Genomic DNA, 461373 nt, shown 5'->3' on the forward strand with positions numbered 1-461373 from the left:
TTTATGAAATGTATTTTACAGATGAGAATTTGATATTGGGTGTAGACGAAGATCCTGAAGATGAAGATTAAAAAGAGTAACTTCTGACATGGAAGTTGCTTTTTCATTTTGTTTTTAGAAACTTTGATAAAGAAAGTATGTCTCAAATAAATTCTCAACGAAAATGATTGTTTGCTGATACTCTATAATCATAATACTAGTTGGATTTCAAAAGAATATGGAGATATGTTAAAGAAGGTTGGGATTTTTACAAAATGACTGAGCCTTATGCGTCTTTTGGTTAATTTAACAGCTGAAGATCCCTTTCAGTAAATACAACGTATAATTGTATTAAATTTGAAAATAAGTGAAAAGATACTTATGTAATCCAAAAAATAATTAATTTTTAAAGCCTTTAGAAATTGAGAGCTTTTTTAAATTAGGTAAGGAGACTATAATTTAGATGAGTTCGGATAAATTTAAAAGTATAAATACTATAGAATATACAGAATTAAAGAATGATCTGAGGACTGGTGACCTTTTATTATGTTCGGGTGAATATTTGGTAAGTAAGTTAATTAAACAAGTTTCCAATTCACTCTTTAGTCATGTTGGTATTATGGTGAAGTGGAAAGGGCTATTATTAATAATTGAAAGTGTTGAGGACGATGGTGTTAGAATAGTTCCTTTAGAACATTATTTGACTAACTATGAGAATACAAATAAAAGTTATGATGGGAAGTTATATATTGCACGGCACAAACAGTTAAATGAAGATGGTGGTGAAAAACAAAATACCATTATCGTTAAAGGTTTATCTTTATTAAACAAGAATTATGATAAATCTGAAATAGCACAGATAGTTGCTCGAATAGGATTGGGAGTAGGTAAACATAGAGATAATGAGGAGTTTATCTGCTCTGAATTTGTAGATGTATGTTTTAAAGAGGCAGATATTTGTTTTACCTCAGATACAAAAGGTTTTATCTTTCCTGAACACATTGCTGCTGATGAAAATGTTATTCCTATCGCTCGAATAGGTTAATATTTAATTCATAACAAACAGGCCTTCGACATGCGAAAGGCTTGTTTGTTTATGCAATTACCTGTTGATTTTTTTGTGATGGGCATTAAAACAACATTTTGTGAATTCCACTTTTAGAGTAGCCCTTCTAAAAGAACTCAGAATCCGTTCAGTTGCTTGTCACTTCTAATCAGCTTTTCTAAAGTCACTCATTCAATGTATTTGCGGGATACCGAAAATTTCTATTAAGGACAGTTTGTCTTTACATATGTTGTAAATCTAGTGTTAAAATATTATAAGGGATTTGCTTAGAAGGGGGTAAAGGGATGACAGAATTAATTGCCTCTCAGGAGGTAGGAAACATGTTAAACACCTGGAATCTTGCCATACAAAAAGGGGATTTGTCGGCAGCTATTGAAATGCAAGATGACATAGACAAGGCAATCGAGCAAATGGAAGAAAATCAAGATATTCTTTTGTATTATCAACTTTTAAGCTTTAGACTTAAGCTGAAACTTCAGAATATTAGCAAAAACCTAGATAAACCATTCTTCGAGAGGAATGCACCAGACGAAAAAGAAGAGAAGACAAACAAACTCATGTCCTATTACTTCTATTTCTATAATGGGATCTATCATGACTACTTACAAGATTATGATAAGGCGCTAAGTTATTTCAGAATAGCTGAAAAGAAGTTGGCCTATGTTGATGATGAAATAGAAAAAGCAGAATTTCATTATAAATTAGCTGTTCTATTTTATGATTTGAAAATGACTTTCTTATCTAAATATCATGCTCAAATTGCTTGTGACACATTTAATGCACATGAATCATATATCAAAAGACAAATTAACTGTAGAATGCTGCATGCGCTGAACTTAATCGATCAATTTGAATATGAGAAAGCAAGTGAACTTTTTAACGAAGCAGAGAACATGATCCGAAGTATCAATGACAATCATTTAATTATTCATCTCTATTACAGCATGGGTTTTTTGGAAAGCAAAAGAGAGAATGCTGAGAAAGCATCTGCATTTTTTAGACGCACACTGAGTTATGAAGAAATTGAGCAACAAATGTTATTAAAAATGAGATGTTTATATGAACTAGCCAGAATAGAAGTATCAAATCAAAGCAATGAAGTGATTGAGTGGGTTGATCTAGGCATTTCTTTGTCGGAACAAGTGAACCATCACATTTTTCAAATTAAATTTAAATTGTTAAAAGAACTATTATATGAAACAAATGACACTCAACAAGCCAATATCAGTAATTTGTGTGCAGAGCTTGAAGAAAGAAGAGTTTGGGTTGATTTAGAGGAAATCTTGGTTGATGTGGCGAAATATTTAGAGGAAAAAGGTTTGCTGCAACAATCATTGAATTACTATAAAAGAGCCTTACATGCAAGTCAATTTGTAGGAAAAGGAGTGAATTAAATGAAAAAGTCTTTTTTTATTCCATTATCAATAGCTGTGGTAGCATTAGGTACACTTTTCTTTACAAATGGTTTCATTCAACCTCAACATGATGATGTCCAAACCATCGCATCAAGAGGGAGCTCTGGAGGATAATTGGTTAAAAAACGATAAAGTGGATTAAAGTGTCAGACTCCTTATGGTATTCTAGTAAAAGAATATTCCATAAAAGGAGTCTTTTTTATATGAAAATATTAGATGCTCCATCTTTACTTTCAGCTGTCGAACAAAGGTCAAAAGTCTATCAAGAGCTTCGAGACGAAATGCAGCATGTGAAAAAAGCATTAAAAAGTGTGTCGGGATTAGGTGATGAATTTACTGGAAAAGGTGCAGACAATATCAAAGCCTTTTATGAGGATCTTGCGCTTTACACAGACACTTATCTTGATTTTATTGATATGCAAAAAGCGTTTTTAGATGGGATAAAAGGAAAGCTTGATGATGAATCGTTAGGCGGAAGTACATTTATTGATGAGCATTTTTTAGACGCTCAACTGAAACAAGGGATTCAGAATAATAAAGATATGGTCAAGGAACAAAAAGAAGCCCTATCCACTATTTTTGATGACATCAGTGATCTCATAGAACTGAATGTATTTTCAAGTAAAGAGGTCAATGAACATTTAGACGATGCGAACAAAAAAAGAAAAGATGCAATTGAGGCTGTACATAAAATAGATAATGAGCTAAAAACAGAATACGCAAAATCAGAAGCGATCGAAAAACACCTCGCAACTTTTTATGCAAAAATGATGGCTGCTACAGGAAAAGGAAAAAATGCGCAGCCCATGTATTACGATGCAAAAGCGTTTCATGAAACAGATGTGTACAAGAATCACGATAAAATCGATGCACAGGTGAAAGCATATTTAAAGGTGAAAAAAGAAGAAAAAGAGAAACGAAGAATCAAAGAATTGAAAGAAAAGCTCAACGATCCTTCGTGTATATCGGAAGAAAAATACTTTGAGATTGTAGACGAAATTGGATATGAAAATCTTTCTTACGATCAAAAAATGTATTACAGCCAGCTTCTCCAGATCAAAGCGCAGGAAGAAGCATCAGAGGGGTTCGTTGATGTTGTAAAAGGTGCAGCAGTTGGTCTATATGATGTGGCCAAAGATACAGTAGTTGGCATCTATGATCTTGTGACAGACCCTGGAGGTGCCGTTGAATCGGTCGTAACGGCAGTTTCACATCCAATTGAAACATCGAAAGCGATTGGAAAGTCAATTTCAGACTCATTCCAAAAAGAAGTCATCGATGGTGATGCATATTCTCGATCACACTGGTTCGCCTATGCAACTGGTTCTCTAGCAGAAATCGTCTTTGGTTCTAAAGGGGCAGGTGCCATTACAAAAACGGGGACAACAGCAGCAAAAACGACGGTGAAGAAAGGCCTTGAGCAAGGTGCAAAATCATTAGACAGAGTCTCTATTCCGAATCTATTGCCATACTCACCAAAGTTTCAAATGGCTGGCGGCCCGAAGCTGCCGTATAACGTGTTTGACGGAGAAAATCTCAAAAATAAACTCCTCTCTATGGCAAAACGCCTAGATAACAATTCAGGATACGGTATCACTAAGACAGGCAGACGATTACCAGCACCAAAATCACCACCGACTGTTGTTAGCTACGGAGATCACTATGTGAGGTGGAAACGTAAAAAAGTATTAAAACCAAATGTTGTTTATTCAACAAAGCAAGGCTACACCTACACAACCGATCACTACGGAAGAATTGTCAAAGTCGAAGCAAGTGATTTAAAATACGGAGAGGTTAAAAGAAACCAATATGCCCAATCCAATTCAGGAAAGCCGGATCGATTACTGGATGATGATGGAGGTCACTTGATTGCAACTATTTTTAAAGGTTCAGGGGATATTGATAACCTACTTCCGATGAATTCACAAATTAATCGTAGTGGTGGGAAATGGTATGAGATGGAGCAGAAGTGGAAAAAAGCATTAACGGCTGACCCTCCAAAGCATGTAGAGGTTAAAATTGAACCTGTCTATATGAATGATTCATTAAGACCTGCAGAGTTTCTTGTAGAATATAAAATCGGAGACCAAAAGAGATTTAGAACTATTAAAAATAAGCCAGGAGGTTGAAGTATGGAAAAAATAGAAGAAAACTATAAAGAAATAGCGGAAATAATAAATGAAATGATTCCTGTAGAATGGGATAAAGTTTGGATGTATGCAGAAATCGTGGATGATTCGTCAGAAGTGAATTTTTATTTCTGCAACCCAGGCAATGAAGAATTAATATATGGTCATAATATTCCTGAAAAGTATAGTGTTAGCAATTCTATTTATAAAGAGTTATTATTAAAACTTCTCCATTCTTTTGAAGACTTAAAAAAGGAATATGTAAAAAATGGATTTGGAGATTGGTCGACAGCAATTTTAAAAATGGAGCAACCAGGGAAATTCTCGATTGAGTATGGGTACGAAGATATTTATTCATTAGGCATTGATGGTGATCAAAGAATTGCAGTTTGGGAATATGAAACGTTCGGATTTCTCCCTGAAGATGAAGAAGATAAAGAAGCCGTATTAAATTATTTAAAAAATAAAGAAGATAACTAACGCACAATACCCTCCAATTTAAGGAGGGTATTTCTCATATATGTTTCATAAAACCTCATTTCCATTATCTAAACCGATAAACCGTCACTTCACAATCACCCAGCACTTCTTCAATCATCTCTTCCACAATCGTCCAATCGCCGCCTGCTAATCCGCAGCCGATCCCGTATGGAATGGCGATGGACGTTGGGTTTTTCTCTTCAGGTGATTGTGTCACTGTATCCTTTAGGTGTTGAAAGCAGTTGCGTAAGGCATCGTAGTCTGTTTGCTGTCTTGTTCTTCCGTATCCAGCTTGGGCAAATAAGTTGGCCATTGTTTTTCCATCTTTTGTTGTAATGAGTTGAATGGAGCTTAACAAGTCATCTCCATGTTCTGTACATAACTGTTTATAATCTTTGAACACATTCGGATATTTGCTTTTGATCTGTTTTGCTAATCCAGCTCCCATGACTCCTTTACAGTTCACCTGGTGACAAATGATGTCTTCGCTTGCCTCTAATATATTGCCGTCTACCGTTTTGATCATATGCAGTAACCCCTTTTTGATAAAATGCAAACTTATGTTCTATTATAACAGTTTTGTTCCTGTGATTTAATAGCTTTTGATGAGTTTTTAGTTAGTACATGAGTTCAGGTGACAGCAAAGTGACAAACATGTCATATGATTCCATGGTTTGTTCGTTCGATCGATGGAGGCAGACATCTCATTTCAATTATCCTTATCGTAAATCAAGTAAAGGGATGAAATGAGATGCGGGGACTTAATGAAGATTTATTTAGGTGGGTGAATGAACTCAGTATCGATCATGGTTACTTGAATCCAATATTTATTGGACTAGCTGAATATACAGTGCTGCTGACAGCGCTCGTGTGTCTGTTCGTATGGTTTCAAAATCGCAGCAGGTACAATAGGGCGATGGTCGTTTCTGCCGGACTGACCTTCGTACTCGCCGAGTTACTTGGGAAAATCGCTGGGGTGTTTTATTTTAATCAGCAGCCCTTTGCAGAAATGAGCCGCGTCAATCTTTTGATTCAAAAGGAAGTGAATAACTCGTTTCCGAGTGATCATACCATCTTTATTTTTTCGATTTGCGTGATCTTTTGGCTGTTTCACAAACGCCATATGTATTGGCTGATCATTGCGTGTGCTGTTGGTTTTTCAAGGATTTGGGTAGGTGTTCATTATCCATTTGATGTCTTAGCAGGAGCTGCTATAGCGTGTTTAACAGCCGTCGCCGTTGTATATTTGCCGATATGCCAAAAGAGCGTTGATGCCCTCTTGTCATGTTATGAATGGGTTGAACAAAAATTGGTAGGGAAGAGAACAAAATAATATTGTTGCAGCAAAATACCCCGATCTGTAAAGCTGAGATCGGGGTACTGTTTATTTTCGCCAAAACGTTGAACAATCCGCTTTGTCTTCGATATTAAATGCGATGATTTTTTTTAGGAGAGGATAATCAACTGGCAAGCTTTCTTTCATGCGAAACAGATTTTTCCCATGATCGTACCCAGCTTGTACAATGTCAGCTGAAAATTGATCAATTCCTTTTGCTTCTGGTGCGACAGAAATGTGATGTTTTGCCACGCTAAACCCAATAATAAATGTGCCGTGATCTGTGAACATGGGCTGATTCCAAGCAATTCTTGGCTCTAATTGAGGGAATGTGTCTTCTACCCATTGTAAGATGGCTTGAGTGCGCTGCTTCAGCTCAGGGTTACCGATTTTACTGATATATTCTTCAAACACATGCATAATATTTTAACCTCCCAATCCATCTACCTCATAAGCCTCAGACGGGATTCGAACCCGCACTCCTTTCGTAAGCATAGGCTAGGGGCAACACGCTTCCCTACGGAATTTCACCGACAGGAATTTCACCTGTCTCAGCTCATGTGCTTTTCGGTGCTTCTGAAACCCTTGCCTTGCGACCCGCCAGCTACAATTTGTTTTACGGCGCTCTTCCCTTCTAGAGCTACTGAGGCGTGTAAGTGATTGATCATATTATATAAAGAAACTGGATAAATGAAAAGCTGCTATGAACCATCATAAGATTAGAAAGCCTCGACATTGGGCTTTTTTCATTTCATCTCAAGATGTTTATTTTAAAAAAAGGCGGAATTTTTTCGCAAATATCATTGACTAGGAGAAAGAAACGTACTTTCAATGGAAACGGTTATTGAAGATTCAAGTGATTCATATTAAAATGATGTCAAATGGACTAATTAGCAATTGCTAATAGAAGTTCCATATTTAGTGAAATCATGTGTTGCAGCTGAAGGTGATTGGGGGTGTAGAATGAGCAAAGTTCCTGTTGCGGAATTGGCATCACTATTAAATGACTGGAACATGGAAATCAAAAAAGATCATGCAGATGAGGCAGAACGGTTATTTGCCAAAGCGAAAAAAGCGGTAGAGGAAATTGACGATGCGGATATCCTCATATACTATTCTCTTCTTGAGAAGAGGCATCACATTCTTATGTACAATTTAAGAGGTCAAAAAGGCAATGTTTCAACGAAAAGCATAGAGGGTCATTATGGAAAAAAAGAAGATGACCTGTCTAATCGTCTTGCCTATTATTTTGATTTTTATGAGGGTGTGTATGAGCAGCATCAAGGTAATTATGAGGTTGCATTGCAAATGTATCAAAGTGCTGAAAAGCTCTTAGATAAAATTCCAAGTGAGATAGAACGTGCTGATTTCGATTTTAAAGTGGCATGGCTTTATTACCGGCTCAGTCATATCATGCTCTCATTAAGCTATATCCGCAGAGCGCTGCACGTCTATAAGCGGCACAAGCAGTATGAAAGAAGAACGGCCCTTTCATACTCTCTTATAGCAGCGAATCTAACGGAGATCGGCCGGTATGAAGAGGCGCTTGAGAATTATCGTCTGGCGGAAGAAGTTTTGACAAATGAGCAGGATGATTTTATGCTGGCTCAGCTTCATCACAATGTGGCCATTTTATATTCATTTTGGAATAAACCGAAGGAATCGATACGTCATCTTGAAAAAGCACTGTCCCATCAAGAGTATTATGATTCAGATTTCTTTTTCCATTCTACGTATCTGATCAGCCGGGAACTCTGTGTGATTGGTGAAAAGCAGCGTGCAAGCCAATATATAGAGGCTGCATATGCCAGAATAAAAGATGCTTCTCATGAAGTGTTTCAGCTAAAAATAGGCATCGTACATGATCTTTACTTAACGCATGCGCCACAAAGATTTCAGCAAATTGATGAGAAATTAAGAAAGTTAGAAGAGAAGAATGAATATCATGAAGTAAAAGAGCTATCACAATTTGCAGCAAAATATTGTGAAAAGCAATCACTTTATGAGCAGTCTGTTTTTTACTTGAACAAAAGTTTAGAAGCGGATTTACATATGAAAAGAATGGGGTTGATTTAAGATGAAAACAGGATTAAAAGTATTATTCGTTGTCGGTTTAGCGGTCGCTGCGACTGTTCTATCGCAAAACGTTGCGGGTTCATTCGAAGTTGCAGAAAAAATCATTGGTGGTTAATACCATTTATCTCTCGCCCTTGTTGATGATCGTCAGCAAGGGTTTTTTGTGTTTTAATAGGCTCTTCTTATTAAACGCTGCAAGAACGTTTAATAAGAAGAATTCGCAACAAAGGGGGTGTGCAAATTTATTACCTGCTCCATTATTCTAAATAAACATAGGGCAGAGCAACAAGTTAAAAAGGTCACTTTTCTTTGCTTAATTTAATTTTTTGCAGGACTTTTCATTCAAATTTTATTAAATTGGTCTAATGTACATAGAAGGAAAGAAAAAGCAGGAGCACCGCCCATTCGTCATGCATATGATGAGATAAGGTCTGATTCGAAGGCAGGTGATTGTATGTATCCGCGGGTTTATGGTGGTTTTCATGGAGGCGGTTTTAGCGGAGGCGGGGCACATATTGGGCCTGTTGGTTCCCATATCGGCTTTGGCGGGTCTTATTTGAGCCCTGGTGTGTTCTCTGGCTTGGGCGGTTTTCCTGGTTACGGGGGATTCGGGACATTTTCTGGATATCCATATGGTTCAACGTTCATCATGGGACGCCCTCCTGGTTTTTATGTCAGGAGTTATTAGTGTAAGATCACAATAATTGAAATAGCCATCTAAAGAGAGGCTATTTCAATTGGTGAAAGTGCTTCAATCCAGCAGTGATCACAATGATGCCTAGAATGATGATCGGCAGCCATATGATGATAAACGGATCGTAACGATCTGTGTATGCAGCAATAGCTGCACCTAGGCAGTAGAAGACAATAGAGCCTATTCGCATCAAGCTTACAAGCTGGATAGGGGCCTTTCTTTTTTCCCGGTATGATATGCGCTGGGCTGCATCTTCAAATAGGTTAGCAAGTGTACTTGTGAGAACGGTTGTGGAAATGCCAGCAACATTCAATTTACGTGCGGCCGCCGTTTGCATGCCCATAGCCATACTTAAAAGAATGATCAGCATAAAGTAAGCACCTTGTGTATAAGGGAAAATGGTCATGAGAGCAAATAGAAGCAAAATCATCAATTCGATGATAAAAATGCGGGTTACGGCTTTTGGCCAAAACGTTTTCTCGTGATTTCCGCCTATCACCACTGCAAGTAAAACCCCTAAAACGAATCCACTTAGAGCAATGATGGAATGAAGGGCTGTTAGCTGCAAGGAGCTTCCTGCTGCAATGCCAAGCAGCACAATATTACCTGTCATATTGGCTGTAAACACATGCCCTAGGCTTAAATAGCCAATCACATCCACAATTCCTGCGGAAAGACATAAGAAAATCAAAGCTGTATTTCGAAATGAATGTGCGGTCAAAATAGTCATCCCTTTCTTCCTCTCTAATGAATAAGTGTAACGCGTCATGACCGCAAATGTCCATCTGATGAGATGGTCACATGTGTGCAAGCTGATGTAAAACTTGTCTAAAAGCATCATCATTCACAAGGTGCCTCATGCGGCGGAACGGATCGCCCTTTTCCTTTAAACGCTCTATAACAGCCGGCATCGTAAAAAGAGAAGGATGAAGCTCATCATGATAGAGTTCGTCCCATTCAAGCGGTGTCGCAACAAGCCCAAGCTCATTTCCTCTTGGAGAATATGGAGCGATGATTGTTTTCCCAGCATCGTGCTGAATGTAATCTAAATACAAGCGTTTGCCGCGTTTTTTCTTAAGGCGTTCCAGAGTAAAAAGATCCGGTGCTTGCTCACATAAAAATTGGCATATGAACGCGGTGAATTGTCTTGTTTCTTCGTATGTGAAGGCGTTTTTCTTTAAAGGAATATAGACTTGAAGCCCTTTACCTCCGCTTGTTTTAATAAAGGCTGTGAGAAAAAGCCCGTCTAAAAGCGCTTTGATTCGTTTAGCCGCTTCTATGGCTAGATGAAACTCATTTACAGATGGCGGGTCTAGATCAAAGACAATTTCTGTCGGCCGATCCGTATCTCTTGTCTCAAAAGGGATATGAAATTCCATCGCCAGCTGGTTGCCAAGCCAAAGAAGCGTACGAGGATCATTACAGATCGTATAAGAAATATCATCAACTTCATCTGTTAAAACAAAATCCGGCGCATAATCAGGTGTCGACTTTTGATAAAAGAATTCGTCTCCAGTGCCATGCGGATACCGAATTAAAGTAAGACGCCTTTCACGTAAAAAGGGCAAAAGGTAGGGAGCCGCTTGTCTTAAATAAAGTAAGTAATCTGCCTTGTTTAGTTGAAGAGCCGGGACAATCGGTTTTTCAGGGTGAGTGACTTCTATAGCAGCAGGGAGTGGATACAGCTGTTTGAGCATTTGCTGAAATGTACATGCTGCTGGATCCGCATCCAGTAAAAAGGAAGTAAAACGCGGCTCTCTTAACGCCGATCCATCAAAGGATATACAAGCAATGCTGGCAACGATAGAAGGAGGGATTTCGTATAAAGATCCTCCTGTTAACTGGCCTTTTGTCTGAAATAGTGTACGCAGCGTTTGTTCTTCTTCTTTAGAAAAACCATGCTTGAATTGGACAACCTCGATGAGTGTCGAATCTTGATAAATGGATCCTTGGAAATAGCCATTTTCTTTGTCAAAACGGGTGACAATGACAGAGACATACCGCCAGTTTTTCATTTTTAGCCATTCTTTTGAACGAGTATTGTCATGCCATTTACTCGTCTTTTTTTTCGCTACTAGTCCTTCTGCTAAATACGTCGTCATCACGTTTTTCATGTAATCAGAGTCTGGGTCTGTATGAATGACCTGCAAAAGGGAAGGGTGCTCTAGCTGAACTGATGAGGGGAGCTTAGCTTCTTGGAATAATTGCTGCAGCTGATTTTTTCTTTCCATCAACGGTGAATCAACGAGAGGTTTCCCTTTGCAGCTTAATAGATCGAATGCAATGAAATGACATGGAAATCGTTCAGCCTGTCTTTGGATGGCTTCTTTGTTTTTCAGCCTGCCTCTTTGCTGAACCTTCGCAAACTCACTTTGCTGTTCACTTAGTAAAAAGACCAATTCTCCGTCAAGTGTCAGCGGTAAAAAAGGAGCAAATTGGTCTCTTAATTGTTCGCATTGATCCATTACTTCAGGAAATTGCTTATTTAGCCGTTTTCCGGTCCTGCTTTCTAAACGAATCTCGTCTTCTTCCCATACAAGAATAGCCCGAAAGCCATCATATTTTAATTCATATACCCAGTCTGCACCGGCAGGTATATCATGTGCAGGTGTTAATCGCATAGGTTTCATTGTGCATGTCACTTCCTTATATCATGTGTTCTTATAGTGGGATGAAATTTTCAATCACATACATAAGTCTGATGAAAACATTACATAGTAAGGAGAAAAGAACGGAGGAAGCGCGATGCATACAGTATGGAAAGGCGGCATTAGTTTCGGATTGGTCAATATACCAGTCAAGCTGTTTACCGCTACAGAGAACAAAGACATTAAATTAAGACAGCTGCATAAAGAGTGTCACACGCCCATTAACTACAAGAAAGTATGTGCCAATTGCGGTGAAGAAGTAGCGCCGGAACAAATCGTCAAGGCGTATGAATATGCGAAAAATAAATTTATTGAATTGGACGATGAAGAGCTGGAAAAACTGCGAAAAGAAAATGAAGAAAAAGCCGTTGAAATCATTGATTTTGTAAAAATTGAAGAGATTGATCCAATCTATTATGAAAGAAGTTATTTCTTATCACCGGATACCGGCGGAGCAAAGGCTTATTCATTATTAAGAAAAGCTCTAGAGGAATCGGGGAAAATTGGTGTCGCAAAGATTATGATCCGTTCAAAGGAACAATTAGCAATCGTTAGGTGCTATGAACATATTTTGCTGATGGAAACCATTCATTTCCCTGACGAAATTAGACAAGTATCAGATGTACCGAATATCCCCCAAGAGGAGAACATTGTAAAGAAAGAGTTAGATACAGCGCTCCTTTTAATCGAGCAGCTGACCACGACATTCGATCCAGCGGCATATCAAGATGAATACAGAGAACAGCTGATGAATTTAATTGGCGATAAAATATCTGGAGAACATACCGTTCAGCCAGAAACGACAGGCAAAAAAGATCCTGCAGCCAATGTGACTGATTTGATGGCCGCACTACAGGCCTCGATTGACCGATCAAAACCAGCCAAAGCGAAAAAAGCAGCACCTAAGAAAAGAAAAACACCAGCGAAAAAAGAAAAAAATGCATAAAAATGACCGCTGACAAGCGGTCTTAAATTGTTAACAAAAGACTAAAATGATCTTTATTTTAGCCTTTTGTTTTCCTTCAGCGTGATAGAAAACCTTTGCAGCCCTAGGAAGGACGAGTACCGGAGCGGAGCGAATTTAACCTTCGTGAGCACCGGCACGCAGGACTGACACCGAATGCGAGGGTTTGTCTACACGCTAAGACCGCTGACAAGCGGTCTTATTGCGGCTTTAACACGTCCTGAATCGTCCCGTCTTTTCGGTGAATGACAACGGAAGTTCCTTTATTAGCTGAAATCTCCTTTGCCCGGTCAACTGCTTCTTGTTTTGTTTCTTTGACCTCACTTGCTCGTTTCGCTTTCTCTGTTTGAATCGCCCAGCCTTCCTCGTGTTTCACTACATGCTGCGCATGATCCATGAGCTCTGGTCTTGCGGAGCTGCTGCTCTCTGAAGGTTTGACAGAACCATGAGATGAAAAATTCTCTACCTCTTTCTCCGCTGCGTTCTTTTTCCACTCTTTCGCTTGACTGATTGCAATTGGAATGGCTCTATTTTCCTCATAGCCTTCCTGAATCATTTTATTGGCAATCTCAAGCGCTTTTTTTCGAATGACGTTGTCTAATGATTTAAATGAAGCTGGATAATCGTTCATCGTCCAAGGCATATGGACCGCTCCTTTCTTTTATTTGAACACCTTCCCCCATTTGCAATGGGTCAAACATACAATGTCTCTCAAACTAATGTTAGGGATAAAATACATCGTTTTGCTGAGGCAGAATATCATTCATTCACGCAGAATAGAAGATAGAAAAGGAGTGATTTTGATGATGATGAAAGGTTTGTATGAAGCACATTTACCTGTGAGTGACTTGAAGACATCGATTGCGTTTTATGAAAAATTGGAATTGACACTTGCTCATGAGAATGAAAGAGTTGCTTTTTTATGGATTGAGAAAGGAAAGAGCTGGCTTGGACTGTGGAAAGTAGATATAAATGCCTATCCATACCATCCTTCGACTCGTCACGTTGCCTTTCAAATTAAAACGTCTAGTATCGAACAGATTAAGACTTGGCTGATTGAAAGAGGCATCAGCATTCACCCAATGTTTGGTTTTTCAGAAGAAAAGCAGCCTTTAGTTCTCGATAATCCGCCGCAATTTCATGCAGCGATCTATTTTCTTGACCCAGATGAGAATCTGCTTGAATGCATTGCCCCGCTTGAACTTGATACAGCAGAAAACTACGATATCATGGCATATGAGGACTGGGATCGAAAGAAAAATCCGTTTATTGATTGACAAAATCACTCATTGTAACTATATTGATTACAACGGTGGTGAAAGATTGTGAAACAAATTAGCAGCAGGTATCCGATTGCTGTTCATATTGTGTCATTTATTGCAGGTGTTCCAAAAGAGTGTACTAGTGATTTTATTGCAGAGAGCGTGAATTCAAATCCAGCCATTGTTCGAAAAATGATGGCAATGCTCAAACGGGCGGGTCTCATTGAAATTCGCCGCGGAGTTGGCGGTGCTTATTTAAAAAGACCGGCTGAGGACATCACGCTGTTAGATGTGTACCGCGCTGTGGATGTAAGCGAAGATGAAGAATTATTTAACTTTCATCAGCCCGTCATCGCATGCCCGATTGGTCAAGCGATGGACACGAGACTTCGGCATGAACTAAAAGAAGCACAAGCTGCACTTGAGAATCACCTAAAGCAAGTGACAATTCAGCAATTATTGACAGAGGCGGAATAAAAAAGCTCATACATTGGAGCTTTTTTTACACCTTGGTTGTAACCATTTTGATTATAACGTATGCACATCACCGTTAAACGAAAAATGAGGAGGTCAAACAAATGAAATTATTAGTAACAGGTGCAACAGGACAACTTGGATCGCTCGTCGTCAAGCATTTGCTCACAAAAGTACCGGCTGAACAAATTGCAGTCAGTGTTCGAAATCCGCAAAAAGCAGCACATTTGAAGGATGCTGGGGTGGATGTACGCCGTGGAGATTTTACTCAGCCAGATACCCTGACATCAGCATTTAAGGGCATTGATCGTCTGTTGATCATTTCAACAGCGGATGGTGACCGCGTCGAGCAGCATAAAGCAGCAATTGAAGCGGCGAAAGCAGCAAATGTGAGGTTTATTGCTTATACAAGTGTTGTCAATGCAAGAGAGAGTCAGCTTGTCCTTGCAAATGACCATGCCAAAACAGAAGAAGCCATTTTGGCCTCTGGCATTCCTCATGTATTTTTAAGAAACAACTGGTATGTTGAAAACGAAAAGGATACGATTCTGGCGTCAGTCAGCGGCGCACCATTTTTAAGCCCTATTGGCGAAGGAAAGGTTGGCTGGGCAACAAGAAATGACTACGCAGAAGCGGCAGCAAATGCGTTAACACTTGCCGTACATGATCAGGAGATATATGAACTGTCAGGACCTCTTCGGACGCATAGTGAACTTGCACAAATTGTTAGTAAGGTGAGTGGAAAAGAAATCAAAGTAGAAAAAATAGATGTAGACACCTTTGGAGACTTTTTAGCTTCAAATGGTGTACCAAAAGAAGCAGTGCCATTTGTCAAAGCCATTCAAAGCGGCATACGCGATGGTGCTTTAGCTGTCGAAAGTCAAGATTTCGAAACATTACTAGGCCGGCCGTTAACACCTATTGAAGAGAGAATTCGTGAATTGATTTTAGAATAAACAACAAAAACGCCCTTAAAAGGGCGTTTTCTCATGTGGATTATGCTTCAAGCATCATTAAGTTCCTCTCCAGCTGTAGCCCAGTCAATATAACGTTTTTTATATAAACAGATCAACTCAATGGTTAATCACCCTCTTATTTTTCCTACTCTTACATCATCCTTATACCTGTAGAAGTTAACTATCTTTTAACCAACAAAAAATAGTAACAAAGTAACTTTTTTTCATATGATAATGTTGAACTCTAATTTTATTTATTGTAATATTAGATAATAATAGGAGGAGGTGGTAATTGTGGGTAAAATTGATAGTAAACATTCTAAAATCCTAGCCGCTTTTGGGATGGTCTTTTTATCTATTTTAGTGATGTTTGGAACTATTGGGTCACCAGTGAAGTATAATCAAAACGAATTTAGTAATTCTAATATTCAGACTTTAGAAAAATCATCATTAGAAGTGAACCTTGCCAAAATCATTAATAAATATAGTAAAAAGACTACTTGGAACCAGGCTCAAAAAAAGGCATCCAAAATTGTCAACATGGTGATGACGGGGTCTGACGTTGCTTCGGCAATATCTATAGTGTTAGGTGCCTTTTCATTTGGAACCGTAACGGCTATTGCTTGGGCAGCAAGGATGTCATTAAAGTGGTATATCAAACGAAAAGGTAAAAAAGCAGCTGTTACTTGGTAAGTAATGAAGAGTAGTTATGATCCTCATAACTACTTCTTCTTTACTAATTACGTATAAGGGGAGCCGTGTGGTGAAAGAAATTGTAGAGGGCGTTAAATCATTCGTATCTGTATTATTTGAACCAGTATCTTTATTTAATAAATTAATTGAAAAACCTAAGAATTTTTATCCGTTCATTTTAATTATGCTAATAGGAATATTTTTAGTACTATCCACCTCACAATTTTTAATACAGGAAATTTCTCACCTGTTTGAATTAGAAGACAAGTTGTCTAATTCAGCTATCATTATTGGTATTTTCACTTTTATTATAAGTGGAGGATTACTTATAGAGTGGTTGATTCAAGCAATTGTCATCTATTTTATGGTATCACTGTTTTCTACTGAAACCCGGGAATTCAGAGCGGTATCCAGTATTATCGGTTATAGTTGGGTTCCAATAGCCATTAAGGTGTTTTCTTTCTCGTTATTAGTGATGTTTTCTGGAGAATTGTACGAGATTAAAGGATTTTCTGGTATATTAAAAGATACCGATAATTCTCTTTTAAGCAGCTTTTTAAAAAATATAGATTTTTTTGTCATTTGGCAGTACATAATCATGTATTTAGGTGTGAAAATTTTGTTAAGGGATTCTAGTAAGTGGATGTCCATAATGATTATCGCTTTCACCTTCTTACTAAACACAATTTTAAAAATAATTCCAGAGATTTTCACTTCATTTATGTAATTGTTTTAACCCTATAATCAGTTAGTAGGATGTGATGAAATGTTACGAAAAGCCTCACTTTCTTATTTTATTGCAAGCATTATTACAATAATAGTCATTTTGATTGAAGTTGGTATCCGTTCAGCAGTTGTTTCTCCATTTGTTCTACTTGATTCGAACAAAGATAACAATCCAAAAGTATTAATCTCCCATTCCCTTTATCAAGGTGATTTTTTATTAACCTATCAAGAAGGTCACTCCAAAGATCGATCAGAAGCAGCCTTTCAATTGGGGGGAAAGCAAATACATTTCACAGAGATTCCATCTAGGGATGGAATTAGCACAATTGAAACTGACAAATTAATGAAAGATAAGGCAACAGTTTTTCTAAGAAGAGGTTTTGTACCTATTCATGATGATAAAATCAAGATGGAACAGGTATCGCAAAATCCTTTTTTCTCTAAATACAATCTAACGAATTTAACAGAAACTACTAAGGTCAAAACAGGTTTTAAGCATAATACCACATATATTATATTAATTACCTTAATGGGAATTCTTTTTCCAGCTATGTTATTTTTATTTTTTAATCTTCATGAATCTATGAAAAACCTATTCACATTATTTATTCCCTTTGTTTTAGCCATCTTTCTTCCCTTGGGATTAAATTATTATTTCTTAATGGGGTATGTGCTATCAATAACAGGCTCTTATGTATTAAGCATTATTCTCTCTATACTTGTACCTAGTTTCCTGTCAATTTTATTGACAGCTTATTCATTTGAGTATACTACAAAAGATACGCCTGAAGATTTAGAAGAAAATGAAGGCGCGTCAGGAAATTCGTTCTTAATGAATGTTAGGGAGCAAGTTGTTTTGTTTGGTGCTGCCACCTTATCTTTGTTATATTTCGGATCATATTTATTACTTCCTTTGTCGTTTCAAGCGAAGATCATGGATAACCTTTTTCTATTTTGTGGCTGGTACTTCGCCCTAATCATATTATTTATTTTTGGTTACTCAATCATTCAAAAAATAATAAACAAATATGAACTTTTAAATACGGAAGCATTCATGAATATTCGCAAGGATATTGAGAATAAGACAAAACAAAAGGTAAATATTTGGGTGAAAAAAGACTCTCAACAGGATGTGAATGCTTGGATATATTCTTTTAAACTTCCATTTAAAAGAAGAGTCGATGTGTATGTGACAGAAGGGTTGTTAGATAAGTTTGATAAAGATGAAATTCGTGCTATCTTATACCATGAAATGGGGCATGCGAAGTTAAAACATGCGCACTATACCATGTTTCTAACTTTGATCGTAACATTATTTATGGGCATCAGTATGTATTATGCCAGACAGGTTATGCTTGCTAACGGATGGTGGCAATATGTTCTTATTTTCCCAGTAGGAGTAATTCTCATGATCTTCATAACGGAATGGTTGCCAAAGAAAATCAGCCGGTTATTTGAGATTCAGGCTGATAACTTTGCTGTTTCCCATCTTGAGAATAAAACACTGTATCTCAATACTTTGATTAAATTAAGCAGTCTTATTGAAGAAGAAGATGGAGATTATGGAAGAAAGTCTGAATGGCGTGAAAGTCACCCCTCTTTTGAAAAACGAATTGAGAACATAAAGAAAACCAATTGAGTCAACAAGGTGATTATATGAAGGCTAAACTGAACCATTTCAAATATAATTGGCTAAAACTATTTATAAAGAGAAATTTCCGGGTGTTGAAGTTGGCTTTATTAGTTGTTTTTATTAGCTTTTTCGGTACTATATTATTCTTATCGATTAACAATGATATGAGCGTGACTACCATTCCTCTTAGTTATTTGGAGGAAGGGGTTAGTGATAGTGAGAATGATGGGTTTGCTGTTTGTTTCTCAATTTTTTCGCATAATTTCATTATCTTGCTGCCAGCGTTAATTGGAGTTTTTTCACTCGGTTTTTTATCAATAATATATGTTTCCTTACAAGGATATTTACTTGGAGTATCCATCTATAGCATCTCTCAAACAATGTCAATTTCAACTGTAATTACATTCACGATATTTCATGGGATTTTTGAGATGATTGCTATAGCTCTAGTCACTGCATTTGCTATAAAACCTGGTGAAATAACGATTGAATCCATTCGTGGAAACCGGAAATTTATACAGAAGCAGGACTTAATAGATATGGTTATCCTACTTACTATGTATATTATTTTTTTATTCACAGCGTCATTGATTGAAGGATTAATACTCCTAAATATATGAAGTTAGTTTTAAATATCATTTTGATGTTTAGAGGTAGATGGATATGAGAGAAATTTATTTGATTAACAAATATAAATTTAGAAGTATCTTAAACAGATTTTTGTATACCCATAAAAATGGTGGAATGCATAGTGTTTATCTCCCATTTCTTGTAGGAAGTATCATCATCACTGTTACATTGACTATTATTAATTTTTTTACTTCTTATACAGTTGAATTTATGATTGAGAATTTAGAACCATTAACTAGAAAAGAGCAAAGTGAATGGACCTATAGACTATTTTTATTAATAATATTAATCATTCTGACTAGCAATGTTTATTCTAATGTGTACCGTATGCTAGAACTTAAAGACTTTAAGTTACTATCTTCTATTGTTCCATCTGTTAATAAAATAATACTCAGTAAGTTAATTGGGCGTGAATTATTTAAAAGTTTACTACTATTCGTAATATTCGTGCTCTTTTTCATTCATATAGCCGCAAAGCTGAACTTTAGTTTAGCAACTGGGATGTTTTTATTTCTTTTTATAACTCCTATAATATTAATTGTAGCGACGTTAAAAATCTATATAGTGATGAAAATAATTTCGGCTAAAGTAAGTAAAAGAATTGGATTGAATTATAGCCTGTTTCTTTTATTCACAAAAATAATAATAACTATACTCTTTTTTTCTATTCTTTTTCCTTTTATTGAATATATACCTAGTAGCTTGGTAAGGGAAAATTACTTATTAATTTACAACCATTATATTATCCAGTCTTTACTAGTGTTCTTTAACCCATTTCATTTTATAAGTGATAAATGGACAATTCTCTCTATCTCTGTTTTTATTGGGATTTGTATTTGTTGGTTAATGGGTAAATCTTTAAAACATTTAGAAGTCTATGCATATATTGTTTCTTTTCAGCGGAATAATTCCAATGTCACTGGAACAGAGATAAGAAACAGTTTATTTAATTTGTATTTGTCCAGATTGTCTATGGTTCTAAAACACCTTAAATTTATTCCATTTTTAACAAGGAAAATTGTTGAAAAAGATTATAAACATTTTCAAAGAATCCAGATGTATAGATTTAATCAAACATTTTTATTAATTATCTTTCAATACATATTGATATTTATACCTTATTATTTTTTATCCTCCAAAAATATTTCTTTTATAGAGGGAAATCATTTTTCGGTTTTTTCTATTCTCCATCTTTCAGGAGCTGTTATGATAATCCATAGACTTTTTAATCGCTTTTCGCCTGATTTTGAAGGAAAAAGTTTTGTTTATCTTTTACTTACTCCTGTAAGAGTTGAAGAAATATGCTTAGCCAAGGTGCTTAGTTTGTTAGGAGTTGCACTGCCTTTTTCAATTGGTGTTAGTTTAGCAACCTGTTTAGTATTTGACGTCAATTTCTTATTGATTCTTCTTTTAAATGTATTAACGATGGTTGTTACAATACTAATTGCTTTAGTCTCCAGTATTACCTTCCCGAATTATGAAAGAGAAACCTATCTGGATTTGCCTAGCACAAGGTCCAGTATCATGAGTAAATTTTTGTCGAGTTTATTTATTATGATTGGAAGTTTAATCATCATAATCTCCAAAAATTCTTTGTTAACCGTAATATTATTTTCGTCAATGGCATTTATGATTAGTTCAATCCTATTCCATTTATGCTGCAAAAAATTAACAAATTCTGAATTTAAAAACTTCGCATCTTTAAGTGAATTTAGTGAGTAAGGATGATTATATGTTAAATGTGGTGAATATTTCCAAGTCATATGGCAGTATACCTGCGATAAAAAAAATAAGTTTCCACATACATTCTGGTGAAATTTTAGGCTTATTGGGTTCAAACGGTGCTGGTAAAACGACAACTTTATCTATATTATCGGGATTAATGAAACCTGACAGCGGATTTGTAAGTTTATATGAGGTGGAGGATCCCAATGAATATAAGTCACAGATTGGCTGTGTATTCGATGATTTAAGTCCCTATGATTATTTAACAGGTAGAGAATACGTAACCTTCATGGGTGAATTAAGAGGAGTTCCCTCCAATCAAATTGATCTTTTTATATCCGATCTGTCCCAACTACTCTTTCTCGAAAAAAAAATTGATGTCTTAATTAAAACCTATTCAAAAGGTATGCGTCAAAAAATTATATTAATGGGTGCCTTAGTTCATAATCCGGTTCTCTTGATTATGGATGAACCATTTACAGGATTAGACCCAGAAAGCATAAAGGCGATTAAAGATTATTTAAAAGCCTTTACTCATAAAGGAAACTCCATCATCTTCAGTACTCATATACTTGAAGTAGCAGAAAAATTATGTGACAGACTAGTAATAATTGAAAAAGGAAATTGTATTGCCACTGGTAGCTTGGAGGAAATAAGATTGCAAGACAGTCAAATGAATGGAAATACTCATAGTTTAGAAGAAGTTTTTCATATGTTGACACATTCTTATAGTAATTTTAAAGAGTGATTGGTTTGAGAAAACACAGAATAACATTGATTACAACACTAGTAAGCACATTAAGTTCTATAGATACATTCTTCGTCAAATATATTAGGAACCGCCTTTCAGCCAGTTCTCCAATGTATCCGGTGCGCAGCCTGCATCAATGTCTGCCCCGTTTATCGGCATGTTGGTGGACATTCGTACGGTTCAATTTATCCAGGACCAATCGGAGCTGTTCTTTCGCCTCTTCTTGGCGGCTATGATGACTATCAAGAACTCCCCTTTGCATCAAGTTTGTGCGCAGCCTGCACGGATGCTTGTCCAGTGAAGATTCCACTTCATGAGTTATTGATTAAAAATAAGCAGGTGATCGTTGAAAAAGAGGGGAGAGCGCCTAAAGCTGAAATGATGGCGATGAAAATGTTTGGCATGGGTGCATCGACTCCTGGGGTGTATCAATTTGGAACAAAAGCAGCCCCTGTGCTGATGAATCGGATGGCTTCAAACGGACAAATTTCAAGAGGAATAGGCCCTTTAAAGAATTGGACAGATATTCGTGATCTGCCAGCTCCAAATAAAGAAAGATTCAGGGATTGGTTTAAAAAGAGACAAAAGGAGGAGCAGTGATGAAGGGGACCATTTCTCACCGAGAGTCGTTTTTATCTCATATCCAGCATCAATTAGGTAAAAACTCTTGCCCATCTGCATCTATTCAACGGCCTGCATGGAAGCATCAAGTCCAGTGGGAAACAAACGGAAGTTTGTCTAAAGATGAATTAGTCGAGCAATTGAAAAAGCAATGTCAGCAAATTCATACAAGAGTAGTCGAAACAACACCGGAGAAAGCGCCCTCGGTATTACGATTGTTGATGACAGAATATGGTGAGGGTGCTGTGATGACATCGCGTGATCATCGCTTTGAACAATATGGTTTCCGCTCTATGTTTGACCGTTTGCAACAAGAAGGGATTTCCATCGCCTGCTGGAATACAGATGTATCAAGAGAAGAAAACATAAGGCAGGCAGAACAAGCGAAATATGCAGTTGTGTTCAGTGATTATACCCTTGCAGAATCAGGTACAGTTGTCCTTTCATCCCACCAAGGTCAAGGGAGAGCGCTGCATTTTTTGCCGATGATGTATATCGTGTGTATAGAGAAAAGCTCGATTGTTCCGCGAATGATTCAGGCTGTTTCGGATCTTAATCGCTCAGTAGAAGAGGGGAGCAGGCGAAAGGTGCCATCCATTTTATATCAGGTCCAAGTAATTCTGCCGATATTGAAATGAATTTAGTGGTAGGGGTTCATGGTTCAGTTCAGGCCGTTTATCTGTTAATAGATGATGAATGAAGGCTTTCGTAATGAAAGCTTTTTTCATCCAATAAGCTCACGCCAGTTTTAAAAAATCATCTTGCCACTAGGTGAAAGGACATAGTAAGATGACGACATACAAGATGAACTGCTCATCTACCATCTACTGCTGATGTAAAGGAAGCTGCTAATGGAAATGAAGACAACTGCTCAAACGAAATCAATTGCACTGCCGCTTGTGATTTCAATTATTGCTATTTCGTTTTCTGCAATCATTGTGAAATGGTCAAATGCACCTGCTGCTATTTTAAGTATGTATCGAATGATTTTTGCGGCGGCTCTCATGCTGCCGTTTATCTTGCCAAGAAAAAAAGAATTTCTCTCGATAAAGCGCAGAGACTGGTTTTTCTTATGTACCTCAGGCTTCTTTTTAGGACTCCATTTTGTGTTGTGGTTTGGCTCACTGAAGCTGACGACAGTGGCAAGCTCTACCATTATTATCGCCCTTCAGCCGATGGTGTCCTTATTAGGCGGATTCCTCATTTTCCGTGAACGAACAACAATGTCTGCAATATTAACGATGTGTGGGGCGATTGTTGGTGCCCTCATGATAGGCTGGGGAGATATTGGTCATAGCAAGGAAGCCATCTTAGGAGATCTTTTATCCTTTTTGAGTGTGATCGCTGTTGTTTGTTATTTGTTAATAGGCCAACAGGCTGTAAGAAAAATATCTCATTGGATTTATAGTTTTTGTGTATTTGGCTTTGCCGGTCTTTTTTTAATTTTATTCAACCTGCTTCAGCAAACTCCTTTTATAGGCTATCCGGTTAAAGAGTGGGGAATTTTTTTATTGCTCGCCATTATTCCCACGATGTCTCATGTCATTAATAATTGGCTATTAACCTATGTTAATGCGACTACCATTTCAATGAGTATTCTAGGTGAACCTGTTGGGGCAACGATCCTTGCTGTATGGCTGCTTGGAGAGAAAGTCACGCTGCTTCAAATGCTTGGCGGTCTGCTTGTTCTTTTAGGCGTCTTTTTCTTTTTGATGCAGCAGCGTCAAGGTATCGTGATGAAAACAAAAAAATCCGGTTAACTTCCGGATTTTTTACTCTTTTAAATCGTTTTTTTCAATTACTTTGTTTAATCTTGCCTCGATTTTTTTCAATTCCATTCGTTTTCTTCTGATCATGCGAAACGCGATGACAATGATTGTCACAATAAAGGCAATGAATAGAAGAGAGAACACTTGAAATAGAAGATCTCCCATGTTGAATGCCACATTCTCTCCATTAGACATACGTAAAACCTCCTTTTCTACCTATATATTACCATAATCAATAAAAGATTGAGATTTATCCATAATTTATCTATAATAGGTAAAATATCACTCATTAAAGGAGAACCAATATGAGAACTTTAGTCCTTTTACGAGGTCTCCCAGGCGTAGGTAAATCAACATGGATCAAAGAACAAGGCTTAGAGCCTTACACTTTATCAGCGGATCAAATCCGGCTGTTAACTCAGCCGCCGCAGCTATCAGTCAATGGGAAACTAGACATTTCAAGCAAGCATGACCACAAAGTTTGGTCTTTATTATTCGATCTACTCACAGCCCGTATGGAGCGCGGAGACTTTACTGTGATTGATGCGACACATATTTCAAGTAAATCGATTTCTCAATACAAGTCTTTAGCGACATCTTATCGTTACAGGGTGTATGTCGTCGATTTCACGCAGGTACCCCTTGAAACAGCTCTTTTGCAAAATCGCTCACGTGAATCTCACAAAGTGGTGCGGGAATCTGTTTTGTATCAAATGAACGAGCGGTTAAAAACAGAAAAGGTCCCGTCATGGGTGACTGTTTTGCAGCCGGAGGAATATCCGCAAGTGATGACTTATCAGCCTCGATCCTTTGATCAATATGAGGCCATTCATGTTTTCGGAGATATTCACGGTTGTTACACCGCACTTACCACCTATTTGCAAGGAGACATCAAAGAAAACGAACTTTATATCTTTGCAGGTGACTTGCTTGATAGAGGAATAGAAAACAAAGAAGTATTAGAATGGATGCTCGCCCATAGAGAATGCCGGAATGTCATCGTCATTGAAGGCAATCATGATCAGCATTTATACCGGTTTGCACATGGTGAAAAAGTCAGAAGCAATATGTTTAATCGTCATACTGTGCCTGAAATCGAAGCAGCAAACTTTGATTTGAAGGAAGTACGAAAGTTTGTCAGAACCTTTCATCAGCTTACTTATTTTACGTACCATGATCAGACATTTCTTGTTACACATGGCGGGCTTGCTCATTTGCCAGAAGAACTTCTTCATGTCTCAACACAGCAGCTCATTCACGGCGTAGGAGAATATTCAGATGATATTGATCACTTATTTGTTCAAAATACGGCTGGGCTGGATATCATCCAAATTCACGGGCATCGCAATTTATACAGACTGCCTATTCACGCAGCGGAAAGGTCTTATAACCTAGAAGGTCAGGTTGAATTTGGGGGGCAGCTGCGGGTGTTGAAAATCACAGCTGACGGGATTGAGACTCATGAAATTGACAATCCAGTCTACAGAGCGTCTGAGAAAAAACAATCGGCTGCTGTTCAGCCAGATATTTCACTGGATGATTTTTTAGCTCATTTAGATCAGCATGAATACGTACAGGAATTAAAACTTCCGCACCATATTTCATCTTTTAATTTTACGAAAAAGGCTTTTAGTGAACGGCAGTGGGATGATGTGAATGTGAAAGCAAGAGGTTTGTTTGTCAATATGGTTTCTAAGCAGATTGTGTCTAGAAGCTACAATAAATTTTTTAACATTGATGAGCGTCCGGAGACAAGAATGCAGCATTTAGTGAACCATCTGCAATTCCCTGTCACCGTATATGATAAAGCAAATGGATACTTAGGAACTGTTGGGTATAATGAAATGGAAGATGAATTGGTGTTTACATCCAAATCGTATACATCACATGTGAAACAAAATCAGCATGCTTCATGGGTCGAAGAGCTATTTGACAAGACCTTCAGTGACGTGCAGGCTGATTACATTAAATCATATGTCCGTGACCACCATGTATCTCTTGTGTTTGAAGTCATTTTGCCAAAAAAAGATCCGCATATTATCACATATGAACAAGATCAACTCATTTTACTTGATATTGTGAAGCGGCAGTTAAGCTATGAAAAAGCACCATTCGCTGAAGTGAAAAGATTAAGTGAACAGCTTGGAATATCCTGCAAGCAGGAAGTGGCTGTTTTCCATGATTGGACGTCTTTTTATAAATGGTATCAGGCGGTCTCTCATGATAATACAATTAAAGAAGAGGGGTATGTCATTGAGGATGATCAAGGCTTTATGACCAAACTCAAGCTCCCTTATTATCAATTCTGGAAGCAGATGCGCGGGATGAAGCAGCGCGTTGCAGAGAAGCGTACCTCGCAAAAATATATGCAGGCTTTGCAGACAGCGGAGCAAGCAAGATTTTATACATGGCTTCTTGAGCAAGAAGCAGATCATGTGAGGAATAGTTCAATTATTGAACTGCGATCACAATTTGAACAAAGCGGTACTGCCCAATTGAATAATGATGAAATAAATGCATAGTCTAACAAAGAGTCTTTTCTTAGGAAAAGGCTTTTTTTGATGCAATTGAAAGGTGGACACTTGCATGCCTGACCATATTGAAGTCATTATTCGGACGATGTTTGCTTTTGCGATTTTATTTGGAGGAGCACGTCTTTTAGGGAAACAAACCATTGCGCAAATGAATATTTTTGATTTTATAGCAGCCATCAGCTTAGGTTCAATTGCAGCGAACCTGGCGTTTAATACAACGCTCCCGCTTCAGCACACAACGATTTCCTTTGTGTCACTTGTCATGATTATTTATGTGATTTCCCTGCTTGCATTAAGAAGCCGGAAGATGAGAGGGTTGATGGCGGGTAAACCAACACTTGTCATACAAAATGGAAAAATTCTTGAAGGAAATATGAAAGGGATGAGATATACCCTTGATTATTTAAATCAGCAGCTGAGAGAAAAAGACATCTTTGATATTAGCGAAGGTGAATTTGCAATGATTGAAACAGATGGGCATATGTCAGTGAAAAAATACCCTTCGTTTGAAAAAGTCACGCGGAAGGACCTTCATTTATTCATGGAGGCAGAGCGTTACATGCCGATTGAAGTCATCATGGACGGGAAACTCATCCAAAAAAACATACAAGAAAATCAATTAACAGAGCAATGGATAGAAGAAGAGCTTAAAAAAAGGCAGCTGTCCTTAAAGGATATTGTTTATGCTGTCCGTTCAAGTAATGGAAGCTTATATATTGATACATATGACGACCATATTCATTCCCCAATCGATCAGGAATGAATGTGTAGTGCTGATGACACCTGCATGACACACATTTGACAATCTTTATATGTCCTTTGGATGTCATGTGACTAGGTATCATTTCTCAATTATTATTATTTTCAGAAAATGTAGTGACGGAGTAAAATAAGTATGTTTAAGTATAAATAGATGAAATTAAAATATTAATATAATATGCCACAAGCGGAATGAACGTTCATTCCTATATTTTAAAAGGAGGGGATGAAATGCCAGCAGTGACTGATAAACAAGAACAGATCATGAAGGCTTCGCTGGAACTATTTATTGAACGAGGCTTTGATGGCACCACAATGCCGATGATTTCAAAAAGAGCAAACGTCGGAGCGGGCACCATTTACCGTTATTTTGACAGCAAGGAGGCACTCGTCAATATTTTGTACCAGCGCAGCCTCTCAGCATTTATCGAAAAAATGAACACAAACAATCCAGATCCAAAGTTAAGTATCCGGGCGTACTTTAAGCATGTATTTTATTGCTTGGTTTTGTTTACAAAGGAGAATCCAAGCGGGCTGTATTTCTTAGAGATTGATAAACGGTCCCATTACTTAGACGAGACGAGCAAAGAGAAAATGCAGCATTTGTTACATGAGCTATTCCTTATCTTTGAAGAAGGGAAAAAGGATGGGATTCACCCAAACCTCTCAGGCAGAACCATTTTATCCATTGTATTTGGTGCTTTTGTGCAGCTGCATAAACAAATTCTTGCAGAAGAAATAGAGCCAACGATTGAATTTTTAGAGGATATTGAGCAATGTTTATGGCGTGCCATCAGCGTTGCATCTTAAAGAAATAAAGGGAGTGGGCATATGAAGCAAACATCAATCATTCCAAAACCAAAAACATACGGACCTTTTAAAAATATTCCCCATATAAAAAAAGGAGAGCTTTCTCAAACCTTTTGGCGGCTGGCAGATGAATTAGGACCGATCTTTCAGTTTGAATTTTCAAATGCAACAAGTATTTTTGTTTCCAGCCATGAACTTGTCAAAGAAGTATGTGACGAGAGCCGTTTTGATAAATATATTGGTACTAGTCTGAGTAAAGTTAGAGCATTTTCAGGAGATGGACTATTTACAAGCTGGACAGAAGAACCGAACTGGAGAAAGGCTCATCAAATTTTGATGCCTGCATTCAGCCAGCAGGCCATGAAGGGCTATCATGAAATGATGCTCGATATTGCCACACAGCTTGTGCAAAAATGGCAAAGAACAGGCCGTGATGAAGAAATTGAAGTAGCTGAGGATATGACAAAGCTGACTTTAGATACAATAGGCCTTTGCGGTTTTGATTTTCGCTTTAACAGCTTTTATAAAGAAAATCAGCATCCGTTCATCGACAGCATGCTGAAAGGTTTAAATGAAGCAATGGAGCAGTCGAGCCGATTGCCAATTGCAGATAAACTGATGATCAAAAGAAGAAAAGAATTTGACCAGCATGTCGATTTTATGAAGAAATTAGTAGATGACATTATTCAGGAACGAAGAAAACAAGATAAAACGGGCGATGATTTACTGTCTCTTATGCTGCATGCAGAGGACCCTGAAACAGGTGAACGTTTATCCGATGAAAATATCCGTTATCAAATCATCACCTTCTTAATTGCAGGGCACGAAACAACAAGCGGACTGCTATCATTTGCGATTTATTTCTTACTAAAGAATCCAGAGAAATTAAAGAAAGCCGTCCAGGAAGCAGATGAGGTGCTGCAGGGCGGGCTTCCGGCATTTAAACAGGTGCAAAAGCTAAGCTACACTCGTATGGTGTTAAATGAAGCTCTCCGCCTCTGGCCAACAGCGCCTACGTTCTCTCTTTATGCGAAAGAGGACACAGTAATCGGGGGGAAATATCCGATTCAAAAGAATCAAAGTGTCTCTGTTCTTCTCCCTAAATTACACCGTGATCCAGCGGTATGGCGCGAGGATGCTGAAGAATTTAAACCAGAGCGGTTTACGCATCCTGAGAAAATCCCGCAGCATGCCTACAAACCTTTTGGGAATGGACAGCGAGCATGTATCGGTATGCAGTTCGCCCTGCATGAAGCTACGATGGTTCTCGCGATGGTCCTGCACAATTTAGAGTTAATTGATCACACATCTTATGAGCTTGATTTAAAAGAATCTCTCACAATTAAACCTAACGATTTTAAAATCAAAGTGCGGCCAAGGAAGCAGCAATTCTTTATGGCACCACCGAAGGAAGAACCGAAGAAAAGCACTAAATCTAGTGAATCAAAAGTGGCGAGTCATGGTACACCACTGTTAGTTTTATATGGCTCAAACCTTGGCACAGCAAAGCAAATAGCGAACGAATTGGCTGAAGACGGGAAAGCAAAAGGGTTTGATGTGACCACTGCGCCGCTTGATGACTTTACACGCCAATTGCCAGATACAGGTGCTGTCCTCATCGTGACCGCTTCATACAACGGACATCCACCTGACAATGCGAAGCAATTCGTGGATTGGCTGGCGCAGGATGAGGAGCAGGATTTATCAAACGTGATATTTGCGGTCTTTGGATGCGGAGATCGAAATTGGGCGAGTACGTACCAGCGGATCCCCCGTCTGATTGATGAAGCTCTAGAAAGAAAAGGAGCCAAACGTGTAGCTGATTTAGGAGAAGGTGATGCAGGCGGTGATATGGATGAGGATAAAGAAATCTTCCAGAAAACAGTCTTCGAACAGCTTGCAAAAGAATTTAAGCTCACCTTCCAAGAAAAGGGGAAGGAAAAACCAAACCTATCAGTTTCTTATACGAATGAGCTAGTGGAACGTCCTGTAGCTAAAATATATGATGCCTTTTCAGCTGTTGTATTGAAAAATGAAGAATTACAATCAGAAACAAGCACGCGGCAGACAAGACATATTGAACTGAAATTGCCTGCTGACAAAGCATACAAAGAAGGGGATCATATCGGGATTGTGCCGAAAAATAGTGATGCACTCGTTCAACGTGTGACCCGCCGCTTTAAACTAGATCCAGAGCAGCGCATTAAGCTTTCATCTGATAAAGAGGCAAGTCATTTACCATTAGATCAGCCGATTCCAATCAAAGAATTACTCGCCTCGCATGTTGAGCTTCAAGAGCCTGCGACACGTACACAGCTAAGAGAGCTTGCAGCACATACGGTATGTCCGCCTCACCGCGTGGAACTTGAACAAATGGCTGGTGAAGCATATCAAGAAGCCATCTTAAAGAAACGAGTAACCATGCTGGATTTATTAGATCAATATGAAGCGTGTGAGCTGCCGTTTGTGCACTTTTTGGCGCTTTTACCAGGTTTGAAGCCGCGTTATTATTCGATTTCTAGTTCGCCAAAGGTAGATGAAGAAAAAGTCAGTATCACAGTGGCGGTTGTCAAAGGTAAAGCATGGAGCGGCAGCGGAGAATATGCCGGAGTCGCATCAACCTATTTATGTGGTCTGAAAGAAGGGGAAGAAGTAGCCTGCTTCCTGCATGAAGCGCAAGACGGATTCCAGCTGCCCCCTTCCTCAGACATACCGATGATTATGATTGGACCAGGTACAGGAATCGCTCCATTTAGAGGATTTGTTCAGGCAAGAGAAGTGTGGCAGAAGGAAGGGAAGCAGCTAGGCGAAGCCCACCTATATTTTGGCTGCCGTCACCCTCAGGAAGATGATCTGTATTTTGATGAAATGCAGCTTGCAGCGCAAAACGGAGTTGTCCATATCCATCGCGCTTATTCTCGTTACGATGAGCAAAAAGTATATGTTCAGCATTTGTTGAAAGAAGACGGCGGCATGCTGATCGAATTGCTTGACCAAGGTGCTTACCTGTACGTGTGCGGAGACGGAAAAGTCATGGCTCCAGATGTAGAGGCTACACTGATCGATCTCTATCAAAACGAGAAACAATGCTCGAAGGAAACAGCTGAAAATTGGCTGAAAGCCCTCGCAAATGACAATAGATATGTAAAAGATGTGTGGAGCTGACAAAGAGGAAAGACCGCCTATTAGGCGGTTTTTTCTGTTCTCATAGAAAGAGATCGATAGAATGAAGGTTGGGAAGATACAAAACACCTAATTTGGAAATGAAATATTTTGTAAAAAATAAGAATATTCTCTCATTTACTCCAATATGAAACAATCGTATGATTTTTGATATAGGACATAAAGGAGGAATATAATGAAAAAGGTGAAAATGTTACTCCCTTCTCTTCTCGTTTTTGGTGCTTTAAGTGTGCCTAGTTTTGCCCATGCCGCATCGGATTCAGTACTAACGTCTGATTATGACATGGTGACTTCTGATGGTAAAGTGATTTCTTCAAGTGATTTCCACAATGATACGAAAGCCCCCTCATCCTTTGACAAAGTGGATGATCTTTCTTCTACTGTTGGCGAAAAAGTAAAACCACTATCAAAATATTTAAAAGATTTTCAAACGAAAGTCGTCATTGGAGACGATGGTAGAACCAAAGTAGCAAATACAAGAGTGGCACCATACAATTCGATTGCTTATATTACATTTGGCGGCTCAAGCTGTACGGGAACACTCATTGCTCCTAACAAAATTTTGACAAACGGACACTGCGTGTACAATACAGCATCGAGAAGCTATAGTGAAAAAGGAACTGTATATCCTGGTATGAATGATAGTACTGCGGTGAACGGTTCAGCAAAAATGACTGAGTTCTATGTGCCAAGCGGATATATTAATACTGGTGCAAGCCAATATGACTTTGCCGTGATCAAAACCGATACGAACATTGGCAATACGGTCGGCTACCGATCCATCCGCCAGGTGACAAACTTGACTGGGACAACCATTAAAATCTCAGGATATCCTGGTGATAAAATGAGATCGACTGGCAAGGTGTCACAGTGGGAGATGTCGGGTCCTGTGACGAGAGAAGATACGAATCTAGCGTACTATACGATTGATACATTCAGCGGAAATTCAGGTTCTGCCATGCTGGATCAGAACCAGCAAATCGTTGGAGTTCATAACGCTGGGTATTCAAACGGAACGATAAATGGCGGGCCGAAAGCGACAGCTGCCTTTGTTGAGTTTATAAACTATGCGAAAGCGCAATAAAAATAGAGCTTGTTTCCTTCATAGGGGACAAGCTTTTTTGTATGAATCGATTTGATAGGATTCATATTTCTAATCTGAGAGATTTGAGATTGAGAGCCTCCTCATTTTTTTCTCATGTCATCTGCACACCACTCATACATTAAAATGACACATTTCCTTTAAGTCAAGATGATGCTTATGATGGATGAGGAGGTCACGCGCTTTTGAAGATGAAAAGAGGCTGGATCGCTGCTGTCGCCTTATGTTTTGTGATATGGATGGGCACGTTGTTAGGTGGATTTGGAGAGAAGCAGGCAGCAAAAGGGGCTGATCGATATGATCATGTCGTTCAATTTCCAAAGGAAAGGTACCCTGAAACAGGCAGTCATATTCAAGAAGCCATTCGAAAAGGGCATTCAGATGTGTGTACCATTGACCGAAATGGAGCAGATGCCCGCAGGCAAGAATCATTAAAAGGAATTCCGACAAAACCTGGCTTTGACCGGGATGAATGGCCAATGGCGGTTTGTCTTGAGGGAGGAAAAGGAGCAAGCGTACAATATGTCAGTCCATCTGATAATAGGGGAGCAGGCTCATGGGTCGGGCACCAAATCAGCGGGTTTCCTGATGGGAAAAGAATATTATTCATTGTGAAATAAATCGGAAAGAGTCTCCCTAGAGTGGGGGCTCTTTTGTTTATCATCAGAGCCTATTCGAGCTAGCAGGGACAAAAGATTCAGTGGTACAATCAATCTATAAGGTACAAAGACTGACAAGAAGAAAATGTGAAGGGACATTTGCTTATGGATAAGAACCGTGCATTATACGATTTTTTTATGCAGCATGCAGAGAAGCTGACTGAAACATGGTATGAATCAATTGAGGACGATGATCCAGAATCCATATATCGTTCAACAGATTCCAGCATCATAGCAGAGCTAAAACGGCAGAATCAAGATTATTACCAGCATTTTATACGAGCTATTATTGAAGATAAGACGTATTTACATACTGAATTTAAAAAATGGTCTGAGGATTTAGCCAGTGACCCAAAGCATTTAAATACACCATTAGATTATGTCGTGAGAGAATACATGTCCAATCAAAGAGTGGTTCTGCATTACTTAAAAGAATTTATCAAACAGCGTCAAGATGACATTGATATTGACCGCATCTTTTATTGGTATGATTTAATTTCCGAAGCGTTTAATATTTCAATCCATGTGTTTATCCAGCAATATGTGAAAAATACAACCGAAAAACTCATGGCTCAAAGAGATATGATTTACGAATTGAGCTCACCGGTGATTGTCTTAAAAAGCCAGATTGCGTTATTGCCTTTAGTAGGTGACATTGACACAGCGAGAGCAAAGATTATTTTAGAAAATACGCTAAATCAGTGCTCGCAAAAAGGTGTTCAGCATTTATGTATTGATCTATCGGGTGTGGTCATTATTGATACAATGGTGGCTCATCAAATCTTTGATCTTGTCACGTCACTTCGGTTAATTGGAGTAGAGACGACCATTTCAGGGATTAGACCAGAAATTGCCCAAACAGCAGTGCAGCTCGGGCTTCCTTTTAATGAATTTCGCACGGCATCATCACTTGCTCACGCGCTGGACCGTATGACTGAATTTTCTTCAATATAAAAACCAGGCCGATGAATGGCCTGGTTTTTTATTTAGATGACAGCGTCAATTTGTGTGACTTTCCAATTTTTTTGTACTTTTTCGTACGTAACAGTTCGTTTTACTTTGCGTCCATCAAGTGTTGGGACAGTAAATTCATATGTGCGGACCGTTTGTTTTTTAGAAACAAGTTTAGGTGTGGCTTTTTCCCAATTGAGCATGTTGTCTCCATCACCGACTGGAACAGCCATTTTGCCTTTATGAACAATGAACTGATAATCTTTTAAACCATGTTTGATGGCATCTTGAGTGAAAACTTGAGATAGGTAGCTGTTTAATTTTTTCTTTGTATCAAATGTTTTAGAAAGATAGTTGTACGTCATATCTTTATAGGTAAATGATTTTAATTTGACATTAGAATGGTCTTTAATTTTGTAGCCTGACATTGCACTCCAAAAATGTTCTCTTGCATCAAGGGCAATATGTAACGCTTCTTTATTAGTCAAAGCGGCTGATTTCTTGGAAGCGGCCAATGTTGTTGTTTGTAATGAGATCATAAGCATAATAGCAGTTAATAAAACAAATAATTTTTTCAAGGCGATTGCCTCCTTTTCTCAATGAAAACTTCTTATGTTACAAATGTTACAATAATTACAGCAATATTACAAGTATTAAATCTAAATGTTTTTTTATTTCTTTTGTTTCTAATTATATAACGTTTGAGGGAGACAAAAAGTTTTCATTTTTTTATTTTTCTTCTTAATCATTATTTAACCGTTCTAAAGAAGAACGAAACGTCTTTTGGAAAAATTTCTATTTAGACGTTTAACACTCTTTTTTATTTAAGACATATACTATCGTGATGAATGTCTAAAGAAAGTGGTGTTTAATATGTATCATCCGTATGAAGGTGTGTATAATGGGTACTCATATGATAGGCAGATGCAAGGATTTCCATCTGTTGGTATTCCTCAAGGTGGAGGGGTTCCTGGGTTTCCGATCGGAGGAGGAGGTACTTGGCCAGGGCAAGGTTCAGGCGGACACTCAGCACCGCCGGCACCGCCGCAGCATATCATTTCCCAGTATCAGCAAGCACTCTCTCAGCCACAAAGTATGCAGTCGCTTATATCGGGGCAAGGTGTTGGCGGAGGCCATCAAACTGTACAATTTGCAGCGGGATGTAATAGAAGATGGACGATTGTGCTTTTGAGAAACGGTCAAGTATTTTTAATGTTCGTTCTTTCCTCACAGCCTTTTGGCCGAACAACTGGCTTTATATGGCCGAACTTTACATTTGGTTCCTTCCCAAGCTCAAGTATTCTTGCATATTCTTGTGCATAAGAAAAAGCCGGTTTTCATCAGCAGCTGATGAAAACCGGCTTTTTTTAATGAATATTTCGAAATACGCCAATCACTTTACCTAGTATACTCACATTCTGTAAAATAATCGGTTCCATTGATGGATTCTCTGGCTGTAATCTAAAGTGTGTATTTTCTTTATAGAAACGTTTCACTGTCGCTTCATCTTCCTCTGTCATGGCGACCACAATATCTCCATTGTTAGCGGTGCTTTGCTGACGCACAATGACATAGTCCTTGTCCAAAATACCTGCATCAATCATACTTTCTCCCATAATTTCAAGCATAAACACTTGTTCGTCTGGTGCTGCAAAAGTCTCTGGAAGAGGGAAGTATTCTTCTACATTCTCAACAGCTGTGATAGGAAGGCCGGCGGTTACTTTTCCGATGACTGGAACGTTCATTACAGCACTCTTTGGAATATTCATTTCCTCTTCATCTAGTACTTCGATCGCTCTAGGTTTTGTCGGGTCTCTTCTTATTAAGCCCTTTGTTTCTAGTCTAGCTAAATGTCCATGGACCGTTGAACTGGATGCTAGACCGACAGCTTCTCCAATTTCACGGACGGATGGGGGATAACCCTTGCTTTTTACTTCATCTTTGATGAATTTCAGGATATCGAGTTGTCTTTTTGATAGCTTCGTCATCTTTTGCACCTCAAAACGTCAATTTTAAAGAAATTATAGCATGTTTTTCCTAACAGTACAAACATAGGTTCGAAAAAACGTTTGACAGAAACGTTTGTTCGTATTTATAATGAGAGACAGAAAGAACGAACACACATTCTATTAGGAGAGATGACATTATGAGGTTAAAAGAATCTATTATTTTTATTGGGGTATTCTCATTCATCGTTGGCATATTTCTCTCACTTATTGCAGTCACAAGCCATAATGATTCAAATCAATATGTTAAAATAGAGGTTCAATCAGGAGATACTCTGTGGGGGTTAGCTGATCAAGTAAATGACAGCAAATCAATCGACAAAAATGCATTTATTGACTGGGTAACAGAACACAATGATCTTGCTTCAACAGAAATCCAGCCTGGAGACATTCTTGTCATACCCGTGAAAAAAGAGCATCCAGTCGTATATCAACTTGCAACAGTACAGTAGAAAGGTCGATTGAAGACATGAACGCAATCATTTATGCGAGAGTAAGCACTGTGAAAGAAGAGCAGGAAACCTCGCTGAAAAGACAAGAAGAAGAACTGCTGGCTTTAGCTGCCATGCACAAGATGAATGTGGTCAAAGTCATCAAAGAAAAAGCAAGTGGATATGAGCTAGATCGTGATGGCGTGTTTGAAATGCTTGCTGCACTGAAGGAAGAGTCGATCGATGCCGTTCTTATCCAAGATGAAACACGTCTTGGAAGAGGACAAGCAAAAATTGCGCTTCTTCATTGTCTATTTAAAGAGAAGGTAAAGGTATACAGCGTGTTTCATAGAGGAGAGCTTGAGCTTTCAGAAGCAGATGAAATGGTCATCGAGATTGTAGGAGTCGTCGAAGAGTACCAACGGAAAATTCATAACCTGAAAATCAAGCGGGGGATGAAAAGGGCTGTTGAGCGCGGATATCAGCCCGAACTAAATTTAAGGCAGCAGGACCATGCACCTGGCCGTGAGCGTATTGAAGTGCCAATTTCAGAAATTGTTCGATTAAGAAAAAATAACATGACGTTCGCCGAAATTGCCGCAACTCTTCAGGCATTAGGTTTTGACATTTCAAAAGCAACAGTGCATAGAAGGTATCAAGAATATGAAAAAGGCCTTACCACCTAAAGCGTGATTTGTTGTCAAAATGATTGATATTTAGTAGTATGTAGAGAAAATGCTTTAAAGGAGTTTGTCATGATTTCTAAAGAACAGCTTGCAAGAATAAATGAGCTTTCAAAAAAGTCGAAAGAAACCGGTTTATCAGACGCTGAAAAAACAGAACAAAAGCAGTTGAGAGAAGAGTATTTGAAAGCTTTTCGTTCTTCTATGAAAAATACACTTAAAACTGTCAAAATCTTGGACCCTGAAGGAAACGATGTTACACCAGAAAAATTAAAAAGAGAAAAAGATCAGAACCTTCATTAAGGTTGTGATTTCTTGAATTTTGAAAAGATGGGAAGAACATTCTCGTCTTTTTTCATATTTGCATAACTTTTTAGGTGATCGATAAACTAAATGTGACAAAATCCTTCTTTTTCAGCGTGAAATAGTTGTGAAAAAAGGACAGTAGATTTATGATAATGGTGTACACAAGATACGGAAGGGGATTTATATGGAAACGATTGAATTGAAATCTATTGCAACAATACGTACTCTCTCCATAGACGCAATTGAAAAAGCGAATTCCGGTCACCCAGGAATGCCGATGGGTGCTGCACCAATGGCGTACGCTTTATGGACGAATCACTTAAACGTAAGTCCGCAAAATCCAAATTGGTTTAACAGAGACCGCTTTGTTTTATCTGCAGGCCATGGTTCTATGCTTCTATACAGCATGCTTCATTTAAGCGGATACAATCTGAGCATTGACGATTTAAAACAATTCCGCCAGTGGGGAAGTAAAACACCTGGACATCCTGAATTTGGACACACAGAAGGCGTAGACGCGACAACAGGTCCTCTAGGCCAGGGAATTGCTATGGCAGTAGGAATGGCACTTGCAGAAAGACATCTTGCGGAAACGTATAACAAAGACAACTTTCATGTTGTAGACCACTATACATACAGCATTTGCGGAGATGGAGACTTAATGGAGGGAATTTCCTCTGAAGCAGCTTCACTTGCTGGTCATTTAGGCTTAGGCCGTTTAATCGTTCTTTACGATTCAAATGATATTTCTTTAGATGGCGACTTAGATCGTTCATTCTCTGAAAATGTGAAGAATCGTTTTGAAGCGATGAACTGGGAAGTTCTTTACGTGAAAGACGGCAACAACATCGAAGAAGTAACAGCTGCTATTGAAAAGGCGAAGCAAAGCACAGACAGACCTACATTAATCGAAGTGAAAACAACGATCGGTTTCGGATCGCCAAACCGTGCGGGAACGTCTGGTGTGCATGGTGCACCGCTTGGCAGCGAGGAAGCAAAGCTGACGAAGGAAGCTTACTCTTGGACGTTTGAAGAAGATTTCCATGTACCTTCTGAAGTGTACGATCATTTCAAAGAAGCTGTCAAAGACGCTGGACAGAAAAAAGAAGCAGCGTGGAATGAACTGTTTGCGCAATACGAAAAAGAATATCCAGAGCTGGCAGCACAGCTGAAGCTTGCGATTGAAGGAAAGCTTCCTGAAAATTGGGATCAAGAGATTCCTGTTTATGAAGCAGGTTCAAGCCTTGCCTCCCGCGCATCTTCTGGCGAAGTGTTAAATGGCATTGCAAAGCAAGTACCTTTCTTTATTGGCGGGTCTGCTGACCTTGCTGGATCAAATAAAACAACGATTAAAAACACGGATGATTTCGGTAAAAATAATTATGCAGGCAAAAACATTTGGTTCGGTGTCAGAGAGTTTGCAATGGGTGCAGCGCTCAATGGTATGGCACTTCACGGCGGTCTTCGTGTATTCGGCGGAACGTTCTTTGTTTTCTCAGATTACTTAAGACCAGCAATTCGTCTTGCTGCCTTAATGGGACTTCCAGTCACTTACGTCTTTACTCATGATAGTATCGCTGTTGGTGAAGATGGTCCGACGCATGAACCGGTTGAACAACTTGCTTCACTGCGTGCGATGCCTAACCTTTCCGTTATCCGCCCAGCAGATGGAAATGAAACAGCTGCAGCGTGGAAACTAGCTGTATCTTCAACGGATAAACCGACAGCACTAGTTCTTACTCGTCAAAACCTTCCAACGATTGACCAGGCTCCAGAGAAGGCATATGAGGGAGTAGAAAAAGGTGGATACGTTGTGGTTGAAGCAGCTGATGCACAGCCAGAAGCACTTCTACTCGCTTCAGGATCTGAGGTTGGTTTAGCCATTGAAGCACAAAAGGCACTTGAAAAAGAAGGTATCCGCGCGTCTGTTGTCAGCCTTCCTGCATGGGATCGCTTCGATCAGCAGTCAGACGAATACAAAGAATCCGTTCTTCCTAAAGCAGTACGTGCACGTATTGCGATTGAAATGGGTGCTTCACTTGGCTGGGAGCGTTACACTGGTCTTGATGGTGACGTGATTGCAATTGATAAATTTGGTGCTTCTGCACCAGGAGAAACCATTATCGAGAAATACGGCTTTACTGTCAGCAATGTAGTCAGCCGTGTGAAAGCGAAGCTGAATAAATAAACGAACTCCAAGCATCATGCTTTTTTGCTATCTGTTTGCAGAGCATTTTCATCCGCTCTGCAAACTTTTTTCTTTTTTCTTGTTTTTTTGACAAAACTAGTTTCTTCTTGCTTCATATATAGACAATTCTTTCTTTCACATTTTTGTATAATACAAGCAATAAACGAGATTGACGAAATGTGAAAGGAAGGGATAGACATGGAACGTCATTATTATATTTATTGGATTGAGGATGAATTTGCGCATCACTATTTTGGCAGAGAATCGATTTTGTTTCATTTGTTTGAGTCGTTACATTGGACGAACCGCACTGACGATGAGCTTGTAATGCTTGTGAAGCAAGTGGATTATGTGACGAAACGAATCCCTGCTTTTCATATGCACCAGCGTCTAATGAATAACTTAACGAACATTCACTATACACAAATAGGCTCGATTTACAGCGCCTCCTTACCAGATGGAAAAGGAACTGCAGCATTTATTATAAAAGACCGGTATATCCAAATGTCTGCCACTGGAAGTTATGAGGCAGAAGCGGTGTTTTTTGAAGTGCTGAGAAAAATCAGCCCTTGTTTTCTTGCGATGGACTTTAGTTCAAAGAAACACGGATGGCTCAATCCAGTAAAAGTGAGGAATTTTGTTTAAAAAAATAAAATTGAACGTGAAATGTTGTATAATAGCCTTTTGTTTAGTACACTTTATACGAGACAACATGAAGGAGGAAGAATTATGGATTTATGGGTTGTCATCCTTGTAGGCGTTGTTGCACTGCTTGCAGGAGTTGCACTCGGATTCTTTATTGCTCGTAAGTATATGATGAGCTATTTGAAAAAGAATCCACCGATTAATGAACAAATGCTTCGAATGATGATGATGCAAATGGGCATGAAACCGTCCCAGAAGAAAATCAATCAAATGATGAAAGCCATGAACAACCAAGCGAAATAATACGTACGATATTATGATCATAGATGGAACATGGTTATAAAGGATGGACAAGCGTTGTCCTTTCTTTATTCAATTTACCTTCATCAGACGCTTAAAACCACTTTACTTGCATGAATGAAGCAGGGAAGGTGGTTTTTATTATGGCGTCAAGCAGCATGTGAAAAAACAAAAAACCCCTATGTCAGAGGTTTTTGTTTCGTTTATGGTCACCATATCAACTGTTCTAAATAATTGTGCGGCATGATTGATATCATGAAGTATGATTAGTTGGCTGAGTTTGAGTGTAAGTGTCGTTGATATTGTAAGAGGAGATGATCTAGCTGCTGGCTATGTTCGATGGTCACTGTTGATGTCATCCCATTATGCAAGACAACTTTCATCAGCTCTTCTCTTTTTTCTTCGATTTGAGTTAATAATGATGTTTTTACCAAAGTCATGTTCCTTTCATGCAAATCTTGATAAAAAGAATCGATTCTATTATATCCATTTTAAGGTTTATTTTCAAATTTAAAGGATTCATTATCTTGATGTCAAATTAAATTATATAAGGTTTTAAGAAAATAGACCATCTTTATTGAAGTGATGTAAAAAAAATGAAATGATTTTGTCATCTCTTATTGTATATTGTAAGAAGGGGGGTGTTCTTTTGACAGATTTGAATTACTTTTTAGCATTTGGAGCAGGATTTCTTTCTTTTATTTCACCGTGCTGTCTGCCGCTTTATCCAGCGTTTTTATCGTATATTACGGGCGTTAGTATAAATGAAGTGAAATCGGAGAAGGTGATGCTGAGAAGAAGAAGTCTGCTTCATACTTTATTCTTTTTAGTTGGGTTCTCTATTATATTTATTGCGATTGGCTTTGGGACATCGTTTGTCGGGAAGTTTTTTAATGATTATCATCAAGCGATTCGTCAAATTGGAGCCATCCTCATTATTTTCTTTGGTTTTATGACGCTTGGTGTATTCAAGCCCTCTTTTCTCATGGGCGAAAAGAGAATCCAGTTCAAAAATCGTCCTGCTGGTTTTTTTGGATCTATTCTCATCGGAATGGGCTTTGCCGCTGGATGGACACCTTGTACAGGACCTATTTTATCTGCTGTCATCACACTGGCGAGTAACAATCCTGAGTCGGCGGTTATGTATATGATTGCCTATGTATTCGGATTTGCCGTCCCGTTTTTTATTCTCTCCTTTTTCATTACGAAAATGGCGTGGATCAGAAAACGTCAGCAGCTCATCATGCGAATTGGCGGAATCATTATGATTGTGGTAGGGATTTTGCTGTTCTTTGATCTTCTGACATGGATTATCATCATGTTCTCATCATTGTTTGGCGGCTTTACAGGCTTTTGAAATCGTTTTCTACAGTCGCGGCGAATGGTTTTTTTTCGTCAATTGGAGTATATTATACATAGGCTGACCTTAAAGAATAAAGGAATGATTTGATATGATGATCTTGATCTCTTCTATAATTGCGGTATGTATGGCGGTGGCCGTCATGTTTATTCGCATTAAATCATCTGCAAAACCTGCAACTGCGAAAAAAATTATTTTACCTCCTATTTTCATGAGCACTGGTGCACTGATGTTTTTTGTTCCGATGTTTCGGGTAACTGGAGCTGAATTTCTAGAAGCGATCACAGTGGGGATGTTTTTTTCCATATTTTTAATCAAAACATCGAAGTTTGAAATTAGAGGTAATGACATCTACTTAAAACGGTCGAAAGCTTTTGTGTTCATTCTCATTGGACTTCTTGTCCTTCGTATTGGGATGAAGACCATCTTGAGTTCTTCTATTGATTATGGTTCATTAAGCGGGATGTTTTGGATTCTTGCCTTTGGCATGATCGTGCCTTGGCGGGTTGCCATGTATTTATCGTTTAGAAAGCTGTCTAAACAATTAGATCCGCAGCAGATTCAAATGAATTAAACCTCCTTTTTAAAAAGGAGGTTACATATTATTGACAAAGGGCTAAAATGATCTTTTATTTTAGCCCTTTGTCTTCTATTCAGCGTGATAGAAAACCTTTGCAGTCTCGAAAGGACAACTACCTTTGCGGAGCGAATTTGACATTCGTGAGCATCGGCGCGCAGAACTGACCGAATGCGAGGGTTTGTCTACATGCTGAAACCTCCTTTAAAAAGGAGGTTATTTTAATAACGATTCATATGGCGAGTGATCAATGTTTTTTTCTTGAAGGCGCTTCAGTAAAAACTTATGATCCCGCTTTGGTGTAGCCATAATGTAGCCGCGAATGATTAAGTCTAAATTAATGCTAGCAGCCTGTTCTTTTAATGCCAGCTCACCAATTTTACCCGCAATTTTCTCTTTGGCAACATCTCTAAACAGCTCTGGAACAGGTAATACGAGTTCATTTAACAGCTGTTTGTCCTCATCCCGCCATAGGTGAAGGCTCTTTTGAATATATTCATCCTGCCAATCAAGCTCTGATTTCCCATCTTCCTTTGGCAATCGTTTTAAAAATTTGCGAAACATAAAAAAGCCACCGATTGCGAGTAATCCGATCATCACTGTACCCCAAAATAAAATGAACCACAAAAACCAGCCGCTTAACATGTTCTCACTCCTTATACCCCTTATCTCTCTATTTTATATTACATGAAGAGAGGATAGAAGAAAATAACAAAAATGTATGTCTATGATCTCTATAAACGGCTTTTTTCATTGATAGCCGCCCATTTACTAGAATGACCCAAACCAATTAATAGAAAAAGAATACATTATCATATAGCGACTCTACTATTTGGCCATGGTGGTTCGCAAAAGGTATTGACTTGAAACGAACGGGAAGAGAGCCCACCTATATAAAGGTGGGCTCTTAATGTTTGAAGTGCGAGATTTGAAAGGAAAATGCACCGTTTGGATGGTCGGAACATTTTTTAATTTTTATCGATATGATTCGGTTTTCATAATCTGTTTCAATGTCTTTGTCGTTTAAATAAAAAGGGAGCATCACGCTTTTTTCAATTGGCTGTTCGCCTTCACCATTTGGATGTTGTACTGTGTAAGTTAACGTCAGCTCATGTCCAGCGAAGGTCAGCTTTACATCAGTGATCAATAAGGTGGAGACATCAATTTCGATAATATAATCACGGCTTGTTTCATAAAGATCAATTGGGAGGTGTTCATCATACCAGGCAAATGGATCATCCATTAAAACATTGAGCCAATCATCTATTTCAATAAAATCAGAGGAATTCGATTGCTTTTCATTCTCCATAAACACTCCTCCATCACATCTCATAATAAATCATATGATGAAAATGGAAATGTGTGAAAGACCTAAAACATCCCGTGTGGTCACGGGATGAGAGGGGGATAATTACATATCATGATGAGAATTGTGCTTTTGTCTTGTATGGTTGCGGTTTTTCACTTTTTTACTGCCTGATAACGGCTCAGGCTGACCGCCTTGATGCTCCTTAGGAGAGTTTTGACGGATGTCTTTCCCTGTGTTTTTATTCGTCATGAGGTTTGGCTCCTTCTTATTGATTCTTTTTACGTTTTTTATTGTTTTGCCTTTGTTCTTCTGTTAAAACGAGCTGATCATCTTCCGTATAGCCTGCGCCATTACCCTGGCTTTTGGCTGCGTTCATGCCATTAATGACATGATTAGCTTTGCGTTTTGTCATGTTCTATCACCTCATTTGTAGTATGAGCCCACCCCGCTTCGTTTATGAAGAGTAATCATTTCCTAATGATAAGTTAAACTTATTGAATTTAATAAAAGCATTGTTATTTACTTATGTATGAATTTGTTTTAAGATGAAATTGTGAGAAAATTGTGGTGAAATACGACGATTTTTCTGAGAATTGAAATTGATCTTGATCATCAAAAGGGGGATTTTGGACATGTCGAAACAGCAGCAAGTCGCTAAACAAGACGCTTTTCAATCTAGAAAAACGTTTTCGACAAATGGGAAAACGTATCACTATTATTCGTTAGAAGCACTAGAGAAACAAGGAATCGGAAATGTTTCTAAGCTGCCTTATTCCATTAAGGTACTTTTAGAATCAGTGCTTCGCCAAGTAGACGGTAGAGTGATCAAGAAGGAACACGTTGAAAACTTGGCAAAATGGGGAACTGCCGAGGTAAAAGAAATTGATGTTCCGTTTAAACCTTCTCGTGTTATTTTACAAGACTTCACGGGTGTACCAGCAGTCGTTGACCTTGCTTCTTTAAGAAAAGCAATGGCAGATGTAGGCGGGGACCCGGATAAAATCAACCCTGAAATTCCAGTTGACCTTGTAATTGACCACTCAGTACAAGTTGATAAAGCTGGAACTGAAGATGCATTAAACATTAACATGGATTTAGAATTCGAACGTAACGCAGAGCGTTATAACTTCCTTAGCTGGGCAAAGAAAGCGTTTAATAACTATCAAGCTGTCCCGCCTGCAACAGGAATTGTTCACCAAGTGAACTTAGAGTATCTTGCAAGTGTTGTTCATGCGATTGAAGAAGATGGCGAGATCATCACTTACCCAGATACATTAGTTGGAACTGACTCTCATACAACGATGATTAACGGTATCGGTGTACTTGGATGGGGCGTTGGCGGTATCGAAGCGGAAGCTGGTATGCTTGGTCAGCCTTCATACTTCCCAGTACCGGAAGTGATTGGTGCTAAATTAGTTGGAGAGCTTCCAAACGGAACAACTGCAACTGACCTAGCATTAAAAGTCACACAAGTCCTTCGTGAAAAAGGCGTAGTGAACAAGTTCGTTGAGTTCTTCGGGCCTGGTGTTGCACAATTGCCGTTAGCAGATCGTGCAACAATTGCGAACATGGCGCCAGAATACGGTGCTACTTGCGGATTCTTCCCAGTAGATGAAGAAGCGCTTGCTTACCTTCGCCTTACTGGACGTGATGAAGAGCAAATTAATATCGTTGAGGAATATTCTCGTGCAAATGGCTTATTCTATACGCCAGATGCAGAAGAACCAATTTTTACTGATGTTGTGGAAATTGATCTTTCTAAAATTGAGTCAAACTTATCTGGTCCTAAACGTCCACAAGATTTGATTCCACTTTCTCAAATGAAAGAGACGTTCCATAAACACATCGAAAGCCCAGCTGGTAACCAAGGGTTTGGCTTAGATAAATCAGAGCTCGATAAACAAATCGAATTTGATCTCGCAAACGGTGAAAAAGCTGTGATGAAGACAGGGGCGATTGCGATTGCAGCGATTACGAGCTGTACGAATACATCGAACCCATACGTGTTAATCGGAGCAGGTCTTGTTGCGAAGAAAGCAAGTGAGCTCGGTATGAAAGTGCCAAACTACGTGAAAACGTCACTAGCGCCGGGTTCTAAAGTTGTAACAGGGTACCTTGTGAATTCGGGACTTCTTCCATATTTAAAAGACCTCGGATTTAACATTGTTGGATATGGGTGTACAACATGTATCGGAAACTCCGGACCGCTTGAGAAAGAAATTGAAGATGCAGTCTCTGAAAATGATCTGCTGATCACTTCTGTTTTATCAGGTAACCGTAACTTTGAAGGTCGTATTCATCCGCTTGTGAAAGGGAACTACCTTGCATCTCCACCATTAGTAGTGGCTTATGCACTTGCTGGTACGGTGAATATTGATTTAACAAAAGATCCTATTGGTGTCGATAAAAATGGCGAGAACGTTTATTTCAATGACATTTGGCCATCAATGGATGAAATCAACAGCGTCGTTAAAAGCACTGTCACACCTGAGCTATTCCGTTCAGAGTATGAAACTGTTTTTGACAACAACGAACGCTGGAATGAAATTAAAACGACGGATGATGCATTGTATAAATGGGATGAAAATTCCACATACATTGATAACCCGCCATTCTTTGAAAACCTATCAGTTGAACCTGGCAAAGTTGAACCGCTTAAAGGCTTACGCGTAGTTGCGAAGTTCGGTGACTCTGTCACAACTGACCATATTTCTCCTGCTGGAGCGATTGGTAAGGACACACCGGCGGGCAAATACTTGCAAGAAAGAGGCGTATCGCCTAGAGACTTTAACTCATATGGATCTCGCCGCGGTAACCACCATGTCATGATGAGAGGTACTTTTGCAAACATCCGTATTAAAAACCAAATTGCACCAGGAACAGAAGGCGGTTATACAACTTACTGGCCAACTGGTGAAGTGACATCGATTTATGATGCATGCATGCGTTATAAAGAGGATGGAACAGGTCTTGCGATCTTAGCAGGTAAAGACTACGGAATGGGTTCTTCACGTGACTGGGCTGCTAAAGGAACAAACCTTCTTGGAATTAAATTTGTTCTAGCTGAAAGCTTTGAGCGTATCCACAGAAGTAACCTAGTCTTCATGGGCGTACTTCCTTTGCAGTTTAAAGATGGAGAAAGTGCAGAAACTCATGGTCTAACAGGAACAGAAACATTTGAAGTTCATGTTGACGAAACAGTTCGTCCACGTGATCTCGTCACTGTGAAAGCAATTGACACAGATGGAAACGAGAAAACGTTTGAAGTGGTGGTTCGCTTTGACAGTGAAGTCGAAATTGACTACTATCGTCATGGCGGTATCCTTCAAATGGTACTTCGCGAAAAATTGGCAAGCAACTAATACAGCAAAGAAGAGAAGGCGATCCAACAGCTTTCTCTTCTTTTTTAAAATAGTGGAGGATCAATCATGTGGAAAAAAGGAATGGCAAGCGCTGTTTTACTTGTGTTGATTGGTTTACTTGCGTGGAATTTATTTGGGCCAAAAGAGCCCGCAATCGGTCTTGAAAAAGGCGATCAAGCCCCTGATTTTGAACTGAAAACCCTTGACGGCAAAACCGCCTCGTTATCTGATTACCGAGGGAAAAAGGTGCTCGTCAATTTCTGGGCGACATGGTGTAAGCCGTGCAGGACGGAAATGCCGGATTTAGACGCGATTAGGAGCGAAAATGACCAAGTTGAAGTACTAGCAGTGAATTTAACGACCACTGAAAAGAGTGTGGAACATGTGGCAGCATTCACAAAAGAATTAAAGGTGAGCTTTCCTGTTTTATTGGACCAAAAAGGCATTCAAGCAAGATATCAGGTGCTTTCATACCCAACGACATACATATTAGATGAAAAAGGACGCATCATGTCTGTGAAGCATCAAATGCTGACAAAAAAAGAAATTGAAAAAGAGCTGGATCTATAATGATTCAGCTCTTTTGCTTATTTTCTAAATGTTTTGGCGAAAATGTAATCATATATATATGGAGGTGAGTGGAATGAGAAGAAGAAAACGACGCACATTTGAAGAGCTTGTGCTTGAAAATAAAAAAGAATTATTAAGCAATGAGGAATTTTTAAACCAGCTTGAAGAAAAGTTGGAAGAGCGATTTAGACAGAAATAAGTTATGAATTATCCGTTTTCGTTCATCCTAAAGAAGAGGGAGGGATGAATAATGGGTAGAGAGCATGATAAACAAGCGCAGTTTACACCAGACCATTTAGGGACAAAACCTGTAGCATACAAACGGAATAAAGGTAAAAAGATGCATAATAAATCAAATGAACAGCCTGATGTGATACAAACGAAGGGCGAATAAGGAGGGAATCATGATGAATGACAAGTCCTATCAATCCAATCCAGATGATCGTTCTGATAATGTTGAAAAGCTGCAAGATATGATCGAGAACACACTTGACAATATCGATGAATCTGAAGCAGCAATGTCCGTTTCGACAGAGACAGAAAAGCAAATGATCAAACAAAAAAACGAAAACCGCAAAATGAGTATTGACGCGATGCGTTCTGAGATCAAGGACGAAGAAGCGGCAAGAAAGAATGGCTATACCGAATAAACCAGGGATTCCTGGTTTATTTTATTGCCTCTTTTTAGAAGAACCATTTGGAATGTGGTAAAATGGCAGAGACAGACCTTAGGTTTTGATAGGAGAGCGATGAAAACGTGTATGTATCCAAAAAAGAAATAGAAGTCCGTTATGCAGAAACCGATCAAATGGGCATCGTGTATCATGCCAATTATTTAATTTGGATGGAAGTCGGCAGAACAGCATTGATTAAAGAATTAGGGTTTTCCTATGCGCAGCTAGAAGCAGACGGTGCTCTTGCACCTGTGATAGACTTGCAGGTTCAATATAAAAAACCATTGCTGTATGGTGAAACAGCAACCGTTCATACATGGATTGAAGAATATAATGGTGTCAAAACGGTGTATGGTTATGAAATTCAAAAACCTGATGGACAAACAGCGATTACAGGGACAACCTCACATATATGTGTGGATAAAGACACCTTTAGACCTATTCAATTTAGAAAAGCCTTTCCTGCCTGGCATAAAGTATATGAACAGTCGAAGAAGCAGGTTTAATTTATGGCTTTTGGTATTAAACGAAGCGATTTAAACGCTTGGAAAACAGCTGTCCAGCAAGGAAAAATTGCTTTTTTAACACACTACTGGCTCGATGACCGTTTTCCAAATGCCAATACTGTCACAAAAGCAGCCTGTCAGGATATGAAGCGGTTAGTTGAGTGGGGAGAAAGACATGGACTAAAAAAAGAATGGATTCATGACCGCGAAGGGTTTCCTCATTTTGACTTGATCGGTGAGCCGCAAAAAAGAATTCTGCAAAAGGAACGATCTTTAGGGAACATTCAGGAGTTTGGGCTGTATATTGAAGTGTAAAACAAAAAAGATACCCGAGGGATGAGGTATCTTTTTTGTTTATTCATAATGAAATTCTGGTTCTTTCACGGACTCGTTATAATCAATATGCAGATCATGGTTGTCAAAGTACCAAATATCACTTTCCTCAATAAAGAAAGTAATACCTTCTATTTCAGCGGTTGCGCCGGCATTTTGAGGTTCATCTTTTGCGACGCCGAGAGAAAAGCCTTTTTGTACATTACTGCACCCGCCATATCTCACAAAAAAGCGAACTTGATCACCTTTTTCTAAATCTAATTCATTCTTGTACCAATTGAGTGCATCTTCTTTTATCGTTAATTTCAATGTGATCGCCCCTTTTTGAAGTCATGCTGTTTTTAAAATACAGGATGCAAAAACAGCTTTTCTTTACTTTTACCACATATTTAAATGGATGAAACGGCTAGAGCCATTTGATTTTCGGTTCAGTTTTGTTGAGAATTCGTTTGAGGTTGGCGATGTGTCTGTAGATCACAAAGCCAGCAAGAACGGCAACAACAATGATTAAGAATAGGTCTTTGGTGAATATGCTGTAAATGAATGTATAGATCCCGGTCAGCATAGATGATAGTGAAACATATTTACTAATGTATAAAAATAAGAAAAAAGCAGCGATCATCGTGATAAATAGGAATGGGGCATAAAATAGCAGAACACCGCCTGATGTAGCGACTGCCTTTCCCCCTTTAAATTTTGCAAAGACAGGAAAGCTGTGACCGATAACAGCAGCAACTCCTGCTAATAAGGGATGGATGTCCAGCTGCATGAAAAACGGTAAAGCTGAAGCAAGCGTCCCTTTTAGGATATCAGCAGTAATCACAATAGACCCTGCTTTTACGCCAAGTGTACGAAATGCATTCGTCGCACCTAGGTTTCCGCTGCCATGTTCACGGATATCGATACCCTTTGCAGCTTTCCCGACAATGAGACCGGATGGAATACTGCCGAGAAGATAAGCCAAAATAAACATCAAAGCAATTAACATCTGCATAACTCCTTTATATTCTCCCTCTTGTCTTACATTTTAACATGATCTTGTGAAAAACATGGGGAACTTTTTTTGAAAAAATCGAAAGCAGATGGATTCGGCTTTGTTTTTAAGCAGAAATTCGCTAAAATGGAGGAAAAGGAGTGTCTTGATGAACAATCCTACGAAAGAAGAAATCGGCCGTATATTAAAAAGCAGTAAACGAATTGCTGTGGTTGGATTATCAGATCAGCCGCACCGGACGTCTTATATGGTGTCTAAGGCGATGCAGGATGCCGGGTATGAGATGATCCCAGTGAATCCAACGATCGATGAAGCACTCGGTGTGAAAGCAGTCGCTTCTTTAAAAGATATAAAAGAGCCTGTTGATATCGTCAATGTCTTTAGACGTTCAGAGTTTTTACCAGAGGTGGCAGAAGAGTTTCTCGAAATAGCCGCACCTGTTTTTTGGGCGCAGCAAGGCATATATCACGAAGAAGCGAAAAGGCTGATTGAGGAAAATGGCAAGGTCGCCATTATGGATTTATGTATCAAGGTGGCTCATGCGATGACAAAAACTCATTAAATCGTCAAAAATCCTTGGTTTTCAAGGATTTTTGCTTTTTTGTTGCAGAAATATATTTGCGATTCTGAAAGAAAGCGATAAAATAAGGCGACAGGGACATATCGGCGGCCTTGCATATCGAGAAAAAGAGCGATAAGATAAATATAGAACGTTTGTTCTGTTTTGCTAAAACCATCATATGATTGCATTTGGCTTATGAAACAGTCTTGTTTATAATGGACTTCTAGTTCTGATTGCAGAATGTAGAATGATTCTCATAGCTGTGCAAAAGAGCATGTATTGGTGAATGACACATGCATGATGATGATGCAGCTTATTAAAGTGGACAGTAATGAGCAGCATGATCATCATTAAAATCTAGAGAGATCATTTGATGATTAGCCGGTTATGTTTGTTAGTGAAAGGGGATTAAGCATTTGGTTAAAAAGCAGCAAGTAGATTATAACGATGATTCTATTCAGGTGCTAGAGGGGCTTGAAGCGGTCCGTAAACGTCCAGGGATGTATATTGGATCTACGGATTCGCGCGGTCTTCATCACCTTGTCTATGAGATTGTAGACAACTCTGTCGATGAAGTGCTCGCTGGCCATGGAGATCATATCATTGTCAAAATACATAAAGATAACAGCATTTCCGTCCAAGATAAAGGGCGTGGAATGCCTACTGGTATGCATAAGCTTGGAAAACCGACACCCGAGATCATTTTAACGGTCCTGCACGCAGGCGGAAAATTTGGTCAAGGCGGATATAAAACAAGTGGTGGACTTCACGGAGTTGGGGCATCTGTTGTGAACGCGCTGTCAGAATGGCTCACTGTCACAATTGAACGTGACGGATTTATTTATCATCAGCGCTTTGAAAACGGCGGTAAACCTGTCACATCACTCGAAAAAATCGGAAAATCGAAAAAAACGGGGACACTGATTCATTTTAAGCCTGACCCTACCATGTTCAGTGTGACGACCTATAATTTCGATACATTATCAGAGCGTTTAAGAGAATCTGCCTTTTTATTAAAAGGGTTAAAAATAGAGCTGATCGATGAACGGCATGATGTACAAGAAACGTTTTATTATGAGACAGGCATTGAAGCCTTTGTTGCTTATTTAAATGAAGAAAAAGATGTTCTGAGTGAAGTCGTCTCATTTGAAGGAGAGCATCAGTCCATTGAAGTAGATTTTGCTTTTCAATTTAATGATGGCTATTCGGAAAATATCCTTTCCTTCGTTAATAACGTCAGAACAAAAGATGGCGGAACACATGAGTCTGGTGCCAAAACGGCCATGACGAGAGCCTTTAACGAATATGCTCGCAAAGTCGCTCTTTTAAAAGAAAAAGACAAAAATTTAGAAGGCACTGATATTCGCGAAGGACTGTCTGCTATTATTTCTGTCAGAATTCCTGAAGAACTGCTTCAATTTGAAGGGCAGACAAAAGGAAAGCTTGGGACAAGTGAGGCACGTTCAGCTGTTGATGCTGTCATTTCTGAAAAACTTGCGTATTTCCTTGAAGAAAACCGGGAAACAGCCACTCTTCTTGTGAAAAAAGCAATTAAAGCGCAGCAGGCTAGAGAGGCTGCTAGAAAAGCCCGTGAAGAAGCAAGGAGTGGCAAGAAACGGAAAAAGTCTGAAGCCACGCTGAGCGGAAAATTAACACCTGCCCAATCTAGAAACCCAGCAAGAAACGAACTATACCTAGTAGAGGGTGACTCAGCGGGCGGGTCAGCAAAACAGGGGCGCGACCGTAAATTCCAGGCAGTGCTGCCGCTGCGCGGAAAGGTCATCAATACAGAAAAAGCAAAGCTTGCTGATATTTTCAAAAACGAAGAAATCAACACCATTATTCATGCAATTGGTGGAGGCGTCGGTGTTGATTTTAATGTAGAAGATATCAATTATGACAAAATCGTGATTATGACAGATGCGGATACGGATGGAGCGCATATTCAAGTGCTTCTCTTAACATTCTTCTACCGCTATATGAAGCCGCTGATTGAGCATGGCAAAGTGTTTATTGCACTCCCGCCTTTATATAAAGTCAGCAAAGGCTCAGGGAAAAAAGAAATCATTGAGTACGCATGGTCTGATGAAGAAATGGATGACGTATTGAAGAAAGTTGGAAAAGGGTACACGATTCAGCGCTACAAAGGGTTAGGTGAAATGAATGCCGACCAGCTATGGGAAACGACAATGAATCCAGAATCGAGAACACTTGTCAGGGTCAAAATTGATGATGCTGCACGTGTGGAACGCCGCGTCACAACTCTAATGGGTGACAAAGTAGAACCACGCCGTAAATGGATTGAAAAGAATGTCGCCTTTGGACTTGATGAGGAAAGCAACATTCTTGAAAATGAAAACTTGTCGCTAGCTGAGGAGGTTTAAACATGGCACAACAAGAACGATTTCATGATTTACCATTAGAAGAAGTAATCGGCGACCGCTTTGGCCGCTATAGTAAATATATTATCCAAGACCGTGCGCTTCCAGATGCACGTGATGGACTAAAACCTGTACAACGAAGAATTTTATATGCGATGTATGCAGAAGGAAATACGCAGGATAAAAACTTCCGTAAAGCCGCTAAAACAGTCGGTAACGTGATTGGTAACTATCACCCGCACGGAGACTCATCTGTTTATGAAGCGATGGTAAGAATGAGTCAGGAGTGGAAAGTACGAAATGTACTGATTGAGATGCATGGGAATAACGGGAGTATCGATGGTGATCCGCCTGCTGCCATGCGTTATACGGAAGCAAGGCTGTCTGCTATTGCTTCAGAGCTTTTAAAGGACTTAGACAAGGAAACGGTCGAATTTGTCGCAAACTTTGATGATACAAGCAAAGAGCCCGTTGTATTACCAGCAATGTTCCCAAACCTTCTTGTGAACGGATCAACAGGGATTTCAGCCGGGTATGCCACAGATATCCCGCCGCATCACTTGGGAGAAGTCATTGATGGCGTTATTAAACGAATCGAACAGCCGCATTGTACGGTTGAGGATTTAATGACGGTCATCAAAGGGCCAGATTTCCCAACAGGCGGTATCATTCAAGGTGTAGACGGTATTAAGAAGGCGTATGAAACAGGAAAAGGAAAGATTATGATTCGAGGCAAAGCGGAGATTGAAACCATCCGCGGCGGACGCCAGCAAATCGTGATCACAGAAATTCCTTACGAAGTGAATAAAGCCAATCTTGTCAAAAAGATGGACGAGTTCCGAATTGAAAGAAAAGTAGAAGGCATTTCAGAGGTCCGAGATGAGACAGACCGTACTGGGCTTCGAATCGTAGTAGAGCTGAAAAAAGAAGCAGATGCAAATGGTGTGCTGAATTTCTTATATAAAAACTCAGATCTGCAAATCCCATATAACTTTAATATGGTAGCGATACATAATCGAAGACCGACCTTAATGACGCTCACCACTGTACTAGATGCATATATTGCCCATCAAAAAGAAGTGGTGACGAATCGCTCAGCGTACGAGCTTCGAAAAGCGAAGGAACGCCACCATATTGTCGACGGCTTAATTAAGGCACTTTCCATCTTAGATGAAGTCATTGCCACCATCCGCTCCTCTAATGATAAGCGTGATGCAAAGAACAACTTGATGGCGAAATATGACTTTACAGAAGCACAATCAGAAGCGATTGTTTCACTCCAGTTATATCGTTTAACGAATACAGATATTACGCAATTAAGAGACGAAGCAAGAGAGCTTGATGTGCGCATAGCAGAGCTTGAAGACATTTTAGGTAACGAGAAAAAGCTGCTGAAGGTCATTACAAACAGCCTGAAAAAGCTCAAAAAGACATATGCTGATGAGAGAAGATCCGTTATTGAGGAAAAAATCGAAGAAATTAAGATTAACCTTGAAGTGATGATCGCATCAGAGGATGTATACGTCACAGTCACGAAGGATGGTTACATCAAACGGACAAGCCAGCGCTCCTATGCTGCTTCTAACGGTAAGGACTTTGGCATGAAGGATACTGACCGTTTGATTCATCAGTTTGAAATGAATACAACGGATGTTCTTCTGCTGTTTACGAATAAAGGAAGCTACATTTATTGTCCTGTTCACCAGCTGCCAGATATACGCTGGAAAGACATGGGGCAGCATATTACGAATATCATTTCGATTGATCGCGAGGAATCAATCCAAAAAGCCATTCCAATAAAAGAATTTGATGAAACATCATATCTTTTATTCTTTACGAAAGGCGGAATGGTGAAGAAAACAGAGCTTCTTCAATATAAAGCGCAGCGTTATTCGAAACCGCTTGTTGCCTTGAACCTAAAAGGTGACGATGAACTCGTCGATGTTCATGTCACAACAGGACAGCAGGAATTGTTTATTGCAACGAAAAATGGTTACGGTTTGTGGTTTGATGAAGAAGAAGTAAGTGTTGTTGGACCGAGAGCGGCCGGTGTCAAAGGAATCAACTTGAAGGAAGGGGACGAGGTAGTCTCTGGCCAGATTATTGATCCAAAAAACGATGTCCTTGTGCTCACGACACAAAGAGGGGCTGTAAAGCGAATGAACCTCTCTGAATTTGATAAAACATCAAGAGCGAAACGCGGAGTTCTTATGCTGAGAGAATTAAAGAAAAACCCGCACCGTATTGTGGCTGTGATCGCTGCAGCGCTGCACGATACACTTGAGATAGATACAGAAAAGGGTACAACGATTCCACTTGATATTTCTACTTTAAGAGCAAATGACCGCTATAGCAATGGATCATTTATTATAGATGAGGAAGAGCAGGGAGAAGTGACTCATGTCCTTCTGACACCTGAACCTGCACCAGATGACAATAAATAAGCAAACGAAAACCCCCTGCGACTGGCAGGGGGTTTCTTTTATATACGGGTCATTTAGCTCTCGTGGTTGCCAAACATGCTTGTAATGGCGTGCACTACTTCAATTCCTTGGTAGACGAAAAGAGAAAGTGAAGTGACAGAGAAAAGACCTAGAATGAAAATTCTTAAGAAAAATAACATCGTGTAAAACCTCCCAATTTTTGTTTTGATTTAGATGGTTGGGTTAAACACGAGCTTGTCGGAAATAAGAAGATTGATAGAACACTGCAAGTAAATGCTTCTTTTTCCGGTCAAATCGATCAGTATGAGTGATGCGTGCAAATCCAGCTGTCATACTGCCAATAATCAGCAGTGCTGTAAATGCGGCAAATACTGCGTTCACATGTTTTTGTTTCTTTTCATCGCCCATTGTCTGGACGATTTTCATTTCATGTGATTCTTGATCGGCAACCACCTTAGCATGATGGTATACCTGAACGGAATGAGGCATTGAGAACAAATGAAAACTTGCAAGTGCTATGCATAAAACACCTAATTTTAATAGCATATTTTTTTTCATTTTTCTCACCCCTTCCTGGTTATTTTCATGATCTTACCACGTTTTCAGTTATTTGAAAAGTCTTATTTTTTTACTTTCCCTCATTAAAAAAGCGATAAACATCACGACATCTATAGGACTGTTTCACTTCATGAAAGGTTTCAATTTTATTTTTTAAATTTAAAAAAAGTGCCATGATCAAGGATCAGACACTTTTAGTCGCTTGTAATGAATGTGGTTTTGCTACAGCTTTAGTAAAGATTCCTGCAATACATATGGCAATTAGAACAAAGATAAAGGCATGAAGCAGTCCAACCTGATTGGCAAGCAGCCCTAAAATAGGAGGACCGGAAAGGGAGGCTGTGTAACCAGATAAGGTCACAATACTAACGCGTTTGACAGCGTACCGGCTATCATCGCCTGCTGCAGAAATAGTTAGCGGAAAGCCTAAAGATGCGCCAAGTCCCCATAAAAAGATTGATATCATACATACAACAAGTGAAATCTTCAAAATGACTAAGAATAGGCCGGCAGCTGCTGATAAAATCGCAACTCTTAGCAATAATACTCTGCCAAAGCGATCGATCAAACGTCCGCTGATCAGTCTGCCGCTAATCATGCCGCACAAAAACAAAGCATAGATGACCGTACTCATGGAATGTGAAACTTGGTAGCCATCCACCATTGCAAGTGGAATCCAATCATTGGCGGAGCCTTCGACAAACGCAAGACATAAGGCGATCATCGCAAGAGATATCGTTCGTTTGTTCAGCCATGCCGTTTGAGTAGGCTCAACTGTATCGGACTGTTTCTCATGCTGATCCTTTCCTGTCCCGTGCGGAATAAACCGTGTACAAATCAATATGCTGAGGAAAAGCAGAAGGGCAATAGCGAGAAGGTGTATCAATACAGAAACCCCTAAATGGATAAAAAGAATACCAGCACCTGCTCCAATTAAAGTCCCAATGCTAAAGGAAGCATGCAATATAGGCAGAATGGTTTTCTTGATGCTGTACTCAATCTCTGTTCCTTCTAAGTTCATCGCTACATTGCACATGCCAGAGCCTGCGCCAAAAAGAAAAAGACCAGAAGTGACGACAAAGATAGAAGAGAGTGTTGAACCAATGGCAAGAGTAGTAAATCCAAGGAACATCAAAAAAGCACTGATCACAATCGCCACTCGGCCGCCTTTTTTGCGGATGAATACATTTGAAAGAACAAGCCCAACAATTGAACCAACGGATAAACCGAGTAAAATAAGTCCCATTGTTCCTGTGTTTGCTTGTAATAAATCTCTCACTTCCGGTGTCCGTGAAAACCATGTAGAAATGGAGATCCCAGACATCGTAAAGATCACAATAATTGCTTTATACCACTTTAATTCCATCTAATCCCTCACAATTAAAGATATATATGTTATTGAACAAATCTACTCGATTATAAATGAGACTTGCTGATTCGTAAATAACTTGCTGGAGGAACAAGGTCAATTCTAGTCAAAAGAAATCATTCCTTTCCAATTCTTATGATGAGAAGGTAAAATAAACATAAACGGGGCGGTAGGATGTAATCATATCACATCAATTTAAATAGAAGGGAGGAGGAGATCAACATGAAAAGTGAAAAGGAAAAAATGATCCAAGGAGAACATTATGTATCTAGTGACCAAACACTGATCGCAGATCGTGAAAGAGCGAGACAATTGACATACGCATATCAGCAAACCAATCAGCAAGAAAAAAGAACATCCATTTTAAAGGAATTATTAGGCGCTTGCGGAAATGATGTCGTTTTTGAAGGAAGACTGCAGTGCGATTACGGATACAATATTGAGATTGGTGAGCATTTTTTTGCAAATTTTGATGCAGTGTTATTAGACGTTTGCAAAATTACCATTGGACATCACTGTTTATTAGGTCCGAATGTACATATTTATACGGCTGGACACCCGCTTGACCCGATAGAACGTGCAAAAGGCATTGAATTCGGCAAACCAGTCACCATTGGAAACCATGTATGGATTGGCGGCGGTGCTATTATTAATCCAGGTGTCACAATTGGCGACAATGCTGTCATTGCATCTGGTGCCGTTGTGACAAAAAATGTTCCAGCAAATGTGGTGGTTGGCGGAAATCCTGCGAAAATCATTAAATATCTTGATGAATCAAAATCTGGCGAATAACGTTGGATTTTGATTTTTCCTATTTTGTCTCAATAAGATAAGTATACTTAATTTTGAGACAAGAGAAATTCAATGTTTGTTTAACTTCCTAGAATATATATTATGTAAACTAAGAAATGAGAATACATATTTGAGTGTCGATATTTAATTTCACAACCTCTACCACCTTCTCAATAAATTAGATCAGTCGTAAAGGTTGTGCCTTTCCTTATTGGCTGCTACAGTAAATTAAATACGTTGGGATATTTCGTTTAAAAATACTTTCCTCTTTTCATCTGTTGTTAAGTTAACTCTCGAAAAATGAATCCATTTGGTGTCTTCGTTTTTAATTCCCAAGTCAGCAAGAGTTCTGTTAATAAAAACGCTTTGAATCGCATTCCCACCTTCAGATTCTATATAATCCTTATCTGTTGTAGATGTTGAGATCACGGTTGTTTTTTTAATATTTGTCAATAAACCTTTTAAAGCCCCAGTGTTTTTATCTTCCAAGAATGCGAAACCTCTTAACATGACTTTATCAATAAATCCTTTTAAAATTGCAGGTAAATCCCACCACCAGACAGGAAATATAAATATTAATTCAGTTGACTGACTTAATTTCTTTTGATAATCCTTAACTAATTGATCAGGCGTTTCTCCTTTATGAAAATACTTCAATTCCTCAGCTGAAAAAACGGGATTAAACCCATCTTTATATAAATCGATCACTTGAAATGGTTCTCTCTTTGTTTCTAGATTTTCTGTAATGGAAGTCAAAATGGCATGATTATAGCTTCCATCCCAAGGATGTGCATAGACAATTGTTTTCATGATTCATTCACCCTTTTTTGTTATTTTCATCATATTTTGATGTACATTCATTTTATTGTATGCTATAACGTACTACAAGTACGGTAATTAAAGTGCGATACTAACCTAAAGGAGAGTGTAAAATGACCAAAGAATCCTTTACAGCTCATGTTGATCTAAAAGAAACTGGATTTGGGTACACTTTATCATTAATTGGTGGGAAATATAAGATGACGGTACTGTATGCTTTATATGCAAACAATGCGCCTATTCGCTATAATCAGTTGAAACGAATGCTTGGGGCAATCTCTTTTAAAACATTAACCAATACACTAAAAGAGCTTGAAGCAGATCAGTTAATTAATCGTAAAGAATATCCTCAAGTGCCTCCAAAAGTAGAATATAGTTTATCGGAAAAGGGATTATCATTGATCCCTGTATTAGATGCGATTTGCTATTGGGGAGAAGAACAAATGAAAAAATAGTTAGACGTTGAGTGAAATTGTACTTTTAGGCAAAAGGGATTGTACATTCAGTCAAGAAAAAGAGCATCTCTCTTGAGATACTCTTAGAACATTGATAAATCTCATGGAATATTAAGTTGTCTTTCTCTTATTTTTTGTTTGAGTTATGCTGCAAATAAACAACATGAGTTTGTAAAAATTCTTCTAAACCATGTTTACCATCTGCTCCGCCAATTCCAGATTTCTTACGACCTGCGTGGAATCCCTGAATGGCTTCAAAGTTTTCACGGTTAATGTACGTTTCTCCAAATAGTAACTCATTTGCAGCACGCATCGCTGTATCTAAATTCTGTGTAAAGATAGATGATGTTAATCCATATTGGCAATCATTCGCAAGCTCAATTGCTTCATCTAAATCTTTAAACGTCATAATTGGGAGAACCGGTCCAAATACTTCTTCCTGTACAATTTCTGAATCTTGTTTTACATTCACGAGGACCGTTGGTTCATAGTAATATCCAGGTGTCACATCTGCACGTTTTCCACCAGTTAACACTTGGGCCCCTTCTTCAATAGCTCGGTTTACCATCGCTTCAATTGATTCTATTGCTTGCTTATTTGTAAGTGGTCCCATATCTAAACCTTCATCTTCGAGAGGATTGCCATATTTCACATTTTTCATTGATGTGACAATTTTTTTGATAAATGGATCGGCGATACTTTCATGAACATACACGCGTTCAGCACAGTTACATACTTGTCCCGTATTAATGATACGTGAGTCGACAATTGCTTTCACGGCTAAATCTATGTCTGCATCTTCTGCTACAATAGCTGGTGCTTTACCGCCAAGCTCTAGACTGACTTTTGTTACATTTTGAGCTGCAGCTTTCATGACACTTACACCTGCATCCACGCTCCCTGTTAAACTGACTAAACCAATCTTTTCATTTGAAGCAAGTTCGTCTCCCACTGTACCCCCGCGCCCTGTTACAAGATTGAATACCCCTTTTGGAATACCCACTTTATCTACTAATTTTGCAAATTCTATTGCATTATTTGGCGTATCACTACTAGGTTTAATGACAATGGTATTCCCTGTTACCAATGCAGGCGCAGCCTTTCTCGCTACAAGGAAGAATGGGAAATTCCATGGTAAAAAGCCAGCGACAACCCCGATTGGCTCTTTAAAGATCATTATATTTTCATTTGGTCTGTCACTTTGAAGAATTTCCCCTTCGTACGTCCTTGCTGAACCTGCCATATAATCAATGTAGTCAGCAGTAAAATCAACTTCTGTAGTAGAGAGAGCAAGTACTTTTCCTTGTTCTTCTGAGATGACGCGTGCAAGAAAATCTCTATTTTTTCGAATTTCTTCAGCTAAACGTGTTAAATACTTTGCACGCTCAGCAGCCGGTTTCTTTTTCCATTCTTTTTGTGCAGCTTCTGCACACTCAATCGCTTCTTGAACCTCTTCTTTAGAACAACTTGGCACTTCTGAAATCACTTTTTCAGTTGCCGGATTTAACACCTGTATCACTTCGCCCGAGCTAGCATTTACAAATTCTCCATTAATGTACATTTGAAATTGTTTAACATTGGTTTGTGAGTTCATTACTGAAACCTCCTAATATTGGATTGTAGGAAAGACTATTTTTATAGATTTAAAACTCCTTGTCTTGGCACAACACCAAATGCATCTGCCAAGTCTTGAAGCTGTTGATCTGTAATGGTTTGTTTCACGCTTCCTTGTGCACATACAACTGTGTATACTTCCGCAGCTTTTTCAGCTGTTTCAATTAACCCAAATGTCTCATCCATTGTAGTTCCAGCACCAAAAATTCCGTGGTGTGGCCAAATAACTGAACGAACATCTTTCATTTTTGCAGCTGTAGCTTCTCCAATTGAATCAGTTCCTGGAACCATCCATGGAATAATACCAATTCCTTCTGGGAATACAACAATGCATTCGGTACACATCTGCCATAAAGTTTTTGTAAATGCTACTTCATCCAAGCTGTGTGTGAATGTCATACCTATAAGGTTTGTTGCATGACAGTGCATGATCACACGATGGTTTGGATCTGCTTTTAATCTTTCAATATGGCTCATTAAATGTGATGGAAGCTCACTTGTTGGAACGCCTCCCTCTTCTAACCCCCATAAAATATCAAGCGATTTGCCATCTTCAGTTATACGAATAATACCAAGGTTAGCGGCTGGATCATCTATTACATTTTTAAAATATTTCCCCGAACCCGTCACAATAAAATATTTCCCTGCTAACTCAGTGCCATCAAAAATCATCGGCACCGTTCGTTTTACATCATGAACGTCAAGGTACTCTGCTACTTCGTCCTCTTTTAATAAATAACTAATATTCCCGCCATTTCGTTCATCCCAACCTAAGCGATATAGGTTTGCTGTCGTTTTGGTCATTTCTTGAAGGAAAGGTGCTTTTAGTATATTTTTCTTTGTCAAAAGGTCTTTCATCTCCATCTTCTCCCTTGTTTTCATTGATATATATCTTTCTAAATAAAAATTATTCTTTTGATAAACTCATGCAAAAGCGTTTACATCCTCATATTACTTTGAGAAACACATTAAGTCAACACAAACAAACATTTTATCTTTGTTTATGTTTGTTTTGATTGTGATATAAGTGGTTATTTTATGATTGATACAATGCTATTTCATTCGCGTTAAATACTAAACCTTGCTGCTGTTTAAGATCATTTTTTTGAAGTTATAAGTATGTTATGATGAAAACAAACAAAAATAAAAACAAAACAACAACCTTATAGGCAATTTTATGCTGTTTTTCTTTTATTCATTAAAAGCGAAAGGAAGTTACACATGTTATTAGCTGAAAGACATCAAAAAATAGTAGATTTAGTTAATTTACGATCCAGCATTCGTGTTTCAGAATTAAGCGAAATTTTTTCTGTGACAGATGAAACGATTCGCCGTGATCTTGAAAAATTAGAGAAAGAAAATAAGTTGCGGCGAAGCCACGGCGGAGCAGTTAGTATTGAGGAAAAAGAATCAGAAGTTGATTTTTCAGAGCGAGAAATTACGAATGTATTAGAAAAGAAAGTGATTGCACGTGAAGCTGTGAAGCAAGTTGAAGAAGGCGACCGTATTATCCTTGACGCAAGTACCACTGCATGGTACATGTCAAAAATCCTTCCGAATATTCCTTTGACTGTTATCACCAACTCCATTAAGGTGGCCATAGAATTAAGTAAGAAAGAAAAAATTCAGGTGATCTCAACAGGAGGTCTCCTCCTTCCTAAATCGTTATCCTACGTAGGACCTCTAGCAGAGCGCTCACTGGAAAATTATCATGTGAATAAAGTGTTCTTATCTTGTAAGGGTATCGACTTAAATAGCGGTTTAAGTGATTCAAATGAGTGGCAGGCTCTCTTAAAAAGAAAAATGATTGAACGGTCACATGAAACCATTTTAATGGTCGACTCTAGTAAGTTTGGATACCGTGAATTTTCTCATATCTCTTCATTAAGTGATATTAGCCGCATTATTGTTGACGATAAACTAAGCAATGATGCACATGCCATTTTACGTGATAAAAATATTAATGTTACTTCTGTAGCCTTGATGAGTGAATCTGCTTCATAGTCAATCCAAATAGAAGATTAAGGTCTCTCCTTTTCTGTGTATATACGTGTTCAAGACAAACCTATCTAGGTTTGTCTTTTTCTATATCCACAATTTTACCTTGCCTTATTTATGATGAACCCCTCTCGTAATCAACATTAACAAAAACCAATAATAAAAAAATGTTGTTTTATTTTTGTTTTTATAATAATATGACCATATAAACAAAGAAAAATAAAGATTTTGCAGAAATCAGGGGAAAAAATCAATTTATTGTGAAGATTAAATTGCTTTTTGCAAACGCTTTCTTTATTTTTTTCATTTATTCTACAGTACAAGGAGCGAGAGAGATGATAAGAAAAGCCAGTATTATGTTTGTACACAAGGATCAATTTGATGAATACAAACGTCGACATGATGAAATATGGCCGGAAATGGTTGAGGCATTAAAACAGCATGGTGCTCATAACTATTCTATTTTCTTAGAAAAAGAAAGTGGTCAATTGTTTGCTTATTTGGAAATCGAAAATGAAGATAGATGGAACCAGATGGCTAAAAGTGATATTTGTAAAAAATGGTGGGATTACATGGCGCCTATCATGGAGACAAATTCAGATAACAGTCCACGCTCTGTAGATTTAAATGAATTGTTTTACTTAGCATAATTTTTTAGGAAAACAAAGACAGCGAAAATACAGGCATTCAAACGGATGTATCATCGTTTGAAGGTACTTGAGAGGAGATTTAAATATGGCTGGTAATGCAAAAGGCGGATTAAAGTCTACTATTACTGTAGCAATGTCAAATTATTTGGAGGCAGCATCCATCGTAGCTGCTGCTGGCGGCCTGACACTCTGGATGGAATATTTAAACTTAAATGATTTTAAACTGGGATTATTAGGAGCGCTGAGTGCTAATGGATTTGCTTCAGCTGCAGGAGCCCTCATAGGAGGCGTTCTGGTTGATAAATATGGCCGAAAGTTAATTTATAAATACGATTTATTGGTCTATATGTTTGGTGTCTTATTAACGATGTTGTCTTTTAACTTCCCCATGTTGTTAGCTGGATACATTATTACTGGAGTAGCCGTAGGAGCTGCCATTCCAGCTGCTTGGACGTATATAGCAGAAGAAGCGCCTGAAAATGAACGTGCATCTCGTGTAGGATGGGGACAGTTAGCGTGGTCGGTTGGTCCAGCTATTTCGTTACTCCTCTCTGTCGCCTTGGCCCCATTAGGTCTTTTAGGAAGCCGAATTATTTTTGGTCAATTATTTGTAATCGCTTTAATTACTTGGATTATGCAACAACAAATTAGTGAATCAAAAATATGGGAAGAAGAAAAACAAAAAGAAGTGAATCAAAAAGCAAATGGTGAAAAATTAAAAAGTCCAGTCAAAGAATTATTCACAATCAAAGCAAACCGTCATGCCATTATTTTATTACTAGGGATCTATTGCTTCTGGAACTTAGTAGCTGGTGTAATGGGATACTTCATGCCGTATATTTATCAGACCGTTGGAGGGCTTTCATCATCACAAGCAAATTTATTACAAGCGTTTTTATGGATTTTGACCGTTTTAGGAACGTACTTTGTCTTTATTAAACTAGGTGATAAAGTGAACAGACGTGTATTGTATGGCATAGGAGCGGCAATGGGGATTGCTGCTTGGGCTACTCTTACGTACGGCGGAATGGGCATGACTGAACTGCTTATATTTGTAATATTATGGGGAACTGCAGCTGGTTTTGGTGCTCAAGCTTTTTATGGTCTTTGGTCAAGTGAGTTATTTCATACAAAATACCGTGCAAAGGCACAAGGATTCCTTTTTTGTACAGCGCGTGTAGCCGTTGGCCTTATATCACTTGTGATTCCAACGATGATTTCTACATTAGGATTTAAAATATCAGGTTCTATTATGATTGGGTTTCTTGTAATTGCTGCAATTATTGGATTAGTCATGGCGCCAGAAACAAGAGGAAAATCATTAAAAGAAATTGAAAAGGAACGATACAGCGCTTAAAAAAATAGCCAAGCTTTCTTTGAGAAGCTTGGCTATTTTTCTGCCTCCCCCCTGCTCTCCTTACTACAATAAAAAATAGAGATTCCAAATGGAAGCTCTATTTTTTATATCAACCAACCTTACACAATAAAATAAAAAGCTTTTAAAGGTCCATGCACACCCACGACCAAATTCATTTCGATATCTGCAGAATTACTTGGTCCCGAAATAAAGTGAATACAAGAAGCAACAGCCTCTCCCTTTTCCACACGTTGGTTTAGGTCAGAAACAGCCTGTGTAATACGTGCCACAATCGTTTCACGCGGGATAATCGTGACATAGACAGTCGGCAAAAAGTGAAGTGCCCGCCCTTGTCCCTCATGAGTTTTTACAACAATTGTTCCTGACTCAGCAAGTGCATAGTCACTGAATGTAATACCAAAATTGGCTTTTTCGGCGAGGGAATGATTCGCTTCACGTCCTTTTTTTGAATCCCATACATGTACCTCTATATTTTCTTCCGGCCATTCTTTTTCAAGTAAATCTGTTAAGCCATATTCTTTGAAACGTGAATCTTGGGCTGTCATTACAGGGCCCCCGCCATGTTCAGCAACAATTTTCTTTAAAGCTTCAGCTAAGTGATCTTTTGTTGTTTCAAAAACAGTAGTATGAATTTTGCTGCAGTGCTCTGTGAACGTAGCGATTAACTCCTTTTCTGTATAACCTTTCATTACATCCCAATTTACGTTATTCTTCCACTCTGGACGTACAACACCACTTATTCGTCTTTCCCGTCCCAGCTGTTTAGCCACATGATTTAAAAAAACTTCCTGATTTTGAGCTGTTCCTCTCATTACTTTTCACCACCTTTTTTATGATTGTCAAACCAGTCTCGAAAACGTTCTTTACTTGGAGCTGGGAATTCTCGAATTTCAGTCCAATTTTTTAATGGGCCAATTCCTTTGGAGACTCGATTTCCTGATACAATGGGCTTCATAGCTGTAGGTGCCATTTTTGTACCTAGTTTGTATAGAGCAGCAGATGATGCTCCCATTCCAAACATTTTCATCGCAAGTTTCTCACCGAGTGGAGCACGTCCTTCTTTTTCAACAATTACTTGACGATGTTTTAAAAGTAGTTCGTGTAGCGGAATTTTAACTGGACAAGCATCAGTACATGCTGCACAAAGAGTTGATGCATATGGCAGTTCTTTATAATCGTCATATCCACCTAATAGTGGACTTAATACTGCACCAATTGGCCCCGGATAGATAGAGCCATAAGAATGTCCTCCGACATGACGATATACTGGACATACATTAATACATGCCGCACAACGGATGCATTGTAATACTTGTTGGAACTCAGACCCTAAGATTTCAGAACGGCCGTTATCAACGACAACAAGGTGAAATTCTTCTGGACCATCTGCCTCTTCTTCATATTTAGGCCCTACTGTTGTAATGTAACTTGTTAGCTTTTGCCCTACTGCACTTCTGCAAAGCAATCCAACGAGTACATCCAGCTCCTCCATTGTTGGTACAAGACGTTCCATTCCCATTACAGCGATTTGCGTTTTTGGAATAGCAGTTACAAGGTCTGCATTTCCTTCATTGGTTACTAAACAAATTGATCCTGTATTTGCAACGGCAAAGTTGCAACCGGTGACACCGATTTCTGCTTCAAGAAATTTTTCGCGCAGGATTTTACGAACAAATTTTGTCATCTCGTAAGGATCTTCCGACTTTCCATAACCTAGTTTTTCTTGAAATACATCACGAATTTGTTCTTTTTTCATATGAAGAGCCGGCGCTACGATGTGGGAAGGTGGTTCATGATCATCAACTTGCAAAATGTATTCGCCAAGGTCACTTTCTACTACTTCACAACCTATGTCTTCTAAAGTTTTATTCATTTCGATTTCTTCGGTTACCATTGATTTAGATTTCACGACTTTCTTGGCTTGTTTTTTTTCTGCAACTTCCTTCATGTATTGAGCGGCGTCTTCTTTTGTTTTCGCAAAAAAGACATGTCCCCCGCGTTTTGTAACATTTTCACTTAATTGCATTAAGTAATAATCTAAATTCTCCAGCGTGTGTTGACGGATTTGCTCCCCTAAATCACGCCATTCTTCCCAGTTCCCAAGCTCTTCACTAGCTGCCAAACGACGTGTATACAGGCGTTCTTGAGCTGTAGACACAGCTTCACGCATCGTAGAATCTTGGATTCCTTTATCAATACGTTCATTAAATTTTTTATCACTAATTTTCATGCTCATGTCGTGTTCCCCCCCTTGAATTAACGGCTATTTAATACCTCTGCAATATGCAGTACCCGCGCTGATTTTCCTAAACGTTCTATTCGTCCTCCAATATTCATTAAACATCCACAATCTGCACTAATTAAATAGTCCGCACCTGTCTGTTCAACACTTTCTACCTTTTCGTCTACCATTTGTTCAGATATTGGCATCATTTTCACAGAAAAAGTTCCACCAAATCCACAGCAATTTTGGGCGTTGGGAAGGGGCTCAACCTCTAATTCTTTTACATTAGAAAGCAGCGTAAAAGGTGCTTCCTTCACACCTAGCAAACGTGTCATATGACAAGATGTATGATAGGTCGCTTTCCCTTTTAAACGTGCCCCTACATCTGTAACCTTTAACACCTCTACGATAAATTGAGTTAGTTCATACGTTTTCTCAGCAAGACGCCTTGCTCGCTCCTCCCATTGAACATCTCCTTTGAATATATGTGGATATTCGTGGAACATCGCTGCACAAGAACCAGAGGGAGTTACTATATACTCTGCATCTTCAAAGGTTTGGATCATATTTTTCGCTGCTTGCTTGGCTTCGGCAACATAGCCACTATTATAGGCGGGCTGGCCACAACATACTTGTGATGTAGGAAAGGATACTTCACAACCAAGGTGTTCAAGTATCTCAACTGTTGCCTTACCGACATTCGGCTGGAAAGTATCAATTAAACATGTAATAAATAAGCTCACTTTCAATTTTAAAACCTCCTCTTAACGAATATTTAGATTTACCTGGTCGGCTGATGACTGAAAAGTAAAAGCAGGCCCCTTCTCTCATAAGTATTTTATTGTGTATTCTCCATGTGAGATGAATATGATTCCCTTCAATTAGCACGCGTAGAGTGGAAAAAACATTGAGTTGTAACCTATTCATCTAAAAAGGAATCCTTGTAATATAAACAGGGGAATTGATCTATTAGACCCTTCCCCTGACTGTATCTCTTTGTAAATTTACTAGTTAGCCTTTCATGATTTTTTAGGCTAAAACAGGGTTTCTTTTTGTTAATACATCTTGCTCATATTGTTTCACTTCTTCTAGCCATGTTTCTTTAAAAGGCACGCTCATTTTTTCACAATAGTAATCCCAGATTGCACCGAAAGGATATGTTTTGAATTCCTCTATTAATGCTAATCTTTCTGTAAAGTTTCCATCTTCCTGTAACTTTTTTAAATGTTCATTTGGTACTAACATTGCATATAGTAACGATTTAATCATGTTTCTTGTTCCAATTGTCCATGCTGCAACACGGTTAATACTTGCATCAAAGAAATCAAGGCCAATCATCACTTTATCCAATGCTTGATTTCGAACAATTTCGAGACCAATTTCACGTAACTCATCATCCAGCGTCACAACATGATCACTGTCCCAGCGAACAGGACGAGAAACATGAAGGGCAAGCTTGTCACTGTAAAGCAGCATAGATGAAATTTTGTTTGATACCATTTCAGTCGGATGGAAATGTCCTGTATCTAATAAACATAGTTTATTATTCTTTAATGCGTATCCAAGATAAAATTCATGCGATCCAACCACATAAGATTCAGAACCAATACCGAATAACTTACTTTCAATGGCATCAAGATTATAGTTTTCATTGATCTCTTCTTCAAAAATCTTATCTAACGAATCTTTTAACCGTTGACGAGGCGTTAGTCGATCACTTGGAATATCTTTATAACCATCTGGAATCCAAATATTTGTTAAGGATGCTGTTCCTAATTCTTTACCAAAATACTCACCAATTTTGCGGCTGGCGATACAATGATTGATCCAAAAATTTCTGATATGTTCATCAGGATGAGACAACGTTAGCCCATCTGCTGCTTTTTCATGTGAGAATAATGTTGGATTGAAATCTAAGCCTACACCTTGATCTTTAGCCCATTTCACCCAGTTTTCAAAGTGTCTTGGCTCTAATTGATCCCTTTCAACGACTTCTCCATTTGTTTCCGCATAAATGGCATGTAAGTTCACACGATGTTTTCCAGGAATTAAAGACAACGCTTTCTCTAAATCTGCTCTTAGTTGTTGAGGTGTGGTTGCTTTACCAGGATAATTTCCCGTTACATCAATTCCACCTGACAATTCTCCTTTATTTACTTCAAATCCAGCAATGTCATCTCCCTGCCAGCAATGAATGGAAATCGGTACATTTTTTAATTGTTCCAATACTTCATCAACATTGATTCCCCATTTTTCATATTCTTTTTTCGCAATCTCATAATTTTCTCTTATTGTCATGTGATATTCTTCCTTTCTTTTTTACGGTGCCGTTACTGTTAAAGGTGTGTATTTTTTAACCTTAAAAGAGTTCTTAATGATTGTTCTTGCTTCTTTTATATCTTCAATTTCGCCAACTGCCATTAACTGCGTTACAATATTTCCAATGGCGGTTGCTTCAACTGGACCAGCGTATACTTCTTTTTTTGTTGCGTCAGCAATTAGTTGATTTAACATTTCATTTTGGCAACCCCCTCCGATCACATTAATTTGATTGAATGTTCTTTCAAAAATTTCTTCAATTTGATTAATGGCTTGCTGGTAGCTGCATACTAAACTGTCAAACACACATTTTGCTACTTCTCCAGGTCTAGATGGAATTGGCTGGTTTGTTTCTTGACAATAACTTTGAATCTCTTGAATCATATTTTCTGGCTTTAAAAACCGTGGATCATCTACATTAACGATGGATTTAAATGTTTGAGCCTGATTAGCTAAGACGACCAACTCTGCAAAAGAAAATTGATTTTTATAATTTCTTTTCACTTCTTGTATCATCCAAAGCCCCATAATATTCTTTAAAAATCTATAGCGATAATCAATGCCGCCCTCATTGGTGAAATTGTAATCTAAAGCTTTTGTAATACATATTGGAAAATGATTTTCTACACCAACTAAAGACCACGTTCCTGAACTAATATAGATTGTTTCTTCCTGCTCAGGAACCGAAATGACAGCTGAACCAGTATCGTGAGTGGCTGGGAGAATAACCTTCATATTAAAGCCGAATTCCTCTATTAAATCTTCAGTCAATGTACCCAACACTGTTTTGGGGGGATGAATATCTTGGAACATTTCTTTGTTCATGCCTAGTTGATCTAATATTTCATGATCCCATTTCTTTGTGAAAGCATTAACCAGCTGAGTTGAAGTGGCATTTGTGTATTCGTTTGCCTTTTTTCCTGTTAATAAATAATGAAAATAGTCAGGAACCATTAGAAAAGATTTTGCATTTTCTAAAATCTCCGGATGATTTTGTTTGATTGAATAAAGTTGATAAATCGTATTAAATTTTTGAAATTGAATTCCTGTCTCTAGATACAGACGTTCCTTCATGAATGTTTTAAAAACCTCATCCATCATCCCGTCTGTTCTCGAATCGCGATAGGCAACAAAATCTGTTAAAGGTTTGTTCCATTCATCTAGTAAAACAAAGTCTACAGCCCATGTATCAACACCGATACTTTCTGGAGATAATCCCATTTCACTACATTGATGAATTCCCTTTTTTATTTCTTCAAATAATCGATCAAGCTCCCAGCAAAACTGGCCATTTTTTTGGACCATTTTATTCTCGAAACGGTGGATTTCTTTTAGATTTAAACGTTCATCTTCAAGATGACCCGCTATTAATCTTCCACTAGAAGCACCAATATCAACTGCTAAACAACATTTCTTCATTTTAATCACCCTTTGCATGAAAGCGTTTGCTTATGTCTTTATATTAAGCCAGCTAAAAGGAGAAAATAATGTCTAAAATGATTTATTTATTGTCCTTATTTGCAATTGTTTAAAATAAAAAAGAACATTTAGCAGCATCTTATTTTTTTGCTAAGTGTTCTCTGAATTGCTTTGGTGTCTGATGATATTTGTTTTTAAAAATCCGATAGAAATAACTTACATTATCATATCCAACTTGATCTATAACAGAGGCAATTGGCATATCTGTACTTTCCAGTAACTCTTTCGCTTTATTTAAACGTTTTTCTTGAAGTAATTCTTTAAATGTAAAGCTGGTAGCTTTTTTAATCTCTTTACTTAAAGCATAAGCGGGCTGGCTTAATTTTGTGGCTAATTCATTCAGTGATGCACGCTGGAAATGTTCATCAATATACTTTAATGATTCAACAATTAAATAATGTTGTACAGGATTGTCTTCTGTATGTTCGGCCTTATCAGCGTGTTTAATTAACTCCACCATTAAAAGACCCATATACAATTTAATGGTGGATTCAGACATAAAAGCAGGAGACATAATTTCAATCATAATTTTTTTTATTAATTCTTGAATGCTTTCTACTTCTGAAACTTTAAAGTAAAGGAATTGTCCATTTTGAGTACTGTTATATAAACTGTTAATTAAGAAATTACTAATTCTATTTTCAGTCGTTAAAAACGAAAAGATAAAATCAAAAAAATGAGGTAAAATGATAAAATTAATAATAATGTCTTCTTCTGCACAAGCTTGAGTTTCATGCTCAATATGCTGGTTTAAAAATAACAGCTCCCCTTGTTGCAAATTTATTCTTTGATTCCCTACTTTTTGGTTATACTCTCCATTGTAAACATAATTAATCTCAATGTAGTCGTGTTTATGTTTAGGAAAATCCACAAAGCGTGTATGTTTTCGAACCGTAATCATACTCTCTTGATTGAGAAATTTTTGACTTTCTATAATAAAATTAGACTGATTGGTATAAATGTCTTTATTTATCTCTCTTCTGTTTTGTAGAATCAGTTCCTCTTCATCTGTTATCTTTAATAATTGATTCAGAAGATCATGTTGCATAGGTTTCTCCTTTGTTTATAATCTTACTTTATTGTTTATTAGACTTCTTCAACCAAAGCCCACATACCTTCTTTCTTTTATAGAGTCTAACTCCATGCTTTTAAAAAAAAGACTATCTAAAGTAGTCTCTTTATTATTTCCCAAGCTCATAGGTTTGTACAAAAGTGCTTTCTGCAAGAATGGCTTTCACTCCTGTTTGTTCAATTATCTAAAAATGAATAATTCCTAATTCTATTGATGTTTTAATGGCTTCAGCTCTTGATGTCACATTTAGTTTTTGATAAATGTTTGTTAAATGTGCTTTTACAGTTCTCTCGGAAATTCCCATATCAAATGCAATTTCCTTACTCCGAAACCCTCTAGCTACTGCTTGCAAAACGAGCATTTCTTTTTCGGTAAGCAAGTGGTTGTCTGTTTTCCATTTTTCTTGAGGTTCTTTGTGTACGGTTGATTCAAATACCTTTGAGGCCACATTTGATTGAAGTAAAATGTCTCCTCTGATGGCCGCTTCAATTGTATTAAATAAGTTTTCTCTGCTGGCATCCTTTAAGAGGTAGCCTTTTGCACCAAGCTGTAACCCTTGGATCATTAATTTTTCTTCATTATAAGTAGTCAAAATGAGTACGGGAACTTTTATTTGAAGAGTCTGCATTTCTCTAAGCATATCAAGCCCGCTCATCATTGGCATGTTGAGGTCAAGTAATACAAGGTCTGGGGATTTTTCTTTTATGACATCTATCCCCTTTCCTCCATCTTCTGCTTCTCCAACAACTTCAAATCTTTCGTCTGTTTCAAGAATTAATTTTAATCCTTCTCTCACAACATAATGATCATCAACAATCACAATTCGATAAGACACTGTATTTACTCCTTTTTCAAAGGTATGTTCACTATTACTTGTGTACCTTCATTTTTTTTACTTTTCAAATGGATCTCTCCACCAAGCAGCCGAACACGTTCTGACATACCAATGATGCCGTAATGTCCAAAAGTGGATTCTCGTTTTTTCTCATCAAATCCCACTCCATTGTCTGCTATTTTCAAATGGATGTGATCACCTTGTTGTACCATCACTAACTCGACATGGCTTGCTTTGGCATGTTTTGAAACATTCGTTAAGCATTCTTTTATCATGTAAACAGTATGTTCAATAAAAAAAGGTGACATATTCTGAGGTACAGATATCTTTGTACGAATTGGGATATTCGTTGCTGTCGTAAATCGATTTACTTCATTTTTCACTGTTTCAGTTAAATCGTATTGATCATGACGATCCTTCCGAAGATCATCAATCACCATTCGTGCCTCACCTAATGTTTTTCGCGCTTGGCTCATTGAGCCCTTGATAATGCTTTGAGCACGCTCGGTATTTTGATTCTCTAAATGTGCTTGAACAGCTTCCAATTGCATAATAATGCCTGCAAGCCCTTGTGCAAGGGTATCATGTAAATCTCTCGCCATTCTTTGACGTTCATTAGCAAGGGTTAACTCCTCCACCTGCTGATGTGCGAGTTCGAGTTCCTTTAGAAACGTTTGAGTTCGAATTCTAGCCTTTACTTGTCTAAAAAATAAGATAGAGTATGCAACGACCACAATAAGGATAAGAAATAAAATCGGAATGTAGACAGTCAGATCATCTGTATCATTAACCAAAATAAGAGCTAGAAAAAAAAGCACATAAAAACAAAGTCCTGTCAAAATAATCTTTAATGTATGATAGTATACACCGATGCTTTGAGCAATTAATAACGGTAAAAGACCAATTAAAATAACAGGAGAGGCAGCTTGCATAGCTAAAACACAAAGTAGAATAACGATTCCTTGTATGAAGAAATAAATCCAAGGCTTCTTCTTGAACCAATAAAATGACCACCAGTGCAAAATGAGATGGATCGCGATAAGGCCAGAAAAAAACAAACTTGAAAGCGATAAAGATGCTGTTAAAAACTGAAAAATCATCGCTGCAACATACACAAGAACGCCCCATAATAACGTGGGAATTCGGGAATAGATCATTTCATTAAATGGGTCTATCCGTTTCTTAAGCATAAACTCTCACCTTCCAAACCCCATCATAACACGAAAAATACCGCCCGCCTTTTAAAGAGGCAATGGCGGTATTAGGATTTTAACATTTTAAAAAGAAAACATTATATAATCTTCTTTTCTTTTTGGGCAATTGACTCTCCTTCAATATCAATAACCGGAAGCAATCGTGCCAGCCATTTTGGTAAGTACCAATTTGCCCGCCCTAATAGCATCATACAAGCAGGGATAAAGGTCATTCTAATGACAAATGCATCGAATAAAACCCCAAATGCCAATGTTAATCCCATTGTTTTAATAATCAAGTCTTGAGCAAAAATAAAGCTTGCGAAAACGAAAATCATAATTAAGCCTGCTGCAGTTACAACCCTGCCACTATGCTGTAATCCAGAAATAACAGATTTCTTTGCATCCTGAGATAGAAGAAATTCTTCCCTCATTCTACTAACTAAAAATACTTCATAATCCATTGCAAGACCAAATAATATTCCTGTCACTAGTACAGGCATAAAGTTTAACAACGGTCCTGCTGCAGGTATTCCAAACAATGGGGCAAGGTGTCCATCCTGTAAAACAAAGACAGCAAAACCTAATGTAGCAGTTAATGTCATTAAAAACCCTAGTACAGCCTTTAATGGAACAAGGAATGATCTAAATACAAGAATCATTAACACAAAAGCAAATCCAATAATGACTCCTGCAAATTTTGGCAATGCTTCACTGAGTCTATCTGAAATATCTATATTCACGGCAGTAGAACCAGTCACAAGAAACTTTGTGTCAGTCACACTCGATTCATTTCGAATGTCTTTCACTAATTGCTTCGTTTCTTTATCCTCCGGACCACTTCTAGGTAAGATTGTTAACATTGCGTACTCACCCGATGGATCAGGGATCGCCGGCGTGATTTGTTTGATACCATCCATTTTTTCTAACAATTTTGATGATTCCTCGATGGACTTGGACTTCATCGTTTTATCTGCTTGAGAGGCATCTATGATGATGGCAAGTGGTCCATTAAACCCCTTGCCAAATCCTTCTGCTAAAAGATCGTACCCTTTACGTTCAGTTGTTTCTTTGCCTTTCATACCGTTATCCGGAAGACCAAGCTCCATATGAAGTGCTGGCCAGCTTACCAATCCTGTCAATAAAATGACACCTATCATTATTTTACCCGGATGCTTTTGAATAAATCTTGCCCAGCCCATTGTTTTTTTCTCTTTTTTTGGCTGTAATTTAGAAAATAACTTATTTTGCCTGGAAGGACTCACCTTATCTCCAAGAAGCCCTAGTATAGCTGGAACAATCGTGAGAGAAACAAGCATAACAGATAGTACCATAAAGGCTCCCACAAGACCCATGATACCTAGAAACGGTATGTCAACTAATACAAGTCCACATAATGCAACAATAACAGTGACGCCCGCAAATAATACAGCACTTCCTGCGGTACCCACAGCTCTAGCAGCAGCCTCATTTAAATTGTAGCCCTCTGCTAACAGCTGTCGATATCTTGAAATGATAAACAGTGCATAATCAATTCCTACTGCAAGACCAATCATCACCGCTAATGTGAGACTAAATGCAGACATTTCAACAAAGTTTGAGGTGATTAAAATGACCATCACACCTATTACTAACCCAATCACAGCCGTCAATATTGGTAATCCTGCGACCAAAAGTGAAGCAAATGTAAAGGCTAAAATCAAGAAGGCGAAGATAATCCCTATGATTTCAGAAATCCCACCTACTTCAATTTCAGAGAATGTCACGGAGCCGCTTAATTCCGTTTGGATGCCCGCATCTTTTGAAATCTTTATGCTATTTAATACTTTCTCTTTTGAGGATTCCTTTACCTTATCCGCTTTCATTCGATACGTAATATCCGCATATCCTATTTTCTTATTTTTACTTATCGTAAAGGTCTGATATAAATCGGTCACCTGCTTAACTGCTTTATCCTTTTTAATTTCTTTTATCGTTTCATTAATTTTATGTTTCACTTTCTTTGCTTCTAAAGTTTTATCTTTAGGTGCTTTAAATATTAGACGAATCGTTCCCCCATCATCACCTGCTGGGAACTTCTTTTCCAAGAGATCCATCGCTTTTTCAGATTTTGTTCCTGGAATCGACATATCTCCATTAAATGAAACGCCTGTCCCTATTGTTGCTCCAACTACAGCTACTAAGATAAGTAACCAACCGATTAACATTCGTTTAGGCTTAGTAAAAGCAAAGTTTCCTAAGTTATATAAAAATTTAGCCATTCACTTACTCCTTTTTCATCGAATTCATGATATTCACCTCTTTATTCTACGTAATGAAATAGTTGATTGAAATTGTACTTTTGGGCAAAAGGGATTGTACATTTAGGCATGAAAAAGAGCATCTCTTTTGAGATACCCTTCTATTTATAGAGAGCGTTCATATTATCTATATCATCATCTGGCCAATTCCGGATCAGTTGTATTAGTCATATCTGGTTATTTTGATTTAATTCCTGCACCGCAAAGAGGTATGACGATGGTTTCTTTTGCTTCCTTTTTATATTTCATGTAGCCAGCAAAATTGACTGCAGATGTCACTTCCACATAAAATCCTTTCTCACTTAGTTTAGAGCGAGCATTCAATATCTCATCCTCTTCAATATCTATAAATGTACCATTGGTATCTTGTACAGCTTCTAGAATTTGTTTGGAGCGCGCCGGGGCAGCAATGGCTATCCCTTCTGCCAAAGTTCCTGTATTCGTAACAGGCGATGCTGAATCTTTCGCATTTTGATAAGCTTTCACGAGAGGAGCACAGTTTTTCGCTTGGATGGCAATGATTTTCGGTATTTTATGAATTAAACCATTTTCAAATAACTCTTTAAAACCGTAATACGCACCTAGGAGGAGAGTACCATTTCCAACCGGAATGATTAAAGCATCAGGTGCTCCGTTTACTTGTTCATATATTTCATAGGCGTATGTTTTTGTTCCTTCAAAAAAATAAGGATTATACACATGGCTTGCATAAAAAACGTTTTCGGCGTCTACTGCTTTTTGCGCCGCGGCTGCAATATCCTCTCGTGTACCGTGAATTTCTTTAACCGTTGCTCCATGGGCTTTTATTTGAGCGATCTTTTTAGGTGAAGTTTCATCGCTTAGATAGATGTCACATGCAATCTCGCAACGAGCTGCATAAGCGGCAATCGCCGTTCCTGCATTCCCGCTGCTATCCGCAATGACTTTTGATACCCCTAATTCCTTTGCCTTTGTCATTAAAACAGCAGCTCCTCGATCTTTAAAGGATAGTGTAGGCATCATATAATCAACTTTTACATAAGTGTTTGGCTCATGAGGATCTAAAACGATTAACGGAGTTTGACCTTCACCCATTGTCACAGATTCCCAAGTCTTTGACCCTTTTGAAAATGGCATGGTTTCAACATAACGCCATAATGAGTTTGGGTAGTGATTCCAAGCCGCAATATCTATTTGAGGGGTATCTTTCACCAGGTTTAATACGCCGTTACAATCACATTTCCATAAAGTTGGTGTCATCTCATACTTTTTACCGCAATGGTTACAAATCAATTGATTCATCAATCATCAGCCCCTTCAGATAATTTTTTATATAAAATATACTTTTTTATATATCGTGGGCAAAAAAATATTCTAAATATAAGAAATAGCATCAATTTCAATTTTGAAACCAAAATGTAATTCATTCGTTGGTACAACAGTACGTGCTGGTTGATGTTCACCGAAAAATTCAGTGTAAACCGCATCTACTTTGTCCCATAGTTCAATATCAGAAATGTATAAAGTCATACGCAAAATCTTTTCTTTTTTACTTCCGGCTGCTTCTACAATCATCTCCACATTCTTAAGTGCTTGTAATGTCTCTTCTTCAATGGGGCCGAATTCTTTTTCTCTCGTTTCGGGATTGATGGCAAATTGTCCTGAAACATAGACCGTGTTTTGATGAATGGTTGCAAATGCATAGTGTCCGTTGGATTTTAGATTTCCTACCTCAAGGATGCTTTTCATTTCGTTTCCCCTTCATTCGATTTATGTTTGATTTCATCCAAATAGCTATAGACGGTGACTTTAGAAATACCTAACATAGATGCGACTTTCTCAACTGAACCTTTCATTAAAAAGATTCCCTTTTCATCCATGAACCTTATTAATTCAATTTTTTCATGACGTTTCATAACTGGGTGGACACTGTTTTGAATGATCTGTTGAATCAATTGATCTACGATTCCTTCCACATTTTCAAGATCATCATTTGATGTTGTTTCATTCTCTTGAACTTCAACTTTTGTAGAAAGAAAAGTATCCATAAATTGCTGCATTTGATTCAATGCTTCAACATCAAAATTGATACAGAATGCCCCGATCACCTTTTTCTTCGAATCACGAATTAATGAAGTCGAAGAACGAATGGTACGGTTGTCTTCTGTTTTAAATGTATACCCAGCAAGATAATCTTCTTTAAAATCTTCTGATTGTAAAACAGTCTTTACCAAATGATCAAATGATTGACCGATTTTTCTTCCCGTCACATGATGATTGACTGTAAACATGACAGATGTTTGTGGGTTCGTTAAATCATGAATAACGACTTCACAATTTGGTCCAAACATTTTTGCCGTAGATTTTGCTAAAGGAATATAGCTCTCTAATAAATTCTTTATATTTTCCATGCCTAAGCACCTCATTTGTTTATTCCACTAGATTATATAATTTTTTATATACAAAAACAATATATAGATTTTTTTATATATGTTGAAAAAGTTAAGAAAATATAAAAAAAGCAGCCATTGACTGCTTTTTGCTTGTGCTCCTTTCTAATTGATTTCTTGCTGGATTCCATACAAAATGACTTCAATTCCCCACCTGAACCGTTCCATTGATACGGTATCACCTGCAAACATTTCTTCTTTTAGGCTATGGATGAAAGGAAACCGCGTTTTGTCTGCATCATGAAATGTTTTTTTTGTATCTGAAATCTGCGAAGAGCCGTGTTTCTTCCAAGAGACCTTTTCGTATGCTACGGAAGATACGTATAACAGTAACAAGTCTACTCCCCATGCAGCGGATGTAGATTTGATTCCGCCTTTATGCAGTGCAGCGAGAAGATGTTCGGTCAACTGTAAAAAGTTCGTTCCTTGCGGGATGGTGGAAAGAGAAATTTCAGCAAGACCAGGCTTTTCGTATAGCAGCAGGAAATAAGTATGCAATATGTCAGATAACTGTTCTTTCCATGTGCCATTCACTGAATCTGGATAAACCATTTGGCCGAGACCATAATCTAATACGTAAGCACTGAGTTCTTGAAAATTGTTCACGTAAACATACAAGGATGCAGGTCCCGTATCGAGTGCTTTAGCCACTTTACGCATACTCATGCCCTCTAACCCTTGCTCCTTTAGAAGCTCATAGGCGGTTTTCACAATGAGTTCACGGCTTAAGGGCTCTTTTGCCGGCCGAGACCGACGACTGATAATACGACGATTTGAATTGTTCATAATCTCTTTATAACATGTCAAAGTCAAATAGTAAATTGAGCATCAATCAACGTTTTCTTGAAAAGAATTCATCATTTCAGCAAGCTTGACTGCAGCATCTTTTGAAAAACACAGTTTTAAACTTTTTTCTGATTCATGAGCTTTCTCCGATGAATATTCGTACATCATATCTTCGTATTCTTCAATAGCCTGTTCAATATGATGAGGATTTCGGACAATCGCAAGTGCAAGCTCCATTGCATCAAACATCGCCATGTTTACACCCTCCCCTGCAAATGGTGACATGACATGAGCGGCATCACCGATAAGAGTTACTCCTTTATGGCGGTTCCATTTAAAACCGACAGGAAGCGTATAAATCCGTCTTGGAATGATGGCATCTTCTGCATAACGAATATAATTTTTCAGCTGATCGTCCCAATCACTAAATAACTGTAATAATTGTTCTTTTGCTTCTTTCGCTTGATGGAACGGAATACCACAAGTCTCAATCCAGTTACGTTCTGCCATAAGGCTTGCATACACTTTGATTCGTCCATCCCCGTTTAACTGACCAATCAGTCCTTTGTGGTCTGCTAAAGCAAACATCTTCCCGCGTTTATTAAATGCAGCTAAATCAGGGTGGTTCACCTCTACGTTGAGGATATTCAATTCCAGCATCGTGAGTCCGGCGTATTCAATATCAATATCTGTTAACAGAGGACGCACACGAGAAAAAGCACCATCTGCCCCAATTAAAAGATCAACTGTCTCAACAACTCCGTTTTCAAAATGAAGCTCCGTCATGCCGTTTTCTAATGAAACGCAATTTTCTAGTTTATATCCATATTTGATGTTTTCAACATTCATTTGATCTAACAGCAGTTCACACAAAACACCACGATCAATTTCTGGGCGGGTGCCTTTTTGATCTGATTCCGTTTCTTCATCTAAATAAATTCTTCCTGATTTATCAAGTAAGCGGAAATCTTCTCCTTCATAGCGGGCGTTCCTTTGAAATTCCTCATAAACCCCTGCTTCTTTTAAAGCTTTTTGACCTGTTTCTTCATGAATATCCAGTGAGCCCCCTCTTTCAAGACTCTTGTCATGCATCTCTCGTTCATAGATGGTTGTTTGTATACCGTAATTTTGCAGTATTAAGGCGAGTGTTAGCCCCCCAGGCCCTCCTCCAATAATAGCGATCTGCTTTTGTTTCTTAGATAATGCCGTCATCTTATGCATCTCCTCTTCTTTATGGAAATCGTTTAAAGCCACATCACATTTATATTATAACGAACACCGTTCGTAAAGAACAGTGTTCGTTTAAAAAATTTATTTCACAATTGTGTGTTTTACAATCGCCCGCCACCATATGATACACTCCAACTAGGAATGTGAAAGGATGTCGAATCATCACAATGATTCTTGAATCAGTCGTTTCCATTGTTCTAATTCTGAGTGTAAGAGGTGTTCCTATGAATAAATTATTGGCAATGTTGATATTAGGATTGAGTTTTAGTGGTGCGGCTCTCATTCTTTCTGTCCCTTTGTTATTCAAGTCCAAACCAGAACAATTTGAGCTAGTGTTTGCTGCTGGATCAGCGGGCGCTTTCGCAGTATTCGCTGTCTCATGCCTAGTTCTTCGAAAACAATTCAATCGCAAAAAAACCTAAACACAATCCGCCATTAGAACAATGGAGATTTGTTTAGGTTTTGTGACTTACCTTGATATGAACTTAAAGAATGTGGTACAAGCTGACCCCGATACTGAGAGCGAATAACACAAGTGCAGGGAGTGCTTTTTTAAAGGGATCTTTGGCTAATACGATCAGAGTAAAGGCAGCTGCAAGCATCGTGCCTCCTAACAGTAAGCCTGATAATATTGCTATTGTTGGCATCCATATGCCGATCAGCATTCCAGCAGCGCCTATGAGCTCAAAGGCTCCGGTTAAAACATTAAAAAAAGCAGGTAAACCAAATCGTTTGAACTCTTCTGACATTTTCCCTGATATAATTTTCGATCCTGTTACAAAAAAGAAAGCGGCCAATATCATTTGCAGAATAAGTATGAAAATCGTGATCACATCTTTCTAAGTTATTTGACTGAAACACTCAGTCCAAATGGACAAATTTTCAGCTGGTGAAAATTATATGTCATAGCATATATCAGATATAAATCGTTTGTTACAGATTAGACATTTCAAGATTCATAGTGTGAATGAAATAATTTGTTCAAAAGTAATTTTAATTGTTGAATCTCTTCATCGCTTAATTGCTTTGTTACCGTTTGATGTGCATCCATGACAACAGGAAGAATGGCCTTTTTGACCTCGTCCCCTTTTTCTGTTAAAAGCAGGTGATGTGAGCGCCGGTCTTGTTCATTATAGATTTTTTTGACAAGCCCTTTTCGTTCCATTGACTGGATCATTCTGACGACAGTCGTTTGATTTTTATCAATTCCTTCTGCCAATTCTTTTTGAGTAGTCCCCTTTTCACTGCTCAGAATACTGATAATACTCCATTGTTCAGGAGTGACCCCGTAAGGCTTTAACCTGTTCGTAAAATAATTTGTCATTTTGAGATCGGTACGATGAACGAGATAGCCTATTAAATCTTGTAACTCCATGTAAAACACCCTCTATGAAATTTATATGCTATAGCATTTATATTAGTGAAGCCTTTAAAAATTGTCAAATCAACTATCTGCTTGTTTAAAATCAATCCCTGACAAAATATATGGAACTGCTGATTTGATAAACTTCTCTGATGATATGTGCGAACTATTTTTTCTCCACTCAACAGAAGCTCCGTGAATTCCCCAGCTTAAAAAAACAGCTGTGACCTTCAGAATTTGCTTTTCGACATTTGTATATTGATTGATTAACAATTGATAAAAAATAATTTCAAGCTGTTCCCTCACAATAGGAGCAAGTTCAGTTTCATATTCTACTTGGCAGCGGTTATGCAGAGATTGTTGAAAATTCGTTAATGCTTTAAAAATATTGATGATCGTATCTTCATCTAGTTTACGATGATTGAAATGAATACTTTCTAAATTAATCGATAATACTTCTGACAGCGTCTTATCCAGCAAATCATATTTATCCTCAAAATGATAATAAAACGTCGCTCGGTTGATCATAGCTTCTACCGTGACATCTTTGATCGTAATATCCTTAAATTCCTTTTTCGATGAAAGTTTAATAAAAGACTCCATGATTAACTTACGCGTTCTTAAAACCCGAGGGTCTGTCTTTGGCTGCGTCATCTTATCCCTCCTCCTTTTTCAACACATCTATCAATCTGTTGGATAAACAACAAATTGAAGAAATTATTGGTGTTGGTCTCACTCATTGTGTCTTAAGATCTAATTGTAATGCAAATGATTGATTCAAACAAATATAGGGAATAGCGTTTCCTGCAAAATTTGAGGAGGTAAATGAAATTGAAAAACAATGAGATGTTTTGTGATATAGAAACAGGTGTATGTGGTGTAGGTGAAGAAGAGGATATCCAGGTGATTGATTTTCAACAATCTAAAAAATCTATTACGCTCTATTATGTAACAGACCCAATTTGTTCGCATTGCTGGGCAATTGAACCTGTCCTGCGTCGATTTAAAGAGCAATTTGGACATTATTTTCATTTCCAGACTGTGTTGGGTGGACTGTTAGAGAAATGGCATGGTGGTCCAATTGATCCTGCAAATGGAATTTATAAGCCTGCTGATGTTGCTGGTCACTGGAGAGAGGTTGGAGAATATTCTCGCATGCCAATTGATGGTTCCTTAATGATTGACAATCCTGTTCAATCCTCCTACCCGCCCTCTCGCGTGTTCAAAGTGATTCAAAAACATCATGATGATGCACTAGCCTATACTTTTTTACGCCGTGCAAGAGAAGCGCTATTTGCCTTCAATCAAAATATATCGGATATCACGGTGTTAATTGATATCGTCAACGACCTTGGACTTAACGGAGATGTGATTGTCCATGAAGCGGGGCTGCCTAGCGGCCAGGAATTATTAGATCAAGATTTTACTCTTGTTCGAGACCTTGGTGCTAGAGGTTTCCCAACGATTATCTTCGTCAACGAAGAAGATAAAGGAGTCAAAATCACGGGTGGCCGCTCATTTGAAGTCTATGTTGAAGGATTAAAGCAAGCTTTAAACACTGAAGAACTTGAACCGAAAAAGCGCCCAGCTGTTTCTATCCTGCTCGAAAAAGAAAAACTTCTATTTTCTAAAGAAATTGAAGTAATGTACGATGTTGACCAATCAGATGTACGGTCTTTTATGAAGAAAGAACTTCCGCAGCAGCAGTATCAAATGAAAGAAGTGCTGGGAGAACTGTATTTTACAACTTCGACATAAGGAGAATGACGATGGCACATTTATTACAGATGGATTTTAAGATGAAGGGCCCTTTCGGTGATGAAATGGCAAAAGAGTTTTCTGATTTAGCGAAAAGTATAAATGAGGAAGACGGATTCATATGGAAAATATGGACGGAGAATCCCGAGAAGAATGAGGCTGGCGGAATCTACTTATTCGAAACAAAAGAAGCAGCTGAAAACTATCTTGAGATGCATTCTAAAAGAATCACTAGCTTTGGAATAACAGACATCAACGCTAAAATCTTTAACATAAATGCTCCTCTTACTCATATCACAAAAGGTCCATTAAAAACTCTTCAAGGTTGATACACGAAAAAAGAGCGGCTGATGGCTGCTCTTTTTTTCGTGTGATTTCATCGATTTATCCACTTTACATTTTCTTTTTTCTCTTCATTGACAACGAGCTGGAAGACATCAGGTCTTGAATAATGTCCTACGACATCGAAGTCAAATTGACTAGAAGAAATATCACGCAAATCAAGATCTGCCAGCAGTATCTCTTCCTGACCATAGACAGGTTCTTTTATATATTCGCCTAAAGGACCGACGATTGCACTCCCCCCTCGGCACATCTCATCAGGAGAAGATGCTAATTCATCATAGCAGGCTAAATCTTTAGGATACATCTCTTTATTCACATATTGATTACAAGATAGAACGAAGCACCGGCCTTCTGCGGCAATATGGCGAATCGTTGATTGCCATAGCTCCCTGGAATCTGCCGTAGGGGCTATATAGATTTGGACGCCTTTTGCATACATCGCTGCTCTAGCTAATGGCATATAGTTTTCCCAGCAAATTAAAGCGCCTATTTTACCATACGGTGTATCGAAAACCGGCAGTGTGCTGCCATCCCCTTCTCCCCATATGAGTCGTTCAGAACCAGTCGGCTTTAGTTTACGGTGCTTTCCAAGTAAGGTTCCATCTGGTCCGAAAAACAATACGGAACAATATAAAGTCCCGCGGCTTGATTCATCATCTCTTTCAATGACACCAATGACGAGATAGACACCAGCCTTACTTGCTGCTTCTCCCAATCTGTCTGTCGTTTGACTAGGAACTGGAACTGAATTTTCTAAGTAACGAAGCCAGTCCTTTCTTCCTTCTGGAGAACGGCTTCCTACAGTGGCGCCAAATGCTAGTCCTCTTGGATAAGCAGGTATAAAAGCTTCAGGAAATACAACAATATTGGCTCCTTTTTCTCCAGCCTCAAGTGTTAACGATATGGCTTTTTCAGTACATGCTTCTCTATCCATAATGACAGAAGCAGCTTGCACAACAGCAACTCTACATGTTGACATCTTACCCCCTCCTTATTCTCAGTGTAAAAATAAACGTTTATCATGTACAATATATCATCATCATAATGAGTATGCCTTATTGGAATAATGGGAGGATAAAATGAACATACGGGACTTTGAAATTTTTAAAACAATTGCGGATTGTGGAAGTTTTTCAAGAGCAAGTGAAAAGCTTTTTATCGCCCAGCCTTCCCTCTCTAAAACCATTCAAAAATTAGAGAAAAAACTGGGAGTCATCCTTTTTGATCGATCAAATCGAATTTTTAGGTTAACGGATGAAGGAGAGCTTGTATATGAAAAAGCGATTGCGGTGCTGCAGCAAATGAATGAGCTGCAAATGGAGCTGGGTGATACCGACACGCATATTCGCGGCCATTTAAAGATCGGTCTGCCACAAATAATTGGAACCTTTTTCTTTTCCAAAGTGGCAAAGGCTTTTACTAAAAAGCATCCAGATGTGACGCTCGAAATAATTGAAGAGGGCGGCTTACATGTAGAAAAACTCGTTGAGAAAGGCGAAGTAGATGCGGCCTTTGTTGTCATACCTGCGCAAAGTCATGAATTAGAAGAACAACTCATATTTGAAGCGCCATTTGTAGCTTGTGTACCAAAAAATCACGCTTTAAAAGATGAACAACAGCTCTCACTCGAACAGCTTAAAGAGGATAACTGGATATTGTTTGATTCTTCATTTGCGTTGAGTCAAGTGATTTTAGAAAGCTGCCGTAAGGAACATTTTGTTCCCAACATCGCTTACAGCACAACACAATGGGATTTGCTTTTGACATTAGTTCGTGATGAACTTGGAGTGGCGATCCTTCCAAGTCCTTTAACGGATATGTACAGAGAGGACATTTGTGTAAAACCAATTAGCAGTCAATATATTCCTTGGAAAATTGGCATTGTTGTGAAGAAAGATCGATATAAAACACGTGCTTTGAAGGCTTTTTTAAAAATCGTTGCGGATATCTATTCTGGGGAACAGAAATAGAAACAAATAAAAAATCATCCTTCTTAGTTTCTCCATGATAGCACCGTTCAGCCATGCAATAGACATAAGACCATCAGGTCATCACTTTCTACTCGTTTTCTTAATCAAGTCCACGCCATCGTATGACAGACTTTCCACATGTACAGGCTTTTGCAGAATGTAATGATCAAAAAATGAATGTGAAATACACATTTTGATATAAGCGCTTTTCAAAACGATGACCGCTCTCTTTATGTTTCTAGCTTTATGATATAATAACTTGTCAGTGCCAACCGCTTAGTGAAACCGAAATGAACTTGCTGGAAGGTATTCATCATTGGAAAAGATTCTGAAGAAATGATAGGTGATCACAATGAGAAGGCTTGAGTCTGGAATGTAGTAGACAACGAAATATTTTCTGATATTGTCAGGTATGAACATGAAACGATAAGCGGAACGACGATCAACAACTCGAATGTTCATTCACCTATATTTTGGAGCTGTTACCTGCGTCATCTTGTATTTAATACGTGTGATCTGACGAATGCGAGATTCTTTGCAGATAGTACGATTGATCATTGTACGTTTATTCGTTCCGATTTGCGTTCTGTTGGAATTGCTAGAGACGAGGCTGTTTTTACGAATTGCGAATTTTCCTCCTGTGATATGAGAGGAATGACATTGGAAAATGCTGCGTTTATCAACTGTACATTTTATCAATGCAGGTTTAATGATCGCGTTTTACAAGCAGCGAATATCGTAAATTGTACCTTTACCGGTAAGCTGGTGGATATAACGTTTGAGGGAAATGGTAAACAAAAGCTGATTGCCAATTTTGAAAACTGCATTCTTGACGGTGTTCGCTTTACAGGCTGTGACCTGTCGCAATGTATTCCGCCAGCTTCCAAAAACCATCTATATGTTGAAAAGGTCTCCGCGCGTGTCAAACAGGCATTGCTGAAGATAAATCATGACCCTCATCTTTTTGAAGAGGATCGCAAAGTACTGGTACGCAGCCTGCGCAAGCTTGAGCATATGGAACAATATATTTTTAATACGGCGCATATGGAGAACATACATGGGGCTGATTTTGTGGAGCGATTTTTCAGTTATCTGGAATGTAACAAAGAGAACGCTTGATGCGTCCCTCTTCCTGCTAAGTCTAGGTCGTACATCAACTTCTAGTATATTTGAGTGGAATCAGTTCCCCGATTTTCACTTTGACTAGTTCGCCATCTATTTCTATGATGACAAAACATTCTGGTCCGAAATCTGAAATGAGCTCTCTGCAGATGCCGCAAGGGCTTACGACCCTCAATCTTCTATCCTCTTCATCTGAATATGGATGTCGAACGGCAACAATTGTATCAAAATCTTTATATCCATTCGATAAAGCACTGCCAATTGCAATGGCTTCTGCACAAACCGTTACCCGTCCGATATACGCTTCTATATGGACAGCCGAGATCATTTCTCCTGTTTTCATGCGGATAGCGGCTCCTACATGGTGTTTATCCTCTTCATAAAGGCTCGTAATCTTCTTTTTTGCTTCGTCTATTAACTCTACATCTTTTGGAGTAAGATCAAATGTGTGCATTGTGTTCCCTTCGCCCTTCTATGCTTGTTTTGAATATACTGATCTATTATACCAAACTTTAGAAAATGGGCGGTTCCGCAAGATGAAGAATGGATACAAAAAGCTGATTTTTGTGACCATCAGCTTTTTCGTTATGCTCTTTTATAGCGGGCATACATATAATGAATGATTTTTGTGATGACAGAGGTACACATGCATAAAAAGGTCATGACCACGACCCAATACATATTTGACATGTCAAACCCAGTATAGGCAAATATGAAAATAGTGGAGACTGCAAATGTGATAATAAGAACGATGTAAACTCGTTTAAAGATGCAGTAGCCAACAATCCCCCATATCAAAGATAACAAAGGCAATGTAAATAAGATCAGCGCCATGGGATGAAGAAAGAAAACACTCATCATGTCACTCTCCTTTATGAACCGATGAAGAACCGAATATGTATCATATTAATAGGAAATCCGCACGTTGTAAACAAAAATTGGAATTTAAGGAATGTTTAATCTGAGGCGGATTGACATTCTAAATGTATGTCATGTTGAATGGAAAAAGACTGCTTTCAGTAAGCAGCCCATTTCGCTAAGCTTTCAAATATTCAAGCCGGAGCATTTTGATATGTGAAAAGAGAATCTAACTATTTATCACCTGAATGATTTTTTCCTGAGCGTCTTGTGCCTCAGGGATTGGCATGACGACAAATACATGCAGCATTTCTGGATAAACAAAGGTTTTCATGTCAATTCCTTGTTCTGCTAGCTTTTCATCAAGTTTTAGTGCATCTGGATATAAAATATCATGTGTTCCAATAAAATGAGTGATCTTCGCAAGACCGTTAAAGTCACCGTGAATCGGACTGATTAATGGGTCAGTTACCTTTTTATCTGCTGCCCACATTTTTGTAATGACATCTATTCCTTCTGGCGCTAGAATGGGATCTTTATCGGCATATTCAAATATAAGAGGATTGCTTAAACTCATATCAACACATGCAGATAATAAAATGATATCCTTCGGCTGCGGCAGACCTTCCATCTTTAAGAGGTGCGCAAGGCCAAGAGAGATATTTCCGCCCGCTGAATCACCCATGATCGTTAATTGATCGGTACTCTCAACCGTTTTTAGTATTTCTTTATATAGATTTAGAATTTTTGGATAGGTATCTTGGTAGCTGTAATGAGGTAATTTAGGGTAAATAGGAGCGATGACTTTGGCGTTAAGGGACCTAGCCATTTTATCCATGTACCACCAATGGAAATCGAGAGGCTGGTTTACCCAGGCACCACCATGTATATATAAAATCACCTTTTGTTTTTGCGACATTTGGTCATTCAATGTGAAAACCTGCATTCCTTCGAAAGTCTGCTCCTTTATCTCACTCTTTAATTTCACATCGTCTCCGATTGCATAAGGCTTTATATTTTCTATTTGAGACAGAAGATTTTTGGTTTTTTCGACACTAGCAAAACTCTCTTTATTACTTTGGGACGTGAATAATGTTTCAAATTGAATACTTTCTTCAGAACGTTCTCCATTAAAAATGTCGATACTCATTTTGTTTTCTCTCCTTTAAGTAGATATGTTTATTCGTCATCCTCATTCATCACACGAAATGATTTGAGATACACTTGTACTTCTTTCTCAGGAGTCTTTAATAAGTTAGATAAAAGGTCTTGTATGAGACGGAGACTGTTAATTTTCTTTTCAATTTCTTCATGTTTTTGATGTACAATTCTTTTTAAAGTATCAAGTTCTATGTCTTGACTCAGCATTTCCAATATTTCTTTTATTTCCTTTAGTGAATAACCCAATGATTTGGCATCTTTGATCAATTGAATTTTCACAATATAATCTTCTGTGTATCGTCTATAACCGTTCGAACGGCGTCTCGGGACAGGTAAAATGTTGTGTTCTTCATAGTAACGAATTGCGGCAGGGCTTATTCCTGTTTGTTTGGCAAGTTCTCCTCTAGTCATCAACTCCGTCGTTACTCCTTTTTCGTGATTTTGTCTTTCTATATTTACATTATAAAGGTTGAAGTATACTTCAAGGTCAAGATACGTTTTCTTAAAAAACAAAACACCATCGCATGCAGCCGGTTAAGGCGCCCTGAGATGGTGTTTTACATCATTCAATTTGCTTTTATAGGTCTTCTCCATTTGATGCGATTACATTTTTGTACCAGAAGAATGAGTCTTTGCGGTAACGATTCAGTGTACCATTTCCTAGGTCGTCTTGATCCACATAGATCAAACCATAGCGTTTCGTCATTTGAGATGTTCCGCAGCTGATTAAGTCAATGCAGCCCCAAGGTGTGTACCCCATTAAGTCAACACCTTCTTTTACGGCTTCTTTCATCTGTTCAATATGTTTTTTCAAATAATCAATTCGATAATCATCGTGTATTTTTCCGTCTTGTGTCAATGTATCCCTTGCACCAAGTCCATTTTCACAAACAAATAAAGGCTTTTGGTATCTGTCATACAGTTTAATTAATGAAATGCGCAGACCCATTGGATCGATCGGCCAATCCCATTGTGATAATTCCAAGTGTTCATTTTTAATCGGACTGTCAAACGTACCCGCTAGCTCAGCTGCATCTTCACGTGCTTCTGCTACATGGGACATATAGTAGCTGATCGCAACAAAATCAACAGTGCCTTCTTTTAAAATTTGTTCATCCTGCTCTTTAATATCCAGCTTGATTTGATTATCAGCAAAGTATTTCACCATGTATGTTGGATATTCGCCTCTAGCTTGAACATCAGGATAGAACATATTCAATTGATTCGATTTGACTGCCTGCAGCTGATCCTCTGGTTTTGTTGTTTTTGCATAGGCTTCAATCTGGTTAATCATACAGCCAATTTGGACATCTGGAATGATTTCCTTCGCAGCCTTCACTGTTAAGGCACTTGCCACAAATTGATGATGAGATGCTTGGTAAGCAGCTTGTAATTTATGGTCTACTAGATCCTCTAAAATTCCAGCACCTGTATAAAGGCTATTGAGGTTCATATTCATTTCATTAAACGTAATCCAATATTTCACTTTGTTTTTATATCTTTCTAAAATCGCACGTGCGTATTTTTCGAACAATGGGACAAGCTCTCTACTCATCCATCCATTATATTTTTCTGTTAAAGTAATCGGCATTTCATAATGAGACATCGTTACTAGCGGTTCAATTCCATATTTCGCACATTCATCAAATACTTTATCGTAAAAAGCCAATCCTTCTTCATTCGGCTTGTCCTCTAAGCCTGTTGGAAAGATTCTTGCCCATGAGATAGACAAACGAAATACTTTAAATCCCATTTCTGCAAATAGTGCAATATCTTCTTCATAACGATGATAAAAATCAATTCCGCGTCTTTTTGGGAAATCAAATGCATCAGGATTTTCCTTGTACTTGTTTAGTTCAGCTGAACTCACATCGAATGTAAAGTTGTTCACTTTTCCTTGTGCGTAAGGATCTTTATATGCAGCGAAGTCTGAAGTTGACAGCCCTTTGCCGCCTTCTAAATATGCACCCTCTATTTGATTGGCAGCGGTTGCGCCACCCCATAGAAAATTATCTGAAAATCCTTTTTTTAATTCTTTCATTTCAATCATCCCTTCTATTTTGATTAATGAATGAGCATTAAGAGTTTATTTTCTCCTGCGTTGACATAAGAGTCACCTGTATAGATAACATCCAGGTACTTCGAGGAATTAGTGACGATGATAGGTGTCACGACATCTAATCCTTTTGATTGAATTCCTTCTATATCAAATGATAATAAATGATCCCCGATGTTGATTTCATCTCCTTCTTCCACCAATACCTCAAAGAATTGACCATTTAGGCTGACGGTATCAATCCCTACATGTATTAATAATTCAACCCCATCATCTGAAACCAAACCTATTGCATGTTTAGTAGGTGTAACGGTCACAACTTTTCCGGCAAACGGCGCTTGTACCACCCCCTTATCAGGTATAATCGCTACTCCCTTGCCCATCATTTCGCTTGAAAAGACGGCATCATTTACGTCAGATAAAGGAACGACTTTACCAGTTATAGGTGCTTGTATTTCATAAGGATTTACTTGTCTGGCAGCTTGTTGATTGACTGCATTTTCTGGATATTTAGATGGCTTTCCCTGTTTTTCCGGCTGCCCTTCATCCTTTGTGGCAGGTTCATTGAAGCCAAGAAACATAGTGGCAAGCAGTGAGACCAAAAAGCTCAGCACTATTCCAATTAAAGCCAGCTGGAAATTATTTGTGCCTTTCATAATATAGGTTGGCAGAGATGTAACACCTGGAATTGAAAATGCTGTCGTTTTGACTGAGAATAAACCATAAAAACATCCGCCAACTGCGCCGCCTATTAATGAAGCATAGAAAGGCTTTTTCAATCTCAGTGTTACGCCATAAATGGCTGGTTCTGTAATTCCAAAGAAACTCGGAAGCAATGTTGATAACGCCAAAGACCTTGTTTCTACTCGTTTTGTGCGAATGATGACCCCTAAAACGGCACCTGCTTGTGCCATATTGGCAATAAAGTTCATCGGAAGCAGCATGATATCGTAGCCAACTTTTTCAAAGCTGGCAAACGTGCTTGGGAAGAATGCGTAATGCATCCCAGTTAGCACAATTAAAGGCATGAGGCCTCCCATTAATAAACCTGCAATCGGCCCAGCAAAATGGAATAAAGAAGTGAAAAAGATATCTAAATACTGACCGAAAACGTTTCCAATAGGCGCTATGAAAGCTAGTGTAAGAGGCGCCGTGATCATTAAGCTCAGTACCGGTGTAAACACGATGCTTAAGGATTTTGGAATCACTTTCGTTATCCACTTATCAATAAAGCTAAGGAGCAGCACTCCTAAAATAATCGGTAAGACAGAAGAAGTATAATTATTTAATGGGATACTCAATCCTAAAAAACTAAGTGGATCTGCCCCTTTTGCTGCACCTTCCACCATCGTTGGGTACAATAAAATCCCAGCGAGTGCCATCGCAAGAGATTCTCGTGTTTTAAATTTCTTCGCTGCAGAATACGCAATGAGGAAAGGTAAAAAGTAAAAGACAGCATTTGAAAAGATTTGAAGTACAGCATAGGTAGAGCTTTTTTCCGTCATCCAGCCTAAACTAACGAACAAAGCCATGATCCCTTTTATCAATCCACTACCCACAATCGCCGGCAAAATCGGTGTGAAAATCCCGCTAATGACATCGAATACGACTTCGATTGGATTCATTTTTGACGTATTTTTAGCAGGAGTAGAATCATTGCTGCTCTCTCCAATCAGATGGTCGATTTCCTCATAGACTTCTGCAACCTTTGCTCCAATAATGACTTGGAATTGTCCGCTTTGGAATTGCGCTCCCAGCACACCGTCTACTGTTTTCAGTTCATCTACTTTCACCTGTTTTTCATCGTTGATATTAAATCTCAGCCTCGTAATACAATTCCAGCTTTGAGATATATTACCGGTTCCACCGATTAATTTAATAATTTCTTGCGCCAATTCTTTGTTTCCCATGTCTTCACCCCTTCATTTTCACAAAAAAAACCTAAACAAAATCCACCATTAGAAAGACTTCTAAATGGAGATTTGTTTAGGTTAATGCTTTTTCATAACACGCCTAAAAGAAATCATTTATTTTGTTGATGTTTCTTTGTAATTCTTTCAATATGAATGACTAGAAAAACAAGTTCGTCTTCCGTGACATTCCAATTGAATTCCCGCTTTAACATTTCTTTAATAATTAAACCGCATGCATAGCTCTTCATATACCGATCCTGAATTAATTCTTTTAATGAATCATCCATTTGCTGCGGCGGTTGATTTGTTTCTTGTCTGACAATAAAATATCTCAAATGAGTGATAAACCTCGAATAATCTATTGATGATTTATCTAACACCATCTCGAAAATGTTTTGAATAATCTTAACGATTTCCTTCGTGAGATGGGTCATTTTGATCGTATCTCCCATAGACTGACCATCTATTTGAGCGTTTACAAAATGAAGGGCAATGAGTGAAGCCTCTGTATCATGAAAAGTAATCCCCATCATTTTTTGAATAATTTTAAGTGCTTTTTTCCCAATTTGATATTCTTGAAAATATAGATGTGGAATTTCCCATACAATTGGGTTTTCATATTCCATTTTTTCTTGATGCCTTTGAATAGAAAAGGTAAGATGATCAGATAGCGAAAACAGCATGCTGGAACCTAATTTTTTATTCAACATCTCTTCGCCCATATGAATGATTTTTTCAGTTAATAAAAGGATATCAGTTGGGATAGCGGCAAGTTGAGATTCTAATGGAGACGTCTGATCAGAATAAAATGTCTTACTGACAGCGCTCTCATCAAGTGTATCACCCTTTTTCTTCTTAAAGCCTATTCCTGTACCAAAAACAACTACTTCATTTTGAGTGTCTGTTAGAGCTAATACGATATTATTGTTTAAAACTTTAACGACGGTGAACATGTTCATCCCACCTTACCTAAAACTGCTAAAAAAGCATAAAAAAACACCAAAATCTCAGCAAACAACGTACAAATGTACAACATGTTTACCTGACTTGGTGGTGCCTGATGATATCAGTAACACTCCTGCATCGGTTACGACTTTATTGTAAACACAGGATAAACCAAAGTCAACTATTTTTTTCGGTAAAATAGATTTAAATACCTATATTATAGTATGTCGTTTATAAATTATTTTAAAAGGTAAACATTTTTAAGGTTGCTGTAAGGTTCAGATTAATACGGATTAAGGTTGAGGTAGTACAATGTGTTTGTAGTGAATAAATCATAGAGGTGAAACGTTTTGAGAGAAAATAAAGTCTTGTCATCATTATGTTACTTCAGTATCTTTTTCGCACCATTTTTGTTCCCAATTATCGTCTATTTCTTAGGTCAGGACGAAGTGAAATATCATGCGAAAAAATCATTATGGACGCATGTCATACCTTATTTGATTTTTGGTATTGGCATCCTTGGTTCAGGTTTACTTGGTAAAAAAGATATCAGCCATGCGGGGCCTTTCTTAATTGCGACATATGCAGTGACATTCCTTGTTGCCATCTACTTCTTCATTTGGAACATTGTGAAAGGCATCAAAGTATTTTCAGAATAAATAATTAGGTGAAAAAACGGTTCTGTTGTTGATCAGAACCGTTTTTTTGTCTATTTTTATGCTGGTAGTTGGATGTCAATTGTTGTTCCTTTTCCTACACTGCTGCGGATCGTGATATCCCCGCCGTGCTTGACGATAATATCCTTTGCAATGGCCATCCCAAGACCAGAGCCTGCATGCGAAACTCCTGTATTCGTCCCTCTGTAATAGCGGTCAAACACTTTTTCCAGCTCTGCCTCTTCTATTCCTCTGCCGTTGTCTTGAATCGTAATATGGGTTCTTTCTTTTTGTTCAAGCTGTACAATAATCGTCACATCAGGATCATTGTGAACGAGGGCATTTAAAATCAGATTGGTGACCGCTCTTCGTATGAGGATTTTATCAATATTCAGCATGAGCTTGTCTTCATTCGTTTGAAGCTCAATCGTCTGATCGGCATATCTTGAATCGTTTAAAATATCAATTAACGTTTCCCGCAGCAGTGACACGATGTTGACCAGCTCTTTATTGAGCATGACGCCGTTATTTTTCAGCCTTGTCGTTAAATTTAGATCCTCCATGACATCTTTGATATACAATGATTTATTCTCAATGATGCCCGCGTAATGTCTGATGTCTTGCTTTGAAAGAGGATACTTTGGGTCTTTCATGATTTCTGCATAGCCTTGAATAGAAGCGAGCGGCGTTTTAATATCATGAGAAATATGGCTGATCCATTCTTCACGCATTTGCTCTAGTTTGTCTTTTTCTTTTTTGCTTGAAGCGAGCTGCTCTGATAAGTGATTGACATTATAGAAGACATCTTTATAAATTCCTTTAGCAGGCAGATTTGTCGTGTAATCTCCGTTTGCCAGCCGCTGGATGTTATGAATGGCACGGCCGAGCGGTTTTGTGAGCTGCCGGCTGAATAAGTAACCAATGAGTAACGCTATAATGGCATCAATTGATAATAAAATCATCGTCCCGATATTGAATCTTGTTACTAAATCCTTCGTGTCAAACGAGAATAGGTATTTTCCAATGGAAGGGTCTTTAAATCCGATAAAGTAACTGTATTCTTTGCCCTTTACTTTTTTTCCGCCAGCATAAATAGTCGATAATAATTGCTTATCTTTATATTTATGTAAGTTCACGATGTCTATCGGTGTATATTTATTCTTTAATCCTTTAGGTGCCTGCGCATGATACACGTCCTGTCCATTTTCGTCTAAAATTTGAATCCATGCATTCTGTTGTTTTAAGGCTTTCTGCCCTTCTTTGTTTACGGTTATCCCTTGACCAGAAAAAGAGATGTATTGTTCAAATGATCTTGTAAAGGTTTCAGGCGTATTTTCCTCGTTATGCTGGCTGTTTGCCTGAAGTACGAGCCAAATCATAAATACGAATAAGTTGATAAAGACCGTGATTATGGTCACGATAATGACAGAGACCATATATCTGCCTGTTAATCGCCATTTCATCCTTACGCATCCTTTACAACAAATTTATAGCCAAGCCCTTTGACTGTGACGAGAAACTCTGGTGTTGACGGGGAATTTTCTATTTTTTCCCGAAGTCTTCGGATATGAACCATCACTGTATTGTCAGAACCGAAGAAGTCTTCCCCCCAAACAGTTTGATAAAGTGTTTCTTTACTGATGATGCGGTTCGGATGCTGCAAGAAGTAAGTCATCAGCAGAAGCTCTTTCGGCGTGAGCTCAATGACCGCGCCGTTTTTCGTCAGTTCTGCTTGCTGCTCGTTTAATTCAAACGGCCCTTTTTTGATCACGGGATCGGCTTGAGATGACTGCAAGTATGAGAGCCGTCTCAGCTGCGCTTTCACCCGGTAGGCGACTTCCTTTGGGCTGAACGGTTTTGTAATGTAGTCATCCCCGCCGATAGCAAGTCCTACAATTTTGTCTGATTCCTCTCCCTTTGCTGATAAAAAGATAATCGGAACATGGGAGGTCTCTCTGATTTGTCTGCAAATATCATAGCCTTCACCGTCTGGCAGCATAATATCAAGTATGACAAGATCGGGCTGTTCTTGATGAAATTTCGTGAGCCCATCACGGGCAGTTGAAGCTGTTATAACGCGATCAATGCCTTCTCTTGTTAATACTGTGTTGATTAATTCCAAAATTTCTTTTTCGTCATCGATCATTAATACTTTGCTTTGATGCTTTGGCATACATTGATCACTCTCCTGAAGTCATTGCCATTATTATACCCAATGTAAGAACATAGTGAAAAAATCAACTTCCTATTTGCATAAAAAAAGCCAATTTTCTTTTGAAATAAGAAAATTGGCTTTTGGTGATTCAATTGATTTTTTAGCGTTTGACTACAAATGTTGTCACACTTTGAGCCGGGAGATGAGCCCAAAATTGATTACCTGATATATTTAAGTCTGTACCCGGCTGAAGGTTGCTGTTGCTGCTCGTAATCCATCTTGATGCTTGTGAAGCAGTTCCATTTTGCATCACAAAGTGCTGATTGACTCCTGTATTGTTTTTGTTAATCGCGACAATGACGACCTGATTGTTTCCTTTGTAGGCAGATACGAAAACATTTGGTTCAGGACTTTTCGTTGCATCAATTCTGACGTATCCTGGGCGTACAAATTTGGAGAAATGCGCCATGTTGTAACCGCGTTTACTGATCAGGCCATCTTCCTTCATAGGGCCGTAGGATCTGCGGATGTACCACCAAACATATGCCTGAAAGTCCCCTTCTACCATCGAATGGTGAATATGCTCTGAAACCCCTAATGCCTCAGGCCAGCGGTCCGCTGAATTGTTATCGCTGTTCGGGTAGTAGACCTCTGTCATCCAAAGCTCCTTCCCCCCTCCTTTTTGTTTGAACAGAGGATACGGAAGCTGGCTGATTTGGGTTCCGTACAAATGGGCTCCGAGAATGTCCATATTTCCTAGCGCCTGCGGATCATTTAAGATAGGATCTGATATATTTTTAAGGTATTGAAAGGATTCTGGTGCAATCACGCGGGCATTAATGGAGCCGGCATTTTCTCTCATGAAACGCAGGATTTCCTGAGGAGTCCACCAAGTCCATTCATGTGCATAATCGGGCTCGTTTTGTACTGATATCGCATAGAGATTGACGCCATTATTTTTCATATACGTCACAAAATCGTTCAGATGCTGAGCATATGCAGCGTATTGATTGTATCTCAGACGCTTTGCAGTTGTACCATTACGGTTGAAAGTCTCGACCATATGGCTTGGAGGATTCCAAGGTGAAGCGATCACTAAAGCTCCATGCTCTATTGCTCTTTTGGCTGTGGCGACCTCTCTGTGCCAATTATTTCTGTTCTCATCTACAAAAATTCTTAGAATGGAAAACCCTAATTGATTCTGCCCATTGCCAAAGGCGGTTTCCCTTTGAGGTGCGGTCAAATCACCAATCCAAGCCGGGTGGTTCATTCCGCCAAAGCCACGAATCACTTGTCTTTCTGCATTGATATTAATATTGGCATCTGCTGCTGAAACTTCAGTGACGCCAGGTCCGATGAACATGACAGACAGCATGGTGAAGCAGATCAATAAAGTACAGATTGGTTTTTTGATCATTGACATCAAATTTTTCCACTCTCCTATCATTTTGTCATCCTTTGTTATTGAGTAAACCGCCAGGAATCAAACTGAAATAGGTTTGAACCTGTTCCAGTAAAGACAAAAAATACGTTGTGCACGCCAGCTGCTCCGTTTACTGTCGTTTCTACTTCTCGCCAATTGTTTGTTCCGCCTGTGGAAGGGACATTTAGTGTCCCGACGAGTCTGCCGTCAGGGTTTCCGAGGCGTACTTCTATTTTTCCGCCTGCATTTGATGCTACATTCGCTTTAAATGTTCTTGCGCCGTTTGATCCGAAATCGACGTTACTGGCAGCAACCCAATCTCCGTTTTGAATGTTTGTGACATGCTGGTTATTGACCGGTCCGCCTGGAGCTGAAGAGGCCTCTGTCAAAATGCGTCCATTCCATGCGAATGTTTCAGCTTCTACCCGCTGATAAGGATTCAGATTGGAAAGCTGTTTGACCCCTTCAAAATTGGCTGCAACCTCTCGAAGGGAGCCGTCAGCATTATGCACAAGCTTATTTATATGTGGAGATCTGTAGCCTTTTCCTGCCCCGTATAAGGCAGAGCTGACCGTTTGGGTATGATACACGACATACCACTCGTTTTTAAAATTGAACACAGCATGATGGTTGTTACCGCCTCCACCGAAAAATGCACCCGGATTTTTCAGGAAGTGCCCTCTATACGTAAAGGGACCCATCGGATTTGAGCTCGTCATATAACCGATCTCACCAGGTGGTTTATCTGCTGGGTGGGAGCCGCCAAAGTTGATGCAATAGGAATAGTAATAGGTTCCGTTATACTTATGCATCCCTGAGTCTTCAAACATAAAAGGAGCATCAATGGTCGAGGCGCTGCCCACAACACTTGTCATATCAGGCCCTAGTTTTAAGACTCTTGCTGTTTTAGGATTGGCCCATTGTCCCTGCGTTGGATTAGAACCGCCTGGTACGCCTCCACCGGCATATAAATACCCAGTGCCGTCATCATCTACAAAAACGGCTGGATCAAACAGCCATACAACCCCAGACATTCCTGGTGTATTTGGTGTGACGAGCGCTTTTCCGATAGGATCTGTCCATGGGCCGATTGGGGAGTCTGCTGTCAGAACACCAATTCCTCCGCCGCTGTTCGCGAAATAAAGGAAAAATTTATCTTTCCCATTGATTTTTTTCACCGCTGCTGATGGAGCCCAGGAAGCACCTGCCCATTTAGCGATCCCTTTGCCGCCATTTGCTCCATTTGCACCGGCTACTGGAATCGCGCCATGATCTGTCCAGTTCACCATATCTGCTGAAGAGATGACGAAGACCCTATTCAAATTGGCAAAAGAATTATCCTTAATCGTTCCGTTGCTGTGATATTCATAGTCATCACTCGACATATAAATGTACACTCTTCCGTTATAGGTGAGCGCAAACGGATCAGCGCCCAAGTGGTGGTCTATGAGCGGGTTTGCATTTCCTACACGTTTTGCAATTGTTGTGCTTGCCGCACTCGCATCATATACCGGTAAAAAGCTCAGTACCAAAGCAAAAATCAATAAACCAACGCCGCACTTCATCCTCGTCCTCATCGTTTCATTTCCTCCTGTTTTCATCTTCCTAATATTGGGGTTTAGGCCCAATTTCAAAATATGTTGATAGATACTGATGAAGAATGAATAGAAAGAATGATTTCTAGGGCAAATCCTTGCTGGAATCACGATGAAAACCCTTACTTTTTGACTAGAAGACAACAAAAAATGCAGTCTCCCATGATGGAGCTGCATTTTTTCTTTTTTGTAATGAAAAAGAGACTGCTTTCAGCAGCCTCTTCTTTTGAATTGATTATACTTTTTCAGGGACAAATGATTGATGATAAAAGGCTGGACGTTCTTGGAGATGGATTGGTGTTGTCTCACCAGTTGCCTTTGCTTTAAGACAAGCATCTGCTGTTACGGCAGCTACATATCCATCCCAAGCAGTAGGTCCATTTACTTCTCCTTTTAAGGAGGAATTGATCCAATCCTGCAATTCTTCGTCATAGGCTGCCTTAAATCGATGCTGCCAGTCTGTTAAGATATTTGTAGATCGTGTTGCCTGACTATGCAAAACGACACTGGCAGGATCAGGAAGACTTGCAATCCCTTTTTCACCGACAATTTGACACTGAATGTCATAGCCGTACTGACAATGAACGAATATTTCGCCATTGATGATGGTCCCTTGTTGCGTCTTCATGATCACTATTAAAGGATCTTGTAAGTGCTCAGCAGCTTGCTGCGTTTTTTTAGGTGCAATGACTTGTACGGATACGTATTCATCATTTAGTAACCAGCGGTGGACATCGATTTCATGAATGAATGTATCGACAATTGACATATCTCCTGTATATGTGTCAGGGACGGTTTGGTTTCTATGTGCAGCATGAATTATTAATGGTTCACCTACTTGTCCTTCATCCAGTACTTGTTTTAAAGCGCGATATCCCGAATCGTACCGGCGCATATATCCAACCTGTACGAGTAATTTCCCTTTCTTCATTTCAGCCTCGACTATACGAATGCAGCCTTCTGCTGTGGTTGCAAGTGGTTTTTCACAAAAAACAGGTTTATTAGCTTCAATAGCAGCTAACACATATTCTTCATGTGTCGGCCCCCATGATGTGACGATAACGGCATCTACCTCATCTGATTGAATGAGTTGATGGCCATCCTCATAAATACGTGCATCAAGGCTGAATGCATCTACGATGGCTTTTGCCTGCTGTCTGTTCACATCAGTAACAGCCACCACTCTTCCTTTAGACAGCGTATTTGTAATTCGTTTCATATGATCTTGACCAATGGCACCTATACCAATAACACCAATCTTTAATTCCATCTAGTGACCTCCTGTTTTTGTGCTTTTCGCACAGCTGTTTTGAAGTTGATAGGAGTATGTTGTATTACATATAACGAGCGGTGACCATTTTCTTTCTAGTATAAAATTCAACACCGTCCGTGCCATTTGCGTGCAGGTCGCCATAGAATGAATCTTTCCAACCTGAGAATGGGAAAAATGCCATTGGTGCTGGAACGCCGACATTAATACCTAACATGCCTGCATCAATATTCTCGCGGAATTCCCTCACACTTGATGCACTATCAGTGTAAAGGCAGGCACCATTTGCAAATTTAGACTCATTGGCCATTTCAATAGCATCAGCAAGCGATGAAACGCGAACAATGGATAAAACGGGAGCGAAAATTTCGTCCTGCCAAATTTTCATTTCTTTTGTTACATGATCAAAAATAGTCGGTCCGATAAAGTATCCTTCTCCCTCTGTTTCACGATCTTTGCGGCCATCACGAATGAGACTCGCTCCTTCTTCAATACCTGATTGAATATATTGAAGCGTTCGTTCTTTGTGACTTTCCCGAATGACTGGGCCGAGGAAAACATCTTCATTCATGCCATTTCCAATGACCATTTGATTGGATTCAGCGATTAATTTTTGAATGAGCTCGTCAGCGATATCTTTTTCTACTGTGACAACAGCTGCAGCCATACATCTTTCTCCAGCAGAGCCAAAGGCAGCACCAACAATTTGTTTGACGGCTGCCTCTATATCTGCGTCTTTTAGGACAATGGAGTGATTTTTAGCCCCTGCAAGTGCTTGGACACGTTTGCCATGCTCTGTTCCTTTTTTATAGACATATTCTGCGACTGGCTGAGAGCCGACAAATGAAATAGCTTTGACGTTTTGATGTTCAAGCAGGCCGTTAACGACATCGTGAGCCCCATTGACTATGTTAAGAACACCTTTTGGAAGACCCGCTTCTTCAAACAGCTCTGCTAACCGTGCCGCAAGAACAGGCGTACGTTCTGAAGGTTTTAAGACAAACGTATTTCCGCAGGCAATGGCAAGCGGGAACATCCAGCAAGGAACCATCATTGGAAAGTTAAATGGCGTAATGCCGCCAATGACGCCAATAGGATAGCGGTACATGCCTGATTCAAGTCCAGTCGCAATGTCTGGCAGCTGTTTTCCCATCATTAAAGTTGGGGCACCGGCTGCGAATTCGACGCATTCAATGCCTCGCTGTACTTCTCCGCGTGCTTCAGTTAAGCTTTTTCCATTTTCGAGCGTAACTAGTTCGGCTAATTCTTCCCATTTTTCGACTAATAATTGCTGATATTTAAAGAGAATACGTGCACGTCTTGGTACAGGGGTTTTAGACCAGCTGGAAAACGCTTCTTTTGCTGCTTGAACTGCTCGTTCTACATCTCCTTTTGTTGATAGGGGAACTTCTGCAATGATTTTCCCTGTTGCTGGATTATAAACGGGTTCAGTTTGACTTGTTTCAGCATTTACCCATTCTCCTCCAATATAATTTTTTAATGTTTTGACAGTTGTTTTAGCCATGGTATTCTCTCCTCTACGTTTAAATTGGTTGTGTTTGTTCAACTTTTGTTTCGTTCATAAAGTCTTTGATTTCTTTAACTGTGGGCATGGCATCTGATGAACTATGCTTAGAAATTACGATGGAGGCAGAAGCGCTTCCAAAACGCATAGCTTCTTCAATGGACATGTTGTTCATCAGCCCGTAAATAAAGGCTGAAGCATATGAATCACCCGCTCCGAATGTTTTGAGGACCTTTGTTTTAAAGATGCCGCCTCGATATGACTGTCCATCCTGCGTATAAGCGATGGAACCATCACCCCCATGTTTAATAACAACGATTTTGGCATGGTGTGAAAACCATTTTTTGGCGGTTGATTCATCATTTGACGGTCCATCTGCTATGAGTTTTTCCATCATATCAAACTCTTCTCTTGTGCCGATGATCACGTCTGATTTTTCAGCAGCTAAATTGTAATAAATCGCTGTTTCTTGCTCGGTTTGCCAAGTGTATGGACGATAATCCAGGTCAAAGAAGACAGTTACGTGATGCTTACGTGCATAATCAAGTGCCACAAATACTGCTTCTCTTGATGGACTTTTTGCTAGCGCAGTGCCTGAGATGAGTAAGGCTTTCGCCTTTTTGATATATTGTTCAGATACTTCTTGGACATCGATTTTTAAATCTGCTACATTGTCTCGGTACATTAAAATACTGCATTCTTCGGGACTCTTAATCTCAGTAAAAGCAAGACCCGTGACAGCACCAGATTGATCTATGACAATGCCGTCTGTATTGATGTTGTTCTTTTCCAAGTAGCTTGTTGCAAAACGTCCCATCTGATCGTTAGCGACTTTTCCAATGAATCCAGATTTCATACCGAGCCTTGCTAAACCAATGGCAATGTTGGCTGGAGACCCCCCGACGTATTTTGTGAAAGTCATCGTCTCTTCCATCGGCCGATTCAGTTCGTTCGCATTTAAATCAATACATAATCTTCCCATTGCAATAACATCAAGCTGCCGATCTTGTTTAAATGATAAGTCTAGCATCAGCGCCCCTCCCTTTTCATACTCAATTTGTTTTTCATCACCCATTCATGTTCAGCATTGTTATGAAACTTCCAAGTTCTCACTGGACCTCCCATGACATTCAAATAATAGATTTCATAGCCTGGTGGTGCTGACACAGGGTGATATCCTTTTGGTACAAGAACGGCGGAACTATCTCTTACAGCCATTGTCTCATCTAGTGAAAGATCATCTGTATATACTCTTTGTAAAACAAAACCTTGTTCTGGGTTTACTTTGTGATAATACGTTTCTTCTAAATAAGATTCGTGCGGTAAATTATCTTGATCATGTTTATGCGGCGGATAGCTCGACCAGTTTCCTTCCGGTGTAAATACTTCCACAACAAGCAGGTGGTCAGCTGGTTCATGTTCGGGTAAAATGTTGTGAACCTGTCTTGCAATATTACCTGCGCCTCTATGTTCAACCTCTACTCGTTCAGGAAGAATCAGACGAGCTGGATATGTGCCTTTTCCAGGTGCACTACAAACGGCAATCTCAATATCTGTTATGGCTTCAATTTCGTAATGATCATCGTTTGGTATATAAATGGAGAAAGGAGGTGTTTTCTCAAAAACATTCATTCGTTCGCCAATTTCTTTCCATGTCTCTTCTTTCGTTTGGAGATGAAGTTTACCTGAGAGAATGACAATGCACACCTCATTTTCATCTGTTTTTTTATGAAGGTTTTCACCTTTTGCCAATGTGTATACCTCAAAGCCAATATAGGTCCAACCTGCTGATTGAGGTGTGATGCTCAGCACCTTTCCCTCTTTGTCTCTTTTTTGTTTCGGTACAATTAAATCAGCCATTATGCACACACCTTTCATAAGCTTTTCTTAATATTGTCTTGCTTGTTTTAATTTTTGCTGTTTTTCTTCATATTCTTTTTGGATCTGTTCTTTATCAGAGATTTCTGAGATACCTACGTTCCACCATGAGTCACCGTAACCTGCTGTCATAGTTTTTGGAAGTACCTTCACATCAATCAGGGTACTGACCGTCTGCTTTTTAGCATCTTCAACCGCAGATTTCAATTCTTCGAGTGTATGAACTTCATATGTTTTTGCTCCATAACCTTTTGCTGATTGTGCAAAATTGATTTTCATAATCTCTCCATCAAGCTGTCCTGTTTTCTTGTTTCTTTTTCGAAATTCAGTCGCAAAACTGTCCATTCCATGGCCCATTTGCAAATTATTAATACAGCCAAAACCGGAGTTGTCAAAAAGAATGATATTAATCTTATAGCCCTCTTGAATGCTTGTGACAAGTTCACTATGCAGCATTAAATAACTGCCATCACCTGTTAAGGCATACACTTCTTTGGTTGGTTCAGCCATTTTCACTCCAAGTGCAGAAGCAATTTCGTAGCCCATACAAGAGTATCCATATTCAAGGTGATATGTGTTTCGCTCTTTGGTCACCCACATTCTCTGTAAATCTCCTGGGAGACTGCCTGCAGCACATGTAATAATGGCGTCAGATGGAATCCATTCGTTTAAACAGCCAAGTACAGTCGTTTGAGGTAGCGTTGTATGAAGTTTTTCCTTATATTCATCTAATTCATGATCAAAGTGGCTTTTGATTTCAGGTGTAAAGCCTGTTTCAGTGTACTGAATATGATGAAGCCGATGTAATTCTTGTGCCCAGCGCTGCTTTGCTTCTTTGATTTCATTTTGATAACCTGTTTGATAGTTTGCCAGTTCATCCTTTAATGCAAGGAGTGCCATCTTCGCATCAGAAATGACTGTTGTTGCATCTAATTTAGATGCATGATAATCGGATAGATTGATCGCTAAAACATCACTGTCTGCGTATAGCCGTTTAGATGATGTTGTAAAGTCTGTAAATCTAGTGCCGACGCCAATAATAAGGTCAGCCTTCTGAGCGAGTTCATTGGCAGCACTATTGCCAGTGACACCAAGTCCGCCTACATTTAATGGGTGGCTGCTTTCAACACAGCTTTTACCAGCTTGTGTTTCACTAAAGGGTATATGAAAAGTTTCAGCAAATTGGACAAACTCGTCAGCCGCCTCTGAGTAACGCACCCCTCCGCCTAAAATCAAGAAAGGCTTCTTTTTCTTACGAATGAGTGCCGCTGCTTCTTGAATACTTCTTTTTGAAGGTTCATATCTGTCTAAAAAATGCGTCCGCTCTTGAAAAAAAGACAGCGGGTAATCCCATGCTTCTCCTTGAACATCTTGAGGAAGCGAAATTGTGACCGCACCAGTATCTGCTTGATTTGTTAAAACACGCATGGCGTTAATCAGTGCGGACATGAGCTGTTCTGGTCTTGAAACCCGGTCCCAGTATTTACTCACAGCCCGAAAGGCATCATTCGTCGATAAACTCAAGTCATATGTTTGTTCAATCTGCTGAAGTGCTGGATCTGGCTGTCGTGTGGCAAAGACATCACTTGGGAAAAGCAAAAGTGGAATTTGATTCGCTGTTGCCGTTGCAGCAGCTGTGATCATATTGGCAGAGCCAGGCCCAACGGATGAGGTGCAGGCCATTACTTGTTTACGTTGCTTTTGTTTTGCGAAAGCCGTTGCAGCATGTGCCATCCCTTGTTCATTTCTTCCTTGATATACCTCGAGCCTTCCAGGGTTTTCTTGAAGGGCTTGACCGAGCCCCAACACATTTCCGTGACCGAAAATAGTAAAGATTCCTTTGATAAAAGGCTTTTTTTCACCGTCATATTCAACGTACTGGGCATTTAAAAATTTGACCAATGCTTGACTCACCGTTAACCTGATTGTGTCCATTTTTCCCCCTGCCTTATCTGAAAATATTTTTGACATGTTCCTTCATGTTAAAGTTTGCTGACTTTCATCTTGTGAAGGAGCAACGATCCATTTGATTTGATTCTTTTTGAAAAAGGTTGTATAGGAGGTATCCAGAGAATCGTCAGTGATTAAGTAGTCGATTTCATCCAGCTGGCAATATGTCAACATCGCATATTTATTGAATTTTGTATGATCTACTAATAGAATCACTTCTCTACCTTTTTTGACGACCATTTCCTTCATGCTTGTTTCTACTGGCGATGAATTTGTTACTCCATTTGAAATAGAGACCCCTGTTGAGGCCATAAACACTTTATCGAAGTTGTATTGAAGTACATCATTTGTATTAGTAATGCTGGAAAATGATTTCGTTTTCCGCTCTAATTGGCCGCCAGTTGAAATGACTTGAAGCTGAGTGTAAGGCAATGCTTGTACAATAAAGTCTAAGTTGTTCGTGACAACCGTTAATTCCTTTTCTTTTATAAAATGAATCATTTCTAATGTTGTGGTACCAGAGTCAATAAAAATGACATCGCCATCATCTACTAATCGTGCCGCATCTTTTGCAATCCATCTTTTTTGAAGTTGGTTTCGTGTTTGTCTGTCATGAAATGATTCAAGCCTTGCATGATTGGCTGCTACTCCCCCATAAACCTTTTGGATATGTCCTTCTTCAACGAGCTTTTGAACGTCTCGCCTAATCGTATTTTTTGACACCCCAAAGGTTGTGACAAGATCATCTAACGAGACAGACTGATGTTGGATCACATATTTTTTTATTTGCTGGATTCTTTTCGTTTTTATCATGCTTCATCTTCCTTTTCGTCTTATCTATGGAAGTGTCTGCTAGATGTGCTCAAACACGCTGACTTGATCCAAATTGTTGGATTTTCATCTTGACAACTTGTTTAATGGCTTCTGTACCAGGTGTTAAAATTGTTTGTGGATCATTGGTTGCTTTGTTTTTAGTTAGTTGAGCTCGGACAGCTTGATTCCAAGCTTCCAAGCATTCAGTGTTGACATTGATTTTTGCATGACCAAGTGAGATAGCCCTTTGAATCTGATCAACAGGAATGCCTGAACCGCCGTGTAAGACAAGCGGAACGTCTGTGAGTTCAGCTATTTGCTTCATCTCATCAAATCCTAGCCTCGGTTCTCCTTGATAAGGGCCATGCACTGAACCGAGTGCTGCGGCCAAGGCATCAATTCCTGTTTCTCTAACAAGGCGCACACATTCGTATGGATCAGCATAGATGATATTTCCTATCAAACCATCTTCCATTCCTCCAACAGAGCCAACTTCAGCTTCGACAGATACACCTCTTTTAGAGGCATAATGAACAACTTCTTTTGTCATGGCAATATTTTGTGAGAGAGGATAGGAAGAGCCGTCTATCATGACTGAGCTAAATCCTGCATCAATGGCAGCTTTGCACCGAGAGACAGTCATGCCATGATCTAAATGTAAAGAAACTGGGACACTGATCTCCAAATCTCTCATTAACCCTTCAACCATGCCTACAATCGTGTGAAAGCCGCCCAAATAATCAATGAGCCGGTCAGATGCTGCTAAAATGATAGGAGATCGCTCCTCTTTTGCCGCAAGTAAGATGGCTTTCACCCATTGCAAACCATTGATATTCATTTGTCCTACTGCATATTGTTTTTGTTTTGCTTCATGCAGTATGCTTTTCATTGAAATGAGCTTTGAATCTATTACGGTCATCTATTGAACACTCCTTACTGTTGAAACTCTATTTTCACAAATTGGTTCGACACCATCTTTGTTTTCATCCCTTTTATTTAAGACAGTGTTTGATGATCTGTTGTGATGTCAATTGATGTTTGATCGTGCTTACGGAAATTCATTTCTAGTTCTTCAAGTGTCATCCCTTTTGTTTCCGGCAAGCACTTCACCACAAACAAAATAGACAGGACTCCGAAAGCGACAAAAACGAAGAAAGTCATCGAGAGGCCGATCTGAGCAAGTAATATTGGGAACGTCAAACCAATTAAAAAGTTCACCATCCATAGACAAAATACACTTACCCCCATACCAAGCCCCCGCAGCCGAAGAGGAAAAATTTCTGACAGCATGAGCCAGGTGACAGGAGAGATGGCGCCTTGCTGGAATGCAAGGAATGTAATCGTCAAAAATAAAATCAAATATGGAAGAAAGGCTGTTCCTGCAAAAAGATTAGAGCAAATGCCGATAGACAGTAATGTGAAGGTTGTTCCAATCAAGCCTGAAATTAACATAGGGCGACGTCCTATTTTGCCAAGCAGCCAAATGCCAACAAATGTAGCAAGGACAGAGATAACACCATTCCCAATATTCCCAATTAGAGCTGCCTTCGTTTCGAAACCTGCATCTTTTAAAATTTCTGTTCCGTAATACATGATGGAATTAACTCCTGTGAACTGCTGTACAACCGCAATTCCTATGCCGATAAACACAAGCCGCCTAATCCAAGGCGTGGATAAATCTTTTAAAGTCGCTTTATCTAAATTCACTTCTTCCCTGTAAGCGTTCTCTATTTCGAGCAACTCCGTTTTCGCCGCTCCTTTTGAGCGAATGCGGTGAAGTACTTGAAGTGCTTCTTTGTTTTTCCCCTTTGTTACAAGCCATCTTGGGCTCTCTGGCACTTTTAGCATACCGAAGAATAAAATAATGGCTGGAATCGCCGCAATTGGTAGCATGATGCGCCATACATACGGGTTCTCTCCAAATAAATTTCCAATCAATGCATTACAGGTAAAAGCAAGTAATTGACCGGATACGATCATCAGTTCATTTTGTGTGACGATTCTTCCGCGATTTTCTGCTGGAGAGATTTCAGCTAAAAAGGCTGGAACTATGACTGAAGCTCCTCCAACTGCAAGCCCTAAAAAGAATCGGAATAAGACCATTACTTCAGCGTTTGGTGATACAGTACATCCTAATGTAGAAAAAAAGAATAGAGCGGCTAAGTAAAAAATAGTTTTACGGCGTCCGAACCTGTCTGATAAACGTCCGCATATGACTGCACCTAATGCTGCACCTAATAATAATGCACTTGTTACAATCCCTTGCATCACTGCTGTTAAATTTAACTGATTCGGTAAAGACATGTAAGGTAATGCACCATTTAATACACCAGTGTCATAACCAAAAAGAAGTCCTCCAAAGGTCGAAATTAGGATAATAGATCTTAAATTGGTTTGTTGACTTTTGTTCATGGTCTTTTCTCCTGTTCTCTTTAAGAATGAATAGCCAAGTTTTCATCAATATACTGACGAGCCTTTAATGCATATTCTAAAGGATGGGCAATCGCAGGATTCTGTTCAGCTTCTATGACGATCCACCCTTTATAGCCATGACTGATTAACAAACGGTATACTTCATTAAAATCGATACAGCCATCCCCAGGTACTGTAAACAATCCATTTAAGAAAGATTCAGAAAAAGACAATTCTTTTTGACGACAGCTTTCCATCACTTCTTTTCTCACATCTTTAAAATGCACGTGCTGGATACGGTCGATATGCAGCTTGAGCAAGGATAAATAATCGCCATCTGATACGTAAATATGTCCAGTATCATATAGAAGGTGAACATACCGAGGGTCTGTTCCAGCTAAAAGACGTGTGACATCTGATAAGGTTTGTACCCCTGTTCCGAGATGATGATGATAGACTAGTTTGAGATGGTAACTGTTTGCTATTTGACCTAATTCATTGAGACCTTCTAAAAGCAGTGCCCATTCCTCACCTGTGAAAGATGGCTGATGCTGATAGATGTTGATGTTTTCTTTTTGAATGGAATACGTTTGCTCTGAGACAACAGCTACACTAGCATGAATGTCTTGCAAGTACTGACAATGCTTTTTGAATGCTTGTATTGAAGCCGCTAAACCATCTCGTATCATATAACTGCTAAACCATTTTCCAGCTATTTTTAAATTGCGAAGTTTTAGTTCTTTATTCAAGACAGCTGGTTCTGGAAAGAAACCACCTGCTTCAGTTCCTTCAAAGCCAGCGACACAAATATCACTTAATAAATGAGATAGTGTGTTTTCGGCGCCAAGTGCTGGGATGTCATCGTTCCTCCATCCAATAGGCGCGATGCCCCATAAAATTTCTTCTTTAGACACGTTGTTTGTCACCATCCTTTTATTCATCATCTTTATTCCCATCAAACTTTATCACAACTTAACCAATATGGTGATGATTAATTGGGTAACTTATGGTTAAGTTTGAGGTAATCATAATATTAAAAGCGCTTTCAGTCAATTATTTTTCTGAATTTTTTCTATTTATTTGTGATTTTTTGTATAAAAAAACCTGATGGCATTTGCACATCAGGTCTTGTTTCTAATTCATTTATTATAGATTTGACTTAATTTTAATGATAGATTCACCGTAATGCTTCATGGATTCTTTTAGTTCTTCAATAAACTTTTTCACATATGTTTTCATAATGAATGACTCCTTCGTTTTTCGGATTCTTTCATTATGAAGACAGTGTGTTTTATTTGCAAAACAGATGAAAGCGTCAACAAACTTTCAATTCATCCATTTGGCTCTTTTTCCTGTGATTTTCACCGACTACTATTTTTTTAAAAAAGATTGATTAGCATGATTAATTTGATGACGGTGATGAAGCGCTATACTGTGTAGCCCCTTTGTAGGCTGGCAGTCTATCCCCATGCGCTTCAATAAGGTCGTCGCAAAGATTCACGATGTCATCAATTGATAATTCAGCGCTTGTGTGTGGATCCAGTAGAGCTGCTTGATAAATGTGTTCTTTTTTACCGCTGATCGCTGCTTCAATCGTCATCAGCTGTGAGCTGATATTCGTTCGGTTGAGTCCTGCCAATTGTTCAGGTATTTCTCCGACATAGCATGGCATGATGCCGCTTCGATCTGCCACACACGGTACTTCTACACAAGCTTTTTCAGGCAGGTTGTCAATGAGCCCGCCAGTGTTCAGAACATTTCCACCAAATTTAAAGGGAACGTTCGTTTCGATCGCTTCAATGATCCGGGAACCATATTCTTTTGAGCGGGTATGTGTGATCTGTGTGTTTCCCACAAGGTCATGCTTCATTGTATTCCAATTGTTGATTTGTTCCTCGCAGCGTCGCGGATATTCATCGAGCGGAATGTTAAACTGACCGATTAGTTCAGGGTACCGTGATTTGATGAAATATGGATGGTATTCGGCATTGTGCTCTGAGGATTCTGTGACATAGTAGCCGAATTTATCCATCAGTTCAAAACGAACCATATCATGATGCCGCGATTGCTGCTTTTCTTTTGCTCGTCTTTTGATTTCTGGATACAAGTCTTTTCCGTCCCGTTTTACTTCTAATAACCATGCCATATGGTTAATGCCGGCGATTTTTTCTTCAATGCCTTCATGTTCCATTTCAAGAGATTCAAATAGGTCCTTTGTACACACCTGCACACTATGACAGAGACCAACCGTTTGAATCTGTGTATAGCGAAGCATCGCACCTGTCAGTGTGGCCATTGGATTCGTGTAATTTAACAATAAAGCATTTGGACAAACCTCTTCCATATCCTTTGCAAAGTCTAGCATGACAGGAATCGTCCGAAGGGAGCGAAAGATGCCGCCGATCCCTACCGTATCCGCAATCGTTTGTCTTAATCCGTATTTTTTAGGTATTTCAAAATCAATGACAGTACTTGGTCGATAGCCTCCAACTTGGATGGCATTGATGACATATTTTGCATCCTTTAAGGCTTCTTTGCGGTTGTGATAGGACTGGATGGTCACGTTTGCACCGTAATTTGCTTTTAAATGCGACAGCATTGTTTCTGATTCTTTCAGCCGGTTGTGGTCGATATCATATAATGCGAATTCAAACCCTGCAAGGGCGGGAGCAAACAGACAATCTCCTAATATATTTTTAGCAAACACGGTACTCCCTGCACCGATAAATGTAATTTTAGACATAGACGACTCTCCTTTTTACATCCATATAGGGCTAGCCTTTGACAGAGCCTTGTGAAAGCCCTGCGATAAAATATTTTTGCAAAAGTAAAAACATCGTGACCATTGGCAGCATCGCAATGAGTGCAGCTGCCCCAACGAGCTGAAGCTGATGCTGATTTTGACCAAAAAAATGGGATAAGGCGACTGTGAGTGTATGCATCTCTTTATCTTGCAAAAAGAAGATAGCAAATTGATAGTCGTTCCAAATATACACGCAGGCAATGATTAATACAGAAGCGGTAATGGGCTTCAGAAGCGGAAAAACGACTGTGAAAAAAACTCTGAGTGTCCCTGCTCCATCAATACGGGCAGCTTCTTCAAGCTCCTTTGGAATTGTCGACCGGATAAAGCCTGCGTATAAGAAAATTGTCAGCGGCAAAAAAGCAGCCACATTATTTAAAATAGCAATTTGATAGGTATTCATCATCCCGATTTGAACGACCATTTTATAGAGCGGGACAAGGGCTGTAAGCGGTGGAATGACCATAATGGCAATAAATAAAACATAGACTGCTTTATTCAGCTTTGTGTTCCTTCTTGCAAGCGGATAGGCTGCAAGAGATCCAAAGATAATGAGCAATACAGCGGAACTGAACGTAATGATCACTGTATTCAAAAAGGACTGGCCAAGCTGAGCCTCTGTCCATGCTGTGCGGAAGTTTTCAAGATGCAGTGCTTTCGGAAACAGCCATTTTGAACTGAAATCTCCTATCCCCTTTAATGATGTTGTCACCAAAATATAAAATGGAATGAGGTGCAGCAATGTGATCAATAGTGCGAGGACGGAGTACCATCTTTTCTTGCGTTTATAGGCGTTATCCATCACACCTCGGTCTCCTTTCGTTTGAAATAAATCAGCGCTGCGACACTAATGACAAGGATGATGACCGCCATGAACACCCCTTGCGTCGCTGCATAGCCTGCATCCTGACGTTTGAAATACAGATCATACATAAAGGTCGACATGGATTGCGAGGAATCTCCAGGTCCGCCGCCCGTGAGTGCCACAATGACATCAAAGAGCTTGAGCCCGCCAATGACATTCAGCACAACATTAATGGTGATCGACGGCATAAGCAGTGGCAATGTAATCCGCCTGAATTGCTGGAGGCTCGATGCGCCGTCTAATTGCGCCGCTTCATAATAATCCTTAGGAATACTTTGAAGTCCTGCTAGATAAATGATCATTGCAATCCCCACAAATTGATATGTGTTGACAAGCACAATGATCCATGTGTTTAATTCCGCATTGCCGAGCGCATTTATGTGATCGAATCCAAAAAGCGTCACCACATCATTTAAGGCACCGCCTTGGTAAGCAAACACAAAATACCAAATATAGCCCATCGCAATCGGGCTGATCATGACAGGTAAATAGATGACCGTTCTTGTGATGGCTTTCATCTTTAAGCTTTGATTTAATAAAAGAGCATATCCAAGTCCGATGATATTTTGCAAGATGGTGCTCCCAATTCCATAGAGAAGCGTGTTTTTGACAACAAGCCATGTCGCTTGATCCTGAAGCAGTCTTTGATATTGCTCAAGACCAATCCATTGATAAGTTTGTGAGAAACCGTTCCAATTCGTAAAAGAAAGCTGAATGCCGTTCAAAAAAGGATAAATGATAAAGGTACTGACGACGAGAACAGCTGGCATGTACATCCACCAAAGTGAGGAATTCTGTTGTTTTTGCATCTTTTCTTTTGGTAAAGAGGTGAATGCGGCTGGCTGCTTTGCTTTTGTGATGTCATTCATTGGCTTCACTCCTGTTTTCAGCATCCATCAGCTATTGTTTTTTCAAACGCTTATATTCCTCTTCCATTTTCTTTGATAACTGTTCTGGTGTGATCGAGCCTGCTAATAATTCTTGACCGGTTGTTGCCATGACCGCCCACATTCCGCTTGGTAAGTATTTTCGATCGAAATACGGTTCAATCTTTACCTGTTCGTATTGATCGTAAAATGTAGAGTAATAGTTTTTCGCTTTCACTTGTTTTAGAGCTGTTTCAGAGGATGTGCCCTCTGCGATTTTTTTTGCGTTTTCAGGTTTTGCTAAAAAATCGATGAATTGTTTTGCTTCTTTTAGATGCTTAGAGCCTTTCCAAGCAGCAACAGTAAAACGTTCTCCGCCAATCCAGCTTTGTTCATCTGCTTTATGAATGGCTGGAACAGGCATCGTGCCTACTTTGATCGATGAATTCAGCTCTGTTGCTTCAGGTCCTAAGGATCCTCCGACAAAGGTGAAAGCGATTTTGTTTTGCGCCATGAGTTCAGGCGCTTGAGATAGTTTCGCTGTCAGGACATCCTTGTTTAAAAGGTCTTGATCCTTCAGATCTTTCATGAATTGTGCAAGCGGGGTATAGAGAGACCAATCAAATGATCCGTTTTCAAGTTCCTTTCCGTATTGATGCTTTTGATCGGTGATTAATAAAGGCGTCGCCAGCTCATCAAAGACTTGGGCAATATTTGAGTTATCTCCTCCTGGTATCCAGAGCGGCACAACATCTCCTTTACTCTTTTCTTTCACTGTCAGCAAAGCAGATTTTAATTCATCAAGTGTTCTAGGCACTTCTATGCCATATTCCTTTAATAGATTGGCATTAAAGCTAAGCCCGTCTTTTGCTTGATTCAGCGGATAAGCGTACACTTTCCCATCTTGGTCTTTTAAAATCTGGTCGAGTGAAGGATCAAGCTGTTTGACCCAATCCATCTCTTTTAAATCAGCCACATACTCGCTATAGCGCAGTTTGGCCCAGCCATGTGTATCAAACAGGTCTGGCATATCGTTTGCTCCCATTTTGACGCGGATCATATCTTCATAGCTGTTGCCTGGGAAATTAGCATCGATTCGAATCTGCTCATGCTCCTTCTCAAACTCGCGAATGACTTCTTCAAACGCTTTTCTTTCCCCGCTGTTGCTCATTGTTGAAAATAGCGTCAAGGTGACCTTTCCATTTGCTTCAGATGAGCTGTTATTACCGCAAGCAGACAAAATCATGGTCAAGAACATGGCAGCAGTCAGCAGCATGATTTTTTTATTCATGGTTTCCTCCTTTTAATCACTGAAAATTCAGACGATAATTGGTAGAATTCATGCAGTTGCGGAAACAAAGGAAGTCCATTATACTGGAATTCTATTCTTTTCTAAGAGATAAGAGAGCATACCGGCAGGCTGCATTGTTCTTAGCATGATCTGGCCATCATGCTAAGCAGCTTGCTTTCTGCTTTTTTGTCTCTTTTTTGTTTGCTGAAATCTATGGTTCACCCCCTTTCATGGATGAGACATGTACTGCCTCGCTCGATGAGTGTTGTTGGCACGACGACTTTTAGAGGAAGTTTTCTTCCGTTTATTCTCTCAAGCAAAAGTTTCAGACCGACTTCCCCCATTTCTTCTGTATATACTTTGACGGTCGTAAGCGGCGGACTTGAAAATGACGCGGCTTCAATGTCATTAAACCCAACAATGGATACATCTGAAGGTACGTGTAGACCGGCTTCATGCAGAGCGCGCATTGCGCCGATTGCCATAGAGTCACTTCCAATGAAAAAGGCTTGCGGCAGTTTTCCCTTTTTGATCGCTTGCTGCATAAGCGTATAACCTTCTTGCATGGAGTATTCACCAATGTGGATGTCTTCCATATGAAGAGCGCCCGCCTCCTGCATTCTTTTCATAAACGTCGTTTGTCTTTCGTCCTCAATCACAGCATTACCTTCAAAATAATGCTCCCGCTCTTTCCCGCCAATATAGCCTAGATGTGTATAGCCGAGAGATTGCAGATGACGAATGGCGCGATCTGCCGCTCTGACAAAATCCACATGTACACAATCATACAAATCTTCATCCGCATAATGATTGATAAAAACAATGTGTTCCATTCGATTTGTCATTTTTTCAACCGTATCCGGGCTGATTCGTCCAATGACGATCAAGCCGTCAATATCTTTTAGCATCGCCCCTTTATCCATGCTTCTTAGGCGAAAGGTATGGAGAGTGGACAAGCCTTGTTTGGCATATTCTTTTTCAATTCCTTTTCGAATCGATGAAAAAAAGGGATCATTTAATTCTTCGTCAATGGATTGAGCGACAACGACACCGATGACTGGGGATTCAGATGGGCTTTTTTCTTCTGCTTGATCTGCTTTTCTTGCTCTCACTGGGGTATAGTTTAACTTCTTAGCAATGTCGAGGATGTTTTGTCTCGTTGCGTGTGAAACGGCAAGCGTTTGATCGCCATTTAACACACGGGATACAGTGGAAACGGACACTTTTGCATCATGAGCAATATCTTTGAGTGTGGTCATAGGCAAACTCCTCATCGTTATTTGACTAAATATTTACTAAAGATATTTGAAGGATAACACATAAATAAAGCGCTTTCAATTATGAATTTTTGATTTTTATTTTGTTTTTGGGTAAGTTTTGGTGAATAAATTGTGTTTTAGTAAAATTTGCGTCAAAAAGAGGATGGTTTTCATCCTCTCTTTTACTAACGTGATTCGATTGAGGCTGTTTCTTTTGCAAATATTTGCTTCATTCTTTCCCAAGCAGTGTCGAGTTCTTTATGAAGTCCAAATAAACCTGAGGTGCCGATGATGTAAATTTCATTTCCAGCCTCAGCAAGCAGCCGGAACGTGCTCTCATTACAAGAGCCGTCTACTTCAATTGAAAACGAGTATCCTCCGTGTTTTTTGATATCTCTCACCTGTTTAATTTTTTGAAGCATTTCTTTAATAAAAGGCTGCCCGGCAAAGCCTGGATCGATTGTCATGATCGTCACTCTGTCTATTAAATGAATAAAGGAATCTAATGCTGCAACTGGTGTGGCGGGATTTAGAACAAAGCCAACATCACATTTTCTTTGGTGAATATGCCGGATGATTCGAAAGGCATCTTTTTGCACGACTTCTGGGTGTAAACAAATCATCGTTGCGCCTGCATCAATACATGCATCGATTAAAAATTCCTGCGGATGTTCGGCCATTAGATGAACATCAATCGGTAAATTTGTCAGTTTCCGAAGCTGTTCAATGAAAAAGGGTGATAACGTCATATTCTTCACATAATGCCCATCCATCACGTCGACATGGTACCGGTCTGCTCTCGTGTTGAGAAGATGAATTTGTTCACGGAAGTGCGTTAGATCCATGCACATCAATGAAGGTGAAAAAACGGCTGTCATTCTCAGGCGCCTCCTTTTTACAGCTGAAATAAAAACTTGATCAATCCAATCAAGATTCCGATGATACCAAAGTCTGTATCTCCAAACGTTGTCCCTTCAAAGCCAAGGGCTCCTAACACAGGTAATAAACAGGCAGGTAAAAAGGAAAGAAGCAATCCATTTACAAAGGCCCCAGCGACAGCACCTCTTACCCCTCCTGTTGCATTGCCATACACGCCTGCTGTAGCACCGCAAAAAAAGTGCGGGACAAGTCCAGGGACAATGACAGTTAAACCAAACAAAGGTAAAAGAAAAATGGATACGATGCCTCCTGCAAAGCTGCATAAAAAACCGATAATGACCGCATTTGGCGCAAATGGAAAAACGGTTGGCGCATCAAGTGCCGGCTTTGCCCCCTTCACGAATCGATCGGCAATCCCTTTAAACGCAGGCACGATCTCGCCAATGGCCATCCGTACCCCTGCTAAAATAATGTACACACCAGCAGCAAACGTAATCGCTTGAATGAGAATGAAGACAGCGAAGTTCGTGCCACCGCTAATTTGTTCTATATAAGGAATTCCTGCAAACGGTGCAATGGCAAAGAACAGTAAAGCCATCGTAATCGAAATGGCAACAGATGTATCTCTTAGAAAACCGAGTGATTTAGGCACTTGAATGGTTTCCGTTGATTTTTCTGGAGATCCAACCCATTTGCCGATCATTCCCGCAGTAAAATAACCGAAAGTACTGAAGTGTCCGAGCGCGAGATCATTGCTTCCGGTGACTTTCCTCGTAAACGGCTGAAGGATTGCGGGTGCAATGACCATAGCTGCACCTAATATCATTGAGCCAGTGGAGATGAGCAGCCACCCGTGCATGCCGGCTGTCGAGAGAACGACGGCGAGCATCGCCGCCATATACAACGTGTGGTGACCAGTCAAAAAGACATATTTAAAGGGTGTAAATCTTGCAAGTAACAAATTGACCAGCATACCAAAAATCATGATAAGTGCTGTCTGTGTACCGAATTCCTTTTGAGCAATGGCGGCCATAGCATCTGTATTTGGGACAACCCCTTGAATGTGAAAGGCTGCTTCAAACATCTTTCGAAAAACCCCAAGTGAATCAGAGACGACTGTAGCGCCCGCCCCTAATATTAAGAAACCCATGGTTGTTTTCAAGGTGCCTGACACAGTGTCTGCAGCTGATTTTTTCTGCAAAAGTAAACCGGCTAGTGCAAACAAACCGATGAGAATGGCAGGTGTGCCCAATATATCGTTCATGATCAGTTCTATCATGATGTGAATCCCCCTTTTTCATGACTTAAATGTGTTGACGAAGGACGTCTTTAATGGCTTCCTGGTCTAACAAATTGTTTAAGCCAGCCACATTTCTTGTGCCGTCATTCAGCTGGTCAATAATATCAGCTGCTCCGATATAAAGGTCGGCTGGTTCATTTTTACTTGTACTGAGATCGGTATGATCCACTTCAGCTTTAAGACCTAATTCTTCTAAAGCTTTTTTGACATTCATTTCTACAATAAAGCTGCTTCCTAACCCGTTTCCACATACAACAAGAATTTTTTTCATTTTCTTACTCCCCCTTTATACTTGTGAAAATTGATCAATTAGTTTTTGAACCGATGCTAAATCTTCTGCTTCAATCAATTGTTTCGTGCGTTTCTCTTCACTTAACAGCATGGTCAGCTGTTTGAGTGCTTTCAAGTGGCTCATGCTGTCAATGGCAGCTAACACAATGACAAGCCGCACCTGCTTTTTTCCATCCTTTGAAAACGAAATGGGCTGTTTGAAGGACATGAGCGTCATGCTCAATTTGTTCACGCCATCCTCGGGCCTTGCATGTGGGATGGCCACTTGTGGTGCAATGACAATATAAGGACCATTTTGATGAACAGACTGTATCATGGCTTCTACATAACATGGTTTAATAGCATTTTGATCAAGTAAAGGCTGCGCCGCTTTTGTAATCGCCTCTTGCCATGTGTCTGCTGTTTGGTGGAGCTTGATGGTTTGTTCTGTTAATAAATCATTTAACACTGGGTTCCACCCTTTCTGATAGGATACATATGTGGGATGTAGCAGCTCCCGAATGTCATGAAGCAGTGCTTGTTTATTTTGTACGATGGTATGCTGCTGAATGATGTTGAATAAAGCGTTTACATGCTTCTCGTCAATCTTCGTTTCTGAGCCTTTTCCGTATTGAAGTAATGTTTTTTTCTCATAGGCAGTTAAAATAGGATGAACGAGATGAACTGGTTTTCCTTTAAACGAAATAGGTGTTGTGGACACAACGAAATTTGCATCAACTGCTGCTAATTCTTCATATGCACGCTTTGATAACAGTCCGCGTACTTCAATGTAGCCGATTAATTCGAGAAGCTGAGTTTTCAGCATGTTACTTGTGCCGATTCCTTCTCCGCAGACAATGTATACAGAACGCCTGGCAATGGATGAAATTCCTTCTCTTCTCATCCAGCTGCCAAAATGCATGGCGAGATATGCAATTTCATGGTCACTCAACTTTGAACAGGCCGCCTTTTCTAAATGACATGCAACTTTCTGAGTGATTTCAAACACTTCTGGCTGTGCTTTTTTTATAGAATCCGTCAGTTCGTTGATCATACTAATGTGATAGATGAGCCTGTAATAGGCTGGAATTAAATGCATTGTTAAGTTTTGCTCCAATGCTTTTGGTTCTTGAAAGGAAATACAAGCATATCGCTGAAAGTCAAATATCATTTGTCTGGCGATGGTGCGAATGAGATGTTCTTCTGGTTTTTTAATTGATGGAAGTTTTTGTTTTTTTGCACTGAGCCATAAGGTGCTAAGAAAATAGATCTCATCATCATGAACAATGAGACTGGCCTCTTTTTGAATCTGTGCCATGAAACGAATAGCCGCCAAGCATTCCTCTGTTTCCTGCAATGTTCGCTTTTCTTCGTTTGAAATGTGTACAGCATGCCCCAGCTTCATCCGCTTAAAGTAAAAAAAGAGATCCAAAGAGAGCTGATCCAGCATCTCATCTGCAAATTCAAGCTTAAGTTCTTGTTCTGACTGCTGGAGGAGATGGTGTACCCGTTTGGATGAAATAGGTCCCTTTAACCAAAACGACGGAAACGTTTTTTCGTTTTTTATCATGGTGCGAATGAAATGTATATAAGGTTTGAGTGCCAATCGAATGGCCCTTTCGTCTCCTGAAATGACATAGCCGCTTGCTGCCTGATAGCGGAGTGTGATCTCCTGCTTTGAGAGCGCTTCTTTTAGCTGTTTCATATCCTCGAGTAATGTATTTCGGCTCACCTTTGTCATCTTCATAAAATCATCTATTCTTAGGCAATGCTCGCTGCATGCAATGGTTAAAAGCAAGATAGCCCTTCGTTCCTTTACACATGGTTCATAATCGTGACCAACAAGAATGGTATCAGCTTTTTGAATAATGATTTCTTTTTCATGAGGATTTAAATAATAGCCACGTTGGCCTTTTCGCTGCACACCACTAAGCTGATGAGTTTCAAGCCAGCTGTTCATTCGCTTGATTTCAGCGTAAACGGTTCGAGTCGAAACGTTCATTCGATTCTGCAAATCTTCTATTGATAGATAAGATGTCGTATGAAGCAGCATAGATAGTAACGTCGTGCCCCTTTTGGTTAAGTACAGTTGGAATTCCTCCTTTCTTTCCCTTTGCTTATAAGTCTAATCAACTCACATGCATCAAAGAAGTCCAAATGTCTTCAGCACGTGCTGTGCAGCGATTGTGTGCTCTTTTCATAAAAAAAACACACCATTTGAGTGTGCTTTGAGGCTTGTATACTATTTGAGAACCAATAAACGCAAAAAACCTAGAATGGTATAGAGCCAGTCAAGGTTTTTTCATTTCTTATCATCTTTTATTTTTCTTATATGTGACGCTCAAAATTATTTTTTGTTTAAACTAAATCCGAAATCCAAATCGTTTTCAAATGAAATACAAATACACCAATCACCTTCTAAGGATATAAAGTAGTGGTGCTGTGGGATATCTAAAAAATAGACTAGTAACTCTTTTAAATGTTTTAATTCAAACTGGTACCCAAACTCTATAAGGTTATCCCCTATGTAAATTACTTGTAAGTTATTTGCTAAATATTTTTCTTTTAATTCAGTTATAAATAGAAGAGCATCAGGAAGTAACGATTCATTATTTGAGCTCTTACTATAATGTTTATTGGTTTATAACCAATCTATTTTTGAACCAGCAAAATCAAATTTTTGTTCTATTAAGTCTAAATAAATTTTTGGATTTGTATGTACTTTGACATATTTAAGAAGGTCTTTTAATTCCAAATCCTTTATTAGATCTTCATCATAAGAATTCAATAAAATTACCCCTTTTGTGTTTTTTAATGTCTTTATTGTCAAGATCTATAGGAATCGCTGTTTTGTCATTTTGTTGCAATCATTTCAGTGTACAATGCCATTGAAGCTTGCTGATCCGTCTCTGACAAAGCATATTTATCTTTCTTCAACAGCTGAGATCTAAAGAAGATGGAAATAAGATTGGTGGTTCATTGAGATTTTGTTCGAAAACTTGGAGCAAGAATTTTTTGATACGACTCACCTTCATGTATCTAGTATGAGGTCTAACCAGCATTGATTATGGACAATATAGGAGTAGTCTCTCTTGTAAACTTTCCAAGATTTCTACAGGCATTTCCCTGACCTTGATATCATCGCCTAGGAAAAGTAGCCAATTTGTTATTTCTTCTGAATGATTAACATCGATAAAAGTCTTTAAAATGGCTGTAGTTTGGTAAGGATTCGTATAAGAAATTGACATTTTGAAAGGATGGTATTTTTTGAACTGTGCAATTGCCTTTGGACCAAGTTCAAGGTCAAGGTTGATTACTTCCTCCTGCTTACTTAGTTTTTCTAAAATCTTTTTCCTGCTTAATCTATTTTTTGTAGAGCAAGGTTCAACATCTGTGAGGTTGTCGACAGGCAAAATCCGTTTCTTCTCTTCCTTTAAATCAAAGCCTTCAATCAGCCAAAGGCTTTTTTCACGATAAAGGTTCAAGAGGTAAATAGGATAGGACTTCATCACTTTCTCCTCTCTCATGGTAATCAGTAAATATCGATCCAAAATAAGCAGTTGGATTAATTTTTCTAACATGGGATGAGGGAGATCTGTCAAATCAAGCAGATCAGGATTATTCGGATTAGTCCCTTCAAATAGCAAGAGGCGATTTAACAGAACAAGGTCATCTTGCTGGGTTTCTGAGATGAGTCCTAGTAATTTTTCAGCTAAAGACTGGCGACTCTTTAAATAAGGGAGTTGTTGGTTTCTTGTGGCCATAAAGGCAATAAAAAGAGCTTTAATTTCATTATCGGTAAAACGAACAGTTGGCAGGACGGAATTGTTCATCACAAAATATCCCCCGTCCCTTCCGACTTCAGCGACAAGCGGCATCCCCATAGCTTCAATTTCTCTGATGTCTCTAATTGCTGTCGAACGAGAGATATGAAATTCTCTCATGATTTCAGAAATTGTAAAGTTGGCGCGGTTGTTAATATACCGCATGATGGTATTAATCCGTTCAACTTTTTTCATCTGATCCCCCTAAATAGTATCATTTTTTGACATGATTTAAGCCTATTATATATTTATCAAGTGAAAAGAAAAAACATTTGATCAATTTTTCAAAAGGAAGTGTTGAATATGGCAGATTATATATTAGAACAAAAAGACAGCTTTCACGTGTTAGGTATTGGAACTGAACTTAAGAGTCATTACACAGACTATGCGGGCATCACGAAGGAAAAAGCAGACTTTTGGCAAGCAGTCACAAAAGAAGGAAAGCTTGACACCTTAAAAGCCATTGCCTCAAATGACTATATTTTTATCGTAAACGAAGCGGTAAATAACAAGCTGATGCATTATGTCGGGGTCATGACAGAGGAATCGTTACCAGAAGCGGACAGAGTGATTCAATTTCCTAAAGGGGAATATCTAATCGTGAAAGGGGAAGCTAAAACCGCTGATGAATTGCATCAAACGCTTACTGGTATTGCATTTGGTCAAGTCTTGCCTGAAGCGAAGAATTTCGCTTATGTTGGTGGACCAAATGCAGTGGTAGAGATGGGGCAGCGAAACGACTTATTACTTGGTGAGATGTGGATTCCTGTTGTACGAAAATAAGAAGGATATGGAGGGATAGAAATGGCCTATATCGTTGATTTTAAAAATGTGTCTACGATTGGTTTAGAGTCTTCACCTGTAGCAGAAGCACTTGCTGGCTTACGAGCTAATGAGGCTCGTTACTTTATGAACAAATATAAGCATGAATTTACAGTATTGCCTGCTAGCGAAAGTCAGGATACCCTTGATTATGTGAACCGAGTGTTAAAAGAAGAACGTGAACTAGAGTTTGCAGCCAAACCTTTAGAAACGGCAAGTTTTCAAGTAGAAAATATCAAATGGACCTACGTCTTTTATGAGGATGGTCTTGCAATTAACGTCCTGTATACATTGGATGACCCGAAAAAACGTGCTGTTGGTTTTAAGCTTTCTGAAGGTATGGAAGTACCAAAGGAATTAGAAGGGAAATTTAAATTTGCTAGGCAGAAGTCTAAACTTGCTGGAACGATTCGTGGGTCATTTTTTAAAATTAAAGGGGAATATTGAACTCGAATTTGTGAATCTGATGAAACAAATAAATTAAAATTATTTCCCCCTTCTAAACAGAGCAGCATTCTCTATGCATTATTAGAGGATGTTTTTCTGTTTATTGTACCCACTTCCTTGATGGTACTATCATCATGGTCTTGATTCTCAAACTAGTCATTTTCTTATTAACTCATTCAAATATCAGGGTAGTTTAATATTAATTAAAGTAAAAAACCTTGAAAGGCATTTAGCCAATCAAGGTATGCGTTTTATTTTTAATCAACTAGTAACTCCAAGTAATATTTATCATTTTCTTCTATTTTTCTTAAAAATTCTTCAAGAGAAGTCGCAATTTGAATATCATAATAGTAAACCGGACTGCTATTCTTTTCATTCAATTCAATTGACATTAAAGCTGATTCACTACCTTCAAAAAATATTAGTTTGTTATTTTCAAATTCATCATAGATTTCTATATCAGGATAAAACTCAAAATCATTAACTCTTAATCGAAAATCTCTGACGGAATAAGGATCCATAATACGATTGTTATTAAACTCTGAACCTTTAATAAACCCGTAGCCAACCTCCATATAAAAATTAACTAACTCTTTAGGAAATTTTAAATCAAGTTCCTTCTCAACCTCTTTTATTTCATTTTCGGTTACTGGATAAAAACTATTTTCTTGATTTGCCTTCAAAGATTCGTATCCCATTATTTTTTACCTCCTTTAAATAGTTCGTTTGCTGGTGAACCTTTCCCATGAATACCAGCTTGATGCTCATTTGGGAATTTTGCAGGATGCATATTCCACCATTCATGCTCTCCTCCAAATGTATTCTCAATTATGTGATGAGCATCATACTTATCTCCTTTTTTCCTAATTATTTTACCTGTTTTTTCTGAAATAACATTTTCATTATACTCAGGCCACTTTTGCCCAGTATTTTCTTCCCACTTTTTGATTACTGTATTTTTTACTTTATCAAATTCTGCTCTATGCTTAGCTGTTTCTATTGGTGTCATTTTTTTATATTCTTTATTTCTTAAGGCTTCCTTCAACTTCTCTGTTTGTTTTTTAGGTAACTCTCTACCTGTTCGTCCTTCTATATCTCTAATATATTTTTTTATTGTATCAGAATCTATCTTATTACCCTTAATCCCCATTTTACCATGAAACCCTTTAGCCCCAAACGGCAAAAGCATCCCCAGAGCCGCATTCATACTCGCTTCCTGCTGTTCTTTCGAAATTTTATTTCCAAACATATCTCGGCCTGTGATCGCTTCGCTGAAGCCGTTGGTGGCGGTGAGGCCATATAAACCTTTTTGAGATGTTTTCAGGGCGTCAAAGGATTTTTGTGATGTCTTGTAGATATCGACTGCCCTGACTGCGGCTGATGTGGCTTGGGTCGTTTTATAGACAGCTTTTCCGCCTTTGAAAATGCGGCCTGCCCAGCCGACGATTGGGATGTAGCCTGCGGCTGCCATGCCGCCTGCCGCGACTCGCTGTCCTGCGGTGAGTTCCTCTCCTGTGATTGGATCAACGCCCGTTGCGGCACGTTTTGCATCGTTCACGCCGGTCAGTTCATTCACGATGTTTCCACCATAATCGAGGGCTTTTTCATACCAAGGGCGGTTGGCGAGCGCTTCTTGTTTCTTTGCGATTTCGCGGGCTTCTTCTTGTTCTTTTTTGATTTTCAGATATTCAGAAGTTTGCTTCTCAATATCGCTTTTTGCCTTGTAGATTTCGCTATTTTGATAGGCTTTCTTGTCAAAATTCATAGGCGAAATCGCTTTTCCGTCATTTGTCGCATTCATCATTTCAGCGTACAATGCCATTGTAGCTTGCTGCTCCGTCTCTGACAAAGCATATTCATCTTTTAAATTTTGATCAAGCTCTCTTAGTTCTTTGACCGTCTTTTTTCGTTCATCTTCCGCATCTTCTATTTTTTCATCAAAGGTTTGGCTATCAAATACCTCTAGGGAAATGAGGTCATCAATGTCTTGAAAAATCGTTTTGAGTGCCTTTTTTTGATCCTTTACAATGCTTTTGGCATTCATGATACCCATATGTACTGCGTTGTCTAAAAAGTGTTCTTCTATAAAGGTATCGCCGCCAAAGCTCGTATCATCCAGTGTTCCAGAAACACCTTCATGAAAGGCTTTTTGCTTATCAATGAAGCTGATAAACATGTCTACATTTCCAGCGAGCTCTTTATAAAAGCTTTTAATGTTATCGGCACCTTTCCCAGTGAAGTCGTCACCGAGGTTGGCCACACCTTGTAATGCCTTTTTTAAATCTACCATTTGTTCGCGGAGTTCCTGGTAGTGTTTTGCCCTTGTGTCCATGGCACTTGTTAGTGCTTTTGCATCAAGTATCTTGCCCAGAAGAAGTCACTCCTTCCTATTCATTGACAAGGTCAATTTTACCAATACAAAGTTTGTCATTAAATAGGAATTAAGACACAAAAACAATACTTATTATGTAAATGAACAATGTTTCAATAGAATACTTTAGCTCCACTTTTGTCAGTAATAATTATGATGCGATATTTAGAACAATCTTTTAAATAGAACATTTTTTTGAGCTACTCCATTATAAAAAAGTGTTATAGAGCACTTCCATGGTAAGGAAGATGTCACTAGTCGAGGCAATCCCTACATGAATTAGGAATGCACTTAAAAAAGCACACCCGCATCAGTGTACTTTTTACAATTTAGACTTCAGCAATTGCAGCTCTTGCTCCATAATATCTGCTGCTTCAGTTATAAATTGAATAATTAAATCTAATTCTTCTGGTTTGTATTCATTTGTGAGTTCCTTCGTTGATGTTGATAAGGATCGAAAGAGTTCTTTTACCTGTGATTTCCCCGCTGTTAGAGGAACAATGATGACTCTTCGTTTGTCTTTTGGGTCCTTTTCTCTTTTGGCGTAGCCCGCTTTTTCAAGCCGGTCAATAAGAGCTGTGACCGCACCTGAGCTAAGACCTGTTTTTTCACTTAATTCTCCTGCTGTGAGAGGACCGAGTTCGTTTAATAAATCGGCGGATTTGAGATCTGTTGGAAAAAGGCCGAGCGATTGAGCGGCCGCTTGGTGGAACAAAACGGTTCGTGTGGCGAGGCGCCTCATTGTATGTATGATCTGGGCTGCTCTGTCTTCAGCCTCGTTCTTTATTGACAACTTGTTCTCCTCCCTTTAAAATCAATTTATCTTGATCATCAAGATAAATGTTCTCTTACTTTATGGTTAAGTTGATCATAGCAAAAATAATGAGAGAACGTAAGCAGGAGGTAAATGAAATGAATCATGTGGATAAAGGCAAGGCATCCACTCGCTTTGTTGTCATCGGTTTGCTGTTAGGGATTTTTATGGCAGCGATGGACAATACCATTGTTGCAACAGCAATGGGAAGCATCGTAGCAGATTTAGGCAGTTTTGATAAATTTGCTTGGGTGACGGCTTCTTATATGGTGGCAGTGATGGCGGGAATGCCTATTTACGGAAAGCTTTCTGATATGTATGGTCGAAAGCGTTTTTTTCTGTTTGGACTTATTTTCTTTTTAATTGGATCAGCGCTGTGCGGTATAGCACAAACGATGGATCAGCTCATTATTTACCGAGCCATTCAAGGGCTTGGGGGCGGTGCACTTCTTCCGATCGCATTTACGATTATCTTCGACATCTTCCCGCCTGAAAAGCGCGGGAAAATGTCTGGTATGTTTGGAGCAGTCTTTGGTTTATCAAGTGTACTCGGACCGCTTTTAGGTGCTATTATTACGGATTCGATCGGCTGGCATTGGGTTTTCTATATTAATGTGCCAATTGGTATTGTCAGTGTCTTCTTGATCGCCAGATACTATCAGGAATCGCTTGAACATCGTAAGCAGAAAATCGACTGGTCAGGTGCTATTACACTTGTCGTTGCGGTTGTCAGCTTAATGTTCGCGCTTGAGCTTGGCGGTAAATCTTATGCTTGGGATTCGGTGCAAATCCTCACACTTTTTGCTGTGTTTCTTGTGTTCGGTACGATCTTCTTTATTGTTGAGCGTAAGGCTGAGGAGCCGATTATCTCATTTTGGATGTTTAAAAATCGATTATTTGCAACATCTCAAATTTTGGCGTTTTTATATGGCGGGACATTTATTATTCTTGCTGTCTTTATTCCTATTTTCGTGCAGGCTGTGTACGGTGAATCTGCGACAAGTGCAGGGTTCATTTTAACACCGATGATGATTGGATCAGTCATTGGCAGTATGATTGGCGGAACGATGCAGACGAAAGTGCCTTTCAGACGTCTTATGACTATTTCTGTCATTTCATTTTTCGCTGGGATGCTGCTGCTTGCCAATATGTCACCAGATACAGCAAGACTGTGGCTCACACTCTTTATGATGATATCAGGCTTTGGCGTCGGGTTCAGCTTCTCCCTTCTGCCGTCAGCTTCAATGAATGATCTTGAGCCGCGTTACCGAGGCAGTGCAAACTCGACCAATTCATTTATGAGATCACTTGGAATGACGCTCGGTGTAACAATTTTCGGAACGATTCAAACCAATGTGCTGACAAATCGTTTAGCTGATGCCTTTAGCGGAATGAAAGGAGCCCCTTCTCAAATAAGCGATCCACAGGCTATTTTCCAAGAAGGTGCCCGCTCACAAATTCCGACTGATATTTTAAATAAAGTCATCGATGCGATGTCACAAAGTATTACGTACGTATTTTTGCTTGCATTATTCCCGATTGCACTTGCGGCGATTACGGTCGTATTTATGGGAAATGCACGGGTACGCACATCTAATGAAATGAAGGAAAACGAATAATGTGAAAAAGCAGAGCGATAGCGGCTCTGCTTTTTTTCTTATTGATATAACGGATGGGCTTTGCCCTCACTGCCAACGATTCGTATTTTCGATTGGACCATGTCTTTTGCTGCTTGTTTTGCTTTTTGTAAATACATACGCGGATCTAAGCTTTCAGGTTCGTTTGAGAAATGATCACGTATCGCTTCGGAATATGCATTTTTCAGTTCAGTTGAGACATTCACCTTTGCCATACCAAGTGCAACGCATCGCTTGACGTCCTCATCTGGTACAGCGGAACCACCGTGCAGGACAAGTGGTACATCGACCAGCGCTGCAATTTGTTCAATGCGGTCAAAGTCAATATCCGGCACCCCTTTATAAATGCCATGGGCAGTACCAATCGCAGGCGCTAAAGTAGGCACCCCAGTTTCTTCTACAAATTGGCGGCATTCTGATGGAACGGCTTTTTCAGCATCCTTTTCATCGACGACGATATCATCTTCTACACCGCCTACCTTGCCTAGCTCTGCTTCGACATTTACACCGACTTTTAAGGCAAGATCCACGACTTCTTTTGTGCGGCGTACATTTTCTTCATATGAGTGCATAGATGCATCGATCATAACGGATGTATATCCAGCCCTGATACAGGTGAGAATCACATCAAAGTCTGTGCAGTGATCCAGGTGAAGACCGATTGGGATTTGATATTGATCAGCCGCCGCCTTCACTGTATCTGCAATTGCTTTTGCTCCAAGAGATTGAACCGTTCCAACCGTTGTTTGCAAAATCACAGGTGACTTTAATTCTGCAGCAGTTTCGAGCACCCAATAGATACTGTCAAAGGAGTGTACATTGAATGCCACAATTCCGTATTTTTCTTTTTTCGCAGCCTCAAGCATTGGTGTTGTTGAAAGTAAAGGCATGATCAAACATCCTCTCTAGTTAAAATATCCGTTTCTAATACAGCAAGCATGTCTTCATTTGTTCTTGTTTCCAGCAGTTTTTGACGTTTCGTTTCATCCATTAAGCCTCGTGAAAGGGCTGAAAGAGCTTTTAAATGAGTCGTCCCTGTTTCACTTTTAGGGATCAGTAAGGATAAGAAGAAAAAGCAAGGCTTCCCATCAAAAGCGTCCCATTCAATACCTGTTTCCGTGCGGACGATTACAAGTGCTGGTTTCGTGATGGCTTCTGTTTGAGTATGCGGAATGGCAAATCCATCTTGAAATCCGGTTGTACTCAGTGCTTCCCTTTCCGCTAACCCTTTTTTGACATCCTCTGGTGAAGTGCAAATACCTGCTTTGTAGGCAATGTCAGCAATGGCTGCGAACACGCCAGCCTGTGAAGAAGCTGTTTCGTGAAGATTCATATAGATATGTTCCATCATTTCTCCTCCTCCGTTTTAAACTGCGGGGTTGTCTATTTTTTTACGGTAAAGTCCGTAGAGAATCGCACCTACGAGTGAGCCGATTAGTATGGAAAGCACCCATTGGAATGCACCTGTGACGACCGGAAGAACAAGGAATCCACCATGCGGAGCTGGAACCTGTACGCCAAACAAATATGTCAATATAGCAGAGATGGCAGAGCCAAACATGATAATTGGCAGGACAACGACCGGGTTTTTGGCCGCAAATGGGATGGCTCCTTCTGTAATATGTGTCGCTCCTAGAATATAGTTGATTGCCCCTGCATTTCGTTCTTGTGGCGTGAAATGTTTTCGGAAAATCGTTGTGGCAATCGCAATGATAAGCGGCGGTGTGATACATGCTGCTGACACACCTGCCATGAAGTAAAGGTTACCTTCTGCAAGTAAAGCCGTTCCTGTGACATAGGCTGCTTTGTTAAAAGGTCCTCCCATATCAAATCCACACATCGCTCCAACAATTAAACCTAAAAGCAGTGGATTCGTGGATTGTACAGATGAGAGAAAATCCATTAGGGAATTATTTAGCCCTGTGATTGGGACTAACAACGGGGTCATGACAGCCCCAATTAAGAAAATACCGATGACAGGATAGATGAAGATTGATTTTAATCCATCAAGTGATGCTGGTAATTTTTGAAGCAAGAATTGAAGCAGTAAAATGATATATCCTGCTGCAAAACCTGCGATAATACCGCCTAAGAATCCAGCACCTCCATCATTTGCAAGGAGACCCCCTATAAATCCGACGACCATCCCCGGGCGTCTAGCGATCGAATCAGCGATAAATGCTGCTAAAATTGGTACCATTAAGCTGAAGCCAAGTCCGCCAATGCTTTTCAAATAGGCAGCAAATGGATGATACGTTTCGTGCTTAGGATCAGCAGAGTAGATACCAAATAAGAAAGAAAGGGCAATTAAGACACCGCCTCCAACAACAAATGGGAGCATGTGTGATACACCGTTCATTAAGTGCTTATAGATCGTGTGTATCCATTTATTTGCCGACTTTTGTTGAGCTGATGTAGGAGCAGATGTTTTTTCTGTTCCAGAAGCTCTTCCTTTCACTTGATGAACGGGGGCATCTCCATTGATAATGCCTTGGATCAGTTCATTTGGCGTGCGGATACCCTTCGCTACAGGCACTTCAATCAGTGGTTTGCCGTGAAAACGATCTGTATGCACATCTTTATCGGCTGCCACGATGACCCCATCTGCTTCCATAATGTCTTGATCAGTTAAAGCGTTTTCAATTCCTACTTGACCATGCGTTTCGACTTTAATGTCGACCCCTAGCTGCTCAGCAGCGATTTTTAAAGCTTCAGCTGCCATAAATGTGTGTGCAATACCTGTTGGACAGCCGGTTGCAGCGACAATTTTTTTACGGCTCATGTGTAATTCCCCCTTATATCTTCTGAATGTGTACTTGCTCAATCAATGAATCAATATCATGTAAATCACTTAAGCCTTTTGAAAACGCAGTGGATGCTCCCGTTGCAATGCCGTAGCGTAAGCATTCTTCAGGCGAATGTCCTTCAAGATGTTTACTAAGAAAAGCTGCGAGCATTGCATCTCCAGAACAAGCTGTGTTTACGACAGTGCCTGTTGGTGCGTTTCCTTTAAACACTGCGTCCTTCGTAATGAATAAAGCCCCTTCTCCCCCGCGGGAAATAAGCACTTGCTCTGCACCCATCTCAATGAGTTTCTCTCCTGATTGAATGAGTTCTTTTTCTGACAAAGGATGTGTTTTACCGAAAAAAGCAGCAATTTCTTCTTCATTCGGTTTTAGTAAATACGGCTTGTATTGAAGCGTCTCAAGAACTGCTGCTGAGCTTGTGTCTAAAATGAACTTGACCTTCTGTTGATGACAAATAGCTGCTACTTCTGAAAAAATGCTGGCAGGAACGCCTTTTGGCAGACTGCCTGACATGATGAGGATGCCTCCCTGCGGGATAGCCGCAATTTTCTCACGAAAGGCGTGAAGCGCTTTTTCTTCAATCGCTGGGCCTTGATTCACGAGCTTGTATTCTTCTGTCGTATTAATAAAAACATTAATGCGTGTGATGCCTTCAACCGAGATAAAATCGGTTTGAATGGAGAGATCCTTTAAAGATTGTTCAATATAAGAGCCTGAAAACCCAGCAATAAATCCTAGTGCAGTGCTGGTGAAGCCATATTTCTTTAGCATAATTGACACGTTCACGCCTTTTCCATTCGGCTGATAATCTTCATCTTCTGTGCGATTGACTGCATTTGCCCGCATTTCTTTTAATGCAATATATAGGTCAATAGCAGGATTTAAGGTGCAGGTATAAATCAATTGGTTTCACCTTCTTTCTTTTCTCTAAAGAAAGTATCTCATACGATTCAGTGAAAATGTTTTCAGAATGTGTAAAGGTTTTCATGAGAAAAAGCCTTCCAGATCAAAGTCTCGAAGGCTTTCTTATTGGTTATTTCATTCGGATCACATAGGCGTCAAGTAAAATGCGGGCAATGACATGAAGAGACAGGCGGGATCTGACTTCATAATCTGGGAAGAAAGATTGTTCCCCTTTATATCCGACTAGTGTCATATCTGATATTTTGCTTAATGTAGAATCTATTCTTGTCGTCACCGTAATGGTTGTGACTTGCTTCATACTGAGGTTTTGACACGCTTCAACAAGCTCAGCTGTTTCGCCATTTAATGAAACAAAGATGGCAAGCTCACTTTTTTCAATGTCTCGCGATTTCAGCCGAATGATATTTGGATCGTCGTGTACTTCACATGTTTTCCCGATGAGCTGTAATTTGATGGTCATCTCTTTGGCAATCATCTCTGAGAAGCCTCTGCCGAAAATATAAATTTTGTCTGCATTATGTATTTTTTGAACGGCATCTTCAATTTGTCCAATACTTTGCAGCTGTATCGTTTTTAAAACCTCTTCTTCATTTTTCCGAATTGCTAGTTTGATGTCTTCATCAATATTTTTGAGCTGGTCGCTTGCATCTGTCATTTTCTTTTCTTGTTTCAATCGATATTTAAAGGATGTATAGCCGTTATAGCCAATTTTTTTCATCAGTCTGACAATCGTGGCCGTTGATACATTGGCTCTTTCGCTTAAAGTGACAATGGATAAGGTGGAGATATCCTCTAAATGCTGGTGAATATAATTGAGTAAATATCGTTCTGTTTCACTTAACGTTTGATATACATCACTTGGGATGTTAAATAATGATTCATTCAAATCGATTCCCCCTTATTCATTTCATACTATAATTAAATGCCCAATAAAAACAAGATGATTCTTTTGTCATGTATTTAGATGAAAGGCGAAAATGAGTGAAATTTTATTTTTGACATAAACTAAAGAAAAGTTGTGTCTATGTGAAAGGAGCTGATCTGTATGCTTCATCTTTTGTTTTATCTGATCCTTCTCTATGTCGTTTATGTCTTTTTGACCGCATTTGTTTTGTTTTATTTACCGATCCAAAAAACATGCAAAGAACATTGTATCTATAAAGCTTCTTCGATCTCAGGAGACGATCAGGGCACAAATCAAGTGATGCTTCTTGACGATGGATTTGTGTCCGGTCAGGCCAGAATCCAAATGATTCGTGAGGCAAAGAGGATGATCCGCCTTAGTTATTATTCCATCCAAAAGGGGAAAACAGCCGAATGGGTACTAGGTGCTTTAATTGAAGCTGCTGATCGAGGGGTGAAAGTTCAGCTGCTTTTAGACGGCATCTGCCACAGTTTGCGTGGACCGCTAAAAGATTTACGATATGCCGTGGCAAATCACCCGAACATGGCCATTCGTTTTTATGAGCCTTTTCGGTTATTTAAGCCATGGACGTGGCATAACCGCCTTCATGATAAGCTGCTGCTGGCAGATGGCCGAGTGGCTGTGATGGGCGGAAGAAATATCGGTGATAAATACTTTGCAGATCAGCCCCCGAAAGATTTTGCATTTGACCGCGATGTGCTGCTTTATAACGACAAAAAAGGAAAAGTATTAGATGAAATGGAGCAATACTTCGTTTATTTATGGAATCATGACTTTACGAAAAGAACAAAAGCAGTGTTCTCTAAACAAAAAGCAAAGAAAGGCTTAAAACTAAGAAAGAAACTGCTTAGATCCTATCAGGAGGCAGTGCATGCGAAAGAACCTTTTGTGATGTCGTCCTTTAATTGGGCAGCAGATGGCACCTCAGTAAAGCAGATTGCATTTTTTACAAATCCTGTGGAGCGCTTCAATAAGCGTCCTCTTGTGCTCAAAAAACTAAACGATCTAGCTCACCGGGCAAAGCGTTCTGTGCTCATACAGACGCCTTATGTCATCCCGACACGACCCATGAAAGACGGCCTCACTCCCTTAGCCAGCGGGATTCAAACGACAGTTGTCACGAATTCTCTCACAGCGACGCCAAATCCGTTAGCTTTTGCAGGTTACTTAAGCACGAAAAAGGAACTGATGAAAACAGGCGTTCATTTGTACGAATATGAAGGTCCGTATTCCATTCATGCGAAATCAATGGTCATTGATGATTATTTAAGTATTATTGGCACATATAATTTAGATGCGAGGTCTAGTTTTTTAAATACAGAGTCAATTTTGGTCATTGATAGTGCCCCTTTTGCGCTATCACTTACTCAGGCAATAGAACGTAAAATTGCCTATAGTATACTTGTCGCGAAGGACAAAGCAGCCTATAAAGCGGAGTCCTATGGGCAGAAAAAAAAGCCTTTGATGAAAAGGCTCCTTTTAAATGGTTTATCCGCGATAACTGTTCTATGGCGGCGGTTAATCTAAAGGGCGGCTACTCTTGTGGCAGCCCTTTTTCTTCTGATTGATCCTCTTCTGCTGACTCCAATTTGGTCAATTTAAACACCAGAATCCCCGCAACAATCACAATGACACCTAATAGTTTTGCGGGAGAAAATTCTACTTTCTCTAACCCAAGCCAGCCGAGCGAATCGAACAAAAGCGCGGAGCCGAGCTGTGAAATCAGGACAATCGAGATTCCATAAGTCGGACCGAGACGTTTGATGCTTTGAACGAGGCAGATGACCACCCCTACTCCAATGGCTCCGCTAATCCAGTACCACGCTTCCATATGTCTTAATTGAAACATGCCGGTTCCTTCTAGCAAAAGACCCATCAAAAGTGAAGCAATAAAGCCCATACCTAGAACGAGAGTGGTCGTTGACCAAGAGCCTGTCTGCTCATTGACCTTACTGTTAAAAATGGTTTGTAAGCTGACGAGTGCGCCAGCCGTGATGGCTAATCCTATTCCTATGATCATGTCTGAATCCCTTCATTTCTTCTATTCATAAATGTTTCGCTCCGCTATTTCTAAGAGTCCTTCCCGGTCAAGAATCGTAATCTTCCCTCTTCGCCTCTCTATCAGCCCTTTTTCACAAAATTGCTGAATCACCCGGTTAATATGACGGTAGCTTGTACCAATTAAGCTCGCCGCATCAGTAAGACGCAGTGCGCTCGCGCTGTTATCCCCTGTTAACACAGACAATAAGTAGCTTGCGAGTCTGACCTCTACAGGGTATAAAAGGTGGAAGCTCAAATCGTTTGATTTCGTATAAAATTTGTTTGTGATGCCCTTTAGTAAAAAGGTTAACACGCGGGAGTCATCCTTCGCATGGCGCATGAGCGCTTGATGAGAAATCCTTAGCATATGTACTTCTGTGACAGCCTCCACTGTATTGACCATATCAGTCTGCTGAACGTATTCAATATCTCCAATCGCTTCAAGAGGATGTTTAAAACAAAGAATGAAGGTCTTTCCTTCTTTTGTGGTGGTGAAAATCTTTAATTTTCCTTTTACTAACAAGTACAAGTGCTCCCTCTGATCTCCCTTTGAACAAATCAGCTCACCTTGCTTATAGCGCCATAAGCTGACGTGTGATATGAGTTTCTGATGAAAGACGTTTTCTAATTCATGTGCCTTGAGATAAGAGGAAAATAGAGATTCATCATGAAGCTCCTCCATCTGACGCCCTCCTTTATAGCTTTAAAATGATTACGCCTGCGATCATCAATAGAATTCCTGCATAATGCTGCCATTTCATTTTCTTCTTCTGTACACCAAACCATCCTTTTGCATCGATTGCAAAGGTGAAAGCAAGAGCTGAGCAATGAGTAAAGCAGCGATGGTCAGTGTGACACCGATCATTTGAATCGCAGTCACTTCATTGAAAATAATAATGGCTGCAAATGCACCGCCTACTAAATAAAGCGGCTGCACCTTTCGATATTCTCGAAAGTGTCCGTCACGTACGATCAGTAAAATGATCAGTGCGATCATAAAGCCGGTCAGCTGCGTGATGGTTGCCGCCTGCCATGTGCCGATATCCTGGCTGATTCTTGCGTTTGCGACGCCTTGCAGTGTAATACAAGCGCCTCCTAATAAAGCGAAAATAACACCTTTCATTCGTTCAAATGCTCCTTCTTTTTCAGTCTAGTTCCATTAAAAGATAGATGCCCTCATGTTGAAAAGGACATATGTCCCACTTTGCGTATTATATCAGAAACTTTTTCTTTTACAGTTGCATCGTTTTAGATTTTTCACAGTGGGTACAGTTTTATATCACCTGAAAACAGAATATTGAATGGAATCACATATAAAAAGGAGACATGTCAGAATGAGAAATCAAGAGAAACATTTTATTAACGGAGAATGGATCGCATCAACAGGAAACGAAACGACGGAAGTCATCAATCCTGCTACAGAGGAAGTCATTGGCACCATTAGTTTAGGAACAAAAGAAGATTTAGATAAGGCAGTCAAAGCTGCTCGTGACGCCTTTCCTTCTTTCTCAAAAACATCTCGAAATGAACGCGTAAAGATGCTGGAAAACATTGTGCGCGGCTACGAAAAGCGTAAGGATGAACTAATTGAAGTCATGACACAAGAGCTCGGTGCACCGCTGAAAGTATCGGAAGAGGTTCATTACAAAATGGGACATGAACATTTTTCTAAAGCAGCGGAAGCACTTAAATCGTATACATTTACTGAGGACCGCGGCGGACATACCATTATAAAAGAAGCAATTGGTGTCAGCGGATTGATTACACCTTGGAATTTCCCAACAAATCAAACATCACTTAAAATCGCGGGTGCCATTGCAGCAGGCTCACCAGTTGTCTTAAAGCCTGCGGAAATTACACCTTTTGCCGCAATGATTCTTGCAGACATCATTGATGAAGCTGGCGTACCGAAAGGCGTCTTCAACCTAGTTAACGGAACTGGTGATGTCATTGGTGACGGCATTAGCTCACACCCTGATATTGACTTTGTTTCATTTACAGGATCAGGCGCTGTCGGCTCTAAAATAATGGAAAATGCTGCAGACAATATTAAGAAAGTGGCTCTTGAGCTCGGCGGGAAATCCCCTCTTATCGTCTTAGATGATGCAGATGTGGATGAGGCAGCCGAAACAGCCGTTCATCATATTGCGATGAATACAGGTCAAGTGTGTTCCGCAGCTACACGTGTGCTGATTCCTGAATCAATGAAAGACGCATTTGAAAAAGCGCTGCTGAATGCTCTGCCGAAGTTTACAGTTGGTGATCCTCGAGAAGATCACGCCACTGGTCCGCTTGTCTCCAAAAAGCAATGGGATACCGTGCAGTCTTATATTGAAAAAGGAATTGAAGAAGGTGCTCACCTGCTTGCTGGGGGAACTGGTAATCCGGACGGACTAGGCAAAGGATATTTCGCCAAGCATACTATTTTCACAAATGTGAAAAATGATATGACCATTGCGCAAGAGGAAATATTCGGACCCGTCATGAGTGTGATCACATATCAAGACTTGGATCATGCCCTTGAGATTGCCAATGATACAGTGTACGGTCTTGCTGGCTATGTGGTTGGAAAAGATGAAAAAACATTAAAATATGTAGCTGAACATATTCGTGCCGGTCAAATTACCATTAACAACGCCGAAACAGATTACTTTGCCCCATTTGGCGGCTTTAAGCAATCTGGTATCGGAAGAGAATGGGGAGACTTCGGTATCGAGGAATATTTAGAAGTGAAAGCTGTGATGGGACTTCCAACAGCATAATTTGAAAAAGGAGAAAAACTCTAAGGTTTTTCTCCTTTTTTCATGATAGAAAGAATCTGCCCCCTGCTCCCCTACTTATCCATGATGATTTTATATTTTTCGACCTTTGCTTTAGGAGGAAACGATTCTTGTAACTCATCAAACCAAACCTCAATCGTTTGACCCTGTGACAGCTCTTTAGAGTCTACTTTTGTTAAATCCATAACGATGAGATCATTTTTATACTTTTCAATAAGAAGATGAGTTTTCAATGAATCATCGCTTTTTAATGGCGTTTTATTGTTTATAAGAAGTAAATTCGTCTCCCCTTTTCTTAGCAGGATGCCTTTTTTTGAAAAAGATGCTGTTGTTTTATTCTGATTGTATGAATCTTTTATATTGTCCTTTGGAGAATTGCACGCTACTAATAAAATGAGAAAAATCAAGGCGACAAGCCGAAAACATTTTATATTTTTAAACTTTATCTGCATCAACTTTCATACACCCCTTTTCAATCCCTTACGATCGTCTCTTCATTCAAAACGGCCCATTTTTCTAAAGGTGCTTTATACAGTTAAGCGATTCACCTTCAAGTTCTGTCACCTTGCAAAGGTATTAGAAATCTTAATCATGACAATCAATATTATATATTTTACTTAATGGCAAACTTTCGGTAAAGTTCAAATTGAACCTATATATATAATTCCTATCGAATTAATCTATGTTTATATTCCTTGTGAGGTGGATATCGTTGCAACTTCATGTATTGAACAGTCCGTTTAGTCAGGAGCAGGCAGAACTGCTTAATCAGCTGCTTCCGACTTTAACAGATCAGCAAAAAATTTGGCTTACCGGTTATTTATCAGCACAGGCAGCTTTAGCCGGATCAGAAAATACTGCCCTAGCCCCTTCTCCTTCTGCCGCAGCACCAGCGCAGCCTGTCAGCAAAGATGTGACCGTCCTTTATGGCTCACAAACAGGCAATTCTGAAGGGTTAGCAAAAAAGACAGCTCAGCATCTTGAAGAGAAAGGTTTTCAAGTGACGCTCTCTTCTATGTCAGATTTTAAACCAAATAGTCTGAAAAAAATAAACAATTTACTGATTATCGTCAGCACACATGGCGAGGGAGATCCGCCTGATAATGCCCTTTCTTTCCATGAATATGTTCACGGCAGACGTGCACCAAAGCTCGATCATTTAAGCTTTTCTGTCCTATCACTTGGTGACAGCTCTTACGAATTCTTCTGTCAAACAGGTAAAGAATTTGATGAGCGCTTAAAAGAGCTTGGCGGAACGCGTCTTTTCGATCGAGTGGACTGTGATCTTGATTATGATGAGCCGTTTTCTGAATGGCTTCAAGGGGTGGCATCATCACTTAGCGAAGGCGGAGCTGCAGCAGCCCCGCAGGAATCAGCGGGAGCAAACACTCAAACAGCTGCATCTGAATACTCAAGAACAAATCCCTTTTATGCTGAAGTGCTTGAAAATATCAATCTAAATGGCCGCGGTTCTAACAAAGAAACCCGTCATTTGGAGCTTTCTCTTGAAGGATCAGGACTTGTTTATGAGCCGGGTGACAGCCTTGGTATTTATCCAACAAATGATCCTGCGCTTGTTGATGAACTGATCACAACATGTGGATGGAATGCAGAGGAAGCCGTAATCGTTCATAAAAACGGCGACACGCTTCCTTTAAAAGAAGCACTTACCTCTCATTTTGAGATTACCGTATTGACAAAACCTCTTCTTCAAAAGATGGCGTCCTTTACAAAAAGCGAAGCCTTGCAGGCCCTTTTAGAAGAAGGAAACGAAGAAAAGTTAAAAGCATATATAGCAGGAAGAGATTTAGTAGATGCTGCTCGTGATTTCGGTCCTTTTGAAGGAACAGCGGCAGACTTCACTGCCATTTTAAGAAAAATTCCGGCTCGCCTTTATTCCATTGCAAGCAGCCTGAAAGCAAATGAAGAGGAAGTTCATTTGACGATCGGTGCTGTGAGATATGATGCTCACGGAAGAGAACGTCAAGGTGTCTGCTCAATCTTATGTGCGGAGCGCTTAGAGCCAGGTGATAAGCTGCCTGTTTATATCCAGCACAATCAAAACTTTAAGCTTCCTGAAAACCCTGAAGCACCGATCATTATGGTAGGACCAGGCACAGGCATTGCCCCTTTCCGTTCCTTTATGCAGGAGCGCGAGGAAGTCGGTGCAGACGGAAAGTCATGGTTGTTCTTCGGTGATCAGCACTTTGTGACGGATTTCTTATATCAAACCGAATGGCAAAAGTGGTTAAAAGATGGTGTGTTAACGAAAATGGATGTGGCTTTTTCAAGAGATTCAGAGGAAAAAGTATATGTCCAGCACCAAATGAAGAAACAAAGTAAAGAATTATTCGAATGGCTGGAGCAAGGTGCCTATGTATATGTCTGCGGAGATGAAAAACATATGGCGCATGATGTTCATAATACCCTTCTATCAATCATCCAAGAAGAAGGTGCGATGAGCAAAGAGAAAGCAGAAAGCTATCTAGCCAACTTGCAGCAGCAAAAACGCTATCAGCGTGACGTATATTGATTGAATGCTTGAAAGAAAGGAGCTTTTACTTACATGGTGAAGACAGCATTAACAGCGCCGGATGGACCTCCGAGTGACGTAGAGGAAATCAAAGAAAAAAGTGATTATTTACGGGGTACTTTAAAAGAAGTGATGCTTGATCCGATTTCAGCGGGTATTCCTGATGATGATAACCGTCTGATGAAGCATCACGGCAGTTATTTACAGGATGATCGTGACCTGAGAAATGAACGGCAAAAACAAAAGCTTGAGCCTGCCTATCAATTTATGCTGCGCGTCCGCCTGCCTGGCGGAATCGCTACATCCAAACAGTGGCTTGTGATGGATGAGCTTGCTCATAAATATGGAAACGGTACGTTAAAGCTGACAACTCGTGAAACCTTTCAGCTTCACGGTATTTTAAAATGGAACATGAAAAAGACCATTCAAGACATTCATTCCACTATGCTTGATACGATCGCTGCTTGCGGCGATGTGAACCGTAATGTCATGTGTACATCAAACCCCTATCAATCAGAAGTGCACCATGATGTATACGAGCTCGCCAAAAAATTAAGTGATGACCTGCTTCCGCAAACAAGAGCGTACCATGAAATTTGGCTTGATGAGGAAAAGGTAGCAGCAACGCCTGATACAGAGGTTGAGCCGATGTATGGTCCACTTTATTTGCCAAGAAAATTCAAGATTGGTGTGGCGGTCCCTCCTGCTAACGATATTGATGTATTTTCGCAGGATTTAGGCTTCATTGCGATTATTGAAAATGATCAATTAGTCGGTTTTAATGTCGCGATTGGCGGTGGAATGGGTATGACTCATGGTGATACAGCGACCTATCCTCAGCTTGCAAAAGTAATTGGCTTTTGTACACCGGAACAAGTTGTAGAGATTGCCAAACAAGTGATCACCATCCAGCGGGACTACGGAAACCGTTCGGTGAGAAAAAATGCCCGCTTTAAATATACAGTGGACCGTCTCGGTCTTGAGAATGTAAAAGAAGAGCTTGAGCGCCGCCTTGGTTTTTCCCTATTAGACGCAAGAGATTATCACTTCGATCATAACGGTGACCGCTATGGCTGGGTAAAAGGCATTAATGGCAGATGGCATTATACGATGTTTGTAGAAGGCGGACGTATCACGGATTACGATGATTATCCGCTGATGACAGGCATTCGTGAAATCGCAAAGATTCATACAGGTGACTTCCGCTTAACAGCGAATCAAAATTTGATCATTGGAAACGTCACATCTCATAAAAAGAAACAAATCGAGCAGCTCATTCAGGAGTTTGGTTTGTCAGATGGACAACAGCACTCTGCACTGCGCCGCAGTTCAATGGCCTGTGTTGCTCTTCCGACATGCGGCTTAGCGATGGCAGAGGCAGAACGCTACCTCCCGCGCTTAATTGACAAAATTGAAGAGATTGTCGAAGAAAATGGCTTAAGTGATAAAGAAATCACGATTCGTATGACTGGATGTCCAAATGGATGCGCCCGTCATGCGCTTGGTGAAATTGGCTTTATCGGGAAATCACCTGGCAAATACAACATGTATCTTGGCGCTGCGTTTGATGGCAGTAGATTAAGTAAACTGTACCGAGAAAATGTAGGAGAAGAAGACATTTTAAACGAGCTTGGCACTCTACTCCCCCGCTATGCAAAAGAACGCGAGGAACATGAACATTTCGGTGATTTTGTGATTCGGGCAGGTATTGTAAAAGAAACAACAGATGGCACGAATTTTCATGTACAATAAAAAAGACAGGACGCTCTCCTGTCTTTTTTTTATGGACTTTGTTTTCTTTTCAAGTATTCGCAAATGCTGTTATACACATCAGGATTATCTAGAGAAGAAAGATCTGGTGAAGGCTGCTGTTCATAAGCTCCTTTTAATAAACGCCGGACGATTTTTCCGTTTCTTGTTTTCGGTAAAGCTGAAATAAGATGAATTTCCTTTGGTGTGAGCGCTTTTCCCGCATATGAACCTACATGTATTTTGAGCTCTTGAATGAGTGCTGCTTCTTCAAAAGTCTGTGAACTGGCCACAATGAAACAAACTAGTGCTTCTCCCTTCACCTCATCCTTTACTCCAATCACAGCAGCCTCATGTACGGCTGGATGCCCGACAAGAATGGATTCAATTTCAGCTGGACCAATGCGTTTACCTGCTGTATTAATGACATCATCCGATCTGCCCGTGATATGGAATGCGCCATCCTCTGATTGCATCACCCAATCACCGTGCGTCCACACCCCATCAAATCGTTTAAAATAGGTGTCTTCATATCGCTTCGGATCTTTCCAAAACCCACATGTCATGCCGACCCACGGCTTTTTCACAACAAGCTCCCCTACCTCATTCAGAACGCTCTCTCCTGCCTCATTATACACATCTGCCGCCATTCCTAAGATGGCCGCATTAAAAAGGATCGGTTTGATTGGACGAAGCAGCGTACTTCCTACAATACCGCCAGAAACCTCTGTTCCCCCTGAGTAATTTAAGATTGGAATGTGCTTTTGACCAATGGTGTCAAAAAGCCATTGCCATGGTGCTTCATTCCACGGTTCACCTGTAGATATGATGGCTTTCACATGCGGCAGCTCAATGTCTGAAAGGTTTTGCTGCATCGCAGAACGAACAAAAGTAGGTGAAAGTCCAAAATGGGTGACTTTTTGGTCGTGGATGAATGACCAAAGGTGGTGTTCATCTGGATAATCGGGGGCGCCGTCATATAAAACAATTGCAGCTCCATTGATCAAGCCGCCAAAGACGAGAAAGGGCCCCATCATCCATCCCATGTCTGTGAGCCAAAACAAACGATCTCCTTTTGCAACGTCCATACAAAGACCGGCATCAAAAGCCGCTTTTACAGGAAAGCCTGCGTGTGTATGAACAGCCCCTTTTGGTGTACCGGTTGTTCCAGACGTGTATAAGATCATAAGTGGATCTTCATTTGAAAGATAAGTTGTTTTACTCAGTGGTTCCTCTTTTAACAAATCGTTTAGCTGAATATCCTCTTTATATCCAGTAGAAGAGGAAGCATGTACAATGACTGTTTGGACAGTCTTGGTTTTGTCGATCGCTTCTGCCGCACATTTACGCATGTTGATCGTCTTTCCCCGGCGCGTCACGCTTGAGCCTGTGACGACAATGGTTGCACCTGATGCACGAATACGTACGGCAAGAGGCTCGCTTCCATAGCCAGAAAAAACCGGGCTAAAGATGACACCAATCTTTGCAAAGGCAAGCATGACAGCAGCCGTTTCCGGAAGCATCGGCATATAAATGACCGCTACATCCCCTTTTTGTATTCCCTTCTTCAAAAAACCAGCAGCGAGACGATTGACCTTTTCTTGAAGTTCGAGGAACGTCCATCTTCTCTCTTCTCCCGCTTCATTTCTCCACATCACAGCTGGTTGATGCTGAGTTTCTTCATTCTCTGCCCATTTGTCAACAGCCGTTTCGACCACGTTGAGCCGGCCGCCTTTATACCAATTGGGCCACATGAATGAATCTTGGCCTAATGCGGCTTCATAGGGCTCCTTCCACACGATGCCGACCGCCTTTTCGGCTTCTCTCCAAAACCAATCGGTCCGCTCGATACTAGCTTGATAGAACGCATCATAAGTAGAAAAACCAAGTGAATGCATCCATTTGTAAAGGCGTGTTTGTTTCATCATCTGTTCTTCGGGTATCCACGCTGGTTTTAGGTTCATCATGAGGCCGCCCCCTTTAGACCGGATAAACCGGGTGTTTTCGTCTTGTAAATGTCATCTCTTTAGAGGTATAGGCTTGTAATCTATGACAAAGCTCATCTCGCAAATGGTCAAATGGGATGACACCATCGACAATCATTTCAGAGGCAAGCTCATATATATTCATATCTTCCTGGTATTCCTTGCGTTTCTCTTGAATAAATGCTGCTCTTTCCTCAGCAGGCAGTTCGGCAATTTTATTCGCATAGACAGCATTTACAGCGGCTTCTGGCCCCATGACAGCAATTTGTGCTGATGGAAGTGCGAGGCAGCAATCCGGTTCAAAGGCTGGTCCTGCCATTGCATATAAACCTGCACCATATGCTTTACGAACAATGACGGATATTTTCGGAACGGTTGCCTCTGACATGGCGGAGATCATTTTCGCCCCATGCCTAATAATACCTGCTTGTTCCACTTTTGTTCCGATCATAAACCCCGGTATATCCGCAAGAAAAAGGAGCGGAATATGAAAGGCGTCACATAGCTGAATAAACTTGGCGGCTTTGTCGGCCGAGTCATGGAATAATACGCCGCCTTTTACCCTAGGCTGGTTGGCAATAAGACCAACAGGCTGACCATTCATACGGCCAAATCCTGTGATCAGCTCTGCGGCAAATAGCTTTTTGATTTCAAAAAATGATCCTTCATCAATGAGTAAATCAATGAGCTGATACATATCAAAAGGGGTATTCTGCCCTTTAGGAATGAGGTCTTGGATGGTGATCTCTGATGGTTTAGGTGCGATTGCGGCTGCCCGTTTTGGTTTTTCTGTATAGTTGGCAGGCATGTAAGTTAAATAAGTGCGGGCGATTTGAATGGCTTCTTCCTCTGTTTTTGCTAAAATATCGCCGCATCCAGAAATGCTGCAATGCATTTTTGCTCCGCCCATTTCTTCAAGGGATACTTTCTCTCCAATCACCATTTCGGCCATTCGCGGTGAGCCTAAGTACATTGAGGCATTCCCTTCGACCATGACGACGATGTCACAAAAAGCAGGAATGTAAGCACCTCCGGCTGCCGAAGGACCAAATAGTAAACAAATTTGCGGAATACGTCCAGACAGCTTCACCTGGTTATAAAAAATGCGGCCTGCACCCCTTCTGCCTGGAAACATGGCGATTTGATCGGTGATTCTAGCACCCGCAGAGTCAACTAAATACAGCATTGGGCAGTTGAGCTTTTCGGCTGTTTCCTGGATTCTAATGATTTTTTCTACCGTTTTGACGCCCCATGATCCTGCTTTGACGGTAGAATCATTTGCCATGACGCAAACAGTCTGCCCATTCATCCGTCCTGTCCCTGTGACAACACCATCTGCTGGTAAATGTTCATTTTGACACTCGGCAAACATGGCATCCTCAATGAAAGAATCCTCATCTAATAACAACTGGAGGCGGTCACGGACAAACAATTTTCCTTTTTCTTTGTTTTTTTGATGGTATCGGTCGGCCCCGCCTTTCAGAATCTGCTGTTTTTTTAGTTCATATTCTTCGATCATACCCATTCCCCTTTCTTGCTACCTGCCTCTGTATTGAGGCGTTCGTTTTTCTTGGAAGGCTTGAAGACCTTCCGTTCGATCTTCTGTCTCAATGAGCCGTAGATAGGCTTCGTATTCCTTTGTCAAACCTGTATGCAAATCGTGATCAAGGCTTGATTGAATCGCTTGTTTCGCTTCTTTTAAGGCAAGCGGGCCATTTTTGATGATTTGTTTTGCAAGAGAGATGGCATCGTTCATGAGGGAATCTGCTACAGAGATATGCTCAATCAGCCCAATTTGAATGGCTTCTTCTGCTTGTAATGATGCGCCTGTGAAAATAAGTTCTTTTGCTTTACCGAGTCCAATGAGGCGCGGAAGGCGCTGCGTCCCTCCGGCTCCTGGTATGATAGCTAGTCCTGTTTCTGGCAGGCCGAGTCTTGCTCCGGCTCGTGAAATGCGGAGATCACAAGCGAGCGCGAGCTCAAGTCCTCCGCCCAGTGCGTGTCCATTTATCACTGCAATGACAGGTACAGGAATAGATTCAATCTCGATAAAAGTTTGCTGAATCGAAAGAACAGCGCCTTTTGCTTCTGCTTCTGTCATCAATCGTCTTTCTTTTAAATCTGCTCCAGCACAAAAGACTTTTGAACCGGCTCCTGTAATGAGAAGACAGCGAATGCTTTCATCATGTTTGATTTCTTGAATGATTTGATTGATCTCCTCCAGCATTGGAGCAGATAGGGAATTCGCTTGTTCTGGCCTGTTTAAGGTCATGATGCCGATCTGTTCATCTTGTATCGAAAAATGGATCAATGATGTCATGTTATTCATCCTTTATGAAGTAGTCTGAGAGTGAAAAGCACGTAAACAGTGACTAGGCAGGGTTCGATCTACTTTTGCTTCAATCCATTCTGCCGCTTTAATTAATGCAGGAAGGTGAATATTTGTCTCAATTCCTAGTTTTTGAAGCATATGCACCACATCTTCTGTCGCCACATTTCCGCTGGAACCAGGTGCATAGGGACATCCGCCAAGCCCGCCGCTGGAGGAGTCAAATATGGTGATCCCAGCTTTTAATGCCGTATAAATATTCGCAAGAGCCATCCCCTTCGTATCATGAAAATGAAGAGCGATTTTATCAGCAGGAAAACGTTCGAGTAAAATGTCTAAGCGCCTTTCTACTTGAAGCGGATGGGCTTCACCGATGGTGTCACCGAGAGATATTTCATCAATGCCATAAGAAAGCAAAATATCCGTTAGCCGGAGGACTTGATCCATTGGCACTTGTTTTTCATATGGGCAGCCAAACACGGTGGAAATATACGCGCGTGTGTTTTTTCCTGCTGCTTTTAAATCAGCTGTCATTTGTTTGATAACAGGAAGTGTTTCGTGGATGGATTGATTCATATTTTTCTTGTTATGTGTTTCACTCGAAGAGATGAACATAGCGCCTGTGTCAAGATTGGCTTCAAAAAAATGAGCTAAGCCTTTTTCATTGGGAATGAGTGCTGCATAGGTGATGCCGTCTTTTTTGTTAAAGGATTGGGTGAGTTCTTTGGCATCTTTTAAGGCTGGAACCCATTTAGGATGAACAAATGATGTGACTTCAATATAAGGGAGCTGGGCTGCTGCGAGCAGATCAATCCACGTTCGCTTCTCGCCTGTGTCAAGCCAGACTGATTCATTTTGCAGTCCGTCCCGCGGGCCGACCTCCCTGATAAGCACACTCTTTGGTAATGCCATCTGGCTCCCTCCTATTCTGATAGTTCTAAAAGAACCTCTCCTTCATCGACAAACTCTCCCTCTGCCTTATACACTTTACTGATGATCCCGCCCTCTTCAGCAACGATCGGAATCTCCATTTTCATTGATTCTAAGATGGCAACCTCCTGTCCTTTTTGCACTTCATCGCCTTGTTTCACAAGAAGCTTCCACAAGTTTCCGGCCATTTGAATTGTGACAGTTTTCATGAACGGTTTTCCTCCCTTTTTTTCATGAGAAAATCGGTGGTGATGCTGCCTTGTAAGAAAGCAGAAGATCCGGCCATTTCCCTTAAAAGCGGTAAGTTGGTTTTGATCCCTTCTATTTCATATGCTTGTAATGCCCCTTTTAATCGTTCTATTGCAAGTTTTCGTGTATCACCGTAAACGATCATTTTCGCAATCATTGGATCGTAAAAAGGGGTAATGCTGCTTCCATTTGTCACGCTTGACTCATGACGGATATACGGAGCTTCAGGTGTGGAAAGCCGAGTGATCGTTCCTGGTGATGGATAAAAGGTGACGGGATCTTCCGCATAAATTCTAACCTCGATGGCATGGCCGATTTGATGAATATCCTCCTGATTAAAGGAAAGCGGCTCACATGCAGCGATTTTCAGCTGCTCCTCGACAAGGTCAATGCCTGTAATTTCTTCTGTGACAGGGTGCTCTACTTGTAATCTTGTGTTCATTTCTAGGAAATAAAATTGTTGATGCTGATCGACTAAACATTCAATCGTTCCTGCATTTTCATACCCAATCGCTTTGGCTGCTTTGACGGCCATCTCCCCCATCTGATGTCTCACCGATTCATCGAGACAGACGGCTGGTGCTTCTTCAATGATTTTTTGATGTCTTCGCTGGAGTGAACAGTCGCGCTCAAATAAGTGAACCCCATGGCCGAAGGAATCAAAAAGGACCTGAATTTCAATGTGCCGAGCGTTTTCAATGACCTTTTCCATATACAGCGTCCCATCGTTGAAAAAGCTTTGTGCTCTTTTTTGATTCCCTTCAAAAGCCCTGTACAGCTCCTCGTCATTTTGCACGAGCTGCATGCCAATTCCACCGCCCCCGCTTGATGCCTTGAGCATAATCGGATAACCGAGTGACTGCGCTTGACTGACCCCTTCTTCTGCATCATGCAGCGGAGCTGAAACGCCTGGTACAATGGGGATACCTGCTTGAGCCATCGTTTTTCTTGCTTCAATTTTATTCCCCATTCGCTGAATGACTTGTGCGGATGGGCCAATAAAGGCGATTCCTTCGCTGCGGCAGCGTTCTGCAAAGGCTGCATTTTCTGATAAGAGGCCATATCCTGGGTGGATGGCATCTGTATTTGTCTGTTTGGCTACACGAATGATGGCTTCCATGTTTAAATAGCTTTCAGATACTTTCGCGCCTCCAATCAGATAGGCGCTGTCTGCTTCTTGCACATGAAGTGCATGCTGATCTGCTTCTGAATAAACGGCGACGGTGTGGATTCCGAGCCTTTTACACGTTCGAATAATTCGCCTAGCAATTTCGCCTCGATTTGCAATCAGTACTTGTTGAAACATCACTGCCTTCACTCCTTTATTAGATCAAGCGCCTGCTTTTTCAGACGAAATTTTTGAATCTTCCCTGATGCGGTCATTGGATACTCGTCAGTGATGAAAAAATATTTAGGAATTTTGTAGCGAGCCATTTGCGACTGACAATAGCTGGTGAGTGTCTCAATTGTCACCGTCCTACCTTGTTTAAGCCGAATGAATGCGGCGGCTTCTTCTCCATACGTCTCGTCAGGTATACCAACGACCTGTGCATCAAGAATATCCGGATGAGTATAAAGAACATCCTCAATCTCTTTTGGATAAACATTCTCCCCGCCTCTAATGATCATATCTTTCAGCCGTCCTGTGATTTTCACATAGCCGTCCTCATCCATCTCTGCTAAATCACCCGTATGAAGCCAGCCGTCCTGATCAATCACTTCATTTGTGGCTTCTTCATTTTTATAGTAGCCTTTCATCACATGATAGCCTCTTGTACACAGCTCTCCTTGTTCTCCTCTTGGTACTTCCTCCGGCGTGCCTGGAACGGTGATTTTCACTTCAATGTGAGGAAGCGCCCGGCCGACCGTTTGAACCCGCCTTTCAAATGAATCATCCGTTCTTGTTTGGGTAATGACAGGAGAGCTTTCGGTCTGGCCGTAAGCAATCGTGAGCTCCTTCAGTCCCATTTGTTCAATGACGGCTTTCATCACATGGGATGGGCAAAGAGATCCTGCCATAATGCCCGTTCGTAATGTGGACAGATCGTATTGGTGAAAATTCGGATGGTCGAGCTCTGCAATGAACATTGTCGGGACGCCGTGAAGGACGGTGCACTTCTCTTTTTCTACGGTTTGAAGAACTCGCTCTGGGTGGAAGGATTCAATTGGAATGATCGTTCCTCCTTTTGTGAGACATGCAAGCACGCCAAGGACGGATCCAAAGCAATGAAAGAAAGGAACAGGGATACACATTCGGTCCTTTTGGGTGAGCTTCATACAATCTGCGATTTGGCTGGCATTGCAGACAATGTTTGTATGGCTGAGCATGACTCCTTTTGGATAGCCGGTTGTGCCTGAGGTATATTGCATATTAATGACGTCATCCGGTGCAAGCTCATCCATTCGTTTCTCCCACTCATGATCCTCTGTTCTTTTGGCAGCTGCTTGAATACTGTTCCAGCTGCGCATGGCCTTTGGCGTGTGCTCACCTATATAGACGACACTTTTTAAATAAGGAAAAGATGAGGATGTGATCTCTCCTTGATGAGCGTTTTGAAGCTCCGGTATGAGTTCTTCAAGCATTTTGACATAGGATGTCTCTTTAAACCCGTCTACGATAAACAGCATGCTACTATCAGAGTGCTTGAGTAAATAAGCGAGTTCTTGTGATTGAAAGTTTGTATTCACGGTGACAAGAACGGCTCCAATCGACGCGCAGGCGAATTGCAGCATGAGCCATTCGGGTACATTGGGCGCCATGATGGCGATATGATCCCCTTTTTGAACCCCTAATGCCATAAGACCTTTCCCGGTTTCCTTGACTTCTCGATAAAACGCTTCATATGAATATCGTAAAGAACGTTCTGGATACACAATGGCTTCATGTCCTGGATGCTGCTCCCTTTTCTCTTTTAATAACGAGCCGATTGTCTGTGGATGAATCGACATCATGGCTTTCCTCCTCCATTGATGGTAAGCGTTTTCATTATCGGATTACGCTAACAGTTGTCTTGCGATGACTAGACGCTGAATTTCAGAGGTCCCTTCTCCAATTTCCATTAGCTTGGCATCTCTCACAAGCCGTTCTACACCACATTCTTTCATGTAGCCTGTTCCCCCGTGAATTTGAACAGCATCAAGACTTGCTTTTGTCGCCATTTCAGAAGCGAAGAGTTTGGCATAGGCAGCTTCTTTTGTAAACGGCTTGCCGTGATCTTTCAGCCAAGCGGCTTTCCACACCATTTGTCTGGCAAGCTCTATTTGCATCGCCATATCTGCCAGCTTAAACTGAATCGCTTGGAAGGAAGAAAGGGTCTGCCCAAATTGCTTTCTTTCTTTTGCATGCGAGAGCGAAGCATCTAGTGCAGCTTGTGCGATGCCAACTGATAACGCAGCAATTGAAATGCGCCCCCCGTCTAATGTATATAAAAATTGCTTAAAGCCTTTCGCTGGGTCTCCTAAAATATTCTGGGCTGGTACACGTACACCGTCTAAAATGATTTCTGCTGTATCTGAACCGCGCACACCCATTTTGTCATATGGATTTGTAATGGTCAGCCCTTTTTGCCCTTTCTCCACAATGAAGGCGGAGATGATCGGGCGGCCGTTTTCATCTTGATCCGAGACAGCAGTGACGATAATGGTTCTGGCAAAATTGGCGTTTGTGATCCAGCACTTTTCCCCGCTAATGATATACTCTTGTCCGTCTTTGACTGCTTTTGTCTTCGTCCCTTTTGCATCTGACCCTGCATTTGGTTCTGTTAATCCGAAGGAACCAAGTGCTGTTCCAGAAGCCAGCGGGACAAGGTGGTCCATCTTTTGTTCCTCTGTACCGAAGTAATAAAGCGGGCTTGCGCCTAAGGAGACGGCTGCGGCATAGCTAAGACCTGTACTGGCACACTGTTTTCCGATTTCTTCTACAGCGAGTGCATATGATATCGTATCTCCTCCTGAGCCGCCGTATTTCTCTGGAAAGGGGATGCCCATAAAGCCGAGCTCCCCCATTTTTTGAAACGTATTGGCTGGGAATACGGCCTGTTTATCAATGGTTTGAGCGAGTGGTGCAATTTCTGCTTTGGCGAAATCTTTGACCATCTGGCGGATCATTTGTTGTTCTTTCGTTAATTCAAAATCCATCTTGCTTCCCCCTTTAGCTCTTTTCTATCATATTTATTAATCAAGCAGCTGCTTCATGCCAAGCTTGATTGAATTCAGAAAATTAAAACAAGAATAATAGAAAAAAAGCATGAACGAAGAAAATCTCACTCATGCTTTTTCTGTTATTTCACTATTTTTGTAGAAGGCTTGCTTTCGTGATGAAGACGATTAAGAGCCGTAATCTTGTAAGTATCCATTTTCTTTTGATTGACTGGGAGGTCTTTAATCGTTGTTATGGCACCTTTTTCTTTTCTAACCGTTTGCAGCAATTCATATGTTCCTTTATTTGTTAATCGATAGACCGCATAATAGGATACGGTAGAATGCGGATCATTTTTGATTTGTAAAGCCGCACCATCCGATGTCTTTTTCACAGATTGAATGATTGGTTTTTTAGGTGCTTTCTGATGAAGCCAAGGCATTTCTGGAATGAGAGCTGGTTTGCTGTATGACTCTTCTATCAATCGATCCTTTACATTCAAAGGGTTGCGATTGAGATCCTTCAGGCTGAAATGCATGCTTCCCTGCACAAGCTGTGACTGCCTGTTCAGCTCAATCTGCCTAAAATATTCTTCCGGGTCAGACCAAGCAGGGTCACTGTTTTGATTAATTTTATATGCCGCCTGCCCAATGTACAGGTGAACCGGCTCCCCTTTTACCTCATTTGACCACCATTTCGTCAGCACATCATAAGCGGCAGCTTGAAAGCCGATGCTCCAGTAAATTTGCGGAGTAACATAATCAATATCGTGCTGCTGAATCCACTCTCTTGTATCAGCATACAAATCATCGTAGTTGGTCATTCCTGCAGTGGTGTTTGAACCAGTCGGGTCATCTTTTATGTTGCGCCATACCCCGAATGGACTAATACCAAATTTCACATACGGTTTTTCTTTCTTAATGGTGTCATTGATTTGCTTCACCAGCTGATTCACATTATCTCTTCGCCAATCTTCTATATGAGTAAATGCTTTTTTTCCATATGTTTCATACGTTACTTGATCTGGAAATGGTACACCGGCTATTTTATATGGATAAAAATAATCATCCATATGCACTGCATCAATATCGTAGTTTTTCACAACTTCTTCTATACCGCCGATAATGAAGTCCTGAGTTTCAGGAATACCAGGATTGTAATAAAGCTGATTACCATACGCAATCGTCCAATCAGGATGTTGTCTTGCAGGGTGATCGGCTGACAAACGGCTGAGATCAGTATGATTCATTGTGATTCGGTAAGGGTTAAACCAAGCGTGAAATTCAAGGCCGCGTTTATGAGCTTCTTCGATCATAAACTCAAGCGGATCGTACCCCGGATCTTTCCCTTGTGTTCCAGTCAAATATTCTGACCACGGCCCGTATGCTGAAGGATAAAAGGCATCTGCTGTTGGTTTAATTTGCATAATGACGGCATTCATATTCATCGCTTTGATTTCGTCTAACAAACGAATAAACTCTTGCTTCTGCTCTGCTACGGGCAGCCCCTTCTTTGAGGGCCAATCTAAGTTATAAACAGATGCAATCCATACCGCGCGCATCTCTCTTGTGCTCTCAAGCTTCCCTTTTGGCACTGCACGAGCTGCTAGACTGCTAGAAGGAATCAATAAAAATACAAACATCAACATCAGTGTTAAAACTGTCATACTGATCTTTTTCAGCATGTTTTGCATCACCTCATCTTAAGTTTATTCCGCTTTTTGTGATGGAATGCCAGCAGATGGTGTAAGCAGAATGTTTTTCATTTCATTGAGCTGAGCTTCAGGGACTTTGCAGGCTTCAATTAAATACCGCTCTGCACTCCCGTATGTCTCCAGCATTTCGTGCAGCACATCTTCAAGATAATCTTGCTGCACACCGACAAGCGGCTGAATTTGTTCTTTTGACACCCGGTATAAACTCATCAATCGGACAAATCGTTCCTGCCTTCTGACGAGCATTTGCACGCCTTCATTGGAACGCATGTATTCACTTAAAACGACAGCCTGCGGTACACCTGCCACCAACTGAATCAGGGCAGATAAAAAACCTGTTCGGTCCTTGCCACTCGTGCAGTGAAGCATCAGCGGGTAATGGCTTTGATCTGAAAGCAGTGTGAACAGCTGCCGAATCTCTTCTTTACGCTCTGTCAGCATGCTTTGATATAACTCTTTCATGATCGGTGTAAATGAGAGAGACTTCCCTTCTGTTACCAGCATACGAAACATGGTCCATTTACTTGGCATCTTACTGTCAGGCTGCATCGGAATATGCACGATTTTGTCGTGTTCCTTGATCTTTGGCGGATGTGATTTACGTTCTGAGGCTGTACGGAGGTCACAAACGGTTTGAATTCCGAGTGCTGAGAATATCTCGATGTCTTGTTTCGACAAACGGGATAAGTCTGCGGATCGATAAATCATTCCCTGTTTGATCACCATCCCATCTGTTGTTTGAAGTCCCCCTACTTCTCTAAAATTCGCAAGCTTTGAAAATGGGTTGTTTGATTGATTCATAGAAGTGAAAGTCCTTTCTGGTTTCGTTCTTTTTTCTATCATACGCTTTTATATCAAAGGAGAAAAGAGAATCAATTGACCTAATCCATGTAAGAGAATTTATTGGTATAATGGAAAAAGGACATTCGGATTGATTGGAGATATGAAGTATGATAAAAACAAAACGGATTCAGCAAATCAAAGAGTATGTGTTTGACCGTGAATCTGCCTCACTTGATGAGCTTGTGGCGTATTTTGGTGTCTCAAAAAACACGATACGCCGAGATGTACAGGCATTGGTCGAGTCCGGCGTACTCAAAAAAGTGTATGGCGGAGTGGCTGTGAACCACTCAACGTTAGTGGTGTATCAGGAGCGAAAGATCCGTCAGCTCAGTAAAAAGCAATTGATCGGTCAGACGGCTGCCACTTTTGTGGAAAACGGGGATATGATTTTTATTGATTCTGGTACCACAACGCTTGAGATGCTCCCCTATTTGACGGAGAAACAGGTGACCATTGTGACCAATAATGTGGATTTCATTACACAGGCGATGCCTTATGAAAATCTTACCATCTTTTCCACTGGCGGGATGCTTGAAAGAAAAACGAATTCTTTCGTTGGTTATCAAAGTGTTGAGCGCTTAAAAGCTTACAATGTCAATAAAGCCTTTATCGCATCAACTGGTTTATCCATTGATCACGGCGTCACGAATTCGTCTCCGCTTGAAACCGATATTAAAAAGACGCTTGTTCAAAAAAGTGCCAAAACCTTTTTATTAGTGGATGATAGCAAATTCGATCATTACGCCTTGACCACGTTTTGTGATTTGCACGAGATTAATATCGTCGTGACCAACCAGGAGCCAAATGAAGATTATCTTCAATATGGAAAAGAGCATGATGTACGGTTTGTCACACCTTCATCAAATGAATAGATGGACAAAAAAACGGCTCAGGAATTTGAGCCGTTTTTTGATTCATTGATTTCAAGCTGTATGATCATACGGAATAAAAATCGATACACGGCCGAGATGACGTCAATGAAAGCCGTATCTTCGTGGATATCCTCAAGCTCAAGAAGCTGCAAATTCACATCAAATAAGCCATCTTGTCCATTAAATTGAAGCTGAGCACCATTTAATGGCGATAGTATGTCCTTTAGAATATTCGTGTCTTTTTTAGGACGTTTTAAACCGAATAGGACGGTATACGTTTGAAACACTTCATCCCATTCAATGGCCAAGCCATCCACTTTCACGACATCAAACCACTTTGATTCGATATAAATGAATTCTTTTTGATGTTTTTTCACATATGTAAGCGGTGTGTTTAGAAATGAGGCGTTTTCTGTTTGAATCATGTTCTCTGATTCCTTGTCTACACGCTCTATATATACATCGCCAAAACGAGCTTCTTCTTTTATTCTCGCCCCTTCTAATGTCCAATTACGGCGCGCCGCTTCATCATATTCAAAGTCGGTCAGCGCCTGTCCTTCTTTCAGTAAGTCTTGTAAGCGATTTTGCAGTGACATGGCTATGTCTCCTTTCTTCTCCTGCATGTGTGTTTATTATTTTAGCATAACTCATGAAAAGAAAGATATGTCCCTGCATATGATGGTATGATAGTGTCAAAAAAAACATCTCGGAGGGGTACGTTTTGCTCACAATGACACTGGCAGAAAAAATCGTAGATGAGGTTAAAAAGGTGCTGACTGAGGAAATCATCATCGCACAAACAAACGGCACCATCATTGCAGCAACAGATCCAGCGCGCGTTGGACAATTTCATGAAGGAGCGTATCTGACATCTGTTGAAGGACAGAAACGAATTCTCACAAAGGATGACCAGCAGCACATGAAAGGCGTCAAAGCTGGCATCAATCTGCCTATTTATTTTAAGCAAGAGGTCATCGGGGTCATTGGAATGACAGGAGATCCTGTACATGTGTCTCCTTTTGGCGAAATATTAAGAAAAATGACCGAGCTGCTTATTCATGAACATGAATTTTTTCAAGAAACTGAAACGGATGAACGTCAGCTCGAAGCGTTTGTATTCGACTGGCTTCATCTGCCAGAGACAGCGATTGATCTCACTCAAAAAGCGTCGCGGCTTCAGCTTGATATCAACAAGGAGCGCGCAGTTGTTCTGATCGATTGTCAGGATGAATCGTTTATGAAGCAGAATCAATATAAAGAATTGAAGGAAACGCTGTATCTCAACAGCCAGGAGATCATCGTCCGCTGGGGGCATGGCCGCTTTTTACTCATGCTGCAAACAACAGCAGATGATCGTAAAGCCCTGCAGCAGCGCCTGTTTCACATCCATGCCTCCCTTACGGCGCGGAGCTCGCCCGGGGTTTTGATTGGAGCAGGAAAACCAGCAGCTGCTCATTTGATGAAGCAATCGTTTCAACAAGCCTTTCGAGCATTAAAATTGGCACATGCTGATACGCCGATTGTATTTGATGAAGATTTAACGCTCGAACTTTTTATGGAGGAAGTAAGTCAGGAAACAAAAGAAGTGTTTCTTGATCGAACGATCGCCCCTCTTCTCCCCTATCCTGAATTAGTGAAAACATTGCGGGTACTCATGACATCAGATTGTTCATTGAAATATACCGCAGAAGCGATGCATGTCCATATCAATACACTGCATTACAGGCTAAAACGAATCCAAGATTTAACGACACTTGATCCAAAGCGCATGCAAGATGCCATGCTCTTTTATTTAGCCTTCATGCTATTAGATGATGATCCAAAAAAACGAAGCAAACAGCCCGATATTTTGTAGAATCGTCCATAGGCATGAGGCGATTCTTTTTTTATACTGAAAGAAACGATACGTCTCATCAATAGGAGTTGAATGCGTATGTTACACTCTGAATTTTTAAATCAATTAAAAAAGATTGTTGGCGCGTCTTACATGCAGGACAGTAAAGCCGATCGGCTTGCCTATTCTTATGATGCAACACCAAATTTTCAGCATATGCCAGATGTCATCGTAAGCCCGCATACGGCTGAGGAAATCCAGCAAATTGTCCGGCTCTGCGCTTCATATAACATACCAATCGTGCCAAGAGGATCAGGAACGAACCTTTGTGCAGGCACATGTCCCACTCAAGGCGGACTTGTGCTGCTGTTTACAAGAATGAACCAATTAATAGAAATAGATGAAGAAAACCTGACAGCAACGGTGCAGCCTGGATTGATCACACAGGAACTTATTCGCCAAGTAGAGGCGAAAGGCCTCTTCTATCCACCTGATCCAAGCTCTATGAAAATCTCTACATTAGGCGGAAATATTAATGAAAATTCAGGTGGTCTCCGGGGGTTAAAGTATGGAGTGACGAGAGATTATGTCCTTGGACTTGAAGTCGTTCTGCCAAACGGTGACATCATCAAAACAGGCGGCAAGCTTGCAAAGGACGTGGCCGGGTATGATATGACCCGTTTGTTCGTAGGTTCAGAAGGAACGCTCGGGATTGTCACTGAAGCCACGCTGAAGCTTTTGCCGCTTCCAGAAACAAAACAAACGATGCTTTGCTTATATGAAAGTTTAGAGGAAGCCGCCGCTTCAGTGTCGGCGATTATTGCAGAGCGTATCATCCCCGCCACATTAGAATTTATGGATCAGCCGACGCTGGAAGTCGTTGAAGACTTTGCAAAAATCGGTTTGCCGACTGACGTTCAAGCGGTGCTGTTAATCGAACAAGACGGCCATCCTGAAGCGGTTGCCCGTGATATGCAGCGCATCGCAAAAGTGTGTCAGCAGCATGGTGCAAAAGATGTGAATATCGCACATTCTGAAGAAGAGGCAAATGCACTTTTAACAGCGAGACGATCCGCTTTATCTGCCCTCGCCCGCTTAAGCCCGACGACCATTTTAGAAGATGCCACAGTTCCCCGGTCTGAAATTGCCAGCATGGTGCGGGCGATCGAAGACATTGCGAAGCAGTACAAAGTGAAAATCTGTACATTTGGTCATGCAGGTGATGGCAATTTGCATCCTACTTGTGCAGCAGATGCAAGAAATGAAGAAGAAATGAAACGGGTGGAAGAAGCCTTTCAGGCCATTTTTGAAAAAGCAGTCTCACTTGGCGGCACCATTACGGGTGAACATGGCGTGGGTCTTATGAAATCCCCTTACTTAGAACTAAAGGTTAAAAAAGAAGGCATTGCGGCAATGAAAGCGATCAAACAAGCGCTTGACCCGGAAAATATCATGAACCCTGATAAAGTGTTTGGAAAAGCCGCAAGAAAGCGGGTGGTGGTCTCATGAGTTCTAAACAAACAGAGATTCAGCAAGCATTTCAGCAGCAAATGGACGAAAAAGAGCTGCTCAATTGCATGCGCTGCGGATTCTGCCTTCCTTCCTGCCCGACTTATATTGAATCTGGTCAACAAGAAACACACTCTCCCCGCGGCCGAATTGCTTTAATGAAGGCGGTGAGAGACGGCGTCATTGAGCCAGATGAAGATGTGGAGCATTCACTGAATCTTTGTCTTGGCTGCCGTGCATGTGAACCGGTCTGCCCTTCCGGAGTTAAATATGGACGGTTACTTGAAGATGCAAGAGACATCATTCAGCAGCACAAAAAACAATCCATTCCTGTCAAACTTGTAAGACGGGTAGTGTTTAAAGGTCTCTTTCCTTCACAAAGCCGAATGCGGAAAGCAGCAGGACTTCTTCGTTTTTATCAAACATCTGGTCTGCAAACGGCTGCCCGCAAAACTGGCATGCTGAAGGTGCTTCCACCGCATTTACGTCTGATGGAACAGGCGCTTCCAAAGGTGCCGCGTCAACGAAAAAGCCGTTTGACGGAATACAAAGCCGCCGGCCCAGCGAGAAAACGGGTCGCCTTTTTTACTGGCTGTTTAATGGACACCGTTTTTTCCAGCACAAACGAAGCGACCATCCAGCTTTTGCAGCTGGCAGGCTGTGACGTCATCGTCCCTCCTATTCAGACGTGCTGCGGAGCGCTCCATGGCCATAGCGGTGAAAAAGAACAAGCGAAACAGTTAGCAAAGCGGAATATTGAAGCGTTTGAAGGGATAGATGCGGATGCCATAGTCATGAATGCGGGCGGTTGTGGCGCTTTTTTAAGTGATTACGATCATTTGCTTTGCGATGATCCGGATTTTGAAAAGCGAAGTGAAGCCTTCTCAAAGAAAATCACGGATATATCAGACATTTTAGTGGAGCTGGAATTTCACCGCCGCATGCCGCTTGCTTTGCCAGAGCAGGTCATCACCTATCAGGATTCTTGTCATTTGCGGAACGGAATGGGTGTACAGCATGCACCAAGGGTGCTGATGAAGGCCATTCAAGGTGTATCATTTAAAGAAATGAAGGATTCGGGCCGGTGCTGCGGCTCAGCTGGCATTTACAACATCTTGCAGCCAAAGATGTCGATGCAAATTTTAGATCATAAAATGACAGAAGCCACTCAAACAAAGGCCGCTGCCATCGTTACGTCTAATCCAGGCTGTCAGCTGCAAATGGCAGCAGGCATCAAACGCTCAGGACACTCACCGAGCATGCGTGCCGTCCATCTAGCTGATTTATTATTAGAAGCCGTTCTATATGAAAAAAAAGCGTCCAGCCCATCAAGCTGAACGCTTTTTTCATGCATATCTTTAGACAATCGGTTAGATAATAGAGGCAAATCGCCGAAGGAGCTGGTCCAAATGCTGAAGAAAAACAAACAACAAAAGGACCCGAATTCAGTATTTGAAGCATTGTCACGTTCTGCTGATTTTACAAATGAGCTGTCTCGAAATGGAGATTTTCTGTATAGGATTTCCTTTTTTCGTTCATTGATTAATGGACATCTTCTACATGAACAAATTCTCCCCTCCCTCAAACAACTGCACCTGTCACCCACTCTTGAAGAGCTGAAAGAACGAATTCCCATTGAGCAGGCTGTCATCACGAGCGATCTTCAAAAAGTGCAAGAAGCCCTTCACCGGGGCAGCATTGCGATTAGACTTGAGACAGACTGGGGTAAAACGCTTCTCTTTTCGATTGAAGAAAAGAAAGGCAGACAAATAGGTCCGCCTGAAATTGAATTTGGGATTATCAGTGCACAGGAAGCATTTGTGGAGGTTTTAGATACCAATTTAAATTTGGTCAGACGGCGGCTGCCGACGCCTAACCTGAAAGTTGAGGAAAAGACGGTTGGTACGCTCTCTCAAACAAAAGTTGCCGTGTTATATATTGAAGAAATCGCCAACCCGGAAAACATCGAAACGGTTCTTCAACGAATTGAGGACGTTGATTATGATCAGATTTTAGATGCGAATTACCTCGCTCAAATGCTTTATGATGTATCCAATACGATCTTTCCGTTGTTTTTGAATACAGAAAGACCCGACCGCGTGTCTTCAGGCTTATCAGAAGGGAAAATTGCCATATTAGTTGATGGTTCGCCTCATGTCTTGCTTGCCCCAACTATTTTACTTGAGTATTTTTCCACGATGGAAGACTACAATATGTCATGGATTGCGGCTTCTTGCTTTAGGCTGTTACGCATATTTGCTGTGATATTTTCCATTTTTGCGACACCTTTATATGTCGCCGTTTTAACCTTTCATTATGAACTGATCCCAAAGGATTTATTAGAAACCATTGTCTCCTCGCGCTATCTTGTGCCATTTCCTCCGATCATTGAGGCACTATTTTTAGAGATTTCGATTGAATTACTAAGAGAAGCAGGTTCAAGGCTCCCAGCTAAAGTCGGTCAGACGCTCGGGATTGTTGGAGGGATTGTCATTGGACAGGCTGCTGTAGCAGCAGGCTTAACGAGCAATATTTTACTCATTATTGTTGCCCTATCTGCTCTCGCCTCATTTGTCACGCCTATATACAAAATGGGCAGTACCATTCGGCTGCTGAGATTTCCTTTTTTAGTTGCAGCACAGGTTTGGGGCGCATTAGGTATTGCTGTGATGGGATCTTTTCTGCTCACCCATTTAATGAAATTAACTTCAATTGGCCGGCCGTATTTAGAGCCTATTTTTCCAATGCGCCTTGCTGATTTAAAGGGCAGTTTGATTCGTCCTCAGCTCCGTTTTTTGAACAAAAGGCCGGAAAATTTACGTCCGCAAAATGAAACCATCCATCGCTCTAAGCCGAAGCAAGGCCGCAAGGGGAAAAATGATTTTTATGAATAAGGAAGTGAAGGCATGAGCTCTTCTTCTGTCAAAGAGAAATTTCAAGTATCCCCTTATTTTGTGTTTTTTCTCATCAATGCCAATCAAGTCGGTGTCAGCATTTTAAACTTTCAAACAAACCTTGTTCGTTCTATCAATAATGATGGATGGATCGCTATTTTGATTTCTGGCATGAGCGTCAATGTGATGATCTTTCTCATGTACTTGATGTTTAAAAAGGCCCCTTCGGATGAATTTGGTGAAATCACGCAATATGTATTTGGCAAATGGATTGGGCAATTATTCAACATTCTTTATATCTTATATTTTGCTTCTTTGTCGCTGACCGTTCTTATCCATTACATGGATGTGATCCATGTATGGCTGTTTAAAGAAATTCCTGGTCTTTTGTTTGCGTCTGTACTGCTGCTGCTTGTGTATTACATACATACTGGCGGCTTTAGAACCATTGCTGGATGGGCATTTTTTAGTGTTGTACTGACGTATTGGATGACGTTTATCTGTTTTTATGCCATGAAATATAGTCACCTTCGTTTCATGTTCCCAATGTTTGATCATACATTTTCGCAAATCTTGTGGGAGTCAAAGATGCATCCTTATCCATGTTTGGTTTTGGCACGCTGCTTGTCTATTATCCCTTTATTAAACAAGCTCAGACATCTCAAAAATTTGCTCACATGGGGGTATTATTTACGACATGCTTAAACTTGCTCACTTTTCTCGTCTCTATAGCGTATTACTCAAGTGCTCAGCTCAAATTAACAAAATGGCCGACGCTAACGTTAACGAGCATTGTGAAGCTTCCGTTTATCCAGCGCTTTGAATTTATTGAAGTGTCTCTTTGGCTGCTTCTGATCATTCCTAATATCACGATTCCATTATGGGCAGCGAGCCGAATGGCAAAAAAAATGCTTCATACGAGCCAGCGCGTCACGTTCATCGGGCTCAGCATCCTCATTCTGATCATGTTTTCGTTTTTTGCCAGTGCAACTTCTTTTGAAACCTTTAATCAATGGGTGGAATTTAGCGGATTCATTCTGATCTATGGATTGATTATCTGTATGGTCATTGGACTGATGCTGAAAAAAAGGAGGAGGAAAAAACGAGCATGAAACGTTATATACTTACGGGCCTCATGTTGTGTAGTCTTTTGTTAACCAGCTGTGCAGAGCCCCGCCTTTTAGATGAATTAAATATCTCTCAGGCGGCAGGATTTGATTTATTGGAAGATGGAGAAATGAAGGGCTTCTTTGTCTTCCCTGTCTTTAAAAGTCAAGAGCAAGGAAGTTATCAAATATTAAGCGCAAAGTCAAACACCATTAGTAATATTCAATTTCTCGTGTCAGAAGAATCACCTTTTCCAGTAGTCATGGGCCAGGTGCTCGTTATTTTAGTCAGTGAAAAGTTAGCAAAAGAAGTCGGCATGATCGATTTAATGAATTATATTTATCGTGATCCTATCATTGGTTCACGCCAAGTGTTTGCGATTGTAGGCGGAGAAGTTGAAGAGTTATTATACACAAAAATGAATCAAACGAACTTAAATATAGGTGTATATCTCTCTGACATGTTGGCCCAAAATATGCGAAATGGCAATGAACCTGTCACCAATCAGCATATTTTTATGAATCAGATGCTGGCAAAAGGGGTCGATGCATACCTCCCTTACATTAAGAAAAAAGGCAATGGCATTAAGATCACAGGAGTCGCTCTGTTTGATCATGAAAAAATGATCGGTCATATCCCCGGAAAAGACACGTTCACATTTAAAGCGATGATTGAAAATCATAAAAATGGCATCTACGAATTTCAATTGGCTGATCATGCAAAGACCCATGTCGTCATTGAAAATATCAAATCCCATGTGTCTTACCGAATCAAACCAACGGAAAACCTAACAAAGAAGCCTCAGATCATGATTGATATCAAACTGAAAGGTGAATTAAAAGAATTCATGAAGTCCAAAAAAATTGATAAACCATCTATATTGGACCATGTTGAAAAAGAAGTAGAAAAACGTGTCGCTCAGCAAGGACAAGACCTTGTTCAATCCTTTAAAAAGCAAAACATAGATCCTCTTGGGTTGGGCCTGAGGTATAGATCAAAAGACAAAGCAGTAACACCAGAAAAGTGGAGAAGCATTTATCCTGATGCAGATGTACAAGTTAAATGCCACATGAAGATTGTTCAAACCGGAGTCAGCCAATAAAAAGGCTTATTCAAATATGTCTTGCTTGTTCTCCAAGATGTTGGACACTTTCATTTTCATTCGTGGAACCGGATCTTTTTGATGAACATCATGTAAAATCTTTTCTACTTCATTTTTATCAGTTCTAAGAATTTTAGGTAGAAATTTTTCCACAAGAGGCGGTCCATTCCCTTTTGCACAGTTAGCCATTGTATCTAGTGCAATGAAGCTGAAAGGTCTTCCTTTGTTTAGCCAAGATTTCATTCTCTCCCAGGTTGGGCAGCTGACGGCTGCCAGCCTTCCCCACTGATCGTGAAAATGGGTGCAATTTGACTCCATCCAATCCAATATTTTGTGAGAACGGAAACGGTGCAGGCAAATAAAAGCCTCTAACGGCAATTCTTTTTCACTGATCGATTTCATTTTTTTCAATATATGGTGTAATCCCTCATCTTCTGGCAAACAGCTGGCTGCTGCCCATGAAAGCGGATAAAGTAATTCTTCGTCCGCCTGATCCAAAAGTTCCCTTACCCATTCAGCGGCAAATGTATCTAGAACATCAGCCGTGATTTCTAACATTCGTGATTTCACAGCGGCATGCTTCGTTTCATAAAACCTACTTTGAACAGAATCCAAGATTTTTTGCTGGTCGTGCTGCTTTAGCGCATCGATGACATCATCCTCAAGAAACCATCTAGTGATTGAAAAGGCTAATAAAGACACCAAATCATGCCTAACGGCTTGTAATGTTGGTGCTTTTTCACTTTTGATGATGACAACATCTTCCTCTAATTGGAAAGCCTGTCCGTCCTCTCCATAAAAATCATCGCGGGAGTAAAAATTGTTTAGGAGAATGGAGAACAGCTAGGTTATACCATTCAATAGGACGTAATGAATAGGTGAGTAGTCTTTCGTGGCATTGATGGCATAATTGGAAAGGCTGTTTCGGTTCATCAGACGCTTCTACAACGTTCATTTCGTTTTTTTGACAGGCTTCACATAAAGTAGTTGTCCCCATTGTTTTCACTTCCTTTTACTGCTAATGCATTTTTTCTGCTTCTTTCATTCGAGAAAGCATAAAGGAAATAGAGATTTCACTCTAAACCCGCGGCTATTCATCCGTGTTGAATCAATTGAAAAGATATCCTAATCTTCATCCTTTACATCGGGGTCTTCCGGAATCGGTTCATTTAAGATCTCTTGGACGAGCTCTTTATATTGTTCGAGCTGCTTTAAATGCGTTTGAAACTGCCCTTGATAAATGAGATAAGATTCCCCGTCAAATACGTAACGGATCTTTTTTTGCTGGATTAATTTTTCAATATACGATTCTGATACTTCCAAGTATTCAGCTGTTTCTGCGATTGTTAAATACATGTTTGTGCACCACCCGTTCGTTTCATCTTACAAATTATATCACGAGCTGGTGAAAAAACGGATATCGCTTGTTCATGTTTTTTTCATCTTTTCTTCACTGATTCGTCAACTCGCTTTTGTATAGTATTCATACACCCACTCAAACTCTAGGAGGTGATGATTCTTCACATGACAAAGAGTAATATTCGGACCTATGCCGCATTTTTCATTGTAGGTGCAAGCAATACAATGATTGACTTTCTGTTCTTCTTTTTTTTAACCGCCTTCTTTGTTCCCCCTTTTCTTGCCCAGTGCCTGTCCTATACTGCAGGGATGCTGAACAGTTATGTTTGGAATCGAAAATGGACGTTCCAAGTAAAAAAGAAAGCTGACAGGTGGGAATGGATCAAGTGGGCCACAGTCAACGGAGCAGCGTGTCTTCTCACCTATGTTGTCTTATATGTCATGCAGCTAGCAGGTTTCTCATTAATTATTAGTAAAGCGATTGGCACCCTTCTTGGCATGAAGATCACTTTTACTGGAAGCCGCCTATGGGTTTTTCCTTCAGAAAATAAACCATCAGAAATGGAGCGATGATTCAATGAACATCAAAAAAGCCGTCATACCAGCAGCCGGATTAGGCACACGTTTTTTACCCGCAACGAAAGCACAGCCAAAGGAAATGCTGCCTATTATCGACAAACCCGCCATTCAATACATAGTTGAGGAGGCTGTTCAATCAGGAATTGAAGATATACTGATTATCACAGGAAGAAACAAAAAATCGATTGAAGATCACTTTGACCGTTCGATTGAGCTAGAACAGAATTTGCTTGAAAAAGGGAAAGAAGAACAGCTGGCTGAAATCAAACATATTGCGGATATGGCCAATATTCATTATATTCGTCAAAAGGAGCCCTTAGGTCTTGGACATGCGGTATTATGTGCACGTCATTTTACTGGTAACGATCCTTTTGCGGTCCTTTTAGGTGATGATGTCATGGTGTCAGAAAGACCAGCACTCTCTCAGCTCATGGAAGTCTTTGAAGACAAACAAAGAGAGGTCATTGGCGTCCAGCAAGTGGATCGTCTAGATGTCAGCAAGTATGGTATGATAAAACCAGCTAGAATAGACGGTCAAGTGTTTGAAGTCACAGACTTAGTGGAAAAGCCAGCTATTCATGAAGCTCCTTCCGATTTAGCCGTCATGGGCAGGTACCTGTTAACACCATCGATTTTTCCTATTTTACAAGGAATCGAGAGAGGTACCGGGAACGAAATCCAGCTGACAGATGCGCTGAAAATCATTGCACATGAATCACCCATTTATGCAACACAATTAGAGGGAATGAGATTTGATGTTGGTGATAAGCTCGGCTCATTTAAGGCAGCGGCAGAACTTGGATTAATGCGTCATGATATGCGGCCAGCCATGCTAGCATATATGCAAAGCATACTCATGAGAGAAGAAAAACAAGCATAGGCTCTTATAAGGATGCTTGAAGAAAATCGTATTTAAAGGCAGAGTGAAATGAATGGGAACCTTTTTTAATGAAATTTTGACCTGGCTGACAAGCCTAGGTTATGTAGGTGTAGCACTAGGGCTGATGATTGAAATCATTCCTAGTGAAATTGTACTTGCCTATGGCGGATATATGGTGTCAACAGGCACAATTGGTTTTGTTGGAGCTGTGATTGCCGGCGTCATTGGAGGTACACTCGCCCAGTGTTTTATATACTGGATCGGTCTGTACGGCGGAAGACCTTTTTTAACAAAGTATGGAAAGTATTTATTCATCCATGAACATCATATCGCGACTGCAGAGCGCTGGTTTGACCGGTATGGAACCGGTGTAGTGTTTACCGCGCGCTTTATCCCTGTTGTCCGTCATGCCATCTCGATTCCAGCGGGTATTGCCAAGATGCCTTTTTTGAAATTCGTTTTCTTGACAGGATTAGCTGCCATCCCTTGGTCTATCTTATTTATCTATCTTGGCATGCAGCTTGGGACAAAATGGGATCATATTCAAAGTGTTGCTCATGCTTATACAACCCCTATTATGATCATTGCCATCATCCTGATTGTTCTCTACTTTGTACTCAAAAAAATTCGGACGAATCGAAAACGGACAATCTAACAAAAAAGCCTTTCACTGATCTGGTGAAAGGCTTTTTTTTTATATGTGTGCTGATTGTTTTTTCATATATTGGGATAATTCTATAATCATTGCTCCCATTCTCTCAAGTGACGGGGCAAGAATTCGGTCTATTCCTTCTTCTTTTAAAGCTTCAGCCGTGACTTTCCCGACAGCTACTGCCAGTACGTCCTGCTCGAATAATGCTTGCAATTCTTCTTTTCTGCCCCATTCTGCGGCTAGTTTGAAAAAGGCGTGGACCTGGACAGCGGTTGTAAAACAGACGGCATGAACTTGTCCATCTTTCATTTCTTGCAGCAGCGTTTCAGCTGCCTCTGGTTCAGGAGGTGTGTGCTGATATGGTAAAAGCGGCAAAACATCTGCCCCCTTGTCATGTAAAAACTGAATGAGAGCTGGTGCATTTTCACCATGAAGCTGCACCATCACGCGTTTGCCTTGAAACTCCTTGTCTTCAAGCTTTGAAATCAAGTCACGAACCGTTCCGTCTTCATCAGAGACCTCTGGCTGAATTCCGCGTTTTTTCAGCGCAGCAAAGGTTTTGTACCCTCTTGAAGCAATATGTGCGTTTGATAGAATGTTCATAAATTCTTTACCAAGCTGCAGCTCTTCTGCACTCTCAATCAATGTATCTGTACCAATGCCTGTTGTCAAGATCACCCAGTCGGCCCCTTTTTTCACAAAGGTCTCAATGCCTGGCTTTAAATCCTCTTTGGCTAAAAATACGGTTCCTTGAAGAGAGCGAATAACGGCTTGTCCTCCTTGTTTTTCGACAAGTCTACGCATTTCTTCTGTTTTTCTTGTTCCACAAATGGCAATCGTTTTTCCAGATAAGCCTTTATTCATGTTATCCCTCTTTTTCTATCACATTTGATATGTATTAAATATAGATTTATTTGGAAGACGATGCAAGTGTCTACTAAAAAAGAGCTTGACGTTTCTATCGAATTCGAGTATCTTTTGTAAGTGCAAATTGTAGGAGGTCATTATGGAAAAACAGAATGTTCAAGCAATTCGATTATCAATTGCAGACCCAACACCACTTGGTTTGTTTGGTTTAGCAATGGTGACGCTCGTTGCGTCCTCACAAAAACTAGGAATCACAGATGGCACTTCCCTTATTTTACCTTGGGCTATCTTCCTTGGAGGAATCGCGCAGCTGATCGCGTCCATACAAGATTCAAAGCATCATAATATTTTTGGAGCCACTGCTTTTGGCGCATTCGGTCTTTTCTGGATGGGCGTTGGAACAACTTGGCTCATTCAAGCCGGCGTCTTTGGGAAAACGCTTGCGGGAGCAGCAGATCCAAAGCAGCTAGGCTTTGCGTTTATTGGTTATTTGATTTTCAGCTTGTTTATGACGATTGGTGCAATGGAAACACATAAAGTGTTATTTTTGATTTTCGTCTTTATTGATTTCTTATTCATTGGTCTTTCCCTTAGCACTTTTGGTGTGATGTACGATGTGACTCATACCATGGCTGGTATTGCAGAATTGATCATTTCCCTGCTTTCATTTTATGGTTCTGCAGCTGTTGTTCTTAATACACATTTTGGCCGTATTGTTCTGCCAATCGGACAACCATTTCGCATTTTTACAAAAGCTTAAATAAAAAAAGAACTGCTCTGTGCAGTTCTTTTTTTATGTTTATTTTTCTTGTGCCTCTTGAAAAATCTCTCCGATGATTTCATACGAGCGCATTCTTTCTTGATGGTCAAACATATCCGAATTAATCATCACTTCATCTGCTTGAGTAGCTTCTATAAAGGCTTCTAATTCTGTTTTCACCTTTTCTTTATCCCCAATGATAGTCGAGCTTAATTGTTCATCCACCATTGCCTTTTCATATGGACTCCAAAGACCGTCCATGCTGTCGACAGGCGCCTTCAGTTTTCCTGGTGTGTTGCGAATGAGACTTAAAAACCGCTGATAATGAGAGGTTGCCAAATATTCAGCCCGTTCTGTTTGATCTGCAGCAAAAACCGTCACACCGACCATGGCATAAGGCTCTTTTAATACATCAGAAGCTCTAAATGACTGTCTGTACAACTCTAACGCGGGAATTGTATTTTTAGGTGAGAAATGTGCTGCAAAGGCAAATGGCAAGCCAAGTTCTCCTGCAAGTCTAGCGCTAAAACCGCTTGAACCAAGGAGCCAAATTGGAATGTCCAGGCCTTCTCCTGGAACAGCTCTTACATGTTTTTTAACCTGACCGGTCGGCTTGAAATATTGACGAAGTTCTTCTAGCTGCTCAGGGAAATCTTCTCCGTTTTGAAGATTACGTCTAAGCGCTCTTGCTGTTAACTGATCTGTCCCTGGTGCTCTGCCAAGACCTAAATCAATTCTCCCCGGATACAATGTCTCAAGTGTGCCAAATTGTTCGGCAATGACAAGTGAAGAGTGGTTTGGCAGCATAATCCCGCCAGATCCTACTCGAATTTTTTCGGTTCCTCCCGCAATATATCCAATTAAAACTGACGTTGCAGAGCTCGCTACCCCTTCCATGTTATGGTGTTCTGCCAGCCAGTATCTATGATAGCCCCACTTCTCCGCCTTTTTTGCTAAATCCATACTACGATCAAAAGATTCTTTAATGGTACCTCCTTCTGTCACTGAGGATAAATTTAAAACGGAATAGGCTTTGCCTTGTAAAACTGATTGACTCATAAATGATGTCCCCATTTCTGTCAAAAATCATACTATTTTATACTTTCAACACCATAACACAAATCCATGAAAGATTTAAATCATTTGATTCGATGATTTTCGAAATGATGATTTTCTAGGTTTTACTTCCAATTTGAAAATTTGCACATAGAATGAAATATCAATTCTAGGAGATGGGCAATTTGTACAATCAATTCAAACACAAATGTCCCTTTTGCGGTAAATACCATGAACAGCCTCATTACAAAAGATCACGTCATGACCGTCCTCGAAAAAAAGACTGTCCATTCATTAAACAAGAATATCCAAAACAAAATATATCTCAAGGGAATCAACCTTGCCAGATTGCAAAAGGAATAAAACAACCAAAACCAAATCAAAGAGCTGGACCAAGAGGCCCAGCAGGTCCCCCTGGACCAACCGGACCTACTGGACCTGCTGGCGGCTTAACCGGCGCTCTTCCTTTTGATCCCTCACAATCACAAGATTACGATGCAGGGCAAGTGGTCACGTTTAATGGCAGTACTTACATTGCCAATGTTGACGCTCCATCAGAAATACCTGGACTCTCCCCCGACTATACCCTTTTGGCTGCTTCTGGAGAAACTGGGCCTACGGGGCCTACTGGGATCGGATTAAGTGGTGTTGAAGCCTATGATCCTGTTATGGCACCAACATACTCAGTAGGGCAAGTGGTCACTTATGGTGGTGGTACGTATATTGTGGATTCTGCACCACCTTCAGGTACACCAGATACGTCGTCAGATTACACACTTTTAGCAGCACCAGGTGAAACTGGGCCTACTGGTACCACAGGTAACACTGGATCAACCGGACCTATGGGGGCAACCGGCATCACTGGAGATACTGGACCTACCGGTGCCACTGGTATCACCGGTTCAACTGGACCTACCGGTGTCACGGGTATTACTGGACCAACAGGTCCTACTGGTGCCACGGGTATTACCGGTGCTACTGGACCTACGGGGGCAACCGGCATCACTGGAGATACTGGACCTACCGGTGTCACTGGTATTACTGGACCAACAGGTCCTACTGGTGTGACGGGTATTACCGGAGCTACTGGTCCTACGGGCGCTACAGGTATCACTGGTTCAACCGGACCTACGGGGGCAACGGGTATTACTGGGGCTACTGGTTCTACTGGCGCTACAGGTATCACTGGGGCTACTGGTTCTACTGGCGCAACGGGTATTACTGGAGCTACCGGTCCTACCGGGGCAACGGGTATCACCGGTTCAACTGGACCTACGGGGGCAACGGGTATTACTGGTGCTACTGGTTCTACTGGCGCTACAGGTATCACTGGAGATACCGGTCCTACTGGTGTCACGGGTATTACTGGAGCTACTGGAACTACTGGCGCAACGGGTATCACTGGGGCTACTGGAACTACTGGCGCAACGGGTATCACTGGAGCTACCGGTCCTACTGGTGTCACGGGTATTACCGGTGCTACTGGAACTACTGGCGCAACGGGTATCACTGGAGCTACCGGTCCTACTGGTGTCACGGGTATTACCGGAGCTACCGGTCCTACTGGTGTCACGGGTATTACTGGAGCTACAGGTATCACTGGAGATACTGGTCCTACCGGGACTACAGGTGTTACGGGACCAACAGGTCCTACTGGTGTCACGGGTATTACTGGAGCTACTGGTTCTACCGGCGCCACTGGTATTACTGGACCAACAGGTCCTACTGGTGTGACGGGTATTACCGGAGCTACTGGTCCTACCGGGGCAACGGGTATCACCGGAGCTACCGGTCCTACGGGCGCTACAGGTATCACTGGAGCTACCGGTCCTACGGGCGCTACAGGTGTCACTGGAGATACTGGTCCTACTGGCGCAACGGGCATCACTGGAGCTACTGGAACTACTGGCGCAACGGGTATCACTGGTGCTACTGGACCTACTGGCGCAACGGGCATCACTGGAGCTACTGGAACTACTGGCGCAACGGGCATCACTGGAGCTACTGGCTCTACCGGCGCAACGGGTATTACCGGAGCTACCGGACCTACTGGTGTCACGGGTATTACTGGAGCTACTGGACCTACTGGCGCCACGGGTATTACCGGAGCTACTGGCTCTACCGGCGCAACGGGTATTACCGGAGCTACCGGAGCTACTGGCGCTACAGGTGTCACTGGAGCTACCGGTCCTACTGGTGTGACGGGTATTACCGGAGCTACTGGCTCTACCGGCGCAACGGGCATCACTGGAGCTACTGGCTCTACCGGCGCAACGGGTATTACCGGAGCTACCGGACCTACTGGTGTCACGGGTATTACTGGAGATACTGGTTCTACTGGCGCAACGGGTATCACTGGGGCTACTGGAACTACTGGCGCAACGGGTATCACTGGAGATACCGGTCCTACTGGTGTGACGGGTATTACCGGAGCTACTGGAACTACTGGCGCAACGGGTATCACTGGAGATACCGGTCCTACTGGTGTGACGGGTATTACCGGAGCTACTGGCTCTACCGGCGCCACGGGTATTACCGGAGCTACTGGTCCTACTGGCGCTACAGGTATTACTGGAGCTACTGGACCTACGGGTGCAACGGGTATTACTGGAGCTACTGGTTCTACTGGTGCGACGGGTATCACTGGAGATACTGGTCCTACCGGGACTACAGGTGTCACGGGTATCACTGGAGATACTGGACCTACTGGACCTACTGGCGCCACGGGTATTACCGGAGCTACCGGACCTACTGGCGCTACAGGTGTCACTGGAGCTACCGGTCCTACTGGCGCAACGGGCATCACTGGAGCTACCGGTCCTACTGGCGCTACAGGTGTCACTGGAGCTACCGGTCCTACTGGCGCAACGGGCATCACTGGAGCTACTGGACCTACTGGCGCCACGGGTATCACTGGAGCTACCGGACCTACCGGGGCAACGGGTATCACCGGTTCAACTGGAACTACCGGGGCAACGGGTATCACCGGTTCAACTGGAACTACGGGGGCAACAGGTATTACTGGAGCTACTGGCTCTACCGGCGCCACGGGTATTACCGGAGCTACTGGCTCTACCGGCGCCACGGGTATTACCGGAGCTACTGGCTCTACCGGCGCCACGGGTATTACCGGAGCTACCGGTCCTACTGGCGCAACGGGCATCACTGGAGCTACTGGTCCTACCGGGACTACAGGTGTTACGGGACCAACAGGTCCTACTGGTGTCACGGGTATTACTGGTGCTACTGGTTCTACCGGCGCCACGGGTATTACTGGACCAACAGGTCCTACTGGCGCAACGGGCATCACTGGAGCTACTGGACCTACTGGCGCAACGGGTATCACTGGAGCTACCGGACCTACCGGGGCAACGGGTATCACCGGTTCAACTGGAACTACGGGGGCAACAGGTATTACTGGACCAACAGGTCCTACCGGTGCCACTGGTATCACCGGTTCAACTGGAACTACGGGGGCAACGGGTATTACTGGACCAACAGGTCCTACTGGTGTGACGGGTATTACCGGAGCTACTGGCTCTACCGGCGCCACGGGTATTACCGGAGCTACTGGTCCTACTGGCGCTACAGGTATTACTGGAGCTACTGGACCTACAGGTGCAACGGGTATTACTGGAGCTACTGGTTCTACTGGTGCGACGGGTATCACTGGAGATACTGGTCCTACCGGGACTACAGGTGTCACGGGTATTACTGGAGCTACTGGACCTACTGGACCTACTGGCGCCACGGGTATTACCGGAGCTACTGGCTCTACCGGCGCCACGGGTATTACCGGAGCTACCGGACCTACTGGCGCTACAGGTGTCACTGGAGCTACCGGTCCTACTGGCGCTACAGGTGTCACTGGAGCTACCGGTCCTACTGGCGCAACGGGCATCACTGGAGCTACCGGTCCTACTGGCGCTACAGGTGTCACTGGAGCTACCGGTCCTACTGGCGCAACGGGCATCACTGGAGCTACTGGACCTACTGGCGCCACGGGTATCACTGGAGCTACCGGACCTACCGGGGCAACGGGTATCACCGGTTCAACTGGAACTACGGGGGCAACAGGTATTACTGGACCAACAGGTCCTACCGGTGCCACTGGTATCACCGGTTCAACTGGAACTACGGGGGCAACGGGTATTACTGGACCAACAGGTCCTACTGGTGTGACGGGTATTACCGGAGCTACTGGCTCTACCGGCGCCACGGGTATTACCGGAGCTACTGGACCTACTGGCGCAACGGGTATTACTGGAGCTACAGGTATCACTGGAGCTACAGGTCCTACCGGGGCAACGGGTATCACTGGAGCTACCGGTCCTACTGGCGTGACAGGTGTCACTGGTGTCACTGGGGCTACTGGAACAGGTGGTTTTACAGATACAGCACTTTATGCTGCTAATAGTTCTGGCCCTACCATCGTTACTATAGCAGGAGGAACGAATATTCCTTTGCCAAACTTTCAAAACATTACTGGTTTTACAGCAAACGGCACAAGTACTGTTTTTACCGTTCTGCAAACTGGTAAATATTATATTACGTATCAAATCAACACCACTACAGCTCTTTTGATTAATACACGTTTGCTTTTAAATGGAACAACTACTATTTCAGGTTCTGTTCAATCACCTGTTATCTCAACTTCATTAATCAACAACACTGTTATTGTTAATTTAACAGCTGGTAATACCATCTCACTGCAGTTTTTTGGGGCGGTTGTCACAGCTATTTTAGTTGGCGGAGGTGGTGCTGCTGGAGCAGCCTTGACCATCATACGGCTAAGTTAAACGAAAAAAGAAAGGCTTTTTCAGCCTTTCTTTTTTATGTCTTCTATGACATTTATACACTGTTCAATATCATGAGATTGCAAAAGATGAAAAATAGATTGGATGATGGAAAACTCTAAATTCCACCATTCTAATAACTGCAGTTTTTCGATTATTTCGGTTGAAAATCGATATTTCATGAGCCGCTGGGGATTCCCTGCGGCAATTGCATATGGCGGCACATCTTTTGTGATCACACTATTTGCGCCGATCACGGCCCCGTTTCCTATACTTACTCCTGACATAATCGTCGCACCATATCCAATCCATACGTCATGTCCAATATGAACATCTCCCTTCGATTTGGGATGTCCTTTAATATGGGCAGCTTCTTTAAAAATTTGATTAAACGGATACGTTGTGACCCAATCAGTACGGTGTTCCCCGCCTAGAAAAATTTTCACTTCGTTTGCGATAGAACAAAACTTCCCAATATGTAATGTCGTTCCTTCCCCCCACGTCAGCACTTGGAAATCTGGTCCGGCATAAGAAAAGTCACCGATATTGTGCGAGCTCAGTTCATTTCTTTGATTCAAAAACATAGAAGATCCGGCCTCCTTAAAAGTGAGAGATCTTCTATGTATATGCTGCTTTACGCCTTTACATTATGATTGAACAAGCGAGACAATTTGTTTTTTCTTCCATACGAGCTGATAGTAGCTGTATTGGAGGAGTAAGTTCACAAAGAAAGCAGCTGGGTAGCCAATCCATATTCCTTTAATGCCAAGAGATGTATAGTGTGATAGCACATAAGCGACTGGTACTTCTACAAGCCAAATGGAACAAATACTAAAGATCGTCGGCCAAAGAACCGTCCCGCTTGCTCTCATTGTGGCTGCAACAATTTGGGCCGTTCCAAAAATGAGATAGCTCCATAGTGTAATGACGACCAAACTATAGGCAATGTCTATCGTCTTAGGATCTGTTAAAAAGATAGATAAAATCTGCGGTGCAAAAATATAAACAAAAATAATGATACATCCGCCTATGGCAAAGTTAAGACCTAACCCAATTTTAATGACATCTTTCAGTCGATTCATATTTCCTGCGCCAATGAATTGTGCTGCAAAGATCGAGACCGCAATGCCAAGGCTCACTGCCGGCATCTGCACATAACTCACGACTTGATTGACAACACCATAGGCAGCTGTCGCCTGTGATCCATAATCGTTGACAAAAGAAATAACGGCAATTTCTGATAAAGAAATGAGGATCATATTAATGCTTGATGGGATACTGAGCTTTAATAACGTTTTTAATAGATCCCCTTTCATCAATAAATGCTTTCTCACCGATGCATCAATGCGAAGCGGGTGCTTTGTCTTATATAAGTAGATGTGTAGAATGATAAATGTCACAATTGTTGAAATCACAGAAGCATACGCAGCGCCGTATAAGCCGAACGCCGGCAGTCCCAGCCATCCAAATAATAAAATGGGCAGCATCAAAATATTCGTCGCCGTACTAATCATTAAGAAATAAAATGGCGTTTTCGAATCCCCGGTCCCTCGCAAGAAGGTCGTATAAACAAAATAAAGAAATAAGATCGGCATTGAGATGAATAGAATTCTAGCATAGCCCGCACTTTCCTCCACGATATTAGCGGGTGTTCCCATGAGGTTTAAGATGTCTGTTGCGAAAAAACCTCCAATGATCGCTAATGATACGCCGATCAAAAAAGTGAATGAAAGTGTTGTGCCAATAATTTCTTTTAATTTCTGTTCATTTTTTGCCCCATACGCTTGTCCAATAAGGATCGAGCTTCCCGATCCAATTCCAATGGAAAAAGAAACGAGTAAAAAGAAAAGCGGAAAGAATGCAGAAATGGCAGCTACTGCATCCTCTCCAATCCATCTTCCGACAAGAACAATAGACACTAATTGTCCGATCGATTGCAAAATATTGCTTAGCAAAAGCGGGATGAGAAAAATGGACATGGTTTTTACTAAAGATTGATTGTTATCTAACGTCATGATGGTTCTCCTTCTCTCTCTAAATCTAAAGATTTTCAGCTAATATGCTGACAATACGGTCTTCTATCTCTTTCCCTTTTTCGTCATCAACAAGGTGATTTAACAAGATGGAAAAAGCAAGCGTTTTTCCGCCCTGCGTGTCAATATATCCAGATAGTGTGCTGACCGTTGTTAACGACCCTGTTTTTGCACGTACTTTTTCTAGTGTAGTTGGTGCCTTCAATCTGTTCCTTAACGTTCCCCCCACCATTCGTTCACTTGCCCCTGCTAAAGGGAGCGCATGTTCATAGGTTTTAAACCATTGTTCCTTTTGAATGTTTGTCAAAAATAAAGTGAACTGGTTAGCAGAGACAAGGTTAATAGGTGATATCCCTGATCCGTCACGCAGCACTGCAAGCGAAGGATCAACGCCAAACGCAGGAAGCCGTTCATTCATGACCTCCAGACCAGCTTCAAAGCTCCCTTTGTTCTTCACTTTTTTCCCTAGTTCCTTTAGCAAAATTTCTGCATGGGTATTGTTGCTTAATTTCATCATAGGAACAAGCAGCTCTGATAATGGCATCGATGTATGGGAAGCAATTTTTTTGGCTTTTTTAGGAACTTGTTTTGATTTCAGCGGTCCCTTTACTTGAATCCCTTCTGCCTTTAACGCTCGTTTCATTAAGTCTAAAGCATAAGCGGACGGATCCCATAGAGCTACCCATTGTTTAGATGAGCTCGCTTTAACCGGAATAGTCCCAGTCAACGTAATTTTGTTGGTTCCGTGAGAGCGCTTAAAAGAGATTTTCTTTTTTCCGCCTTCTGGAACTGTTTTCACTTGATTGATGACTTGAGCGACATCCGTCTTTGGGATCATATCATATGCGGCTTTCTGTCCTGCTTTTTTTCCTGGTTTTACTTCGAGAATCACGGTCCCTGCATCATAATCTTGATTCGGTGAAGCCGTGAGAGCAGAAATTTGTGCCCCGTAATATTGATCCTCATCACTCCAAGGCAGGTCAATGGAGTATCTCGTGTCATCAAACCAAGTGTCATCTGCCGCAAGCTGCCCGCGAATGGTATGTATTCCGGCCTTTTTGACTTGTTTGGCAAGTGCTGCAAAATCCTCCTCTAATAAAGTCGGATCGCCGGTGCCACGAAGATAAAGGCTGCCATGTAGCGTTTTCTTATGAATGGAACCATCCATCCAGATGTCTGTAGGGAATGTGTGTGTTTCTCCAAGTATATCAAGTGCGATGGCTGATGTGAGCAGTTTCATATTAGAAGCAGGAGTAAGACGAATATCGGCTTGATGTTCATAAAGAAGAGAGGTGTCAGAAGTATCGCGGACGCTGATGCCAGAGATCGCGCCCTCTAAATCAGGTGCTGTTCGTATGAATTCGTCTAAAGCGGTCATCCAAGTCAGTGAATCGTCACGAGCTGTGAGCTGATCATCTTTCGCTGAAAAAGGAAGAAATAAAATCGACAGGATACATAGTTGTAAAAACATGCACTGTGAAAAACGCTTCACGCAATCCCTCCTTTATTGTTGCAGCCAATTTTAGAAGAATATGTTCATTATACACAAAAGAACGTTTGTTCTCAAAGGTTTTTTAAACAGAAAAGTCAGCTTTCTTTGACGAAAACTGACAAGCCCTTTACCTCTTTTCTGGATTCCAGCCATCGGCTCCGCCAAGAACAGCCTGAACCGTCATTTGACTTGCTTCATTTTGGGTTAAAATGGTTGACCATTTTACGCGGTTTGCTGGACTGCTTCCTGCTCCTGTCGATCCAAATTCTTTGTACCTGGCCGTTCTTTCGTTGTCACGATTATCCCAGTTATGCCATCCCTCTGCTTTCACATGATCATCCATTTTTGTATGGAGGAATGTTACAGCCGAATGAGGTCTCCACGGACGTCCTAAATAAACCGATTGCGCAGCTGCCGTCCCCTTTTTCAACGTAGAGTCCATGAATACATAGCCGTACCTTTGCGCTTCTGTTGTGGATGCTGCAGTAATATACCCATTTCCAAGACTTTTTATTTCAGCTCTTTTAAACACAGCTGTGGCTGATCCAAAAATAAAATCGACCGTGCCTTCAATATAACAGTTTTCATAATATTGCCGCCCTGTGCCTGTTGCATAAAGTGTATCTTGATAGCCTAACACACGTATTTGTTTGAACACAGCCCGGTCACCAGACACATACAGTGCAACTGCCTGACCCGCATGTCTGCCAGCTGTATTTTGAAAGGTGATATTTTCTGCATAAAAATCGTTTGCACGAATCATTGTGCTTGAGCTGTTTGTTGTACTCCCAGTGCTTGCATTTGTATCATCATACGTAAGAATCGTCTTGTGCTGGTTTTCGCCAATAAAGGATACGTGTGGTTTATTTTGCGGAAGCAATATTTTTTCTTTATATACGCCATTTTTAATATAGATCGTTGCCGGTTGTTGATTGTTTGCTGGAATCGCATCAATGGCAGACTGAACGGAGCGGTATGTCCCGCTTCCCTTTTGATCAACGACAAGGACGCGGTTATGCCCGGCTTCTGCTGCTTGAAGTGAAGCTGGGTCAAAAAGAAAGAAAGACAAGACCATGACCATCCATATGTTTCTAAATTTCATCACATATCTCCCCCTCATTTTGTGAACGTTTTCATCAAACATTCTTTTTGATCCTATTCCGTACACGCACAAAAAAACACCCACGTTTTTATGTTGTGGATGTTTTTTTAGACTTTTCATATTGCATCGCATAAATCCCTTCATTTTCAATCCATTCACAAAATAGAACGTCTCGATAAGAGGAAATATGCTGCTTTTTTAATTGCTCATTCAGCCAGGATTCATCAAAGCCGGCTTCTTGAAGATCTTTTTTTAAAATTTCGCCGTCAATAATAAACGTTCTAGGCAATTTCACTTCTTTTCCCTTCACGTTCACATCTTCGGCTGTGGCTGGGGCGTATTTCATTTTCGGAAGAACGCTGACAGAGCCGTCCGTTTCCAAAATAGCATATTCAATTTCATTCAGGGCAAAATGGCCTTTTGCGCGAACTAGTGTCTGCAGCTGATTGATATCAAGCATATTTTTCTTCAACCGGTTGTAGTGAATCTTCCCCTTATCAATCACAAGAGTAGGTCTTCCTTCTAAAAAAGCGCGAATGGATTTAAAGCGCTGTGAAAGCCATTCAACTGTATAAATGAGAACGCCCCATACTGCAACAGCAAATAAAATGTGCTGAATCCTGACTTCCGGATCAAAAATAGCGTTTCCGACCATTTCGCCTAAAATTAGTGCAGAAATGAAATCAAACGGTGTGATTTGTGCAAATTGTGTTTTCCCTAATAATTTTGTAATAAAAAATAAAGCGAAAAATCCGATTAAGAGTTCAATCAAAATATTAACGAACGGCACAAAAATTCCTTCCTTTCTTGCTGCATTTATATACAGCATATACATGAAAGGAAGGATCTAAACCATTTATGAAGGCAATAAAATAAAGACATCGTCCCCTTCAACGAATGTTTCATATGTTTTAACGCATCCGTGATCTGGTGCTTGTACGTTTCCTGATGAAAGATCAATTTTCCAATCATGCATTGGACAGAAAACGTGATTGCCGCTGACCATGCCTTCAGCCAGAACGCCGCCTTTATGTGGACAGCGATTTTCAATGGCTTTGAACTGCTTATTAGAAGTTTGAAAAACAGCTAATTCAAGTGTACCGACTTCAACTGTTTTCCCTAGCTGGAGCGGAAAATCTGATAGGGTGCCAATGTGAACTTTAACAACTGAAACTGTCATATGATCTCATCCCTTCAATTGATTTATACGGAAGCCGTCGCTTTTTGAAATAATTGTCTCGTGTCTTTTTGGCTCTCGCGAAGCTCCTGCCAAGGCTCTTCATATGTTGAAAGCGCAATGTCCATTCTTTCAATTAAGGCTGCTCGTTTTTCATCATTCAGGAGTACTGATTGAATATGATCTAACCCAAGTCGCTCAACCCAAGCAGAGGTTCTTTCTAAATAATTTGCCGTTTCTCTGTAATATTGAAGGTATGCTGCGGCCATTTGCTCTACTTCTTCTGCTGTACTGACCTTCATTAATAAATCTCCAGCCCGCAGGTGTGTGCCGCCATTTCCGCCGGCGTACAATTCAAACCCTCCATCTATCCCCACGATACCGAGGTCTTTAATTCCGGACTCTGCACAGTTTCTCGGACAAGCAGAGACGGCCATTTTTACTTTATGCGGTGTCGCAAGACCTTCAAATTTCTTTTCAAGTGCAATTCCAAGAGCCATGGAGTCCTGCGTGCCGAACCTGCAAAATTGTTCTCCAACACATGTTTTAACTGTTCTTAAAGATTTCCCATATGCATAACCCGATGGCATATCTAGATCCGCCCACACTTTTGGTAAATCTTCTTTTTTGACACCTAGAAGATCGATACGCTGACCGCCAGTCATTTTCACAAGCGGTATTTCATATTTGTCGACGACATCGGCAATTTTCCTCAAGTCATTTGCATTGGTGACGCCGCCGTACATTCGCGGAACAACTGAATAGGTACCATCGTTTTGAATATTGGCATGCATGCGTTCATTTACAAAGCGTGAGCTCTTTTCATCTTTGTATTCAAGTGGATAAAGCATGCCTAAATAATAATTCAGTGCAGGTCGGCATTTTGAACAGCCTTCTTCTGTATTCCAGTCAAGTACATTCATCACTTCTTTGACATGCTGCAAGCCTTTTTCTTTGATTTCATGAATGACTTCATCTCGTGAAAGAGTGGTGCAGGCGCAGATGGTTTCTTTTTGGGCTGTCCTGCTTGCATCCTCACCTAGCGTATGCCAAAGAATCTCTTCGACAACAGGCTGACAGCCTCCGCAAGATCGTGAGGCACTTGTACATTGCTTGACTTCCTGAAACGTTGTTAAGCCTTCTTTCTGAATGGCTTCTACAATTTGCCCTTTTGACACGCCATTACAGCCGCAAACGATATGGTCGTTTGCCATGCTGTCAATCGTGCTTTCTTGCGCCGGATCATTGGAGGTTAAGACAGATACCTTCTCCATATCCGACATATCTATTCCTTCTTTAATGTACGAGAATAAACGAGGTCCGTCGCTTGTTTCTCCAAACATGACGGCGCCTACTAATCGGTTTTGCTGGAAGACGAGTTTTTGATAGATGCCTTTTTGTTCGTCAAAAATTTTAATCGCCTTTTTCTCATCGTTTTCAATAAAATCACCAGCTGAAAACACATCAACTCCTGATACTTTCAGCTGTGTTGACAGAACAGAGCCTTCATATGGAGCAGGGTTCAAGCCGCATACATGCTTGGCAAGTACAGCCGCTTGATCGTATAAAGGAGCAACTAATCCGTACGTTTGTCCCCTGTGTTCCACACATTCTCCGACGGCATAAATGCCCGGGACACTCGTTTCCATAAAATCATTGACGATAATCCCACGGTTCACTTCAAGCCCGCTTTTTTCTGCAAGCATTTTACTCGGTTTAATTCCCGCAGCCATGACGACTAGGTCTGTCTCAAGTGTAGTGCCGTCTGAAAATGATAATCCTTCTACTCTTGTATCTCCTAAAATCTCATTTGTCTGTTTTCCAAGCAGGAATTTCATCCCCTGTTCTTCTAATGCTTTTTGAAGAAGCTGTCCTGCAATAGGGTCTAGCTGGCGTTCCATTAAATGAGAGCCGAGGTGAATGACATTCACTTCCATGCCTAAGTTTAATAGACCGCGTGCTGCTTCAAGCCCAAGGAGTCCGCCTCCGATGACTGCTGCTTTTTTGTACATAGTAGAGGCATTGACCATTTCCTCAGTGTCTTGCAATGTACGAAAAGCCGTTACGCCTTTTTTATCATTCCCTGGAATTGGCAGGATAAATGGAAGTGACCCTGTTGCTAAAATCAATCGGTCATAATATACGGTCCGTCCTTGATCACTGGTGACTGTTTGGTTCTCTGTATCGATCTTCACAATGGTCTCGTTTGTAAACAGCTGAATATCATGCTTTTGGTACCAGTTCCAATCGTTTAACGTAATATCTTCGACTTTCGTATCCCCTTGAAGCACTTTCGATAAAAGAATTCGGTTATAGTTAGGATGCGGTTCAGTCCCAAATACCGTCATGTCGAAGCGTTCGCCGTCTGTTTTTAAAATGTTTTCAAGGCTTCGAATGCCGGCCATACCGTTCCCCACTAATACGAGTTTTTCTTTCATGAAAAAACACCCCTCATGTGATCATTTTTTAGAAAGTACCATAATTTAAACATAGATGGAAAATACATGTTAAAATTTCTCACATAGTTTTTCATTCACGTAGGCTGACAGCTGTACAGGACAATATTTAAAGCCTGGCATTTTACTGTGCGGATCTAGTTGATCATCAATTAATTGATTAATTGATTGATGTTTGCTCCAGTGAAATGGAACAAATACGGTATCTTTTCGAATGGTGTCTGATATGCGGCATCTGATGATGACACTTCCTCTTTTTGACTTGATGGTCACGAGCTCCCCGTGCTGAAGTCCATACGTTTTCGCTGTATCAGGATGAAGCTCTGCATATGCTTCAAACTGTCTGGCAACAAGAGAGGTGCTCCTTCTTGTTTGAACGCCTGTTTGGTAATGAGCCATCACCCTGCCGGTCGTTAAATAAAGAGGGTATTCTTGACTGACGGGTTCCTTTGCAGCCTTTTTTCCGTGTGTGACGACGGCAAACTTCGCTAAACTGTCAGAATGTGAGAATGCATGTTCAAATAATCTTTCAGTTCCCGAATCTTCTAAATGAGTACAAGGCCACCTTATGCCTTGTTCCTTCCTCAGCCTTTCATAGGTTATGCCTGAATAATCAGCCTTTGCATCTTTCGTTACGGCTCTCAATTCCTCAAAGATCTCTTCTGCGGATGAAAAGGAAAAATGGCTGCCTTTGCCTAATACAGCTGCTATTTCACAAATGATTTGCCAATCGTGCTTTCTTTGGTGTTTAAGTGGATATGTTGCTTCTCTAAGCGTAACGCGCCCCTCTACGTTTGTCACGGTACCTTCATCCTCTAAATATGACGAAGCAGGTAAAATTACATCTGCCAGCGCAGCTGTCTCAGACATAAATAAATCAACGGCAACAAAAAAGGACAAGTTCTTGATGGCTTGCTGAATCAAGTGCGCGTTTGGCCCTGATTGGACAGGATTTGAGCACATTAAAAAGAGCGCTTTGATTTCACCTGCCTGCATTTTTTCAAACATTTCAAAAGCAGACACGCCCTTTCCTGGAAGTTCTTTTTCATCAATGTTCCATCGTTCAGCCATTTCTTTTCTGTGAGCAGGGTTTGAGATATCTCGATATCCTGGAAGCTGATCTGCTTTTTGCCCATGCTCTCTTGCTCCCTGGCCATTTCCCTGGCCGGTTATTGCCCCGTAGCCGCATCCAAAGCGGCCGATCTTCCCAGTAACAAGCAGAATATTCAGGAAATTACGCACAGAGGCTGTACCGTCTATTTGCTGCTCAATGCCTCTTGCTGTAAAAATCATGCCTGTTTTTTCTTGCGCGAATTTCCTTGCTATTTTCTGCATCACATCAATCGTCACGCCAGTTTGCTCAGCAATGTCTGGCAGGGAGATGCGTGAGATGTGCTCCTTTAGTTTTTGGAAACCTGATGTTCGTTGATGAATAAATGATTCATCGATTAAATGCTCATGCAGCATGATGTGCAATATGCCGTTTGCCAGTGCGGCATCAGACCCTGGTTTTAGGCTGACATGTAAATCGGCTAATTGGGCTGTCGGAGTTTTGCGCGGATCAATGACGATGAGAAATGCGCCATTGTTTTTTGCCTCTTCAATGTAGGGCAGGAAGGTTGGCTGACATTCCGCTATATTCGTTCCAACCAATATCAACACCCGTGCATGCTTGATGTCGCTTAAAGGAAAGGTCAGACCACGGTCAAGTCCGAATGTTTGATTTGCGGCAGTTGCTGCCGAAGACATACATAGTCTGCCGTTATAATCGATGTATTTCGTTTTCAGCGCCACTCTTGCAAATTTCCCGAGTAAGTACGCTTCCTCATTTGTAATTGATGCGCTTCCGTACACACTGATCACATCATGGCCATGCGACAGCTGAAGGGATTCTATGTTTGTTTTGATTTCTTCGAGAGCCTCCTGCCATGTCGCTTTTACAAATTGTCCGTTTCTTTTGATCAGCGGGTGATTCAGGCGATCTTTATGAAGCGCGTGCTGGTGGGCATGCTGTCCTTTCATACAAATTCTTCCGTGCGTAGTTGGATTGTGTACACCAATCGTTTGGTAACGTGTTCGCCCTTCCACATGCTGCTCGATTAATTGCATTTTGCACTGCATACTGCAAAAAGGACATTGGGCTGGGAACACTCGCTTTTGTTCTTCCTGCTTTGATTTTTGCTGGGCATATTGTAAAAAAGATTGACTCATACCTTCACATCCTTATGTCTTACATTTCCTTGTCTGCTCTGGTCAAATTGCGCACAGAGCTCTTCTCTTATTTCCTCATCAAGTAACTTTTCTCGAATAGAAATGTTTCCTTGCCGTGACAGCCAATCGCCAATAGATTCTTGAAAGTAAGCATTTTTTCTATACTCTTCAAGCAGCGCTTTTAAAAAAGGAATAAGCTCACTTGAATGAGCCAAGGTGTAAAAAAGCTGGCCTCCTATATAAATGTTCCATTCACCCAGCTGCTTTTTCAGACAGATGTCATCAATTGGAGCAAGTTTACACGTGCAAGAAGCACCGGTGATATGAATGGAGGTGACAGCTGGTAAAAGTGTATCTTCCACTTGTCTTTCCAGCTCCATCACAAGTGACGTGACAGCTGGATCGTCACAGTCGCATGAAAGGATATGAGATAGTCTTCTTTTCTCATTAGGCATAATTGGCCAATGATTTTTGACGATTTGTGCCGCCTGTTTTGACACACCGATGAGCCGTATTCGTTTATGCTTTGTCAGCTCTGCCTGCTCAATCAGCCTGTTCTCTAACAAAGACGTAATGATTTTCAAAAAATCCAGATCAAGCCGGCCTCCATATAATTGAGGAATCAACACGTCTTCCTGTTCAGCAGCGCCGATGTTTTCCACCGATCCTTGGAATTGCTCGAGATAGTATTGAATGGACGGCCGGCAGATGCCGCAGCCGTGATTCGTTTTCCATTGAAAATGTCTTTTTATTTCTTCAGCATTCACCGGCCGCTGCTTTTTAATAAACGAAAAAATGGTCTGCTCCTCTACTTCTGTACATGGACAAAAAAAGACCTGCGATTCCGTTTGTTCATGTGATGGTAACTGGCAGCAAGCACGGACGAGCTCTTGACAGCCGCCGCACCCTGTTGCTGCCCCTGTCTTTTTTTTCACCTCTTCTAAGTTTTTGAGCTGGTGAACCGAAATGCTTTTTAAAATCGTCCCTTTTGTAACGGTTTGACATTGGCAGACGAGGTCTTCCATTTTTAATGAATCTAGTGGGGATGATGGCTTTTCATGAAGGGCTTTCATGACCACACTTTTATCACGTCCCACTTTTACATCTTGCAAAAGCTGATCGGCATTCCCCAGCTCTCCGACGAATAAAATACCTGCCAGCGCCTGACGTTCAAAGACAAATTTTTTATACACCTCTTGCTCTTCATCTAAATAAGTCACAGCTGACATAAACGGAGAATGATGTTCAATACATCCAGCAGAATAAATCGGCAAATCAGGTACTTTTAATTTTGTTGAGTAAATGGGCTTTGGTGTATGTGTGATTTTTTCTCCTAAAAGATGCTTAGCGAGCACGCTTGCTTGTTCATAAATGGGCTGAACAAGGCCATGCACCATCCCTTGGTGCTCTGCACATTCTCCAATCGCATAAATATGCGGGATATTTGTCTCCATCACGTCATTGACAACAATGGCTTTTCTCGTGTGTATGCCATGATTCTCTGCAAGCTGTATATTCGGACGGATACCTGTTGTAAAAACAACAAGATCAGCATCCACGATGTCGCCATTTTTCAATAAAACGCCTTCTACCCTCTCACCGCCTAAGCACGCAATGGTATGGGCATTTGTTTTCACCTGAATGCCTTTTCGTATGAATTTTCGCTGTAATAATCCGGCTGCTGTTTCATCTAATTGGCGCTGCATCAGCCGCTCCGTATGATGAATAATGGTGGTTTCAAGCCCCGCCATCTGCAGACCAGCTGCTACCTCCACACCAAGCACGCCGCCTCCGATCACTGCTGCTTGTTGATAATGCACCGCATCCGCACAAATGGCCTCATAATCATCAATTGTCCGAAAAGCGTATATCCCTTTTTTGGACACACCCTGAATAGGAAGAAAATTCGGCGATGAACCCGTTGCAATGACGAGCTTGTCATAGGGAATTGCCCGGCGCGCATCTGTCATGACACACTTTCGATTTGTATCGATATGTACAACTGATTCTCCTTTGTACAATGTGATGTCATGCGCGGTGTACCATTCTTTTTCCTTTAGTTGAATTTCAGCTAATGATTCGCTTTTTTGTAAAATCGACGAAAGTTTTATTCGATTGTAGGCAGAGTGCTTCTCTTTTCCAATGACTGTTATGGCATAATGTTCTGGCTGCTTTTGAATGATCTCTTCGATACATTTCATACTCGCCATGCCGTTTCCGATAAACACAAGTTTGCGTTTTGCCATCTGAAATCAACCTTTCTAAGCCTCTTGCTCGAGCACATTGTATGGATTGATTATGGCATACACTTGTAAAAAAGTGTTTATTCATGTCAATTTTTCTCACATAATACTTTCATTACATAAGTGAACTCGCTATCTTTAAGTCAGAAAATTCAAAATAGAGGAGGCGTTTTATGAAACTCTCAGAATTAAAATCAAGTGGTCATCCTAAGACATTGTTTGGTTCATTTTTATATTTTGATGTGAGCTTTATGATTTGGGTTTTGTTAGGGGCGCTGGGTGCTTTTATTGCACAAGATTTTGCTTTATCAACCGTAGAGAAAGGCATGATTGTGGCCATTCCAATTCTATCTGGTTCTTTTTTTCGGATTGTGCTTGGTTTATCGACCGATCGAATAGGACCTAAAAAGACCGCAGTGATAGGAATGCTTTTAACGACCATTCCGCTTATTTGGGGGTTTATCGCTGGTACAACCCTTTCAGAACTTGTACTGATTGGGATTTTGCTTGGAGTAGCAGGAGCAAGTTTTGCTGTTGCTTTGCCAATGGCAAGCCGCTGGTATCCTCCTCACTTACAAGGAGTAGCCATGGGGATTGCAGGCGCCGGGAATAGTGGAACACTAATCTCCACCTTATTTGGTCCAAGGCTTGCGGAGATTTACGGGTGGCATGCCGTAATGGGGTTCGCTCTGCTTCCGTTAAGTCTTGTCTTTTTGTTTTTTATTTTCACTGCTAAAGATGCACCAAATCAGCCTGCTCCTCAGCCGATTCGGTCGTACTTTTCAGTATTTCAAGTGAAATCGACTTGGTTTTTCTGTTTGCTTTATGCGATCACATTCGGAGGGTTTGTCGGGCTTTCCAGTTTCCTCAGTATTTTCTTTGTGGATCAATATGGGGTTTCGAAGATTCATGCTGGTGATTTTGTGACCCTTTGTGTGGCGGCAGGCAGCTTCTTTCGGCCTGTGGGCGGTCTCATTGCCGATAAAATAGGCGGAATGAAAGTACTGCTTGGATTATTCGGAATCATCGGCATCTGCTTAGGAGGCGTGAGCAGTCTTCCAGCTTTACCTGTGGTCATTGCGCTTTTATTTGTGGGGATGATGTGCCTTGGGATGGGGAATGGCGCTGTTTTTCAGCTGGTGCCTCAAGTATTTCATAAAGAAATTGGGATTGTGACCGGAATTGTTGGGGCTGCTGGAGGCATTGGCGGATTCTTTTTACCTAATATTCTTGGCAGTTTAAAAGAATTGACTGGCTCATATACGTTTGGCTTTTTGACCATTTCCCTTTTTGTTCTGATTGTCTTCCTCTGTTTAGTCGTAGCGCAGCTTAAACGTAAAAAAGTGTTGATCAACCATTCCATTTCTGAATCATAAAAAGCCATGACCACACGTTGGTCATGGCTTTTCTTTATATTGTAACACCCTTTGTTTGACCTATTTTGGCAGAACCGAACTCCCCATTAAATAACGGTCTACCTCGTGCGCCACTTGTCTGCCTTCATTAATTGCCCAGACAATCAAGCTTTGCCCGCGTCTTGCATCTCCCGCTGCAAATACGCCTTCTACATTTGTTGTATATTCCCCATATTTTGCGTCAATGCGATTGTTTTTGCTGTCCACGCCAAAGTGTTTCACAAGCGGCTGTTCAGTTCCCTCAAAACCAATTGCAATAAAGACGAGCTGAGCAGGCCATACCTTTTCTGTCCCTGGAATTTCATGAAATTCAAACTTCCCTTGTTCGTTTTTCACCTTTTCCATTTGAATGGTATGAAGCTCTTTTAATTTCCCATTTTTATCTGCCACAATTTTTGTGGTTTGAATTGAATATTGACGCGGATCTTCTCCGAATTTTGCTTGTGCTTCTTCATAAGCATAATCCAGCGAGAAGACATAAGGCTGTTCTGGCCACATGTTATCCCCTACACGTGTATCCGGAAGCTTTGGATGCTTCCCGAATTGAACAACACTTTTTGCTTTTTGGCGAAGTGCAGTTGCCACGCAGTCCGCACCTGTATCTCCTCCGCCAATCACAATCACGTCTTTTCCTTTTGCATCAATGAAGTTTTTGTCTTTAAATCCTGAATCAAGCATGCTTTTCGTTGCAAGGGTTAAATAATCCATCGCAAGGTGAATCCCTTTTGCTTCCCGGCCCTCAATCAATAGGTCACGCTGCTTTTGTGCACCTGTACAAAGGATAACTGCATCAAACTGCTCTTTCAGTTCATCAGCAGTAATATCCACGCCGATTTCTGTGTTTGTCACAAAGTCAATGCCTTCTTGTCTTAGAAGTTTGACTCTTCGCTCGACCACTTCTTTGTCGAGCTTCATATTCGGAATCCCGTATGTCAGCAGTCCGCCAAGACGGTCAGAACGCTCAAACACTGTGACAGCGTGCCCTGCTTGGTTTAATTGATCAGCACTTGCAAGTCCTGCTGGTCCTGAGCCGACAATGGCAATTTTCTTCCCTGTACGGCTTGAAGGGATTCTTGGTGTGATCCATCCATTTTCAAAACCTTTATCAATGATTGTGCGTTCGATATTTTTAATCGAAACAGCCGGATCATTGATAGCGACTGTACATGACCCTTCACAAGGTGCAGGACATACTCTCCCAGTAAACTCTGGGAAATTATTTGTTTTTTGCAGTCTTTCGAGAGCTTCTTTCCATCTCCCGCGATAGACAAGATCATTCCACTCTGGAATTAAATTGTAGATCGGGCAGCCAGACACGCCGCCCCTGATCTCCATCCCAATTTGACAAAACGGTGTTCCGCAATCCATACATCTAGCGCCCTGCTTCTTCAATACGTCATCTGTATAAGGAGCTGAATATTCTTTCCAGTCATTTTGACGAGTGAGAGGGTCACGTTCATTTGGCTTTTCTCTTTTATAATCCATAAAACCTGTTGCTTTGCCCATTGTCCTCTCCCCTTTCTTAATGAGCGAGGGCTGCTTTTTGCCCGTTTGCCGTTTCTTGATTTTTCGGTTTTGTGTTTGCTTCAAAGGCAAACATCACCGCTTCTTCATGACTGAGGCCCGCTTGTTTTTGTTCTTCAATACTTTGAAGCATCATTTTGTAATTTCTCGGAATGACTTTGATGAATTGATCCTTTTCTTGCTCCCAGTTTTCAAGAAGTGCTGCTGCTTTTGAGCTGTTTGTATAATCAAGGTGTTCCTTGATCATTTGCTTTACTTCTAGTTCTTCTTCATGATCTGTGAGCTTTTCAAACATGATCATTTCCATATTGCACATTCTTTTGAACTGTTTTGCATCCGATGTATGGATGTAAGCCACACCGCCAGACATACCTGCACCAAAGTTTTTCCCAACGTCTCCTAAAATAACGACACGTCCGCCAGTCATGTATTCACAGCCGTGATCTCCAATTCCTTCAACAACCACATGTACACCTGAATTACGAACAGCAAATCGTTCACCAGCACGCCCGTTAATATAAGCTTTTCCGCTAGTTGCACCGTAAAATGCAACGTTTCCTACAATGACGTTTTCATGTCCATTTTGTACAAAATGATCAGACGTTTTGACAGCAATTTTGCCTCCTGAGAGTCCTTTGCCGATATAGTCATTTGAATCACCTGTTAAATAGAGAGACATGCCCTTTGGCACAAATGCGCCAAAGCTTTGTCCAGCTGAACCAGTGAATCTGAGTGTGATCGTATCCTCTGGCAAGCCCTCTTCCCCGTAGCGCTTAGACACTTCACTGCCAGTAATGGTTCCGGCCACACGGTTGATATTGCGAATATTCAATGATAGATCAACCGGTGTTTGATGATTCAGCGCTTCTTGCACATAAGGAAGGATTTCATTCATATCCAGCGATTCGTCAATTTTATGATTTTGCGGTGTTCTGAATGTCCGCGCTCCTTCTGGCTGATAAAGCAGTGTTTCAAGGTTTAGCTGGCCTGCTTTCCAGTGAGCTTTTGCTCGTTCACTGACCGCTAGGACGTCCGTACGTCCGATTAATTCATCCATTGATGTAAAGCCGAGTTCCGCTAAGATTTCTCTTACTTCCTCTGCAATAAACATCATGAAGTTCACAATGTGATCAGGGTCACCCATGAATTTTTTGCGAAGCTCTGGGTTTTGTGTGGCAACACCGACTGGGCAAGTATCTAAATGACATGCTCTCATCATCACGCAGCCCAGCACGACAAGTGGAGCTGTCGCAAAACCGTATTCTTCTGCTCCTAAAATCGCAGCCATCACAACGTCGCGGCCAGTCATTAACTTTCCGTCTGTTTCAAGAACGACTCTCTCGCGAAGACCATTTAACACAAGGGTTTGATGCGCCTCTGCCAATCCAAGCTCCCAAGGAAGCCCTGTATGTTTAATACTTGTTTTCGGTGAAGCTCCTGTACCGCCATCATAACCACTGATAACAATGACGTCCGCAGTTCCTTTTGCTACACCTGCTGCAATCGTGCCAACGCCGGCTTTAGATACAAGCTTGACACTGATGCGTGCATCACGGTTCGCGTTTTTCAAATCATGAATCAGCTGTGCCAAATCCTCAATGGAATAAATATCATGATGCGGCGGTGGTGAAATCAATCCGACACCTGGCGTAGAACCACGTACATCGGCCACCCAAGGATACACTTTATTTCCTGGCAGCTGTCCGCCTTCTCCAGGTTTTGCTCCTTGCGCCATTTTAATTTGCAGTTCATCTGCATTGACCAAGTAATGACTTTTTACACCAAATCGGCCAGAAGCGATTTGTTTAATCGCACTTCTGCGGTCATCACCGTGATCATCTACTGTAAAGCGGGCAGGATCTTCTCCGCCTTCTCCGCTGTTACTTTTACCGCCAATTCGGTTCATTGCAATCGCAAGCGCCTCATGCGCTTCTTTACTTAAAGATCCAAATGACATGGCACCTGTCTTAAAGCGGCGCACGATGGATTCAGCAGATTCAACCTCTTCCAGACGAACCGGCTTTTGTTTTGGCTGAAATGCAAACAAGTTTCTGAGGAAGCCGATTCTTTCTTCATCCGCTGCTTTTGTATATTGTTTAAATAGATCGTAATCTTCATTACGGCATGCCCACTGGAGCGTATGGATCGTTTTTGGGTTAAAGGCATGATGCTCTCCATTTTTTCTCCACTGGAATTCACTGCCTGATTCAAGTGTCTGGTCAGTTGCTGCTTGATACCCTGCTTCATGGCGGAGTTTTGCCTCATGAGCAATGGTGTCAAGATCAATCCCGCCAAGCTGAGAAGCTGTTCCTGTGAAATACGCTTGAATGACGTCTTCACTAATCCCGACTGCTTCAAAGATTTGCGCGCCTCTATAGCTTTGCACAGTGGAAATTCCCACTTTGGACATGACTTTGACGACACCTTCTGTCACGCTTTTACCAAACTTTGTAACAGCTTCATCAAAGCTGATCGAAATCGCTTCGTCTGCAATCAGCTGTTTGTACGTTTCATAGACAAGGTAAGGGTGGATCGCATCTGCCCCGTAGCCAATTAGTGCGGCAAAATGATGGACCTCTCTCACCTCTCCAGATTCAACGATCAGACTGACCTTTGTCCGTAAACCTTGACGCACAAGATGCTGATGAAGTGCACTTAGCGCAAGAAGTGGTGGAATCGGTACTTTTTGTTCTGTCATTTCACGATCTGAAAGGATTAATAAAGAGACACCTTCTCTGATCGCTTTTTCCGCCTCTTCAAACATCGCATCCAGTCCGCGCTTTAAATCATCGGTGAAAAGTGTATGAATTGTTTTGCTTTTAAAGGCATTATGAACAATCGTTTTCAAGCCGTTAAATTGTCCGCTCGTTAAGACCGGTGTATAAAGTTTAATTCTTCGGCATGAATATTCATTCGGATGTAAAATATCGCCTTCGGCACCTAACCAAGTCATGGTTGATGTCACGAGCTGCTCACGAATGGCATCAATCGGCGGGTTCGTGACTTGTGCAAACAGCTGCTTAAAATAATGAAAAAGAGACTGCGCACGATCTGATAACACAGCAAGCGGTGTGTCACTTCCCATTGAACCGATTGGGTCCTTGCCTTCCTCTAGTAAAGGAATTAAATACTTTTGAATGTCTTCATACGTATAATGGAACGCACGCTGACGCGTCAATAAATCATCCATTATACTAGAATTTTCTGAATTTTCTTCCGAGCGATTGACGTGGACCATTTCTTCATCGAGCCATTTTTGATAAGGCAGTTCATTCGCAATGGTCGATTTCACTTCTTCGTCAGAAATAATTCGTCCTTCTTCTAGATCAATGAGCAGCATTTTCCCAGGCTCAAGCCGATCTTTATACTTCACATCTTCTTCATTTGTGTCAATTACGCCAACCTCAGAAGAGAAAATGATATGATCATCATTCGTGACATAATATCTTGCCGGTCTCAATCCGTTTCGGTCTAAGATGGCCCCGATTTGTTTCCCGTCCGTAAAGGAAATGGCTGTTGGTCCATCCCACGGCTCCATGAGAGAACTATGGTATTCATAAAATGCCCGTTTCTCTTTCGACATGTGCGTGTTTTCCGTCCAAGGCTCAGGAATCAGCATCATTGCTGTATGAGCAGGTGTACGGCCTGCAAGCACAAAGAATTCAAAGGCATTGTCTAAAATGGATGAATCACTTCCGTCTGCATTCAGCACTGGCAAAATCTTGTCTAAATCGTCTCCGAAGGCTTCAGATACGAATTGTTGTTCTCTTGCTCTCATCCAATTGATGTTTCCTCTTAATGTGTTGATTTCTCCGTTGTGAATTAAGTAACGGTTTGGATGGGCTCTTTCCCATGTAGGAAATGTATTTGTACTAAATCTTGAATGAACAAGTGAAAATGCAGAAACAAATGTTTCATCCTGTAGATCAAGATAAAAAGCATCGACTTGATCTGATGTTAAAAGCCCCTTGTATACGATGGTTTGACTCGACAGGCTGACAAAGTAAAATTGCTTTTCCTCTCTTGTTCCCCAGTTCTCAACCTGCTTACGGATGACATATAATTTTCGTTCAAATGACAAACGATCTGTGATGTTGTCGTTTGCTCCGATAAAGACCTGTCTCACAACCGGACAGCTCTTCGCTGCGACAGTACCAATTTTTCCTGGATCGACAGGAACCGTTCTCCAGCCAATTAATGTTTGGCCTTCTTGTTTAATGAACCCGTTGATTTTCTGTTCGATGGCTTGACGCGTTTTTTCGTCATCATCTTTTGAAAAGAAGACCATTCCTACCCCGTAACGGCCTTTTTCAGGAAGTGCAAATTCTTTGCAGTTCTTTCTAAAGAAAGCGTCTGGCAGCTGTACCATTAAACCGGCACCATCACCTGTATACGGATCACTGCCTTGCCCGCCGCGATGATCAAGCTGGCACAGCATTTGTAATCCCTTTTTGACGATGCTATGTGTCGCCTCCCCTTTTAAATGGGCGTACAGTCCGATTCCACATGCATCATGTTCAAATTCAGGACGGTAGAGACCTTGTGGTTGTGGTAGTTGATTATAAGTCATCGTTTCTCTCCCCCGTTTAAAAGATCCGTTTTTTCACAGTAATAAAATCTCACAAACTCTGTAACTTATTTTAAGTTTTCAAATTGATATAAACAATATATAATTTAGATCAAAACAATCTCTTTTTGAGATAGATGGGTGTGAAGTGCAAAAATGGAGCTTCGTCAGTTACGTTATTTTGTAGAAGTCGCAGACCGTGAACACGTGTCAGAAGCGGCTGAAAACTTACATGTTGCCCAATCTGCCATCAGCCGGCAGATTGCGAATTTAGAAGAAGAGCTTGGAGTGGCCTTATTCGAACGAGAAGGACGAAATATCAAATTAACGAAGATCGGCAGACAATTTTTAGATCATGTCAGAACTGCACTCAAAGCCATTGATTATGCGAAAGAGCAAATTGATGAATACTTAGATCCGCACAAAGGAACGGTGAATATTGGCTTTCCTACAAGTCTAGCAAGCCAAGTACTCCCTTCTGTCATCTCCGCCTTTAAGCAGGAATATCCAGAGGTCGATTTTTTACTTCGTCAAGGGTCCTATAAATTTCTCATTGAAGCGGTCAAAAACCGAGATATCGATCTCGCCTTTTTAGGACCCGTACCGACAAACGATTCTCAAATAGAAGGAAATATTTTGTTTTCCGAAAGCATATATGCCCTTTTACCGGTTAGTCACCCCTTTAGCGGACAAAGGAGTATTCATTTAAGTGATTTAAGAAGGGATCATTTCGTGTTATTTCCTGAAGGGTATGTGCTGAGACAAATTGCGGTTGATGCTTGCAAGCAGGCAGGCTATGAGCCTACCATTTCATCTGAAGGAGAAGATTTGGATGCGATTAAAGGTCTCGTCTCGGCAGGTATGGGTGTTACCTTATTACCCGAAAGCGCCTTTTATGAAACAACACCCCGATTTACAGTGAAAATTCCAATCGATTTTCCTCAAGTGAGACGAACGGTTGGCATTATTGCATCTAAAACGCGCGAAATGTCTCCTTCTGCCCATGATTTTTATGTGTTTGTGAAGGATTTCTTTTCTAAAATTGAACAATATAAATAATTCATTAAAAGAAGACATTTCATTTGTAGAAATAATCCCTCTTTGTATATGATGGGTTACAGAACAAAAGACTATATGGAAGAAAGGTATTCGTATGAAATCAATTTTATCGTTTTTAAAGCCGTATCGGCTGTCCGTAGTGTCCATTGTCATTCTCACCTTTTTAAGCAGTATGCTCCAGCTGTATTTACCGACGTTAACAGCAGATATCGTTGATGTCGGTATCGTCCAGGGAGATATTGCTTACATATGGAAGGTTGGCGGCTGGATGGTGGCTTGTTCTCTACTCGCCATTTTGCTCACCATTTGGAAGTCTTACTTGTCATCAAAGACAGCACTTGGCTTCGGCCGTGATATGAGAAGACAGCTGTTTGTGCATGTCGAACAATTTTCATTAGAAGAATTTCAAAAGATCGGCACATCTTCCTTTATTACTAGATCAACAAATGATGTGAAACAAGTCCAAGATGTGACGATTATGATTTTACAAATGATGACGCGGGCCCCGCTCATGCTTGTGGGCGGAATTATTTTGGCTGTTTCCAGAGATGCTGTCCTGTCTCTTATCTTTTTAGCGGCCCTCCCTCTTCTTGGCGGATTTATTTATTTGGTGTCAAGAAAAGCCATCCCTCTATTTGGCCAGCTTCAGAAAAAAACAGACCGGCTGAATTTAATTATGCGGGAATCTCTTTCAGGCATCCGCGTTATTCGTGCATTTAACCGTGTGGATGATGAAAAGGAGCGATTCCAAGAAGCCAACACGTCCTATAAGGACACTGGTCTTAAAGTCAACCGATTAATGGCTTACTTGTTTCCATTTATGCTGATCATCATGAACTTCACGAATATCGGTATTGTCTGGCTTGGTGCAAACCGAATTGATGCCGGAGAAATGGAAGTTGGAAATCTTATTGCCTTCATTCAATATGCGATGATGATTTTAATGGCACTTATTATGCTGTCGATGAGCTTTATTATGGTCCCAAGAGCACAAGCATCAGCTAAACGCATGAATGAAGTGTTAAACATGGAACCAAAGATTAAAGATAAAGAAGAGTCTATGACTGAGCTTCACGAGCCCGCTCAATCCATTCGCTTTGAGGATGTGTCATTTTATTACTCAAATGCTGAGAAACCAGCCGTTCAAGGTATCACGTTTGAAGCCAAAACTGGTGAAACGACAGCCATTATCGGAAGTACGGGTTCTGGGAAAACCACGCTTCTCCAGCTGATGACGCGCTTTTATGAAGTGACAGAAGGCCGGATTACACTAGATGGTGTAGACATTAGAGAACTGCCTCAGGAGAAACTGAGAAACCAAATGGGCTATGTCTCTCAAAAAGCTGTTTTATTCAGTGGAACCATTGCCGAGAATGTGCGCTTTGGCAATCAGGATGCAAGCGATGAAGACGTCTGGCAGGCGCTACGAACTGCGCAGGCCGAAGAATTTGTTTTGCAAAAAGATGGCGGAATTGATGCAGAAATTGATCAAGGTGGTTCCAATCTATCCGGCGGCCAAAAGCAGCGGCTTTCCATTGCAAGGGCGCTAGTGAGAAGACCATCATTCTATCTGTTTGACGATAGCTTTTCAGCACTTGATTACAAAACAGATGCGAAGCTGCGGGCATCATTAGAAGCAGAAAAAGCTCATGCAGCCCTCATCATTGTGGCTCAACGAATCAGTACAGTGAAGCATAGTGATAAAATCATTGTACTTGATGAAGGGAAAATCGCAGGTATCGGAACACATGAACAATTATTAAAGGACAATCTTGTATACCAAGAGATTGTCGCATCTCAGGAAGGTCAGGAGGTGAGCGAGGATGAGTAAGAAAATGTCTTCCGGCATGGGACATAAAGGTGGCCACCCTAAAGGGCCAGCCGCAAAACCGAAGGAATTTAAGAAAACACTACTTCGTTTGACAGGCTATTTAAAACCAAGAAAATTTCAGCTGATCATCGTCTTTATTGCAGCGATTGGTTCAACTGTCTTTAACGTCATTAGTCCAAAGCTGCTTGGGGATGCCACCTCTTCCTTATTTGACAGCTTTACGAATGGAACAGGCGTTCAATTTGATGTCATTTCACGAATTCTTTTGCTGCTTGTCGTGCTGTACGTCGTTGCTTCCCTCTTTTCATTCGTTCAGCAATATGTCATGGCTGGTGTGTCTCAACAGACCATTGCTGAATTACGGCAGGAAGCAAATGACAAGCTCACACGTCTCCCCCTTCGTTATTTTGATAAAACAACCCACGGGGACACGCTAAGCCGTGTGATGAATGATATCGATAATATTAATACATCGCTTCAGCAGGCGCTCACCCAAGTGATTACATCTGTGATTACAGTCATTGGGATTGTCGTCATGATGCTCTTCATCAGTCCGCTGCTTACGTTGCTTGTTTGTTTGACGCTGCCACTCAGCCTGTTTGCGATTCGCGGTATTACGTCATTTTCTCAAAAGCATTTTAAAGCGCAGCAAAAAGAGCTTGGCACGATCAATGGACATATCAATGAGATGTTCACAGGACATCAGACAGTTCGTGCGTATGGCTACGAAAAGAAAGCAATCGATACATTTGATGAATTAAACGAAAAGCTTTATGAATCTTCAAGGAAAGCGCAGTTCATTTCTGGTTTAATGATGCCAATGATGACCTTTATCGGGAACCTTGGCTATGTGGCAGTCAGTGTAGCCGGCGGGATTCTTGTCATTAACGGGAATATTCGTGTCGGGGATGTGCAGGCGTTTATCCAATACACACAGCAAATGTCTCAACCTCTTGTGCAAGCATCAAGCGTCGCAAACTTAGTTCAATCGGCGATCGCTTCTGCTGAAAGGGTCTTTGAAATTCTTGATGAGGAAGAAGAAAGTACCGAAGAAGATGCGGCAATTGATCTTGCATCACTCTCAGGCGATGTGAGCTTTGAACAAGTTCAATTCGGATATGAAAAAGATCATCCGATTATTAAAGATTTGAATTTAGATGTGCAAGAAGGACAGACTGTTGCCATTGTCGGACCAACAGGCGCGGGAAAAACGACCATCATTAATCTTTTAATGCGTTTTTATGAATTAGATCAAGGCTCCATACGCATTGGCGGTGTTAAAACAACTGACCTCAGCCGTCAGCAAGTACGAGAATTATTTGCGATGGTTCTTCAAGATACGTGGCTCTTTGAAGGAACGATTTACGACAACATTGCCTATGGCAGGCAGCACGTTTCCAAAGAGGATGTCATCAAAGCCGCCAAACATGCCTATGCAGATGATTTCATCCGCACGCTTCCAGATGGATATGACACACTGTTAACAGAAGATGCCGGCAACCTGTCACAAGGTCAGCGCCAGCTGTTAACCATCGCCCGTGCCATTTTATCTGATCCAAAGATCTTGATATTAGATGAAGCAACAAGCAGTGTAGATACACGGACAGAGATGCATATTCAAAAAGCAATGAATGAATTGATGAAAGGCAGAACGAGCTTCGTGATTGCACACAGACTTTCAACGATTAAGGATGCAGACCTTATTTTAGTCATGAAGGATGGAAGCATCATTGAAAAAGGATCGCACAGCGAACTTTTAAAACAAAAAGGCTTCTATGCAGACTTATATATGAGTCAATTTGCCGAAAATCAAGTGGGATAACATCAAAAAAAGAGGATAGACACGCATGTCACATGCTGTCTATCCTCTTTTCAATTGTCATCTACTCGCTTCTTCACTTTTACACTGAGCTTCGTTATATACTCTGCTTCATCTTTAGACATGAGCGAATGAAGTAAATACTCCTCAAATACATCTCCATCCAGCATCATGCCCTCTTTCTCGATTTCATCTAACAAATGCGAATAAGCAGATTCGATCTCATCAAATGTTCCTTGATCATACATCACCGCATAGAGCCCGCCAGGTTTTTTGACTGCCGCCGGGCCATCCATTCGGCAGAACAGCTGATCTGACTGATGATAGTGCCGCTTACGGAACTGCTCCTTTTTTAAGACAGAACCATTTGCCGCAGCCCCTTTTATGCCAACTCCCTTTAAAAATTCCCCTACAATACGTGATATTTCTTCTACAGGTGTATTGAAGTCGATCGGGTTTGATGCACTTAGTACCACGGGTTCTTCTGGCAGCTCTTGAAACAGGACCTCCCCTATTTTCACATTTGCTAATTCATGTGTCGTCTCCATCACACGCATAAGAAAAGCCTGGATGTCTTGAAGTTTTTCAATCTCTTGTTTGACTTTTTTTATTTGGTCGGCCGCTAGGCTTTGCAGTCTCTCGCGGGAAGGTTCTGTGAAATATTGTTTTAACTCTTTGATCGGAAATTGAACAGCTCGCAAGGATTGAATCGCAATAAAATGGTCAAATTGCTCAAGTGTATAGTAGCGGTATCCATTTTTGTGAACACCAGCCGGCTTAAATAAATCGATTTTATCATAATACAGAAGCGTATCTTTTTTGACATCAAATAGCTTGGCAAATTCTCCAGTGAAAAACGTTTTTTGCACATCATTGATCATGAGGAAGGCTCCTTTCTTGACTATGGAGTAACTCCATCCTTTATTATAACATCCAGAAACATCACTACGCATGGAAAGGATAAAAAAATGAACAAAATAACTCAACATGAAGTGACATTAGCACAAGCAAATAAAGAGGACTTCCCTTCAATGAAAAAAGAGCTCCAGAAAGCTTTTACAGCTGGCGTGATCGATGCATTTGGCGATGCGCATGGTGGACCAATTCCTCCAGATGAAGTCATTGATGAATCTTTTCATTCGAATGAACACATTGTTTATCATATTATGCTAAATGGTAAAAAGGCAGGCGGCGTTGTGATCAAAATCAACCAAGAGACACATCACAACTCGGTTGATTTGCTATACATTTCATCATCCTTTCACGGCCGGGTCATTGGTCAGGCAGCATGGAAAGCCATCGAGGCGCAATATCCAGAAACGATTGTATGGGAGGTTGTGACTCCATACTTTGAAAAACGCAACATTCATTTTTATGTCAATAAGTGCGGCTTTCAAATAGTTGAATTTTATCACTTACACCATCCAGATCCAAACGCACCTCATGAAGCACATCAAAGCAATGAACCTTTAGCACCTGAGGAATTTGAATTTTTTAAATTTGAGAAAATCATGAAACCAATAACAAATAATTGAGATCCTTTCAACCACAAAAGTCGATCCTTCTACTATTCGAAGATCGACTTTATGATTTTTATTAATCTAGCGTTATTTTAAAACCGTCATATGCAAACATCATATCCTTAGGTAAGTATTCACCTCGTTGAATGATGTCTATGTCATGTGATAAGTGTGTTAAGATCATTTTTTTCGGTTGTAACTTTTGTTTTAACTCCATTGCTTCATTTACATCATAAACCGACCTTTTATTGGGCGGCTGATTTTCTTTCCAGAAAGAAGTCCCGAATATCAATGAATCAAGGTGGTAGAAAGGCAACCATTGCTCATCAGTTACTTGAAAGGAATCAGATAAATAGGCCCATTTATATCCATTTATTTTTTGAACTAAAATTCCATAAGACGAACCGTTATGACCATGATTTACTTTATGAAAAGAAATTTTATTGCCATCACTTACCCATTTCGTTGTTCCTACAAAAGTTAGCCCTTTTCTATTGTTTAAGTAAGGAAATCGCTCCTTTAACTGATTAATTACATCTTGAGGACTCACTATTTGTACTTGTTGATTATGCCAGAAGCATAAATCTGCAAAATCACCTAAACCACCGATATGATCGTTATGAGAATGAGTTATAAACACAACTGAAGGAATTGTTCTATTATTATAAGTTTGAAACTGGATCTTGAAATCGGGTGAAATATCGATAAGATAGCTCTTGTTGCCTAAATGAAATTCACAACTCGGTCTAGTTCGTTGATTGTCTGGTGAGCCCGATTTACAAACTGGACACTTGCATAACAATCTAGGTACCCCTTGAGCATCGCTTGTTCCATAAAATATAAGTGAATCCATCTCATTTCTCCTTTTATAACTCAGCTAAATTTTTGATTTATTCTCTAACGAAACCTACTATTCTCCATAGTTAATCAACATTTGTAATCAGACTACCAATTATAGTTTTAAAAGTAAATATATAGATTGTGATTTAAATTTTCACTCATTCGTATAAACTCACTAAAAAACACTACCTCATAAAAAAGGTAGTGTTTCTTGAATCTTTCTAGCTTCTAATCTGACCGTCACCACACAGAAGCAGCTTAGTTGTCGTGAGTGCAGGAAGTCCCATCGGCCCTCTGGCGTGCAGCTTTTGCGTGGAGATGCCGATTTCAGCTCCATAGCCAAGTGCACCGCCGTCTGTAAAGCGAGTCGATGCGTTATGATAAACAGCCGACGCATCGACTTCGTTTAGAAACGTGAGTGCATTTTTTTCATCTTCTGTCACGATCGCTTCTGAATGTTTTGTGCCGTACTGATCGATATGGCTGATTGCTTCCTCAACTGAATCGACTACCTTTACTGCAAGATCCAGACTTAAATACTCATCTGTCCAATCCACTTCTCCAGCAGGAACCGCGTTTGAAAAGTAAGACTCTGCTGCCTGGTCGCCATGTACAGTGACACGATGCTCCTGCAAAGCTTCATTTAATGAGGCTGCATTCTCTTTCAGCCATTCGCGATGAATGATCAGCGTCTCAAGTGCATTACATACAGCCGGACGATTCGTTTTTGCATTGATCACAATTTCAATGGCTTTTTTCACATTCGCGGTTTGATCAATAAAGACATGACAGTTTCCTGTCCCTGTTTCAAGCACTGGGATAGTGGATTCTTCCACCACTGTTTTGATTAAGGAAGCTCCGCCACGCGGAATTAAAACATCGATCCATTCTTTTAGTTGAAACATCGCCTGAACGGATGAACGATCTGTTTGTTCAATTAATTGCACCGCATCACGAGGAATCTTTGTTTGATCCAATGCTTCATGGATCACACTGACAATGGCTTTGTTGGAAGAAATAGCGGAGGAACCGCCTTTTAAAATCACTGAGTTGCCTGCCTTTAAGGCAAGGCCTGCTGCATCGACAGTGACGTTCGGTCTCGCTTCATAGATCATCCCGATCACGCCGAGCGGTACTCTTCGGCTTTTTACGTGTAAGCCGTTATCAAGAGTCCATTCATCCAATATTTCTCCAACAGGATCTGTTAATCTCGTCACGAGCCGCAAACTTTCAGCAAACTCATGAATTCTTTCTTCATTTAACAGTAATCGATCCAAGAGTGCCTCTGTGAAGCCCTTTTCTTTTCCAGCATCTAAGTCCTTTTGATTCTCCTGTAAAATAAAGCGGCTGTTTTGCTCTAATGCTTCTGCCATTTTAAGAAGCGCGTTATTCTTTTCCTCTGTTTGAAGTAAACTTAGTTTTTTTGAAACATGCTTTGCTTTTTTCGCTTTTTCTTTGACCGATGTGACAACTTCAGCTGTCAGTGTCATGGAATTCCTCCCTTTTGGTTAACAAACTGGAATCGATAAATCTAAATGACAAACAAATGCTTCAAGATCGACGACATGCACGATTTCATCTTGTAACAAATCACTCTTACGTGCGAGTTCATCTGACGCATAATTCACAATGCCAAGACCTATTTCTCTTCCATCTTGATCTAAAATACGGACCACATCGCCTTTTTTAAACGAACCTTTTACGTTGACAATCCCATCAGAATCAAGGCTTCCCTCTCGGTGCATGAGGAATTCCTGTGTTTTCTCTTGAACCACGATCTCACCCTTTGGTCCAGAATGAAAGGCAATCCACTGCTTCTTATAATTGAGCGGCGCTACATTTTCGTCAGCGGTAAAATAAGTACCGTCCTCTGTCCCATTGATGGCTTTGTCTAAAATGTCAGGCGTATCTGCTTTTCCTAAAAAGCCGTTGATCCCTGCGGCCATTGATATTTTAAAGGCATCGAGCTTTGATTTCATTCCGCCTGTACCTACGCTGCTGCCTGCGTCTCCAGCAGCTGCTTCGATGTCTTCTGTGATGTCTGTCACTTCAAGAATTCTCTTCGCATTTGGATTTGTATGAGGATTATCTTCATACAAGCCATCAATATCAGATAAAATGGCAAGGAAATCCGCATCAATGAGTCCAGCTACTTTTGCAGACAATGTATCGTTGTCTCCAAACTTCAACCGATTGATCGTCACTGTATCATTTTCATTAATAATTGGGATGATGCCTCGATCTAATAACACGTTCATTGTGTTACGCACATTTTGATAGCGCGTTTCATCAGAAAAATCACTTCTTGTGATTAAGAGCTGTGAGGCAATATAACCGTGTGATAAAAATAAAGTAGAATATGATTCCATTAAAAGCCCTTGCCCAATTGAGGCAGATGCCTGCTTTTCCGGCAGTGTTTTGGGTCTATCAATAAATCCTAGTTTTCGGTAACCAGCTGCAACCGCACCAGATGAAACCAAAATGACTTCGTGTCCTTCATCTTTGAGTTTCACAATTTGATTGACGAGGTTTTCTAGTTTTTTCAAACTAATCTCACCTTGAAAGCTAGTAAGAGAGCTGCTTCCGATTTTCACAACAATTCGTTTTCTCTCTTTATCTGCGTACACCTAATCACTCCTGTACCTGAGCTCTATTTATATAGATACTTTTTGTTTTTGCTGATTGCTTATCTCTTTTGATCGATTGGCAGCATGCTTGACAGCCTGCTTGATCGCTTCTCCTCCGCCAAAATCATCTAATGCATTGAGTCCTGCAGCAGTTGTTCCATTTGGTGACGTAATTTTCTCTCTTAGGACAGAAGGATTTTCCTCTGTTTCTTGCAGCATTTTTGCCGCACCGAGGAGTGTCTGCGCGCCAATTTGGCGAGACAATTCCTTTGATAAACCTGCCTCTTCTCCTGCTTCTTCGATTCTTTCCATTAAGAAATAAAAGTAGGCGGGCCCGCTTCCAGCAATTCCAGTAAAAATATCCATTTGCTCTTCCTGAATGGTATAGACTTCGCCCATTTCAGATAAAAGAGCCTGGCTTATGCTCATATGGTCGTTTTTCACGTAACGTCCAGCAGATAAAGCAGTCGCTGATGCCCCGATCGTACTTGATGTATTTGGCATGACCCTCATAACAGGCTGGCCTTCATGCAGCATGTCTTCAATATACGATAGCTTGACACCTGCAAGGACAGACATGATGAGCTGATCTGGCTGAATACGAGGTTTTAATGATTCAAGGGCTGCTTCAGCATCCTTTGGCTTCATGGCCAGGATCAACATATCCATTTCTTCAAAAGGAAATGAATCCATTGCGGCTGTTTGGATTCCGTATCGTTTCGTTAGTTCATTCAATCGAAGTTGATTTTGTCTGTTTGTTGCGTAAATTTGGTCTAGCGGCATCTGTCCTGATCGCACAATCCCTGCAATCATTCCTTCAGCCATAGAGCCTGCTCCAATGAAAGCAACTTTCTTTTGATCAATGATATTGATCCTCTCCCTTGTTCGCTTTTTGTTCGTGTTTTTCGCACGTTAGTAATCGTAACATGATGAGAAATCGTGTCAAGAAAGAGCCAGCGCTTTTCAAAAGTCCCGAATGCATGGCCGGCAGCTTGCTGCAAGTATGTTAGCCGTGTTTTTCAAATACAGTAATTTAGATCAAAAGAACTATGATCATTTGAATCATAGGACCCTTTCGTTCGACTGGATTCACCAATTTATTTTTGGTTTCGGTGACTTCAATTCTATTTTTCAGAAAGCGCTCTCATTTTAATAACTTTCTATTTTCCTATATAGTGTATGTGCTTGAATCTTTCGATTAGACTATTGACATATTTTAGAAAACATGTCCGTTGAAATGATATTTTACTGGTGATACCGTGAAAGAGAAATCATGTGAAAAAGGAGCGTTCATAATGAAAGTGAAAGAAAACTATGTCAATGTGATTCCAATGAAAGAAATCCGTTCTACCGATGACCTTCTTTTCCCATTCCCTATTTACAATGAGCTGCGTGCAGAGAGTGATATTAGATATGATGAGACAAGAAAGTGCTGGGATCTTTTTCGATATGCGGATATCCAGTCTGTTCTAAAGCAGCCTAAAGTGTTCTCTTCACAGCGAGGAAGAAGCACGTCTAAAACAAGTATTTTAACGATGGATCCTCCAAAACATACAAAGATGAGAGCGCTTGTGAATAAAGCGTTCACCCCAAAAGCGATCAAGCAATTAGAAGATAAGATCAAAGACTTGACACATGATCTATTAAATCAAGTTAAGGATCAACGTACGTTTGATATTGTGCAAGATTTAGCAGCTCCCCTGCCAGTGATGATCATCGCTGAGCTTCTCGGTGCAGAGGTGCAGGACAGAGAGCTGATTAAAAAACATTCTGATGCCCTTGTGGCAGGTGCTAAGGATGAATCAAAAGAAGCCATTCAGGCTGTTGTAGATATGCAGAAACGCGCTGAAGAGGAGCTGTCCGTTTATTTTGCTCATTTGATCAAAAAACGAAAAGAAACACCAGCCGATGACTTGATCTCGCTTCTCATTCAAGCGGAAATTGATGGAGAGCGTTTAACGGAAAATGAACTGCTTGGCTTTTGTATTCTACTACTCGTTGCAGGCAATGAGACAACGACCAATTTAATAACCAATGCCGTACGACTGCTGACAGAGCAGCCGCATATCGCTGAATCAGTTCGGCAGGACCCCTCTCTTATTCCTCAATTGACTGAGGAAACGTTACGGTATTATCCCCCTGTTCAAGCCATTGGCCGAATCGCTGCAGAAGATGTTGAAATTGCAGGCGCGCACATTGAAAAAGGAGACTATCTCATCAGCTGGGTTGCTTCAGCAAATCGGGATGAACAGAAATTTGAAGATCCAGATACGTTCCGGCTTGACCGAAAATCAAATCCACATATGAGCTTTGGGTTTGGCATCCACTTTTGTCTCGGTGCACCGCTTGCCCGGCTTGAAAGCAACATTGCGCTTGACGTTTTACTCCATACGTTTCAAGACATCACCTGCGCTACAGATCAGCTAAAACCTATTCAAAGCACGTTTGTTTTTGGGGTAAAAGAATTTCCTGTACAAGTCACCCGTTTTTAAAAGTCCCTTTTCAGGGGCTTTTTTTCATTTTCTTCAATTCATCATCTCTTTCTTACCTTCCTCCTCCGAACATGCTAAAATAAAATCCATACAAAGTGATAACGGAATGCAGAAAGGAAGCCGAAAACTCATGACCGATTATACAGCGATGAAAGACGGAATATTCAAATCAGTTTGTTCGTTAGACTGCCCGGATCAGTGCGGTCTTTTAATACATAAAGAAAATGGAAAGATCGTGAAAGTGCAGGGAGATCCGGACCACCCTGTCACACAAGGAAACATTTGCAACAAAGTGCGTAATGTCACAGCCCGTTTATATGATGAAAAAAGACTGACCACTCCTTTAAAACGTGTTGGCCAAAAAGGCGAAGGTCAGTTTGCACCGATTACGTGGGAAGAAGCCATTGAAACCATTCGGCAAAAATGGACAAAGTTGATCGAAGAAAAAGGACCAGAAAGCATTCTGCCTTACAGCTTCTATGGAAACATGGGCAATCTCAACGCAGAAGGAATGGACCGCCGCTTTTTTTATCGTCTTGGTTCAAGTCAGTTAGACCGGACAATCTGTCAGTCAGCAGGAACGACTGGCTATAAATATACAATGGGTGCCAGCATTGGGACAGATCCTGAAGAAACCATTCATACGAAACTATTTATCTTTTGGGGCATCAATGCCGTGTCGACAAATATGCACCAAATCACCTTGGCACAAAAAGCACGAAAGCAAGGAGCGAAGATTGTCGTAATTGATGTTCACAAGAACCAAACCGGCCGGATGGCAGATTGGTTCATTCCGCTTCGGCCTGGTACTGACAGTGCACTTGCCCTTGGCATCATGCACGTCCTTTTTAAAGAGGAACGTACAGATGAAGCCTTTTTAGAGGCTTACACGGTCGGCCATAAGGAGCTGCGCGAGCATGTAAAGCAGTATGATCCAGACACAGTTGAGCGGATCACGGGTGTTCCTAAAGGCGATATCATTACACTTGCAAGAATGTACGCTGAGACATCGCCCTCTCTCATTCGGATTGGGAATGGTTTACAGCACCATGATAATGGCGGGATGAGTATTAGAACCATTTCCTGCCTCCCTGCCCTGACTGGTCAATGGCTGCACAAGGGCGGCGGAGCGATGAAATCAAACTCTTCTTTTCTCAGTTATAATGAAACAGCTCTTCAGCGGCCGGATTTATTAAAAGAACGCACACCTAGATCATTTAATATGAATCAACTGGGCAGCGTGCTGACAAGCGCAGAGCCTTCCGTTGATTCTCTCTTTATCTACTCGTGCAACCCAGCGGTTGTGACACCTGAAGCGAATAAAGTCAGAGAAGGTTTGCTGAGAGAGGATTTATTTACAGTGGTTCATGATTTATTCCTGACAGAGACAGCGGCGTATGCAGACATTGTCCTGCCGGCGACATCAGCCTTTGAAAACGAGGATTTCTATACGTCATACTGGCATCATTATATTCAAATTCAGGAGCCCGTGATAGAACGCTACGGAGAAAGCAAATCCAATACTGAAGTATTCCGCCTGCTTGCCCATGCGATGGGCTTTGAAGATGAAGCCTTCCGCGAGACAGATGCTGAACTGATGGAACAAGCTCTTCATCATCCAGAAAATCCGCATTATGAGGACATTTCATACGAAGCATTAAAAGAAAAGAAATGGATCAAAGCGAAACGTGGACCTTTCCAGGAATTAAAGCTTCAAACCCCAAGCGGGAAAATTGAGCTTTATTCTGAACAAATGAAAAAAGACGGGTATCCAGCACTTCCAACCTATGTGCCCCTTTATCAGGAAAGCGATTATCCGCTTACCTTTATACCGGGACCGAACCATAATTTTCTGAATTCCACCTTCTCACTTCATGAAAAGCATCAAAAGCTAGAGAAATTTCCGAAGCTTCACATGAATGAACAGGATGCAAAGGAAAGAAAAATTGAAGATGGTGACATGGTACGTGTGTTGAACGACCGAGGAGAGTGTGAGCTTGTCGTGTCAGTCGGTCAAAATGTATTATCTGGTGTTGTGGTCAGTCAAGGTTTATGGGCAGATCAAAAAGGCAAAAAGCATTTAGTGAATGGATTAACACCTGATCGATTGGCAGATATGGGCGGCGGCGCGACGTTCTTTTCTGGCAGAGTGGAAGTTGAAAAATTATCATAGAAAAAGTAAAAGCCAGCAAAAACTGCTGGCTTTTTTATAAGCTTTTATCGTCCAATAAACAGCTGGTTGGTCATCACATTCGCACTTCCGCTGCTCTGGTAGCCTTCTACAGTAAATGCTGTTTCATACATTTTACCCATTGGCATGCCTAAGCTTTCCCATTTATTAAAATGCGCACTGACGGAGACCGTTCCGCTTGTACGCTTTGTTTGTCGTACACTCCAATATTGCTTGAAGGTCGCGATCCCGATAATGGAAGGCTGATTAACGCGGGTCGTTTCATAAATGTCATATGTGCCTCCATCTGCATAGAATGATCCTTTATACGCTCCTGTTGGACGATATGTGCCCCATGAATCAACAATGTAGTATTCTGCTAATGGAGATTGTGTCCAGCCATAGACACATAAATAGGAATTCCCGCCTGGGTTAAAGTTTGCGTTGTAATTGATGGAGATGTTGCCAAGCTGATGATGAGTTTTAGTGGAATCAAACTTCTTTCCTTTCCGAAATAAAGCATTTCCGATACTGTTCCAGCCTGCAGTAAATGCCCCGCCGTTATTGAGTGTCATTGAGGTGTTTCCATAATCCTTCCATAATTCATAATCGTATCCGCTATGTGTACCCATTTCATTATTATAAATCGTTTTCGCATCAGCTGGCACAGCCGTCAGTGTCAGCACAAATCCAATACACACCACAAACAAAAGCCTCAATCTTTTCAAATTCATTTTCCATCCCTCTCCTTTTTTCATCCGTATTGTTCTGTCATCCCTAAGGTGAAAAACCCATCACCTCCTTTCATGCACCCTTCTCAGTTAGATGGAACGATACTGCTTTAACCCGGCATGGATATCTTTTGTTTGTGTATAAATCCTTTGATACAAATGAAATAGATCAGCATATACTTCCGCATGTTGCTGCTCTGGTTCATAAACAGCGGCTTGATGGATCAATTGGTTAGCACATACTTCAAGTGACGGATACCATCCGCAGCCAACCGCAGCAAGCATGGCTGCACCTAAAGCAGGCCCTTGTTCATTGTCTAACTGGATGACTTCAGCCTGAAAAATGTCTGCTTGCATTTGAAGCCAAGTCCGGCTTCTCGCACCGCCGCCAATGGACACAATAGAATCTATGTTTTTTCCTGCCTGCCGGAATAATGCGATAGATTCATTTAGCGAAAAGGTAATTCCCTCTAACACAGCTCTGACAACATGTGCCCTTTCATGCCTGCTGTCTAATCCAATCAAGCTGCCGCGAATGGTCGAATCCGCATGAGGTGTTCTTTCCCCGACTAAATAGGGAGTAAAAAGCAATCCTTTCGCTCCTGGCGCTACATGAGCCGCACCTTCTAAAAGTGATTGGAACGATTCCTCAGGAGCCAGTAAGTGTTTTGCCCAGTTAAGGCTATATCCTGCTGAGAGGGTGACACCCATTGTGTAAAAAGCGTCTTTTTTTGCATGATGAAACAAATGTAAATTCCCTTGAAGCTCCCTTTCATGATCCTCTTCGTAGGAGAGAATCACCCCAGATGTGCCGATGCTGCATAACGTGCGGTCAGAGGACAAGATGCCAGCACCAATTGCTCCGCAAGCATTATCTGCCCCGCCGGCAAAAACCTTCGCGCCTTCTTTCATCCCAACATCACGTGCAATGTGCGGCAAAAGTGTACCAACCTCCGCCTCTGATGTGACAAGCGGCGGGCAAATATGAGGAGAAATATCAAATGCCTGACAAATCTCCTCACTCCACGTCTGTTCACCGATATTTAACAGCAAAGTGCCAGCCGCATCAGAATAATCCATATGGACAGCGCCAGTTAAACGAAATCTGACATAATCTTTTGGGAGTAAAAACATGTCGATTTGCTGATCAATATGTGGTTCATGTTCCTTTACCCATAATAATTTTGGCAGTGTGAATCCTTCTAACGCCTGGTTTTTTGTGATCTTTTGCAGACGGTCTCCCAGCTTTTTGGTAATATGTGCACATTGTGCTGTCGTTCGTGTATCATTCCATAAAATTGCAGGGCGGAGCACTTCGCGAGATTCATTTAATAGAACTAATCCATGCATCTGGCCGGAAAAGCTGATGCCTTCAACTTGTCTTGAATGAACAGGCTGATTTGCCATCAGTTCTTTCATCACAGCCATTGTCTGGTTTACCCAATCCTCGGGGTGCTGCTCACAGTATCCAGGCTTCTCTTGAATGAGGCGGTACGGCTTAGAGGCTTCACAGCACACCTTCCCGCTCTCATCCACTAATATCGCCTTGACCCCGCTCGTTCCAAGATCAATTCCCATCACATATTTCATGTTTTCACTCCTTCAAAACAGGTCAGCCCCTTCAATTAATCTTCTAACAAGTATTGATTTAAACGGGCTTTCAGCTGTTCCTCTCTTCCCGATTCGTTTCTGATCAAAGGATGTTTCAGCGCATATTCTTCTAATGTATGAAAGTTTGCCTTCCCTTCTGAAATGTCACGTCCAATTCCTTCAGAAAAGCTGCGATACCGGTGCTTTATCACATCCTCAAACACACGGTCTTCTATGAGTCTATGAGCGACCCGCAGTCCTTTTGCGAATGCATCCATCCCAGCAATATGAGCATATAAAATATCTTCAAGTTCAAAGGAAGCTCTTCTCACTTTTGCATCAAAATTAAGACCGCCAGACCCTAGACCGCCATTTTGCAGAATTTCATACATGGCAAGAGTTGTGGCATACAGATCGGTTGGAAATTCATCTGTATCCCATCCAAGAAGCGAATTACCTTGGTTTGCATCAACAGAACCGAGCAGCCCATGTATTCTTGCGACACGTAATTCATGCTCAAACGTATGGCCGGCCAGTGTCGCATGATTGGCCTCAATATTTAATTTAAAATGGGAATCTAATCCATATTGCTTTAAAAAGGCGATGGATGTCGCTGCATCTGTGTCGTATTGATGAGTGGTTGGCTCCTTTGGCTTTGGTTCGATTAAAAATTGGCCAGTGTACCCAATTTCTTTTGCATAATCAACAGCCATATGCAAGAAAGCCGCCATGTGATCAAGCTCTCTTTTCATATCTGTATTGAGCAGCGTATCGTACCCTTCTCGTCCACCCCAGAAAACATAATTTTCTGCACCGAGTTCTTTGGCGGTTTCAATGCCTTTTTTAACCTGTGCGGCCGCGTAGGCAAAGACATCTGCATGACAAGATGTCGCAGCGCCGTGTACAAATCTAGGGTGCTTGAACATATTGGCTGTGTTCCACAGCAGCTTTACTCCGCTTTGCTTCATGTATTCTTTCATTCTTTCTAAAATGATGTCTAATTGTTGATTCGTCTCTTGAAGCGTCTCCCCCTCTGGCGCGATGTCACGGTCATGGAATGAAAAATACGGAACATCCAATAGGTCAAAAAGCTGAAAAGCGACTTCCAATCTAGCTTTTGCTAAATCCATTCCGCTATAGGAGTCCCAGGCTCTTTGCATCGTGCCAGTTCCAAACATGTCTGTTCCATCAGCCGTCAAAGTATGCCAATAAGCGACTGAAAAACGCAGGTGGTCTTTCATTGTTTTTCCGCCAATCACTTCGCTTGGATTATAGTATTGAAAAGCGAGTGGATTTTTTGATTGTTTTCCTTCATATTGAATTTTGCCGATTCCTTCTAGACTGTATAATGTTTTCATATTTGATTTGGCCATTCTTCATTCCTCCTGAGTACACTTTGTAAGTTGATACAACAAACTAATGATCAATCTATGAAAAAATCACTTTGAATTTTCCATATTTTTTAGTTTTTTAAAAATATTTTCGTTATAATAAAGTTAAAATCATCTTTCTTATCGAATACATGCGAAAAAAAGCAGCTCTTCTCAACTTAATCTAAAGACGAAACAAATGGAGTGGATAACGTGGATATCGCTGATCAGAACTTTGTCAAAAAAATAAATCAAAAACTTTTATTAAAAGAAATTCTCCAGCATGCGCCCATTTCGAGAGCAAAATTATCTGAACGCACTGGATTAAATAAATCGACTGTTTCTTCTCAAGTAAGTACGTTAATGAAAGAACATCTTGTCTATGAGATCGGTCAAGGTGAGTCTAGCGGCGGGAGAAGACCGGTTTTACTGATGTTTAATAAACGTGCTGGCTGTTCCATCGGAATCGATGTCGGCGTTGATTACGTCAATGGCATATTAACTGACCTTGAAGGGTATATTCTTTACGAAGAGCAGATCAAGCTCCCACCCAGCTCTCCTGAGGTGACGATACGTAAATTAATTGAATTAATACAGCAGCTCATCACACAAATGCCCTCTTCCCCATACGGGCTCATTGGCATTGGCCTATGCATACATGGTTTAGTGGATGCAGGTGAACAAATCGTGTTTACGCCTCATTCAAAATGGAAAAATGTTGATCTGAAAACCACGCTCCAAGAGACATTCCAAGTACCGATCTTCATTGAAAATGAAGCAAATGCCGGTGCATATGGTGAAAAAATCTTTGGTGCCGCTAAACATTATGATCATTTGATCTATGCAAGCATCGGCACTGGCATCGGGATTGGAATCATCATCAATCATCATTTATACAGAGGAGCGTATGGCTTTTCTGGTGAAATGGGACATATGACAATCGATTTTAACGGACCGACATGCAGCTGCGGGAACCGTGGGTGCTGGGAATTGTATGCTTCTGAGAAGGCCTTGTTTCAGTCTCTTCAAACAGATGATCAGCACATCTCCCATCAAGACCTGGAACAGCTGGCCAAGTTAAATGATATGAAAACGCTCAATGCCCTGCGCAACTTTGGCTTTTACCTTGGTGTCGGTCTCACAAACGTCCTGCATACCTTTAACCCGCAAGCCATTATTTTAAGAAACAAAGTGATCGAATCACATCAGGCGGTTCTACATGTGATTAAGGAGGAGGTATCCTCGCGAATGGATACGCAATTCAGCTCACATGTAGAGCTGCTCCCATCATCATTAGGACACAATGCACCAGTATTGGGGATGACTTCTCTTGTCATAGAAGCTTTTCTGCAAGATGCCACCCTCACAACCTGATCTATATATTTTTCAAAAAGAGGCAGCTCGTAGCGAGTTGTCTTTTTTATTCGTCTGTTTCCTCATAGCGAAAATAGTGAAAATCAGCAGGAAGACGCTCGCCGCTCGTATCTTGGCACTGCATACCGACAAATGCCCCTGTAAAAAAACCTCCACCTCGAATGAAATCATCGGATAAATGGATGGATTCAAACGGTACATCAATTTCCTTCCACTCTTTCTGATCAAATGAATAAGAATATTTATATGTCTCTTTCCGAACGGTCACTTTTAAATAGACATAAGTGACCTCGTCAGGAATGATGATTTTATGTGTCAATGGCTGAGAAAAGGCAAGGTTTTGACAGACAGATAGTTCAAGCGTGCGGCCAAGTTCCTCATCATATGTCACCTGGAGTGCTGTCCAGTTTTCCGTATTATAATAATTCACAAGACCTGCGGCTTGCTGAAAGTTTTCTGGGAAGAACGAAACAGCTGTCTCTGCTTCAAAATAAAAGCTTTGCCAGCGTCTGGCAACAAATGCTTGGGTAAACTTAGACGTTAAAGATTCGCGGCCGAATAACCTTAAATGCTGAGGTTTCTCCGTTAACGAACCAATCTGATCGGTAAACGGAATTCTTAATGTTTGAAAGTGTCTATTTAGAGTTGATTCTTTAAATTCATCGACTGTATGATAGGTTGGTGCAAAAACCTTTTCTTCGATCTTTGGCGCTTCAACCTCTAGCGTCCCCTCTTTTCCGCCTACAACATAAGGCCAGCCATCCTTCCATTCAAGCTTTTGGATCGCTGTTTCTCTTCCTAAAGGGCACCACCCTCTCTGTTGAAAAATAGATTCCTTGCTTGATTGAATCGGGCGGCCAGTGAGATGAGCGAGATACCATTCATTTGTATGCGTTTGAACGATTGAAGCATGCCCGCATTTTTGAAGCGGATGTTCAGGCACATGGAAGGCACTTAAAATCGGGTTATCAGGATGAACCTCATAAGGCCCTTCAATATGCGAGGACCGGGCGATCGTTGCTGCATGCTCATACCGGGTACCTCCTTCTGCCGTTAATAAATAGTAGTAGTCACCGATATGATACAGATGCGGCGCTTCTGTCAGTTTAATCGGTGTGCCTTTAAAAATGACCTTCCTTTGACCGATGAGCTTCTTTTCAGCCACACTATATTCCTGCAAGGCAATACCTGAAAACGAATGATGCTTTTCCCTATGATCCCACAGCATATTTAAGACGTATTTCTTCCCGCTGTGATCATGGAATAAAGATGGATCAAAGCCAGAGCTGTTGAGCAGGATCGGTTCACTCCAATCGCCGTCCACCTCGCTTGCCGTGACCAAATAATTATGACCGTCTTTAAATGGGCCATCCACTACTTTGATATCTGAATAAATAAGCCAAAACTGCCCATCAGCATAGCTTAAGCACGGCGCCCATACCCCGCCAGAGTCAGGATTCCCCTTCATATCCAGCTGCGACGTTTTTTGCAATGGACGCGCAGCAAGACGCCAATGGACGAGATCCTTTGAATGATAAATTTGCACCCCTGGAAACCATTCAAATGTAGAGACGGCCATATAATAATCTTCTCCTACACGGCAAATACTTGGATCAGGATTAAACCCTTTGAGCACTGGATTGGTAATCTTCATTGAACTTCCTCCTCTTTCAGAGACCTACATTTTAAAATCGTCCATATGATCGATATACACTTTGTCTCTATTCTCAAGCTCCCGTACGACTTTTTTATGTTTTTCTTCGTCTAGGTTATAAAAATTAATATCCACCATCGCTAAAATCAGTAAGCATACAGGAATCACCGTTGTCGTGATTAAAATGCCAAGTAAAGCTTCTGGTGATTGCATTTGATTCGCAACATAGCCAAAGCGATCGAGTACAAGCCCTGGCACAATCCCGCCTAATGCCATCCCAAATTTAAAGAAGAATCCGATGATGGCATAGATGAGCCCGCCCATCCTTTTCCCTGTTTTATATTCGCCATATTCAACAGTTTCAGGAATGAGCGCCCACATGTAAGCACCGGCTGTAATACTTCCTGCAGCTGCAACGAGCCTAAAAATCAGTATTAAAGTGATTTGACTCGGCGGTATCACAAGTAATGCAAGAAGACCTACGATATTCAGCAATAATGAATAATTCAGCAGCTTTTTCTTTCCTAACAGCTTGTGCAGTTTTGGAATAAACGGCAGCACCATTAAAGCTGGCAGACTGCCAATGAGTCCGTACCATTTCACTAAATCTTCTCTGCCGAGGTTATACGTCACATAATAGATCCCAACAGAGTTACTGATCGAGTTCACGCCAAAAATAATAATAAAGAAAATGCTTAATACAACAAGCGGACGATTGACACGTAACTGCACAAAGATATCACTGAACTTAATTTTTTCCTCCGGCTTTTGAAGTGTGACACGTTCATTCGTGCTTTTAAAACAGAAAATAAGTAATGCACCGCCAAGAACGCCAAGAAAAGCCATCGTCATCTGCCAGCCGAGAGCTGTATTTCCTGTTTTATCGCTCAAAAAAGTCGCAAGAAAAGGAACAAAAAAAGCAACAACTAGACCTCCGAGATTAGCAAAAAGCATACGAACAGACGTAATACTGACAACCTCTTGGTTATTTCTTGTCATTGCGGATGTTAAAGCACCATAAGGAACATTGATGAATGTGTATGTAAGCGATAAACCAACATACGTGATGTAGGCATAAACGAGTTTACCCATTTCAGAAAGATCAGGTGTTGTAAAGCAAAGGATAGCAAGTACCACAAAAGGAAACGCACCGAATAACAAGTAAGGTCTAAACCTGCCAAAACGGCTGTTCGTTCGATCCACCAATGCACCAATAAACGGATCTGCAAGCGCATCAATGGCGCGGACAACTAAAAACATCGTTCCTGCTGCCGCCGCTGATAAACCATACACATCTGTATAAAAAAATAATAGATACGTAGAGACAGTTGCATAAATTAAGTTACATGCGAAATCTCCTGAAGCATATCCCACTTTTTCAGACATACGAATCTTTTTTAAATTCTCACTTACCATGAGCTTTCTCCCTTCTTCTCTTAGCCTCTTCTAATGAACAGATGATGGAGGGCAGCAGCAGTCAATACAAAGAATATAAAGCGCTTTCAATTTGTTGTAAAAATGAAGCTGAACATCTGATCCTTTCAGCTTAGCCCACATACACAGCAAATGATTTGAATGACGGAATCATCCCCTTTAATGACCGGATCATCACTTGGAATTCATCTTAGTTTATCGACTAAACAAACTAAGATGAATTCATTTTATAAAATCTGATCTGACTTTTCAATATTTTTTGAAAAAATAATCCAAATAATTGATTTCTTGTCATTTTTCTGCTGAAATGACGTGAAAAACTGAAGTAAAGCATTTAATGGTTGCAATTCCGATCACCTCATGCTATATTAATCAAGCGATGAGCTGAATTGTGTAAGTCGGGTAACATGTCTCCTTGAGACACACACGAATGTGGCGTGTGGTTATTCCGCCTCAATACGCAAAAGACATCTTCTCAGGAAGATGTCTTTTTTATTACCCTATTTTTGTTCCATTTTCGACAGGCTCATCTGTGGCTAGTAAAACCACGTCTTCTTTTGACGGCATGCCCCCTAAGACAAGCACTTCTGATTTGAAGCCTGCAATTCTTCTTGGCGGAAAATTGATGACTGCTACGATTTGTCTGCCAATAAGACTCTCAGCCGTATAACGTTTTGTCAGCTGAGCACTGGATTGCTTTAGACCAACCTCTTCACCAAAATCAATCTTGAGTTTTAATGCAGGTACTCTTGCCTCTGCAAAGAATTCTGCTTCAATGATCGTCCCAACACGAATATCTAACGCCAAAAACTGTTCAATATCTGCCATCTGATTCTCTCCTCTTCATTCAAGGGTAGGTTCATTTACTAGAGTTTTCTATTGTTTTTTTCATTGTAGCACATTCATTTCGTAAAAAAAGTGAGTCAAAAAGCCGATTCATAGCAAAAACTACCCTTTAGTTTACATAATGTTTTTATCGTCATGTATTAAATATTTGCATCCTGAAAATGAATTCAGTAAAATGGCAAATAATCCTACTGCTTCCTCCCAAATATATTGGGGAGGGGTTAACACTTGTTTACATTATCAGATATGTGGACATTTTGCTGGTCGTTTTTCGTCATTCTTCCTATCGTTGCCATCTTGCATCAGCTTGGCCATATTATGGTCGCATGGATGTTTGGCGCAAAGGTTTCTTTTGCTCTTGGCAGAGGCAAAAAAGTATTGAAAATAGGTGTTGTTGAAATTAGACGAATCTATTTTCTAGATGCATTTTGCCATTATGAAGAAATGAGGAAAAATAACCGATTCTCGCATATTCTTGTCTACCTAGGCGGATCATTATGCAACCTGCTCAGTGTTCTCATACTGAATACAATGATCGCCAATGATATCCTGCCAGAACATCAATTTTTCTATCAATTTGCTTACTTCTCTGTCTACTATGTATTTTTTGCACTGCTGCCAGTCCAGTATGCAGATCATCATCCGAGTGATGGGCAAGCGATTGTGAACATCATTCGGCACGGTGAACCATGTGACATCATTGACTAACAGGATGGCTTCCCGCTGTCAATTTGATAATGAATCGTTAAAAAGGGAATATCGAATAGCTTCATTTGATGAACTGCTGTGAGACTTTTATCTGTCTCCGGCTTCATATGAAAGCTTTCTTCCATTGGCAGTTTCATGGTGATAAAAGGTGTATGCAAATACAATCCTTCGTCACCGGTACTGCCTTTTGGACATGCACTTTTTAAGAGAAAGTCTTCCTTTTCATTAAAAGGTTTTAAAATGGCGGTCATCTGAGAATATGGAAGCGGCAGCGCAATATTCATATAGCCCGCAGCTGCATCGTGATGATGAGCATAAAGTGCAAAAAAAACCTGCTCCCCTTTTTCGTTATAACGGATCCACGCCCTGACATTCTTTCGCCCTTCTTTAGGATGTTGAAATGTAGTCAGACGCCCCTTCATTTCATACGGGATACGAGATGTCCCCAAATAGAGCTGGCCTATTTTCTTAAAAACTGGCTGAAGTAAAAAAACAAACGGCCTCACCCACCAATGAAAACAGACTGCTGCTTTTAACGTAAACGCCATCGGATTCTCATAAAACCTTCGAATCACAGGTGACACCCTATCAGCTGAAAATGTCGTTCCATTTAAATCATCAAGTGAATCGACTAAACCGAGGTTCTCTCGATCATGCATTCTTTCCTTTTGAAAAGAGATCAAATGAAAACGGCCATGCACTTTTGATATCGGAAAGTCCTTCTGCTTCAATTGATCCTTTGGCCCTTCGATCAGCCATCCAATCAAACCTGGTAAAATAACAAAAAAGGCATTAATACTGCCATGAAACCAAATCATCTGATCAATGCTGATGTAGGTCACGCGCATGAGCATGCCAGCGGAATAAAGAAGAGATAGCACGATCGTTCCCATTAAGACGCAGCTAGAAAACACAATCAGCACTTTTGCCGCAGTCGATCGAAACCTTGTTTTCATACAAAGAATACCGTACAAGTAGAGTGCAATGACATATAGCGTAACGCTGAACGTATCAAATAGACGGGAGAAGCTAATCCCAACAGCAATCATCACAGGCGACAGCAAAATCACCCAGCCTGCCGCTTTGTATAAAGCTGTCTCTTTTTCTCGCTGTCTCCCTAATAATCCATAGAAAAGCGGGATAAAAAAAGCTGAGTAATGAAAATGAATAGCGGTCAAAAGCACGATGATTGGTGAAAAGGTCATCACCTGTATATCTGCCGTGTACAGCCAAAACCAAAGCCCTCCTAAAGCGAGATACATCCATGCACCATCGATGATCAATTCATGAAGCGGAAAGATTCCCCTTTTCAGCAAACGAGTACAGCCATATAACGCCAAAAGAATCGTATACAAAAACCATCCCGATGCAAACAAGGCAGAATGATAGATGAATGCAGCCGTTGCACAAAGAGCAGCTAATGGAAAGGCTTTCATTAAAAAGCCGAGCAGTATCCCCGGCTTACTCTCCCTCTCTTCCTTCACAAAAAAGGCTAAAATTGCAGGAAGGAAAAACAGAATGGCTTTCAGTACAAATAACTCTGCTACCGGATCTGTCATCAAGCGGGTGGCGATAAAACAGCACATGAAGACGAGGCTTGATATCAAATGCCATTTATTCATCATGAGACATCACCCTTTCAGTAAACCGGCCTTTATATGTAAAAAGGGTCCCAAACAATCGGTTTTTCACATGCACATCAATAGTATACACACCCGCGTGCTCCTCGTAGCCTTCTGTGACATCTGACACACCGTAAAGCCATGAAGGCAGCGGCCACTCACGTCCTAACATCAACAGCTTCTGCCGGCCGGATTGAATGCGAAGGAACCCGTGCTTTGTTACTGTAAAATGAAGCTCTGACATAAGAAGTCTAGGCTTTCCAAAATAGTCTAGTACTTTATGACTCTTCTGATCAATGATCATATCTGCATCAAAGTGCCGTTCCTTCTTTGGGAAATAAAACGTACGAAACCAGTGCATGCCTTCCTCTCCCTTATTTGTCATAAAGGGTTTATTCTCAATCCTGAAAGGAATGTTTTTTCCTCTCTCAGGGAAAAAACAGCGAAACAGTGGACCAATTTTGAAGAAAAATCGAATGAGCCTCGTTCCGCCGCCTATTTCCTCCATAGTGCCTTCAGCGGTAAACGCCCGGTTGTATCTCTCTTTTAATTTTGGATGAAGCTTATCGTAATCCTTTACTTGATGACGATGAACGACCACGTCTACCTCCCCTTTTTCGTTTGATCGAAAATACATCTAAACAATCTTTTAAATTAATCATTCCTGCAATAGATAGAATCAAAAATGCACTCATCACAAGCGGCTCATGAAGTGTCGTTTGGGGGGATAGGATCCCGATACAAAGCATCAGCAGCAGAAACACACTTTGAAGAATGAACAAATATTTCTTTGATAGCTTAGGTATCAGCCATGATACGCCTATAAGGGCATAAAACAACCGAAATCCGGTGCTATGATCAAAAGCAGAATGTGAAAAAGGGATAACCGCTTGGCACAGCCAGACGATGGCAAACAGCAAACAAATTCCATAATGGGCAAGTGTTCTCTCCAGTAACAACCGAGGGTGCGTACCCTTTTCAAGCCACGTCTTTAGTGCGCCAAAACTAAAGGCCGTCATAAACCCCATCATCGGGCGAAAAAGAAATCGATCTGCCCACGCCCATCCTTTTCCTTCTTTCGGTTCATAATCAAATTGCGTTTGAAACACAATATGATCGTTCGTTTTCACATATTTCCAATAGCCGCCGCCTTCTTTGATAAAAGACAATGGGTGTGACGATTTGAATTTAAGCGAGGATGCCCGTTCATTCCGTTCATCCATCATTCTAGTTCGATATGCTCCTGTCCCTGTGACACTTACCCCAAAACCAAGATGCTTTTCATACAAAAAAGTTTGGGGCTGTTCATCTTGGGGTCCATTTAATGAAATGGTTGAAAAGCGCAAATCCCACTGTTCATGAAGCTTTGGATTTTGCGTATATTCCCATACTTTCTCTAAAGGTGCATGAATGGTTGTTTCCACATAAACAGGCTTTCTTTTCATCTGCCTCTACTCCTCTATGTGAATTATTTCACATAATAAGCATACCATGTTTCACAAAACTGTCAAACCTTTATTCGTTTTTCTCGCTAAAAAATTGTGCCAGATGGACACTCCTTTATGATATCGATTTGCTATAAAAAAAGACCTGTCAAATAGACAGATCTTCTTTTTGCAATACACCTGTGATATAGAGCCGAACCGCATAGCTCACACTTTCTTCAAGCTGTTCTTTTCGTTGAAATCCCTTTTTATTAGAAATATCACCGAAGCCGTGCAGTAAGCTTCTCAGTCCTCTGACGACATGCGTCATTTCTTCTTCTTTTACACCAAAGCGTGACATAATGGATTGAACAAACTGAACAAGGCGCTCTGCTGCAAGTCGTACTTCTTTTTCGTTCATATGTGAAAAGGCAGCTTCATAAAGACCGGGATGTGTTCGGACAAATTGCACATATTGTCTGGCAAAGGCTAAAACAGCTTCTTCTTTTTCTAGCCCCTCTGTGACTTGCATCCCTTCCTCACAAAGCATGGAGAGCCCCTTTACTGCGAGTGCTGCCTGAATCTCATGAAGGCCGGATACATGATTATAAAGAGAAGGCGGCCTGATATTCAGCCTTTTAGACAATGTAGCAATAGTCAAAGCGGAGAAGCCCTCTTCATCAACAAATGCAGCCGCTGTATCCATAATTTTTTCTTGTGTAATTCCCATTCTTGGAGACACGGTTTACTGCCCTCCTTTTTTTAGCTGGTACTGTCTTTTTTTAACGGCAGCTTGAAGCTTTTCATGAGGCTCTATGATAAGGTCACCATGTCCTGCAGCAAGACAGGATATGCTCAGCGCTAGTAATTTTTCAGCGCTTTTTAATGCGGTTTCTGCATCCCATGTGGCAAATGCCGGGAACGGGAAGCTCCACCGAAACTCACCTGTAACCGATAAGTCCCCTTTTGTCACAAGGGCATCCCCTGCAATGACAACTCCTGACCTTTCATCGTATAAAGAAATGCTGCCGGGTGTATGCCCTGGTGTTGCAATCACTTTGAGCGGCCCAATCTCATCTCCTTCTTCGACAAGTACATCTGGTTTTGTATGAATATTTTTCATAAAACTGCCTTTAATTTTTTGCTGAGGTTCATCAGGAAGCAAGGAAAAGTCACCTTCAAAAAGGCGTGCATCACGTTTTGATAAATAGACAACTGCCTCTGGAAAAGCCTTCTTCACCTCATCTAATGCGCCGATATGATCCATATGGCTATGAGTGAGAATAATCTTATGAATTGGTTTGTTCTTTTTACGGGCAAATTCGATGATCGAGTTTGCCGCCATTTTTAAAGCAGCATCAATTAAGATGAGTCCTTCCTCTTCCTCAAAGACATAGCAATTTACCGGAAATAATCGCGGCATCAATGTAAGCTGGTGCAGACGGTCAAAAGTTGTTAATCTCATGATTGTCCTCCTAAAACTAATATCGTTAGTTTTATATTAACTAATGGTATTAGTTTTAGCAATCATTTTTTCATCAACCGCAATATAAATATCAATTTGCGCTTCTTTTGGATCAATAGATCTTTCATCATACCATTCAAAATCACCTGTATAAGTGCGGTATTGACGCTGATCCCACGTCCAAATCTTGTGCCATGTTTCAAGCACGACCTCTTCAATCGGTCCTTTTCTCGTTTGAAATCTTGCATAGGTGGACGCAGGAATCTCTTTTACATGTTCGATCTGCTGATCCGCGAACTCTCCAGCTGTAAATAAATAAGAACCATGTTCATCTTTTTCATAATCTGAATACAGCCCTATGACTGGAGCTTGTCCCCCATGTAGCTGCTGCGCAAAAAAATCCTGCCAAAGCGGTGCAATCTTCCGCTCTTTTGTTTTCTCTATTTCATTTGTTGTTCGAACAGACAACCCTTTGATCCATTGTTTCTCTAATGTGACGATATCGTACATACATTCTCATCTCCTTTTCTCCCATCATATAAAAAGAAACCTGACAACAGTGTGTCAAGTTTCTAATCGCTTCATAAATTGTTTTAATTGGAGATCAAATGCTTCCTTGATGTGCTGAGGTGAAACAATGTCGACGTCCGGTCCTAAATGGAATAGGAAACTGTGCAGCCAATCATCTTGCGGCACAGTCAATGCTGCCAGATAGGTCCCGTCTGAACATATGATCAATTCGTTCTCATCCACCCATTCCTTCACTTTGCCAACTGATGCTTCCGTTAACCTGAGCGTGAGGGTTGTGACTGAAGGTTCTTCATGCCAAGAGTCATTCCAAGGCTTCTCTTCATTTTTGATTCTTTTCGGCCTGAAATATGCTGAAATGGTGATGAGGTCTGTCATTCTGGTCAGCTTGAATAGACGAAAATCATGTTTCACACAACAAAACGCATACAAGTACCAATGCCTTCCTTTTAAGACAAGCGTATAAGGCTCCACTTTCCGTGGAAGTGTTTCACCTTTTGCATTGCGATAAGTGAACTGGATGAATTGATGCGCGGAGGCAGCGGTATGGATCAGCTGAAGCTTCTTTTCTGCCTGGCTGTCTTTCCCCCATGAGCTTAAATCAATAAAGACATGGTGCTGTTTCTCGCTTTCATCGCTTTGTGGCGGAATGAGAGATTTGATTTTTTTCAGTACATGTTCACTTTCTTTAAAGGAGTATGCACTCGTCATGCTTTCAAGGGCAGTTAAAATAAGCTCAATGTCATCATCGGTAAATAATTTTTTCTCTAAACGATAGTCGTCAACAAGCGAAATGCCTCCGCCTGCTCCTTGTGTTGTCACAATAGGAATCCCGGCTTGATTGATGGTCTCAATATCGCGATAAATCGTCCTTACGCTCACTTCGTGAAGTTCAGCAAGGTCTTTCGCTTGTATTTGCTTTTTGCTAATGAGCAGCATCACAATAGACAAAATACGATCGATTTTCATGCCTTTTCCTCTTTTTCATAAATGTAGGTTTTGATTTGATAAAAAATGAAAGAATGGTAAAGATAAGGAACAGCCAGCATTCGTTTACATCCCTGCACATGCAGGAGGAGGTTGCATCATGACACATCACGTGTGGCAGTTATTCATAATTGGGAGCATTATGCTGATCTGCATCATCTTTCGAATGAATCGAATGAGACGCTATCAGCTTGTGCGCCCGATCAGTCTTTTGATGAGAATGTATGTATTTGGACTCACTGCCCTTATTCTCTTATTAGAAGGCTGGCAAAATCACAGCATTTTCATCTATGCCGCTATTGGTATGCTCTTTGGAAGCAGTCTGGCCGTTCATGCCTATGAGACGATCCGCATGAAAGAAGAAAATGGCCGTCTTTATGTGAAAACGAGTAAATGGATTGAAAGCTTCATTTTATGCTTATTTTTATCTCGACTTAGTTTTAAGCTGGGTGAGCTGACGAACCATTCGCTCACAAAGATTGGTGTCGTTGAACTGTATCAGCATATTGTGAGTGATGACGCCATGACCATGCTCAGCTTTTTTCTGTTAGCTGCTTACTATATCGTTTTTTCTTATCAAATGATGAAAGCAGGTAAACGATCAACACGTATGCATCATGCGTAAAAACCTTCCTACTCATATAGGAAGGTTTTTATTAGTCATGCTGTGCATGATGAATCATTTGTTCAAGTACTTCCATCACATGCTGATCTTCAGGACTGTAAAAGATCGATGTCCCTGCTCGTCTAGATTTCACGAGACGAAGGTTTTTTAAAAAGCGCAGCTGATGAGAAACTGTTGATTGCATGAGATTCAGCGTTTCTGCTATATCATTTACCGAGTATTCACCTTGAGACAGCAGGTGCAGAATACGAATACGTGTCGGATCAGATAAGGCTTTAAACGTTTGGGAGACAAGAAATAAACTTTCTTCATCCAGCTCCATCCGTTCCTGTTCTTGATTTGTATTCAGTTCTTCCTTCATTTCGCTTCACCTTTCTTGTTAGTCAAATCACGACTTATTCTATGTATCATCATATACTAAAACGTCCGGCGTGCAAAGCGGGCACACTTTAAACAAAAGATTTATTCAAATAGCATTGACACTTGGTAGCATTCTTTTTAAAATGAGCATTATTTATTCATTTTTAGAGGAGCTGATAGGCAAATTGACTGAAGAGCCAAGACTAAAACGCAGCCTGACTGTCTTTCCACTTGTTGTGATCGGGCTTGCTTATATGGATCCACTTGTCGTATTTGATTCATACGGCATTGTTGCTCAGCTGACGAAAGGACACGTCGCTGCAGCTTATATATTTACGTTGCTGGCATTACTATTGACAGCGCTTAGCTATGGGAATATGGTGAAGGCTTTTCCAAAAGCAGGATCTGCTTATACATATGCACAAAAAAGTATTCATCCTCATGTCGGCTTCCTTGTGGGCTGGACACTCTTACTGGATTATTTATTTCTGCCTATGGTGAATTTTGCGATTGGAAGTGCTTATTTAACCGCAGCCTTTCCTGATGTACCTCATTACATTTGGATCATCATACTTGCTATCGCCATAACGACTGTCAATGTCATCGGTATACGGCTTACAGCCAACATTACGGCGCTGTTTGTGACATTTCAGGTCATTGTCGCCGTCACCTTTGTTGGATTTGTTATTTATGGGCTCACGCAAAACGCTGGCAGTGGAGAGTTATTGTCAGCCCGGCCTTTTTATTCAGCGAGCTTAGATCCAGCGCTTATTTTTTCAGGAGCGACCATTTTATGTTTCTCCTTTCTAGGATTTGATGCCATTTCCACTATGTCTGAGGAAACCATTAAACCAAAAAAGACGATTCCGCTTGCCATTTTCTTAACAGTTGCGATTGGAGGCGTACTGTTTACTTTGACGTCTTATTTTTTGCAGCAGGTGTTTCCAAATTTTCAGCAGTTCAAACATCCTGATGCAGCCTCACTTGAAATTGCAGAATTTGTGGGCGGCGCATTTCTCCACTCGTTCTTTTTAGCCGGCACAATGGTCGCTGTCATTTCTTCCTCCTTATCGTCACATGCGAGTGCAGCAAGGCTTTTATATGCAATGGGAAGAGATCAATCGTTACCAAAGCGTTTCTTCGGGTATATTCATCCGAGATTAAAAACCCCTGTTTTTAATATTTTGTTAATCGGAGCTTTCTCATTAACCGCAGTCGTTGGCGAACTTGAAGTCATTTATTCCTTTATCAGCTTCGGCGCCTTAATTGGATTTACCTTTGTGAATTTGTCTGTTTTTGCGTACTTTTTCGTCAAACAAAAACAAAGAGGTGTACTGAATACATTGAGATATGCCGTGATCCCTCTATGCGGGACGGCGTTTTGCATTTGGCTGTTAACGAGCATCAGTACAAATGCATTAATCATTGGCTTGATTTGGCTAATTATCGGTTTTGTTTATTTCTGCTTCAGGCTGAAAACAAGATCTGAATTTACGTTTGGATATGATTGATTATAAGGTTTTCACTTGGTATCCTGCACAGGATATGGCATAATGAAAAGGCTGTACTTCCCTTTTAAAAGCGGGGCAAAACAGGGGTGAACTGACCTTGAAAAAGAAAAAAACAGGATGTTTTGCCATTTCAGGCTGTTTCACGATTTTTCTCTTTGTTTTCGTATTAGCAGCCATTGCCATCTCCTTTAATCAAAAGGAGTTAAAAAAGCTGCCGATTGATACGGAATCAATTGTTTTGTCGAGATTGGATGATTACAAACCGCTTGTAGAAACAGAGTTAAGAGATCAAGATTTAGATCAGTATACCGGGTTAATCCTCGGTATGATGTATCAAGAATCAAAAGGCAGGGGCGGAGATCCAATGCAGGCCTCTGAATCTCTTGGTTTGAAACGAAATGAAATCAATGACCCTGAGAAAAGCATTAAACAAGGAGTCCATCATTTTTCGACTATGTACAAGCATGGGAAGAAAAAAGGCGTTGATTTGGAAACCATTATTCAAAGCTATAACATGGGAATCGGCTATATTGATTTTGTTGCAAAAAACGGGGGAAAACATTCCGAGAAACTGGCAAAGCAATACTCCAAAAAGCAAGTGAAACGAAACCCCGAGGTCTATACGTGCGGCGGCAATAAAGATAACTTCCGCTATCCGTATTGCTACGGTGACTTCACTTACGCTGAAAAAGTAAAAGAAAAAACGAAAACAGTTGAAGAAAAGATGAAATTGGCTTCTTCATCCACACCATCATCGTAAAAAAAGCACTTCCGTCAAGGAAGTGCTTTTCATTTTATCGCTGTTCTTTCCCAATTTCCGGGAGGATCGTTTTTGCTAAATGCTGGTCCATTTCCTCATATTCATCATAATGAATCGTTTCATACAGCTCTTTTCTCGTTTGCATATCCCCAAGTATCCCCTGCTGCGTTCCCTTTTCCATGATTTCTGTAAATAAACGCTCATACGCTTTTGCAGCAACTCTAAGTGATGACACAGGGTAAATGACCATTTGAAAGCCAAATATAGAAAATTCATCTGCATGATAATAAGGCGTCTTGCCAAACTCCGTCATGTTTGCAAGGAGCGGACCTTTAATATGGTTTGACGCATGCGTGAAGTCCTCTGCTGTAATGAGTGCCTCAGGAAAAATAGCATCAGCTCCTGCTTCTACGTAAAGATTGGCCCGGCGGATGACATCCTCCATTCCATTTACGGACTTTGCATCGGTTCTCGCAATCACCAAAAGCGTTGGTGCCGCTTGTTTGATGGCTTTGATTTTTGCGACCATTTCTTCTACTGGAACGAGTGATTTCCCGTTTAAATGCCCGCATTTTTTCGGCATTTGCTGATCTTCAATTTGAACAGCTGCCACTTTGCTCTCAACCATTTCTTTTGCCGCTCTTGCTGCATTTAAAACACCGCCATAACCTGTGTCCATATCGACCAAAAGCGGCAGCTGGGAAGCTCGAATCATCTCCTTCGCTTTTTCAGCCATTTCTGTTGAATGGATCATGCCGAGGTCTGGCAGTCCTTTGCTGGCACAAAAAGCGGCACCTGATAAATAGAGCCCTTGAAAGCCCATTTTTTTCGCATAGAGCGCAGACATTCCATCGTGAACGCCTGTAATTTGAAATAAAGCTGATTTGTTCATTTGTTCTTTAAAGGCTGCGGCTAAATCAGCCTGACTTCTTTCTTCATTCACGATCCACACGCTAGCTCCCCCTTATATGACGAATAAGTCCATAAATGCTGGTACTGTTGTTGTTTTTAATTGATTTGGATTTTGGCAGAGTGACACAATTTGATCCACTTGCTTTTGTGGAAACCTTGTCTTTAAATGATAGACCCATTTCTTTTCAAGCAGCGGAATGCCTTCCTCTCTTCTTCTGCGGTGACCGAGCGGGTATTCAATTTCAATTCGGTCTGTCATCGTCCCGTCTTTAAAGAAAATTTGTACACAGTTTGCAATCGATCTCTTTTTCGGATCTAAATAATCCTCTGTGTAACGTTTATCCTCTTTCACAATCATTCGGTCACGAAGACGATCAATGGCTGGATTTTGCGCCGTTTCTTCTTCATAATGGTCAGCTGTTAGTTCACCATAGATCAGTCCAATAGCTGTAATATACTGCAAGCAATGATCACGGTCTGCCGGATTATAAAGCGGCCCTTTCTTATCAATAATCCGAATCGCTGACTCATGTGTCGTAATCTCTACCCGGTCAATTTCATCTAAACGATCTTTTACAGCGTCATGCAGCATCACAGCCGCCTCTGCAGCTGTCTGTGCATGAAACTCAGCAGGATAAGCAATTTTGAAAAGAACATTTTCTATGACGTATGATCCAAGGGGCTGGGCGAGCGTAAGTGGTTTTCCTTTCATAAGAACATCTTCAAAGCCCCACTTCTCTGCACTGAGAGGCGTTTGATAACCCATTTCCCCTTTACGTGTCATCATTGCCAGCCTCACTCCGCGGCTTGTTGCATCCCCTGCTGCCCATGATTTCCTCGATCCTGTGTTTGGGGCGTGGCGATACGTCCTAAGCGGGGAATTATCAACAAACGCTTGTGATAACACATGCTGGACCTCTTCCTTTGTTCCGCCAAGCATTGCACACACAACTGCACTTGTTGCCACTTTGACAAATAACACATGGTCCAATCCATTTCGATTTAGACAATTTTCTAAAGCAAGGACACCTTGAATTTCATGTGCCTTGACGATTGCATGCAGTACGTCATTCATCGTTAGCGGCTCTTCTCCGTTTGCAAGGCGTGTTCTGCTGATATAATCACTTACAGCTAATATTCCGCCTAAGTTATCTGACGGATGCCCCCACTCCTGTGCAAGCCACGTGTCATTATAATCTAACCAGCGGATCATACAGCCAATATCAAAAGCCGCTTGAACAGGATCTAGCACAAATGAAGTGCCTGGAACTCTTGCTCCGTTAGGCACAACAGTTCCAGGTACGATAGGTCCAAGGTGCTTCGTACATTCTGGAAAATTAAGAGCCAGCATTCCGCACCCGAGCGTGTCTATGAGCACATACCGCGCGGTTTCAATGGCCTCTTTGCTTGTAATTTCTCCGTCTACTGCATAGGCAGCGATTTCTTCTAATAGCTGATCTGTTTGATTGGCGACTGCTGTTTTGTTCATGTTCATTCCCCCGTTTTTCCATCATCATTTGAAACCTTTAATCCTCTTGGCCCTAAATACCGGACTCTCGGTCTAAAAATGCGATTATGCAAATGCTGTTCAATAACATGTGCGGCTAATCCGCTAGCTCTTGCAGCAAAGAAAATGGGTGTATAAAGTGAAATAGGAATTCCGAGCACGTAATAAATCGGTGCAGCATAATAATCAAGATTTGGATAAAGGTTTTTCTGCTCTTTCATGTATGCCTCTCCTGCTACACACATGTCATATAGCGTTGTATCTCCCTTTGATTCAGTAAGCGTTTTCAATGAACGTTTTAAAAGAGCGGCTCGCGGGTCCATTTTTCTCATGTATACTCTGTGGCCAAAGCCCATCATTTTTTCTTTTGCAGCTAATTTTCGTTCAATGAGCGCAAGAAATCCTTCTGTTGTTTTTCCTTCAAGAAGCATGTGCATGACAGCTTCATTTGCTCCTCCGTGGAGGTCACCTTTTAATGAAGAGATCGCTCCAGTAAATGCACCGTACATGTCAGAATGCGTGGATGCAATCACTCTAGCCGCAAACGTTGAATTCGGCAGCTCATGTTCGCTATATAATGTGAGTGTTTGGTCAAAAGCGGTAATTTCGTCTTGTGTCGGGGTGCGTCCAGTTAGCATGGATAAAAAGTTTTCAGTGTAGGATTTGGTCTGATCTGGAGAAATAGCGGCGTCTTTTGTGAGAATATAATAGCTTCCAGCAACAATGGCCGGCAGCTGTCCTAGTAATCGAACTGCACGCCTTTCTTGGCACGCTTCAGATCGATCATGTAATGCGTCATCATACCCTGCAAGAGCAGATAAACACGTTCTCATCGCATCCATAGGGTGAGTGGTTTTTGGAAGATTCGTTAATATGGTTTGAATGGTTGGATGTAAGTTCGTTTGTGAGGATATATCTTGCTGAAATTGGTGATATTCCATCTTATCTGGTAATCTTCCATAAATAAGCAGATAGGCTGTTTCTAAATATGTCTTGTTTTGTGCCAGCTCAATGAGGTCGTACCCGCGAATCACAATTTCCTCTTGCTCCACATCTAAGTATGATATGGACGTTTCGCTTGCCACAATGTCTTCAAGCCCCGGTTTATACTGCAATTGTTCAGTCATCATATAACCCCCGTTTCGTCCAATTGTTGATCTCCAAACGAGCAAACGGCCAGAAATGATGTGAATCTATAGATGGGAAGATACCGTGCTAGTCGGATATCCAATTTCCATTCTATCCAAAGCACTTCATCTTGTAAATAAAAGAACGTATGTCCAGTTGGACATACGTTAGCTGTAATATGGAGAAATCATGATATAGACAATGACGCCAGTGAGACTAACATAGAGCCAAAGCGGCATCGTCCAGCGGGCAATTTTACGGTGGCGCTCGACCTGCATCTGTGCGCCTCTAAATAGTGTAATCAATGCAAGTGGTACAATAATTGCTGAAAGCACAATATGTGTAATCAAAATAAAGAAGTAAATTGGACGGATGATCCCTTCTCCGCCGAAGTGTGTATCAGCTGCCATTGAATGATATGTCACATAGGAAATTAAAAAGACAAGTGTTGTTGAAAATGCAGCAAAGATAAATCGTCTATGTGCTTTAATGTTCTTTTGTTTAATCATAATGAGTGCTGAAAGTAAGAAGATAAACGTAAAGCTGTTCATCACGGCATTCAGTAACGGCAGAAATGTAATGTCCAGATGACTAAATTTATCTGTTTTTGGCATTAAAAATAATAAAGCGATTAATCCGTTTATGGCAATTGTTAAAATGACAACAATGCCGGTGAAATTTTTCGGTTTTTGATTCTGTTCGTTCATGTTTGAAAACCTCTCTTTATTAGTTCCGACTAAGAGTATGTTATTTAACTTTCTCTATAAAGTCAATGAATTCGCTGTCTTCGTCGAATTTTAGACAAACTTGCCGATTACTGGCGTTCTAACGGGTTGAAAGATTCATCCACTTCCTTTAAAATTGGAATTTATGTGATTTTTATCATTTCTTATATGAAAGGAGTAATGGACTTGTCAATCTTACAGGAAACACCCAAAGATGTGAAGGCGTTAGAGCAAGAATTACAGCAATTGCAGTTCCAAATGTATCGAATGCAAGAAAATATGAAAGATATTTCGAAAAAGGCAAAGATCATTGGCATTGATCAGGCGAAAGAAGATGAATGGATGATTGTCTCTGCCATTGAAAATGCTGATACATGTAAAATCATGCTGACCGATTGTGAAAAATCTTTTCGCGGACAATCTGATTTTTCCTTAATTGCTGAATATCCTGAAGAAGGAAAGATTCATATTGCCGATATTAAAGGACCTCCCGATAATGGATACGGTTCAATCTGTATGAAGCATTTAAAAGAAATCGCAAGAGAGCAGAACATCCCAGTCATCACAGGTGACCTCGTCAAAAGAGATTGGAATCACGTGGACCGATTGATTCACTTTTATGAAAAGCACCAATTTGATGTCCAAATCAATTGGAAAGAACAAAGCGGAGAAATTTATTGGGTGGACAGCTAACGACAAAAAAACAGCGTGTATGATGGAATATACGCTGTTTTTTGTCGAAAATGCAAATTTTTCTGAAAAATGTGTGTTTTTTTGACCAAAAAAAGGGTACAATAAAAGCATCAGGCCGCCACCTGATGCTTTCTTCCAAAAAACAATAAGTTACTAGTTAAGTACTTTCACTTTGACTGATTTTACGCCCCAATTTTTTGCTTGGGATTTGCTTGGTACATGAACATCAATTTTGTTACCTTTAATTGCGCCGCCAGTATCTGCTGCGATGGCTTCACCGTAGCCTTCAACATAAACCTTACTTCCTAATGGAATGACATTAGGATCTACTGCAATCACCTTCGCATTTGGGTTTTTGTTTAAGTTTACCCCTGTTGCAGTGATACCTGAGATGCCACCATCATTTGCTGTATAAGCCGTAGCCGTTACAGTCATTTCTTTTTGTACACTTTGACTAGCAGAAGATGATTCTGCTTTAGCTGTTTCCTGTTTAGGAGCAGCTTTTTTCGGTGCTTCCTGTTTTGGAGCAGCTTTTTGTGTTGTTTGCTCTTTTTGGACAGGCTCCTGTTTTTGTACAGGCTCTGAGCTTACCGGAGCTGAGCTTTGACCAGCAACACTTAGTGTTGAACCAATCATAATTATATCTGAGTTTAAGTTATTCCAAGACTTAATATCGCTAATTGACACATTGAATTTTTGAGCGATTTTCCAGAGGCTGTCCCCCTTCTGGACTTTATACTGCTCCTGAGTTTTCTCTTTTGAAGAGATTGTCAATTTATCACCTACATAAATCATGTCTGTAGATAAATTGTTCCAACCCTTTAGGTCCTTTAGAGACACATCATTTTTTTGAGAGATTCCCCAAAGTGTATCACCTTTCTTCACAGTGATTTCCTTTGCAGAAGCTTGCTGTGCTCCAAATGCTGTTGTAGAGATTGCTGCAACAGCAACCAAGGACATAATAGTCTTCTTCATAAAGTAAATCCTCCCTTGTTAGCTTTTTATGGCGGCTAACGAGTGCTATCGTAACATATGTAAATGTCAATTCAATAACAAAACGATATGTTTTAGATTACAGTTCCTTTACATGAAACATCTCTCTCCATTGGTAAATCAGACCACAAAACAGCTCGATTACCCGCCATATCAAGGTTTTGAAAGGATCAGAAACCTCCTGTTGAAAACGTGTCCAAACGCAGCGAAAAAAATTTATTTTTCTTCTTCAACCTTTTTATTTTTCTCTTTTTCTATAAATAAACGGATTTCTTCTAAAAAAACATCCCCGTATTTCTCTCTTTTTTGAGCGCCTATTCCCTTAATATGGAGAAGTTCTTCTTCTGTTTTAGGCTGAACGGCTGACATTTCCTTCAAGGTTTGATCAGAAAATACAACAAATGGCGGAACGCCCTGCTCTCTTGCCAGCTTCATTCTCACCGCTCTCAGCTGCTCAAATAATGCATCGTTTTCTTGAATCGCCTCTCTTTTCACTGCCTGCTTTTTATACACAGCCTCTTGCCCGACTAACACTTTCTTTCCTTTATGTGTCACTTTTAATGTTGGATAAGCTCCTTCAGACATGTGCAAATACTCTTCGGTAATTAAAAATTCGATGAAATCACTGATTTGCTGGGCGGATTGCTGCTTCATTAAAGCGTATGTAGGAAGACGGTCGAAACCGAGGTCAAGCACTTTTTTATTTTTAGAGCCTGCCAGTACTTGAGCAATCATCATTTTTCCAAAGCGCTCGTTCATTCTAACCGTACACGATAAAACCATTTGCGCTTCTCGAGTGACCTCTTCACGCTCTCTTTCATCAAGGCAATTACTGCATTTTTGGCAAGGGGCACTTGCTGATTGATCAAAGTAGTCCATCACAAATTGCTGCAGACATTGCTCAGTGTGACAGTAATCGACCATTTGTCTAAGTTTAAGCAGCTCATGCTGAAAGCGCACTTCATCTTCTGTTGACTGTTCAATGAGGAATCGCTGCATTCGTACGCCCTGCGGCGAAAACAGTAAAATGCATTCACTTTGGAGCCCGTCTCTGCCGGCGCGTCCAGCCTCTTGATAGTAGCTTTCAATATCCCTTGGAATTTGATGATGTATCACAAAACGGACATTTGACTTATTAATTCCCATGCCAAATGCAGATGTAGCCACCATAACCTGGATGTCATCATTTAAAAACAGGTTTTGCTGCTCTTCTCTCACATCATCATCTAACCCGCCATGATAAATGCCCGCTTTGATCTTTTGTTTCTTTAGCCGATTGTAAATATTTTCGGCTTCTTTTCTTGTAGCAGTATAGATAATGCCGGACTCAAGCTTATTTTTCTTCATATAATGTGTGATAAAGCGGTCACTATTTTCTCCTTTGACCACCTGAAAAGATAAATTTTCTCTAGCAAAACCAGTAAAAATGGTTTCTTCTTCGTTCATGCCAAGCTGTTCACATATATCTCGGTGAACCTTTTTCGTGGCTGTAGCCGTTAATGCGACAATCACTGGCCTTTTTGTCAGCCGATTTAAGCATTCTTGAATAAAGCGGTAGCTCGGCCTAAAATCATGCCCCCACTCAGATATACAGTGTGCTTCATCAATTGCAATTAAAGGGATCGTTAACCGATCAAGCAGCTGAAAAAAACGTTCATTTTGTAAACGTTCAGGTGTGATATAAAGCAGCTGATATTCCCCATCTTCACATTTTTTCAGCCTTTTATTCATTTCAGCTGCGGAAAGTGTGCTGTTTAAAAAGGACGATCGTATGCCCATCTCATTTAGTGCATCGACTTGATCTTTCATTAAAGAAATTAGCGGGGATACAACGATCGTTGTTCCTTCCATCATCAGGGCAGGAATCTGGTAGCAAACCGATTTCCCCCCGCCTGTCGGCATAATACAGACGGTATCCTTCTGTTTGTTTACAATCGATTCAATGGCTTGCTTCTGTCCCTGCCTAAAGGCGTCAAAGCCAAAGTATTGTTTCAGGAGTGCTTCTGCTTGTTCTAACATCCAATTCCCTCTCCGTCTTTTGTTTTGTCTATTTTAACATACATTCATGCCTCTTCCGGCTGACTGTGCAATTTCGTTTTTTCACAAAATAAAAAGCCATTTTCCAAAATGGAAAATGGCTTGAATCATCCTAGGAAAAGCTGCGGATGCCGTAATCTAAGTAAGAAAGTTTTAAACCACCACTCCTCAAAGTGGGTGTTTGCAGAAACGTTCCTGTCTTCCTCGCTAAGGAGGCATGACATTCCGGCTTCAATATAAAACTCCCTATTACAGCTTAAAGGTTAAAACTTAATTAACATTACGCGCATCGCAGCCTTTAAACTATATTACACGAAAGTTTATTAAATTTCAAGAGATCTTTTTTCTATGAAATACTCATGTATACAAGTTATTTGTTCATGTGTACATAAGAAAAAATTATTCTGAAAAAATTTAACCTTCGCTTATGATCCTATTTTTCCTCATCTACATCAGCATCTTGCTCTTCCTCTAATCTTTCATACGTATCTGAATGCATCTGATCCATTGTTTCTCTATTTGTTAAATCGCGCATTTGATCGGAGAATGAACGGTCAAATTCGTTTGGATCTTGAGTGGTTTCTTCATTTTTCTTTGCATCTATTGAATAACGTGTATATGGAACTGCTTTTAAACGCTCGTATGGAATCTCTTTTCCCGTTTTCTCACATATCCCATATGTTCCGTCTTCCATTCGTTTCAGTGCTGCATCGATTTCACCTTCAAGCTGATCATCGACCTGATCCAGCGTTTGTTCTGTCATACGGTCTAAATAGATGCTCCCATGATCAGCGATATGATTCCCAACACCATTTGAAATCTCACTCGATTCAACGAGCATCGATTCTTCTTTCTTTTTTGATCCCTTCACATCTTCTTTTAATTGAATCAATCTTTCGTATAAATCAGCTTGTTGTTCTTTCGTTAAGCCCACGGTCAATCACTCCTTTCTCATTACCTTCCCGCTGAAAGAGAAAAGAAAACATCAAAAAAGCCGCCGCCTCTTTGGCAGCAGCTTTCTTTTCTTACAGATGACGAAGTGCTTCTTCTACTGATTTTTCGCCTTTCATCAAGTCAAAGGACTTATTTTTCACATTGGATTCTGTTAAACTCTCCACAAGAACAATGGCTACGTCCTCTCTTGAAATCTCGATGTTTTGATCATCTGGAATATGTTCGGCAGCTTCAATCTTTCCTGTCTTCTCCTCATGTAGCAGGGCACCTGGGCGGACAATCGTATAGGAAAGACCAGACTGTTTTAAGTGCTCATCAGCTTTTCTTTTTGCTTCATAATAAGTTTCCATACTTCCTTGCCCTTTTCCTTGATTCGGATCATCTGCATTATAGGCACTAAGCATAACAAAATGCTGGATGTTTTCTTTTTTCGCTGTATCAACGAGGCGTTTTGCACCTTCTTGATCGACCGCAATGGTCTTATCTGCACCTGTTTTTGAGCCTGAACCAGCTGCAAAGATGACAGCGTCTGCTTGTTTCACAGCATCTGTCACATCTTTTTCAAGATCACCGATGACAGGTGCTGCACCAAGTTCTTTTAGTGCATCAGCTTGTTTTTCATCTCGAATGAGAGCAAGCGGCTCATGTCCTTTTTCTTTTAAATAACGAACGACAAGTCTGCCTGTATGTCCATTTGCTCCTGCAACTAACACTTTCATTGTTCATTCTCCTTTCTGTATCTGTTTCATCTTTATCCTTTTTTGCTATCATTCAAACACTTAAGCAGAAAAAAGCCCTTCTCATCAAATGGGAAGGGCTTAGCAATGTGCGATCTATAAAAATAAGAACGAAGAATGAGAAAAGTGCATATGATCTATGTAATCGCAAGATTGATCAGCAAAGATGTTTTGTCAAAATGGCTTGCACATCACTCAAATCCGTCTCTTTAGAAAAGTCGAGTTCAAATACTTTTGAGCTTGTGACAAGCAGCATACCTGTGTCCTGATCAAACACGCCAGCTTCTTGTATGGCAAAACTTTCAATTGATCGATACGGCAAGGAGACCCTGACTTTCTTCTTAGAAAATACGCGGTTATCGCCAAAGATCAGTCGTTTATTGGTAAAGCAAATTTGGTCGTGACGCAGTCTGTAAACAGCCTCAATTCTTTCCCCTTCAATCAATAAGGATTCGAATTTCTTATCATTTTGTTTACTGACAGAAAAAATACCCACGTAAACCCCCTCTTCCTGCATCAAATTCCTTTATGACAAAACGGCCACACGGCTCTGTGGGTACGTTTTATTCTCACTTATAGAATACGCTATAAATGGTTGTTATTCCATTACGAATAGATTAAATTTCATTTAACTTTTTCTTTTTGATTCGATGCTCTTTCCTCTACTTATTTAGACTGTTAAAGCAGGAAAAAAGTTTCAGTTCTTTTCGAGAAAAATGCTGAATCATTCCAATAAAAAAACAGTGATTATGCCAAATCACTGTTTTTAAATGACTATTCGTCTTTTGGTGTATCAATCGTTCCCTCGGCATACACATCGGAAATTTGTTCAAGCGTAATCGCCATATCAGCGTCCTCGTGTTCATGCCATGCATTTTGATTTTTCTGCTCGTCATTTTGCTGCTTTTTCATCATCATCACCCTTTACTGTTTTTCTTAGTATGAGTGATGACCCTCAAAATCATTCAGCTGAAATATCTTCGAAATACTCCTTGTAATACCCGCCTACTTTACCCGTATTGTCTACGACAAACAGGAATTCTTCTGTTTCATTTTTCACTTCATATGTGCTTCCAACCGTTAATGCCCGGTCGACCATATATTTTTTCGCATTTGTATGTACACATTTTACTTGTTTTAACGTTTGAGCCGTTTGCCAGTTTTGATGGATCATGATTTAAAAACTCCTTTTTTCATCTATACATTTATTGTAGCCAAATTTTCGCGAAATGCAATGAGTGTTATGGATTGCTTTCAAACATGTCGTGTAATATGATAATTGTATACGTTTACATCTTTGTGCGTATAAAGTTTCGTTGCATGTCCGCTTTTCCCACCTAGAACTCGCAGAAAACAATCCATATCTTTAAGGAGGTTTGTTTATTTATGAGCTCTACAACACTTCAAATTAGTTCAAAACTCGAATCTTTTCTCCAAGGGACGAAAAAACTCTACATTAATGGTCAGTTTGTCACAAGTCACGATAACAAAACCTTTGCTACTCCTAACCCAGCCACAGGCGAAACCCTTATTGATGTTTATGAAGCAGGTGCAAAAGATATTGATGAGGCCGTAAAAGCTGCAAAAAAAGCCTTTCATGGTCCTTGGCGCTCCATGTCTGCCGCTGAACGCGCCCGCCTCATGTTCAAGCTTGCTGATTTAATGGAAGAAAATCAGGAAGAGCTTGCACAGCTAGAAACTTTAGATAACGGAAAACCAATTAATGAAACAACAAATGCAGATATCCCCCTCGCTATAGAGCACATGCGCTATTATGCGGGCTGGACGACAAAAATGAATGGACAAACCATTCCTGTCAGTCAAGGATATTTTAATTATACCCGCCATGAGCCGGTTGGTGTTGTAGGACAAATCATCCCATGGAACTTCCCTCTGCTCATGGCTATGTGGAAAATGGGCGCCGCACTTGCAACAGGGTGCACCATCGTTTTAAAGCCAGCCGAACAAACTCCACTCTCTGCTCTTTACTTAGCAGAATTAGTGGACAAAGCCGGCTTCCCAGAAGGCGTGATTAACATCGTTCCTGGATTTGGCGAAACAGCCGGAGAAGCCTTAACTGATCATCCTGACGTGAACAAGCTGGCCTTCACAGGGTCAACAAGTGTTGGGAAATTAATTATGGAGAAAGCGGCTAAAACCATTAAGAGGGTCACATTAGAGCTTGGCGGAAAATCACCGAATATTATTTTACCTGATGCCGATTTAAAGAAAGCCATTCCAGGTGCTTTAAATGGCGTTATGTTTAACCAAGGCCAAGTATGCTGCGCAGGGTCCAGAGTCTTTGTTCATCGGAGCCAATATGATGAAGTGGTCGATCAAATGGCCAAATATGCAGGATCCCTCAAGCAAGGCGCTGGTCTTCATCAAGATACGCAAATTGGACCTCTTGTAAGTAAAGAACAGCACGAACGCGTGTTAGGCTATATTGAAAAAGGTAAATCCGAAGGGGCAACAGCCGTTGTCGGGGGCGATTGCCCTTATGAGGCTGGCTATTTCGTCTCCCCTACTATTTTTAAAGATGTAGAAGATGAAATGACCATTGCCAAAGAGGAAATCTTTGGACCTGTCTTATCTGCCATTCCTTACGATTCCATTGATGAAGTGGTTGAACGAGCTAACCAGTCTGAATATGGATTAGCAGCAGGACTTTGGACAGAAAACTTAAAGCATGCCCATGATATCGCTGCACGTCTTGAAGCAGGAACGATTTGGGTCAACTGCTATAATGTCTTTGATGCCGCCTCCCCGTTTGGAGGATATAAGCAATCAGGTCTTGGCAGAGAAATGGGATCATATGCCCTTAACAACTATACAGAAGTCAAAAGTGTATGGATTAATCTCCAAGACTAATGACGTCAAGAAAGCCGTGACCCTGTCATCGGCTCAGATCGTCGACAAAGTGCTAAAATGATTTTTATTTTAGCACTTTGTCTTCTTTTCAGCGTGATAGAAAACCTTTGCAGTCTAGGAAGGACGAGCACTGGCGCGGAGCGAATTGACATTCGTGAGCACCAGCGCGCAGACCTGACACCGAATGCGAGGGTTTGTCTACACGCTGAGCCGGTGACCCTGTCATCGGCTTTTTTTGTGTTTGCATGTGACAGGCCAGCTCCTGAATATAGTATGAAAGGAAAGGAGCATGGCAAGCATATGCAAGATTTTAAATTGAAAGTAAACGAATTTATTGAAGAATTGCACATAGAAATACAGCGAAGACAACGAGAAGATGGCGCCTTTGTTTTCTGTTTTGAAGGTCCAATGATGACAAATGCTTTTTTGATTATGCTGTTAAAGGCTGTCGGCGATTCGGATCAGGCTTTGGTTCATCAATTAGCAGAAGCGATACGCGAAAAACAAAATGAGGATGGGTCTTTTTCTTTGTATCATGATCAAACGGGACATGTAACAGCCACTGTGCAGGGCTATTGCGGAATGCTCGTTTCAGGCAGGTTTCAACAAGATGAGCCTCATATGGAAAAAGCAGCGCAATATATTCGATCAAAGGGCGGATTAAAGAACGTTCACTTTATGACAAAGTGGATGCTCGCCGTCAACGGCATGCACCCTTGGCCGTACTTCTATGCACCACTTTCCTTTTTACTCATCCCTACATACTTTCCGCTTCACTTCTATCATCTTAGTGCATATGCAAGAATTCACTTTGTGCCAATGATGATTGCACTCAACAAACGATATACTTCTCATGAGAAATTTCCAAGCCTAGCACACCTTGATGCAAACATGACTAAAAATCCATTTGACTGGTTTATGGCAAGAGAAGAACGTTCCACTCATCACTTTCTGACTTACATGCGATCGTATACAGCACTTGACAGCCGGCTGGACTTTTTCGGATATGAAGCAGCAAAGCGATATATGTTTGACCGCCTCGAAAAAGATGGCACACTGTACAGCTATTTAAGCGCAAGTATTTTTATGGTCTATGCACTTATGAGTCTTGGGTACTCCCCAGGACATCACCTCATTTTAAAAGCAGTCAAAGGCATGAAAAAGCTAGTCACTGACTGTCAGGGCAGAATGTATGCAGAAAATTCCACATCCACAGTTTGGGATACAGCGCTTGTCAGTTATGCTTCTCAAAAAGCTGGCAAAAAACAAGAAGACCCAGTCATCACAAAATCTTTCTCATACTTACTGAACCGGCAGCAAATGAAGAAAGCAGATTGGGCGATTCATAACCGGCATGCTGCTCCGGGAGGCTTTGGTTTTTCAGATATCAATACGAATAACCCTGATTGTGATGATACGCAAATTGTATTAAAAGCCATTCCGAAAATATACGCACCAGTTCAGTGGAAGCGAGGGTTTCATTGGCTTCTTTCCATGCAAAACCGTGACGGCGGATTCTCTGCCTTTGAAAAAAATCAAGATCACTTCCTGCTTCGACATCTGCCGCTTGAATCTGCGGAGGATGCAGCAATTGATCCATCGACTCCCGATATTACAGGCCGCGTGCTTCATCTCATTGGTCTTGAAGAGAAAAACATGTCACCGCCTATTCAGAGGCAAAAAGATCAATGTGTCAAATGGCTCCTAAATCATCAAGAGAAAAATGGATCATGGTTTGGCAGATGGGGGGTTTGCTATATTTATGGAACGTGGGCAGCATTAACAGGTCTAAAAGCTGCCGGCATCCCCTCCACCCATCCTGCTGTTCAAAAAGCATGCCGATTTTTAAAGCAGATTCAACGAGAAGATGGCAGCTTCGGAGAATCGTGTAAAAGTGCAGAGGTAAAAACGTATGTCCCCCTTCCGTTTGGCACAGTGGTTCAGACGGCTTGGGCAGCAGAGGCACTTTTACAATATGAGAAGCCAGAAGACAAGACGATTTTAAAAGCCATCTCATTTTTGATCCATCATCAGCACACGAATGAAGCCTTGCACTATCCAGTAGGCATTGGCCTGCCAAAGCAATTTTACATCACTTATCATAGCTACCCATTTGTCTTTCCGATGATGGCTTGTTCCACATTTTTAGAAGAAATGAGGCGTAAGAATGAATAAGGAAGAGTATCGAATGCAGCTCAAAGAGTGGCTTAGCTCCATTCAACCCGCGATTCAAGATGACAACATCCGTCAGAAAGTAGACCATTTATGGTTCTCAATGGATGATGAACATTCCAGTGAACAAGAGTGGTACGAACTGGCAGAACGTATTGCTGAGGACATGAACCCACAAGAAGACATGAGAGAGGTAGCAGCTGGAAGTCACAAGTTACCTCCTCTCCCTTACCGGTATGATGCACTAGAACCATTTATTTCAAAAGAAATTATGTATTTGCATCACCAGAAGCATCATCAATCATATGTTGATGGTTTGAACCAAGCTGAGCTTGCATTAAAAAATGCAAGAAGAACCAATGATTTTAAAATGATCAAGCATTGGGAACGGGAGCTTGCCTTCAATGGTGCGGGGCACTATTTACATTGTATTTTTTGGTTTTCCATGAGTCCTTCAGGAAAACGAAAGCCCACTGGACAAATGCTTCGTCTCATTGAACAATCGTTTGAGAGCTATGATGCATTTAAATCTCAATTTTCAGCAGCGGCCAAACAAGTAGAAGGTGTTGGCTGGGCTATTCTCGTATGGGCGCCCAGATCTCAGCGATTAGAGATTTTACAAGCAGAACGCCATCAATTTTTGTCACAATGGGACGTGATCCCCCTTCTAGCCCTTGATGTATGGGAGCACGCCTACTACCTTCAATATCTGAATGAAAAAGCGAAATACGTCGATCGTTGGTGGAGTGTAGCCGACTGGCGTGAGCCAGAAGCTAGGCTTAAGCAAGCACAGCAAGTGAGATGGACCCCTTTTTAAAACGATGCTCCATATAGGCTAATGCTTATATGGGGTATTTTTAGTTTACATAATTTTATTATTAACACCTTTATAAAGAATAGGTTGTTTTTTCAGAAAATTCGTTTAAAATAAGAAAGATATGTGAGGAAAGTGAGATGAAGCAATGAATGAACATTCTTTTAACCATTAGTCAATTTGCAGGAAGAACCTTTGCAATCTGGGTCATTATCTTTGCATGTCTTGGATTTGCTTTTCCTGACGTATTTTCTCAGATTGGACCGTATATCCCTTTTTTACTAGGTGTCATTATGTTTGGGATGGGGCTTACGTTATCTGGTGAAGATTTTAAGGAGCTTTTTCGTAAACCTCTCTATGTGTTAATCGGGGTTTTGGCGCAGTACACACTCATGCCGCTGATCGCCTTTCTATTAGCTTACGGATTACGGCTGCCGTCTGAAATTGCAGTAGGCGTTATTCTTGTGGGCTGCTGCCCGGGCGGTACAGCATCCAATGTCATGACTTTCTTGGCAAAAGGCAATATGGCATTATCCGTAGCGGTCACAACTATATCAACCCTTCTTGCTCCCTTTTTAACGCCTCTCTTTATCTATATTTTTGCAAGATCATGGTTACCTGTATCACCGGAGGCATTATTTTTGTCGATTGTCCAAGTTGTGCTAATTCCTATTATCTTAGGGGTTATCGTTAAGGTATTTTTCAAAAAACAAGTAAACTATGCAGTTCAAGCATTGCCGCTTGTATCTGTTGCTGGAATTGTGTTGATCATTGCAGCGGTTGTCAGTGCAAATAAAGAGCAGATTCTTCAATCTGGATTGCTGATATTTGCCGTTGTTATATTACATAATGGACTTGGTCTCTTATTTGGTTACCTGATCGCAAAGTGGTGCAGAATGGATATCCCTTCTCGTAGAGCGATCTCGATCGAAGTAGGCATGCAAAACTCCGGGCTCGGTGCAGCGCTAGCAACAGCACACTTCTCACCGCTCGCAGCCGTACCAAGTGCCATTTTTAGTGTGTGGCATAATTTATCTGGTTCCTGGCTTGCGACGTATTGGTCAAAACGAGGACAACATGACAGTGAAAAGAAAAAAAGCTAGCACCTTAACAGGTGCTAGCTTTTTATAATTGAAGATTATCCTTCAAGTAATAGCTGCTCAGGATCTTCAAGCAGATTTTTAATCGTAACGAGGAATCCAACTGCTTCTTTACCATCGACAATGCGGTGGTCGTAAGAAAGAGCTAAATACATCATCGGACGGTTTTCAAAACGTTCTTCATCAATCGCCACAGGTCGAAGCTGAATTTTATGCATCCCTAAAATTCCAACTTGCGGGCTGTTTAAAATCGGAGTTGAAAGCAGAGAACCAAATGTTCCGCCGTTTGTGATCGTGAATGATCCACCTTGTAACTCATTAAGAGACAATTTGTTATCTCTTGCTTTTTTCGCAAGATGACCAATTTCTTTTTCAATCCCCGCAAATGACAATCTGTCTGCATCACGGACAACCGGTACGACAAGTCCTTCGTTTGCAGCAACAGCGATGCCGATGTCATAGAATTTCTTCAAGACAAGCTCATCACCTTGAATTTCTGCGTTAAGCAGCGGATATTTCTTCAGTGCTGCTACAACTGCTTTTGTAAAGAAGGACATGAAGCCAAGCTTGACATCATTTTGTTCTAGGAAGGCATCTTTACGACGCTTTCTTAAATCCATTACTGCTGTCATATCGACTTCATTAAATGTCGTCAGCATCGCAGCCGTTTGTTGAACTTCAACTAAACGTTTTGCAATTGTTTGTCTGCGGCGTGACATTCTTTCACGTTCAATAGGCTTTCCTGGTTGTTCAGTTTGCACCGCAGCATTTGCTTTTGGCGCGGCTTTCGGTGCACTTGCAGGTGCTTCATTCTTTTGATAAGAAGCGACATCCTGCTTTCGTACCCTGCCCAGCGGATCTACGGTTGGAATCTCAGATAAGTCTAACCCCTTCTCTCTCGCTAATTTTCTAGCTGCAGGAGAAGCGATGGTTCTGCCATTACCAGCTTTCGGCTCTTCTTTCACTGCTTCTTCTTTTTGAGCAGCTGCCGGTTCTTCTTTCGAAGCTGGTGCAGAAGCTTGCTCAGGTGCTGGAGCTGCGGACTCGCTTCCGCCAGCTTCACCTGCTGCAATCGTTCCGATGACCTCTCCAACTTGTACAGTGTCACCAGAATCTTTCAGCACTTCTTTTAATACACCAGATTCTTCAGCAGTCAGTTCGACATTGACTTTATCTGTTTCAAGTTCTAGCAGGTACTCCCCCTGCTCCACATAATCGCCCGGCTGCTTTAGCCATTGAGCAATCGTTCCTTCCGAGATTGATTCCGCTAATTCAGGTACTTTAATTTCCGCCATTTTTCATTTCCCCCTTAGTTTTTGCGAGTCAAGCTATCAGATACAATTCGTTCTTGTTCTTTTTTATGCACAGTTGGATCACCCTCAGCCGTACTTGAACGTCTTCTTCGGCCGATGTAACGTACTTTTACTTTTTCAGGCGCAATTTCACGTAAATATGGCTCAATGTATCCCCAAGCTCCCATATTTTGCGGTTCTTCTTGCACCCATACGATTTCTTCTAAGTTTGTCAGCTTTGTTAAAATTCCTTTAATATCTTTGGCTGGGAACGGATATAGCTGTTCCACTCTTGCAACGTGAAGCCAATCCTTCGGCTCTTCCATTTGAGTAAAACGATCACTAATATCAATGGATACCTTCCCGCTAGATAGCACGAGACGCGATACTTTTTCGTGATCATGTACAAGACCTGGCTGTTCAAGAACTGGACGGAACTGTCCATCTGTTAATTCTTGGACTTCAGACAATGTGTTCGGGTTACGAAGCAGACTCTTCGGTGTCATAATGACAAGCGGACGAATCTCTTCACGAAGCAGCATTTTCGCCTGTCTTCTAAGAATATGGAAATATTGCGCTGCACTTGTCAGGTTCGCAACTGTCCAGTTATTCTCAGCAGCTGATTGCAGGAAGCGCTCTGTTCTTCCACTTGAATGCTCAGGACCTTGTCCTTCATATCCATGCGGCAGCAGCATGACTAAACCTGATTTTTGTCCCCATTTTGCACGGCCAGCTGAGATAAATTGATCGAAATACACTTGAGCTGCATTTGCGAAGTCTCCGAATTGAGCTTCCCAAATCACTAACGTTTCAGGAGAATAGACATTATAACCATATTCAAATCCGATGACTGAGCCTTCTGACAGTGGACTGTTATGAACTGTAAACGATGCATTCGCATCACTTAGTTCATGAAGAGCAATAAATTCATCTCCCGTTTGACTGTCGTGAAGAACAAGGTTTCTTTGAGCAAAAGTACCACGCTCTGAATCCTGTCCGGTCATTCGAATTGGCGTACCGTCTTTTAATATAGATGCAAATGCGAGTGCTTCTCCAAGTGACCATTCTACTTTACGGTCATCTGTAAACACTTTTGCACGTTTTTCAAGGATCCGCTTCAGCTTACCAAATACTTGGAAATCATTCGGCCAGCTGATCAATTCTTCATTCAGCTTTCGCAATACATCAAATTCTACTGATGTATCCACTGCTGGGAAGCCGTTTGATACAGGCTCTGGCAGTTCGATTTCTTGAATCGTATGCTCTTTCTTTGAAGGCACCTTTTTATAAGCTTCTTCTATTTTTGCCGTCACAGCCTGCTCGATTTCTTCACGCTGCTCTTTTGTCAAAAGACCTTCTGAGACAAGTTTATCTGCAAAGATATTCTTGACCGTTTTGTGCTTTCTGACCGCATCGTACAGCATTGGCTGAGTTGTAGAAGGCTCATCCATTTCGTTATGACCGTATCTGCGGTAACCGATCAAGTCAATAAGGAAATCCTTCTTGAAGCGTTTGCGGTATTCTACTGCTAGCTGAACAGCCGCTAAACACGCTTCTGGATCATCTGCATTGACGTGAACAATAGGGATCTCAAATCCTTTTGCAAGGTCACTCGCATATTTCGTCGAGCGGGATTCATTGCTTTCTGTTGTAAACCCGATCATATTATTGGCAATAATATGGATGGTTCCGCCCACTTGATAGCCTACAAGTTGGCTTAAATTTAATGTTTCTGCCACAATTCCTTCTCCAGGGAATGCTGCATCCCCATGAATTAAGATGGCTAACGCTTTTTCAACGTCTTGAACTGGGTAGCCTTTTTGAGTACGTGATTCCTGAGCGGCACGCGTGCTTCCTTCAATGATTGGATCAATGAACTCCAAGTGACTTGGGTTATTAGCAAGCGTAACTCTCGCACTCTTTGTATCTTCGTCTTTAATTTGACGGTCAGCTCCAAGATGGTACTTAACATCCCCTGTCCATCCGTAGCTGATGCCAATAGAGCCCTCTGATGGAACGAGCTCTTTATTTGGCGCATGCTGGAATTCTGAGAAAATGATCTCATATGGCTTTCCTAACACATGTGCTAATACATTTAAACGGCCTCTGTGTGCCATTCCAATGTTAATATTTGAAGTCCCTTGTGTAACAGACTCTGAAATAATTTCATCAAGTACTGGGACAAGTGCGTCTAAACCTTCTATAGAGAAGCGCTTTTGCCCAACAAATGTTTTATGAAGAAACTGCTCGAACTGCTCAACTTCTGTTAATCTCTTGAATACAGAAACTAGTTTATCTGCTGGTTTTTTCTTAAATAGTTCACCAGATTCGATTGATTTTGAGAGCCAGTTTCGCTCTTCGAAGTCATGCACGTGATCAAACTCAAATGAAATGGTACGTTTATACGTATTTCTCAAATGGTTAATGGCTTCTATGCCGTTTGAAATGTGTTTTGGTGCATCCGGACTAATAATAGATATCGGAATATTCTTGACATCTTCTTCTGTTAAACCGTACTCCTTTAAAGGAAACAGCTCTTGTAATTCCTTTTCTTTGCGAAGAGGATTGACGGAAGCATTTAAATGGCCATACGTTCTGATGTCTTCTGCCAGTTTAACGACTGATGCTATCTTTTGGATTTGTTCAGAAGTAACTACGCTATTTTCTTTTTTCCCAATTTCCTCCTTCATTTCACTCGGTGGTGCACCAAGTTCATCAAATATGCCTCTTAGATCTTCATCAACACTGGTAGGATCTTGGACATACTGATCGTAGAGCTCGAGCACATAGCCGAGGTTCGGACCATGAAATTCTTCCCAACTCAACGGTTGTTTCACATCATTTTGAAACATTTTGAACACTACCCCCAACTTTGATCATCAAGTGATTGAACACTATCTCGATATAACTTCCAGAACACAATGACCAAATTTATGTAATAAAACGCTTCCAATAATATTCTACCACTGTTTTGGATTACTTTCTACATTCTTTGTTCAATTAAAGATAAAAAATTCACAGAAAAACAAAAAATTTAAATCATTCCGAAAAATAATTTGAAGAAAGGGGCAAAACCTTATGCCCCAATGCTTTTATGCAGCAGTTTCTTCAGTAATGGATATAAAACATCTGGCAATGTATCGACATCTGGTACAAAAATGCTGAACTTGCCATACATATCTTGAATGGTTTTCATCTGTGCTTCTTCTATCGGCGAATTGGATAAAAACACATTGATCACCTCAATGCCCTTTTTCCTCGCTTCAAGAACTGCTTCATGCGTATCGACAATCCCATTTTGTTCGTAGCTGAACGCAGCTGGCTCTCCGTCTGAAAAGACAATCAGAAACTTTTGTTCTTCTCTTCTCTTTAAAATCATCTTTGTCATTTGGCGAATCGCATAGCCATCCCGGTTATCCTCTTCTGGCTCAAGAGACATAATAGAAGGCCCTGCGTCAAATAGAGAATCTTTGAACGACACGACTGTGTTGAAGTAGTTTGGCTGACTTGTTTCTGTTGCGTCGTTTGTATCTTCCCAAAACCCAACAATTTGATGTGGGACTTGCACGGATTTTAACGCTTCATGAAAGAGAACAATGCCTTTTTTCGTCTCATCCATCTTGTCAAACATGCTCGCTGAACAGTCTACTAATAAGGTGAAAACAGCATCAATCTGAGAAGACGGTGCCTGTTTTTTATAGAAAAGACGCGGGTTAGACTCTGTAAAGTAGCGAATCAGCTTTTTACTGAGACGTCCTGCATGAAGGTCTGTTTTAGGCCATGATTTTTTATGTTCAAGTGTTTTTTGGATCATTTGTTTTAAGCGTTTCTGATAAGGCTCAATTTCCTTCGCATGCTGCTTGTATGCATCGATTTGTTCTGGCTTAGGAGGATCTGGTGAAATCATGACTGGAAACGCATATTTGTTTTCTTTTCCATTCTCATGGCCATCTGCTCCGCTTTCTTCACCTTCAGCCTCTTCCAGCGCTTCAAGCTTTGAATAATCTTTTCGGTGTGTTTGCTTTGCAGAGCCTTGGACAGTTCCGAGTGCCTGATCTCCGTCATCACCTTCTCTTGCCGCATCCTTACCAAGATCACTTTTACCGCCGTGCTCTAAATCAAATTGAAGGAAGCTTTTGGATGGCGCTTCGGTTTCTCGATGCCACACTTCCATATACTCTTGGTGAATGTCTTCATCGCCTTCTTTTTCTCGGTCGACTTTGATGTCCTCACTTAATGTAGGTTTTCTTTTTAAGTCATGGAACAGCGGTTCTTTTGCCGCTTGTTCATAGTCCAATTCAGGGAAGAAAAAGTACGTATTCAGCATATCCTTTTCAAGCAGTTCATCGAACCCTTCCATCAATTCTTTGACAATAGCTGCGATGTCTGCTGTTGAACCCGCATCATACACACGTTCAAGACTTGACTCAATAAACGGAATCATCGGGTTGATCTGCTCATGAAGAGGCGGAATCTCTTCGAGCGGAGAATCAGCTGTCAGCTTCACATAAATCGCACAAAAAAGTGCATCTGTTAAAATACTTCGTTCTTGGTTAATCGTTAATTGTGTCTTAAAGTGACGCCGGTACAGCTCTCTTCTTCGTTTAAATACCTTTTTTGTTCCTGGACGGTCATGTTTAATCCGCTCTTCAATCCGGATATCTTCAAACAGCATAAACAATTGTTTACATACATCAGGAATGGATAATGTATGAGCAAAGCGAATGATCTCCTGAAATACCGTAAGATCACTATAAACCGTGCCTACTGCACGAAGGAACACATCACTTTTCAGCCCTGCTAGCATATCTTCTTGTTTACGATCATCCCAAAAATGACTGATGAAAATTTTCTTTTCAAACGGTTCATAGTAGGACTGCACACCGTATTCAAGCTCGACATCATCACTTTTTGCTAACGTTTTGGCTAAATCCGTTAATTCCATAAATAAAAATGAATCGATTCTGCTGTCATTAAATTTGATGAATTTCAAAAGTCAGAACCTCACTCGAATAATGTTTGGGCGATATTTCTTACCGCTGCTTTTTCCCGGTCATCTTCCAGCTTTTCAACAATGCCTCGTTCAACGGCACGAAGCGGCGGGATGTATTGCGCAAGATCACAAGTATCTAGAAGCGCGCGGATGGATGCTGCTTCTTCACTCACCTGTCCGTTATGAGCTTGTGTAATGAGGTCTGATGAGAGCTGAACGAATTGATCAATTAACCGCTCATCCTTTAAAACAGATTGAGATTGCAGTACATCTTTCAGGATTCCGCCCCCGATATATGGAACGTCAATGACCACAAAACGGTTTTTTAACGCTTCATTTAGAGGCACTGTGCCGACATATCCTTCATTGATTGCCGCAATGACCCCAAAGCCTTCTTCTGCTCGAACAACCTCACCTGTAAATGGGTTTGTCATCATTTTTCTGTAGTCGAGTACACCATTTAAAATAGGCAGTGTTTCTGGCTTCGCCATGTTGATTTCATCAATATATAAAAGATGGCCTTTTTTCATTGCTTTTGTCACAGGTCCTTCAATGAATTCAATCGAAGCCACCTGACCATCATTGTGAATGGTTTTATAGCCAATCAAGCTTTCGGCATCAAGATCAACCGAGCAGTTCACACTGTGCATCGGCTGCTGAAAGAAAGCGGATAATGTTTCTGCTAGTTTGGTTTTACCTGAGCCGGTCGGCCCCTTTAAAAGCACGTTTTTCCCTAGTGCTAATGCAATCATGGCATCTTGAATGATAGTAGTATCCTGTGATTCATAGCCGCCTGTTCCAATAAGTGGACGAAATTCTTCTTCCAGCACTTTTGCTTTTGCTTCAATCATTGCTTGAATTTCTTCTGGGAGTGATTGTTCGTTAAACATGTATGATTAATTCCTCTCTTCGATCATTTTCCTCACCAAGTATACTAAAAAAACCTTTATGCACTCAATACATAAAGGTTAGACTTCTGTTATTTTACCATTTCTTTTGTGATCGATCCGCAAGCGATTCGTTTCCCTGAGTTACCAGAAGGGTTACTTAAGTAATCATCTGCTTCTGCATGAATGATAAAGCTTCGCCCATTTTGATCGATTAATTGATTCGGGCCTCCCTTTAACGTCACATCTGGTACGTTCACAACAACATCAATTTGTCCATCTGCTCCTACCTCTAAATTAGGCATATCTCCAGCATGGTGCCCCTTTGGATTGTCAAAACCATGCTCTCTATGGGTTGGATTAAAGTGAGCTCCTGCCGTTTCAAAATCTGGCGTTTCACATATTCCTGTTTCATGAATATGAAAACCGTGAGGACCTGGCGGCAGCCCTTTCGCTTTTACATGCAGATCCAGGCCATTTTCTGAGGACTCTCTTATTTCAATGCTTCCTATTTTTTGCCCGCTTTCGTTTATGAGTGACGTCGTGACTGGTGCTTGTTTAGGTGCTGCAACTTCGCTTGTTTCTTCTGTCGTTTCTTTTTTTGGCGGTGCATGACATGCTGATGCGGTAAAGATCAAACATATCATGATCATCCACACTGACTTTTTCATTTATGACTGCCCCCTTTTGTTATCAGTATGGACAATCACAGCAGCGGGCAAACAAAAAAAGCCGAAAATCGGCTTTTTTTAGAAGAAACGTTTTGCACCTAAGTAGGCTTTTTTCCAATATGGATTGCTTAAGTTCGAGATTCCTACTCCATTGTCACTTGCATGAAGGAAATCTCCCCCGCCAAGGTATAGTCCCATATGAGAAGGGCCTGCTTTGTACGTTGTAAAATAAACAAAATCTCCAACTTGTGGTGTGCTTACAGGAGTCATCATATTCCAGTAGCCAGCTGTGCTTAATCTGGATACAGATGAAACTTTGTTAATGAGATAGTAAACAAAGCCGCTGCAGTCAAATCCTGCTGGTGTATTACCGCCCCATCTGTAAGGAACGCCTGTCAGCTTTTTCCCTTCTTGGATCATTGTCGTGATCTTTGCATTCATTGGTACATTGTTTTTGTTATTGTCGACCGGAGTTGTTGTACCGTTAGACGTAGAACCATTCGATCCAGTTGAGCCGGAAGCTGCACCATTGATTTTTAATACTTGTCCAATTCTAAGCACATCACTTTTCAAGCTGTTGGCTGTGCGGATTGATTGAACCTGTACTTTGAATTGATTCGCAATTTTCCATAACGAATCGCCTGATTTTACAGTATAAGATGTTGTTTTCCCGCTAGAAGACTGGTTACTGTTTGAATTGCTTGGTTTAGTAGGTTTCGGCTGACTTGGTTTTGATGCAGCCGTTCCTTTTACTTTCAATACTTGATTCGGATAAATCATATCAGATTTTAATCCGTTCAATGTTTTGATTTCACCAATCGACATATTTAGCGAATTCGCAATTTTCCAAAGTGAATCCCCTAATTTAACCTTGTATGTACTTGAAGATGATGAACTATTTGAATTCGTTGTCTTATTGCTTGAGCTGGAATTTGAAGATGAGTTTGAATTTGATGACTGGCTTCCGCTTGTCTTCGTGCTGCCAGAGACCTTTAGCTTTTGACCAGGACGAATCAGGTCGCTGTTTAAGCTGTTTAGGCTTTTTAAGCTTGCAACTGACATTTTATGATTTTTTGCAATCAGCCATAAAGAATCGCCAAGCTTTACAGTATAGCTGGAAGTCGTTGAAGCACTTGATTTCTTTGCTTTTGACCCTGTTGATGAACTGGATTTCTTGCTTTTTTCACCAGGAATTTTTAAGCTTTGTCCTGCAAAAATCATTGTCGTTTTTAATTGATTAAGAGATTGAAGCTCCGAAATACTTGTATTGTACTGTTCGGCAATCTTCCAAAGTGAGTCACCGCTTTTCACCTTGATCGTCTGTGCTTCTGCCGGTGCAGCAAACACAGCTGAGCCAGCGATCGCTGAAACTGTGAGGCCGGTTACTACTTTTTTCTTCATAGAGGAATCTCCGCCTTTCGTGATTTTGTTCAATAAGACTTATGTACTAGTTTTGAGTTTAGCATTTAATGGTTCTGCTTCTCTTGCACTATTTTATCTTTATTTCTATTATATTACTCGACATGAAGACGTTGGGCAATAACAAATAGGCTAAAGCAGCCAACTCAAAATGCTAAAACAAAGCCATATCGTTTCTATCGGCTGTTTGCTTTATTTATAAACATTTTTTAAGGAATTTTTAAGTTGAAGTTTAGAAATTTGTCAAAACAAGCACGCTGCTAGTTTCATAGTTCTATTCTACATGACAAATTTTTCTGTATCAAATGACTTTTTACTTAATTGGCTGATTTTTCTCCGCAAATAAAAAAGCATCCTTCCGAATGAAGAATGCAGCGTTCGTTTTTATTTTCTTATTTCTGGATCTTTTACGGTAAGCGGATAAAGCACGCCTTCTTTCGCAAACGACATTTTTCCCGTTTCTTCTGATACGACAAGAACAAGTGCATCGGTCATACCAGAGAGTCCGATCGCTGCCCTGTGCCTTGTGCCAAGCGAAGGACTCACTTTTTTCGATGTAAGCGGCAGCACATTTGCAGCAGAAACAAGTGTATTTTCTTTGACTAAAAGAGCACCATCATGCAGTGGATTTCCCGGGTAGAAAATGCTTTCTATTAAGGAAGCGCTAATTTTCGCATGAAGGTTTGTCCCTTTTTGGATAAAATCCTCAACCTCATCGCGTCTTTGGATCACAATGAGTGCTCCATGCTTTTGTTTTGATAAATTTTCAATGGCTAAAGAAAATTGAGCAAATCCTGGTGTGAATTCTTCCATATATGCTTGTAAATAAAACGACGAAGCCTCTGCATGCATTTCATTAAACTGATCATGCAATGCTTCGAGATCACAAAGTAAACACTGCTCTGTTTTATCAAGAGAATCAATGATGTCACTTGCATCCTTCATAATGTTCATCAAATGTGTTCTCATCCCGGCTTTAAATATCACTTCTTCGTTCGTCAGGTGGATCATCTGACCTTTTCCCTCCTTCTTTCGCTTGTTGTTATAAAATAGCAAATTGTGCACATTCTATTTGTATGGAGGTGAGCTTAATATGACCATTCAGAAAATCATCCAATATGCTTGCAGCATTTTAGGTGTTGTCAGTCTTTCTTTTATTTATGCCCAAATGTTTAAAAAAACGAAGCCATCTAAGAAAAATAATCCGACGGAGAATTGATTTTTTTACATAGCATGATATAATTCCTCTCGTTATTTCTGTTCAGAGAGGAACTTATGATGAGAGAAACGAATAGCATTCGAGCAAGGCTGACACTATTTTTAACCATTTTGATTCCGATTTTAATCACCCAAGCAGGTCTTTCGCTTATTACCTTTTTAGATACGGTGATGTCTGGAAAAGTGAGTGCAGAAGACCTTGCGGGTGTTGCGATCGGTTCTAGTATTTGGACACCTGTTTATACGGGACTTGCCGGGATTTTGATGGCCGTTACTCCGATTGTGGCTCAGCTGATGGGCGCTGGGCATAAAGAAGATGTTCCCCGGGCTGTCTTTCAGGCGATTTATTTATCCTTTCTTTTAAGTATCACTGTGATTGTCATTGGTACGATCAGCGTTCCTTACATACTAGTAGGACTTGGACTCGATCACTCTGTAGAGGATATTGCCCGGCATTTTCTCAGCTTTCTTGCTTTTGGCATCCTCCCGCTGTTTGGTTATTCGGTGCTAAGGTCATTTATTGATGCATTAGGGAAAACACGTGTGACGATGTTCATCACGCTCACAGCACTTCCTATTAACTTTGTTTTAAATTACGTATTGATTTTTGGGAATTTTGGCTTTCCAAAGCTTGGCGGTGCGGGTGCCGGTCTTGCATCTGCAATGACGTATTGGGCGATTTTCATCATGAGTATTTGTATTGTCATTAAAGCAGAACCATTTGCCTCATTTCGTTTGTTTCAAAAACTGCCTCGAATGAATATCTCCCGTATAGGGCAAATACTGAAAATTGGCCTTCCTATCGGGTTTGCGATCTTTTTTGAAACGAGTATTTTTGCCGCAGTGACGCTATTAATGGGTCACTTTGATACCATTACAATCGCCAGTCACCAAGCAGCGATGAACTTTGCTTCTATTCTTTATATTTTACCGCTTAGCATCTCAATGGCGTTAACGATCGTTGTTGGGTTTGAAGCGGGGGCTAAGAGGTATAAAGACGCGCAAAGCTACAGCTATATCGGCATTGGAACGGCGGTATTATTCTCATTATGTACGGCCGCCCTCATCTTGCTATTCAGACCAGAGATCGCTGGTTTATATACAGCTGAATCAGCTGTTTTACAAATGACACAGCACTTTTTGATTTACGCGATCTTTTTCCAGCTGTCAGATGCGATTGCTGCACCCATTCAAGGGGCTCTGCGCGGCTATAAAGATGTGAATTATACGCTGATTGCTGCTTTTGTCTCTTACTGGGTTATCGGTCTTCCTGCCGGTTATCTCATTGGTACTTATACCTCCTTTGGGGCGTTTGGTTATTGGATCGGACTGATTGCCGGGCTTGCCGCAGGCGCCATCGTCCTCTTTATCCGTCTCAGATTGATTCAAAAACGTCAACTCAGGCATGTATCGAATCACTAAATACAACACAAAAAAGCAGCTGACATAGATCAGCTGCTTTTTTGTTTAGTCATTCCATTGATACGTCCAGAAAATTTCTTCATCAAACCATTTTTGGACAACTGGTTCTTTGTTTTTGAGCTTTTGTTCAAGCTCTCTCAGCATGCCCTCTGTTTGCGTTCTATGCGCTCTCAGTGCATTTAATTTGATATCTGCAACATCTGTAATATCAATCACAATATCCGCATGTCCAAGCACTTCTTCTCTATTCTTCGTAATGGCCATGCAGTATGTGACAGGACGGTCTTCTTTTTTCTTGCGGTATAGAGCACGAATCACAGCTTCACCTGTCGCATCATGATCAGGATGTACACCGTGTCCTGGATAAAACGTCACAATGAGTGTCGGTTTGACTTCATCAATGATGGTTTCCATCACATCTGCCAAATACTCGTCGTCTTCAAATTCCAATGTTTTATCACGCAGGCCAAGCATACGTAAGTCTGTGATATCCATTTCTTTGCAGGCATTGATTAATTCCTGTTTTCTTAATTCAGGAAGTGTTTCACGGTTCGCATATGTTGGGCTTCCCATATTTCTGCCCATTTCCCCAAGTGTCCCGCATGCATATGTGACGGGAATTCCGCGTTTTCTGCTTTGTGCAATGAGACCAGCAACCCCAAAAGATTCATCATCGGGGTGAGGCAGCATCACTAGTACATGTTCGTTCATGACTTGTCACCCTTTCTTCTACACCTGAAATGGTGTTTCACTAATTTGTAATGAGATCGCTAGTTTGCCGTCTGGCAAGTGTCCAGCTAATAGCAGGCGGCCTTGGTCATCAAACACATAATCGGTTAATCCTTCTGCGTAAATCCAGCCATCTTCTGTTTTCATTCCAACACGGTATGGACCTTGTCCTTTTATTTTCGCCTGTGAATAGACGACTTTCGCGTTGCGGATATACGCAACAACCGTCATATTTTGTTCATTTACATGAGCTGAATAAGAACCAGTTGTCGTTTCAAGATGAACGAAGACTGGACGATTTAAAAACGATTCAAGATGTGCTGTGACATCTTCCGTTTGAATTGGTTTCATGAGTGGTTCCTTCCTTCATTTTGAATTAATTCTCGCAGCTTTTTCGTATGTAAGCTGATCAGCTGCAGCTGATGATCATGCTTAAGCTCACTTTCTAAAATTCTCTCCACAGCAAGCACATACTTTTGGTGTAATGATTTCCTTGCCCGCGGATGTGTTCGTGCATCAAGTAAGTCATCACATATGGCCTCGTGTAAAGAAGACATATCATCAACATCAAGCTGACGATTTTTCCATAAAGATTGATAGGCGGCTGCAAGCTCATGAGCTGACGACATATGATCACCTCTACAGTTTTGGTAACAACTTATTATGACATGATCCGCCTGCAAAAAAAAGCAAACTGCTCGTTTGGCTTAATGAGAATTCGCTGTTTTTTTCATGCGTAATTGAGAGGTGGTAAACAGTAAAATCGCCACCCAAATACAAAGGAACGTCACAATTTTAGCTGCGGATAAGTGTTCGTGATAGACAAACAGCCCTAAAAACAGCGTAATTGTCGGTGCAATGTATTGCAAAATGCCCACTTGATAAAGTGGAATTCTTTTTGCGCCTTCTGAGAATAAAAGAAGCGGCACGGCTGTAAAAACGCCTGCAAAAAATAAGAGACCGAGCGACCCGAAGCTGTTAGGATTCATAGTCACAACAGGTTCTTTTAAGAAAAATAATAAGTACACAAGTGCAGCCGGTGCGAGAAGCAGCGTTTCAATCGTCAAACCAATCGCGCTCGTGAAGCTCATCCTTTTTTTGATCAAACCATAAAAGCCGAAGCTAAGGGCTAATAAGAAAGCAACGACAGGAAATGACCCGTATTGAACTGTTGAAAGGATCACCCCAAATGCGGCAATGAGGATGGCAATGGTTTGCCATTTATTTAGTCGTTCTTTTAAGAAAATAATGCCTAATAGAACGGATACAAGCGGATTAATATAGTACCCTAAACTTGCTTCTAGCATAAGACCATGATTGACTGCCCAAATGTAAACATACCAGTTGACCGAAATTAAAATAGCAGATAAAAGTAATGAAAAAAATGCTTTACCATCCAGTATGAGTCCCTTCACTGTCTGCATTGCTGGGCGGACTTGTTTTAAATACAAAAGAATACCGCACATAAACACAAATGACCATAAAATTCTGTGCGCTAAAATTTCGCCTGACGAAATATGCTCCATCAGCTTCCAATATAACGGGAATAAACCCCAGAGAGTAAAAGATGCTGCCGTGTAGAGAACACCTTTTGATTGCTGTTCGTTCAATGTAACCATCCCTTTCTAAATCTAACGTATATTATAGCACGCACGCAGGCGAATGGGCATATACTAATTCAGGGCATTTAGAAAGGATGATTCGCATGTTCGACTGGAACCGATTATTCCCTTTTCAAAAGCAGTTCTCAAAAGAAGCCTTAAAGAATTCAGATCCTAAAGACGTTGAGCAGTATGTCAATCAAGTCATGGAAAGTGTATTCGGCTCCAATTATCCTGCTCAGTTCCCATTTCAGGACCCCCTTTCTCAAAATCAAAAAACGAGAGAAACTGATGTCGAAAAAGAAAAAGAGCCAGAAGTCGAAGTGTTCGAGACGACTGATCATGTGTTTGTCAAAATTGAACTTGCTCGTCCGAACACAGAAAAAGTCAAAATCAAACATACAGCCAATCTGCTGTTTATTGATCATTTTCCTGAAGAAGGGACGCAGAAGAAAGTCGTCCTCCCTGCTGCTGTGAAACGAAAAGGAACGAAGGCGTCGTATCAAGATGGTATATTGGAAATTATGTTTTTAAAGCATGATGATCCAGGAATTTCTGAAATTGATATTCCATTATAAAAAGCCTGCTTTAAGAACGGAAGCAGGCCTACTCTTTTTTCTTAATAATATGGTGGATATCCGCCGCCATAAGGTGGTGGATATCCGCCGCCATAAGGTGGTGGAGCAGGCGGTGGTGGCGGCGGGTAATATGGACGGGGATAATTAAAAATCGCACTTCCTAGAAATCCGCCAAGCAGTCCGCCGACTAAAGGAGCGCCAAAACCAAAAAACAAAGGGACTCTGGATTCATATGGCGGAATGCCAGGGGCGCCGCCTCGAAAATACGGAGTATGAGGGTACATGCATTTCTCCTCCTTTGTCATGTGCCTAACATCAGCATATTCATCAGGAGTCAAAATGTTTGGGCAAACCCGAAACTAGGCTTGCTCCTTTTTCCCGTGTGAGTCTGTATACTCCCCTGCCCACCGAGATACCTCATGAAACACATCATGTAACGCATTCCCTTTTTCAGTTAAACTGTAAATGACTTTGACAGGCGTCTCAGGCAGGACGGTCCGCTCTATAATCCCTTCTTGCTCGAGCTCTTTTAAACGCTCTGCGAGCATTTTTTGACTGATCGACGGGATCGTGTCTGAGAGGTCTTTAAAACGCTTTGGTCCATCAAGCAATACATGTATAATGAGACCGTTCCACCTTTTGCCTAGGAGTAAAAAAGCTTGCTGAATGTGTGGACATAATTGGAATTCCATAAATTTCAGCCTTTCTTTTCATGATTGTTTGACAAACTAACGGTGTACAATTTAAAATAACTCTAGTTACAATAAGTAAGTTTCTCACTTTTTAGTTATTGTACCATATTATTTGCAAAAACGGGAGGAAATATCCATATGGCGACCGATCAAAAAACAATTGACATCTTAAAACAAAGAGCTTCAGTAAAAGAGTATGATACTTCTCATGAAATGACAAAAGAAGAGTTAACAGAGCTTCTTGAAATCACAACAAAAGCACCATCTGCTTGGAACCTTCAGCATTGGCATTTCACTGTTTTCCATAGTGCTGAAGCAAAAGCAAAATTACTTCCAATCGCTTACAACCAAAAGCAAGTATCACAGGCATCAGCTGTTATTGCAGTTCTAGGTGACCTTGAAGCTAACCAAAATGGCGAAAAAATCTACAGTGAGCTGGCAGAACAAGGCTTCATTACAGAAGACATTAAAGAAACATTGATGACTCAAATCAATGGCGCATACCAAAGCGAGCAATATGCACGCGAAGCAGCGTATTCAAATGCTTCATTAGCTGCTATGCAATTAATGATTGCGGCAAAAGCAATGGGCTATGATACATGTGCAATGGGTGGTTTCAGTAAAGACGCGTACATCAAAGAATTCAATGTAAGCGGCCGCTACGAGCCGGTTATGCTGATTTCAGTTGGTAAAGCAGCGAAAGAAGCTCATAAAAGCAACCGTTTTGACATCGAAGAAGTATCTGATTTCCTTTAAAAATTGGCAAGGCCTCAGCCTTTATGCTGGGGCTTTTTTATTTGCTTCAAATATTATTTCTACATACTTTCTTTCCCCTTTCCCCTCTTTACAACTTTACTCTTTCTCCTTTTTCAAGAATGAAAGCGTTATATTAGTATGGTATTCACCAAAATGATTGTTTTTTCTGAAAATGGTCTTGTGATCTAATCTGACAACTGCTATTATTATGAAATTACAAAATATTCAGGAGGAAATCATGAACAAAAAATTGATGCTGGCACTACTAATCGCGATTCCATTCATCGGACAGCTCGCATTGCTGCCTTTTGCGAATCGCATTCATCCATTTGTCATCGGCCTGCCCTTTTTCCACTTCTGGCTCTTGCTATGGATTGTACTCACACCAATTTGCACATTTATCATTTATAAGATGCAACATTCAAATGGAGGAACTAACTAATGCAAGGAAATTTAACAGCTTTATTGATTACTGCAAGTATTATTTTCATCGTCGTGATCATCGGATTTGCCGCTGGTCGTGACAAATCATCAAGACAGTCAGTAGAAGAATGGTCTGTCGGCGGAAGAAAATTTGGCGGACTGCTCGTATGGTTCCTCGTTGGCGCAGACTTATATACAGCTTATACCTTTTTAGGGCTTACAAGTACAGCTTATACAGCTGGAAGCGTCGCTTTTTTCGCTATTCCTTATTCAGTCCTAGCTTATTTTATTGCTTATTTCTTTTTACCGAAACTATGGACGGTTGCGAAAAATCACAACCTTACAACACTTGCCGATTATGCACGTGAGCGGTTTGACAGCAAGCTGTTATCCAGTTTGATTGCGATTGTTGGAGTACTTATGCTGATTCCTTATATTTGTCTTCAGCTGAGCGGAATTCAAGATACATTAACTGTCGCTGGAACTAATTATATTAATGTGAATGCAGTAGTTATTATTTCATTTATTTTAGTCGCACTTTATACATTTTTTAGTGGTATTAAAGGTCCTACATATACAGCCATTATTAAGGATATTCTCGTTTGGGTGATCATGCTGTTTATGGTCGTTTCACTGCCAATTATTCATTTTAACGGCTGGACACCGATGATGAACACGTTAGCCAAAGAAGCCCCTCAGCTTCTAACGATCCCTGAAAGCGGTCCTAAGGGAATTTTATGGTTCATTACTGCTTCAGGCGTTTCTGCTCTTGCTTTGTTTATGTGGGCACACGCAGCAACTGGGGTTTTTACAGCCAAAAGCGCAGATGCCATCCGTAAAAACAGCATGTTTTTGCCTCTTTATAATATTGTATTGATTTTGGTCATCTTCCTTGGATTTATTGCTTTTTTAGTCTTACCAGAAGATACAAATCCAAGATTTGCTCTTCTTCATTTAATTCAAACATCATATGGCGGCGTGATGCAGGGGCTCGCTTATTCAACGATTGCACTGGCTTCCCTCATTCCATGCTCCATCATGGCCATTGGCGCATCAAATTTATTTGCCAATAATTTATACCGTGACTTAATTCATCCGAATGTGTCACCTAAAAGATTGACCATCATTACACGTTCGATGGTGTTTATCGTCATCGGACTCGCTCTTTTATTCGGGATGCTGTTCCCAACTGCACTTGTCACGCTTCAGCTCATTGGTGTTTCAGGAATGGTTCAAATCTTCCCAGCTATTGCCATCAGCTTGTTCTGGAAAAAACAATCGAGAGAAGCAACGATTGCCGGGTTAGTCATTGGAATCATCGTTACCTTTACAGCGAATATCTCACAAGTCACGTTCGGCCTTTATGAAGGTTTTCTTGGTTTACTAGCAAACGTCGTCGTTATCTTGATCTTGAATCCATTCTTCCAAAAGAAGGTCACATCCAATTCTGTCATGAATGATCTATTTGAAAAGGATCATGAAAAAACAGAAGCGGTCACAAGATAAGAAAAGCAGTCCCCTGATGAGGACTGCTTTTTTTATTTCATTTCTTTTTTCAAGACTTCAATGGCTTTTTTCATTTGTGTATCGTTGTTCTTTAACTTATCTTGGATCTTTGTCATCAGAACGGTCGTTGTATCTCCTGTCAGAATACCGTCTGCCTTGAGATCGTTGTCTGTTTGGAAGCTTTTGACGATAGACTGGAATGCTTCATCGTACTCACCGTTTGCTTTTGCTTTGTAGCCAAGCGCTTGGAACATTTTTTGAGCTGCTTTGACTTCATCTCCATTGTCATTTAGCTCATATGATTTTTTCGGGCTTAAGTACGGCAGCTTTGCATAACTTGGGAGAGCTGCTTTCACCTGTGGTTCGATACCTTTTTTGTGAATCCAAGAACCGTCTGGTGTCAGCCATTTTGCAATGGTTAACTTGACACTAGAACCATCATTATAGTTTTGCGCATTTTGAACAGTTCCTTTGCCAAACGTCTTTTCACCCACAATTTGAATGCCTGAAGATTGGTGCAGAGCCGCCGCCATGATTTCAGCAGCGCTGGCTGAACCGCCATTTACAAGGACAACTGCCGGCTGATGGACTTTGCGTTCTTTTTCAGCCTTGTACACTTGTTTCTTCCCTTTTTCTTCAACCTGCATGATGACTTTCCCTTTATCAATAAAGTCATTGCTCATTTCAATGGCTTCTGTCATGATGCCGCCTGGATTATCTCTTAGGTCAATGACAAAACCTTTTGCCCCTTTTTTCTCGAGGTCATCAATTGCTTTATCCAGCTCTTTCGATGTGGTTTCAGCAAAGGACGTAATTTGGATTTCTCCTATTTTGTCTTTTGTGAGTTTTGCATACACCGTTTCAAGCGGAATCGTGTCTCTTGTGATGGTCACATCTACATTGCCGACTCCTTGACGGTTGAGATGCAGCTTAACATCCGTTCCTTTTTTCCCTCTAATGAGAGAGACTGCTTTATTGACCGACATTCCTTTGGTGCTTTTTCCATCTACTTTTAAAATATGATCATGAGGTTTCAAACCAGCTTTTTCAGCAGGAGAGCCTTTAATCGGCGCGACAATTAAAATTTGTCCATCCTTCTCTTCTACTTGTGCACCAATTCCTTCAAATGAAGAAGAAATGGTATTGTTAAACCCTTCGGCTTCCTCCTGATCCATATATGTAGAGTATGGATCATCAAGTGATGCAATCATTCCTTGGATCGCACCATCTACTAGTTTTTGATCATCCGTTTTTTCGTAATACTCATCCTTTACCTTCGTATACGCAGCCATGAGTTTACTAAACTTCTCGTCTCCTGAGACGCTGACAGCACCTTGTTTTGTGATCACAAATGTAATCGCTGAGGACAGTGCAGCAGTCACGAGAATGGCTACCACGAACTTCATTTGTTTTTTCAAAAAAACACCACCTTTATCTCCTTTCATTATTATCAAGGACGATGCTTCATCCGTCAACCAAAGGATCAACTTCTATTTGAAAAGATAAGCCATTTGCCCCTCTATTGCATAATCTTTAGAGAGGAACAGGATAAGGAAAGAAGGGATTATATGAGTGATTATGTAGAAATGCTTGCTTATTTTGGCGTATCAGGTGCCCATCCTGGCGGAATTGAGTTAACAAAAACGATGATTGAGCATATAAAACTGCCGCCTCATGCACGAATACTGGACGCTGGATGCGGTACAGGACAGACCGCCGCCTATTTAGGAAATATAGGTTATCAGGTGGAGGCCATTGATACGCATCCATTGATGATTGAAAAGGCGAACCTGCGATTCAAACGGGAGGAACTGCCGATCCGTGCTTTAGAGGCATCCATTGAGCAGCTGCCCTTTCCAGATCAAGCGTTCTCTCTACTCATCAGTGAATCTGTTTTAAGCTTTACCAAGCTGCCTGATGCACTAGCTGAAATCAAACGTGTGCTTGCTCCTGGCAGTCAATTGATTGCAAATGAAGCTGTGTTAAAAGCCCCTCTTACCCCTGAAGAGCTGGCAGCGGTTCGAAATTTTTACGGCTTTCACTCGCTCTTGTCGCTTGAAGAATGGAAGGAGCAGTTAACCGAAGCGGGCTTCCGTGACATTCAGATTCTCTCATTCGATGAACATATGGTGCAGGAGGAGCCGACAGAGATGGAATTATCTGAACACATACCGCCTTCTCTTTACGAGACACTGCAAACACACTACGATCTCATTCAAGCACACCGAAAGCAGCTAAGCCACATTCTATTTGAATGTACCGTATAAAATGAGCGAATCTCCTATATGTTTTGTCCAAACTCTATGAAGTCTCTCGCATAGGATAAGAGTGAAAAGAGTTTGTCATAAGGAGGAAAAACATGGAGCGCTACTACAAGCTTTGTCAGCAGCACATGGGGAAAGTCGCTAGAATTACTGACCGTAATGGCAGAGTACACGTCGGACGCATTGAGCGTGTGACAAACCGCAAAGTTTATATTCGTCCAGTCGGCGGGTCTCGCGGAGGCTTTGGCTTTGGCTATTGGGGCGGATATTATGGCTGGGGTGCAGCGTATGGCATCGGCCTCGGTTTCATTACCGGCTTCGCATTAGCAGGATTGTTCTTTTTTTAAAAGAAGAATAAGAGAAGGCCTCCCGAATAGCTGGGAGGCCTTTAACTTGTTTAGATTTTCTTTACTTTGTTCATGTATTCTTCAAATGTTAAATCATGATCATGCATCGCTTTTGCGGCTTCTTTTCCCACATAGCGCAGATGCCACGGCTCATATTCGTATTTCGTAATGTCTTCTTTTCCTTTTGGATAACGGATGATAAAGCCATATTTATAGGCGTTTTTAGCCACCCATTTGCCATCTGGTGTTTCACCAAACTTTTCAGAGATCTCAAAACCGGCACTTTTTGAGGAAATGTCCATAGCTAAACCTGTTTGATGTTCACTTTCGCCTGGTAAAGCGACTGCTTCTTGTGCTTTTTCTTTGCCTTTTAATTTGACCTCACTATCAAAAATGATTTTTTGACGGTCATAGGAGCGATAGCCAGATACTGCAGCAAGCTCGAAGTTTTCCTTTTTTGCACCTTTGAATAACTTCTCAAGCGCTTCCGCTGCTTCTTTGCGGATATATCGCTTTTCAATATCTTCCGAAAAAGAGAATTCTACTTTTGGTACAACGAGATCAGAAGGTTTATAGGTTCCTGGTAATGCATATTCTTTGTTGACAAGTGCTAGCACATTTTCAGGATTTTGAATGGTTTTCAGACCGCTCACAACCTTGATGTCATTGAAATATTCACTCTTTAACGTCAGCTCTTGATTCGATGAATCTGCCTTATCGTTTGAGTTGTGCTGGGGAGATGAACTTGCTGCGTTTTTTTGTTCGTTTGTTTTGTTTGATTCAGATGTACCGCTTTTTTGATCCAGCAACTGGCAGCCTGATAGCGCGGCTGTCAAACCAAGAATCGATGCGATTGAGAGTATTTTGTAGCTTTTCTTCATGACATACCTTCCTTTTGCTCTTCTAAAAAAATAAAGATGCGCTACATTGTAGCACACCCTTTATACTATTATAAAACGGAGTCTAGCGCAATTAAGATCATTTCATCAAACGTTGTTTGACGCTCTTCAGCCGTTGTTTCTTCTCCTGTTAGAACGTGATCACTCACAGTCAAAATTGATAACGCTTTTCGATCAAATTTTGCTGCAAGAGAATAAAGAGCGGTTGTCTCCATTTCGATCGCTAGAATACCATATTGAGCCATGAGCTCAAGTGGTTTTTCATTATAAAATTGGTCTGCTGTAAATACATTTCCGACACGTACAGCGACATTTTTTTCTTGTGCTGTGTCGTAGGCTTTCTTGAGCAGGCCAAAATCAGCGCATGGCGCATAATCAATCGGTCCAAAAGCGACACGATTCATTTGTGAATCTGTTGATGATGTCTGGGCTAAAATGACGTCACGTACATTGACATCTCTTTTGATGGCTCCGCAAGATCCAACGCGAATTAAGTTTTGAACATCATAGCTTTGAATGAGTTCATTCACATAAATTGAAATAGACGGTACGCCCATTCCAGTGCCCTGTACAGAAACACGTTTTCCTTTATAGGTTCCAGTATAGCCATACATTCCGCGCACTTCGTTATAGCACTCAACATCTTCTAAATATGTATCTGCAATATATTTCGCACGAAGCGGATCGCCTGGCAGCAATACCGTTTCTGCAATTTGTCCTTTTTCTGCTCCAATATGTACACTCATTTTTTAGCCTCCACTTACGTTTACTATGTATTTTATCCTATTTATTATAAACGATCGAGCTTAAAAAAGAAAATACCAGCTGGATCTCAAGCTGGCATCATTCATGATCTATTTAACCTATCGTCATTAGTCGTTCACTGCGTTTCCACCCTGCCGGAGAGAGCTGATAATAGCACTTCCCCTTTTTCTTATCATCAATCACAACAATATCACCTGTTGTGATAAACCGCGCATTGTAATCATTAGGGACTGTATCATGTACATTAAATGTCGAGAATGCTTTTTCCAGTACATCAAGGTGTGTTCTGCCGCCAATCTTTGTCCGGTACACAGGCTGATGCCCGCTTGCAGCGCCAAATTCAGGTGTCTGATAAATGGTTAAGTGAAATGATGAAGGTTTCTTTTGAAAAAATCTCAACGTCAATTGCATTCAAATCCCTCCCCTTTTATATAAAATTGGCTGGGATCTGTCAATTTCCTTCTTCTATTTTTGTCGAATGACAGGCAATCTTTCGTCAATCTTTTTACAAATGAGAAATAAAGCGAGTCCTATCGCAAAGCCTCCTGCAACATCTGTCAAATAATGCACCCCGATATACATCCGGCTGATGCCGATGGCCAGAACGCAAAGCCCTGTGATCAAATAGACGATTTTTTGTCTTTCTTTCAGCCATGGAATCATTTCAACTAATAGATAAGCAATAAAAGGGTAGATGGTGGCTGCATTCATCGAATGTCCGCTCGGAAAGCTGTAATACGTTTCACCTACAAGGTGATCAAAGGCCGGACGCTCTCTAGCAAACAGCCCCTTTAATTCATGATTGATTGTTTTTTCTGTGAGATATAGTAGAAAAAGCATCATGATAGAGTAGTAGCGCTTATACATAAACAAGACCACACTAAAAATGAGCATGATTGGAACGAGCAGCGCGCTGATGCCAAAGTCCGTCAAAGCCAGCATGACATCATTTAAAAAAGGGAGTCTGATGCTTTCAAACCATAAGATAATCTGGTTGTCCAAATCTTGAAAAGCCCCAGATACCATGAGCGCAGCAATGGCGCCAAATAAAATGAAAAGAAATAGGATGTACACGCGAAGGATTCCCCTCCCTCTCTCTTCAGAATCTCTTCAAAGTATAGTGCCTACCACGCCTCTTCTTCAACTATCATTGCTTTTTTCAGCATATATTCAAATGTAATGTCAGCCAGCTCAAATGTTTCAAGCTCAGCAGGTATGTACCCTCTTTTGATCAGCTCCACGTAGAAGAACTCCGCAATTTCCTCTGTATCAATCACCAAATCTGCTTCTTTCATTGCATTCCGCCTCCTTTTTTATGATGTATGAACGCCGGCTGTTTTTTATTACAGTTTGTCATAATGGCTCATTCCATACATATAAATGCAGTAAACAAAAAGAAAAGGGGCTTGAAAGAATGAAATGGTTAAGCATATTAGATGGAGAAACTTTTGATCAGGTGATGGGCCGTATCTTGAGGGGATGGTTTTATGTGATTGCATTTTTCTGTGTGCCTTATTTTTTATTCGTATTAGGACAAGTCTTTCTTTAACCAAAATGTTCGTGTAAACTTTCCAAAATAAAATCCATCATATCCTTATATTCTGGATCTTTGAAAAATTCATAGAGAATTTTATAATCGTTATAAATATCAAGAAGCTCATCCACTATAGATACAGCCAGAAATTCAAGTGAAGATTCGCTTTCTTGTTTCTCTTCTAGCTGCAATAAAGCCGTTTGGACCATATCTTCTTCTAACTCTTTTGAGGTTTCTCCGACGTAATGCACAAAAAGAAGCTGATGAACAAACTGGTCCATCTCATATTTTCTTAGGACAAGCGTTAAATCTTCTTCTTCTGTTTCCAGCCACTCTCCGTCTTTCAGCCTCGTGAGTTCGTAAATGACATCTTCCCAGCCATCTTCAAGGTAACGCCAAATTTCAGTCCGATGACCGATGATTTTAAATAGCTCTTTTCCGTAATCTTTTACATATACAACATCGCCAATGAGGAACTCATATTCAATGTCCAGCTTTTCTGTATCGACAATCACTCCGCTATACTCATCGTAAAGCTGAAGTGATGTTTCAAAATAAAGCACCTCATTATGATTGACCTCATATAAATAGTGCTGGTCAATTTGATGGACTTTTGTAATCGTTCCGACTGTGCCGTACATGACAACGACGACAATATCCCCTACTTGATATTTTGGTGCTTTCGCCTTCATTCTGTCTCCCCCTTGCCCGACTTTTGGTCTTAACGTATCGTATGCCGGCGCAAGGAATTCTGCATGGGCAACCACACCATGCAAAACGCCATTTTATTTCTCATGAAAAAACCGCTTCTCCATTCGGATAAGCGGTTGTGTGTTATTTTTTTTTGACTTCTACTTCGTATTGCTCAAACGCTTCGTCAAATGTTGTCATTGAGCTTAAATAATCACCATTTAATTCTAAATAAGCGCACAGCTCATGATAATCTGTGGAAGCTTTAGGAAAGCTGTGATCCTCATACGCAGCATTTGCGAAATGGCTGATTTCATCTTTCGGTTTTGGATGTCTGAACTTCATTAAATAATGGTAAAACGACTTCACCTGTTTTTCCCTCCGCGACACACTATTTTGTTGTTATATTATACAGCAATTTGATGACTTGTATAGGCGGAGGTACAACTTATGATGAAAAGTCAAAGTAATTTCGCTTTAATAACCGCTCCATGCTCATTAATTCCTCGTAGGAGATTTTTTCTGGAAGTTTTGTCTGATCCACTAAAATTAATTGATCTTCAATCTCTTTGACCGTCTCATCCTTTTGATAGATCATCCCGCAGTGCGTGCAGGAAATGGACGGCGTTTCGATGATTTCAATTGATTGTGTGCCCGTGATCAGTTCCCAATAGACTGTTGTCTGCTCCGCATTTGCTTTGTTTTCCTCACACCAATCACATGTCAGCAAGGCTATTTCTCCTCCTTTACCGTTTGTTCTTTTTTGAGCTGCGCTTGATATTTCTTCTCTTTTAATTCGTCTCGTTTTTCACGTTTGTTTTTAAGTGTGTCATGCTCAGGATTTGTCTCATATGCTTCTCTACGTTTCATTCGGCTTAAATTCTCAGGCGTAAACGATCTCGCTTCATCCTCAAAGAGTGCGGTAATACCAATTGCCGGTTCTTGGTTCTCTTCATAAATTTCATTGAAATACGCATCTGCCTGGCCTGCGACATAATGCTCTGGTTCTGGATAAGAGGTGATGACACCTTCAAAGTTGCGAAGGACGACTTTGTCAGGGCTTTGCGATAATAAATAATTTGGCTGTAAGGCAATTTTCCCTCCGCCTCCTGGCGCATCTACAACAAAGCTTGGTACTGCATAACCGCTCGTATGCCCTCTTAAGCCTTCAATGATTTCAAGCCCTTTTGATACGGGTGTTCTAAAGTGGCCAATGCCCTCAGATAAGTCACATTGATAAATATAATATGGTCTGACCCGAATCTTCACAAGATCGTGCATCAGCTTCTTCATAATCGGCACACTGTCGTTAATACCTGCAAGGATGACGGCCTGATTCCCTACAGGGACGCCGGCATTCACAAGACGTTCGCACGCTTCTTTTGCTTCTTTTGTGATTTCAATACTTGTATTGAAATGGGTGTTCAGCCAAACTGGGTGATATTTTTTCAAAATCTCGCACAGCTCATCTGTAATACGCTGCGGAAAGACAACCGGCGCGCGGGTTCCAATCCGAATGATCTCAACGTGCGGAATATCTCGTAAGTTTTTCAAAATGTATTCAAGCACTTGATCATTGATTAACAGCCCATCTCCGCCAGAAATTAACACGTCCCGCACCTCAGGTGTTTCTCTAATATATCCAATTGCAGCATCTAACTGCTTTTTCGGCACACCCATACCAATCTGGCCGGAAAAACGTCTTCTCGTACAATAACGGCAGTACATGGAGCACTGATTTGTCACAAGAAACAGCACACGATCTGGATATCGGTGCGTGAGCCCCGGGACAGGTGAGTCCTCATCTTCATGCAGCGGGTCTTCCAGATCATATTTTGTTTTATGAAGCTCTTCTGCAATTGGCACAGATTGCATACGTATTGGACATCTTGGATCGTCTGGATTCATCAGTGAGGCATAGTAGGGTGTAATGTTGAGTGGAATGGTTTTGGTGGAAATCTTCACCCCTTCTCGTTCCTCTTCTGTTAAGTTTACGATTTTTTCTAAATCCTCAAGCGTTTTCACGGTATGCGTCAGCTGCCAAATCCAGTCGTTCCACTTTTCCTCAGGTACATCCTTCCAAAGCTCGATGTCCTTCCAGTGACGTGCCGGTTCATACAATTTCTGATTCATATCCATTCCCCCTATCAGCATTCACTTTATACTATGCAAGTTATGTGCCAACATGGGAAAATGCCCCTATTCTTTACAAAAGGAGCTTTTACCCGTCATATTCAATTGGATGTTGTGCCTATATTTCGGCATCTGCATATTTCTTTAATTTATATTGCAGCGTTTGTCGAGGGATTTTTAAAGCAGCGGCGGTTTTTTTAATATTTCCATGATGCTGATGTAAAGCTTCTTGAATCAACGTTTGTTCAAATGAAGACACTTGATTTTTTAAGGAGGATTCAGATGTTTCTTTTTCCAGCTTTTGCTCACGTAAATGAGCCGGAAGGAATAGAGGGGTGATCTCTTCCGCTTCCTTTGGCATCATCAACACGGCATGCTCTATCGTATGTTTTAATTCTCTGACATTCCCAGGCCAGTGGTGCGCCATAAACAATCGTTCCGTTTCTTCAGAAAGGCGTGTGACGTTTTTTGAAAACTGCTGATGATAGGTTTGAATGAAGTGGCGGGATAGCAGCGTGATATCTTGCTTTCTTTCACGAAGCGGCGGGATATGAAAAGATGATACATGCAGTCTATAAAATAAATCTTCTCTTAAAATTTGCTTTTTCACTGCTTCGAATGGGTCCATATTGAGCGCAGTAATGAGCCGAACATTCACTTGAATGGACTTTGCGTCACCGATGCGGCGGACAACGCCATCCTCTAACACACGTAATAATTTCGTCTGCAGCGTGAGCGGCATCGCTTGCAGCTCATCAAGAAAAAGTGTGCCTCCATCAGCTAATTCGAAAAGTCCCTTGCGATCAAGTGCACCAGTATAGCTCCCTTTGACAGATCCGAACAATAAACTTTCAAGTAATGATTCTGGGAGTGCTGCACAGTTTTGCGGAATGAACACTTGATTTTTCCGGTCAGATTCATGGACAATGGCTTGAACGAGCACTTCTTTTCCTGTCCCTGTTTCCCCGTAGACAACAACTGATGATGGATAAGCAGCTGCTTTTTTTGCCCTTTCAAGCATTTCTTTTAAAAGCGGATCATTTGTTAAAAATGAAGCAAAATCATGCATTTGTACGGCCTCAGCCGCGTCTTGTGTTCGCTTTTTTTGCCCTAAACGATTGGAAAGAGCCGACAGCTTTGATACATCTTTTGCGACTTCGACCGCGCCTATTAACTCGTTATCTTCGATAATAGGCAATGTCGTGTTCACTGTTTCAATCCTTTCTCCGTTTTTATTCAAATAGGTTTGCAGTGAATGATAAATGGGCTTTCCTGTTCGCAACACATGCATGAGCGTACTTGTTTTTTCAGTTAAAGAGGGATACACATCAAGGATGTACTTGCCAATCACCTCTTCTTTTTGTAAACAGTCAAATTTAGCGGCATTATGATTGTAAAAAATCGTCATCCCTCGATCATCTACAACGTGAATGGCTTCATCAATGGCTTCTAAAATCAATTCAAACCAATCTGCTCTTTCGACAACCTTCCCCATTCTTTCCCCCTCACTTTCAGTGCCAAAAAACCGGCATCAATTGCCGAGTTTTCAGCGGCTTGATCATTTCTAAAAGGTTCATGTCCTTTTCATGTTTCGCTTTTTCCTTTCTACTTCCTGCAATCATTGCGAAAAAAGCACCCCTCTTATGAGGAGTGCTTTCGTCCGGATGTTTGATAAAGAGACATATCGAATTCTTGCAGCGATTCCCTATACAGCGGCACAATCGGCTTTCCTTCCTGAAAAAACGTAAATTGGGATGGGTACAGCTTAATCGGCTGATGATAAAAAGCAAATCGCTTCACGATCTCAGGATCAATTCGGCAAAAGGTATGATGCACAAGTAAATAAACATCTTGTTTCCATTTAAACAGGCGCCTGTTTGGCGGACTGAAAACCGGAGAAGCTTGAATGATGCTGCCATCCTCAAATGCCTGGAGCTGATCATTTGAAATCGTATAGATCTCCTTTGGATGAAACTGAAAATATTGCACGTCACGTTTTGAAGCAAACCGTCTTTTTTTCTGATCTTCAATATAAAAGAACGTTTTCCCATAATCTGCGGTGACAACTGTATAATTGGGTACTGCCAGCTTCTCTTTCATTTCATATTTCATCTCACATAACAGCGGAACACGAATCGCACGCCTGTTCTTTTCATTGATCCAGCGTTTTTCAATTCCATGAAGTTTCCCGTCTGCGATTTGATAATAATCTCCTTCTTTTTCAATGACCGTTCCGTCAATTAAATCATACGGCATACTCGAAAACAGATGATGAAAGGAATGAGGCGTTTTATACGTTGTATCCAGTACATCTTTTAATGGAAAAAACGCAGCGAAGTGATTCAGCCTCATCCAAAATACAGAATCTGCATGATGCCAGTGCTTTGGCTCATCATCCCAATATTGTCCGTATTTTTCATGGATCAGTGGAAGCAAGCAGCTTCTGTGCATGACCGAACAATGGTCCACTTGAAAGGACGCATGCTCTAAGATTTGATCTGCTTCTCGAATAAAACTCATTGTTTCCACTAAATGCTGATCAACATGCACGACCCGCTGCGAGGAATACACAATATCTATGTGAGGCTTCGACCGAAAAACATCCACCATTTTAAGCAAACGATCTTTATGGTACACGGTATCATCGGTTAAATAACAAATGAGCTCACCTGTTATACGGGTTAATGCTTCATTAATAAGCGTCGCATATCGTGCAGTTAACAGCCGTTTTGCCGGATGAACTGTGTGCGAATACAGCTGAATGCGTTCATCACTTAAATAGGGCTGGATCTTTTGAATGGTGCCCTCTTCTGAGCCATCATCCATAATCAAAAGCTCCCAATGCGGATACGTTTGATCTACCATACTCTTTAGCACACGATCAATGAAATCTGGTTTATTGTAGCTTGTTAAAATCACCGATACTTTCATGATCATTATCCTTTTTGATTAGATTAAAAAGCCCCCCAGCTGACAATGTTCACATAAGGAACACTCACTCTTAGCTGATTTGTCGCGTTTTTAAAGACTGCAACCGTATCAAACAATTGCACGACAACCACGTTTTGAAGTACATCTCCATTGACTAAATGAACACGCGGCACTGGAATGCCAAGCTCAAGCCATGGACGAAGTAATTCTTTGATGTCTGACACATTCTCTTCCCCACTTTCTTCTAAAAGACGAAGAAGAAGTAAAATCAAGATGACTTCAAGCACTCCTTCCGACTCTAGTAATTCTTCGTTCCAACCATCTAATAATTGTTCAAATTCCATTCATAATCCCTCTCTCTTCACATTTAATCTTTACTAGAGTATGAGCGTCACTTCATTTAGCCTCAGCATTTGAAAACATTTTTAAAAATGTGTGAAGTGATTAAATGAAAAAAAGATCAGGAATCAGCGTTCTGCTTATGCCAAAAAAAATGAACGGCATATACATAGGGGTGAGTTTGAATTGATGAAGAAAGGATGGGGAAAAAATGAGCGAAAAGCGTGCTGAATTAAAAAAGGAACTATTGAAAGTGTTTTTCAAACCAATTACTCGTGCATTAACAGCTAATCTCGAAGAAGGAGGAGTTCAAATGGAAGAAAAATTGAACGATTTATTAAGTGAAGTGGCAGCTGAGGCATCACCTTCAGATTCTGCTACAACACTCGATGTATCTCAGCCAGCAAGATGGATCTTTGCAAGACTTGCACCAGGAACAGTCATTAGCATTGTCACTGACTCAGGAGATTTAATTGGGCCAGTTCAATTTGTATCATTCGATGCTTCAACAGGTGTTGTATTTGTTACACAAGAAAGCTCTGTCACACCTACAGGCTCAGCAACGACTCTATTAGATGTAGATAAAGTTGAAAGTGTTACATTCACATCTTAATGTGAGAGGATCATCATGAAGCTTCTTTATATCAGTTCTGGCTACGGCGGAATCTATCACATGTTTGATCAATGGGTAGAAGAAAGCTTCATTGATTCCCCCTTTTCATGTGTAAAGATTGATAGAGAATCTCTACCCACTAACATGCACAAAATCCGGACATTTTCTCCGGATTTTGTTTTGATGATGATCGGTGATCATGTTCCGAAAGATGTGCTTCATCAATTCAAACAAGAAAAAATCCCGATTGTTCTTTGGATGACAGAAGATCCTTTTTATACAGATGTGTCAGCTGCTTGCGCACATGAAGCTCAGCTTATATTGACAATTGATGAAGGGGTTTTGCCATTTTATAAACAATTAGGCGCTGATCATACGCACTACTTTCCCATTCCGGCAAATACACGTGTCTTTCAGAAAAATGAATCGCCAGAAAAGATGTGCACGTATGACATTGCACTCATTGGCTACCCTTATCCCAACCGCATCAAAGCCATCGATACACTCTTGCAGCAAAACAAATGGCGTATTCTTGTTGCAGGTAAGGAATGGCACCGTCACTTAAATAAATCACGGAGACATTATCGTGATTTCATACTGATAACGAATTGGCTGAGTCCTCAGCAAATGGCGGACATCTATCAGCAGACAGCAATTGTCCTGAATCCGCATAGGCCGGCTCAATTTGCGTTTAACAAAAACAAAGCCATGATTCAAAATATGAGCCTCAATAACAGAGCATTTGACATTGCTGCAACTGGAAGTTTTCAATTGACGGATCTACCTCCGCCGCCTGCTTTTTCAAGCTTTGCTTTTTACAAAGATGAGGATGATTTGATCAAACAGGTGGAATACTATGGATCAAATGCATGTGAAAGAAAGGCGGCCGCACTGAACAACTATGAGCAAGCCGTTCGCTGGAATACATTTGATACGATGCCACAAAGGCTTTATGACATTGTAAAAAGCGCCCTATAACTGGGCGCTTTCAAATTGTTGACAAAGGGCTAAAATGTTCTTGATTTTAGCCCTTTGTCTTCTTTTCAGCGTGATAGAAAGCCTTTGCAGTGTAGGAAGGGCGAGTACCGGAGCGGAGCGAATTTGACATTCGTGAGCACCGGAGCGCAGACCTGACACCGAATGCGAGGGTTTGTCTACACGCTGAAAGCGCCCTATAACTGGGCGCTTTTTCTCGTTGAATGCCAGCTTATGCATGATCTTCCGCATCTCGGCGAGCTAATAAGATTTTCTCTACCTCTTTCCGATCTGCCTCCTGTTTCACCACAAGCGACCGCGTGTGATCCATCATATATGCTCCGACAGATCCTTCTAAAAAGGAATGAATGCATTCTTTGGCATAATCAGCATGAAAAGCATATATCGCACCATTTAGCCGGCCATACGTATATGGCTGCTCATGCTTTGGCATGAAAAAGTAATGATTGTCCTTATATAAAGTAGCTTCATTGTTTTCATGCAGTGTCCAAGTTTCATTTGGGTTTTCTAACGCCTCTGTAAAAGATGCGGTGCAGTCATATCCCCCTTCCACTAAAAGCTGCAAGCACTTGTCGATATCTGCCGGCTGTCTTAGAGGAGACGATGGATGCAGATACAGCACAATATCAAAGGTTTTTCCCTCCCGCTCTAAATAAGCAAGCGCATGCTTCACAGCTAACAGTGACGGCGTTTGTTCTGTTACATGTGTGCTTGGCAGTTCAATCACATTTGCTCCGTAGTGAGATGAAATGATTTGCGTATTGACATCCTCTGAGGAGACGATGACTTCATCTAATTCAATCATTTGCAATAACGGCTGAATGGTCCAATAGATAAGCGGCCTCTCTGCCAATATGCGTATGTGTTCATCATGCTGGCCGTCGTGACTTCTAAATGCAGGTATCATGGCTAAAATACGATTTCCCCTATACATGTCTTCTCTTCTCCCCTCGCGCACAGCTCCCTACAATTTTCTTCTCTGCCCGAGCTGACCGCAGTACTGAAGTATTCAGGTCTCTCGTTTTTCTAGTTGATCTCTTATCTCTCCATATTCTATTAAGACGACAAGCAGATGGTTATAATTTGTTCACCTAATTTATACATGAAGTGGTTCTTTTCCTCAAACGAATGCCGCTCTTTCACATATGATGCAAAGTAGAGAAATGAGAGTTGGGGGATTAGATATGTCCAAACAGATAGAAACGACTTTGAAGACCTTTTTTCGTGACAAAACGATATTGGTTACAGGCGGTACGGGGTCAATCGGCCGGCAAATCGTGAATAAATTAACAAGTTGCTCTCCAAAGAAGATAATCGTCTTCAGTAAAGATGACAGCAAACAATACATGATGAAAAATGAGTACGCAGATCATCCAGAGGTCGTATTCGCTTTAGGAGATGTCCGGGATGCAAGCCGCGTGAGACAGCTCGTCAAGGGTGTGGATATCATTTTCCATGCAGCGGCCTTAAAACAAGTACCCACTTGTGAAGATAATCCGTTCGAAGCCGTTCAAACGAATATCATCGGCGGGCAGCACGTCATTGAAGCCGCTCTCGAACATGAAGTGAGTCATGTCGTCAACATTTCAACTGACAAAGCGGTTTCTCCAACGAATGCCATGGGTGCAACAAAATTGATTTCAGAAAAACTATTTTTCCAAGCAAACGAAAGTATTCCAAATCAAAAAACCAGGTTTTGCTCTGTACGCTTTGGCAATGTGCTTGGATCTAGAGGTTCCGTTATTCCGATCATGCTCCAGCAGCTATTAAATGAAAAACCTTTGACCGTGACTGATCCTCATATGACACGTTTTTTTATGTCCATTGAAGAGGCTGTTTCCCTCACACTTCAAGCAGCAATCATGATGAAAGGCGGCGAAACCTTCATTCTCAAGATGGAGTCCTTACAACTTGCCGATCTCCTAAAAGCGTTTCATGAATATGCCGCTCAAATCAATGCTAAATCTCCGGATATTCTTGTAGTCGGAAAAAGACCTGGCGAAAAGCTTCACGAGGAGCTCACATTTCCGCACGAAGCAGATGCACTGTTTGAACATGAACAATTTTATGCCATTTTACCGAGACCACATTTGCACCCTGCCTTTCAAAAAGTCGACTTAACGAATTACACCTCAAAAGAAGCACCGCTCATTACAAAAGAAAAGCTGTTCCATATCATCGAACAATTACATCATACACATCATAAAAAATAAAAAATCGTCACACGGAAGCAGCTGCTTTCCATGTGACGATTTTTAAATGGATCAATCAAATAGATGTTTAAAATCTCCGTAGCCTTCTTTTTCAAGATCATCCTTTGGGATAAACTTTAAAGCGGCTGAGTTAATACAATACCGAAGACCGTTTGGCCCTGGTCCATCAGGAAAAACATGACCTAGATGAGAATCAGCTGTTTTACTGCGAACCTCTGTCCGCACCATTCCATGACTCGTATCAACCTTCTCTGCTACTTCTTCCTCTTCAAGCGGTTTTGTAAAACTTGGCCATCCGCAGTGGGCATCAAACTTATCTAAAGAAGAAAAAAGCGGCTTTCCTGAAATGATATCCACATAGATACCTTCTTCTTTATGATCCCAAAATTCATTTTGAAATGGCGGCTCTGTGCCATTATTTTGCGTGACTTCGTACTGCATGCGGTTTAATTCTTTTATACGCTTTTCTTTTTCATTTGCCATTATTTATCACTCCAATGGGACTCAATAAAACCGGCTCTGCCCGAACCGACATGATATCGTTCGTAGTGCATTTTGTTTTTCTTATAATAATGCTGATGATAATCCTCTGCTGGATAAAAAGGACCTGCGTCTAAAATTTCTGTAACGATTGGCTTTTTGAAAATCCCGCTTTGGCTCAGCTGCTCTTTCGATGCTTCTGCAAGCTTTCGCTGCTCGTCATGATGAACATAAATACCTGTACGGTAAGATTCCCCTCTATCGCCAAATTGCCCGCCATCGTCTGTTGGGTCTATTTGCTGCCAATACAGCTCTAGCAGCTTCTCATATGGAAACACGTCAGGATCAAACGTGATTTGAACCGCTTCTCTATGTCCCGTTGTATTTGTACATACTTCCTCATAGGTCGGATTCACTGTATGTCCGCCAGTATACCCTGATTCAACTTTGATAATGCCCGGCTGTTCATCAAAAGGTTTAACCATACACCAGAAGCAGCCTCCTGCAAATGTGGCTAATTCTTGTTTTTCAGACATATTAGTGCCCCCTTCATTTAAAAAATGGTATCATCATATTATAACATGATAAAAAATAATGAAAATGATACGACTTGTATACCTAAAATAAAAGAAAGCATTCTGTCGTATCTTTAAAATATAATGGGGGTTTAATGATTGGAACAAAGAAAACAAATGATGTACGAAATGGACACTTTACTGAGAACCGTATTTAAGCAGATCCGTTATGAAATTAACAGCCTGCTCGAAAACGAATTATCTCGGAATGAATTTCTTATTTTAAATCTGCTCCGTGAGCAAGGTGCAAAAAAAGTAACGGAATTCGCTTCCATTCTTGGAGTGTCAGCAAGTCATATTACCGCTGTGACTGACACACTCGTAGAAAAAGGCTGGATTACCCGTATCCGCTCAAAAGAGGACCGCCGCATCATCAAAATCCACTTAACCGATAAGGGTAAGGAAATTACTGAGCATTTTGAGAAAAAGAAAACTGAATACTTTATGGAGCGATTTGAATCATTTGATGACGAAGAACTAAAAACCATGATCAAATTATTTAAAAAGCTGGATAAAAGTCAAAAGGATTAAGCATAGATTTTAGCGCTCAGGACATGCTACGGATAAAAAGAGGTGGAATGAACCATGACAAGCCCTTACCTTTGTCCAAACTGTAAAACAAACAGAACGCGCTTTAATCTCATTGAGCAGCTTTCAGAACCTGTCAAGCTAGATCCAGCAACAGGAGCAGTTGTCGAAAGATACGAAGGAGAACAGCTGTCTCCTTTTCACTTGAGCTATCAAGGTCCTCAAATGAAAGTCCAGTGCGGCGTTTGTGGTTTAATTGAGGATGAAAAAACGTTCATTAAACTAGCTGAATATCATCAATATTCTTCTCCTTCTTAACATGCCGGCCTGACGGAATACGTCAGGCTTTTTTCTATGCTTCTTTTGCCTATACAGATCGTCTTTTTCATGCATACGCTACAAAAAACACCATTGCATGAGAAAGAAGGGATTGATGACATGCAGCAGCTCTTTTATCATGACTTTCCATATCGGACATTCGCTGACACCTACGAGCATCTTCAAAGCAGCCCTTCATCAAAAGCCTTTATTCGATTATTTCACGCTGCACCAGATCTCAGTGAGCTCGCTGTTTATGTGAACCGGAAGCAGGTAATGAAACCAATGCCTTACAGCCATTTAACCGCTTATATGGAGTGGGATGAGGGAATGTATGAAATAGAAGTGTTCAAACTGGCTACAAAGGAGAGAATTCTTCATTCCCGCATTCGATTTAAGAGCGGCGAGGTCTACACATTATGTATCACAGGTGCCCGTGCAGGCTTTGCACTCTTGACTGAGCAGCAGGCTGCTTTGATCAAACAAGAAGACCTCTCAGCACTTACATTTGTACAGCTGTCTCCGGACCTTCCTTCTATAGATATATATGAACGAGACCAAGGGGTTATATCGAAGGAGCTTGATTATGTAAACAGCACCCACATTCATCATTTCTCCCCAAATAAATATCATTTTGAATTGAAAGCCGCCGGCACTCAAAGTGTACTGCTTGATATCCCAAAAGTTCATCTGCAAACAAAGCGTGCATACCTGATTCTGCTTCATGGTTTTGCGAACGGAGAACCTGAACTTATGGCAAAGGTGGTCTTGTCTCGCCAACTATAAAAAAGAGCCTTTCCTAAAATGGAAAAGGCTCCTTACGAGACATCTTCAGCTTTTTCTTGCTTTTGAAAATCAAAAGCAAGAATCATCGTGCCAAGAAATAATGCACAGTAGGCAATATTTAAGTAAAACTGATCGATATTTTCTGCTTTTAAAGCATTGGCAGCTGTTATGCCGAAGTACGCAGCAAATAAAAACGACAGTAAACTAAAATATTGATAGACTCGCTTCATGATAACACTCCTGACTCACACGTTCTATTGCTTTGGATGATAATATGAAAATTCAATTTCATCGTTCTGTAGATCAATTTTGTTTGCTTTCACATACATATCATTCGTCAGCGGCATTTCTGAAAGACGCACTTCAACCGTTTTTTGATCCGGTTTTACATGAACGAACTCTGGCAGTTCATAGAACTGACCCATGTAGCTTAAAACAAAACTAATCGGAATGCTCAATTGTCCAATTGAAAAGTCATCCACTTTCAAAAGCACATCACCATTCTCTTCAACAGTTGGCGTAAATGAGACGTTTGCATCAATCGTTGAAGAGAAAGCTTTAATTGCGCCTGTTACTTTCACATCTTGATCGATTGCTACATGAAAGTCTGGCATATCATTTGATCCTTGATTTTTCAAATAATCATTCACAAAGCTGGTGAGTGATTCCTTTGAGCTGGATATATTAAAAGCATATTCGCTTTTCACTTCTTTGGTTGAAGCGGATTGACCGCCTGGCAGCAGCATCAAAATACCGCAGCCAATCACAATCAATAGATTGATTGCAAGTAAAATAAAAAATAAGCTTTTCCATTTTTTCATCTGTTTCACCCTATTCCTTCGGCAGTCCTTCTTTTTTCACTTCGGAGAATAAACGATTTGCCATAAGAGAGTACCCCTTTTGGTTTGGGTGGAAATCATCTTCTGCCAGTAATTTTTCATCAGAACCTTCTTCAAATAAATCTGCTACATTGATCATATCCGCATTGCCGTCTTTTTTGAGTTCCTTTTTAGCAGCGGCATTCCAGTCTTGAACGACTTCATCAATATCTCGCAGCTCAGACAAACTGAATTTAAAAGGATTGTACATGCTGACATACATGATTTTCGCATGATCATTCTGTTCTCTCAGTTGAGCAAGAATGGTTTTAAAGCGCTCTTCAAAAGGACCCTGCTCTTTTTGAAAAGGAGCAAACGTCAAATTAAGCACATTTTGACGGACAACATGCATGAGATCATTCCCGCCGATCGTAAAGAAAATATAGTCAGCATCTTTCAGTCCGTCCTGCACCTTTTTTTCTTTTAATCTTTTTAATAAATCTACTGTTCTACTGCCTTTAATGGCATAGTTTTTTAATGTGACAGACTGCACGCCGTCCACTGCTTCTATCTTGTCACGGGTCATGCCTGCATAGCCTTTTTTATCTTGATCTCCGATTCCTTCTGTTAAAGAATCTCCAACTGCTGCGATGGTAATATGTTCTTTTACTTTTGGTGTGTCTTCTAGTTTATCCTTTATGCCAGCCTCTTGCGCGGAACATGCAGAAAGAACAAAAGCTAGAGACATCACAATCAAAATCAAACGAGCCTTCAAACGATGATGTCCCTCCTTTTTCTGATTAAAAAAGTGTATCATGTTTTCGCCCATTTGAACATCCTTATGCTAGCTTCGGTTCAGCGTTTTGATGTCCTTGATGATGTCATCATAAGGTGTGTTTTGCACCCCATCATAGTTTTTCATCACTTTCCCATCTTGATTGACAAGGAAAAACAGGGACTGATGAATCACTTGGTCTTCATCTTCAGGTTTTTTTACAATGGTTTTAAAACTTTTCATTGCGAATTTTTCAATTTCTGACTGTGAATACCCAGTGAGAAAATCCCAATTTTTAAAGGACAATGGATAAGCTTTTGCAAATTCCTTTAGCTTTTTAGGTGAATCGACCTCTGGGTCCACGCTAAAGGAAATGATATGCGCATCCAATTTTTCTTCTTTTAACCGTTTTTGCAGCTCTGTCATATGAGCAGTCATCGGCGGACAAATTGTTTCACAGCTTGTGAAAATAAAATCAGCGACCCATACTTTCCCCTTCAAATCATCCAATGACACCTTTTGGCCATCTTGGTTTTCAAACTCAAACGGCTCTATTTGATAATTTAAAGCATCCTTGATTTGTCCATTTGAACATGAGACTAAAAGAAGCACGCTTACCACCATAAGCGCACCAAGTAAGGCTCCCCTTTTTCTATACATGATATGTCCATCCCCTTTTTCTATCAATCGGTATAAAAAGTAAAGCCTATTGCGCCCTTTCCAGTATGACACGAAATAATCGGTGTTGTGTAGGCGATGTCAATCAGTGCTTCAGGTGTGTGATCAAGCAGCGCTTTTTTTAGCTTTTCAGCGAGTTCTAATGCATCTGCATGTGCGATCCCAATGGCTTGAACTGTTTTTCCCTTCACCGCCTGTACATACTGTTTTGTCAGATGGCGGACAAGCGCAGAGTAGCTTCTCACATTCGCTTCTGGCGTATATACCCCGTCTGTTAAGCTGGCAATAGGTTTGATGTGAAGAAGTGAGCCGATGAGCGCCTTTCCTCTTCCAATTCTGCCGCCTTTGACGAGATTTTCTAATGTATCGATCGTGACATATAGCTTTGTTTGATGACGGATTTTATCTAATTCTGTGATAATATCTTCGCGGCTTGCACCCTTTTTGGCTAGTTCTGCTGCTTTGATGACTTGAAATCCTAATCCATAGGAAATAAAATTCGAATCAATCACCGTGATATTTCCATCTACCATTTTCGAAGCGCTTTCAGCAGTTTGAACAGTACCACTCATTCCACCAGTTAAATGGATACTGATCACTTCGCTTCCATCTGCCGTCAGCCTTTCATATAATTCGACGAATTGACCGATCGCAGGTTGAGACGTTTTCGGCAGTTCCTCAGCGGCCTCCATTTTTTCAATAAATTCATCTGGCTGTATATTCACTCGGTCAATATAATCAACTCCAGAAATGGAGATATTGAGCGGAATCACGTGAATGGAAAGATCATTGATTTTTTCTTGCGGAAGGTCCACAGTTGAATCTGTTACAATTTTAATTTGTTTCACTATCGTCTCATCCTTGCTGTCTTAGTCTTTACTTATGATATTACCTTATTTCCTGCACACTTGAAAACAACTGACCTAACGTTTTTGAAATTGTCACATTTTCTTCTTGTCATGAAAAAAATCCTTGCCAAACTGAGCAGCTGCCATTTCAAAATGGCTGCTTCCCCCTTTTGACAAAGATTTCTGCTTACGCATTGTGTTTCAGTGTAGGCTCCTGATAGATCTGTTCATATGTGCTCCACTTGACGTTACGTTTCACATCCTCTCTGAAAGAGTACACAGCTCTCTTTCCTTTAGATACATAGACTTTTTTCAAGAAAGCTTCAAGTCTAAAGGTGAGCATGAAACGATACGCCTCATCTCCCTTTAGAACAGGGACTTCTGTTACCTTGATCTGAGCTCCATCCATCCGTCTAAAACATATTGTTTTGAGCAGCACAAACGATCAATCCTCTTTTCCAATTATCTGTTAAGCCTAAATAAATAGGTGGAATAAATCTTGATCTTTATTCACTTCAACATAGTGGAATCCTTTTTTATCCATCCGCTCAATCAGCGCTGCATAGTCATCTCTTTCTTTCAATTCGATGCCGACTAGCGCAGGACCTTTGCTTCGGTTATTCTTTTTCGTATATTCAAAGCGTGAGATATCATCATTTGGCCCTAACACTTCATCTAAAAATTCACGAAGCGCTCCTGCTCTTTGCGGAAAATTGACAATAAAGTAATGTTGAAGCCCTTCATAGATCATCGAGCGTTCTTTGATTTCCTGCATTCTGCCGATGTCATTATTTCCTCCACTGACAATACAGACAACATTTTTCCCTTTGATCTCCTCGCGATGGGCATCTAATGCTGCGATCGGCAATGCGCCAGCCGGTTCTGCTACAATCGCACATTGATTATACAGCTCTAAAATCGTTGTACATACTTTCCCTTCTGGTACAAGACTGATTTTATCGACAACAGACTGAAGCGATGTAAACGTCTTTTCGCCAATCCGCTGAACCGCTGCTCCGTCTACAAACTTATCAATCGAATCAAGTGTCACAACCTCGCCCTTCTCATGTGAGGCATGCAGTGAAGCTGCGCCAAGCGGTTCGACTGCAATGATTTCGGTTTCTGGTGAGATATTTTTGATATATGTACCAACACCAGATAACAGACCTCCACCTCCGACACTTGCAAATAAAAAGTGAGGCTCCACTTCGATATCATTTAAGATTTCGACAGCAGTCGTTCCTTGTCCTGCCATCACATCCAGATCATCAAACGGATGGATAAATTCGCGCTTCTCTTCATCTCCGCATTTTACGGCTTCATGATACGAATCATCAAACGTATCTCCGGTTAAGATAATTTCAACATATTCTTTTCCGAACAGCTCCACTTGTGATACTTTTTGCCTTGGCGTCGTAGCAGGCATAAAGATTTTCCCATGGATGCCTAAATATTTACAAGAATAGGCAACACCCTGCGCGTGATTTCCAGCACTTGCACAGACAATGCCATTTTCTAGTTTATCTTTTGGAAGCTGGCTCATTTTATTAAAAGCGCCTCTTAATTTAAAGGAACGAACTACTTGAAGATCCTCTCTTTTTAAGTAGACATTGCATTCATATCGTTCAGAAAGTCGCTCATTTTTTTGAAGTGGTGTATGAATGACTACATCCTTCAAATTTTGATGGGCTTTTAAGATGTCTTTCACTTGAATTAGCGTATTTTCTTTGAGCAACGGTTTCATGTACAAGATCCTTTCTCTTTAACCTTATTTAATTTGTCATTATAACATGAATATTCAAAAAATAAACCAATAGATCATCGATCCATCATAAATTTTATAAACTTTTTCGTTTTGCTGTACATTTGTTTTAATTGGGTGTTACAATTGAACCAATTAGAACCACAAAGAAAGGAATCACCCAATGGCCACTCAATCATTCGCATCTATCTATGGAGATCATCAAGATATCAAGCATGCAATTCATTTGGCAAAACAATTTTCGAAAAACGAACAGCCGGTCTTGATAACAGGAGACATCGGCACAGGCAAAACGCTATTCGCCCAAGAAATGGCGAACGTATCTGTTCCACACGCATCACTGACACACATGTATTGCCCCATCTTGAATGAAGAAACCTTACAGAAAGCCTTCACAGAAAAAAACAATCAAATTCTTTATTTAGATGAAATCGGTGCATTAAGTATTTCTATGCAGCACCAGGTCATTCACTTTCTAGAAACGTCACCTGCAACAAAAGTAATCGCTTCTTCGTCTTTATCAATAGAGGCACTCAGGGTTTCTTCTACCTTTTTACCCGAGCTGTTTTATCGTCTGAATGTTCTTCATTTGGCCCTTCCAGCTTTAGCCGAACGAAAAACAGATATTCCTGTGTTAACAAATGCTTTCTTTCAAAAGCTGAACATGGCACCTGATATTGATCCAAGTGTTTGGGAAGCCTTGCAGCAGTATCCATTTGAAGGAAATGTCCAAGAACTCAAAAATATTGTTCATTACGCTGCGTCCATACTCGAGGGCCACACGGTATTTTTACATCATTTACCGCCCTTTGTGTTAGCACCTCTTCCCTCAGCCGTGAAAGGTAAAAAGGAAGAACACCAGCTCACACTAATGGAAAAACAAGAGTTTGTTTTCTTGCTGGAAGCCATTAAATCTCTCAATGAAAAAGGAGAAGCAGCCAGCAGGCGCATCTTGTCTGAATTAAGCAAACAAGGAGACATCCCGCTGACCCCTCAGCAGGTGCGAAACCGCTTAGATGATCTTGAGAAAAAAGCATACGTGACGAAAGGAAAAGGCAGGGCCGGAACGAAGATTACACTTGAAGGTCTTTCATTCCTGAAGTCGCTTGATGGTTATATACCGGTTCAATAAAAGGAGGACATCCATTGTTTACTGTAAAAGAAGAAATTGCAAACGCCATTACACATGGCATTGGTGTTATTTTATCCATTCCAGCTATTGTGTTTCTCGTCTTATTCGCTGTTCAATACGGCACCGTCACAGACATTATCAGCTTTTCGATATTTGGTGCATCCATGCTGCTGCTCTATTTAAGCTCAACCCTGCTTCATAGCATTCGGCACCAAAAAACAAAAGATGTTTTTGAAATTCTCGACCACTCGGCTATTTATGTATTGATTGCTGGTACATATACACCCTTTTTACTTGGACCACTAAAAGGTGCACTGGGTTATACACTCCTTGCGATTGTATGGGCGCTTGCTGCTGGTGGGATTGTCTTTAAAATCTTTTTCGTCAAACGCTTTATTATCGTATCTACCCTTGTCTATTTATTAATGGGCTGGATGATCATCATTGCCATCAAACCGCTTTATATCCAATTAACAGGTGCAGGATTTGGCCTCTTACTGTTAGGCGGCATTTTATATTCGGTCGGAACCATCTTTTATATTTGGCGGAAAATCCCCTATCATCATGCGATTTGGCACAGCTTTGTTCTCGGCGGCAGCGCATCGATGTTCTTCTGCATTTTATTCTATTGTGTGAACGTTCCTGCTGCATGAAAAAAACCAGCATCCACTATTTGGATGCTGGTTTTTTCTATGCACGCTTTTGTGCGTAATCACTGATCATGACAGGAGCTTTAATATGAATATCAACATTAACAGGACGCAGTCTTTTCACGATCTTCCCAGTTAAAAGACGATCCGTTCCGCTCGTTTCAATCGGTACAAGCGGACAATCGTATTCTTCAGCAAGCGCCTCTGCAATGTGACGATATGCTTCTGAAAGCAAGATACTCTGCCCAGACATGATTCTTTCCTTTGCTTCTTCTAATAAGGCCTCATCCGTTTGATTCTGATGAATGACCGCCATTTTTTTGAGCCATTGTTTTAAAATCGGATACCGAAAGAGCTTCGGCTTTGCCATAAAAGCAAATGGCTTCTCAAGGTGGCCGATTAATAATGTCGTCGTGACTGGATTCAGCTCTTTTGTGACATAAATAACCGGGCCATCTGGCAGCTTCTTTTGCTGATGAATGGTCATGACTGATCCTGATTGATCAATACATCCCCGGGCAAATCTTTTTGCATACTCATGAATGAGATGCATTCGTTTCGTATAGGAAATGCGTGGATCCGTTAATTCATGATCGTACAAATGCCTCATACTTTTTAAAAAGGATACAACAACATAAATCGTTAAAAACCAATAACGAAACAACCGTACTCCTCCTACTCACTTATCCTTTTTTGTCATAGACGACAAATTCATAATTGTAGGGGTTCTTTTCGTCACGATGGCCTTTTTCGCGTGATACAATCGTCCATTCATCTTCATTGTAATACGGGAAATAGCGGTCTCCTTCAAACGCATGGTGAATGTGCGTGATATAGAGACGATCCGCATATGGCATCATTTCTTCATACAGCTTAGACCCGCCAATGATAAATAGCTCTGTCTCGCTTTCCGCAATTGCCAAAATGTCAGCAATTGAATGAACAACCTCGCATCCTTCTGCTTTAAAAGAAGAACTTGTGGTCAGCACAATGTTTCGGCGGTTAGGCAGCGCTCGTCCAATCGATTCAAAGGTTTTTCTGCCCATGACAATCGTATGACCGCCTGTGACTTTTTTAAAATACGCTAAATCTGCTGGTAAATGCCAAGGCATTTGATTATCTTGACCAATGACTCTGTCTTCTCCTGTCGCCACAATCATGGAAATCATACACTGACTTCTCCTTTAATATGCGGATGCGGATCATAGTTCTCAAGCACAAAATCATCAAAGGTAAAATCAAAAATGCTTTTTACATCTCTCGTAATACGAAGCGTAGGAAGCGTGCGTTCCTCGCGCTCTAGCTGCATTTTCACCTGTGGAAGATGATTTTGGTAAATATGAGCATCTCCGAGTGTATGAATAAACTCTCCTGGCTCAAGATTTGTGACTTTGGCAATCATCATCGTTAGAAGAGCATATGAAGCGATATTAAATGGCACGCCTAAAAAGATATCTGCCGATCTTTGATATAGCTGGCAGGAAAGCTTCCCGTTTGATACGTAAAATTGAAACAGACAATGACAAGGAGGCAGCGCCATTTGATCAATTTCCCCCGGGTTCCAAGCACTGACGATCAGTCGTCTTGAATTCGGGTTGTGCTCAATATCATGAATCAGCTTTGCGATCTGATCCACTGTCTCGCCGTCTCCGCTCGCCCATGATCTCCACTGTGCACCGTATACACGGCCCAGCTCTCCATTTTCATCTGCCCATTCGTTCCAAATCCGGACACCATTTTCTTGAAGATATTTGACATTTGTATCACCTTTTAAAAACCAAAGCAACTCATGAATGATTGATTTCAGGTGTAATTTCTTTGTGGTTAAAAGAGGAAACCCTTCCTGTAAATCAAATCTCATCTGGTAACCGAACGTGCTGATTGTACCTGTACCCGTTCTGTCACCTTTTTCATCCCCGTGCTGTAATACATGACGGCATAACTCTTTGTATTGTTTCATTTTTTTCATCCTTTATTTATGTTCTTGTTGTAGTTTACCTTATTTCAGCTTTTCTTGAAACCAAAAAAACATGCCTGCATGATGAGCAGACATGTTTTTCTTTTTATGCTTGATTCACTCGTTCCTGCTCTTCATCCTTAATATCTTGGTGTGAGTGAGCAATCCGGCTTGCAGCTGCTGCGGCAAGTGCAGCGACTAAGTCATCAAGGAAAGTATGCACTTCACCTGGACGGCCTTCATCTAATTCACGAATAATACCAAATTTCTCTTTATCTAAATAACCGAAGTTGGTCAAACCGATTGATCCATATACATTGACAATGGAAAGCGGAATAATCTCATCAATTCCATATAGCGGCTCATCTGTTTCGACTAAGTGCTGTAAAGGTTCTGGCAAAAGCTTTTTTTCTGCCAGCTGATCAAGGGCAAGTCCTGTTAAAACTGCATGGACAATTTCTCTTTTATTCAGCACTTTTTCAACATTTTCAATACAGACACTAAGTGGAAGGTTTGGATGATATTTTTCTTGGAGCTTCAGCACAATGTGTGCGATATCTTCAATTTTCACTCCGCGATCGTTTAACATTTGTTTTGTAATCTGCACCATTTCGTTCATTGTATATTTTTTCAATTGGCATGACATCTCCTTCTAGTGGCTCATCCAGCTCGGCGGGGTGTTTTTATCCCAGTAAATATTACCGAGTTCATGATGCGTCTGGAATCCATCTTCTGCTGTATGGTAATGAAAGTTAAACCAATATCCGCTGTGAGGCGGCTGATCTCTTCTGACATGAAAACGGAGCAAATCTTCTCCGGTCTTGCGGTTGTAAATGTGGAAGATTTTTTCGCCATTTCCGCTTGAAGGCTGATCAGTTATCACAACATCTTGAAATTTTTCGTCATCTTTGAAATTTGTTAAATAGTCGGTTAACACTTGTTCAATCTTCGGCTGAATTTCTTCTCTGTACTCGTCCTCAATGACAGGTGTGATTTTACGGCCAAATTTGAGAAAGGATTGATTTTCTGCACTTGACAGCACCTCTTGCTTATATTGCTCAAAGGGGTCTATCTGCTCTTTGCTTTCCTCTTGCGTTCGTTCCCAGCTGCGCAATTCATCTGATGTATCATAAACAGCTGTATAAGGCGTTTTATCAGATGAAGAAAGTTCAGAGGGCTTGTCTGTCATCAAAGCCGACGGAGGAGAGACTAAACCAAAAGTTGCAATCGTAAAGAGCACAACAAGCGTTTTTCTCATCCACATCTTCATGATATCTAATTCCTTCCATAAGTTATCATACTGCTATTCTAGCATATAATGAATTTTCAGTCATTCAATTTGGCCACCGATTTGAGACTTTCTTTTTTATAATAAAACGTTTACAATGGCAGTAAAGGCGACTAAAATTTGGGAGGAATGGGTATGCTTGAAGGTTTTTTTATTACGGCTTCCTTGCTGACATTATTTTATTTTGTCTATATGGAGATTACAGATTAAAAGCCCTGAATAAGGGCTTTTTTAGATGATTGACAAGTTATTAAAAAGAATTGTCTGCACACCTGAACCTTTAGCGAGGGCTTTTTTCTTTCTCAATATATCCATAATGAAATTGGGCGGTTTTTCGTTTTAAAACGTGAAATTGATAGGAGTCTGCTAGAAATCGGGTACTTTTCCAATGATCTTTTAAAACCACTCTTTTTCTCGCCACTCTCAGTGCTTCTTGGACGGCTGTTTCGTGGTCAAAGTGGTGCTCTGCCGCATGACGGAGCGGTGCGATACTTGCAGATTCTTGAATCGTCTCCTCAAACATCGGGTCAAAATAGACGACATCAAATGATTCATCAGAGAGCTTTTTTAGCTGCTCGATACTGTCTCCACTTACAACAGATATCCGCTTCATCGCTTCATCGGCCTCTCTTACCCCTGTCTCCCATGTGTTTAGTCCTTCTCGCACTAGCAATGCTGTCATCGGATTCTTTTCGATACCGACGACCCTTCCATCCGTACCTACTCGCAGGCTTGCTGTAATGGCATCTGATCCTAAGCCAAGCGTACAATCTAAAAAGGAATCGCCCGGCTGAAGCTGCGTGGCTTCGATTAAAGGATCCTTTTCTCCGCGCATGAGCCGCTTCACCCGGAACATCGCTGAGCTTGGATGGAAGAAGAACTTTTCACCATTTGGCTGATACCATTCGAATCTTTCTTTCCCCACAACAAGGACGTCTCCTCGTTTCATCGCAAGCTGCTTGACGGATTGTTTGCGCCTTTCTACATACTCACCATGTAAATCCTCTGCAAGGGCTTTTGCTGTTTCAATTGTTTGTTCATTTGCTCTAAAGCTTGTTGTGATAAGCATGCGGTTCCTCCATCATGATCAAGAAAAAATGCCCTGATTTGATCACAGGACATTTCAACATGTGTATTAGCAATGTTTTTCGAATGCAGATAAGACGTTGTTCATGATGTCTTCCATTTCATGACCTTCAATTTCGTCACGCGGAATAAAATGAACGAGTTCATTTCCTTTTAAAAGTGCCATAGATGGAGACGATGGCTCTTCGCCTGTGAAGTATTCTCTCATTTTTGCCGTTGCTTCCCTGTCCTGACCAGCAAAAACTGTGACAATTCGATCTGGTGTTTTTTCTGCCTTCATCACAGCTTGTGTAGCAGCTGGGCGTGCTAAGCCGGCAGCGCACCCGCATACAGAATTGACAACGACAAATGTCGTTCCTTCTGCTTCTTGCATCGTTTGTTCTACTTCTTCTTCCGTTGTTAGTTCTTGAAATCCTGCACTTGTCAGCTCTTGACGCATCGGTACAACGAGCTGGCGCATGTATTCTTCATATGCCATTGACATAAAAAAGCCCCCTCTATAATCCTTATGTTGTGAATAAAGGATACTATAGAGAGAGCCAATTTTCAAATGTTCGATATCAGATTAAATTTTCATGATTCCGCCTGTATTGGCTGATGTCACAAGTTTTGAATATCTAGCAAGATAACCCGTTTTTACTTTTGGCTCAAAGCCTTTCCAGTTTGCTTTTCTTCTTTCCCATTCTTCCTCAGGAACATCTACGCTTAAAATGCGCTGCTCGATATCGACAACGACATGGTCACCATTTTCAACAAAGGCAAGCGGGCCGCCCTCAGCTGCCTCTGGAGAGACGTGTCCAATAGACAATCCGCGAGAAGCGCCGGAAAAACGTCCGTCTGTAATTAAAGCAACCTTTGGTCCAAGTCCCATGCCGACGATTTGTGAAGTAGGTGCAAGCATTTCAGGCATGCCAGGTCCGCCTTTAGGTCCTTCGTAGCGAATGATGACAACATGTCCTGCTTCTACTTTTCTATTAATGATACCTTCAAGGGCTTCTTCCTGGGATTCAAATACGATCGCAGGCCCCTCGTGGCGTGTGATCCCGTCTTGTACCCCGCCCGTTTTAATGATGGCTCCATCTGGCGCAAGGTTTCCAAATAAAACGGCTAAGCCGCCTTTTTCAGTAAATGGCTTGTCAATTGGATAAATGACGTTATAATCTTTTACCTCATGCCCCGCAATGTTCTCGCCAAGCGTTTTCGCAGTGACGGTCATTGTATCTAAATGAAGAGCTCCTTCTTTTTTAGACAATTCATTTAGTGCCGCTGTAACGCCGCCTGCTTCATGTAAATCCTCAATATAAACGTCTGAAGCTGGAGCAAGTTTTGATAAATGAGGCACACGTTCTGCTACTTCATTGATACGTTCAAGTGAATATTCAACACCTGCTTCATTCGCAATCGCCAATGTGTGAAGAACGGTATTGGTTGAACCACCAAGTGCCATATCTAATGCAAATGCATTATCAATTGCTTTTTCAGTGACAATATCCCGTGGTTTAATATCTTTTTTGATGAGCTCCATGAGTTGTTTTGCAGACTTCTTCGCAAATTCTCTTCGCTCTGGTGATGTCGCCAAAATCGTTCCATTTCCAGGAAGAGCAATCCCGAGTGCTTCCGCTAAACAGTTCATTGAGTTAGCTGTAAACATACCTGAACAAGATCCGCAGGTTGGACAGCCAAACTGCTCTAATTCATTTAATTCCTCTTCATTGATTTTACCTGACTGGTATGCACCAACGCCTTCAAACACAGAAGAAAGAGAAATTTTTCTGCCATCACTTGTTCTACCCGCTTCCATCGGTCCCCCGCTCACAAAGACAGTCGGGATATTCACGCGCATCGCTGCCATCATCATTCCTGGTGTGATTTTATCGCAGTTAGGAATACAAACCATTCCATCAAACCAATGAGCAGATACAACGGTTTCCACAGAGTCAGCAATGATTTCACGGCTTGGCAATGAATATCTCATCCCGATATGACCCATGGCAATTCCATCATCGACGCCAATCGTATTGAATTCAAATGGAACCCCGCCAGCTTCACGAATGGCTTCTTTCACAATCTTCCCGAATTCCTGAAGATGGACATGTCCTGGGACAATATCAATATAGGAATTACATACGGCAATAAATGGCTTGCCGAAATCCTCATCCTTTACCCCCGCCGCTCTTAGTAAGCTTCGGTGAGGTGCTCTGTCGATTCCCTGTTTAATCATATTACTGCGTAGTTCTGCCATCTGTTTAAAAAGCCTCCTATACTACAAGTCTTGTTGACTGCATGATTTTGAGTTGATTTTATTTTACAAATTTTCTGTTTATTTAGCCACCTATGAATGACTGATGACTAACATGGCTGCTGAAGCAAGCGCTCAGCAAGGTTCGTGTCATAAAATCTGACCTCCAATATTCTATATTGGTACTACTATATAGAGTTTTTTCGCATATTTCAACAATATTCAAAATAATTTTTCTAAAAAAATTTTTCTGTCTATCGTTTTTAGAAAAACAAGCTGCTTTTCATTGGCAGCTTGTTCATCTTTCTCATCATTCTGATGCATTCTTTCTACTTTCTGTCATTTGTTTCCATACTGAACCTTTTGCTTCTTCTCCATGCTCAATGCGCTCAATCGCCATTTTCACTTGAAGACTGACTTCAAACTCAGGGTCTTGCTCTGCTTCTTTTAATGCTTCAAGTGCCGTTTCGTCCCCTTCTTCATAAAGGAACATAGCTGCACGCCAGCGTACAAGCTTACTCGGGTCCTTTAATGCTGCGATCATGGCTTCGATAGCACTTGGGTCACCAAGATCAGAAATACAGTCGCCAGCCGTTCTGCGGACCGTCACTGTTTTGTCTTCGAGCCCCTTATATAAAATAGGCAGAATGGCAGGATCTTCAATCATGCCAGCATTCACAACGGCTTGTCTGCGAATAGACGTTTTTGGATCCTCCATTGCTTTCATTAAAACAGGTATGTCCTTTAGCTCTGGCTGCATTTGCTCTAAATGGGCAAAACGTTTTTTCCAATCTTCCTCTTGCAGCATCTCTTCTGTTACATCATATGCCTTTCGGTTCACCTGTCTATCTACAGCTTCCTGACCTTCTTTAACCGCCTCTGTTAATCGGGCTAAACGCTCGTCATCATAGGCTGCTTGTAGCTCCTCTATGACTTCCTGACCGATATCAGCAAATTCTCCAAAACGAACGCCGTGTTCTTTCCACACACGTTCAAACACGACATTGTCTGAGCTGCTTCTAAGCTTTAAAATGGCTGCTTGAAAACGTTCAGGCATGCCAAACCGTTCTTCTCTTTCACCATCTGACAGTTTGACCTGCATTGGAATCCCATTAAACATTTGGACAAACACTTTCACTTCACCAAATGTGTCATCGCCTGACTGCGATCCTTCCTGAAGACCTTCTGTTTCTTGTCCAAAGGCTTCTCTGACCTGTTGTAAAATACCCTGCCAGTCAAACTTTGCATTTCGCTCAACCGCTAAGAAATCTGCAACATGATAAACCCCTTTTACACCTTCAATGCTTAAAATACGCTTGATCATTTCTGGTGCTTCGTCTTTTTGATCCTTTTTGTAGTTGTTGCTTTTACCGCCGGCAAGTGCTTCTGTCAAAATCACCTTCATGGTATTCGGACTTGGCGTTGGTTCTATTGCTGTTATTTTCATTGATATATCCTCCTTACACACATAAAGACCCTACTCATCTGTAAGGCCGCATTCTTCTTTCCACTTCTTGATAAATAAACTCATCAATTCATGCCGCTCATCAGCAAGCTGCTTTCCTGCATGAGTGTTCATCAAGTCTTTTAATTTGAGCAGTTTTTCTTCCATATGCTTTAGCACAGAGCCCTGCTGCGTGTCCTCTGTATAATGGGGCTCACCTGTAGCGCCAGCATACGTAAACACTCTAGCGATACCGCTTGCTCCTATCGCATCCAGCCTATCCGCATCTTGAACAATGGCCCCTTCTAACGTCATTGGCCTAAACTGCTTATGCCGATGACGAAAAGACATCGTTGTAATAATGTCCATGATATAGCGGATATCCCGCGTGTCCAATTGCCACAAAAGGAGCTGGTTCTCAAGCTGCTCCTTCGTAACCTTCCATTCACTTGACAGCTTTTCATCAATGACATCATGTACAATCGCCGCCATTTCGATGATAAAAAGAGAGCCGCCTTCCTGATTTGCAATACGAACGGCAAGCTGACGCACACGAGCAACATGAGCCGCATCGTGTCCAGTCGGTTCATTCTTCAGCCTGTCTGAAACAAAGGAGGCTGCTGCCTCCAATTGTTTTCGTTGCATGACTGTCACCATCTTATTTGTTAAGCAGAGCAATGATTGAGCTTTCTAATTCTTTTGGTGGTGTTTTCGGAGAGAATCGTTCAGTGACTTCTCCGTTTTGGTCCACGATAAATTTTGTGAAATTCCATTTCACTGTTTTTGTCCCAAGCACACCTTTCGCTTCACTTGTTAAATGTTTGAACAGCGGGTGCGCCTCTTCGCCATTGACATCTACTTTCGCAAACATAGGGAAGGTCACTCCATAATTCAAAGAACAGAACTCTTGAATGGCTTCTTCTCCTTCTGGCTCTTGGTTCATAAATTGGTTACACGGAAATCCTAAAATTTCAAGGCCCTTTTCATGATATTGATCATATAGCTCTTGTAATTGTTTAAATTGAGGAGTCAGTCCACATTTGCTTGCTGTGTTTACAATAATGAGCACTTTTCCTTTGTAATCTGCCATCGATTTTTCCTGACCGTTAATGGTCTTGACCTGAATATCATAAATTGACATCTCATAGCCTCCTAGGATTCACTTTTTCCTATCGTAACATGCTTCTTTTAGAAAATCGCTTTTTATGCTCCCGTTTAAAAGAGTCCTGTCACACTGCCGTCTTCTAATAAATCCATTTCGAGAGCCGCAGGTTTTTTAGGTAAGCCAGGCATTGTCAAAATGCTTCCAGTTAAAGCTACAATAAACCCTGCTCCTACAGATGGCTTTAACTCTCGAATCGTAATGGTAAAGCCTTTAGGTCTGCCGATTAAAGCTGGATCATCTGAAAGAGAATATTGTGTTTTTGCCATACAAACCGGCAAATGAGCCCAGCCGTTTTCCTCAATGGCAGCCAGCTGCTTTCTTGCTTTAGTTGTGAGCGTGACCCCATCTGCCCCGTAAACCACTTTGGCCACTTTAGATAACTTTTCTTCGATGGAATCGTTCTCTTCATACAAATAGGTAAAGTTGTTCTTTTTCTTTTCAATGAGTGCTGCTAGTTCCTCGGCAAGAGCTGTCCCGCCTTCTCCTCCTTCTTCCCATACATTCACGGCTTTGACTGGATGGCCATGTTTGCCGCACCAATCTTCTATCGCTTGAATCTCTTCTTTTGTATCCGTTATAAACCGGTTTACCGCCACAATATATGGAAGACCAAAAGCTTGCACGGTTTCAATATGCTTTTCTAAATTATGTATACCTTCTAATACGGCGTGTGCATTCTCTTCTTTGAGTTCGGTTTTCTTCATTCCGCCATGCATCTTTAATGCTCTCACTGTTGCGACAATGACAACTGCACTAGGTTTGAAATCACCAGCTCTTGTTTTAATGTGCAGGAACTTTTCTGCTCCAAGGTCTGCACCAAATCCAGCTTCTGTAACGACATAATCAGCTAATTTTGCTGCCATTTTGGTTGCAATTAAACTATTGCATCCATGTGCAATATTAGCAAAAGGACCTCCATGGACAAGGGCTGGGGTTCCTTCAATCGTTTGAACAAGGTTCGGTTTGAGTGCATCTTTTAAAAGTAGCGTCAGAACACCTTCATATCCAAGTGCTCCCACTGTGATTGGCTCGCCTTCTTGATTATAGGCAACAACAATAGAAGAAAGACGTTTTTTTAAGTCGTTTAAGTCTTCTGCTAAACAGAGGATCGCCATCATTTCGGAAGCCACTGTAATATCAAATCCGTCTTCTCTAGGATACCCATTTAACTGACCGCCAAGTCCGACAACGACCTGTCTTAAGGCACGATCGTTTAAATCAAGCACCCGCTTCCACACAATGCGCCGCGTGTCGATGCCGAGTTCATTTCCGTGATGGATATGGTTATCAATAAATGCAGATAAGGCATTATGTGCAGATGTAATGGCATGAAAATCCCCTGTGAAATGAAGATTGATTTCTTCCATTGGCAGCACCTGTGAATATCCTCCGCCCGCTGCTCCGCCTTTAATCCCCATTGTAGGACCTAATGATGGCTCACGCATCGCAATGATCGCTTTTTTGCCAATTTTTTCGAAGGCTTGACCAAGGCCGACAGTTACGGTGGATTTCCCCTCACCTGCTGGCGTAGGGTTAATCGAAGTGACAAGAATCACGTGTCCTTCTTTTTGTTTCTTTAAACGGTCAAAAATAGTCAAAGAAATTTTCGCTTTTGTGAAACCATAGCATTCTAATTCTTCGTCATGTATTTGCAGCTTTGCTGCGATGTCTTGAATCGGTCTCAGCTTAGCCTTTTGGGCAATGTCAATATCTGATAAATGCTTTGTGATCATAACAAAACGGCCTCCTTTTTTTACAGAAACAGCATTCTTTTTTGCTCTATTTTTCATTGTAACATAATTGAAACATTGAAATATCGCCAGAAAGTTCCTATAATGAAGTGAAATTAGCTTTGGTTCAGGGGGTGGCGAGTTGCCTATAAACATACCAGTTCATCTGCCGGCAAAACAAATACTAGAGAGCGAAAATATTTTCGTCATGGATGAGACAAGGGCATTCAAGCAAGATATCCGTCCTTTGAATATCGTGATCTTAAATTTAATGCCAAAAAAAATACAAACTGAAACGCAGCTGCTGAGAATGCTTGGAAATTCTCCTTTACAAGTGTACTTTACGTTTTTGATTCCAAGTACACATACACCGAAGAATACGTCGAGAGAGCATCTAGATGAATTTTATACGACCTTTGAATCGATTCGCCATAAAAAATTTGATGGAATGATCATCACTGGCGCACCAATTGAGCACTTACCTTTTGAAGAAGTCTCTTATTGGAAAGAGCTGCAGGACATTTTGGACTGGAGTAAAACCAATGTGACATCTACCCTTCATATTTGCTGGGGTGCACAGGCAGGTTTATATCACCATTACGGGATTGAAAAAATCAAGCTTCCTGAGAAAAAATTTGGCGTATTTGAGCATATTGTGAAAGAGAAAAAAGAAAGATTAGTCAGAGGTTTTGATGAAGTATACTATGTCCCACATTCTAGGCATACAGATATTAATACAGAACAATTAAAAAACACGCCGAATTTGAAAGTCTTGAGTATGTCTGAAGAAGCGGGTGTTTGTTTAATTGTTTCAGATGATGATAAACAAGTATTTTTAACTGGACATCCTGAATATGATACAGATACATTGATGCAGGAATATGAAAGAGATTTGTTGAAACATGATACAGTCCAAAAACCTGTCCACTATTTTATTGAAGATGGTGACACATTAATCCCAGTAAATCGCTGGAAAGCCCATGCAACCTTATTGTTTATGAATTGGCTTAATTATTATGTTTATCAAGAAACACCATACGTTTGGGAATAAAATAGACTGTGGTCTGATGATAAATCGTCAAAATGTGTTAAAATACAAATGGCTCTGTCTTCCATTATCAATTGAATCTGTTTGTTTTTTAAAATTAGTTTAATTCTTTCGTAACGAATGATATGCTCTAACTGTTTATATGTTATCTTTATGTATATGTAGACCTATGAGATTAATAGTTTTCGTACGAAGTTTTGTTGTTGTTGATTACATTTGAGGTGAATATTCTTGAATACCAATAAAAAAATATTAATCTTGACCGCAAATTATGGAAATGGACATATGCAGGTAGCAAAAACACTGTATGATGAATGCAAATCCCAAGGGTTTGAACATGTTGTAGTTTCTAATTTGTATCAAGAATCGAATCCCATTGTGTCAGAAGTGACTCAATATTTATACTTGAAGAGCTTTTCCATTGGGAAACAATTTTATCGCTTGTTTTATTACGGTGTAGATAAAATTTACAATAAACGCAAATTTAACATTTATTTAAAAATGGGAAATAAGCGTCTCGATGAATTAATTCAGTTACACAATCCGGACATCATCATTATTACATTCCCAATGATTGTGGTACCAGAATACCGAAACAAAACAGGTAAAGTGATTCCGACTTTTAATGTCATGACAGATTTTTGTCTCCATAAGATTTGGGTACATGAAAACATCGACCGATACTATGTTGCAACCGATTATGTGAAACAAAAATTAGTGGAAATCGGCACACATCCAAGCGATGTCAAGGTGACAGGTATTCCTATTAGACCACAGTTTGAAGCAGACGTGCCAAAATCGATGATCTATAAGAAATATGGATTATCATCAGATAAAAAAGTTCTTCTCATCATGGCCGGTGCTCACGGTGTACTAAAAAATGTGAAGGAATTATGTGAGGCGCTGCTTCTCGACAGTGAAGTACAAATTGTTGTTGTATGCGGAAAGAACGCCGCGCTGAAACAATCGCTTAGCGTTCTTGAACAAGCACACCCAGATCAATTGAAGGCGCTTGGATATGTGGAACAAATTGATGAATTGTTCAGAGTAACAGATTGTATGATTACAAAACCAGGCGGCATTACTTTAACAGAAGCAACTGCAATCGGTGTCCCGGTCATTCTTTACAAGCCTGTCCCTGGTCAAGAAAAGGAAAATGCTCTTTTCTTTGAGGATTATGGCGCTGCCATTGTCATTAACAGACATGAAGACATTTTAGAATCTGTGACCAACTTGCTTCAGGATGAAGAAAAATTAGAAACAATGAAACAAAACATGAAAAAACTGCACTTAAAACAATCTTCACAAACCATTCTGGAAGATATCGTCGAGCAGTCAGATCTCATCATGAATAACAAAACTTATGCTCGCGCATTATCATAAAAAGGTGTCCGTCAATGACGGACACCTTTTCTTCATCCTTGATTCCCATTTGTTGTGTATACTTCTTCAAACGGCTGAACGACAACAAAGCCGCTTCCGGTAAACTTCATTTGAATGGACTCTCCGCTTCCCCTGCCAATAAAAGTTTTAAAGGAAACATCTGTCACAAATTCAGTTTTTAAATCCCCTGACCACGCAACAGTCGCATTCGGATCTGTAAAAACTGAGTCACCCGGCTGAACAATGAGTGTCAGCGGCTCATAATGACTTGTGATTGCTACTAAGCCCGGCCCTTCTAATTTGACATTAAATAATCCACCTGCAAGCATGCCAGACACTTTTTTCATCAATTTGATATCCCAGCGGACAGATGGTTCAAACGCGAGCAGGTCGTTTCCATTCACAAAAATGGATTCTCCTTGAGCCAAACGAAGAATCGAGATTTTTTTACCTTGATCTGCCACATATAATTTCCCATCACCTGTCGCCTTCATTAGTGAGGTGCCTTCTCCTGAGAGCATTTTTTTGAACATTTTTGAGACGCCGTGCTCAAAAACACCTTCACGTTCAAATTTGATTTTCCCACGATAGGAAACCATAGAACCCGTTTTTGCCCAAATCGTGTCAGTCAAATTAATTTCTAAAAGTCTTGATGTTTCAAGTTCGAAGACACCTTCTCCTTTATCTTCTTGCTGCGTATTCTGAACAAATTCTTCAAGTGTATAACGATTCATGATTGCACCTCTTTCTGTATTTTTTTTATATACGGACAAGCTGCACGTGAGGTTCCGAAAAGAACGTTTTATATTTCATTGTTATTCACCAAAAAAACAAAAAAATCAAACATTCTGCTCAAAATTTGGCTCGCCTGCTTGACGCTTTACTTTTGATGGTGTATAGTGGAACCATCATTTAACAACTGCAAAGTCGTTAGGTGATGAAAATTTTTTTTAGTATGCCAAAAGGTGTGCTACAGTACTAGGAGGAAAAAGCAATATGCAAAACGGTAAAGTAAAATGGTTCAATAATGAAAAAGGTTTCGGCTTCATTGAAGTTGAAGGCGGAGACGATGTATTCGTTCACTTCACAGCTATCGAAGGTGACGGCTACAAGTCTTTAGAAGAAGGACAAGAAGTTTCTTTTGAAATCGTTGAAGGTAATCGTGGACCTCAAGCTGCAAACGTAACAAAACTTTAATCAACTAAATCAATGATGAAACGACAAAATAAAGAGAGGCTTATGCCTCTCTTATTTGATTTTCAGCTGAATTTCAATGGCTAAAATATTTTGCTTCAGTCGTTGTTCAATTTCAGAAATATCTTTTTCGAGAAAAGGTCTTCCCTTCTTTGCTACATCTACTAGCTGCTCTAGATCGCTGTATACCTCTTGAAATGTTCGATGTAATACCGTTTCGAAATCCTTATTATCCATGCCGGCCTTCCCCTTTTCCTCTATTATCCGTCACTTAGTCAAAAAGTAACTCAACCAAAACTTTCTATAGTTATATCGGCTCATTTTTCAGAATATGTTCTTTTTTTACACATTCTATCCGTTTTTTTTCATGAGCGGATGTTTGAGCAGGGAAAACCGGGGCGGCAGCGGCTTACTTTTTAAGCAGCGTCTGTCCGTATTCTTTTATTTTCTCTCCTACTGTGCATTGCTGAATACAAAAGGAATGGGCGTATTTTTTGCCATATTCCTTTCGGAAGTGCTTCTTAATCAAACAATCTGAACAATACGTGTCTTGGAGATCCGTCAATTCTTGTACTGCTGTTTTTTTATCCACATTATTCAGCTCCGTCTGCTTCTAATTTCAATTTACTTTCAATTGGAACGTCTGCAAGCATCTGCCTTGCAAGCTGATCCGCTTCTGCATTTTGTTTACGATCGATGACTTCATAGGTTGGCGTAAGCCTCAGCTCTTTTAAAGCCGATTCAATCCGGTCGAGCCATTTGTTATGTATATCATCATAACAAGGCCATTCTCCTTTTAATTGATTCATGACAACAAGTGAATCGCCTCTAATCGTGACAGAATTTCTGCTTGCTCCAAGGTCTTTTAATGCTTTGACTGCCTCAAATAAAGCCGCATACTCTGCTTCATTATTGGTGGTTCCTTTGAAGGGCTGATTTTTTCTCAAACGATAAGCATCTTCTCCGAGCTTATAGTAGACGACAACCCCAAGACCAGAGTCGCCTGTTTCTTTGTAAAAACTTGCATCAAAATAGACCTGAAGCTGATCAGGTTCAAGCTTTAGTTCTTCATTTAGCTTTTCAAGTTCTTTAATAGACCACATCGCCCCTTTTTCATCTTCAAATGATAGGAGGGACTGTGGTTCTTTTTTATCGATATGTTTGGCTAAAATCAAGGCCTCTTTTAGCTCCATCCAATCTTCTTGGAAAAAAGCAATGGACCCAATCGATTTCACTTTCATTGTATAGTGTGCTCTTAATTTCATTGATCACATCGCCTTCCCGTGCTTTTAAGGTAAACATACGTTATGCTATAATCAAAAAGTTACATTTTACAATGAGAAAGGAAGTTCATGTCATTTGTTTAATGAAGGTATTTGGATCTTATTTGCGATCATTAATTTTATCATTGTTCTTCTATTTTATAAAGGATTTGGCAAGATGGGCCTTTTCGTCTGGATTGGCTTTGCGACGGTTGCTGCAAATTTACAAGTGGTCAAAACCGTTGAATTGTTTGGCTTAACGGCAACACTTGGAAACATTTTATACGGCAGTGTATTCTTTGCAACGGACGTATTGAATGAAAAATATGGACAAAATGAAGCGAGAAAAGCTGTCTGGATTGGCTTTGCCACCCTTTTAACGCTAACCGTTGTCATGCAAGAGGCTTTACTTTTCCATCCCGCTCCATCTGACATTTCTCAAACATCGCTGGAAACCATATTTGGCTTTATGCCAAGGGTCGCACTTGGCAGTCTTGCTGCTTATATCATCAGTCAAATGTTAGATGTTTATGTATATTCGTTTATTCGCCGGATATTTCCTTCTGATGGTGCGCTCTGGGTGCGCAACGCTGGAAGTACGATGATCAGCCAGCTGCTTGATACACTGATCTTCACAACCATTGCCTTTCTTGGCACCTATCCATTTCATGTATGGATCGAAATCTTCATCACGACTTATGTGATTAAATTTATCGTCGCCGCGATTGCGACACCATACGCGTATGCAGCGAAAAGAATGGTTCCACTTGATGAAAGGGGGAAATAAATTGCCAGCTGAAATATACATTGATGGTGCTAGCGCAGGTAATCCGGGTCCTTCTGGCATCGGCGTTTTCATTAAATATGATGGAAAGGCAGAATCTTTCTCGATTCCTCTTGGATCAATGAGCAATCACGAAGCAGAATTTACCGCTCTCATTGAAGGGATGAAAATCTGCGTAGAAAAAGGACTGCGATCCGTTTCGTTTCGAACAGATTCACAGGTAGTTGACCGTGCGGCCAATGCAGGATTTGCTAAAAATCCAGCCTTTCAGCATTTTATAAAAGAGATGATCGAGCTTCAAAGCCAGTTTGATTTATTTTTCATTAAGTGGATTCCAAGCAAGGAAAATCAAGTAGCTGATCAGCTCGCTAGAAAAGCGATTCACCTTTCTAAAGGATGAATCGCTTTTTTTCGGTTATGCTAATGTATGAGGTGATACTGATTGGATAAAGAAAATAAAGGTCGTGTCACAAATGGGACAACCCCTCAAGGTGATGCGCAAACAAAAGATAAGCAGCCACTATCTCAGCTCGAAAATAGAGCGAAGAAAAGCAATACAAAAAGATGAACCTTAGAGATCGGCTTAGCTGATCTCTATTTTACTTAATCGATTCACCATCGGTTCAATCCCTTTGATTTGATGGTATCGCAGCATGGCAGCAGCCCGTTCTTGATTGATGTTCACCTTCGTCTCATCAATTGGACAGCTCAGCGGGACATCACATTTGATCTCTGCCAATAGACGAGAAAGCTTCAAATCTTCTAATCCTGCTTGCATTTTCTTTTGCTGGGCAGCCGTTAGTTCATGAACATTTTCTAATAATCCGTCAATGGTTTGATATGTTTGAATAAATTTTAATGCTGTTTTTTCTCCGATTCCTTTGACGCCTGGATAATTGTCACTTGAATCCCCCATAAGTGCTTTCATATCGATCAGCGCCTTTGGAGAGATACCCATTTCCTCTTCAAATAAGGCTTTTGTATAATGTTTATAGTTCCCGATTCCTTTTTGCATTAGAGCAACCGTCACTTGTTCATTCAATATCTGCAGCAAATCTCTGTCCCCAGTTAGGACAGTCACACGTGCTTCATTCTGATAGAGTGCCGCCAGCGTGCCGATACAATCATCTGCCTCAAAGCCCTTTATACCAACGTTTACAATTCCTAGTTCCTCTGTCGCTTCCTTTGCTAAATCGAATTGCGGAATGAGCTCGACAGGTGCCTCTCCTCGATTTGCTTTATAATCTTGAAACAATTCATTTCGGTATGTTTGGCTTCCCATATCCCAGCAACAAACAATATGAGTTGGCTCAAATGTCTGAACAGCAGTTAATAAATGCTTCAAATAGCCATTTACTCCATTCGTCGGGACGCCGTGATCATTTATCATAAAATTTCGATGGACAGCCGTTGCATAAAACGATCTGAACAGAAGCGCCATGCCATCAACAAGCAATACGTGTTTATTCATTCTTATAAACTCCCTTTTCAAAACAATACTCCTATTCTATCATAGAACATCGAATTCGACATAAAAAAGGCGCCTTCTTCTTTTGGAAAAGAAGTGGCACCCGGGGGATTACTTTTGACCGTATTGCATTTTTTTCGATTCTGCTTCTGCGTAGGACGGCATCTCTTTTTGTTTAGGGTGACGCTCATCCTGCTTTTTTGCATGCTGCTTTTTTTCCATCATCATTCCCCTTTCTCGGTTCACTTGTTAAGATGACCCAAAAAGAGAAAGTTACTCTTTACTTCTGTTTTCGTTCGACATACTCCCTGACCATATCAATCGTGACATGCTTACGCAGCGGAACAATTCCGCCTCGTGCAAGCTCATTCATCTTCGTAGTAATTTCATTGATCTCGTCAGTTGTAAATGGTTCGTTTTGCTCACACTTCAAAACAGCAGTCTCTATTGCCTGCTCTCTTTTCTGCTCAAGCGCAAGAAACGATTTGATATGAGCATTCTGTTTTTGTGAATGTGCGGAAATTTCTTCGTGTACGCTCGTCATTTTATCAACTGCTTTCTTTTTTATATAGTGTATCATGACTCAAATGGTTTTCAACTGGTTCTTCCATTCATTTGTTTGCTTGTATACTTGTTCTATCATCGCCTGCTCTTTCGCATCTGTCGTTAAGCTCATGATAAATGTTTGTTTTTGTTCACTCAGCTGCTTAAGCGCTTCTGTTTCATATCTTTCAGTAAAGGTCTTTACCATCATATCGTATCTGCTCTGTAATTCTTCTTTTTCTTTATCTGCCCATTTCGTCGTTAATTGGAAAAGGACATCTCGAATCGCTTCAATAAACGCTGCCTTCCCGTTTTGTTCAAAGAAAGCTTTCGCTGATTTTTGCTTCTTTAAGAGCGGCTCAAACGGCGTCAGGTCCGCTTCCACTTCAATTTGTTTCAGCTCGGCATTCTTCTCATCTGGCGGCGACAGCCGGAGAGAAAAGTAAGGATCTTCTGCACACGCAGCCTGTAACCCTTTCTCCCACTCCTCTTTGAAATATTGAGTGATAAACGATTCCATTCGAATATCAAGCGCTTTTATCTCCTGTACAAATTCAAATTCATAATCCTTTAACGCTTGTTCCAGCGCTTTTTTCAACTCCTGTCTGAAGTCCCCTTGAGATATTCCAGGATAAAAGGCTGTCTTTAACAGATCGTTTGCATAAAGTGACAAGCGCTGAACAATGTGGTACAGCTGTTCGTGCAAGTCCTTTTTCACACTTTCTGTTACTAGCTTAGATCGTTTAATATGGCTCATTTGATCAACGATCGCTTCATAGGATGTGTTTATCTTTTTCTTTTCTGCTTGCTTTTCATCTTCCGACTGATGCAGCGTCTCATGCAGCTTGTCGACTGTTCTACATAATGTACTCGCTTCAAAATACAGCAGCTCAATCGCATCTTTCGTTAATTCTTCCTCAATAAAATAGTCAAGCTGTGTTCTAAGCTGTGCATACTGATTAAAAGGCGACTGACCCTTTCCTTCAATCTCTTCCTTACTGGATACATGATGAAGGTTTGGATGCCGGATGCCTTCTTTTGTGAGCTCATTTTTCACATAGTCAAAGACGGTTTCAAGCTCTGTTTGATCCTTTGCGAGGTCAGCTGCATTGATAATAAAAAACATTTTATCCATGCTAAATGAATCTTTTACAAGCCCGAGTTTACGTAAAAATGACCGGTCTGCTTTTGAGAAAGAATGCTGGTAGTAAGTTAAATAAAGAAGGGCATCAGCATCCTTCATATATTGAAAGGCAATCTCTGTGTGACGTTTATTCATACTGCTGGCGCCTGGTGTATCAACAATCGTCAGTCCTTTATCTGTTAAAGGTGTACTTAAATAGACCGTCACTTCCTTCACCACACAAGAAACAGCCTCTTCTGCCACATATGGCTTTAATTCTTGAAGGGTGACATTAAGCGGTGTTTGTTTTTGAATGGAATCACGGAACTTTTCATGAGCGTTTAAAAAATGGTCAACAATGATGCGGTGATCCTGTTCAAGCTCTCTTTTTTTCAGCGTTCGCTCGAGTTTCGCTTGAAACGTATCTCCCTTTTCTTCTGTTATAGAATAACCGAGAATTTGATCGAGCTCTTCTAATATTTCCTGCTCGGTTTTAAACACCACTTTCACACTTTCATGCGGATGGTCTTCTGTCGGCCGGGTCAGCTTATTGATCGTGGCCGTCGTTGGTGTAGGAGATGATGGCAGCACCTTTCTCCCAACAAGGGCATTGGCAAACGAAGATTTCCCCGAACTAAAAGCACCGAATAAGGCGAGTGTAAATTCCTTTGCTTGCAGCCGCTTTGTTCGTTTTTCAAAGGACTTTCTTTGAGATTGCAGCGCGTTTAATGGCATTAAAATTTGAGAAAGCTGCTCAAACTGGTCAATCGACTGCGCTGTCGGGATATGCTGTGATTGTCGCATTTGATCAAGCTTTATCTGCTGCTGATTTTCTTTTTCGCTTTCTTCCGTATGAGTTGATGCTTGATTCTGATTTAGCTCGTCATGCTGCATCCGGTGTTTTTTCACATAAAACCAATCTTCTTCGATCTGCTCATTTGTTCCGTTTTGCCATATATCCCATACATGCTCAATATCTTTTCTGATTTGATCATTTTTTTCCATGCATTGCTCCAGCGCTTGGAGCTCCTGTGCTGCCTGGGCCCATTTATCTTGCTGCTTTCCCTTTTCATTCAGGAGCTGGGTTTTCAGCATCTCGGTCATTTGTTCAATCAATGGTATTGCTTTCTGTTTCGTCTGTCTTTTCAGTGCTTCACCAGCATCTTTTGCATATTGCAAAACGTATTCATTTGAAAATGTCGCACCGTGATGGATCACGTTTTCAAGCAGTGATTCTTCTACAGGCGTTTCAAACGCCATCACTTGATTTAATAATTCTTCACCAAGCTGATGCTTCTTGACTTCTTTTTTGAGCAGTTCAGCAATATGCCAGTCTACTTCTGCTTTCATTCTTGCTTTGACATCTGCTAAGAACTCGTTCGCCCGCTTTTCTTTTTCCTGCTCGGTTTTATTTTTCGCGAACAGCAGTCCTACCTTAAAGCCAGGTGCTTTCGATTCAATATAATCACTTGCGAGCTCCCTCATTTTAAATGGGGTTAGATTTGCATTTTTTAAAATGTTCTCGACTTCAGAAGACACTTCATCTTCTAACTGTTTTGCTCCATTTTCAATGAAGCTGCTTTTCGCTTCGAGTTCCTTCACTTCTTTTCTTTTTTCTTGAAGCTGTAAATCCAGACCCTCTTCCTGCAGCTCTTCTTTTAATGAGTCAATATGTTCTTTTAAGACGTGCTCTATTTTCTGCTCGGTATAAGCGCGAAGCGATGCTTTCGGCAATGTTTGTAATTCTTGCAGTTTCTCGATTAAACGAATCATTTCGTTTCTTGGATGCGCCTCATCGGTTACAGATGTAAAGTATAGGTGTTCTTCTTCAATGCCTTCTTTTTGAAGCATATCAACTACTTGATTTTTGTAGTCTTCAAACGCTGTCTCATGCTCATCATGTCGATCGACTTGATTTACGATGAAATAAAGATTTGGCACTTTCTCTTTAATGGAGCGAATGAAACGAATGTTTTCCTCCGAATGAACATGGTTGTAATGAACGACATAAAAAAGAGCATCTGCTTGATGAAGAATAGACGCAGCAGATAAAAAGTGAGCATGATCCGTTGAATCAATTCCGGGTGTATCAATCACTGCCACATTTTCTTCCAGTCCTCTATAGTCCCCGCTAATTTCCACCATTTCAATCTGTTCTCCATCCTTACAAAAACGCTGAACTGCTTCTTTATCATAAGAACCGCTCATTTTTGCAAAACGGCCATCTGAGGTGTGAAGCTTTACTTCACTCTCCCCTTTCCTCACGACGACCAAGTTTGCACTTGTTGGAATTGGACTCGTTGGCAGGATGTGATCATGAAGCAGATGATTCACAAGTGATGACTTTCCAGCTGAATAGTGGCCGGTAAATGCGATATACACTTCTTCTTCTGCTTCCTTTTTGATAATCGATGCAAGTTTGGCTGCGCGTTCATGATCATCCCTTTTGAGAAGGCTTTGATATAAAGCACCTGTAGTTTGAACGAGCGAATCTCGAATAGACAAGTCTTCCATGACGATAAACCCCTTTGTTTTTAGAAAAGTCAGTTATGTATGTGATACCATTTTACACAAAATGAAGAGATTTTTCTTCTGATCTGAGGAAATAAAAAAAATCTGCTGCCCGATCAGTCGCAATTGACTGCGATCAGGAAGCAGATTTTTTAGAAACACCTTTTAATACGAAGCCAATTAATAGGCTGTATACACAGACCGTACCGAGTAAGAAAACCATTGTCATGTGATCACCGTCCATCCTTCGTGATTGAGAATGCTTATCATTAATGAAAGTGTATCACAATTGATAATGATTTTCAATATTAATTTAACAAATACTGATTGAGCGCTTTCTCTTCTGTTTGAATTCTCACGGCCATCATCCATGCATTTAAACATGTGAACAAAATGGCGGTAAAATAGGCATTAAACAAAAGCGGGATCAGCATAAGCTCAATTGCCACCACTACATAGTTAGGATGCTTTAACCAGCGATAAGGTCCTTTTTTCACCATCATCGCATTTGGTACAACTAAAATCTTTGTATTCCAATACGTCCCAAGAGAACATAATGCCCAGTATCGAATCACCTGTGTGGCCAGCAGGAAAACGAGAAGCACAAGAAAATAGCGCGACGGCGTCTTGTTTAACCCCCATACCTCAACCATGAGTGAGAGAAAAAAGCCCGCATGCATTGCGACCATATAACGATAATGACTAGCACCAAATTCTATGGCACCGATCGCTTTTACTTTCTTTTCATTTCTTTTAGCCACAAGCATTTCAATAAGCCGCTGACAAACGAAGAAACCAATGACGAGCCAAATGATCATGATAAGACCTCCTCCCATTTCATGAGCAGCAGCTCTGAGGAAAAGCCCGGACCAAGCGCTCCGCAAAGACCCATATCTCCCGCTTCAGCAGATTGATGTTCAAGATAATGTTTGATCACATACAAAACTGTGGCAGAGGACATATTTCCGTGTTGTTTAAGTACTTCTTTTGATGAAAAAAGTTGATTCTCTTGTAAGGATAGACTTTCAATATAGGCGTCAATCACTTTTTTTCCTCCAGGATGAGCAAGAAAAACTGATAGATCTTCTGCCGAATACCCTTGCTGCTCTAAAAATTGATCGACTTGCTCCTTTAACCAGCCTGAGATAATGGAAGGGATGTCACGGGAGAAAATAACCCGAAAGCCGTCACTTGTAAATTCCCAGCCCATCACATCCTCAGACTCTTTCATTGTCACGGATTGTGTACCAATCACTTTAGGGACTGTTTTGAGATGGGTATATTCTGATACACCTTTTTCTCCAGTTAAGAGTACCGCGGCTGTCCCGTCTCCGAACAAAGATGTCCCGATTAAATTGCTTTTAGATTGATCTTGCGGCTGGAAAGTTAAACTGCACAGTTCACAGGCGACAACCAGAACCTTTGCTTCTGGAAATGCCCTTATGTATTCGTAAGCCCGGGACAACCCTGCCGCTCCGCCCCCGCACCCTAATCCCCAGATCGGTACTCGTTTCGTATAAGGCGAAAAAGGAAGAACATTCATCAGTTTTGCATCAAGACTTGGTGTCGAAAGTCCGGTGCTTGAAATAAAAAACAATGCATCGATCTCTTCAAACGGAATCGGTTTTTTCAGGAACGCCTTCTCATGAAGACAGTGTATGACCGCTTCTTTTGCATGAGCCAATGCTTTTTCCAAATAGAGATTGTTTTTCTCCTCAAAAGAGTGGTGCGTCTGATACCATTCAATTGGCTGCACAAACTGTCTGCTCTCGATTTCTCCGTTTTGAAAAGCTCTGAGCAGCCGGTCGATATCTTTAAACGATCGTTTAAATTGGGATCTAGCAAAAGCAGCCGCCTTTTTCTGATCCACATGATGTTTTGGCAGACTCGTTCCAACAGAAAGAATGTACGCCATCGGCTTCACCTCTTTTTCCGATTAATATCCCCTATCGAAAAAAGGATATACATGCCAAAACGTCACAATTCAGTCAAAATATTTTCCTCTGGCTAACTTTTTGTCTTGACGACAATTGATAAATATTGGATAATATAGGTGAAAACATGATGTAGTTTTCCTCCTTCACAGGTTCGTTCTAAGCCAAGCGAACCTGCTTTTTTATGCAAAAAAACACCTCTAAAAGAGAAGTGTTCAGACCGTAGAACCCCCCCTTTACTTTAAATAAAAGTGGGGTTTTCACTATAATTATAAAGGGTTTACGCTGGACATAGTGTTTTCCATGTATGATTTTGACTTTGTGTACAGTTATCTAGAAAAGAACAAGTTTTACAAACCTCTGAACCGGACACATATTGTTTAAATCCTTCTCTAGTCCGTTGTACGGTAAGAGAGAATTTGCCGATATGGGCACAATATGCGTCCATACACGCATTCATTCTTTTTAAATTAATCTGCTGCTATTCTCGGACGAATGTAAGGCTTGACAGGTTTATCTCTTGATCTATAAAAAGTTAGCTCTGATTCAGTTGTACTGACTTTGATTTCTTTTGTTTCTTCTTTATTTTGTAGTGGTAAGAACTTTTCTCTATGATTTTTGAGATTAATCGCCTCTGTCTCCACTTTCCACATGAGCACCCTTTTTTCAATGAAATCGTCATTATACAACACTTTCATAAGGAATCTCCCTTTCGCTTCGAATTAATGGTCAAATCTGCTGCTATCTTAGCGTATAAATATTAACGTTTCGATCATTATTCGGAATGATTTTATTTAAACATGAATGGATCACCTTTTTTTGCTGATCAACACAAAGTAACAACCATATAAAAAGGATTTTTCCCACTATATACTTAATCAATATGAGTACCAAGAAAACAGTGAAAAAAAAAGGATCTACAACATGGTTCGGCTCTAAATTTAATTGACTGGAGTGATTGTAATGAAAAAGGTTTCCAAAAAAAAGACACCCTACAACACGATACTTCTCTCAAAGGTAATTGGTTTAGTGCTTCTTACACTGTTTCTCTTTTTTATCTGGGATATGTCTAAACCCCATTTGCAGGCGACAAATGGGCAAGCAAAAAATGTTGCCAGCAGTGACTTCCGTGACACAAGCATCAGTCTGAAAGCAAAAGATCAGTCTACAAGGACATTGGACACACATTTTAAGACCAATCCAAACCAACAGGCAACGAATAAAACGGTCTTTTTAACATTTGATGATGGTCCTTCTGCTACATCAAATCAGCTGTTAAATGTATTAAAAGCACATCACGTGAAGGCGACGTTCTTCATGCTTGGACCGCAAATCCAAGCACACCAATCAGCTGTGAAAAGACTTTATCAAGAAGGACATCAATTAGGGCTTCATGGCATGACGCATGATATAAACCTCTTTTATCAGAACAGCGAGTCTCCCGCAAATGAAATGAGAGAAGCTCAGCGTATTCTTGCCTCTGTTACAGGCGTCTACAGCCGTCTTGTAAGAACCCCCTTTGGCAGTGTTCCAAATTTAACATATCATCAAAAAGTACGTTTAAACCAAAATGGCTTTATTTACTGGGACTGGACGATTGATAGCCTTGACTGGAGATATAAAAACTCACAATATGTTCCAGAGGTATTGAATCAATTGCAAATGTTTGAGAAAAATAAACCATGGGAACCAAAAGTAATATTAATGCATGATCAACCCTCTACCACAAACTATTTAGATAGTCTGATTATACAGCTAAAAGCAAGGGGCTATACATTTGCAGTCATTAACGAAACAATGCCGCCGGTACAACATGAATAGTGCTAATCACAAAAAGCCCGTATCCAAAAGATGCGGGCTTTCAGCTTGTAGACAAACCCTCACACGCTCCTTCCTAGGATCCTAGGACTTCAAAGGTTTTTTATCAAGCTAAAAAGAAGACAAAGAGCTAAAATAAAAGGTCAGTTTAGCTCTTTGTCCATCATCTGAACCCTTCTCCAAGAGAGGGGTTTACATAACAGATTGCTTAGGTTCTTCTGCCAGGTCATGCCCGGCTTCTTTTTTAAAAGGAATCATGTGATAAATAATATGAAGCAAAATAGCGGTAAAGCTTCCGGCCACAATGCCGTTACTTGTTAATAATTTAATCGATTCTGGCAGATGCTCAAACATTTGCGGTACGACAGTAACTCCTAAGCCGATTCCCACGGAGCAAGCGACGATCAGCAAGTTCTCCTGCTTTGCAAAGTCCACGCGCGAGAGCATTTTAATACCGTATGCAATGACCATGCCAAACATGGCAACCATTGCACCGCCAAGAACTGATTTTGGAATAATCGTCGTAAAGGCAGCGATTTTAGGAAAAAGACCAAATAACATGAGCAATGCCCCTGTGACGACAATGACTTGGTTTTTCTTGACGCCTGTTAACTGGATCAATCCAACGTTTTGCGAGTAGGCTGTGTATGGAAAAGCATTGAAGATTCCGCCTAATAACACAGCAATCCCCTCTGCCCGATAGCCTTTAGCCAAATCCTTCTCTTTTAATGACCGGTTTGTTAAATCACCTAATGCAAAATAAACGCCTGTTGATTCAACTAATGACACAATCGCAACTAACGTCATGGTCATGATCGGTGCAAATTCAAAGGTCGGCATCCCAAAATAAAATGGCTCAATCATACGGAAAACCTGAGCGTTTGCCACCTCAGCTGTTTCCACTTTCCCCATAAACGCAGCAACTGCTGTCCCAAGAAGAATACCGATTAAAATGGCGATCGCCTTCATAAATCCTTTCGTGAATCGATAGAGCAGTACAATGATAAACAGTACAAGGAAAGCGAGTCCTAGATTTTCAAAAGAACCATAGTCTGCACTTCCTTCTCCTCCTGCCATATTGTTCATCGCTACAGGAATGAGGGTGATACCAATAATGGTGACGACAGAGCCTGTTACAACAGGCGGGAAAAATTTCACAAGCTTTCCAAAGAAAAATGAAAGAAGAATGATAATACATCCTGAAGCGATAATACTTCCATAGATAGACGAAATTCCATACTTAGAGCCAATCGCAATCATAGGCGAAACCGCAGTAAATGTACAGCCTAATACAACAGGCAGACCAATCCCAAAGAAGCGGTTTTTCCATACTTGAAGCAATGTGGCAGCCCCGCACATGAAAATATCCGCCGAGATTAAGTAAGTCAGCTGTGCAGGCGTGAGCCCGAGCGCATCTCCAACAATGAGCGGTACAAGAACAGCACCGGCATACATCGCCAGCACATGCTGAATACCCAGTGAGAGCGTTTTGACTTTTTTAGCGGCACTCATGATTGTACCTCCCGTACAAACGTGACTTTCCCTTCCTCAAGTGATTCAATACGTGCGAGCGACTCAACGCGGTAGCCCATTTGCACAAGCGCATTTCTTCCAGGCTGGAATGATTTTTCAATGACAATGCCAAATCCGGCTACTTTCGCCTTCGCCTGCTTTGCAATCGCAGCAAGTCCTTTCGCAGCTTCACCATTCGCTAAAAAGTCATCGATGATTAACACACAATCATTTTCACTAAGATGCGTATTTGAGACAGCAATCGTGCTTTCTACTTTTTTTGTAAAAGAGTACACACTGGCTGTTAACAGGTTATCCGTTAATGTGAGTGATTGACGTTTTCTTGCAAACACAACAGGTACTTGAAGAGCAAGTCCAGCCATCACAGCAGGTGCGATGCCAGAAGATTCAATTGTGATGATTTTTGTAATGCCATCATGCTTAAATAATCTAGCGAACTCTTGTCCGATCTCATGCATTAACACAGGATCAATTTGATGATTTAAAAAAGCATCTACCTTTAACACTTGATTTGACAGAACGATTCCTTCGTTCTCAATTTTTTGACGTAACAATTCCATCATTCTTCCCCCTAGCATATTGGCAAACATTCGATTTTTTGCATAAAAAAAGCATTGCTGTCCATGAGGAGCAAGCAATGCGAAAACGATCAACGATCTTCAGCTCAAAACAAGAGCTGTTTCATTTTGCTCACTCATAGTCGGATCGTATCGGTGTCCGGTAGAAACTTGCGTGCCATCATCACGCGATTATATGAGTGTTATAGTGTTCAAATTATAACAAGATTTCAGACGCTTGGAAAGCACTTTTCTAGAAAAATACCGAACTTAAATAATAGATCAGAACAAAATGTTCGTTTTTAGAATATTCAAGCATCAAAAAAGCACCCCTCTCATGAAAGGGTGCCCTTCTTTTATGATAAATACAGTTTCGTATATTTATCCGTTAAGTAGTCGATTAAATATTGAACATTTAATTCTTCGCCTGTTGCATCTTGAATGATTTCAGATGGCTTTTTCCGTTTACCATGCTGGTGAACATGTTCCGTCAGCCATTCTTTTATCGGTGCAAAAGACCCAGTTTGAATGAGCTCATCAAAATTTGGTAAATCTTTGATCATTTGCTGCTTTAATTGCGCTGCATACATATAACCAAGGGCATATGAAGGGAAATAGCCAAAGCTTCCATCAGACCAGTGAACATCCTGCAAGATACCGAGTGCATCATTAGGAGGCGTAATACCAAGATACGCTTGATATTTTTCATTCCAAAGTGCAGGCAGATCTTCAACTGCTACTTCTTCATTGAAAATCGCTTTCTCAATTTCATAGCGGATGATAATGTGAAGCGGATATGTCAGTTCATCGGCTTCAATTCGAATGTAAGTCGGCTTCGATTCATTCACTGCATGCACAAAGTCTTCTAAAGAAACATCTTTAAATTGCTCAGGTGAAGCTTCTTGCAGCTTTTGATAATACGTTTTCCAGAAATCTTCGTGTCTGCCGATAAAGTTCTCAAAGAAAAGAGACTGTGATTCATGGATACCCATCGAAGTCCCATCACATAAAAGTGTTCCGCTCAGTGCTTCATCAATGTTTTGCTCATAAATCGCATGACCACATTCATGAATCGTGCCAAAGATCGCCATTCGAAAATCATGCTCATCATAACGGGTCGTCACACGTACGTCACCTCTGCTTAACGTTACAGCAAAAGGATGGACTGTTGTATCAAGGCGGCCTGCGTCAAAGTCATATCCTAGTTCTTTTAAGAAAAAGAGACTCAATTCCTTTTGTTTATCGATTGGGAAGCTTTTCGATAAAAATGAAGTATCCGGCTTATTAGGTGAGGCTTCGATTTTTTTCACTAGAGGAACAATAGCGTCACGAAGTGCACCAAATTTTTGATCAAGCTGTTCAACCGTCATATCTGGTTCATAGTTATTGAGCAGCACATCATAAGGCGTTTTTTTCACGCCCCAATATTGGATGAAACGCTTGTTAAAGTCGATAAGCTGTTTTAAGTATGGTGCAAAGAGTGAAAAGTCTGATTTCTCCCTTGCTTCTACCCATACATGCTCCGCTTTTGATTGCAAAATCGAGTATTCTTTAAATTCTTCTTTCGGAATTTTACTGTTTTCATCATACTCTTTTTGTGATAATTCGAGCGCCTTCTGTGTATCTTTTGACAGCTCATCTCGATGTTTGTTTAATGCGAGAAGAAGATCTCTCATTTCATCAGAAGTCTTCATATTAAAAATATCACTTGATAATTGACCGATCGTTTCAGCTCTAAAATCCGCACTTTTTTTAGGTGCTTGTGTTCTAGAGTCCCAATAAAGTAAATGGAGCGCCTCTGTATAATGGGCGATTTTCCCTAGTAATTGATAAAACGCTTTCTCAGTTGCTTCAAGACTCATGCGTTTGTTCCCCCAATCAATAAAATATGTATGTACGTTTCAAGGCTACTTCAATGAATGTTCTTTTGTCAATGAAAAAGGAGGATACACCGTGGTATCCTCCTCATTTGCAAGCTTTCACCTATTTAAGATGTGATGATGGGCTTCACTGGCAGGACAGATTCAATTTTACTTTGAAGCTTAGTATCTTCCTGACGATCAAAGTAAATATGAATGCTTCCTGCGTCTTGGCTTGTCCGGATCAGTCTTCCGATCCCTTGGCGTAAGCGAAGCAGCATATACGGAAGGTCAACTTCAGCATGTGCATCCTTTGCTTCATTCCGTTTCGCTTCAAATACTGGATCATGCGGCGGATAAGGAAGTCCCCAGATGATCACATTCGTTAATGATTCACCTGGAATATCAAGCCCTTCCCACAGATGAACTGAGCATAACACGGATGTTTCATCAGCTTGGAACTTTTGAACAATCGTGCTGATTTCCTCGTCTCCCTCAAAATATACGTCAAACGGCAGTGATTCATTTGCTGCTTCAAGTTGTTTTCTAAAGAAATGAAGTTCATCAAATGAAGGGAAGAGAATCAGAGATCGTCCTCCATTTTCTTTCAGCTGAGTGATCACTTGCTGTGCTTTTGCCTCTTGCTCAGCGAGCTGCTGAATTCCATGGAAATAAATCTTCATTTGTTCATCGTAATCATACGGCGAAGCGACACTCATTGATAAGTAATCTTTAATCCCAAGACTTTCAGCTAAATAATCAAAGGATTGATTCTCAGACAATGTAGCGGAAGAGAAAATATATGGTCTTTTTTGCGAGAATACTTTTTCGCCAAGTACCTCTGCGACCGTCTTCGGCATCACAACAAATGTTGTATCTAATTCCTGTTTTTCCAGCCAGCTAATGGCATTTTTTTGATAAAGCGATAAAGAATACGCCATTTGTTCAATGTATTCTTCCACAACAGATAATTCGTATTGATCGATCGTATACATCTCAGATTCAAACACGAGCGCTTCTCCGATTTTTTCAAGCAAGTCACACAATTCACTTGCAGAACGCTTCACCTCATCGACACGCCCAATTTCAAGCCGGTGCGAGCCTTTGACTTCTTTGGCATGCGTTTTTAAGAGATAAAAGAACTCATCGTTTGTTGCAAGTGCATCTTCAACAAGCTCTGCAAATTCTTCGCGTATGTCGTTTTGCAAAAGACGTTCCAAAAATGTTTCGAGCGTTGATTGCTTCACTCGGTACGTTAACGCTTTTTGTGCGGCAAACTCGAGCAGATGTCCCTCATCAAATACGACGGAGCTATGCTCAGGAAGCAGCGGAAGCTGACCCTCACGTTTCCGGGATTCCTTCGTCCACACATGCTCCATGTAAAAATCATGTGAACAGATGATGAGATCTGTCGCTTTCCGGTAATGATCTCTTGATAAATTCAGACCGCAGCGATGACGCATATCGCACGTCAGGCAGTCCTGAAACGAGTCATAGCCAATTCGTGACCATTCATCATTTGATAATTCTGGATACTCTTTTCGATCGCCATACGGATAAAAGGTTTGCATGCCATGTGATTCATGAACAAATGAAGGCAGTGATTCATAAATATCGAGCCACTTTTCATCATCTTCACGCTGCATCGTTTTCTCCAGCTTTTTTAAGCATAAATATTGATCATGCGATTTACTTAATCTCGCATCTATTTGAATATCAAGGTGATTGGCAATTTTATAGATATCACCTTCTTGTTTAACGAGCTGTTCAATTAACGTTTCGTCTGCACATGCAATAATCGCAGGCTTCCCTGTATACCTTGCATATGTGACGGCAAATAATAGATAGACGATGGTTTTGCCTGTGCCTACCCCAGCTTCGGCAAACATCACACTTTTTTCTTTAAAGGCTCTTTCTAGTTGAAAAGCCATAAATATTTGTTCATCTCGAAGATCAAAGCCCTTTTCTGGCAAAATGTCATAAAACACATCACCAATCCAGTTGCCCAGTTCTTCGTAAAAATTGTGTTCTTTTGATAATGAAAAAGGCAAACGAGATGCTGTCACCTGCTTCAACCCCCAACTTTTGAATCATTCAGACATTCAATAGTACCATTTACGCTGGGGAAAAACAATCTTTTTTTATGAGCGCAGGCGATGCTGATAGCTTTCCTTCATTAAAAATGCATGCTCAGAACGTTCTATGTATGCCTGAGCCAGCGCTAAATCTTCGATGGCTGCCGTAAGCTGAGCAGATTGTCCACCTTCATGCCCTTCAATTTCTTGAGCAGTCGAAGCGAGTGCTTTTTGGATTAACTGAATTTGATCATAATGAATCATGAAGACACCTCTTTTTTTAAAATCAAGTTCAGTTTATTCCGTCTCGCCGAGTGTTATACCTTTTCAGCATAAAAAAGCCGCACCTTCTTTCGGTGCGGCTCTTTATTACGATTCGGTTGGTTGCTTTCTAGGCGGGCGTTTTCCCCAATATTGATAATAGTCTGTTTTGATAAATCCGTTAAACAGTTTTCTCTTTTTCGTCGCTTTTCTTCCGAAGCACTCTTCGAATTTTTCGTGTGACGTTAAGATGTAAATGGACCATGTATCTAGGTTCTTAAACGCTTCACCCATTCCTTGATACATTTTTTCAACTGCTGGTTTATCACTCAGTCGTTCACCATAAGGAGGATTTCCGACAATCACACCGTACTCTTCTTTTGTTTGAAAGTCTTTTACTTGCATTTGTTTAAACTCAATCAGTTCACTCAGTCCTGCTTCTTCTGCATTCATTTTTGCGATATCTACCATACGATGGTCGATGTCACTTGCAATAATGCGGAGCGGCTGATCATAGTTTGCTTTTTCTTCTACTTCCACACGCGCTTTGTTCCATACGTCTTCACCGATCCATTCCCATGATTCAGACGCAAAATCCCGGTTAAATCCTGGGGCAATATTTTGTCCTATCATCGCTGCTTCAATGGCGATTGTTCCTGATCCGCAGAAAGGATCAACAAACGGACGGTCAGGTGTCCAGTTCGTTAATAAGACGAGCGCAGCAGCAAGCGTTTCTTTAATAGGTGCTCCGCCTTGATCCATGCGGTATCCGCGTTTATGAAGACCTACACCAGATGTATCAAGCGTAAGAACCGCTTTATCTTTTAAAAGAGCGATCTCGATTTTATATTCAGGTCCCGTTTCTTCAAGCCATTCAGACTGAATATTGTAGGAGGATTTAAGCTTTTGCGCAATGGCTTTTTTGACGATGCGCTGGCAGTCCGGCACACTGGCAAGCTGAGATTTAACAGATTTCCCGATGACAGGAAACGTACTGTTTTTTGGTAAAAAAGCGGCCCAGTCAATCGCTTTCGTCCGTTCAAAAAGCTCATCAAATGTTTTAGCCGAAAATTCAGCAACTTGTACCTTGATCCGGTCTGCTGTACGCAGCCAAAGGTTTGCACGGCAAATCGCAAGAGCATCCCCCTTGAAAATCACTTTTCCGTTGTCGACTGTGCACTCATAGCCAAGGTCTCTTACTTCTTTTGCAACAATTGCTTCAATTCCCATTGGAGCTGTTGCGATGAGTGTATAGGTTTTCATTGATTTATCACCTGTTTTCTCGTCCTTTTATGTATTCAAGATAAAAGCTCTCCATATGTTGAAATAGGAGAGCTTTGTTTCATCATGTTTATTATAACGGATATAACGTTCTGTAAGCCATGTTTTGTTCCATCGTACTGCAAACGGCAAATGCCTCGTACTCAGGTGGTAATCATCTATCTACAGAATTCTCTGTCCTTCTCTCCGTTTGGTTCCTTTGAGAAAGTTCCCCTACCAAGTTTGGGTTTCTCGCTCGAGGGGTTTACCGCGTTCCACTCTCACCATTTCTAGTGAGACTTCGTCACTGTGGCACTTTCAAGGATACTTTGCCATATCCTAAAAAGGACGTAGGCATTTTTCCTGCCGTCAGCCTTTCCCAGGCTGCCCTGGCTTATTTTTTCGCCAGGCACGAACACTACGGGCATCTCAGCACCGTGCGAGCATGGACTTTCCTCTGCAATGCCCTAAATAGCATTACAGCGATTACCCGAACGTTAATCAATAAGCGTTATTATAAACGACAATGACATCTGACACAAGCTTTTTCAGCAACACTCAATCATAAAGTTTGCTGCCGAAAACGTGTTTCTCAAGGTTCGATAGTCTTTTTAAAATATCAAAGTTTGTTGTATTAGACTGTGCAGGCTGTCTTTTCCCTTGTTCAACAGCTTCTTCAAGCTGTTTTGACAAGTGGAGGTTTTCTTGTTGAAGTTTTTCAATTTCTTGGTTGAATGTCTCATAGTCTTTAATGACCATATCTAAAAATTTATCGACTTCTTCTTGTTTGTACCCTCTGACACCTGTTTTAAATTCTTTTTCTAAAATTTCTTTCGCAGAAAGCTTTACTTTATCAGCAAGCATCTTTTTCACCTCATATCGTGAATTCATAGTATATTTTTTCAGAAATACGTGACGTTGTCAAATTTTCTCTTGCTTTTAATCAAAAAACGGATCTTCCGCCTCAACCTGCGCTCTTAGATCATCCATCGTGATGTACATAATCGGGTAATCGGTATAGGCTTCCGCCTCCCTGATCATATACTTCGGCGATCCCTCATGCTCGGGATCATATAAGACGAGAAGACCATCTGTTTTTTCAATAAAAAAGCGGTTCTTTTGTTTAAATTGTGCCGGACTTTCGTACGGTCTATGCGTGACACTTTCTACAAAATCGGCCTGTGCAAGAATTCCTTCATACAACTCTTTGTTTTGTTCATTCCAGCGCTCTTCCTGTTCATAAAATGGCGTAATGACTGCAAGTTTTAACGCTGGATATTCCTCCTGAAGCTCAAACACCACTTCGGCTGTCCAAATTTCTGCCCCAAGCTGGCCTGAGATGAGAACCCATTCCAGACCTTCTTCGATAAGGGCTGTCAGCCTTTTTTGAAGCTCCGCTTTTATGTATTGAAGTGCAGGCTCGTCTTGTTTGAATATCCCAAGCTCAAAGGGCTTGTACCCTGTGACAGCAATAATTTTCATTTTTTCACCTGCTTTTAAAAAATGGGACTTATAAAAGTCCCATTCACTTTATCTGTTACAGCAAGGTCCACCGCAGTTAAAGTGTTGATGTGTTGTCGGGTCCACCTGAGAAAACGTATGCGGGAAGTAGTGAACATGTTTGAAATTATGGTGGTGAACATTTGTCACATGCTGCGGGTGGATATGCGGCACAATTGTTGTTGACTCGCTGTGTGTACAGCAATGATTCGTCGGATGAACAATTGGCTGTGTAACATTCGGATGGCAATGATGGTGATGATGGTACATGTAGCATTCCCCTCTCCTTTATTTTCTTACATTAACAATGTATGAATTAAGAGGTGTACATGTACTAATGCATTAACCTATTTTAAAAGTTGGCAAGAAAAATATCTTTATAGTTTGAAAACACAAAAGCGACCAAAATGACCACAAGAAAAAACAAGTAGAAAAGACCCTTATACATGCTATACGCTCCTCATTCAATATCTAACGTTATTTTACAGGATTCGCGGACTTTCTACAATAAAAGTGCTAAACAATTTTTATTTTCGGCCGAGAGCCGAACGTTGTCATTTTTTGCGCTTTCCCGGGTAATATTATTTCATTGCCCAGCTTTTCTCAATAGCCGTTTTTTTCGTTTCTCAAGCTCTTTCGTGTCTCGCTCGCTTAACGATGAGAAAGATAATAAAGATTCCGTGATGGAAAGAGCTGACCTTGCATCTTTTTGGCGATGCTCTTTACACTTCGCAAGCTCTATACCCGCTTTTAAAGCTAAATGAACATCACTTGATTCAAATAATGTTTCCCAAATTCGAACTGCTTCATCCCACTCGTTTTGCCGTTTATATTGTAAGGAGAGATCAAAAGCCGCCTGATTGGCATGTTCAAAATCAGCACCTGTTAATTCCCGCAAATGCTTTGTAGCTTCCTGTACATCACGATGCGCAAGATGCCACCTAGCCAGTGCGTATTTCTCATCGTGCTCTTTTACCGCATCCATAGATAGAATTTTTTTGGATAGATGAATGTAGAGGCTGATTAACGAAAGGACGTCTAATTCATTATGAGTCAAAATCCCTTCAATGAGCTTCGGATTTTGTTCCTTTAAAAAGTGAAAATAGATCATCGGTGCCAAAAAACCCGGTGTGTCTCCTTCCCGGTGAACGTGCAGCTCTTCTTTTTCAACTACAGACAGCGCCATTCGTTCATATTTATGCTTCCACAACCGTCTTGACCCATGCAGAAGATCAAAGTGGCCAAACTCTGGAAGAGCAGGGATTTGATCTCGCAGCAAAGTATGTCTCGTTTTCACTTGCGGCCAATCGAATGATTTTCCATTATATGTAACGAGCGATTCTACGTTCACTTCATCGAGAAAGCTTTTATAAAGAGCCGCTTCATTTCCCGGATTTGTGAGCAGGTGCTGTTTCACCACTACTTTGTCAGCAAAGACCCGCGCATGTCCTAGCAAGAAGATCATATTTCCCGTTCCGCCAGATAATCCAGTTGTTTCTGTATCAAAGAAAAACAGTTCATGCGGCTTGTAACCTTTAGCCGATAGAGAATGCTGGATGCTGCTTTTGTTCCATGCCTCGATGATCTTTGGCAGTTCCGCAAACGAGTAGAGTCCATGCTTATCATCTAATGAATAGGTGACTTCTCGAATGAGACAAAAAGAATCCTCAAAGTGATAAGGAGCTGCTCCCAATTGCTCCCATTCCTTTAAAAATGGAATGTTATCGGCCGTCACAGGCTGAGGTTGCCCTTCCAATGCTTTTTGCCGTTTTTCGTTTGGCTGGTTGTGCGATAGGTGCTTCTTCATTCGATTTAATTTCCCTTTTAAAGACATGAGTAGGTATCTTCCTCCTTCCCCTTAAAATACAGACATCAATTCAACAATGCTGCTTTTTCCGCTCACCTCTTTCATTTCCATGCCAATGCAGGATGGACAGCCGTTCTCACAGCGGCACCGCTCTATCAGCTGAATGGCTGCACCTGCTATTTCATCGAAACGAGCTTGGACTTCTTTGCTTAAACCGATTCCGCCAGGGTAGTGGTCATATAAAAAGACTGTCGGTTTACCGGTATGTGCCGCTTTAATTTGTGAAACAACATGAATATCTGAGCGGTCACACATCACAAAAGCAGGTACAATGTGCTGAAGAACATTTGCGATGCCAAGCAGCAGCTGTTCAAGTGTCTTCTCTTCAAATCTCCGCTCTGCCTCGTGTAATTCAAACCAAGCCGCACTCGTATGAATTTCTTCTTCAGGTAGGTGAATTGGACCAGAGCCGATATTTTCACCAGTACTGAGCCGGATTTTTTTGAAAATTGTTGGCATTGCGTTGACAGTCACATCACCGTAGTGAACAGATACTGCTTCTTTCTCTGTTGTCTGATCGATTTCCAGTACCTTGAGCTGAACAGCTAAATTCGCATCTGTATAGTATTCTACATCTACTTGTTTCACATAAGCCTTCAAATGCTCGTAATCTAGCTTTTCTACTTGATACTGAACCCCTTCATGTAAATAAATCGCCTCATCATGAAGCAGTGTCATTGCACTGAATCGATCCATCTCTCCAATAATCCGAACATTCGCTACGTCGGATTGATCCACAATTACCACATTTTCTTGGCTTGCAGACCGCAGGCTGATGCCATGCGCTGGGAACGATTGATCTGACCAATAATACCGGTTCCCGCTAAAATGAAGAACCCCTTCCTCATGTAAGTATTGCAAAATGTCCTCTACTTCCATCCCGCCAAACTGTTCATCCGTCCGAAATGGCAGCTCGTAGGAAGCACATTTTAGATGATCCACTAAAATAATGAGATTTTCAGGATTGATTCTGGCTGCTTCAGGCGGTCTATTAAAGAAATATTCAGGGTGTCGGACAATATATTGATCAAGGGGTGAGGAACTTGCCACCATGATAATGAGCGCCTCCTCATGACGCCTTCCAGCACGTCCTGCCTGCTGCCATGTACTTGCTACACTGCCAGGATACCCCGTCATAATGCATACCTTTAGCTGACCTATATCTACCCCTAATTCTAGTGCGTTCGTGCTCACGACACCTAGAATGTCTCCTTCTCTTAACCCCTTTTCAATCACGCGCCGCTCTTTTGGCAAATAGCCTCCGCGATACCCGCGAATCGATTTTGGACCAATTTCTTTTTTCACAAGCTCTTGAATATGACTTAAAATCACTTCTACTCGTACTCTGCTTCTAGCAAAAACGATCGTTTGAATTTTTTCTTTTAAAAATGTTTTAGCCAATTGGTTGACGACAGTGGCAGCGCTTTGTCTAATATTTAATGGTTTATTCACCACCGGCGGGTTATAAAACACAAAATTCTTTTTACCGCTAGGCGCTCCGTTTCGTTCAATAAGATGCACTTTGCTCCCTGTGAGCTGCTGCGCCAGCTCTTTTGGATTTGCAATCGTTGCGGAAGTACAAATGAAAATCGGATCACTTCCATAAAATGCACAAATACGTTTTAACCTGCGAATCACATTAGCCACATGACTGCCAAAAACGCCTCGATATGTATGAAGCTCATCAATGACAATATACTTCAAATTCTCAAATAAACTGACCCATTTCGTATGATGAGGCAAAATAGCTGAATGCAGCATATCTGGGTTTGTGATGACAATATGTCCTGCTTGTCTGACTCGCTGCCGAATGGCCGGGGAGGTGTCCCCGTCATATGTTTCACTATGGATCGGAACATCCATCTCGTGGATGATCTCGTTAAGTTCACTCTTTTGATCCTGTGCGAGCGCTTTTGTTGGAAATAAATAAAGAGAGCGGTTTGTCTGGTCTTCTGCAATCGACTGAAGAACAGGCAGATTGTAGCAAAGCGTTTTACCTGAAGCTGTTGGTGTAACCGTTACTACATGCTCACCATTCATTACTCGTTCAAAGGCTTCTTTTTGATGAATATACAGCTCTTTCACGCCTCGTTTTTCAAGCGCCTTTTTTAGCCTGTCGTCCACTCTTTCAGGAACGGGTGAGGTCTGTGCAGGCTTTGCTTCAATTTCATGCCAATGTTCTACCTGTTCGTCTTTCTTTAATTCTTCTATCAGTTCGTTCATTGTTTTCTTTTTCATATTGCGTCCACCTCTCATTCTAGTGTACCGAATATTTGTTTGCATGACTAGGCGGCAATTTTTTGATGCGGACTTATGAGCAAATACTTTGAACTGTTGTAACAGTATCTATTACACTTCTAAAGTGAAATGATTTTATCAAGGAAGAAGATGATCAGATTGAAAAACGAATTTAAGCCTTTATTTGAACCATTTACGTTTCCAGGAGGCGCCTCTATTGATGGCCGGTTAGTGGTTGCTCCAATGACACACTTCGGTTCTCATGACGACGGCACCATTTCAAAAGACGAAATTGACTTCATTACAGCTAGATCAAGTGAAATGGGCATGGTCATTACAGCATGTGCGAATGTGACTCCAGATGGGAAGGCATTTGAAGGACAGCCTTCTATCGCAAGAGATGAAGATATCCCTGGCCTGAAAAAACTGGCTTCAGCTATCCAGGCAAAAGGAACAAAAGCCATCATTCAAATTCATCACGGCGGCTCTCAGGCTCTCCCTCATTTAGTTCCAAACGGTGATGTGGTTGCGCCAAGTGATGTGTTTAAAGATGGAAAACAAATTGCACGCGCTTTAAAAGAAGAGGAAATTACGCATATTATCGACTCCTTTAAAGAAGCGGCAAGACGAGCGGTTCAAGCAGGGTTTGACGGCGTGGAAATTCACGGGGCAAACGGTTATTTATTACAGCAATTTTACTCACCGCATAGCAATCAGCGTACAGATCAATGGGGAGGAAACGAAGAAAAACGTCTAGCTTTCCCTATTGCTGTTGTAGATGCAGTTAAAGAGGCCATCAAAGAGCATGCGGCTAAACCGTTTATCTTTGGATACCGGTTATCTCCTGAAGAACCAGAAACACCTGGTTTAACAATGACAGAGACGTTTACATTAGTGGATGTTCTCAAAACAAAAAGCCTCGATTATTTGCATATCTCTTTAATGGAGATTGGCTCTAAAGCAAGACGAGGCGCAGATTCTAATAAGACACGTATGGAACTGCTAAAAGAACGCTGCGGCGATGCTCTTCCGCTTATTGGAGTAGGCAGCGTCATTACAGCTGAAGATGCACTCCATGCTTACAATCAAGGAATTCCTCTCATCGCTGTCGCACGAGAGCTGATCGTCGACCCAGATTGGGCAAAGAAAATTAAAGAAGGCAGAGAACAAGAGATTGAAACCGTCATTAAACGCAGCCAAAAAGACAAGTATCTTATTCCAGAAGGATTGTGGTCTGTCATGGAAGCGAGTCAAGGCTGGGTTCCAATGGAGGATTAATATCCTCATTTAATAAAAAAACTACCCTATCAATGGGTAGTTTTTTCTATTCATGGATTACTTCATTTTCACTGTAAAGAGCTTGGACACCTGCTTTTCTACAGAGCCTTTTGGTTCTTTATCAAGCCGTTCGACCAGGTCACCGTTCATAATCACAATAGGTGTCACTGTACTTGATGCTTTCTCTTCAATCAGTTCTAAATCACACGTAATAAGAGGATCACCGATTTTCACTTTATCCCCTTCTTTCATGTGCGCTTCAAATCCTTCACCATTTAACCCAACTGTTTCAAGTCCGATATGAATCAGAAGCTCAAGCCCCGAGAGTGTTCGAATGCCAATTGCATGTTTTGTATGGAAGAGCTGAATGATTTCACCCTCTACTGGTGACACAATCGTCCCACTTTTTGGTTTTACTGCTACGCCGTCTCCCATCATCTTTTGAGAAAAGACGGGATCTGGTACATCAGTCATATCCATTAACTCTCCATCAACTGGAGAATAAATGACTTCTTCCTTTACATCATCTTGGTTTTTTCCGAAACCGAATAATTTTTTCAGCAATGTCTATTTGCTCCCTTCAAGCTTTGCTTCCTAGATCTATTCAGTGTATGAAACTTTGCACCCATACACCTTGCTTCATTAACACTATTTAATCATAATTTTTTCCTCTCATCAATTGATAACCGCCTGAGCCCTTTCTGCATAGGCTGTAGATGAGAGGTGATTCAGATGAAACATGAAGGCGAAAAGAAACATGAAATGCTGGCAAATGAAGATATGCTATATGAAGCGATTGAACAATTTTTTGCATCCTCCCCGTTTCACGAGATATTAAACAGTGCGGAGGCGCTCATGACCACATCGCACTCACTTGCATCAATTACGACCGATGTGACTGAGGACGAACAAAATGTGTATATCGAGATTCAATTTCCAGACCATTTTGTCGAAGGAGACATTGCGCTAGAAGTAAAAGCCCAATATTTACACTTATCCGTGCAGGAAAAAATCAAAACGGATACGACTTCCTCGTATTCCAGCTTTACCAAAACCATTTTAATGCCGGCAAAAATAGATGAAACGAAAATGAAGAGTTTGTGGAAAGATCAATCGCTTCATGTGTCTGCGCCAAAGCAAACAACCCAATAGTTCAATCTATTGGGTTTAGCTATGCTTTAAAAATGCTTGTAAATCCTTTCGCCAATGAGCCTACTTGATTCATTGTACTCATCATTTGGCCAGCTGTATCAAACATTTTGTTAAAATCGTATTGCCCATTCGTCTTTTTGAATTGTGACAGCACACTTTTAAATTGAGATGGCTGCTGTTTTTGCGGCCTTGGCAATGGATAAGGGTTCATAGGCGGCTGCATGGGCATCATGCCTGGAGGCTGCTGCATTTGGGGTGGATTCATCGCTTCAGGCGGCTGCATAAGCGGCACGTTTTCTTGGTATCCATAAGGCGGCTGATAAACAGTAGATGGTGCCTGATTCATTCCCCCTCCACCTTGATACGGCGGCATGAAATAGTCTGGAGGCTGCGGAGGCTGCTGCTGCATCTCTGGATACGGAAAAGGCCTTTGCTTGAATTGATTGAATTCATAAGGCTGCTGGTTTGAATAAGGGAACATCTATCTCGCTCCTCTCGCTCTCAACACATATTGATGTCACTCATATATTATGACCAAGAGCAGAAGATGTGCCTAAAGAAGCCATAAGAAAAACGCAGCATCATGTCTTTAGCTGCGCTTTTTGATTTCTTCTATTAAAAGGTTCAGAGTGTAAACCACTGACTCAACTAAATTTTTTACACGGGGTGCGTGCTGTTTACCAAAATAAGATTGCAGGATAACCTCTTTACCATTTTCTTTTACGGCTTCAAGCTGTTCTTGGTGTAAATATCTAGGTTTGGCCTGCTCAATAAACGAGATCGCAGCGGTGAGCCACTCCTCCATTTTCTGATCAAATGTAACAACGGCCGGCTGAATATCCGTATAAAAATCATACGATGGGTATTCCTCTTCAGCCTTTCCCTTTTGGTACTGCTTATACGCTTCTTCGATCCATATTCTCAAGTTTTGTGTATGTTCAAGTAATGTTTGATTATCCAAAGTGTTCACCTCTATGAACCATCCTATCAAACGTTTACCTATTGCTCAAATAGAAAAGCTATCCGGCGTGATATGCCGGTCTTGCTGCCAGTTTATACTCGGCTGCATGAAGCTTCACTTCACAGTCCTTTACTTCTGATTCAAGCCGGTCAATTATTTGTTCTTGCTCTTCTATCGCTGCACGTTTCGTCTGCTTCACAGCAAGAGACAGCTCTTCCTCCACCGCATCAATTTTTCGCTCGATTTCCTCTAACAACTGCATAATGGATTCTTTTGATACAAATTCGCTCATCATCAGATTCCTCCTTTATTGTCTCTCGTTACATTCTCTTTTCTTTCTCCCCCTCCTTCACACATGACAAAACTAGAAGCAAATCGCCATTCTAAGTGTAGATGAGCGCTATTTCTTCCTTTTCGACAGATGCTTGTCCTTCTTTGTATGATTGCGTCCGATTGTGTAAATTCTAAGGACAAAAGGAGGTAGATTTCATGAAAAAGCAGCCAGCACCAAAAGAGCAAAAGCCAAAAGGGAAAGAAAACAGTACAGATCAGCTTGATAAAAAGCTCGGCGGTCCTAATCGTCCATCTACGTAAAAAAAGCAGGCACCCCCTGCTTTTTATTTATGCAAAAAATAGTGCTCTAATGAGAAAAGAAAACGAAGCTGTCTTTTTTTATGGAAATACCAGTCGGTCAGATCAATCTGCTTTGGTAGCGGCTCTGCCTCAAATAAAGATGGACTCAATTTCTTTTGAAACCAATCTTCCCTTTGATCGTCTAATGAATGTGTCATCACCGGATAAACCGTCCGAAGAAAAGGTGTTGACCTTCTAGCGATCCCTAAAAACGGCTCAAAATCAAACCGAGACCCCGTATGCGGAACGGTATGCAAAAAATGATAAAAATCCGAAAACAAATCGGCTCGAAATAATAGTTTCGCTAGTTTTTTACCTAATGTAATACGTTCCTTTACATTGGAAAACTTCCGTATGGTTAAGCCGTACAAATGCCCGTCCACCGTTGGAAAAACAACGGTTTGGAAATGTCCCCACTCGCTGAAAAGATATTGAATCGAGTGAAAAACATTCTTTTTCAGAAGAGGATTTTGTATAATAGGAGATTGTATAGTATATTGTTCATTTATGATGAGTGCATATAGCAGACGCTCTGTGTCACGCTTTAGCCAGAAACGTTCCCACTCAGCGCTCATAAACCGAGACACGGAGAAATAAGGCAGCAGATGAAACAAAGGTTTACTGCACCTTTTAGACCATTCATACAAAAGAAGCTGTGGGTAAGCATCCGAAAAGATCAGCCAATTCGCTCTTTCATATGCTGTGAAAAAAAGGTGCCCCTGCTGATCCGTTAAACCCGGATGGAAGAGCTCGCCCTTTAAATCCGTCATGGACCACCCAGCATTTCTCGAGACAAAGGAAGCGAGCAGCGACCATTTCATCTCTGGATGCCGGTCATAAAAGCGCTTGTAAGCATTTGTCCTCGTCAGGTTGTCTTTATTTTTTGCTTTCGTTTCACGCAAAATTTGCTGAGTGATGATGTGCTCTTCTTGGGACAACATGGTGATCTCTCCAATACAAAATGCATTAAAAGGAGGCTGAAACTTGATGATTCGGTATCCAAACGGAAAATCGTATCAGCCCATTCAACAAATTGGGACAAAAAAAAGAATCAGCGGCGAATCCTCTTATAGTAACCGCGGGATGACGCTTGAGGCTGATTTAAATGAAACGAACCAATACTATTTGGTCAACGGGATCGCAGTCATTCATAAAAAGCCTACCCCAGTTCAAATTGTGAATGTGGATTACCCAAAAAGAAGTGCTGCTGTCATTAAAGAAGCCTATTTTAAACAATCATCCACAACAGACTATAACGGGGTGTACAAAGGCCGCTATATCGATTTTGAAGCAAAGGAAACCAAAAGCACTACCTCGTTTCCGCTCAAAAATTTCCACGACCATCAAATTGAGCATATGAAACAGGTTGAAAAGCAAGGCGGCATTTGTTTCGTTATTATATCCGCTTTTGGCTCCGTTTATTATTTGCCCGCTTCAGATCTCTTTTACTTCTGGGAGCGGCAGAAGAAAAACGGCCGTAAATCCATTAGCAAAGACGAATTAATGGAAGCTGGCCACATAATGACACTTGGATATTCGCCAAGAATTGATTATATTAAAGTAGTGGAGACACTTCATTTTTCGGATGAAAGCAATCAGCAATTACGTTCGAAAAAGGTTTAACACGAAAGGTTGAGATGTGATGTCTGATCAATTTACAAGTCGTGAACAGCGACGTAAAGCAAGTCAAGTTAACAATAAGAAGCAAAAGAACAAAAAAGGCAAAAAGAAAGCAGGTCTATTTAAAAAAATATTTTTATCTTTACTCGTGATCGGTCTACTTTGTTTAGTTGCCGGAATCACAACTTTTGCCGTTTTTGCATCAAGCGCTCCTTCTATTGATGATAGTAAGCTTAAAACACCATACTCTTCAAAGCTTTATGATAAAGACAAGAAAGTGTTTGCAGAAGTTGGTGCAGAAAAAAGAACGTATGTCTCGATAAAAGATATACCCGATGTGGTAAAAGACGCATTTATTGCGACTGAAGATGCACGTTTTTATAAGCACCACGGGATTGATCCAATCCGTATCGGCGGTGCCCTTGTCGCAAACGTTGAGGACGGCTTTGGTGCTGAAGGCGGAAGTACCATTACACAGCAGGTTGTGAAAAACTCCCTCCTAACCAATCAAAAGACGTTAAAACGGAAAGTACAGGAAGTATGGCTCTCGATTCAGCTTGAGCAAAAATACTCTAAAGATGAAATTTTAGAAATGTATTTAAACCGGATTTTCTTCTCTCCTTATGCTTATGGAGTTGGGAAAGCAGCTGAACAATTTTTCGGAGTCACAGATTTAAATAAACTAACCGTTGCACAAGCTGCTACACTTGCAGGTATGCCGCAGAGTCCTTCTGCCTATAACCCAGTGAAACATCCCGAGGCAGCGGAAAAACGCCGTAATATCGTTTTAAGCCTTATGAAAAAACAAGGCTACATTTCAGAAAAAGAATATGACGTTGCAAAAGCAACCCCTGTCAGCAAGACAGTTGTTTCAGCTAGTAAATATAAGAGCCAAAACTCTAGTAAGTACTCTGCCTACATTGAAGAAGTGATGGAAGAAGTACAGAAAAAAGCCAAAGTGGATGCATCAACTGATGGATTAAAAATCTATACTTCCCTTGATCGAAATGCACAGGATCATCTAAATGATATCATCAATGGAGATTCAGTTGGATTTACGAAAGGGATGCAGGCGGGTGTGACCCTGCTTGATACGAAAAATGGTGAAATTCGCGCCATTGGCGGTGGACGTGATGTACCAGCCGGCGGCTTTAACTATGCGACGGATGCTAAACGCCAGCCAGGCTCCACAATCAAACCGATCTTAGATTACGGCCCAGTCATTGAAAACAAAAAATGGTCAACATATCAGCAAATTGATGATGCACCGTATACGTACTCAAACGGTACGCCGATTAATAACTTTGACAGAAGACACTTAGGGAAAATGTCGATGAGAAGTGCTTTGGCACAATCACGTAACATTCCTGCCCTAAAAGCTTTCCAAGAAGCTGGTACAGACAATGCCGTTCAATTCGCTAATAACTTAGGTATGGACTTACCTTCTGACATTCCAGAGTCCTACTCAATCGGTGGATTTGACGATGGTGTCTCCTCCCTGAAGATGGCTGGAGCATTTAGTGCATTCGGTAATAACGGATACTATAATGAACCGCACGCTGTTACATCTGTTGAATTTAATGATGGGACAAAGCTTGACCTTACGCCGGACTCAAAAGCAGCAATGAGTGATTACACAGCATTTATGATTACAGATATGCTGAAAACTGCTGTCCAATCTGGTACTGGTACACTTGCACAAGTACCGAACGTTCAAGTAGCTGGTAAAACAGGTACAACGAACTTCACACAAGATGTTATTAATAAACACAATATCCCTTCTGGCGGTGCGAAAGATTCGTGGTTTGTCGGTTATACTCCACAATACACAGCAGCCGTTTGGACTGGAATCGGTAATTCAAAAGATGCAGACGGCAAAGTATGGCTGAATGAAAACGAGCAGCGTGTTGCCAAAATTGTCTTCCAGCGATTAATTTCTCAAATTGATGATGGAAGCGGCTCATTTGAAAAACCAGACAGTGTCGTTGAAGCTACGGTTGAAAAAGGATCCGATCCTGCAAAATTAGCCGGACCGAATACACCAAGTGACAAGAAGACAACAGAATACTTTGTAAAAGGTACGGTTCCAACAAAAGTGTCTGACACTTTTGAGAAAAAAGAAGCCGATAAGCCTTCTGACTTAAAAGCGGTGTATGATGAAGAGAAAAAATCCATCACACTGACTTGGGGCTATTCTGACGACGCTGATGCTACATTTAATGTCAAGCAAGCAGTTGATAATGGCGGCTATAAAGATATTCAAAACAGCTCTGCTAAAGAAGCGGTCATCTCTGATGTGAAGCCTGGCTCCACTTATAAATTCCAAGTGACAGCCACTGTAGATGATGTCACGAGTAAAGCGGCTTCTACCTTCCTCACCATTAAGGATGACGCAGATGAGGAAGAAAAAGCGGATGATGAGAATAAAGAAGAAGAAGAACCGCAGAAGCCTGACGACGAACAGACAGACCAAACAGACGATAACAAAAATCAGCCCCCTGGCACTGATGAGCAAAAGCCTGATGACAAAAAAGATCAAGATAAGGATCAGGACCAAGGTGGAAATACAGAAAACGGAAATAATGGTTCTTCAGAAAATGGCTCAGACAGTACAAATGGGAACAGCAACTCGCAAACTGATAATAAAGATAAAAAGAAAGATGATGAGAAAGCCAACTCTCAAAGTTCCAATTCGCAATCAAATGCTACTTCTCTAAAAGAAGATGAATAATGAAAAAGCACTTGCCTCCTTGGCAAGTGCTTTAAGATTGTTGACAAAGGGCTAAAATGATCTTTATTTTAGCCCTTTGTCTTCTTTTCAGCGTGATAGAAAACCTTTGCAGTCTAGGAAGGACGAGCATCGGAGCGGAGCGAATTTAACATTCGTGAGCACCGGAGCGCAGGACTGACAACGAATGCGAGGGTTTGTCTACACGCTTGAAAGCACTTGCCTCCTATGGCAAGTGCTTTTTTTAACGCTGCTGTCTGATTTTCTTAAGTGCTTCATATTTTCCATACTGCTTTTTTAATTCCGTGTATAGCTCGTCCAATTGAATAAAGCAGTGATATTGAGTTGGTTTTAGCAAAATGAACTCTAAACGTTCCGTCCAATTAATCGGAGCAACAGGAAATGTCTCTTGCTTGATATGTTCCCATTCAAACGTTTGGACACTCTCCCCTTTGATCCAGTAAAACATCGCAATCATACTGACGATTCCTTGCAGCATATCATCTTCTTCACAGCGGGATTTTCTTGTTTGGAAACGAGGAAGCATTTTTTCTTTTAATTCGTCCCACAGCTCAAACATCGCAGGAACAAATTCTTCCGTTTCCTGCCATGGAAACTCGTCTGTTAAAACTTTTGAAGATAGATCATATGCGAGCGGATTGGCTCTCAGTATATCTACTCGATCACCTTTAATCTCTACCTTTTTTTCTTTTAGCTTTTCGACATATGAGGTGAAAACAGCTGCCCCGCTCATGCCAGCTTCACCAATCCTTTTTTCAGCCTCTTCTGCCCTTCTCTGCACATATCAAGAAGTGGACATGATTCGCACTGCGGCCGCTGCGCCTTACAATGATATCTCCCAAAAAAGATCAGACGGTGATGCGTCACAGACCAATCTTCTTTTGGCACCTTTTTCATCAAGGTTTGCTCTACTTCAAGCACAGAATCCTTCCAGCGGCAGATGCCTAGACGCTTGCTGACTCGTTCTACATGTGTATCTACTGCTATTGCCGGTACCCCAAAAGCGACTGAAACGACGACATTTGCTGTTTTCCGGCCAACCCCAGGAAGCTTAACAAGCTCGTCCCGGTCCTTTGGTACTTCACCGCCATATTCTTCAATCAGCATTTTGCTCAACTTTTGAATGTTTTTAGCCTTATTTCGATAAAGACCAATCGAGCGAATATCTTGCTGGAGTTCTTCAAGCGGTACACTTAAATAGTCTTCTGGTGTTTTATATTTTTGAAATAACGTTTTGGTGACCTTGTTTACAAGCACGTCCGTACATTGAGCAGAGAGCGCAACAGCAATCACAAGCTCAAATGGATTGGCATGAACAAGCTCACACTCAGCCTCTGGAAACATATCTCCTATAATATCTAAACACTCATTGATTTGTTTTTTTGATAACATGCCTTCTCCTTTATTGGTTATTGTTCCAGCCAATTATAAAAAGGAACTTGTCGTTTATAAGTGGACGTCTCTTCGTTTGAAGGTGGCGTTTTCTGCTGAGAACGGAAGTGCTGGCTATGTTCTTTTGCTTCTTTCGCTGTTTTCAGCCCTTTCTTTTTCCACTCAAATAAAATTCGATCAATATAACGGAAATTTAATTTCCCTGATAAAACGGCTTCTCTTAGTGCTAGCCGAATCATCTCAGCATCATGATGGTCTTGATCCATCCAGATCGAAAGTGTTTCTCCTTCAAGAGGTGACAGCGGTCTGCCGAATTCATCTTCAAATAAAGCATATAAAGATTTTTCAGCCTGCACCTGTTGTTTTTGAACTTCTTTCGCCTGTTTTGTTTCTAAAAAGTCATACAGCACGCCCCATAAAGGTTCTACTGAGTAACGGTCATGCTGAATACCAGACCTGTCTTCAAATGGCTGAATCGAGATAAATCCTTTTTGAATCAGATGCTGAACCATATACGCGCACTCTTCCGCTGAAATGGTCATCCCTTGAGAAAGCTCTTCAAATGTTTGAAAGAAAACGCCTTGTTCTTCATTCATTTTAATTTTGAGCATCACCATCATCTGTGATTCATTCAGTCCTAACTGCTCATAATGAGCAATCAGCAAATTAGGCAAACTTGTCGACCCCATTTGCTGCATATTAATAAATTGCTGCCTATTCATCGGATACACCTCTTCACTTTAAGTATATCACGTTTTATTTCACGTGCCTCTCTAAAAAGACGTTTGAAAAAGCCTCCATTTGTTGGAGGCTTTCACGTCTTAAGGGTATAAACGGTTTAATAATCTTGGGAAAGGAATGGTTTCACGCACATGCGGCGCTCCGCTAATCCAAGCAACTGTACGTTCAAGCCCAAGACCAAAACCTGAATGCGGTACAGAACCGTATTGTCTTAATTCTGTATACCATTTGTAAGTTTCCTGATCAAGCCCATGTTCTTTCAATCTTGCTTCAAGAAGCTCTAAATCATGAACACGCTCAGAACCGCCAATAATCTCTCCGTAGCCTTCTGGTGCAATCAAGTCTGCACAAAGGACAACATCTTCACGATCCGGTGCTGGCTGCATATAAAACGGTTTTAATGATGTTGGGTAATGAGTGATAAACACTGGTTTATCATAGCTTTCGGCGATCGCAGTTTCGTGAGGCGCTCCGAAGTCATCTCCCCATTCGATATCATCAAAGCCTTTTTCCTGCAAGAATTTAATCGCTTCATCGTAAGTGATGCGCGGGAATGGTGCTTTGATATTTTCTAATTTTGCTGTATCACGGCCTAGCGTTTGCAGCTCCACTTTACAGTTTTCAAGTACACTTTGCACAACATGAGACACATAATTTTCTTGATACTCAAGGTTTTCATTGAATTCGACAAAAGCCATCTCCGGCTCGATCATCCAAAACTCAATTAAATGACGTTTTGTTTTAGATTTTTCAGCTCTAAATGTTGGGCCAAATGAGAATACTTTTCCGAGTGCCATTGCTGCAGCTTCCATGTAAAGCTGGCCACTTTGAGAAAGGTATGCATCTTCATCAAAATATTTCGTAGCAAACAGTTCCGTTGTGCCTTCAGGTGCACTTCCAGTTAAAATTGGCGGATCTACTTTCACGAAACCTTCTTGATGGAAGTATTCATATGTAGCACGAATAATTTCGTTACGGATTTTCATAATGGCATGCTGTTTTTTAGAACGAAGCCATAAATGACGGTGATCCATTAAGAATTCTGTTCCATGCTCTTTTGGTGTAATTGGATAATCTGTCGCTTCATGAATCACTTCAATGGATTTCACTTGCAATTCAAAACCTAGCGGTGAACGCTCATCTTTTGTCACTTGACCTGTTACATAGACAGATGTTTCTTGTGTGACTGATTTCGCAAGCTTAAAGACTTCCTCTTCCACTTCTGCTTTTACTACGACTCCTTGAATAAAGCCTGTCCCGTCACGCAGCTGCAAAAATGCAATTTTTCCGCTTGAACGTTTATTGGCAATCCACGCGCCGATGGTTACTTCTTGATCAACGTGTTTGAACACTTGATTAATCGTTGTTTTCAACATAATTCCCTCCAAAGCCAGAAAGAAACTCACCTATTTGGCAGGTGTGAATCTTTTTTCATACATTTTATTATAACCGTTCTAAATCAGCATGGTCAACGCAAGACAGGAGAAACTACGGTGTTAAATTTTTTTCCACGTGTCCTGTCGAGAAGTCGACATAGCTGAAGCTATATTGATTGTTTTCATTTAAGTATGTCACTTCCCAAAGAAGTACGTCACCTTCTCTCGCTAATTTGACTTCTTTTAGCTTAGAGACCGTGTTCTCCTTTTGAACGGCTTGTACTGCTTGATTCGAGGTAATGCCTTCTTTTGCTTTTTTTGCGATCACTTTTTCTTTTTTGCTGGCAGGAACCCAAACGTAGGTCGTTTCATTCTGTTTGTTTTTCCCTTCAACAATAAATTGTTTTTCTTTCCCGACAAAGGTTTCCACTTGCTCCACTTGTACGATGTTTGCTTGTTCTTTTGCTCGTTCGATCGCTGCTTCATGCCCTTGTTCTCTTTGTCCCATGGCAATTTGATAAATCCACGTAAAGCTGATGATGCCAATAAGCAGAACGAGAGCCACTACAGATGAAATAATCCAGACTATTTTTTTCATGTCAAGCTTCCCCTATGTGCGATATATCGTAAATACCGCTTGATTTTGGTCTTCTTGATCTAATGCTAATCCAAACATGAGATCTTCTCTTTTAAGCGTTCTGTTCAATAAATCAACGATTTTGTATAGGTCTTCTGAATGCTTAATTTGAACAGTTGAAAGTACCTCTATTTTACTTTCCACTTCTAATTCCTCCTCGGTACGTAAATATTGTTAGTCATACTTTTCTGCACGGGAACCGATACTATTTTTACAACGGAACATAAAAAGCCGTTACGATAAATTAACTCCAAACCCACACCAGCTAAAGGCCGCTTATGACAGCGGCTTTTCGTTGTTAAGGTTTTCTATATACGCCTCAAGTGACTCTTTTGACATCTCGTGAACCGGCGCATGAGGGAGTGATTCTAAAAATAGTTTTCCATATGAAGCTGTTTTCACTCGGCGGTCTAAAATCAGCAATGTGCCTATGTCTTTTTCAGAGCGCAGCAAGCGTCCAGCTCCTTGCTTAAAGGTTAACACAGCTTCTGGTAAAGCGACCGCTTTAAACGGATTCTTCCCTTGTTTTTTAGCTGCATCACATTTGGCTTCAATGAGAGGAGAATCAGGCGGCCTGAACGGAAGACGTGCCATGATGACTGTTGTCAGCTCTGAGCCCGGAAAATCAACACCTTCCCAAAAACTACCCGTACCAAGTAAAATGGCTTGTTTTGCTAATTTGAACATTTTCGTTAATTTTACAGGGCTTCCGCCTGTCAAACCTTGAGCAAAAAGGGCTGACTGCATCCCTTCTGTTTTTAGCTCTTCATAGACTGCTTTTAACATCTCATGTGAATTAAACAAAACCAATATTTTTGCATGCTGCTGCTTTTCCATAACCTTAATATATTGCGCAGCCTGCTTTACATAATCTCGTTCATCACGGTTCGTAATCGGCGGCATGTCTGCTGGAACAATGACCTTAAGCTGTTTTTCAAGTTCAAAAGGTGAATCAATTTGCACAAGATGAGGGTAAAAATCTTGCAGGCCAAACCGTTCCAAGCAATAATCAAAGCGGTGATTGATGGTGAGTGTCCCTGATGTGAGGACAACACTCTTTTTGTTCATAAAGAAACGATCAGCCAAAAGCTCCCCAGTATCTAACGGCTGTGCATGCATAAAGACTGCGTTTTTGGCACCTTTTGCATCAATTTCAATCCAAACCGTTTCATCGTTTTTCGGTTCAAAGATAAATCGGTACAGTGTACTGCAAAAAGTATGCATAAACGACATGACTTGGTCGTATTCCTCTGCTTCAAAGGCAAAGTGTTCTGTCAGCTGATCACTTTTTTGAAGAAGCTCATTTTTTTGCTGTTCATACAGTTTCTCACAAGCAATTAACAAGGAACAAAGCTTACTTGCCGTTTCTTTAATCCGTTTCCACTGAGCATGCTTTGAATGATGACGTACTCTATGAATGAGACGATTGATGTCGGCTTTTGGTTTTGTCCTTTTCACAAATGAATGGACGGTGCTAAAGAAAGCGTCACTTTCTATTTGAAGCTGATTGAGATACTCATCCATTTCAATAAAGGTGTCTGTCTGTAACCCTGCATGATGAAATCTCTTTTTCAGTTTCTTTAACAGTCCGCCTTGCAAGGAGCCAAGCTGCGTTAATTTCGCGTGAAGCTGGATATAAGACGCACTATCCCCTAGTGTTTCATTTGCTGTTTTCTCAAATTGATGGGCTTCGTCTATCACATATACGTCAGCATGCTGAAAGATAGACGATGCCTCCGTTTGCGATAAAAGCAGACGATGATTCGTTAAAATTAAATCAGCTGTTCTTGCCCTTTTTTTGGCGCGCTCATAAAAGCAATACTCTTTAAAACGGCGCTTTTTCGATGTAAACGGCATATGCACACAAGAAATGCGGTCTTTTATATTGGCAGCTCCTGACGGTAAATTCAGTTCAGATAAATCACCTGTTTCTGTTACAAGGAGCCACATTAAAATTTGCGCCTTCGTTAAGACGACATCATAGTTATCATCTTCCTCATGAAGCACATGCTCAAACTTATCTAAACAAATGTAATGCGCCCGACCTTTAAATACACAGGCAGCAGGCTCAAACGGAAGCAATTGATTCAACATCGGCACATCGCGCTGAAGCATTTGCTGCTGCAAAAGTATGGAATATGTACTAATAATGACAGGTTTTCCTGATTTCCTCGCTTCTAGAGCAGCTGGGATGAGGTAAGCGAGCGTTTTCCCAATACCCGGTGCCGCTTCAATTAATGCATAAGCTCTTTCATGAAACACGTCTCTCACTTTATTCATCATCGTAAGCTGGCCTTCTCTTACCTCATAGCCTTCTACCGTTTGCGGAAGCTTCTTTTTGATTTCCTCAAACAGCTGTTCATCATCTTCACTTACTGAATGTGTCGCCCTGCTGATAGGATTGGTGACATCTTTTACAGCAAAAGAGCCGACTTCCACTAAAGAATCTTCCCAGCTAGCATGGCTTGTTTCAAGCTGCTTAATTAAAAGTCCTATATCACTTAGGAGATAAGAGGATAATCTGCGCAGCTGCTTCAGCACATTTTTCGGTGTATGTTTTAATTGATGTAATAAAGTTAAAAATAACATGGCAGTAACTTCCGCATCACTATCCGCCCTATGCGGGTGGTCATGTGGAAGCATGAGCTCTTCACTTAATTCAGTGAGCTTATAACCTTCAAGCTCAGGATAAAGAATTCTAGAGATCTCAACTGTATCAATTGCTAGCACATCCAGCTCATGTTTCCCGCATGCTTTTAGTTCATCATTTAAAAAATTCAAGTCAAAATGAACATTGTGCGCAACAAAATAAGCACCCTGTATGAGATCATACACCTCTTGGGCAATGTCCTCAAAAAACACCGCATCGTCAACCATGTGCTGCTGAATGCCTGTCAGCTGTTCAATAAATCCTGGGATTGCTTTTCCCGGGTTCACATATTTTGAATACCGTTCGACAATTTGTCCATTTTCAATGACCACCGCAGCTATTTGAATGATTTTATCACCCTTTTTAGGTGAATTCCCGGTGGTTTCAATATCAACGACAACAAACCTTTGATCGGTCATAAAATGGACACCTCAATTCCTCGTTTCACCCTGAAGTGAAACACGCTCTGGACAAAATAGATGAAACAGAACAGCCTCTGTTCTGAAACTGTTCTGTTTCCACGGAGCCTGCGTTATAAAATCGTTCTCGCAGGCTCTTGCCCAATCATTTGTTCAATTTGATTTTGTTTATTTAACACGACCACTTTTGGTGTATGTGTCTTAGCTTCTTCTTCTGACAGCATCCCATAAGCGATAATAATGACTTCATCCCCTGGCTGAACGAGTCTCGCCGCCGCCCCATTTAGACAAATGACACCGCTCTTTCTTTCGCCGGGAATAATATATGTTTCAAGTCTTGCGCCATTATGATTATTGACAATTTGTACTTTCTCATTTGCCATCATACCTGCCGCATCAAGTAAATCTTCGTCAATCGTAATACTTCCTACATAATGTAAGTTTGCTTCTGTTACCGTTGCTTTATGAAGCTTAGATGTCATAAAGGTTCTATACATGTTTTTCACCGCTTTCAGGAACATGGAAAATCACATTATCAATCAGTCTTGCCCGTGAGAATTTCACCGCAACCGCCATAATGACTTGACCTGCTAACTGCTGAAGCGGCTCAAGTTCTGGATATGAATAGATCTCAATATAATCTATTTCTCCGCACGTCTGAACAAGTTCCTCTTCAATCAGCTGATACACACGACTGACATCACGTTCACCGTTTTCAACAGCTGACCGTCCTTTTTTTAATGCGCGGTATAAAGCGGGTGCTTCTTGTCTTTCTTTTTCTGACAAGTACACATTCCTTGAGCTTTTCGCTAAGCCGTCTTCTTCTCTGACTGTCGGTACAGATACAAGGTGAAGACCAAAGAAGAAATCCTTGATCATCGCATCGATCACAGCGACTTGCTGTGCATCCTTTAGTCCAAAGTAGACATTTGTTGGTGACACAAGATGAAACAGCTTTGTGAGCACAGTGACAACGCCGTCAAAATGTCCTGGACGTTTTTTTCCGCATAAGACATCTGTCCGCTTTTGAACCGTCATCGTAATAGATGGTTCATTTTGGTACATTTCCTTCACATCAGGTGTAAATAAAATATCCACCCCTGCTGCTTCTGCCAGACGCTGGTCTCTTTCCATATCCCTTGGATAGGATTCAAAGTCTTCATTTGGTCCAAATTGCAAAGGATTGACAAAAATACTCATCACGACAATGTCATTTTGACTTCTTGCCTCTTTCGCAAGCGTCAGATGTCCTTCATGAAGAAAACCCATCGTTGGGACAAAGCCGATGGAATGCTGTTTTTCTTGATGCTGCTTGATTAATTCTTTTAGCTCGTGAATATGGGTGACAACGTTCATTTTTTGATTCCCCCATATAAGCCATCAAGGACTTCTTCTTTGATATGAAACGTGTGCATGTCCTCTGGAAATGTGCGTGCTTTTACTTCTTTTGTATATTGAATGAGCGCTTCTTCTAAAACAGTATCAATTTGCGCGTATTGTTTCACAAACTTAGGTGTTCTAGACACCCCGTATCCTACCACATCATGGTAAACGAGAACTTGTCCGTCTGCCTCAGCTCCTGCACCAATTCCGATCACAGGAATCTTCAGCATGTCGGTAATTCGTTTTGTCAGTTCGCCAGGTACGCATTCCAGCACAAGAGCGATTGCGCCGGCTTCCTCACATTTCAAGCTGTCTTCAATCAATTTTTGAGCACTTTCGTGGTCTTTTCCTTGCACTTTATACCCGCCAAGTACACCAACTGATTGAGGTGTGAGGCCTAAATGACTGACGACAGGAATTCCGCCTCTTGTTAAAGCTTGAATGGATTCAAATACTCCGTCTCCGCCTTCTAGCTTTAAGGCATCGGCACCACTTTCTTGCATGATGCGTGCAGCATTTTTCATTGTTTCTTCTAACGAATAATGGTAAGACATAAATGGCATATCAGTCACAACAAATGTGTCTTTTGCGCCTCTTTTCACTGCTTTTGTGTGATGGATCATATCATCCATCGTGACTTGAACTGTAGAATCTAGTCCAAGTACAACCATCCCAAGTGAATCACCAACTAAGATCATGTCGACTTCCGCTTTTTCCGCTTGCTTTGCAGCTGGATAGTCGTATGCGGTCAGCATCACAATAGGTTCGTTTTGTTCTTTCATTTTGAAAAAATCTAGCTTTGTCTTCATTTGTTCCTCCTCATTCTGGAGAGGAGATGGCTTGCCTCACATCACATGCTTTAATTTCTCATGTGCGGCGAATCATCCCTCTGTCCAAGTCCCTTAGGATCAAGGCAGAAATTTATCGAATTTTTATTCCTAACAGGTACAGTTCTTTGCAGATACTGCCCACACGAAGTATATCAAAAATGTGCCGGGTGTTCCACTCAAGTTGACTTGATCTCAATGTCTGCGGAGTAGATTTTTTGGATACCGTCCTCCGTTTCAAGCAATAAAACACCTTCTTCATTGATGCCAAGCGCCTTCCCCGTATATTGCCCATTGACGGTGCGGGCAACAATATGTTGACCGATCGTCATCGCAAACGATTCCCATAATTGTTTAATGGGCGCAAACCCTTGCTTCATATAATCATCATATCTTTTTTCAAAAGTGGACATGATCTGTTGTATAAGTGCAGCGCGATCCACTTTTTCATTCAGTTCCATCCGCAGACTTGTGGCGACATCCTTTAGGTCATCCGGGAAGTCATCAGCTGTTTGGTTCACATTTATGCCCGGTCCAATAATAACCGCATGAACTTGGTCAGCTTCTGCTTTTAATTCAGTCAGAATGCCAACGACCTTTTTTCCATTCAACAAAATATCGTTTGGCCATTTAATAGATGGACTGAGTCCTGTTTGCTGCGCAATCGCTTCTGCGATGGCTACAGATGCCAAAAGCGTCATTTGCGGCGCTTTATGCAGCGGAATTTCAGGCCGGAGAATGAGACTCATCCAAATGCCTGTCCCGTTTGGTGAATGCCACGTTCTTTGAAGACGCCCTTTTCCGTTTGTCTGATGATCACTCACAACGATTGTGCCGTGGGGCGCACCTTCATTGACAAGATCATGGGCAATCAGCTGAGTTGAAGCGACTTCTTTCTGAAAGTAAATATGCCTGCCGAAGCTCTCTGTTTCAAGACCAAACAGAATTTCGTCCTCACTAATTTTGTCCGGTTTACGAAGCAGACGGTATCCTTTTCTTCTAACTGCTTCTACCTCATACCCCTCTTTTCGCAAGTCCTCCATATGCTTCCACACAGCTGTTCGGGAGCAGCCAAGTTCATCACAAATCTGCTGACTTGAGACAAAATCCTCACTGGATGCTGTAAATAGTTCAATTAATCGTTTTCTAATTGCGGATCGCATGCTTTAAGCCACTCCTCTATGGCTTCTTTTCGGTTTTCTAAACGGTTTTGCAAAACGGCTTTTTTCACAAAATTGAGCTCCTCTGCAATCCATTTCCCAGACGTCTTTTGCCGAAAGGCCATTAAATCTTTTCCTGAAACAGCGAGGTCTTGGAGCTTTTTAATCGGCAGTGCATCATAAGAACGCTTCGCTGCCTCCAGCTCATCAAAGAAAATGCGGCGCTCATGTTTTAGCTGTGTGATCTTCAAACTAGATAAGAGCACGTGTTCACCAGCTTCAAACATGTTTTCCGCATCCCAGTCACAATCAACGTATTTACTAATGGCTACTGCTTCTTTCAAAAGCTTGGTTGACAGCTTCCATTCTTTTAAGAAGGCCGCAGCCTCCGCTTCATCTAGGCCGAGCAAATGGATGCAAGCCCCCCATACCTCTTCTAGTCCATCCAGTAAGTAATATGGAAAGGCTTGAAAGGATTCATGAAGACGCTCCTCTTTGAGACCTGGCAATTCTTCATATAATTTGGTTGAAATGAGTACTTGAATGGCCTGCTCACAATGACGGCCTTTTAAAAGCTTCTCCATTTCAATCTTTTTGCGCTCAACTGATATATTGGCAAGCAGATGCTTATCCTTTTTCATTGCTTCAGCCGTCTCATCAGCGAGCTCAAAGCCAAGCTGGCTTAAAAAACGGACAGCTCTCATCATGCGAAGCGCATCTTCTTGAAAGCGGCACGCAGGATCTCCTACGGTTTGAATTCGTTTCCGCTTAATATCCTGTTTACCACCTACATGGTCAATGATTTCCCCATTTATATCCATGGCCATCGCATTAATCGTTAAATCTCTTCTTAAAAGATCTTCCTTCAGCGACGTGATAAACGCCACTTCTTTCGGTCTGCGAAAATCTTCATATTCTGATTCCGTTCGAAACGTCGTGACCTCATAGCTGACACCATCATGCAACACAATGACAGTGCCATGCTCCTTACCGACATCTACTGTTTTTTCAAATAAAGACTCAACCTTATCAGGTGTTGCATCTGTCGCAATATCGATATCACCGATTTCCCGCCCTAATAGAACATCTCTCACCGCTCCCCCGACAAAGTAAGCCTGATGCCCATGTTCGTGCAGTGTATGTAATATAGGGATCGCATGTGTGAATGGTTCATTCATCTTCATCATCACCTTCGATCAATTCTAGGTAAAGCTTCTCATATTCACTCACAATCTTATCAGAGGAGAAATGAGCCTGAACACTAGACTGAGCTGCCGCTGACACTTTTTCATGAAGCGCTTCGTCTTTCAGCAGAGACACTGCGTGCTTTGCTGCTCCGTCTATATCGCCGAGCGGGACAAGAAACCCTGTTTCTCCATGTGTAATGACCTCTGGAATACCGCCGACATCCGTACCGATACAAGGAACACCGCACGCCATTGCTTCAAGAAGCACAAGCCCAAAGCTCTCCTTCTCTGAAAGAAGCAGCTTCAAATCACTTATTGAATATAGCTCCTCAACCTTCTCTTGCTTGCCTAAAAACAACACGCGGTCTGTCAGTCCTAATTTTTTCACGAGTTCACATACAACCGATTTCTCAGGACCATCACCAATGAGCAGCAGCTTTGCCTGCACCTGTTCAGCAATCTTTTGAAACACATGAATCACGTCATGTACCCGTTTCACCTTTCGAAAGTTTGATACATGAATGATGACCTTTTCGTTCGGTAAAAGACCATAATGTGTCTTTAGCAAATCGTGATCTTCACGCAAATACACCCGTTCATCTACAAAATTATGAATCGTATCAATCTTTTTATCTGGTTTAATGAGATCGTATGTCTGCGCAACTAATGAATGCGATACCGCTGTTACGCGATCCGATGATTCGATGGCAAACCGAATCACTTCTTTTAATGATGGATCATAGCCTAAAACCGTAATATCCGTTCCATGAAGCGTCGTAACGACTTTCACAGAGTGTCCAGTCATTTGTTTGGCTAGAAACGCACAGACAGCGTGCGGGACTGCATAATGCGCGTGAATAATATCAAGCTTTTCTCGTTTTGCGACTTCTGCCAATTTACTTGCCAGCGCAAGGTCATAAGGCGGATATTGAAATACTGCATATTGATTCACATCCACCTCATGAAAATAAATATTCGGATATACTTTATTAAGCCTAAACGGAATGCTAGAGGTAATGAAATGAACATCGTGCCCTTTTTCAGCTAAACGTTTTCCAAGCTCCGTGGCTATAATGCCTGAGCCGCCGACACTTGGATAACAAGTAATTCCGACCTTCAGTTTTTTCATAATTACCCCCCAAGTAAGTCATCGTCCAACAAAAGTGGTTTCTTTGTGATAAACCCTTCTGCATAAGCTTTGTTGACTTCTCTTCCATACATAGACTCTCTCATTTTGACAAAATCAATATAACCGTTCACAAGAGGTGTCTCTACTGAGTTTGCCGATTTAACAAATTGGCTTTTATACGCATGCAGGCTATCAATTTTTTGGTGCATTTCCTCAGAAATATCGATCACAAAATCTGGACGATGGTGCCCATTAATCATGTAATAATACATTTGGCTTATTTTATGCGCTGGCTGCTTGTATGAATCTTCAAATTTATGTATACCTGCAGAAAAAGCGGCCTCTTCTACAAGTGAGCCCGCATGGCCATGATCTGGATGCCGATCTTGGTGGTACGGAGCGAAAATCAGTTTCGGTTTGTAAGTTCGAATCACGCCCGCAATTTCCTTCATCGCTTCGTCGTTTAGATAAAGCCCTCTATCTGGCAGTGTAAGCTGGATTCTCGCTCTGACACCTAAAATAGCGGCGGCGGCTTTTGCTTCTTCTTTGCGGCTCTCTACTGTTCCATTTGAAGATAATTCGGCCTGGGTCAAGTCGCAAATCCCGACACGCGCCCCTTTTTTTACGTATTTTGCAATCGTTCCGCCCATTCCGATCTCTACATCATCGCTATGGGCACCGAATGCAAGGATATCAAGTCGTTTCATTTGTTCCTCCGTTTTTTGCTACATCTCGAAAATCAAACGTACCTTTATTTAAATTCCTGACTAAAATTTCAGCAGTTCCCATATTGGTGGCTAATGGAATGGTATACACATCGCAAAGCCGGATGAGTGCAGATACATCCGGTTCATGCGGCTGCGCAGTTAGCGGGTCTCTAAAAAAGAGCACAAGATCCATTGCATTATCAGCAATTAAAGCACCGATCTGCTGATCTCCCCCAAGTGGTCCTGATTGGAAACGATGAATGGGAAGCCCCGTCGCTTCTTTCACTCTCAAACCTGTTGTCCCTGTTGCGTAAAGTGTATGATCTGCCAAAATATCACGGTACGCAGTGGTAAACTGAATCATGTCACTTTTTTTCTTATCATGAGCGATTAAAGCAATGTTCATCAGGAATCCACTCCTTATTAGTCGATGATATTTTCTAAACCATAAACGAGCTGATCAATGTGCATGACCTGCTCTACTGAAAGCTTCACGCCTGACATAAAGGATGCACGGTTAAAAGAATCATGACGAATGGTGAGCGTCTGTCCGTCCATTCCAAACAGCACTTCTTGATGTGCAATCATGCCAGGAAGTCTCACGCTGTGCAGACGGATACCATCATAATCTGCTCCTCGTGCACCTTCGATTAATTCTTTCTCTTCTGGATGTCCCTGCTTTTTGCTTTCTCTTACTTCTGCAATCATTTCAGCCGTTTTTAAGCCCGTACCGCTTGGGGCATCTAGTTTTTTATCATGGTGAAGCTCAATGATTTCAACGTCAGGAAAATAATTCGCTGCCATTTTGGCAAATTTCATCATTAAGACCGCACCGACAGCAAAGTTTGGTGCAATAATACAGCCTATGCCCTTTTCTTCTGTTAATTGCTGAAGCTCTTTTAGGTCATCTTCTGAAAATCCAGTTGTTCCGACGACTGGACGCACGCCATGTTCAAGTGCTTTTTTTGTATGTACTTTCCCGATTTCTGGTGTTGTTAAATCAATTAATACATCTGGTGTTGTTTCTGAAAGACACACATCAATATCCGTATAAATTGGCGCATGAGATGTCGTATGAATCACATCAGATAATTTTTTTCCTTCATGCGCGTGATCAAGTGCTGCCACCAGCTCAAAATGGCCTGTTTCTTCCGCCAGCTTCACAGCCTCTATCCCCATTCTTCCTCTTGCTCCAGCGATTACTACTTTGATGGTTTCGTTCGTCATCGTCTCTACTTCCCTTCTTTTTTCGTCCAGCGGTCTTTATCTCTTGTGTTGAATTTATGCATCACACGATCATGTGCTTCTTCTAGTGAAATATCAAGTGAATTAGCAAGGCATGTTAACACAAACAAAACATCGCCAATTTCTTCTTCCATGCTTTTTTCTGTTTCCGTTGTTTTTTTCGGCTTTTCTCCATAGTAATGGTTAACCTCTCTTGCCAGCTCCCCTAATTCTTCTGTCAGGCGGGCCATCATGGCAAGCGGGCTGAAATAGCCTTCTTTAAATTGTCCTATGTAATCATCTACTTCTTGCTGCACGTGACGCAGCGTTTTTTCTTTCGTCATGAAGCTCATCCTCCTATCCATCTCTTACATGTTAGCGAAATCATAAATATTTGACAAATGTTTAAGACTCAGTTTGCTTGTTTCTCTCCCATACCATATAATATTATCGCTGTCTAAGCAAAAAAAGGAGTGGTCTCTTGCTAAAAGAAATTCGTCTTAAAAATATCGTATTTATTTTAATAGGATCTGCGATTTTTTCTTTCGGTCTTGTTCATTTTAATATGCAGAACAATTTGGCGGAAGGCGGATTTACAGGTATTACACTGCTTTTATATTTTCTATTTCACATTGACCCATCTATTTCAAACCTTGTCTTAAACATTCCGATCTTTTTTATAGGCTGGAAAATGCTCGGCAGAACGATGTTTACTTATACAATTGTAGGAACAGTGAGTCTTTCTGTCTTTCTTGCCATCTTCCAGCGCTTTCAAATACATATGCCTCTCCAGCACGATTTAGCCTTAGCCGCCCTCTTTGCAGGTGTATTTATCGGAACAGGCCTCGGAATCATATTTAAATTCGGCGGTACAACAGGCGGTGTGGACATCATTGCAAGACTGATCAACAAGCATTATCAGGTGGCAATGGGACGAACAATGTTCATCTTCGACGCATGCGTCATTACCATCTCTCTGACCTACTTAAATTATAAAGAAGCGATGTATACACTTGTCGCAGTGTTTGTTGCTGCGAAGGTCATTGACTTCATGCAAGAAGGCGCTTACGCTGCCAAAGGCGCCATGATTATCTCTGAAAAAGATGACATCATTCAAAAGAAAATCACGGATGAAATGGAGCGCGGTGTCACCATCTTAAAAGGGGTCGGTTCCTATACGAAACAGGAGCGCAACGTTCTTTATTGCGTCGTTCCGAAAAACGAGCTTGTCCACCTTAAAAGCGTCGTGACCTCAGTCGATCCTCATGCGTTTGTATCTGTCAGTGACGTGCATGATGTACTCGGTGAAGGCTTTACATTAGATGAACACAAAAAGCCGCTCAATCCACATTAAAAAAGAAGCACCAGTTTTGGGCTTCTTTTTTTATGATTTAGGATAATCAGCCTGACGTTTTTGCTTCTTTTCTTTTTCTGCACGATATTTCCGAAATCCAACATACGTTAACGTTAATAAAATGATACTCCCGGTTGTTATGATGACCCATAAAAGCGATGGATCCGCTTCATCTTCATCGACGTGAGCAAACACACTCGATAAATCCTCTTCCAGCTTCGTGAGACGTTCAAGCTTTGTCCCACTTGATGCTTTTAAAAATTCACCTTGCTCAATCACTTCCATGTGCTGCTTAATCGTCTGCAGCTTTTCAGGCGAAATATCAATGGTTAAACTTGGATAGATCATATCGTATAAAGAAACCAGCTCATTCCAAGTTTCATAAAATGTCGTCGATTCTGGATCTTTTACTTCTTTTTTCAAAGTAGGAAAAGAGCCCATAATAGGCTTCTCCAGCGAACCCCAAAGAGGCTCAGAATCCGACTGGATCGCATCAAGCAGCATTCTAAATTGAGAGGCATAACGAAGCTTTTCGCGCTCATTCAATTCTTCCTGCGGCAGCCCTTTTATCATATCTTGATAGCCAAGTGTAATTTGCCGAATCTGCGTATTCGTCAAAGTTCCACGCCAATTCTCAGCTTTAAATGTCTTTTCAACATACAATGCGACTTGTAACGCCTCATCATATTTAGCTTGTCTCGTTAATTGAAAGATGGAATCTGATAGTTCCGTTAATTCTTGCAGCGTGTTAGCAGCTGTTTCCTCACCTTTGACAACTGCTGGCTGTAATACGAGAAAAAATAATAGAATCATCGCGATTGGCTTTCGTTTCATGCAAGTCCCTCCTAGCCCTTCTCCTTACAGCGTATGAAGAAAAGGACAAGGTTAGACCAACATTGTTAAGGGAGTTCCAGCTTGACCGATTTTTTCGATAGAACAAGATAATACGAAACAAGAAGAACCGCAATACTTAGCCAAAACGTCACGTAGCCGATCTCGTTTGAGTAAGCAGACAGCATAGAATAACGGGGCATCATACCAAATACATAATCAATTACATCATTATGTAAGATCCAAATGCCTGCTACCACGAGATGACGCATTTGAAAACGATAATATGGCGCAAACAATACAGCCTGAACCGCCATCGCAAAGTGAGACCCAATCAGCATGTAGCCTTCCCACGGAAAATCATCGACAGATAAAAGCACAAAGATATTCATTCCTACCGCCCATAACCCATATTTAATCAAGGTCACAAGAGCAAGTGCTTCAAAATAAGGAGCATTTCGTTTCATCAAAAACGCAAGTAATACAAATAAAAAGAAAAAGCTGGCCGTTGGACTGTCTGGTACAAAAGCTAAAAAAACAGCCGGTGTCTCTACGAGCTGCGGAATATACCAATAGTAGCCGTACACAGTGCCAAGGAAATTGATCATAAGCACCAGCACAAGCATGTAGCGCGTCGCTAGCAAATATTGAATCCATCTCATATGTCTCTTCACTCACGATCTGTTAAAATCAGAAAAAAGCTGACAGCGCCAGCTTTTTCTCTTTTGAGTATATCCTTGTACTTGCATTTAAACAACTGAATTATTTTGATTTGACCTCAGATAAATATTTAGAGAGCTTCTCAAGTTCTTCATCACTGCCTTTAAAGACACCCTTCGGCATGTTGCCTTTTCCTTCTACAGCGATTTTAGCGATCTCCTCAGGCGAAAGACCGTTGTCAACAAGTGACGGTCCAGCTGCTCCGCCCTGCATGTTATCCCCGTGGCAGGAGATACATGTCTGCTCTTGATAAATTTTATATTCTTCAGCTGAAGTATCAATCTCTGCTTCTTTCTTAATCTCACCTTGTTTTGCCGCTGCTTCCCAATCATGAGTTGCAACAGACTCCCACGTTAAATATGTTGCTGCGCCGACTGCAAGAATCATCATCCCGACTGCAATTGGTCTTCTATACGGTCTGCGTTCTGGACCTGAATCAAGAAATGGTGCGAGCAAAAGTGCACCAAACGCAATTCCAGGCATAATCATCGCGCCGACGACAGTGAAGCTTCCTGCAGCAAATTCATATTTTAATAACTGGTACAAAAATAGGAAATACCAGTCTGGCAGCGGAATATAGCCAGTATCTGTTGGATCAGCCATCCGCTCAAGCGGAGGCGCATGAACAACAGTTAGGACAAGAAAGCCAATTAAAAAAACGGCACCTACAAGCCATTCCTTTAAAAGAAAGTTCGGCCAAAAGGCTTCTGTTTTTCCCGGATATTCGGAATAGTCTTTAGGTATGTTAGGTTTTCTTTCTGCCGGTATTCTGGAATCTCCGACAAACTTCATCCCTTTTCCCCTATGCAAAGTCATCCCCTCCTCATTGAACATTCATCAAACGCAGCATTTTATAGCGGTCCAGAAATTCCTTGCTTACGAATCATAATAAAGTGGGCAGCCATCAGCCCAAATAATGCCGCTGGCAAGAAAAAGACATGGATAGCGAAAAATCTCGTCAGCGTTTGTGCCCCTACAATGTCAGGATGACCTGCAAGCAGCGTTTTGATCTCTTTACCAATGAAAGGTGTTGCTTCTGCTATTTGAAGACCAACCTTCGTCGCAAACAGCGCCTTCATATCCCATGGTAAAAGATAACCTGTAAAACCAAGTCCAAGCATCACAAAGAAAATGAGCACACCAACAATCCAGTTCAGCTCTCTAGGCTTTTTATACGCCCCTTGGAAAAAGACCCTTAGCGTATGTAAAAACATCATCACAATGACTAAACTCGCACCCCAGTGGTGCATCCCTCTGACAATCTGGCCAAATGCCACTTCATTTTGCAAATAATAAACAGATTCCCAGGCATTTTTAATATCCGGCACGTAATACATCGTTAAAAACATGCCCGAAAGGACTTGAATGACTGTCACAAAAAACGTTAAACCGCCAAAACAATACACAAAAGCGGAGAAATGATGTGCTGGGTTGACGTGCTCTGGCACCTCGTGATCCGCAATATCTCTCCATATTGGTGTAATGTCCAGCCGCTCATCTACCCAATCGTAAATCTTGTTAAGCATCGTTACCCTTCCCCTTTCGGCACAGCTTTTCCAAGATAGAGGTATCCGTCCTTCACTTGCTGCTTATAATGGTCAAGCGGTGCAAGCGGTGGAGTTCCGGGTACGTTTGTACCATCCTTGTCGTACAGCCCATAATGGCACGGGCAGAAAAATTTGTTTGGATTTTTCGGATCACTGTTCCAGTTCACTGTACATCCTAAATGTTTACAGATCGGCGATAAAGCGACAATTTCATCCCCTTCTTTGTACACCCATGCTGACCTAGATTCCTTTGACTCGTACCATGCATCTACTTGATCAATTTTAAAGTCAAAGCGCTTCGGTTCCTTTGTCAGTTCATCTACACTGACAACTTGAACCATATCCTGATCCTCTGTTCCTTTTAGCACAGGGTCAAGCGCAAAGCGAACCATAGGCATGAGCATTCCAGCGGCCATAAATCCCCCCACGCCGGTCAACGTGTAATTCAAAAATTGACGCCTGGACACTCCATGTCTCTTCTCGCTCATTTTTTTCTCCCCCCCTCAGGTCGTCAGCTACTTTATAACTGAATTAGAAAAAATTTCATAAAACTAGGACACCCTCATAATATATCAATCTATTCACAAGGTCAACATCCTAAAAAGCTATGTACAATGCAAATGTAAGGGTTTTTATGAAGGGTTCCATTTTTGTAACAAAAAGTTCAAAATTTGTTCTACACTGTCTTGAATGACTTTTTGCTTTAATTCAACCTTCAAATGCTCCAGCGGAACCGGCTTGAGCAAAAATAGCGATTCACTGATCTCAGTATGCTCTTTCCACTGGTGATCAGATGTGATCAATACGACATGCTGAAAATGATCCTTGAGCGACTGCTTCATTATGAGTATATCTTCTTGTTTCCGGTCACTCACTTCCAAATATGTATGTGACGGAAAAAGAAAAACCCGCCCTTTTAACTGTCTTTCAAGTTCATCTGCTACAAGAATAGTAAACTCTCCTAAAGACACGGTTTGTTTCATTTGATCCGCATCAATCCCAACTAATGGAATGATAGCGGTATCAATGTAAGTTTTAGATTGCAAAAAGCGATCCGCGTCCTCTGCTTGAAACCTCATCAATTTCCCCTCTTTCATGACATAAGCCCTGCCTGTGTAGGGCAAGGCTTATTCGTTCAGTTTATGACAATAGGCTTAATTCTTTTGCCAGCTTATTAAATGTTTCTTGATCATGACGGTCAAGTGCTTCATCTATCTCTTTCATGAGCCGTTCTTTTTGGAAAGTTGCGATTGAGTGCTCAAGCACTTTCTCAGCAAGATCCTTATCTTTTTCGTTCTCATAAAGATCCTTTGGAATATGAGGATTTGTTTCAAGAACAGCTGCATATTCCGGCGAACGATAAGCAGAACGGAAATTCAATTGAATAAACAAATCCTGCTGTTTATTCAAACGAATATCATGAAATGACTTTTCAGCATCTGTCGTCATGATGTTTTCTTTATAAAATCTAAAGGGAACTTCATCCACACAGTGTGTTGACATAATGATTCCCCTTGGGCAAAATTCTGCTTGCTCTACAAAATGAACCTTTTCCATCAAAGAGTCGTGACTCATTAAATAATTTAATATCCAAACACACTCTCTTCGCTTTAGTTGATAATGGTTTAAGAACCACCGGATAAATTCCTTTTTTTCATTGACAGAAACAGGGGTCTGCATGTTATTCCCTCCTCTATCGTAAATTAAATTGCTATACATGAATTATTCAACAAACCAGTTCTTCATTCCTGCAAACTATAAGGAAATTTCGTCTTCAATTCTTAAAATCGTTTCTTCAATTTCTTCATTCGTGCCATCTTTCTCTAAAACTTTGCGTAATAACGGCAATGCTTCTTTTTGTCTGCCCTCTTCTAAAAGGAACGAAGCGTATTCATATAAGAAGTCACGCTCCTCATCAAAATCAGGCAGGGCAAGCTTGAAATACTCGGCAGCTTCTTTGTATTCTTCTCGCCCGACAGAAGCAGATGCAGCATACCAATTCCATTTTGGATCATCTTCCCCAAAGCTTTTAGCCTCTTTAATAACATCCAGAATTTCATCAAACAGCTCTTCATTTAAATAGATCGCCAGCAATGTTTGAACTGCTTCAATATAACCCGGATCGAGAGCAAGTGCTTCTTGAAGCAGTTTTTTCGCATCTTCTGAATCCCCATTTTTCAAATCAATCTTGGCACCATATAAATATAATTCTTTGTTATACTCATCAACTTTAATACCCTCTTTTACTACCTCTAAAGCCTCGTGATATAGTCCTTCTTCCTCATAACTTTTCGCTAAAGGCATATAAAGTGACGAATAGGACGGATCAATATCTTTCAGTTCTGTAAGCTGCTGAATGGCTGTTTTCGTTCTGCCAGCCCTCATTGCTGTAAATCCGTAGCCAAAAAGAGTATTCGGGTCTGCTTGATCTTTTACTGCCTTTTCGTACCATTCAAGTGCATCCTCAAATTCTCCAGCTGTGCTGAGCGATTCAGCGAGCCGCTGATACACATTGACACCGCCAACCTTATGCTGCTGATCTGCCACTTTGTAGAAATAATCGGCCGCTTTTTTTGAAAGGCCTTGAGAAAAATACAACTCACCTAATGCAAAATCGATGATGGCTTCATTCGGAAGTAGTTCTTTCGCTTTTAAAAGCTTTTGTTCACTGACTTCAAATAGTCCTTGCATTTGATACAAATCTGCCATTAACAATAAACTCTCTGGGTACGCATCATCATCTTCAGGAATCGTTTCTAATACTGAAATCGCCTTCTCTTCTTCATCAGAGTCAATCAACAGCTCTGCATAAAAACACGTTAAACCTGTTTCCTCTGGATATAAATCATGTAAATCACTGATGAGATTCCGTGCTTTATCGATATCTCCCCAATCATAATATAATTGAGCCGCTTGCGCCTTTTCTTCATCATGCAAATGCTTCTCTGCTTGAGCAAGTGTTTGGAGTCCTTTTTCAGTCTCACCCGCCTCAACTAATTTTATGGCTTCTTGTAATGAACTATTCAAATCAAACCGTTCCTTTCTGTTTCCAAAAACCTAAACTATTGTTACTTCATATCATAATCGACAGGTACACATCCAGCAAATATGTTGCTCTTTTAAAATGAACCCATTTTTGTGTTTTAAAGACTGTTTTTCATTTCATCCTATACGAAACTGATGATTTGTAAACTGCAGACACTATTTTTATCGGACAAAATGTTTTTTTTCAAGGTTTCACCTTGAGACAAGCTATGCTATATTTCTGACAAATATGCCAAAGGAAAGAAAAAGCCTGAGGACCTCCTCAGACTGTTTTCGTTAAATATTCAATGTGTTCAAAGAAATTCGGGTATGAGACACGAACAGCATCTGTATCTTCAATCTCAATTGCTTGCTTTGTCACACATGCGGCAATTCCCAGCATCATACCGATACGGTGATCTCCGTAGCTTGAGACGACTGCGCCGCCTTGAAGCGTAGTTTTACCATGAATCTTCATACCATCATCTGTTGCTTCAATATCAGCACCGAGTTTTTTAAGTTCTGATACGACTGTATCAATTCGATTGGTTTCTTTAACTTTTAACTCAGCAGCATCTTTAATGATCGTTGTTCCTTCTGCTTGGGTCGCAAGAAGCGCAATAATCGGAATTTCATCGATGAGTCTTGAAATCATGTCACCAGAAATTTCAATCCCTTTTAATGATGAAGTAGAAATCGTTAAATCACCATACGGTTCTCCGCCTTTGGCATCTACTTCATTGATCTCAAGGTTTGCACCCATAAGTTTCAGCACATCAATAATACCTGTTCTTGTTTTGTTTAGCCCGACATTTTTTAAGACAATCCGGCTGTTAGGAACGATTGATCCAGCTACAAGGAAAAATGCAGCTGAAGAGATGTCTCCAGGAACAAATATATCTGTTGCTGTTAATGTCTGGCCGCCTTCAATGGAAACACTTTGTTCATCTTCATCTAGTTTTACACCAAACATAGAGAGCATTCTTTCTGTATGATCTCTTGATTTATGTGGTTCAGTTAATGTTGTTGTACCCTCTGCTTGCAGCCCAGCTAAAAGGACAGCCGACTTAATTTGTGCACTTGCCACCGGAGACTCATAAGAGATGCCTTTTAAATGACCGCCACGAATAGACAGTGGTGTATACTCGCCATTTGCTCTGCCGTCTATTTTGGCTCCTAGTTGTTTCAGCGGACCCGTCACACGTTTCATTGGTCTTTTGGCAATACTCTCATCACCAATTAGTGTACTGTGAAACTCACAACCAGCTAATATTCCCATCATTAATCGAATGGTTGTACCAGAATTGCCAACATCGAGAATGTCAGACGGCTCCTTGAGCTCTTTCAGTCCTTTACCATGAATGACAACATCTGTCCCTTGTTGTTCAATTTCAACGCCCATCTTTCTAAAGCAATCAATCGTACTTAAACAGTCAGCTCCAGGAAGAAAGTTTTTCACTACTGTGGTCCCTTCAGCAATTGCACCAAACATCACTGATCTATGTGAAATAGATTTATCACCTGGGATATGAATTTCTCCATTCATAGGAGCATTTTTATGAATTTTCATGTTTGTCACCTCAGTCAGCATAAAATGTATCGTAATTCGCTCTATTTTTTATACAGATTTCTGCACGCTTGCGGTCGTCGTCTGTTTGAAAACTAATGCGTAAAATCCCATTAATGTCTTCCCGCGTCTCAATAATACGGATATTTGTAATACTAATATTTTCACTTGCTAGATACCCTGTAATCTCCGATATGACCCCAGGGTGATCCGGAACATCGACATACAGATCATAAAAAGCAGGAATGGCTCCTTTTTTCCTTAGAGGCAGTCCATCACGATATTCCTTTGCATCTTGAAAATAAGAGAACAATCCTTCAGCATCTTCTTGCTCTACGAAGTTTTCAATGCGGTTAATCTCTTTTTTCCATTCATGAAAACGGTCTAAAATCTTGTGTTTATTGTGCAGCAGGATATCCCTCCACATTGCAGGATTGCTTGAAGCAATTCGTGTGATATCACGAAAGCCTCCAGCAGCAAACCGTTTCACAAGTGGGAATTGTTCTTCAAAATGATGTGCTTGATGCACAAGGCTGGCTGCAACAATATGAGGAAAATGGCTAATTACACTTGTCACAGCATCATGTTCTTCTGGTGTCATCTCGATGAAATGAGCATTTGTCCCCTTTAACAAATCCATCAACCGATCAACAGCTTGGCGGTTTGTTTCCTTTGCAGGCGTTAAAATGTAGAACGCATTTTCAAATAAGAAGTCTTTTGCTGCAATAACACCTGACTTATGAGAGCCTGCCATTGGATGTCCACCAATAAATTGGTACTGCTCAGGCAGCGCTTTTTCAGCAAAATGGACGACCTTTTGCTTTGTGCTGCCGACATCAGTGATTGTGAGCTCTCTTTCAATTCCAGAGTCTGCAATATCACTAAGCATCTTTACTGTTTGCTGGACAGGTGTTGCCAAAATAATGGTCGAAGATTCTTCTAAACCAGCCAGAAACGAATCAGCTGTTGCATCAATAATTCCCAGCTTTGTTGCAGCAACCATTTGCTCTTTGGAAACATCAAATCCTACAATTTTTTTATGAGGATACTCTTTTTTAATCGAGAGTGCAATGGATCCCCCAATTAAACCGAGTCCAGCGATTAATATTGTTTCGTTTGCATCATTCATATTCATCACCTGATTTTTCGCGAAAATTAAACAACCTATTTCAACAGCTTATATGTATTGAGGTTGGTACAATGAAAGCCATATCCTGCCTTAGGATATGACTTTATGGTTATGCTACGCACGAATGCCTTGCAGTAAATCGGCAAGTGTGCTTAGAATGTCTTCATTTTGCTCTTTTGTTCCGACGGTAATACGTAAAGAAGTCGGAAAACCAAGTGCTTTACCGGAACGAACAATGTAACCTTTTTTCAATAATGCATTGAACAATTCATCTGCATCTCTTTTAAAATCAATCAGCACAAAGTTTGTTTGAGATGGATAGATATATAGTCCAAAACAGTCTGCAAAATCTTGATATTGCTTGAGACCTGCTTCGTTTTTTTGTCTGCATGATTGTATGAAATCTTGATCTTTGATCGCTGCACGAGCAGCTGCCTGAGCGATACGGCTGGTATTAAACGGCTCTCTCGCTGGTTCAATGGCAGTAATCAGCTCTTCTGATGCAATTCCGTAGCCTACGCGAAGCGCTGCAAGTCCATATGCTTTAGAAAACGTTCGAAGGACAATGACATTTTGATAATTGTGTAATAAAGATAAACTGTTTGGAAAATCTTCCGCACGAACGTATTCAAAATACGCTTCATCTAGAACAACAAGCACGTGAGCTGGCACTTCGTCTAAAAACGCCACAATCTCAGATTCTGACAAATGATTTCCTGTCGGGTTATTTGGATTACATACCCAGACAACCTTCGTGTTTTCATCGATCGCATCCAGCATGCCCTTCAGATCGTGAGCTCCTCCTTCTAAAAGAGGCACTTCTCGAATTTCAGCATGTTCAATCACTGCATTGTGACGGTATTGCGGAAAAGATGGAGATGGGATGACGGTATTTGTATGTTGGTCAAGGAAAGCTCTCGCAATAATTTGCACAAGTTCATCTGAGCCGTTCCCGAAAATTAATTGTTTTTCACTTACTTGAAGAAACTCAGCAAGCTCCGTTCTTAAACTTGCGCTGTACCCATCAGGATAAATCGCTAAATGTTCGAGCTCAGCTTGTATAGCCTCTCTTGCATGTACAGAACATCCAAAAGGGTTTTCATTTGAAGCCAATTTCACAATTTTGTCTAATTGATATTCTTTTTTGACCTCTTCAATTGGTTTCCCAGGTTGATACGGTTTTAGCTGTTTTAATTGATCTTTGATTTGCAAAATGTTTCACCTCATTTGAATGAATAGAGGGGACTAAATGTTTTTGCATATGTTTCAAATTCTCTTAAAGCCTCTTGACGTGTATCACTTGCCAGCAATTGTTCTTGAAGCTCTTCAATTTTTTTCACAAGTGCACTTCCGACAACAACACCGTCACTCAGTTTATTCATTGAGTCTACCTGCTCTCTTGTTGAGATGCCAAAACCGACCGCAACCGGTATGTGACTCAGCTGTTTCACTTGTTGAATAAAATCTGTAATTGACGCGTCAAAGGATTGTCTGACACCTGTTACACCAAGAGATGAAACACAATACACAAAACCTTCTGCCTGCTCTACAATGTTTACTAATCGTTCCTTGCTTGTTGGTGCAACGAGTGAAATATATGAAATGTCATGTGTTTGACAGTTCTTTTGCAGCTCGCTGCTCTCTTCAAACGGCAAGTCGGGTGTTAAGAGTCCCGAAATATGATTTTTGTGCAGTAAAGCGAAAAAGTATTCTGTGTCTAATTGTAACACAGGATTATAATACGTAAATAGAATTACAGGAATTTTTACACCGTTTTTTTTCATCTTCCCTGCTAATTCTATCGCTTTTACGATATTCATGCCATGATTTAGAGCTCTTTTGGAGGCTCTTTGAATGACAGGACCGTCTGCTAATGGATCGGAATAAGGAACACCGAGTTCAATCGCATGTGCACCGGCTGCTTGAAGGGAGATAGCTAAATCAATCGTGATGTCTTCTGACGGATCTCCAGCTGTGATAAATGGGATAAATAATTTTTCGTCTTGCTCTAATTGAAATCTAATCATTTTGTTTTCCCCTCACTTTCGAGCACGTTCATTAATGTATGCACATCCTTATCGCCTCTTCCTGACAGGCAGACAAGGACGATTTCGTCTTCATTCATCGTCTTGCTTACCTCAAACGCTTTGGCTAGCGCATGTGCAGATTCAATTGCTGGCAGAATTCCTTCTTTTTCAGTCAGCAGCTTTAGTGCATCTAGTGCTTCTTGATCTGTCGCACTCACATATTCAACCCGTCCGCTCGCATGTAAATATGCGTGTTCTGGTCCAATTCCCGGATAATCTAAACCAGCAGAAATAGAATATGGCTCAATAATTTGGCCAAATTCATCTTGAATTAAATATGTCAAAGACCCATGGATCACACCTTTGGTTCCTTTCGTGATGGTTGCAGCATGGAGCGGCGTATCGATTCCTTTTCCAGCTGCCTCTACACCAATGATATCTACTTCTTCATCTAAAAATGCCCGGTACATTCCAATGGCATTACTTCCGCCGCCAACACAGGCAATGACTTTATGAGGAAGCCTTCCTTCTTTTTCAAACAGCTGCTCTTTTGCTTCATCACCAATCATGCGCTGGAACTCGCTGACGATTTGAGGATACGGATGAGGGCCTACAACGGAGCCAATCATATAAAAATGATCACTGCAGTGCTGAACCCAATAGCGGATGGCTTCGTTGGTTGCATCTTTTAGTGTGCCATTTCCGCTTGTGACAGGTATGACTTCAGCGCCCAGCAGTTTCATTCGAAAGACATTGAGTGATTGTCTTTCCACATCTTCTTTTCCCATAAATACCGTGCAGGATAACCCGAACTTTGCGGCCACCGTTGCAGCAGCTACTCCGTGCTGGCCCGCGCCTGTTTCTGCGATGATGTTTGATTTCCCCATTTTTTTCGCAAGCAGGGCCTGACCAAGCGCATTGTTAATTTTATGAGCACCCGTGTGGTTTAAATCTTCTCTTTTTAAATAGATTTTTGCCCCGCCGAGGTATGCTGATAATTGGTCAGCATATGTAAGCGCAGTTGGTCTGCCTGAATAGTTTCGAAGTAGTGATACATATTCTGCTTGAAAAGCAGGGTCTTCTTTTAATTCACGAAATGCCTGCTCGATTTCTGCAAGTGGCTGCATGAGCGTTTCCGGGACAAATTTCCCTCCGAATTCTCCGTATCTGCCAATCTCATTTGGATATGCGTACATTATTTAACATCCTTTCTTCGAGCGCTTCGATCTTAGCGCTGCTTTTCTTTCCGTTTTCTTCTATTCCGCTTGAAAGATCGATCGCTTCTGGACCATAGGCAAGGAGCTCTGCTATCGTTTCTGGTGTGATGCCGCCTGCAATTATGCAAGTTTTCTCCAGCCGTTTTGCATGCTTAACGTATGCAGGCACCGCCTCCCAAGCAAAAGCTGTTCCAGAGCCGCCTCTCATCCCTTTTACTTTCGCATCAATGAGAAAGCCATCGACAACAGGTGCAAATGCCGTCATTTTTTCAAGCGTGTTTGTGATATTGGATGCGTGGTGGAACACTTTCCAAACGACAGCCCCTGTTTGTTGTTTGATTTCTTTAGCGTCATCCTGCGTTTCATCTCCATGAAGCTGTACGATATCTAAAGGTATATGTTTTGTGATCTCACACACTTTTTCGATCTTTTCATTTACAAAAACACCGGCAATTTTTTTCTCACACTTTGTTTGGATGAGCCATTGTTTCACTTGATCTGGCTGGACTTGTCTTTTACTTGGAGCAAAAATAAATCCAATGGCATCTGCGTGAGATTGCGCAATACATTCCACATCATCTTGTGATACTGCCCCGCAATATTTTACATAAGGCTTCACCCTGTTCATTCTCCAAACAATGTCTGAACGGCTTTTTCTTGTGATTGTTCTCTCATTAATGATTCTCCTACAAGAACTGCACCCGCTCCATGTTTCTTCACAAAGGCCAGATCATCAAATGTTTGAATACCGCTCTCACTCACTAGTAAAACATCTTTTGGAACAAGGGGTGCGATCTCTTTTGTTTGTTCGACAGTTGTTGTAAATGTATTTAAATTCCGGTTGTTCACTCCAATGATTTCAGGAGTGAACAACTTTAAAATATTTTCCAGTGTATCTGCTGCATGTACTTCGACAAGGACATCAAGGCCTTTCTCTTTCGCTTCAGCATAGAGTTCTTGCAGCTTTTGCGGCTCAAGTACTTCTCCAATTAATAAAATGGCATCTGCCCCTATACGTCTTGACTCTTCTACCTGTATGGAGTCAATGATGAAATCTTTTCTTAAAATTGGACGATCTACGTGTTTTTTAATGAGGGATAAGTATTCGTTTTTCCCTTGAAAGAACGGTTCATCCGTTAAAACAGATAAGCAATCAGCGTTTGATTTTTCGTAAGCTTTTGCTGTTTGTAAAGGATCAAAATTCGGTTGAATGATTCCTTTGGAAGGAGACGCTTTTTTCACCTCCGCAATGAGACCAATTGAGCGATGAGGATTCATGAGTGCTTCTTTAAATGATCGTCTTTCAAAGTGTCCATCTACTGGTAACTGCAATGTTTGAATATGTTCTTTTTTGCGGGCAATGATTTGATTAAGCATAGATCTCTTCCTCTCTCGTTTTTTGTTTTAATCGAGCCAATTGTTCTTTGGCTGCGCCGTTTTTAATTGTTTCAATCGCTTTTAATGTTCCGGCCATGAGGCTTTCTGACTTCCCTGCGACATATAAAGCGGCGCCAGCATTCAGGGCTGTAATATGAAGCGGCGCCCCTTCTGTTTGATGATTCAATATATTCTGAATCAATTTAGCACTCTCTTCCGGTGATTGGACCTGAATTTCTGATAAATATCCTTTTTGCAGCCCAAAGTCTTCTGGATTGAGTGTATATTCTGTCATGACATCTTTTTTGAGTTCAATCACATATGAATTTGCTGTAATCGTTAATTCATCCAGTCCATCTTCTCCGCAAACAAACAGCACATGTTCTGGCTCTAACGGTGCAAGGGCTTCTGCCATCAATTTTGCCTTTTCCTTTGAGTAGACACCGATGATTTGCTTTTTGGCTTGCATTGGGTGGCAAAGCGGGCCTAAGAGATTAAATACCGTCCGGAAGCCGAGCTGCTTGCGGACTGCGGCTACTTGTTTCATAGATGAATGATACAATGGTGCAAATAAAAAGCCCATGTTTTTCTCTTGTATTTGTCTTCTTGTTTCTTCTGGTGTGGATTGAATATGAATCCCAAGACACTCTAGTACATCGGCACTCCCGCTTTTAGAAGAAACTGATCGATTTCCGTGTTTGGCGATTTTGGCTCCAGCAGCGGAAGCGACAATGGCAGCGGCAGTTGATATATTAAAGGTGGAGAGTCCATCGCCTCCTGTGCCGCAAGTATCTACTACATCAAGCGCTCGTTCCATTGGTGCTGCATTTTGCCGCATGGCTTTCACAAAACCCGTCATTTCTTCAGCGGTTTCTCCTCTATGCGCTAAAATCGAGAGACTCGCAGCGACTTCAGCATCTGTTAAAAAGCCGCTCATCATATCTTGCATGAGTTTATTTGCTTCATTTTCTGATAGAAAGCCTCCATTAACAAGAGCTGATAGTCGGTGATTCATCCTGCACACTCTCCTTTTCTGAGAAAATATGTTCCGCAAGCTGAATGGCTTTCAGAAGTGCTCCTGCCTTGTTACAAGTCTCTTCCCATTCATTTTCTGGGACAGAATCAGCCACAATGCCGGCGCCTGCTTGTATAGAAGCGGTCTGATTTTTGACGCTCATCGTACGAATCGTAATACAGGAGTCGATATTACCGTCGAATCCAATATAAGCAATACAGCCGCCATACGTTTCCCTTGGCTCAGGCTCCATTTCATTTAGTAATTGCATCGCTCTTATTTTGGGTGCACCTGTTAATGTACCTGCAGGGAAAGCGGACATGAGCGCATCGACTGGATGTGTATCCCGCTTTAACTTTCCTGTCACAATGGAGATGATGTGCATGACATGTGAAAAATTCACTACTTTTGTAAAGGTCGGTACGGACACACTGCCGTATTCTGCCACACGGCCTACATCATTTCTGGCAAGATCCACTAACATGTAATGCTCCGCTTTTTCCTTTTCATCTTCAAGCAGTTCTCTTGCTAGCTCAGCATCCTCTTCTCTTGTTCTTCCTCGTTTTCTTGTGCCAGCAATAGGATGAATTTCTAGATGCCCATTTTTAGCATGAATTAATCGTTCTGGCGAGCTTCCGACTAAATCACGATCTTTTAATTTCATAAAATACATATATGGAGATGGATTTACAATCCGAAGCACGCGGTATAACTCAAATGAACTCACTGACACAGGGATATCAAATCGCTGTGAGAGTACGCCTTGGAAAATATCACCCGCTCGAATGTAGTCTTTGATTTTTTCTACGTCTTTTAAAAATTGCGCTTTTTCATAGGTGGACGTCACATGTTCAAAGGACGGCGGCTCATTCATATTCCCTGATAAAATCAGTTCTTTCATATCAACCTTTGAATGGAGCTTGTGAATCATCTGTTCAAGCTGCTTTTGATTTTCTTTGTAAGCGCGTATTTTTTCGTCTTCTGTTTCATGTCCGGTTAGCTCGGTGTACTGGATAAAATGAACATGATTTGTTTCATGATCAAAGGCAATCATCGTTTGGCAGACAAATAATGTGCAATTTTCTGCCAGCGATGCGCTGCTGTGAGGCCTGACAGAGGGTTCAATGTTAGGGATCAGATCGTAGCTTAAGTACCCAACCGCCCCGCCTGTAAATGGGATATCAATATCTGGCGTTTTGATTTGATATTGCTCTTTCATCCAATCTAGCAGTTCTTTCAGCTCTTGCTTTCGCATGACTTCCCGCCCCGCAGCATCACGTGCAATGTATTTGTTTTGGTCATCGTGTAAGGTTAAAAACGGGTGCAATCCAATGAAAGAATATCTCGACCAGCTGGAAGACTCATCTTTGCTTTCTAGCAAATACACAATATCTTGTTTGAGTTTTTCAACAATTTGAATCGGTGAGAGCGTATCGACTGTAATGGTTTCAACAATTGGGATCGTTTTGTGGGACTCACTGTCCTTTAAAAATTGGGTCAAGTTTGATTGGGAATTCATAAGCACACTCCTTAAATGGGTTTAAGGAGAATGAGGGGACATATAGAGGGTTTGTATGAGTATACGAAATAAGCCTAAAAGAGGGTTACTCTTTTAGGCAGTATGATTAAATAGAAGTATCGTATCTCTGCTCAACTCTACTCATCTCAACTACCCTAGTCTCATTCTCATCTTCTCTAAGCTTGCAATGCCGTTTACACCTGTGTGTAAACTTCGGCTGTTCATATCGTATTATAATTCCTTGTTTTTTGTCAACTGTAAATCAGGGCGAAGCGTCACAGCTTCTTCCAAGTACACATGTTGTATGTCTTCCTGCTTTGTATCTGTCTGGACAGTCATTAAGACACGAATACATTGCTTTAAACCGCCATTAATGTCCAGTTCCTGCATACATGTAACAGGTACATATGTCCATCCTTCAAACTGACGAAGTGCTTTTGCCGGAAAAACGGAGTGAATATCTTGTGTAGCTGAAATCAAGATCTGCACGACACGTTCTGGATCTACTTGGTTTCTTGAAATGATCGCTTCTAGCAGCTGTTTCGTTTTGTTTAACACTTCTGTTTCTGTATCTTCTATCACAGTTGTAGCCCCACGTATCCCGCGAAACATCATAGACATCCCTCCTCCCGTTTCCATTCTTCGAGCCAGTAGTGCAGCTCATCTTTTGTGAAAGACTGTAAGGTGACGTCTCCAACCTGTTTTAATAAAACAAATTGAACACTGCCGCCTCTTGCTTTTTTATCACCAATCATCCGGTCAACAAATGTTTTCGTGGAAATATCTTGTGTGACTTGCACCGGGAACCCGAGCTCTTTCATCCACTCTTTTAGTTCCGTACGATTGAAGCTGAGTCCCAGCTGCTTTTCGCTCACATACAGCGCAAACTGCATGCCGATTGCAATGGCATCTCCATGCGTGATGGCGCCGTATCCGTACTCTGCTTCAATGGCATGCCCGAGTGTATGGCCTAAATTCAAAAATGCACGCACGCCTTGTTCTTTTTCATCTTCTTGAACAATTGACGCTTTGACTTGAATGCCTTGATACAGCATATGTGCCAGATCGCTCTTTGATATATCCGTCAGAGAACGAATGGACATCAGTTCTGATAAAAATTCTTCACTTGAAATCAGTGCATGTTTGATGACTTCTGCAAAGCCTGATCTTCGTTCAATTTGAGATAGTGTCTCAAGCATACTAGTATCATAGATCACAGCTTTCGGCTGATGAAACGCACCGATTAAATTTTTACCGAGCGGATGGTTGATCCCTGTTTTCCCGCCAACTGCACTATCATGTGCCAGCAGTGTGGTCGGCACTTGGATAAAATCAATGCCTCTCATATAAGTGGCAGCAGCAAAGCCAGCCAAATCTCCAATTACGCCGCCTCCCAGCGCAATGATGCAGGAGGAACGATCAAGCTGAAATTGAATGGCTTTCGTATGAATATGCTCAAATTCGGCAAAGGATTTTGACTGCTCTCCGCTCGGCACAACCACTTTGTTCACAGGCCACTTCTGCTGAAGTAAGCGAACCATCTCATCACCATAAATGGCATCAACAGCTGCATCTGTGACGATTAAAAGCTTCGTATAGGAATGCCCAGTGGAAGTTATCAAGTCGACGATATTGCGTTTAATCCCATCACCGATAAATACAGGATAAGTGGCTGAAGACGTCTTAACTTCCAGTGTTTTCATTAAAATTCCCTCTGAAGCTGGCGCATTTTCTCAACATTTTCTTTAATGCGGTCGATTTGGTCAAGGCCAAACTGCTCCACAACTGCATTGGCAATTTCCCATGCAACGACTGCTTCTGCAACAACACTTGCAGCAGGAACAGCACAGCTGTCAGATCGTTCAATACTTGCAGAGAAAGGTTCTTTTGTTTCAATGTCAACGCTTTGAAGCGGCTTATAAAGCGTTGGGATTGGTTTCATAACCCCTCTTACGACAATTGGCATACCCGTTGACATTCCGCCTTCAAGACCACCTAGGCGATTTGTTTTTCTCGTATAGCCCTTTTCTTCATCCCAGATGATTTCATCATGGACCTCACTGCCATTTTTAGAGGCTGCCTCGAAGCCAATACCGAATTCAACCCCTTTAAAAGCGTTGATACTAAGTACAGCACCAGCAAGCTTGCTGTCCAATTTACGGTCGTAATGAACATAGCTGCCAACCCCAACCGGCATCCCTTCAACGATGACTTCAACAATTCCGCCAATTGAATCGCCGTTTTTCTTCGCTTCATCAATTGCATCCATCATTTTCTGACCTGCTTCACTGTCATAGCAGCGAACAGGTGATTCTTCTGTTACCTTCTGCAAATCTTCAATAGACTCATATGCTGTATGAGCTGCTTTCACTCCGCCAATTTCAAGAACGTGGCCAGCTACTTTAATCCCTAGATGCGCCAAGATTTGTTTGGCAACTGCGCCTGCTGCTACGCGAACAGTTGTCTCGCGGGCTGATGAGCGCTCTAATACGTTTCTCATATCACGGTGTCCATATTTGATCGCCCCATTTAAATCTGCATGTCCTGGTCTTGGACGGGAGATTTGACGCTTCATTTCACTTTCTTCTTCTTCCGTGATCGGCTCTGCCCCCATCACCTTTGTCCAATGCTTCCAGTCGTTGTTTTCAACAACAAGTGCGATTGGGGAACCTAATGTTCTCCCGTGGCGAACACCACTTAACACTTTCGCCTGGTCTTTTTCAATCTGCATTCTTCTTCCGCGGCCATGACCTTTTTGTCTTCTAGCCAATTCATAATTGATGTCATCCTGCTCTATGTAAAGTCCCGCTGGAACTCCTTCAATAATTGTGGTCAGTTGTGGACCATGTGATTCACCTGCTGTTAAGTACCTCATGACTCAATCTCCCTTCATCGCATTAACGCTTTTAAGTAAAAATATAATAACACACTTGCTACTAAAAAGTCAGCTACATACCCTTCTTTTGATAAAAGAAAGTATCAGCAGATATCAGTCCAAACTTTTCTGGGTGAAAAATTTGCTCTGTAGAACCAACAAATAATACGCCATTTTGTTTTAAACTGCTGCTCATTTTTAAGTAAATTTCTTCTTTTGCCTCTTCAGTAAAGTAAATCAGTACATTTCGGCAGACGATGAGGTCAAGCTGTTTTTCATATGGATCTGCTAAAAGGTTGTGCTTCTTAAATTGAATATGCTTTCGAACCTCATCCTTCACAGTGTAAAATGAAGAATCTTCTTTTGTGAAATATTTTTGCTTGATATGATCTGGCACCTCTTGCAGAGAGCGTTCATGATATCTGCCTTTTTGAGCTGACTGCAGAACTTTATCATCAATATCAGTTGCAATAATTTGGAAGTCTTTCACAAAAGGATGGCTTGACAGCAGCATGGAGAGTGTATATGGCTCCTCTCCTGTCGAACATGCTGCACTCCAAATCTTTAAGGTGCCGCCATTTTTCGAAAGCAGCGGCAGGATTTTTTGATCAAGTACTTCCCAGCGCTGATAGTTTCGGTAAAATTCTGACACATTTATCGTCATGCGGTCCATCGTCTCATCTAATAATGCTCTGTCCTTTTCAAGCGCGGCCGCGAATGCTTCAAAATCTTTATATCCTTTTTTATCATAAAGTGAGGTTAATCTCCGTTTCATTTGTGCTTCTTTATATAAATTTAGATCAACTCCGGTTAGTTTTTTCCATTTTCCAACAAATACTTGATATGGATCCATCAATGTCCTCTCCTGTCTCATCTATCTTTGTCCTAGTATAGCTGTTTTTATCGAAAATTTGTATCTTCTCACGAGAAATTTCGTGTAGAAAGTTCAATATAAAAAAAGCCAAAGTGCTCATTAGATGAACACCTTGGCTTGAAACTTAATAAATCCAGCTTGAGATGGTTTGATCCCAGCTTGTGAGTTCTTCTTGTTTGAAGAATAAGTTAATTTCTCTTTCAGCACTTTCTGGTGAGTCTGACCCATGGATAATGTTTTTCCCAACAGTCAATCCATAGTCTCCTCTTATTGTGCCTGGAAGCGCTTCCTTCGGATTTGTTTTGCCGATAATCTGTCTTGTTACGTCTACTACCTGTTCACCTTGCCATACCATTGCAAATACAGGTCCTGACGTAATAAAGTCAACCAATTCCCCGAAAAACGGTTTTTCTTTATGCTCTCCGTAATGGGTTTCTGCTACTTCCTTTGGAATACTCATTAGTTTTGCACCAACAAGCTGAAGCCCCTTTTTTTCGAATCTTGACACAATGTCACCGATTAATTGTCTTTCTACACCATCAGGTTTGACCATAAGAAATGTTTTGTCCATATACGTTTTCCACCCCGTCGTTATGTATGTATAGGCTTACATTGTTACAAAGTGATCGTATCATTTTTTTTTATAATAATCAATTTTTGACAAAAAATTTCACAAAAAAACCAATCAACATCACGTTGATTAGAATTTTCGTTTCCCAATATATTTTGCAATGGAGGCGAGTGACGTTCTCGCTCGTCCTCGAGGAAGTTTGTCGAGCTGTTCAAAGGCTTTTTTCAAATACATTTCACTCACTCGAATCGAGCGGTCGATCGCATCTGTTTGTTTGAGGCTTTCAATGACAGGCTCCAGCTGCTTCTCCGTCGTTTCACTATTGATCAGCTTCAATTGACCTTCTAGCGTCGGATTTTTCAGTGCATATAAGACTGGGAGTGTGACATTCCCTTGTAAAAGGTCTCCTCCGACAGGCTTGCCCAGCTCTTCTTCAGTTGATGTGAAATCAAGGACATCATCAATGATTTGATAGGACATGCCGACATAGTATCCAAACCAATAGAGGGCTTTATGTGTTTTTTCATCTGTACCTGCTGCAATGGCGCCTAATTGACAGCTGCCTGCAATGAGCAAGGCTGTTTTTCGTTTGATTCTTCTTAAATATGTACGCAGGTTTTGATCCATATTATATTTATCTTTCACTTGCTCTATCTCACCAAGACAAAGCTCGACGACCATTTTTGACAAAATTTCATGTGCCATTGGGTGATTGATTTTTGTCATGTATTCAAGTGATCTCGCAAACATATAATCCCCTGTGTACATGGCAATTCTGTTATCCCATTTTGCCTTTATCGTTGGTTTGCCTCTTCTCAGCTCTGCATCATCAATGACATCATCGTGAACAAGTGATGCCATATGAATCAGCTCGAGGGCAACGGCAACATATTTAATTTTATTAATGTCATAGTCACCAAACATGCCTGAAAGGAGAACAAAAACGGGGCGGATTCGTTTTCCGCCCGCTTGCAGCAAATGAAGACCTGCTTCACTTAATAATGCATAATCAGAGCGAACTGTTTGTTCAAGCTCTTTTTCAATTATATCGATATCATGATTTAAAAAAGAGATCATTGCTTTTAATTTCATTATCTTCACCCAAATATCGTTTATTCAAAGCTTCTTTCCGATATGTGTTGCTGCTACACCGCCTGTAAATGGATGATACGAGACATCAGACAACCCGGCCTCTTCGAACAGAGCCGCCAGCTCTTTCATGCCAGGGAACGTTTTGGCTGATTCTTGAAGCCATGAATACTCCTGATAGCTTTTGGCAAACAATTTACCAAAGAGCGGCATAATGTATTTGAAATAGATGTAGTAGCCCTGTTTAAAGCCGATCATCTCAGGCTGTGAAGTCTCCAGACAGACAACCATTCCGCCAGGCTTCACTACTCTTGTCATTTCCTTGAGCACCGTTAAATAATCAGGAACGTTTCTAAGTCCAAAACCGATGGTGACATAATCAAATGAGTTGTCCTCAAAAGGGAGCTCCATCGCATTGCCATGAAGCAATTCAATTTGTTTGTAGCCCCCAGTCTTCACCTTCGTTTCTCCAACACTCAGCATGTTTTTACTGAAATCAAGGCCTTTGACCTCGCCTTTTTCTCCAACAGCATCTGCAAGCGCAATTGTCCAATCGGCTGTCCCGCAGCATACATCTAATGCTTTAGACCCTTTTTGCACATTCATAAGTTTCATTGTTTTATCGCGCCATTTTTTATGCTGTTTAAAGCTGATGACAGAGTTCATTTGATCATAGTTTTTATAAATTTTTTCAAATACACCGTGTACTCGCTGTTCTTTTGATTGCTGCATGACTTACCCTTCTTCCACTTTCTGATGGTACGCAGGCTCATTTTTCATATGATCCAAGCGATTTAATAGCTCTTTTTGAACGACCGGAGATGAAACAAGATGCTCCTTGATCGTTCGTTTGGCCTTTTCATAGCCTTCATTCTCAAAATTGTCAAAGCACGAATAGGCGTCCGTATAACGATCGTTCAAAAAAAGTTTTAAATGTTTGTCATTTTCTGCTTGTTTCATGAAGCGTTTATAAACAAGAAAACGACTTGCAATCTCATTCCAATGCGTTAATTGAAAATGCTCAGAAATCCTTTGGAAAAGCGCAGATTCAACTGTAGCTACACTTTTGTAAAAGTGCGCTGCATCTTGAATGGACCGGTCATACAGTCTAATTTTATGTTCATTGATCTCTTTGATCGCCGTAGCGAGCGTGCGGATCATATAAATGTCTTTCATGTCAGAGAGAAGAGAATAATAGAGACCGCTGAAATAGTCTCCTGCCAGGATGGTCAGCTGACGATTTTTGAATTCGTCTTGCTTGATGGCTGCAGCAGTTGTGACTTCGTCATGGGTATCAAGGGCAATTTGCACAAGCATCGCCGTTAAAATATAATTTTCTTTTTTCTCTGCATCAATTTGAGCTTCTTCAAACATTGCATGAAAAAGAAGGAGCTTATCTTCATCGATGAGTGGTGCGCGTAAATGCTTCGCCAAATAAGGATGAGAAAGCTTTTTATTTAATTTTATATTTAGATTAGATAAAATTCCGTAGATGTCTTGCAAAGATATCACCCTTGTCCCAAAAATTACAGTTTCATATGTAGACCTGCACATTGTATAGAGATTTATTATACCATATCAGCTCTCACTTTTATGCTATCAAGTGCTACAAGTTCTTTATTTCTTTGCTTCGCTTTGAATTTCGCCGAAGCTTGTTTGAATGACAGCATCGCCTCTTACTTTGATCGCTGACGTATGCTCAGTAAATTGTGCAATGATCACTTCACCTTTATCGAGTTTCTCGGAATGGTGAAATCTTGTATCAGAGCCTCTTGTCAGGCCGATGACGTTTACACCATTATCAATGGCTTTAATCACCACAAAATCAGATGCTTTATTTTCACTCATTTTGTTCACCTTCCATCTATTGAATTAGTCGTTTTTAATAAAGGAAAGCACTTCTGCTCTTGCGGCTGCATCATTTGCAAATGTGCCGCGGACTGCTGAGGTCACTGTTTTAGCGCCTGGCTTTTTCACTCCGCGCATCGTCATACACATATGCTCTGCTTCAACGACAATCATCACGCCATGCGGATTAAGTGTTTCCACCATACTATCTGCAATGGTTGATGTAATGCGTTCCTGAAGCTGCGGGCGTTTAGCCACGGCTTCTACAGCTCTTGCCAGCTTACTAAGTCCCGTTACTTTTCCTCCGCGCGGAATATAAGCGACATGGGCTTTCCCGTAGAAAGGCACAAGGTGGTGTTCACACATTGAATGGAAAGCAATATCTTTTACAAGGACGAGTTCTTCGTGGTCTTCGCCAAAAATGGTTTTAAAATGTTCTTTTGGATCTTCATTTAATCCCGAGAACACTTCTTCATACATTTTTGCGACTCGTTTTGGGGTATCAAGAAGTCCTTCACGATCCGGATCTTCTCCGATTGCTTTTAATATATCGCGTACTGCGTGTTCGATTAATTCTTTATTTATTTCACTCATGTATTATATCCTCCAAAGGCGATTACATTTCATTCAGATTCTAGCACACTTCAGATCCTAAAAGCAAAGGAGAGCGTTCTAAACGAACCTTTTGATTCAAAAGGAAAAGCCCCTTATGAAAGGGGCTTTTCTAGACCAGTGTGAAACTGTATATGTATAACTCCTTCAACAGGATCATTACACATAACGATTATTTACCTGCCACCGCGTCTTTAAGTGCTTTACCTGGTTTGAAAGCAGGTACTTTGCTTGCAGGGATTTCGATCTCTGCACCAGTTTGTGGGTTACGTCCTTTACGAGCTGAACGCTCACGTACTTCAAAGTTACCAAAACCAATAAGTTGGATTTTGTCACCATTTTTAAGTGCATCTAAAATTGTATCAAAAACAGAATCAACTGCTTTTGTCGCGTCTTTTTTAGATAACTCGCTTGCTTCAGCAACCGCGTTAATAAGTTCTGTCTTGTTCATGCCTTTCACCTCCTCCCAAAAATATGCATTCAGTAGATTGTTATCATTTCTTCACAATTCGTCTTCTTTCTATACCCTTTTTCAGAAAAAAAGAGCGTCTAGAAAGCGTTATACATGGCTTTTCATTAGAAAACGTCTCTTTGAAGGAATGTTTGTCCAACAAAGTGAAGATTTTCTGTAAGTAGATTAACACATATGAAATACCATATCAAGCATTTTAAAGGGAAGAATCCTTATTCGTCAAGGATTAAGGGCACTTTTGCGAACGAATATTCCTAATTTCAGCCTGAATCTGACTAATCTTTATACAATTGTCTTTTTATGACTCATTCTACACGCAAAAAAAGACCCCATCAATGAGAGGTCTCACTTGCTATAAAATAATCGCGATCAAACCGCCTGATCCTTCGTTAATGATTCTTTCAAGCGTTTCCTTCAGCTTATATCTTGCGTTTTCCGGCATGAGAGACAGCTTCGCTTGAATGCCTTCTCTGACAAGGGAGCTGAGGGAGCGGCCAAATATATCTGAATTCCAGATCGAAAGCGGATCATCTTCAAAGTCTTGCATTAAGTAGCGGACGAGCTCTTCACTTTGTTTTTCTGTTCCGATAATCGGTGCAAATTCGCTCTCTACATCTACTTTGATCATATGAATAGATGGAGCGACCGCTTTTAATCTCACGCCGAATCTTGACCCCTGCCTAATGATTTCCGGCTCATCTAAACTCATATCTGATAGCGCTGGCGCTGCAATCCCGTAACCAGTCTGCTTCACCATTTTTAATGCGTCTGATACTTGATCATATTCTGTCTTAGCATGAGCAAAGTCTTGCATGAGCTCTAGAAGATGGTCTTTTCCTCTAATTTCTACACCAACCACTTCTTTTAAAATATGATCATATAGATCATCTGGCGCATACAGGTCAATCTCCGCAATCCCCTGACCCATTTCAATTCCTGCTAAACCCGCTCTTTCGATAAAATCAAATTCACTGAATTGACCAACGACACGGTCGACATCTCTTAATCTTTTAATATCCTTTACAGTTTCCTTTACTGAATCCTGATAGCTCTCTCTCAGCCAGTGATCTTCTTTTAGCACCATCACCCAGCTTGGCAGGTTCACATTCACCTCTAGGACTGGGAATTCATATAATGCTTCACGAAGAACGCTGAGTACGTCTTGCTCTCTCATACTTTCTACGCTCATGGCGAGTACTGGAATATCATACTTTTGGCTAAGTTCCTGCCGGAGCGCTTCTGTTTCAGGATGATATGGCCTCACAGAGTTAATGACCATAATAAATGGCTTTCCAACCTCTTTGAGTTCATCAATCACACGTTCTTCAGATTCAATATAATCATGTCTTGGAATTTCTCCAATGGAACCATCTGTTGTAATCACTACACCTATTGTTGAATGCTCTTGAATGACCTTGCGTGTACCAATTTCCGCTGCTTCATGAAACGGGATTGGCTCTTCATACCACGGCGTATTGATCATTCTTGGGCCATTTTCATCTTCATACCCGCGCGCACCAGGGACAGTGTATCCCACACAATCGACAAGCCTGATGTTGACATCAAGACCGTCACTCACGTGAATTGATGCTGCTTGATTCGGTACAAATTTAGGCTCTGTGGTCATAATGGTTTTTCCTGCTGCGCTTTGCGGCAATTCATCCTGTGCCCTTGCACGATCTGCCTCATTATTGATATTCGGGAGCACCACGAGCTCCATAAACTTTTTAATAAACGTAGATTTCCCTGTACGAACAGCGCCAACGACTCCTAAATATATATCGCCTCCTGTTCGTTCAGCGATATCCTTGAAAATATCGACTTTTTCCAAGTGATCCCCTCCCGGACTTGCTATCCTCGTTTTCAAATGAAATACTCTATTCTTCAATCAAACTGTGCTTGAAAGGTGTCTGGACAATATATGTGTATGACGTTGTCCTATTTGAATATGACACCTTTTTGTTTTGAGAGTAAGTTTAGCCATAAAAAAACCTTTCTCCTCATTTATATGCAGAGGAAAAAGGTTCATTCTTGTTTATGACGTCTTTTTTTCTAAAAAGGCAGGCTCACCTTTTTTGTTGATGGTATATGGGACAGAAAACGCGGGTACAAACGGGGTTTCCTGCCAATATACATCTTGAATGTTTTCACCTGGTTTCAGCTTTTGCTTCGTATTCTTCAAAATGTGAGCAAAATCACTGCGGTAGTCCACATAGATGTCACCGTTTGATGAAATCAGTAGTGGGAGGGAATTCCCTGTCACAGGACTTATCACCGCAGGCGGCGATTTTAATCCTAGTTTTTTTTCATTTAGCGTATATAAATTGGCTGATACGACTTTGCCGTATGGCGGATATGTATGTTCATCTTGATACATCTTGATTCTAAGCCGTAATTCATTGATGGTCTGTGTCATTTTGACATCAAGCAGTTTCACAGTGGGTTTCTTTTCGACGTCTGTGAGGACATAAATATATTCGCCCCCGCCTTCATAAGATGTAGACGGTACATCGTGTAAATATCTTGGTGACAAGCGCTTAAAGTCGATGACATATTTCTGATAAACCGGCGTGTCTGCTTCTTTCGTTTCTATAGGCAAAAGACCATTTGTTGCTTTTTGAAATTCCTCAATCGCTGTCTGTACACTTTGCAGCTGCTCTTCGTATGGCACCCGGTTCTCAGCTTTGCGATTTTCTGGATACAGACATCCTGTTAATAAAATAAGTGCTAACAGTGTGACACTGACTTTTGCTTTGATCATCACATTCTTCCTTTTTCTTTATTCATTGACCGGTCCGCTAAAGACAACTAAAAACACAATGATACCTGATATCAGCATCAAGCTGTATGCAACGGTCGAGGCCGTTATTTTAAGAAATTTGCTTTTCAGCTTAAACCTGCTGAGATAAATGGTTACTACGGCTAAAAACATGAGCCCCATTGAACCAAGCGCAAACCACATCTTGATTAAAGCAAAACTCATCGTGCCTGTCCCCCTTCAAAACGAACGAATTGTAAGCGTTTATATTTCATTTTAAACCAAAAATAAGGTAAATATCAATCATTTTTCCAATCATTCAGAAAAAAGCGCATAAAAAAACTGAAGCAAAGAGGGGGACTCTGCTTCAGTCATTGGATCGACTATTTTCCTCATTCTGTAGAGGCAAAGCTCTATTCAAACTTCATTGCTATGTTATGCAAGTCTTCCCCTTCTTGCATCCTCTACATGCCTAAGTTCAGTCTTTCCTTTTATTTTGTTTGGTTTTCAAACATGTTCACAAGGTCTTCCATCTCATGTGTTTTCACACGTGCCATCAATGATTCTACAGCATCGTCCACCTTTTTCCCTTCAAACAGGACGCCGTAAAGAGCCTTTGTGATCGGCATGCTGACCTTGTATTCTTTGGAGAGCTGATAAGCGCCTTTTGTTGTGCGGACGCCTTCGACAACCATGCCCATTTTTTCAAGCACTTCTTCGAGCTTATATCCTTTACCGAGTAAATTCCCGCAGCGCCAGTTACGCGAATGAACACTTGTACATGTCACGATCAAATCGCCAACGCCTGTTAATCCAGCAAATGTAAGGGGATTCCCTCCCATTTTTGTGCCAAGACGTGCGATTTCAGCAAGTCCTCTTGTGATAAGCGCCGCTTTTGCATTGTCACCATATCCAAGTCCGTCTGTAATACCAGCCGCAAGAGCAATGATATTTTTCAATGCGCCGCCAATTTCCACCCCAATCACATCAGGGTTTGTGTACACTCTAAAATGATTGTTCATGAACAAATCTTGAACAAATTGAGCTGCTTCAATGTTTTCTGACGAGACAGTGACAGTTGTCGGATGACGCAGACCTACTTCTTCTGCATGACTCGGTCCTGATAGGACAACGACAGCCTCTCTTTTCTCAGATGGGACTTCTTGTTCAATCATTTGAGAAATTCTAAGAAGTGTATCTGGTTCAATTCCCTTACTGACATGGACAAATGGCACCTTCGATGAGATCAGCTCATTTGCCTGCTTCAATACCTCACGAATGGCCTTTGTTGGCACAGCGACAATAACCGCCTCTGTCCCCTCTAAAGCCTGCTTCATATCGGTTGTCGCCTGAATAGACGCTGGCAGTTCGACATTTGGCAAGTAATCATGATTTTCATGTTTCTCATTGATTTGATCAATGAGCTCTTGTCTATGTCCCCACATGTGTACATCATGATGATTATCAGCTAATACAAGCGCAAGAGCTGTCCCCCAGCTGCCTGCTCCAAGTACTGAAATTTTCTTCATCCTGCTCACCCTTTTTATTTTCTCGCTCTCGCAAATATTTTAATCGGTGTTCCTTCAAAACCAAATGCATCTCGAATGCGGTTTTCTAGGAAACGCTCATAAGAAAAGTGCATAAGCTCTGGATCGTTGACAAACACAACGAAGGAAGGAGGCTTAATGGCCACCTGTGTTGCATAGTAAATCTTTAGGCGCTGTCCGTTATGGGTCGGCGTTGGATTCATCGCCACCGCATCCATGATGATATCATTTAAAATATTGGTTTGAACGCGCATTGCATGGTTTTCGCTTGCTGTGATAATGGACGGCATTAATGTATGAATTCTCTTTTTCGTAAGAGCAGACATAAACAAGACAGCTGCATAATCAAGGAATTGAAAATGCTCGCGGATGTTTTGCTCAAATTCCTTCATCGTACGCTCATCTTTTTCAACAGCATCCCATTTGTTCACAATGATGACAACTGCTTTACCAGCTTCGTGTGCATATCCAGCAATTCGTTTATCCTGCTCAATAATGCCTTCCTCGCCGTCAAGTACAACAGCGACAACGTCAGAGCGGTCAATGGCTTTTAATGCACGAAGTACACTGTATTTCTCTGTTGTTTCATATACTTTCCCTTTTTTCCTCATACCTGCTGTATCAACAATGACAAAGTCACGCTGATTGTACGTAAACATCGTATCGACAGCATCTCTTGTTGTACCAGCGATGTTGCTGACAATGACGCGGTCTTCTCCGAGCATCGCATTCACTAAAGAAGATTTCCCTACATTGGGACGGCCAATTAAGCAGAACTGGACAACTTCTTCATCATATTGCGTATCCGGTAAATTCTTAAAATGTTCTGCCACTGCATCAAGCAGATCACCAAGACCTAATCCGTGTGTTCCAGAAATCGGATACGGCTCGCCAAATCCGAGTGCATAAAAGTCATACACGTCGCTTCTCATTTCAGGGTTGTCCAGTTTATTGACAGCAAGTACAACTGGCTTTTTCGTGCGATATAAAATTTTTGCGACTTCTTCATCCGCAGATGTCACGCCATCTCGGCCATTCACCATAAAGATAATGACATCCGCTTCGTCCATTGCGATTTCTGCCTGATGGCGAATTTGCGCCAAGAATGGCTCATCTCCAATATCAATTCCACCAGTATCTATTAAATTAAAGTCATAATTTAACCATTCAGCAGAGCTATAGATTCGATCTCTTGTTACACCAGGTGTGTCTTCTACAATCGATATTCTTTCGCCTGCGATTCGATTAAAAATTGTAGATTTTCCAACGTTGGGCCTTCCAACAATGGCTACGACAGGTTTACCCATAGTACCCTTCCTTTCAATCCAGCCGCGATTCAATATGTTCATCATCATGTTTCAACCGGGATTTATAATTTTCATTCAGTTTTATGAAATAAACCCTTCAAACATGAAGGGTTCAACTTATATATTATATCAATTTTTAATCAGACCACAATGAATAACTTAAAAATGTTTGACAATCAAGTAAAGATCTTCTCCAATGCCGTGTGCAATTCCATCTAAAATGGCCTCTAAATTCATGGCATACATGTCGAGCTCTTCTTTATTTTCACAGAAAAAAACCGCTGTTCCGCCAATGACCCGCTCTTTATTAGTTGTTGCCACAGCCAATATAAATTGTTCAATGGTGTTCGCCATGCCCTATTACCTCACTTTCTTTTTAATGAAATCTGTCGGCATTCTTATGGCATTTTCTAAAATAGGCACCTCTTCTAATACACGGACAGCCAAATCTTCACGCTGCCATTGCGGTAAAATGAACACACCAAGTGTACCGGTATTCAGATCACGTTTTGCGAGCGGACAGAGCGATGGTTCACCAGAATCGCGGTACACGCCAAGCACGTTCGATAAATCAAATAAAATGGCTTGCCGCTGCCCAAGGTTAGCAATCGTTGTAGCAGAGTTGAAATTTTTCGGCGTCAAAATAAAACCCATCCCATGCTCTAAAATGAGCTTTTGCTTTTCGGGCAGCCCGATATTCATAATGTATATATCATTCACATAAAGCCCTGCCCCATCAAAGCGAAGTTCCCCTTTTTGAATGCTGACGATATCCTTTAATTGACTGCCTGACATTAATAGCTTTGCCATGAAAAAACAAAGAATACCGACTACTGTTCCAACAACAAGCGAGAAGAAAATACAGGCTGTCGTTGTAATAAGTGCAGTGAGAATCGCAATATAATTTCGACTTTCAAAGGCAATGGCAATGCCTTCTATATATGTACTGCCTCGTGAGACAAGCTCATACGAATCCATTTGGGTTAACGTATTTCTTTCCATATTTCGGACATCTCGAAATTGCGTGGCTGCCAAAGTGAGAAAGGTAATCGCTGTAAATTCCTCCTGAATTAGTGCAGGCATAATGATCGCACCTAATCCTGACGCAATAAAACCAAGTGCAATGTGAATCACTTGTCCATGAATATACGTAGGGTATTGCCGGTAATCCGTTCTTAACATGTAAAGTCTGGCCGCCATCCCAAAGATGACACCAATAATCACAGGAAACGTATAATCTGTCATGTTGATTTTGCAGCCCCTTTTACTGATTTTCTTGATGAACGGGCGTTCAAGAGCTTTTCAAACTGATCGACACCTAATAGGAAGACGGCTCCTTGTACAACGAAGGAAAGAAAAGAGAGATCCCCTATGACAATTGATGATGTGAGGCGGTGAATCGTCAGCGCATAAAGGGCTTCGCCGAGACATACTGACATCATCCATAAGGTGATTCTTTCCGTTAACGGCTGTCCATATGTCATACACATTAAGATCAGCAGGGCAAATACGACCCAATCCACCTTTATTATCGTGAACCAAACAGGGTCATATAATGCAAATATCATAAAAAAGGCATACGCGCTCACCATCGAGCCCAATTGCATGATTCTCATCATTCGGTAACTAGGCCTGAATATGACGAAAGCAGCACATGCATATAAAAAAGTCATCAAGAAACCCGCATTGATGCTTATATCTAAAACGGATATCATAACATGACTGAATATAATATGGACAAGTACACAAATGCCCAGCACGCTGCGCCACAAACTTTTTCCCATGATAAATGTCACCATAATCCAAACGAACCATATAGACCAATAATAGTACAAAGCCTCCAACGCCTCATCACCTCAATTACATTATGGGAAAATCTCCAATTTTTAAACATGCGGATCGTTACCGGCTTTGTATGAAATAAACAAGAGGTGACACCCTAATAACCTGAGGAGGGATACATGATGGGAAAAGATAGACAGGAAAAGCGTTTAAAGGCGTCAAGAAGAGTGGAATCTGACCGCGATCAATCCATTCATCATAAGGGTGCAACAGCATTAGAAGGTCCAGAAAGCGCTCGAAAAAGAAATCAATAAAAAAAAGGCATGTGATCATCACATGCCTTAGATTTGTTGACAAAGGGCTAAAATGATGTTTATTTTAGTCCTTTGTCTTCTTTTCAGCGTGATAGAAAACCTTTGCAGCCCTAGGAAGGACGAGTACCGGAGCGGAGCGAATTGTACATTCGTGAGCACCGGCACGCAGGACTGACGCCGAATGCGAGGGTTTGTCTACGCGCTGAGGCATGTGATATCACATGCCTCTCTTACTATAGTACGTTGTGTCAACGCCTCTTTCTTTGAGCCAATGACTTGTTTCCCCCGAGATCACAACTTGAGCCTGTCTCAGTTCTTCAATCGTCTTCACACCAAGCACTGTCATCATCATCTTGATATCTTCTTGAAGTTCCATGATATTTGCGATGAGGCCGCTTTCTCCTCCACTGGTCAATGATTTTAAGAAAAATCCAGCTAGACCAGCAGCAGATGCGCCAAGAGCCATTGATTTGGTTACATCAAGAGCATCTTGAATACCTCCCGAGGCTAAAATCGTTTGATTCGGAAAGGCTGTATGTACTTCAGCAAGACTCGCTGCAGTTGGAATTCCCCATTGATCAAAATAACGAAGTGCTTTTTGGCGGCGGAGATTTTCAATCTTAGAAAAGTTCGTTCCACCAAATCCGCCTACATCAACGGCTGCAACCCCAGCATGGAATAACTTTCCTGCCGTCTCCTTACTCATGCCAAATCCGACTTCTTTTACAACAACAGGCACACCAACAGATTCAACGATAGCTGCAATCCGCTCAAGCGCCCCCCTGAAATCGCGATCGCCTTCAGGCATGACAATCTCTTGGATGACATTCAGATGAATTTGGAGCATATTTGCCTCGAGCATGTTGACTGCTTCTTGAGCTTGCTTCATTGTCGCTTCACTGCCTAAATTCGCAAATACAATTCCATCCGGATTGACTTTACGAACGACTTCATATGTTCGTCTTTCTTCTTTATCTTTCAGTGCAGCCATTTGTGATCCAACTGCTACTGGGATGTTGGTCTCCTTCGCTGCGATCGATAAAGAGCGGTTGATCTCATAGGTGGATTCTCCGCCTCCGCCAGTCATTGCATTGATAAAAATTGGCGAACCGAAAGTCAGTCCGCCAATTGTCGTATGTGTATCAATTTGTGATGTCGCAAGATCTGGTAAACTGGCGTGAACGAAGGAAACATCATCTAAACCTGTTGCTGCATGCTGGCCAGTGGACAACGCATGCTCAATATGCTGCTTCTTTCTTTCTGCTCGCGTCAATTTTGATCACCAAATTATTTTAGTTTATTGAGTTTATCGCCGATCAGGTCACCAAGCTGGAAGCCGCTTGTATTTTCTTCTTTCGCCTGATATTGACGATAATCCTCTTCGATTTGTTTTTCAGGATTTTCTTCTAAATCACGGATGCTTAGTGAAATGCGCTCTTCGTCTTCATTCACATCAAGCACTTTCACTTTCACAGTCTGCCCTTCTTCAAGGACTTCTTGCGGCGTGCCGATATGTTTATGAGAGATTTGGGAAATATGCACAAGCCCTTCTACACCTGGCAGAATTTCAACAAATGCACCAAAGCTCACAAGACGTTGAACGGTTCCTTCAAGCACATCACCTTGTTTTACCTTTTCACCAATTTGGCTCCAAGGTCCTGGTAATGTTTCTTTAATAGATAGTGAGATACGTTCGTTATCACGATCAACAGCAAGTACTTTGACCTTGACTTCCTGTCCTTCTTCTACTACGTCAGATGGCTTTTCAACATGCGCATGGGATAGTTGAGAAATGTGAACTAATCCATCAATGCCGCCAATGTCAACAAATGCACCAAAATCAGTAAGCCTCTGCACTTTACCATCAATCACACTGCCTACTTCAAGCTTTTGCAGGAAGTCTTGCTTTTTGTCTAATTGCTCTTGCTCAACGACTGCACGGTGCGAGAGAATCACGCGATTTTTTTCGCGGTCAAGTTCTACCACGACAAGTGAGAGTGTTTTCCCTTTGTAATCTGTGAAGTCTTCTACATAGTGTGCTTCTACAAGAGATGCAGGAATAAATCCGCGCACACCAATGTCAACGACAAGACCACCTTTTACAACGTCTTTTACTTCAGCTTCAAATACTTCTTTTGTGTCAAACTTTTTCTCTAGGTCTTCCCAAGCGCGGTCTGCATCAACAGCACGTTTAGATAAAATCAAAGCATCGTCTTCGACCTTTGTTACTTTAAGCTCTAACTCGTCGCCATCTTTCACGACATCTGATGCTTTTTCAACGTGAAGACTTGATAATTCACTGATTGGGATGATACCAGGTTGTTTCACATTGACGATATCTACATTGACATGCTTGTCCTCAACTTTAGAAACAATCCCTTTCACTACATCTCCAACCTCTGGTACCTGAACATCGATTTGATTCATTTCCTCTGTCATTTCGATAACCTCCTTGGTCCAAACCTACACAGCTTAGTTAAAACGACTGGGCGAATATGTGTCTTAAGCATGATGATTGCCAGCCGAATATGTATTATAGAAACATTCAAATCAATATAATTGCTTGAATGATCAATAAAAATAGTATTAGTATAAACTTCTAATAAAAGACCTTGTTTGTCAAGAGATAAACCTCTAACTTATAAAAGTTTTCTAAAATTTCTTACTGTTTCTCCACGCGGTCTGCTGCATCTAAAATTTTCACTGCCACCTCTTGAATAGAAAGGGAAGTGGTGTCAATTTCAATGGCGTCATCTGCTTTCTTCAAAGGTGAAACTTCGCGCTCAGAATCAAGCTTATCGCGTCTTGCAATCTCTTCGATCAGCTGATCGTAATTGACATCGTAGCCTTTTTTCTGATTCTCTTCAAAGCGGCGTTTTGCTCTTTCTTCTACTGATGCAAGCAAGAAAATTTTCACTTCAGCATCTGGAAGTACGTGAGTGCCTATGTCTCTTCCGTCCATAACGACGCCGCCTCGTTTGCCAAGCTCTTGCTGCCTGCGGACCATTTCTTCCCGAACAGCTCTGTGCTTTGCAACAACCGATACTTGGTTGCTTACGCGGTCTGTGCGAATATCCTCTGTGACATCCGTATTGTTTAGATGGACTTTTTGACCCTCGTCTGTTGTTACTAGTTCAATGACCGTTTTTTTCAGTAATGAATCAAGTGCCTGTTCGTCTTCAAGATCTACACCTTGATTGAGTGCCGCAAGTGTAATCGCGCGGTACATAGCACCTGTATCAATATAAATATATGATTTTTTGGCTGCGACAATTTTTGCCACAGTGCTTTTGCCTGCTGCTGCAGGACCGTCAATTGCAATAGATAATTTCTTTTTCATAATACCTCTCCTTGATTGAATCTCCCTTATGAATTGTAACACGATCACCGCTCAAACGGGGGAATTTTCTATCAATCCTTCTGCTTAAACGTTTCAATCCATTCTTCAATGCTCATGTTGTTCACACCCTCATACTGCACGACTTTTGACAAAAAAAGTTCTCCTTTCGTCAAATGAAGTGTGATCTGAACAGTGAGCAATAAAACAAGCTGAATGAGCACCACTTTCAATAACCATCTTTCCATTGTCTTCATACAAAAAGCCTCCACGCTAGATTCTTTCCTCTCTAGTATGGAAGCTTTTTACACCCTTTATTCTTATGCTTTTTTCACACGTGTTAAAAGCTGCTGCTGGAAGCAGTATTTCATGATGTGCTGCTGGTGCTCATTTGTGATCTCTGAAAACTCCATGATCGCTCTTTTTTTGCCAGACTGTTCATCTTCATATACTCGATTCATCTCTGCAACCGCTTTTATTTTCACGGGCTCTTTTAGGGGAAGTTCAAACTCTGTGACCACTTCTCCATATTCTTTCAATGACACGCCCTCAGGAACAGAGATTGCTACGCCGCCAGCACTCATATTTACAATAAACGTCTCAAAGGCCTCTTCGTCCGTTTGCATGATAGTAGCTTTGACCATCGTATCCACTCTCAGATATTCTCTTCGCTGAAGGCGAATCATTTCTTCTTTTGGCGGAATGGAAATGACAATCATCGGAATATCTTCTTTTCTTTTTCCGATGACTTCGCTTGTACATTTGTATGGAATTTGGTTTTCGTCAAAAAAGAAGACGGTGATTTCTGTTTGCTGGTTTAAGTAGATGGTGCGTCCCGTTTCTTGATCAGCTGGATAATTAATGCAAATATCATCGTTATTATTTTCCAAAACCTTCGATTTTGCTGTTTTCACTTCTTTGTTCTCATTGACATATTCGATTGTGATTGCATCCCCTATTTGTAACATTCCTCATCACTCTTTTCATCTGTGAAATCGTATCCTCTCCTATATTAAACCATGTCTAAAACAAAAGGAAAAGACTTATTAGCCTTTTCCTCGTTTCCTTTTCTATAGGTCTTTATATATAGGTTCTGCGTTTTTTAGTTTATCTACTCGTTCTTCTTTTCCATTATCTGCATTAATGAACATGCGATACGTATCGTTTTTTATCGTTCCGAGGAACTCATAGCACAGAACTTCCTCTGACATATCATTTTGCACAATCGCTAAATGAGTATCTTCGATCTTTACATGCTGATTTAATGTTTTCTTCGCTTCTTTTTGCGAGATTTTAGGTGCTTTAATGTCGCGTGTTTTATGATTCGTTAAGTAATCCTTCGCTGAAAACCCAACAACCTCACCATCGTCCAATGCGACTTTCATGCGTATACTATCTGGATAAAGCAGAACATTTTTCTGAAGAGGAACATAGGTAAATACACCGATATTATCAAATTGTGCACTTTCATCTAAATGGAACGATTCTGTGTCAAACCCTTGCTTCTTTAGGAAGCTGAGTGCTTTTTCTGATGCCTCATTCAAACTGATTTTCTGTTTTTTCACGTCACGATTCTGAAGAAGGTAGACTGGGTGTCCTCCTTTTTCAGTTAAGTCTAGATAAAAGTTTGCATGGCTGTCTGGATCAGACATCGATAAGCTGTACACGTCGCGATTGGTTTTGCTGCCGCTTTTTCTCACTTTAAAATGTTGATTATGGTCGGGTGTGAATTGCTGTGCAATGCGGATCGCTTCTTTTTTTGAAATCTTATCGCCTTTTAAATGATTGTAGCCTTGTGTTTCTTTTTCTGTGGACACATTTGTAGGCCCAAGATCGACATCTGCAAATGCATCTGCATTTCTCTCGACTGTTTTCAGCCCGTCAATGATGGTGTTGTCGTTCTTTCGATCGCCGTCAGCGAGCGCCATTTCAACATCCATCCATTTTAAGTTTTTATTAAGTACGAGGTGCTGCACTTGTCTAAGTTCGTTTTGGATATCTGACGCTTGATTATATAGAGCTGTAATGGTTTTGTGCGTATCTTTATTTAATGGTTCATCTGATAAAGATTTGACTGATGATTTGTAGCTAAAATCTCCGACATTCGCCAGGAATTCTTCCGTTTTATTAAAAGGCATCAATGTAAGCGGGAGCTGGCTGACATTGTTATGCGCTTCTGATGACATTCTCCATACATCAGCAAGTGCTGGTGAGATGGATGTTTGGCTGTTCATCGCAAGTGTTGCGCCCAGTTTGTCATGCAGCTGATCCACCTGATACGTTAAATCATGGAATGCTCTTTGGTAGTTGTTCTCAGCATGAAGCAGTACGGCGTCTTTTTCTTGATGTTCTTTATAGCCCCAATAACCTGTTGAGATGACAGCAATTCCTAAAATAGCAATCAATATTCCTCTGATCATTTATTTACACCTCTTTTTATTCGCAGAATATATGTTTCCCGATTCGTTTAATTTGTGGTCTTCCCCAAATCCATGGACTTGTTGCTGTATCAGGATTAAAGTAATAGATGGCGCTCTCAGATGGATCCCAGCCATTGATTGCATCAAATACAGCTTTTTTTGCCGTTTCATCTGGCGTCATATAAAATTGCCCATCTGCTACAGCAGTAAACGCAAGCGGTTCAAAAATGACTCCTGCGATCGTATTTGGAAAGGTCGGATTGTTCAAACGGTTTAAGATAACGGCCGCGATGGCCACCTGTCCTTCATACGGCTCACCTCTTGCTTCACTGTACACAGCTTGCGACAAGAGCTGAATGTCATTACTAGAAAAACCACCAGGCATGTTGGCTGCTGTCTGTTTTGGTGTTTGATTTCCCTGCTGGCTGCCTGACTGATTGCCAGACTTCCCAGATGATCCACCTTGACTTTTTTGATTTTCGTTTGTACCTTGGGCTGTCTTTTTTTGCGAGCTTCTTTGCGCAGGAGCCTTTGTTTGCTGATCAAGAGGCTTCCCGCCATAATGGGTAAACTGGTTCCCTTCCTGCAGCTGCTTTTGAACAAACTCTTTGTAGTATTTCGTCTTTTGAACTAATAAGCTTTTTGTTTTCTCACCTACAAGTCCATCGACCTTCTTCATGCCAAATTGGCTTTGAAAGTTGCGAACGGCCCAGTACGTCCCCCAGCCATAGACGCCATCGATTTTGCCATTGTAAAAACCATTGTATTGGAGCCGCGCTTGCAGCTCGACTACATCTTCTCCTGTTGCCCCGCGCTGGATGACTTGGGCGGTGAAGGCTTCACTTTTACTGACTGTCAAAAGTGAAGACGCAAGAAGAACGATTGAGAAGATAAGAACAATTTGTTTCATGAAACGAGCTTTATCCATATTTGATCCTCCTGTACTTTTGATGTTTGAATATATGTTTCTTCCGATCCCTATTTTTATACATTCAACACAGGAGAGAATTGGATGGAAAAGACAAAAAAACGCCCTATAAACAAATAGGACGTTTTCCAAAATTAAATTTGCACCATTTTTACCGCACGGGCTTTTTTTGCTTTCCTTAAACCAAACCACCATAAAAAAATCATGAACGGCACCATGATATATCCCCAGTTTTTCATCCCTAATAGAATGAAATCATACAGGCCGTGAAACAGCACAGGGAGCGTTAAAGAAAGGATCAGCCATTTGCGCTGCTCTTTTTTATCAGAGAAGCGGGCTTTTCCGATATAAAAACCCATCACAACACCAAATAATGCGTGACTTGATACAGGTAATAAAGCACGGGTAAACGCATATTCGACCCCGTGACCGACTAAGTAAAGGATATTTTCAAGTGTTGCAAAACCAAGTGAGACACTCGTTCCATACACAATTCCGTCATAGTGTTCGTCAAACTGGGCATGTGCATAAACGCTGACCATTAAAATAAACCATTTTAATGATTCCTCTAAAAAACCCGACGTCACAAATGAAATCAAGATAGGGTTTGTTGCGATATTTTCCTCTTGAAGGACATATTGAATAAACATGGTTGGAAACACAAGTATGACACCTAGCATAAAAGATCTGATGACCATGTGAACCGGCTCATTGTCGTACTGATCTTTCAAATAAAAATAACTTAAAAGTGCGATGCCGGGAGCTAAACCTGCTGAGATGATTGCGATCATAACCAGACCTCTTTCCCTACATTATCCTTCATTATCGTACCATGATTTACCCTTTTTTTATATGACTCGGGCCCATTTTTCTAAAAATATCTTTCTATATAATCCCAATTTATATAAAAAAGAACCGAACCCCTTTGAAGGATTCAGTTCATTTTTTATCCGTTGATTCTTTTGTTGATTTCTTCTGCAATGAGTCCGCCATGAAATCTTCCATTTTCAATGAAAATTTCATTGGCATTATTTCCAGCAGCAATGACTCCCGCAATGAAAATACCTTCAACATTCGTTTCCATCGTCTGTTCATCAAATGCTGGACGGCCTGATTCTGGATCAATCGTGACACCCATTTTTTCTAAGAAAGAATGATCTGGGTGATAGCCAGTCATAGCAAATACATAGTCACTTTTCACTCGATCCGTTTGATTTTCCTGGTTTGTAAAGATCACATCTTCTTCTGTGATTTCTTTCACCTGCGCACCAAACTCCATTCGAATTGTTCCATTACGGACAAGCGCTTCAAACTCTGGTAGTATCCAAGGCTTGATGCTGGATGAATATTCAGTTCCTCTATACAGCACAGTGACTCTGCTTCCGCATTTCACAAGTTCTAGCGCAGCATCCACACTGGAGTTCTTTCCGCCGATCACCGTCACATCTTTATCAAAATATGGATGTCCTTCTTTAAAATAGTGATATACGTGGGGAAGGTCTTCTCCTTTGACGTTCATATAGTTTGGATGATCATAGTAGCCAGTCGCAATGACGACGTAATCACATGAATAGTTGTCTTTTGATGTATTTACCGTAAAACGGCCATCTTGTTTCGTCACGGCGTTTACTTTTTCAAAAGCATGTACACGCAGTTTTTTTCGTCTGACGACCTCTCGGTAATAAGAAAGTGCCTGAATACGAACGGGCTTACGATTCTCAGTAATAAAAGCGACATCACCGATTTCAAGCTTTTCACTTGTACTAAAAAAGGTTTGATGTGTTGGGTAATGATAAATACTGTTCACGACATTCCCCTTTTCAATCACAAGTGCATCAATCCCAATTTGCTTGAATGCGATAGCAGCTGATAACCCGCATGGGCCGCCTCCTATTATGATCGCTTTTTCTTGTTTCATTTGTTCCACTCCTGTCATTTCACTGCAATAACAATTGCTGGGCTGTTTGATTCTTTGTTCCATTCCATAAAAAAATCTCCTATTTAAGGATAGGAGATTTTAAGGCGCGATGCAAATCAGCCGCTTAAATCCAGCCTCTGAATCGAGAAGCTTCAGCCATTTTACGTACACCGACCATATATGCAGCAAGACGCATATCAATTCGGCGGTTTTGCGCCATTTCATAAATATTATTAAATGATTTCACCATCATATCTTCTAAACGAGTTTCAACTTCTTCTTCAGTCCAGTAAAACCCTTGGTTATTCTGAACCCATTCAAAGTAAGAAACAGTTACACCACCCGCACTCGCAAGCACGTCTGGAACAAGCAGTACACCACGATCTGAAAGAATTTTGGTTCCTTCCAGTGTCGTTGGACCATTTGCTGCTTCTACGACAATTTTGGCTTTAATGTTTGCCGCATTATCTTCTGTGATTTGGTTTTCAATGGCTGCAGGTACTAAGATATCACAATCCAGCTCAAGCAGCTCTTGGTTTGTAATTGTATCGTTAAATAGTTTAGTGACGGTTCCAAAGCTGTCACGTCGGTCAAGCAAGTAGTCAATGTCTAGACCATCTTCATCGTATAATCCGCCGTATGCATCTGAAATCCCTACGATTTTTGCTCCAGCATCATACATGAATTTAGCTAAGTAGCTTCCTGCATTTCCGAATCCCTGTACGACAACACGAGCTCCGTTAATGTCAATTCCTTTTTTCTTCGCCGCTTCTTTGATGCAGATCGTCACACCTTTTGCTGTTGCAGTATCACGTCCGTGTGATCCTCCAAGAACAATTGGTTTTCCTGTAATAAATCCTGGCGAGTTAAATTCATCAATTCTAGAATATTCATCCATCATCCATGCCATAATTTGAGAGTTCGTAAACACGTCTGGTGCTGGAACATCTTTTGTTGGTCCAACGATTTGACTGATGGCGCGAACATAGCCGCGGCTTAGTTTTTCAAGCTCTCTGAATGACATTTCTCTTGGATCACAGATAATACCGCCTTTTCCTCCGCCATAAGGAAGATCCACAATTCCACATTTTAAACTCATCCAAATTGAAAGCGCTTTTACTTCTTTTTCCGTAACGTTCGGGTGGAAACGGATTCCGCCTTTTGTTGGACCGACAGCATCATTGTGCTGTGCACGGTAACCAGTGAAAATTTTCACCGATCCATCGTCCATACGTACTGGAATTTTGACCGTTAATAGACGAATTGGCTCCTTCAGCAATTCATACACTTCCTGCGGATACCCTAATTTGTCAAGCGCTTTATGTATGACGGTTTGAGTTGACTTTAAAACATCTAGCTTATCTTCTGCGTTATGAGCGGCGTTTTGATCGGCTGCCATTAAAATAAACCCCCTAGAAATCTTTCATGATCTACTGCTCCCTTTCAAGCAATAGTATACACCTTCGTACTGGTAAAGCAAAGGTAAAAAGCGTTTTTTATCAAAATAAAATATCAGCGTTTATAAATATAAAAAAGGATATAAAAAAATACTGTTGTTTCATCACAACAGTATTAAATATAATAGAAAAAAGTGATTAAAAATACATTTGAATCGTTTTCACAGCATCTTCTTGCATGATCACTTTTCCATATTCTTTTAGCCGGTGAATGGTGAGTGTCGTAGGTGAACCAAACTCTGCTAAAATCGAAATGACTGTATCAGCAGATAATTCTCCAACATCATCCAGGCTGAGATAATATTGACCTTCATAATGGTAAACTGTACCCCCTAAAAGTCCAATACGACTTAAACTATGGGACAGTTGAATCACATCTTCAAACGAGGCAAATTGATAGAGCACATGCTTACTCTCGTCGAGCTTGACTTGCATCTCAATGTAATCTTCATCAAACTCATCATCAGCATCTTCCTGCTGACTCTTTGTGACAATGACGACCATCCCCTGCGCCTGAAGAGAAAATACTTCAACAGCAATCGGTCCATTCGCTTCAAAACCGAGCTCCTGATTCGCTTCGTTCATCATGTCTTTAAACAGCTGATGGACTTTGAACGAATCTTTCCAAAGGTCTTCTTTCGTAAGACCTCGGTCTGTCAGGTCATCTAGTGTGAGAAAAATTTTGATTTTATTATAATTCAGACGCTCCAGTCGCATAACGTTCCCTCCTGCCTCTTCTAAACACACATCATACTGTAGTATATGAGATGATGAGTCATAGGTTCTTAATTTTGTATTCAGTTTACACTGTGTCAAGACGGAAGACAAGCATGAAGCTATGCTTACGGTGACTTTTATGGAAAATATTGAGGGTGCCGCAAGTTAACGCGTTTTTAGAGGCATTAAATAGATCAGATGGGTTTCTGGTTCTGCTCCGAGACGCATGGGAATTTTTGTGGTCCCGTAGCCATTACTAATGAGAAAGAACGCACCTTTGACCTGGCCTGTTCTTCCTTTTTCATATGGACCAAATTTCCCAATTCGGATCTGTCCCCCATGCGTATGACCGCTCAGGACAAGGTCGATTCCCTCTTCTTCACTCATCAAATGATGCACATCTGGATTGTGTGATAAGAGAATATTGACATCATCTTTTACAAACTCAGGCCGTATGGCTTCATAATCTGCTTTTTCAAGCCGAATATCATCAATTCCTCCGATTTTGATTCGCTGGCCTTCGAAATTCCATACAGCCGTTTCATTTTGCAAAGTCGTGACATCGTATGCATGAAGAATTTCTTTAAACCTTTGCTGGTGCAGCTCATGATCATTATTTCCCCAAACAAAATAAACCGGCGCAATTCTTGATAAACGTTTCACATTTTCTTCAATCCTTGCGTAGGGCACACCTTTTTCTGCTAAATCTCCGCCAATCATAATCACATCTGGCTCTTCCTGTCTGATTTCTGCTAATAAAGTGTCACTGATGAGACGTCTGTGTGTATCAGAAATAAAGAAAATGACAGCAGGCCGGTCTGATTGAAGTGTTTCTATTGTAAAATAATGCTTTTTGATGTTGTTTTGTTTTGCCGTTTTCACCATTTTTGCCGTTACACACACACCTGTTGTAACAGCCGCAATGGCGGCAGTAAATCCGATGGCATATTTCATCACAAATGGCTCCCTTACGTATCTTTCTTTCATAAGACGCTTGAAAGAAAAAAGACGTTTCAACTGTTAAACGTCTTTTTTCTCATTTATTTACTTTCATAATAGAGATTAATGTCATACTGCTTCTGCATATAGTGAAAAACCGTCTCGCGCTCTTTCCACTGATTTGACTGCGGCCATAAATCTGTGCTTTTTTGTATAATTTCACATCTAAGCCGATGATATTCATCCTCAGCCTTTTCTTCTTTTTTCTTATAGTAATAAGATGCGTAAAAAGCAAAGACCTCGGCCATGGTCCAAAACAGAAATACTTCATGACCAAGCAGTGTGGCAATCATGGCTTCCGGCTGAAGCGAGCCGCCTCCCGCATTTGTCGTGATCACAAAATAAAACAAAAGAATGGCCAGCGATAGAAGGGCTGTCCATTGCCATCTTCTGCACTGCTTGGCAAAACCCTCATATTTATGCTTTCTTTTGATCAATGTTTCCATCATCTTCTGTGTCGGCTGATCCATATATCGGCTGATTGCGTGTAATGTCATCACATACACCCTGTCCCTTTTTTCTACATATGTATGTGCGTGCTTCTCCATTCATGTCAGGTGATTAGTTTTCTAGTGGAATATTCAGCACTTGACCACTGTATACGCTGTTACCTTTTAAGTGATTATAGGCTCTAATTTTCTCTTCACCCGAACGGTTTTTGTAATACTTCATTGAAATTCGATACAGGTTTTCCTCTGGACCAACAGTGTGCTGCACAACACGGACTGGCTTTTCTTCCTGCCTCTTTTTCTCTTCGGCTTCTTTTCTTTTTTTCTCTTCCTGTTGCTTTTGCAAGGCTAGCTGCTGCTGTTCACGCTTTTTGGCAGCTTCAGCTCTCTCGCGTTCTTTTTCTTTCGCTGCTTGTTCACGCTCTTCTTTTTCTTTAGCAGCTTTTTCTTTTTTCTTCTGTTCAGCTTTTTCTTTCGATCGCTGTTTTTCTTCCTCTTTCTTTTGCTTCTCATCATCAGACGCATCTGCTTTATCAGCGCTTGAGTCATTTTTTGTTTCGGCAAGTGCTGACGGGACTGGGTCTGTGTCAGCACTTGATGTAGAATCAATATTATATACATCTTGATTATTATTATGGTTGATTTCCTTTGATGTGTAGTAAATCAAAAGGAAGAACACCGTGACGACAATAATAGGAAAGATAATAGCCAGTGTTGTAAACAATGGATTGCGCACCTTTTTCGTGCGCTGCTTTTTATATTCATGGAAATCTTCTCGTGTAGGAAAGTGAGAGTCATCTGAAGGCTCAACTTCTTCTTCAAAAATCTTCTCAACATCATCGTCATGGATGTTGGTCAGCTGCTCCTTCTTTCTCTTCATTCTCGACATTTCTTCCATGTTCATCCCTCCCCCTATATTTCAAACGAATTTGACAAGCAAAGACTAAGTCAATGACAAAATGGGTCATGACAGGAACAAATAAATTCCCCGTCCACTCGTATAAAAGTCCTAAAAAAATACTAATAGAAACCACAAGGATAAACAAGAGTATTTTTGATAAGTAGCGAAAGTGAAGGAGCGCAAACACAATACTGGCAATTTCCAGTCCAAATTGCTGTTGGACGATCCCTCGGAATAGAATTTCCTCTGAAAAGGCGATGAGCAGTGTTAACCAAACAATATGCGGGATGCTGCGGTTTTTGAACATTTTTTCATTTAATCCGCCATCATCATACATATGAGCAGGAAACACCTTCATGACAATCGCATCCACAATGATCACAACCGCAGCGCCGCCAATTCCATAAGTCAGTATCCGCGCATCTTGGATCTCCCAAAGAGATGTGAAATCTGTCCAATGATCAAACATAAATATACCTAGTAAAAAGGAAATGACCAGCATCAGCAGCTGCGTGAAATACAGCTGTTCTACTACTTGTCGATCGGTTAATTTTTCGATGATCCGGCGATGTTGTTCAATCAATGCTGCGCCTCTTTTGTCAGATGAAACATACGATTCAGCACGGTCTTCCAGTGTTTCATTTCATTCAGCTCCAATGGTTGATCTTTTTTTTCATAATCAGACAGGTCAAGTCCGCAAGAAGAGCAGCAGCTGCCAGAGGATGCGCTCTCTGTTTGATCAAGCTGTTCGTAAAAGTATGATAACAGAGATTGTCTAAAGCAGCCATGATCTGTGATCCGCTCCTTAAATTGCCACACTTTTCTCAGTTTTTCTGTTTGTCTGTCCTGCAATTTCTCTTTCAGTTTCATCAGGAGCACACGCGGCTCGTCAGACTGATACATCCTGTAATAATGGATCAGCATTCTTGCACGTGTCTCCTGAAGCCCTGATTCCATCAATTGTTCACGTAATTTCTTTTCATCATTTGTCTGCATTTGTATCAGCCTGGCTAAGAAGAAATCAATTTCTGGCTCATCAAAGCCCTCTGCTTGTATTAAATGCTGTTGAATGTCCGCATCCTCTTCTGTATATAAAAGAATGCTGACACTCTTTTTCCCGTCCCGACCTGCTCTTCCAATTTCCTGCATAAATGCTTCAATTGACTGCGGCGGGCTCATATGAATAACAAATCGTATATCGGCTTTATCAATTCCCATTCCAAAAGCACTTGTACAACAAATAAGATCAAGCTGTCCGCTGATAAATTGCTGCTGAATAAGCATACGGTCTCCTGCATCCATCCCGCCATGGTAATACTCTACACGCTGATGGGTTTTTTGTTTCATAATGAGCGCCATATCTTCTGTCATTTGCCGGGTTGGACAATAAATCAGACCGGGGCCTTGCAGATATTCAACAAGCTCAATAGCCCGTTTTTCTTTTGCTTCTTTCGTTTCGTGCGCTTCTTTGACTAATGCGATGTTTGGCCGGTTGACAGAATGGATATGAAAGTCTGGATGCTGCAATCTTAACGTTTGTACGGTATCTTTTAGCGTTTGTTTTGTTGCAGTTGCCGTCAGTGCTAAGGCGACAGGATGACCTAACGCTTCTCTCCATTCTCCCAGCTTGGAATATTCCGGACGGAAATCATGCCCCCATTCGGATATACAATGGGCTTCATCGACGACGAACAGACCAATATGCATCGATTTGAGCTGTTCTAGCAGCACCTCTGACATTAATGCCTCAGGGGCGACGAATAAAAATTTATATGATGGCAAATGCCGAATGATATGTCGTCTCTCCTGAAAAGACAATGTGCTGTTCAGTGCCGCCACTCGTTTTTCTCCGCGCATTTTCATTCGTTCGACTTGATCCTCCATAAGCGATAACAGCGGCGAAATTATGAGAACTAATCCATCTGCCATATAGCCGGGAATTTGATAGCAGATGGATTTCCCGCCGCCAGTAGGCAGCATGGCCACCGTATCCTTTTGATTCAGTACACTTTGAATAATGTCCTCTTGACCCGTTTTAAATGAGTCGTAACCAAAATATCGCATGAGCGTCTGATGAAGCTTATCCATTTGCTTTCACCATCCTTGTCAGAGCCAATCGTATTTGAAAATAAGTAAATGGATGTTCGAGTTTTTCTTTAATCAGCTTCATCTTATTTGTTTGAAGCTCTCTGGCTACTGCATGAATGGCCTGCTGCTGTTCTTCGCTCACATACGGCTCTATTGAGAAGCTCGGTTCATGTATGGAAAGCTCGACAATATGGTCTTCGATCGTTGCCTTTTTTAAAGAGCGAATGTGAGCAATTTGATCAATATCAAATCCTTTTTGCACAAGCTCGAGCGTTTTGTGCGTAGAGGTTGTCAGCACGCGTTTGAATTCAAGGTCACCTACGAGCTTTTGCATGAGCTGCGCCTCACCTTTTTGGGCAGCATGAATAAAATAATGGAGGACATTCCAAAAAAGCAGGTACACATACCACACATCTTCTTTTAGCCACTCTGCCATTTGCTGATACGTACGCCCAATTCTTTCATTTGAGGTCAATGAATAAACAAATATCAGCGCCTCTTGATCACTTATACGGCTAAGGAGCTTTTCGAGTTCATGATGCAGCTCTTCCGAAAGCATATTCTTCTCGTGATGCTGTTTTAAGAAGGATTTCGTCCAGCTTTGTACAGATACATCTCTTTGTATTGGGACATATTGATGCGATCCAGCCAGATGGTGAGACAGCACTTGTACAAGTAACGAGAGCCTCATCCATAACACCTTTGCTTTATCATGATATTTGGCACCATGAAAATAAGCGGGCATCGGTTTTTCTGAGAAATACTGGTTTAGCATTTGCTGTCCTGCATCTGTAACAATGAATGTCTCCCCTGTTTTTTTGATGTAGTGCTTTTCGTCAAGCTTTATAGTAGAGCGATTCAGCTGATCCCTCGTAAACCCCGGGTAACAGCCGAAATACTTTGAAAGCTGAAACAAACTGGCATCCTGTATGGTTTGTGATGATTTTTTTCCTTTAAAAAGATGGTAGACAGCACTTATGGAGCGTTCGCCGTTCAATTTATATACGCTGTCCATTAACATGACATCCAAGTAATGAAGAGTCATTCGCCAAAGCACCTGTCTTCCTGACAAAATTCGAATATTTTCTCCCTTTATTTTAACAGATTTCATAGAAGAAGAAATGTTTAAACTCAATTTGTGGGGGAAAGTTATGAACAAACCCTTATGTGATAAGCATTCTCAATCACTTTACAGTTGAAATGTGAAATTAAAATCATTACAATAAGGTTTGAGGAAATTGTTTTTTATCGGTGAAACTAAAAAGGTTAGACCATTTGTTCCATCGAACAATCTGGGAGGTATTTTTTTAACATGGCAAAATATACAATTGTAGACAAAGACACATGTATTGCTTGCGGCGCATGCGGTGCAGCTGCTCCAGACATTTATGATTATGATGATGAAGGCATTGCATTTGTTACGCTTGATGACAACCAAGGGACTGTAGAAGTTCCAGAAGTGCTTGAAGAAGATATGCTTGATGCATTTGAAGGATGTCCAACAGATTCAATCAAAGTTGCGGACGAATCTTTCGATGGTGACCCGCTTAAGCATGAATAGTATAAAAGCCCCTTATGCAGGGGCTTTTTTTATATTAACTATTTTGAAGTCGGCGTTTATTTTCAAACCATGGACGCATTTTCACAAAAATGAGGCTAAACACGATGGTAATGATGATTCCTTTAATAAAGTTAAATGGTAAGATCCCTGCTGTAATGGTCGTCTTGAGCGCATGATCAGATAGTTCTGGCGCGTTTAAGAACCATGTGTAAGCTGGCAGGAATAAGAAGTAATTTAAAATACTCATCATCACAGTCATAAGCAATGTACCCGCGATCATAGACCATGCCATCCCTTTTGCTGATTTGATTTTTTTAAACATAAAGGCGACTGGCAAGATAAATAGTGTGCCTGCAATGAAGTTCGCGACTTGCCCAACTGGAACGCCGGACATACTGCCTTGAATGAGGTAATGCAGTACATTTTTTAATGCCTCAACTGCAATCCCTGCACCCGGTCCATAAATTAAAATTGCAATAATTGCCGGGATATCACTAAAATCAATTTTCAAATACGCTGGAAGACCCGGGAAAGGAAAATCCAATAAAATTAACACAAACGAAATACTGCTGAGCATACTGGTAACAACTAAACGCTTTACTTTACTTTGATTCAATATTCTCTCTCCTTTTCGATCAAATCTTTCGAAAAGAGGATTGTTCCATTTTAGCCACAAAAAAACCGCCCTTGAAAACAGGAGCGGGGAAATTGGGCTAGACAAATAAACGTGTGAACATCAATGTTTTCAACGTTTATGAACCTCCATCTTCTCCCATCCAGACTATACTGTCGGCTTCGGAATCACACCGAATCCTGCCAAAAAGGCTCGCGGGCTTAGAGACTATGCTCATCACCGCCGGTAGGGAATTGCACCCTGCCCCGAAGATTGATCATTATTCAATTCGACATCATTATATATGATATATGAGCATTTGTACAGATAAAAATCCTGAGCAAATTCATCAGTTTTAAGAAATCGTAAAAAACACAAAAATTCTAATGACAAATGCGCAAAAATTGGTTATCTTTTGTTTAAAGGTGTTCATTCTTTATAAAGACACAAAGAAATGTTCGTGTTTTCTTTTTCACTTTACTGCTTTAATTTGATTGACACAGTGAAAAGGAATATGGTAAATTATCAGATATTTATGACGTTTATTTTAGGAGGAAATCTAACGATGTTTCGAGTATTAGTCTCAGATAAGATGAGCAATGATGGTCTTCTACCACTTTTAGAATCAGATTTTGTTGAAATTGTCCAAAAAAATGTAGCAGAAGCAGAAGATGAATTACACACGTTTGATGCCTTACTTGTCAGAAGTGCCACAAAAGTAACAAAAGAGCTTTATGAAAAAATGACTTCATTAAAAATTGTCGGCCGTGCCGGTGTCGGAGTAGACAATATTGACATTGATGAAGCGACCAAGCATGGCGTCATTGTAATCAATGCACCAAACGGTAATACGATCTCGACAGCTGAGCATACGTTCGCTATGATTTCATCACTTATGCGTCATATTCCGCAGGCCAATATTTCTGTCAAATCAAAAGAATGGAACAGAGGTGCATATGTTGGTGCTGAGCTTTACGGAAAATCTCTTGGGATTGTCGGTTTAGGCAGAATCGGAAGTGAAATCGCCCAGCGTGCAAGAGCATTTGGCATGACAGTCAACGTGTTTGACCCATTTCTCACAAAAGAACGTGCAGAAAAAATTGGCGTCAATGCGAAATCACTTGATGAAGTACTCGAAGTATCAGATATTATTACTGTACATACGCCATTAACAAAAGAAACAAGAGGACTTCTCAATAAAGAAACGATTGCAAAAACGAAAAAAGGTGTTCGCCTTGTAAACTGTGCGCGCGGCGGCATTATTGACGAAGCTGACCTTCTTGAGGCACTTGAAAGCGGCCATGTCGCAGGAGCTGCACTCGATGTATTCGAGGTAGAACCTCCAACTGATAATCCGCTTGTGGATCATCCACACGTCATTGCAACTCCGCATCTTGGTGCCTCTACAAAAGAAGCACAATTAAATGTAGCGGCGCAAGTATCTGAAGAAGTCCTTCAATTTGCAAAAGGCCTTCCTGTCATGTCATCTATTAATCTACCAGCGATGACAAAAGACGAGTTCAAAAAGATTCAGCCTTATCATCAATTTGCAGGAAAACTTGGACGTCTTGTCTCTCAATCCATGAGAGAACCTGTAAAAGAAGTAGGCATTTCTTATGAAGGCTCTATTTCAAAACTCGAAACATCATTTATCACAAAGAGTCTCCTGTCAGGCTTTTTAAAAGAGCGTGTTGATTCGACTGTGAATGAAGTAAATGCTGGAATGGTCGCAAAAGAACGAGGCATTAGCTTTAGTGAAAAAATTTCTTCCAGCGAATCTGGTTACGAGAACAGTATTTCTATTGAAGTCAAAGGTGATCTTTCAACCTTTACTCTTAAAGCGACTTACATTCCGCATTTAGGGGAACGCGTAGTTTCTATTAATGGCTTTAATATTGATTTTTACCCAGATGGACACCTTGTCTACATCCAGCATACAGATGCACCTGGTGTGATTGGAAAGGTTGGACAGATTTTAGGCGACCATGATGTCAACATCGCAACAATGCAGGTGGGACGGAAAGAAAAAGGCGGCGAAGCCATTATGATGCTTTCTTTCGACAAGCATCTAGAGGACGAAATTGTGAAAAAATTAACTGAAGTGCAGGATATTCTTTCTGTCCGCCTGATTGACTTATAAAAAACAGTGATAAACCTCATGCTTTGCATGAGGTTTATTTTGTTGAAACCATTAAACGGTCTCCTGTTCGAATGAGGTGAGTGGTCAGCTCATTGATCTTTTTCAATTGTTCCACAGTCATTTCATGCGCCTTTGCTATCGACCAAAGGGTATCCCCTTGTTTAATGACATATGTATTTTTTTCATGTCCATTTACATGAAGAGCCGGCTCTCGGAAGCGTTCCACAGCAATCATTTTGAGCGGATCTATCGCATCCTCTTTGCTCACTGACCAATTGCCACGATGTACTTCAAAATGCAAATGTGTGCCTCTGGAGGCCCCTGTGTTGCCAATTATACCAATCGGCTGTCCCGCTTGTACATGGTCACCCTTTTTCACAAAACGCTCGTGTAAATGAGCATAGACAGTTTCGTATCCGTTTGGATGCTGAATAAATACAACTTCTCCATATGTAGCCGATACATACGAACGCGTGACCACACCTTCACTTGCAGCAAAAATGGATTCTCCTTCTGGCGCAGCTATATCTAATCCCTTATGCGAGCCGCCCCTTGTCCCAAACAAGTCAGTGACTTCTCCTTTCACTGGTTCCACCCATTCGGTTGCCTTCTGTGCATGGGCAAATGGCGCTAAGATCAAGAGCAAAAAACAGCTGGCACCTATGAAGCAATACCTTTTCATCAGTGACTCCCCTTCTTTGAGGTTCTTTTCATGACAGCTTAGTATACAGCAAGAAGACCATTTTCTATACATCAAAAAAGAACGCAATGAAATGCTTGCGTCCTTTAACGTTCTTTGATGACAACTGGATTCGGCAGAGCCGGCACCTCTATTGGTTCATTTAATTCATATGGTCCTACTTGATCTGTTCCTGCATATTGAATGGTGACATCTGTAAAACCAAAATCTTTCGCTGTGAGCAGCAGACCTTCAATGAGTAGAGTATGATCAATTGAGTCCGATAATTGCGCTGATGCTCCAAACGTGATGGTTACATGCTTACCTTTTGATGTCACTTCTTTAATGGGTTCTTCTTTAATTAATGGTTCAAGTCCAGAATCACTCGTGCGTTTCATGGCCTCTACCGCATCTTCATAAGTAGAATAATGTGTTTTTGAGGGCACCAAAAAAGTCCCGCTCTTATTTTCTAACACGTAATAAGCTTTCTTCGTTTGTTTATCAATTGATATCGTGCCAAAGCTGCTAGTCCCTAATTGAAGATGAGAACCTTTAACTGACCTGACCTCCACTTGTTTATACCTGCTCCATTTGAGCGTTTCTTTTACCATATCTTTAAATCGATTGGCTTCCTTTATCGTATCAAGGGACAAATCATTTTTTAACTGAAAAACAAGTGTATTCCCATTTTCACGAAGGTCCACCATCTCAAGATAAGATTGAAGAGGCTTTGTCATTTCAGGCAGCTGCACCTGTTCATATGTGTTCATCATTTCCTGCAAATGGCCATGTTCATTCTCTTTTTCAATACTTATGGGAACCACTTGAGATGTCGATTCATCTATGTATGCAACCGTCATATACTTTTGCTTGTCTTCATGAGAAACAACGTGTGTGGTACCATTTGCCTGTTTGACCGGCTCTAATGTGGCATTTGCCTGTCCTTTGTCAGCACTTGATTCCATTTTCATCTGTTGATGCTGTTCTTGAACAGCCGGCTGAAATAAATGAGGAGAAATTAAAAACGCCATAAATAAAACCACAACGGTTGCCACCGCTGGACCGATCCATTTGACACTTTTCTTTTTCTTCCCGCTTGCCATCAGCACCTGCTGGTATATCTGCTTAGATGAACGGTTGTCCTCCACCTTTGGAAGCTGACTTAGTAACACCTTGATTCGTTCTTCGCTCCAATCGGACCTGTTCGTTTTCATTCACTAGCTCCTCCTTCAAAAGCTCCATATGTTTTCGGAGCACTTTCAGGCCTCGGTGCTGCGTTGTTTTGACTTTGCTTTCCGAGAACTTTAGCGCCTTTGCCGTCTCCATGATTGAGTAGCCCTGGATAAACCTTAAAATGATGACAGCTCTTTGATCAATCGTGCAGTGATCAAGCGCGGCATAAATTTCTTTAGTATTTTCATCCTGTACAGCCAGTTCGTCTGGGAGCAAGTCTGGGTCTTTTACATCCTGCTTATCCCAATCAAACGTGCCGAGTACCCGTTGTCTAATGGTTTGCTGCTTGCGAAACCAGTCAATCGCCACATGCCTTGCAATTGAAAACAGCCATGTTTTCTCGCTGCTTCTTCCTTCAAAAGTTTTATATGAGTGAAGTACCCGAATGTAAACCTCCTGTACGAGATCCTCTGCCTGATTTTTATCTTTAACCATGTAAAATAAAAACTGGTACAAATCTTGATGGTACGAATCATATATTTTTTGAAAGGTTTCATGCATAGGAAACCCCTCCGTTCACTTATTTTTGTCGAGTGACTCTTATAAAACGTTACATTACAACTTTATGACAAATATATTACAAGTTCGACAGTTTGGAAAGGGCTTTTTGTTTAACTTCTCCTTAAAAATTTGAAAATAGAAAAAACACTTCATTTTCTTTACGAAAAGAAGTGTTTCTCATGTAACAAGATTCTTCGTCAAGATTAGACGAGTTCCTGCTTTTTTCTCGGAATATAGAATGTGAAGTGTGTACCTGCACCCGCTTTGCTATGAGCATGTATAGAGCCTTGATGTGCCTCGACGATGTTCTTCACAATCGCAAGGCCAAGTCCAGTACCAGAACGTCCTCTTGTCCTTGCTTTATCGGCTTTATAGAAGCGTTCGAAAATAAAGGGCAGATCCTCTTCGGGAATTCCGCTCCCCGAATCTTTTACATCCATTTTCAGTCCGTTCTCCACCGATTGAACCGAGAAGTGAACCTCGCCGCCCTCTGGTGTATGACGAATGGCATTATCAATGAGATTCGTAAACACTTGCTCAATCTTATCTGGATCGAATACAAAGTTCGGTTCATCGACTTGAATATCATACGTAAGGTCGATTTGTTTTTCTTTCGCAATCCCGAGAAACTTGCGGTAGATCTTCTCTGTCAGCTCTTCCGTATCTGTTGATTCAAGATTAAGTGTAATATGACCTGCTTCCATTCTCGCTAGATCTAGAAGGTCATTCACAAGACGTCCCATTCGCAGTGATTCATCATAGATAATTTGCGCAATCTCTTTCTTTTCCTCTTCTGATCCTGCAATATCATCTACAATTGCCTCACTGTACCCTTGCAGCATGGCAATTGGTGTACGAAGTTCATGACTGACATTGGCAATGAAATCTTTTCTCAGCTTATCAAGTCTTCGTTCCTCCGTCATATCACGAAGGACTGCAACTGCTCCCCTGACATCCTGCTGATTATACAGCGGAGACATGAGAAGAACCCAGGTACGCCCTTGCAGCGTAACTTCGATCATTTGCTCTTTTTCTGTACTGACAGCTGTATGAAATAGCTCGCGCGCTTCTGGCGGCAGTTCATCTCCATCTTTGATCTTCATATTTTGCTCATAATACCATGCCTGTAAAAATCGTTCTGCTGGAGGATTTGTCATCAAGATCGTTCCATCAATATTGATGGTGATGACGCCATCAGCCATACTGCTTAAAATATTAGATAAATGTTCTTTTTCTTGATTTAAGGCTGTGATATGGAATTTAAGCTGCTTCCCCATTTGATTAAAGGCGATCGCCAGTTCTCCAATTTCATCTTGCGTTAAAATAGGAATCTTTGTATCAAATTTCCCTTTCGCCAAATCTTGTGCACCCTCTCTCATCTTTCTGAGAGGATAGGTGACACGTGTTGACAAGAAGAAAGCGAATATAGTGGTCAGTACAATCGCAATTCCGGCGGCTAAAAAGATGTAGCGTGTCGTATGTTTCGTTGTTTGTTCTACAGCGAGGAGTGACTGAGAAAGAAAGACCATGCCTTTTTTTCCGTTCGCCTCATATGGAACACCGACTACAATCCGTTCATCTTTTTGATTGCCTGCATCAGGTTCTGCACGTTTACTGATTTTTTTACGATCTTTCAGTGCTTGATTTAAATCGCTGTCTGCTTCAATTTGTTTCTTTGTAATCGCAGGAAGCTTCCCGTCTTTTTCAGACGAATACCACTCTAGCCCGTCCTCTTGGATGATCGCAATACTTGTCAATTTGTCAGCGAGCTCTGATGTAATCGACCTTGCAAGCGATTGATCCTCATGGCTTTCTAAAATGACCGCTACTTTGTTTGCCATTTGTGTTAAATCAGATTTTGCTTCTTCTACATGATAATTTTCAATGAACTCTAAAAGAAGCACAGTTAAAATAGATAAAACGATCAGGACGAGGAAAAGAATGGTTAACCATAGCTTTCCTACAACACTTTTCCACAGTTTCATTCAGCGCCGACCTCAAATTTGTACCCGACACCCCATACAGTTACGATTTTTTTCGCTGCTTCTGGTGACACTTTATTCAGTTTTTCACGAAGTCGTTTGACATGCGTATCAACTGTTCGTAAGTCTCCAAAGAATTCATATTGCCATACTTCTTTTAGCAGCTTTTCTCTGTCATAGACCTTATCTGGTGTTTTTGCAAGGAAATATAAAAGCTCATATTCCTTCGGCGTGAGGCTGACTTCTTTGCCATCAGCCGTCACTCTATGTGCATCATGGTCAATAGAAAGATGAGAAAACACAAGAACATCCTTTGTTGTTGTCCCAGTATTCAAATAAGACGTTTGAGACGATCTTCTGAGCAATGCCTTTACACGTAAAACCACTTCACGCGGGCTGAAAGGTTTGACAATGTAGTCATCCGTTCCTGCCTCAAATCCTTGAACGCGGTTGGCTTCTTCTCCTTTTGCCGTCAGCATAATGATTGGAGTCGCTTTTTTGTCTCGAATTTGATTACACACTTCGATTCCATCTGTACCAGGCATCATTAAATCGAGCAAAATGAGGTCGTAATCGGTTTGAAGCCCTTTTTGAATCGCCTCATCTCCATTTTCCGCTTCATCGATTTCATAATTCTCACGTTCTAAATACATTTTTAAAAGGCGGCGAATTCTTGCCTCATCATCTACGACTAATATTTTCGTTTGAGTTGTGTGTTCCATTAGACAGTCCTCCTGCTTTCTCCGTTGTTACATTCATTTTAACAAAAAGCCGAATTGAATCATAAAAGTTGGCTTTTCCTTGTGATTATGCGTAAGAATGAAGCCCCGCAATGACAAGGTTGACAAAGATGAGATTAAACATAATAATGGCGAAGCCGATCACAGCAAGCCATGCGGACTTTTCACCATGCCAGCCCCGCGACAAGCGAAGATGAAGATAGGCAGCATAAAAGAGAAACGTAATCAATGCCCATACTTCCTTCGGGTCCCAGCCCCAAAACCTAGTCCATGCAATTTGCGCCCAGATCATGGCAAAAATCAACCCGCCTAACGCAAATACAGGGAAACCAATCGAAACCGCCCTATACCCAATTTCATCAACTAAATCTAAGTTCACCTGTTTCACTAGCGGTTGAAGCAGTGCGCTCAGCCGTTTGCGAATGATCAATCGAATGAGTCCGTATATGATCAGCCCTACGCCAAATGACCATAACACCGTATTGACCTTTCTACCTGAAAAAACAGGCGGCAGCTCGACAAACGGTTCCAAACGATCTTCCGTCACAAGCTCCCCTTTATGAGGTCCGACAAGAGCTGGCAGCTCATAGACCATCTCACTTTTTTCTTTATTTTTATCGATCCAATTAAATGTCGCTTCATATCCTGTCATTCTAAAGATAGACGTAACAGCGATAAATGCAAGTGTGACCACAATCATAAACATGACAAGCTCTAAACCAAACGTCTTCTTCCCTGGCTTTGTTTGATCCACATGCTTTAATAGAAAGATGACACCTGCCACAAAGCTGATGGCTAAAATGGCTTGGCCAAGTGCTGCTGTTGTCACGTGAATATAAAGCCAATTACTTTGAAGTGAAGGAATCAGCGGTGAAATATCTGATGGGAACATACTTGCATAGGCAATAATCAATAAAGCGATTGGAAGTGTGAATAAACCAAGTACAGATACTTGATACACAAAATATAAAATGATGAATGCAAGCACCAGCATCATGCCAAAAGCCGTTGTGAACTCAAACAAATTACTGACTGGTGCATGGCCAGATGCGATCCATCTTGAAATAAAATAGCCCAACTGGCTCAAAAAACCGATGATGGTAAGCGTAATGCCAATGAGTGCCGCCTTATTCCTGCGCGGTCCTTCCTCTTTCTTTTTTCCCTTAATGGCACCACCAAAAAAAGGAACTGCCGCTAAATAAAATAGAAAAGCTGCAAATAACAGATTTTCACTGACTGCCGCCATCTAATCCTTCCCCCTTGCTTTTGCTGATACTTGTTGTATCAGGCAGTTCTTTTTGATCAACTGGCTGTTTGATGCCACTGCCGTTCAGTAACACTCCAATATCGGACTTTAAGCCGAACCAGTTTTTGTTTGTATGTCCTGCCACCAATACTTTTCCATCCTTTGCCGACAGCCAGATTCTTCTATGCTGCCAATACATCCCCTGCACGACACCAATCATGAAGATGATTCCGCCTACTATGAGCACGCCAAGTGTTAAATCCTTTCTAACTGTTAACCCTGTAACGTTTTTCGTTTCAACCCGATCAAACTTCATTTTATATAGATTGTTATCAGAACCCTCTACTGTCTCTTGAATGGCGACAAAGCTTTTTTCACCTTTAGGTTTTTCAGGAGAAATCATTTCAAACACGAAAGCAGGATTATTCGGATTCCTTGTTTTCGTACTCGGCGTTCCATCATCGTCAAAATAAAAATCAGGCAGATAGCTCATCACCTTGACTTTGTAACCGCTACCAAGATCATATTCTGACTTAGGCTCCAGCAGATTAATCTTCACTGTACCGAAAGATTTTTCTGTATCTTTACGAATCAGCTGAAAGACCATTTGATCGAGTTCATTTTGCTTAAAATCTACTTGATATAATGAGAAATTGTCAAACTTGAGCGGTTCATTCACTTTGATATCGTGTTCTGTTACCTGCTTCAGCTTGGGCTTTTCACCAAATACAACTTCTCCTTCACGTTTGTATAAAATAGCATCCGTTTTATAGCTTTTCACCACTTGACCGTCGCCAGCTTTTTCAATGGCATTCTCAAACACTTCTTTTTCATTTCCAGTTTCATAGCGATCAATTGAAAACGCATTATTTTTCAAAAAGTATTGACCATCCGTACCTGGAATTGGTGCAGTTTCCCCTTCTCTGACCCAAAGCGTTTCATCCACGTACATGCCCGGGACAAACCGGAGCATCGCTCCAATGAGAAAGATGATTAGTCCAATGTGATTGACGTAAGGTCCCCAGCGTGAAAAACGTCCTTTTTCGGCTAAAATATGCCCATTTTCTTCTCGCACACGGTAACGCTTTTGTTTCATTGCTCTTATGATGCCTTCATATGTATGCTGATCTAATGTTTTGTCTGTCTCGCTAAACAGACGCTGTCTTCTCATAAAGCCTTCTTTTTTGATAACCCCTTGGTTTTTGAGTGCTCGATAAAGAGGAATAACGCGGTCGAGACTGCAAATGACAAGGGAGATTCCGATTGATGCGACAAGAGCTAAAAACCACCAAGAATTATAAAGATCATGAAATCCAAGTGTGTAATACAGCTTGCCAAACGATCCATATTGCTCTTCATAATACGTGGAAGCAGATGCACCTGGCGGAATAAATCGCTCCTGCGGAAAAATCGTTCCAAGCGAAGAAGCGAGCAGTGTAATGACAATCAGCCACACACCCACTTTAACGGAAGAAAAAAAGTTCCATACTTTATCAACAATCGTTTTGTTGTATGTTTGCGAGCGTCTTGCACTGCCGTCATATCTCATATCAAGCAGCTTTGAAGAGTTTTTCTCTTTAGCCGCAATGGGATTCCCGCATGATTCACATAGAACAGTACCGATTGGATTAATATGTCCACACTCGCACTTTACCTCTTTCATTCTATGACCCCTTTGGTTTAATCAAATTCATATATTCATAGACATTACGTTCTGTCATCGTTCCCTTTATGACTTTGATTACCTTGCCTTCAGGACTGATTAAAAATGTGGTTGGCAGCGGCGTAATATCATATGCCTCTGTCACTTGACGATCTTTGTCCATGGCAACAGGAAAATTCACGCCATAGGACTCCATAAAATTTTTCACGGCAATCTTGGATTCCGCAACATTGACTGCAACAATTTCCACACCGCGATCCTTGAACACTTCATATTGATTCGCCATATAAGGAAATTCCTGTTTACACGGACCACACCATGTACCCCAAAAATTAAGAAAGACACCTTTGCCTTTTAAGTCCTTTAACTCAATCCGATCCCCATCGACAGATTGAAGGACAAAGTTTGGCGCAATAGATCCTTCTTTGACTCGATCCTGTTTGGCAAATACTGAGTTATACATTGTATAACATAGTGCAGCAAGCATCACGAGGAGAATGCCCGTCCGTATGAAAAACCGTCTTTTTTTCATCTGAAGTACCCCTTCCCCATAGACATTCAGGTAAATTATAGCATTCTCCTTCTTTTGATGCTTCTTCATTTTTTGAAGTTTATGTGAAAATTAAAAAGCGCTTTTCCCATGATCGGCAATTGCTCTCAGGCGCTTTACTTCATGCGGAGACAATTCTCTGCGGTCTCCTGGTCTCATACCTTCAATATGAAGGAACGAATACTGCTCCCTTTTTAGCTTTAACACATCATGTCCAATCGCTTCAAACATGCGGCGCACCTGTCTGTTTCTGCCTTCGTGAATGGTTAATTGAACAATACAAGTTTGTTTTCGTTTATCAATAGAAAGCATTTTCGCACGAGCAGGTGCTGTTTTTTTATGATCTAACATGATCCCTTTTTCTAGCTTTCTAAGCAGTTCCTTTGATGGAATGCCTTTTAGCTTCGCTGCATACGTTTTATCAATTTCGTATTTCGGGTGCATGAGCTTATGGGCAAATTCCCCATCATTTGTAATCAAAATCAAACCGCTCGTATCATAATCTAACCGCCCGATTGGATAAAGGCGCTGCGGGACATCATCAAAGAAATCTGTGACGACCTTGCGTCCTTTATCATCCTCGGCAGCCGAAATGACGCCGCGCGGTTTATAAAGCATAAAGTAAACCGGTTCTTCTCTTTCAAGCTTTAATCCATTGACTTCAATTTTATCTGAAGAGCCCACCTTCACTCCGAGCTCTGTCACTGTTTGACCATTAACGGTAACTCGTCCTTCTTTAATTAATTCTTCAGCCTTTCGTCTTGAAGCGACGCCGGCATGTGCAATTACTTTCTGTAAACGTTCCATTTGTCTTTCACCTCATGTACTATCTTACTTGCTTGACTTAAAACAAACAAGCATTCGTGGAAAATTAAGCGTTTCGTCTGTCTAATTTCAGCTAAAAAGCGATTTTCCATCCATGAAATACAAAAAAGCGCCTGATTAGGCGCCGCTAAATAACAAACTGACGATAATCACAGAGGCAATGACACCAATGAGATCTGCTAGCAAACCTACTTTCAGCGCATCTCCCATTTTTTTAATCCCGACTGCTCCAAAATAGACCGTTAAAATGTAAAGGGTGGTGTCTGTTGACCCTTGCATGACAGCTGCAAGCTGGCCAATAAAAGAATCTGGGCCGTACGTCGCTATTAAGTCAGATGTCATTCCGAGTGCAGCCGTTCCTGATATCGGGCGAATAAACGCAAGCGGCACGACTTCTGGCGGGAAACCAATCGCTGTAAAGACTGGTTTTAATAGTCCCATAACAAAATCAAGCGCACCTGATGCACGAAATATCGTAATGGCTACAAGCATACCGACTAAATAGGGAATGATTGAAAAGGCAATTTGAATGCCCTCTTTTCCTCCCTCCACAAATGTTTCATAGGTTGGTACCTTTTTAATGGTTCCAGCAATCAAAATTCCTGCGATGATCAGTGGAATCAAAGCAAGTGACAGCCAGTTAATAAATGCCACAAGATCACCCCCGCCTGCTTCTGCGATAGTGGAAATAACGATCGATGATAATTGCACCGATTCCTGAAATGAGTGTTGCTAAAATGGTTGGCCCTACAATGTCTGTTGGCTGATCTGCCCCATAGGTCATTCTTATTGCAATGATGGTTGTTGGGACAAGTGTGATAGAGGATGTGTTGACCGCTAGAAATGTAATCATAGACCGGCTTGCCTCATTTTTTCCGCCGTTTAATGCTTTCATCTGCTCCATCGCCTTAATTCCAAGAGGTGTAGCGGCATTCCCGAGACCAAAGAAATTCGCCATGAGATTGGATAAAATATATCCCATCGCAGGATGATTAGGCGGAATATCCGGGAATAGCTTTGAAATAAAGGGCCGGCACAATTTACTAAAGAAATTTAACAGCCCTGCCTCTTCGGCAATCTTCATGAGCCCGAGCCAAAAAACGAGAACACTAATCAAACCAATTGAAATAGTAACCGCTTCTTTTGAGCCTTTAAATACAGCCTCGTTCACTTCCTGCATCGTTCCATTAAACATCGCATAGACAAGACCGATGACAGTGAGAAATACCCAAATTAGATTGACCATGAAGATCCGCCTATAGATGTCTGAAAGACAGACTTAAACATTTCTTGAAAGCTTTTTTGAGGCATGCGGTTTCGTTTATTTTCATAAAAAATCGGTAATTGCTCAATCACCTGTCCATCTAATAAAATCGTCATTTTTCCAACAACATCTGGGATGGCTTCGGCGTTTTTTTTCCATTTCTTTTTAGGGGTGAGCATTTCCGTTTCAATTTTGACAAGTTTTTTCTCATCTTCATTTAAAAAATAGTCCACATCACGCTTGATAAACGCTTTTTTTTCGTAAAAGGTCCCTTTTAACGAAGCAAGCCTTCCTTTTTCAGCAAGCACATACGTTTTATAGTGATCAAATGCATATTCAAACATAGAAATATGATCCTTCCAGTCGTCAGGTGCATTAATGGTCACAGCGATCAGCTGAGCATCACCCTTTGCAGCGGTGGAGACAAGTGTTCGTTTTGCAAGCTTTGTATATCCTGTTTTCCCTCCAGTGGAATATTCGTATAAACCGGTAAGCAGCTTGTTTTTATTTTTCCAATAGCCTTCCATTGTCTTCGCTTTATAGAAAGTTGTACCGGCAATTTTTTGATATTGTTTATGTTTCATCGCGTATTTTGTTAAGATCGCCATGTCATAGGCTGATGAATAATGATTTTTATGATCATCGAGTCCGTGCGGATTTTGAAAATTCGTATTCTCCATTCCTAGTTCAGCTGCCTTTTGATTCATCATAAAGATAAATCCTTCTAAGCTGCCGCCAACATGCTCTGCAATGGCAACAGCTGCATCATTTCCAGAACGCAGCATGAGCCCGTACGTCAAATCTTCTAAGCTCACCTTCTGCCCTTCCTTTAAATAAATGGATGAACCCTCCGCCTGAATCGCACGTTTTGATACTTTGACGGTATCTTTCATTTTTCCTGATTCAATGGCTAATACAGCCGTCATGATTTTTGTAATACTGGCGATTCTTCTTTTTTCGTGCTCGTCCTTTCCAAATAGGACTCTGCCTGACTGTCCATCTATTAAAATGGCGCTTCTTGCACTCACTGATAATGAAATGTCTGCTTTGGCATGTGAGGAAAAAGGCAGTAAGAGTGTAAATAGAAGAAGGACTGCTGTTCCAATTTTTAAATAGGGCATGTTCATTCACGTCCTTGTCCGTTTTGTACAAGTGTATGCTCAGCTGAAAAAGTTATGATGCCTCGTCCATAAAAAAAAGCGCCTCTACATATAGAGGCGCTTCTTCAAATTGCTTATACCATTTTCACTTGCTGATGAGAAGTCGTATATTCCAGCTCTTCTCTCATCGCTAAAAAGTCTTTTTCTAATGAAGAAAATAATTGTTTCATATCAGCGGATACTTCATGGTGAAAAACAATGCTGCTTTTTCCTGTATAGGCCGAACGGCTGTCTTCATACCATGTATCCTTTTTAGGCGTGAAAAATTCTTCAATACATTGATGATAAATACGGTGGAGCATCTGCTGTGCGGCTTGCTGCGGGAATGTCTGCTGCTGGCCCATTTTCCTGCAAACTGCTGCTGCATCCTCGCTGTACACTGCAAGCTTCCGTAATGTACTCAATATGTCACAATAATAGGCTTCCGCTTCGGGGTTTAATCGTTTCAAGCTTGATAAGGTGGTTTCGTTCAGAAAACCATTCATTTCAATTGCAACCTTTGATAAAAAGACGCCTGCTTGATCAACTTGAGCCTTTACATTCATATGTGCCATTTGTTTCGTGTTTACCTTCCCCTCATGGCTTTGTCACCATTTTATCTGTCATCAAAAGATTTTAGACCTAAAATCTTTTTTATATTTTATCATACATTTTTCATTCTTTTGAACTATTTTATGTCTTCAAATGTTTGATTGAAGTTTTCAAAAAATAGATCGGCCTCTTCTTGTACTCCATCTGCTTCTACATTCTCTGGAAGCGGCGGTAATTCATCTAAAGCTTTTAAGCCAAATTGCTCTAAAAAGGTAGGGGTTGTCCCATAAAGAATCGCTCGTCCCGGACCATCGGCACGTCCTACTTCACAGAGCAGCGCTTTGGCTACTAAACTATGAAGTACCCGCTCTGATTTGACTCCTCTGATCTCCTCTACCTCACTGCGTGTAATCGGCTGTTTATAAGAAACAATGGCAAGCACCTCCAGCGCTGCCTGCGACAAACCCTTGGATGGTGTCTCAACTAATTTTTTTAAATACATGCTGTATTCTTTTTTCGTCAGCAGCATATATGAATCTGCATATTCAATGAGCTCAATCCCTCGTTCTTGTTTTTGATATTCTTCCTTTACGGAAGACATAATGTCGAGTAATACCGACTCATCTATTTCAAGAACAGACATGAGCTGTTTTCTTGTTAAGCCTTCGTCACCTGCTGCATACAGCAGCGCTTCTAAGATGGCTTTCCAATTCACGATATCAAGCGTCATGAATCGTTTCACTCCCTATGATATAAATGTCTTCAAAGTTCCCTTCCTGCTCTAGCATGATTTGATGACTTTTCATCAATTCGAGAACAGCAAGAAACGTCACGACAAGGTGTTCCTTTTGATCATGTTGAAATAGAGTCATGAAATTGGTCCGCTTTTTTGTTTTTCTTAAATGGTTCATAATCTCATTCATTTTGTCTTCAATCGGGATTTCTTGTCTTGTAATCTTTGATGGTGCTGGTTTCGTTATTTTCTTTCGATTTAATACCTTTTGGAACGCACCTAACATATCATACACCGTTACGTGTAAATTTGTGTCCTTCGCTTCTGATTCTTTTGCAAATTCGCTTAAATCACTCGGTGGTTTTGTAAAGGCATTTTGCCTTTCTTCTTCGCGTTCCTTTAGTTCTTGTGCTGCATTTTTATACTTGCGGTATTCAATCAATTTGCCAATCAGCTCTTCTCGAGGGTCTTCTTCCTCTTCGAGCAGGTCTTCATCAAACAGCTCTTCCTCTTGTTTCGGAAGAAGCATTCTGCTTTTAATACTCAGGAGGGTTGCAGCCATGACCAAATATTCACTCGCAACATCGAGCTCAAGCTCCCTCATCGTGTGGACATATAATAAATACTGCTCCGTAATTTTAGCGACGGGAATATCATAAATATCAATTTCCAACCGGTTAATTAAATGTAAAAGCAAGTCCAAAGGACCCTCGAACGAATCTATTTTCACCTGATATTCCAGCATCTTTTTCTCACCATTTCTACTGTCTTCTAAGTACCGTTTCACCGGCTAACCTTTAGTATAAGACAGGATAAAGCTCTCGTCCAATATAATTTCGGCCATGATGCCTTAGGCAAATCGAGAAAAACTGTGGATCCGCCCATACCAATAAGGGCATTTATACATAGAATACCATTGTAATCAGAACTGATGAAAAAGGAGGCCGTATCATTATGGGAGATGGCTATAACTTCGGCGGAGGATTCGCGCTAATTGTCGTGCTTTTCATCTTGCTGATCATCGTTGGCGCGGCTTGGGTTTATTAAAGAAACAGAGCGTCCTTTTCACTAAAGGGACGCTCTTTCTTCTTTTCTTTTCGATATGTTAGACTGAGAGTGGAAAAGGAGATGACCGCTGTGTATCCTGAAGCGTACGTGGCTTTTTTACACGAATTTCATTCGACAAGAGATTATTTTGAGTGTCATGAAATTTTAGAGGAATATTGGAAGGAAGATCCCCCAGAGCAGCGCAAAGAATATTGGGTCGGGCTCATTCAGCTCGCTGTTGCCTTGTATCATCAAAGACGGGGAAATGGAAAAGGAGCAAAACGGCTTATTTCTAACAGTCTTCATTTGTTAGAAGCAAACCGTTCAGTATTATCGAATCTCGGTCTAGATGATGAGGCATTTCTGATGCTTCTGAGAACGCTGAAAAAGAAAATGGATGAAGATATGCCCTATGAAAGTGTGATGCTGCCAATCAAAGATGAAGCACTTCTTTCTTTATGCCAAGAAATGGCCCAAAAAAAAGGACTGCTCTTTGGACAGGAAAGCAACTTATCCCATACATTTTTAATCGAAAAACATAGACTCCGTGACCGGACAGAAGTTTTGCTGGAACGAAAAAAGCAGATTGAACGTAAAAAAAGCAGAGGACTGTAGCCTCTGCTTTTACATGTGTGATATTTAATTTGATTCGCTGTGACACTTATGAAAGAAGCCTTGCGTTAATTCATTTGGAATGAGTGTTTTGGTTTTAAATATTTCTTCCACGGCTAAAACCATTTCCTTGCCGATTCCTTGATCACGATGGGATGGATTCACACTAATATGCTCAATTTGTACTTGGTCGTCTGTTTTCAACACACCAATAGCACCTACAATATCCTCGCCATCTTTCCATAGGAACAGCTGCCGATCTTCATCCATTTCATATGACTTCATCGTCTGCTGAAGCTGTTTGACGTCTTTCTCACCCGGCATAAAGGACAGAAGTCCCATGGCAATTTTTTCAAAAGACCTCTTGTAACGAATTAACATATATACCCCTCAATATTCAAATTATCCTAATTTCCAGCAAATGTCTTATGATTCATTTGCTCATCACACATTATAAACATTTTTATACCGTTTTTAAACTCTTTTTCACTAAATTAAGAGAACGTTCGATTGAGATTCGCCATTTCAATAGCAGCTGCAGCCGATTCGCTGCCTTTATTTCCTGCTTTTGTACCAGCTCTTTCAATGGCTTGTTCAATCGATTCTGTTGTGAGTACACCAAAGATAATCGGTACCCCTGTTGACATAGCACTCTGAGCAATTCCTTTAGCAGCTTCATTACAAACATAATCATAGTGAGTCGTTGCGCCTCTGATCACGGTTCCAAGTGTGATGACTGCATCATATTTTTTGGTTTCTGCTAATTTTTTTGCCATGTACGGGATTTCAAAAGCGCCTGGTACCCACACAACATCGATATCATCACCATTTGCTCCGTGTCTTAGTAATGTATCTTCTGCTCCATCTAACAGTTTACTTGTAATAAAATCATTGAATCTCGCTACAACGATTGCAAATTTTAGTCCTTCTGCTACTACATGACCTTGTATTGTATTCATATGTTGATCATCCTTTTTTGTGATTTTTATTTTGTTTCAATAGCGGCTGTTCGATTGTTGTTTAAATATGTCTGTAATGCTTCGATTGTCAGCATCTTTAAATCATGCTGTTTTTGGATCTCCTTTAGTTCAGGGACGCGCGCCATTGATCCATCTGCATTCATAATTTCACATATGACACCCGCTGGCTCTGAGCCTGCCAGTTTAGCAAGATCAACCGCCGCCTCTGTATGACCCGGTCTTTCTAGTACGCCGCCCTCTTTTGCAATAAGCGGAAAAACATGTCCTGGACGGGCAAACTCTTCTGGTTTTGCGTCTTTATTTAACATGGCCAGCATGGTCGTGGAACGCTCAAAAGCACTAATACCAGTCGTCGTTGTCACATGGTCGATGCTTACTGTAAATGCTGTATGGTGTGCATCCGTATTATGTTCAACCATTGGATGCAGATTCAGGTGTTGGGCGATCGACGCATGGACTGGCGTACAAATGAGGCCTCTTCCATGTAATGCCATGAAGTTAATCACCTTAGGTGTGGCATACTCAGCAAGTGCCACAAAGTCTCCTTCATTTTCTCTGTCTTCATCATCCACTACGATAATGATTTCTCCTTGTTTTAGGGCATTTACTGCCTCATCAACGGAATGATACATACAATCGCCTCCTAGAATCCGTGCTCTTTTAGAAATGATGGGGTCAATCGAGATGGCTGTTTTTCGCTCTGCTCTTTTGTTAAAAAACGATAAATGTATTTACCGATCATGTCACACTCTATATTCACGATATCCCCCATAGATTTAGTCGGGAAAATAGTTCCTTCAAGCGTGTGAGGAATAATAGAAACTGTGACATGTGAATCTCGCAAATCGAAAATGGTCAAGCTGACACCATCTATTGCGATCGAACCCTTTTGGGTGAGCATATCTGTGAGGGTTTTGTTCATTTTTAAATCATAGTAAATGGCATTACTCTTCTTTTCTATCCGGGTAATGACAGCCGTTCCATCAACATGGCCTGAGACAAAATGGCCGCCAAATCGTCCATTTGAGGACATGGCTCGCTCTAAATTCACTGGACTGCCTTGTGTCAGCTGATCCAGCGATGTCGCTTTGACCGTCTCTGGCATCACATCTGCCGCGAACTGTTCTTTTGTGAAGCTTGTGACTGTGAGACATACTCCATTAATGGCGATACTGTCTCCGAGTTGAACATCTTCCAGCACACGGCTGCATGTAATGACAATTTCCATGGCATCTGCTGACTTTTTACTTAATGACTGAACGGTGCCAACTTCTTCAATTATCCCCGTAAACATGTGATCCTCCCTTTCGTTTCATTTGTATTTCTCACTTTTAAAAAAAGCGATGTTAGGGACATGTGATCGATTGAGCACCTTCGTCGCTTTTTATGGTCCATACAAGGTAGATGAGGGATCACCTAATAAACACTGCATGCAGTCTATTAACGACAAAATCATACAGAAAGCCCCGGAAAAAATTCCGGGGCTGTGGTTTTTTTGCATCAGAAATAAGACTATGATCAACAAATATTTTTCGTTCATAGCTTTCTTTATCCTTCTCCCATCCAGACTTTCACTGTCGGCTTCAGCTTTTCACTGAATCAACCGTTAATAAATTAACGGGTCACGGGCTGTAAAGCATTTGCTTTATTACCGTCGGTCGGGATTTTCACCCTGCCCCGAAGGATACAATCGATATTTAGCTGTCCTTAGGGGCTATTATAGCGATCCTTGTTGTCAAATGCAACAATCAAGATTTCTTCACACAAAAAAAGCCTCCTTATAGGAAAGGAGACATGTTAATTAACGACTTTTACTACTTTTATCAGTCCATCTATTCTTTTTTCATTACTAAAGTAGGCTTTAATACGATCGCCTTTTTTCAGATCAGCCACATCATCTTCAAATTTCTTACCATTAAAAATGATTTTTGTGCCATTCTTCGCTTGACCGTAATATTCATCTCCATCAATTTTCGTAATGGTATATTCATAGATGGTATAATCTTTATCATTATTTGTTAAGCTTTCGCCAATGGCTGTTGGCACATCTTCAATTTTCATGCCATTCATGTATAAATAACCTGCGCCTAAACAAAGCAGTAAAACAAATAAGATCGCAATTTTTAATTTAATTTTCCCCATATTTAGAACCTCCATCATCTGCACTTCGCCTATTTGTATGTTTTATTCCTTCTTTTATTGAAATAAAACCAAAAAAGCTGATTTTCATTAATGGTTACTTATATAACGATTTAGATGGCTCTTTGGTTCCACCTCTTAATCATTACATATGATACGAATATGCGTTCTTTATTAAGGGGGTCTTTTTCCTGTTTATTAGTTCGTAACACACCATACTGCAAGCTTTTCATTATATTCTTTTTTCGAGTGCAAATAAGTCTTCCTCTAACAATTGTGACCGCTGAACAGCGATGCTGCGGCTGTCGCGAACCCCTTGATTATAGTAGTAGCTTCCAAGGTTTTTTGTGATAAATTCTAGTATATTAATGGCTGCTAATTCACCAATCTCTTCTTCTCGTTCTTCAGCAAAATAACGCTGAATGGCCATCGTCATTTGATTTTTCTCTTCTTTTGTGAGTGGTTTCAAAGTATCCCCTTCTTTCTTTCCAATTTCTTCATTTGCATCTGATATGCTGGCACCCCGCGAATACGAATGTTTGTTCTCCTATCATATCATAAAAATACATTCTGTGCATGACTGCCCTATAAGAAAAAGCGTATTTTGATGTAATGGATCAAATACGCTTTCACTATGCTGTATGATTTTTTCATGGAAGCTGTCATAGCGTGTTGTCCATTTTATTTTAAAATGGATAGGATCGTCGCTACAGAATGATCTACAAATGAACGCTCTGGACGTGACTTCATGAGGACGGTAAGCCCGATGAAAGAAACGACCAGTGTCTGTGCTAAGGCTTTAGCATTCAAGCTGCTTTCAAGCTCACCCGAGCGAATACCTTGCACAATCTTTTCTTCAAATATGACCGAAAGATACATCTGATGCTCTCTTGTCAGAATTTCAAATTTCTCTTCGTGTGGAGCAAGTTCCACTATCGTATTAATGCAAAAACAGCCTTTACTCGGGCCATCTCTATATTCCTCTTCCACTACATCTGTAAATAAAATATGAAATGCTTTCTTTACAGATTGATTGTTTTGAAGTTTTGTTCGAATACGGGCTGCATGCTGCTTTGTATATTTACGTAATGCAGCCTCAAATAACTCCTCTTTATCTCCAAAGGCTGAGTATAAGCTTGGCCGCTGTATTCCCATTTTTGCAGTCAAATCGCTTAACGTTGTAGCTCTATACCCCTTTTCCCAAAAAAGCACCATTGCATCATCCAACGCTTTTTCCTCATCAAACTCACGCTGTCGAACCATCCTCAATTCCTCTTTTCAACAATAAAATCATTTCACCAAAACAATTATTCATTTATTTGTAAGGATATCATTTTTTATTACCAATCAGTACATTATAATTTTATTTTATTCATGTAAAATTGTCAAACTGTCTTTCTTTAATCAAGATCAACTTAGAATAACTGGATGAAACTCTTGACTTTAAAATATTTTATTGGTTATCATTAACAGGAATCATTTTATACCGATCGATATATTATACTTTTTAGTATAAAAAGGAGAGGATGCAATGAATGGTTAAAGATAAAATGACTCCAAGAGATCATCCTGATATGAATTTTCGATTAAAACCTGAATCAAAGATGAGTCACTATATGGCACTACTTTTTGCAGCAGCGTGCGGGATGGCTGTTGCAAACATATACTTCGCACAACCGTTACTAGATTCACTGGCAGACGAGTTCGGTATCACGTATTCATCCATTGGTATTATCATTACGATTACTCAGCTTTGTTATACGGCGGGGCTGCTACTGATAGTACCGCTTGGTGATCTGTTGAATCGACGACGGCTCATTATCGGTCAGATGCTTTTATCTGTGCTTGCCCTCATTCTAGTCGGCATCGCTCCTATCGTCACCGTCTTATTTCTAGGATTAGCAGTGGTCGGACTGCTCGCTGTAGTCACTCAGGTACTCGTTGCGTTTGCAGCAAGTTGGGCTGCTCCAGAAGAACGCGGCCGTATAGTCGGCTTGGTGCAAAGTGGAATCGTAACCGGCATTCTTCTCGCTCGAACCTTTGCTGGTGTATTAACCGATTTTGCTGGCTGGAGGTCTGTTTATCTTGTTTCTGCCGTCATCATGCTTATCCTAACTGGCGTATTGTTCCGAGTGCTCCCGCGTGATGACAGCAAAAGAGAGTCATTATCCTATGCTCATCTGCTTCGTTCAATGTTTGTATTGTTCATACAAGAACGAATCCTGCGCATCCGTGGGATTTTGGCTCTTCTGATTTTTATCGTCTTTGGTACGTTATGGACTTCACTCGTACTGCCTCTCAGTACTGCGCCATACTCTCTTTCACATACTGCAATTGGCGCATTTGGTCTTGCTGGAGCAGCCGGAGCGTTAGGGGCTGCTCGGGCTGGCAGCCTTGCTGATCGAGGTTTTGGACAGTTCACAACTGGTATAGCCCTTGTCCTATTATTCATTTCATGGTTTTTCATCAGTTTGACTGAACATTCACTTATTGCATTAGTCATTGGCATTATCATTCTTGACCTATCTGTGCAGGCAGTACACGTAACGAATCAGACTATGATTTTCACAGTGCGGCCTGAGGCGAGAAGCCGGCTTACGGCCGCTTACATGATTTTTTACTCCATCGGCAGTGCGACCGGTTCAATTGTTTCAACCAGTATATACGCGACCTATGGCTGGGGCGGAGTATGTCTCTTTGGTGCCTCTATCAGCGCTTTAGCCATTTTGTATTGGTTCATCACCTACCGCCTAACGAAACAAATCACAGGAGGCTCACAAACAAAATAAAAAACACCGCGATAAGCGGTGTTTTAGATTAAGCATCTACAACTTCAACTTTTTCCATGCCTTGCCCTTGCTCCATATCAAGTACAGCCTCGATACCAGATGTTACCTTGCCAAAAACCGTGTGAACACCGTTTAAGTGCGGCTGCGGGTCATGTACGATAAAGAATTGACTGCCGCCTGTGTCTTTACCAGCATGTGCCATTGATAATGAACCTCTTTCGTGCTGATGTGGATTTCCTTCTGTTTCACATTTAATTGTGTAACCAGGACCACCCGTTCCATTACCGTTTGGGTCGCCGCCTTGGCTGACGAAGCCTGGTATCACGCGGTGGAATTTTAATCCATCGTAGAAGCCTTCATTCGCTAATTTTTCAAAGTTTGCTACTGTACCTGGAGCAGCCTCTGGGTAAAGTTCAAACTCAATTTTCTTTCCATTCGTTAATTGTATGTATCCTTTTTTCGCCATTTTTCACATTCTCCTTTCAGGTTAAACAACGCTCATTATAGCACATTTTCGGTGATGTTAAACATCCCCTGCTCTTCGATTGTCATTTACCTCTTAGCTGATGATTGATAAAATAGGGTTGCTTGATTCTTTTTTCCTAATAAAATGATATTTGACTGAATGACATGTCTTCATTTATCGGAACAGGAACACATCTTAAAAAGAAAATTGAAACGTCAAGCCAATTTGTTACGTCTATATGATGGAGTGCACTACTTTACGTGTACTCAAAAGCTAAAGTTTCTCTTGAAAGGGGAACGCTTTCGACTTGAAGGAGGTCAACATGTTTAAAAAAATGATGCTTGGTATGATGGCAGCGCTCCTTTTCCTAATTGGTGCGCCAAAAGTCAGCTTAGCGGATGCAGCTGTCGGCGATGTCATCGTCACACTCGGGCAAGACTTAACACCGGCTGATCGCCAGAAGGTGCTTGACGAGTTGAATCCACCTGAAAATGCGACAAAAATTGAAGTAACCAATAAAGAAGAGCACGAATATTTAGGAAAATACATCCCTCGTTCTTCTATCGGGACGAGAGCATTATCATCTTCATCAATCACCATTGAAAAATCAGGTACTGGCCTGACTGTGGATACACACAACATCAAGACCATTACAGATGAGATGTATTTAAATGCTTTAATGACAGCAGGTGTCAAAGATGCCAAGGTTGTCGTGACTGCTCCATTTGAAGTATCTGGTACAGCCGCACTGACGGGCTTACTAAAAGCGTATGAGGTGTCAAGCGACAAAGCCATTCCAGAAGATGTGAAGCAGGTGGCAAACGAAGAGCTTGTGACAACTTCTAAATTGGGTGACTCTATCGGGAAAGATAACGCTTCTGCCCTTATTGCAAAAATCAAAGATGACATTGCAAAAAACGGTGTCCCTAAAACCACAAAAGAAGTAGAAGAAAAAGTGGATCAGGCTGCTTCTGATTTGAACTTAAATCTGACGCAGGATCAAAAAGATCAGCTTGTCTCGCTATTTGATAAAATGAAAAACATCAATATCGATTGGAATCAAGTAGGATCTCAAATTGATAAAGCAAAAGACAAGATTACTAAATTCATAGAATCGGATGAAGGGAAAAACCTTCTTCAAAAGATTTGGGATTTCTTTGTCTCCATTTGGAATGCGATCGTTTCTGTATTCACTGGAGGAAAATAATTCATGAAAAAAAGCTGCCTGAACACCAGGCGGCTTTTTTTAAGTAGATGATTTCACTTTTGATTGATACGGTAAATCAAGTTTCACAATGTCCTCATATGTTTCACGCTCAACCACAAGCTGCGCTTCCCCGTCTTCTACAAACACAACAGCTGGGCGCGGGATACGGTTATAGTTGTTTGACATACTATAGCCGTAAGCTCCGGTACAAAAGACAGCTAATAAATCCCCTTGTGATAATTCTGGCAGATCGATATCCCAAATGAGCATATCTCCGCTTTCACAGCATTTACCAGCAATTGAAACCGTTTGATCATGCGTTTGGCTCATTTTGTTGGCACTTGCCGCTTCATATTTCGCTTGATATAAAGCTGGACGAATGTTGTCACTCATTCCACCATCTACTGCAACATAATCACGGATGCCAGGTACATGTTTTGATGATCCGATCGTATAAAGAGTCGTCCCTGCATCTCCTACAAGGGAACGGCCTGGTTCTATCCAAATCTCTGGCATATCGAACTCGTAGCGGGCCACGTTCTCTTTCACAGCTTGGATAATTTTTTCGACATATTCTGTCGCAGGAAGTGGTTCATCCTCTTCTGTATAACGAATCCCAAAGCCGCCGCCTAAGTTTAATACTGTAGAAATAAAACCAAATGATTCTCTCCATTCATCCAGCTTCAAAAAGATTTTATCGGCTGCAAGGACAAAACCAGCCGTATCAAAAATTTGTGAACCAATATGACAATGAACACCTAAAAGCTCGATCACTTCTGACCCAAGCACTTGTTTCACCGCTTCATCTGCTTGTCCATTGTGAAGATCAAAGCCAAATTTTGAATCCTCTTGACCTGTCGTAATGTAATCATGCGTATGCGCTTCGACACCAGGCGTGATGCGGAGCAATACTTTCACTTTTTTTGACAGCTCTTGACCAAGCTGTTCAATGAGCTTCATTTCATAAAAATTATCCACAACAATACAGCCGATCCCGTGCTCTAAAGCCATTTTTAATTCTTCTCTGCTTTTATTATTGCCATGGAAATGAATTTTTTCTACTGGGAATCCAGCGCAAATGGCTGTGTGAAGCTCACCGCCTGATACGACATCAAGAGATAATCCTTCTTCTTTGGCAAGCTGAAACATGGCGATGGAGGAAAATGCTTTACTCGCATATGCTACCTGTGCCGTTAATTCTTCTTCTATAAATGCTTTTTGAAAGCTTTTTGCGCGCTCCCGTATTAAAGCCACATCATATACATAAAGTGGTGTCCCATACGTTTCAGCTAAAGAAACAGCATCAACACCACCAATTTCTAAATGACCGAGTTCATTTTGTCTGCAAGTGCCGTGTAAATACAATGTCATTCCCTCTTTCTCCGCTTCGGCTGAAAAAAGGCAGCTGCGTGAGCTGCCTTTTGCCGTGTCTCAAAGTTAAAAATACAATATCACAATCTTCAGCCACTTTCAATGAGCGTTAAGAATTTGGCGGAATTTTTGATCTGTTTTGAGGGTGAACGATGCTCGGCCTTACTTTTGAGCCAGGAACAGACGTCCGAATCAGCACTTGCCACAAAGCCTTTCCATTGAAAGGAATGAATGGCCACATATAAGGCGTCTGTAATGAACGAATGGATGTTAAATAAATGATTAACAACGTAAAACCAATGATGAGTCCATTCAGCTTAAAGATTGCCACTAGTGCTAGGATGATGAGCCTTACAATCTTATTGGCGACACTCAGCTCATAGCTTGGCGTTGTAAAGGTACCGATCGCTGCCAGCGAGACGTATAAGATGACCTCTGGTGTAAATAAACCGACATCAATAGCGATTTGTCCAATTAAAACAGCCGCGATCAACCCCATGGCGGTCGATAATGCGGTTGGCGTATGAATGGCTGCCATCCTTAAAAATTCCACCCCAAAATCAGCAAGAAATACTTGGAGAATGACAGGGATATGAGAAGGTTTGTTAAACCCAATATAGCTTAAATTGTCAGGCAGGAGATTTGGTTCGAGAATAAAAAGAAACCAAATCGGCAAAAGAAAGGTAGAACATAAAATGCCTAAAAAGCGTACCCATCTTAGGAACGTACCAACGGCAGGCGCCTGGCGGTATTCTTCTGCATGCTGAACGTGGTGAAAAATAGTGGTTGGTGTAATGATGACACTAGGGGATGTATCCGTAATGATGATGACATGCCCTTCTAATATGTGGTTAGCGGCGACATCCGGACGCTCGGTGTAACGCACTAGCGGAAAGGGATTATATCCTTGCTTAATTATAAATTCTTCAATCGTTTTATCAGACATCGTCAGCCCATCGACTTTGATTCCTGATACTTCTTTTTCTATAATATCTACTAAGTCAGGGTCTGCAATATCTTCAATATAGCAAACACAAACATCCGCTTTTGAACGTTCGCCTACTTTGAGCATTTTGTATCTCAGCTTTTCATCCCGCACTCTTCTTCGAATAAGTGCTGTATTCACAATAATGTTCTCAACAAAGCCGTCCCTTGCTCCCCTGACCACCTTTTCTGTATCCGGCTCTTCAGGCATTCTGCCAGGATAGCTTCTAACATCAATGATAAAGGCGTAGTTTTCACCTTCTACAACGACTGCTACAAGCCCAGACAGTACTTGATCCACTGCTTCATCCAGCGTTTCTACCTTGGAGACCTGCTGATTGACGAGGCGGTTCTCGACTACATGTGCAAGATCATCGGATTCAGGTTCGTTGTCATTGATTTCGATTAGCTCTTTTAATAAGTAGATAATATACTGTGTATCACACAATCCGTTTACATAGTAAAGCTGGATTTCCTGATCGTGTATATAAATTTTCCGAACACCAAGGTCAAAGCTGAGACCCATTCCGACATTTTCCTTGAAGTAATCTTCATTTTTCTTCGGGTCTCGGTACACGTTTACCTTGTCTTTCTTCATGGAAACCACTCCTTTCTAATATTAATTCCACTGCTTTCATCGTGATTGGAGATCCCTTGCTCAGATCATCTTTCCGTCCCATCTTGCCAATATCTCCAATCCCGACAACTAACGGAAGATTGAGGGAGTCAAGACAATACACTGTATCACCGCTCATTTTATGGGGCTCCATTTCGGGAAGACCGTGTTTGTCGACACCGTATTCTGTCAGTTCACCTTCCCTGTCAATGGAGACATGGACCTTTGTCCATTCGGCTTGGTGCGTTTTGGATGCCACTGCAATCGCTCCAATGACTTCGATTTCAGGGTGGCGCGCCACATGTTTCATCGCTGTCTCGCCTGTTCCTTCACCTGTCAGTCCAGAATCATCGAACATCACAAAGACTGGATCATACGGCGTTTTTAAAATCATCTGAACAAGTTCAGGTCCTGTCCGTTTGCTTGGATTTCCTTTTGAGCTGGAAATACATCGTCCGCCAACGTTTTTAGCGGCAAGCTCAATGGTTTTGGCAGCATATATATCTCCGTCTGTCACTAAAATGACTTTCCGTCTTTGCCCCATATTCGGTTATCCTTTCGGTTTAAAGATAAGTGCGATAATAAATGAAAATAAAATCGCAGCTGATATTCCAGCAGAGGTTAATTCAAAGATACCGATACCGATGCCGATGAATCCGTGCACATCTGCCTGATGCATGGCCCCATGAAGCAAGCTATGACCAAAGCTGACAATTGGTACGGTTGCGCCCGCGCCTGCAAATTCAATAAATTTATCATAAATACCGAATCCGTCTAAAATGGTACCTGCCACAACAAAAGTAGTCATGACATGTGCAGGCGTGAGTTTGAGTACATCTAGCAAAAGCTGGCCAATGACGCAAATAAGTCCGCCTGCCACAAAAGCGATAAGATAATCCATTAGCTCTCTCCTCCTGCACGCTCAAATACGACACCGTGCGCAATGGTTGGAATGGTCTCTTTTTGCTGAACCATCATTGGGCTGAGTAACGCCCCGGTTGCCACAACGAGTACTCTTTGCAGATTCCCTGCTTTCATTTCCTTAAAAATATGACTAAATGTCACAACAGCTGAACAAGCACAGCCGCTGCCTCCAGCGAATACGTTTTGGTCGGGTGTATAGATGATTAAACCGCAATCATCGTGCTTTCGCCCAAGCTGAATGCCTTCTTCTTTCAAGAGATCCTTTAAGATCGGTGAACCAATGCCTGATAAATCTCCAGTTAAAATCAAATCGTAATCATCTACTGTTCTGCCTAAGTCTTCTAAATGCTGCTTGATGGTATCTGCCGCTGCTGGTGCCATGGCCGATCCCATATCAAATGGATCTGTAATGCCAAGATCCATGACCCTGCCTACCGTTGCGCTCGTAATTTGAATTTGAGAGGGCTCTTGGCTGATAATAACGGCTCCGCCACCAGTTACTGTACTTGTTGCTGTATCTGGCTTTTGTCCCCCGTATTCTGTCGGATTACGAAATTGGCGTTCTGCAGTCGCATTGTGACTGCTTGTTGCTGCGATGGCTCTATTTGCAAAGCCTCCATCAATGAGTGCTGACGCAATGGCGACCGATTCCATTGAAGTCGAGCATGCCCCAAACAAGCAGAGAAACGGGATCTTCAGCTCTCTTGCCACATAGTTTGCTGTGACGTTCTGGTTGAGTAAATCTCCAGCCAGCAAAAGATCAATATCGCTTTTTTGCAAATTTGCTTTTGATAAAGCGGTTGATATCGCATCATCCATGAGCTTCCTTTCAGCCATTTCCCAGTTTTTTTGATCACAGTGCATTTCATCGTACGTTTTATCAATTAAATGACCAATCGGACCTTCTTTTTCTTTTGGTCCTGCAGCAGTTCCTTCTGCATTGACATAAAGCTTGTGCTCAAATACCCAAGATTGTTTACCTGTTAGTTTCACCTTTCATTCCTCCTACGAAAACATCTTTTCCAAGACGTATCGAATGATCCCTACGACATATGCCGAAACGACACCAAATACAATGACGTTCCCAGCGAGTTTAAACATATTTGTGGCAACACCTAAAACAAGCCCTTCACTTTTATGCTCAAGGGCAGCACTTGTCATACTGTTAGCAAAGCCTGTCACCGGGACAGCTGATCCGGCTCCAGCAAACTGGCCGATTCTATCGTAAATACCGATACCCGTTAATAGAGAAGAAATTAAAATGAGGGTCGCCACTGTCGGGTTCCCTGCTGTCTTTTCGTTAAAATCAAAAAAGTGGATATAGAAATGTTGCAGCCCCTCACCTATCAGACAGATTAAACCGCCAACTAAAAACGCCTTAATGCAGTTGAGGACATAAGGAGGTTTGGGCTGATACGTTTTCACCTTAGATGGATAGTTCTCTTTTAAACTCGACACGTGTTGTTCCCTCCAATTGATTAAATATAAATAAGCCAATGAAATAGTGAACCAAATACCTTTCCTAAGACGATGGCCATGAGCAGCAAAACAATTTTCCCGTCCATTCCAATTCTTTTCGTTAATATAGGAAGTACATTTAATACTTCAGTGAGTGCAGCTGCAAGCATGCCGACGAAGATGCCTGATAAAAGACCGACCGGCATCGCCAGCCATTTGGTTAAATGAAGATGTATTTGACTTAAGGTGGCCCAGCCGCCAACAACCGCCCCGCTAATAACAGCCGCCTCGTACCCTTGTATGAAGCGCTGCGTTTTGGTTAATTGCATTAAGCGGGGAATGATGCCAAGCACTGTAAGAAAAGCCACAAATCCTGCTCCGACCGTTAAACCGCCGCCAAGTCCAACGAGTACGACAAAAAGCCACTTACCGATCATGGATATCCTTCAATGTTTCTTTATTTTCATTGAGTGCGACATAATGATCGAGATCGAGCTGATATTTAAACATTTCCACTTCGAGCGGACTTGGTTCTTCATTTAAACGCTTTTTAAATACATGATTGAAAAACAAAATCATGCCAAAACCGAGTCCAAAGCTATATGGAATTTGTAATAAATACGGATGCTCAACCGTTTTCCCTGTGATCATTTCATATAGGCGGATATGAACGAGACGCATACTGACATCCTCGTGGAAATTCATAATGGCAAGCGCCGCTCCAACAAATAATAGGAGCCATACAAACACAAATAAAACGGGAGAAAGCTGGCGTTTGCCTGTATCAATTTCAACAATGGCCTCAGAGCCGCCAACGGTTTGAATGTCGATATCTGGCCACGTTTTTTTGATCGTTTTGACGACATGCATGATATCAAGAACGGCGATGTGACGATCCTTTTTGCTGACATGATACACCGGCATTTTACTAAGCTTTTGCACAGCAAACTCATCACCAGTGATTTGGGCGATATCCTCTAAATAAATGAGCTGATCAATACCGGTCTTGATTCGATGGCGCAGCCGAATAAAGATTTGTCCGTCCATCCAAGTCACTTCCTATACGATGGGTTAAAAATAGTATGTGGTGAAAAATGGTTCTCATACTGATAGAACTTGATTTACCGGTAATTACCACACAAAAAAAGCCAGCCGAATTGGCTAGCTGTCTTTTTGATCCATTTGCATTTGGATTTGTTTTAAAATTTTCTTTTCAAGCCGTGAGACTTGTACTTGTGAAATGCCAAGTCTCTCTGCAACCTCAGATTGTGTCTGGTCTTTATAATACCTTAAATACACAATGAGTTTTTCCCGTTCTTCTAATTCCTTGATCGCTTCTTTCAATGCGATTTTGTCAAACCATCTTTCCTCAGAATGATCGGCAATTTGATCAAGCAATGTAATCGGATCCCCATCATTTTCATACACCGTTTCATGAATGGATGATGGCGAGCGCACTGCTTCTTGGGCGAGAACAACATCCTCTGGTGTGATATCAAGGTATTCGGCAATTTCCTGAACGGTCGGCATTCTTCCATGAGACTTAGACAATTCATCCCTTGCCCGCCGAATTTTATTTCCGAGTTCCTTTAATGAACGGCTGACTTTGACCGTTCCATCATCCCGAATGAATCGCTGAATTTCTCCAATGATCATAGGGACGGCGTACGTTGAAAACTTTACATCATATGACAAATCAAATTTATCAACAGATTTCAGCAGTCCAATACAGCCAATCTGAAATAGATCATCTGGTTCATATCCCCTATTTAAAAAGCGCTGAACAACGGACCAAACAAGACGCATGTTTTTTTCTACGAGGAGGTCTCTTGCTTGCTGATCACCGTCTTGGCTTTTTTTGATGAGCTCTTTGACTTCATCATTTGACAGCTGGGCTTTTTTAGCTTGCTTTTTTACCTCCACATCCATATGAGCAGCTCCTTTAATTACAAAGCGCTTTGCTTTTTGATAGATGCTTTGTTAAACGGATGGTCGTGCCCATTTCTGGAGATGAGTCCACCATGACATCATCCATAAAATTCTCCATGATGGTAAAGCCCATGCCAGAGCGCTCTAAGTCTGGTTTTGTGGTGAAAAGCGGCTGTCTTGCTTCCTCAAGATCGGTAATACCCATACCTTCATCACGGATGGTGAGGTAAACGACATGATCATCTAATGTGACATGGATATGCACCTTGCCATCTGGATTCCCATCATAGCCATGGATGATGGAGTTTGTCACTGCCTCAGATACGACGGTCTTGATTTCTGTTAATTCATCTAAAGTCGGATCAAGCTGAGCGATAAATGCCGCGACTGTCACCCTCGCAAACGATTCATTTTGGCTTAATGCCGAAAAAGTCAGGTTCATTTCATTTCTCATGATGCCACCCCCAATGTTTGCAAAGCCGTTTGTTCTGAAGGCTCCATCCGAATGATTTTAAACAAGCCAGACATATCAAATAACCGGTTCACCGCTGGCGAGATGGCACAGACGACCATTTCCCCGCCAAGCTGCTTAATTTCCTTATATCTTCCTAAAATCACTCCGAGTCCAGAGCTGTCCATAAACGATAAATCAGCTAGATTCAGCACAATGTGGCGAATGTCCTCTGTTTCCAAATAATTCGTCACCTTTTGTCTCAATGTTTCTGCGGAGTGATGATCGAGCTCTCCTGTTAACCGAATGCAAAGTACGCTCTCTTTTACTTGAAAATCAATACCAAGGCTCATTTTTTATTCCTCCTTGCTCTAATTTCGGATAATGAATGTTTCTCTTTTATATGAAGTAAATCCTTCACCATGACAAAACTAGTGACCATTCGTCACATTTAGATGTTCTTTTCTTTTTCCTCATAGCAAAAAGACTGCCAATTACAGCAGCCTTTCGCCTTTTATTTCCATTTTACAAAATCAGCCATCGCCCGTTTGAAGAAAGTCCAAACGCTTGCCTTTTCCATTCCTTCTTTTGCTTCTACAGGACTTTCATGCAGCACTTTTCCATCTTTTTTCAAGACGATCGTACCAAGTTCCGTTCCTTTTGAAAATGGAGCCTTGACATCATGAGACAATTTGATTTCTTTTTTGATCTGATCCACATTTTCGCCTTTTTTCGTTAAAAGGGAGATCGGTTCAGAAGTAACGAGCTGAATGTTTTTCTTTTTCCCTTTGCTCACTTTGACCTCCGCCACATCTTGCCCTCTTTTGTAAAGCGGATGAGTCGTATATTGACTAAATGCGTAATCTAACATTTTGACTACCTGAGCGTTTCTGTCTTTCGGCGTGCTTGCGCCAAAGACAACCGCAATGACGCGCATGTTACCTTTTTTAGCAGATGCAGTTAAACAGTATTTCGCTTCACCTGTAAAACCTGTTTTCACCCCATCGACCCCTGGATAAAATTTAATTAGACGGTTTGTGTTGACAAGCCAGAATTTTTTATCTGTGTTTTGCCGGAGATAGTCTTCGTAGACACCTGTGAATTTGGTGATTTGTTCGTATTTCAACAGCTCTTTTGCCATTATTGCCATATCGTGAGCTGTGCTGTAATGGTCTTTTTCAGGAAGTCCTGTTGGGTTTTGAAAGACTGTTGAGGTGAGGCCAAGCTCTTTCGCTCTTTTGTTCATCTGCTCTACGAACTGTTCTTCAGATCCTGCAATATGCTCTGCCATGGCAACTGAAGCATCATTTCCTGAAGCAATCGCAATGCCTTTCAGCATTTCTTTCACGGTCATTTCTTCTCCTGGTTCAAGGAAGATTTGCGACCCTCCCATGGACGCTGCATAGTCGCTCGTTCTGACCTTGTCTGTCATTTTCAGTTTACCCTGATCAATAGCTTCCATGATAAGAAGCATCGTCATGATTTTGGTCATACTTGCGGGTGCAAGCTTTTCATCGCTGTTTTTGTTGTAAAGCACCTTTCCCGTGTCACGTTCTATTAAGATCGCTGATTTGGCTTCGTGTGCCAATTCTGATGTTTGTTTTTCTCCTGGTTTTTCAATCTTTTCTTTTGCTGTCGCTGATGGTGAAACCATTGAGATAAGGATCATTAAAATAAACAATGCACATATATGACGTTTCAAGTGGCAGACCTCCATTATCGTAATCCTTTCTATTTTTTCCTCATACAGGCTGTTTTATTCAGAGATCGTATGATTACAAATAAAAAAGCCTTCTGCTTGGGTAGCAGAAGGCTTCTGGACACATGCTATGAAAGTTGTTTGACAATGTCTTTTACTAAATCAAGAAAACTCGCTTTCACTTTTTCCGTTACTTCGATCACTTCATCATGAGACAGCGGCTGATCCAAAATACCAGATGCCGCATTGGAAATGCATGAAATGCCAAGCACTTTCATTCCTGCATGACGCGCAACAATAACTTCTGGAACAGTCGACATGCCAACAGCATCTGCTCCAAGTGTTCTTAAGAAACGAACTTCAGCAGGTGTTTCATATGAAGGGCCTGTCATCCCTGCATAAACCCCTTGCTGTACAGATATGCCTAAACGCTGGGCTGTTTCTTCTGCAAGTGCCAGCAATTCTTTATCGTACGGTGCAGACATATCAGGGAAACGAACGCCTTGACTGTCATTTGGGCCAATTAATGGATTGGTTCCCATCATATTGATATGATCTGTGATCAGCATGAGATCTCCTGGACGGAATGACGTATTCACACCGCCGGCTGCATTTGTGACAATGCATGTGTCAATGCCAATTTCTTTCATCACACGGACAGGAAACGTCACTTGCTTCATATCATATCCTTCATAGAAATGAAAACGTCCTTGCATCGCGCAAACGACAGTGCCTTTCAGCGTTCCGATCACGAGCTGCCCTGCATGTCCCTCTACTGTTGAAACAGGGAATCCAGGAATATCTTCATATTTTATTTTGATTGGATTTTCAATCTCATCTGCTAAAATGCCAAGCCCTGATCCTAAAATCAATCCAACTGTTGGTACATATGTCGATGCTTGTTTAATGTATGCCGCCGCTTCTGAAAACTGTGCTCCCACGAGATTTCCCCCTATTTAAGTTTAGATAAAAAGCTTGTTCCATATTTTGGCATCGTTATTTTGAAATTATCTGCAACGGTTGCCCCAAGATCAGCAAACGTTTTTGCTGTTGGCAGTTCATTTGCTTCCTGATGCTTTTTGCTGTAAGCAATGAGCGGAACATATTCTCTTGTATGATCTGTTCCGTGATGAACTGGGTCATTACCATGATCTGCTGTGATCACAAGAAGATCATCCTCTTTCAACAGGTCAAATACTTCAGGAAGACGTGCGTCAAATTCCTCTAATGCTTTTCCATAACCCTCTGGATCTCTTCTATGTCCGTAAAGAGCGTCAAAATCAACAAGGTTTAAAAAGCTGAGTCCTGTAAAGTCTGTTTTAAGTGTATCGATCAGCTTGTCCATTCCATCCATGTTCGATTTTGTTCTAAGAGATGATGTGATTCCTTCGCCGTCATAAATATCAGAGATTTTTCCGATCGCAATGACATCGAGCCCATCATCTTTCAGTTCATTCATGACTGTACGGTCAAATGGTTTTAACGCATAATCATGACGGTTTGGCGTTCTAACAAAAGCACCAGGCTCTCCCACAAACGGACGAGCGATAATCCGTCCAACCATATATTTTTCATCTAATGTGAGTTCACGGGCAATTTCACAAATACGGTAAAGCTCATCTAATGGCACAACTTCTTCGTGCGCAGCAATTTGCAGCACAGAATCCGCAGATGTATAAACGATTAAATCGCCTGTTTTCATGTGCTCTTCGCCAAGCTCATCTAAAATTTCCGTACCAGACGCAGGTTTATTTCCAATAATACCTCGGCCAGTTTTTTCTTTTAATTCATTTAATAGTTCATCTGGGAATCCGTCTGGAAAGACTTTGAACGGTGTGTCTATGTAAAGACCCATGATTTCCCAGTGCCCTGTCATTGTGTCTTTACCATTTGATGCTTCTTGCATTTTTCCATAATACGCAAGCGGTTTTTCATCCGCTGGAATTCCTTTGATTTCTTTAATATGACTCAGCCCAAGCTTCGCCATATTCGGCATATGAAGCCCGTTCATTTTTTCAGCAATATGTCCAAGTGTATCTGCACCTACATCATTAAAATCAGCAGCATCTGGTGCTTCCCCAATCCCTACTGAATCCATGACGACGAGGAAAATGCGTTTATACTGATAATCAGGCATTAAAAAGCGCCTCCTTCAATATTCTTGTCTTTTGACCTTACAAACAGTAAGAGGTCAGACATCTCAAGTATAAACCGTTTACAAGCCAGTTGACAACCATAAACGGTTTAAAGATGAAAAAGCATGACACCCGTTCATCGTGTCATGCTTTACTTATGCCCTTGGATGGAATTTGTGATACACATCTTTCAGTCTTGTTTTCGTCACATGTGTATAAATTTGTGTTGTTGAGATATCGGCATGCCCGAGCATCTCCTGTACAGCTCTTAAGTCCGCACCGTTTTCAAGCAGGTGTGTAGCAAATGAATGTCTGAGCGTATGAGGCGTCAGCTCCTTTTGAATCCCTGCTTCAATGGCTCGTTTCTTTAAGTTCTTCCAGAAGCCCTGGCGCGACATTTTTTTCCCGTGATGATTGAGAAACAGGGCATCGGACGGCTGTTTTTTTAACAGCTTGCTTCTTCCCTTTTCGATATATTCTTCAATTGCGCTTGCGGCAGCTTCACCGATTGGCACAATTCGCTCTTTTCTTCCTTTTCCAAAACAGCGGATAAAGCCCATTGTGAGGTGCACATCTGCAAGGGTCAGATCCAGCATTTCACTGACGCGAATGCCTGTTGCATATAAGAGCTCAAGCATTGCTTTGTCTCGGTAGTCAAAGGGAGTGTGCTGATTTGGTGTATCAAGCAGTTTTTCGACCTCCCCTAATGATAGAACTTTCGGTAATGTCCGCTCTGTTTTTTGCGTTTCAATGTTCCATGACGGGTCATCCGTTGTCACTTTTTCCCGAAGCAGAAATTGATGAAAGGAACGGATCGATGATAGATGCCGTACAGACGTTTTACTCGATTTCCCTTCCTCTTTTAACTGCTTTAAATAATGAATGATATGCAGGCGCGTGACATCGCTAATATCCGTCAGCTGTTCATGTGTCATTAAAAAAGACAAGTAGTTCTGCAAATCTCTTTTATAAGAAACAATGGTATTTTCAGAGAGTCCTCTCTCTACGGTCATAAAATGAATAAAGTCGGATAATTGATCGTTCAATGATTTCTACTCCCCGTTTTGATAAAAATAAATCAATCGGTCTTGCCAATTGTCTTGATTCGGCTGATCCATTTCCATCACTTTAATTGCTGCACCCTCTGGTTTATCATAACGATGGTAGCTTTCATATTCTGAATTTATCCATATCATAGCATAATAGAACAGGACGGTAAAACCTGTGAACAAGATAAATACTTTGATCACTTCACCTGTTGTTTTGAGCCATTTTCGCATGATCTTCAAGTCCTTTCTCACCTTCTCATTACTTCAGCATATGCCAGGTAGGACAAGGAATATACAGCGAAAATGCAAAAAACCTCTTCATCTTAAATGAAAAGGTTCCAATTCGGATTATTTGCCGGATTCATCATCATGACACCGGTGGCAAATACCATGGAATGTCAATCTATGATCCTTAATTTTAAATTTCCAGTCACGTTCAATAATCTCTTCGACATCTTCTAATAAATCATCTTCTATCTCATCGACTGTTCCGCATTCCATGCAGACAAGATGGTGATGGAAGTGAGCGGCTCCTTCTTTGCGAAGATCATATCGCGAAACGCCGTCTCCAAAGTTAATTTTATCAACAACTTTCAGTTCAGTGAGCAATTCTAACGTCCGATAAACAGTAGCAAGACCAATTTCAGGAGACTTCTCTTTTACGAGGAGGTATACATCTTCTGCACTTAAATGGTCTTCTTCATTCTCAAGCAGTACTCTTACTGTGGCTTCACGCTGTGGCGTGAGCTTGTAGCTGGAAGAATGAAGCTGTTTCTTAATTCGATCAATCCTATTTTCCATTGACTTTCCCTCCTACGCCACATTACTTGATCATTATATCAAATGATGTGCTGAGAGCCAACTATAATCATTTTAAATTGATAAATAAATTGATTATTAATTAATAACAATTATAAAAGAACACCTGCCAGCTTTTTCATCAGCATGAATGATATGTACGATTCAAAAAAAGATGAAAGTGCAGCAAGCGCTAAAATCATCAGCAGAACCGATGCATACCGGCCAAACCACTGGACGGGTGCTTGACTGATGGTTTTTTTCATGAAGAGCTGTCCAATGAGACGGATGGAAAACGCAATCGCACAAGTGCCAATCACTAAATAGGCTGGAATAAGCAGAATGTTTTGCGGAAGCACCGATACAAACGAGAGAAAAAATCCACTCAGCCCCATTTGATTCACGAGAAAACCAACAGTAAACCCAACAACAATTCCTTTTAAAAAGATCATGAGAAAGATGAGCGGCAGACCAATGATAGATATTCCCAGTATCCACATAAGGCCTAAATATTTCATATGATGCAGGAAGCTTTGTAAAAACATTTCTTTTGATTCTGCTGCTTTCTCATTCGTCAGCTGACCAAAAAATTGATTTAAATAATAGAATAAATCCTCTTTCTGGCTGAATGTCATGCTATTGACAATGATGGCACCGAAGATCACACCCATTAAAAAGAGTACAGAGACAAATAAATAAATCGAGAGATGATCTTTTACGTGCTGAAGAAGATGCTCCTTCCAAGACTTTTTCCGCATGTGTCTTCCTCCCAAATCGTAAGGTTACTAGATTCTATGAGAGAGATTACGAAACATGACAGTTTTATTGAAAGAAAAAAGAGAAAGCAGCCTGCTCACTGCTTTCTCTTTTTCATTTATCGTGCGGCTTTTTGTACGTTCACAAGCCCGGCACCGTAATAAAAAGGTTCTCCAAGTTTTGTCGCCGTTTTTGACAGTCTCTCACGCACTTCATCGTTTGTCAGATTCGGATGTTTTGATAGAATAACAGCCGCAGCGCCCGCTACATGCGGTGATGCCATTGACGTTCCGCTCATGTAGCCGTATTCGTTATGAGGAATGGTGCTCAGCGTTGAAACGCCTGGTGCTGAGACTTCGATTTCCTCGCCAACAGATGAATCAAAGGCTCTTTGCTTTTTTTGGTCAACAGAGGCAACCGCCATCACTGAGCTGTATTTAGCCGGATAGTCAATCGTATTGAGAGAGCCATAGCTTCCTTCATTCCCTGCAGAAGCCACAATGAGAATCCCTTTATCATACGCTCGATCTACCGCTTCTTTCAGCGCCTCAGATTCACTTGCTCCCCCCATACTAATATTGATGACATCCATGTCATTCTCAATGGCCCATTCAATCCCTTTTATGATCCAGCTATAGTAGCCGTCACCATTTTCATCTGCCACCTTGACAGCATAGATAGAAGCTTTTGGCGCAACACCAACGACACCTACCTTATTATCTAATGCGGCAATTGTGCCTGCCACATGCGTTCCATGTTCATGCGGATCAACAAGCGGATCAGACTCTGCCGGTACAAAGCTCACCCCGCCGGTGACATGTAAATCCTCATGTTTGCCGTCGATACCGCTGTCAAGAACTGCTACTTTGACATTCTGTCCAGCGTATCCTTGTTTATGTACCTTTTGTGCTTTGATGCTTTTGATGCCATATGGAACAGTTTGACTGCTTGTTTTTGCTTTTTGATCTTCCTCAATGAAGGTCACTTCTTTTGCTTCATTCAGTTTCTTTTTCGATGTCTCATTCAACGACACTTTCATCATATCTATTTGCTCTATGGATTCTTTCACATGCCCGCCAGCTTCTTCTACAAGCTGTTTTTGTATTTTGTCTTGAACGGAAGAAGAAAAGCCGATCATGTACTCTTTTTTTGCTTGCTCCTTTGCAGAAATATCTGACGCGCCAAACATGACCGATGCCACAAGCACACTTGCCATACAAAGCCCTGCTCCAAATGACTTGACGTTCACGATACTCACTCTCCCTTTCGTTTCTTTTTGTCATTTAACTACATTTTTAGACAAAAAGAAACGACCGTTTGTCCTATTTTTTAAAATTTTTCCATTTATTTGATCTAGTTGTCACAAAAAAGCAAAATAAAAATGCTTATGATCCTCTTGATAGTGATCATAAGCATTTCGTCCTTTATGTTTTTTCATCATGTGTTGCAAGACTTCTTGTTTTGTTTTTGTCTTCCTTTCGTGTGTGCTAAAATGCGGCATGTTTCCTCTCGACAGTTCTGGATTACGGCTGTGCTGCCTTTGGATATGCTCTCGTTTTTTCTTTGCTTTGCTTTTTCCCATTTGGCAAAACCCCTTTCGTTGACGTTATGATACACGATGTTTCATAAAAAAGATAGACGTATACACGTCTATCTTTCTGTTTTCACCATATCAAGATGCGGAATCCCATCTTCATCATAAACATCTGAGACGGCCTTGAAACCAAATGATTCGTAAAATGACTTCAGGTAGGCTTGCGCCTGTATTTTGACACTTGTTTCACCTAGTTCACTAAGCTTTTCTAAAGCCTTGATGAGCAGCAGCTTTCCATAGCCTTTTTTCCGGCCGGCCTGCGTCACAAGAATGCGGCCGATGGACGCCTCTTTGTACATGATCCCGTTTTGGAAAATGCGGCAATACGCCACAATGACGCCGTTCTCTTTTGCGATGAGATGAAGCGCTTCTTGGTCCCTGTGATCAATTTCAGGGTAAGGGCATGTTTGTTCTACAACAAACACGTTGACTCTTTCCATGAGAATCAAGTAAAGATCCTCTTTTGACAATTGTTCAAACGTTTGACATGTCCATTTAATGTGACTCATGATTGATATCCACCTTACCGTACACTCCGCCTCCACCAGCGATGAGTCCGACTTCGCCCTTCCTTGCTTTGATGATGTAGCCCGCTGTCTTTTCTGGCAGAACGGCTTTTAGTTCTTGTTCTGTTGCTTGATGTAAAATATTCATCTCTGTGTGAAACACGGCTTTTAGCTTCTCCAGTGTTTTAGGCCCAACTCCCGGAATAAACTGAAGCGGAAGCTGATGAACATAAGGAGGTCTCGTTCTTTTTTCACTTCCTTGGTCAGCAAGCTCTTTTAAACGTTCACTTACTCCTTTTGTCATCCGTGTATGTCCGCATACATGGCACTCTTTTTGATCTGGTGCGTGAGGTCTAACCCCGCATTTCTCGCAGGTCGTATGATAATACTTCCCAAGCCGCGGAGCAAGCCCATAATTTCCTGTAACAGCTCTACCATCTTTTTCTTCAAGGGCTAGCTTGAATTCGGCAAAAGAGGCATGATCCATTTTGATTTTTGTATATTCTCGCGCGATTTTCCCTAAAGAATGAGCATCTGAATTCGTTAAAAAGGGATACCGGTTCAGCTCACTCAACTGGGACGCCATTGACGTATCACAGCTAAGACCAAGCTCAACAGCATCAATAAGGTCAGGATCAAATACTTCCGTTAAAGAAGTGTTGACCCCTTTGCCGTATAGACTTTTATGCGGCGTGAAAATATGAGCAGGAATAAACAATCCTCCCAGCTCCTTAACCTTGCGCTGAAGTGTTTTCCCATCAACATAGAGGCGCTGTGAACTCAAATGCACATTTTTCATATGAAGCGAAAGCCATGCGGAAAACTCAGACATTTTGTGTAGTGTGGGCATAAATGCCAGCACATGAATTGGACCCTTTGAATGGTCATCATTGATTTCTAATTCACTGCCCAAAAGCAGCACTGTCTGTCCAAATGATAAACCGCCGTCATTTAGTTCAGTGTACCTGCCTTCCTCTACACCTTCTATTAATTCTTCTAGGACTTCTGGAGATTGTGCATCAATCACACCAATCATCCCCATCCCTTTACTTTCTGCTGCTTCAATAAGAATTTGATCAATTGTCAGTGACCTTGCACCTGTAATTTTGACAGCTCTGCCTGTTCTTGTTCTGCCAATATGGATATGGATGTCTGCAAAAAATTCCTTCATTTTGTTGACTCAAGTACCTCTTGCAGTTGTAAGTACTGAATGGCATAGGCTGTTTTTGCATCATAAATATGCTGCTCTTCAATGAGGTGCAAGGCTTCTTCTAATGAAACTTCCATCACTTCGACAAATTCATCTTCATCCAGCTCTCTTTTTTCTTCAAGTGGAACTAGCTGATCTGCTAGATAGATGTGAACAATTTCATCTGCAAAACCAGGTGATGTATAAAAGGCCGTCAGCTTTTGAAGCTGCTGAGTTGTATATCCTGTTTCTTCTTCTAATTCTCTTAATGCTGTATGTGCCGGCTCTTCCCCTTTTTCTAGTTTTCCGGCCGGAATTTCAACGATGGCTCTCTCTAGTGCTTTACGGTATTGTTTGACCAAGATGATTTTATTTTCGGCTGTACGTGCAATGACGGCTACTGCACCAGGATGTTTAATGATTTCGCGTTTGCCTTGTTTTCCATTAGGCAATTCTACATCTTCAAGAACCAAATCAATGATTTTTCCGTTGTATAATTCTTTCGACGATAATGTTTTTTCTTCAAAGTCCTTCAATTTTGTCAGCTCCTCGTTCTACTTTCACTTTTTACTTCATTTATTTTAACATAGATGATTTAAGAGAAGCGAAAAGCGAAACGCTTGCTTCAATGCGCCATTTGAAATCACCTAGCTTGAATTCCTGATTTTTTTCACTTAATGTGAAAGGATAGGAGTGTGATGGAATTGAAAAAAAGACGAATTGGCACCTCAGATCTCTTAGTGAGCGAGGCGGCACTAGGATGCATGTCTCTTGGGACGGAAAAAGAAAAAGCGCTCTCTTTATTAGATGAGGCCATTGATCTCGGAATTAACTATTTGGATACAGCCGATTTATATGATTTTGGAACAAATGAGGAAATTGTCGGGGAAGCCATTAAAAACAGACGGCAGGATTTGATTTTGGCGACAAAAGGCGGCAACCGCTTTGAAAAAGGCAAACCAGGCTGGGACTGGGATCCTTCAAAAGCGTACATAAAGGAAGCAGTAAAACAAAGCCTCAAGCGGCTTCAAACAGATTATATTGATTTATATCAATTGCACGGAGGCACGATTGATGACCCCATTGATGAAACGATTGAGGCTTTTGAAGAGTTAGTAGAAGAAGGCGTAATTCGCTATTATGGCATTTCATCTATCCGTCCAAATGTCATTAAAGAATATGCCAAAAAGTCCAATATCGTAAGCGTGATGATGCAATATAGTTTACTCGACCGCCGCCCAGAAGAATGGTTCTCTCTACTTGAAGAACAAAGCATTAGTGTCGTCTCAAGAGGTCCTTTAGCGAAAGGATTATTAACTGAAAAGCCACTTTCTCAAGCAAGTGCAGCGATTCAAAAAAACGGCTATCTTCAATATTCATTTGAAGAGCTTCAGCAGATCATTCCTTCTTTAAAGAAAGTCGCTTATGACCTATCACTCACTGAACTGTCCATTCAGTATATACTGAAACATTCTGCGGTCAGTTCCGTTGTATTTGGTGCAAGCTCGGTGGATCAGTTAAAAGAAAATATAGCAGCAGCAAATGCACGTTCTTTAAGTGATCAAGAAATCAAAGCATTAACTTACTATACAAAACCATCTGTGTATGAGGCGCACCGGTTCAAATAACAAAAAAGATCACATGATGTGATCTCTCAGATTGTAGAAGAACTCATGTTTTTCTACAATCTTTTTATTTTAGCGTATGTATGATGCTAGTGTTTCTCTATTAAAAATGAGGAGGGGCTAAAAGCCCCGTTGTCCTTATCTTGCACTTTCATAATATGCATAATTTCCAGATTTGCCTTTAAGATAAAATGTAGTACCAAAGCGACTGAAACTATTTGCAAAAGAACCATTATCTGAATACATACATAGTCGATTACTTGCGCCTTTAAAAGGGGTTACAGAACAATCTACAATTGAAGTAGCCTTTGTACTCAAATCAGCATTCGTTAAATCATTTGTAGCAAGAGCTTGTCCAGAAACAGGTAAAAGCAATCCTAAAGATAAAGCGACTCCAGCCATTGTTTTTCTCAATTTCATGTGAATCATCTCCATTCCCAAATTTTGTAATACACCTTCATTATAAGGAGAATGATCCTCTATCAAAAGGGTCTTAATAACCATATTTTCAATAAAAAGGGATTTAAATAATTCAATACTCACTTTTTTACTTCTATCTTAAATTTAAGTTATGGGATTTCGTTTCGTTTGACTGTAGATATCATACTGTCACGATTCTGAAATGAAGTGATGTGAAGGGGGAAGAAGTGCTTTTCTCTATTAGCACTTCTATGTTTCTGCTGTAGATCTATCTTAAAATGATGGTATGAAAAAAAGAGAGCATCATCGCCCTCTTTTTTAGCTTTTATACTTTCGCCAGTCTAAATGGCTTTCATCTAGCAGTTCTGAAAAGCTTTTGTTTTTTTCTTTTTCTTTCTGCTGCCGAAGGAGGTCTTGTCGTTTTTGTTCTTCTCTTTTTTCTGTTTCGACGGCAAGGTTCTGCTTCATTTGAAGAAGCTTCTGTTTGACATCATCGTTTATGCCGTCCTTTAATTTCACTTGATCTTGTTTGGTCTTTTTCATTGTGCCTCTCTCCTTTTGACTTAGTGTATCATCCGTTTTATTTTCTGAGCAAGAGGCACGCCAATCTCCCAAGATGTGGTATGATCGTCATAGAAAAAACTCCGGAAAGGAAGAATCGGCTAGATGAAGAAATGGATCGCTATATTTGCCTTCATATTATGTCCACTCGCTGCAATCGGCATTTTTTTCACCAATAAAATGATGTATATTCGAAAATTAACGGATGAAGAGCTCATCAAACGAGAATCAGATGGAGGCCATTATCATCATGAGGAATTTCAACAGCTTAAAAAAGAGAAAGTGTGTATTCCTTCAGCATTTGGTTATGATCTCCATGGCTATTTTGTGCCGTATCCACATACAACACGCACAATCGTCCTTTGCCACGGTGTTACAGTCAGCTTGATTAACTCCGTTAAGTATATGAAATTATTCCAAAAGCTCGGATGGAATGTGATGCTTTATGATCATAGGAGACATGGAATGAGCGGCGGGAAAACCACAAGTTATGGATATTATGAAAAAGAAGATCTAGCAAAGATCGTAAAGTGGCTCAGACAAAAACTCGGAGAAAGTGCCATCATTGGGATACACGGAGAATCAATGGGTGCAGTCACGACCTTGTTATATGCTGCAAAGCCGGAAGCAAACGCCAATTTTTACATAGCAGACTGCCCTTTTGCTTCTTTTGAGGACCAGCTTCTTTATCGATTAAAAACAGATTTTCGCCTTTCAGGAGAGTGGATTCTTCCACTAAGTGATCAAGTGTTAAAATGGCGGGATGGATACCGCATCCGGCAAGTTTCCCCTCTTGATGTGATTGATCAGGTGAAAGAACCTGTACTTTTTATTCATAGCCGCCATGACGACTATATCCCCTGTGAGCAAAGTCAGCAGTTATATGCACGAAAAAAGGGTGACAAACAGTTATTTATTGCGCCACACGGTGCGCATGCAATGTCTTTTAGCGAAAATAAGGAAGCTTATGAGCAAGAAATTCAAGCATTTCTTCAAAAATTTGAATTGAATGAAAATAAAAGAGGAGAATGAACAGCAGTTCGTCCCCTCTTTTTGAGCTAACTTATACGATAGTCACCACTGTTGTATGGTGTCTGCCCGCAAGCTCCATATGGCTCTCTTCCGATTGCTGCTGACTCATGACCGATAATCCTGCAGTTGCTGCCAATAAAAGAACTATCAAACTCGTTTTCATATAAATGACCCCCATTTTGGATTTTTGATATGGCTTGAATTTTCCTTTCGTAAAACCGGGTAGATACTTCAAACAGTCCAAGCTCATTGTAATAATGAGCCGCATCAAGTGCCAATTCCTCAATATCTGGGTATAAGCGCTTGTCCTCGAGCAGGTCTAATGTATCGTCTATGATTGTTATGTCTGCATCAACGTATAATGCTTTTAAGAACTGAAATTTACAGATGTAAATTTCATCTTCTAATTCACAGGCCTTCATAATACCTTGTTGATAGAGGGTTAACGACTCTTCTATTTGTTTTTGTTTAAACAGGATTTGTGTCAGCATAAATAGTGGGTCTAGAGAGCGATTAAGATGGGTTAAATTCTCCTTTTCAAACACTTCAATAGAGTCTTTCAGATAACGGCTTGCTTCCGCAAGATCGTTCATTTGATAATAACAGTTACCTAAGTTGAAAAGGGCCGAACCTATGACTCGAGGGTTTCCAATTGAGCGTGCTCGCTTTAGAGCATTTTTAAAGTAGGGCAATGCATGTTCATAGCATTTCAAATCATCATAGTTTGCACCAATGACAAATTCACAGTGGATGATTCTCAGCGTATACGTTCTGTAGGCAGAATACGTATCTAACGCTTGCAAGGCATAGTGCATCGAAAAGTGGGTTTGTTTCATGTGGTAGTAAATTTCTGCTAATTTAAAGTAAAATTCTGCTCTTTCTATATCATCTGATATGAGATTGAGCTTTTTTTCTGCTGAGCGGTAATAAGCAATGGCACTTAAATAGTTTCTCTGTTCAAATTCAAACATTCCTGTGAAAAAATGAACATAGTATTCAAGCATATCCGTTAATTTCGTTTGTGAATGTTCAATCGTTTCTAGCAAATTCTTAATCTCTTCATCATTCGAGGCTTTCTTTGCCGGTTCAAAATATTCAAGCATCACCTTGTGGCGAAAATCCATCAGCTGGTAAAACAATAACAAGTTTTGATCCTGCTCCATCTCCAGGATTTCCTGCTCGATCTCCGCCTTCAGTTTCTCTGCTTTCATCACATGAAAACCGCAAATCTGCCTATACCATTCGTTTATTTTGATTCCAACCTGAGGCGATGACAGCTTGAGCTTCAATTCACTTTAGCACCTCCCTTCTCATATACGATACATGTTGTATTCTATCACATTTCCTCGAATGGAAGAAATATGAAATGTCATTTTTCGCAAAGTTTTCGGTATCCCGCAATTAACGCTACAAATGCCTATTTTTCGGCATTTACAGCCATTATTTTTTTATTTCCAGCTTGCTCATTTTGTCGAATTGTTTGTTGAAAAACGGCTTTTTCCGTTCCCAAAAGATCATTTTCCGGATTAGACAGCCATGCGGTTTGATGAGATGATGAACGCACGAAAAAAACCCTTCCGAAAAAGGGCTTTTATAATACATCTGTTACTTGGTCCATATTCTCTTTGATCCAATTGACAGCTAATTCGAGCGTTGGAAATTCTTCTGTTTCAAATGTGACTTCATCTTGAAGAAGCCAAACATCCTTTTTCACCGAATCCATTCCACCTATTGACCAGTGCAAAAGGCTATAGGGATGATTGTTATTTAAAAACGACACCCATGTTTTATTTTGTGCCGTATTTTGTATCACTTTTAGCTTTTGATCCACTACATTTCCACCTTACTTTACAAGTATACCCATTCTCGGGCTGAGTATTTGTTGAGGACTTTTCAACATGAGTGTGTTGGCTTTTTCGTTAAAATCAATCGTCATTTCCTCGTCAAAAAAGACCTTTTGTGCTGTGTGTATGTACAGCTTAAAGAGCTGATTATGCTTGAGTTCTTCCCATTCGCCTGTTCTTTCACCTGTGAGCCAAATCATTGGGACACCGCTTACCGCACAGCCGCACCCATCTGAATCATATCGAAGGAGCAGTTCTTTTGTTTCATGCCCTGCTTGTTGTTTTGTAAGGAACGCTGCTGCTGGTTCTGTTATATGAATATACATGCCGAACATCCTTTTTTCGTTGATTGTTACATTGTAACATATCAGTCATCAATTAAACATGTTCACGCCCTGTTAGCTCTTATGTCTGATCATTTGTCTTTAACTGGTCTGACCAATTGTACGCTTCTTGTTCAATTTCTTTAATGAGCTCATCTTTTCCTTTGATATAACTTGCCATATCTTCAGGATAGGCTTTTGCCAATTGACGCTTTTTATTTGCATAGGCTTTGGCACGATCAGGTGCAGCTTTTAAATAATCTCGGAACACCAAATGCCTTTTTACATCATCATGTCCGGCTTCATAGGCGTGAACGTGATGTGTTCGGTTCAAGCCGCCTTTTCTAAAAAAACGTCTTCCCTTGAGTCCATTTTCTCCGAGCGGTTCATATCCAAGCTGGCGAAACAGGGGGTTACACTCATCTAAGGAGCTGATATGCTTCACCTCTAGCAAGATATCAATAATTGGCTTAGCCGCCATTCCTATGACTGACGTACTGCCAATATGGTGGCCATATACCCAGTTGTCGCCAACTATCTTTTTCAGCTTGTCATGCTCATCTTGAAATTGTTTTGGCCAGCTCGATTGGTATTCAATCACTTCCACCTTTCGAAGCATCAAACGTTCCATCTTTGTTAACATCAGCTTGTTTTCCACCTGCAAACGGGCCTTCTGTTTAAACCCTAGTTTTTCATAAAGCTTGATTGCTGGTGTATTTGCCTCTGCTGTTGTGAGCTCGATTGTTTTTTGATACTGAATAATGGATTGCAGGAGCGCTGTCCCGATTCCTTGATTGACATGTTGTGGGTGCACAGCTAACCGGCTGAGGATGATCCGATCATCATGCAGTTCATATGAAGCGATTCCTAACAAATGCCCCTCTTTTTCAAAGCCTATGAAAATCTCATCTGTTTCTATTATGTCTTGAACCGTTTCTTTTAAGGGCGGTAAATCTTGATAGCCAATTTGTTCTGCCTCCCGCTGATATGCAGCCAATTGGATATGTAACAGCTCTTTCGCTTGTTCTTCATTTTTTTGATCCAGTCTGATGATCATGCTTTCGCCTCCAGCTTTTTCACAAATAGCACCCGGTCTTCATGAATGCCGTCGTAATCTGAAAAAACTGAAATGCCATCCACTGTTTTATCTCCCTTTTCTATCTGAAAACCAAGCTTTGTATGGTAAGCAATCGAGACTTTATTGACAGGAGCTGTAATAGCCTTAATCGTTGTTCTTCCTTCCTTTTCAGCCGCTTCATAAAACGCTTGATAGAGAATTTTGCCAATCTTCAATTTCCGGTGGTCTGGATGTACCCCAACAAAGTGAATATACGCTTCATCTGAATGCGATTGCGATAAAAAACCGACTAAAAAGCCGATCAGTTCACCTTTTTCAACAACGACAAAACTTGTTTGCTGAAAATGTTCGAAAAATAGCTTTGGCAATTTCGCTCGTAAATCTCTGCCTCCCCACCAGCTTTGAATGACGGATGTGACCGCATAAAAATCTGACGGCTTCACTTGACGTATCATGATGGCCTCGCCCCTTTTCATTTTTAGCTGTACCGCTCTTTTTTCACAAAAAATCAACGGTTTCAATAGTCTACCTGTCTGATCAATTGTTTGTAAAGGTGATGTATCAGCCTTTTTTCCTTTCAGCTTTGTTGGTTCTTCGTTCTTTCGCTGTCATCTCCTTTAAAATCTTCACACTTATTTCAAAAAGTTCACTTTTTGTGCGAAAGTTTTATTCTTTTGTTATGTTAAGATGGTTCATATAGGAAATGGAACAAACGTTTATTGGAGATGATGATATTGGTTTGGATTGTTACTTCACTTGTTGTGTTTAGTCTTTTAAAGCTGCTTGTCACTTCGCTGCCTTCGGGTGTTGTTGAACGCCTTTTTAGTCGTTATGCGGTGCATGCAAAAGTAACAAGTGATCAAACAACGATGACGTTTCAAGGACGTCCACTCGATGATCAGCAAACATCCGAAATTATTCAACATTTTAATGATGCGATCTTTATTGAACGCTATTATATTTATCCTGGTGACGAAGAGCGCTTTCTTCATCCGCAGGAAGGGCCGGCACCGCTTACCATGCAAACAAAGCTTGGCAAGCATGATGTAACCCTTTATCTGTATCATTACGATGACCACGTGGATGTGGTGCGGCAGTTTACCCATAAGCCTAAGAAAAAACTAACGGCCTATCGTTTGCGTTCTGAGCCGCTCCAAACATCCAACAACTTGGCACATGCTTAAAATGACTCATTTTACCCAGATGAGACGAAGTGGAGACACTTCGTCTTTTTTGTATGGATTTACACTCTTCTCTTTGAATGATTTACCAGTATCAATTTCACCTTCTGGCGGTTACAATGTATACAGAACATACGTTCTAAGAGGTGAAAATCATGAATGAACGAGCCATTCTGCTTGTGGATATGCAGTCGTTTTATGCGTCAGTCGAAAAAGTGGAGGCTCCCCATTTGAAGGATGTGCCGCTCATCGTCTCAGGAGATCCCGAGCGGCGGAGCGGGGTCGTACTTGCGGCCTGCCCGCTCGCTAAAAAACGGGGCGTACAAAATGCATCAAGATTATGGGAAGCACAGGAGAAATGCCCTGAAGCCGTCGTCGTACGTCCACGTATGCAGCGCTACCTTGATGTCTCTGTCATGATGACAGAACTGCTTGAACAATACACAGATCTTGTCGAACCCTATTCAATTGATGAACAGTTTCTCGATATTACGGGGAGTGTGACACTACTCGGTTCACCCCGCGAGATCGCCCAAAATATACAAACGACTATTATGAACCAGACGGGCATTTACGCACGTGTTGGCATTGGTCCTAATAAAGTGCTCGCTAAAATGGCCTGTGACCATTTTGCTAAAAAAAACAAATCTGGCATCTATGAACTTCGTACAGACCGGGTGGCGGCAGATTTATGGCCGCTTCCGGTTGGAAAACTATTTGGCGTCGGCAAACGAATGGAGCACCATTTAAAACGAATGGGCATCAGTACCATTGGGACACTTGCTACTTATCCGTTAGACCGGCTAAAAAAACGTTGGGGAATCAACGGGGAGCTTCTGCAGCGAACAGCTTTAGGACACGACCCTTCCCCGGTCACTCTTCACACACATGATCAGCAAAAAGCGGTTGGGCATCATATGACCCTTCCCCATGATTATGCGTCCTTTGAGGACATCAAAGTCGCCCTTCTTGAATTGAGTGAAGAAGTGGCAAGACGTGCGCGCTTTAAGCATTATGTTGGGCAAACGGTGTCTGTTGGCGTAAGAGGCGCTGATTTTTCTCATCCGACTGGATTTCATAGACAAATCAAGCTCCATTCCCCCACACAATACGGGACAGATATTGCAGACGCAGCTATTCAGCTATGTCAGCAGCACTGGGACGGCCAGCCCATTCGCAGTGTAGGTATTACTCTCTCGCAGCTGCAGCCTGACAGCCACTATCAGCTGAGTTTATTTGATCACCATTTCAAAAAAGACAGACTCAGCAAAGTATTTGATGCGATCCATATGAAGTATGGACCTGCTGCACTCTTGCACGCTTCGTCACTAACAAGCGCAGGGCAGGCGTATCACCGCGCCGAAAAAATTGGTGGACATTACAAATAACGGAGGCGAACAGCCATGAATCCCAATAAATTAACACCTGGATACAACATCATGTGGGAATCAAGCCGAATGATGCTCCCAGAGCACCGTGAACAGCTGCTTGCTCAAAAACGGAAGAAAAAAGAATACACGCCTCCTTCGCTGAGTACTGATCAGTTAGAGGAAATGAATTTTTTGATCACACAGTCGATTACAGAGGACCAAGCGATTTGCGTAACATATGCTGCAGCAGGTATGAAACAGCAGTTTTGGGGCTGGGTGAAAACCATTCATTATGAAACGCAGCGCATAAAAATCGTCAATGATGAAGATGTTCTCCACCTGTCCTTGCAGCAAATTGTCGCGATTGATCTTGATTAAATTGTCTTTAAGTGATCGTACGAATCAGCATACTAAAAGACATAGAAGCACCGGGAGAAAAAAACAAGACTTCGAATTTGCGGGGCCATTAAAGGCTCCTCTGCCATATGACGGATGTCTCCTCCATCAAATTGTGTATTTAATTTGCACAATTTTTCATGTATGATTGGAACATCTTAACACTCAGGGGAGAAACAGCATGAAAAATAACTTACGTACTTTACATCCATTTAGTTGGACAATCATCATCGGTACCATATTCGGCCGAATGGCGACGTCTATGAGCATTCCTTTTTTAGCCGTTTATTTGACACAAGTCAAAGGGGCCTCAGCTTCTTCAGCTGGGTTAATCATTGCCGTCAGCTCCCTTATTGGGATCGTGGCGAGTTTTTACGGCGGCTATGTTTCTGACCGAATCGGCAGAAAAAAAGTCATGCTTCTATCCATCTTCGGCTGGACACTTGTTTTTGTTGGCTTTGCATTTGCAGATGCCATTTGGGTCTTCTTTCTCATGAACGCTTTAAACGGACTGTGCCGGGCACTGTTTGAACCAACGTCTAAGGCGCTCTTATCTGATGTCACCCCATCAAGTATTCGGTTGTTTGTTTTTAATTTACGGTATACGGCCATTAACATCGGTGTAATCTTCGGCCCGCTGCTTGGCTTATATCTTGGATCATCGAAAACAACATTTCCATTTCTTGTCGCTGCCTTCATTTATTTGTTATACGGATTAACGCTGGCTTGGCAATTTCAGAAGCATCCAGTTGCTGCTCCAGAAAACACGAAACAAATCAGCGTCAAAAAAGCCCTTTCCATTATCCAAAAAGATACAGTCTTTAGCATCATCCTCATCGGCGTTACCTTATGTTCGTTCGGGTATTCGCATTTAAGCTCAACGCTGCCTCAATACTTATCAGCGTCACCTATGATTGAGGATGGTCCTAAACTGTTTGGATATCTTTTATCTTTAAATGCAGTGGTTGTCATTGTCATACAATACCCGCTCATCATGATTGCAAAGCGCTACTCCACCATTTTGTCGCTGACCACCGGGAATATTCTTCTTGCCGGCAGTTTGTTTGCCATTGCTTTTTCACAAAGTCTCGGCATGCTTGCTTTCATCATTGTCGTGTTTACAATTGGGGAAGTTCTGCTGTTTGCGATGATGGATCTTTTTGTAGACAATATTGCAAAGCCTGAAGTGAAGGGATCGTACTTTGGGGCGATGGGATTTTCTCAGCTCGGCAGTGTCATCGGACCATTTGTCGGCGGACTGTGCATTGACTATTTTGGCGCAGCCCATCCCCTCTCCATTTTTACGGTCTTGTCAATGATCACCATCGCAGGCGTTCCATTCTTACTCATTGGATATTACCGTCTAAAAAAGCGATCGGCAGCAGCCATAGCTGTTAAAGTAAGTGGAGATCATTAAAAAAACCGCTCTCTCGTTTGAGCGGTTTTTTCTTTATACCCGGCGGATGGCGATCTCTTCCACCTTGTGCTGATCCCCTTTTTTCAAAATGAGATCAGCCCGATATTTTGTCGGTAAAATATTTTGATATAAATTAGGGCGATTTACGGTATTCCAAATGGTGCTTGCCATTTGATCTGCCTCTTCATCCGTCAAATCTTTATATTGATGAAAGAAGGATTCAGGGTCTTGGAAGGCTGTTTCTCTTAGCAAACGAAATCGTTCTTTATACCATGATTGAATTTGCGTTTCAGCGGCGTCTACATAAATCGAAAAATCAAAGAAATCTGATACAAACACACGCGGTTCATCCTTCAGATCATCCAGCGCTGGTGATTGGAGCACATTGATTCCTTCAATGATGACAATATCCGCATCCTCTACTGTTTCATACACACCTTCTAGCCGGTCATAGGTCAGATGCGAATATACCGGGGCATGCACAGTTTGTTTACCTGATTTTAATTCATTCAAAAAAGACAGCAGGGCTTTGACATCATAGCTTTCCGGGAATCCTTTCTTTTCCATTAGTCCTCGATCCTTTAATTCTTTTTGAGGATATAAAAAGCCATCTGTTGTCACAAGACTCACCTTCAGCCCATCTCCAAGCCTCGATAAAAGCGTTTCAATAATACGAGCCGTTGTGCTTTTCCCGACAGCTACACTTCCAGCAATCCCAATTAAAAAGGGAATTTTGGCATGATGCGGGTAGTTTAAAAAGGCATTCACATGCTGGTTTTTTTGTTTTTCTGCAAAGACATGTAATGTCAGAAAACGAATAAGCGGTATGTAAATATCTCGAACTTCTTCAAGCGATAAATAGTCATTTAACCCTTGCAGCGCTCTCGCTTCCTCTTCTGAAACAGATACCGGCATATATTCTCCAAGAGCTGCCCAGGCCTCTCTCGTATGGCGCGTGTATAGCGTATTAAAATCTAGTCGCGTGTCACTCAAAGTCTTTCCCACCAATCTTCACTAAACTCGTAACCCAAAAAGACGATAATCCGATTGTAGCTTAAAATGAAGGCGCTGTCTTTATTTTTCAACGAAAGTTTGTTTGTTTTGCGAAAAAAAGCATTAAAAAAAGGAATATGAGGGTAAATAAGAGTATTCAGTACGATAGATAGAAGGGAGCACACTAAATGAAATATGTGATGATTGGCGGAGATGCAGCTGGAATGAGCTGCGCTATGCAAATATATAGAGAGGATCCAAATGCATACATTGTTGCTTTTGAAAAAGGAGAGATTTTCTCATATGGACAGTGCGGACTCCCCTACTTGATCGGCGGTCTCATTGATGATCACAGAAAGCTGATCGCACGCAGGGCTGAAACCTTTCGTGAGAAATATGGAATTGACGCCAGATGCTTACACGAAGTGACCTCCATTGACCCAGAGCAAAAAACAGTGTCGGGTCATCATACGAAAACAAAAGAACCCTTTACAGAAAGCTACGACCGCCTCTTAATTGCGACAGGAGCAAGCCCTGTCACACTGGATTTAGACAGACAGCCATTAGAAGGCGTACACGTATTAAAAACCATCCCGCATGCGCTGTCCATTTTAGACCATTTAAAAAAGGACATCACACATGTCACGATCATTGGCGGTGGATATATCGGCCTTGAAATGGCTGAAAATTTAAAAGCGCTCGGAAAAAACGTACATATCATTCAGCGGGGAGCAGCACTCGGCCCGGGATTTGACTCCGATATGGCAAAATACCTTAAAGAAGAGGCTGACGCCAAGGGCATTCACGTATCGCTTGGAGAAACGGTACAGCAATTAGAAGGCAAGTCACATGTCACAGCTGTTATCACAGACAAACAAACCATTCAAACAGATATGGTCATCATGGCCATCGGTGTCACTCCGCAAACCTCCTTTTTACATAATACCAGAATCAAGCGTCTTCAAAATGGCGCTATTGCAGTAAATGAATACATGCAAACCAATATAAAAGACATTTATGCTGCCGGTGATTGCGCTGCAACCTATCACCGCATCAAAAAATCACTGGATTATATTCCGCTCGGCACAACTGCGAATAAACAAGGGAGAATCGCAGGATTTCATATGACAGGGACAAACCGGGCGTTTCAAGGCGTGACTGGAACAGCCGTCATGAAATTTATGGACGTGACAGCGGGACGAACAGGCTTATCAGAAAAAGAAGCAAAAGAGGCGGACATTCCTTTCTCCGTCATCACCATTGATAGTACAGATCACGCGAAGTATTACCCAGAAGCGCAGAAAATGAAAGTGAAACTGATTTACAGAAGCGATGACCATACCTTGCTTGGTGCCCAAATCATCGGCAGAAACGGTGTAGATAAACGGATCGATATCGTGGCGGCTGCCCTTTACCAAGAGCTGACCATAACAGATCTTGAAGATTTAGATATTAGCTATGCACCGCCGTTTAACAGTGTATGGGACCCGCTTCAACAAGCGGCAAGACGGATATAGAAAGTGTCACAATGAAGCCATACCTCAAAAAAAGAAACCAGTTCAAAACCGGTTTCTTTTTTGTTATTTTTTCATCATCGCTTTTCGTGCTGCTTTTTCAAATAAAAATGGGAATAACTGATACAATTTGCTGCCAGCATTCATCCAGCCGGGCAGATTAATCTCTCTCTTTTTCGTCATCATGGCAGATACGACCTTCCCTGCCACCTTGTCCGCACTCAGCATCATAAAATCAACGTTCTTCACATATTCACCGCTGCGGTCAGCGATGGTAAAGAAGTCTGTGGCAATTGGTCCTGGGTTGACCGTCGTCACGTGAATGCCTGAGTCTGCCAGCTCCATTCTGAGGCTGTTTGAAAATCCAAGAACGGCATGCTTTGATGCGGAATAAATCGCTGATTTGGGTGTCGCAATCTTTCCTGCCTGGGATGCGATATTGATAATATGTCCCTGCCCTCTTTGTTTCATCTCAGGGATGACCTTTTTCGTGCAGGCGATTAAGCCAAACACATTCACCTCAAACATCGACACCATTTCCTCTATGGAGGCATCTTCGACGAGATCGAATACGCCAAAGCCGGCATTGTTGACCAAAATATCGACCGGCCCCACTTCTTCATACGCGCGATCAATGTCCTCAAGCTGGCTGACATCTAGCTGAGCGATGTGACACACCCCGCCAGCACTCATAATTTTTTCTTTCACACTAGTAAGCTTTTCCACTCGTCTTGCTGAAATAATGACCTCTGCGCCTTCTTCTGCTGCCAAGCACGCCATTTTTTCACCAATGCCCCCAGATGCGCCAGTAATCCAAATCCTTTTTCCTGTCAATCGCCCCATGTGTCTCACTCCTTAGTTTGCTCTGTAATAGACGATTCCGTCTTTTTGCATTTCTTCAATTCGCCCAGCCTCTAAGAGCACATCCAGCTGCCCGACTGTCTCAGACATCGTTAAAAACAAGGCCTCTTCATACATCACAGGAAATAGCTTGCGGCAAAGATGAAAGGCCGTCATTTCTTTTTGTTTAAGCAGCTGATACATCGTATTTGCTCGTTTCTCTTGTTTTTTAAATCTTTCTTCAATCAATTCATGGTGGGACGTGATGAGCTGACCGTGTCCTGGATAAATCGTCTTGATTGGCAGACGCAATAACCGATTGAGTGATGCTTTATATTGAAGCAGTGATTTTTGACGTTCCTCGCCCTTATACGGTGCTTCCATTAACGGATTTGAAGAAATGGTCGTCAAAAGCAGGTCGCCGCCAATAAAATTCCCCGTTCTTTCATCTAAAAAAGAAAGATGAGATTGTGCGTGTCCGGGTGTTTCCATCACAAAGAAGTGTTCATGCCCGCTTAAACGATCACCTTCTTTTATGATCTCATCTACATGTGAAGTACAAGAATATGTATAAGATTGCTTCACCATTTTTTCACACTCATTTTGCCGAAGCGGGACACCTAACTGCTGAAAAAAAGGAATCATAAAGTCCACTTGGCGCTGCTTAAACACTGGATCCTGACTAATATACGGCTCATTTAGCTGGTGTCCGATTACACGGACATGAGGTTTCATCAGATTTAACAGACCGACATGATCTGCATGATGATGGGTCAGCACCACCTGATCAATATCGTCTATCGATAAACGATGTTCCTTTAATTGCGTGACAAAAGCATGCTCTGCCTCTTCTGTCATCGGCCCGCAATCAACTAAGGTTACGGCCTCTCCTTTTAATACATATGCATACACATCCCCAACAGCAAACGGCGTGGGGATGGATAATTGAATGATGTCTTCTTTCACTTTTATACGTCATCTCCTGCTTTTTGACTCATGATTGTGGGTACTTAAGCCTTCTTACTTCATTGTATCTTGCAAAAGGCAGACTGTCATGCGGTTTAGACGGGCAATTTTTTTAACTGCCCCTATTGACATAAACTTGTCCATCGTTGCATAATGAACAACAAATATATGATGCGCGATGACAAGGATTAGTAAGCAAAATAATGATGCAAGAGAGTGAGGTCCGCCGGCTGAAAGACTTCACCATCCTCTTATTTGCTGAACCTGCCCTTTGAGCTGTTAGGCAAACCTAAACGTTTCCCGCGTTAAGGGACTAGAGCTGAGTATGCATGTTTGCATGCTAATTGAGGGTGGTACCGCGAAAAACCTTTCGTCCTTTTCAGGCGAGAGGTTTTTTTATTTTCTACAAGGAGGAGCAGCTTATGAGTAAAATTGGATTTATCGGTGCAGGCTCAATGGCAGAGTCTATGATCAAAGGTTTATTAAAAAGCGGCATGATGTCGAATGAAGATATCATTGTGACAAACAAAACGAATGAAAAACGATTAGAGGAATTACAGGCGCGTTATGGGGTCAAAACGGATTTCGCTCGGTCCTTTATTTATGAAGAAGCGGATATTCTCGTTTTTGCCTTAAAACCGAAGGATGCAGAAAGCGGAATTTCTGAAGTCCGTCCTCATTTACATGGACAGCTGATCATTTCTATTTTAGCGGGTATTTCTATTGAAACGATTCAACACTATGCTGGCGGAAAGAGTGCAGTCGTTCGTGCGATGCCAAATACATCAGCGGCGATTCAGCAGTCAGCAACTGGTATTGCCGTAAGTCATGAAGTGACAGAGGAGCAAAAGAAAAAGGCCGTCGAGCTGTTTGAAACGATCGGGCATGTCACAGTATTAGATGAATCGCAGCTAAATGCTGTGACAGCCATCGCAGGCAGCGGCCCTGCCTTCATTTATCATTTGATTGAAGGAATGGAGCGAGGTGCCTCAGAACTTGGAATGGACCAAGCAACTGCGAAATTACTCATTTGCCAAATGATTGCGGGCGCCGCTAATATGCTTCAAGACAGCGGAAAAGAGCCGGCCGAACTGCGCAAAGAAATCACAAGTGAAGGCGGAACAACAGAAGCCGGCCTGAACACACTGGCTGCCTATCAATTTGAAGAGGCCGTTGTCGATTGTGTCAAAACAGCCACTAAACGCGCAGCAGAATTAAACGAAATGTTTTCAGCAAGTACGTATAAATGAAATTGAAAAGCACCTGTTTTGATGACAGGTGCTTTTCACTGCCTC

The 461373-nt window shown here is 41.0% G+C and carries 478 protein-coding genes, 2 other RNA genes, 6 pseudogenes, 3 riboswitches and 1 other annotated feature (2 of these 490 cut by a window edge); of the genes and pseudogenes, 141 read left to right on the forward strand and 345 right to left on the reverse strand.

Going from position 1 to position 461373, the window contains the following annotated elements:
- The 6 genes from MHI08_RS08440 to MHI08_RS08465 form a co-directional block, all read left to right on the forward strand.
- Nucleotides 1-71, forward strand: the 3' portion of a protein-coding gene (locus MHI08_RS08440; protein ID WP_202739022.1) for a hypothetical protein. It extends 547 nt beyond the left edge of the window; only the last 71 of its 618 coding nucleotides appear in the window; its start codon lies beyond the left edge, outside the window; the stop codon is at nt 69-71.
- Between the two features lie 371 nt (nt 72-442).
- A complete protein-coding gene (locus MHI08_RS08445) occupies nt 443-1024 on the forward strand; it encodes a YiiX/YebB-like N1pC/P60 family cysteine hydrolase (protein WP_202739021.1) in 582 nt (193 codons plus the stop codon).
- 305 nt (nt 1025-1329) lie between these two features.
- A complete protein-coding gene (locus MHI08_RS08450) occupies nt 1330-2439 on the forward strand; it encodes a RapH N-terminal domain-containing protein (RefSeq protein ID WP_103132384.1) in 1110 nt (369 codons plus the stop codon).
- Nucleotides 2440-2574 carry a hypothetical protein gene (locus MHI08_RS08455; RefSeq protein ID WP_264082694.1) on the forward strand — a complete coding sequence of 45 codons (135 nt, stop codon included), beginning with the start codon at nt 2440-2442 and terminating at the stop codon, nt 2572-2574.
- Nucleotides 2575-2663: 89 nt separating this feature from the next.
- Nucleotides 2664-4589 (forward strand): T7SS effector LXG polymorphic toxin, encoded by a 1926-nt coding sequence (locus MHI08_RS08460; protein WP_163115113.1) that lies wholly within the window; start codon nt 2664-2666, stop codon nt 4587-4589.
- Nucleotides 4590-4592: 3 nt separating this feature from the next.
- Nucleotides 4593-5069 (forward strand): immunity protein YezG family protein, encoded by a 477-nt coding sequence (locus MHI08_RS08465; protein ID WP_163115112.1) that lies wholly within the window; start codon nt 4593-4595, stop codon nt 5067-5069.
- A 64-nt stretch (nt 5070-5133) separates the two neighbouring features.
- Here the strand turns inward: MHI08_RS08465 and MHI08_RS08470 are convergent, their stop codons facing one another.
- Complete coding sequence (locus MHI08_RS08470) at nt 5134-5595, reverse strand: macro domain-containing protein (RefSeq protein WP_087975395.1); 462 nt, start codon at nt 5593-5595, stop codon at nt 5134-5136.
- A gap of 225 nt (nt 5596-5820) precedes the next feature.
- Between MHI08_RS08470 and MHI08_RS08475 the strand changes: the two genes are divergently transcribed.
- The gene (locus tag MHI08_RS08475; protein ID WP_076839704.1) at nt 5821-6402 is read left to right on the forward strand and encodes an undecaprenyl-diphosphatase; all 582 of its coding nucleotides are present in this window, start codon (nt 5821-5823) and stop codon (nt 6400-6402) included.
- Between the two features lie 51 nt (nt 6403-6453).
- On the opposite strand, the gene MHI08_RS08480 is transcribed toward MHI08_RS08475, so the two are convergent.
- Nucleotides 6454-6825, reverse strand: a complete 372-nt coding sequence (locus tag MHI08_RS08480) for an iron chaperone (RefSeq protein WP_076839706.1) — start codon at nt 6823-6825, stop codon at nt 6454-6456.
- A 543-nt stretch (nt 6826-7368) separates the two neighbouring features.
- Here MHI08_RS08480 and MHI08_RS08485 point away from each other — a divergent pair.
- Both MHI08_RS08485 and MHI08_RS08490 read left to right on the forward strand, forming a co-directional pair.
- Nucleotides 7369-8481, forward strand: a complete 1113-nt coding sequence (locus MHI08_RS08485; protein WP_024425110.1) for a tetratricopeptide repeat protein — start codon at nt 7369-7371, stop codon at nt 8479-8481.
- A gap of 454 nt (nt 8482-8935) precedes the next feature.
- On the forward strand, nt 8936-9169 hold the full coding sequence (locus MHI08_RS08490; RefSeq protein ID WP_044335602.1) for a hypothetical protein: 234 nt from the start codon (nt 8936-8938) through the stop codon (nt 9167-9169).
- A 40-nt stretch (nt 9170-9209) separates the two neighbouring features.
- Here the strand turns inward: MHI08_RS08490 and MHI08_RS08495 are convergent, their stop codons facing one another.
- Both MHI08_RS08495 and MHI08_RS08500 read right to left on the reverse strand, forming a co-directional pair.
- Entirely contained in the window at nt 9210-9905 is a 696-nt protein-coding gene (locus tag MHI08_RS08495; RefSeq protein ID WP_149126624.1) for a YoaK family protein, read from the reverse strand.
- Between the two features lie 67 nt (nt 9906-9972).
- A complete protein-coding gene (locus MHI08_RS08500; RefSeq protein ID WP_342500155.1) occupies nt 9973-11805 on the reverse strand; it encodes a DNA ligase D in 1833 nt (610 codons plus the stop codon).
- Between the two features lie 115 nt (nt 11806-11920).
- Between MHI08_RS08500 and MHI08_RS08505 the strand changes: the two genes are divergently transcribed.
- On the forward strand, nt 11921-12769 hold the full coding sequence (locus MHI08_RS08505; protein ID WP_024425113.1) for a Ku protein: 849 nt from the start codon (nt 11921-11923) through the stop codon (nt 12767-12769).
- A gap of 217 nt (nt 12770-12986) precedes the next feature.
- Here the strand turns inward: MHI08_RS08505 and MHI08_RS08510 are convergent, their stop codons facing one another.
- Nucleotides 12987-13430, reverse strand: a complete 444-nt coding sequence (locus tag MHI08_RS08510) for a DUF2188 domain-containing protein (protein ID WP_342500156.1) — start codon at nt 13428-13430, stop codon at nt 12987-12989.
- 160 nt (nt 13431-13590) lie between these two features.
- Between MHI08_RS08510 and MHI08_RS08515 the strand changes: the two genes are divergently transcribed.
- The 12 genes and pseudogenes from MHI08_RS08515 to MHI08_RS08570 all read left to right on the forward strand — a co-directional run bounded on the left by MHI08_RS08515 (nt 13591) and on the right by MHI08_RS08570 (nt 24018).
- Nucleotides 13591-14064, forward strand: coding sequence for a VOC family protein (locus tag MHI08_RS08515; protein ID WP_342500157.1), 474 nt, complete (start codon nt 13591-13593; stop codon nt 14062-14064).
- A 48-nt stretch (nt 14065-14112) separates the two neighbouring features.
- Nucleotides 14113-14526, forward strand: a complete 414-nt coding sequence (locus MHI08_RS08520; protein WP_025093258.1) for an Rrf2 family transcriptional regulator — start codon at nt 14113-14115, stop codon at nt 14524-14526.
- Nucleotides 14527-14627: 101 nt separating this feature from the next.
- On the forward strand, nt 14628-15479 hold the full coding sequence (locus tag MHI08_RS08525; RefSeq protein ID WP_342500158.1) for an SDR family oxidoreductase: 852 nt from the start codon (nt 14628-14630) through the stop codon (nt 15477-15479).
- 294 nt (nt 15480-15773) lie between these two features.
- Complete coding sequence (locus tag MHI08_RS08530; protein WP_254966791.1) at nt 15774-16172, forward strand: uberolysin/carnocyclin family circular bacteriocin; 399 nt, start codon at nt 15774-15776, stop codon at nt 16170-16172.
- Between the two features lie 70 nt (nt 16173-16242).
- Complete coding sequence (locus MHI08_RS08535) at nt 16243-16899, forward strand: YIP1 family protein (protein ID WP_254966789.1); 657 nt, start codon at nt 16243-16245, stop codon at nt 16897-16899.
- A 39-nt stretch (nt 16900-16938) separates the two neighbouring features.
- Entirely contained in the window at nt 16939-18537 is a 1599-nt protein-coding gene (locus MHI08_RS08540) for a M48 family metallopeptidase (RefSeq protein ID WP_342492441.1), read from the forward strand.
- A gap of 92 nt (nt 18538-18629) precedes the next feature.
- Complete coding sequence (locus MHI08_RS08545) at nt 18630-19151, forward strand: stage II sporulation protein M (protein WP_254966785.1); 522 nt, start codon at nt 18630-18632, stop codon at nt 19149-19151.
- Between the two features lie 43 nt (nt 19152-19194).
- Nucleotides 19195-20883, forward strand: coding sequence for a hypothetical protein (locus MHI08_RS08550; protein WP_342500159.1), 1689 nt, complete (start codon nt 19195-19197; stop codon nt 20881-20883).
- 10 nt (nt 20884-20893) lie between these two features.
- On the forward strand, nt 20894-21634 hold the full coding sequence (locus MHI08_RS08555; protein ID WP_342492442.1) for an ABC transporter ATP-binding protein: 741 nt from the start codon (nt 20894-20896) through the stop codon (nt 21632-21634).
- A 75-nt stretch (nt 21635-21709) separates the two neighbouring features.
- A pseudogene (locus MHI08_RS08560) lies at nt 21710-22237 on the forward strand (lactate utilisation protein LutB domain-containing protein); the annotation flags it as partial.
- Nucleotides 22237-22958, forward strand: a pseudogene (locus tag MHI08_RS08565) (lactate utilization protein C). The pseudogenes MHI08_RS08560 and MHI08_RS08565, both read left to right, overlap by 1 nt.
- 151 nt (nt 22959-23109) lie before the next feature.
- Nucleotides 23110-24018, forward strand: coding sequence for a DMT family transporter (locus tag MHI08_RS08570; protein ID WP_342500160.1), 909 nt, complete (start codon nt 23110-23112; stop codon nt 24016-24018).
- 12 nt (nt 24019-24030) lie between these two features.
- Here MHI08_RS08570 and MHI08_RS08575 read toward each other — a convergent pair whose 3' ends face one another.
- Nucleotides 24031-24222, reverse strand: a complete 192-nt coding sequence (locus tag MHI08_RS08575; protein WP_025093255.1) for a hypothetical protein — start codon at nt 24220-24222, stop codon at nt 24031-24033.
- 110 nt (nt 24223-24332) lie between these two features.
- On the opposite strand from MHI08_RS08575, the gene MHI08_RS08580 reads away from it, so the two are divergent.
- The 7 genes from MHI08_RS08580 (at nt 24333) to MHI08_RS08610 (ending at nt 34028) form a co-directional block, all read left to right on the forward strand.
- Nucleotides 24333-26549 (forward strand): RNA ligase, encoded by a 2217-nt coding sequence (locus MHI08_RS08580; protein WP_342500161.1) that lies wholly within the window; start codon nt 24333-24335, stop codon nt 26547-26549.
- 64 nt (nt 26550-26613) lie between these two features.
- The gene (locus tag MHI08_RS08585; RefSeq protein ID WP_342500162.1) at nt 26614-27324 is read left to right on the forward strand and encodes a DUF421 domain-containing protein; all 711 of its coding nucleotides are present in this window, start codon (nt 26614-26616) and stop codon (nt 27322-27324) included.
- A 227-nt stretch (nt 27325-27551) separates the two neighbouring features.
- Nucleotides 27552-28130 carry a TetR/AcrR family transcriptional regulator gene (locus MHI08_RS08590; RefSeq protein WP_056766583.1) on the forward strand — a complete coding sequence of 193 codons (579 nt, stop codon included), beginning with the start codon at nt 27552-27554 and terminating at the stop codon, nt 28128-28130.
- A 21-nt stretch (nt 28131-28151) separates the two neighbouring features.
- On the forward strand, nt 28152-31295 hold the full coding sequence (locus MHI08_RS08595) for a bifunctional cytochrome P450/NADPH--P450 reductase (protein ID WP_056766585.1): 3144 nt from the start codon (nt 28152-28154) through the stop codon (nt 31293-31295).
- Nucleotides 31296-31488: 193 nt separating this feature from the next.
- A complete protein-coding gene (locus tag MHI08_RS08600; protein ID WP_024425124.1) occupies nt 31489-32397 on the forward strand; it encodes a trypsin-like serine protease in 909 nt (302 codons plus the stop codon).
- A gap of 257 nt (nt 32398-32654) precedes the next feature.
- Nucleotides 32655-33035, forward strand: coding sequence for a NucA/NucB deoxyribonuclease domain-containing protein (locus MHI08_RS08605; protein ID WP_044335941.1), 381 nt, complete (start codon nt 32655-32657; stop codon nt 33033-33035).
- Between the two features lie 144 nt (nt 33036-33179).
- Entirely contained in the window at nt 33180-34028 is an 849-nt protein-coding gene (locus MHI08_RS08610) for an STAS domain-containing protein (RefSeq protein ID WP_056766588.1), read from the forward strand.
- 32 nt (nt 34029-34060) lie between these two features.
- Here MHI08_RS08610 and MHI08_RS08615 read toward each other — a convergent pair whose 3' ends face one another.
- Nucleotides 34061-34603 (reverse strand): IseA DL-endopeptidase inhibitor family protein, encoded by a 543-nt coding sequence (locus tag MHI08_RS08615; RefSeq protein WP_041109224.1) that lies wholly within the window; start codon nt 34601-34603, stop codon nt 34061-34063.
- Between the two features lie 295 nt (nt 34604-34898).
- On the opposite strand from MHI08_RS08615, the gene MHI08_RS08620 reads away from it, so the two are divergent.
- Complete coding sequence (locus MHI08_RS08620) at nt 34899-35348, forward strand: hypothetical protein (RefSeq protein WP_056766590.1); 450 nt, start codon at nt 34899-34901, stop codon at nt 35346-35348.
- 44 nt (nt 35349-35392) lie between these two features.
- Here the strand turns inward: MHI08_RS08620 and lexA are convergent, their stop codons facing one another.
- Nucleotides 35393-36013 (reverse strand): transcriptional repressor LexA, encoded by a 621-nt coding sequence (gene lexA / locus MHI08_RS08625; protein ID WP_034283422.1) that lies wholly within the window; start codon nt 36011-36013, stop codon nt 35393-35395.
- Nucleotides 36014-36171: 158 nt separating this feature from the next.
- On the opposite strand from lexA, the gene yneA reads away from it, so the two are divergent.
- The 6 genes from yneA (at nt 36172) to MHI08_RS08655 (ending at nt 40587) form a co-directional block, all read left to right on the forward strand.
- Entirely contained in the window at nt 36172-36483 is a 312-nt protein-coding gene (yneA, locus tag MHI08_RS08630; RefSeq protein ID WP_024425130.1) for a cell division suppressor protein YneA, read from the forward strand.
- A gap of 17 nt (nt 36484-36500) precedes the next feature.
- Nucleotides 36501-37148 (forward strand): recombinase family protein, encoded by a 648-nt coding sequence (locus MHI08_RS08635; RefSeq protein WP_024427081.1) that lies wholly within the window; start codon nt 36501-36503, stop codon nt 37146-37148.
- 69 nt (nt 37149-37217) lie between these two features.
- On the forward strand, nt 37218-37448 hold the full coding sequence (locus MHI08_RS08640) for a DUF896 domain-containing protein (RefSeq protein ID WP_056766592.1): 231 nt from the start codon (nt 37218-37220) through the stop codon (nt 37446-37448).
- A gap of 187 nt (nt 37449-37635) precedes the next feature.
- Nucleotides 37636-39639 carry a transketolase gene (gene tkt / locus MHI08_RS08645; protein ID WP_041109228.1) on the forward strand — a complete coding sequence of 668 codons (2004 nt, stop codon included), beginning with the start codon at nt 37636-37638 and terminating at the stop codon, nt 39637-39639.
- Nucleotides 39640-39837: 198 nt separating this feature from the next.
- Complete coding sequence (gene sirA / locus MHI08_RS08650; RefSeq protein WP_024425134.1) at nt 39838-40284, forward strand: sporulation inhibitor of replication protein SirA; 447 nt, start codon at nt 39838-39840, stop codon at nt 40282-40284.
- An 84-nt stretch (nt 40285-40368) separates the two neighbouring features.
- Nucleotides 40369-40587: a YneF family protein gene (locus MHI08_RS08655; protein ID WP_003212379.1), complete on the forward strand. Its 219-nt coding sequence runs from the start codon at nt 40369-40371 to the stop codon at nt 40585-40587.
- A gap of 263 nt (nt 40588-40850) precedes the next feature.
- On the opposite strand, the gene MHI08_RS08660 is transcribed toward MHI08_RS08655, so the two are convergent.
- Nucleotides 40851-41018: an aspartyl-phosphate phosphatase Spo0E family protein gene (locus MHI08_RS08660; RefSeq protein WP_008343814.1), complete on the reverse strand. Its 168-nt coding sequence runs from the start codon at nt 41016-41018 to the stop codon at nt 40851-40853.
- Nucleotides 41019-41233: 215 nt separating this feature from the next.
- Here MHI08_RS08660 and MHI08_RS08665 point away from each other — a divergent pair, with 215 nt between their 5' ends.
- Together MHI08_RS08665 and MHI08_RS08670 are read left to right on the forward strand one after the other, a co-directional pair.
- On the forward strand, nt 41234-41941 hold the full coding sequence (locus tag MHI08_RS08665) for a cytochrome c biogenesis protein CcdA (RefSeq protein WP_056766594.1): 708 nt from the start codon (nt 41234-41236) through the stop codon (nt 41939-41941).
- Between the two features lie 94 nt (nt 41942-42035).
- On the forward strand, nt 42036-42518 hold the full coding sequence (locus tag MHI08_RS08670; RefSeq protein WP_024425136.1) for a CcdC protein domain-containing protein: 483 nt from the start codon (nt 42036-42038) through the stop codon (nt 42516-42518).
- Between the two features lie 219 nt (nt 42519-42737).
- Here MHI08_RS08670 and MHI08_RS08675 read toward each other — a convergent pair whose 3' ends face one another.
- The 4 genes from MHI08_RS08675 to sspO form a co-directional block, all read right to left on the reverse strand.
- Entirely contained in the window at nt 42738-43166 is a 429-nt protein-coding gene (locus MHI08_RS08675; protein ID WP_024427086.1) for a DUF2621 domain-containing protein, read from the reverse strand.
- Nucleotides 43167-43428: 262 nt separating this feature from the next.
- On the reverse strand, nt 43429-43830 hold the full coding sequence (locus MHI08_RS08680; protein WP_326149537.1) for an Hsp20/alpha crystallin family protein: 402 nt from the start codon (nt 43828-43830) through the stop codon (nt 43429-43431).
- Nucleotides 43831-43932: 102 nt separating this feature from the next.
- Nucleotides 43933-44079 carry a small acid-soluble spore protein P gene (locus MHI08_RS08685; RefSeq protein WP_003211331.1) on the reverse strand — a complete coding sequence of 49 codons (147 nt, stop codon included), beginning with the start codon at nt 44077-44079 and terminating at the stop codon, nt 43933-43935.
- A 16-nt stretch (nt 44080-44095) separates the two neighbouring features.
- Nucleotides 44096-44242, reverse strand: a complete 147-nt coding sequence (sspO, locus tag MHI08_RS08690; protein WP_034283440.1) for a small acid-soluble spore protein O — start codon at nt 44240-44242, stop codon at nt 44096-44098.
- A gap of 220 nt (nt 44243-44462) precedes the next feature.
- Between sspO and acnA the strand changes: the two genes are divergently transcribed.
- From acnA to MHI08_RS08725, 7 genes are all read left to right on the forward strand, one after another.
- Complete coding sequence (acnA, locus tag MHI08_RS08695; RefSeq protein WP_041109232.1) at nt 44463-47192, forward strand: aconitate hydratase AcnA; 2730 nt, start codon at nt 44463-44465, stop codon at nt 47190-47192.
- A 66-nt stretch (nt 47193-47258) separates the two neighbouring features.
- Nucleotides 47259-47762 (forward strand): TlpA disulfide reductase family protein, encoded by a 504-nt coding sequence (locus MHI08_RS08700; protein WP_041109234.1) that lies wholly within the window; start codon nt 47259-47261, stop codon nt 47760-47762.
- A gap of 73 nt (nt 47763-47835) precedes the next feature.
- Entirely contained in the window at nt 47836-47961 is a 126-nt protein-coding gene (locus MHI08_RS08705) for an FbpB family small basic protein (RefSeq protein ID WP_003211002.1), read from the forward strand.
- 51 nt (nt 47962-48012) lie between these two features.
- Nucleotides 48013-48156, forward strand: coding sequence for an acid-soluble spore protein N (locus MHI08_RS08710; protein ID WP_008357830.1), 144 nt, complete (start codon nt 48013-48015; stop codon nt 48154-48156).
- A 13-nt stretch (nt 48157-48169) separates the two neighbouring features.
- The gene (gene tlp / locus MHI08_RS08715; RefSeq protein WP_024425142.1) at nt 48170-48412 is read left to right on the forward strand and encodes a small acid-soluble spore protein Tlp; all 243 of its coding nucleotides are present in this window, start codon (nt 48170-48172) and stop codon (nt 48410-48412) included.
- Nucleotides 48413-48519: 107 nt separating this feature from the next.
- The gene (locus MHI08_RS08720; protein WP_024425143.1) at nt 48520-48942 is read left to right on the forward strand and encodes a thioesterase family protein; all 423 of its coding nucleotides are present in this window, start codon (nt 48520-48522) and stop codon (nt 48940-48942) included.
- 3 nt (nt 48943-48945) lie between these two features.
- Entirely contained in the window at nt 48946-49257 is a 312-nt protein-coding gene (locus MHI08_RS08725; protein WP_342500163.1) for a hypothetical protein, read from the forward strand.
- Nucleotides 49258-49296: 39 nt separating this feature from the next.
- Here the strand turns inward: MHI08_RS08725 and MHI08_RS08730 are convergent, their stop codons facing one another.
- Both MHI08_RS08730 and plsY read right to left on the reverse strand, forming a co-directional pair.
- Entirely contained in the window at nt 49297-49584 is a 288-nt protein-coding gene (locus tag MHI08_RS08730; RefSeq protein WP_056766600.1) for a HesB/YadR/YfhF family protein, read from the reverse strand.
- A 97-nt stretch (nt 49585-49681) separates the two neighbouring features.
- Nucleotides 49682-50263 (reverse strand): glycerol-3-phosphate 1-O-acyltransferase PlsY, encoded by a 582-nt coding sequence (gene plsY / locus MHI08_RS08735; RefSeq protein WP_024425146.1) that lies wholly within the window; start codon nt 50261-50263, stop codon nt 49682-49684.
- Nucleotides 50264-50338: 75 nt separating this feature from the next.
- On the opposite strand from plsY, the gene MHI08_RS08740 reads away from it, so the two are divergent.
- The 4 genes from MHI08_RS08740 (at nt 50339) to parC (ending at nt 55656) form a co-directional block, all read left to right on the forward strand.
- The gene (locus MHI08_RS08740) at nt 50339-50467 is read left to right on the forward strand and encodes a hypothetical protein (protein WP_254966706.1); all 129 of its coding nucleotides are present in this window, start codon (nt 50339-50341) and stop codon (nt 50465-50467) included.
- Complete coding sequence (locus MHI08_RS08745) at nt 50418-50831, forward strand: CoA-binding protein (RefSeq protein WP_286099119.1); 414 nt, start codon at nt 50418-50420, stop codon at nt 50829-50831. The genes MHI08_RS08740 and MHI08_RS08745 overlap by 50 nt, the downstream gene beginning before the upstream one ends.
- Nucleotides 50832-51247: 416 nt before the next feature.
- Entirely contained in the window at nt 51248-53215 is a 1968-nt protein-coding gene (parE, locus tag MHI08_RS08750) for a DNA topoisomerase IV subunit B (RefSeq protein ID WP_024425148.1), read from the forward strand.
- A 2-nt stretch (nt 53216-53217) separates the two neighbouring features.
- Nucleotides 53218-55656 carry a DNA topoisomerase IV subunit A gene (parC, locus tag MHI08_RS08755; protein WP_286099120.1) on the forward strand — a complete coding sequence of 813 codons (2439 nt, stop codon included), beginning with the start codon at nt 53218-53220 and terminating at the stop codon, nt 55654-55656.
- 53 nt (nt 55657-55709) lie between these two features.
- On the opposite strand, the gene MHI08_RS08760 is transcribed toward parC, so the two are convergent.
- The 3 genes from MHI08_RS08760 to MHI08_RS08770 all read right to left on the reverse strand — a co-directional run bounded on the left by MHI08_RS08760 (nt 55710) and on the right by MHI08_RS08770 (nt 57580).
- Nucleotides 55710-55835: a hypothetical protein gene (locus tag MHI08_RS08760; protein WP_254966705.1), complete on the reverse strand. Its 126-nt coding sequence runs from the start codon at nt 55833-55835 to the stop codon at nt 55710-55712.
- Between the two features lie 43 nt (nt 55836-55878).
- On the reverse strand, nt 55879-56214 hold the full coding sequence (locus MHI08_RS08765; protein WP_024425150.1) for a hypothetical protein: 336 nt from the start codon (nt 56212-56214) through the stop codon (nt 55879-55881).
- 184 nt (nt 56215-56398) lie between these two features.
- A complete protein-coding gene (locus MHI08_RS08770; protein WP_248350617.1) occupies nt 56399-57580 on the reverse strand; it encodes an MFS transporter in 1182 nt (393 codons plus the stop codon).
- Nucleotides 57581-57805: 225 nt separating this feature from the next.
- On the opposite strand from MHI08_RS08770, the gene MHI08_RS08775 reads away from it, so the two are divergent.
- Nucleotides 57806-58375: a sugar O-acetyltransferase gene (locus MHI08_RS08775; RefSeq protein ID WP_024427095.1), complete on the forward strand. Its 570-nt coding sequence runs from the start codon at nt 57806-57808 to the stop codon at nt 58373-58375.
- A gap of 228 nt (nt 58376-58603) precedes the next feature.
- Here the strand turns inward: MHI08_RS08775 and MHI08_RS08780 are convergent, their stop codons facing one another.
- Complete coding sequence (locus MHI08_RS08780) at nt 58604-59185, reverse strand: NAD(P)H-dependent oxidoreductase (RefSeq protein WP_056766607.1); 582 nt, start codon at nt 59183-59185, stop codon at nt 58604-58606.
- A 122-nt stretch (nt 59186-59307) separates the two neighbouring features.
- Here MHI08_RS08780 and MHI08_RS08785 point away from each other — a divergent pair, with 122 nt between their 5' ends.
- The gene (locus MHI08_RS08785; protein WP_056766608.1) at nt 59308-59649 is read left to right on the forward strand and encodes a helix-turn-helix domain-containing protein; all 342 of its coding nucleotides are present in this window, start codon (nt 59308-59310) and stop codon (nt 59647-59649) included.
- A 127-nt stretch (nt 59650-59776) separates the two neighbouring features.
- Here MHI08_RS08785 and aldA read toward each other — a convergent pair whose 3' ends face one another.
- Both aldA and rhaD read right to left on the reverse strand, forming a co-directional pair.
- Complete coding sequence (gene aldA / locus MHI08_RS08790; protein WP_056766610.1) at nt 59777-61243, reverse strand: aldehyde dehydrogenase; 1467 nt, start codon at nt 61241-61243, stop codon at nt 59777-59779.
- Between the two features lie 41 nt (nt 61244-61284).
- Nucleotides 61285-62121, reverse strand: a complete 837-nt coding sequence (gene rhaD, locus MHI08_RS08795) for a rhamnulose-1-phosphate aldolase (protein WP_056766611.1) — start codon at nt 62119-62121, stop codon at nt 61285-61287.
- Between the two features lie 363 nt (nt 62122-62484).
- Here rhaD and MHI08_RS08800 point away from each other — a divergent pair, with 363 nt between their 5' ends.
- The 3 genes from MHI08_RS08800 to MHI08_RS08810 all read left to right on the forward strand — a co-directional run bounded on the left by MHI08_RS08800 (nt 62485) and on the right by MHI08_RS08810 (nt 65268).
- Nucleotides 62485-63267: a DeoR/GlpR family DNA-binding transcription regulator gene (locus tag MHI08_RS08800; protein WP_056766613.1), complete on the forward strand. Its 783-nt coding sequence runs from the start codon at nt 62485-62487 to the stop codon at nt 63265-63267.
- 329 nt (nt 63268-63596) lie between these two features.
- Nucleotides 63597-63911: an L-rhamnose mutarotase gene (rhaM, locus tag MHI08_RS08805; RefSeq protein WP_056766886.1), complete on the forward strand. Its 315-nt coding sequence runs from the start codon at nt 63597-63599 to the stop codon at nt 63909-63911.
- 85 nt (nt 63912-63996) lie between these two features.
- Entirely contained in the window at nt 63997-65268 is a 1272-nt protein-coding gene (locus MHI08_RS08810; RefSeq protein ID WP_056766615.1) for an MFS transporter, read from the forward strand.
- A 119-nt stretch (nt 65269-65387) separates the two neighbouring features.
- Here MHI08_RS08810 and MHI08_RS08815 read toward each other — a convergent pair whose 3' ends face one another.
- From MHI08_RS08815 to MHI08_RS08880, 14 genes are all read right to left on the reverse strand, one after another.
- Nucleotides 65388-66101, reverse strand: a complete 714-nt coding sequence (locus tag MHI08_RS08815; protein WP_056766617.1) for a lactate utilization protein C — start codon at nt 66099-66101, stop codon at nt 65388-65390.
- Complete coding sequence (locus MHI08_RS08820; protein ID WP_342500164.1) at nt 66101-67525, reverse strand: LutB/LldF family L-lactate oxidation iron-sulfur protein; 1425 nt, start codon at nt 67523-67525, stop codon at nt 66101-66103. Before MHI08_RS08820 ends, MHI08_RS08815 begins: the two co-directional genes overlap by 1 nt.
- 20 nt (nt 67526-67545) lie before the next feature.
- The gene (locus MHI08_RS08825; protein WP_342500165.1) at nt 67546-68262 is read right to left on the reverse strand and encodes a (Fe-S)-binding protein; all 717 of its coding nucleotides are present in this window, start codon (nt 68260-68262) and stop codon (nt 67546-67548) included.
- Between the two features lie 280 nt (nt 68263-68542).
- On the reverse strand, nt 68543-69811 hold the full coding sequence (gene rhaA / locus MHI08_RS08830; protein ID WP_342500166.1) for an L-rhamnose isomerase: 1269 nt from the start codon (nt 69809-69811) through the stop codon (nt 68543-68545).
- 21 nt (nt 69812-69832) lie between these two features.
- The gene (gene rhaB / locus MHI08_RS08835; RefSeq protein WP_056766625.1) at nt 69833-71251 is read right to left on the reverse strand and encodes a rhamnulokinase; all 1419 of its coding nucleotides are present in this window, start codon (nt 71249-71251) and stop codon (nt 69833-69835) included.
- Nucleotides 71252-71390: 139 nt separating this feature from the next.
- Entirely contained in the window at nt 71391-72359 is a 969-nt protein-coding gene (locus MHI08_RS08840; protein WP_056766627.1) for an AraC family transcriptional regulator, read from the reverse strand.
- A gap of 208 nt (nt 72360-72567) precedes the next feature.
- Nucleotides 72568-73218, reverse strand: a complete 651-nt coding sequence (locus tag MHI08_RS08845; protein ID WP_056766629.1) for a response regulator transcription factor — start codon at nt 73216-73218, stop codon at nt 72568-72570.
- A 5-nt stretch (nt 73219-73223) separates the two neighbouring features.
- Nucleotides 73224-74408, reverse strand: coding sequence for a sensor histidine kinase (locus MHI08_RS08850; RefSeq protein WP_056766631.1), 1185 nt, complete (start codon nt 74406-74408; stop codon nt 73224-73226).
- 101 nt (nt 74409-74509) lie between these two features.
- Nucleotides 74510-76672: an MMPL family transporter gene (locus MHI08_RS08855; protein ID WP_056766634.1), complete on the reverse strand. Its 2163-nt coding sequence runs from the start codon at nt 76670-76672 to the stop codon at nt 74510-74512.
- Between the two features lie 216 nt (nt 76673-76888).
- On the reverse strand, nt 76889-77992 hold the full coding sequence (locus MHI08_RS08860; RefSeq protein ID WP_056766636.1) for a threonine synthase: 1104 nt from the start codon (nt 77990-77992) through the stop codon (nt 76889-76891).
- Nucleotides 77993-78064: 72 nt separating this feature from the next.
- Entirely contained in the window at nt 78065-78439 is a 375-nt protein-coding gene (locus tag MHI08_RS08865; protein ID WP_024427108.1) for a RidA family protein, read from the reverse strand.
- Nucleotides 78436-79101, reverse strand: a complete 666-nt coding sequence (locus MHI08_RS08870; RefSeq protein WP_056766639.1) for a helix-turn-helix transcriptional regulator — start codon at nt 79099-79101, stop codon at nt 78436-78438. The genes MHI08_RS08865 and MHI08_RS08870 overlap by 4 nt, the downstream gene beginning before the upstream one ends.
- 144 nt (nt 79102-79245) lie before the next feature.
- Nucleotides 79246-79926: a TetR/AcrR family transcriptional regulator gene (locus tag MHI08_RS08875; protein ID WP_056766641.1), complete on the reverse strand. Its 681-nt coding sequence runs from the start codon at nt 79924-79926 to the stop codon at nt 79246-79248.
- A 42-nt stretch (nt 79927-79968) separates the two neighbouring features.
- Nucleotides 79969-81138 carry an NAD(P)/FAD-dependent oxidoreductase gene (locus MHI08_RS08880; protein ID WP_056766643.1) on the reverse strand — a complete coding sequence of 390 codons (1170 nt, stop codon included), beginning with the start codon at nt 81136-81138 and terminating at the stop codon, nt 79969-79971.
- 242 nt (nt 81139-81380) lie between these two features.
- Here MHI08_RS08880 and MHI08_RS08885 point away from each other — a divergent pair, with 242 nt between their 5' ends.
- Nucleotides 81381-81578, forward strand: coding sequence for a hypothetical protein (locus tag MHI08_RS08885; protein ID WP_056766646.1), 198 nt, complete (start codon nt 81381-81383; stop codon nt 81576-81578).
- 63 nt (nt 81579-81641) lie between these two features.
- Here MHI08_RS08885 and MHI08_RS08890 read toward each other — a convergent pair whose 3' ends face one another.
- The 3 genes from MHI08_RS08890 to MHI08_RS08900 form a co-directional block, all read right to left on the reverse strand.
- Nucleotides 81642-81989, reverse strand: a complete 348-nt coding sequence (locus MHI08_RS08890; protein WP_268750500.1) for a DoxX family protein — start codon at nt 81987-81989, stop codon at nt 81642-81644.
- A 116-nt stretch (nt 81990-82105) separates the two neighbouring features.
- A complete protein-coding gene (locus tag MHI08_RS08895; RefSeq protein ID WP_339241498.1) occupies nt 82106-82531 on the reverse strand; it encodes a MarR family transcriptional regulator in 426 nt (141 codons plus the stop codon).
- Nucleotides 82532-82600: 69 nt separating this feature from the next.
- On the reverse strand, nt 82601-83173 hold the full coding sequence (locus MHI08_RS08900; RefSeq protein WP_339241502.1) for a TetR/AcrR family transcriptional regulator: 573 nt from the start codon (nt 83171-83173) through the stop codon (nt 82601-82603).
- Between the two features lie 177 nt (nt 83174-83350).
- On the opposite strand from MHI08_RS08900, the gene MHI08_RS08905 reads away from it, so the two are divergent.
- Both MHI08_RS08905 and MHI08_RS08910 read left to right on the forward strand, forming a co-directional pair.
- Nucleotides 83351-84277, forward strand: a complete 927-nt coding sequence (locus MHI08_RS08905; RefSeq protein WP_149126607.1) for a DsbA family protein — start codon at nt 83351-83353, stop codon at nt 84275-84277.
- Nucleotides 84278-84288: 11 nt separating this feature from the next.
- A complete protein-coding gene (locus MHI08_RS08910) occupies nt 84289-84606 on the forward strand; it encodes a monooxygenase (RefSeq protein WP_149126606.1) in 318 nt (105 codons plus the stop codon).
- Between the two features lie 47 nt (nt 84607-84653).
- On the opposite strand, the gene MHI08_RS08915 is transcribed toward MHI08_RS08910, so the two are convergent.
- Nucleotides 84654-85601: a carbon-nitrogen hydrolase family protein gene (locus MHI08_RS08915; RefSeq protein ID WP_339241505.1), complete on the reverse strand. Its 948-nt coding sequence runs from the start codon at nt 85599-85601 to the stop codon at nt 84654-84656.
- A gap of 100 nt (nt 85602-85701) precedes the next feature.
- Between MHI08_RS08915 and MHI08_RS08920 the strand changes: the two genes are divergently transcribed.
- Together MHI08_RS08920 and MHI08_RS08925 are read left to right on the forward strand one after the other, a co-directional pair.
- Nucleotides 85702-86592, forward strand: coding sequence for a LysR family transcriptional regulator (locus tag MHI08_RS08920; RefSeq protein ID WP_208945764.1), 891 nt, complete (start codon nt 85702-85704; stop codon nt 86590-86592).
- 579 nt (nt 86593-87171) lie between these two features.
- Nucleotides 87172-87711: a pentapeptide repeat-containing protein gene (locus MHI08_RS08925; protein WP_342500167.1), complete on the forward strand. Its 540-nt coding sequence runs from the start codon at nt 87172-87174 to the stop codon at nt 87709-87711.
- 34 nt (nt 87712-87745) lie between these two features.
- On the opposite strand, the gene MHI08_RS08930 is transcribed toward MHI08_RS08925, so the two are convergent.
- The 7 genes from MHI08_RS08930 to MHI08_RS08960 all read right to left on the reverse strand — a co-directional run bounded on the left by MHI08_RS08930 (nt 87746) and on the right by MHI08_RS08960 (nt 94655).
- On the reverse strand, nt 87746-88168 hold the full coding sequence (locus MHI08_RS08930) for a cytidine deaminase (RefSeq protein WP_044334523.1): 423 nt from the start codon (nt 88166-88168) through the stop codon (nt 87746-87748).
- Between the two features lie 131 nt (nt 88169-88299).
- Nucleotides 88300-88572: a DUF2651 family protein gene (locus MHI08_RS08935; RefSeq protein ID WP_073205795.1), complete on the reverse strand. Its 273-nt coding sequence runs from the start codon at nt 88570-88572 to the stop codon at nt 88300-88302.
- Between the two features lie 229 nt (nt 88573-88801).
- A complete protein-coding gene (locus MHI08_RS08940; protein ID WP_034622030.1) occupies nt 88802-89722 on the reverse strand; it encodes an alpha/beta hydrolase in 921 nt (306 codons plus the stop codon).
- A gap of 29 nt (nt 89723-89751) precedes the next feature.
- Nucleotides 89752-90144: a MerR family transcriptional regulator gene (locus MHI08_RS08945; protein ID WP_034622079.1), complete on the reverse strand. Its 393-nt coding sequence runs from the start codon at nt 90142-90144 to the stop codon at nt 89752-89754.
- 166 nt (nt 90145-90310) lie between these two features.
- On the reverse strand, nt 90311-91774 hold the full coding sequence (locus MHI08_RS08950) for a family 1 glycosylhydrolase (RefSeq protein ID WP_025093217.1): 1464 nt from the start codon (nt 91772-91774) through the stop codon (nt 90311-90313).
- Between the two features lie 23 nt (nt 91775-91797).
- Nucleotides 91798-93699: a beta-glucoside-specific PTS transporter subunit IIABC gene (locus MHI08_RS08955; RefSeq protein ID WP_342500168.1), complete on the reverse strand. Its 1902-nt coding sequence runs from the start codon at nt 93697-93699 to the stop codon at nt 91798-91800.
- A 113-nt stretch (nt 93700-93812) separates the two neighbouring features.
- Nucleotides 93813-94655, reverse strand: a complete 843-nt coding sequence (locus MHI08_RS08960) for a PRD domain-containing protein (RefSeq protein WP_073205807.1) — start codon at nt 94653-94655, stop codon at nt 93813-93815.
- 342 nt (nt 94656-94997) lie between these two features.
- Between MHI08_RS08960 and MHI08_RS08965 the strand changes: the two genes are divergently transcribed.
- The gene (locus tag MHI08_RS08965; protein WP_342500169.1) at nt 94998-95306 is read left to right on the forward strand and encodes a DUF4870 domain-containing protein; all 309 of its coding nucleotides are present in this window, start codon (nt 94998-95000) and stop codon (nt 95304-95306) included.
- A 56-nt stretch (nt 95307-95362) separates the two neighbouring features.
- Here the strand turns inward: MHI08_RS08965 and MHI08_RS08970 are convergent, their stop codons facing one another.
- The 24 genes from MHI08_RS08970 to MHI08_RS09085 all read right to left on the reverse strand — a co-directional run bounded on the left by MHI08_RS08970 (nt 95363) and on the right by MHI08_RS09085 (nt 123876).
- A complete protein-coding gene (locus MHI08_RS08970; protein WP_342500170.1) occupies nt 95363-96766 on the reverse strand; it encodes a HAMP domain-containing sensor histidine kinase in 1404 nt (467 codons plus the stop codon).
- Nucleotides 96767-96768: 2 nt separating this feature from the next.
- Entirely contained in the window at nt 96769-97476 is a 708-nt protein-coding gene (locus MHI08_RS08975; protein ID WP_041109294.1) for a response regulator transcription factor, read from the reverse strand.
- Between the two features lie 142 nt (nt 97477-97618).
- Nucleotides 97619-98884 (reverse strand): glucuronoxylanase, encoded by a 1266-nt coding sequence (locus tag MHI08_RS08980; RefSeq protein ID WP_025093211.1) that lies wholly within the window; start codon nt 98882-98884, stop codon nt 97619-97621.
- Nucleotides 98885-98919: 35 nt separating this feature from the next.
- Entirely contained in the window at nt 98920-100458 is a 1539-nt protein-coding gene (locus MHI08_RS08985; protein ID WP_342500171.1) for a glycoside hydrolase family 43 protein, read from the reverse strand.
- Nucleotides 100459-100711: 253 nt separating this feature from the next.
- A complete protein-coding gene (locus MHI08_RS08990; RefSeq protein WP_025093209.1) occupies nt 100712-101746 on the reverse strand; it encodes a Gfo/Idh/MocA family oxidoreductase in 1035 nt (344 codons plus the stop codon).
- Nucleotides 101747-101810: 64 nt separating this feature from the next.
- Entirely contained in the window at nt 101811-103271 is a 1461-nt protein-coding gene (locus MHI08_RS08995; protein ID WP_342500172.1) for a CoA-acylating methylmalonate-semialdehyde dehydrogenase, read from the reverse strand.
- A 19-nt stretch (nt 103272-103290) separates the two neighbouring features.
- Nucleotides 103291-104301: a 5-dehydro-2-deoxygluconokinase gene (iolC, locus tag MHI08_RS09000; RefSeq protein ID WP_133743752.1), complete on the reverse strand. Its 1011-nt coding sequence runs from the start codon at nt 104299-104301 to the stop codon at nt 103291-103293.
- Nucleotides 104301-105131: a 5-deoxy-glucuronate isomerase gene (iolB, locus tag MHI08_RS09005; protein ID WP_149126596.1), complete on the reverse strand. Its 831-nt coding sequence runs from the start codon at nt 105129-105131 to the stop codon at nt 104301-104303. The genes iolC and iolB overlap by 1 nt, the downstream gene beginning before the upstream one ends.
- Nucleotides 105132-105158: 27 nt before the next feature.
- Nucleotides 105159-107084, reverse strand: coding sequence for a 3D-(3,5/4)-trihydroxycyclohexane-1,2-dione acylhydrolase (decyclizing) (gene iolD, locus MHI08_RS09010; RefSeq protein ID WP_149126595.1), 1926 nt, complete (start codon nt 107082-107084; stop codon nt 105159-105161).
- Nucleotides 107085-107126: 42 nt separating this feature from the next.
- Nucleotides 107127-107912 carry a DeoR/GlpR family DNA-binding transcription regulator gene (locus tag MHI08_RS09015; RefSeq protein WP_342500173.1) on the reverse strand — a complete coding sequence of 262 codons (786 nt, stop codon included), beginning with the start codon at nt 107910-107912 and terminating at the stop codon, nt 107127-107129.
- A 49-nt stretch (nt 107913-107961) separates the two neighbouring features.
- Nucleotides 107962-108831: a class II fructose-1,6-bisphosphate aldolase gene (fba, locus tag MHI08_RS09020; RefSeq protein ID WP_342500174.1), complete on the reverse strand. Its 870-nt coding sequence runs from the start codon at nt 108829-108831 to the stop codon at nt 107962-107964.
- A gap of 77 nt (nt 108832-108908) precedes the next feature.
- Nucleotides 108909-110324: a sugar porter family MFS transporter gene (locus MHI08_RS09025; RefSeq protein WP_342500175.1), complete on the reverse strand. Its 1416-nt coding sequence runs from the start codon at nt 110322-110324 to the stop codon at nt 108909-108911.
- Between the two features lie 20 nt (nt 110325-110344).
- Nucleotides 110345-111238: a myo-inosose-2 dehydratase gene (iolE, locus tag MHI08_RS09030; RefSeq protein ID WP_025093201.1), complete on the reverse strand. Its 894-nt coding sequence runs from the start codon at nt 111236-111238 to the stop codon at nt 110345-110347.
- A 488-nt stretch (nt 111239-111726) separates the two neighbouring features.
- Complete coding sequence (locus tag MHI08_RS09035) at nt 111727-113067, reverse strand: alpha-glucosidase/alpha-galactosidase (RefSeq protein WP_342500176.1); 1341 nt, start codon at nt 113065-113067, stop codon at nt 111727-111729.
- 31 nt (nt 113068-113098) lie between these two features.
- Nucleotides 113099-113929 carry a carbohydrate ABC transporter permease gene (locus MHI08_RS09040; protein ID WP_024425187.1) on the reverse strand — a complete coding sequence of 277 codons (831 nt, stop codon included), beginning with the start codon at nt 113927-113929 and terminating at the stop codon, nt 113099-113101.
- Nucleotides 113929-114861 (reverse strand): sugar ABC transporter permease, encoded by a 933-nt coding sequence (locus MHI08_RS09045; protein ID WP_056766894.1) that lies wholly within the window; start codon nt 114859-114861, stop codon nt 113929-113931. Before MHI08_RS09045 ends, MHI08_RS09040 begins: the two co-directional genes overlap by 1 nt.
- 31 nt (nt 114862-114892) lie before the next feature.
- Nucleotides 114893-116149: an ABC transporter substrate-binding protein gene (locus MHI08_RS09050; protein WP_056766681.1), complete on the reverse strand. Its 1257-nt coding sequence runs from the start codon at nt 116147-116149 to the stop codon at nt 114893-114895.
- Between the two features lie 218 nt (nt 116150-116367).
- Complete coding sequence (locus MHI08_RS09055; protein ID WP_025093198.1) at nt 116368-117408, reverse strand: LacI family DNA-binding transcriptional regulator; 1041 nt, start codon at nt 117406-117408, stop codon at nt 116368-116370.
- A 185-nt stretch (nt 117409-117593) separates the two neighbouring features.
- The gene (gene alsE / locus MHI08_RS09060; RefSeq protein ID WP_024425190.1) at nt 117594-118286 is read right to left on the reverse strand and encodes a D-allulose 6-phosphate 3-epimerase; all 693 of its coding nucleotides are present in this window, start codon (nt 118284-118286) and stop codon (nt 117594-117596) included.
- Nucleotides 118287-118303: 17 nt separating this feature from the next.
- Nucleotides 118304-119566 carry a PTS ascorbate transporter subunit IIC gene (locus MHI08_RS09065; protein ID WP_024425191.1) on the reverse strand — a complete coding sequence of 421 codons (1263 nt, stop codon included), beginning with the start codon at nt 119564-119566 and terminating at the stop codon, nt 118304-118306.
- A gap of 25 nt (nt 119567-119591) precedes the next feature.
- Nucleotides 119592-119858, reverse strand: coding sequence for a PTS sugar transporter subunit IIB (locus MHI08_RS09070; protein WP_056766683.1), 267 nt, complete (start codon nt 119856-119858; stop codon nt 119592-119594).
- Nucleotides 119859-119873: 15 nt separating this feature from the next.
- Nucleotides 119874-121946, reverse strand: a complete 2073-nt coding sequence (locus MHI08_RS09075) for a BglG family transcription antiterminator (RefSeq protein WP_156403020.1) — start codon at nt 121944-121946, stop codon at nt 119874-119876.
- Nucleotides 121947-122498: 552 nt separating this feature from the next.
- Nucleotides 122499-122645, reverse strand: coding sequence for a hypothetical protein (locus MHI08_RS09080; protein WP_235566700.1), 147 nt, complete (start codon nt 122643-122645; stop codon nt 122499-122501).
- 277 nt (nt 122646-122922) lie between these two features.
- Nucleotides 122923-123876, reverse strand: coding sequence for an HTH domain-containing protein (locus MHI08_RS09085; RefSeq protein ID WP_056766687.1), 954 nt, complete (start codon nt 123874-123876; stop codon nt 122923-122925).
- A 108-nt stretch (nt 123877-123984) separates the two neighbouring features.
- Between MHI08_RS09085 and MHI08_RS09090 the strand changes: the two genes are divergently transcribed.
- On the forward strand, nt 123985-124464 hold the full coding sequence (locus tag MHI08_RS09090; RefSeq protein ID WP_056766690.1) for a GyrI-like domain-containing protein: 480 nt from the start codon (nt 123985-123987) through the stop codon (nt 124462-124464).
- A gap of 21 nt (nt 124465-124485) precedes the next feature.
- On the forward strand, nt 124486-124950 hold the full coding sequence (locus MHI08_RS09095; RefSeq protein ID WP_034622069.1) for a hypothetical protein: 465 nt from the start codon (nt 124486-124488) through the stop codon (nt 124948-124950).
- Nucleotides 124951-125207: 257 nt separating this feature from the next.
- Here the strand turns inward: MHI08_RS09095 and MHI08_RS09100 are convergent, their stop codons facing one another.
- From MHI08_RS09100 to MHI08_RS09110, 3 genes are all read right to left on the reverse strand, one after another.
- Nucleotides 125208-125648, reverse strand: coding sequence for an SMI1/KNR4 family protein (locus MHI08_RS09100; protein WP_056766693.1), 441 nt, complete (start codon nt 125646-125648; stop codon nt 125208-125210).
- Entirely contained in the window at nt 125648-127321 is a 1674-nt protein-coding gene (locus MHI08_RS09105; protein WP_342500192.1) for a T7SS effector LXG polymorphic toxin, read from the reverse strand. Before MHI08_RS09105 ends, MHI08_RS09100 begins: the two co-directional genes overlap by 1 nt.
- A gap of 322 nt (nt 127322-127643) precedes the next feature.
- A complete protein-coding gene (locus tag MHI08_RS09110) occupies nt 127644-128063 on the reverse strand; it encodes a MarR family transcriptional regulator (RefSeq protein ID WP_051582029.1) in 420 nt (139 codons plus the stop codon).
- A 170-nt stretch (nt 128064-128233) separates the two neighbouring features.
- On the opposite strand from MHI08_RS09110, the gene MHI08_RS09115 reads away from it, so the two are divergent.
- Complete coding sequence (locus MHI08_RS09115; RefSeq protein WP_056766947.1) at nt 128234-129754, forward strand: MDR family MFS transporter; 1521 nt, start codon at nt 128234-128236, stop codon at nt 129752-129754.
- A gap of 38 nt (nt 129755-129792) precedes the next feature.
- Here MHI08_RS09115 and MHI08_RS09120 read toward each other — a convergent pair whose 3' ends face one another.
- The 5 genes from MHI08_RS09120 to MHI08_RS09140 all read right to left on the reverse strand — a co-directional run bounded on the left by MHI08_RS09120 (nt 129793) and on the right by MHI08_RS09140 (nt 134389).
- Nucleotides 129793-130662, reverse strand: a complete 870-nt coding sequence (locus MHI08_RS09120; protein WP_024427782.1) for a class II fructose-bisphosphate aldolase — start codon at nt 130660-130662, stop codon at nt 129793-129795.
- A 2-nt stretch (nt 130663-130664) separates the two neighbouring features.
- Entirely contained in the window at nt 130665-131123 is a 459-nt protein-coding gene (locus MHI08_RS09125) for a PTS sugar transporter subunit IIA (protein WP_056766945.1), read from the reverse strand.
- Between the two features lie 15 nt (nt 131124-131138).
- Complete coding sequence (locus MHI08_RS09130; protein ID WP_046311327.1) at nt 131139-132554, reverse strand: PTS fructose transporter subunit IIBC; 1416 nt, start codon at nt 132552-132554, stop codon at nt 131139-131141.
- Between the two features lie 13 nt (nt 132555-132567).
- Nucleotides 132568-133482 carry a 1-phosphofructokinase gene (pfkB, locus tag MHI08_RS09135; protein ID WP_024427779.1) on the reverse strand — a complete coding sequence of 305 codons (915 nt, stop codon included), beginning with the start codon at nt 133480-133482 and terminating at the stop codon, nt 132568-132570.
- A 130-nt stretch (nt 133483-133612) separates the two neighbouring features.
- Complete coding sequence (locus tag MHI08_RS09140; protein WP_024425669.1) at nt 133613-134389, reverse strand: MurR/RpiR family transcriptional regulator; 777 nt, start codon at nt 134387-134389, stop codon at nt 133613-133615.
- A 159-nt stretch (nt 134390-134548) separates the two neighbouring features.
- On the opposite strand from MHI08_RS09140, the gene MHI08_RS09145 reads away from it, so the two are divergent.
- Nucleotides 134549-135955, forward strand: a complete 1407-nt coding sequence (locus MHI08_RS09145) for a phospholipase D family protein (protein WP_056766944.1) — start codon at nt 134549-134551, stop codon at nt 135953-135955.
- Between the two features lie 7 nt (nt 135956-135962).
- On the opposite strand, the gene MHI08_RS09150 is transcribed toward MHI08_RS09145, so the two are convergent.
- The 3 genes and pseudogenes from MHI08_RS09150 to MHI08_RS09160 all read right to left on the reverse strand — a co-directional run bounded on the left by MHI08_RS09150 (nt 135963) and on the right by MHI08_RS09160 (nt 137591).
- Nucleotides 135963-136448, reverse strand: a complete 486-nt coding sequence (locus tag MHI08_RS09150) for a DMT family transporter (RefSeq protein ID WP_025093180.1) — start codon at nt 136446-136448, stop codon at nt 135963-135965.
- A 21-nt stretch (nt 136449-136469) separates the two neighbouring features.
- Nucleotides 136470-137150 (reverse strand): cyclic nucleotide-binding domain-containing protein, encoded by a 681-nt coding sequence (locus MHI08_RS09155; RefSeq protein ID WP_056766942.1) that lies wholly within the window; start codon nt 137148-137150, stop codon nt 136470-136472.
- 13 nt (nt 137151-137163) lie between these two features.
- A pseudogene (locus MHI08_RS09160) lies at nt 137164-137591 on the reverse strand (DMT family transporter).
- A 211-nt stretch (nt 137592-137802) separates the two neighbouring features.
- Here MHI08_RS09160 and MHI08_RS09165 point away from each other — a divergent pair.
- Complete coding sequence (locus tag MHI08_RS09165) at nt 137803-139230, forward strand: aldehyde dehydrogenase family protein (protein WP_056766938.1); 1428 nt, start codon at nt 137803-137805, stop codon at nt 139228-139230.
- A gap of 71 nt (nt 139231-139301) precedes the next feature.
- Here the strand turns inward: MHI08_RS09165 and MHI08_RS09170 are convergent, their stop codons facing one another.
- Entirely contained in the window at nt 139302-139700 is a 399-nt protein-coding gene (locus MHI08_RS09170) for a DUF3221 domain-containing protein (RefSeq protein WP_235566750.1), read from the reverse strand.
- A 260-nt stretch (nt 139701-139960) separates the two neighbouring features.
- On the opposite strand from MHI08_RS09170, the gene MHI08_RS09175 reads away from it, so the two are divergent.
- Both MHI08_RS09175 and cysI read left to right on the forward strand, forming a co-directional pair.
- Nucleotides 139961-141781, forward strand: coding sequence for an assimilatory sulfite reductase (NADPH) flavoprotein subunit (locus tag MHI08_RS09175; protein ID WP_056766934.1), 1821 nt, complete (start codon nt 139961-139963; stop codon nt 141779-141781).
- Between the two features lie 33 nt (nt 141782-141814).
- On the forward strand, nt 141815-143533 hold the full coding sequence (gene cysI, locus MHI08_RS09180) for an assimilatory sulfite reductase (NADPH) hemoprotein subunit (protein WP_056766932.1): 1719 nt from the start codon (nt 141815-141817) through the stop codon (nt 143531-143533).
- 29 nt (nt 143534-143562) lie between these two features.
- On the opposite strand, the gene MHI08_RS09185 is transcribed toward cysI, so the two are convergent.
- The 10 genes from MHI08_RS09185 to MHI08_RS09230 form a co-directional block, all read right to left on the reverse strand.
- A complete protein-coding gene (locus MHI08_RS09185; RefSeq protein ID WP_342500177.1) occupies nt 143563-145497 on the reverse strand; it encodes an AMP-binding protein in 1935 nt (644 codons plus the stop codon).
- Between the two features lie 13 nt (nt 145498-145510).
- Nucleotides 145511-147034 (reverse strand): acyl-CoA carboxylase subunit beta, encoded by a 1524-nt coding sequence (locus MHI08_RS09190; protein ID WP_082580737.1) that lies wholly within the window; start codon nt 147032-147034, stop codon nt 145511-145513.
- Between the two features lie 18 nt (nt 147035-147052).
- Entirely contained in the window at nt 147053-147835 is a 783-nt protein-coding gene (locus MHI08_RS09195) for an enoyl-CoA hydratase (protein ID WP_277721933.1), read from the reverse strand.
- Between the two features lie 12 nt (nt 147836-147847).
- Nucleotides 147848-148756 (reverse strand): hydroxymethylglutaryl-CoA lyase, encoded by a 909-nt coding sequence (locus MHI08_RS09200; protein WP_111927472.1) that lies wholly within the window; start codon nt 148754-148756, stop codon nt 147848-147850.
- Between the two features lie 11 nt (nt 148757-148767).
- Nucleotides 148768-148983 (reverse strand): acetyl-CoA carboxylase biotin carboxyl carrier protein subunit, encoded by a 216-nt coding sequence (locus MHI08_RS09205; RefSeq protein ID WP_024425681.1) that lies wholly within the window; start codon nt 148981-148983, stop codon nt 148768-148770.
- Nucleotides 148980-150329 carry an acetyl-CoA carboxylase biotin carboxylase subunit gene (locus MHI08_RS09210; RefSeq protein WP_342500178.1) on the reverse strand — a complete coding sequence of 450 codons (1350 nt, stop codon included), beginning with the start codon at nt 150327-150329 and terminating at the stop codon, nt 148980-148982. Before MHI08_RS09210 ends, MHI08_RS09205 begins: the two co-directional genes overlap by 4 nt.
- Before the next feature lie 8 nt (nt 150330-150337).
- Nucleotides 150338-151975 (reverse strand): AMP-binding protein, encoded by a 1638-nt coding sequence (locus MHI08_RS09215; protein WP_339241530.1) that lies wholly within the window; start codon nt 151973-151975, stop codon nt 150338-150340.
- Between the two features lie 42 nt (nt 151976-152017).
- Nucleotides 152018-153160 (reverse strand): acyl-CoA dehydrogenase family protein, encoded by a 1143-nt coding sequence (locus MHI08_RS09220; RefSeq protein ID WP_339241533.1) that lies wholly within the window; start codon nt 153158-153160, stop codon nt 152018-152020.
- 143 nt (nt 153161-153303) lie between these two features.
- Nucleotides 153304-154845: a family 10 glycosylhydrolase gene (locus tag MHI08_RS09225; RefSeq protein ID WP_339241536.1), complete on the reverse strand. Its 1542-nt coding sequence runs from the start codon at nt 154843-154845 to the stop codon at nt 153304-153306.
- Between the two features lie 24 nt (nt 154846-154869).
- On the reverse strand, nt 154870-155676 hold the full coding sequence (locus MHI08_RS09230; protein WP_025093168.1) for a tyrosine-protein phosphatase: 807 nt from the start codon (nt 155674-155676) through the stop codon (nt 154870-154872).
- A 149-nt stretch (nt 155677-155825) separates the two neighbouring features.
- Here MHI08_RS09230 and MHI08_RS09235 point away from each other — a divergent pair, with 149 nt between their 5' ends.
- Complete coding sequence (locus tag MHI08_RS09235; protein ID WP_339241538.1) at nt 155826-156590, forward strand: DeoR/GlpR family DNA-binding transcription regulator; 765 nt, start codon at nt 155826-155828, stop codon at nt 156588-156590.
- Nucleotides 156591-156607: 17 nt separating this feature from the next.
- Here the strand turns inward: MHI08_RS09235 and MHI08_RS09240 are convergent, their stop codons facing one another.
- Nucleotides 156608-157186: a branched-chain amino acid aminotransferase gene (locus MHI08_RS09240; protein WP_277721930.1), complete on the reverse strand. Its 579-nt coding sequence runs from the start codon at nt 157184-157186 to the stop codon at nt 156608-156610.
- A 125-nt stretch (nt 157187-157311) separates the two neighbouring features.
- Between MHI08_RS09240 and MHI08_RS09245 the strand changes: the two genes are divergently transcribed.
- From MHI08_RS09245 to MHI08_RS09270, 6 genes and pseudogenes are all read left to right on the forward strand, one after another.
- Nucleotides 157312-158445 carry a sugar diacid recognition domain-containing protein gene (locus tag MHI08_RS09245; protein WP_342500179.1) on the forward strand — a complete coding sequence of 378 codons (1134 nt, stop codon included), beginning with the start codon at nt 157312-157314 and terminating at the stop codon, nt 158443-158445.
- A gap of 78 nt (nt 158446-158523) precedes the next feature.
- On the forward strand, nt 158524-159933 hold the full coding sequence (gene glcD / locus MHI08_RS09250; RefSeq protein ID WP_056766909.1) for a glycolate oxidase subunit GlcD: 1410 nt from the start codon (nt 158524-158526) through the stop codon (nt 159931-159933).
- Nucleotides 159930-161270, forward strand: coding sequence for a (Fe-S)-binding protein (locus tag MHI08_RS09255; protein WP_342500180.1), 1341 nt, complete (start codon nt 159930-159932; stop codon nt 161268-161270). Before glcD ends, MHI08_RS09255 begins: the two co-directional genes overlap by 4 nt.
- A 72-nt stretch (nt 161271-161342) precedes the next feature.
- Nucleotides 161343-162827: a spore germination protein gene (locus MHI08_RS09260; RefSeq protein WP_056766905.1), complete on the forward strand. Its 1485-nt coding sequence runs from the start codon at nt 161343-161345 to the stop codon at nt 162825-162827.
- Between the two features lie 12 nt (nt 162828-162839).
- Nucleotides 162840-163939 (forward strand): annotated as a pseudogene (locus tag MHI08_RS09265) (GerAB/ArcD/ProY family transporter).
- A complete protein-coding gene (locus tag MHI08_RS09270) occupies nt 163936-165036 on the forward strand; it encodes a Ger(x)C family spore germination protein (RefSeq protein WP_328699747.1) in 1101 nt (366 codons plus the stop codon). The pseudogene MHI08_RS09265 and the gene MHI08_RS09270 overlap by 4 nt, the downstream one beginning before the upstream one ends.
- Before the next feature lie 6 nt (nt 165037-165042).
- Here the strand turns inward: MHI08_RS09270 and MHI08_RS09275 are convergent, their stop codons facing one another.
- The 3 genes from MHI08_RS09275 to MHI08_RS09285 form a co-directional block, all read right to left on the reverse strand.
- Nucleotides 165043-165738 carry a hypothetical protein gene (locus MHI08_RS09275; RefSeq protein ID WP_342499565.1) on the reverse strand — a complete coding sequence of 232 codons (696 nt, stop codon included), beginning with the start codon at nt 165736-165738 and terminating at the stop codon, nt 165043-165045.
- A 100-nt stretch (nt 165739-165838) separates the two neighbouring features.
- The gene (locus tag MHI08_RS09280; RefSeq protein WP_239500405.1) at nt 165839-166033 is read right to left on the reverse strand and encodes a hypothetical protein; all 195 of its coding nucleotides are present in this window, start codon (nt 166031-166033) and stop codon (nt 165839-165841) included.
- 128 nt (nt 166034-166161) lie between these two features.
- The gene (locus MHI08_RS09285) at nt 166162-166392 is read right to left on the reverse strand and encodes an excisionase family DNA-binding protein (protein WP_076839819.1); all 231 of its coding nucleotides are present in this window, start codon (nt 166390-166392) and stop codon (nt 166162-166164) included.
- Nucleotides 166393-166548: 156 nt separating this feature from the next.
- Between MHI08_RS09285 and MHI08_RS09290 the strand changes: the two genes are divergently transcribed.
- From MHI08_RS09290 to MHI08_RS09300, 3 genes are read left to right on the forward strand one after another with little or no spacing between them, the layout of a single operon-like run.
- Complete coding sequence (locus MHI08_RS09290; RefSeq protein ID WP_083703978.1) at nt 166549-166968, forward strand: GtrA family protein; 420 nt, start codon at nt 166549-166551, stop codon at nt 166966-166968.
- Between the two features lie 4 nt (nt 166969-166972).
- Nucleotides 166973-167854 (forward strand): UTP--glucose-1-phosphate uridylyltransferase GalU, encoded by an 882-nt coding sequence (gene galU, locus MHI08_RS09295; RefSeq protein ID WP_076839822.1) that lies wholly within the window; start codon nt 166973-166975, stop codon nt 167852-167854.
- 52 nt (nt 167855-167906) lie between these two features.
- Nucleotides 167907-168509: a DedA family protein gene (locus MHI08_RS09300; protein WP_048239940.1), complete on the forward strand. Its 603-nt coding sequence runs from the start codon at nt 167907-167909 to the stop codon at nt 168507-168509.
- 39 nt (nt 168510-168548) lie between these two features.
- Here MHI08_RS09300 and MHI08_RS09305 read toward each other — a convergent pair whose 3' ends face one another.
- The gene (locus MHI08_RS09305) at nt 168549-169370 is read right to left on the reverse strand and encodes a uroporphyrinogen-III synthase (protein ID WP_342499566.1); all 822 of its coding nucleotides are present in this window, start codon (nt 169368-169370) and stop codon (nt 168549-168551) included.
- Between the two features lie 142 nt (nt 169371-169512).
- On the opposite strand from MHI08_RS09305, the gene MHI08_RS09310 reads away from it, so the two are divergent.
- Nucleotides 169513-170133, forward strand: coding sequence for a GPR1/FUN34/YaaH family transporter (locus MHI08_RS09310; RefSeq protein ID WP_024425703.1), 621 nt, complete (start codon nt 169513-169515; stop codon nt 170131-170133).
- A gap of 39 nt (nt 170134-170172) precedes the next feature.
- Here MHI08_RS09310 and MHI08_RS09315 read toward each other — a convergent pair whose 3' ends face one another.
- Complete coding sequence (locus tag MHI08_RS09315) at nt 170173-171192, reverse strand: LLM class flavin-dependent oxidoreductase (protein WP_248350686.1); 1020 nt, start codon at nt 171190-171192, stop codon at nt 170173-170175.
- Nucleotides 171193-171365: 173 nt separating this feature from the next.
- Here MHI08_RS09315 and MHI08_RS09320 point away from each other — a divergent pair, with 173 nt between their 5' ends.
- Complete coding sequence (locus tag MHI08_RS09320) at nt 171366-175988, forward strand: hypothetical protein (protein WP_342499567.1); 4623 nt, start codon at nt 171366-171368, stop codon at nt 175986-175988.
- Between the two features lie 20 nt (nt 175989-176008).
- Here the strand turns inward: MHI08_RS09320 and MHI08_RS09325 are convergent, their stop codons facing one another.
- From MHI08_RS09325 to MHI08_RS09365, 9 genes are all read right to left on the reverse strand, one after another.
- The gene (locus tag MHI08_RS09325) at nt 176009-176569 is read right to left on the reverse strand and encodes a CatB-related O-acetyltransferase (RefSeq protein WP_041109387.1); all 561 of its coding nucleotides are present in this window, start codon (nt 176567-176569) and stop codon (nt 176009-176011) included.
- Between the two features lie 63 nt (nt 176570-176632).
- On the reverse strand, nt 176633-178000 hold the full coding sequence (locus MHI08_RS09330) for an MATE family efflux transporter (RefSeq protein WP_087975928.1): 1368 nt from the start codon (nt 177998-178000) through the stop codon (nt 176633-176635).
- 25 nt (nt 178001-178025) lie between these two features.
- Nucleotides 178026-179510, reverse strand: coding sequence for a D-alanyl-D-alanine carboxypeptidase/D-alanyl-D-alanine-endopeptidase (gene dacB / locus MHI08_RS09335; protein WP_342499568.1), 1485 nt, complete (start codon nt 179508-179510; stop codon nt 178026-178028).
- Nucleotides 179511-179637: 127 nt separating this feature from the next.
- Entirely contained in the window at nt 179638-180612 is a 975-nt protein-coding gene (locus tag MHI08_RS09340; RefSeq protein ID WP_342499569.1) for a pectinesterase family protein, read from the reverse strand.
- An 88-nt stretch (nt 180613-180700) separates the two neighbouring features.
- Nucleotides 180701-181402, reverse strand: coding sequence for a DUF421 domain-containing protein (locus MHI08_RS09345; RefSeq protein ID WP_024422641.1), 702 nt, complete (start codon nt 181400-181402; stop codon nt 180701-180703).
- 66 nt (nt 181403-181468) lie between these two features.
- Nucleotides 181469-181792 carry a nitrite reductase small subunit NirD gene (gene nirD / locus MHI08_RS09350; RefSeq protein WP_342499570.1) on the reverse strand — a complete coding sequence of 108 codons (324 nt, stop codon included), beginning with the start codon at nt 181790-181792 and terminating at the stop codon, nt 181469-181471.
- Between the two features lie 23 nt (nt 181793-181815).
- Nucleotides 181816-184227, reverse strand: a complete 2412-nt coding sequence (nirB, locus tag MHI08_RS09355; protein WP_342499571.1) for a nitrite reductase large subunit NirB — start codon at nt 184225-184227, stop codon at nt 181816-181818.
- A gap of 69 nt (nt 184228-184296) precedes the next feature.
- Nucleotides 184297-186456, reverse strand: a complete 2160-nt coding sequence (locus MHI08_RS09360; RefSeq protein WP_342499572.1) for a molybdopterin oxidoreductase family protein — start codon at nt 186454-186456, stop codon at nt 184297-184299.
- Nucleotides 186453-188702, reverse strand: coding sequence for an FAD-dependent oxidoreductase (locus MHI08_RS09365; RefSeq protein ID WP_342499573.1), 2250 nt, complete (start codon nt 188700-188702; stop codon nt 186453-186455). Before MHI08_RS09365 ends, MHI08_RS09360 begins: the two co-directional genes overlap by 4 nt.
- Before the next feature lie 170 nt (nt 188703-188872).
- Here MHI08_RS09365 and MHI08_RS09370 point away from each other — a divergent pair, with 170 nt between their 5' ends.
- Nucleotides 188873-190075, forward strand: a complete 1203-nt coding sequence (locus MHI08_RS09370; RefSeq protein ID WP_342499574.1) for a nitrate/nitrite transporter — start codon at nt 188873-188875, stop codon at nt 190073-190075.
- A 60-nt stretch (nt 190076-190135) separates the two neighbouring features.
- On the opposite strand, the gene gltD is transcribed toward MHI08_RS09370, so the two are convergent.
- Nucleotides 190136-191620, reverse strand: a complete 1485-nt coding sequence (gltD, locus tag MHI08_RS09375; RefSeq protein WP_024428371.1) for a glutamate synthase small subunit — start codon at nt 191618-191620, stop codon at nt 190136-190138.
- Nucleotides 191621-191636: 16 nt separating this feature from the next.
- Complete coding sequence (gene gltB, locus MHI08_RS09380; protein ID WP_342499575.1) at nt 191637-196208, reverse strand: glutamate synthase large subunit; 4572 nt, start codon at nt 196206-196208, stop codon at nt 191637-191639.
- 153 nt (nt 196209-196361) lie between these two features.
- Between gltB and MHI08_RS09385 the strand changes: the two genes are divergently transcribed.
- The 3 genes from MHI08_RS09385 (at nt 196362) to MHI08_RS09395 (ending at nt 200917) form a co-directional block, all read left to right on the forward strand.
- Complete coding sequence (locus MHI08_RS09385; protein WP_024422648.1) at nt 196362-197264, forward strand: LysR family transcriptional regulator; 903 nt, start codon at nt 196362-196364, stop codon at nt 197262-197264.
- Nucleotides 197265-197358: 94 nt separating this feature from the next.
- Nucleotides 197359-199095, forward strand: a complete 1737-nt coding sequence (locus MHI08_RS09390) for an ABC transporter ATP-binding protein (RefSeq protein WP_342499576.1) — start codon at nt 197359-197361, stop codon at nt 199093-199095.
- Nucleotides 199088-200917 (forward strand): ABC transporter ATP-binding protein, encoded by a 1830-nt coding sequence (locus MHI08_RS09395; RefSeq protein WP_044332971.1) that lies wholly within the window; start codon nt 199088-199090, stop codon nt 200915-200917. Before MHI08_RS09390 ends, MHI08_RS09395 begins: the two co-directional genes overlap by 8 nt.
- A gap of 50 nt (nt 200918-200967) precedes the next feature.
- Here the strand turns inward: MHI08_RS09395 and MHI08_RS09400 are convergent, their stop codons facing one another.
- Nucleotides 200968-201795: a MerR family transcriptional regulator gene (locus tag MHI08_RS09400; RefSeq protein ID WP_342499577.1), complete on the reverse strand. Its 828-nt coding sequence runs from the start codon at nt 201793-201795 to the stop codon at nt 200968-200970.
- A gap of 87 nt (nt 201796-201882) precedes the next feature.
- Between MHI08_RS09400 and MHI08_RS09405 the strand changes: the two genes are divergently transcribed.
- A complete protein-coding gene (locus MHI08_RS09405; protein ID WP_342499578.1) occupies nt 201883-202449 on the forward strand; it encodes a GNAT family N-acetyltransferase in 567 nt (188 codons plus the stop codon).
- A gap of 61 nt (nt 202450-202510) precedes the next feature.
- Here the strand turns inward: MHI08_RS09405 and MHI08_RS09410 are convergent, their stop codons facing one another.
- The 4 genes from MHI08_RS09410 to proC (MHI08_RS09425) all read right to left on the reverse strand — a co-directional run bounded on the left by MHI08_RS09410 (nt 202511) and on the right by proC (MHI08_RS09425) (nt 206774).
- Nucleotides 202511-203287: an MBL fold metallo-hydrolase gene (locus MHI08_RS09410; protein WP_034621372.1), complete on the reverse strand. Its 777-nt coding sequence runs from the start codon at nt 203285-203287 to the stop codon at nt 202511-202513.
- A 208-nt stretch (nt 203288-203495) separates the two neighbouring features.
- The gene (locus MHI08_RS09415; protein WP_342499579.1) at nt 203496-204764 is read right to left on the reverse strand and encodes a glutamate-5-semialdehyde dehydrogenase; all 1269 of its coding nucleotides are present in this window, start codon (nt 204762-204764) and stop codon (nt 203496-203498) included.
- A gap of 18 nt (nt 204765-204782) precedes the next feature.
- Complete coding sequence (proB, locus tag MHI08_RS09420) at nt 204783-205901, reverse strand: glutamate 5-kinase (RefSeq protein WP_024428364.1); 1119 nt, start codon at nt 205899-205901, stop codon at nt 204783-204785.
- Between the two features lie 27 nt (nt 205902-205928).
- Complete coding sequence (gene proC / locus MHI08_RS09425; RefSeq protein WP_073205920.1) at nt 205929-206774, reverse strand: pyrroline-5-carboxylate reductase; 846 nt, start codon at nt 206772-206774, stop codon at nt 205929-205931.
- Nucleotides 206775-207196: 422 nt separating this feature from the next.
- On the opposite strand from proC (MHI08_RS09425), the gene MHI08_RS09430 reads away from it, so the two are divergent.
- Nucleotides 207197-208393 (forward strand): cytochrome P450, encoded by a 1197-nt coding sequence (locus MHI08_RS09430; protein WP_034621369.1) that lies wholly within the window; start codon nt 207197-207199, stop codon nt 208391-208393.
- A gap of 130 nt (nt 208394-208523) precedes the next feature.
- Nucleotides 208524-210566: a molybdopterin oxidoreductase family protein gene (locus MHI08_RS09435; RefSeq protein WP_034621412.1), complete on the forward strand. Its 2043-nt coding sequence runs from the start codon at nt 208524-208526 to the stop codon at nt 210564-210566.
- Between the two features lie 44 nt (nt 210567-210610).
- Here MHI08_RS09435 and MHI08_RS09440 read toward each other — a convergent pair whose 3' ends face one another.
- The 3 genes from MHI08_RS09440 to xylA all read right to left on the reverse strand — a co-directional run bounded on the left by MHI08_RS09440 (nt 210611) and on the right by xylA (nt 214257).
- Entirely contained in the window at nt 210611-211297 is a 687-nt protein-coding gene (locus MHI08_RS09440) for a glycoside hydrolase family 11 protein (RefSeq protein ID WP_025093139.1), read from the reverse strand.
- Nucleotides 211298-211384: 87 nt separating this feature from the next.
- A complete protein-coding gene (xylB, locus tag MHI08_RS09445; protein WP_342499580.1) occupies nt 211385-212884 on the reverse strand; it encodes a xylulokinase in 1500 nt (499 codons plus the stop codon).
- Between the two features lie 35 nt (nt 212885-212919).
- The gene (xylA, locus tag MHI08_RS09450; protein ID WP_081124498.1) at nt 212920-214257 is read right to left on the reverse strand and encodes a xylose isomerase; all 1338 of its coding nucleotides are present in this window, start codon (nt 214255-214257) and stop codon (nt 212920-212922) included.
- Between the two features lie 210 nt (nt 214258-214467).
- Here xylA and MHI08_RS09455 point away from each other — a divergent pair, with 210 nt between their 5' ends.
- Nucleotides 214468-215628, forward strand: coding sequence for an ROK family transcriptional regulator (locus MHI08_RS09455; RefSeq protein ID WP_041109437.1), 1161 nt, complete (start codon nt 214468-214470; stop codon nt 215626-215628).
- Between the two features lie 46 nt (nt 215629-215674).
- On the opposite strand, the gene MHI08_RS09460 is transcribed toward MHI08_RS09455, so the two are convergent.
- The 3 genes from MHI08_RS09460 to csaA form a co-directional block, all read right to left on the reverse strand.
- Nucleotides 215675-217282, reverse strand: coding sequence for a glycoside hydrolase family 43 protein (locus MHI08_RS09460; RefSeq protein WP_163115447.1), 1608 nt, complete (start codon nt 217280-217282; stop codon nt 215675-215677).
- 24 nt (nt 217283-217306) lie between these two features.
- A complete protein-coding gene (locus MHI08_RS09465; protein WP_034621364.1) occupies nt 217307-218698 on the reverse strand; it encodes an MFS transporter in 1392 nt (463 codons plus the stop codon).
- A gap of 513 nt (nt 218699-219211) precedes the next feature.
- A complete protein-coding gene (csaA, locus tag MHI08_RS09470; RefSeq protein ID WP_135032254.1) occupies nt 219212-219544 on the reverse strand; it encodes a chaperone CsaA in 333 nt (110 codons plus the stop codon).
- A gap of 246 nt (nt 219545-219790) precedes the next feature.
- On the opposite strand from csaA, the gene MHI08_RS09475 reads away from it, so the two are divergent.
- Nucleotides 219791-220270 carry a hypothetical protein gene (locus tag MHI08_RS09475; protein WP_024422662.1) on the forward strand — a complete coding sequence of 160 codons (480 nt, stop codon included), beginning with the start codon at nt 219791-219793 and terminating at the stop codon, nt 220268-220270.
- Here MHI08_RS09475 and MHI08_RS09480 read toward each other — a convergent pair.
- The 7 genes from MHI08_RS09480 to MHI08_RS09510 all read right to left on the reverse strand — a co-directional run bounded on the left by MHI08_RS09480 (nt 220267) and on the right by MHI08_RS09510 (nt 226278).
- Nucleotides 220267-221895, reverse strand: coding sequence for a YndJ family protein (locus tag MHI08_RS09480; RefSeq protein ID WP_342499581.1), 1629 nt, complete (start codon nt 221893-221895; stop codon nt 220267-220269). The genes MHI08_RS09475 and MHI08_RS09480 overlap by 4 nt on opposite strands.
- Complete coding sequence (locus tag MHI08_RS09485) at nt 221885-222493, reverse strand: DUF4166 domain-containing protein (protein ID WP_206533772.1); 609 nt, start codon at nt 222491-222493, stop codon at nt 221885-221887. The genes MHI08_RS09480 and MHI08_RS09485 overlap by 11 nt, the downstream gene beginning before the upstream one ends.
- Nucleotides 222456-223337 (reverse strand): membrane protein, encoded by an 882-nt coding sequence (locus tag MHI08_RS09490; RefSeq protein WP_034621360.1) that lies wholly within the window; start codon nt 223335-223337, stop codon nt 222456-222458. Before MHI08_RS09490 ends, MHI08_RS09485 begins: the two co-directional genes overlap by 38 nt.
- Nucleotides 223338-223485: 148 nt before the next feature.
- Complete coding sequence (locus MHI08_RS09495) at nt 223486-224058, reverse strand: TetR/AcrR family transcriptional regulator (protein WP_024422665.1); 573 nt, start codon at nt 224056-224058, stop codon at nt 223486-223488.
- Nucleotides 224059-224061: 3 nt separating this feature from the next.
- The gene (locus MHI08_RS09500; RefSeq protein WP_034621358.1) at nt 224062-224781 is read right to left on the reverse strand and encodes an MBL fold metallo-hydrolase; all 720 of its coding nucleotides are present in this window, start codon (nt 224779-224781) and stop codon (nt 224062-224064) included.
- Between the two features lie 36 nt (nt 224782-224817).
- Entirely contained in the window at nt 224818-225291 is a 474-nt protein-coding gene (locus MHI08_RS09505; protein WP_218677534.1) for a GyrI-like domain-containing protein, read from the reverse strand.
- Between the two features lie 54 nt (nt 225292-225345).
- Entirely contained in the window at nt 225346-226278 is a 933-nt protein-coding gene (locus MHI08_RS09510; protein ID WP_024428349.1) for a YafY family protein, read from the reverse strand.
- Between the two features lie 118 nt (nt 226279-226396).
- On the opposite strand from MHI08_RS09510, the gene MHI08_RS09515 reads away from it, so the two are divergent.
- Entirely contained in the window at nt 226397-226921 is a 525-nt protein-coding gene (locus tag MHI08_RS09515; RefSeq protein WP_342499582.1) for a mother cell-specific membrane sporulation protein, read from the forward strand.
- Between the two features lie 31 nt (nt 226922-226952).
- On the opposite strand, the gene czrA is transcribed toward MHI08_RS09515, so the two are convergent.
- The gene (gene czrA / locus MHI08_RS09520) at nt 226953-227282 is read right to left on the reverse strand and encodes a Zn(II)-responsive metalloregulatory transcriptional repressor CzrA (RefSeq protein ID WP_024422670.1); all 330 of its coding nucleotides are present in this window, start codon (nt 227280-227282) and stop codon (nt 226953-226955) included.
- Nucleotides 227283-227466: 184 nt separating this feature from the next.
- Between czrA and MHI08_RS09525 the strand changes: the two genes are divergently transcribed.
- Together MHI08_RS09525 and MHI08_RS09530 are read left to right on the forward strand one after the other, a co-directional pair.
- Nucleotides 227467-228792, forward strand: a complete 1326-nt coding sequence (locus MHI08_RS09525) for an APC family permease (protein ID WP_025093128.1) — start codon at nt 227467-227469, stop codon at nt 228790-228792.
- Between the two features lie 97 nt (nt 228793-228889).
- Entirely contained in the window at nt 228890-229552 is a 663-nt protein-coding gene (locus tag MHI08_RS09530) for a lysozyme family protein (protein ID WP_024422672.1), read from the forward strand.
- Between the two features lie 34 nt (nt 229553-229586).
- On the opposite strand, the gene prpB is transcribed toward MHI08_RS09530, so the two are convergent.
- From prpB to MHI08_RS09550, 4 genes are all read right to left on the reverse strand, one after another.
- Nucleotides 229587-230504, reverse strand: a complete 918-nt coding sequence (prpB, locus tag MHI08_RS09535) for a methylisocitrate lyase (protein ID WP_342499583.1) — start codon at nt 230502-230504, stop codon at nt 229587-229589.
- Nucleotides 230505-230516: 12 nt separating this feature from the next.
- A complete protein-coding gene (locus MHI08_RS09540; RefSeq protein WP_034621351.1) occupies nt 230517-231953 on the reverse strand; it encodes a bifunctional 2-methylcitrate dehydratase/aconitate hydratase in 1437 nt (478 codons plus the stop codon).
- 2 nt (nt 231954-231955) lie between these two features.
- On the reverse strand, nt 231956-233098 hold the full coding sequence (gene mmgD / locus MHI08_RS09545) for a citrate synthase (RefSeq protein WP_034621348.1): 1143 nt from the start codon (nt 233096-233098) through the stop codon (nt 231956-231958).
- A 168-nt stretch (nt 233099-233266) separates the two neighbouring features.
- On the reverse strand, nt 233267-233806 hold the full coding sequence (locus tag MHI08_RS09550) for a DUF420 domain-containing protein (protein ID WP_024422676.1): 540 nt from the start codon (nt 233804-233806) through the stop codon (nt 233267-233269).
- A gap of 198 nt (nt 233807-234004) precedes the next feature.
- Between MHI08_RS09550 and MHI08_RS09555 the strand changes: the two genes are divergently transcribed.
- Nucleotides 234005-234517 (forward strand): hypothetical protein, encoded by a 513-nt coding sequence (locus tag MHI08_RS09555; RefSeq protein ID WP_342500193.1) that lies wholly within the window; start codon nt 234005-234007, stop codon nt 234515-234517.
- Nucleotides 234518-234670: 153 nt separating this feature from the next.
- Here MHI08_RS09555 and MHI08_RS09560 read toward each other — a convergent pair whose 3' ends face one another.
- From MHI08_RS09560 to MHI08_RS09595, 8 genes are all read right to left on the reverse strand, one after another.
- Nucleotides 234671-235492 carry a 3D domain-containing protein gene (locus MHI08_RS09560; RefSeq protein WP_024422678.1) on the reverse strand — a complete coding sequence of 274 codons (822 nt, stop codon included), beginning with the start codon at nt 235490-235492 and terminating at the stop codon, nt 234671-234673.
- A 234-nt stretch (nt 235493-235726) separates the two neighbouring features.
- Nucleotides 235727-237529: a DNA helicase RecQ gene (gene recQ, locus MHI08_RS09565; protein ID WP_034621342.1), complete on the reverse strand. Its 1803-nt coding sequence runs from the start codon at nt 237527-237529 to the stop codon at nt 235727-235729.
- Nucleotides 237530-237662: 133 nt separating this feature from the next.
- A non-coding RNA gene (gene ssrS, locus MHI08_RS09570) (6S RNA) lies at nt 237663-237848 on the reverse strand.
- A 132-nt stretch (nt 237849-237980) separates the two neighbouring features.
- A complete protein-coding gene (locus MHI08_RS09575) occupies nt 237981-238481 on the reverse strand; it encodes a TraR/DksA family transcriptional regulator (RefSeq protein ID WP_024422680.1) in 501 nt (166 codons plus the stop codon).
- Nucleotides 238482-238572: 91 nt separating this feature from the next.
- The gene (locus tag MHI08_RS09580; protein WP_041109476.1) at nt 238573-239220 is read right to left on the reverse strand and encodes an SDR family oxidoreductase; all 648 of its coding nucleotides are present in this window, start codon (nt 239218-239220) and stop codon (nt 238573-238575) included.
- A 175-nt stretch (nt 239221-239395) separates the two neighbouring features.
- A complete protein-coding gene (locus MHI08_RS09585) occupies nt 239396-239734 on the reverse strand; it encodes a PH domain-containing protein (RefSeq protein ID WP_024422682.1) in 339 nt (112 codons plus the stop codon).
- Nucleotides 239735-240012: 278 nt separating this feature from the next.
- Complete coding sequence (locus MHI08_RS09590) at nt 240013-240150, reverse strand: DUF4025 domain-containing protein (protein ID WP_075611524.1); 138 nt, start codon at nt 240148-240150, stop codon at nt 240013-240015.
- Between the two features lie 49 nt (nt 240151-240199).
- Nucleotides 240200-240412, reverse strand: a complete 213-nt coding sequence (locus tag MHI08_RS09595; RefSeq protein WP_024422683.1) for a DUF6501 family protein — start codon at nt 240410-240412, stop codon at nt 240200-240202.
- A gap of 212 nt (nt 240413-240624) precedes the next feature.
- Here MHI08_RS09595 and MHI08_RS09600 point away from each other — a divergent pair, with 212 nt between their 5' ends.
- From MHI08_RS09600 to MHI08_RS09615, 4 genes are all read left to right on the forward strand, one after another.
- On the forward strand, nt 240625-242109 hold the full coding sequence (locus MHI08_RS09600) for an aldehyde dehydrogenase family protein (protein WP_024422684.1): 1485 nt from the start codon (nt 240625-240627) through the stop codon (nt 242107-242109).
- A gap of 300 nt (nt 242110-242409) precedes the next feature.
- On the forward strand, nt 242410-244284 hold the full coding sequence (locus MHI08_RS09605; protein WP_342499584.1) for a prenyltransferase/squalene oxidase repeat-containing protein: 1875 nt from the start codon (nt 242410-242412) through the stop codon (nt 244282-244284).
- A complete protein-coding gene (locus tag MHI08_RS09610) occupies nt 244277-245098 on the forward strand; it encodes a superoxide dismutase (protein WP_087975901.1) in 822 nt (273 codons plus the stop codon). Before MHI08_RS09605 ends, MHI08_RS09610 begins: the two co-directional genes overlap by 8 nt.
- Before the next feature lie 149 nt (nt 245099-245247).
- Nucleotides 245248-246198, forward strand: a complete 951-nt coding sequence (locus MHI08_RS09615) for a bile acid:sodium symporter family protein (protein WP_024428336.1) — start codon at nt 245248-245250, stop codon at nt 246196-246198.
- A 35-nt stretch (nt 246199-246233) separates the two neighbouring features.
- Here the strand turns inward: MHI08_RS09615 and odhB are convergent, their stop codons facing one another.
- From odhB to cdaS, 7 genes are all read right to left on the reverse strand, one after another.
- Entirely contained in the window at nt 246234-247490 is a 1257-nt protein-coding gene (gene odhB / locus MHI08_RS09620; RefSeq protein ID WP_024422686.1) for a 2-oxoglutarate dehydrogenase complex dihydrolipoyllysine-residue succinyltransferase, read from the reverse strand.
- A 14-nt stretch (nt 247491-247504) separates the two neighbouring features.
- The gene (gene sucA / locus MHI08_RS09625; RefSeq protein ID WP_034280582.1) at nt 247505-250339 is read right to left on the reverse strand and encodes a 2-oxoglutarate dehydrogenase E1 component; all 2835 of its coding nucleotides are present in this window, start codon (nt 250337-250339) and stop codon (nt 247505-247507) included.
- Between the two features lie 224 nt (nt 250340-250563).
- Nucleotides 250564-252480, reverse strand: coding sequence for a VWA domain-containing protein (locus MHI08_RS09630; protein ID WP_041109486.1), 1917 nt, complete (start codon nt 252478-252480; stop codon nt 250564-250566).
- Nucleotides 252481-252491: 11 nt separating this feature from the next.
- Nucleotides 252492-253370 carry a MoxR family ATPase gene (locus MHI08_RS09635; RefSeq protein ID WP_087975897.1) on the reverse strand — a complete coding sequence of 293 codons (879 nt, stop codon included), beginning with the start codon at nt 253368-253370 and terminating at the stop codon, nt 252492-252494.
- Nucleotides 253371-253459: 89 nt separating this feature from the next.
- Complete coding sequence (locus tag MHI08_RS09640; protein WP_075623333.1) at nt 253460-254038, reverse strand: superoxide dismutase family protein; 579 nt, start codon at nt 254036-254038, stop codon at nt 253460-253462.
- A gap of 78 nt (nt 254039-254116) precedes the next feature.
- The gene (locus tag MHI08_RS09645; RefSeq protein ID WP_342499585.1) at nt 254117-255439 is read right to left on the reverse strand and encodes a LysM peptidoglycan-binding domain-containing protein; all 1323 of its coding nucleotides are present in this window, start codon (nt 255437-255439) and stop codon (nt 254117-254119) included.
- A 402-nt stretch (nt 255440-255841) separates the two neighbouring features.
- Nucleotides 255842-256468, reverse strand: coding sequence for a sporulation-specific diadenylate cyclase CdaS (gene cdaS, locus MHI08_RS09650; protein ID WP_342499586.1), 627 nt, complete (start codon nt 256466-256468; stop codon nt 255842-255844).
- An 82-nt stretch (nt 256469-256550) separates the two neighbouring features.
- On the opposite strand from cdaS, the gene MHI08_RS09655 reads away from it, so the two are divergent.
- Nucleotides 256551-256676: a hypothetical protein gene (locus MHI08_RS09655; protein WP_008359993.1), complete on the forward strand. Its 126-nt coding sequence runs from the start codon at nt 256551-256553 to the stop codon at nt 256674-256676.
- Nucleotides 256677-256735: 59 nt separating this feature from the next.
- Nucleotides 256736-258097: an MATE family efflux transporter gene (locus MHI08_RS09660; RefSeq protein WP_342499587.1), complete on the forward strand. Its 1362-nt coding sequence runs from the start codon at nt 256736-256738 to the stop codon at nt 258095-258097.
- Between the two features lie 45 nt (nt 258098-258142).
- On the opposite strand, the gene bshB2 is transcribed toward MHI08_RS09660, so the two are convergent.
- The 4 genes from bshB2 to rarD form a co-directional block, all read right to left on the reverse strand.
- Complete coding sequence (bshB2, locus tag MHI08_RS09665) at nt 258143-258808, reverse strand: bacillithiol biosynthesis deacetylase BshB2 (protein ID WP_024422693.1); 666 nt, start codon at nt 258806-258808, stop codon at nt 258143-258145.
- Between the two features lie 18 nt (nt 258809-258826).
- Nucleotides 258827-259177 carry a YojF family protein gene (locus MHI08_RS09670; RefSeq protein ID WP_008359999.1) on the reverse strand — a complete coding sequence of 117 codons (351 nt, stop codon included), beginning with the start codon at nt 259175-259177 and terminating at the stop codon, nt 258827-258829.
- Nucleotides 259174-259455: a hypothetical protein gene (locus MHI08_RS09675; protein ID WP_024428326.1), complete on the reverse strand. Its 282-nt coding sequence runs from the start codon at nt 259453-259455 to the stop codon at nt 259174-259176. Before MHI08_RS09675 ends, MHI08_RS09670 begins: the two co-directional genes overlap by 4 nt.
- A 78-nt stretch (nt 259456-259533) precedes the next feature.
- Nucleotides 259534-260445, reverse strand: a complete 912-nt coding sequence (gene rarD, locus MHI08_RS09680) for an EamA family transporter RarD (protein WP_029705997.1) — start codon at nt 260443-260445, stop codon at nt 259534-259536.
- Between the two features lie 86 nt (nt 260446-260531).
- Here rarD and MHI08_RS09685 point away from each other — a divergent pair, with 86 nt between their 5' ends.
- On the forward strand, nt 260532-261005 hold the full coding sequence (locus MHI08_RS09685) for an Hsp20/alpha crystallin family protein (RefSeq protein WP_076841072.1): 474 nt from the start codon (nt 260532-260534) through the stop codon (nt 261003-261005).
- A 41-nt stretch (nt 261006-261046) separates the two neighbouring features.
- Here MHI08_RS09685 and MHI08_RS09690 read toward each other — a convergent pair whose 3' ends face one another.
- A complete protein-coding gene (locus MHI08_RS09690; RefSeq protein ID WP_342499588.1) occupies nt 261047-261289 on the reverse strand; it encodes a hypothetical protein in 243 nt (80 codons plus the stop codon).
- Between the two features lie 75 nt (nt 261290-261364).
- Nucleotides 261365-261697 (reverse strand): winged helix-turn-helix transcriptional regulator, encoded by a 333-nt coding sequence (locus tag MHI08_RS09695; protein WP_041109504.1) that lies wholly within the window; start codon nt 261695-261697, stop codon nt 261365-261367.
- A 138-nt stretch (nt 261698-261835) separates the two neighbouring features.
- On the opposite strand from MHI08_RS09695, the gene MHI08_RS09700 reads away from it, so the two are divergent.
- From MHI08_RS09700 to MHI08_RS09710, 3 genes are all read left to right on the forward strand, one after another.
- Nucleotides 261836-262453 carry a nitroreductase family protein gene (locus MHI08_RS09700; RefSeq protein ID WP_024428323.1) on the forward strand — a complete coding sequence of 206 codons (618 nt, stop codon included), beginning with the start codon at nt 261836-261838 and terminating at the stop codon, nt 262451-262453.
- Between the two features lie 238 nt (nt 262454-262691).
- Complete coding sequence (locus MHI08_RS09705) at nt 262692-262895, forward strand: DUF3311 domain-containing protein (RefSeq protein ID WP_060697075.1); 204 nt, start codon at nt 262692-262694, stop codon at nt 262893-262895.
- On the forward strand, nt 262895-264382 hold the full coding sequence (locus MHI08_RS09710) for a sodium:solute symporter (protein ID WP_342499589.1): 1488 nt from the start codon (nt 262895-262897) through the stop codon (nt 264380-264382). Before MHI08_RS09705 ends, MHI08_RS09710 begins: the two co-directional genes overlap by 1 nt.
- 32 nt (nt 264383-264414) lie before the next feature.
- Here the strand turns inward: MHI08_RS09710 and MHI08_RS09715 are convergent, their stop codons facing one another.
- Entirely contained in the window at nt 264415-265800 is a 1386-nt protein-coding gene (locus tag MHI08_RS09715) for a S41 family peptidase (RefSeq protein WP_076841075.1), read from the reverse strand.
- 150 nt (nt 265801-265950) lie between these two features.
- Here MHI08_RS09715 and MHI08_RS09720 point away from each other — a divergent pair, with 150 nt between their 5' ends.
- Nucleotides 265951-266649, forward strand: coding sequence for a class I SAM-dependent methyltransferase (locus MHI08_RS09720; protein WP_041109510.1), 699 nt, complete (start codon nt 265951-265953; stop codon nt 266647-266649).
- Between the two features lie 92 nt (nt 266650-266741).
- Nucleotides 266742-266993: a hypothetical protein gene (locus tag MHI08_RS09725; protein WP_024422704.1), complete on the forward strand. Its 252-nt coding sequence runs from the start codon at nt 266742-266744 to the stop codon at nt 266991-266993.
- Between the two features lie 50 nt (nt 266994-267043).
- On the opposite strand, the gene MHI08_RS09730 is transcribed toward MHI08_RS09725, so the two are convergent.
- From MHI08_RS09730 to MHI08_RS09750, 5 genes are all read right to left on the reverse strand, one after another.
- Nucleotides 267044-267874, reverse strand: coding sequence for a M15 family metallopeptidase (locus MHI08_RS09730; protein WP_041109511.1), 831 nt, complete (start codon nt 267872-267874; stop codon nt 267044-267046).
- Nucleotides 267875-267942: 68 nt separating this feature from the next.
- The gene (gene deoD, locus MHI08_RS09735) at nt 267943-268638 is read right to left on the reverse strand and encodes a purine-nucleoside phosphorylase (protein WP_041109512.1); all 696 of its coding nucleotides are present in this window, start codon (nt 268636-268638) and stop codon (nt 267943-267945) included.
- Nucleotides 268639-268750: 112 nt separating this feature from the next.
- Nucleotides 268751-269068 (reverse strand): hypothetical protein, encoded by a 318-nt coding sequence (locus MHI08_RS09740; protein ID WP_041109513.1) that lies wholly within the window; start codon nt 269066-269068, stop codon nt 268751-268753.
- A gap of 54 nt (nt 269069-269122) precedes the next feature.
- The gene (locus MHI08_RS09745) at nt 269123-269731 is read right to left on the reverse strand and encodes a phosphatase PAP2 family protein (RefSeq protein ID WP_342499590.1); all 609 of its coding nucleotides are present in this window, start codon (nt 269729-269731) and stop codon (nt 269123-269125) included.
- 50 nt (nt 269732-269781) lie between these two features.
- Nucleotides 269782-269952, reverse strand: a complete 171-nt coding sequence (locus MHI08_RS09750; RefSeq protein ID WP_065214722.1) for a YozD family protein — start codon at nt 269950-269952, stop codon at nt 269782-269784.
- 119 nt (nt 269953-270071) lie between these two features.
- On the opposite strand from MHI08_RS09750, the gene MHI08_RS09755 reads away from it, so the two are divergent.
- The gene (locus MHI08_RS09755) at nt 270072-270206 is read left to right on the forward strand and encodes a hypothetical protein (protein ID WP_255290989.1); all 135 of its coding nucleotides are present in this window, start codon (nt 270072-270074) and stop codon (nt 270204-270206) included.
- Here MHI08_RS09755 and MHI08_RS09760 read toward each other — a convergent pair.
- The 7 genes from MHI08_RS09760 to cgeC all read right to left on the reverse strand — a co-directional run bounded on the left by MHI08_RS09760 (nt 270203) and on the right by cgeC (nt 276289).
- Nucleotides 270203-270883 (reverse strand): hypothetical protein, encoded by a 681-nt coding sequence (locus MHI08_RS09760; protein WP_024422708.1) that lies wholly within the window; start codon nt 270881-270883, stop codon nt 270203-270205. The genes MHI08_RS09755 and MHI08_RS09760 overlap by 4 nt on opposite strands.
- 142 nt (nt 270884-271025) lie before the next feature.
- Nucleotides 271026-271250: a YozE family protein gene (locus tag MHI08_RS09765; protein ID WP_024422709.1), complete on the reverse strand. Its 225-nt coding sequence runs from the start codon at nt 271248-271250 to the stop codon at nt 271026-271028.
- A 79-nt stretch (nt 271251-271329) separates the two neighbouring features.
- Nucleotides 271330-271611 (reverse strand): YokU family protein, encoded by a 282-nt coding sequence (locus tag MHI08_RS09770; protein WP_024422710.1) that lies wholly within the window; start codon nt 271609-271611, stop codon nt 271330-271332.
- Nucleotides 271612-271613: 2 nt separating this feature from the next.
- Nucleotides 271614-273014: a lysine 2,3-aminomutase gene (gene ablA, locus MHI08_RS09775; RefSeq protein ID WP_098677487.1), complete on the reverse strand. Its 1401-nt coding sequence runs from the start codon at nt 273012-273014 to the stop codon at nt 271614-271616.
- A gap of 118 nt (nt 273015-273132) precedes the next feature.
- On the reverse strand, nt 273133-274509 hold the full coding sequence (locus tag MHI08_RS09780; protein ID WP_342499591.1) for a sigma 54-interacting transcriptional regulator: 1377 nt from the start codon (nt 274507-274509) through the stop codon (nt 273133-273135).
- Nucleotides 274510-274655: 146 nt separating this feature from the next.
- Nucleotides 274656-275951 (reverse strand): glycosyltransferase family A protein, encoded by a 1296-nt coding sequence (locus tag MHI08_RS09785; protein WP_342499592.1) that lies wholly within the window; start codon nt 275949-275951, stop codon nt 274656-274658.
- 17 nt (nt 275952-275968) lie between these two features.
- Nucleotides 275969-276289, reverse strand: a complete 321-nt coding sequence (gene cgeC / locus MHI08_RS09790; RefSeq protein ID WP_024422713.1) for a spore maturation protein CgeC — start codon at nt 276287-276289, stop codon at nt 275969-275971.
- A 206-nt stretch (nt 276290-276495) separates the two neighbouring features.
- Here cgeC and MHI08_RS09795 point away from each other — a divergent pair, with 206 nt between their 5' ends.
- Together MHI08_RS09795 and MHI08_RS09800 are read left to right on the forward strand one after the other, a co-directional pair.
- The gene (locus MHI08_RS09795; protein ID WP_041109522.1) at nt 276496-276897 is read left to right on the forward strand and encodes a hypothetical protein; all 402 of its coding nucleotides are present in this window, start codon (nt 276496-276498) and stop codon (nt 276895-276897) included.
- Nucleotides 276898-276912: 15 nt separating this feature from the next.
- Nucleotides 276913-277875 (forward strand): DUF3880 domain-containing protein, encoded by a 963-nt coding sequence (locus tag MHI08_RS09800; RefSeq protein WP_342499593.1) that lies wholly within the window; start codon nt 276913-276915, stop codon nt 277873-277875.
- 229 nt (nt 277876-278104) lie between these two features.
- On the opposite strand, the gene MHI08_RS09805 is transcribed toward MHI08_RS09800, so the two are convergent.
- The gene (locus tag MHI08_RS09805) at nt 278105-278827 is read right to left on the reverse strand and encodes an acylneuraminate cytidylyltransferase (RefSeq protein ID WP_342499594.1); all 723 of its coding nucleotides are present in this window, start codon (nt 278825-278827) and stop codon (nt 278105-278107) included.
- Between the two features lie 250 nt (nt 278828-279077).
- On the opposite strand from MHI08_RS09805, the gene MHI08_RS09810 reads away from it, so the two are divergent.
- A complete protein-coding gene (locus MHI08_RS09810) occupies nt 279078-280106 on the forward strand; it encodes an SDR family NAD(P)-dependent oxidoreductase (protein ID WP_041109529.1) in 1029 nt (342 codons plus the stop codon).
- Between the two features lie 51 nt (nt 280107-280157).
- Here the strand turns inward: MHI08_RS09810 and msrB are convergent, their stop codons facing one another.
- Both msrB and msrA read right to left on the reverse strand, forming a co-directional pair.
- Nucleotides 280158-280589, reverse strand: a complete 432-nt coding sequence (gene msrB / locus MHI08_RS09815) for a peptide-methionine (R)-S-oxide reductase MsrB (protein WP_056767083.1) — start codon at nt 280587-280589, stop codon at nt 280158-280160.
- Nucleotides 280589-281122, reverse strand: coding sequence for a peptide-methionine (S)-S-oxide reductase MsrA (gene msrA / locus MHI08_RS09820; protein ID WP_056767086.1), 534 nt, complete (start codon nt 281120-281122; stop codon nt 280589-280591). The genes msrB and msrA overlap by 1 nt, the downstream gene beginning before the upstream one ends.
- 138 nt (nt 281123-281260) lie before the next feature.
- On the opposite strand from msrA, the gene MHI08_RS09825 reads away from it, so the two are divergent.
- The 3 genes from MHI08_RS09825 (at nt 281261) to MHI08_RS09835 (ending at nt 282793) form a co-directional block, all read left to right on the forward strand.
- Complete coding sequence (locus MHI08_RS09825; protein WP_007500780.1) at nt 281261-281692, forward strand: MarR family transcriptional regulator; 432 nt, start codon at nt 281261-281263, stop codon at nt 281690-281692.
- Nucleotides 281693-281746: 54 nt separating this feature from the next.
- Nucleotides 281747-282007, forward strand: a complete 261-nt coding sequence (locus MHI08_RS09830) for a hypothetical protein (protein ID WP_024422721.1) — start codon at nt 281747-281749, stop codon at nt 282005-282007.
- Between the two features lie 69 nt (nt 282008-282076).
- On the forward strand, nt 282077-282793 hold the full coding sequence (locus MHI08_RS09835) for a DUF4397 domain-containing protein (protein WP_342499595.1): 717 nt from the start codon (nt 282077-282079) through the stop codon (nt 282791-282793).
- 32 nt (nt 282794-282825) lie between these two features.
- On the opposite strand, the gene ypmT is transcribed toward MHI08_RS09835, so the two are convergent.
- The 7 genes from ypmT to ilvA form a co-directional block, all read right to left on the reverse strand.
- Nucleotides 282826-283023 (reverse strand): protein YpmT, encoded by a 198-nt coding sequence (gene ypmT, locus MHI08_RS09840; RefSeq protein WP_024422723.1) that lies wholly within the window; start codon nt 283021-283023, stop codon nt 282826-282828.
- 24 nt (nt 283024-283047) lie between these two features.
- Complete coding sequence (locus MHI08_RS09845) at nt 283048-283614, reverse strand: YpmS family protein (RefSeq protein WP_202738902.1); 567 nt, start codon at nt 283612-283614, stop codon at nt 283048-283050.
- Nucleotides 283615-283624: 10 nt separating this feature from the next.
- Complete coding sequence (locus MHI08_RS09850) at nt 283625-284386, reverse strand: SGNH/GDSL hydrolase family protein (RefSeq protein ID WP_075623731.1); 762 nt, start codon at nt 284384-284386, stop codon at nt 283625-283627.
- Nucleotides 284387-284455: 69 nt separating this feature from the next.
- Nucleotides 284456-285010, reverse strand: a complete 555-nt coding sequence (locus tag MHI08_RS09855; RefSeq protein WP_232624221.1) for an SCO family protein — start codon at nt 285008-285010, stop codon at nt 284456-284458.
- A 59-nt stretch (nt 285011-285069) separates the two neighbouring features.
- Nucleotides 285070-285912, reverse strand: coding sequence for a DegV family protein (locus MHI08_RS09860; RefSeq protein WP_280149493.1), 843 nt, complete (start codon nt 285910-285912; stop codon nt 285070-285072).
- Nucleotides 285913-286099: 187 nt separating this feature from the next.
- Complete coding sequence (locus MHI08_RS09865; RefSeq protein ID WP_172880718.1) at nt 286100-286351, reverse strand: YpmP family protein; 252 nt, start codon at nt 286349-286351, stop codon at nt 286100-286102.
- Nucleotides 286352-286387: 36 nt separating this feature from the next.
- Nucleotides 286388-287656 (reverse strand): threonine ammonia-lyase IlvA, encoded by a 1269-nt coding sequence (ilvA, locus tag MHI08_RS09870; RefSeq protein ID WP_025093104.1) that lies wholly within the window; start codon nt 287654-287656, stop codon nt 286388-286390.
- 181 nt (nt 287657-287837) lie between these two features.
- Here ilvA and MHI08_RS09875 point away from each other — a divergent pair, with 181 nt between their 5' ends.
- Both MHI08_RS09875 and MHI08_RS09880 read left to right on the forward strand, forming a co-directional pair.
- Nucleotides 287838-288806: a sigma 54-interacting transcriptional regulator gene (locus tag MHI08_RS09875; RefSeq protein ID WP_206533755.1), complete on the forward strand. Its 969-nt coding sequence runs from the start codon at nt 287838-287840 to the stop codon at nt 288804-288806.
- A 14-nt stretch (nt 288807-288820) separates the two neighbouring features.
- Complete coding sequence (locus MHI08_RS09880; RefSeq protein WP_342499596.1) at nt 288821-289459, forward strand: hemolysin III family protein; 639 nt, start codon at nt 288821-288823, stop codon at nt 289457-289459.
- Between the two features lie 37 nt (nt 289460-289496).
- On the opposite strand, the gene MHI08_RS09885 is transcribed toward MHI08_RS09880, so the two are convergent.
- From MHI08_RS09885 to MHI08_RS09940, 12 genes are all read right to left on the reverse strand, one after another.
- Nucleotides 289497-290120, reverse strand: a complete 624-nt coding sequence (locus MHI08_RS09885; RefSeq protein ID WP_268456441.1) for a 1-acyl-sn-glycerol-3-phosphate acyltransferase — start codon at nt 290118-290120, stop codon at nt 289497-289499.
- Between the two features lie 19 nt (nt 290121-290139).
- Complete coding sequence (locus tag MHI08_RS09890; RefSeq protein WP_024422733.1) at nt 290140-290625, reverse strand: dihydrofolate reductase; 486 nt, start codon at nt 290623-290625, stop codon at nt 290140-290142.
- Nucleotides 290622-291416, reverse strand: coding sequence for a thymidylate synthase (locus tag MHI08_RS09895; protein ID WP_024422734.1), 795 nt, complete (start codon nt 291414-291416; stop codon nt 290622-290624). The genes MHI08_RS09890 and MHI08_RS09895 overlap by 4 nt, the downstream gene beginning before the upstream one ends.
- A gap of 103 nt (nt 291417-291519) precedes the next feature.
- Nucleotides 291520-292047 (reverse strand): phosphatidylglycerophosphatase A, encoded by a 528-nt coding sequence (locus tag MHI08_RS09900; RefSeq protein WP_024428140.1) that lies wholly within the window; start codon nt 292045-292047, stop codon nt 291520-291522.
- 18 nt (nt 292048-292065) lie between these two features.
- Nucleotides 292066-292683: a YpjP family protein gene (locus MHI08_RS09905; RefSeq protein WP_025093100.1), complete on the reverse strand. Its 618-nt coding sequence runs from the start codon at nt 292681-292683 to the stop codon at nt 292066-292068.
- 298 nt (nt 292684-292981) lie between these two features.
- Nucleotides 292982-293770, reverse strand: a complete 789-nt coding sequence (locus tag MHI08_RS09910) for a class I SAM-dependent methyltransferase (RefSeq protein ID WP_041109546.1) — start codon at nt 293768-293770, stop codon at nt 292982-292984.
- Between the two features lie 66 nt (nt 293771-293836).
- Complete coding sequence (locus MHI08_RS09915; protein ID WP_024422738.1) at nt 293837-294271, reverse strand: BrxA/BrxB family bacilliredoxin; 435 nt, start codon at nt 294269-294271, stop codon at nt 293837-293839.
- An 81-nt stretch (nt 294272-294352) separates the two neighbouring features.
- On the reverse strand, nt 294353-296029 hold the full coding sequence (gene ilvD / locus MHI08_RS09920) for a dihydroxy-acid dehydratase (RefSeq protein WP_024422739.1): 1677 nt from the start codon (nt 296027-296029) through the stop codon (nt 294353-294355).
- A gap of 307 nt (nt 296030-296336) precedes the next feature.
- A complete protein-coding gene (locus MHI08_RS09925; RefSeq protein ID WP_342491940.1) occupies nt 296337-297473 on the reverse strand; it encodes a conserved virulence factor C family protein in 1137 nt (378 codons plus the stop codon).
- 30 nt (nt 297474-297503) lie between these two features.
- A complete protein-coding gene (locus MHI08_RS09930; RefSeq protein WP_342491941.1) occupies nt 297504-298115 on the reverse strand; it encodes an HD domain-containing protein in 612 nt (203 codons plus the stop codon).
- Between the two features lie 13 nt (nt 298116-298128).
- Nucleotides 298129-298611 carry a glutathione peroxidase gene (locus MHI08_RS09935; protein WP_025093096.1) on the reverse strand — a complete coding sequence of 161 codons (483 nt, stop codon included), beginning with the start codon at nt 298609-298611 and terminating at the stop codon, nt 298129-298131.
- Between the two features lie 74 nt (nt 298612-298685).
- Complete coding sequence (locus MHI08_RS09940; RefSeq protein ID WP_342491942.1) at nt 298686-300368, reverse strand: formate--tetrahydrofolate ligase; 1683 nt, start codon at nt 300366-300368, stop codon at nt 298686-298688.
- A 139-nt stretch (nt 300369-300507) separates the two neighbouring features.
- Here MHI08_RS09940 and metA point away from each other — a divergent pair, with 139 nt between their 5' ends.
- Both metA and MHI08_RS09950 read left to right on the forward strand, forming a co-directional pair.
- Nucleotides 300508-301416 carry a homoserine O-succinyltransferase gene (gene metA / locus MHI08_RS09945; RefSeq protein ID WP_024428133.1) on the forward strand — a complete coding sequence of 303 codons (909 nt, stop codon included), beginning with the start codon at nt 300508-300510 and terminating at the stop codon, nt 301414-301416.
- A 228-nt stretch (nt 301417-301644) separates the two neighbouring features.
- Nucleotides 301645-302796, forward strand: a complete 1152-nt coding sequence (locus tag MHI08_RS09950) for a diglucosyl diacylglycerol synthase (protein WP_024422744.1) — start codon at nt 301645-301647, stop codon at nt 302794-302796.
- Nucleotides 302797-302828: 32 nt separating this feature from the next.
- On the opposite strand, the gene MHI08_RS09955 is transcribed toward MHI08_RS09950, so the two are convergent.
- Nucleotides 302829-303530, reverse strand: a complete 702-nt coding sequence (locus tag MHI08_RS09955; RefSeq protein WP_342499597.1) for an AIM24 family protein — start codon at nt 303528-303530, stop codon at nt 302829-302831.
- Nucleotides 303531-303792: 262 nt separating this feature from the next.
- Between MHI08_RS09955 and cspD the strand changes: the two genes are divergently transcribed.
- Entirely contained in the window at nt 303793-303993 is a 201-nt protein-coding gene (gene cspD, locus MHI08_RS09960) for a cold-shock protein CspD (RefSeq protein WP_024422747.1), read from the forward strand.
- 51 nt (nt 303994-304044) lie between these two features.
- On the opposite strand, the gene MHI08_RS09965 is transcribed toward cspD, so the two are convergent.
- The 3 genes from MHI08_RS09965 to MHI08_RS09975 form a co-directional block, all read right to left on the reverse strand.
- The gene (locus MHI08_RS09965) at nt 304045-304227 is read right to left on the reverse strand and encodes a hypothetical protein (RefSeq protein WP_008346368.1); all 183 of its coding nucleotides are present in this window, start codon (nt 304225-304227) and stop codon (nt 304045-304047) included.
- Nucleotides 304228-304399: 172 nt separating this feature from the next.
- Complete coding sequence (locus MHI08_RS09970; RefSeq protein ID WP_024422748.1) at nt 304400-304582, reverse strand: zinc-finger domain-containing protein; 183 nt, start codon at nt 304580-304582, stop codon at nt 304400-304402.
- 1 nt (nt 304583) lies between these two features.
- A complete protein-coding gene (locus MHI08_RS09975; protein WP_135032197.1) occupies nt 304584-305255 on the reverse strand; it encodes a ribonuclease H family protein in 672 nt (223 codons plus the stop codon).
- 94 nt (nt 305256-305349) lie between these two features.
- Between MHI08_RS09975 and MHI08_RS09980 the strand changes: the two genes are divergently transcribed.
- Genes MHI08_RS09980 through MHI08_RS09990 form a run of 3 tightly spaced genes read left to right on the forward strand, consistent with a single transcriptional unit; the run spans nt 305350 to nt 306604 of the window.
- Nucleotides 305350-306039, forward strand: coding sequence for a queuosine precursor transporter (locus MHI08_RS09980; protein ID WP_025093094.1), 690 nt, complete (start codon nt 305350-305352; stop codon nt 306037-306039).
- A 1-nt stretch (nt 306040) separates the two neighbouring features.
- Entirely contained in the window at nt 306041-306436 is a 396-nt protein-coding gene (locus MHI08_RS09985) for a reverse transcriptase-like protein (protein ID WP_025093093.1), read from the forward strand.
- 42 nt (nt 306437-306478) lie between these two features.
- On the forward strand, nt 306479-306604 hold the full coding sequence (locus MHI08_RS09990) for a hypothetical protein (protein WP_003215584.1): 126 nt from the start codon (nt 306479-306481) through the stop codon (nt 306602-306604).
- 15 nt (nt 306605-306619) lie between these two features.
- On the opposite strand, the gene MHI08_RS09995 is transcribed toward MHI08_RS09990, so the two are convergent.
- The 7 genes and pseudogenes from MHI08_RS09995 to MHI08_RS10025 form a co-directional block, all read right to left on the reverse strand.
- On the reverse strand, nt 306620-307507 hold the full coding sequence (locus MHI08_RS09995) for a 5'-3' exonuclease (protein WP_025093092.1): 888 nt from the start codon (nt 307505-307507) through the stop codon (nt 306620-306622).
- A 277-nt stretch (nt 307508-307784) separates the two neighbouring features.
- Nucleotides 307785-308048 (reverse strand): YpbS family protein, encoded by a 264-nt coding sequence (locus MHI08_RS10000; RefSeq protein WP_163115422.1) that lies wholly within the window; start codon nt 308046-308048, stop codon nt 307785-307787.
- Nucleotides 308049-308087: 39 nt separating this feature from the next.
- A complete protein-coding gene (locus MHI08_RS10005; RefSeq protein WP_342499598.1) occupies nt 308088-311684 on the reverse strand; it encodes a dynamin family protein in 3597 nt (1198 codons plus the stop codon).
- A 133-nt stretch (nt 311685-311817) separates the two neighbouring features.
- The gene (gene fbpC, locus MHI08_RS10010; protein ID WP_306299200.1) at nt 311818-311925 is read right to left on the reverse strand and encodes a Fur-regulated basic protein FbpC; all 108 of its coding nucleotides are present in this window, start codon (nt 311923-311925) and stop codon (nt 311818-311820) included.
- 64 nt (nt 311926-311989) lie between these two features.
- Nucleotides 311990-312499 carry an isoprenylcysteine carboxylmethyltransferase family protein gene (locus MHI08_RS10015; protein ID WP_073206028.1) on the reverse strand — a complete coding sequence of 170 codons (510 nt, stop codon included), beginning with the start codon at nt 312497-312499 and terminating at the stop codon, nt 311990-311992.
- Nucleotides 312496-313596, reverse strand: a complete 1101-nt coding sequence (locus tag MHI08_RS10020) for a 3-oxoacyl-[acyl-carrier-protein] synthase III C-terminal domain-containing protein (protein ID WP_342499599.1) — start codon at nt 313594-313596, stop codon at nt 312496-312498. Before MHI08_RS10020 ends, MHI08_RS10015 begins: the two co-directional genes overlap by 4 nt.
- 323 nt (nt 313597-313919) lie before the next feature.
- A pseudogene (locus MHI08_RS10025) lies at nt 313920-314286 on the reverse strand (hypothetical protein); the annotation flags it as partial.
- A gap of 292 nt (nt 314287-314578) precedes the next feature.
- On the opposite strand from MHI08_RS10025, the gene MHI08_RS10030 reads away from it, so the two are divergent.
- Nucleotides 314579-315436, forward strand: a complete 858-nt coding sequence (locus tag MHI08_RS10030) for a polysaccharide deacetylase family protein (RefSeq protein ID WP_024422757.1) — start codon at nt 314579-314581, stop codon at nt 315434-315436.
- Between the two features lie 189 nt (nt 315437-315625).
- On the opposite strand, the gene pbuX is transcribed toward MHI08_RS10030, so the two are convergent.
- The 12 genes from pbuX to MHI08_RS10090 all read right to left on the reverse strand — a co-directional run bounded on the left by pbuX (nt 315626) and on the right by MHI08_RS10090 (nt 328583).
- Nucleotides 315626-316945: a xanthine permease PbuX gene (gene pbuX / locus MHI08_RS10035; protein ID WP_342499600.1), complete on the reverse strand. Its 1320-nt coding sequence runs from the start codon at nt 316943-316945 to the stop codon at nt 315626-315628.
- Nucleotides 316942-317526 carry a xanthine phosphoribosyltransferase gene (gene xpt / locus MHI08_RS10040; RefSeq protein WP_024422759.1) on the reverse strand — a complete coding sequence of 195 codons (585 nt, stop codon included), beginning with the start codon at nt 317524-317526 and terminating at the stop codon, nt 316942-316944. The genes pbuX and xpt overlap by 4 nt, the downstream gene beginning before the upstream one ends.
- A gap of 117 nt (nt 317527-317643) precedes the next feature.
- A riboswitch (purine riboswitch) is annotated at nt 317644-317743 on the reverse strand.
- Nucleotides 317744-317879: 136 nt separating this feature from the next.
- Nucleotides 317880-319385, reverse strand: a complete 1506-nt coding sequence (locus MHI08_RS10045; protein WP_025093083.1) for a carboxypeptidase M32 — start codon at nt 319383-319385, stop codon at nt 317880-317882.
- Between the two features lie 125 nt (nt 319386-319510).
- Entirely contained in the window at nt 319511-321448 is a 1938-nt protein-coding gene (locus tag MHI08_RS10050; RefSeq protein ID WP_185854499.1) for an ATP-dependent DNA helicase, read from the reverse strand.
- A gap of 75 nt (nt 321449-321523) precedes the next feature.
- On the reverse strand, nt 321524-321721 hold the full coding sequence (locus MHI08_RS10055) for a hypothetical protein (protein WP_024422762.1): 198 nt from the start codon (nt 321719-321721) through the stop codon (nt 321524-321526).
- 105 nt (nt 321722-321826) lie between these two features.
- Nucleotides 321827-322981 carry a class I SAM-dependent RNA methyltransferase gene (locus MHI08_RS10060; protein WP_034623490.1) on the reverse strand — a complete coding sequence of 385 codons (1155 nt, stop codon included), beginning with the start codon at nt 322979-322981 and terminating at the stop codon, nt 321827-321829.
- Nucleotides 322982-323089: 108 nt separating this feature from the next.
- An RNA gene (gene rnpB / locus MHI08_RS10065) (RNase P RNA component class B) lies at nt 323090-323476 on the reverse strand.
- Nucleotides 323477-323536: 60 nt separating this feature from the next.
- The gene (gene gpsB, locus MHI08_RS10070; RefSeq protein WP_012010336.1) at nt 323537-323842 is read right to left on the reverse strand and encodes a cell division regulator GpsB; all 306 of its coding nucleotides are present in this window, start codon (nt 323840-323842) and stop codon (nt 323537-323539) included.
- Between the two features lie 75 nt (nt 323843-323917).
- Entirely contained in the window at nt 323918-324460 is a 543-nt protein-coding gene (locus tag MHI08_RS10075) for a DUF1273 domain-containing protein (protein WP_029706022.1), read from the reverse strand.
- 48 nt (nt 324461-324508) lie between these two features.
- Entirely contained in the window at nt 324509-324748 is a 240-nt protein-coding gene (locus tag MHI08_RS10080) for a CotD family spore coat protein (protein ID WP_073206049.1), read from the reverse strand.
- 316 nt (nt 324749-325064) lie between these two features.
- A complete protein-coding gene (locus MHI08_RS10085) occupies nt 325065-326312 on the reverse strand; it encodes a ribonuclease H-like domain-containing protein (protein WP_342499601.1) in 1248 nt (415 codons plus the stop codon).
- Between the two features lie 24 nt (nt 326313-326336).
- Entirely contained in the window at nt 326337-328583 is a 2247-nt protein-coding gene (locus MHI08_RS10090; RefSeq protein WP_056767104.1) for a DEAD/DEAH box helicase, read from the reverse strand.
- A 159-nt stretch (nt 328584-328742) separates the two neighbouring features.
- Here MHI08_RS10090 and MHI08_RS10095 point away from each other — a divergent pair, with 159 nt between their 5' ends.
- A complete protein-coding gene (locus MHI08_RS10095; RefSeq protein WP_024428115.1) occupies nt 328743-329861 on the forward strand; it encodes an NADH-dependent flavin oxidoreductase in 1119 nt (372 codons plus the stop codon).
- Nucleotides 329862-329918: 57 nt separating this feature from the next.
- On the opposite strand, the gene MHI08_RS10100 is transcribed toward MHI08_RS10095, so the two are convergent.
- Nucleotides 329919-330425, reverse strand: coding sequence for a PTS glucose transporter subunit IIA (locus tag MHI08_RS10100; RefSeq protein WP_342499602.1), 507 nt, complete (start codon nt 330423-330425; stop codon nt 329919-329921).
- A 168-nt stretch (nt 330426-330593) separates the two neighbouring features.
- Between MHI08_RS10100 and MHI08_RS10105 the strand changes: the two genes are divergently transcribed.
- The gene (locus MHI08_RS10105; RefSeq protein ID WP_048239363.1) at nt 330594-331013 is read left to right on the forward strand and encodes an Hsp20/alpha crystallin family protein; all 420 of its coding nucleotides are present in this window, start codon (nt 330594-330596) and stop codon (nt 331011-331013) included.
- A 19-nt stretch (nt 331014-331032) separates the two neighbouring features.
- Here the strand turns inward: MHI08_RS10105 and MHI08_RS10110 are convergent, their stop codons facing one another.
- The 3 genes from MHI08_RS10110 to MHI08_RS10120 form a co-directional block, all read right to left on the reverse strand.
- Nucleotides 331033-331494 carry a YppG family protein gene (locus MHI08_RS10110; protein ID WP_342499603.1) on the reverse strand — a complete coding sequence of 154 codons (462 nt, stop codon included), beginning with the start codon at nt 331492-331494 and terminating at the stop codon, nt 331033-331035.
- Between the two features lie 108 nt (nt 331495-331602).
- Nucleotides 331603-331983 carry a YppE family protein gene (locus MHI08_RS10115; protein WP_342499604.1) on the reverse strand — a complete coding sequence of 127 codons (381 nt, stop codon included), beginning with the start codon at nt 331981-331983 and terminating at the stop codon, nt 331603-331605.
- Between the two features lie 49 nt (nt 331984-332032).
- Nucleotides 332033-332266 carry a DUF5446 family protein gene (locus MHI08_RS10120; RefSeq protein WP_223251001.1) on the reverse strand — a complete coding sequence of 78 codons (234 nt, stop codon included), beginning with the start codon at nt 332264-332266 and terminating at the stop codon, nt 332033-332035.
- Between the two features lie 197 nt (nt 332267-332463).
- Here MHI08_RS10120 and sspM point away from each other — a divergent pair, with 197 nt between their 5' ends.
- On the forward strand, nt 332464-332568 hold the full coding sequence (gene sspM, locus MHI08_RS10125) for an acid-soluble spore protein SspM (RefSeq protein WP_012010346.1): 105 nt from the start codon (nt 332464-332466) through the stop codon (nt 332566-332568).
- Nucleotides 332569-332591: 23 nt separating this feature from the next.
- Here sspM and MHI08_RS10130 read toward each other — a convergent pair whose 3' ends face one another.
- On the reverse strand, nt 332592-333548 hold the full coding sequence (locus tag MHI08_RS10130; RefSeq protein WP_044333251.1) for a DUF2515 domain-containing protein: 957 nt from the start codon (nt 333546-333548) through the stop codon (nt 332592-332594).
- Between the two features lie 46 nt (nt 333549-333594).
- Between MHI08_RS10130 and recU the strand changes: the two genes are divergently transcribed.
- Nucleotides 333595-334230, forward strand: a complete 636-nt coding sequence (recU, locus tag MHI08_RS10135) for a Holliday junction resolvase RecU (protein WP_024428112.1) — start codon at nt 333595-333597, stop codon at nt 334228-334230.
- A gap of 19 nt (nt 334231-334249) precedes the next feature.
- Nucleotides 334250-336958: a PBP1A family penicillin-binding protein gene (locus MHI08_RS10140; RefSeq protein ID WP_342499605.1), complete on the forward strand. Its 2709-nt coding sequence runs from the start codon at nt 334250-334252 to the stop codon at nt 336956-336958.
- A gap of 241 nt (nt 336959-337199) precedes the next feature.
- Here the strand turns inward: MHI08_RS10140 and MHI08_RS10145 are convergent, their stop codons facing one another.
- The 17 genes from MHI08_RS10145 to MHI08_RS10225 form a co-directional block, all read right to left on the reverse strand.
- Nucleotides 337200-337709, reverse strand: coding sequence for a YpoC family protein (locus MHI08_RS10145; protein WP_342499606.1), 510 nt, complete (start codon nt 337707-337709; stop codon nt 337200-337202).
- On the reverse strand, nt 337706-338368 hold the full coding sequence (gene nth, locus MHI08_RS10150) for an endonuclease III (protein ID WP_024422776.1): 663 nt from the start codon (nt 338366-338368) through the stop codon (nt 337706-337708). Before nth ends, MHI08_RS10145 begins: the two co-directional genes overlap by 4 nt.
- Before the next feature lie 17 nt (nt 338369-338385).
- Nucleotides 338386-339090, reverse strand: a complete 705-nt coding sequence (locus MHI08_RS10155) for a DnaD domain-containing protein (RefSeq protein WP_024422777.1) — start codon at nt 339088-339090, stop codon at nt 338386-338388.
- A 99-nt stretch (nt 339091-339189) separates the two neighbouring features.
- Entirely contained in the window at nt 339190-340482 is a 1293-nt protein-coding gene (asnS, locus tag MHI08_RS10160; protein WP_024428109.1) for an asparagine--tRNA ligase, read from the reverse strand.
- Between the two features lie 115 nt (nt 340483-340597).
- On the reverse strand, nt 340598-341083 hold the full coding sequence (gene tseB / locus MHI08_RS10165) for a cell wall elongation/penicillin-binding protein regulator TseB (RefSeq protein ID WP_024422779.1): 486 nt from the start codon (nt 341081-341083) through the stop codon (nt 340598-340600).
- 12 nt (nt 341084-341095) lie between these two features.
- Nucleotides 341096-341266 carry a YpmA family protein gene (locus MHI08_RS10170; RefSeq protein ID WP_065214698.1) on the reverse strand — a complete coding sequence of 57 codons (171 nt, stop codon included), beginning with the start codon at nt 341264-341266 and terminating at the stop codon, nt 341096-341098.
- A 132-nt stretch (nt 341267-341398) separates the two neighbouring features.
- Nucleotides 341399-344191 (reverse strand): ATP-dependent DNA helicase DinG, encoded by a 2793-nt coding sequence (dinG, locus tag MHI08_RS10175; protein WP_342499607.1) that lies wholly within the window; start codon nt 344189-344191, stop codon nt 341399-341401.
- 113 nt (nt 344192-344304) lie between these two features.
- Nucleotides 344305-344688, reverse strand: a complete 384-nt coding sequence (gene panD, locus MHI08_RS10180) for an aspartate 1-decarboxylase (RefSeq protein ID WP_024422780.1) — start codon at nt 344686-344688, stop codon at nt 344305-344307.
- The gene (gene panC / locus MHI08_RS10185) at nt 344681-345547 is read right to left on the reverse strand and encodes a pantoate--beta-alanine ligase (RefSeq protein ID WP_342499608.1); all 867 of its coding nucleotides are present in this window, start codon (nt 345545-345547) and stop codon (nt 344681-344683) included. Before panC ends, panD begins: the two co-directional genes overlap by 8 nt.
- The gene (gene panB, locus MHI08_RS10190) at nt 345544-346383 is read right to left on the reverse strand and encodes a 3-methyl-2-oxobutanoate hydroxymethyltransferase (RefSeq protein ID WP_024422781.1); all 840 of its coding nucleotides are present in this window, start codon (nt 346381-346383) and stop codon (nt 345544-345546) included. The genes panC and panB overlap by 4 nt, the downstream gene beginning before the upstream one ends.
- Nucleotides 346384-346580: 197 nt before the next feature.
- Nucleotides 346581-347564, reverse strand: a complete 984-nt coding sequence (locus MHI08_RS10195; RefSeq protein ID WP_025093069.1) for a biotin--[acetyl-CoA-carboxylase] ligase — start codon at nt 347562-347564, stop codon at nt 346581-346583.
- Nucleotides 347537-348739, reverse strand: a complete 1203-nt coding sequence (locus MHI08_RS10200; protein ID WP_024428104.1) for a CCA tRNA nucleotidyltransferase — start codon at nt 348737-348739, stop codon at nt 347537-347539. Before MHI08_RS10200 ends, MHI08_RS10195 begins: the two co-directional genes overlap by 28 nt.
- Nucleotides 348732-349877 carry an N-acetyl-alpha-D-glucosaminyl L-malate synthase BshA gene (bshA, locus tag MHI08_RS10205; RefSeq protein ID WP_342499609.1) on the reverse strand — a complete coding sequence of 382 codons (1146 nt, stop codon included), beginning with the start codon at nt 349875-349877 and terminating at the stop codon, nt 348732-348734. Before bshA ends, MHI08_RS10200 begins: the two co-directional genes overlap by 8 nt.
- A gap of 2 nt (nt 349878-349879) precedes the next feature.
- Nucleotides 349880-350584, reverse strand: a complete 705-nt coding sequence (gene bshB1 / locus MHI08_RS10210; RefSeq protein WP_024422785.1) for a bacillithiol biosynthesis deacetylase BshB1 — start codon at nt 350582-350584, stop codon at nt 349880-349882.
- Nucleotides 350571-350990, reverse strand: a complete 420-nt coding sequence (gene mgsA, locus MHI08_RS10215) for a methylglyoxal synthase (RefSeq protein WP_024422786.1) — start codon at nt 350988-350990, stop codon at nt 350571-350573. The genes bshB1 and mgsA overlap by 14 nt, the downstream gene beginning before the upstream one ends.
- Before the next feature lie 17 nt (nt 350991-351007).
- Entirely contained in the window at nt 351008-351811 is an 804-nt protein-coding gene (gene dapB, locus MHI08_RS10220) for a 4-hydroxy-tetrahydrodipicolinate reductase (protein WP_342499610.1), read from the reverse strand.
- Nucleotides 351812-351816: 5 nt separating this feature from the next.
- A complete protein-coding gene (locus MHI08_RS10225; protein ID WP_024422788.1) occupies nt 351817-352152 on the reverse strand; it encodes a nucleotide pyrophosphohydrolase in 336 nt (111 codons plus the stop codon).
- Between the two features lie 137 nt (nt 352153-352289).
- Between MHI08_RS10225 and MHI08_RS10230 the strand changes: the two genes are divergently transcribed.
- Nucleotides 352290-353162 (forward strand): YitT family protein, encoded by an 873-nt coding sequence (locus MHI08_RS10230; protein WP_024422789.1) that lies wholly within the window; start codon nt 352290-352292, stop codon nt 353160-353162.
- Between the two features lie 30 nt (nt 353163-353192).
- Here the strand turns inward: MHI08_RS10230 and ypjB are convergent, their stop codons facing one another.
- The 36 genes from ypjB to MHI08_RS10410 form a co-directional block, all read right to left on the reverse strand.
- Nucleotides 353193-353996 carry a sporulation protein YpjB gene (gene ypjB / locus MHI08_RS10235; RefSeq protein WP_342499611.1) on the reverse strand — a complete coding sequence of 268 codons (804 nt, stop codon included), beginning with the start codon at nt 353994-353996 and terminating at the stop codon, nt 353193-353195.
- 65 nt (nt 353997-354061) lie between these two features.
- Nucleotides 354062-354655 carry a DUF1405 domain-containing protein gene (locus MHI08_RS10240; RefSeq protein WP_024428102.1) on the reverse strand — a complete coding sequence of 198 codons (594 nt, stop codon included), beginning with the start codon at nt 354653-354655 and terminating at the stop codon, nt 354062-354064.
- Between the two features lie 100 nt (nt 354656-354755).
- On the reverse strand, nt 354756-355523 hold the full coding sequence (locus MHI08_RS10245; protein WP_039179522.1) for a menaquinol-cytochrome c reductase cytochrome b/c subunit: 768 nt from the start codon (nt 355521-355523) through the stop codon (nt 354756-354758).
- A 41-nt stretch (nt 355524-355564) separates the two neighbouring features.
- The gene (gene qcrB / locus MHI08_RS10250; RefSeq protein WP_003215804.1) at nt 355565-356239 is read right to left on the reverse strand and encodes a menaquinol-cytochrome c reductase cytochrome b subunit; all 675 of its coding nucleotides are present in this window, start codon (nt 356237-356239) and stop codon (nt 355565-355567) included.
- Between the two features lie 2 nt (nt 356240-356241).
- Nucleotides 356242-356748: a ubiquinol-cytochrome c reductase iron-sulfur subunit gene (locus MHI08_RS10255; protein ID WP_007500911.1), complete on the reverse strand. Its 507-nt coding sequence runs from the start codon at nt 356746-356748 to the stop codon at nt 356242-356244.
- A 144-nt stretch (nt 356749-356892) separates the two neighbouring features.
- Nucleotides 356893-357339 carry a YpiF family protein gene (locus MHI08_RS10260; RefSeq protein WP_342499612.1) on the reverse strand — a complete coding sequence of 149 codons (447 nt, stop codon included), beginning with the start codon at nt 357337-357339 and terminating at the stop codon, nt 356893-356895.
- A gap of 61 nt (nt 357340-357400) precedes the next feature.
- Nucleotides 357401-357940, reverse strand: coding sequence for a ReoY family proteolytic degradation factor (locus tag MHI08_RS10265; protein WP_008344562.1), 540 nt, complete (start codon nt 357938-357940; stop codon nt 357401-357403).
- A gap of 75 nt (nt 357941-358015) precedes the next feature.
- The gene (locus MHI08_RS10270) at nt 358016-359287 is read right to left on the reverse strand and encodes a tetratricopeptide repeat protein (RefSeq protein WP_342499613.1); all 1272 of its coding nucleotides are present in this window, start codon (nt 359285-359287) and stop codon (nt 358016-358018) included.
- 280 nt (nt 359288-359567) lie between these two features.
- Nucleotides 359568-360854, reverse strand: a complete 1287-nt coding sequence (gene aroA, locus MHI08_RS10275) for a 3-phosphoshikimate 1-carboxyvinyltransferase (RefSeq protein ID WP_025093063.1) — start codon at nt 360852-360854, stop codon at nt 359568-359570.
- 10 nt (nt 360855-360864) lie between these two features.
- Nucleotides 360865-361980: a prephenate dehydrogenase gene (locus MHI08_RS10280; RefSeq protein ID WP_025093062.1), complete on the reverse strand. Its 1116-nt coding sequence runs from the start codon at nt 361978-361980 to the stop codon at nt 360865-360867.
- 114 nt (nt 361981-362094) lie between these two features.
- The gene (gene hisC, locus MHI08_RS10285) at nt 362095-363192 is read right to left on the reverse strand and encodes a histidinol-phosphate transaminase (protein ID WP_342491946.1); all 1098 of its coding nucleotides are present in this window, start codon (nt 363190-363192) and stop codon (nt 362095-362097) included.
- A gap of 11 nt (nt 363193-363203) precedes the next feature.
- Complete coding sequence (gene trpA, locus MHI08_RS10290) at nt 363204-364007, reverse strand: tryptophan synthase subunit alpha (RefSeq protein ID WP_342491947.1); 804 nt, start codon at nt 364005-364007, stop codon at nt 363204-363206.
- Nucleotides 364004-365203 (reverse strand): tryptophan synthase subunit beta, encoded by a 1200-nt coding sequence (gene trpB / locus MHI08_RS10295; protein WP_342491948.1) that lies wholly within the window; start codon nt 365201-365203, stop codon nt 364004-364006. Before trpB ends, trpA begins: the two co-directional genes overlap by 4 nt.
- Complete coding sequence (locus MHI08_RS10300) at nt 365184-365852, reverse strand: phosphoribosylanthranilate isomerase (RefSeq protein WP_268423878.1); 669 nt, start codon at nt 365850-365852, stop codon at nt 365184-365186. Before MHI08_RS10300 ends, trpB begins: the two co-directional genes overlap by 20 nt.
- Complete coding sequence (trpC, locus tag MHI08_RS10305) at nt 365849-366601, reverse strand: indole-3-glycerol phosphate synthase TrpC (protein WP_025093058.1); 753 nt, start codon at nt 366599-366601, stop codon at nt 365849-365851. Before trpC ends, MHI08_RS10300 begins: the two co-directional genes overlap by 4 nt.
- Nucleotides 366594-367616 carry an anthranilate phosphoribosyltransferase gene (trpD, locus tag MHI08_RS10310; RefSeq protein ID WP_024428092.1) on the reverse strand — a complete coding sequence of 341 codons (1023 nt, stop codon included), beginning with the start codon at nt 367614-367616 and terminating at the stop codon, nt 366594-366596. The genes trpC and trpD overlap by 8 nt, the downstream gene beginning before the upstream one ends.
- Entirely contained in the window at nt 367588-369135 is a 1548-nt protein-coding gene (trpE, locus tag MHI08_RS10315) for an anthranilate synthase component I (protein ID WP_342491949.1), read from the reverse strand. The genes trpD and trpE overlap by 29 nt, the downstream gene beginning before the upstream one ends.
- A gap of 231 nt (nt 369136-369366) precedes the next feature.
- Nucleotides 369367-369750, reverse strand: coding sequence for a chorismate mutase (gene aroH / locus MHI08_RS10320; RefSeq protein ID WP_095408883.1), 384 nt, complete (start codon nt 369748-369750; stop codon nt 369367-369369).
- Nucleotides 369747-370838 carry a 3-dehydroquinate synthase gene (gene aroB, locus MHI08_RS10325; RefSeq protein WP_144470973.1) on the reverse strand — a complete coding sequence of 364 codons (1092 nt, stop codon included), beginning with the start codon at nt 370836-370838 and terminating at the stop codon, nt 369747-369749. The genes aroH and aroB overlap by 4 nt, the downstream gene beginning before the upstream one ends.
- Nucleotides 370838-372010: a chorismate synthase gene (gene aroC, locus MHI08_RS10330; protein WP_024422806.1), complete on the reverse strand. Its 1173-nt coding sequence runs from the start codon at nt 372008-372010 to the stop codon at nt 370838-370840. The genes aroB and aroC overlap by 1 nt, the downstream gene beginning before the upstream one ends.
- A gap of 73 nt (nt 372011-372083) precedes the next feature.
- Nucleotides 372084-372863, reverse strand: a complete 780-nt coding sequence (locus MHI08_RS10335) for a protein-glutamate O-methyltransferase CheR (RefSeq protein ID WP_342499614.1) — start codon at nt 372861-372863, stop codon at nt 372084-372086.
- 145 nt (nt 372864-373008) lie between these two features.
- The gene (ndk, locus tag MHI08_RS10340) at nt 373009-373455 is read right to left on the reverse strand and encodes a nucleoside-diphosphate kinase (protein ID WP_024422808.1); all 447 of its coding nucleotides are present in this window, start codon (nt 373453-373455) and stop codon (nt 373009-373011) included.
- A 129-nt stretch (nt 373456-373584) separates the two neighbouring features.
- Complete coding sequence (gene hepT / locus MHI08_RS10345; protein ID WP_024422809.1) at nt 373585-374547, reverse strand: heptaprenyl diphosphate synthase component II; 963 nt, start codon at nt 374545-374547, stop codon at nt 373585-373587.
- Between the two features lie 24 nt (nt 374548-374571).
- Nucleotides 374572-375276 (reverse strand): demethylmenaquinone methyltransferase, encoded by a 705-nt coding sequence (locus MHI08_RS10350; protein WP_024422810.1) that lies wholly within the window; start codon nt 375274-375276, stop codon nt 374572-374574.
- 3 nt (nt 375277-375279) lie between these two features.
- Nucleotides 375280-376047, reverse strand: coding sequence for a heptaprenyl diphosphate synthase component 1 (locus tag MHI08_RS10355; protein ID WP_024422811.1), 768 nt, complete (start codon nt 376045-376047; stop codon nt 375280-375282).
- Between the two features lie 114 nt (nt 376048-376161).
- Nucleotides 376162-376392 (reverse strand): trp RNA-binding attenuation protein MtrB, encoded by a 231-nt coding sequence (gene mtrB, locus MHI08_RS10360; protein WP_008344541.1) that lies wholly within the window; start codon nt 376390-376392, stop codon nt 376162-376164.
- 24 nt (nt 376393-376416) lie between these two features.
- Nucleotides 376417-376986: a GTP cyclohydrolase I FolE gene (folE, locus tag MHI08_RS10365; protein WP_003215789.1), complete on the reverse strand. Its 570-nt coding sequence runs from the start codon at nt 376984-376986 to the stop codon at nt 376417-376419.
- Between the two features lie 190 nt (nt 376987-377176).
- Nucleotides 377177-377455, reverse strand: coding sequence for a non-specific DNA-binding protein Hbs (gene hbs, locus MHI08_RS10370; RefSeq protein WP_003215863.1), 279 nt, complete (start codon nt 377453-377455; stop codon nt 377177-377179).
- Between the two features lie 373 nt (nt 377456-377828).
- Nucleotides 377829-379307, reverse strand: a complete 1479-nt coding sequence (spoIVA, locus tag MHI08_RS10375) for a stage IV sporulation protein A (RefSeq protein ID WP_008344534.1) — start codon at nt 379305-379307, stop codon at nt 377829-377831.
- A gap of 204 nt (nt 379308-379511) precedes the next feature.
- Nucleotides 379512-380237, reverse strand: a complete 726-nt coding sequence (locus tag MHI08_RS10380) for a hypothetical protein (RefSeq protein ID WP_024428087.1) — start codon at nt 380235-380237, stop codon at nt 379512-379514.
- Nucleotides 380238-380255: 18 nt separating this feature from the next.
- A complete protein-coding gene (locus tag MHI08_RS10385) occupies nt 380256-380459 on the reverse strand; it encodes a DUF2768 domain-containing protein (protein WP_024422813.1) in 204 nt (67 codons plus the stop codon).
- Nucleotides 380460-380725: 266 nt separating this feature from the next.
- Nucleotides 380726-381763 (reverse strand): NAD(P)H-dependent glycerol-3-phosphate dehydrogenase, encoded by a 1038-nt coding sequence (locus tag MHI08_RS10390; RefSeq protein ID WP_056767143.1) that lies wholly within the window; start codon nt 381761-381763, stop codon nt 380726-380728.
- A 14-nt stretch (nt 381764-381777) separates the two neighbouring features.
- Nucleotides 381778-383088, reverse strand: a complete 1311-nt coding sequence (der, locus tag MHI08_RS10395; protein ID WP_056767145.1) for a ribosome biogenesis GTPase Der — start codon at nt 383086-383088, stop codon at nt 381778-381780.
- A gap of 159 nt (nt 383089-383247) precedes the next feature.
- Nucleotides 383248-383442: a hypothetical protein gene (locus MHI08_RS10400; RefSeq protein WP_008344527.1), complete on the reverse strand. Its 195-nt coding sequence runs from the start codon at nt 383440-383442 to the stop codon at nt 383248-383250.
- A 6-nt stretch (nt 383443-383448) separates the two neighbouring features.
- Nucleotides 383449-384333 carry a YIEGIA family protein gene (locus tag MHI08_RS10405; protein ID WP_024422816.1) on the reverse strand — a complete coding sequence of 295 codons (885 nt, stop codon included), beginning with the start codon at nt 384331-384333 and terminating at the stop codon, nt 383449-383451.
- Complete coding sequence (locus MHI08_RS10410) at nt 384330-384872, reverse strand: hypothetical protein (RefSeq protein WP_056767147.1); 543 nt, start codon at nt 384870-384872, stop codon at nt 384330-384332. The genes MHI08_RS10405 and MHI08_RS10410 overlap by 4 nt, the downstream gene beginning before the upstream one ends.
- Nucleotides 384873-385052: 180 nt before the next feature.
- On the opposite strand from MHI08_RS10410, the gene MHI08_RS10415 reads away from it, so the two are divergent.
- A complete protein-coding gene (locus MHI08_RS10415) occupies nt 385053-385184 on the forward strand; it encodes a YpzI family protein (RefSeq protein ID WP_073206119.1) in 132 nt (43 codons plus the stop codon).
- Between the two features lie 217 nt (nt 385185-385401).
- On the opposite strand, the gene fni is transcribed toward MHI08_RS10415, so the two are convergent.
- The 17 genes from fni to MHI08_RS10500 form a co-directional block, all read right to left on the reverse strand.
- Nucleotides 385402-386457: a type 2 isopentenyl-diphosphate Delta-isomerase gene (fni, locus tag MHI08_RS10420; protein WP_056767149.1), complete on the reverse strand. Its 1056-nt coding sequence runs from the start codon at nt 386455-386457 to the stop codon at nt 385402-385404.
- 14 nt (nt 386458-386471) lie between these two features.
- The gene (gene rpsA, locus MHI08_RS10425; RefSeq protein WP_056767151.1) at nt 386472-387623 is read right to left on the reverse strand and encodes a 30S ribosomal protein S1; all 1152 of its coding nucleotides are present in this window, start codon (nt 387621-387623) and stop codon (nt 386472-386474) included.
- A gap of 223 nt (nt 387624-387846) precedes the next feature.
- Nucleotides 387847-388524, reverse strand: a complete 678-nt coding sequence (gene cmk, locus MHI08_RS10430; RefSeq protein ID WP_056767153.1) for a (d)CMP kinase — start codon at nt 388522-388524, stop codon at nt 387847-387849.
- A gap of 71 nt (nt 388525-388595) precedes the next feature.
- Entirely contained in the window at nt 388596-388778 is a 183-nt protein-coding gene (locus tag MHI08_RS10435; protein WP_024422820.1) for a DUF5359 family protein, read from the reverse strand.
- A gap of 63 nt (nt 388779-388841) precedes the next feature.
- Nucleotides 388842-389489, reverse strand: coding sequence for a flagellar brake domain-containing protein (locus MHI08_RS10440; protein WP_056767155.1), 648 nt, complete (start codon nt 389487-389489; stop codon nt 388842-388844).
- A gap of 102 nt (nt 389490-389591) precedes the next feature.
- Nucleotides 389592-390941, reverse strand: a complete 1350-nt coding sequence (ypeB, locus tag MHI08_RS10445) for a germination protein YpeB (RefSeq protein ID WP_056767156.1) — start codon at nt 390939-390941, stop codon at nt 389592-389594.
- 16 nt (nt 390942-390957) lie between these two features.
- Nucleotides 390958-391869, reverse strand: coding sequence for a spore cortex-lytic enzyme (sleB, locus tag MHI08_RS10450; protein ID WP_056767158.1), 912 nt, complete (start codon nt 391867-391869; stop codon nt 390958-390960).
- 134 nt (nt 391870-392003) lie between these two features.
- Nucleotides 392004-392660, reverse strand: a complete 657-nt coding sequence (gene prsW, locus MHI08_RS10455) for a glutamic-type intramembrane protease PrsW (protein ID WP_024422824.1) — start codon at nt 392658-392660, stop codon at nt 392004-392006.
- A gap of 155 nt (nt 392661-392815) precedes the next feature.
- The gene (locus MHI08_RS10460) at nt 392816-393787 is read right to left on the reverse strand and encodes a YpdA family putative bacillithiol disulfide reductase (protein ID WP_056767160.1); all 972 of its coding nucleotides are present in this window, start codon (nt 393785-393787) and stop codon (nt 392816-392818) included.
- Between the two features lie 124 nt (nt 393788-393911).
- Complete coding sequence (locus tag MHI08_RS10465) at nt 393912-395186, reverse strand: Glu/Leu/Phe/Val dehydrogenase (RefSeq protein ID WP_007500982.1); 1275 nt, start codon at nt 395184-395186, stop codon at nt 393912-393914.
- A 196-nt stretch (nt 395187-395382) separates the two neighbouring features.
- Nucleotides 395383-395961, reverse strand: a complete 579-nt coding sequence (locus MHI08_RS10470) for a genetic competence negative regulator (RefSeq protein ID WP_024428080.1) — start codon at nt 395959-395961, stop codon at nt 395383-395385.
- 165 nt (nt 395962-396126) lie between these two features.
- A complete protein-coding gene (locus MHI08_RS10475) occupies nt 396127-396915 on the reverse strand; it encodes a metallophosphoesterase (RefSeq protein WP_024428079.1) in 789 nt (262 codons plus the stop codon).
- 86 nt (nt 396916-397001) lie between these two features.
- The gene (locus MHI08_RS10480; protein ID WP_342499615.1) at nt 397002-397457 is read right to left on the reverse strand and encodes a DUF2663 family protein; all 456 of its coding nucleotides are present in this window, start codon (nt 397455-397457) and stop codon (nt 397002-397004) included.
- Nucleotides 397458-397521: 64 nt separating this feature from the next.
- Nucleotides 397522-398307, reverse strand: coding sequence for a LysM peptidoglycan-binding domain-containing protein (locus MHI08_RS10485; protein ID WP_056767162.1), 786 nt, complete (start codon nt 398305-398307; stop codon nt 397522-397524).
- Nucleotides 398252-398893 carry a CPBP family intramembrane glutamic endopeptidase gene (locus MHI08_RS10490; RefSeq protein ID WP_056767166.1) on the reverse strand — a complete coding sequence of 214 codons (642 nt, stop codon included), beginning with the start codon at nt 398891-398893 and terminating at the stop codon, nt 398252-398254. The genes MHI08_RS10485 and MHI08_RS10490 overlap by 56 nt, the downstream gene beginning before the upstream one ends.
- Nucleotides 398890-400398, reverse strand: a complete 1509-nt coding sequence (locus tag MHI08_RS10495) for an ATP-dependent DNA helicase RecQ (protein ID WP_056767169.1) — start codon at nt 400396-400398, stop codon at nt 398890-398892. The genes MHI08_RS10490 and MHI08_RS10495 overlap by 4 nt, the downstream gene beginning before the upstream one ends.
- The gene (locus MHI08_RS10500; protein WP_056767172.1) at nt 400391-401443 is read right to left on the reverse strand and encodes a helix-turn-helix domain-containing protein; all 1053 of its coding nucleotides are present in this window, start codon (nt 401441-401443) and stop codon (nt 400391-400393) included. Before MHI08_RS10500 ends, MHI08_RS10495 begins: the two co-directional genes overlap by 8 nt.
- 267 nt (nt 401444-401710) lie before the next feature.
- Between MHI08_RS10500 and MHI08_RS10505 the strand changes: the two genes are divergently transcribed.
- On the forward strand, nt 401711-401959 hold the full coding sequence (locus MHI08_RS10505) for a ferredoxin (protein ID WP_008361239.1): 249 nt from the start codon (nt 401711-401713) through the stop codon (nt 401957-401959).
- Between the two features lie 34 nt (nt 401960-401993).
- Here the strand turns inward: MHI08_RS10505 and MHI08_RS10510 are convergent, their stop codons facing one another.
- On the reverse strand, nt 401994-402575 hold the full coding sequence (locus tag MHI08_RS10510) for an ECF transporter S component (RefSeq protein ID WP_041109656.1): 582 nt from the start codon (nt 402573-402575) through the stop codon (nt 401994-401996).
- Nucleotides 402576-402719: 144 nt separating this feature from the next.
- Nucleotides 402720-402850, reverse strand: a riboswitch (FMN riboswitch).
- Nucleotides 402851-403137: 287 nt separating this feature from the next.
- On the opposite strand from MHI08_RS10510, the gene serA reads away from it, so the two are divergent.
- A complete protein-coding gene (serA, locus tag MHI08_RS10515; RefSeq protein WP_024422834.1) occupies nt 403138-404712 on the forward strand; it encodes a phosphoglycerate dehydrogenase in 1575 nt (524 codons plus the stop codon).
- Between the two features lie 34 nt (nt 404713-404746).
- Here the strand turns inward: serA and MHI08_RS10520 are convergent, their stop codons facing one another.
- From MHI08_RS10520 to MHI08_RS10590, 15 genes are all read right to left on the reverse strand, one after another.
- A complete protein-coding gene (locus MHI08_RS10520; RefSeq protein WP_056767175.1) occupies nt 404747-405394 on the reverse strand; it encodes a M23 family metallopeptidase in 648 nt (215 codons plus the stop codon).
- 104 nt (nt 405395-405498) lie between these two features.
- A complete protein-coding gene (locus MHI08_RS10525; protein ID WP_056767178.1) occupies nt 405499-406605 on the reverse strand; it encodes a hypothetical protein in 1107 nt (368 codons plus the stop codon).
- Nucleotides 406517-407125 carry an RNA polymerase sigma factor SigX gene (gene sigX, locus MHI08_RS10530; protein WP_024422837.1) on the reverse strand — a complete coding sequence of 203 codons (609 nt, stop codon included), beginning with the start codon at nt 407123-407125 and terminating at the stop codon, nt 406517-406519. The genes MHI08_RS10525 and sigX overlap by 89 nt, the downstream gene beginning before the upstream one ends.
- A gap of 203 nt (nt 407126-407328) precedes the next feature.
- The gene (locus tag MHI08_RS10535; protein WP_034623436.1) at nt 407329-409110 is read right to left on the reverse strand and encodes an ATP-binding protein; all 1782 of its coding nucleotides are present in this window, start codon (nt 409108-409110) and stop codon (nt 407329-407331) included.
- On the reverse strand, nt 409107-409829 hold the full coding sequence (locus MHI08_RS10540) for a response regulator transcription factor (protein ID WP_003215596.1): 723 nt from the start codon (nt 409827-409829) through the stop codon (nt 409107-409109). The genes MHI08_RS10535 and MHI08_RS10540 overlap by 4 nt, the downstream gene beginning before the upstream one ends.
- An 85-nt stretch (nt 409830-409914) precedes the next feature.
- A complete protein-coding gene (gene ccsB / locus MHI08_RS10545; protein ID WP_024428071.1) occupies nt 409915-411093 on the reverse strand; it encodes a c-type cytochrome biogenesis protein CcsB in 1179 nt (392 codons plus the stop codon).
- Entirely contained in the window at nt 411077-412756 is a 1680-nt protein-coding gene (locus MHI08_RS10550; protein ID WP_024422840.1) for a cytochrome c biogenesis protein ResB, read from the reverse strand. The genes ccsB and MHI08_RS10550 overlap by 17 nt, the downstream gene beginning before the upstream one ends.
- 1 nt (nt 412757) lies before the next feature.
- Complete coding sequence (locus MHI08_RS10555) at nt 412758-413288, reverse strand: thiol-disulfide oxidoreductase ResA (protein ID WP_024422841.1); 531 nt, start codon at nt 413286-413288, stop codon at nt 412758-412760.
- A 90-nt stretch (nt 413289-413378) separates the two neighbouring features.
- Nucleotides 413379-414113: a 23S rRNA pseudouridine(2605) synthase RluB gene (rluB, locus tag MHI08_RS10560; protein ID WP_024422842.1), complete on the reverse strand. Its 735-nt coding sequence runs from the start codon at nt 414111-414113 to the stop codon at nt 413379-413381.
- 135 nt (nt 414114-414248) lie between these two features.
- Nucleotides 414249-414785 (reverse strand): spore maturation protein, encoded by a 537-nt coding sequence (locus MHI08_RS10565; protein WP_024422843.1) that lies wholly within the window; start codon nt 414783-414785, stop codon nt 414249-414251.
- A 4-nt stretch (nt 414786-414789) separates the two neighbouring features.
- Nucleotides 414790-415377, reverse strand: coding sequence for a nucleoside recognition domain-containing protein (locus MHI08_RS10570; protein WP_056767181.1), 588 nt, complete (start codon nt 415375-415377; stop codon nt 414790-414792).
- Nucleotides 415365-416516 carry a D-alanyl-D-alanine carboxypeptidase family protein gene (locus tag MHI08_RS10575; protein ID WP_039179629.1) on the reverse strand — a complete coding sequence of 384 codons (1152 nt, stop codon included), beginning with the start codon at nt 416514-416516 and terminating at the stop codon, nt 415365-415367. Before MHI08_RS10575 ends, MHI08_RS10570 begins: the two co-directional genes overlap by 13 nt.
- A 113-nt stretch (nt 416517-416629) precedes the next feature.
- Nucleotides 416630-417109 carry a YpuI family protein gene (locus tag MHI08_RS10580; RefSeq protein ID WP_024422846.1) on the reverse strand — a complete coding sequence of 160 codons (480 nt, stop codon included), beginning with the start codon at nt 417107-417109 and terminating at the stop codon, nt 416630-416632.
- Between the two features lie 113 nt (nt 417110-417222).
- Nucleotides 417223-417816, reverse strand: a complete 594-nt coding sequence (gene scpB, locus MHI08_RS10585) for an SMC-Scp complex subunit ScpB (RefSeq protein WP_056767184.1) — start codon at nt 417814-417816, stop codon at nt 417223-417225.
- On the reverse strand, nt 417806-418564 hold the full coding sequence (locus tag MHI08_RS10590; RefSeq protein ID WP_024422848.1) for a segregation/condensation protein A: 759 nt from the start codon (nt 418562-418564) through the stop codon (nt 417806-417808). Before MHI08_RS10590 ends, scpB begins: the two co-directional genes overlap by 11 nt.
- Before the next feature lie 209 nt (nt 418565-418773).
- Here MHI08_RS10590 and MHI08_RS10595 point away from each other — a divergent pair, with 209 nt between their 5' ends.
- Together MHI08_RS10595 and MHI08_RS10600 are read left to right on the forward strand one after the other, a co-directional pair.
- Nucleotides 418774-418866 carry a YjcZ family sporulation protein gene (locus MHI08_RS10595; protein WP_012010430.1) on the forward strand — a complete coding sequence of 31 codons (93 nt, stop codon included), beginning with the start codon at nt 418774-418776 and terminating at the stop codon, nt 418864-418866.
- A 90-nt stretch (nt 418867-418956) separates the two neighbouring features.
- The gene (locus MHI08_RS10600) at nt 418957-419481 is read left to right on the forward strand and encodes a DUF309 domain-containing protein (protein WP_342499616.1); all 525 of its coding nucleotides are present in this window, start codon (nt 418957-418959) and stop codon (nt 419479-419481) included.
- Between the two features lie 24 nt (nt 419482-419505).
- On the opposite strand, the gene MHI08_RS10605 is transcribed toward MHI08_RS10600, so the two are convergent.
- The 7 genes and pseudogenes from MHI08_RS10605 to MHI08_RS10635 all read right to left on the reverse strand — a co-directional run bounded on the left by MHI08_RS10605 (nt 419506) and on the right by MHI08_RS10635 (nt 423860).
- The gene (locus MHI08_RS10605) at nt 419506-419859 is read right to left on the reverse strand and encodes a GNAT family N-acetyltransferase (RefSeq protein WP_024422850.1); all 354 of its coding nucleotides are present in this window, start codon (nt 419857-419859) and stop codon (nt 419506-419508) included.
- Nucleotides 419860-419972: 113 nt separating this feature from the next.
- A complete protein-coding gene (gene ribE / locus MHI08_RS10610) occupies nt 419973-420437 on the reverse strand; it encodes a 6,7-dimethyl-8-ribityllumazine synthase (protein ID WP_029706184.1) in 465 nt (154 codons plus the stop codon).
- Between the two features lie 74 nt (nt 420438-420511).
- Nucleotides 420512-421090, reverse strand: a pseudogene (gene ribB / locus MHI08_RS10615) (3,4-dihydroxy-2-butanone-4-phosphate synthase); the annotation flags it as partial.
- Nucleotides 421091-421101: 11 nt separating this feature from the next.
- The gene (gene ribE, locus MHI08_RS10620) at nt 421102-421752 is read right to left on the reverse strand and encodes a riboflavin synthase (RefSeq protein WP_056767189.1); all 651 of its coding nucleotides are present in this window, start codon (nt 421750-421752) and stop codon (nt 421102-421104) included.
- A gap of 253 nt (nt 421753-422005) precedes the next feature.
- Nucleotides 422006-422147, reverse strand: a riboswitch (FMN riboswitch).
- 108 nt (nt 422148-422255) lie between these two features.
- Complete coding sequence (locus MHI08_RS10625) at nt 422256-422600, reverse strand: hypothetical protein (protein ID WP_008344451.1); 345 nt, start codon at nt 422598-422600, stop codon at nt 422256-422258.
- A 229-nt stretch (nt 422601-422829) separates the two neighbouring features.
- The gene (locus MHI08_RS10630) at nt 422830-423066 is read right to left on the reverse strand and encodes a DUF2164 domain-containing protein (RefSeq protein ID WP_024422853.1); all 237 of its coding nucleotides are present in this window, start codon (nt 423064-423066) and stop codon (nt 422830-422832) included.
- A gap of 212 nt (nt 423067-423278) precedes the next feature.
- Entirely contained in the window at nt 423279-423860 is a 582-nt protein-coding gene (locus MHI08_RS10635) for a TetR/AcrR family transcriptional regulator (RefSeq protein ID WP_056767192.1), read from the reverse strand.
- A gap of 272 nt (nt 423861-424132) precedes the next feature.
- On the opposite strand from MHI08_RS10635, the gene MHI08_RS10640 reads away from it, so the two are divergent.
- Nucleotides 424133-425386: an MFS transporter gene (locus tag MHI08_RS10640; protein ID WP_056767195.1), complete on the forward strand. Its 1254-nt coding sequence runs from the start codon at nt 424133-424135 to the stop codon at nt 425384-425386.
- 28 nt (nt 425387-425414) lie between these two features.
- Here MHI08_RS10640 and MHI08_RS10645 read toward each other — a convergent pair whose 3' ends face one another.
- On the reverse strand, nt 425415-425852 hold the full coding sequence (locus MHI08_RS10645; protein WP_008359679.1) for a peptidylprolyl isomerase: 438 nt from the start codon (nt 425850-425852) through the stop codon (nt 425415-425417).
- A gap of 322 nt (nt 425853-426174) precedes the next feature.
- On the opposite strand from MHI08_RS10645, the gene MHI08_RS10650 reads away from it, so the two are divergent.
- The gene (locus MHI08_RS10650) at nt 426175-427059 is read left to right on the forward strand and encodes a DUF1002 domain-containing protein (protein WP_024422856.1); all 885 of its coding nucleotides are present in this window, start codon (nt 426175-426177) and stop codon (nt 427057-427059) included.
- A 39-nt stretch (nt 427060-427098) separates the two neighbouring features.
- On the opposite strand, the gene lysA is transcribed toward MHI08_RS10650, so the two are convergent.
- From lysA to MHI08_RS10765, 23 genes are all read right to left on the reverse strand, one after another.
- A complete protein-coding gene (lysA, locus tag MHI08_RS10655) occupies nt 427099-428424 on the reverse strand; it encodes a diaminopimelate decarboxylase (RefSeq protein WP_056767198.1) in 1326 nt (441 codons plus the stop codon).
- Between the two features lie 115 nt (nt 428425-428539).
- Nucleotides 428540-430021, reverse strand: a complete 1482-nt coding sequence (locus MHI08_RS10660; protein ID WP_024428063.1) for a spore germination protein — start codon at nt 430019-430021, stop codon at nt 428540-428542.
- On the reverse strand, nt 429966-430574 hold the full coding sequence (locus MHI08_RS10665; RefSeq protein ID WP_024422859.1) for a stage V sporulation protein AE: 609 nt from the start codon (nt 430572-430574) through the stop codon (nt 429966-429968). Before MHI08_RS10665 ends, MHI08_RS10660 begins: the two co-directional genes overlap by 56 nt.
- A gap of 6 nt (nt 430575-430580) precedes the next feature.
- Nucleotides 430581-430931: a stage V sporulation protein AE gene (gene spoVAE, locus MHI08_RS10670; RefSeq protein ID WP_007501045.1), complete on the reverse strand. Its 351-nt coding sequence runs from the start codon at nt 430929-430931 to the stop codon at nt 430581-430583.
- The gene (gene spoVAD / locus MHI08_RS10675) at nt 430931-431947 is read right to left on the reverse strand and encodes a stage V sporulation protein AD (protein WP_056767201.1); all 1017 of its coding nucleotides are present in this window, start codon (nt 431945-431947) and stop codon (nt 430931-430933) included. Before spoVAD ends, spoVAE begins: the two co-directional genes overlap by 1 nt.
- A 12-nt stretch (nt 431948-431959) precedes the next feature.
- Complete coding sequence (gene spoVAC / locus MHI08_RS10680; RefSeq protein ID WP_024422861.1) at nt 431960-432412, reverse strand: stage V sporulation protein AC; 453 nt, start codon at nt 432410-432412, stop codon at nt 431960-431962.
- Nucleotides 432413-432432: 20 nt separating this feature from the next.
- The gene (locus tag MHI08_RS10685; protein WP_024422862.1) at nt 432433-432849 is read right to left on the reverse strand and encodes a stage V sporulation protein AB; all 417 of its coding nucleotides are present in this window, start codon (nt 432847-432849) and stop codon (nt 432433-432435) included.
- Complete coding sequence (locus MHI08_RS10690; RefSeq protein ID WP_024422863.1) at nt 432839-433459, reverse strand: stage V sporulation protein AA; 621 nt, start codon at nt 433457-433459, stop codon at nt 432839-432841. The genes MHI08_RS10685 and MHI08_RS10690 overlap by 11 nt, the downstream gene beginning before the upstream one ends.
- A gap of 114 nt (nt 433460-433573) precedes the next feature.
- Nucleotides 433574-434341 (reverse strand): RNA polymerase sporulation sigma factor SigF, encoded by a 768-nt coding sequence (gene sigF, locus MHI08_RS10695; RefSeq protein ID WP_024422864.1) that lies wholly within the window; start codon nt 434339-434341, stop codon nt 433574-433576.
- Between the two features lie 13 nt (nt 434342-434354).
- Entirely contained in the window at nt 434355-434795 is a 441-nt protein-coding gene (spoIIAB, locus tag MHI08_RS10700; protein WP_024422865.1) for an anti-sigma F factor, read from the reverse strand.
- Nucleotides 434792-435145 (reverse strand): anti-sigma F factor antagonist, encoded by a 354-nt coding sequence (gene spoIIAA / locus MHI08_RS10705; RefSeq protein ID WP_024422866.1) that lies wholly within the window; start codon nt 435143-435145, stop codon nt 434792-434794. Before spoIIAA ends, spoIIAB begins: the two co-directional genes overlap by 4 nt.
- Before the next feature lie 161 nt (nt 435146-435306).
- Nucleotides 435307-436494, reverse strand: a complete 1188-nt coding sequence (locus tag MHI08_RS10710) for a D-alanyl-D-alanine carboxypeptidase family protein (protein WP_098677455.1) — start codon at nt 436492-436494, stop codon at nt 435307-435309.
- A gap of 125 nt (nt 436495-436619) precedes the next feature.
- The gene (locus MHI08_RS10715) at nt 436620-437432 is read right to left on the reverse strand and encodes a purine-nucleoside phosphorylase (RefSeq protein ID WP_056767204.1); all 813 of its coding nucleotides are present in this window, start codon (nt 437430-437432) and stop codon (nt 436620-436622) included.
- 11 nt (nt 437433-437443) lie between these two features.
- Nucleotides 437444-438628, reverse strand: coding sequence for a phosphopentomutase (gene deoB, locus MHI08_RS10720; RefSeq protein ID WP_073206181.1), 1185 nt, complete (start codon nt 438626-438628; stop codon nt 437444-437446).
- Between the two features lie 153 nt (nt 438629-438781).
- Nucleotides 438782-439672, reverse strand: coding sequence for a site-specific tyrosine recombinase XerD (gene xerD, locus MHI08_RS10725; protein WP_039179686.1), 891 nt, complete (start codon nt 439670-439672; stop codon nt 438782-438784).
- A 6-nt stretch (nt 439673-439678) separates the two neighbouring features.
- Nucleotides 439679-439906, reverse strand: a complete 228-nt coding sequence (locus MHI08_RS10730; RefSeq protein WP_024428058.1) for a YqzK family protein — start codon at nt 439904-439906, stop codon at nt 439679-439681.
- 117 nt (nt 439907-440023) lie between these two features.
- Entirely contained in the window at nt 440024-440476 is a 453-nt protein-coding gene (gene fur / locus MHI08_RS10735; protein WP_003215577.1) for a ferric iron uptake transcriptional regulator, read from the reverse strand.
- A gap of 110 nt (nt 440477-440586) precedes the next feature.
- Nucleotides 440587-441231 carry a stage II sporulation protein M gene (gene spoIIM / locus MHI08_RS10740; protein ID WP_047204127.1) on the reverse strand — a complete coding sequence of 215 codons (645 nt, stop codon included), beginning with the start codon at nt 441229-441231 and terminating at the stop codon, nt 440587-440589.
- A 116-nt stretch (nt 441232-441347) separates the two neighbouring features.
- Nucleotides 441348-442478, reverse strand: coding sequence for a S8 family peptidase (locus MHI08_RS10745; protein WP_342499617.1), 1131 nt, complete (start codon nt 442476-442478; stop codon nt 441348-441350).
- Between the two features lie 111 nt (nt 442479-442589).
- Complete coding sequence (locus MHI08_RS10750) at nt 442590-442811, reverse strand: hypothetical protein (protein WP_039179694.1); 222 nt, start codon at nt 442809-442811, stop codon at nt 442590-442592.
- 68 nt (nt 442812-442879) lie between these two features.
- Entirely contained in the window at nt 442880-443332 is a 453-nt protein-coding gene (locus MHI08_RS10755; RefSeq protein WP_056767217.1) for a GNAT family N-acetyltransferase, read from the reverse strand.
- Nucleotides 443319-444500: a TIGR00375 family protein gene (locus MHI08_RS10760; RefSeq protein WP_342499618.1), complete on the reverse strand. Its 1182-nt coding sequence runs from the start codon at nt 444498-444500 to the stop codon at nt 443319-443321. The genes MHI08_RS10755 and MHI08_RS10760 overlap by 14 nt, the downstream gene beginning before the upstream one ends.
- On the reverse strand, nt 444497-445054 hold the full coding sequence (locus MHI08_RS10765; protein WP_122631067.1) for an NUDIX hydrolase: 558 nt from the start codon (nt 445052-445054) through the stop codon (nt 444497-444499). The genes MHI08_RS10760 and MHI08_RS10765 overlap by 4 nt, the downstream gene beginning before the upstream one ends.
- Nucleotides 445055-445222: 168 nt before the next feature.
- On the opposite strand from MHI08_RS10765, the gene MHI08_RS10770 reads away from it, so the two are divergent.
- Complete coding sequence (locus MHI08_RS10770; RefSeq protein ID WP_342500194.1) at nt 445223-446146, forward strand: aldo/keto reductase; 924 nt, start codon at nt 445223-445225, stop codon at nt 446144-446146.
- Nucleotides 446147-446281: 135 nt separating this feature from the next.
- Here MHI08_RS10770 and MHI08_RS10775 read toward each other — a convergent pair whose 3' ends face one another.
- Both MHI08_RS10775 and MHI08_RS10780 read right to left on the reverse strand, forming a co-directional pair.
- Complete coding sequence (locus tag MHI08_RS10775) at nt 446282-446686, reverse strand: antimicrobial peptide LCI (protein ID WP_342499619.1); 405 nt, start codon at nt 446684-446686, stop codon at nt 446282-446284.
- Nucleotides 446687-446881: 195 nt separating this feature from the next.
- Nucleotides 446882-447106, reverse strand: coding sequence for a YqkE family protein (locus tag MHI08_RS10780; RefSeq protein ID WP_056767226.1), 225 nt, complete (start codon nt 447104-447106; stop codon nt 446882-446884).
- Nucleotides 447107-447229: 123 nt separating this feature from the next.
- Between MHI08_RS10780 and MHI08_RS10785 the strand changes: the two genes are divergently transcribed.
- Nucleotides 447230-448156 (forward strand): alpha/beta hydrolase, encoded by a 927-nt coding sequence (locus MHI08_RS10785; RefSeq protein ID WP_056767231.1) that lies wholly within the window; start codon nt 447230-447232, stop codon nt 448154-448156.
- Nucleotides 448157-448182: 26 nt separating this feature from the next.
- On the opposite strand, the gene MHI08_RS10790 is transcribed toward MHI08_RS10785, so the two are convergent.
- The 6 genes from MHI08_RS10790 to MHI08_RS10815 all read right to left on the reverse strand — a co-directional run bounded on the left by MHI08_RS10790 (nt 448183) and on the right by MHI08_RS10815 (nt 451856).
- Nucleotides 448183-449445, reverse strand: a complete 1263-nt coding sequence (locus tag MHI08_RS10790; protein WP_024428051.1) for a tetratricopeptide repeat protein — start codon at nt 449443-449445, stop codon at nt 448183-448185.
- Nucleotides 449446-449573: 128 nt separating this feature from the next.
- A complete protein-coding gene (locus tag MHI08_RS10795) occupies nt 449574-449720 on the reverse strand; it encodes a hypothetical protein (protein WP_155762198.1) in 147 nt (48 codons plus the stop codon).
- Between the two features lie 27 nt (nt 449721-449747).
- Nucleotides 449748-449987 carry a YqkC family protein gene (locus tag MHI08_RS10800; RefSeq protein WP_024422884.1) on the reverse strand — a complete coding sequence of 80 codons (240 nt, stop codon included), beginning with the start codon at nt 449985-449987 and terminating at the stop codon, nt 449748-449750.
- Between the two features lie 12 nt (nt 449988-449999).
- Nucleotides 450000-450326, reverse strand: a complete 327-nt coding sequence (locus tag MHI08_RS10805; RefSeq protein WP_024428050.1) for an iron-sulfur cluster biosynthesis family protein — start codon at nt 450324-450326, stop codon at nt 450000-450002.
- Nucleotides 450327-450405: 79 nt separating this feature from the next.
- Entirely contained in the window at nt 450406-451380 is a 975-nt protein-coding gene (locus tag MHI08_RS10810) for a GNAT family N-acetyltransferase (RefSeq protein WP_342499620.1), read from the reverse strand.
- Nucleotides 451377-451856, reverse strand: coding sequence for a GNAT family N-acetyltransferase (locus tag MHI08_RS10815; protein ID WP_024428048.1), 480 nt, complete (start codon nt 451854-451856; stop codon nt 451377-451379). The genes MHI08_RS10810 and MHI08_RS10815 overlap by 4 nt, the downstream gene beginning before the upstream one ends.
- A 279-nt stretch (nt 451857-452135) precedes the next feature.
- Here MHI08_RS10815 and MHI08_RS10820 point away from each other — a divergent pair, with 279 nt between their 5' ends.
- The 4 genes from MHI08_RS10820 (at nt 452136) to MHI08_RS10835 (ending at nt 455765) form a co-directional block, all read left to right on the forward strand.
- Nucleotides 452136-452585: a YfmQ family protein gene (locus MHI08_RS10820; protein WP_024422888.1), complete on the forward strand. Its 450-nt coding sequence runs from the start codon at nt 452136-452138 to the stop codon at nt 452583-452585.
- 152 nt (nt 452586-452737) lie between these two features.
- Complete coding sequence (locus MHI08_RS10825; RefSeq protein WP_342499621.1) at nt 452738-453970, forward strand: DNA polymerase IV; 1233 nt, start codon at nt 452738-452740, stop codon at nt 453968-453970.
- A 15-nt stretch (nt 453971-453985) separates the two neighbouring features.
- Complete coding sequence (locus tag MHI08_RS10830; protein ID WP_041117889.1) at nt 453986-454330, forward strand: YolD-like family protein; 345 nt, start codon at nt 453986-453988, stop codon at nt 454328-454330.
- Nucleotides 454331-454529: 199 nt separating this feature from the next.
- Nucleotides 454530-455765, forward strand: a complete 1236-nt coding sequence (locus MHI08_RS10835; protein WP_342499622.1) for an MFS transporter — start codon at nt 454530-454532, stop codon at nt 455763-455765.
- A gap of 33 nt (nt 455766-455798) precedes the next feature.
- Here MHI08_RS10835 and coaA read toward each other — a convergent pair whose 3' ends face one another.
- Complete coding sequence (coaA, locus tag MHI08_RS10840) at nt 455799-456758, reverse strand: type I pantothenate kinase (protein WP_024428044.1); 960 nt, start codon at nt 456756-456758, stop codon at nt 455799-455801.
- A gap of 188 nt (nt 456759-456946) precedes the next feature.
- Between coaA and MHI08_RS10845 the strand changes: the two genes are divergently transcribed.
- On the forward strand, nt 456947-458275 hold the full coding sequence (locus MHI08_RS10845; protein ID WP_342499623.1) for a CoA-disulfide reductase: 1329 nt from the start codon (nt 456947-456949) through the stop codon (nt 458273-458275).
- Between the two features lie 63 nt (nt 458276-458338).
- Here MHI08_RS10845 and MHI08_RS10850 read toward each other — a convergent pair whose 3' ends face one another.
- Entirely contained in the window at nt 458339-459115 is a 777-nt protein-coding gene (locus MHI08_RS10850; RefSeq protein WP_024428042.1) for an SDR family oxidoreductase, read from the reverse strand.
- A gap of 12 nt (nt 459116-459127) precedes the next feature.
- Nucleotides 459128-460078, reverse strand: a complete 951-nt coding sequence (locus tag MHI08_RS10855) for an MBL fold metallo-hydrolase (protein WP_056767246.1) — start codon at nt 460076-460078, stop codon at nt 459128-459130.
- A 169-nt stretch (nt 460079-460247) separates the two neighbouring features.
- Nucleotides 460248-460459 (forward strand) — a binding site (T-box leader).
- A 41-nt stretch (nt 460460-460500) separates the two neighbouring features.
- On the opposite strand from MHI08_RS10855, the gene proC (MHI08_RS10860) reads away from it, so the two are divergent.
- A complete protein-coding gene (gene proC / locus MHI08_RS10860; protein WP_024428040.1) occupies nt 460501-461328 on the forward strand; it encodes a pyrroline-5-carboxylate reductase in 828 nt (275 codons plus the stop codon).
- A gap of 35 nt (nt 461329-461363) precedes the next feature.
- On the opposite strand, the gene MHI08_RS10865 is transcribed toward proC (MHI08_RS10860), so the two are convergent.
- On the reverse strand, nt 461364-461373 hold the end of the coding sequence (locus MHI08_RS10865) for a DinB family protein (protein ID WP_056767249.1). Its footprint extends 470 nt past the window's final position; the window shows 10 of its 480 coding nt (coding positions 471-480); its start codon lies beyond the right edge, outside the window; its stop codon occupies nt 461364-461366.

It is taken from the genome of Bacillus sp. FSL M7-0791, from assembly GCF_038627085.1.
GTDB lineage: Bacteria > Bacillota > Bacilli > Bacillales > Bacillaceae > Bacillus > Bacillus safensis.

Bases quoted from the DNA above. Each gene is read 5' to 3' on its own strand.
- MHI08_RS08445 (WP_202739021.1), top strand. From the start codon at position 443: ATGAGTTCGGATAAATTTAAAAGTATAAATACTATAGAATATACAGAA.
- MHI08_RS08450 (WP_103132384.1), top strand. From the start codon at position 1,330: ATGACAGAATTAATTGCCTCTCAGGAGGTAGGAAACATGTTAAACACC.
- MHI08_RS08455 (WP_264082694.1), top strand. From the start codon at position 2,440: ATGAAAAAGTCTTTTTTTATTCCATTATCAATAGCTGTGGTAGCATTA.
- MHI08_RS08460 (WP_163115113.1), top strand. From the start codon at position 2,664: ATGAAAATATTAGATGCTCCATCTTTACTTTCAGCTGTCGAACAAAGG.
- MHI08_RS08465 (WP_163115112.1), top strand. From the start codon at position 4,593: ATGGAAAAAATAGAAGAAAACTATAAAGAAATAGCGGAAATAATAAAT.
- MHI08_RS08470 (WP_087975395.1), bottom strand. From the start codon at position 5,595: ATGATCAAAACGGTAGACGGCAATATATTAGAGGCAAGCGAAGACATC.
- MHI08_RS08475 (WP_076839704.1), top strand. From the start codon at position 5,821: ATGCGGGGACTTAATGAAGATTTATTTAGGTGGGTGAATGAACTCAGT.
- MHI08_RS08480 (WP_076839706.1), bottom strand. From the start codon at position 6,825: ATGCATGTGTTTGAAGAATATATCAGTAAAATCGGTAACCCTGAGCTG.
- MHI08_RS08485 (WP_024425110.1), top strand. From the start codon at position 7,369: ATGAGCAAAGTTCCTGTTGCGGAATTGGCATCACTATTAAATGACTGG.
- MHI08_RS08490 (WP_044335602.1), top strand. From the start codon at position 8,936: ATGTATCCGCGGGTTTATGGTGGTTTTCATGGAGGCGGTTTTAGCGGA.
- MHI08_RS08495 (WP_149126624.1), bottom strand. From the start codon at position 9,905: ATGACTATTTTGACCGCACATTCATTTCGAAATACAGCTTTGATTTTC.
- MHI08_RS08500 (WP_342500155.1), bottom strand. From the start codon at position 11,805: ATGAAACCTATGCGATTAACACCTGCACATGATATACCTGCCGGTGCA.
- MHI08_RS08505 (WP_024425113.1), top strand. From the start codon at position 11,921: ATGCATACAGTATGGAAAGGCGGCATTAGTTTCGGATTGGTCAATATA.
- MHI08_RS08510 (WP_342500156.1), bottom strand. From the start codon at position 13,430: ATGCCTTGGACGATGAACGATTATCCAGCTTCATTTAAATCATTAGAC.
- MHI08_RS08515 (WP_342500157.1), top strand. From the start codon at position 13,591: ATGATGATGAAAGGTTTGTATGAAGCACATTTACCTGTGAGTGACTTG.
- MHI08_RS08525 (WP_342500158.1), top strand. From the start codon at position 14,628: ATGAAATTATTAGTAACAGGTGCAACAGGACAACTTGGATCGCTCGTC.
- MHI08_RS08540 (WP_342492441.1), top strand. From the start codon at position 16,939: ATGTTACGAAAAGCCTCACTTTCTTATTTTATTGCAAGCATTATTACA.
- MHI08_RS08550 (WP_342500159.1), top strand. From the start codon at position 19,195: ATGAGAGAAATTTATTTGATTAACAAATATAAATTTAGAAGTATCTTA.
- MHI08_RS08555 (WP_342492442.1), top strand. From the start codon at position 20,894: ATGTTAAATGTGGTGAATATTTCCAAGTCATATGGCAGTATACCTGCG.
- MHI08_RS08570 (WP_342500160.1), top strand. From the start codon at position 23,110: ATGGAAATGAAGACAACTGCTCAAACGAAATCAATTGCACTGCCGCTT.
- MHI08_RS08575 (WP_025093255.1), bottom strand. From the start codon at position 24,222: ATGTCTAATGGAGAGAATGTGGCATTCAACATGGGAGATCTTCTATTT.
- MHI08_RS08580 (WP_342500161.1), top strand. From the start codon at position 24,333: ATGAGAACTTTAGTCCTTTTACGAGGTCTCCCAGGCGTAGGTAAATCA.
- MHI08_RS08585 (WP_342500162.1), top strand. From the start codon at position 26,614: ATGCCTGACCATATTGAAGTCATTATTCGGACGATGTTTGCTTTTGCG.
- MHI08_RS08590 (WP_056766583.1), top strand. From the start codon at position 27,552: ATGCCAGCAGTGACTGATAAACAAGAACAGATCATGAAGGCTTCGCTG.
- MHI08_RS08595 (WP_056766585.1), top strand. From the start codon at position 28,152: ATGAAGCAAACATCAATCATTCCAAAACCAAAAACATACGGACCTTTT.
- MHI08_RS08600 (WP_024425124.1), top strand. From the start codon at position 31,489: ATGAAAAAGGTGAAAATGTTACTCCCTTCTCTTCTCGTTTTTGGTGCT.
- MHI08_RS08605 (WP_044335941.1), top strand. From the start codon at position 32,655: ATGGGCACGTTGTTAGGTGGATTTGGAGAGAAGCAGGCAGCAAAAGGG.
- MHI08_RS08610 (WP_056766588.1), top strand. From the start codon at position 33,180: ATGGATAAGAACCGTGCATTATACGATTTTTTTATGCAGCATGCAGAG.
- MHI08_RS08620 (WP_056766590.1), top strand. From the start codon at position 34,899: ATGTATCATCCGTATGAAGGTGTGTATAATGGGTACTCATATGATAGG.
- lexA (WP_034283422.1), bottom strand. From the start codon at position 36,013: ATGACGAAGCTATCAAAAAGACAACTCGATATCCTGAAATTCATCAAA.
- yneA (WP_024425130.1), top strand. From the start codon at position 36,172: ATGAGGTTAAAAGAATCTATTATTTTTATTGGGGTATTCTCATTCATC.
- MHI08_RS08635 (WP_024427081.1), top strand. From the start codon at position 36,501: ATGAACGCAATCATTTATGCGAGAGTAAGCACTGTGAAAGAAGAGCAG.
- MHI08_RS08640 (WP_056766592.1), top strand. From the start codon at position 37,218: ATGATTTCTAAAGAACAGCTTGCAAGAATAAATGAGCTTTCAAAAAAG.
- tkt (WP_041109228.1), top strand. From the start codon at position 37,636: ATGGAAACGATTGAATTGAAATCTATTGCAACAATACGTACTCTCTCC.
- sirA (WP_024425134.1), top strand. From the start codon at position 39,838: ATGGAACGTCATTATTATATTTATTGGATTGAGGATGAATTTGCGCAT.
- MHI08_RS08655 (WP_003212379.1), top strand. From the start codon at position 40,369: ATGGATTTATGGGTTGTCATCCTTGTAGGCGTTGTTGCACTGCTTGCA.
- MHI08_RS08670 (WP_024425136.1), top strand. From the start codon at position 42,036: ATGATGATCTTGATCTCTTCTATAATTGCGGTATGTATGGCGGTGGCC.
- MHI08_RS08675 (WP_024427086.1), bottom strand. From the start codon at position 43,166: ATGTTAAGCGGCTGGTTTTTGTGGTTCATTTTATTTTGGGGTACAGTG.
- MHI08_RS08680 (WP_326149537.1), bottom strand. From the start codon at position 43,830: ATGGAGAATGAAAAGCAATCGAATTCCTCTGATTTTATTGAAATAGAT.
- MHI08_RS08685 (WP_003211331.1), bottom strand. From the start codon at position 44,079: ATGACGAATAAAAACACAGGGAAAGACATCCGTCAAAACTCTCCTAAG.
- sspO (WP_034283440.1), bottom strand. From the start codon at position 44,242: ATGACAAAACGCAAAGCTAATCATGTCATTAATGGCATGAACGCAGCC.
- acnA (WP_041109232.1), top strand. From the start codon at position 44,463: ATGTCGAAACAGCAGCAAGTCGCTAAACAAGACGCTTTTCAATCTAGA.
- MHI08_RS08700 (WP_041109234.1), top strand. From the start codon at position 47,259: ATGTGGAAAAAAGGAATGGCAAGCGCTGTTTTACTTGTGTTGATTGGT.
- MHI08_RS08705 (WP_003211002.1), top strand. From the start codon at position 47,836: ATGAGAAGAAGAAAACGACGCACATTTGAAGAGCTTGTGCTTGAAAAT.
- MHI08_RS08710 (WP_008357830.1), top strand. From the start codon at position 48,013: ATGGGTAGAGAGCATGATAAACAAGCGCAGTTTACACCAGACCATTTA.
- tlp (WP_024425142.1), top strand. From the start codon at position 48,170: ATGAATGACAAGTCCTATCAATCCAATCCAGATGATCGTTCTGATAAT.
- MHI08_RS08725 (WP_342500163.1), top strand. From the start codon at position 48,946: ATGGCTTTTGGTATTAAACGAAGCGATTTAAACGCTTGGAAAACAGCT.
- plsY (WP_024425146.1), bottom strand. From the start codon at position 50,263: ATGTTAATTGCTTTGATGTTTATTTTGGCTTATCTTCTCGGCAGTATT.
- MHI08_RS08745 (WP_286099119.1), top strand. From the start codon at position 50,418: ATGAACAATCCTACGAAAGAAGAAATCGGCCGTATATTAAAAAGCAGT.
- parC (WP_286099120.1), top strand. From the start codon at position 53,218: ATGGCACAACAAGAACGATTTCATGATTTACCATTAGAAGAAGTAATC.
- MHI08_RS08760 (WP_254966705.1), bottom strand. From the start codon at position 55,835: ATGTTATTTTTCTTAAGAATTTTCATTCTAGGTCTTTTCTCTGTCACT.
- MHI08_RS08765 (WP_024425150.1), bottom strand. From the start codon at position 56,214: ATGAAAAAAAATATGCTATTAAAATTAGGTGTTTTATGCATAGCACTT.
- MHI08_RS08770 (WP_248350617.1), bottom strand. From the start codon at position 57,580: ATGGAATTAAAGTGGTATAAAGCAATTATTGTGATCTTTACGATGTCT.
- MHI08_RS08775 (WP_024427095.1), top strand. From the start codon at position 57,806: ATGAAAAGTGAAAAGGAAAAAATGATCCAAGGAGAACATTATGTATCT.
- MHI08_RS08780 (WP_056766607.1), bottom strand. From the start codon at position 59,185: ATGAAAACAATTGTCTATGCACATCCTTGGGATGGAAGCTATAATCAT.
- MHI08_RS08785 (WP_056766608.1), top strand. From the start codon at position 59,308: ATGACCAAAGAATCCTTTACAGCTCATGTTGATCTAAAAGAAACTGGA.
- aldA (WP_056766610.1), bottom strand. From the start codon at position 61,243: ATGAACTCACAAACCAATGTTAAACAATTTCAAATGTACATTAATGGA.
- rhaD (WP_056766611.1), bottom strand. From the start codon at position 62,121: ATGAAAGACCTTTTGACAAAGAAAAATATACTAAAAGCACCTTTCCTT.
- MHI08_RS08800 (WP_056766613.1), top strand. From the start codon at position 62,485: ATGTTATTAGCTGAAAGACATCAAAAAATAGTAGATTTAGTTAATTTA.
- rhaM (WP_056766886.1), top strand. From the start codon at position 63,597: ATGATAAGAAAAGCCAGTATTATGTTTGTACACAAGGATCAATTTGAT.
- MHI08_RS08810 (WP_056766615.1), top strand. From the start codon at position 63,997: ATGGCTGGTAATGCAAAAGGCGGATTAAAGTCTACTATTACTGTAGCA.
- MHI08_RS08815 (WP_056766617.1), bottom strand. From the start codon at position 66,101: ATGAGAGGAACAGCTCAAAATCAGGAAGTTTTTTTAAATCATGTGGCT.
- MHI08_RS08820 (WP_342500164.1), bottom strand. From the start codon at position 67,525: ATGAGCATGAAAATTAGTGATAAAAAATTTAATGAACGTATTGATAAA.
- rhaA (WP_342500166.1), bottom strand. From the start codon at position 69,811: ATGACAATAAGAGAAAATTATGAGATTGCGAAAAAAGAATATGAAAAA.
- rhaB (WP_056766625.1), bottom strand. From the start codon at position 71,251: ATGAAGAAATGTTGTTTAGCAGTTGATATTGGTGCTTCTAGTGGAAGA.
- MHI08_RS08840 (WP_056766627.1), bottom strand. From the start codon at position 72,359: ATGCAACATGATCTTCTGAATCAATTATTAAAGATAACAGATGAAGAG.
- MHI08_RS08850 (WP_056766631.1), bottom strand. From the start codon at position 74,408: ATGCTTAAGAAACGGATAGACCCATTTAATGAAATGATCTATTCCCGA.
- MHI08_RS08855 (WP_056766634.1), bottom strand. From the start codon at position 76,672: ATGGCTAAATTTTTATATAACTTAGGAAACTTTGCTTTTACTAAGCCT.
- MHI08_RS08860 (WP_056766636.1), bottom strand. From the start codon at position 77,992: ATGAATCAATTGATTTGTAACCATTGCGGTAAAAAGTATGAGATGACA.
- MHI08_RS08865 (WP_024427108.1), bottom strand. From the start codon at position 78,439: ATGAAAAGCATCCTTGAGGTAGGAAATCTAAAATCCAACGGACACTAT.
- MHI08_RS08870 (WP_056766639.1), bottom strand. From the start codon at position 79,101: ATGGAAAATATAAAGAATTTATTAGAGAGCTATATTCCTTTAGCAAAA.
- MHI08_RS08875 (WP_056766641.1), bottom strand. From the start codon at position 79,926: ATGAACAATTCAAATCGTCGTATTATCAGTCGTCGGTCTCGGCCGGCA.
- MHI08_RS08880 (WP_056766643.1), bottom strand. From the start codon at position 81,138: ATGACGGCATTATCTAAGAAACAAAAGCAGATCGCTATTATTGGAGGA.
- MHI08_RS08885 (WP_056766646.1), top strand. From the start codon at position 81,381: ATGAATAAATTATTGGCAATGTTGATATTAGGATTGAGTTTTAGTGGT.
- MHI08_RS08895 (WP_339241498.1), bottom strand. From the start codon at position 82,531: ATGGAGTTACAAGATTTAATAGGCTATCTCGTTCATCGTACCGATCTC.
- MHI08_RS08900 (WP_339241502.1), bottom strand. From the start codon at position 83,173: ATGACGCAGCCAAAGACAGACCCTCGGGTTTTAAGAACGCGTAAGTTA.
- MHI08_RS08910 (WP_149126606.1), top strand. From the start codon at position 84,289: ATGGCACATTTATTACAGATGGATTTTAAGATGAAGGGCCCTTTCGGT.
- MHI08_RS08915 (WP_339241505.1), bottom strand. From the start codon at position 85,601: ATGTCAACATGTAGAGTTGCTGTTGTGCAAGCTGCTTCTGTCATTATG.
- MHI08_RS08920 (WP_208945764.1), top strand. From the start codon at position 85,702: ATGAACATACGGGACTTTGAAATTTTTAAAACAATTGCGGATTGTGGA.
- MHI08_RS08930 (WP_044334523.1), bottom strand. From the start codon at position 88,168: ATGCACACATTTGATCTTACTCCAAAAGATGTAGAGTTAATAGACGAA.
- MHI08_RS08935 (WP_073205795.1), bottom strand. From the start codon at position 88,572: ATGAGTGTTTTCTTTCTTCATCCCATGGCGCTGATCTTATTTACATTG.
- MHI08_RS08940 (WP_034622030.1), bottom strand. From the start codon at position 89,722: ATGAGTATCGACATTTTTAATGGAGAACGTTCTGAAGAAAGTATTCAA.
- MHI08_RS08945 (WP_034622079.1), bottom strand. From the start codon at position 90,144: ATGACTAGAGGAGAACTTGCCAAACAAACAGGAATAAGCCCTGCCGCA.
- MHI08_RS08950 (WP_025093217.1), bottom strand. From the start codon at position 91,774: ATGAAAGAATTAAAAAAAGGATTTTCAGATAATTTTCTATGGGGTGGC.
- MHI08_RS08955 (WP_342500168.1), bottom strand. From the start codon at position 93,699: ATGGGAAACAAAGAATTGGCGCAAGAAATTATTAAATTAATCGGTGGA.
- MHI08_RS08960 (WP_073205807.1), bottom strand. From the start codon at position 94,655: ATGTTCACCGTCGTTAAAGTTTTAAACAATAATATCGTATTAGCTCTA.
- MHI08_RS08970 (WP_342500170.1), bottom strand. From the start codon at position 96,766: ATGAAATGGCGATTAACAGGCAGATATATGGTCTCTGTCATTATCGTG.
- MHI08_RS08975 (WP_041109294.1), bottom strand. From the start codon at position 97,476: ATGCCAAAGCATCAAAGCAAAGTATTAATGATCGATGACGAAAAAGAA.
- MHI08_RS08985 (WP_342500171.1), bottom strand. From the start codon at position 100,458: ATGAGGACGAGGATGAAGTGCGGCGTTGGTTTATTGATTTTTGCTTTG.
- MHI08_RS08990 (WP_025093209.1), bottom strand. From the start codon at position 101,746: ATGGAATTAAAGATTGGTGTTATTGGTATAGGTGCCATTGGTCAAGAT.
- MHI08_RS08995 (WP_342500172.1), bottom strand. From the start codon at position 103,271: ATGGCTAAAACAACTGTCAAAACATTAAAAAATTATATTGGAGGAGAA.
- iolC (WP_133743752.1), bottom strand. From the start codon at position 104,301: ATGCTAGACTTATCATTTAAACAAGATCGGCAGCTTGATGTTATTGCA.
- iolB (WP_149126596.1), bottom strand. From the start codon at position 105,131: ATGGCTGATTTAATTGTACCGAAACAAAAAAGAGACAAAGAGGGAAAG.
- iolD (WP_149126595.1), bottom strand. From the start codon at position 107,084: ATGGACACAATCAGGTTAACGGTGAGTCAAGCATTGGTCAAATTTTTA.
- MHI08_RS09015 (WP_342500173.1), bottom strand. From the start codon at position 107,912: ATGATAAAAACGAAAAGAATCCAGCAAATAAAAAAATATGTGATCCAA.
- fba (WP_342500174.1), bottom strand. From the start codon at position 108,831: ATGACCGTAATAGATTCAAAGCTCATTTCAATGAAAAGCATACTGCAT.
- MHI08_RS09025 (WP_342500175.1), bottom strand. From the start codon at position 110,324: ATGAACAAAAGTCAACAAACCAATTTAAGATCTATTATCCTAATTTCG.
- MHI08_RS09035 (WP_342500176.1), bottom strand. From the start codon at position 113,067: ATGTCTAAAATTACATTTATCGGTGCAGGGAGTACCGTGTTTGCTAAA.
- MHI08_RS09040 (WP_024425187.1), bottom strand. From the start codon at position 113,929: ATGGATAACGCCTATAAACGCAAGAAAAGATGGTACTCCGTCCTCGCA.
- MHI08_RS09045 (WP_056766894.1), bottom strand. From the start codon at position 114,861: ATGAATGACATCACAAAAGCAAAGCAGCCAGCCGCATTCACCTCTTTA.
- MHI08_RS09050 (WP_056766681.1), bottom strand. From the start codon at position 116,149: ATGAATAAAAAAATCATGCTGCTGACTGCTGCCATGTTCTTGACCATG.
- MHI08_RS09055 (WP_025093198.1), bottom strand. From the start codon at position 117,408: ATGACCACACTCAAAGATATTGCTCATGATGCAAAAGTGTCCGTTTCC.
- alsE (WP_024425190.1), bottom strand. From the start codon at position 118,286: ATGACAGCCGTTTTTTCACCTTCATTGATGTGCATGGATCTAACGCAC.
- MHI08_RS09065 (WP_024425191.1), bottom strand. From the start codon at position 119,566: ATGATAGAACTGATCATGAACGATATATTGGGCACACCTGCCATTCTC.
- MHI08_RS09070 (WP_056766683.1), bottom strand. From the start codon at position 119,858: ATGAAAAAAATTCTTGTTGTATGTGGAAACGGGTTAGGAAGCAGCTTT.
- MHI08_RS09085 (WP_056766687.1), bottom strand. From the start codon at position 123,876: ATGAAAAAAGTTGAACGGATTAATACCATCATGCGGTATATTAACAAC.
- MHI08_RS09090 (WP_056766690.1), top strand. From the start codon at position 123,985: ATGGCAGATTATATATTAGAACAAAAAGACAGCTTTCACGTGTTAGGT.
- MHI08_RS09095 (WP_034622069.1), top strand. From the start codon at position 124,486: ATGGCCTATATCGTTGATTTTAAAAATGTGTCTACGATTGGTTTAGAG.
- MHI08_RS09100 (WP_056766693.1), bottom strand. From the start codon at position 125,648: ATGGGATACGAATCTTTGAAGGCAAATCAAGAAAATAGTTTTTATCCA.
- MHI08_RS09110 (WP_051582029.1), bottom strand. From the start codon at position 128,063: ATGAGGCGCCTCGCCACACGAACCGTTTTGTTCCACCAAGCGGCCGCT.
- MHI08_RS09115 (WP_056766947.1), top strand. From the start codon at position 128,234: ATGAATCATGTGGATAAAGGCAAGGCATCCACTCGCTTTGTTGTCATC.
- MHI08_RS09120 (WP_024427782.1), bottom strand. From the start codon at position 130,662: ATGCCTTTACTTTCAACAACACCAATGCTTGAGGCTGCGAAAAAAGAA.
- MHI08_RS09125 (WP_056766945.1), bottom strand. From the start codon at position 131,123: ATGATGGAACATATCTATATGAATCTTCACGAAACAGCTTCTTCACAG.
- MHI08_RS09130 (WP_046311327.1), bottom strand. From the start codon at position 132,554: ATGAGCCGTAAAAAAATTGTCGCTGCAACCGGCTGTCCAACAGGTATT.
- MHI08_RS09145 (WP_056766944.1), top strand. From the start codon at position 134,549: ATGCTTCATCTTTTGTTTTATCTGATCCTTCTCTATGTCGTTTATGTC.
- MHI08_RS09150 (WP_025093180.1), bottom strand. From the start codon at position 136,448: ATGATCATAGGAATAGGATTAGCCATCACGGCTGGCGCACTCGTCAGC.
- MHI08_RS09155 (WP_056766942.1), bottom strand. From the start codon at position 137,150: ATGGAGGAGCTTCATGATGAATCTCTATTTTCCTCTTATCTCAAGGCA.
- MHI08_RS09165 (WP_056766938.1), top strand. From the start codon at position 137,803: ATGAGAAATCAAGAGAAACATTTTATTAACGGAGAATGGATCGCATCA.
- MHI08_RS09170 (WP_235566750.1), bottom strand. From the start codon at position 139,700: ATGCAGATAAAGTTTAAAAATATAAAATGTTTTCGGCTTGTCGCCTTG.
- cysI (WP_056766932.1), top strand. From the start codon at position 141,815: ATGGTGAAGACAGCATTAACAGCGCCGGATGGACCTCCGAGTGACGTA.
- MHI08_RS09185 (WP_342500177.1), bottom strand. From the start codon at position 145,497: ATGATGAACCTAAAACCAGCGTGGATACCCGAAGAACAGATGATGAAA.
- MHI08_RS09190 (WP_082580737.1), bottom strand. From the start codon at position 147,034: ATGATCGAAGAATATGAACTAAAAAAACAGCAGATTCTGAAAGGCGGG.
- MHI08_RS09195 (WP_277721933.1), bottom strand. From the start codon at position 147,835: ATGACATCATTGATCCATTTTTCGATACAAGATGAACAGATCGGCATC.
- MHI08_RS09200 (WP_111927472.1), bottom strand. From the start codon at position 148,756: ATGGCATTACCAAAGAGTGTGCTTATCAGGGAGGTCGGCCCGCGGGAC.
- MHI08_RS09205 (WP_024425681.1), bottom strand. From the start codon at position 148,983: ATGAAAACTGTCACAATTCAAATGGCCGGAAACTTGTGGAAGCTTCTT.
- MHI08_RS09210 (WP_342500178.1), bottom strand. From the start codon at position 150,329: ATGTTTCAACAAGTACTGATTGCAAATCGAGGCGAAATTGCTAGGCGA.
- MHI08_RS09215 (WP_339241530.1), bottom strand. From the start codon at position 151,975: ATGATGTCGATTCATCCACAGACAATCGGCTCGTTATTAAAAGAGAAA.
- MHI08_RS09220 (WP_339241533.1), bottom strand. From the start codon at position 153,160: ATGGATTTTGAATTAACGAAAGAACAACAAATGATCCGCCAGATGGTC.
- MHI08_RS09225 (WP_339241536.1), bottom strand. From the start codon at position 154,845: ATGCTGAAAAAGATCAGTATGACAGTTTTAACACTGATGTTGATGTTT.
- MHI08_RS09230 (WP_025093168.1), bottom strand. From the start codon at position 155,676: ATGAATCAATCAAACAACCCATTTTCAAAGCTTGCGAATTTTAGAGAA.
- MHI08_RS09235 (WP_339241538.1), top strand. From the start codon at position 155,826: ATGATAAAAACAAAACGGATTCAGCAAATCAAAGAGTATGTGTTTGAC.
- MHI08_RS09240 (WP_277721930.1), bottom strand. From the start codon at position 157,186: ATGTCACTGCAAAATCGCTTACAAGACTTACTGAAAGAAGGACAGGCG.
- glcD (WP_056766909.1), top strand. From the start codon at position 158,524: ATGTTACACTCTGAATTTTTAAATCAATTAAAAAAGATTGTTGGCGCG.
- MHI08_RS09255 (WP_342500180.1), top strand. From the start codon at position 159,930: ATGAGTTCTAAACAAACAGAGATTCAGCAAGCATTTCAGCAGCAAATG.
- MHI08_RS09260 (WP_056766905.1), top strand. From the start codon at position 161,343: ATGCTGAAGAAAAACAAACAACAAAAGGACCCGAATTCAGTATTTGAA.
- MHI08_RS09270 (WP_328699747.1), top strand. From the start codon at position 163,936: ATGAAACGTTATATACTTACGGGCCTCATGTTGTGTAGTCTTTTGTTA.
- MHI08_RS09280 (WP_239500405.1), bottom strand. From the start codon at position 166,033: ATGGGGACAACTACTTTATGTGAAGCCTGTCAAAAAAACGAAATGAAC.
- MHI08_RS09285 (WP_076839819.1), bottom strand. From the start codon at position 166,392: ATGTATTTAACAATCGCAGAAACAGCTGAATACTTGGAAGTATCAGAA.
- MHI08_RS09290 (WP_083703978.1), top strand. From the start codon at position 166,549: ATGATTCTTCACATGACAAAGAGTAATATTCGGACCTATGCCGCATTT.
- galU (WP_076839822.1), top strand. From the start codon at position 166,973: ATGAACATCAAAAAAGCCGTCATACCAGCAGCCGGATTAGGCACACGT.
- MHI08_RS09300 (WP_048239940.1), top strand. From the start codon at position 167,907: ATGGGAACCTTTTTTAATGAAATTTTGACCTGGCTGACAAGCCTAGGT.
- MHI08_RS09305 (WP_342499566.1), bottom strand. From the start codon at position 169,370: ATGAATAAAGGCTTATCTGGAAAAACGATTGCCATTTGTGGAACAAGA.
- MHI08_RS09310 (WP_024425703.1), top strand. From the start codon at position 169,513: ATGGAAAAACAGAATGTTCAAGCAATTCGATTATCAATTGCAGACCCA.
- MHI08_RS09315 (WP_248350686.1), bottom strand. From the start codon at position 171,192: ATGAGTCAATCAGTTTTACAAGGCAAAGCCTATTCCGTTTTAAATTTA.
- MHI08_RS09320 (WP_342499567.1), top strand. From the start codon at position 171,366: ATGGGCAATTTGTACAATCAATTCAAACACAAATGTCCCTTTTGCGGT.
- MHI08_RS09325 (WP_041109387.1), bottom strand. From the start codon at position 176,569: ATGTTTTTGAATCAAAGAAATGAACTGAGCTCGCACAATATCGGTGAC.
- MHI08_RS09330 (WP_087975928.1), bottom strand. From the start codon at position 178,000: ATGACGTTAGATAACAATCAATCTTTAGTAAAAACCATGTCCATTTTT.
- MHI08_RS09340 (WP_342499569.1), bottom strand. From the start codon at position 180,612: ATGAAATTTAGAAACATATGGATGGTCATGGTCTTGTCTTTCTTTCTT.
- nirD (WP_342499570.1), bottom strand. From the start codon at position 181,792: ATGACAGTTTCAGTTGTTAAAGTTCACATTGGCACCCTATCAGATTTT.
- nirB (WP_342499571.1), bottom strand. From the start codon at position 184,227: ATGAAAGAAAAACTCGTATTAGTGGGGAACGGTATGGCCGGCATTCGA.
- MHI08_RS09360 (WP_342499572.1), bottom strand. From the start codon at position 186,456: ATGAGTCAATCTTTTTTACAATATGCCCAGCAAAAATCAAAGCAGGAA.
- MHI08_RS09365 (WP_342499573.1), bottom strand. From the start codon at position 188,702: ATGGCAAAACGCAAACTTGTGTTTATCGGAAACGGCATGGCGAGTATG.
- MHI08_RS09370 (WP_342499574.1), top strand. From the start codon at position 188,873: ATGAAACTCTCAGAATTAAAATCAAGTGGTCATCCTAAGACATTGTTT.
- gltD (WP_024428371.1), bottom strand. From the start codon at position 191,620: ATGGGCAAAGCAACAGGTTTTATGGATTATAAAAGAGAAAAGCCAAAT.
- gltB (WP_342499575.1), bottom strand. From the start codon at position 196,208: ATGACTTATAATCAACTACCACAACCACAAGGTCTCTACCGTCCTGAA.
- MHI08_RS09385 (WP_024422648.1), top strand. From the start codon at position 196,362: ATGGAGCTTCGTCAGTTACGTTATTTTGTAGAAGTCGCAGACCGTGAA.
- MHI08_RS09390 (WP_342499576.1), top strand. From the start codon at position 197,359: ATGAAATCAATTTTATCGTTTTTAAAGCCGTATCGGCTGTCCGTAGTG.
- MHI08_RS09395 (WP_044332971.1), top strand. From the start codon at position 199,088: ATGAGTAAGAAAATGTCTTCCGGCATGGGACATAAAGGTGGCCACCCT.
- MHI08_RS09400 (WP_342499577.1), bottom strand. From the start codon at position 201,795: ATGATCAATGATGTGCAAAAAACGTTTTTCACTGGAGAATTTGCCAAG.
- MHI08_RS09405 (WP_342499578.1), top strand. From the start codon at position 201,883: ATGAACAAAATAACTCAACATGAAGTGACATTAGCACAAGCAAATAAA.
- MHI08_RS09410 (WP_034621372.1), bottom strand. From the start codon at position 203,287: ATGGATTCACTTATATTTTATGGAACAAGCGATGCTCAAGGGGTACCT.
- MHI08_RS09415 (WP_342499579.1), bottom strand. From the start codon at position 204,764: ATGACACTGACAGCTGAAGTTGTCACATCGGTCAAAGAAAAAGCGAAA.
- MHI08_RS09430 (WP_034621369.1), top strand. From the start codon at position 207,197: ATGAAAGTGAAAGAAAACTATGTCAATGTGATTCCAATGAAAGAAATC.
- MHI08_RS09435 (WP_034621412.1), top strand. From the start codon at position 208,524: ATGACCGATTATACAGCGATGAAAGACGGAATATTCAAATCAGTTTGT.
- MHI08_RS09440 (WP_025093139.1), bottom strand. From the start codon at position 211,297: ATGAATTTGAAAAGATTGAGGCTTTTGTTTGTGGTGTGTATTGGATTT.
- xylB (WP_342499580.1), bottom strand. From the start codon at position 212,884: ATGAAATATGTGATGGGAATTGATCTTGGAACGAGCGGGGTCAAGGCG.
- xylA (WP_081124498.1), bottom strand. From the start codon at position 214,257: ATGGCCAAATCAAATATGAAAACATTATACAGTCTAGAAGGAATCGGC.
- MHI08_RS09460 (WP_163115447.1), bottom strand. From the start codon at position 217,282: ATGAAGATTACCAATCCAGTGCTCAAAGGGTTTAATCCTGATCCAAGT.
- MHI08_RS09465 (WP_034621364.1), bottom strand. From the start codon at position 218,698: ATGGTAAGTGAGAATTTAAAAAAGATTCGTATGTCTGAAAAAGTGGGA.
- csaA (WP_135032254.1), bottom strand. From the start codon at position 219,544: ATGGCAGATATTGAACAGTTTTTGGCGTTAGATATTCGTGTTGGGACG.
- MHI08_RS09480 (WP_342499581.1), bottom strand. From the start codon at position 221,895: ATGATGAATAAATGGCATTTGATATCAAGCCTCGTCTTCATGTGCTGT.
- MHI08_RS09490 (WP_034621360.1), bottom strand. From the start codon at position 223,337: ATGAAAAGAAAGCCTGTTTATGTGGAAACAACCATTCATGCACCTTTA.
- MHI08_RS09500 (WP_034621358.1), bottom strand. From the start codon at position 224,781: ATGAGATTAACAACTTTTGACCGTCTGCACCAGCTTACATTGATGCCG.
- MHI08_RS09505 (WP_218677534.1), bottom strand. From the start codon at position 225,291: ATGTACGATATCGTCACATTAGAGAAACAATGGATCAAAGGGTTGTCT.
- MHI08_RS09510 (WP_024428349.1), bottom strand. From the start codon at position 226,278: ATGAAAATCGATCGTATTTTGTCTATTGTGATGCTGCTCATTAGCAAA.
- MHI08_RS09515 (WP_342499582.1), top strand. From the start codon at position 226,397: ATGACACATCACGTGTGGCAGTTATTCATAATTGGGAGCATTATGCTG.
- czrA (WP_024422670.1), bottom strand. From the start codon at position 227,282: ATGAAGGAAGAACTGAATACAAATCAAGAACAGGAACGGATGGAGCTG.
- MHI08_RS09540 (WP_034621351.1), bottom strand. From the start codon at position 231,953: ATGAACAAAACAGCAGTCGCCAATCAAACAGATCAGCTATTAGAAGAA.
- mmgD (WP_034621348.1), bottom strand. From the start codon at position 233,098: ATGACTGAACAATTGCAGTATAAACCGGGGCTTGAAGACATTGTGGCA.
- MHI08_RS09550 (WP_024422676.1), bottom strand. From the start codon at position 233,806: ATGAACGAACAGAATCAAAAACCGAAAAATTTCACCGGCATTGTTGTC.
- MHI08_RS09555 (WP_342500193.1), top strand. From the start codon at position 234,005: ATGGACTTGTCAATCTTACAGGAAACACCCAAAGATGTGAAGGCGTTA.
- MHI08_RS09560 (WP_024422678.1), bottom strand. From the start codon at position 235,492: ATGAAGAAGACTATTATGTCCTTGGTTGCTGTTGCAGCAATCTCTACA.
- recQ (WP_034621342.1), bottom strand. From the start codon at position 237,529: ATGTTAGAACAAGCAGAAGCACTCCTGAAACAATACTTTGGCTTTGAC.
- MHI08_RS09580 (WP_041109476.1), bottom strand. From the start codon at position 239,220: ATGAAAGTGTTAGTTGCAGGAGCAAATGGACATACAGGCAGACTTGTC.
- MHI08_RS09590 (WP_075611524.1), bottom strand. From the start codon at position 240,150: ATGAAAAAGCAGCAAAATGACGAGCAGAAAAATCAAAATGCATGGCAT.
- MHI08_RS09595 (WP_024422683.1), bottom strand. From the start codon at position 240,412: ATGATCCATCAAAACTGGCAAACGGCTCAAACGTTAAAACAAGTAAAA.
- MHI08_RS09600 (WP_024422684.1), top strand. From the start codon at position 240,625: ATGAGCTCTACAACACTTCAAATTAGTTCAAAACTCGAATCTTTTCTC.
- MHI08_RS09605 (WP_342499584.1), top strand. From the start codon at position 242,410: ATGCAAGATTTTAAATTGAAAGTAAACGAATTTATTGAAGAATTGCAC.
- MHI08_RS09610 (WP_087975901.1), top strand. From the start codon at position 244,277: ATGAATAAGGAAGAGTATCGAATGCAGCTCAAAGAGTGGCTTAGCTCC.
- MHI08_RS09615 (WP_024428336.1), top strand. From the start codon at position 245,248: ATGAACATTCTTTTAACCATTAGTCAATTTGCAGGAAGAACCTTTGCA.
- odhB (WP_024422686.1), bottom strand. From the start codon at position 247,490: ATGGCGGAAATTAAAGTACCTGAATTAGCGGAATCAATCTCGGAAGGA.
- sucA (WP_034280582.1), bottom strand. From the start codon at position 250,339: ATGTTTCAAAATGATGTGAAACAACCGTTGAGTTGGGAAGAATTTCAT.
- MHI08_RS09635 (WP_087975897.1), bottom strand. From the start codon at position 253,370: ATGTTTAACGAACAATCACTCCCAGAAGAAATTCAAGCAATGATTGAA.
- MHI08_RS09640 (WP_075623333.1), bottom strand. From the start codon at position 254,038: ATGAAAAAGTCAGTGTGGATGATCATGATATGTTTGATCTTTACCGCA.
- MHI08_RS09645 (WP_342499585.1), bottom strand. From the start codon at position 255,439: ATGAAGAAAAAAGTAGTAACCGGCCTCACAGTTTCAGCGATCGCTGGC.
- cdaS (WP_342499586.1), bottom strand. From the start codon at position 256,468: ATGATCCACCTGACGAACGAAGAAGTGATATTTAAAGCCGGGATGAGA.
- MHI08_RS09655 (WP_008359993.1), top strand. From the start codon at position 256,551: ATGACCATTCAGAAAATCATCCAATATGCTTGCAGCATTTTAGGTGTT.
- MHI08_RS09660 (WP_342499587.1), top strand. From the start codon at position 256,736: ATGAGAGAAACGAATAGCATTCGAGCAAGGCTGACACTATTTTTAACC.
- bshB2 (WP_024422693.1), bottom strand. From the start codon at position 258,808: ATGAACGAACATGTACTAGTGATGCTGCCTCACCCCGATGATGAATCT.
- MHI08_RS09670 (WP_008359999.1), bottom strand. From the start codon at position 259,177: ATGAAACCAATTCAAACGGAAGATGTCACAGCACATCTTGAATCGTTT.
- MHI08_RS09675 (WP_024428326.1), bottom strand. From the start codon at position 259,455: ATGTCGTCAGCTCATGAGCTTGCAGCCGCCTATCAATCTTTATGGAAA.
- rarD (WP_029705997.1), bottom strand. From the start codon at position 260,445: ATGGTTACATTGAACGAACAGCAATCAAAAGGTGTTCTCTACACGGCA.
- MHI08_RS09685 (WP_076841072.1), top strand. From the start codon at position 260,532: ATGTTCGACTGGAACCGATTATTCCCTTTTCAAAAGCAGTTCTCAAAA.
- MHI08_RS09690 (WP_342499588.1), bottom strand. From the start codon at position 261,289: ATGTACCCTCATACTCCGTATTTTCGAGGCGGCGCCCCTGGCATTCCG.
- MHI08_RS09695 (WP_041109504.1), bottom strand. From the start codon at position 261,697: ATGGAATTCCAATTATGTCCACACATTCAGCAAGCTTTTTTACTCCTA.
- MHI08_RS09700 (WP_024428323.1), top strand. From the start codon at position 261,836: ATGGCGACCGATCAAAAAACAATTGACATCTTAAAACAAAGAGCTTCA.
- MHI08_RS09705 (WP_060697075.1), top strand. From the start codon at position 262,692: ATGAACAAAAAATTGATGCTGGCACTACTAATCGCGATTCCATTCATC.
- MHI08_RS09710 (WP_342499589.1), top strand. From the start codon at position 262,895: ATGCAAGGAAATTTAACAGCTTTATTGATTACTGCAAGTATTATTTTC.
- MHI08_RS09720 (WP_041109510.1), top strand. From the start codon at position 265,951: ATGAGTGATTATGTAGAAATGCTTGCTTATTTTGGCGTATCAGGTGCC.
- MHI08_RS09725 (WP_024422704.1), top strand. From the start codon at position 266,742: ATGGAGCGCTACTACAAGCTTTGTCAGCAGCACATGGGGAAAGTCGCT.
- MHI08_RS09730 (WP_041109511.1), bottom strand. From the start codon at position 267,874: ATGAAGAAAAGCTACAAAATACTCTCAATCGCATCGATTCTTGGTTTG.
- deoD (WP_041109512.1), bottom strand. From the start codon at position 268,638: ATGAGTGTACATATTGGAGCAGAAAAAGGACAAATTGCAGAAACGGTA.
- MHI08_RS09740 (WP_041109513.1), bottom strand. From the start codon at position 269,068: ATGCAATTGACGTTGAGATTTTTTCAAAAGAAACCTTCATCATTTCAC.
- MHI08_RS09750 (WP_065214722.1), bottom strand. From the start codon at position 269,952: ATGAAAGAAGCAGATTTGGTGATTGATACAGAGGAAATTGCGGAGTTC.
- MHI08_RS09755 (WP_255290989.1), top strand. From the start codon at position 270,072: ATGAAATGGTTAAGCATATTAGATGGAGAAACTTTTGATCAGGTGATG.
- MHI08_RS09760 (WP_024422708.1), bottom strand. From the start codon at position 270,883: ATGAAGGCGAAAGCACCAAAATATCAAGTAGGGGATATTGTCGTCGTT.
- ablA (WP_098677487.1), bottom strand. From the start codon at position 273,014: ATGAATCAGAAATTGTATGAACCGGCACGTCACTGGAAGGACATCGAG.
- MHI08_RS09780 (WP_342499591.1), bottom strand. From the start codon at position 274,509: ATGGGGAAGGTTGTCGAAAGAGCAGATTGGTTTGAATTGATTTTAGAA.
- MHI08_RS09785 (WP_342499592.1), bottom strand. From the start codon at position 275,951: ATGATCATGAAAGTATCGGTGATTTTAACAAGCTACAATAAACCAGAT.
- cgeC (WP_024422713.1), bottom strand. From the start codon at position 276,289: ATGGAATTTGAACAATTATTAGATGGTTGGAACGAAGAATTACTAGAG.
- MHI08_RS09795 (WP_041109522.1), top strand. From the start codon at position 276,496: ATGAGCGAAAAGCGTGCTGAATTAAAAAAGGAACTATTGAAAGTGTTT.
- MHI08_RS09800 (WP_342499593.1), top strand. From the start codon at position 276,913: ATGAAGCTTCTTTATATCAGTTCTGGCTACGGCGGAATCTATCACATG.
- MHI08_RS09805 (WP_342499594.1), bottom strand. From the start codon at position 278,827: ATGTATAGGGGAAATCGTATTTTAGCCATGATACCTGCATTTAGAAGT.
- MHI08_RS09810 (WP_041109529.1), top strand. From the start codon at position 279,078: ATGTCCAAACAGATAGAAACGACTTTGAAGACCTTTTTTCGTGACAAA.
- msrB (WP_056767083.1), bottom strand. From the start codon at position 280,589: ATGGCAAATGAAAAAGAAAAGCGTATAAAAGAATTAAACCGCATGCAG.
- msrA (WP_056767086.1), bottom strand. From the start codon at position 281,122: ATGTCTGAAAAACAAGAATTAGCCACATTTGCAGGAGGCTGCTTCTGG.
- MHI08_RS09830 (WP_024422721.1), top strand. From the start codon at position 281,747: ATGACAAGCCCTTACCTTTGTCCAAACTGTAAAACAAACAGAACGCGC.
- MHI08_RS09835 (WP_342499595.1), top strand. From the start codon at position 282,077: ATGCATACGCTACAAAAAACACCATTGCATGAGAAAGAAGGGATTGAT.
- ypmT (WP_024422723.1), bottom strand. From the start codon at position 283,023: ATGAAGCGAGTCTATCAATATTTTAGTTTACTGTCGTTTTTATTTGCT.
- MHI08_RS09845 (WP_202738902.1), bottom strand. From the start codon at position 283,614: ATGAAAAAATGGAAAAGCTTATTTTTTATTTTACTTGCAATCAATCTA.
- MHI08_RS09855 (WP_232624221.1), bottom strand. From the start codon at position 285,010: ATGGTGGTAAGCGTGCTTCTTTTAGTCTCATGTTCAAATGGACAAATC.
- ilvA (WP_025093104.1), bottom strand. From the start codon at position 287,656: ATGAAACCGTTGCTCAAAGAAAATACGCTAATTCAAGTGAAAGACATC.
- MHI08_RS09875 (WP_206533755.1), top strand. From the start codon at position 287,838: ATGGCCACTCAATCATTCGCATCTATCTATGGAGATCATCAAGATATC.
- MHI08_RS09890 (WP_024422733.1), bottom strand. From the start codon at position 290,625: ATGATTTCCATGATTGTGGCGACAGGAGAAGACAGAGTCATTGGTCAA.
- MHI08_RS09895 (WP_024422734.1), bottom strand. From the start codon at position 291,416: ATGAAACAATACAAAGAGTTATGCCGTCATGTATTACAGCACGGGGAT.
- MHI08_RS09905 (WP_025093100.1), bottom strand. From the start codon at position 292,683: ATGAAGATGTGGATGAGAAAAACGCTTGTTGTGCTCTTTACGATTGCA.
- MHI08_RS09910 (WP_041109546.1), bottom strand. From the start codon at position 293,770: ATGCTTATCACAACAAGCTTTAGAGCAAATGAACAAACAATTGAAACA.
- MHI08_RS09915 (WP_024422738.1), bottom strand. From the start codon at position 294,271: ATGTCAATGGCATATGAAGAATACATGCGCCAGCTCGTTGTACCGATG.
- ilvD (WP_024422739.1), bottom strand. From the start codon at position 296,029: ATGGCAGAACTACGCAGTAATATGATTAAACAGGGAATCGACAGAGCA.
- MHI08_RS09925 (WP_342491940.1), bottom strand. From the start codon at position 297,473: ATGAAAATAACAGCAATAGAACCAACGCCAAGTCCGAATACCATGAAG.
- MHI08_RS09930 (WP_342491941.1), bottom strand. From the start codon at position 298,115: ATGCAACGAAAACAATTGGAGGCAGCAGCCTCCTTTGTTTCAGACAGG.
- MHI08_RS09935 (WP_025093096.1), bottom strand. From the start codon at position 298,611: ATGTCAATTTATGATATTCAGGTCAAGACCATTAACGGTCAGGAAAAA.
- MHI08_RS09940 (WP_342491942.1), bottom strand. From the start codon at position 300,368: ATGATCACAAAGCATTTATCAGATATTGACATTGCCCAAAAGGCTAAG.
- MHI08_RS09955 (WP_342499597.1), bottom strand. From the start codon at position 303,530: ATGAATCGTTATACACTTGAAGAATTTGTTCAGAATACGCAGCAAGAA.
- cspD (WP_024422747.1), top strand. From the start codon at position 303,793: ATGCAAAACGGTAAAGTAAAATGGTTCAATAATGAAAAAGGTTTCGGC.
- MHI08_RS09965 (WP_008346368.1), bottom strand. From the start codon at position 304,227: ATGGATAATAAGGATTTCGAAACGGTATTACATCGAACATTTCAAGAG.
- MHI08_RS09975 (WP_135032197.1), bottom strand. From the start codon at position 305,255: ATGAAATTAAGAGCACACTATACAATGAAAGTGAAATCGATTGGGTCC.
- MHI08_RS09995 (WP_025093092.1), bottom strand. From the start codon at position 307,507: ATGAATAAACACGTATTGCTTGTTGATGGCATGGCGCTTCTGTTCAGA.
- MHI08_RS10000 (WP_163115422.1), bottom strand. From the start codon at position 308,048: ATGACGAGCGTACACGAAGAAATTTCCGCACATTCACAAAAACAGAAT.
- MHI08_RS10005 (WP_342499598.1), bottom strand. From the start codon at position 311,684: ATGGAAGACTTGTCTATTCGAGATTCGCTCGTTCAAACTACAGGTGCT.
- fbpC (WP_306299200.1), bottom strand. From the start codon at position 311,925: ATGGACGGTGATCACATGACAATGGTTTTCTTACTCGGTACGGTCTGT.
- MHI08_RS10015 (WP_073206028.1), bottom strand. From the start codon at position 312,499: ATGATCATTTGGCTCGTCATTGGTTTCTTCGTTTGTCAGCGGCTTATT.
- MHI08_RS10020 (WP_342499599.1), bottom strand. From the start codon at position 313,596: ATGGCGTACATTCTTTCTGTTGGAACGAGTCTGCCAAAACATCATGTG.
- MHI08_RS10030 (WP_024422757.1), top strand. From the start codon at position 314,579: ATGAAAAAGGTTTCCAAAAAAAAGACACCCTACAACACGATACTTCTC.
- pbuX (WP_342499600.1), bottom strand. From the start codon at position 316,945: ATGAGTGCCGCTAAAAAAGTCAAAACGCTCTCACTGGGTATTCAGCAT.
- xpt (WP_024422759.1), bottom strand. From the start codon at position 317,526: ATGGAATTGTTACGTCAAAAAATTGAGAACGAAGGAATCGTTCTGTCA.
- MHI08_RS10045 (WP_025093083.1), bottom strand. From the start codon at position 319,385: ATGAGTCTTGAAGCAACTGAGAAAGCGTTTTATCAATTACTAGGGAAA.
- MHI08_RS10055 (WP_024422762.1), bottom strand. From the start codon at position 321,721: ATGATTCATTATGATCAAATTCAGTTAATCCAAAAAGCACTCGCTTCG.
- MHI08_RS10060 (WP_034623490.1), bottom strand. From the start codon at position 322,981: ATGAAAACCTATACACTCATCGCAACAGCTCCAATGGGAATTGAAGCA.
- gpsB (WP_012010336.1), bottom strand. From the start codon at position 323,842: ATGCTTGCTGATAAAGTAAAGCTTTCTGCGAAAGAAATTTTAGAAAAA.
- MHI08_RS10075 (WP_029706022.1), bottom strand. From the start codon at position 324,460: ATGAAAATTATTGCTGTCACAGGGTACAAGCCCTTTGAGCTTGGGATA.
- MHI08_RS10080 (WP_073206049.1), bottom strand. From the start codon at position 324,748: ATGTACCATCATCACCATCATTGCCATCCGAATGTTACACAGCCAATT.
- MHI08_RS10085 (WP_342499601.1), bottom strand. From the start codon at position 326,312: ATGTCTTTAAAAGGGAAATTAAATCGAATGAAGAAGCACCTATCGCAC.
- MHI08_RS10090 (WP_056767104.1), bottom strand. From the start codon at position 328,583: ATGAAAAAGAAAACAATGAACGAACTGATAGAAGAATTAAAGAAAGAC.
- MHI08_RS10105 (WP_048239363.1), top strand. From the start codon at position 330,594: ATGAAACATGAAGGCGAAAAGAAACATGAAATGCTGGCAAATGAAGAT.
- MHI08_RS10110 (WP_342499603.1), bottom strand. From the start codon at position 331,494: ATGTTCCCTTATTCAAACCAGCAGCCTTATGAATTCAATCAATTCAAG.
- MHI08_RS10120 (WP_223251001.1), bottom strand. From the start codon at position 332,266: ATGAGCGAATTTGTATCAAAAGAATCCATTATGCAGTTGTTAGAGGAA.
- sspM (WP_012010346.1), top strand. From the start codon at position 332,464: ATGAAAAAGCAGCCAGCACCAAAAGAGCAAAAGCCAAAAGGGAAAGAA.
- MHI08_RS10130 (WP_044333251.1), bottom strand. From the start codon at position 333,548: ATGTTGTCCCAAGAAGAGCACATCATCACTCAGCAAATTTTGCGTGAA.
- recU (WP_024428112.1), top strand. From the start codon at position 333,595: ATGATTCGGTATCCAAACGGAAAATCGTATCAGCCCATTCAACAAATT.
- MHI08_RS10140 (WP_342499605.1), top strand. From the start codon at position 334,250: ATGTCTGATCAATTTACAAGTCGTGAACAGCGACGTAAAGCAAGTCAA.
- MHI08_RS10145 (WP_342499606.1), bottom strand. From the start codon at position 337,709: ATGAGCGGGGCAGCTGTTTTCACCTCATATGTCGAAAAGCTAAAAGAA.
- nth (WP_024422776.1), bottom strand. From the start codon at position 338,368: ATGTTATCAAAAAAACAAATCAATGAGTGTTTAGATATTATAGGAGAT.
- MHI08_RS10155 (WP_024422777.1), bottom strand. From the start codon at position 339,090: ATGAATAGGCAGCAATTTATTAATATGCAGCAAATGGGGTCGACAAGT.
- tseB (WP_024422779.1), bottom strand. From the start codon at position 341,083: ATGAAAAAAATAGTCTGGATTATTTCATCTGTAGTGGCTCTCGTTCTG.
- dinG (WP_342499607.1), bottom strand. From the start codon at position 344,191: ATGACCGATCAAAGGTTTGTTGTCGTTGATATTGAAACCACCGGGAAT.
- panD (WP_024422780.1), bottom strand. From the start codon at position 344,688: ATGTATAGAACCTTTATGACATCTAAGCTTCATAAAGCAACGGTAACA.
- panC (WP_342499608.1), bottom strand. From the start codon at position 345,547: ATGAACGTTGTCACCCATATTCACGAGCTAAAAGAATTAATCAAGCAG.
- panB (WP_024422781.1), bottom strand. From the start codon at position 346,383: ATGAAGACAAAGCTAGATTTTTTCAAAATGAAAGAACAAAACGAACCT.
- MHI08_RS10195 (WP_025093069.1), bottom strand. From the start codon at position 347,564: ATGCGATCCGCAATTAGAAAACGATTAATTGAACTATTTACAGCATCC.
- MHI08_RS10200 (WP_024428104.1), bottom strand. From the start codon at position 348,739: ATGAATGAACCATTCACACATGCGATCCCTATATTACATACACTGCAC.
- bshA (WP_342499609.1), bottom strand. From the start codon at position 349,877: ATGAAAAAACTGAAGGTCGGAATTACTTGTTATCCAAGTGTCGGCGGC.
- bshB1 (WP_024422785.1), bottom strand. From the start codon at position 350,584: ATGAAACGACTTGATATCCTTGCATTCGGTGCCCATAGCGATGATGTA.
- mgsA (WP_024422786.1), bottom strand. From the start codon at position 350,990: ATGAACATTGCTTTAATCGCTCATGATAAGAAAAAAAGTGACATGATT.
- dapB (WP_342499610.1), bottom strand. From the start codon at position 351,811: ATGACGAACGAAACCATCAAAGTAGTAATCGCTGGAGCAAGAGGAAGA.
- MHI08_RS10225 (WP_024422788.1), bottom strand. From the start codon at position 352,152: ATGACGAAAGAAAAAACGCTGCGTCACGTGCAGCAAGAAGTAGATGAT.
- ypjB (WP_342499611.1), bottom strand. From the start codon at position 353,996: ATGAAACGAAAGCCAATCGCGATGATTCTATTATTTTTTCTCGTATTA.
- MHI08_RS10240 (WP_024428102.1), bottom strand. From the start codon at position 354,655: ATGAGATGGATTCAATATTTGCTAGCGACGCGCTACATGCTTGTGCTG.
- qcrB (WP_003215804.1), bottom strand. From the start codon at position 356,239: ATGCTTAACAAGATTTACGATTGGGTAGATGAGCGGCTGGACATTACA.
- MHI08_RS10255 (WP_007500911.1), bottom strand. From the start codon at position 356,748: ATGAGCGAGAAGAGACATGGAGTGTCCAGGCGTCAATTTTTGAATTAC.
- MHI08_RS10260 (WP_342499612.1), bottom strand. From the start codon at position 357,339: ATGAGGTTTCAAGCAGAGGACGCGGATCGCTTTTTGCAATCTAAAACT.
- MHI08_RS10265 (WP_008344562.1), bottom strand. From the start codon at position 357,940: ATGCAGACCCCTGTTTCTGTCAATGAAAAAAAGGAATTTATCCGGTGG.
- aroA (WP_025093063.1), bottom strand. From the start codon at position 360,854: ATGAAAATTCATAAAAATGCTCCTATGAATGGAGAAATTCATATCCCA.
- MHI08_RS10280 (WP_025093062.1), bottom strand. From the start codon at position 361,980: ATGAATGATGCAAACGAAACAATATTAATCGCTGGACTCGGTTTAATT.
- trpA (WP_342491947.1), bottom strand. From the start codon at position 364,007: ATGATTAGATTTCAATTAGAGCAAGACGAAAAATTATTTATCCCATTT.
- trpB (WP_342491948.1), bottom strand. From the start codon at position 365,203: ATGTACGCATATCCAAATGAGATTGGCAGATACGGAGAATTCGGAGGG.
- MHI08_RS10300 (WP_268423878.1), bottom strand. From the start codon at position 365,852: ATGAACAGGGTGAAGCCTTATGTAAAATATTGCGGGGCAGTATCACAA.
- trpC (WP_025093058.1), bottom strand. From the start codon at position 366,601: ATGCTTAATCAAATCATTGCCCGCAAAAAAGAACATATTCAAACATTG.
- trpD (WP_024428092.1), bottom strand. From the start codon at position 367,616: ATGAATCACCGACTATCAGCTCTTGTTAATGGAGGCTTTCTATCAGAA.
- trpE (WP_342491949.1), bottom strand. From the start codon at position 369,135: ATGAATTCCCAATCAAACTTGACCCAATTTTTAAAGGACAGTGAGTCC.
- aroH (WP_095408883.1), bottom strand. From the start codon at position 369,750: ATGATGTTTCGCGGGATACGTGGGGCTACAACTGTGATAGAAGATACA.
- aroB (WP_144470973.1), bottom strand. From the start codon at position 370,838: ATGAAAACACTGGAAGTTAAGACGTCTTCAGCCACTTATCCTGTATTT.
- aroC (WP_024422806.1), bottom strand. From the start codon at position 372,010: ATGAGGTACTTAACAGCAGGTGAATCACATGGTCCACAACTGACCACA.
- MHI08_RS10335 (WP_342499614.1), bottom strand. From the start codon at position 372,863: ATGGATCCATATCAAGTATTTGTTGGAAAATGGAAAAAACTAACCGGA.
- ndk (WP_024422808.1), bottom strand. From the start codon at position 373,455: ATGGACAAAACATTTCTTATGGTCAAACCTGATGGTGTAGAAAGACAA.
- hepT (WP_024422809.1), bottom strand. From the start codon at position 374,547: ATGAAATTAAAAGCAATGATCTCTTTTTTAAATCATGATATCGATATA.
- MHI08_RS10350 (WP_024422810.1), bottom strand. From the start codon at position 375,276: ATGCAGCAATCAAAAGAACAGCGAGTACACGGTGTATTTGAAAAAATT.
- mtrB (WP_008344541.1), bottom strand. From the start codon at position 376,392: ATGAGTGAAAATAAAGCATCTGATTTTGTGGTGATTAAAGCCATTGAT.
- folE (WP_003215789.1), bottom strand. From the start codon at position 376,986: ATGAGTGAAATAAATAAAGAATTAATCGAACACGCAGTACGCGATATA.
- hbs (WP_003215863.1), bottom strand. From the start codon at position 377,455: ATGAACAAGACAGAACTTATTAACGCGGTTGCTGAAGCAAGCGAGTTA.
- MHI08_RS10380 (WP_024428087.1), bottom strand. From the start codon at position 380,237: ATGATCAAAGCAAAAGTCAGTGTCACACTGTTAGCACTTATTTTATTA.
- MHI08_RS10385 (WP_024422813.1), bottom strand. From the start codon at position 380,459: ATGAGTTTTGCTTTAATCAAGATGTGGTTTGCGCTTGGTTCAATGGGG.
- MHI08_RS10390 (WP_056767143.1), bottom strand. From the start codon at position 381,763: ATGAAGAAAATTTCAGTACTTGGAGCAGGCAGCTGGGGGACAGCTCTT.
- der (WP_056767145.1), bottom strand. From the start codon at position 383,088: ATGGGTAAACCTGTCGTAGCCATTGTTGGAAGGCCCAACGTTGGAAAA.
- MHI08_RS10400 (WP_008344527.1), bottom strand. From the start codon at position 383,442: ATGGCGAACACCATTGAACAATTTATATTGGCTGTGGCAACAACTAAT.
- MHI08_RS10405 (WP_024422816.1), bottom strand. From the start codon at position 384,333: ATGACAGATTATACGTTTCCTGTGATTATTGGTGTCATCTTTGGGATG.
- MHI08_RS10410 (WP_056767147.1), bottom strand. From the start codon at position 384,872: ATGGGAAAAAGTTTGTGGCGCAGCGTGCTGGGCATTTGTGTACTTGTC.
- MHI08_RS10415 (WP_073206119.1), top strand. From the start codon at position 385,053: ATGGGAAAAGATAGACAGGAAAAGCGTTTAAAGGCGTCAAGAAGAGTG.
- rpsA (WP_056767151.1), bottom strand. From the start codon at position 387,623: ATGACAGAGGAAATGAATCAAATCGATGTTCAGGTACCAGAGGTTGGA.
- cmk (WP_056767153.1), bottom strand. From the start codon at position 388,524: ATGAAAAAGAAATTATCTATTGCAATTGACGGTCCTGCAGCAGCAGGC.
- MHI08_RS10435 (WP_024422820.1), bottom strand. From the start codon at position 388,778: ATGAAGACAATGGAAAGATGGTTATTGAAAGTGGTGCTCATTCAGCTT.
- MHI08_RS10440 (WP_056767155.1), bottom strand. From the start codon at position 389,489: ATGTTACAAATAGGGGATGCAATCACAATCGAATATGTCAATGAGAAC.
- ypeB (WP_056767156.1), bottom strand. From the start codon at position 390,941: ATGATCAGAGGAATATTGATTGCTATTTTAGGAATTGCTGTCATCTCA.
- sleB (WP_056767158.1), bottom strand. From the start codon at position 391,869: ATGGATAAAGCTCGTTTCATGAAACAAATTGTTCTTATCTTCTCAATC.
- prsW (WP_024422824.1), bottom strand. From the start codon at position 392,660: ATGATCGCAATCATCTCAGCAGGTTTAGCTCCCGGCATCGCACTTTTA.
- MHI08_RS10460 (WP_056767160.1), bottom strand. From the start codon at position 393,787: ATGAAACAAGAAAAAGCGATCATAATAGGAGGCGGCCCATGCGGGTTA.
- MHI08_RS10465 (WP_007500982.1), bottom strand. From the start codon at position 395,186: ATGGCAGCCGATCAAAACGCCGCTCATAACGCAGAAGATAAGCTAGAT.
- MHI08_RS10470 (WP_024428080.1), bottom strand. From the start codon at position 395,961: ATGCGACTGGAGCGTCTGAATTATAATAAAATCAAAATTTTTCTCACA.
- MHI08_RS10475 (WP_024428079.1), bottom strand. From the start codon at position 396,915: ATGAAATATGCCATCGGATTTACTGCCGCCATTGCGGCTGTTACAACA.
- MHI08_RS10480 (WP_342499615.1), bottom strand. From the start codon at position 397,457: ATGACATTACACGCAATCAGCCGATATATGGATCAGCCGACACAGAAG.
- MHI08_RS10485 (WP_056767162.1), bottom strand. From the start codon at position 398,307: ATGGAAGAAATGTCGAGAATGAAGAGAAAGAAGGAGCAGCTGACCAAC.
- MHI08_RS10495 (WP_056767169.1), bottom strand. From the start codon at position 400,398: ATGGATAAGCTTCATCAGACGCTCATGCGATATTTTGGTTACGACTCA.
- MHI08_RS10500 (WP_056767172.1), bottom strand. From the start codon at position 401,443: ATGACTCTTCATTACTTGGATGTCATGTTAATGGACAGCGTATATAAA.
- MHI08_RS10505 (WP_008361239.1), top strand. From the start codon at position 401,711: ATGGCAAAATATACAATTGTAGACAAAGACACATGTATTGCTTGCGGC.
- serA (WP_024422834.1), top strand. From the start codon at position 403,138: ATGTTTCGAGTATTAGTCTCAGATAAGATGAGCAATGATGGTCTTCTA.
- MHI08_RS10520 (WP_056767175.1), bottom strand. From the start codon at position 405,394: ATGAAAAGGTATTGCTTCATAGGTGCCAGCTGTTTTTTGCTCTTGATC.
- MHI08_RS10525 (WP_056767178.1), bottom strand. From the start codon at position 406,605: ATGAAAACGAACAGGTCCGATTGGAGCGAAGAACGAATCAAGGTGTTA.
- sigX (WP_024422837.1), bottom strand. From the start codon at position 407,125: ATGCATGAAACCTTTCAAAAAATATATGATTCGTACCATCAAGATTTG.
- MHI08_RS10535 (WP_034623436.1), bottom strand. From the start codon at position 409,110: ATGAAACTGTGGAAAAGTGTTGTAGGAAAGCTATGGTTAACCATTCTT.
- MHI08_RS10540 (WP_003215596.1), bottom strand. From the start codon at position 409,829: ATGGAACACACAACTCAAACGAAAATATTAGTCGTAGATGATGAGGCA.
- ccsB (WP_024428071.1), bottom strand. From the start codon at position 411,093: ATGGCGGCAGTCAGTGAAAATCTGTTATTTGCAGCTTTTCTATTTTAT.
- MHI08_RS10550 (WP_024422840.1), bottom strand. From the start codon at position 412,756: ATGAAAGAGGTAAAGTGCGAGTGTGGACATATTAATCCAATCGGTACT.
- MHI08_RS10555 (WP_024422841.1), bottom strand. From the start codon at position 413,288: ATGAAAAAAAGACGGTTTTTCATACGGACGGGCATTCTCCTCGTGATG.
- rluB (WP_024422842.1), bottom strand. From the start codon at position 414,113: ATGGAACGTTTACAGAAAGTAATTGCACATGCCGGCGTCGCTTCAAGA.
- MHI08_RS10570 (WP_056767181.1), bottom strand. From the start codon at position 415,377: ATGGTCAATCTAATTTGGGTATTTCTCACTGTCATCGGTCTTGTCTAT.
- MHI08_RS10575 (WP_039179629.1), bottom strand. From the start codon at position 416,516: ATGCCCTATTTAAAAATTGGAACAGCAGTCCTTCTTCTATTTACACTC.
- MHI08_RS10580 (WP_024422846.1), bottom strand. From the start codon at position 417,109: ATGGCACATATGAATGTAAAGGCTCAAGTTGATCAAGCAGGCGTCTTT.
- scpB (WP_056767184.1), bottom strand. From the start codon at position 417,816: ATGACGCTTGATATCGTGAATTGGAAAGCCATCTTAGAAGCGCTGCTG.
- MHI08_RS10590 (WP_024422848.1), bottom strand. From the start codon at position 418,564: ATGCTGGAATATCAGGTGAAAATAGATTCGTTCGAGGGTCCTTTGGAC.
- MHI08_RS10595 (WP_012010430.1), top strand. From the start codon at position 418,774: ATGGGAGATGGCTATAACTTCGGCGGAGGATTCGCGCTAATTGTCGTG.
- MHI08_RS10605 (WP_024422850.1), bottom strand. From the start codon at position 419,859: ATGTTAATTCGTTACAAGAGGTCTTTTGAAAAAATTGCCATGGGACTT.
- ribE (WP_029706184.1), bottom strand. From the start codon at position 420,437: ATGAATACAATACAAGGTCATGTAGTAGCAGAAGGACTAAAATTTGCA.
- ribE (WP_056767189.1), bottom strand. From the start codon at position 421,752: ATGTTTACGGGGATAATTGAAGAAGTTGGCACCGTTCAGTCATTAAGT.
- MHI08_RS10625 (WP_008344451.1), bottom strand. From the start codon at position 422,600: ATGGGGAAAATTAAATTAAAAATTGCGATCTTATTTGTTTTACTGCTT.
- MHI08_RS10635 (WP_056767192.1), bottom strand. From the start codon at position 423,860: ATGGTTCGACAGCGTGAGTTTGATGAGGAAAAAGCGTTGGATGATGCA.
- MHI08_RS10640 (WP_056767195.1), top strand. From the start codon at position 424,133: ATGGTTAAAGATAAAATGACTCCAAGAGATCATCCTGATATGAATTTT.
- MHI08_RS10645 (WP_008359679.1), bottom strand. From the start codon at position 425,852: ATGGCGAAAAAAGGATACATACAATTAACGAATGGAAAGAAAATTGAG.
- MHI08_RS10650 (WP_024422856.1), top strand. From the start codon at position 426,175: ATGTTTAAAAAAATGATGCTTGGTATGATGGCAGCGCTCCTTTTCCTA.
- MHI08_RS10665 (WP_024422859.1), bottom strand. From the start codon at position 430,574: ATGGGGCAAAGACGGAAAGTCATTTTAGTGACAGACGGAGATATATAT.
- spoVAE (WP_007501045.1), bottom strand. From the start codon at position 430,931: ATGGATTATCTTATCGCTTTTGTGGCAGGCGGACTTATTTGCGTCATT.
- MHI08_RS10685 (WP_024422862.1), bottom strand. From the start codon at position 432,849: ATGATCGGTAAGTGGCTTTTTGTCGTACTCGTTGGACTTGGCGGCGGT.
- MHI08_RS10690 (WP_024422863.1), bottom strand. From the start codon at position 433,459: ATGGACGGACAAATCTTTATTCGGCTGCGCCATCGAATCAAGACCGGT.
- sigF (WP_024422864.1), bottom strand. From the start codon at position 434,341: ATGGATGTGGAGGTAAAAAAGCAAGCTAAAAAAGCCCAGCTGTCAAAT.
- spoIIAB (WP_024422865.1), bottom strand. From the start codon at position 434,795: ATGAGAAATGAAATGAACCTGACTTTTTCGGCATTAAGCCAAAATGAA.
- spoIIAA (WP_024422866.1), bottom strand. From the start codon at position 435,145: ATGAGCCTTGGTATTGATTTTCAAGTAAAAGAGAGCGTACTTTGCATT.
- deoB (WP_073206181.1), bottom strand. From the start codon at position 438,628: ATGCCTGATTATCAGTATAAACGCATTTTCCTCGTCGTCATGGATTCA.
- MHI08_RS10730 (WP_024428058.1), bottom strand. From the start codon at position 439,906: ATGCGAAAATGGCTCAAAACAACAGGTGAAGTGATCAAAGTATTTATC.
- fur (WP_003215577.1), bottom strand. From the start codon at position 440,476: ATGGAAAATAGGATTGATCGAATTAAGAAACAGCTTCATTCTTCCAGC.
- spoIIM (WP_047204127.1), bottom strand. From the start codon at position 441,231: ATGCGGAAAAAGTCTTGGAAGGAGCATCTTCTTCAGCACGTAAAAGAT.
- MHI08_RS10750 (WP_039179694.1), bottom strand. From the start codon at position 442,811: ATGGGAAAAAGCAAAGCAAAGAAAAAACGAGAGCATATCCAAAGGCAG.
- MHI08_RS10755 (WP_056767217.1), bottom strand. From the start codon at position 443,332: ATGAGTCACATTAAATGGACATGTCAAACGTTTGAACAATTGTCAAAA.
- MHI08_RS10760 (WP_342499618.1), bottom strand. From the start codon at position 444,500: ATGAAGGAATTTTTTGCAGACATCCATATCCATATTGGCAGAACAAGA.
- MHI08_RS10780 (WP_056767226.1), bottom strand. From the start codon at position 447,106: ATGAAAAAGACCAAACAAGATCAAGTGAAATTAAAGGACGGCATAAAC.
- MHI08_RS10785 (WP_056767231.1), top strand. From the start codon at position 447,230: ATGAAGAAATGGATCGCTATATTTGCCTTCATATTATGTCCACTCGCT.
- MHI08_RS10805 (WP_024428050.1), bottom strand. From the start codon at position 450,326: ATGTATATTCATATAACAGAACCAGCAGCAGCGTTCCTTACAAAACAA.
- MHI08_RS10810 (WP_342499620.1), bottom strand. From the start codon at position 451,380: ATGATCATCAGACTGGATCAAAAAAATGAAGAACAAGCGAAAGAGCTG.
- MHI08_RS10815 (WP_024428048.1), bottom strand. From the start codon at position 451,856: ATGATACGTCAAGTGAAGCCGTCAGATTTTTATGCGGTCACATCCGTC.
- MHI08_RS10825 (WP_342499621.1), top strand. From the start codon at position 452,738: ATGAATGAACGAGCCATTCTGCTTGTGGATATGCAGTCGTTTTATGCG.
- MHI08_RS10830 (WP_041117889.1), top strand. From the start codon at position 453,986: ATGAATCCCAATAAATTAACACCTGGATACAACATCATGTGGGAATCA.
- MHI08_RS10835 (WP_342499622.1), top strand. From the start codon at position 454,530: ATGAAAAATAACTTACGTACTTTACATCCATTTAGTTGGACAATCATC.
- MHI08_RS10845 (WP_342499623.1), top strand. From the start codon at position 456,947: ATGAAATATGTGATGATTGGCGGAGATGCAGCTGGAATGAGCTGCGCT.
- MHI08_RS10850 (WP_024428042.1), bottom strand. From the start codon at position 459,115: ATGGGGCGATTGACAGGAAAAAGGATTTGGATTACTGGCGCATCTGGG.
- proC (WP_024428040.1), top strand. From the start codon at position 460,501: ATGAGTAAAATTGGATTTATCGGTGCAGGCTCAATGGCAGAGTCTATG.